General features: G+C 36.4%; 442 protein-coding genes, 4 tRNA genes, 1 other RNA gene, 6 pseudogenes and 1 riboswitch (1 of these 454 cut by a window edge). Of the genes and pseudogenes, 230 read left to right on the top strand and 223 right to left on the bottom strand.

What is annotated here, in order from left to right; all coding sequences use genetic code 11:
• The first annotated feature begins 64 nt into the window (after positions 1–64).
• The 18 genes from QF044_RS15370 to QF044_RS15285 all read left to right on the top strand — a co-directional run bounded on the left by QF044_RS15370 (position 65) and on the right by QF044_RS15285 (position 25692).
• Positions 65–1234, top strand: a complete 1170-nt coding sequence (locus QF044_RS15370) for a hypothetical protein (RefSeq protein ID WP_307269091.1) — start codon at positions 65–67, stop codon at positions 1232–1234.
• Positions 1235–1270: 36 nt separating this feature from the next.
• The gene (locus QF044_RS15365) at positions 1271–3871 is read left to right on the top strand and encodes a T9SS type A sorting domain-containing protein (protein ID WP_307269087.1); all 2601 of its coding nucleotides are present in this window, start codon (positions 1271–1273) and stop codon (positions 3869–3871) included.
• A gap of 498 nt (positions 3872–4369) precedes the next feature.
• Entirely contained in the window at positions 4370–8191 is a 3822-nt protein-coding gene (gene rpoB / locus QF044_RS15360; RefSeq protein ID WP_307269085.1) for a DNA-directed RNA polymerase subunit beta, read from the top strand.
• A gap of 101 nt (positions 8192–8292) precedes the next feature.
• Positions 8293–12561 (top strand): DNA-directed RNA polymerase subunit beta', encoded by a 4269-nt coding sequence (gene rpoC, locus QF044_RS15355; protein ID WP_307269082.1) that lies wholly within the window; start codon positions 8293–8295, stop codon positions 12559–12561.
• 87 nt (positions 12562–12648) lie between these two features.
• Complete coding sequence (locus QF044_RS15350) at positions 12649–12960, top strand: DUF3467 domain-containing protein (protein WP_307269079.1); 312 nt, start codon at positions 12649–12651, stop codon at positions 12958–12960.
• A 270-nt stretch (positions 12961–13230) separates the two neighbouring features.
• The gene (locus QF044_RS15345; protein ID WP_307269076.1) at positions 13231–14829 is read left to right on the top strand and encodes a hypothetical protein; all 1599 of its coding nucleotides are present in this window, start codon (positions 13231–13233) and stop codon (positions 14827–14829) included.
• Positions 14830–14851: 22 nt separating this feature from the next.
• Positions 14852–16075: a T9SS type A sorting domain-containing protein gene (locus QF044_RS15340; protein ID WP_307269074.1), complete on the top strand. Its 1224-nt coding sequence runs from the start codon at positions 14852–14854 to the stop codon at positions 16073–16075.
• A 5-nt stretch (positions 16076–16080) separates the two neighbouring features.
• Positions 16081–16539 carry a hypothetical protein gene (locus QF044_RS15335; RefSeq protein WP_307269071.1) on the top strand — a complete coding sequence of 153 codons (459 nt, stop codon included), beginning with the start codon at positions 16081–16083 and terminating at the stop codon, positions 16537–16539.
• 185 nt (positions 16540–16724) lie between these two features.
• On the top strand, positions 16725–17105 hold the full coding sequence (locus QF044_RS15330) for a hypothetical protein (protein WP_307269068.1): 381 nt from the start codon (positions 16725–16727) through the stop codon (positions 17103–17105).
• 36 nt (positions 17106–17141) lie between these two features.
• A complete protein-coding gene (locus QF044_RS15325) occupies positions 17142–19295 on the top strand; it encodes a TonB-dependent receptor (protein WP_307269066.1) in 2154 nt (717 codons plus the stop codon).
• 172 nt (positions 19296–19467) lie between these two features.
• On the top strand, positions 19468–20118 hold the full coding sequence (locus tag QF044_RS15320) for a Crp/Fnr family transcriptional regulator (protein WP_307269064.1): 651 nt from the start codon (positions 19468–19470) through the stop codon (positions 20116–20118).
• Positions 20119–20244: 126 nt separating this feature from the next.
• A complete protein-coding gene (locus tag QF044_RS15315; protein ID WP_307269062.1) occupies positions 20245–21087 on the top strand; it encodes a DUF5777 family beta-barrel protein in 843 nt (280 codons plus the stop codon).
• Between the two features lies 1 nt (position 21088).
• A complete protein-coding gene (locus QF044_RS15310; protein WP_307269060.1) occupies positions 21089–21430 on the top strand; it encodes a hypothetical protein in 342 nt (113 codons plus the stop codon).
• An 11-nt stretch (positions 21431–21441) separates the two neighbouring features.
• Positions 21442–21987, top strand: coding sequence for a YceI family protein (locus tag QF044_RS15305; protein WP_307269058.1), 546 nt, complete (start codon positions 21442–21444; stop codon positions 21985–21987).
• A complete protein-coding gene (locus tag QF044_RS15300) occupies positions 21984–22511 on the top strand; it encodes an ankyrin repeat domain-containing protein (protein WP_307269055.1) in 528 nt (175 codons plus the stop codon). The genes QF044_RS15305 and QF044_RS15300 overlap by 4 nt, the downstream gene beginning before the upstream one ends.
• Positions 22512–22514: 3 nt before the next feature.
• Positions 22515–23300, top strand: coding sequence for a T9SS type A sorting domain-containing protein (locus tag QF044_RS15295; protein ID WP_307269053.1), 786 nt, complete (start codon positions 22515–22517; stop codon positions 23298–23300).
• Positions 23301–23458: 158 nt separating this feature from the next.
• Positions 23459–24304, top strand: coding sequence for a GNAT family N-acetyltransferase (locus QF044_RS15290; protein ID WP_307269050.1), 846 nt, complete (start codon positions 23459–23461; stop codon positions 24302–24304).
• 104 nt (positions 24305–24408) lie between these two features.
• Positions 24409–25692, top strand: coding sequence for an ectonucleotide pyrophosphatase/phosphodiesterase (locus QF044_RS15285; RefSeq protein WP_307269047.1), 1284 nt, complete (start codon positions 24409–24411; stop codon positions 25690–25692).
• Positions 25693–25811: 119 nt separating this feature from the next.
• On the opposite strand, the gene QF044_RS15280 is transcribed toward QF044_RS15285, so the two are convergent.
• Complete coding sequence (locus QF044_RS15280; protein WP_307269044.1) at positions 25812–26696, bottom strand: NAD(P)H-binding protein; 885 nt, start codon at positions 26694–26696, stop codon at positions 25812–25814.
• Between the two features lie 79 nt (positions 26697–26775).
• Between QF044_RS15280 and QF044_RS15275 the strand changes: the two genes are divergently transcribed.
• The gene (locus QF044_RS15275) at positions 26776–27138 is read left to right on the top strand and encodes a helix-turn-helix domain-containing protein (RefSeq protein WP_307269043.1); all 363 of its coding nucleotides are present in this window, start codon (positions 26776–26778) and stop codon (positions 27136–27138) included.
• Positions 27139–27350: 212 nt separating this feature from the next.
• On the opposite strand, the gene QF044_RS15270 is transcribed toward QF044_RS15275, so the two are convergent.
• Together QF044_RS15270 and QF044_RS15265 are read right to left on the bottom strand one after the other, a co-directional pair.
• The gene (locus QF044_RS15270; RefSeq protein WP_307269040.1) at positions 27351–28406 is read right to left on the bottom strand and encodes an NAD(P)-dependent alcohol dehydrogenase; all 1056 of its coding nucleotides are present in this window, start codon (positions 28404–28406) and stop codon (positions 27351–27353) included.
• 34 nt (positions 28407–28440) lie between these two features.
• The gene (locus QF044_RS15265; protein ID WP_307269037.1) at positions 28441–28845 is read right to left on the bottom strand and encodes a cupin domain-containing protein; all 405 of its coding nucleotides are present in this window, start codon (positions 28843–28845) and stop codon (positions 28441–28443) included.
• 130 nt (positions 28846–28975) lie between these two features.
• Here QF044_RS15265 and QF044_RS15260 point away from each other — a divergent pair, with 130 nt between their 5' ends.
• The 3 genes from QF044_RS15260 (at position 28976) to QF044_RS15250 (ending at position 31752) form a co-directional block, all read left to right on the top strand.
• Positions 28976–29878, top strand: a complete 903-nt coding sequence (locus QF044_RS15260; protein WP_307269034.1) for an AraC family transcriptional regulator — start codon at positions 28976–28978, stop codon at positions 29876–29878.
• A 240-nt stretch (positions 29879–30118) separates the two neighbouring features.
• Positions 30119–31456: a carboxylesterase family protein gene (locus tag QF044_RS15255; RefSeq protein ID WP_307269031.1), complete on the top strand. Its 1338-nt coding sequence runs from the start codon at positions 30119–30121 to the stop codon at positions 31454–31456.
• Between the two features lie 128 nt (positions 31457–31584).
• Entirely contained in the window at positions 31585–31752 is a 168-nt protein-coding gene (locus tag QF044_RS15250; RefSeq protein ID WP_307269029.1) for a TIGR04149 family rSAM-modified RiPP, read from the top strand.
• Positions 31753–31834: 82 nt separating this feature from the next.
• Here QF044_RS15250 and QF044_RS15245 read toward each other — a convergent pair whose 3' ends face one another.
• The 6 genes from QF044_RS15245 to lpxK form a co-directional block, all read right to left on the bottom strand.
• Entirely contained in the window at positions 31835–33295 is a 1461-nt protein-coding gene (locus QF044_RS15245; protein ID WP_307269026.1) for an alpha-amylase, read from the bottom strand.
• Positions 33296–33349: 54 nt separating this feature from the next.
• Positions 33350–34447, bottom strand: coding sequence for a DNA polymerase IV (gene dinB / locus QF044_RS15240; RefSeq protein ID WP_307272048.1), 1098 nt, complete (start codon positions 34445–34447; stop codon positions 33350–33352).
• A gap of 41 nt (positions 34448–34488) precedes the next feature.
• Complete coding sequence (locus QF044_RS15235; protein WP_307269024.1) at positions 34489–34944, bottom strand: GNAT family N-acetyltransferase; 456 nt, start codon at positions 34942–34944, stop codon at positions 34489–34491.
• Positions 34944–35459 (bottom strand): thioredoxin family protein, encoded by a 516-nt coding sequence (locus QF044_RS15230; protein ID WP_307269022.1) that lies wholly within the window; start codon positions 35457–35459, stop codon positions 34944–34946. Before QF044_RS15230 ends, QF044_RS15235 begins: the two co-directional genes overlap by 1 nt.
• Before the next feature lie 103 nt (positions 35460–35562).
• Positions 35563–36378, bottom strand: coding sequence for a purine-nucleoside phosphorylase (locus QF044_RS15225; protein WP_307269019.1), 816 nt, complete (start codon positions 36376–36378; stop codon positions 35563–35565).
• The gene (gene lpxK / locus QF044_RS15220; RefSeq protein WP_307269016.1) at positions 36362–37387 is read right to left on the bottom strand and encodes a tetraacyldisaccharide 4'-kinase; all 1026 of its coding nucleotides are present in this window, start codon (positions 37385–37387) and stop codon (positions 36362–36364) included. The genes QF044_RS15225 and lpxK overlap by 17 nt, the downstream gene beginning before the upstream one ends.
• 109 nt (positions 37388–37496) lie before the next feature.
• Here lpxK and truA point away from each other — a divergent pair, with 109 nt between their 5' ends.
• The 3 genes from truA (at position 37497) to QF044_RS15205 (ending at position 40627) form a co-directional block, all read left to right on the top strand.
• Positions 37497–38231: a tRNA pseudouridine(38-40) synthase TruA gene (gene truA, locus QF044_RS15215; protein ID WP_307269013.1), complete on the top strand. Its 735-nt coding sequence runs from the start codon at positions 37497–37499 to the stop codon at positions 38229–38231.
• A gap of 107 nt (positions 38232–38338) precedes the next feature.
• Entirely contained in the window at positions 38339–38677 is a 339-nt protein-coding gene (locus tag QF044_RS15210; protein WP_307269011.1) for a hypothetical protein, read from the top strand.
• A 186-nt stretch (positions 38678–38863) separates the two neighbouring features.
• Positions 38864–40627, top strand: coding sequence for an ABC transporter ATP-binding protein (locus QF044_RS15205; protein WP_307269009.1), 1764 nt, complete (start codon positions 38864–38866; stop codon positions 40625–40627).
• Between the two features lie 63 nt (positions 40628–40690).
• Here QF044_RS15205 and QF044_RS15200 read toward each other — a convergent pair whose 3' ends face one another.
• The 9 genes from QF044_RS15200 to QF044_RS15160 all read right to left on the bottom strand — a co-directional run bounded on the left by QF044_RS15200 (position 40691) and on the right by QF044_RS15160 (position 45820).
• Complete coding sequence (locus tag QF044_RS15200; RefSeq protein WP_373462643.1) at positions 40691–41134, bottom strand: GEVED domain-containing protein; 444 nt, start codon at positions 41132–41134, stop codon at positions 40691–40693.
• A 53-nt stretch (positions 41135–41187) separates the two neighbouring features.
• Positions 41188–41820, bottom strand: coding sequence for a M43 family zinc metalloprotease (locus tag QF044_RS15195; protein WP_307269007.1), 633 nt, complete (start codon positions 41818–41820; stop codon positions 41188–41190).
• Entirely contained in the window at positions 41783–42478 is a 696-nt protein-coding gene (locus tag QF044_RS15190; protein WP_307269006.1) for a hypothetical protein, read from the bottom strand. Before QF044_RS15190 ends, QF044_RS15195 begins: the two co-directional genes overlap by 38 nt.
• A gap of 223 nt (positions 42479–42701) precedes the next feature.
• A complete protein-coding gene (locus QF044_RS15185; RefSeq protein ID WP_307269004.1) occupies positions 42702–43313 on the bottom strand; it encodes a class I SAM-dependent methyltransferase in 612 nt (203 codons plus the stop codon).
• Positions 43297–43869, bottom strand: coding sequence for a hypothetical protein (locus QF044_RS15180; protein ID WP_307269002.1), 573 nt, complete (start codon positions 43867–43869; stop codon positions 43297–43299). Before QF044_RS15180 ends, QF044_RS15185 begins: the two co-directional genes overlap by 17 nt.
• Positions 43870–43917: 48 nt before the next feature.
• Positions 43918–44508 (bottom strand): hypothetical protein, encoded by a 591-nt coding sequence (locus tag QF044_RS15175; protein ID WP_307269000.1) that lies wholly within the window; start codon positions 44506–44508, stop codon positions 43918–43920.
• Positions 44498–44968 (bottom strand): RNA polymerase sigma factor, encoded by a 471-nt coding sequence (locus QF044_RS15170; protein ID WP_307268999.1) that lies wholly within the window; start codon positions 44966–44968, stop codon positions 44498–44500. Before QF044_RS15170 ends, QF044_RS15175 begins: the two co-directional genes overlap by 11 nt.
• Positions 44968–45318 (bottom strand): alpha/beta fold hydrolase, encoded by a 351-nt coding sequence (locus tag QF044_RS15165; protein WP_307268997.1) that lies wholly within the window; start codon positions 45316–45318, stop codon positions 44968–44970. The genes QF044_RS15170 and QF044_RS15165 overlap by 1 nt, the downstream gene beginning before the upstream one ends.
• Positions 45305–45820: an alpha/beta fold hydrolase gene (locus QF044_RS15160; RefSeq protein WP_307268994.1), complete on the bottom strand. Its 516-nt coding sequence runs from the start codon at positions 45818–45820 to the stop codon at positions 45305–45307. Before QF044_RS15160 ends, QF044_RS15165 begins: the two co-directional genes overlap by 14 nt.
• Positions 45821–46319: 499 nt before the next feature.
• On the opposite strand from QF044_RS15160, the gene QF044_RS15155 reads away from it, so the two are divergent.
• Positions 46320–46532 carry a hypothetical protein gene (locus tag QF044_RS15155; RefSeq protein WP_307268991.1) on the top strand — a complete coding sequence of 71 codons (213 nt, stop codon included), beginning with the start codon at positions 46320–46322 and terminating at the stop codon, positions 46530–46532.
• A 61-nt stretch (positions 46533–46593) separates the two neighbouring features.
• Here QF044_RS15155 and QF044_RS15150 read toward each other — a convergent pair whose 3' ends face one another.
• The 18 genes from QF044_RS15150 to QF044_RS15065 all read right to left on the bottom strand — a co-directional run bounded on the left by QF044_RS15150 (position 46594) and on the right by QF044_RS15065 (position 61266).
• Entirely contained in the window at positions 46594–47886 is a 1293-nt protein-coding gene (locus QF044_RS15150) for an MFS transporter (protein ID WP_307268989.1), read from the bottom strand.
• A 105-nt stretch (positions 47887–47991) separates the two neighbouring features.
• Positions 47992–48744, bottom strand: coding sequence for a DUF3575 domain-containing protein (locus QF044_RS15145; protein ID WP_307268987.1), 753 nt, complete (start codon positions 48742–48744; stop codon positions 47992–47994).
• A 528-nt stretch (positions 48745–49272) separates the two neighbouring features.
• The gene (locus QF044_RS15140) at positions 49273–50271 is read right to left on the bottom strand and encodes a T9SS type A sorting domain-containing protein (protein WP_307268982.1); all 999 of its coding nucleotides are present in this window, start codon (positions 50269–50271) and stop codon (positions 49273–49275) included.
• Between the two features lie 138 nt (positions 50272–50409).
• The gene (ribB, locus tag QF044_RS15135; RefSeq protein ID WP_307268980.1) at positions 50410–51057 is read right to left on the bottom strand and encodes a 3,4-dihydroxy-2-butanone-4-phosphate synthase; all 648 of its coding nucleotides are present in this window, start codon (positions 51055–51057) and stop codon (positions 50410–50412) included.
• Positions 51058–51147: 90 nt separating this feature from the next.
• A riboswitch (FMN riboswitch) is annotated at positions 51148–51273 on the bottom strand.
• 239 nt (positions 51274–51512) lie between these two features.
• On the bottom strand, positions 51513–52271 hold the full coding sequence (locus QF044_RS15130) for an SMI1/KNR4 family protein (RefSeq protein ID WP_307268976.1): 759 nt from the start codon (positions 52269–52271) through the stop codon (positions 51513–51515).
• Between the two features lie 12 nt (positions 52272–52283).
• The gene (locus QF044_RS15125; RefSeq protein ID WP_307268973.1) at positions 52284–52922 is read right to left on the bottom strand and encodes a DUF4272 domain-containing protein; all 639 of its coding nucleotides are present in this window, start codon (positions 52920–52922) and stop codon (positions 52284–52286) included.
• A gap of 40 nt (positions 52923–52962) precedes the next feature.
• The gene (locus QF044_RS15120) at positions 52963–53316 is read right to left on the bottom strand and encodes a DUF2200 domain-containing protein (protein WP_307268971.1); all 354 of its coding nucleotides are present in this window, start codon (positions 53314–53316) and stop codon (positions 52963–52965) included.
• Positions 53317–53325: 9 nt separating this feature from the next.
• Positions 53326–54105 (bottom strand): alpha/beta fold hydrolase, encoded by a 780-nt coding sequence (locus QF044_RS15115; protein ID WP_307268970.1) that lies wholly within the window; start codon positions 54103–54105, stop codon positions 53326–53328.
• Between the two features lie 115 nt (positions 54106–54220).
• The gene (locus tag QF044_RS15110) at positions 54221–54769 is read right to left on the bottom strand and encodes a dihydrofolate reductase family protein (protein ID WP_307268968.1); all 549 of its coding nucleotides are present in this window, start codon (positions 54767–54769) and stop codon (positions 54221–54223) included.
• A gap of 91 nt (positions 54770–54860) precedes the next feature.
• A complete protein-coding gene (locus QF044_RS15105) occupies positions 54861–56105 on the bottom strand; it encodes a hypothetical protein (RefSeq protein WP_307268965.1) in 1245 nt (414 codons plus the stop codon).
• A 63-nt stretch (positions 56106–56168) separates the two neighbouring features.
• Positions 56169–56915: a hypothetical protein gene (locus tag QF044_RS15100; protein ID WP_307268963.1), complete on the bottom strand. Its 747-nt coding sequence runs from the start codon at positions 56913–56915 to the stop codon at positions 56169–56171.
• Positions 56916–57138: 223 nt separating this feature from the next.
• Entirely contained in the window at positions 57139–57630 is a 492-nt protein-coding gene (locus QF044_RS15095; protein WP_307268961.1) for a tetratricopeptide repeat protein, read from the bottom strand.
• Positions 57631–57650: 20 nt separating this feature from the next.
• Complete coding sequence (gene arr, locus QF044_RS15090; RefSeq protein WP_307268958.1) at positions 57651–58067, bottom strand: NAD(+)--rifampin ADP-ribosyltransferase; 417 nt, start codon at positions 58065–58067, stop codon at positions 57651–57653.
• A gap of 45 nt (positions 58068–58112) precedes the next feature.
• Positions 58113–58631: a DinB family protein gene (locus tag QF044_RS15085; RefSeq protein WP_307268955.1), complete on the bottom strand. Its 519-nt coding sequence runs from the start codon at positions 58629–58631 to the stop codon at positions 58113–58115.
• A gap of 139 nt (positions 58632–58770) precedes the next feature.
• Positions 58771–59439, bottom strand: coding sequence for a hypothetical protein (locus QF044_RS15080; RefSeq protein WP_307268953.1), 669 nt, complete (start codon positions 59437–59439; stop codon positions 58771–58773).
• Positions 59440–59448: 9 nt separating this feature from the next.
• Positions 59449–60108: a DUF2461 domain-containing protein gene (locus tag QF044_RS15075; protein ID WP_307268950.1), complete on the bottom strand. Its 660-nt coding sequence runs from the start codon at positions 60106–60108 to the stop codon at positions 59449–59451.
• Positions 60109–60176: 68 nt separating this feature from the next.
• Entirely contained in the window at positions 60177–60767 is a 591-nt protein-coding gene (locus QF044_RS15070; protein WP_307268947.1) for a hypothetical protein, read from the bottom strand.
• Between the two features lie 139 nt (positions 60768–60906).
• On the bottom strand, positions 60907–61266 hold the full coding sequence (locus QF044_RS15065) for a helix-turn-helix domain-containing protein (protein WP_307268944.1): 360 nt from the start codon (positions 61264–61266) through the stop codon (positions 60907–60909).
• A gap of 112 nt (positions 61267–61378) precedes the next feature.
• Between QF044_RS15065 and QF044_RS15060 the strand changes: the two genes are divergently transcribed.
• On the top strand, positions 61379–62524 hold the full coding sequence (locus QF044_RS15060; protein ID WP_307268942.1) for an MFS transporter: 1146 nt from the start codon (positions 61379–61381) through the stop codon (positions 62522–62524).
• Positions 62525–62720: 196 nt separating this feature from the next.
• On the opposite strand, the gene QF044_RS15055 is transcribed toward QF044_RS15060, so the two are convergent.
• The 4 genes from QF044_RS15055 to QF044_RS15040 form a co-directional block, all read right to left on the bottom strand.
• On the bottom strand, positions 62721–63812 hold the full coding sequence (locus QF044_RS15055; RefSeq protein WP_307268940.1) for a T9SS C-terminal target domain-containing protein: 1092 nt from the start codon (positions 63810–63812) through the stop codon (positions 62721–62723).
• A 289-nt stretch (positions 63813–64101) separates the two neighbouring features.
• Positions 64102–64671, bottom strand: a complete 570-nt coding sequence (locus tag QF044_RS15050) for a hypothetical protein (RefSeq protein ID WP_307268937.1) — start codon at positions 64669–64671, stop codon at positions 64102–64104.
• Between the two features lie 254 nt (positions 64672–64925).
• Positions 64926–65588 (bottom strand): hypothetical protein, encoded by a 663-nt coding sequence (locus QF044_RS15045; RefSeq protein ID WP_307268935.1) that lies wholly within the window; start codon positions 65586–65588, stop codon positions 64926–64928.
• Positions 65589–65709: 121 nt separating this feature from the next.
• Positions 65710–66408 (bottom strand): hypothetical protein, encoded by a 699-nt coding sequence (locus tag QF044_RS15040; protein WP_307268933.1) that lies wholly within the window; start codon positions 66406–66408, stop codon positions 65710–65712.
• Between the two features lie 347 nt (positions 66409–66755).
• On the opposite strand from QF044_RS15040, the gene QF044_RS15035 reads away from it, so the two are divergent.
• The gene (locus QF044_RS15035; RefSeq protein WP_307268931.1) at positions 66756–67064 is read left to right on the top strand and encodes a helix-turn-helix domain-containing protein; all 309 of its coding nucleotides are present in this window, start codon (positions 66756–66758) and stop codon (positions 67062–67064) included.
• A gap of 64 nt (positions 67065–67128) precedes the next feature.
• On the opposite strand, the gene QF044_RS15030 is transcribed toward QF044_RS15035, so the two are convergent.
• The 5 genes from QF044_RS15030 to QF044_RS15010 form a co-directional block, all read right to left on the bottom strand.
• Entirely contained in the window at positions 67129–68883 is a 1755-nt protein-coding gene (locus tag QF044_RS15030; protein ID WP_307268929.1) for an ATP-dependent endonuclease, read from the bottom strand.
• A gap of 220 nt (positions 68884–69103) precedes the next feature.
• On the bottom strand, positions 69104–69640 hold the full coding sequence (locus QF044_RS15025) for a hypothetical protein (protein ID WP_307268926.1): 537 nt from the start codon (positions 69638–69640) through the stop codon (positions 69104–69106).
• 383 nt (positions 69641–70023) lie between these two features.
• Entirely contained in the window at positions 70024–70620 is a 597-nt protein-coding gene (locus QF044_RS15020) for a DUF1496 domain-containing protein (RefSeq protein ID WP_307268924.1), read from the bottom strand.
• Positions 70621–70941: 321 nt separating this feature from the next.
• Positions 70942–71760 (bottom strand): DUF5694 domain-containing protein, encoded by an 819-nt coding sequence (locus QF044_RS15015; protein WP_307268921.1) that lies wholly within the window; start codon positions 71758–71760, stop codon positions 70942–70944.
• Between the two features lie 237 nt (positions 71761–71997).
• A complete protein-coding gene (locus tag QF044_RS15010) occupies positions 71998–72450 on the bottom strand; it encodes a hypothetical protein (protein WP_307268917.1) in 453 nt (150 codons plus the stop codon).
• A gap of 573 nt (positions 72451–73023) precedes the next feature.
• On the opposite strand from QF044_RS15010, the gene QF044_RS15005 reads away from it, so the two are divergent.
• A complete protein-coding gene (locus QF044_RS15005) occupies positions 73024–73311 on the top strand; it encodes a helix-turn-helix domain-containing protein (RefSeq protein WP_288447427.1) in 288 nt (95 codons plus the stop codon).
• A gap of 179 nt (positions 73312–73490) precedes the next feature.
• Here the strand turns inward: QF044_RS15005 and QF044_RS15000 are convergent, their stop codons facing one another.
• The 10 genes from QF044_RS15000 to QF044_RS14955 form a co-directional block, all read right to left on the bottom strand.
• Entirely contained in the window at positions 73491–74426 is a 936-nt protein-coding gene (locus QF044_RS15000; RefSeq protein ID WP_307268911.1) for a hypothetical protein, read from the bottom strand.
• Between the two features lie 168 nt (positions 74427–74594).
• The gene (locus QF044_RS14995) at positions 74595–75518 is read right to left on the bottom strand and encodes a hypothetical protein (protein ID WP_307268908.1); all 924 of its coding nucleotides are present in this window, start codon (positions 75516–75518) and stop codon (positions 74595–74597) included.
• 222 nt (positions 75519–75740) lie between these two features.
• On the bottom strand, positions 75741–77366 hold the full coding sequence (gene groL / locus QF044_RS14990; RefSeq protein WP_307268907.1) for a chaperonin GroEL: 1626 nt from the start codon (positions 77364–77366) through the stop codon (positions 75741–75743).
• A 90-nt stretch (positions 77367–77456) separates the two neighbouring features.
• The gene (gene groES / locus QF044_RS14985; RefSeq protein ID WP_307268904.1) at positions 77457–77735 is read right to left on the bottom strand and encodes a co-chaperone GroES; all 279 of its coding nucleotides are present in this window, start codon (positions 77733–77735) and stop codon (positions 77457–77459) included.
• Positions 77736–77911: 176 nt separating this feature from the next.
• A complete protein-coding gene (locus QF044_RS14980) occupies positions 77912–78046 on the bottom strand; it encodes a hypothetical protein (protein ID WP_307268903.1) in 135 nt (44 codons plus the stop codon).
• A gap of 229 nt (positions 78047–78275) precedes the next feature.
• Positions 78276–79394 (bottom strand): lactonase family protein, encoded by a 1119-nt coding sequence (locus QF044_RS14975; RefSeq protein ID WP_307268901.1) that lies wholly within the window; start codon positions 79392–79394, stop codon positions 78276–78278.
• A gap of 60 nt (positions 79395–79454) precedes the next feature.
• Positions 79455–79925 (bottom strand): hypothetical protein, encoded by a 471-nt coding sequence (locus QF044_RS14970; RefSeq protein ID WP_307268899.1) that lies wholly within the window; start codon positions 79923–79925, stop codon positions 79455–79457.
• Positions 79926–80108: 183 nt separating this feature from the next.
• Positions 80109–81326: a cation:dicarboxylate symporter family transporter gene (locus QF044_RS14965; RefSeq protein ID WP_307268895.1), complete on the bottom strand. Its 1218-nt coding sequence runs from the start codon at positions 81324–81326 to the stop codon at positions 80109–80111.
• Positions 81327–81416: 90 nt separating this feature from the next.
• A complete protein-coding gene (locus QF044_RS14960) occupies positions 81417–82703 on the bottom strand; it encodes a CitMHS family transporter (RefSeq protein WP_307268892.1) in 1287 nt (428 codons plus the stop codon).
• An 18-nt stretch (positions 82704–82721) separates the two neighbouring features.
• Positions 82722–83417: a DUF2490 domain-containing protein gene (locus QF044_RS14955; RefSeq protein WP_307268889.1), complete on the bottom strand. Its 696-nt coding sequence runs from the start codon at positions 83415–83417 to the stop codon at positions 82722–82724.
• Positions 83418–83568: 151 nt separating this feature from the next.
• Here QF044_RS14955 and QF044_RS14950 point away from each other — a divergent pair, with 151 nt between their 5' ends.
• Complete coding sequence (locus tag QF044_RS14950) at positions 83569–84672, top strand: sensor histidine kinase (protein ID WP_307268887.1); 1104 nt, start codon at positions 83569–83571, stop codon at positions 84670–84672.
• Complete coding sequence (locus QF044_RS14945) at positions 84672–85373, top strand: LytTR family DNA-binding domain-containing protein (protein ID WP_307268884.1); 702 nt, start codon at positions 84672–84674, stop codon at positions 85371–85373. Before QF044_RS14950 ends, QF044_RS14945 begins: the two co-directional genes overlap by 1 nt.
• Before the next feature lie 50 nt (positions 85374–85423).
• On the opposite strand, the gene QF044_RS14940 is transcribed toward QF044_RS14945, so the two are convergent.
• The 3 genes from QF044_RS14940 to QF044_RS14930 form a co-directional block, all read right to left on the bottom strand.
• Complete coding sequence (locus QF044_RS14940; RefSeq protein ID WP_307268882.1) at positions 85424–86314, bottom strand: hypothetical protein; 891 nt, start codon at positions 86312–86314, stop codon at positions 85424–85426.
• A 20-nt stretch (positions 86315–86334) separates the two neighbouring features.
• Complete coding sequence (locus QF044_RS14935) at positions 86335–88725, bottom strand: M1 family metallopeptidase (RefSeq protein WP_307268879.1); 2391 nt, start codon at positions 88723–88725, stop codon at positions 86335–86337.
• A gap of 67 nt (positions 88726–88792) precedes the next feature.
• Complete coding sequence (locus QF044_RS14930; protein ID WP_307272044.1) at positions 88793–89371, bottom strand: HupE/UreJ family protein; 579 nt, start codon at positions 89369–89371, stop codon at positions 88793–88795.
• A gap of 69 nt (positions 89372–89440) precedes the next feature.
• Here QF044_RS14930 and QF044_RS14925 point away from each other — a divergent pair, with 69 nt between their 5' ends.
• On the top strand, positions 89441–89941 hold the full coding sequence (locus tag QF044_RS14925; RefSeq protein WP_307268876.1) for a DUF6702 family protein: 501 nt from the start codon (positions 89441–89443) through the stop codon (positions 89939–89941).
• 542 nt (positions 89942–90483) lie between these two features.
• Here QF044_RS14925 and QF044_RS14920 read toward each other — a convergent pair.
• The 3 genes from QF044_RS14920 to radA all read right to left on the bottom strand — a co-directional run bounded on the left by QF044_RS14920 (position 90484) and on the right by radA (position 93629).
• Positions 90484–91080 (bottom strand): ACP phosphodiesterase, encoded by a 597-nt coding sequence (locus QF044_RS14920; RefSeq protein ID WP_307268874.1) that lies wholly within the window; start codon positions 91078–91080, stop codon positions 90484–90486.
• A 93-nt stretch (positions 91081–91173) separates the two neighbouring features.
• Positions 91174–92265: a helix-turn-helix domain-containing protein gene (locus QF044_RS14915; protein WP_307268869.1), complete on the bottom strand. Its 1092-nt coding sequence runs from the start codon at positions 92263–92265 to the stop codon at positions 91174–91176.
• An 11-nt stretch (positions 92266–92276) separates the two neighbouring features.
• Positions 92277–93629 carry a DNA repair protein RadA gene (gene radA / locus QF044_RS14910; RefSeq protein ID WP_307268867.1) on the bottom strand — a complete coding sequence of 451 codons (1353 nt, stop codon included), beginning with the start codon at positions 93627–93629 and terminating at the stop codon, positions 92277–92279.
• Positions 93630–93777: 148 nt separating this feature from the next.
• Between radA and QF044_RS14905 the strand changes: the two genes are divergently transcribed.
• From QF044_RS14905 to yidC, 3 genes are all read left to right on the top strand, one after another.
• On the top strand, positions 93778–94347 hold the full coding sequence (locus tag QF044_RS14905; protein ID WP_307268864.1) for a YceI family protein: 570 nt from the start codon (positions 93778–93780) through the stop codon (positions 94345–94347).
• Between the two features lie 250 nt (positions 94348–94597).
• Positions 94598–96205, top strand: a complete 1608-nt coding sequence (locus QF044_RS14900) for a CTP synthase (protein ID WP_307268861.1) — start codon at positions 94598–94600, stop codon at positions 96203–96205.
• A 178-nt stretch (positions 96206–96383) separates the two neighbouring features.
• A complete protein-coding gene (yidC, locus tag QF044_RS14895; RefSeq protein WP_307268859.1) occupies positions 96384–98180 on the top strand; it encodes a membrane protein insertase YidC in 1797 nt (598 codons plus the stop codon).
• 426 nt (positions 98181–98606) lie between these two features.
• Here yidC and QF044_RS14890 read toward each other — a convergent pair whose 3' ends face one another.
• Positions 98607–99191, bottom strand: a complete 585-nt coding sequence (locus QF044_RS14890) for a ribonuclease HII (RefSeq protein WP_307268856.1) — start codon at positions 99189–99191, stop codon at positions 98607–98609.
• Positions 99192–99852: 661 nt separating this feature from the next.
• Between QF044_RS14890 and QF044_RS14885 the strand changes: the two genes are divergently transcribed.
• The 3 genes from QF044_RS14885 to argS all read left to right on the top strand — a co-directional run bounded on the left by QF044_RS14885 (position 99853) and on the right by argS (position 106241).
• The gene (locus QF044_RS14885) at positions 99853–102915 is read left to right on the top strand and encodes a SusC/RagA family TonB-linked outer membrane protein (RefSeq protein WP_307268854.1); all 3063 of its coding nucleotides are present in this window, start codon (positions 99853–99855) and stop codon (positions 102913–102915) included.
• Positions 102916–102926: 11 nt separating this feature from the next.
• Complete coding sequence (locus tag QF044_RS14880) at positions 102927–104351, top strand: SusD/RagB family nutrient-binding outer membrane lipoprotein (protein WP_307268851.1); 1425 nt, start codon at positions 102927–102929, stop codon at positions 104349–104351.
• Between the two features lie 129 nt (positions 104352–104480).
• On the top strand, positions 104481–106241 hold the full coding sequence (argS, locus tag QF044_RS14875) for an arginine--tRNA ligase (protein WP_307268850.1): 1761 nt from the start codon (positions 104481–104483) through the stop codon (positions 106239–106241).
• Between the two features lie 86 nt (positions 106242–106327).
• Here the strand turns inward: argS and QF044_RS14870 are convergent.
• From QF044_RS14870 to ccoN, 5 genes and pseudogenes are all read right to left on the bottom strand, one after another.
• A pseudogene (locus tag QF044_RS14870) lies at positions 106328–107255 on the bottom strand (YihY/virulence factor BrkB family protein).
• A gap of 1 nt (position 107256) precedes the next feature.
• Positions 107257–109582, bottom strand: a pseudogene (locus QF044_RS14865) (BamA/TamA family outer membrane protein).
• Positions 109582–114612: a translocation/assembly module TamB domain-containing protein gene (locus QF044_RS14860; RefSeq protein WP_307268845.1), complete on the bottom strand. Its 5031-nt coding sequence runs from the start codon at positions 114610–114612 to the stop codon at positions 109582–109584. Before QF044_RS14860 ends, QF044_RS14865 begins: the two are co-directional and overlap by 1 nt.
• Positions 114613–115090: 478 nt before the next feature.
• Complete coding sequence (locus QF044_RS14855) at positions 115091–115978, bottom strand: cbb3-type cytochrome c oxidase N-terminal domain-containing protein (RefSeq protein WP_307268840.1); 888 nt, start codon at positions 115976–115978, stop codon at positions 115091–115093.
• A gap of 18 nt (positions 115979–115996) precedes the next feature.
• On the bottom strand, positions 115997–118276 hold the full coding sequence (gene ccoN, locus QF044_RS14850) for a cytochrome-c oxidase, cbb3-type subunit I (RefSeq protein WP_307268838.1): 2280 nt from the start codon (positions 118274–118276) through the stop codon (positions 115997–115999).
• Between the two features lie 185 nt (positions 118277–118461).
• Here ccoN and QF044_RS14845 point away from each other — a divergent pair, with 185 nt between their 5' ends.
• Entirely contained in the window at positions 118462–118755 is a 294-nt protein-coding gene (locus QF044_RS14845) for a helix-turn-helix domain-containing protein (protein WP_307268836.1), read from the top strand.
• 117 nt (positions 118756–118872) lie between these two features.
• Entirely contained in the window at positions 118873–120300 is a 1428-nt protein-coding gene (locus QF044_RS14840; protein WP_307268834.1) for an amino acid permease, read from the top strand.
• A 257-nt stretch (positions 120301–120557) separates the two neighbouring features.
• Here QF044_RS14840 and QF044_RS14835 read toward each other — a convergent pair whose 3' ends face one another.
• From QF044_RS14835 to QF044_RS14825, 3 genes are all read right to left on the bottom strand, one after another.
• Positions 120558–121700, bottom strand: coding sequence for a T9SS type A sorting domain-containing protein (locus QF044_RS14835; RefSeq protein ID WP_307268831.1), 1143 nt, complete (start codon positions 121698–121700; stop codon positions 120558–120560).
• A gap of 576 nt (positions 121701–122276) precedes the next feature.
• A tRNA-Gln gene (locus QF044_RS14830) sits at positions 122277–122347 on the bottom strand.
• A 142-nt stretch (positions 122348–122489) separates the two neighbouring features.
• Positions 122490–122560: transfer RNA gene (locus tag QF044_RS14825), tRNA-Gln, on the bottom strand.
• A gap of 99 nt (positions 122561–122659) precedes the next feature.
• Between QF044_RS14825 and QF044_RS14820 the strand changes: the two genes are divergently transcribed.
• The 4 genes from QF044_RS14820 (at position 122660) to QF044_RS14805 (ending at position 126009) form a co-directional block, all read left to right on the top strand.
• Complete coding sequence (locus tag QF044_RS14820; protein ID WP_307268828.1) at positions 122660–123694, top strand: AMP-binding protein; 1035 nt, start codon at positions 122660–122662, stop codon at positions 123692–123694.
• Positions 123695–123731: 37 nt separating this feature from the next.
• Positions 123732–124124, top strand: coding sequence for an alternative ribosome rescue aminoacyl-tRNA hydrolase ArfB (gene arfB / locus QF044_RS14815; protein ID WP_307268825.1), 393 nt, complete (start codon positions 123732–123734; stop codon positions 124122–124124).
• 346 nt (positions 124125–124470) lie between these two features.
• Positions 124471–124851, top strand: coding sequence for a GreA/GreB family elongation factor (locus QF044_RS14810; RefSeq protein ID WP_307268823.1), 381 nt, complete (start codon positions 124471–124473; stop codon positions 124849–124851).
• 183 nt (positions 124852–125034) lie between these two features.
• Positions 125035–126009 (top strand): deoxyhypusine synthase family protein, encoded by a 975-nt coding sequence (locus QF044_RS14805; protein ID WP_307268821.1) that lies wholly within the window; start codon positions 125035–125037, stop codon positions 126007–126009.
• A gap of 201 nt (positions 126010–126210) precedes the next feature.
• Here the strand turns inward: QF044_RS14805 and QF044_RS14800 are convergent, their stop codons facing one another.
• Positions 126211–126357 carry a hypothetical protein gene (locus tag QF044_RS14800; protein ID WP_307268818.1) on the bottom strand — a complete coding sequence of 49 codons (147 nt, stop codon included), beginning with the start codon at positions 126355–126357 and terminating at the stop codon, positions 126211–126213.
• Positions 126358–126463: 106 nt separating this feature from the next.
• On the opposite strand from QF044_RS14800, the gene QF044_RS14795 reads away from it, so the two are divergent.
• Positions 126464–126760, top strand: coding sequence for an MGMT family protein (locus QF044_RS14795; protein ID WP_307268815.1), 297 nt, complete (start codon positions 126464–126466; stop codon positions 126758–126760).
• Between the two features lie 108 nt (positions 126761–126868).
• Here QF044_RS14795 and QF044_RS14790 read toward each other — a convergent pair whose 3' ends face one another.
• The 5 genes from QF044_RS14790 to QF044_RS14770 all read right to left on the bottom strand — a co-directional run bounded on the left by QF044_RS14790 (position 126869) and on the right by QF044_RS14770 (position 133095).
• Positions 126869–127249 (bottom strand): helix-turn-helix transcriptional regulator, encoded by a 381-nt coding sequence (locus tag QF044_RS14790; RefSeq protein ID WP_307268813.1) that lies wholly within the window; start codon positions 127247–127249, stop codon positions 126869–126871.
• A 336-nt stretch (positions 127250–127585) separates the two neighbouring features.
• Complete coding sequence (gene htpG / locus QF044_RS14785; protein ID WP_307268809.1) at positions 127586–129478, bottom strand: molecular chaperone HtpG; 1893 nt, start codon at positions 129476–129478, stop codon at positions 127586–127588.
• A gap of 354 nt (positions 129479–129832) precedes the next feature.
• On the bottom strand, positions 129833–130834 hold the full coding sequence (recA, locus tag QF044_RS14780) for a recombinase RecA (RefSeq protein WP_307268808.1): 1002 nt from the start codon (positions 130832–130834) through the stop codon (positions 129833–129835).
• A 202-nt stretch (positions 130835–131036) separates the two neighbouring features.
• Positions 131037–132233 carry an oxygenase MpaB family protein gene (locus QF044_RS14775; RefSeq protein ID WP_307268804.1) on the bottom strand — a complete coding sequence of 399 codons (1197 nt, stop codon included), beginning with the start codon at positions 132231–132233 and terminating at the stop codon, positions 131037–131039.
• Between the two features lie 88 nt (positions 132234–132321).
• Complete coding sequence (locus QF044_RS14770) at positions 132322–133095, bottom strand: LuxR C-terminal-related transcriptional regulator (protein ID WP_307268801.1); 774 nt, start codon at positions 133093–133095, stop codon at positions 132322–132324.
• 429 nt (positions 133096–133524) lie between these two features.
• Here QF044_RS14770 and QF044_RS14765 point away from each other — a divergent pair, with 429 nt between their 5' ends.
• A complete protein-coding gene (locus QF044_RS14765) occupies positions 133525–134415 on the top strand; it encodes a hypothetical protein (RefSeq protein ID WP_307268799.1) in 891 nt (296 codons plus the stop codon).
• 114 nt (positions 134416–134529) lie between these two features.
• Here the strand turns inward: QF044_RS14765 and gap are convergent, their stop codons facing one another.
• From gap to QF044_RS14745, 4 genes are all read right to left on the bottom strand, one after another.
• The gene (gap, locus tag QF044_RS14760) at positions 134530–135534 is read right to left on the bottom strand and encodes a type I glyceraldehyde-3-phosphate dehydrogenase (protein WP_307268797.1); all 1005 of its coding nucleotides are present in this window, start codon (positions 135532–135534) and stop codon (positions 134530–134532) included.
• A 28-nt stretch (positions 135535–135562) separates the two neighbouring features.
• Entirely contained in the window at positions 135563–136549 is a 987-nt protein-coding gene (gene pfkA / locus QF044_RS14755) for a 6-phosphofructokinase (RefSeq protein ID WP_307268794.1), read from the bottom strand.
• Between the two features lie 399 nt (positions 136550–136948).
• Complete coding sequence (locus QF044_RS14750; protein ID WP_307268791.1) at positions 136949–137707, bottom strand: TIGR03915 family putative DNA repair protein; 759 nt, start codon at positions 137705–137707, stop codon at positions 136949–136951.
• A 108-nt stretch (positions 137708–137815) separates the two neighbouring features.
• Complete coding sequence (locus QF044_RS14745; RefSeq protein WP_307268788.1) at positions 137816–139075, bottom strand: putative DNA modification/repair radical SAM protein; 1260 nt, start codon at positions 139073–139075, stop codon at positions 137816–137818.
• Between the two features lie 186 nt (positions 139076–139261).
• Between QF044_RS14745 and QF044_RS14740 the strand changes: the two genes are divergently transcribed.
• The 6 genes from QF044_RS14740 to QF044_RS14715 all read left to right on the top strand — a co-directional run bounded on the left by QF044_RS14740 (position 139262) and on the right by QF044_RS14715 (position 145504).
• Positions 139262–140590 carry a hydroxymethylglutaryl-CoA reductase, degradative gene (locus QF044_RS14740; protein WP_307268785.1) on the top strand — a complete coding sequence of 443 codons (1329 nt, stop codon included), beginning with the start codon at positions 139262–139264 and terminating at the stop codon, positions 140588–140590.
• A 229-nt stretch (positions 140591–140819) separates the two neighbouring features.
• The gene (locus tag QF044_RS14735) at positions 140820–141830 is read left to right on the top strand and encodes a hypothetical protein (RefSeq protein WP_307268782.1); all 1011 of its coding nucleotides are present in this window, start codon (positions 140820–140822) and stop codon (positions 141828–141830) included.
• 1 nt (position 141831) lies between these two features.
• Positions 141832–142218: a DUF423 domain-containing protein gene (locus tag QF044_RS14730; RefSeq protein ID WP_307268780.1), complete on the top strand. Its 387-nt coding sequence runs from the start codon at positions 141832–141834 to the stop codon at positions 142216–142218.
• A gap of 120 nt (positions 142219–142338) precedes the next feature.
• Complete coding sequence (locus QF044_RS14725) at positions 142339–143613, top strand: chloride channel protein (protein ID WP_307268777.1); 1275 nt, start codon at positions 142339–142341, stop codon at positions 143611–143613.
• Between the two features lie 134 nt (positions 143614–143747).
• Positions 143748–144938, top strand: a complete 1191-nt coding sequence (sucC, locus tag QF044_RS14720) for an ADP-forming succinate--CoA ligase subunit beta (protein WP_307268774.1) — start codon at positions 143748–143750, stop codon at positions 144936–144938.
• Between the two features lie 83 nt (positions 144939–145021).
• Complete coding sequence (locus QF044_RS14715; RefSeq protein WP_307268770.1) at positions 145022–145504, top strand: hypothetical protein; 483 nt, start codon at positions 145022–145024, stop codon at positions 145502–145504.
• A 40-nt stretch (positions 145505–145544) separates the two neighbouring features.
• Here QF044_RS14715 and QF044_RS14710 read toward each other — a convergent pair whose 3' ends face one another.
• Positions 145545–146429, bottom strand: coding sequence for a mechanosensitive ion channel family protein (locus QF044_RS14710; protein WP_307268768.1), 885 nt, complete (start codon positions 146427–146429; stop codon positions 145545–145547).
• Positions 146430–146525: 96 nt separating this feature from the next.
• On the opposite strand from QF044_RS14710, the gene QF044_RS14705 reads away from it, so the two are divergent.
• Positions 146526–147161, top strand: a complete 636-nt coding sequence (locus QF044_RS14705; RefSeq protein WP_307268764.1) for a peroxiredoxin — start codon at positions 146526–146528, stop codon at positions 147159–147161.
• A gap of 98 nt (positions 147162–147259) precedes the next feature.
• On the opposite strand, the gene QF044_RS14700 is transcribed toward QF044_RS14705, so the two are convergent.
• From QF044_RS14700 to QF044_RS14690, 3 genes are all read right to left on the bottom strand, one after another.
• Entirely contained in the window at positions 147260–147850 is a 591-nt protein-coding gene (locus tag QF044_RS14700) for a hypothetical protein (protein ID WP_307268761.1), read from the bottom strand.
• A gap of 160 nt (positions 147851–148010) precedes the next feature.
• On the bottom strand, positions 148011–148526 hold the full coding sequence (locus QF044_RS14695; RefSeq protein ID WP_307268758.1) for a hypothetical protein: 516 nt from the start codon (positions 148524–148526) through the stop codon (positions 148011–148013).
• A gap of 79 nt (positions 148527–148605) precedes the next feature.
• A complete protein-coding gene (locus QF044_RS14690) occupies positions 148606–150828 on the bottom strand; it encodes a TonB-dependent siderophore receptor (protein ID WP_307268755.1) in 2223 nt (740 codons plus the stop codon).
• 188 nt (positions 150829–151016) lie between these two features.
• On the opposite strand from QF044_RS14690, the gene QF044_RS14685 reads away from it, so the two are divergent.
• Entirely contained in the window at positions 151017–152072 is a 1056-nt protein-coding gene (locus tag QF044_RS14685) for a Gfo/Idh/MocA family oxidoreductase (RefSeq protein WP_307268751.1), read from the top strand.
• Between the two features lie 113 nt (positions 152073–152185).
• Here the strand turns inward: QF044_RS14685 and abc-f are convergent, their stop codons facing one another.
• Positions 152186–154075, bottom strand: coding sequence for a ribosomal protection-like ABC-F family protein (abc-f, locus tag QF044_RS14680; RefSeq protein ID WP_307268749.1), 1890 nt, complete (start codon positions 154073–154075; stop codon positions 152186–152188).
• Positions 154076–154353: 278 nt separating this feature from the next.
• Here abc-f and QF044_RS14675 point away from each other — a divergent pair, with 278 nt between their 5' ends.
• The gene (locus tag QF044_RS14675) at positions 154354–156000 is read left to right on the top strand and encodes an alpha/beta fold hydrolase (protein WP_307268746.1); all 1647 of its coding nucleotides are present in this window, start codon (positions 154354–154356) and stop codon (positions 155998–156000) included.
• Between the two features lie 136 nt (positions 156001–156136).
• On the opposite strand, the gene QF044_RS14670 is transcribed toward QF044_RS14675, so the two are convergent.
• Positions 156137–157000 carry a glycoside hydrolase family 25 protein gene (locus QF044_RS14670; protein ID WP_307268743.1) on the bottom strand — a complete coding sequence of 288 codons (864 nt, stop codon included), beginning with the start codon at positions 156998–157000 and terminating at the stop codon, positions 156137–156139.
• 65 nt (positions 157001–157065) lie between these two features.
• Between QF044_RS14670 and QF044_RS14665 the strand changes: the two genes are divergently transcribed.
• From QF044_RS14665 to deoC, 5 genes are all read left to right on the top strand, one after another.
• Positions 157066–158328 carry an NAD(P)/FAD-dependent oxidoreductase gene (locus QF044_RS14665; protein ID WP_307268741.1) on the top strand — a complete coding sequence of 421 codons (1263 nt, stop codon included), beginning with the start codon at positions 157066–157068 and terminating at the stop codon, positions 158326–158328.
• Positions 158325–158996: a tRNA (guanosine(37)-N1)-methyltransferase TrmD gene (gene trmD / locus QF044_RS14660; protein ID WP_307268739.1), complete on the top strand. Its 672-nt coding sequence runs from the start codon at positions 158325–158327 to the stop codon at positions 158994–158996. The genes QF044_RS14665 and trmD overlap by 4 nt, the downstream gene beginning before the upstream one ends.
• Before the next feature lie 375 nt (positions 158997–159371).
• Entirely contained in the window at positions 159372–160319 is a 948-nt protein-coding gene (locus QF044_RS14655) for an endonuclease (RefSeq protein ID WP_307268737.1), read from the top strand.
• A gap of 8 nt (positions 160320–160327) precedes the next feature.
• Positions 160328–160798, top strand: a complete 471-nt coding sequence (locus tag QF044_RS14650) for an Lrp/AsnC ligand binding domain-containing protein (RefSeq protein ID WP_307268733.1) — start codon at positions 160328–160330, stop codon at positions 160796–160798.
• A 1-nt stretch (position 160799) separates the two neighbouring features.
• Positions 160800–161546: a deoxyribose-phosphate aldolase gene (deoC, locus tag QF044_RS14645; RefSeq protein ID WP_307272042.1), complete on the top strand. Its 747-nt coding sequence runs from the start codon at positions 160800–160802 to the stop codon at positions 161544–161546.
• Positions 161547–161585: 39 nt separating this feature from the next.
• Here deoC and dusB read toward each other — a convergent pair whose 3' ends face one another.
• Positions 161586–162581: a tRNA dihydrouridine synthase DusB gene (gene dusB / locus QF044_RS14640; protein WP_307268730.1), complete on the bottom strand. Its 996-nt coding sequence runs from the start codon at positions 162579–162581 to the stop codon at positions 161586–161588.
• A gap of 219 nt (positions 162582–162800) precedes the next feature.
• The gene (locus QF044_RS14635) at positions 162801–165992 is read right to left on the bottom strand and encodes a hypothetical protein (protein ID WP_307268728.1); all 3192 of its coding nucleotides are present in this window, start codon (positions 165990–165992) and stop codon (positions 162801–162803) included.
• 590 nt (positions 165993–166582) lie between these two features.
• Between QF044_RS14635 and QF044_RS14630 the strand changes: the two genes are divergently transcribed.
• Positions 166583–167350 carry a T9SS type A sorting domain-containing protein gene (locus tag QF044_RS14630; protein WP_307268726.1) on the top strand — a complete coding sequence of 256 codons (768 nt, stop codon included), beginning with the start codon at positions 166583–166585 and terminating at the stop codon, positions 167348–167350.
• Between the two features lie 299 nt (positions 167351–167649).
• Here QF044_RS14630 and QF044_RS14625 read toward each other — a convergent pair whose 3' ends face one another.
• The 10 genes from QF044_RS14625 to QF044_RS14580 form a co-directional block, all read right to left on the bottom strand.
• On the bottom strand, positions 167650–170472 hold the full coding sequence (locus QF044_RS14625; protein WP_307268724.1) for an aminopeptidase: 2823 nt from the start codon (positions 170470–170472) through the stop codon (positions 167650–167652).
• A 54-nt stretch (positions 170473–170526) separates the two neighbouring features.
• A complete protein-coding gene (pyrF, locus tag QF044_RS14620; RefSeq protein WP_307268722.1) occupies positions 170527–171906 on the bottom strand; it encodes an orotidine-5'-phosphate decarboxylase in 1380 nt (459 codons plus the stop codon).
• Positions 171907–172029: 123 nt separating this feature from the next.
• Positions 172030–172371 carry a YkvA family protein gene (locus tag QF044_RS14615; protein ID WP_307268720.1) on the bottom strand — a complete coding sequence of 114 codons (342 nt, stop codon included), beginning with the start codon at positions 172369–172371 and terminating at the stop codon, positions 172030–172032.
• Between the two features lie 81 nt (positions 172372–172452).
• Positions 172453–172992, bottom strand: coding sequence for a TlpA disulfide reductase family protein (locus tag QF044_RS14610; protein ID WP_307268718.1), 540 nt, complete (start codon positions 172990–172992; stop codon positions 172453–172455).
• Positions 172993–173038: 46 nt separating this feature from the next.
• Entirely contained in the window at positions 173039–173602 is a 564-nt protein-coding gene (locus tag QF044_RS14605; protein ID WP_307268716.1) for a thioredoxin family protein, read from the bottom strand.
• A gap of 17 nt (positions 173603–173619) precedes the next feature.
• The gene (gene aroC / locus QF044_RS14600) at positions 173620–174690 is read right to left on the bottom strand and encodes a chorismate synthase (RefSeq protein ID WP_307268714.1); all 1071 of its coding nucleotides are present in this window, start codon (positions 174688–174690) and stop codon (positions 173620–173622) included.
• Between the two features lie 50 nt (positions 174691–174740).
• Positions 174741–175661 (bottom strand): hypothetical protein, encoded by a 921-nt coding sequence (locus QF044_RS14595; RefSeq protein WP_307268711.1) that lies wholly within the window; start codon positions 175659–175661, stop codon positions 174741–174743.
• Positions 175662–175734: 73 nt separating this feature from the next.
• Positions 175735–176373 carry a hypothetical protein gene (locus QF044_RS14590; protein WP_307268709.1) on the bottom strand — a complete coding sequence of 213 codons (639 nt, stop codon included), beginning with the start codon at positions 176371–176373 and terminating at the stop codon, positions 175735–175737.
• Between the two features lie 51 nt (positions 176374–176424).
• Entirely contained in the window at positions 176425–176556 is a 132-nt protein-coding gene (locus QF044_RS14585) for a glycine zipper domain-containing protein (RefSeq protein ID WP_307268706.1), read from the bottom strand.
• 167 nt (positions 176557–176723) lie between these two features.
• The gene (locus QF044_RS14580; RefSeq protein ID WP_307268705.1) at positions 176724–176981 is read right to left on the bottom strand and encodes a hypothetical protein; all 258 of its coding nucleotides are present in this window, start codon (positions 176979–176981) and stop codon (positions 176724–176726) included.
• A gap of 235 nt (positions 176982–177216) precedes the next feature.
• On the opposite strand from QF044_RS14580, the gene QF044_RS14575 reads away from it, so the two are divergent.
• Positions 177217–177666, top strand: a complete 450-nt coding sequence (locus QF044_RS14575) for a hypothetical protein (RefSeq protein WP_307268702.1) — start codon at positions 177217–177219, stop codon at positions 177664–177666.
• Between the two features lie 1139 nt (positions 177667–178805).
• Here QF044_RS14575 and QF044_RS14570 read toward each other — a convergent pair.
• From QF044_RS14570 to thrA, 8 genes are all read right to left on the bottom strand, one after another.
• Positions 178806–179015: a hypothetical protein gene (locus QF044_RS14570; RefSeq protein ID WP_307268700.1), complete on the bottom strand. Its 210-nt coding sequence runs from the start codon at positions 179013–179015 to the stop codon at positions 178806–178808.
• 810 nt (positions 179016–179825) lie between these two features.
• Positions 179826–179896: transfer RNA gene (locus tag QF044_RS14565), tRNA-Cys, on the bottom strand.
• Positions 179897–179955: 59 nt separating this feature from the next.
• On the bottom strand, positions 179956–180444 hold the full coding sequence (locus QF044_RS14560; RefSeq protein ID WP_307268697.1) for an RDD family protein: 489 nt from the start codon (positions 180442–180444) through the stop codon (positions 179956–179958).
• Between the two features lie 25 nt (positions 180445–180469).
• A complete protein-coding gene (locus tag QF044_RS14555) occupies positions 180470–181834 on the bottom strand; it encodes a DUF4403 family protein (RefSeq protein WP_307268694.1) in 1365 nt (454 codons plus the stop codon).
• A gap of 31 nt (positions 181835–181865) precedes the next feature.
• A complete protein-coding gene (folB, locus tag QF044_RS14550) occupies positions 181866–182237 on the bottom strand; it encodes a dihydroneopterin aldolase (protein WP_307268690.1) in 372 nt (123 codons plus the stop codon).
• Positions 182234–183547, bottom strand: coding sequence for a threonine synthase (gene thrC, locus QF044_RS14545; RefSeq protein WP_307268688.1), 1314 nt, complete (start codon positions 183545–183547; stop codon positions 182234–182236). Before thrC ends, folB begins: the two co-directional genes overlap by 4 nt.
• Before the next feature lie 26 nt (positions 183548–183573).
• On the bottom strand, positions 183574–184500 hold the full coding sequence (locus QF044_RS14540; protein ID WP_307268684.1) for a homoserine kinase: 927 nt from the start codon (positions 184498–184500) through the stop codon (positions 183574–183576).
• A 10-nt stretch (positions 184501–184510) separates the two neighbouring features.
• Complete coding sequence (gene thrA, locus QF044_RS14535; protein ID WP_307268682.1) at positions 184511–186961, bottom strand: bifunctional aspartate kinase/homoserine dehydrogenase I; 2451 nt, start codon at positions 186959–186961, stop codon at positions 184511–184513.
• A 371-nt stretch (positions 186962–187332) separates the two neighbouring features.
• On the opposite strand from thrA, the gene QF044_RS14530 reads away from it, so the two are divergent.
• From QF044_RS14530 to QF044_RS14510, 5 genes are all read left to right on the top strand, one after another.
• Complete coding sequence (locus tag QF044_RS14530; RefSeq protein WP_307268679.1) at positions 187333–187512, top strand: hypothetical protein; 180 nt, start codon at positions 187333–187335, stop codon at positions 187510–187512.
• Positions 187513–187705: 193 nt separating this feature from the next.
• Positions 187706–187882 carry a hypothetical protein gene (locus QF044_RS14525; RefSeq protein WP_307268676.1) on the top strand — a complete coding sequence of 59 codons (177 nt, stop codon included), beginning with the start codon at positions 187706–187708 and terminating at the stop codon, positions 187880–187882.
• A 139-nt stretch (positions 187883–188021) separates the two neighbouring features.
• Positions 188022–188222, top strand: coding sequence for a hypothetical protein (locus QF044_RS14520; protein ID WP_307268674.1), 201 nt, complete (start codon positions 188022–188024; stop codon positions 188220–188222).
• A gap of 79 nt (positions 188223–188301) precedes the next feature.
• Positions 188302–188472 (top strand): hypothetical protein, encoded by a 171-nt coding sequence (locus QF044_RS14515; RefSeq protein ID WP_307268671.1) that lies wholly within the window; start codon positions 188302–188304, stop codon positions 188470–188472.
• 124 nt (positions 188473–188596) lie between these two features.
• On the top strand, positions 188597–188791 hold the full coding sequence (locus QF044_RS14510) for a hypothetical protein (RefSeq protein WP_307268669.1): 195 nt from the start codon (positions 188597–188599) through the stop codon (positions 188789–188791).
• Between the two features lie 257 nt (positions 188792–189048).
• Here QF044_RS14510 and nadA read toward each other — a convergent pair whose 3' ends face one another.
• From nadA to QF044_RS14495, 3 genes are all read right to left on the bottom strand, one after another.
• Positions 189049–190068 (bottom strand): quinolinate synthase NadA, encoded by a 1020-nt coding sequence (gene nadA / locus QF044_RS14505; RefSeq protein WP_307268665.1) that lies wholly within the window; start codon positions 190066–190068, stop codon positions 189049–189051.
• A gap of 106 nt (positions 190069–190174) precedes the next feature.
• Positions 190175–190741, bottom strand: coding sequence for a guanylate kinase (gmk, locus tag QF044_RS14500; RefSeq protein WP_307268663.1), 567 nt, complete (start codon positions 190739–190741; stop codon positions 190175–190177).
• A 61-nt stretch (positions 190742–190802) separates the two neighbouring features.
• On the bottom strand, positions 190803–191648 hold the full coding sequence (locus tag QF044_RS14495; protein ID WP_307268660.1) for a YicC family protein: 846 nt from the start codon (positions 191646–191648) through the stop codon (positions 190803–190805).
• A 55-nt stretch (positions 191649–191703) separates the two neighbouring features.
• On the opposite strand from QF044_RS14495, the gene miaA reads away from it, so the two are divergent.
• Positions 191704–192618, top strand: a complete 915-nt coding sequence (gene miaA / locus QF044_RS14490; RefSeq protein WP_307268657.1) for a tRNA (adenosine(37)-N6)-dimethylallyltransferase MiaA — start codon at positions 191704–191706, stop codon at positions 192616–192618.
• Positions 192619–192870: 252 nt separating this feature from the next.
• Here miaA and QF044_RS14485 read toward each other — a convergent pair whose 3' ends face one another.
• The 4 genes and pseudogenes from QF044_RS14485 to QF044_RS14465 all read right to left on the bottom strand — a co-directional run bounded on the left by QF044_RS14485 (position 192871) and on the right by QF044_RS14465 (position 199882).
• A complete protein-coding gene (locus QF044_RS14485) occupies positions 192871–194283 on the bottom strand; it encodes an efflux transporter outer membrane subunit (RefSeq protein ID WP_307268655.1) in 1413 nt (470 codons plus the stop codon).
• 266 nt (positions 194284–194549) lie between these two features.
• A complete protein-coding gene (locus tag QF044_RS14480; protein ID WP_307268652.1) occupies positions 194550–197729 on the bottom strand; it encodes an efflux RND transporter permease subunit in 3180 nt (1059 codons plus the stop codon).
• A gap of 40 nt (positions 197730–197769) precedes the next feature.
• Positions 197770–198931 (bottom strand): annotated as a pseudogene (locus tag QF044_RS14475) (efflux RND transporter periplasmic adaptor subunit).
• A 354-nt stretch (positions 198932–199285) separates the two neighbouring features.
• Positions 199286–199882: a TetR/AcrR family transcriptional regulator gene (locus QF044_RS14465; protein ID WP_307268645.1), complete on the bottom strand. Its 597-nt coding sequence runs from the start codon at positions 199880–199882 to the stop codon at positions 199286–199288.
• Between the two features lie 153 nt (positions 199883–200035).
• Between QF044_RS14465 and QF044_RS14460 the strand changes: the two genes are divergently transcribed.
• The gene (locus tag QF044_RS14460; protein WP_307272040.1) at positions 200036–200593 is read left to right on the top strand and encodes a thioredoxin family protein; all 558 of its coding nucleotides are present in this window, start codon (positions 200036–200038) and stop codon (positions 200591–200593) included.
• A 109-nt stretch (positions 200594–200702) separates the two neighbouring features.
• Here QF044_RS14460 and QF044_RS14455 read toward each other — a convergent pair whose 3' ends face one another.
• On the bottom strand, positions 200703–201608 hold the full coding sequence (locus QF044_RS14455) for an AraC family transcriptional regulator (protein WP_307268643.1): 906 nt from the start codon (positions 201606–201608) through the stop codon (positions 200703–200705).
• 124 nt (positions 201609–201732) lie between these two features.
• Here QF044_RS14455 and QF044_RS14450 point away from each other — a divergent pair, with 124 nt between their 5' ends.
• From QF044_RS14450 to QF044_RS14440, 3 genes are read left to right on the top strand one after another with little or no spacing between them, the layout of a single operon-like run.
• Complete coding sequence (locus QF044_RS14450; protein WP_307268642.1) at positions 201733–202965, top strand: sugar MFS transporter; 1233 nt, start codon at positions 201733–201735, stop codon at positions 202963–202965.
• Positions 202965–204443, top strand: a complete 1479-nt coding sequence (locus QF044_RS14445; protein ID WP_307268639.1) for a trehalase family glycosidase — start codon at positions 202965–202967, stop codon at positions 204441–204443. The genes QF044_RS14450 and QF044_RS14445 overlap by 1 nt, the downstream gene beginning before the upstream one ends.
• An 18-nt stretch (positions 204444–204461) precedes the next feature.
• Complete coding sequence (locus tag QF044_RS14440; protein ID WP_307268636.1) at positions 204462–206954, top strand: TonB-dependent receptor; 2493 nt, start codon at positions 204462–204464, stop codon at positions 206952–206954.
• Between the two features lie 268 nt (positions 206955–207222).
• Here QF044_RS14440 and QF044_RS14435 read toward each other — a convergent pair whose 3' ends face one another.
• The gene (locus QF044_RS14435) at positions 207223–207861 is read right to left on the bottom strand and encodes an MBL fold metallo-hydrolase (RefSeq protein WP_307268634.1); all 639 of its coding nucleotides are present in this window, start codon (positions 207859–207861) and stop codon (positions 207223–207225) included.
• 70 nt (positions 207862–207931) lie between these two features.
• Between QF044_RS14435 and QF044_RS14430 the strand changes: the two genes are divergently transcribed.
• Positions 207932–209146, top strand: coding sequence for a type IX secretion system plug protein domain-containing protein (locus QF044_RS14430; RefSeq protein WP_307268632.1), 1215 nt, complete (start codon positions 207932–207934; stop codon positions 209144–209146).
• 64 nt (positions 209147–209210) lie between these two features.
• On the opposite strand, the gene QF044_RS14425 is transcribed toward QF044_RS14430, so the two are convergent.
• Positions 209211–209468, bottom strand: coding sequence for a hypothetical protein (locus tag QF044_RS14425; protein WP_307268630.1), 258 nt, complete (start codon positions 209466–209468; stop codon positions 209211–209213).
• Positions 209468–209698 carry a hypothetical protein gene (locus QF044_RS14420; RefSeq protein WP_307268628.1) on the bottom strand — a complete coding sequence of 77 codons (231 nt, stop codon included), beginning with the start codon at positions 209696–209698 and terminating at the stop codon, positions 209468–209470. Before QF044_RS14420 ends, QF044_RS14425 begins: the two co-directional genes overlap by 1 nt.
• Positions 209699–210468: 770 nt before the next feature.
• On the opposite strand from QF044_RS14420, the gene QF044_RS14415 reads away from it, so the two are divergent.
• Positions 210469–212430 (top strand): M4 family metallopeptidase, encoded by a 1962-nt coding sequence (locus QF044_RS14415; RefSeq protein ID WP_307268624.1) that lies wholly within the window; start codon positions 210469–210471, stop codon positions 212428–212430.
• A 76-nt stretch (positions 212431–212506) separates the two neighbouring features.
• Here QF044_RS14415 and hemH read toward each other — a convergent pair whose 3' ends face one another.
• Genes hemH through QF044_RS14400 form a run of 3 tightly spaced genes read right to left on the bottom strand, consistent with a single transcriptional unit; the run spans position 212507 to position 214966 of the window.
• Positions 212507–213535 (bottom strand): ferrochelatase, encoded by a 1029-nt coding sequence (gene hemH, locus QF044_RS14410; protein WP_307268621.1) that lies wholly within the window; start codon positions 213533–213535, stop codon positions 212507–212509.
• Positions 213536–213550: 15 nt separating this feature from the next.
• Positions 213551–214075: an NADPH-dependent FMN reductase gene (locus QF044_RS14405; protein WP_307268618.1), complete on the bottom strand. Its 525-nt coding sequence runs from the start codon at positions 214073–214075 to the stop codon at positions 213551–213553.
• Between the two features lie 12 nt (positions 214076–214087).
• The gene (locus QF044_RS14400) at positions 214088–214966 is read right to left on the bottom strand and encodes a NifU family protein (RefSeq protein ID WP_307268615.1); all 879 of its coding nucleotides are present in this window, start codon (positions 214964–214966) and stop codon (positions 214088–214090) included.
• Positions 214967–215150: 184 nt separating this feature from the next.
• Here QF044_RS14400 and QF044_RS14395 point away from each other — a divergent pair, with 184 nt between their 5' ends.
• Positions 215151–215684 carry a gamma carbonic anhydrase family protein gene (locus QF044_RS14395; RefSeq protein ID WP_307268613.1) on the top strand — a complete coding sequence of 178 codons (534 nt, stop codon included), beginning with the start codon at positions 215151–215153 and terminating at the stop codon, positions 215682–215684.
• A gap of 289 nt (positions 215685–215973) precedes the next feature.
• Here QF044_RS14395 and QF044_RS14390 read toward each other — a convergent pair whose 3' ends face one another.
• Entirely contained in the window at positions 215974–216420 is a 447-nt protein-coding gene (locus QF044_RS14390) for a hypothetical protein (protein ID WP_307268611.1), read from the bottom strand.
• A gap of 81 nt (positions 216421–216501) precedes the next feature.
• Between QF044_RS14390 and QF044_RS14385 the strand changes: the two genes are divergently transcribed.
• Complete coding sequence (locus tag QF044_RS14385) at positions 216502–218628, top strand: helix-turn-helix domain-containing protein (protein ID WP_307268608.1); 2127 nt, start codon at positions 216502–216504, stop codon at positions 218626–218628.
• Between the two features lie 89 nt (positions 218629–218717).
• Here QF044_RS14385 and QF044_RS14380 read toward each other — a convergent pair whose 3' ends face one another.
• Positions 218718–219296 carry a hypothetical protein gene (locus QF044_RS14380; RefSeq protein WP_307268606.1) on the bottom strand — a complete coding sequence of 193 codons (579 nt, stop codon included), beginning with the start codon at positions 219294–219296 and terminating at the stop codon, positions 218718–218720.
• 171 nt (positions 219297–219467) lie between these two features.
• Here QF044_RS14380 and QF044_RS14375 point away from each other — a divergent pair, with 171 nt between their 5' ends.
• From QF044_RS14375 to QF044_RS14355, 5 genes are all read left to right on the top strand, one after another.
• Positions 219468–220472 carry an LLM class flavin-dependent oxidoreductase gene (locus QF044_RS14375; RefSeq protein WP_307268604.1) on the top strand — a complete coding sequence of 335 codons (1005 nt, stop codon included), beginning with the start codon at positions 219468–219470 and terminating at the stop codon, positions 220470–220472.
• Positions 220473–220539: 67 nt separating this feature from the next.
• Complete coding sequence (ribB, locus tag QF044_RS14370; RefSeq protein ID WP_307268602.1) at positions 220540–221661, top strand: 3,4-dihydroxy-2-butanone-4-phosphate synthase; 1122 nt, start codon at positions 220540–220542, stop codon at positions 221659–221661.
• 110 nt (positions 221662–221771) lie between these two features.
• Complete coding sequence (locus tag QF044_RS14365; RefSeq protein WP_307268599.1) at positions 221772–222353, top strand: Crp/Fnr family transcriptional regulator; 582 nt, start codon at positions 221772–221774, stop codon at positions 222351–222353.
• A gap of 127 nt (positions 222354–222480) precedes the next feature.
• Positions 222481–223320, top strand: coding sequence for an MBL fold metallo-hydrolase (locus QF044_RS14360; RefSeq protein ID WP_307268596.1), 840 nt, complete (start codon positions 222481–222483; stop codon positions 223318–223320).
• Between the two features lie 61 nt (positions 223321–223381).
• A complete protein-coding gene (locus QF044_RS14355; protein ID WP_307268594.1) occupies positions 223382–223771 on the top strand; it encodes a nuclear transport factor 2 family protein in 390 nt (129 codons plus the stop codon).
• A gap of 69 nt (positions 223772–223840) precedes the next feature.
• Here the strand turns inward: QF044_RS14355 and fmt are convergent, their stop codons facing one another.
• From fmt to folK, 5 genes are all read right to left on the bottom strand, one after another.
• Positions 223841–224788, bottom strand: coding sequence for a methionyl-tRNA formyltransferase (gene fmt / locus QF044_RS14350; RefSeq protein WP_307268592.1), 948 nt, complete (start codon positions 224786–224788; stop codon positions 223841–223843).
• Between the two features lie 173 nt (positions 224789–224961).
• The gene (locus QF044_RS14345; protein ID WP_307268590.1) at positions 224962–226875 is read right to left on the bottom strand and encodes an ATP-dependent DNA helicase RecQ; all 1914 of its coding nucleotides are present in this window, start codon (positions 226873–226875) and stop codon (positions 224962–224964) included.
• Positions 226876–226951: 76 nt separating this feature from the next.
• Positions 226952–228388: an OmpA family protein gene (locus tag QF044_RS14340; protein ID WP_307268587.1), complete on the bottom strand. Its 1437-nt coding sequence runs from the start codon at positions 228386–228388 to the stop codon at positions 226952–226954.
• A gap of 67 nt (positions 228389–228455) precedes the next feature.
• Positions 228456–229565 (bottom strand): OmpA family protein, encoded by a 1110-nt coding sequence (locus QF044_RS14335; RefSeq protein ID WP_307268585.1) that lies wholly within the window; start codon positions 229563–229565, stop codon positions 228456–228458.
• A 21-nt stretch (positions 229566–229586) separates the two neighbouring features.
• A complete protein-coding gene (gene folK / locus QF044_RS14330) occupies positions 229587–230003 on the bottom strand; it encodes a 2-amino-4-hydroxy-6-hydroxymethyldihydropteridine diphosphokinase (RefSeq protein ID WP_307268583.1) in 417 nt (138 codons plus the stop codon).
• A 21-nt stretch (positions 230004–230024) separates the two neighbouring features.
• On the opposite strand from folK, the gene sppA reads away from it, so the two are divergent.
• Positions 230025–231779 carry a signal peptide peptidase SppA gene (gene sppA, locus QF044_RS14325; RefSeq protein ID WP_307272038.1) on the top strand — a complete coding sequence of 585 codons (1755 nt, stop codon included), beginning with the start codon at positions 230025–230027 and terminating at the stop codon, positions 231777–231779.
• A gap of 71 nt (positions 231780–231850) precedes the next feature.
• Here the strand turns inward: sppA and QF044_RS14320 are convergent, their stop codons facing one another.
• The 6 genes from QF044_RS14320 to rpmB all read right to left on the bottom strand — a co-directional run bounded on the left by QF044_RS14320 (position 231851) and on the right by rpmB (position 234309).
• Positions 231851–232105, bottom strand: a complete 255-nt coding sequence (locus QF044_RS14320) for a GlsB/YeaQ/YmgE family stress response membrane protein (protein WP_307268580.1) — start codon at positions 232103–232105, stop codon at positions 231851–231853.
• Positions 232106–232175: 70 nt separating this feature from the next.
• Positions 232176–233129 carry a signal recognition particle-docking protein FtsY gene (gene ftsY, locus QF044_RS14315; RefSeq protein WP_307268577.1) on the bottom strand — a complete coding sequence of 318 codons (954 nt, stop codon included), beginning with the start codon at positions 233127–233129 and terminating at the stop codon, positions 232176–232178.
• A gap of 8 nt (positions 233130–233137) precedes the next feature.
• On the bottom strand, positions 233138–233605 hold the full coding sequence (locus tag QF044_RS14310) for a RidA family protein (RefSeq protein WP_307268574.1): 468 nt from the start codon (positions 233603–233605) through the stop codon (positions 233138–233140).
• 99 nt (positions 233606–233704) lie between these two features.
• The gene (locus QF044_RS14305; RefSeq protein ID WP_002976755.1) at positions 233705–233857 is read right to left on the bottom strand and encodes a DUF4295 domain-containing protein; all 153 of its coding nucleotides are present in this window, start codon (positions 233855–233857) and stop codon (positions 233705–233707) included.
• A gap of 20 nt (positions 233858–233877) precedes the next feature.
• The gene (gene rpmG, locus QF044_RS14300) at positions 233878–234060 is read right to left on the bottom strand and encodes a 50S ribosomal protein L33 (protein WP_027373683.1); all 183 of its coding nucleotides are present in this window, start codon (positions 234058–234060) and stop codon (positions 233878–233880) included.
• A gap of 6 nt (positions 234061–234066) precedes the next feature.
• Positions 234067–234309 (bottom strand): 50S ribosomal protein L28, encoded by a 243-nt coding sequence (gene rpmB, locus QF044_RS14295; RefSeq protein ID WP_002976757.1) that lies wholly within the window; start codon positions 234307–234309, stop codon positions 234067–234069.
• 240 nt (positions 234310–234549) lie between these two features.
• Here rpmB and QF044_RS14290 point away from each other — a divergent pair, with 240 nt between their 5' ends.
• Positions 234550–236262: a T9SS type A sorting domain-containing protein gene (locus tag QF044_RS14290; RefSeq protein WP_307268548.1), complete on the top strand. Its 1713-nt coding sequence runs from the start codon at positions 234550–234552 to the stop codon at positions 236260–236262.
• Positions 236263–236347: 85 nt separating this feature from the next.
• Here the strand turns inward: QF044_RS14290 and QF044_RS14285 are convergent, their stop codons facing one another.
• Positions 236348–237436, bottom strand: a complete 1089-nt coding sequence (locus QF044_RS14285) for an aldo/keto reductase (protein WP_307268546.1) — start codon at positions 237434–237436, stop codon at positions 236348–236350.
• A 131-nt stretch (positions 237437–237567) separates the two neighbouring features.
• Here QF044_RS14285 and QF044_RS14280 point away from each other — a divergent pair, with 131 nt between their 5' ends.
• Positions 237568–238479, top strand: coding sequence for an AraC family transcriptional regulator (locus tag QF044_RS14280; protein WP_307268543.1), 912 nt, complete (start codon positions 237568–237570; stop codon positions 238477–238479).
• Between the two features lie 30 nt (positions 238480–238509).
• Here the strand turns inward: QF044_RS14280 and lnt are convergent, their stop codons facing one another.
• On the bottom strand, positions 238510–240144 hold the full coding sequence (gene lnt, locus QF044_RS14275; protein WP_307268541.1) for an apolipoprotein N-acyltransferase: 1635 nt from the start codon (positions 240142–240144) through the stop codon (positions 238510–238512).
• 55 nt (positions 240145–240199) lie between these two features.
• On the opposite strand from lnt, the gene QF044_RS14270 reads away from it, so the two are divergent.
• The gene (locus QF044_RS14270; protein ID WP_307268539.1) at positions 240200–240613 is read left to right on the top strand and encodes a VanZ family protein; all 414 of its coding nucleotides are present in this window, start codon (positions 240200–240202) and stop codon (positions 240611–240613) included.
• Here the strand turns inward: QF044_RS14270 and proC are convergent.
• From proC to QF044_RS14250, 4 genes are all read right to left on the bottom strand, one after another.
• On the bottom strand, positions 240602–241405 hold the full coding sequence (proC, locus tag QF044_RS14265) for a pyrroline-5-carboxylate reductase (protein ID WP_307268536.1): 804 nt from the start codon (positions 241403–241405) through the stop codon (positions 240602–240604). The genes QF044_RS14270 and proC overlap by 12 nt on opposite strands.
• A 262-nt stretch (positions 241406–241667) precedes the next feature.
• Positions 241668–242681, bottom strand: coding sequence for a UDP-N-acetylmuramate dehydrogenase (gene murB, locus QF044_RS14260; protein WP_307268535.1), 1014 nt, complete (start codon positions 242679–242681; stop codon positions 241668–241670).
• A gap of 3 nt (positions 242682–242684) precedes the next feature.
• Entirely contained in the window at positions 242685–243170 is a 486-nt protein-coding gene (locus tag QF044_RS14255) for a hypothetical protein (RefSeq protein WP_307268534.1), read from the bottom strand.
• A gap of 13 nt (positions 243171–243183) precedes the next feature.
• Complete coding sequence (locus QF044_RS14250) at positions 243184–244389, bottom strand: pyridoxal phosphate-dependent aminotransferase (protein WP_307268530.1); 1206 nt, start codon at positions 244387–244389, stop codon at positions 243184–243186.
• Positions 244390–244797: 408 nt separating this feature from the next.
• Here QF044_RS14250 and QF044_RS14245 point away from each other — a divergent pair, with 408 nt between their 5' ends.
• From QF044_RS14245 to QF044_RS14220, 6 genes are all read left to right on the top strand, one after another.
• Complete coding sequence (locus QF044_RS14245) at positions 244798–246594, top strand: T9SS type A sorting domain-containing protein (protein WP_307268527.1); 1797 nt, start codon at positions 244798–244800, stop codon at positions 246592–246594.
• Positions 246595–246720: 126 nt separating this feature from the next.
• A complete protein-coding gene (locus QF044_RS14240; RefSeq protein WP_307268525.1) occupies positions 246721–247182 on the top strand; it encodes a DUF1801 domain-containing protein in 462 nt (153 codons plus the stop codon).
• 48 nt (positions 247183–247230) lie between these two features.
• Positions 247231–247902 (top strand): YiiX/YebB-like N1pC/P60 family cysteine hydrolase, encoded by a 672-nt coding sequence (locus QF044_RS14235; RefSeq protein WP_307268523.1) that lies wholly within the window; start codon positions 247231–247233, stop codon positions 247900–247902.
• 277 nt (positions 247903–248179) lie between these two features.
• A complete protein-coding gene (locus tag QF044_RS14230; protein ID WP_307268521.1) occupies positions 248180–248494 on the top strand; it encodes an NIL domain-containing protein in 315 nt (104 codons plus the stop codon).
• A gap of 222 nt (positions 248495–248716) precedes the next feature.
• Positions 248717–249265 carry a LemA family protein gene (locus QF044_RS14225; protein WP_307268518.1) on the top strand — a complete coding sequence of 183 codons (549 nt, stop codon included), beginning with the start codon at positions 248717–248719 and terminating at the stop codon, positions 249263–249265.
• A 3-nt stretch (positions 249266–249268) separates the two neighbouring features.
• Positions 249269–251194 carry a DUF2207 domain-containing protein gene (locus tag QF044_RS14220; protein WP_307268515.1) on the top strand — a complete coding sequence of 642 codons (1926 nt, stop codon included), beginning with the start codon at positions 249269–249271 and terminating at the stop codon, positions 251192–251194.
• Between the two features lie 73 nt (positions 251195–251267).
• Here QF044_RS14220 and murA read toward each other — a convergent pair whose 3' ends face one another.
• Entirely contained in the window at positions 251268–252575 is a 1308-nt protein-coding gene (gene murA / locus QF044_RS14215; RefSeq protein WP_307268513.1) for a UDP-N-acetylglucosamine 1-carboxyvinyltransferase, read from the bottom strand.
• Complete coding sequence (locus tag QF044_RS14210) at positions 252576–253250, bottom strand: DUF4290 domain-containing protein (protein WP_307268511.1); 675 nt, start codon at positions 253248–253250, stop codon at positions 252576–252578.
• A gap of 187 nt (positions 253251–253437) precedes the next feature.
• On the opposite strand from QF044_RS14210, the gene QF044_RS14205 reads away from it, so the two are divergent.
• Complete coding sequence (locus QF044_RS14205) at positions 253438–254871, top strand: alpha-amylase (RefSeq protein ID WP_307268509.1); 1434 nt, start codon at positions 253438–253440, stop codon at positions 254869–254871.
• Positions 254872–255136: 265 nt separating this feature from the next.
• Here the strand turns inward: QF044_RS14205 and QF044_RS14200 are convergent, their stop codons facing one another.
• Both QF044_RS14200 and QF044_RS14195 read right to left on the bottom strand, forming a co-directional pair.
• Positions 255137–255550 (bottom strand): thiol-disulfide oxidoreductase DCC family protein, encoded by a 414-nt coding sequence (locus QF044_RS14200; protein ID WP_307268507.1) that lies wholly within the window; start codon positions 255548–255550, stop codon positions 255137–255139.
• Between the two features lie 11 nt (positions 255551–255561).
• On the bottom strand, positions 255562–256023 hold the full coding sequence (locus QF044_RS14195) for a heme-binding domain-containing protein (RefSeq protein ID WP_307268505.1): 462 nt from the start codon (positions 256021–256023) through the stop codon (positions 255562–255564).
• Positions 256024–256358: 335 nt separating this feature from the next.
• Between QF044_RS14195 and katG the strand changes: the two genes are divergently transcribed.
• A complete protein-coding gene (gene katG, locus QF044_RS14190) occupies positions 256359–258638 on the top strand; it encodes a catalase/peroxidase HPI (RefSeq protein WP_307268504.1) in 2280 nt (759 codons plus the stop codon).
• 135 nt (positions 258639–258773) lie between these two features.
• Positions 258774–260006, top strand: coding sequence for a hypothetical protein (locus tag QF044_RS14185; protein WP_307268502.1), 1233 nt, complete (start codon positions 258774–258776; stop codon positions 260004–260006).
• Positions 260007–260240: 234 nt separating this feature from the next.
• Here the strand turns inward: QF044_RS14185 and QF044_RS14180 are convergent, their stop codons facing one another.
• Positions 260241–260438 carry a hypothetical protein gene (locus tag QF044_RS14180; RefSeq protein ID WP_307268499.1) on the bottom strand — a complete coding sequence of 66 codons (198 nt, stop codon included), beginning with the start codon at positions 260436–260438 and terminating at the stop codon, positions 260241–260243.
• A 284-nt stretch (positions 260439–260722) separates the two neighbouring features.
• Positions 260723–260793, bottom strand: a tRNA-Gln gene (locus tag QF044_RS14175).
• A 255-nt stretch (positions 260794–261048) separates the two neighbouring features.
• Between QF044_RS14175 and der the strand changes: the two genes are divergently transcribed.
• Both der and upp read left to right on the top strand, forming a co-directional pair.
• Positions 261049–262359: a ribosome biogenesis GTPase Der gene (der, locus tag QF044_RS14170; RefSeq protein ID WP_090023737.1), complete on the top strand. Its 1311-nt coding sequence runs from the start codon at positions 261049–261051 to the stop codon at positions 262357–262359.
• A gap of 82 nt (positions 262360–262441) precedes the next feature.
• Positions 262442–263095, top strand: coding sequence for a uracil phosphoribosyltransferase (gene upp, locus QF044_RS14165; protein WP_307268493.1), 654 nt, complete (start codon positions 262442–262444; stop codon positions 263093–263095).
• A gap of 3 nt (positions 263096–263098) precedes the next feature.
• Here the strand turns inward: upp and QF044_RS14160 are convergent, their stop codons facing one another.
• From QF044_RS14160 to QF044_RS14150, 3 genes are all read right to left on the bottom strand, one after another.
• Entirely contained in the window at positions 263099–263788 is a 690-nt protein-coding gene (locus QF044_RS14160; RefSeq protein WP_307268490.1) for an alpha/beta fold hydrolase, read from the bottom strand.
• A 295-nt stretch (positions 263789–264083) separates the two neighbouring features.
• The gene (locus tag QF044_RS14155; protein ID WP_307268488.1) at positions 264084–264737 is read right to left on the bottom strand and encodes a ComF family protein; all 654 of its coding nucleotides are present in this window, start codon (positions 264735–264737) and stop codon (positions 264084–264086) included.
• 102 nt (positions 264738–264839) lie between these two features.
• Positions 264840–266321: a helix-turn-helix domain-containing protein gene (locus QF044_RS14150; RefSeq protein ID WP_307268486.1), complete on the bottom strand. Its 1482-nt coding sequence runs from the start codon at positions 266319–266321 to the stop codon at positions 264840–264842.
• Between the two features lie 126 nt (positions 266322–266447).
• Here QF044_RS14150 and aceB point away from each other — a divergent pair, with 126 nt between their 5' ends.
• The 11 genes from aceB (at position 266448) to QF044_RS14095 (ending at position 277032) form a co-directional block, all read left to right on the top strand.
• Positions 266448–268025 (top strand): malate synthase A, encoded by a 1578-nt coding sequence (gene aceB / locus QF044_RS14145; protein WP_307268484.1) that lies wholly within the window; start codon positions 266448–266450, stop codon positions 268023–268025.
• 122 nt (positions 268026–268147) lie between these two features.
• Positions 268148–269428, top strand: a complete 1281-nt coding sequence (aceA, locus tag QF044_RS14140; RefSeq protein ID WP_307268481.1) for an isocitrate lyase — start codon at positions 268148–268150, stop codon at positions 269426–269428.
• 127 nt (positions 269429–269555) lie between these two features.
• Positions 269556–269945 (top strand): thioesterase family protein, encoded by a 390-nt coding sequence (locus QF044_RS14135; RefSeq protein ID WP_307268478.1) that lies wholly within the window; start codon positions 269556–269558, stop codon positions 269943–269945.
• Between the two features lie 642 nt (positions 269946–270587).
• Positions 270588–271460 (top strand): hypothetical protein, encoded by an 873-nt coding sequence (locus QF044_RS14130; protein WP_307268476.1) that lies wholly within the window; start codon positions 270588–270590, stop codon positions 271458–271460.
• Between the two features lie 6 nt (positions 271461–271466).
• Positions 271467–272315, top strand: a complete 849-nt coding sequence (locus QF044_RS14125) for a hypothetical protein (protein WP_307268472.1) — start codon at positions 271467–271469, stop codon at positions 272313–272315.
• Positions 272316–272324: 9 nt separating this feature from the next.
• Complete coding sequence (locus QF044_RS14120; RefSeq protein WP_307268469.1) at positions 272325–273236, top strand: hypothetical protein; 912 nt, start codon at positions 272325–272327, stop codon at positions 273234–273236.
• Positions 273237–273501: 265 nt separating this feature from the next.
• Positions 273502–273948 (top strand): 6-carboxytetrahydropterin synthase QueD, encoded by a 447-nt coding sequence (gene queD / locus QF044_RS14115; protein WP_034731429.1) that lies wholly within the window; start codon positions 273502–273504, stop codon positions 273946–273948.
• A 29-nt stretch (positions 273949–273977) separates the two neighbouring features.
• Positions 273978–274769, top strand: a complete 792-nt coding sequence (locus tag QF044_RS14110) for a UDP-2,3-diacylglucosamine diphosphatase (RefSeq protein ID WP_307268462.1) — start codon at positions 273978–273980, stop codon at positions 274767–274769.
• A 181-nt stretch (positions 274770–274950) separates the two neighbouring features.
• Positions 274951–275934 (top strand): acyl transferase, encoded by a 984-nt coding sequence (locus QF044_RS14105; RefSeq protein ID WP_307268461.1) that lies wholly within the window; start codon positions 274951–274953, stop codon positions 275932–275934.
• A 31-nt stretch (positions 275935–275965) separates the two neighbouring features.
• Positions 275966–276466: a phosphate ABC transporter permease gene (locus QF044_RS14100; protein ID WP_307268458.1), complete on the top strand. Its 501-nt coding sequence runs from the start codon at positions 275966–275968 to the stop codon at positions 276464–276466.
• A 23-nt stretch (positions 276467–276489) separates the two neighbouring features.
• Positions 276490–277032 carry a hypothetical protein gene (locus QF044_RS14095; RefSeq protein ID WP_307268455.1) on the top strand — a complete coding sequence of 181 codons (543 nt, stop codon included), beginning with the start codon at positions 276490–276492 and terminating at the stop codon, positions 277030–277032.
• Between the two features lie 58 nt (positions 277033–277090).
• Here QF044_RS14095 and QF044_RS14090 read toward each other — a convergent pair whose 3' ends face one another.
• Together QF044_RS14090 and aqpZ are read right to left on the bottom strand one after the other, a co-directional pair.
• Positions 277091–277873 carry a T9SS type A sorting domain-containing protein gene (locus QF044_RS14090; protein WP_307268452.1) on the bottom strand — a complete coding sequence of 261 codons (783 nt, stop codon included), beginning with the start codon at positions 277871–277873 and terminating at the stop codon, positions 277091–277093.
• Between the two features lie 277 nt (positions 277874–278150).
• A complete protein-coding gene (aqpZ, locus tag QF044_RS14085) occupies positions 278151–278867 on the bottom strand; it encodes an aquaporin Z (protein WP_307272034.1) in 717 nt (238 codons plus the stop codon).
• Positions 278868–279083: 216 nt separating this feature from the next.
• Between aqpZ and QF044_RS14080 the strand changes: the two genes are divergently transcribed.
• The 3 genes from QF044_RS14080 (at position 279084) to QF044_RS14070 (ending at position 281279) form a co-directional block, all read left to right on the top strand.
• Positions 279084–279704 (top strand): DUF5715 family protein, encoded by a 621-nt coding sequence (locus QF044_RS14080; RefSeq protein WP_307268449.1) that lies wholly within the window; start codon positions 279084–279086, stop codon positions 279702–279704.
• A gap of 194 nt (positions 279705–279898) precedes the next feature.
• A complete protein-coding gene (locus QF044_RS14075) occupies positions 279899–280636 on the top strand; it encodes a hypothetical protein (RefSeq protein WP_307268446.1) in 738 nt (245 codons plus the stop codon).
• 19 nt (positions 280637–280655) lie between these two features.
• Positions 280656–281279 carry a hypothetical protein gene (locus QF044_RS14070; protein ID WP_307268443.1) on the top strand — a complete coding sequence of 208 codons (624 nt, stop codon included), beginning with the start codon at positions 280656–280658 and terminating at the stop codon, positions 281277–281279.
• Between the two features lie 2 nt (positions 281280–281281).
• Here QF044_RS14070 and QF044_RS14065 read toward each other — a convergent pair whose 3' ends face one another.
• Positions 281282–281416, bottom strand: coding sequence for a hypothetical protein (locus tag QF044_RS14065; protein WP_307268440.1), 135 nt, complete (start codon positions 281414–281416; stop codon positions 281282–281284).
• 12 nt (positions 281417–281428) lie between these two features.
• Between QF044_RS14065 and QF044_RS14060 the strand changes: the two genes are divergently transcribed.
• The 10 genes from QF044_RS14060 (at position 281429) to QF044_RS14015 (ending at position 295858) form a co-directional block, all read left to right on the top strand.
• Positions 281429–282058, top strand: a complete 630-nt coding sequence (locus QF044_RS14060) for a sensor histidine kinase (RefSeq protein WP_307268438.1) — start codon at positions 281429–281431, stop codon at positions 282056–282058.
• Positions 282027–282704, top strand: coding sequence for a response regulator (locus QF044_RS14055; RefSeq protein ID WP_307268435.1), 678 nt, complete (start codon positions 282027–282029; stop codon positions 282702–282704). Before QF044_RS14060 ends, QF044_RS14055 begins: the two co-directional genes overlap by 32 nt.
• 159 nt (positions 282705–282863) lie before the next feature.
• Positions 282864–284204: a DUF2235 domain-containing protein gene (locus QF044_RS14050; RefSeq protein WP_307268433.1), complete on the top strand. Its 1341-nt coding sequence runs from the start codon at positions 282864–282866 to the stop codon at positions 284202–284204.
• 187 nt (positions 284205–284391) lie between these two features.
• A complete protein-coding gene (locus QF044_RS14045) occupies positions 284392–286317 on the top strand; it encodes an ABC-F family ATP-binding cassette domain-containing protein (protein WP_307268430.1) in 1926 nt (641 codons plus the stop codon).
• 281 nt (positions 286318–286598) lie between these two features.
• Positions 286599–286955, top strand: coding sequence for a hypothetical protein (locus tag QF044_RS14040; RefSeq protein WP_307268426.1), 357 nt, complete (start codon positions 286599–286601; stop codon positions 286953–286955).
• A 393-nt stretch (positions 286956–287348) separates the two neighbouring features.
• Positions 287349–289733: a TonB-dependent receptor gene (locus tag QF044_RS14035; RefSeq protein ID WP_307268423.1), complete on the top strand. Its 2385-nt coding sequence runs from the start codon at positions 287349–287351 to the stop codon at positions 289731–289733.
• Between the two features lie 51 nt (positions 289734–289784).
• Complete coding sequence (locus tag QF044_RS14030; protein WP_307268420.1) at positions 289785–290357, top strand: hypothetical protein; 573 nt, start codon at positions 289785–289787, stop codon at positions 290355–290357.
• A 138-nt stretch (positions 290358–290495) separates the two neighbouring features.
• Positions 290496–291830, top strand: coding sequence for a trigger factor (locus QF044_RS14025; RefSeq protein ID WP_307268417.1), 1335 nt, complete (start codon positions 290496–290498; stop codon positions 291828–291830).
• A 329-nt stretch (positions 291831–292159) separates the two neighbouring features.
• Entirely contained in the window at positions 292160–292846 is a 687-nt protein-coding gene (locus tag QF044_RS14020) for a hypothetical protein (protein ID WP_307268415.1), read from the top strand.
• A 153-nt stretch (positions 292847–292999) separates the two neighbouring features.
• Positions 293000–295858, top strand: a complete 2859-nt coding sequence (locus QF044_RS14015; RefSeq protein WP_307268412.1) for a pitrilysin family protein — start codon at positions 293000–293002, stop codon at positions 295856–295858.
• A gap of 58 nt (positions 295859–295916) precedes the next feature.
• Here QF044_RS14015 and QF044_RS14010 read toward each other — a convergent pair whose 3' ends face one another.
• Together QF044_RS14010 and QF044_RS14005 are read right to left on the bottom strand one after the other, a co-directional pair.
• On the bottom strand, positions 295917–296501 hold the full coding sequence (locus QF044_RS14010) for a DUF3109 family protein (RefSeq protein ID WP_307268410.1): 585 nt from the start codon (positions 296499–296501) through the stop codon (positions 295917–295919).
• Between the two features lie 5 nt (positions 296502–296506).
• Positions 296507–297412: a DUF6427 family protein gene (locus QF044_RS14005; protein ID WP_307268407.1), complete on the bottom strand. Its 906-nt coding sequence runs from the start codon at positions 297410–297412 to the stop codon at positions 296507–296509.
• 42 nt (positions 297413–297454) lie between these two features.
• Here QF044_RS14005 and QF044_RS14000 point away from each other — a divergent pair, with 42 nt between their 5' ends.
• Positions 297455–297688 (top strand): hypothetical protein, encoded by a 234-nt coding sequence (locus tag QF044_RS14000; RefSeq protein WP_260542741.1) that lies wholly within the window; start codon positions 297455–297457, stop codon positions 297686–297688.
• 80 nt (positions 297689–297768) lie between these two features.
• Here QF044_RS14000 and QF044_RS13995 read toward each other — a convergent pair whose 3' ends face one another.
• From QF044_RS13995 to QF044_RS13975, 5 genes are all read right to left on the bottom strand, one after another.
• Positions 297769–298206, bottom strand: a complete 438-nt coding sequence (locus QF044_RS13995) for a universal stress protein (protein ID WP_307268404.1) — start codon at positions 298204–298206, stop codon at positions 297769–297771.
• A 59-nt stretch (positions 298207–298265) separates the two neighbouring features.
• A complete protein-coding gene (locus tag QF044_RS13990; protein ID WP_307268401.1) occupies positions 298266–298871 on the bottom strand; it encodes a fumarylacetoacetate hydrolase family protein in 606 nt (201 codons plus the stop codon).
• A gap of 105 nt (positions 298872–298976) precedes the next feature.
• Positions 298977–299375 carry a putative signal transducing protein gene (locus tag QF044_RS13985; RefSeq protein WP_307268399.1) on the bottom strand — a complete coding sequence of 133 codons (399 nt, stop codon included), beginning with the start codon at positions 299373–299375 and terminating at the stop codon, positions 298977–298979.
• 3 nt (positions 299376–299378) lie between these two features.
• Complete coding sequence (locus QF044_RS13980; protein ID WP_307268396.1) at positions 299379–300143, bottom strand: 3'-5' exonuclease; 765 nt, start codon at positions 300141–300143, stop codon at positions 299379–299381.
• A 78-nt stretch (positions 300144–300221) separates the two neighbouring features.
• Positions 300222–300935 carry a phosphatidylcholine/phosphatidylserine synthase gene (locus QF044_RS13975; RefSeq protein ID WP_307272031.1) on the bottom strand — a complete coding sequence of 238 codons (714 nt, stop codon included), beginning with the start codon at positions 300933–300935 and terminating at the stop codon, positions 300222–300224.
• 89 nt (positions 300936–301024) lie between these two features.
• On the opposite strand from QF044_RS13975, the gene QF044_RS13970 reads away from it, so the two are divergent.
• The 14 genes from QF044_RS13970 (at position 301025) to QF044_RS13905 (ending at position 315758) form a co-directional block, all read left to right on the top strand.
• Positions 301025–302953: an LTA synthase family protein gene (locus QF044_RS13970; RefSeq protein ID WP_307268393.1), complete on the top strand. Its 1929-nt coding sequence runs from the start codon at positions 301025–301027 to the stop codon at positions 302951–302953.
• 153 nt (positions 302954–303106) lie between these two features.
• Positions 303107–303526, top strand: coding sequence for a DUF2147 domain-containing protein (locus tag QF044_RS13965; RefSeq protein WP_307268390.1), 420 nt, complete (start codon positions 303107–303109; stop codon positions 303524–303526).
• Between the two features lie 107 nt (positions 303527–303633).
• A complete protein-coding gene (locus QF044_RS13960) occupies positions 303634–304131 on the top strand; it encodes an RNA polymerase sigma factor (RefSeq protein ID WP_307268387.1) in 498 nt (165 codons plus the stop codon).
• Between the two features lies 1 nt (position 304132).
• A complete protein-coding gene (locus QF044_RS13955; protein WP_307268385.1) occupies positions 304133–304747 on the top strand; it encodes a hypothetical protein in 615 nt (204 codons plus the stop codon).
• 96 nt (positions 304748–304843) lie between these two features.
• A complete protein-coding gene (locus QF044_RS13950; RefSeq protein ID WP_307268382.1) occupies positions 304844–305824 on the top strand; it encodes a pyruvate dehydrogenase complex E1 component subunit beta in 981 nt (326 codons plus the stop codon).
• A 115-nt stretch (positions 305825–305939) separates the two neighbouring features.
• Entirely contained in the window at positions 305940–307934 is a 1995-nt protein-coding gene (locus QF044_RS13945; RefSeq protein WP_307268379.1) for a KUP/HAK/KT family potassium transporter, read from the top strand.
• Between the two features lie 67 nt (positions 307935–308001).
• On the top strand, positions 308002–308475 hold the full coding sequence (locus QF044_RS13940) for a Fur family transcriptional regulator (RefSeq protein WP_034706517.1): 474 nt from the start codon (positions 308002–308004) through the stop codon (positions 308473–308475).
• A gap of 3 nt (positions 308476–308478) precedes the next feature.
• Positions 308479–310212 carry an OstA-like protein gene (locus tag QF044_RS13935; protein ID WP_307268377.1) on the top strand — a complete coding sequence of 578 codons (1734 nt, stop codon included), beginning with the start codon at positions 308479–308481 and terminating at the stop codon, positions 310210–310212.
• A 270-nt stretch (positions 310213–310482) separates the two neighbouring features.
• Positions 310483–311388, top strand: coding sequence for a hypothetical protein (locus tag QF044_RS13930; protein WP_307268375.1), 906 nt, complete (start codon positions 310483–310485; stop codon positions 311386–311388).
• 1 nt (position 311389) lies between these two features.
• Positions 311390–312217 carry a hypothetical protein gene (locus QF044_RS13925; RefSeq protein ID WP_307268372.1) on the top strand — a complete coding sequence of 276 codons (828 nt, stop codon included), beginning with the start codon at positions 311390–311392 and terminating at the stop codon, positions 312215–312217.
• Positions 312218–312219: 2 nt separating this feature from the next.
• On the top strand, positions 312220–312996 hold the full coding sequence (locus QF044_RS13920) for a hypothetical protein (protein WP_307268370.1): 777 nt from the start codon (positions 312220–312222) through the stop codon (positions 312994–312996).
• Between the two features lie 123 nt (positions 312997–313119).
• Positions 313120–314295, top strand: a complete 1176-nt coding sequence (locus QF044_RS13915; RefSeq protein WP_307272029.1) for an aspartate aminotransferase family protein — start codon at positions 313120–313122, stop codon at positions 314293–314295.
• Positions 314296–314484: 189 nt separating this feature from the next.
• Positions 314485–314871 (top strand): START-like domain-containing protein, encoded by a 387-nt coding sequence (locus tag QF044_RS13910; protein ID WP_027385644.1) that lies wholly within the window; start codon positions 314485–314487, stop codon positions 314869–314871.
• A gap of 77 nt (positions 314872–314948) precedes the next feature.
• Positions 314949–315758 carry an aminotransferase class IV gene (locus QF044_RS13905; RefSeq protein WP_307268366.1) on the top strand — a complete coding sequence of 270 codons (810 nt, stop codon included), beginning with the start codon at positions 314949–314951 and terminating at the stop codon, positions 315756–315758.
• 82 nt (positions 315759–315840) lie between these two features.
• Here QF044_RS13905 and QF044_RS13900 read toward each other — a convergent pair whose 3' ends face one another.
• Together QF044_RS13900 and QF044_RS13895 are read right to left on the bottom strand one after the other, a co-directional pair.
• Positions 315841–316422 (bottom strand): N-acetylmuramoyl-L-alanine amidase, encoded by a 582-nt coding sequence (locus QF044_RS13900; RefSeq protein ID WP_307268363.1) that lies wholly within the window; start codon positions 316420–316422, stop codon positions 315841–315843.
• A gap of 107 nt (positions 316423–316529) precedes the next feature.
• Complete coding sequence (locus QF044_RS13895) at positions 316530–317078, bottom strand: YqgE/AlgH family protein (protein WP_307268360.1); 549 nt, start codon at positions 317076–317078, stop codon at positions 316530–316532.
• A 24-nt stretch (positions 317079–317102) separates the two neighbouring features.
• Between QF044_RS13895 and pdxH the strand changes: the two genes are divergently transcribed.
• Entirely contained in the window at positions 317103–317744 is a 642-nt protein-coding gene (pdxH, locus tag QF044_RS13890) for a pyridoxamine 5'-phosphate oxidase (protein ID WP_307268358.1), read from the top strand.
• Between the two features lie 367 nt (positions 317745–318111).
• Here pdxH and QF044_RS13885 read toward each other — a convergent pair whose 3' ends face one another.
• Positions 318112–318402: an HU family DNA-binding protein gene (locus tag QF044_RS13885; RefSeq protein WP_034748416.1), complete on the bottom strand. Its 291-nt coding sequence runs from the start codon at positions 318400–318402 to the stop codon at positions 318112–318114.
• 398 nt (positions 318403–318800) lie between these two features.
• On the opposite strand from QF044_RS13885, the gene panD reads away from it, so the two are divergent.
• The 8 genes from panD (at position 318801) to QF044_RS13845 (ending at position 326265) form a co-directional block, all read left to right on the top strand.
• Positions 318801–319151, top strand: a complete 351-nt coding sequence (gene panD, locus QF044_RS13880) for an aspartate 1-decarboxylase (protein WP_034706528.1) — start codon at positions 318801–318803, stop codon at positions 319149–319151.
• A gap of 3 nt (positions 319152–319154) precedes the next feature.
• Entirely contained in the window at positions 319155–320183 is a 1029-nt protein-coding gene (locus QF044_RS13875; RefSeq protein WP_307268353.1) for a lysylphosphatidylglycerol synthase transmembrane domain-containing protein, read from the top strand.
• 238 nt (positions 320184–320421) lie between these two features.
• Entirely contained in the window at positions 320422–320997 is a 576-nt protein-coding gene (locus tag QF044_RS13870) for a TerD family protein (RefSeq protein WP_307268351.1), read from the top strand.
• 30 nt (positions 320998–321027) lie between these two features.
• Positions 321028–321699: a TerD family protein gene (locus tag QF044_RS13865; protein WP_307268348.1), complete on the top strand. Its 672-nt coding sequence runs from the start codon at positions 321028–321030 to the stop codon at positions 321697–321699.
• A gap of 81 nt (positions 321700–321780) precedes the next feature.
• Entirely contained in the window at positions 321781–322419 is a 639-nt protein-coding gene (locus QF044_RS13860; RefSeq protein WP_307268345.1) for a VWA domain-containing protein, read from the top strand.
• Between the two features lie 5 nt (positions 322420–322424).
• The gene (locus QF044_RS13855) at positions 322425–323486 is read left to right on the top strand and encodes a TerY-C metal binding domain-containing protein (protein WP_307268342.1); all 1062 of its coding nucleotides are present in this window, start codon (positions 322425–322427) and stop codon (positions 323484–323486) included.
• Positions 323487–323524: 38 nt separating this feature from the next.
• Entirely contained in the window at positions 323525–324748 is a 1224-nt protein-coding gene (locus tag QF044_RS13850) for a PP2C family serine/threonine-protein phosphatase (protein WP_307268341.1), read from the top strand.
• Between the two features lie 2 nt (positions 324749–324750).
• Positions 324751–326265: a helix-hairpin-helix domain-containing protein gene (locus tag QF044_RS13845; protein ID WP_307268338.1), complete on the top strand. Its 1515-nt coding sequence runs from the start codon at positions 324751–324753 to the stop codon at positions 326263–326265.
• Positions 326266–326351: 86 nt separating this feature from the next.
• On the opposite strand, the gene QF044_RS13840 is transcribed toward QF044_RS13845, so the two are convergent.
• The 8 genes from QF044_RS13840 to QF044_RS13805 form a co-directional block, all read right to left on the bottom strand.
• On the bottom strand, positions 326352–326813 hold the full coding sequence (locus QF044_RS13840; protein WP_307268335.1) for an N-acetyltransferase: 462 nt from the start codon (positions 326811–326813) through the stop codon (positions 326352–326354).
• A gap of 52 nt (positions 326814–326865) precedes the next feature.
• A complete protein-coding gene (locus QF044_RS13835) occupies positions 326866–327648 on the bottom strand; it encodes a hypothetical protein (RefSeq protein WP_307268333.1) in 783 nt (260 codons plus the stop codon).
• 17 nt (positions 327649–327665) lie between these two features.
• Positions 327666–328187 carry a 3'-5' exoribonuclease domain-containing protein gene (locus QF044_RS13830; protein WP_307268331.1) on the bottom strand — a complete coding sequence of 174 codons (522 nt, stop codon included), beginning with the start codon at positions 328185–328187 and terminating at the stop codon, positions 327666–327668.
• 54 nt (positions 328188–328241) lie between these two features.
• Positions 328242–329441 carry a tyrosine--tRNA ligase gene (gene tyrS / locus QF044_RS13825; RefSeq protein ID WP_307268330.1) on the bottom strand — a complete coding sequence of 400 codons (1200 nt, stop codon included), beginning with the start codon at positions 329439–329441 and terminating at the stop codon, positions 328242–328244.
• Positions 329442–330123: 682 nt separating this feature from the next.
• Positions 330124–330714, bottom strand: coding sequence for an NAD(P)H-dependent oxidoreductase (locus QF044_RS13820; RefSeq protein WP_307268327.1), 591 nt, complete (start codon positions 330712–330714; stop codon positions 330124–330126).
• Between the two features lie 76 nt (positions 330715–330790).
• Positions 330791–331612: a helix-turn-helix domain-containing protein gene (locus QF044_RS13815; protein ID WP_307268324.1), complete on the bottom strand. Its 822-nt coding sequence runs from the start codon at positions 331610–331612 to the stop codon at positions 330791–330793.
• 10 nt (positions 331613–331622) lie between these two features.
• Entirely contained in the window at positions 331623–332087 is a 465-nt protein-coding gene (locus QF044_RS13810; RefSeq protein ID WP_307268320.1) for a GNAT family N-acetyltransferase, read from the bottom strand.
• Entirely contained in the window at positions 332084–332710 is a 627-nt protein-coding gene (locus QF044_RS13805; RefSeq protein WP_307268318.1) for a TetR/AcrR family transcriptional regulator, read from the bottom strand. Before QF044_RS13805 ends, QF044_RS13810 begins: the two co-directional genes overlap by 4 nt.
• Before the next feature lie 66 nt (positions 332711–332776).
• Between QF044_RS13805 and QF044_RS13800 the strand changes: the two genes are divergently transcribed.
• From QF044_RS13800 to QF044_RS13790, 3 genes are all read left to right on the top strand, one after another.
• Positions 332777–333304, top strand: a complete 528-nt coding sequence (locus tag QF044_RS13800; protein ID WP_307268315.1) for a hypothetical protein — start codon at positions 332777–332779, stop codon at positions 333302–333304.
• A 104-nt stretch (positions 333305–333408) separates the two neighbouring features.
• Positions 333409–333984, top strand: a complete 576-nt coding sequence (locus QF044_RS13795; RefSeq protein WP_307268312.1) for a Crp/Fnr family transcriptional regulator — start codon at positions 333409–333411, stop codon at positions 333982–333984.
• A gap of 59 nt (positions 333985–334043) precedes the next feature.
• Complete coding sequence (locus QF044_RS13790; RefSeq protein WP_307268310.1) at positions 334044–335060, top strand: NAD-dependent epimerase/dehydratase family protein; 1017 nt, start codon at positions 334044–334046, stop codon at positions 335058–335060.
• A gap of 13 nt (positions 335061–335073) precedes the next feature.
• Here QF044_RS13790 and QF044_RS13785 read toward each other — a convergent pair whose 3' ends face one another.
• A complete protein-coding gene (locus QF044_RS13785; RefSeq protein WP_307268307.1) occupies positions 335074–335697 on the bottom strand; it encodes a hypothetical protein in 624 nt (207 codons plus the stop codon).
• A 278-nt stretch (positions 335698–335975) separates the two neighbouring features.
• On the opposite strand from QF044_RS13785, the gene QF044_RS13780 reads away from it, so the two are divergent.
• Both QF044_RS13780 and QF044_RS13775 read left to right on the top strand, forming a co-directional pair.
• Positions 335976–336539, top strand: a complete 564-nt coding sequence (locus tag QF044_RS13780; RefSeq protein WP_307268304.1) for a TetR/AcrR family transcriptional regulator — start codon at positions 335976–335978, stop codon at positions 336537–336539.
• A 40-nt stretch (positions 336540–336579) separates the two neighbouring features.
• On the top strand, positions 336580–337989 hold the full coding sequence (locus QF044_RS13775) for an MFS transporter (RefSeq protein WP_307268302.1): 1410 nt from the start codon (positions 336580–336582) through the stop codon (positions 337987–337989).
• Between the two features lie 8 nt (positions 337990–337997).
• On the opposite strand, the gene QF044_RS13770 is transcribed toward QF044_RS13775, so the two are convergent.
• The 3 genes from QF044_RS13770 to QF044_RS13760 all read right to left on the bottom strand — a co-directional run bounded on the left by QF044_RS13770 (position 337998) and on the right by QF044_RS13760 (position 340617).
• Positions 337998–339119 (bottom strand): TlpA disulfide reductase family protein, encoded by a 1122-nt coding sequence (locus tag QF044_RS13770; protein WP_307268300.1) that lies wholly within the window; start codon positions 339117–339119, stop codon positions 337998–338000.
• A 76-nt stretch (positions 339120–339195) separates the two neighbouring features.
• Positions 339196–340272, bottom strand: coding sequence for a serine hydrolase (locus QF044_RS13765; protein WP_307268297.1), 1077 nt, complete (start codon positions 340270–340272; stop codon positions 339196–339198).
• A 144-nt stretch (positions 340273–340416) separates the two neighbouring features.
• Positions 340417–340617 (bottom strand): YqaE/Pmp3 family membrane protein, encoded by a 201-nt coding sequence (locus tag QF044_RS13760; protein WP_307268295.1) that lies wholly within the window; start codon positions 340615–340617, stop codon positions 340417–340419.
• A 200-nt stretch (positions 340618–340817) separates the two neighbouring features.
• Between QF044_RS13760 and QF044_RS13755 the strand changes: the two genes are divergently transcribed.
• Genes QF044_RS13755 through QF044_RS13745 form a run of 3 tightly spaced genes read left to right on the top strand, consistent with a single transcriptional unit; the run spans position 340818 to position 342191 of the window.
• Positions 340818–341360 (top strand): Crp/Fnr family transcriptional regulator, encoded by a 543-nt coding sequence (locus tag QF044_RS13755; RefSeq protein WP_307268290.1) that lies wholly within the window; start codon positions 340818–340820, stop codon positions 341358–341360.
• 47 nt (positions 341361–341407) lie between these two features.
• The gene (locus QF044_RS13750) at positions 341408–341797 is read left to right on the top strand and encodes a tautomerase family protein (RefSeq protein WP_307268287.1); all 390 of its coding nucleotides are present in this window, start codon (positions 341408–341410) and stop codon (positions 341795–341797) included.
• A 1-nt stretch (position 341798) separates the two neighbouring features.
• Positions 341799–342191 carry a cupin domain-containing protein gene (locus tag QF044_RS13745; RefSeq protein ID WP_307268285.1) on the top strand — a complete coding sequence of 131 codons (393 nt, stop codon included), beginning with the start codon at positions 341799–341801 and terminating at the stop codon, positions 342189–342191.
• A gap of 39 nt (positions 342192–342230) precedes the next feature.
• On the opposite strand, the gene QF044_RS13740 is transcribed toward QF044_RS13745, so the two are convergent.
• Positions 342231–342896 carry an NAD(P)H-dependent oxidoreductase gene (locus tag QF044_RS13740; protein WP_307268282.1) on the bottom strand — a complete coding sequence of 222 codons (666 nt, stop codon included), beginning with the start codon at positions 342894–342896 and terminating at the stop codon, positions 342231–342233.
• Positions 342897–342996: 100 nt separating this feature from the next.
• Between QF044_RS13740 and QF044_RS13735 the strand changes: the two genes are divergently transcribed.
• Complete coding sequence (locus QF044_RS13735) at positions 342997–343386, top strand: helix-turn-helix domain-containing protein (RefSeq protein WP_307268279.1); 390 nt, start codon at positions 342997–342999, stop codon at positions 343384–343386.
• Positions 343387–343430: 44 nt separating this feature from the next.
• On the opposite strand, the gene QF044_RS13730 is transcribed toward QF044_RS13735, so the two are convergent.
• Positions 343431–344255: an alpha/beta hydrolase family protein gene (locus QF044_RS13730; protein WP_307268276.1), complete on the bottom strand. Its 825-nt coding sequence runs from the start codon at positions 344253–344255 to the stop codon at positions 343431–343433.
• A gap of 84 nt (positions 344256–344339) precedes the next feature.
• Between QF044_RS13730 and QF044_RS13725 the strand changes: the two genes are divergently transcribed.
• On the top strand, positions 344340–344717 hold the full coding sequence (locus QF044_RS13725) for a helix-turn-helix domain-containing protein (protein ID WP_307268273.1): 378 nt from the start codon (positions 344340–344342) through the stop codon (positions 344715–344717).
• 19 nt (positions 344718–344736) lie between these two features.
• Here QF044_RS13725 and QF044_RS13720 read toward each other — a convergent pair whose 3' ends face one another.
• The 3 genes from QF044_RS13720 to QF044_RS13710 all read right to left on the bottom strand — a co-directional run bounded on the left by QF044_RS13720 (position 344737) and on the right by QF044_RS13710 (position 348728).
• Positions 344737–345771 carry a leucine-rich repeat domain-containing protein gene (locus QF044_RS13720; RefSeq protein ID WP_307268270.1) on the bottom strand — a complete coding sequence of 345 codons (1035 nt, stop codon included), beginning with the start codon at positions 345769–345771 and terminating at the stop codon, positions 344737–344739.
• A gap of 73 nt (positions 345772–345844) precedes the next feature.
• Complete coding sequence (locus QF044_RS13715) at positions 345845–346474, bottom strand: hypothetical protein (protein WP_307268268.1); 630 nt, start codon at positions 346472–346474, stop codon at positions 345845–345847.
• A 196-nt stretch (positions 346475–346670) separates the two neighbouring features.
• On the bottom strand, positions 346671–348728 hold the full coding sequence (locus tag QF044_RS13710) for a M3 family metallopeptidase (protein ID WP_307268265.1): 2058 nt from the start codon (positions 348726–348728) through the stop codon (positions 346671–346673).
• A 278-nt stretch (positions 348729–349006) separates the two neighbouring features.
• Between QF044_RS13710 and QF044_RS13705 the strand changes: the two genes are divergently transcribed.
• The 5 genes from QF044_RS13705 to rimM all read left to right on the top strand — a co-directional run bounded on the left by QF044_RS13705 (position 349007) and on the right by rimM (position 352153).
• The gene (locus QF044_RS13705) at positions 349007–349537 is read left to right on the top strand and encodes an SRPBCC family protein (RefSeq protein WP_307268263.1); all 531 of its coding nucleotides are present in this window, start codon (positions 349007–349009) and stop codon (positions 349535–349537) included.
• Between the two features lie 243 nt (positions 349538–349780).
• Positions 349781–350230, top strand: a complete 450-nt coding sequence (locus QF044_RS13700) for a hypothetical protein (RefSeq protein WP_307268260.1) — start codon at positions 349781–349783, stop codon at positions 350228–350230.
• A gap of 158 nt (positions 350231–350388) precedes the next feature.
• Positions 350389–350904: a nitroreductase gene (locus QF044_RS13695; protein ID WP_307268258.1), complete on the top strand. Its 516-nt coding sequence runs from the start codon at positions 350389–350391 to the stop codon at positions 350902–350904.
• Positions 350905–351037: 133 nt separating this feature from the next.
• A complete protein-coding gene (locus QF044_RS13690) occupies positions 351038–351601 on the top strand; it encodes a 30S ribosomal protein S16 (RefSeq protein ID WP_307268256.1) in 564 nt (187 codons plus the stop codon).
• A 9-nt stretch (positions 351602–351610) separates the two neighbouring features.
• Positions 351611–352153 (top strand): ribosome maturation factor RimM, encoded by a 543-nt coding sequence (rimM, locus tag QF044_RS13685; RefSeq protein WP_307268254.1) that lies wholly within the window; start codon positions 351611–351613, stop codon positions 352151–352153.
• Positions 352154–352233: 80 nt separating this feature from the next.
• Here rimM and QF044_RS13680 read toward each other — a convergent pair whose 3' ends face one another.
• From QF044_RS13680 to QF044_RS13665, 4 genes are all read right to left on the bottom strand, one after another.
• Positions 352234–353877: a serine hydrolase gene (locus QF044_RS13680; protein WP_307268252.1), complete on the bottom strand. Its 1644-nt coding sequence runs from the start codon at positions 353875–353877 to the stop codon at positions 352234–352236.
• Positions 353878–353943: 66 nt separating this feature from the next.
• Positions 353944–354747, bottom strand: coding sequence for a helix-turn-helix transcriptional regulator (locus tag QF044_RS13675; RefSeq protein WP_307268250.1), 804 nt, complete (start codon positions 354745–354747; stop codon positions 353944–353946).
• A 1-nt stretch (position 354748) separates the two neighbouring features.
• Positions 354749–355279, bottom strand: coding sequence for a hypothetical protein (locus QF044_RS13670; RefSeq protein ID WP_307268246.1), 531 nt, complete (start codon positions 355277–355279; stop codon positions 354749–354751).
• Positions 355280–355292: 13 nt separating this feature from the next.
• Positions 355293–355676, bottom strand: coding sequence for a hypothetical protein (locus QF044_RS13665; RefSeq protein WP_307268244.1), 384 nt, complete (start codon positions 355674–355676; stop codon positions 355293–355295).
• 106 nt (positions 355677–355782) lie between these two features.
• Here QF044_RS13665 and QF044_RS13660 point away from each other — a divergent pair, with 106 nt between their 5' ends.
• The 4 genes from QF044_RS13660 (at position 355783) to rpoN (ending at position 360352) form a co-directional block, all read left to right on the top strand.
• Positions 355783–356424, top strand: a complete 642-nt coding sequence (locus tag QF044_RS13660) for a hypothetical protein (protein WP_307268241.1) — start codon at positions 355783–355785, stop codon at positions 356422–356424.
• A complete protein-coding gene (locus tag QF044_RS13655) occupies positions 356421–357020 on the top strand; it encodes a CDP-alcohol phosphatidyltransferase family protein (RefSeq protein ID WP_307268239.1) in 600 nt (199 codons plus the stop codon). Before QF044_RS13660 ends, QF044_RS13655 begins: the two co-directional genes overlap by 4 nt.
• A 259-nt stretch (positions 357021–357279) precedes the next feature.
• Positions 357280–358728 (top strand): asparagine--tRNA ligase, encoded by a 1449-nt coding sequence (gene asnS, locus QF044_RS13650; RefSeq protein WP_307268236.1) that lies wholly within the window; start codon positions 357280–357282, stop codon positions 358726–358728.
• 160 nt (positions 358729–358888) lie between these two features.
• On the top strand, positions 358889–360352 hold the full coding sequence (rpoN, locus tag QF044_RS13645; RefSeq protein WP_307268234.1) for an RNA polymerase factor sigma-54: 1464 nt from the start codon (positions 358889–358891) through the stop codon (positions 360350–360352).
• A 110-nt stretch (positions 360353–360462) separates the two neighbouring features.
• Here rpoN and QF044_RS13640 read toward each other — a convergent pair whose 3' ends face one another.
• From QF044_RS13640 to QF044_RS13630, 3 genes are read right to left on the bottom strand one after another with little or no spacing between them, the layout of a single operon-like run.
• Positions 360463–362091, bottom strand: coding sequence for an AMP-binding protein (locus tag QF044_RS13640; protein WP_307268232.1), 1629 nt, complete (start codon positions 362089–362091; stop codon positions 360463–360465).
• A 58-nt stretch (positions 362092–362149) separates the two neighbouring features.
• Positions 362150–362824 (bottom strand): beta-carotene 15,15'-monooxygenase, encoded by a 675-nt coding sequence (locus QF044_RS13635; protein WP_307268230.1) that lies wholly within the window; start codon positions 362822–362824, stop codon positions 362150–362152.
• Positions 362817–363308, bottom strand: a complete 492-nt coding sequence (locus QF044_RS13630) for an RNA polymerase sigma factor (RefSeq protein WP_307268227.1) — start codon at positions 363306–363308, stop codon at positions 362817–362819. Before QF044_RS13630 ends, QF044_RS13635 begins: the two co-directional genes overlap by 8 nt.
• A gap of 277 nt (positions 363309–363585) precedes the next feature.
• On the opposite strand from QF044_RS13630, the gene rnpB reads away from it, so the two are divergent.
• An RNA gene (gene rnpB / locus QF044_RS13625) (RNase P RNA component class A) lies at positions 363586–363910 on the top strand.
• A gap of 197 nt (positions 363911–364107) precedes the next feature.
• On the opposite strand, the gene QF044_RS13620 is transcribed toward rnpB, so the two are convergent.
• The 19 genes from QF044_RS13620 to QF044_RS13530 all read right to left on the bottom strand — a co-directional run bounded on the left by QF044_RS13620 (position 364108) and on the right by QF044_RS13530 (position 374279).
• On the bottom strand, positions 364108–364659 hold the full coding sequence (locus tag QF044_RS13620) for a hypothetical protein (protein ID WP_307268223.1): 552 nt from the start codon (positions 364657–364659) through the stop codon (positions 364108–364110).
• A 3-nt stretch (positions 364660–364662) separates the two neighbouring features.
• The gene (locus QF044_RS13615; RefSeq protein WP_307268221.1) at positions 364663–365040 is read right to left on the bottom strand and encodes a hypothetical protein; all 378 of its coding nucleotides are present in this window, start codon (positions 365038–365040) and stop codon (positions 364663–364665) included.
• A gap of 30 nt (positions 365041–365070) precedes the next feature.
• Complete coding sequence (locus tag QF044_RS13610) at positions 365071–365622, bottom strand: hypothetical protein (protein WP_307268219.1); 552 nt, start codon at positions 365620–365622, stop codon at positions 365071–365073.
• 3 nt (positions 365623–365625) lie between these two features.
• The gene (locus QF044_RS13605; RefSeq protein WP_307268218.1) at positions 365626–366003 is read right to left on the bottom strand and encodes a lipoprotein; all 378 of its coding nucleotides are present in this window, start codon (positions 366001–366003) and stop codon (positions 365626–365628) included.
• Positions 366004–366035: 32 nt separating this feature from the next.
• Entirely contained in the window at positions 366036–366593 is a 558-nt protein-coding gene (locus QF044_RS13600; protein WP_307268215.1) for a hypothetical protein, read from the bottom strand.
• A 28-nt stretch (positions 366594–366621) separates the two neighbouring features.
• Positions 366622–367161, bottom strand: a complete 540-nt coding sequence (locus QF044_RS13595) for a hypothetical protein (RefSeq protein ID WP_307268212.1) — start codon at positions 367159–367161, stop codon at positions 366622–366624.
• A 5-nt stretch (positions 367162–367166) separates the two neighbouring features.
• Positions 367167–367730, bottom strand: a complete 564-nt coding sequence (locus tag QF044_RS13590; RefSeq protein WP_307268207.1) for a hypothetical protein — start codon at positions 367728–367730, stop codon at positions 367167–367169.
• A 9-nt stretch (positions 367731–367739) separates the two neighbouring features.
• On the bottom strand, positions 367740–368117 hold the full coding sequence (locus tag QF044_RS13585) for a hypothetical protein (protein ID WP_307268204.1): 378 nt from the start codon (positions 368115–368117) through the stop codon (positions 367740–367742).
• 39 nt (positions 368118–368156) lie between these two features.
• Positions 368157–368714 (bottom strand): hypothetical protein, encoded by a 558-nt coding sequence (locus tag QF044_RS13580; RefSeq protein WP_307268200.1) that lies wholly within the window; start codon positions 368712–368714, stop codon positions 368157–368159.
• Positions 368715–368717: 3 nt separating this feature from the next.
• The gene (locus tag QF044_RS13575) at positions 368718–369095 is read right to left on the bottom strand and encodes a hypothetical protein (protein ID WP_307268197.1); all 378 of its coding nucleotides are present in this window, start codon (positions 369093–369095) and stop codon (positions 368718–368720) included.
• 57 nt (positions 369096–369152) lie between these two features.
• Positions 369153–369698, bottom strand: coding sequence for a hypothetical protein (locus QF044_RS13570; RefSeq protein WP_307268195.1), 546 nt, complete (start codon positions 369696–369698; stop codon positions 369153–369155).
• Positions 369699–369724: 26 nt separating this feature from the next.
• Positions 369725–370102 (bottom strand): hypothetical protein, encoded by a 378-nt coding sequence (locus QF044_RS13565; protein ID WP_307268193.1) that lies wholly within the window; start codon positions 370100–370102, stop codon positions 369725–369727.
• Between the two features lie 28 nt (positions 370103–370130).
• Positions 370131–370634: a hypothetical protein gene (locus QF044_RS13560; RefSeq protein ID WP_307268191.1), complete on the bottom strand. Its 504-nt coding sequence runs from the start codon at positions 370632–370634 to the stop codon at positions 370131–370133.
• Between the two features lie 2 nt (positions 370635–370636).
• Positions 370637–371014, bottom strand: a complete 378-nt coding sequence (locus tag QF044_RS13555) for a hypothetical protein (RefSeq protein WP_307268189.1) — start codon at positions 371012–371014, stop codon at positions 370637–370639.
• A gap of 133 nt (positions 371015–371147) precedes the next feature.
• The gene (locus QF044_RS13550; protein WP_307268187.1) at positions 371148–371681 is read right to left on the bottom strand and encodes a hypothetical protein; all 534 of its coding nucleotides are present in this window, start codon (positions 371679–371681) and stop codon (positions 371148–371150) included.
• A 20-nt stretch (positions 371682–371701) separates the two neighbouring features.
• The gene (locus QF044_RS13545; protein WP_307268185.1) at positions 371702–372247 is read right to left on the bottom strand and encodes a hypothetical protein; all 546 of its coding nucleotides are present in this window, start codon (positions 372245–372247) and stop codon (positions 371702–371704) included.
• A gap of 1 nt (position 372248) precedes the next feature.
• On the bottom strand, positions 372249–372626 hold the full coding sequence (locus tag QF044_RS13540) for a hypothetical protein (RefSeq protein WP_307268183.1): 378 nt from the start codon (positions 372624–372626) through the stop codon (positions 372249–372251).
• A gap of 153 nt (positions 372627–372779) precedes the next feature.
• Positions 372780–373649, bottom strand: coding sequence for a polyphosphate kinase 2 family protein (locus tag QF044_RS13535; RefSeq protein WP_307268181.1), 870 nt, complete (start codon positions 373647–373649; stop codon positions 372780–372782).
• A 165-nt stretch (positions 373650–373814) separates the two neighbouring features.
• A complete protein-coding gene (locus QF044_RS13530) occupies positions 373815–374279 on the bottom strand; it encodes a DUF1573 domain-containing protein (protein ID WP_307268179.1) in 465 nt (154 codons plus the stop codon).
• A gap of 129 nt (positions 374280–374408) precedes the next feature.
• Here QF044_RS13530 and QF044_RS13525 point away from each other — a divergent pair, with 129 nt between their 5' ends.
• The 6 genes from QF044_RS13525 to QF044_RS13500 all read left to right on the top strand — a co-directional run bounded on the left by QF044_RS13525 (position 374409) and on the right by QF044_RS13500 (position 380934).
• Entirely contained in the window at positions 374409–377024 is a 2616-nt protein-coding gene (locus QF044_RS13525; RefSeq protein WP_307268177.1) for a valine--tRNA ligase, read from the top strand.
• Positions 377025–377118: 94 nt separating this feature from the next.
• Positions 377119–377754 carry a DUF4241 domain-containing protein gene (locus QF044_RS13520; protein ID WP_307268175.1) on the top strand — a complete coding sequence of 212 codons (636 nt, stop codon included), beginning with the start codon at positions 377119–377121 and terminating at the stop codon, positions 377752–377754.
• 65 nt (positions 377755–377819) lie between these two features.
• The gene (locus QF044_RS13515; RefSeq protein ID WP_307268173.1) at positions 377820–378710 is read left to right on the top strand and encodes a ribokinase; all 891 of its coding nucleotides are present in this window, start codon (positions 377820–377822) and stop codon (positions 378708–378710) included.
• A 90-nt stretch (positions 378711–378800) separates the two neighbouring features.
• Positions 378801–379646, top strand: coding sequence for a serine aminopeptidase domain-containing protein (locus QF044_RS13510; protein ID WP_307268171.1), 846 nt, complete (start codon positions 378801–378803; stop codon positions 379644–379646).
• Complete coding sequence (locus tag QF044_RS13505; RefSeq protein WP_307268169.1) at positions 379643–380287, top strand: HD domain-containing protein; 645 nt, start codon at positions 379643–379645, stop codon at positions 380285–380287. The genes QF044_RS13510 and QF044_RS13505 overlap by 4 nt, the downstream gene beginning before the upstream one ends.
• Positions 380288–380325: 38 nt before the next feature.
• Positions 380326–380934, top strand: a complete 609-nt coding sequence (locus QF044_RS13500) for a hypothetical protein (RefSeq protein WP_307268167.1) — start codon at positions 380326–380328, stop codon at positions 380932–380934.
• Between the two features lie 57 nt (positions 380935–380991).
• Here the strand turns inward: QF044_RS13500 and QF044_RS13495 are convergent, their stop codons facing one another.
• The 7 genes from QF044_RS13495 to QF044_RS13465 form a co-directional block, all read right to left on the bottom strand.
• Positions 380992–381222 (bottom strand): hypothetical protein, encoded by a 231-nt coding sequence (locus QF044_RS13495; protein WP_307268166.1) that lies wholly within the window; start codon positions 381220–381222, stop codon positions 380992–380994.
• A 129-nt stretch (positions 381223–381351) separates the two neighbouring features.
• On the bottom strand, positions 381352–382242 hold the full coding sequence (locus QF044_RS13490) for a DUF72 domain-containing protein (RefSeq protein ID WP_307268164.1): 891 nt from the start codon (positions 382240–382242) through the stop codon (positions 381352–381354).
• A 150-nt stretch (positions 382243–382392) separates the two neighbouring features.
• Positions 382393–383964, bottom strand: a complete 1572-nt coding sequence (locus QF044_RS13485; RefSeq protein WP_307268162.1) for a hypothetical protein — start codon at positions 383962–383964, stop codon at positions 382393–382395.
• A 6-nt stretch (positions 383965–383970) separates the two neighbouring features.
• Entirely contained in the window at positions 383971–384543 is a 573-nt protein-coding gene (locus QF044_RS13480) for a hypothetical protein (protein ID WP_307268160.1), read from the bottom strand.
• 593 nt (positions 384544–385136) lie between these two features.
• On the bottom strand, positions 385137–386804 hold the full coding sequence (locus QF044_RS13475) for a ribonucleoside-diphosphate reductase subunit alpha (RefSeq protein WP_307272027.1): 1668 nt from the start codon (positions 386802–386804) through the stop codon (positions 385137–385139).
• Between the two features lie 48 nt (positions 386805–386852).
• On the bottom strand, positions 386853–387140 hold the full coding sequence (locus QF044_RS13470; RefSeq protein ID WP_307268157.1) for a hypothetical protein: 288 nt from the start codon (positions 387138–387140) through the stop codon (positions 386853–386855).
• A 129-nt stretch (positions 387141–387269) separates the two neighbouring features.
• Positions 387270–388244, bottom strand: a complete 975-nt coding sequence (locus tag QF044_RS13465; protein ID WP_307268154.1) for a ribonucleotide-diphosphate reductase subunit beta — start codon at positions 388242–388244, stop codon at positions 387270–387272.
• Positions 388245–388670: 426 nt separating this feature from the next.
• Between QF044_RS13465 and QF044_RS13460 the strand changes: the two genes are divergently transcribed.
• The 41 genes and pseudogenes from QF044_RS13460 to QF044_RS13265 all read left to right on the top strand — a co-directional run bounded on the left by QF044_RS13460 (position 388671) and on the right by QF044_RS13265 (position 431229).
• On the top strand, positions 388671–389360 hold the full coding sequence (locus QF044_RS13460; RefSeq protein WP_034704703.1) for an ABC transporter ATP-binding protein: 690 nt from the start codon (positions 388671–388673) through the stop codon (positions 389358–389360).
• 91 nt (positions 389361–389451) lie between these two features.
• On the top strand, positions 389452–390681 hold the full coding sequence (locus QF044_RS13455; protein WP_307268152.1) for an ABC transporter permease: 1230 nt from the start codon (positions 389452–389454) through the stop codon (positions 390679–390681).
• A 91-nt stretch (positions 390682–390772) separates the two neighbouring features.
• A complete protein-coding gene (locus QF044_RS13450) occupies positions 390773–392044 on the top strand; it encodes an ABC transporter permease (protein WP_307268150.1) in 1272 nt (423 codons plus the stop codon).
• A gap of 113 nt (positions 392045–392157) precedes the next feature.
• Positions 392158–393351: an efflux RND transporter periplasmic adaptor subunit gene (locus tag QF044_RS13445; protein ID WP_307268147.1), complete on the top strand. Its 1194-nt coding sequence runs from the start codon at positions 392158–392160 to the stop codon at positions 393349–393351.
• A gap of 198 nt (positions 393352–393549) precedes the next feature.
• The gene (locus QF044_RS13440; RefSeq protein WP_307268144.1) at positions 393550–394038 is read left to right on the top strand and encodes a hypothetical protein; all 489 of its coding nucleotides are present in this window, start codon (positions 393550–393552) and stop codon (positions 394036–394038) included.
• Between the two features lie 207 nt (positions 394039–394245).
• On the top strand, positions 394246–395145 hold the full coding sequence (locus tag QF044_RS13435) for an NAD(P)/FAD-dependent oxidoreductase (protein ID WP_307268141.1): 900 nt from the start codon (positions 394246–394248) through the stop codon (positions 395143–395145).
• Positions 395146–395255: 110 nt separating this feature from the next.
• Positions 395256–395582 (top strand): helix-turn-helix transcriptional regulator, encoded by a 327-nt coding sequence (locus QF044_RS13430; protein WP_307268139.1) that lies wholly within the window; start codon positions 395256–395258, stop codon positions 395580–395582.
• Positions 395583–395638: 56 nt separating this feature from the next.
• The gene (locus tag QF044_RS13425) at positions 395639–396112 is read left to right on the top strand and encodes a DUF6428 family protein (protein ID WP_307268137.1); all 474 of its coding nucleotides are present in this window, start codon (positions 395639–395641) and stop codon (positions 396110–396112) included.
• A gap of 23 nt (positions 396113–396135) precedes the next feature.
• Entirely contained in the window at positions 396136–396747 is a 612-nt protein-coding gene (locus tag QF044_RS13420; protein WP_307268134.1) for a protein-tyrosine-phosphatase, read from the top strand.
• Position 396748: 1 nt separating this feature from the next.
• Entirely contained in the window at positions 396749–397783 is a 1035-nt protein-coding gene (arsB, locus tag QF044_RS13415) for an ACR3 family arsenite efflux transporter (RefSeq protein WP_307268131.1), read from the top strand.
• Positions 397784–397915: 132 nt separating this feature from the next.
• On the top strand, positions 397916–399181 hold the full coding sequence (gene glyA / locus QF044_RS13410) for a serine hydroxymethyltransferase (protein WP_307268129.1): 1266 nt from the start codon (positions 397916–397918) through the stop codon (positions 399179–399181).
• 62 nt (positions 399182–399243) lie between these two features.
• Complete coding sequence (locus QF044_RS13405) at positions 399244–399708, top strand: regulatory protein RecX (RefSeq protein ID WP_307268125.1); 465 nt, start codon at positions 399244–399246, stop codon at positions 399706–399708.
• A gap of 43 nt (positions 399709–399751) precedes the next feature.
• A complete protein-coding gene (locus QF044_RS13400; RefSeq protein WP_307272023.1) occupies positions 399752–400843 on the top strand; it encodes a DegT/DnrJ/EryC1/StrS aminotransferase family protein in 1092 nt (363 codons plus the stop codon).
• Positions 400844–400958: 115 nt separating this feature from the next.
• Positions 400959–402887, top strand: coding sequence for a nucleoside-diphosphate sugar epimerase/dehydratase (locus QF044_RS13395; protein ID WP_307268124.1), 1929 nt, complete (start codon positions 400959–400961; stop codon positions 402885–402887).
• A 36-nt stretch (positions 402888–402923) separates the two neighbouring features.
• Positions 402924–403742 (top strand): polysaccharide biosynthesis/export family protein, encoded by an 819-nt coding sequence (locus tag QF044_RS13390; RefSeq protein WP_307268122.1) that lies wholly within the window; start codon positions 402924–402926, stop codon positions 403740–403742.
• Positions 403743–403749: 7 nt separating this feature from the next.
• The gene (locus QF044_RS13385) at positions 403750–406134 is read left to right on the top strand and encodes a tyrosine-protein kinase (RefSeq protein ID WP_307268119.1); all 2385 of its coding nucleotides are present in this window, start codon (positions 403750–403752) and stop codon (positions 406132–406134) included.
• A complete protein-coding gene (locus QF044_RS13380; protein ID WP_307268116.1) occupies positions 406131–407099 on the top strand; it encodes an SDR family oxidoreductase in 969 nt (322 codons plus the stop codon). The genes QF044_RS13385 and QF044_RS13380 overlap by 4 nt, the downstream gene beginning before the upstream one ends.
• Before the next feature lie 6 nt (positions 407100–407105).
• Positions 407106–408950 (top strand): acyltransferase family protein, encoded by a 1845-nt coding sequence (locus QF044_RS13375; RefSeq protein WP_307268114.1) that lies wholly within the window; start codon positions 407106–407108, stop codon positions 408948–408950.
• The gene (locus QF044_RS13370) at positions 408947–410236 is read left to right on the top strand and encodes a nucleotide sugar dehydrogenase (RefSeq protein WP_307268110.1); all 1290 of its coding nucleotides are present in this window, start codon (positions 408947–408949) and stop codon (positions 410234–410236) included. The genes QF044_RS13375 and QF044_RS13370 overlap by 4 nt, the downstream gene beginning before the upstream one ends.
• Before the next feature lie 104 nt (positions 410237–410340).
• A pseudogene (locus QF044_RS13365) lies at positions 410341–411255 on the top strand (oligosaccharide flippase family protein); the annotation flags it as partial.
• A gap of 15 nt (positions 411256–411270) precedes the next feature.
• Complete coding sequence (locus QF044_RS21600; protein ID WP_373462686.1) at positions 411271–411525, top strand: polysaccharide biosynthesis C-terminal domain-containing protein; 255 nt, start codon at positions 411271–411273, stop codon at positions 411523–411525.
• Entirely contained in the window at positions 411522–412577 is a 1056-nt protein-coding gene (locus tag QF044_RS13360) for an EpsG family protein (protein ID WP_307268108.1), read from the top strand. The genes QF044_RS21600 and QF044_RS13360 overlap by 4 nt, the downstream gene beginning before the upstream one ends.
• Entirely contained in the window at positions 412574–413728 is a 1155-nt protein-coding gene (locus tag QF044_RS13355; protein WP_307268105.1) for a glycosyltransferase family 4 protein, read from the top strand. The genes QF044_RS13360 and QF044_RS13355 overlap by 4 nt, the downstream gene beginning before the upstream one ends.
• On the top strand, positions 413725–414831 hold the full coding sequence (locus QF044_RS13350; RefSeq protein WP_307268102.1) for a glycosyltransferase family 4 protein: 1107 nt from the start codon (positions 413725–413727) through the stop codon (positions 414829–414831). Before QF044_RS13355 ends, QF044_RS13350 begins: the two co-directional genes overlap by 4 nt.
• 9 nt (positions 414832–414840) lie before the next feature.
• Positions 414841–415980 (top strand): right-handed parallel beta-helix repeat-containing protein, encoded by a 1140-nt coding sequence (locus QF044_RS13345; protein WP_307268100.1) that lies wholly within the window; start codon positions 414841–414843, stop codon positions 415978–415980.
• Positions 415981–416037: 57 nt separating this feature from the next.
• Complete coding sequence (locus QF044_RS13340; protein WP_307268098.1) at positions 416038–417033, top strand: glycosyltransferase family 2 protein; 996 nt, start codon at positions 416038–416040, stop codon at positions 417031–417033.
• Positions 417034–417056: 23 nt separating this feature from the next.
• Positions 417057–418202 carry an N-acetyl sugar amidotransferase gene (locus tag QF044_RS13335; RefSeq protein ID WP_307268095.1) on the top strand — a complete coding sequence of 382 codons (1146 nt, stop codon included), beginning with the start codon at positions 417057–417059 and terminating at the stop codon, positions 418200–418202.
• Positions 418199–418813, top strand: a complete 615-nt coding sequence (gene hisH, locus QF044_RS13330; RefSeq protein ID WP_307268092.1) for an imidazole glycerol phosphate synthase subunit HisH — start codon at positions 418199–418201, stop codon at positions 418811–418813. The genes QF044_RS13335 and hisH overlap by 4 nt, the downstream gene beginning before the upstream one ends.
• Before the next feature lie 4 nt (positions 418814–418817).
• Entirely contained in the window at positions 418818–419582 is a 765-nt protein-coding gene (locus QF044_RS13325; RefSeq protein WP_307268089.1) for an AglZ/HisF2 family acetamidino modification protein, read from the top strand.
• A gap of 2 nt (positions 419583–419584) precedes the next feature.
• On the top strand, positions 419585–420619 hold the full coding sequence (locus QF044_RS13320) for a polysaccharide biosynthesis protein (protein WP_307268087.1): 1035 nt from the start codon (positions 419585–419587) through the stop codon (positions 420617–420619).
• 39 nt (positions 420620–420658) lie between these two features.
• Entirely contained in the window at positions 420659–421072 is a 414-nt protein-coding gene (locus tag QF044_RS13315) for a WxcM-like domain-containing protein (protein ID WP_307268084.1), read from the top strand.
• Positions 421069–422187 carry an NAD-dependent epimerase/dehydratase family protein gene (locus tag QF044_RS13310; RefSeq protein ID WP_307268081.1) on the top strand — a complete coding sequence of 373 codons (1119 nt, stop codon included), beginning with the start codon at positions 421069–421071 and terminating at the stop codon, positions 422185–422187. Before QF044_RS13315 ends, QF044_RS13310 begins: the two co-directional genes overlap by 4 nt.
• An 87-nt stretch (positions 422188–422274) precedes the next feature.
• A complete protein-coding gene (wecB, locus tag QF044_RS13305) occupies positions 422275–423411 on the top strand; it encodes a non-hydrolyzing UDP-N-acetylglucosamine 2-epimerase (protein ID WP_307268079.1) in 1137 nt (378 codons plus the stop codon).
• On the top strand, positions 423411–424622 hold the full coding sequence (locus QF044_RS13300; RefSeq protein WP_307268075.1) for a glycosyltransferase family 4 protein: 1212 nt from the start codon (positions 423411–423413) through the stop codon (positions 424620–424622). The genes wecB and QF044_RS13300 overlap by 1 nt, the downstream gene beginning before the upstream one ends.
• Positions 424619–425515, top strand: a complete 897-nt coding sequence (locus tag QF044_RS13295; RefSeq protein WP_307268072.1) for an NAD-dependent epimerase/dehydratase family protein — start codon at positions 424619–424621, stop codon at positions 425513–425515. Before QF044_RS13300 ends, QF044_RS13295 begins: the two co-directional genes overlap by 4 nt.
• Positions 425515–426477 carry a glycosyltransferase family 4 protein gene (locus tag QF044_RS13290; protein ID WP_307268071.1) on the top strand — a complete coding sequence of 321 codons (963 nt, stop codon included), beginning with the start codon at positions 425515–425517 and terminating at the stop codon, positions 426475–426477. Before QF044_RS13295 ends, QF044_RS13290 begins: the two co-directional genes overlap by 1 nt.
• A gap of 9 nt (positions 426478–426486) precedes the next feature.
• Positions 426487–427032, top strand: coding sequence for a dTDP-4-dehydrorhamnose 3,5-epimerase (gene rfbC, locus QF044_RS13285; RefSeq protein WP_307268068.1), 546 nt, complete (start codon positions 426487–426489; stop codon positions 427030–427032).
• A 95-nt stretch (positions 427033–427127) separates the two neighbouring features.
• The gene (gene rimO, locus QF044_RS13280) at positions 427128–428429 is read left to right on the top strand and encodes a 30S ribosomal protein S12 methylthiotransferase RimO (RefSeq protein WP_307268066.1); all 1302 of its coding nucleotides are present in this window, start codon (positions 427128–427130) and stop codon (positions 428427–428429) included.
• Between the two features lie 379 nt (positions 428430–428808).
• Entirely contained in the window at positions 428809–429465 is a 657-nt protein-coding gene (locus tag QF044_RS13275; protein ID WP_307268064.1) for a hypothetical protein, read from the top strand.
• A gap of 194 nt (positions 429466–429659) precedes the next feature.
• Positions 429660–430226, top strand: a complete 567-nt coding sequence (locus QF044_RS13270; RefSeq protein ID WP_307268061.1) for a hypothetical protein — start codon at positions 429660–429662, stop codon at positions 430224–430226.
• 631 nt (positions 430227–430857) lie between these two features.
• Positions 430858–431229 (top strand): septal ring lytic transglycosylase RlpA family protein, encoded by a 372-nt coding sequence (locus QF044_RS13265; protein WP_307268058.1) that lies wholly within the window; start codon positions 430858–430860, stop codon positions 431227–431229.
• Positions 431230–431286: 57 nt separating this feature from the next.
• Here the strand turns inward: QF044_RS13265 and QF044_RS13260 are convergent, their stop codons facing one another.
• The 4 genes and pseudogenes from QF044_RS13260 to QF044_RS13245 all read right to left on the bottom strand — a co-directional run bounded on the left by QF044_RS13260 (position 431287) and on the right by QF044_RS13245 (position 435787).
• Entirely contained in the window at positions 431287–432051 is a 765-nt protein-coding gene (locus tag QF044_RS13260) for an exodeoxyribonuclease III (RefSeq protein WP_307268056.1), read from the bottom strand.
• Entirely contained in the window at positions 432048–432341 is a 294-nt protein-coding gene (locus tag QF044_RS13255) for a YciI family protein (protein ID WP_307268054.1), read from the bottom strand. Before QF044_RS13255 ends, QF044_RS13260 begins: the two co-directional genes overlap by 4 nt.
• Before the next feature lie 124 nt (positions 432342–432465).
• Positions 432466–434011, bottom strand: a pseudogene (locus QF044_RS13250) (PglZ domain-containing protein).
• 132 nt (positions 434012–434143) lie between these two features.
• Positions 434144–435787 carry a S41 family peptidase gene (locus QF044_RS13245; RefSeq protein WP_307268052.1) on the bottom strand — a complete coding sequence of 548 codons (1644 nt, stop codon included), beginning with the start codon at positions 435785–435787 and terminating at the stop codon, positions 434144–434146.
• Between the two features lie 256 nt (positions 435788–436043).
• Between QF044_RS13245 and QF044_RS13240 the strand changes: the two genes are divergently transcribed.
• The 9 genes from QF044_RS13240 (at position 436044) to QF044_RS13200 (ending at position 444354) form a co-directional block, all read left to right on the top strand.
• Positions 436044–437261 carry an HD domain-containing protein gene (locus QF044_RS13240; RefSeq protein WP_307272021.1) on the top strand — a complete coding sequence of 406 codons (1218 nt, stop codon included), beginning with the start codon at positions 436044–436046 and terminating at the stop codon, positions 437259–437261.
• 80 nt (positions 437262–437341) lie between these two features.
• On the top strand, positions 437342–438373 hold the full coding sequence (gene lpxD, locus QF044_RS13235; protein WP_307268050.1) for a UDP-3-O-(3-hydroxymyristoyl)glucosamine N-acyltransferase: 1032 nt from the start codon (positions 437342–437344) through the stop codon (positions 438371–438373).
• Entirely contained in the window at positions 438366–439763 is a 1398-nt protein-coding gene (locus tag QF044_RS13230) for a bifunctional UDP-3-O-[3-hydroxymyristoyl] N-acetylglucosamine deacetylase/3-hydroxyacyl-ACP dehydratase (RefSeq protein ID WP_307268046.1), read from the top strand. The genes lpxD and QF044_RS13230 overlap by 8 nt, the downstream gene beginning before the upstream one ends.
• On the top strand, positions 439764–440558 hold the full coding sequence (gene lpxA, locus QF044_RS13225) for an acyl-ACP--UDP-N-acetylglucosamine O-acyltransferase (RefSeq protein WP_307268044.1): 795 nt from the start codon (positions 439764–439766) through the stop codon (positions 440556–440558).
• Between the two features lie 45 nt (positions 440559–440603).
• A complete protein-coding gene (gene efp, locus QF044_RS13220) occupies positions 440604–441167 on the top strand; it encodes an elongation factor P (protein WP_307268040.1) in 564 nt (187 codons plus the stop codon).
• 68 nt (positions 441168–441235) lie between these two features.
• A complete protein-coding gene (locus QF044_RS13215; protein ID WP_307268037.1) occupies positions 441236–442135 on the top strand; it encodes an LpxD N-terminal domain-containing protein in 900 nt (299 codons plus the stop codon).
• On the top strand, positions 442132–442701 hold the full coding sequence (locus tag QF044_RS13210; RefSeq protein WP_307268035.1) for a hypothetical protein: 570 nt from the start codon (positions 442132–442134) through the stop codon (positions 442699–442701). Before QF044_RS13215 ends, QF044_RS13210 begins: the two co-directional genes overlap by 4 nt.
• Before the next feature lie 90 nt (positions 442702–442791).
• Positions 442792–443664: a succinate--CoA ligase subunit alpha gene (gene sucD / locus QF044_RS13205; protein ID WP_307268033.1), complete on the top strand. Its 873-nt coding sequence runs from the start codon at positions 442792–442794 to the stop codon at positions 443662–443664.
• Positions 443665–443685: 21 nt separating this feature from the next.
• Complete coding sequence (locus QF044_RS13200; RefSeq protein ID WP_307268030.1) at positions 443686–444354, top strand: porin family protein; 669 nt, start codon at positions 443686–443688, stop codon at positions 444352–444354.
• Positions 444355–444529: 175 nt separating this feature from the next.
• Here the strand turns inward: QF044_RS13200 and QF044_RS13195 are convergent, their stop codons facing one another.
• From QF044_RS13195 to QF044_RS13185, 3 genes are all read right to left on the bottom strand, one after another.
• Positions 444530–445840 (bottom strand): ABC transporter permease, encoded by a 1311-nt coding sequence (locus QF044_RS13195; RefSeq protein WP_307268027.1) that lies wholly within the window; start codon positions 445838–445840, stop codon positions 444530–444532.
• Positions 445841–445844: 4 nt separating this feature from the next.
• Positions 445845–446756, bottom strand: coding sequence for an ABC transporter ATP-binding protein (locus QF044_RS13190; protein ID WP_307268024.1), 912 nt, complete (start codon positions 446754–446756; stop codon positions 445845–445847).
• A gap of 103 nt (positions 446757–446859) precedes the next feature.
• Entirely contained in the window at positions 446860–447210 is a 351-nt protein-coding gene (locus QF044_RS13185; protein ID WP_307268021.1) for a T9SS type A sorting domain-containing protein, read from the bottom strand.
• Positions 447211–447328: 118 nt separating this feature from the next.
• Between QF044_RS13185 and hemB the strand changes: the two genes are divergently transcribed.
• Positions 447329–448318, top strand: a complete 990-nt coding sequence (gene hemB / locus QF044_RS13180) for a porphobilinogen synthase (protein ID WP_307268018.1) — start codon at positions 447329–447331, stop codon at positions 448316–448318.
• 81 nt (positions 448319–448399) lie between these two features.
• Here hemB and QF044_RS13175 read toward each other — a convergent pair whose 3' ends face one another.
• The 3 genes from QF044_RS13175 to QF044_RS21595 all read right to left on the bottom strand — a co-directional run bounded on the left by QF044_RS13175 (position 448400) and on the right by QF044_RS21595 (position 449695).
• Positions 448400–448588: a bacteriocin gene (locus QF044_RS13175; RefSeq protein WP_307268015.1), complete on the bottom strand. Its 189-nt coding sequence runs from the start codon at positions 448586–448588 to the stop codon at positions 448400–448402.
• Positions 448589–448634: 46 nt separating this feature from the next.
• A complete protein-coding gene (locus QF044_RS13170) occupies positions 448635–449363 on the bottom strand; it encodes a hypothetical protein (RefSeq protein WP_307268014.1) in 729 nt (242 codons plus the stop codon).
• A 152-nt stretch (positions 449364–449515) separates the two neighbouring features.
• Positions 449516–449695 carry a TM2 domain-containing protein gene (locus QF044_RS21595; protein ID WP_373462684.1) on the bottom strand — a complete coding sequence of 60 codons (180 nt, stop codon included), beginning with the start codon at positions 449693–449695 and terminating at the stop codon, positions 449516–449518.
• A gap of 360 nt (positions 449696–450055) precedes the next feature.
• Between QF044_RS21595 and lptB the strand changes: the two are divergent.
• The 3 genes and pseudogenes from lptB to QF044_RS13150 all read left to right on the top strand — a co-directional run.
• Positions 450056–450781: pseudogene (gene lptB, locus QF044_RS13160) on the top strand (LPS export ABC transporter ATP-binding protein); the annotation flags it as partial.
• Between the two features lie 515 nt (positions 450782–451296).
• Complete coding sequence (locus QF044_RS13155) at positions 451297–453024, top strand: ABC transporter ATP-binding protein (protein ID WP_307272019.1); 1728 nt, start codon at positions 451297–451299, stop codon at positions 453022–453024.
• A 196-nt stretch (positions 453025–453220) separates the two neighbouring features.
• Positions 453221–454171: a YafY family protein gene (locus tag QF044_RS13150; protein ID WP_307268012.1), complete on the top strand. Its 951-nt coding sequence runs from the start codon at positions 453221–453223 to the stop codon at positions 454169–454171.
• 247 nt (positions 454172–454418) lie between these two features.
• Here the strand turns inward: QF044_RS13150 and QF044_RS13145 are convergent, their stop codons facing one another.
• Positions 454419–454910: a DinB family protein gene (locus tag QF044_RS13145; protein ID WP_307268008.1), complete on the bottom strand. Its 492-nt coding sequence runs from the start codon at positions 454908–454910 to the stop codon at positions 454419–454421.
• A gap of 180 nt (positions 454911–455090) precedes the next feature.
• Between QF044_RS13145 and QF044_RS13140 the strand changes: the two genes are divergently transcribed.
• The 5 genes from QF044_RS13140 to QF044_RS13120 all read left to right on the top strand — a co-directional run bounded on the left by QF044_RS13140 (position 455091) and on the right by QF044_RS13120 (position 459517).
• Positions 455091–455675: a hypothetical protein gene (locus QF044_RS13140; RefSeq protein ID WP_307268005.1), complete on the top strand. Its 585-nt coding sequence runs from the start codon at positions 455091–455093 to the stop codon at positions 455673–455675.
• A 258-nt stretch (positions 455676–455933) separates the two neighbouring features.
• The gene (locus tag QF044_RS13135) at positions 455934–456503 is read left to right on the top strand and encodes a cob(I)yrinic acid a,c-diamide adenosyltransferase (protein ID WP_307268002.1); all 570 of its coding nucleotides are present in this window, start codon (positions 455934–455936) and stop codon (positions 456501–456503) included.
• The gene (locus QF044_RS13130) at positions 456493–457140 is read left to right on the top strand and encodes a thiamine diphosphokinase (protein WP_307267999.1); all 648 of its coding nucleotides are present in this window, start codon (positions 456493–456495) and stop codon (positions 457138–457140) included. The genes QF044_RS13135 and QF044_RS13130 overlap by 11 nt, the downstream gene beginning before the upstream one ends.
• On the top strand, positions 457137–458012 hold the full coding sequence (locus tag QF044_RS13125) for a tyrosine-protein phosphatase (protein ID WP_307267996.1): 876 nt from the start codon (positions 457137–457139) through the stop codon (positions 458010–458012). The genes QF044_RS13130 and QF044_RS13125 overlap by 4 nt, the downstream gene beginning before the upstream one ends.
• Before the next feature lie 110 nt (positions 458013–458122).
• Positions 458123–459517, top strand: coding sequence for an arginine decarboxylase (locus QF044_RS13120; protein WP_307267994.1), 1395 nt, complete (start codon positions 458123–458125; stop codon positions 459515–459517).
• A gap of 193 nt (positions 459518–459710) precedes the next feature.
• Here the strand turns inward: QF044_RS13120 and QF044_RS13115 are convergent, their stop codons facing one another.
• The gene (locus QF044_RS13115) at positions 459711–460370 is read right to left on the bottom strand and encodes an HAD family phosphatase (protein ID WP_307267993.1); all 660 of its coding nucleotides are present in this window, start codon (positions 460368–460370) and stop codon (positions 459711–459713) included.
• A 445-nt stretch (positions 460371–460815) separates the two neighbouring features.
• Between QF044_RS13115 and speB the strand changes: the two genes are divergently transcribed.
• Positions 460816–461373 carry the 5' portion of an agmatinase gene (speB, locus tag QF044_RS13110; protein ID WP_307267991.1) on the top strand. 300 nt of this gene lie beyond the right edge of the window, so 558 of the gene's 858 nt are visible here — the first part of the coding sequence; the start codon lies at positions 460816–460818; the stop codon falls past the right edge of the window.

The following is a 461373-nucleotide window of genomic DNA, read 5'->3' as shown; positions in this document are numbered from 1 at the left end:
GAAAAGGAAACTCATATACCTCTTCTAAAATAAAACACACAAAAAAAGACAAATATCATTAGAAATGAAAAACAGATTATTGACATTCGCAGCTTTATCCATGTATTTTGGAATAAATGCACAAGTTGGAATTAATACAAGTCAGGCGCAGGTAACGCTTGATGTGGTAGGCTTTCCTTCAATTACAAGTAAATTGGACGGGATCATCGCACCCCGGCTCACAGAAACAGAACTGAATAAAAAAACATACGGAGCACCTCAGATCGGGGCTATGGTTTATGTGACACTGGCGGATATCGCACCAGCAGGACAGACCGTAAACGTAACGGTACCCGGATATTATTATTTCGACGGAACACAATGGCAAAAGCAGACAGGTACAGAATGGCAGGTGAAGGGGAATGCAGCAGGTGAGATTTCTACTACAGCAGAAACTTTAGGAACTGCACCGGCATCTGTAAATTATCTGGGTACCAAAGGAGTGGCCAACCTTGTGGTTATAACTGCAGGAAAAGTTCACGGAGTACTGGACATCGCTGGCGGACTTACCGGTGGTGGAGAAGATGGTTCCAACTTAGCCTGGGGTAGCAACAACACGATCAATGCCACTTCAAATAATATTGCACTCGGCAGAGGAAATACAGCTAATACTTCAGGAGCTAATTTTCCTGCTGTTGCCATTGGCTCGGATAATATTGTAGCAGGAGGTGGTAAGGCTTTTGGTTCCGGAAACTCAACCTTAGCCAGTAATAATTTTGCGTTTGGTGCTAATAATAAAACAGGAAACTCAATATCTGCTGCTGTAGGAATGGGAAATGATGCAATAAATGGTGGTTTTGCGTTTGGGACCAGTAATGTGACTACCGTTAATAACTTTGCATTTGGAAGTACCAATAAGGTGAGTGGAATTTCAGGTTCTATTGCCATTGGAATTAATGGTATTTCCCAGGCTAATCAATCCACATATGCCAATACTGCCCATGTATTTTCAGGACAGGGAGCTGCAGGTACAGTGATCACTGATGTTGGGATCAATATGATTCCAAGCGCTACAAACTATGCAGATCTGGAAATAAGTAAGGCTATCCAGATAAAAGCTACAACAAAACCAACATGTGATGCCTCTAATGCCGGATCAATAATGTACGAGGTGGCCACTGTGGCGGGTGTCACAAGTGGTAATTTTATTGGCTGTAAACAGACTGGTACAAATTACGGATGGCAGACCTTATAATAATAAACACAAACTTTTAACAAAAAATAAAACAAAATGGCAAAAAAATTATTCGATCAATTTGCAGTACTGGTCATGATATTCATGATGTCTGCAGCAATATATGCCCAAAAGGGATATGAGCCTATCCGCGGGATGGGTGTAGAAGCAAAACCTGTTAATAATTCAGGTATTTGTCTGGCTTGCTATAACGGAAGCATGAATCCGGTAATAGATGCAAGTTTAGATAATAATGTAAGCATGGGGAACTTTGCTTCTTTGGTAAGTGGAAACGGTATTTCTGTGAAGAATACCAATACTACCTACCCGGCTGGATATATTACGGGTTTCAATGTTGATTTGGGAACAAGTTTTATAACAGTTGATCTGTTAAGTTCATTAAGGATCAGTACCTATAAAAATGGAGTATTACAGGAATCTACTACAAGCAGTACATTGTTATCAGTACCTGCATTTGGAGGATCTAAAAACAGGATTTTCCTTCACTTTAAAACAACAAGGGAGTTTGATGAAGTAAGATTATATCAAACCAATGTATTGTCTATATTTAGTGCAATGAATGTGTATTATGCATTTGCATTCGATCCTGCTAAAGTACCTGTTGATAATAATGGAATCTGTGATGATATTATTGCGGGAAGCGGAGTAGACGGTAACGTATCAGGAAGCAGCAGTTTCCTTGCTCCACTTTCGTTTGTTCAGAATAAAGAAAGAATCGGAGACGGTGACAAAAACTCTTACGGATCTATTGTATTGCCTGCCGGGCTCCTTGGGTCTTATTCAGTAGGAGTATTGGATAAAAACCAGATCTATCCTGCAGGAAACAAAACCGGATTTGTAATTTCTCCTGATGATGAAGGAAAACTTATAAGCGCGGAATTTCTTAAAAATATTACCGTAGAAACTTATTTGTATGGCCAGCTTCAGGATTCCAAAACATTATCTGATGGCGGAGGACTGATTAATATCAAAGTTTTAGGCTTTGGTTCAGGAAAACAGAAAGTAACGCTTACCTCTTCCAAACCTTTTAACGAAGTACGTTTAAAAGTTACACAGACTTTAGGGGTTAACATTGGAGCCTTAAAAGTATATTATGCATTTGAAGAGCCTGCATCTTGCGACTGTAACGATAAAATTCAGACAAGCGGTTCTGCAATTCAGGGAAACTTGGTATCGGGAACTAGCTGGACTTCAGGTCCCGGACTTTTCGGTCTTATTTTAGCAAAAATGGTAAACCCGGCAAATATTGTAGATACCAATACATCTAATTATGCTACGGCGACTATTCCAGCTGCTTCATTTTTAAGCATTTTTTCAGCTTATGCTACAGTAAGTACCAATAGTTTGCTTCCGGCTAATACCTATGCTGGATTCACATTGGAAAAAGCAGCAAACTTAATTGGGATAAGTGTTCTTGAAAATATTACAGTAACACTTTACAATAACAATACACAAACAGATACTTTTACAAGTACCGGAAGTCTGATCAGTGGGAATTTCTTCACTACAGACTCTAATAAATTTTATGTAGGAGGTAAGGCAACTAAACCTTTCAACCGTATTAAAGTTACTTTCTATAGTGGTACAGGCGTGCGTATTCCACAGAACTATTATATCTACAATGCATTTGCTAGTAGAGATGATGATAATGATGGAGTGCCAAACTGTTTCGATCAGTGTCCGAATGGTAATGACAGTATCGATAATAACGGTAATGGTATTCCTGATTGTGCCGAAGGATGTACGGCTGTAAATGACAAATCACCAACGTTAGACACAGATGGAGATGGCATCATGGATGCATGTGATTTTGATTCTGATAATGATGGAATTCCGGATGCTTTAGAAGATCTTGATCAGAACGGTAAATTTGAAGATGACGATACAGAAGGTATCTTTGGATTTGTTCCGGTATTGGGAGATGGAATTTCTACCTACCTGGATCTTGATTCTGATAATGATGGTATTTTAGATTTATTTGAATCAGGAATTCCAACATCAGTAATCAGCCAGATCGATACAGACCATAATGGTGTTATTGACAGCAATGTTGCCGTAGGAAGTAACGGTATTGCAGATATTTTGGAAACTTCTCCGGATTCTGGAATCTTAAAATATCCTCTTAAGAATACAGATGGTGATGATAAGCCTGATTTTATTGATTTAAATTCAAACGGAACTGATTTTGACCTTTGGGCTATTGGTAAAGTTAACCTGGACGATTTTGGAGCAGGATTTATTTCCAGAATTGTAGATTTAGACAGAGACGGTATCCAGGCTGTTGTAGATACAGACCTTGCGAAAAGAGGAGCGCCGGATTCCCCACTTTCACCTTATGCTTCCCTGTTGAAGAATGCACAGATGGAAACGGCAGCAAAAGGAACAGATATTTCTCCTGCTCAGGCTGCTAATGATATTAAAGTATATCCTAACCCGGTAAAATCAGGTGAAAACCTTAATGTGAAATCTGAAGAAGGGGGTACTTATACATTATTCTCTGCTCAGGGGCAACTGATCAGATCAGATAAATTCTCTGCTAATGCTGAAATCAGCACTGCTTCACTTCCTGCTGGTATTTATATTGTAAAAATAGAAACCAAATCAGCAGTGAAATCTTATAAGATTATTGTAAAATAATTTTGATACTATAAAATGGAAGGCCGTCCTTTATGGGCGGCCTTTTTTTGTTGAAATGATTTTAACATTCTCAAAATGAATGCGTTTTATTTGCGTATGTGAATGAATTTTTGTAATTTTGTCCCTCTTTTGGCGCGAATAATTGTTTGTAAATCTATAAAATATTGAAAATCAGCTCTTTCATGGAAAATAATGAAAGGGGTTTCGTGTATATAGATACTACGGGTAATTCCGTCTCAAAAGTAAATAAGAATATTTTGCATTACGCTGTGAAAAGATATACCAGCGTTGCAGTTAGGTTAGATCACAGATTAGTAGACTGAAGATTAGAGATTAATAAACAAATGAATGGTAAGATATTCGGATAACAGCGCCAAAGTTTTCTTAACATTTTTCTTACATCATTTTTTGTCTCGTATCTCAAATCTCAATATCTCGCATCTTTCCTGATATTTTTTAATGAATCAAAATATTTTTTAACCCTTTCTTAAAAGTTTTATGAGTAAAACAACAGCAACTACAAGGGGGAATCAGAGAGTTAACTTCTCATCAGCTAAAGGAAAAATCATTACTCCGGACTTCCTGGACATCCAGCTTGAGTCTTTCAGAGATTTTTTCCAGCTTGATACCCTTCCAGAAGACAGAACAGATGAAGGTTTGTACAGAACCTTCCAGGAAAATTTCCCAATTACAGATTCTAGAAATCAGTTTGTATTGGAATTTATTGATTATCTGGTAGATTCTCCACGTTATTCAATTAACGAGTGTGTGGAAAGAGGACTGACGTATTCAGTGCCCCTTAAAGCAAGACTTAAATTGTATTGTACAGACCCTGAACACGAGGATTTCCAAACTGTAGTTCAGGATGTATATTTAGGCCCGGTTCCTTATATGACGCCTAGTGGATCTTTCATCATCAACGGTGCAGAAAGAGTTATTGTTACCCAGCTTCACCGTTCACCTGGTGTATTCTTCGGGCAGACTTACCACGCAAACGGAACTAAATTGTACTATTCAAGAATCATCCCTTTCAAAGGATCTTGGATGGAATTTACAACCGATATCAACAGCGTAATGTACGCGTATATCGACCGTAAGAAAAAGTTACCATTAACGACTCTATTAAGAGCTATCGGTTATGAATCTGATAAGGATATCCTTCAGATCTTCGACCTTGCTGAAGAAGTGAAAGTTTCTAAGGCTGCTCTTAAAAAAGTAGAAGGAAGAACTTTGGCTGCGAGAGTACTGAACACTTGGTTCGAGGATTTCGTAGACGAAGATACTGGTGAAGTAGTTTCTATTGAAAGAAACGAGATCATCTTAGACAGAGAAACTATTCTTGAAAAAGAACATTTAGATCTTATTCTTGATGCAGGTGTGAAATCTATCCTGATTCACAAAGAAAATGCAAATGAATTCTCTATCATTCAGAATACATTACAGAAAGACCCTACCAACTCTGAAAAAGAAGCGGTAGAATACATCTATCGTCAGTTAAGAAATGCAGATCCACCCGATGAAGAAACTGCAAGAGGAATCATTGAAAAATTATTCTTCTCAGAGCAGAGGTATTCATTAGGTGAAGTTGGACGTTACAGGCTAAACAAAAAGTTAGGTCTTAATATTCCTACTACCACTGAAGTTCTTACAAAAGAAGATATCATTGCTATCGTAAGACACCTGATCGAGCTTGTAAACTCTAAGGCTGAGGTTGATGATATTGACCACTTATCTAACAGAAGAATCAAGACTGTTGGAGAGCAGTTAGCAGGACAGTTCGGTGTAGGTCTTTCAAGAATTGCAAGAACGATCAAAGAAAGAATGAACGTTAGAGATAACGAAATCTTTACTCCACTTGATCTTGTAAATGCTAAGACATTAACATCAGTAATTAACTCGTTCTTCGGTACCAACCAGCTTTCTCAGTTCATGGACCAAACCAACCCACTATCAGAAATCACGCACAAGCGTAGACTTTCTGCACTAGGGCCTGGTGGTTTATCAAGAGAAAGAGCAGGTTTCGAGGTTCGTGACGTTCACCATACCCACTACGGAAGAATTTGCCCGATTGAAACTCCGGAAGGACCAAACATCGGTTTGATTTCATCTTTAGGTATTTATGCTAAAATCAATACTTTAGGTTTCATCGAAACGCCATACAGAAAAGTAGAAAACAGTAAGGTAGACCTTAATGCAGATCCTATTTATCTGAATGCAGAAGATGAAGAAGACAAAGTAATTGCTCAGGCTAACGTTGAGTTGAATGATGGCGGAGAATTCTTAACAGACAGAATTATTGCAAGACTGGATGGTGACTATCCGGTGGTTGAGCCTTCTCAGGTAAACCTTATCGACGTTGCACCAAACCAGATCTCCGGTATCTCAGCTTCATTGATTCCATTCCTGGAGCATGATGATGCGAACCGTGCATTGATGGGATCCAACATGATGCGTCAGGCAGTTCCTCTATTGAAGCCACAAGCTCCAATCGTTGGTACAGGCCTGGAACAGCAGGTTGCTAAAGATTCAAGAATCTTGATCAATGCTGAAGGTACAGGTACTGTAGAGTACGTAGATGCTGATATGATCACCATCAAATATGAAAGAAGTGATGACGAAGATTTAGTACAATTTGAGTCTGCTACTAAAACATATAAACTGACTAAGTTCAGAAAAACCAATCAGAGTACGACCATTACTCTAAGACCAAACGTAAGAGTAGGTGAAACGGTACATAAAGGACAGGTTCTTTGTGACGGTTATGCTACTGAAAACGGAGAATTGGCTCTTGGTAGAAACTTGGTGGTAGCGTTCATGCCTTGGAAAGGGTATAACTTTGAGGATGCAATTGTAATCAATGAAAAAGTTGTACGTGAAGACTGGTTTACTTCAATCCACGTAGATGAGTACTCTCTTGAGGTTCGTGATACCAAACTAGGTATGGAAGAACTGACAGCAGATATTCCTAACGTTTCTGAAGAAGCGACTAAAGATCTTGACGAAAACGGTATGATCAGAATTGGTGCTGAAGTGAAGCCTGGAGATATTATGATCGGTAAGATCACTCCAAAAGGTGAATCTGACCCAACTCCTGAAGAAAAACTTCTTAGAGCAATCTTTGGTGACAAAGCCGGTGATGTTAAAGATGCTTCATTAAAAGCAGATTCATCATTAAGAGGTGTTGTGATCAACAAGAAATTGTTCTCAAGAAACATTAAAGATAAAAAGAAAAGAACTGAAGAAAAACTTAAACTTGAAGAGATTGAAAACACTTACAAGGCTAAGTTTGATGAGTTGAGAAACACTTTAATTGAAAAATTAAATACACTGGTAGGTGGTAAAACTTCTCAGGGAGTTACCAACGACCTTGATGAAGAAATCATCGGTAAAGGTGTGAAGTTCACTCATAAATTATTGACTTCAGTTGAAGATTACGTAAACGTAAGCGGAGCAGACTGGACGGTAGATAATGAGAAGAATGAATTGGTAAAACAGTTGATTCACAATTATAAGATCAAGTTTAACGATATTCAGGGAGTTAAAAACCGTGAGAAATTTGCAATTTCAATTGGAGATGAACTTCCGGCAGGTATCATGAAACTGGCTAAAGTTTACATTGCTAAGAAACGTAAACTGAACGTAGGAGATAAAATGGCAGGACGTCACGGTAACAAAGGTATCGTTTCAAGAATCGTTCGTGAAGAAGATATGCCATTCCTTGAAGACGGAACACCGGTAGATATCGTATTGAATCCACTTGGAGTACCTTCCCGTATGAACATCGGACAGATTTATGAAACAGTTCTTGGTTGGGCTGGTCAGAAACTGGGAATGACGTTCGCTACGCCGATTTTCGATGGAGCAACTCTTGATCAGATCACTGAATATACAGAGAAAGCAGGTCTTCCTAAATTCGGTCACACTTACCTTTATGATGGAGGTACAGGAGAAAGATTTACCCAGGCTGCAACAGTAGGTATTATCTATATGTTGAAATTGGGACACATGGTTGACGATAAAATGCACGCGCGTTCTATCGGTCCTTACTCATTGATTACTCAGCAGCCGTTAGGAGGTAAAGCTCAGTTCGGTGGTCAGAGATTCGGAGAGATGGAGGTTTGGGCTCTTGAAGCATTTGGAGCATCCAATATCCTTAGAGAGATCTTGACTGTGAAGTCTGATGACGTGATTGGTAGAGCGAAAACTTATGAAGCAATTGCAAAAGGTGAATCTATGCCTGAACCAGGTATTCCGGAATCATTCAATGTACTACTTCATGAACTACAAGGACTTGGACTTGATGTAAGATTGGAGGAGTAAATTAAGATTTAATTACTGAAAATTAAAGTATTAATGAACTCCGAGATGATAAGAGAGAAAGTAATCTTTCAATCTTTAATCTTTTAATCAAAATTTAAATTATGTCATCAAATAAAAATAAATCAAGTAGATTTAATAAAATAACCATCGGTTTAGCTTCACCGGAATCGATTCTGCAGGAATCGAGAGGAGAGGTTTTAAAACCGGAAACTATTAACTACAGAACTCACAAACCTGAAAGAGACGGGTTGTTCTGTGAAAAGATCTTTGGTCCTGTAAAGGATTACGAATGTGCTTGTGGTAAATACAAGAGAATTCGTTACAAAGGGATCGTTTGTGACCGTTGTGGGGTAGAGGTTACGGAGAAAAAAGTACGTAGAGAAAGAATCGGACATATTGGTCTGGTTGTTCCTATTGCTCACATTTGGTATTTCCGTTCTTTACCAAACAAAATTGGTTACCTTTTAGGAATTCCTTCTAAGAAATTAGACATGATCATCTACTACGAAAGGTATGTAGTGATTCAGCAGGGTATTGCTAAAAAATTAGACGGTTCTGATTTCGATAACATGGAATTCCTTACAGAAGAAGAGTACCTTGACATCATGGAAACTCTTCCTGCGGAAAACCAGTATCTTGATGATTCCGATCCAAACAAATTCATCGCCAGAATGGGTGCTGAAGCAGTTGAAGATCTTTTAAAAAGAATCGATCTTGATGCATTGTCTTTCGACTTGAGACACAAAGCTCACAACGAAGGTTCTAAGCAAAGAAGAACTGAAGCTCTTAAAAGATTGAATGTTGTAGAAGCATTGAGAGGTGCTAATACAAGAATGATCAACAGACCAGAGTGGATGATCATGCGTGTGCTTCCTGTTATACCACCAGAACTAAGACCATTAGTTCCATTGGATGGAGGACGTTTCGCAACTTCTGACCTAAATGATCTTTACAGAAGAGTTATTATCAGAAACAACCGTCTGAAAAGACTATTGGAGATCAAAGCTCCTGAAGTAATCTTGAGAAACGAGAAGCGTATGCTTCAGGAATCAGTAGATTCATTATTCGATAATACAAGAAAATCTTCTGCTGTAAAATCTGAATCAAACAGACCATTGAAATCACTTTCTGATTCATTGAAAGGTAAGCAAGGTCGTTTCCGTCAGAACTTACTAGGGAAAAGGGTAGACTACTCTGCGCGTTCTGTAATTGTTGTAGGTCCAAACTTACAGCTTCACGAATGTGGTATTCCTAAAGATATGGCAGCGGAACTTTACAAACCGTTCATCATCAGAAAACTGATTGAAAGAGGAATTGTAAAAACCGTGAAATCTGCAAAGAGAATCATCGACAGAAAAGAGCCTGTAGTATATGATATCCTTGAAAACGTGATGAAAGGTCACCCTGTTCTACTGAACAGAGCACCTACCCTTCACAGACTGGGGATTCAGGCATTCCAGCCTAAAATGATTGAAGGTAAAGCGATCCAGCTTCACCCGTTGGTAACAACAGCATTCAACGCCGATTTCGATGGTGACCAGATGGCGGTACACTTGCCATTAGGACCAGAAGCGATCCTTGAAGCTCAGTTATTGATGCTAGGTTCTCAGAACATCCTGAACCCTGCAAACGGTTCTCCTATTACTGTACCTTCTCAGGACATGGTTCTTGGTCTTTATTTCATGACCAAAGAATTGAGCTCTACAGAAGATATGAAAGTTTTAGGTGAAGGCCTTGCATTCTATTCTCCTGAAGAAGCGGAAATCGCTTATGCTGAAGGTAGAGTTTCATTGAATGCTAAAGTAAGATGTAGACTACCGGTTAAAGAAGATGGTGAAATCAAAACAAAATTGATCGAAACTTCTTTAGGTAGAATTTTATTCAACCAAATTGTTCCTAAACAATCAGGATACGTTAATGAACTTTTAACGAAGAAATCACTGAGAAACATTATTGGTAGAGTCTTGGCAGATACGGATTTCCCTACAACAGTGAAATTCTTGGATGCAATGAAGGACTTAGGATATTCAAACGCATTCAAAGGAGGTCTTTCGTTCTCATTAGGTGACATTGTGGTTCCTGTTGAGAAGAAAAAAATGATTGCTACATCAATTGAAACAGTAGACGAAATTAGAGCCAACTATAACATGGGTCTAATTACAGATACAGAACGTTATAACCAGGTAATCGACGTTTGGACAAATACCAACGCAGGATTAACTGAAATGATCATGGGTAGAATGAAAACCGATCAAGGTGGATTCAACTCTGTATATATGATGCTTGATTCTGGTGCGAGGGGTTCAAAAGAACAGATCCGTCAGTTATCAGGGATGAGAGGTTTGATGGCAAAACCGCAAAAAGCTGGTTCTACCGGTGCGGAAATTATCGAAAACCCGATTCTTGCTAACTTTAAGGAAGGTCTTTCCATCCTTGAGTACTTTATCTCTACTCACGGTGCCCGTAAGGGTCTTGCGGATACCGCACTGAAGACTGCCGATGCCGGTTACCTTACAAGAAGATTGGTAGACGTTGCTCAGGACGTTATCGTTACTGAGGACGACTGTGGTACTCTAAGAGGTACTGAAGTTACTGCACTTAAGAAAAATGATGAGATTGTTGAAAAAATCTCAGAAAGAATCTTAGGTAGAGTTTCTCTTCATAATATCTATGATCCAGAAACAGATGAGGTCATTGCTGAAGCAGATGAGATCATCAATGAAGCATTGGCGAAGAAAATTGAAGCTGCTGGATTAGAGTTTGTTGAAGTTCGTTCTCCACTTACTTGTGAAACCAAAAAAGGAATCTGTGCTAAATGTTATGGTAGAAACCTGGCAACTGGTAAAATGATTCATATGGGTGAAGCAGTAGGTGTTATTGGAGCACAGTCAATTGGGGAACCGGGTACTCAGCTTACGTTGAGAACTTTCCACCAAGGGGGGGTATCCACGAACGTTTCAGAAAACCCATCTATTGTTGCAAGAAGAGACGGTATCGTAGAATTGGATGAAGTAAGAACAATTACTTCTGAAGATGAAAACGGTAATACTGCAGAAGTAGTAGTTTCCCGTACAACAGAATTTAGATTGGTTACTGATAACGAGCAGAGAACACCAATGATGATTGCTAACGTACCTTACGGTTCTCAGTTATTAGTTAAACCTGGTGATAAAGTGAAGAAAGGGGATACTATTGCGAAATGGGATCCATATAATGCGGTAATTATTGCTGAAACTGCAGGTAAAGTAGAATACGAGGATATTATCCAAGGTATTTCATTCCAGCTTGAAATTGACGAACAGACAGGATTTGAAGAGAAAGTAATCTCTGAATCCAGAAATAAGAAAGCCGTACCTACTTTGAAAGTGGTAGATTCTAAAGGAGTTGAGCAGAAAGGTTACAACTTACCGGTAGGAGCCCACTTAATGGTAAACGATGGTGAAAAAATTAAGGCTGGTAAAGTCTTAATCAAAATCCCAAGAAAATCTGCAAAAGCAGGGGATATCACAGGAGGTCTTCCGAGAGTTACCGAATTATTCGAAGCAAGAAACCCTTCAAACCCAGCGGTTGTTACTGAAATCGACGGGGTAGTTTCTTACGGAAAAATTAAGAGAGGTAACCGTGAATTGATTGTTGAGGCTAAAACTGGTGAAAGAAAAATTTATTTAGTTAAATTATCTAACCAGATTCTTGTTCAGGAGAATGACTTCGTAAGAGCTGGTTCGCCACTTTCTGACGGATCTATCACTCCGGACGATATCTTAAGAATTAAAGGTCCAACAGCTGTTCAGGAATATCTTGTCAATGAAATTCAGGAGGTTTACCGTCTTCAGGGGGTAAAAATCGATGATAAGCACTTCGAGATCATCGTAAGACAGATGATGACGAAAGTATCTATCGTAGACGGAGGTGATACTCAGTTCCTTGAAGGAGCACTTGAGCATAAATTCGACTTCCTGGAGGAAAACAACAGAGTATTCGGCCTTAAAGTAGTAGTGGAAGCTGGTGATTCTAAAGAATTCAAACCAGGTCAGATGATTACTGCAAGAGAATTGAGAGACGAAAACTCTAAGTTGAAGCGTGAGGACCAGAAATTAGTAGAAGTAAGAGATGCTTTACCAGCTACAGCAACGCCTGTACTTCAAGGTATTACAAGAGCAGCTCTTCAGACTAAATCATTCATGTCTGCAGCATCATTCCAGGAAACAACTAAGGTTCTTAACGAGGCAGCAGTTGCTGGTAAAATTGACTTCCTTGGTGGTCTTAAAGAAAATGTAATTGTAGGACACAGAATCCCTGCAGGTACAGGTCTTAAAGAATACCAGAATGTAATTGTAGGTTCTAAGAAAGAATTCGAAGACCTTAACTAAAATTAATGATTTGAAATTTGAGATTTGGAATTATTTTTATACTTTCACAATCTCAAATTTCGAATTTTAAAAACATATTTTATAACAATGGACAACAATCAAAACCAAAATCAAGATCCAAACAACATCAACATCCAACTTAACGAGATGGTAGCTTCAGGTGTTTATTGCAACCTAGCACTAGTAAACCATTCTCCATCTGAGTTTGTTGTGGATTTTATCCAATTAATGCCAGGTGTACAGCAAGCGAACGTGCGTTCAAGAGTAATTCTTGCTCCACTTCACGCTAAAAGAGTACTATCTGCTCTTCAACAGAATATTGCTAACTATGAGCAGCAGTTCGGAGAAATCAAAGAAGTTGAGCCTTTCGTATTAGGAGGAAACAACGTACAAGCATAAGATTTCTTTTAAAAATAAATAGAATGCCTCAATGTAAATTGAGGCATTTTTTGTTAGGATACGATACCTGTATATATAATTCACAGACCCGTTACTTTTTCTGATCTTCTGTTTTTTTTATCAATTTTTTCTCAAGTAGCCTCTTTAAAATGTTAAAAATGTAATTTTTCATGTTTTTATTGATTTTAATTACAAATTGGTAAATATTTATTTGTGTTATTGAGAAAAATTCATTTTACTTAGTTAAATTTGCAAAAAATACGAATGGAAATGAAACTCTACCCAGTCGCCGCAGTTTTACTCTGTATGAATGTGTATGCACAAAAACAAAGCATACTTGAAACCAATCAAAAGCATTTACAAGAGCTTTATGCCAAATACGAAAAAGACCTTAAAAAGGTCCATAAAAATGGCAAAGCAGCAGGAATACCTCCTAACTTGTATAATGAAGAAGATTATAAAAGAACCATGGATCCTGTAACGGGACGAACCAATTTTGACGGATTGGTAAAAGTAAATAAAGACATTGCTACGGGAAAATATAAAGCAACCCAGCCTATGTCTTTTATTTCCAATAACCAGGGTTCTTCCTCAGGAAAAATAATCAATGAGCCTTGGATTGAAAGAGGACCATACAGTGTAGGAGGCAGAACAAGAGCAATAATGTATGATCCAAATGATGCTACGGGAAAGAGAGTTTTCGCAGGAGGAATTTCCGGTGGACTCTGGGTAAATCAGGATCCTTCCGTAAGTACCAATGAATGGGCGCCATTAAGTACATTCTGGGCAAACACTTCGATCTCATGTATTACTTATGATCCTAATAATTCTCAGATCTTTTATGTAGGCACTGGAGAGGCTCCAACTGCTGATGCTGTAGGGTCAGGTATATGGAAAACAACAGATGGTGGAACAACATGGACACAAATCTTTACGATTCCCGTAACCTATTCTTCCTCCGGAATCAGAAACGGAAATTTCTATATTAATGATATTAAAGTAAGAAATAATAATGGAATTTCTGAGGTGTATGCAGGCGTAAGTGGTTCTTATGTGGGAATTTCATTCAATGACGGATGGCAGGGGCTGAGCCAGGCAGGATTATATAAATCTACTGATGGTGGAACCACTTTTACTAAAAACAGCAATTTGCTGGCATTAAATACAACAACGAATACGACCAGTACAACAGGTTATTCTATTCAGCAGATAGAAATCGGAGCAGATAATGCAATATGGGTTTCTACCAGATCTTCCAGATTTACTAATATAGATTCCGGAGGTAGGATTTTTAAATCTACAGATGGGGATACTTTCAATCAGGTGTATAATGTGGGAAATACAGGGGCAAGAGTAAATTTTTGCCTTTCTAAAACAGATGCCAATAAAGTGTATGCTTTTATGCAGGGAGTGAACGTTACAGAACCTATTAGAATCTCAAGATCTACAGATGGTGGCGTAACCTGGCAGGCTACTAATGATCCAACCCCGGTTTTGACATTGCCAGTTGCCACAGATACCAGTATTCCTGCTAATGACTTTACAAGAGGTCAGTCTTTCTATGATCTTATTATTGCGGCAGATCCTCAAAACGATAATACACTGTATATCGGAGGGATTGATTTATATAAATCGACGAATGGAGGAGGCAGTTGGACGCAGATTTCAAAATGGTCCAATAATAACAATATGGCCAATCTTCCGGTGTCTACAGTGCATGCTGATCAGCATACAATAATATTCAACCCTTTTAATAATTATGCTACCGGCCAGATGTTGTTTGGTAATGATGGCGGAATTTATTTTGCAGCCAATAAAACAAACATTGGAACAGTAGGAGGTTTTTGTAGCAAGAAATACGAGATATAACGTAACACAATTTTACAGTGCCATGCTGAATCCTACAAAAACGCCATCGAATGAAGAATTATTAGCCGGGGCGCAGGATAATGGTTCATGGTGGCTGTATGGGGTGCCTCCTGCCAATGGTTTCCTTACCAGCCAGGCTGCGACAGGAGGAGATGGAATGTATACGGAATATGATGATCAAGATAATTATGAGATTTCGAGCTATACTAATAATAACCATTATTTATTGACTAACAGTGCTAATTATATTATAAAATCTGCTTCTGATAGAAACTTAGGACATTTTGTGAATGAGCTGGCATTAGACAGAATAAATGATGTATTCTTTTCTTATCGTTCTGGACTTACAATTTTTAGAGCAAATGGCCTGTCTTCCACTGCTACAACTGCAACATTGACAAATACTCAGATGACCGTAGGAACAGCACAATCTGGTGAGCAAGTTTCGTGGTTGAAAGTTTCTCCTTATACAACAGCTTCTACTACACTTTTTGTAGGAACCAACTTAGGAAGAATCTTTAAAATCACTAATGCAAATACCACCTCGTATGTTTCTACAGCCATCACATCCCCTGCAACAGGAACAATTTCTGATATAGAATTTGGAGCTAATGAAAATGAAATTCTTGCTACATTATCGAATTATAATGTAGTGAGTGTATTTTATTCTGCAGACGGAGGAGCTACATGGCAAAATAAAGAAGGAAACCTTCCGGACATGCCTGTGAGAACCATTTTACGAAATCCTGATAATGCTAATGAAGTATTGGTAGGCACAGAAATGGGAGTTTGGGGAACCATGAATTTCCTTGCTGCAACGCCTAGCTGGGCTTCAGTAACAGGAAATATAGGAAATATTAGAATTACCAATTTAGATTATAGACCTTCTACCAAGACCGTATTGGTTTCCACTTATGGAAGAGGAGCCTGGACAACACAGAATACCAATACTACTTTGGCAACAATAGATACCCAATCTAAAAAAGACATGTATAGACTATATCCTAACCCTTCAAAAGGAATCTCGCATCTGAGATTTGATACGGCTAAATACAGCAGTGTGGATATAACGATTGTTGATAGCTCAGGAAGATTGATCTACAACAAGAAAAATGTGAAGTCTGATGAAGAATTCGGACAAAAACTAACCCCTGGAAATTATATACTGAAAGCTGAGTCTAAAGGCGAAACAGTATATAGTGGTAACTTCCTGGTATTGGGACGCATAGGAGGTGATGATGATTAAAAAAAATGAATAATCAATTATTATTAATAGTATTTGGGGTACTGGTTTCCTGTGGGGTGCCAGTATCCTCTTTATATAAAGATAAAATGCTATCCGTGATTTCTGCTGAGAAAACAGAATGGGTAGGAGGAAGGGCAGGAGTAAAAGGAGCGATGTATATTGTTCAGCTGAAGAAAAAAAACAATAGTATCATTATTGTAAAAACATTAAAAGCAGAAGGAAATATAATTTCATTTGCTCAGAATAATTCAGGAAATACAATTGTAATAAGAGGAAACCTCCCTTATAAAAATAAAGAAGAGAACATGGTTGCTGATCCTGTACCAACGGGAAATTCTGATTCTCAAAATTTAAATCCTAAAGATAATTGGATAGAATATACCGTTAAAGGATCTAAAATATCCAACAGAATAAATATTCCAAAATTTATTTCTGTACAACCTTCAGGAGATTCTGTTCCTTAAATAAACTTTCTTTGAATAAAAAACTACTTTTTATTTTTTTATGTCTTCTGGTCATCATGTTATTCAATAATATGATATACTCTGTTATTTTTCACTTAAAAAGAGAGCTATATGAAGCTACACAATACAGTGTAAGCCATCACGCTTTAAAAGAATCAGAGATCAAGTGCTTTACTGAAAAAGATATGGCAGCTGCAGAATGGAAGGAAGAAAAAGAATTTACTCTGAATGGATATTCCTATGATGTCATTAAAGTCAGCCTTGTAAATGGTGAAAAATATTTTGTTTGTTATATGGACAAAAAAGATATCATCATCAATTCTATATTAGATTTCTCAAAAAAATTGAGCATTAAAAAAACATATGTGTGGCGCCAGATAAATCTTCCTGTACATGAGAAAAATGTACTCAAAACATCAGGCCTTTTTACTGTTTTTGATAGAAAAGAATTTCATTTTTTTTTAGCTCAGTATTTAAACATACTACCTCATCATTACAACCCAATAAATAAGACTCATTATTTATCCATTATTATTCCTCCACCTGAAACAGGATTTGTTTTATAAGGTGATTAGAATATTAATGGTAACAAATTTTAAATAATGAAAAAATATATATGCATAGCAGCTATGTTAGGCTGTTCTATTGTACATGCTCAGCAAACACAGCAAGGATCAATTGATGAAATTAATATCCTTGGAAGAAAAAAAATAAAACAGGAACGTGCAGAGTTCAAAAGACATGCGCAGTCTGTAGAAACACTTTCTGAAGAAGATCTTAACAGAAACAACCCCGCAGCAATTGATCAGACTTTGTCTACTATGCCGGGTCTTCAGGTAGATAAGCGAACTAATTTCGGAGGACAAAGACTTGTTTTAAGAGGATATGGAAACGACCAGAAATTCAATAACTGGGGCGTAAAAGCTTATTGGAATAACATGCCACTAACAACAGCTGAGGGGATCACGGTTCTGGATGATGTTGATTTTGCGTATGTAACGAATGTAGAAGTGATCAAAGGACCTGCAGCTACCATGTATGGAGGTGGAGTAGGTGGAGCGGTACGCTTTTATACCCGTCCGGATTTTACAAAAGGAATATCTGTATCCGAAAACGCAATGTTTGGAGCTTTTAAGACCTTTCAGTCAAGAACACAATTGAATGTTGCAGATGATAATTACTCTGTCAGTGCTGCATATGGGCATCTTGAAACAGATGGCTACAGGCCGAATGGAAGTGGGCTAAAAAACTTTTTCAATGTAAACGGAACTGTTAAATTAAGTAAGAAAGACCAGTTAAGTTTCTTTGCAAGCCAGGCTTATTCCTATGAACATACATCAGGGCAGATTTCATATGATGATTATTATGCTGGTATTGATAATGGAAACCCTGCATATATCCGTAAAAATTCCGGAACAAAAATAAAATCAACCAGAGTAGGATTGAGTAATATGGCGAGTCTTACCTCCAATTTAAGAAACTATACCACCTTATTTTATTATAACGGAAATACAGAAAGCGTTTCTGCCGGAGCCTATGGAATTACAAGTTCTCCGAATGTAGGGTTGCGTTCCACTTTTACATTAAAGAACGAATTTAAAGATTTCGAAAACCGTTTGGATTTTGGTGCAGAAATACAAAACTCTGTTTCTACAACCTCCAGCTACCGTTTTACAGGCTCAGAAACACAGCCCTTACAAACAACCGGGATGAGCGGAGCTTCCTACTTTAAATACAATAATAACCAGTCCACTTATTTTGTGATAGATTATCTTACGTACAAACCCTGGGGACTTACATTACTTGCCGGTATAAGTGCCAATAGAACTAATTATGACAGGAAAGATCTATATGCACTACCTGATTTAATTCCAGGACGTAAGGATCAGTCATTTGAAAAAAAGTTCGACGTAGCCTATACTCCGCATTTTGCCTTACAGAAAGAATGGAAACATCAGATCTTTAATTTGAGTTACAGCGAAGGATATAATTCTCCTACTGCCGCTTCGTCATTTATTACAGCTACGAATACAGTTAATGATGATTTAAAACCGGAACGTGCAAAAATGATAGATTTCAGTGTACACGGACTTTTATTGAATACGAAATTAGATTATCGTATTTCTGCATTCAGAATAGATTATTCTAATAAACTTTCGCAGTTGCTTATTCCGGGCAATACTAATGGACAAACCTATTGGGCAAATACAGGAAGTCAGAAAAACACAGGATTGGAATTCAGTGTAGGATATCAGTATAGAACAGATAATTCGTTTATTGAGAGAGTTGTTCCGTTTGTAAATCTTTCTTACTATGATGCGAAATACAAAGATTTTAAAACAAGATTATTGGGTGGTGATAAAGTATATGATCATAAAACAGTAGTAGGAGTTCCAAGAAATAAATATGCTGTAGGTTTGGATATTTATACAAAGCCAGGTTTTTATCTTGTCAATACTTATAATTATCTTGGAAATGTATATTCCGACTTCGACAATACTAACCGTGTAAAAGGTTTTGGACTGCTTAATTCAAAACTTGGCTTTAAAAAAACCTTTAACAAACTAGATGTTGATGTCTATGTAATGGGAAATAACCTGACCAATGAAATCAACTACACCTTTTTATTTCTGGGAAATAGCATTAATGACTCGGATGCTGGCAGTGGCTACCCTAAAGGAACGGCAACAGACCTTAATCCCGGACCTGATAAAGCTTACTTCTTTTATGGTGTAAATCTAAAATATAGATTTTAAAAATAAAAAAAACTGTTTCATTCTTATGAAGCAGTTTTTTATTGTTTTTCAGGAATATATACCGTAATGGAGAAATTAATCAGATTCTTTTGTTGATAATAAAAGAATTTTAATTTTTTACCACATCAGGTGCCTATTTTATATATTTGCTTTAGAAAATGATATAGAAAGTATGGTAAATAATCAATTCATTATTGGGAAATTTGGATTCTTGGGTCAGGATTTCCTAAAAGAGCTGCATGCTAATGCAGTGATCACTGATATAAAGGCAAAAACTGAAATTATCAGGGAGGGACAAAAAAATAAATATGTACCTTTTCTGATCAAAGGTTCCATCAAAGTTTTTACCCTTAATGACGGAAGAGAGCTCATCTATTATTATATAAAGCCGAATGACAGCTGCCTGATGACCTTTTCCTCAATTTTTACAGATTATACAAGCAGAATATATGCTGTTGCAGAAGAAGAATCAGAAGTTATCCTGATCCCCGTTTCTGTGATACATGAGTGGCTCATTCGTTTTCCTGAGATCAACAAAATATTTTATCATGAATATGATAAGCGATTTATAGATGTGATGAATATGGTCAATGATGCCGTATTCCACAGGTTGGATAAGAGAGTGCTGAACTATATCCGGCAGCAGATTTCCATTACAGGAAACAATCCTCTAAAGATTACACACCGCGAAATAGCCAGTAATTTGGGTACATCCAGAGAAGTTGTAAGCAGAGTTTTAAAAAAGATTGAAAATGAAGGTGAGATTTTACAAACCAAAGAAGGGATCAAAATTCCTGTAAATGAAAATGTTAGCCCTATCTAATATATGATGTTTTAATGGTTTTATATTTATCATTGATAAAAACAATTTGTTCGGTGACTTTTATCACGTACTTTTGAATTTATAACGCAATAGTTTTGTCATATCATAATTTAAATCAAATTGTATATGACAAAAACTCTCTTATTTTTGTCGGTATTTGCATCAGGTCTTGCCTCGGCACAGGAAGACCTCCTGAAAGATATTGACACCCTCAAAACAACTACAGAAACTTCACAACCCGCCTTTAAAGCCCTGCAGATCGTCACGGGTCAGTCGACTAAACTTTCCGCTAAAAACGAATGGTACATTGTTGTAGCACACCGTTTCGGAGATGTAAGCACCGGCTTTAAAAATTTTTTCGGTCTTGATGATGCATCCACTAAATTAGGGGTGATCTATGGTATTACAGACAAAATTTCGGTCAGCCTTTCCCGGGAAACAAATTTGAAAACCTTTGAAGGTGCTGTAAAATACAAACTCATCAATCAGACTGAGAATTTTCCGGCAGATATTGTAGGCTACAATGTAATGGCCTTAAACACTGATCTGGATAAAGATAATTATCCCCATCTCAAATTCAGTGACAGGCTTGCTTACCTTACACAGGCTTTAATCTCAAGAAGGTTCAATGATCAGTTTTCATTACAGTTAACGCCTTCTTTTGTTCATAAAAATCTTTACGATCCCGCTATAGAAGACAAAAATCAGTTTCTAACCGGATTAGGAGGAAGATATAAAATTTCCAAAAGAATCTCTCTGAATGCAGAATATTTTGTGAATTTCGACAATCACAGTTTCTATAAAAATCCACTTTCATTAGGAATCGATATAGAAACCGGGGGACATGTTTTCCAGCTTTTATTTACCAATTCCCAGCTTAATTCAGATATCGGCTACCTCTCCAATGCTGCTGGAAAGTGGGAAAAGGGACAGATTTTCTTTGGGTTTAATCTTTATAGAGTTTTTTAAGATGAAGAAGATACTATACATATTGTCGTCAGCCGCTTTATTTACAGCTTGTGACAGCAGAACCTATGAAGAGATTTCAGATAATACACCCATTACGGTACCCGTTAGATACAACGCAGACGTGAAAACCATTGTTGATAATAACTGTATCGGTTGTCATTCGGCAGGAAGCTTTAAGCCTCTGACCACTTATACTGATGTTAAAAATAATATTGACGGTATTATAGACAGGATAACGAGACCAAACGGAGATCCGGGTAAAATGCCGCAGGGAGGCTCCCTGTCCCAAACCCAGATCAATATCTTCATAAAATGGAAAGCCGACGGGCTTACTGAAAATTAAAAATATTTAATATGAAAAGATTGGTATTAATGAGTGCCGTACTGTTCTTTACAGGCTTTGTTTCAGCCCAGAAATACAGTTCCAAAACCGGTAATGTAACCTTCGAGGCATCTGTGCCCCTTTTCGAAGATGTCTATGCAAAAGATGACAACAATATTGTCGTGCTGAATACGGATAACGGAGAAATAGCTTCCGTTTCTGCGGTGACAAACTTCCATTTTAAAACTAAATTAATGGAAGAGCATTTCAATGAAAGCTATGCAGAAACAGCAAAATATCCCAAGACCACCTTTAGAGGGAAGCTCTTAAATTTTGACAAAACAAAACTTAGCACTTCACCCCAGAAATATACCATTCAGGGAACTTTGAATTTCCATGGAGTAGATAAAGCTGTGTCTTCAATTGCTTCGGTTTATGCTAAAGACGGGAAAATTTATGTGCAAGGAAAATTTGTAGCAAGACCGGTAGATTTCAAGGTGACCATTCCTAAAATGGTTACAAAGAAAGTAGCAGAAAATGTAAATGTTGAATATAATTATATACTTGTAAAGCAATGAAAAACATAGTCTTTATTATAAGTGTTTTCCTGAGCTTTTCAGTAATGTCCGCCCAGGAAAAGGTAAAATCTATATTTGATATTGCCAGAAGCGGAACCGTAGCTGAAGTAAATGACCTTATGAAACAAAATCCGGATATTATTAATCAGACCAATGAAAATGGATTTTCACCTCTTATTCTTGCATGCTACAGAGGAAATATAGGAGTAGCTGATTTCTTGATGGATAAAGTAAAAGATATTAATTATAATTCTTCGATGGGAACTGCGCTTATGGCAGTTGTGTATAAAGGCGATTTACAATTGACTCAAAAATTACTGGATAATAAATCGGATATAAATACCACGGATTCACAAGGGACCACACCGCTTATTTTTGCTTCAAAACTGGGAAATACGGAAATGGTGAAGCTTCTTTTAAAATATCATGCAGATAAAAATATAAAAGATAAACAAGGGAATACAGCTTTTGAATATGCCGTACTATCCAAAAAATCAGAACTTATCAATCAACTAAAAAATTAAAATATGAAAAACATTGTACTCTTTTCCTTCTTATTAATCGGTTTTTTGGGCATTTCGCAGCAAAAAACTACAGGTGATGTACCTTTATCCCCAAACAATGGGATCACGGCAAACTTTACTCTTGACAATACAACGTCTAAAGTAACTTTGGTTTTAAAAGGTCCGTCTGATAGATGGTTTGGTTTGGGAATTGGCGTTAGCGCAGGATTTAGTATGTCAGCGGGAGATGCTGTGGTTTATTCTGACGTAACAACTCCAAAACTTACCGATAGGAACTTTATAGGAACAACACAGCCTCCGTTAGATGCCTCACAAGACTGGACCATAGTAAGTGATGTTGTGGCTGGTTCTGTAAGAACTTTAACTTTAACGAGAGCTTTGACAAACTCAGATCCGAATGATTATCAAATGCCTTACGCTACTACAAATTCTATAAGTTTTGCAGGACCAAGACCGGCTACGGCAACGACAACAGTGGCTCCTCATGGCGGAACGGCGAATGTAGGATATGCTACTGCATCTTTTGCTACTGTATTAGGGGTGAATGATATTGATGCAGTAAGTAAAAAGGTAAGTCTTTATCCAAACCCTGCAAAATCAACAGTAAGTTTCAAAAATGCGGATAAAATTAAATCTATTGATATTTATGAGTCTGTGGGAAGAAAAGTAAGAACTGTAAAACCTGACGGCGAGACAGTGAATGTCAGAGATCTGAAGCCTGGTATTTATTATTTTGAAATCACTTTGAAAGACGGAAATCTGTCTTATGAAAAACTGATCAAAGAATAACACACATTATAAAACATTCATATAAATGCCTCTGAATATCCGGAGGCATTTTATTTTTTACTAAGAAACATTAAACGATAACAGCATCTGTTGTTATATCTTTGTTGTTTAGTAGAATCTTTTCCGGTTCTGCTATACTAAACCTTTTAAATTAATACATGGAGATCAGAAATTTAAAAAATATTAATGTTGAGGAACTTTTAACAGTGTTTAACAAGTCTTTCTCAGACTATGTTGTTCCTTTCCATCTATCGCTAGAGCAACTGCAATTAAAAATTGAAACAGAGAAAATAGATATGAACCTGTCTGTTGGTGTTTTTGAATCTGATAAGCTGGAGGGATTTATCCTTCAGGCCTGGAAAGAAGAAAATGGACAACATATCATTTACAATGCGGGGACAGGTATCACCAGGGAATACAGGGGAAAAGGATTAGTCAGGAAAATGTATGACTTCATTATGCCTGTATTAAAAGAAAGAAAAGCAGATGTACTTGTTCTTGAAGTGATCGACAGAAATACTCCTGCTATCAGGGCTTATGAAAACCAGGGTTTTAAAATCGTCAGAAGGCTCCTGTGTTTCAATGGAATGATTGATCTTAAGGAAAAAAATACAGAAATATTGATTGAAGAAATGGAAAACTTTCAATGGGAAGTTTTTCAGTCTTTTTGGGATATTGAACCTTCGTGGCAAAATTCTGCGGTCATACTTAGCGGTATGGAAAAAAAATACAGAATCCTGGGTGCCTACAAAAAAGAACAGCTTGTGGGATATGCTGTTTACAATTCTGAATCAAGAAAAGTATGCCAGATAGCGGTAGATAAAAATGTTAGAAGACAGGGTATTGGATCGGAACTTTTCAGAGCAATTGGATCGTTGTGTGCCGGGCAGGCCGTATCTGTAAATAATGTAGATGATATTTCTGAAAATACCTCAGCTTTTCTTGAAAGAACAGTTGGACTTAAAAACTGGATTTCACAATTTGAAATGAAGAAAGAGATTTAAAATTTCTCCAGACATTCCATATTTTCATCTGTTTTTAATATACTTTTAATCTTATAAATTTTTACGGGAAAAGTGTAGACCGTAACTTTGCGAAAAATTTAATAATGAAGCGAGGAATACAAATTGTACTGCTGTTTTTTTCTTTGGCAATCTATGCCCAGCAGGCCTATATCGATACGGCCCAGGTAGTCGTTCCAGGCCGTATAAACAATGCCGAAGCTCAGGCAAAGCCTTATGTAATCATGATCTCTACAGATGGGTTCCGTTACGATTATGCAAAGAAATATCATGCGGAAAACCTTTTAAAATTGGCATCCGGTGGCGTTCAGGCTGAAGCTATGATTCCAAGTTATCCCAGTATTACTTTTCCTAACCACTGGAGCCTTATCACGGGACTTTATCCTTCCCATCACGGGTTGATCGATAATTTTTTCTATGATTATAAAAGAAAGGAGCCCTATGCAATGAGTAATAAAAAAAATGCGGAGGACGGAAGCTGGTATGGCGGAACACCGCTTTGGGCACTGGCTGAAAAACAAGGCATGGTTTCGGCTTCCCTGATGTGGGTAGGTTCAGCAAGTGATGCAGGAGGGATGAGACCTTCCTATTATTATCCATATCATGAAAAATTTAAGCCTGCTGAAAAAGTGGAGAAAGTAGTCAACTGGCTAAAACTTCCGGCAGAAAAAAGGCCTCATTTTATATCACTTTATTTCCCTGAAGTAGATGGAAGCGGTCATCATTTCGGGCCCGACAGCAAAGAAACAGATGATGCCGTTCATCTGATTGACGGCGCTATTGGGGAACTTGTTCAGAAAGTCAATGGCCTTGGACTGAAAAATGTAAACTTTATTTTTGTTTCAGATCACGGAATGATCAAAGTGGATGGCGGAACTCCTTTGGAAATACCAGCTATGCTTTTTGATAAGAACCGTTTTGATTTTTACAATTCGCAGACTTTGCTTAGAGTCTATGTCAAAAATCCAGCTGAGGTTAAAACTGTTTATAAAGAATTGAAAGCCTCTAAAACAGACGATTATGAAGTTTATCTTGATAAAAAGCTGCCTAAATATTTGCATTTCGCCACAAGGGATGACAGGTACAACAGGATTGGACAGATCCTTCTGATTCCAAAAGCTCCAAAAATATTTTTGGAAAAAGGTAAAAAAACATCCGTAGGAAAACATGGCTACAATCCAAGGATCGTTCCTGAAATGAAAGCCACATTCTATGCGTGGGGACCGGAATTTAAGAATAATGTAGTCGTTGATGAATTTGCCAATGTCAATGTTTATCCTTTGGTTACAGAAATTCTGGGATTGAAAACAGATCAGCCTATTGATGGCAAACTGAAAGTTTTAAAGAAAACATTGAAGGAGAAAAAATAAATTAAATCTCGATTATAGATTGAGCTAAAAACAGTTTCGGCGCACCGCAGGTGCGCCGAAACTGTTTAAATTAATAAAGAAGTAAATAGCAAAAACAGTCTTAAAAAGCCATCAAAACCTTATAAGCTAAATTTAGAAGCAAACTCTTTGGCAAAGTCTTCCAATTTAGTTTCACCATCCACAACAGAACCATGCTCAATAAAATCCTTTTGTACAATCCCAGTTCTTATTCCCCTTCCCATTTCTGTATACATTTCAGCCATTTCTTGTGGAAGGCCGGCCTGAAGCATTCCGTTTAATGAATCTTCATCTTTAAATTCAACCCAGGGAAGTTCCGGTTTTCCAATAGCAGCACCAAAAATCTGAGCAAAATCTGCAGCCTTACGGATATCGCCAACAATATATCTTATGTTTTTACCGGAAGTATCTTTTACCAGTTCCTCTGCAGCAGCCTTGGCAATATCATTCGGATGGACAAGAGGAACAGATACTTCGGCAGAATAATTTCCTCCGATGATTCCTGCTCCTTTGACCAAAGGAATATCATTGAAGAAATTACTGTAAAAATATCCGGCCCTTAGCAGGGTGACATTAGTATTTTCCAGTTCATTATAAAACTTTTCAATATGGTGAAGACTTTTAATAGGACCATTCTCTACAGGAGATTCTGCTCCAATGCTGCTCAGCATGACCAGTCTTTTGGTATTGTTTCTTTTTATAGCTTCTGCGTAGTTTTTTCCTGCATTAACCGTATTTTCTACAATATTAATTCCTCCCATATTGGGTGGGGTCATAGCAAAAACAGCATCAGCTCCTTCAAAAGTTCTTACTAAAAAATCCAAATCTGTGATAGAACCGATAGCAGCCTTCGCTCCCAATGCCTCAATCTCACTGATTTTAGCTTCGTTGCTACTGATTACAGTCGGATCATGTCCTTCTGCAATAAGCTGCTGTGTTAAAGGTTTTGCCACATTACCTACTGAACCTGTGATGATAATTTTCATAATAAATATTTTTTTATTCTGATAACAAAGGTATATTTGTACTTACTTTTATACAAGTACTTACCCTAAAGTATGTATTATGACAGCCATTAAAGAAAGCTCTACCATTCAGCAGAATAAAAAATATGCCCTCGATAAATGTCCCGTTACTTATGTAATGGAAAAAATCGGTGGTTACTGGAAACCTATTATCCTGTACCAGCTCTCCAACGGAGATAAAAGATACAGTGAACTGAAACGTGCCATTCCTGCAGTGACCGAAAAAGTACTTATCCAGCATCTGAAACAGTTGGAAACGGATGGATTGGTCATCAGAACGGCAAAACCTGTCGTTCCGCCTCATGTTACTTATAAATTAAGCAAAGCAGGTGAGGGATTAATTCCCGTTATTGCCTCTTTAGCTGAATGGGCATTCCAGGATATGAAAGGGGAGTATAGCTGAATATTTTGTAAAATGTAAATGTATTTATGATAAATTTCTGAGATATATTGTAATTCTATATATAGAATTGCTGAAATTCAATAGGAATAAACTTCAGCCCGTTTAATTTTTACATCAAACCCATGGCTTTAGCCAAGCTAAAAGAATTGCCTTATTTTAAAATAAAAAAAGACTGCCCGGAGACAGTCTTTTTCGTTAAAATATATTGAGAATTACAAAGATTGCATATCAATTACAAAACGGTATTTCACGTCACTTTTGATCATTCTTTCATATGCTTCATTAATATCCTGCATTTTGATTACTTCAATTTCTGATACGATATTGTGTTTACCGCAGAAATCCAGTAATTCCTGGGTTTCAGCAATGCCACCAATCAATGAACCCGCTACAGAACGACGCTGGAAGATCATAGGTCTTGTACTCACCTCAGTTTCCTGGAATTCACCTACAAATCCTACAAGCACTAAAGTTCCGTTAAGCGTAAGCGTCTGCATATAAGGATTGATATCATGCTCGTAAGGAACCGTATCAATAATCAGGTCAAATTTTCCTTTTACACCGTCTATTTGTGAATCCTCAGTGGAAATCACAACATGATCTGCACCCAATTGTTTTGCATCCTCGGTTTTCCCCGGAGTTCTTGAAAATAAGGTTACTTCTGCACCTAATCCTTTGGCTAATTTAATGGCCATGTGTCCCAATCCGCCTAAGCCTACCACTGCCACTTTAGAGTCCGGTCCAACGTTCCAGTGTCTCAGTGGTGACCATGTGGTAATACCTGCACATAGAAGTGGTGCTACTGCCGCAAGATTCAGATTTTCAGGCACGCTTAAAACAAAATGCTCATCCACCACCACTTTCTGGGAATATCCGCCAAAAGTATGCCCCCCCAAATGCTTATCTTTTCCGTTATAGGTTCCTGTAAATCCGTTTAAGCAGTATTGTTCCAGATCCTCCTTACAGCTGTCACAATGTCCGCAGGAATCCACCATGCAGCCTACTGCAGCCAGATCTCCTACTTTAAATTTAGATACTTCATTTCCTACATTGGTAATTCTGCCGACGATTTCATGTCCTGGAACTACAGGATAAAGAGATCCTCCCCAGTCATTTCTTGCCGTGTGAAGGTCAGAGTGGCAAACCCCGCAGTATAGAATTTCAATTTCTACATCTTTTGGAGTTGTTTCCCTTCTTTCAATATTCATTTCTTTCAGGTCTGATGTTTTAGATTCAGCCCCGTACGCTTTTACTGTTAATGTGCTCATTGGTTTATTTGATTTAAGTTTAGATAAGTTTTAATTATAAATTCCTGTACTCCTCATCGCTTACAGGTTCCAGCCACTCCACAATACCGTTCTGACTATTTGGATTAATGGCAATATGTGTAAATTCACTGTCCGGACCTGCTCCATGCCAGTGGATGATGCCGGGAAGAATATTCACAACATCACCAGGCTTTAGAATCCGTGCAGGCTTGCCTTTTTCCTGGTAAAATCCCATTCCTGAAGTTACGATTAAAATCTGCCCTCCAGCGTGAGAATGCCAGTTATTTCTGCATCCCGCTTCAAAAATAACGTTTCCGATCTGGCAGTTCAGATCATCTTCATTGGGCTTTAGAATCTGCACCCATGCTGTTCCTCCGGAAAAATAAGCTTCAGGAGCTTTTTCACCCTTTGGAAAAATGTTGGTATTTAATGTTTCCATAACGATACAAAAGTCGAAACTTTCAGACAAACACAGCTTATACAGATTACCGAAATACTTACCAATTTTACAGACATCAAAAAAGATACATCGGAAAGTGGTAAATTTGAGTAAGATTAAAATGAAATTCATGGAAGATCAAGAAGTTGAAATTTATAATAGTGTATCAGAATATAATAAAATGGCCAATCAGGAAACCCTGCATCCCCTGGTAAGTGTCATTGATTTTTCAAAATCTGATCCTATTTGTCAGCATAAAAGAACCTTTGGTTTTTATACTGTTTTTTTGAAGGATGTAATGTGTGGAGACATGTTTTACGGAAAAAACAGTTACGACTATCAGGAAGGAACATTGGTTTTCATTGCCCCTGGACAGACATATGGAATTTACAATAAAGGAAATTATATCCAGCCGGCAGGTTTTGCCTTAATCTTTCATCCGGATTTAATTAAAGGAACCAATTTAGGAAAAAACATAAAAGACTATTCATTTTTCTCTTATGATGTTCATGAAGCTTTGCATCTTTCTGAAAAGGAGCGGGAAATCATTTTAGAATGTTTTAAAAATATTAAGCTTGAGCTTGAACAGTCCATTGATAAACACAGTAAATCGTTAATCGTTAACAATATTGAACTGTTTTTAAATTACTGCATGCGTTTCTACGACCGTCAGTTTATTACAAGAGATCACATCAATCAAGGCGTGATCGGAAAGTTTGAAGATCTTGTCGATGATTATTTTAAATCTGATAATCCTAAAAATATAGGTTTTCCGATGGTTAATTATTTTGCTGAAAAACTCAATCTTTCTGCCAATTATTTCGGAGATCTCATTAAAAAAGAATTGGGCGTTTCCGCTCAGGAATTTATTCATAACAAACTGATCGATGCTGCCAAAGAACAGATCCTGAATCCTGCCAAATCAATCAGCGAAATTTCTTACGACCTCGGTTTTAAATATCCTCAGCATTTTACAAGACTGTTTAAAGCTAAAGTTGGTATTTCCCCGAGTGAATATAAAATGCTGAACTGATTTTTTTAAAACAAACAGCACCAATTCTTTAACCACTATCACAATTTCAGAGGACATTTGTGAAAATTGCGTTATAAATTGTTGATAGCCGTGTGTAATAATCTTAAGAATGTATATATTTATATTGTAAGATTCTCTTGTTACAGCCTTAATTTCCAGCGTTAAAACCAGAATTAAATTTTTCTATTTCAAAAAACAAAGTTAATTTTAATAGGTAAAATTTTTCAACGCTTTTTTTAAATGACAGTTCCACAGGTAAAAACTCACATTTTTCAGACACCATTTGGGAAAATCATAGCATTAAAAGAAAATGGCATTATTAAAGCCAAAAGTATCCGGTATGCCCATTCCGAAAGATTCAAAAGGCCTGTTCCTGAAGAACCGATAGCTTCGGAAATTATTTTTCCTGATAAAACGCCAGTCTGCCCTCAGATTATAAGCCCGCTGGTCGAAAAGATGATAGGTCCCACTCAAATTGAAAACTTCAATCCTCACGAATCTATCCAATATCTTTCAGTATTCCGACCTGAACATTTTACAGAGAATGAAAAACTTCCCGTTGTTGTATGGATCCATGGAGGCTCCCATGAGATCGGTTGCGGTGACCTACCTACTTCAGATCCTTCTGATTGGGTGAAAGAGCAGAACATTGTGGTCGTTACTGTTTCTTACAGATTGGGACTTTTCGGATTCTTAGGGGGAGATGGGGAAAGACCTCCCAATTTAGGACTGTTTGATATGATTGAAGCCTTGAAGTGGATTAAAAATTACATTCTATATTTTGGTGGTGATCCTGAAAATATTACTCTTTTTGGACAGTCTTCTGGTGGTGATGCTATTACCCATCTTATGATCTCAGAAGGTGTTGAAGACCTTTTTCAGAGAGTCATCATTCAGAGTGCACCATTGGGGCTTCGGCATAATCGACAGAAAATGGCGGCAGAGTTTCTGTGGAAAACTGAATTTCTCAAAGAAGAAAAAGATGCTTTAAAAATGGTGGAAGAATATGGGAAATATGTACCGTCTGTCATAAGGTACGGATTGAAAGCAGCCATGCCTTTCGGAATACAGTACGGATTTCCTCCATTATGTAAAGAACAGGAATCTGCAGAAAAGTGGAAGTCAAAGGCTGGAAAATATGATGTGCTGATTGGCTTGAATGATCATGAAACTGCATTTTATCTCAAAACTTCAGAGGCTTTAAGCAGGTATTTTGGAAAAGGGATAGGTTTAAAGGTTATTGATAAACTGGTAAGAAAAACAACTGAATTTATTTACGGAAAACCAGCAGAAGAGTTTGCGAAAAATTATGCGGAATCAGGAGGTAATGCCTATTTATTCAGGATTCATTCCAAAGCAGAACAAAGTGGGATAGGAGCAGCACATTGTATAGATCTTCCCCTTATTTTCGGAAATGAAAAGGCTTGGAAATATGCAGAACTGCTGAAAGATATTCCCTGGGAATACATTTATGAAAGTGGAAAAAAATTAAGGGCACTTTGGGCAGAATTTGCCAGAACAGGGAAAATATCAGATACTTCTGAAAGACCGGAAATTCTTGAGCTTCGTAAAATTTAAATCAGATTATTACTGATTATAAAAGATGTGAATTAAGTAGACTTTGTGATGTATTTGGTTGGTTATGTTTAATTAAACTGCCATATTTTACGTATATTAGTTAACCAAATCTTAAAAATATATTAATTATGAAAACTAAAATTTTTCAAAATGTGAGAAAACTCAACCGAAAGGAGCTTAAAGACTTAAAAGGAGGCGGACCGATCCGGGACAGAGTATGCTGTACTTCCAACGAGGAAGGCTACTGCTGCGAATGGGCCACTGATATTTGGAATTGCCGTTATATCAATTGCTAAATATTACAAATTGCTACATCTTTTAGGCATACATAAGCAGTTCATGAATTGTCTGATTATGTATGCCTTTATTTATTTTAAATTATTCAGGAACCCAGACACTTACATTTCCTGCAGGAACCGGAAAATTTCCCCATCCCTTATCGTCAATACTTACCTTTTCCTGAAATCTGCCCAGTAGATCATAGAAATTTTTACCGATATAATTTCCTCCCATTTCCATAGGTTTGGTGTAAGCCTCCTTATTACTTAAAACTACCGCACATCCCGAATGCTCATCATCTCCCTCACGGGTCCAGCCTAAGCAGTTCGCATCCTCAAAATAATCCCTTTGTAATCCATAAGTATGATCTTTTCTTGCTTTAAGAAGTTCCTCAATACCATCCACTTTTTCGAGAAAAATTTCCTGATCATTCCCCTCTTTATCTTTGTCAATATAATGAGCCCCATAAAGATCAGGATAAAAAACACAAGGATATCCATTCTCCCGGAGAAGGATCAGCGCGTAGGCCAAAGGCTTGAACCAGGCTTCTACCGGAGCTTCAAGATCCTGTAAAGGCTGCGTGTCATGATTGTCGACAAGACTTACAGAATGCATCGGATCAGCTTGGGTCAGGGTTTCATCAAAAATTCTTCGGAGATCATAAGAACCGCCCTCCTTTGAAGCCGTGTGGAAATTATTCTGCAGCGAGCTGTCAAAAAGACTCATACAGCCTTCTGTTACCTCAATATATCTCTGAAGAAGATTCAGTTGTCCCGGAGCCCAATACTCTCCGACTGCAAAAATGTTTTTTCCGGAATTAGAGCGCAGCATGGTGAGCCATTCCTTATAAAAATCAAATGAAATATGTTTTAAAGCATCCAGTCTTACCCCGTCAAAATCTGTCAGGTTGGAATACCATTCAGCCCAGCTGTTGAGTTCTTCACGTACAAAAGGATTCCGATGCTCGATGTCGTTGTACATCAGGTAATCGTAATTTCCCTTTTCATCATCAATCATCTCTTCCCAGTCGTTCCCGTATTCAGACTGTATCTTAAAAATATGGGAATCCATCCCTTCAGCATAATCTACACCACTGAAACAGGTAAAATTCCATTCAAAATCAGAATACTTTTTTCCTCTTCCGGGAAAGGTGAATTTGGTATAAGATTCTATTTCGATAACATCGGAAATAATCTTTTCCCGGTTGTTCTCGTCAACTTTTACGGCCTTAAATTTTTCCAGTTCATCTCCGCCAGCCTTATGCCCCAGCACAATATCCACAATGATCTCAATACCCTGTTTTTTTAAGGCTTGAATAGCTTTTAAATAATCATTTTGGGTGCCGTATTTTGTAGGAAGACTTCCTTTCTGGTCAAATTCTCCCAGATCATAGAGATCATAGGCATCATATCCTACAGAATATCCTCCATTGGTTCCTTTATAGGCAGGGGGAAACCAGACTGAGGTGATTCCTAATTCTGCCAGATTTGTGGCCTGCGTTTCTGCTTCTTTCCATAATTTTCCATTTCCTTCAGAATACCAGTGGAAAAATTGAATCATTGTTTGGTTCATAGAATGTGGTTTGATCTCTACAAGATAGTGAAAATTTTTCTCCTACGGGTTTTCAAATTCTTCAAACGGAATCTTTAGTTGAATAGAAACCTGCTTTTTTTCTTCAGTATTCAGATGCGATAGGGATAGCCCCAGTAATCTTACAGGCTTATCAAAAGGCCTCAGCTCCCAAAGCTTTTTTCCGGTGTTAAAATACTGTTCGGGAGAGGTGAAATATTCTTCCTTTGTAAAACTTCGGGTAAAAAGAGAAAAATCCTTATACTTGATTTTCAAAGTTAAAGACCTTCCCAGAATATTATTTTTTTGCAGTCGCTGATGAAGCTCTTGGCTCAGATGCTCCAGCTTCTCATTGATCTCCTGGTCATCAAACAGATCCTCGAAAAAAGTCCTTTCCACTGCAACGCTTTTCTGAATACGATGAGGTTTTACCTCAGAATTATGAATGCCACGTACAACGTTGTAGTAATATCCTCCTGATTTTCCAAAAAGACGGGTCAGATCTTCCAACGATTTTTTCTTTAAATCCTTTCCTTTATAAATACCTAAACTAAACATTTTGTTAGCCGTAACTTTACCGACGCCGTAAAATTTTTCTACCGGAAGTTCTTCAAGAAAACCTTCAATTCTGTCAGGATGAATTGTCTTTTGCCCATTTGGCTTATTGATATCAGAAGCTACTTTTGCAAGGAACTTATTCACGGAAATTCCTGCAGATGCAGTAAGACCGGTCTTTTCAAATATTTTCTGACGGATCTCTTTCGCAATCTGATTGGCAGATTCTATTTCTTTTTTATTTTCGGTAACATCCAGATAAGCTTCGTCCAAAGAAAGAGGTTCCACCAGGTCTGTATATTCATGAAAAATTTCCCGGATCTGCCTTGATATTTCCTTGTACCGAGCGAAGCGGGGTGGCACAAAAATAAGATGCGGACATTTCTCTTTAGCAGTTTTACTCGGCATCGCAGAACGCACTCCGTATTTTCTTGCTTCATAGCTTGCCGCTGAAACTACACCACGGTGTTCTCCTCCTACTGCAATAGGTTTTCCCTTAAGCGAAGGATCATCATGTTGCTCCACAGAAGCATAAAATGCATCCATGTCCACATGAATAATTTTGCGGGTGGGAAAAGAAGAATCCATACCGCAAAGATATGGATTCATTTATTTTTAATTAAATCTTATCAGACTTTCATCCTCATGGTAGTAAGTAATGACTCAAATCCTGCTTTTTCGTAAGCTTTTACAGCAGATTCATTTTGAGAATAAACATCGAGCCTTACCTCGGAAATGTTTTTGGACTTTGCCCAGCCGATCAGTTCATCAAGAATCAGTTTGTTGACTCCTTTCCCTCTATGCTCCGGTTTTACATACATAAATCCCAGATATGCATACTCATCAAAATTGGAATAATTATTTTCGGTCTTTTTGATCTTTGCATAGCCTGAAGCGATAATCTCATTATTCTCTTCTGTAACCAGCACCAAAGACTCTTCAGATTTTATTAATTGAAGTAAATCATAATAGTGGATCTCTCCATCGATAAGTGTGCTGTTGAATGGTCTTTCTGCAAAAACAATTCCCTGTTCAAACTCTAATAGTGTTTTCAGATCCTGTTCTGTAGCTTCTCTTGTAATCATTATTGTAAAAGGCGGTCTATTGTTTTTTTGATTTCCGGATCTTCAGGAGATATGGCATAATATTTTGCGATAGAAGATTTCTGGTCTACAACCATATACCTTGGAATCCAGTTCAGGTCAATATAATTATTAAAGTCATTTTTCCAGCCGGAAGCAAACCAGTAGTTGTTCTTATCCTTCATATTGAATCTGTCAAGGCTTTTATCAAAACCTTCTTTTGATCTTTCCAGTGAGAGGAAAACGAAATCTACGTTTGGATTGTTTTTTTCTAGTTCTTCGGCTTTGGGAAGAGCTTTCAGACAGTCTCTGCACCATCCGGCCCAGAAATCGATCACTAAAACTTTTCCTTTATGCTGATCAAGGATCTGCTGGATAGAGATATTTTTTCCTTCCTCATCTTCCAGTTTCTGTACCAAAGCTTCTTTGGAAAAACTGGTTTTAAGTACCTTTGGCTGTTGCTGCGAATAGCTCAGTCCAAAAATACTGATCATAAGAACTAATGCTAACTTTTTCATTCTTGCAATTTCATTTATACAAATCTAAACAATGAAATGCAAATTAAGATTGATTTCTGATGAATTAGGAAAAATTTATGAGATTGAAAATTTCTATAAATATTTACGGATAGTTTCTGATAAGCCCTTTCACTATTGCAATTACATTCGGCATGGCTTTATTGGCTGCATTCAGAACTTCTTCGTGGGAAACGGCAAAGGCAATATCCGGTCCGCCAAGATCTGTAATCACAGAGATGCAGAATGTGTCCATTCCCATATGTCTGGCTACAATCACTTCCGGGACGGTACTCATACCTACCATATCACCACCAATGGCTTTGATCATGCCATATTCTGCCGGGGTTTCAAAGGTGGGTCCCTGTAGAGCGATATAGACTCCCTGATGGATTTTAATATTGTTTTCAGCTGCTGCTTTTTCAGCCGTTTGGATCATTTTTCTGTTGTAGGGCTCACTCATATCCACAAAGCGTGGACCGAATGAATCAATATTTTTTCCACGAAGCGGGTGCTCCGGCATCATATTGATATGGTCTTTTAAAATAACGATGTCTGCAACGCTGTAAGCAGGATTTACACCACCACAAGCATTGGAAAGAATAAGATTTTTAATTCCCAGTAGGTGAAAGACTCTGATAGGAAAAGTCACCGTATCCATAGAATGACCTTCATAATAATGAAAACGCCCGCTCATCATTAAGACTTTCTTGCCTTCCAGGATTCCGTAAATTAGTTTTCCGCCATGTCCGGGAACAGTAGTCTGTGGAAAATTAGGAATTTCAGGATATTCCAAAACATGGATAGCTTCCACCTCATCCTGCAGCTTTCCCAGCCCGGAGCCTAAAACAACTGCAAAATCAGGGGTTTCTTTAATGATGCTTTTAATAAAATCGGCGGTCTGCTTAATTTTTTCTAACATAATCTAAGATGATTTGATTGAATTCTTCCTTCTTATCAATGATGACATTAATAGGCCAGTAGTAAACAATTTCTCTAAGATAGTCAAAAGTTTTCAGACGTACATAATCCTTTTCTGTGGTCAGGATCAGCTTATATTCGCCTAATTTTTTATATTCTGCAGTGATTTTTTTAATGTCATCATCGGTAAAATTATGATGGTCCCTGAATTTTAAATGTTTAACCCGTTGAGAGAATTTCGCCAGATGCTCAAGAAGAGGTTTGGGGTTCGCAATTCCTGTGATCAGGAGAATGTCATAATAATTCAGGTTGTTGTCAGGAAGCATTTTGTCTTTTCCATATACATTCTCATCATAACCGATGGAAGAAAAGAATACTTTCTGATGGTAAGAAGGTCTTATCCTTGAAATATAATAGCGTTTGGTTTCTTCGGTAAGCTCATCGGGACATTTGCTGACCATAATAATATCTGCTCTTTTGGAGCCAGCTCTGGATTCTCTTAAATCTCCAGCCGGAAGAAGATGATCTTTGAAGTAGGGATCATTGAAATCGGTCATCAGAATATTAAACCCTGCCTTGATTGCTCTGTGCTGTAAAGCATCATCCAAAACAAGGACATCAAGATCCATATCCTCAATTATTTTTTTGGCACCGGGCACTCTTTCTTCTGAAACAGCAATTACAAAACGGTTTTTGAAGCGTTCAAAAAGCTGCATGGCTTCATCGCCAACGATTTTATAATTACTTTCATAATTCGTTACTTCGTAGCCTTTACTCAATCTTCCATAACCACGTGAAAGCACACCGGTCCTGTAATGTTTGGACAGGTATTGGGCCAGATACATCACCATAGGCGATTTTCCGCTTCCACCCACAGAAAGGTTCCCGACATTTATTATCGGGGTCTTGAATTTCGTTGACTTCAGAACACCAAGATCATACATTGTGTTTCGGATACCCGTTACCAAATGATAACCAAGGGAAAAAGGATAAAGGTACCATCTTTTCATACGATTGCAAAAATAGGGATTTTCATAAGGATTTGGAACAATATTATCAAAGACTTTTCAACAAATATTTCGTTAAATTAAAGTATTTTTGTGGAGTTATTAGAATACATTGAGATACTTTATAGAATTTTCTTACAACGGGAAAAATTATTTCGGCTACCAGATACAACCGGATGCTATTTCTGTGCAGGAAGAGATGGAAAAAGCGCTATCTACCATCTTAAGGGAAGAGATTAAAACAACAGGTGCGGGAAGAACGGATACAGGGGTTCACGCCAAAAAAATATTTGCTCATTTTGATACGGAAAAAGCAGTAGATGAGGCCAACCTTCCTTATAAACTGAACAGTTTTCTTCCTTCTGATATTGCTGTAAAAAGAGTTTTTCGGGTGAAAGATGATTTTCACGCCCGTTTTGATGCAACCTACAGAACGTATGAGTATTATATTTCCCTGGCAAAAAATCCTTTTACTGAGGAATCTGCATGGCAACACTGGAAAAGACGGCTGGACATTCACAAAATGAATGAAGCCTGCAAAATTCTTTTTGAATATGAGGATTTTACAAGCTTTGCTAAACTAAAAACGGACAACAAAACGAACATCTGCAAAATGTATAAAGCAGAGTGGGAGCAGGATGGGACGGAACTTAAATTTACGGTTTCAGCTAACCGTTTCCTCAGAAATATGGTTCGTGCTATTGTAGGAACGATGGTAGAAATCGGAAGTGGAAAAATACAACCTGAAGATCTGCGTAAAATCATTGAGGATAAGCACCGCAATGCTGCAGGAACCTCAGCTCCGGGACATGGATTATTTCTTGTAGATGTTGGCTATGAATTTTAATATGTAATTTTTTTGGTTAAATTATTTCTGAAATTTCCGTTTTTCACAAAATGGAAAAAAATGCTATTTTAGCTGTCAATGAATATTTAATCAATAAAACACAAATTATGTTATCAATCTTTATTCTTATCGGAGCCTACCGGTATTATGCCCAGCTGGCAGAGCGTTTCGGAAAAACAAAATGGCACTACGGCCTTCTGGCTATTGGAGTTTATCTTGGAACTCAGCTGTTCTTCGGCTTTTCTTATGGAATTTACAAAGGAATTATGGACCCTGCTTCCCTTGATGGAGTAGATTATACCGGTTATTCTTTGGTGAATATGATCAGCTGGATCATTTCAATTGCAGCAGTATATGGAGTGTATAAGCTTCTTGAGAGGAAATTCGTCAGAGAACATGTGAATAAACCTTCTCTGGAAATTGAAAAAATTGGCGATCAGGATTAGTAGTGAACACAAGTTGACTGAAACTTATCACATGCTGCTTAAATTGAAAATCTTACCTACCTTATTCATACTGTAAATGATAGCTATCTGAAATTTTCTATGACGATTTGATGTACTTGTAAAGGCTGTCAAATTATAATGTCTTATTTTTGCATAGAATTTTAAATTCTTTCTTCAATTCGTACAATGAAAAAACAAGATACCTGGGGGATTGTTAAAAGGCTGTTCTTTATCGGAATGAAATTCCGTTCCTGGTTCATCCTTACCTTGATAATTTCCGTCATACTGTCCATAGTTTCTACCTACAGGCCTTATCTTACCATGGAAGTGGTAGATAATGACATTACCAAACTTCAGGATAAAGCTCTGATGATGAAGCATATCTATATGTTGGTAGGTTTGGTAGTTGCTGAAACTGTTTTAAACTTTTTTCTGGTTTATTTTTCAAATTATATTTCGCAGAACGTTATCCGTGATATCAGGGAGAGACTGTATGCGAAACTGATCTATTTCAGAACTTCATTTTTTGATAAAACTCCTATCGGACAGCTCGTGACCCGTGCGGTAGGAGATGTGGAAACCATTGCTACGGTTTATACGGACGGTTTCCTGATGGTGTTCGGGGATATTCTGAGAATTGTATTTGTTCTGGTGATGATGTTCAGCACCAACGTTCATCTGAGCTATATTACCCTGGCAATTCTTCCTTTAATGGTGGTAATTACCAGATTCTTCCAAAAGAGACTTAAAAAAGCTTTCGGAGATGAAAGGACATGGACAGCCAATCAGAATTCATTTGTTCAGGAAAGACTGGCAGGAATGCCGATCATTCAGGTATTCAACAGGCAGGAAGCGGAATTTAAAAAGTTTGATGATATTAATATTACCCTGAAAGGAGCTTTACTGAGAACGGTTTTTATTTTCTCCTTATTCTTTCCGGTAGTAGAACTTATATCTTCCTTGTTTATCGGGTTTATCCTGTTTTATGGAGGTTATATTACCATCAGTGCCGGTGTTGTCATTGCATTTATACAGTATATATCAATGCTGATCCGTCCGTTGAGGCAGATTGCAGACCGTTTTAATAATATCCAGAGAGGAATTGTAGGAGCAGAAAGGGTATTGGGCGTGATGGATGAAGATTATGCCATGCCGAATACCGGAACTGTGAAAAAAGATCATTTTGACGGTAAAATTGAATTTGAGAATGTACATTTTGCCTATGATGACAAGCAGGAAGTATTGAAAGGAATAGATTTTAAAGTAAATCCGGGAGAAACGGTGGCTATTGTAGGCGCTACAGGAGCGGGAAAATCTACGATCATCAGCCTTATCACAAGACTTTATGATATTAATTCAGGGAGCATCCGTATCGATAATGTTGATTTGAAGGATTATGAGCTTTATAACCTGAGAAGCCACATCGGTGTTGTTCTTCAGGATGTATTTCTTTTCCATGGAAGTATTTTTGAAAACCTTGCGTTCGGAGATGAAAGTGTTACCCTGGAAAAAATAAAAGCCGGAGCGAAAGAAATTGAAGTAGACCAGTTTATCGAGCAGCTTCCGGGAGGTTATGATTTTGTGGTAAGCGAAAGAGGTTCTTCTATTTCTTTAGGCCAGAGACAGCTGTTGTCTTTCCTGAGAGCTTATTTATCAGATCCAAAAATTCTGATCCTGGACGAAGCTACGTCCTCAATTGACCACGAAAGTGAAAAGCTGATTCAGAGAGCAACCGAAAAGATCACTAAAAACAGAACTTCAATCATCATTGCCCATAGGCTTTCTACTATTGAAAAAGCAGATAAAATTATTGTGATGGAGCATGGTAAGATCGTAGAAGAAGGAAAACATTTAGAACTTCTTGACAGAAACGGATATTATGCTACCCTTTACAAAGCCCAGCTGAGACATGAAGTGGAGCTTGAAGAAGAAGAAAGTCAGAAATCTTAATAGGCCAATTTTATATAAAACAAAAGAGAGCAATTACGCTCTCTTTTTTGTTTCAATTATTTTTTAGAACTTTAATTTCTTGCTGATAATTTTTCCGTTTTCCAGTACTGCTTTTACTGTTAAAACAGTATTCTTTTCATTCACAGGAAATCTGAATTCAGAAGATTTTATTTCCGTTCTGTTAATAAGAAGTCTTCCCGAAGCGTCATAGATATGCAGCGATGAAATTTTAAGATCACTTTTTATCAATACAGACTGATCATCTTTAATAATTTCTGTATTGTTTTTCTTAGCTGTGTTATCAGCAGATAGCAGGTTCTGACGCTCAATGATTACTGAATAATCTTCTACCTGTCCATATTTTGGGGTATAGCAGGCCGTTACAGCTGTTCCATTAAACTCACCAATTACCCTCATTCTTAAAGGAATATTGGCTACTGCACTGGCTGGTGGAGTTACTGAAGCTGTTGCAAAAGATCCACTGCTGACCCCGCTTTGATTGAGCACAAGTTCTGTAGTTTCATTGAACTGCCCATCGTTATTATAATCAATATAGGCTTTTATAATATGCGGATTACTCGTTCCCGGAGCAACAGTAAGTGTAGTAGGAGAATTACCGGGAATTGTAGTTTTGGAAATGCCGGAACAGTAATTTCCGGTAAAGTTTTCATAGAAATTATATTAGAAGCCTGTTTGTAATTCGCAGAATAATTATTAATACCTGCAAATTTTACGGAAGTAACTCCGATGTTAAAATTTCCGGGATTCGTCATTGTAGTTGGTGTGCAGGCTGTTGTTAAAACGGAACTGTTGTTCGGTGTAGTTGATGAGGCTACAGGCGAGTTAATCAGAGACTGTCTGTACTGCAGAAGCTGAGCTGTTGCCCGGTCTGCCTGTCCCTGGGTAAATAGATTTCTGAAACAATAGGTATAAGCCATGACATTCTTTTCGCCTCCTGCATAAATCTGGCTGGTACATGGATTGATCTGTCCAGTCTGGCAGCTGTTGGGAACAGATGAATGATAAAGACTTTTCATAGGTTCCGTATCACACACCAGGTCTCCCTGCAAAGTACAGTCCGTATTGGTAGGGCAGGCTCCTGTAGATTCACTGTAGCCTTCATGGGTATGGCGAAGTCCCAGCGCATGTCCGAATTCATGGGCTAAAGTCTGTGCATTCACCCGCAGAAGCATTGGTAGACATAAAAGAATAATCATTACTGCCTCCCGGATAATAAGCAAATCCGTTCAGCGCCCCCGCATTGGAGGTGAGCTTCTTCACTACATAAATATTATAATACTTGCTGGTATCCCACATACCCAATGCGGTAATCTCTGAAGCCGTTACGGCATTCGTGGTATTGTCATTATTTACTCCTCCGCTTACGTATTTGGGAAAATGAGAAGCGTTGATCCTGTTGATTCCGTTCGTAGGCGCACAGTTTGGATTCACTTTAGCAAAAACAAATTTTACAGGCAATATAGCACTGGTTCCGGACATTCCACTGGTTGTACTTCCGGAAAATACACCGTTGGTATAATTTACCCATGCAATAATATCAGCATCAGATTTATTATTAACTGTTCCCACAGCACTGCCATCGCCCACCACATGGACGACAACAGGGATTTCGTACACCTGGTTTTTGTTGAGAGTGGAAGAAAGTTTTCCACTTTTAATCATCTTTGATAATTCTAGATTAAAAGCATCATCCTGTGCCTTCTCTTCCGGGTGCCTTTCATAATGCTTCCGCATCAGTTCATCCGTTCCGCATTCCTGGAATTCAACTTTCTGTGAATAAAAATTTGAACAGGTTAAGCCCGAAACAATGACTAATAGTAGTTTTTTCATATATTATATTATTAAAGGTTTGGTTGATTAAAAATAATCAAAATAAATATAAATATGCATTTTCTTTATATTTTTGATTGAAATATTGTTTATTTTATTAAAAAAACAGATGTATTGAATGAAAGTTAAAATGAAAAAAGACCGGAGCCTGTTAGCCGGTCTTTGGTTATTAAAATAATATGGTAATAATTTTAATGCTGATGTTCAATATGAAATTAAAAGATTAATTTTTTTTGAAACTGCAGAAAACAAAGTTCTGTACCGTCCCGAATGGAGTTGTATGATCCTCTGTAAGACATTTTATTCTTCCAAATGCGGGTTCAAATACTTCGGACAATGAATCGCTGTCATACTGCCTGATTTCCAAACCACTGCATTTTTCCGGGCCGTTTTTGGAGAAAGTTCCTACGATCAGAAAACCTTTAATATTCTTTTCTGCAATATCCACATATTTTGATACCTGTTCCGGTGAGGTCAAAAAATGAAATGCAGCCCTGTCATGCCATATATCATAATTTTCTTCAGGTTTAAATTCAGTAATATCAGATACGATCCATTTTACTTTTTCAGCCTTACTTCCCAGTCTGATCTTGGCCTTTTCCAGTGCTTTCGCAGAAATATCAAGAATGGTTATATTTTGATAGCCCTCATCCAGCAGAAAATCAACAAGGTTGCTGTCTCCGCCTCCTATATCAATAATCCTGGCATCTTTCCCCAGTCCGGCAGAACGAATAAGATCAAGTGATGTCTGTGGTTTTTCCTGTGTCCAGCTTACTTCGTTGGGATTTTTGGTTTCATATACCGTGTCCCAATGGTTTTTATTGATATCGCTCATCTGTCAATTCGCTTAATTTCACATAAACATATTTAGGTGCCTTATTTTTAACAGTGTCTTCACAGTCGGAGTCGTCATTTTTTCTTTTCTCAATAGCTGCAAAATATTTTGGCAGAACTTCCTCAAGCTTTTCTATTTTTGCATTCTGATAGCCTGCATTGCTTAGTCCTATCTTGGAAAACAATAACTTCTCGTTTTTAACCAATTCATAATCATAGATATTTTCCTGGTTCAGATAAAAAACTTCCACTAATGATGCGCAGGTAGTTTCTCCGTTCTGTGTATCGCGGATCATTGTTCCGGCAATTTTATCTCCTATTTTGAAACTTAGTCCATACCATATTTTCTGACCTTCATTCCGGATATCGATTACAATGGCCTCGATCTTTTTTTCGCCTACTCTCAAGTTGATCACGTCTCCGAATTTAAGTTTTAATGATCTGTCGTCCAGCATATAATTGACCTTCCCACCAGGAGTAATACGGAATTTGTCAGCTTCTTTCTCCTTTTTGCAGCCCAAAAGGATCATCAGACATAAAAATAAAATGTTTCTCATGAATAAAGTATAAGGTTATTAGCAATAGAGATGCAGGATTTGTACCTGTTACTCTTTTAACTGTTGATTTATTTCTTCAAATTTATCGATTAATCCGTTAAGTTTTGTCTCCTGTTTTTTTATGGTTTTGGGTCTCAGGTAAAACCAGTTGAAACCAATCCATACAAGAGTGGCAGCATATGCCAGAACTGCATATAAAAGTTCCATTCGGGAAGTATATTCATACATATAAAGACAGATACCGGTAAAAAGCATGATAAAGTATACATTTATCATCGTGGTCTGCATAAATTTCTGCTTGTTTTGTACAACATACAAGCTTTTCAGGTATTCCGTATTAGTCTGGGTATTGTCAAGCTTATAAAAAAGCATAAACAGTTTATTATAGGCAAACAGAAAGATAAGCATGGCTAAAATTACCAGAATGATTCCTGTTTTTGTAGTGATCAGTTGAGGCTGATAATAGTACCATACCAATCCTATCCCTATGCTTGTGATAATTAGAAGAATATTGGTAACAATAAGCTTACGAAGATTTTCCCGTTTGAATTTTTTAAGTCTTCCCAGCAGTTCTTCCATGCTTGGTTTCTGGGAGCTTTGCTGCTTCCAGATATTTTTAAAATCTATATTAGTAGCCATACTCTTTAAATCTTTTGGTTAATTTTTCCTTGATCCTATGGATTTTCACCCTGATATTAGACTCGGAAAGTCCGATAATCCCTGCAATTTCAGCCTGTTTTACCTCTTCCAATTCCAGGGAAATAATAATCCTGTCCGTTTCAGGCAACTCAGAAATAAACTGGTAAAGCAGCTGAATCTGGGGTTCCAGGGATTCCTGCTTTTTCTCTTCCAGATTGACAGGAAGATCAGCTTTGGTAAATCTTTTTTCCTTTTCGATCTGTTTCAGGCAGTTATTTGATGCAATTCTAAAAATCCATGTCCCAATACTGGACTCATTCCTGAATTTAGGAAGCTGTCGCCATACGATAATAAATGTTTCCTGGGCGAGATCCTGTGCCAGTTCAGAATCATTGACATATCCCATGCATAAACGGAATATCTTCTGCCAGTAGAGCTCGTATATATCTTCAAATACCATTATTTGGAAGATAAAAAGTTATTTAGCTGTTCAAAGTACCATTCTTTGTCATCATACATGATAAAATGAAGTCCTTTCGAGGCGTATCTCATGTCTGCATTTTTTAAATTTTTATACTGGCTTTCAATAGCCGGTTTGAAATTAACAAAATAAGATTCCAGGAGAATAAGGGTAGGACATTGAATGGCCTTTAATTTTTCACGCAGATCTGTATTGGAAAAATCACAATACATTTTGGCAAAAGTGGTTCTGTCGGATTTCATACTCCATCCCGTTACTTTTTCCTGCATAGATACATCAGCTACAAGACGTGGAATCATACTGGTCTGCATTTGTTTAAAACTGTTCATCGCTCATCGCTGTTAATGAATTGATTGTTGCGGAACAGTCATTATTTTCCTTAGATTTAAAGTTAGGATCGGATAAGGCAGCCAGGCAGGGAAGGGCATCTACAACCACTATTCTGCTTGCCAGCTCAGGATAATCTGCTGCTATTGCCATAGCCAGGCCTCCTCCCATACTATGCCCGATGATTACCGGGTTTTCAATTTTCTGATCTTTGATATAAGTGGCAATTTGTTTTTCCCAATCTTTAAAACTGGCATCCGCCTGCGGCTTTACTCCTGCAAAACCAGCCATAGTTAATGTGTAGCAGGTGAATTTCTTTTCAAACTTGGCAACTGTTTCATTCCAGACCTCTCCTGAAGATGCAAATCCGGGAATAAAAATAATAGCCTGCTTTCCGCTTCCTGTTTTTTTAACTTCAAAAGGATAGGTTTTTGTCTGTCCAAATATATTGCATACTGCTGCAAAAACTAACATCATGATGAAGAAGATCTTGTATTTTTTCATTTTTATAAAATTTAAAGGTGAATCTGCCTTTTAGAGACAGACTTTTTTAAAATGTTACAAAATCTTTAAAATAATTTTTAATTATCAGCAAAAACAGAAAGATTTATGTTAATAAAACCGACTGATAGCTGTTTTAAACCGTATAAAATCTTATTGGAGGTCTTTAAACCCTTTGTACATTAAAAGAACAGTATAATAACTCAAACAATAGCAGGTAATTTATATAGCTCATGAAAAGTATACTTATTAAAAATTTCTGCTGATTTGATGGTTGTTTAAGAATGGTATATACCCAAATTTATAGCGTATTGAATTATCTTATTGAAATCAAAAAAGGTAAAATGTTTGCGAAATCATCAGATTAATCAAAAAAATAATGCTAACCCGATGTTTATATTAGAAAATTCACTAATTTTATTACAAATTTAGATCGTGCCCCAAGTTAAAGTAGGGGGCGGAAGTGTAAAGTAGTAAATTTTAATTAAAATCCCAAAATATAATGAGCAGCATACAGGATGAGTTTAAAGTCTTTAAAGACGAGTTGAAAAAGCTCAATATCGATGTACAGAAAGTAGTGAAAGTTGGAAACGGAAGTATGGACTTTCATGAGGTTTTTTACAAGTCACCAAGATATCAGGAAGTGAAAAGTATATATGTTCAGCGACATAACCTGGACAGCATGATTGAAAAATTCAAGCAGGCTTACCATTAAAATAAAATACGTGCGCTGCAGAATTTCTACAGCGCACGTATTTTATTTTTTAAAGAGTAAATTAATCCTTATCCAGCGTTGAAGTTTTTTTCGTGTCCTTCATTCCTGCATAAACAATCAGGGAAAACAAGATACAGCCTGTGATATACCAGTAAAAATACTCCTCTGAACCGGCTTGTTTAAACCAAAGAGCAATATATTCCGCGGTTCCTCCGAAAATAGCTACCGTAAGGGCATAGGGAAGACCTACTCCAAGAGCTCTGATCTCAGAAGGGAAAAGCTCTGCTTTTACAACGGCGTTGATGGAAGTGTAGCCACTGACAATAATCAGTGCTGCCATGATTAGTAAAAATGCGCCCCACATCGAGGTGGTGGTACTTAAAGCAGTAAGAAGAGGAACGGTACACAGGGTCCCCAGAATTCCAAAACCCAAAAGAAGCGGTCTTCTTCCGATCCTGTCTGACAATGCTCCGAATACCGGCTGCAGGCATGCAAATATAAATAACGAAATAAATGATATCAGGGTAGACTGTTCTTTGGTAAGGTGAACGGTATTCACAAGGAATTTCTGCATATAGGTCGTATAGGTATAGAATGCAAGAGTTCCGCCTAAAGTCAGACCTATTACGGTAAGTAATGCTTTAGGGTGCTTAAGAAGTTCTTTCACGGTACCTTTTTTCTTTTCATTGACTTCTTTTTTATTTTCAAAAGCTTCTGTCTCGTGGAGGTTAGCTCTTAAGTATAAAGCAATGACCGAAAGCAGGGCTCCGATAACGAAAGGAATTCTCCAGCCCCATTCTTCAAGCTGGGTTTCCGTTAAAAGTAATTTCTGCAGGATCAGCTGAATTCCCAATGCAATCAGCTGCCCGCCAATCAGGGTGACATATTGAAAGCTTGAATAAAAACCTCTGCGTTTTTCTGATGCCATTTCGCTGAGGTATGTCGCAGAAACTCCATATTCTCCTCCTACACTCAATCCCTGAAGAAGTCTGGCAAGAAGCAGGAGCATGGGTGCGAGAATTCCGATTGATTTATAGGTGGGGGTAAGGGCTATAAGCAGAGATCCGAAAGACATCAGCAGTACCGAAAGAGTCATGGCCTTTTTTCTGCCGACCTTATCAGCTATACTTCCGAATACCCAGCCTCCAATCGGACGCATCAGGAAACCTACGGCAAATATTCCTGCTGTATTCATCAGCTGGGCATTCTGGTCAGAATCCGGAAAGAATGAATGGGAAAAATAAATGGCAAAGGCAGCATAGGCATACCAGTCATACCATTCGACCAGATTTCCGATGGATCCGCCTACAATGGCTTTGATTCTTTGAGCAGTAGTTATGGATGATGAATTCATAGATTGGTTTAAATAACGAAGATTATGAAAAAACCAAGATACAAATTTTGTCAAAAAATTAACCGCTCTTAAAAAGAACGGTTAGCCATATCTAAAATAGGTATTTTAAAATCTATATCCAATGGAGAGTCCGCTTCGGAAGCCCGCCCACGGTCCGTCCACTTTTACTTTTGCTCCATTGGTATTGGTTTCTACGGTGTAATCTACAAAAGGAATGTCCAGATTTTCAATTTCTTTTTTTAGCTGTGCCTGCATTTCCGGGGTCAGCGCATAATTGCTGGTCATAGTAAAGTCACCTTTTCCACTTCCGTAATGGGCACCTGCGATCCAGAAATCGAGGACAAGATTCTGGCTTCTGGTTAAGAAAAACTGTACGCCAACCATCAGTCCGCCACTGTTTCCGCTGGTGCTTCCCTGACCCTTAAGCGGAATCTGATATGTGTTTCCATCTACTGCATAATAATCATAATAGAAATCAAAAGAATTGGATGAAACATCGGAATACCGATAGTAAGGGGCAAAATAAAATCCTTTTCCATAGCCTTTTCCAATATAAAACCTGGGTTCTATGGTAAAATTCGTAGCCTTTACTCTCAGGTTCTGAAATCTTTTTTCATCTTCGTCTTTCAAAAAAGCGTTAATGAAAGGTGCTTTCCCCTGGGTCATCGTTCCGAAACCTATATTCAGAGAAAACCATTGGGTAATGACTCTTTCATAAGAAAGGTTGATGTTTCTGAATGCATAAGCTGTAACGTTGGTCTTAATGATATTCATCTTATCTGCGGGAACAGCTTCAAGTTCTTGTGCGTCTGCCTGTGAAAGGAGGAAACAGGATATTAGGATGAGAGACTTTTTCATGACCTTATATTTTGTGATGTTATAAAGTGTCAGCAAAAAACGGGCAAAAAATTATTAATATTTCATTATGATTTGATTTTTGTTTAAAAAAACAAGCATATGATTGTTTTTTTAGGGTTTTTGAATGCCTGCATCATGGTAGAATAATCAATTTATACTTAAGCATTTTACTTCAGTTTTATTTGATTAACAGATGCTTAAAAAATAAGTCAGGTATTTGTGATTAAACTTTCGCAGATATGTAACAAATGTTGGATATTGGCTGTCTTATTAGTGGAAGACAATTCTATTTTAAATATGAAAAAGACTATATATTCTGTGTTTTTTCTTTGTGGAATTTTTGTGTTTTCTCAGGAGAATGTAATCGATGTTCGTTATGGGAGTAAGTTTTGATTTTTCGAAAGGGAAGAAAACAGAGCTGCAAAGAAAGCTGAATAATGAAACTGCACCTGCAGCTACCTTTTAAAAGCAATTTTAAATGTTATAAAAAATCCCCGCTCACTTGTAGGAGCGGGGATTTTGTTTTTATTATTTCTTGATGAATTTTGTATTCTTTGTGTCTGTAGCATTTTTTCCACTGATCTCTATGAAATAAGAAGCTGGCGGAAGATCTGAGATTTGAATATTCCCGGATTTTACATCTGATGTTTTAACCAGTTTCCCATCCAGACTGTAAATATTTGCTTTAGAGTAATTATCTGTATTTCCTTTGAAACCGATAAAGTCCTGTGCAGGGTTAGGGTAAACCACTAAGTTTTCTTTTTTTATTGTATTGTTGGTTGCCAGAAATGCTTCGTTTAAAGCTAATGCGGTGGCTACTGTCTGGTTGATACTCAACAATGGAACACTGACATTTCCGCTTGTAGAATTTAGCAGAGCATATCTGTGAGAAGCATCGTAATAAGCATAGGACGTATTGGTAGCTGTTCCGATAGGGTTAGCATAAATAACATCAAAAGATGCATATAGATTAAGATTCTGTGTATATTTTACTCTAAGAACATTACTGTATGTTTGATTACCTATAATCAGAGTTCCATATGCATCAGCTTGGGCAGTCATTGTGCCACTGAATAATCCGTTGGCAACAGATGACGAGAAAGTTCCTTTAGCCGTATCATTTTGTGCCGGCCCATAAGTGGTAGGATAGTTATTATAAGTACCATTATCTACACTGAAATTTAAGGTAAGCTGTGGATTTACAATTCCTGTAATTTCCAGTTTTGTTGTAGAAGCTTTATAATAAATAGTTGTTGTTCCGTCTATCATTTTAATGGTAGAACCCGGAAATGTTGTTATTTCAGCAGAAGTAGGAGTAGAATAAGTCGTTATTGACGAGATTCCCATTGTAAGACCTCCGTTTGAAAATATAGTATTAGCTCCTGTTGCGGAGTTGTTTACGGCTCCGGTTACATGATTGTAATTGATAATGTTTCCAGAAATAGGGTCATTGGCTGTTTTTGTAAGCGTGATCTGCGCAGAAAACATTGCAGAAGCTCCTAATAAAAGGAGTAAAGATTTTTTCATGGTTATTATTTTTTTTTGTTAAAAATAATTAAAAAATAGTATTAAAATGTTAATTTTATTTACTTTTATTTAAATTTTTAATAAAAACGCCTACTGATAGCATCAGCAGGCGACTTTGTGCGTTAAAAATGTTTAAGTTTAATTGCTCATCACCATTTTACGGTAAGCATAAATGTCTTCGATGGTCACGACGCTCATCCCTTTTTTGACAGCAAAGTCCACAATTTCAGGAAGTCTTGCCATAGAGCCGTCTTCATTCGTCAGTTCACAGAGGACGGCGTCGTCACCGAGATTCGCCATTTTCACAAGATCTACACTGCCTTCTGTATGGCCACGTCTTTCGAAAACACCACCTTGTTTGGCAATAAGTGGGAAAACGTGTCCCGGACTGGCAATGTGTTCAGCCTGCGCATTTTCTGCCACAGCTGTTCTGATCGTTGTGACACGGTCTTTTGCTGAAACCCCGGATTCTACGCCTTCCTTGGCTTCGATGGAAATGGTGAATGCAGTTTGATTTTTTGAATTATTGGTTTCCACCATTGGGCGGAGGTTCAGGTGTCTGCTTTTTTCTTCTGAAATACACAGACAGACGATGCCACTACATTCTCGGATCAAAAGAGCCATATCTTTTTCTGTAATGGTGGATGCGGGAAAGATGATATCACCTTCGTTTTCACGGTTTTCATCATCTACTAAAAGAACTCCTTTTCCCTGTTGTAGTTTTAGAAGTGCATTTTCTACACGTTCTGTGGAGGTTGCTCCAAATTGTTCTAATAATTTTTCCATGTTATTTTACTTTTAAAAGTTAAAATAGTCTTCGGTACATGGAAATGAAATACGGCACAATAAGCCCGTAAGGAATCTTACTGACCGTTTCATTTTCTTCTCCCATCCAGACTTTAACTGTCGGTTCCGGAATTTCACCAGATCAGTCCTTTCAGAAGAAAGGAGTCGCGGACTGTAACCGCCGGTAGGGATTTTCACCCTGCCCCGAAGAAAACTTATACTAAGTTTTACTGTATGTTTTGATTTAAAATTTTATTTCATTGATTTATATTTAACGCACAGACTGCTAATTTCGGGAAGTTTTTTGAATTGGAGAAGGGATCTTTGATCATTTTTTTCTGATTGCTGTATAAATTCATAAAGAATAAACCATTCCAATTTGAAATGGCTTTACTTTTTGTGGAGCTATGATAAACTTCACTTTTAGAAACCTTCTAAGAATCAGATTTTAAATCTCATGATTCGTATTCCCTTAAATAAGTTACCATTTTTTTCTCCACAAAATCACATAATGAATTCGCTATTTTTATTATTTTTGGAGGGCTGTGCTCGTGAGCAAAAATATAAATGTTTTGATTCTCCAGGCTGTACAGCAACTGATCACCATCACCATACAACCAGAATTCTCCCATAATCAGGTATTGTTTTTTCTGAATTGTTCTTGTGCTTAATTCCTGAAAATCTATTTCTAAACCTTCCAGCTTTAAGTTGGAAATATTCCTATACCATATTATCAGATCTTCGGGCAATTGTATAGAAAGTTCTTTTTCTTTATTTAGAATAAATTCCTGCTGCAAACCCGCTTCGATGATGTCAGAGTGGCTGTATGATTTTGTCAATTGCCTGAAAAATTTAGGATAGATATCTTTTAAATAGCCGAATTTGTTTTCAATGTCTTGCTGAAGTTGCTTTTCTTTTTGTTTTTCGACTTTGCAGAAATTGTCAAATTCTTTTTCCCAGTCTTTTTTATAGAGTTCAGAAAAAGTCGTGTCGATCTTTACAGATTGTAGCCAGTCAAAAGCGCCAAGTTGCCCTATGTATACATTTCGGATCGCACTGAAACTTTCTTTGGGTTTTATTTTAAGAAAGGCAGTTCTTCCACATATTTTTTCTACAGTATCTTTATGATCCGTGAACCAATTCATCCATTCGTGTGTGGTGAGTTTTCCTTCTGAGAGGCTGATGAATTTTTCAATAAGTTCCTGTTGTGTCATCTGTCGGATAGATTACGTATCACATGAAACATCATCCCAATCCTGATCCATATAAGTGATCAGCCAGTTTAAAGCATAGTGTCTCTCATAGACAATACCGGGATCTACCGTGGTCATTTCAATATTGTTGATTCGGGCGTCAACACAGGCCCAGTCATAACGGTAATATAAATCTGCTGCATCAAGTATTTCGGATTTTGAACGAAGCTCATGAGGTGCATTAATGAAATCATTAGGATCAATGTCTCCGCCAACCGGGTAATTTTCGGCCGGAATATCATTAAGGTCACACAATTCATCAGGAAAGGGTAGGGTGTCTACTTTTTTTAATGCCCACAATAAGACCCATATGCATTCACATTTCCAGCTTTCCTGCGCTTTTTTTTGTTCTGTGGGCTCAGTTAAAAAATCCTTTTCCGCCGGAGTGGTATGCTCCCAAAGATCGCAGTTTTTCAGATAATCGATTGCTTCTTCAGGATCAATAGCGTCAAAAGCTGTAAGGTTTGTCACAGCGAGAACGGTTAGTCTTCTGGCTATTTCTTCAGAAGTTCTAAGGATCGTTTCTTCGTCTGTTTCTATGTGAGGAAGACTAAAATTAATTTTTACGCCTTCTTTTTTTAGAATTTCTTCGTTTTTTTCTTTTCTTGTCAACTCTTTTTCTTTTAAATTATTTTCTGGAATACCTCCCAAATTAAGGCTCTCTTAATATTTTCTCCATCTTCTTTCCCTTTGCCAGCTCATCAATAAGCTTATCCAGATAACGGATATTTCTCATCAGTTCATCTTCAATATCTTCTACACGGTATCCGCAAATAACTCCTTTGATCAATGAAACATTGGGATTGATCTGTGGAGCCTGTTCAAAAAAAGTTTTAAAATCAGTTCTGTTATCTAAAATTTCCTGCAGGCTTTTCTCATCATATCCTGTGAGCCAAAATATAATTTCATGAACCTCAGATTTTGTACGTCCTTTCTTTTCTGCTTTTTGAATATAGTGAGGATAAACACTTGCAAAAGCAGTGGTAAAAATTCTGGTATTCTGCATGATTTATTTTTAAGTCAATTCTTTAAGTACATCATCCAGAATTCTGTTAAATTCTGCCGGATTTTCGAGCATAGGGTAGTGACCTGTTCCTTCTATTTTGGTATAATTATAGTTTTTTAAATAGTCACGGTTGTTTTCAATATTAGTAGGAGAATTATCAGAATTGATGGCTCTTACCGGGATCTTAACCTGTGATGCTGTATCCCTGAAATCTTTTTTGTACAAAGGCATAAGGAGATCAATGGCTTTTTCAGAAGCATTTTCCAGGAACTCATTCTGTATTTTCTGTTTTACATCGGGCGGAGTTTTTTCTACAAAAAGATATTGGGGAAGAATATTTTCAACAGCATTTTTAAAATCATTACGATAATTCACAAATAAAAACTGCTCGGCCTGTTCTTCGGTAAACGTTTCGTTAAGGTCTTTTATCGTGTCTACCAGAATTATAGCCTTTGCCTGAGGAACTTTTAAAGCTGCTTCAAGAACGTAGGCTCCCGACATAGAATGCCCGATAAGAATAATCTCCGGTGAATTGATCTGTTCAGCGACTGCTTTGATGTCATCTGCATATAATCCACTTGTCCATTCTTTTCTGGAGGAATCAGATTTTCCATGTCCGGCCAGATCCATCTGTACGATGCGGTATCTGTCCTTGAAATATTCCTGTTGGTTATTCCACCATTCGGCATTGCCAAGCCATCCGTGTACAAAAATAAGGGTAACGTTTCCCTGTCCGCTTTCTTTATAGTGAATTTTCAGTCCGTCTGATGATTGGGCGTATTTTTCCATAATAATATATTGGTTTGTTGTAAAAAGAAACTTGTGATTTTATTGCTAAATTTTAAAAAAGAGACTCCGGTAGCTTTAAAGAAATTTCCGCAATATCGGAGTTTTTGTATCAGGTTTAGCTGTTTTTCGGTTCATAAATAAGTTGTACTACACCTGATCTGAAGACATTGGTAGTGATCAGCTTTAATTCCAGCCTTTCTTTCAAATCTTCAAACAGAGGTTTCCCGTTTCCTAAAGCAATAGGATGAACTGAAATTCTGTATACGTCGATAAGATTAAGCTCGATAAAAGTTTTGATAAGTCCTGCTCCGCCATAGAGCCAGATATCTTTTCCACCCTGATTTTTGATCTCAGCTGTTTTTTCTGCAATATCAGTACTGACAAAAACGGCTCCCGGATCTTCTCTTTCCTGTCCTGAAAATACATATTTGTTTTTTGAATGAATAGATTTCCAGAAGTTATTTTCTCCGGGATCTGCATTGTCTTCCGGCTGGTAATTTCCCCAGGCATCATAGCTTACCCTTCCATAAAAGATGGTGTCGATACTGTCCAGAAAGCCTTCAAAATTCATATCATCATCCATAATGCACCAATCGGTTTCGCCATTGGGGCCTTCAATGAATCCGTCTAAAGTCACGGCCAAGTCAAGAATTACTTTTTTCATGTTGAATATTAGTGTAGGTTTCAGTACCCGTAAAAATAAAGAAAAACGCTCTGAAGCAGAACGTTTTTACTGATAAAATTTGTATCTATTTTTACCATTTCCAGATCTGTGGCTCATTCTTCCAGATCAGCAGCCTGAATTCTTCATAATGATTTCCATTGCTGATCGTATGCGTATCTCTTCGGCCTTTGTCTAATCTGAGTTTATGTAAAATTCCAGAGTGGGCGCCAATCCACAGGGTTTTTTCATCATCTGAAAGAGTGATACCTGAAATTGTAGATCCTAAAAAGTGTCTCCAAAGCAGGTTTCCGGCTTTATCAAAAGCCTTGATATATCCGTAAGCATCACCAAGAATGTAATAATCCCTGGTAGCTGTACCTGCATATACTCTCATTTCTTCATCAATAACCGTGTAGTCATCACTTTCAGTATAAGCTTCGATATCTGCACCTACATACTGATCAGAATTGATCCCGATTGTAATGCCGTTGTAAAAATGACAGGAATTGGTGATGAGCTGGCTGTCGTCTTTTGCAAACAGGCAGAAATGCGGATATGAAGACTGTGCACCAATAGAACCCAATGTATTGCCTTCCGGATCTAAAATCCTGTGGTCATAGCTTTGATCACCAACCACGATGTAAGAATTGTCATTGGAAAGTGTAGCATTTTCCATATCGATATCCGGTGTCCAGTCCTCCTGGTTATCTTCATTGATGGGGTGGATGAGTTTTTCTTCTTTTCCGGAGATGAGATAGATTCCATAAGAAGTCACCAGCAGAACTTTACTCCCGTCATTGAAAGGGATGAGATCTGTAATGCCATAATCTGCAGTTGAGTTGAGTTTAAATTCATTAATAATGGTTCCGTCCCAGCCATCATGAAGCAGTATTTTGCCTGATTGTGCAATGGCGAAAATATTTCCCTGCTTTGATTTTCCTATAGCCTGAATATCTTCGTCGAGTGCTGTAATTTGGTCATGATCCAGCAGATAAGCCTGTCTTTTTTCATAGGAAGTTCCGGTAACAAAAACGATTTTTTCGCCGGAAATAAAATGAAGCTGTTCAATACTCTGCGATCTGTTTTCAAACAGAGGGATCATAGGTGTATGGGCTGGTGGAAAATCTGCCCTGAAGTTTTCCGTATTATTATTTTGGTTGGCTGTTTTAAGCAGTTTAAAAACTTCTTGAGCAAGATTTGATCTTGTATCTTCGGGTTCTTTGCCTTTCCAGTTTTCCCAGCCGTTTTTTTCACCGAAATCAACCATTTCATTAATTTCTGTTGCATATTGTTCTCCTTTTGAGAACCATTCTTTCTGGATTGTAGTGTTTTGCATAATTGATGTTTATGTAAAAATTTTTAATGTTTTTTGTACGTTTATCAATATTTAAATAAAATATTATTTGAAACTTACCCGTTCCTCATGATTACCCTTGATTTTGCTGCTGCTCCCTTTTAAAAGCTGAGGATTAACCGTTCCTGTTTTCTCTGCTGTGAATTCAAAACTCATCATGGAAAGAAGCTCTCCCGGCTTAGAAAATTTTTCTTTTTTAAGGGTGTAATTTCCGGACGGACTAATCTTCAGGGTGTCCTCAGCCTGTTCTATAAAAGTCTCTATGTTGCTTTCTTCTTTAGTCTTTACTTTAACACTTTTAGAAAAATACAGGACATTGACATCATGAAGATCAGACCATCGGATCGAATAATCCTGGTTTAGCGGTGCTTCTTTACTATAAATAATATTCGTTGAACTGCTTGTTTTCAGGGAGGGAATACTGGCTAAAAAGAACTTTTTCCCATTGGACAGTTGAATGTGAAGTTCGTAGCTGTTATTTTGAGGCGGAATGTCCTCAGCCCGGTAATCGTAATTTTTGGAATAATACAGCTGCTGCATGATTTTGTATTCTGCTTTTTCTCCGTTGACAGTTATTTTCACAGAATCGTTGCCAAATTCTTTTCCTTTTTTATCATATAAAATTACGGAAATGCTGTTGTCATTTTCATCCGTTAAACTCTGGTAGATTTCAATTTCAGCTTTTACATCTGAAATATCTGTAATTTTGGATGCAGATATGGGTTTTGAGCAGGCGGTAAATAGAAAACAGCTGCAGAAAAACAGGATCAAGAGTTTTATCATATTGCCCATTGCTTGTCTTTTTAGATCCCGGAAGATTTTCCGGTAGGTTAAATTACAAAATGTTTTTTTTAACTCGTTGGAAAGTATCAATTTGCTCTGTTACCTTATGGAATCGATAAGAGATTTAATGGATGACTTCTTTTGATTGATGATCATCAGCTGGCTTTTATCCTCCAGAAGGATTGATAATCTTTCTGATTTCAAGGGTTGAGTTTTTATGAAATCAATCTATTTACTGAATTAGTTCCTTTGAATAATTGTAAACGGACTTATTATATCTCGGTAAATGTGCGGAAAGTGATCCAAGCACCAATGATAATGCTTCTTTGTCCTTATTGATAGAAGAAAGTGAAAGTGCCAAAAAAGCATTTATCGCATCATCCAGCTCGTCGGAATAATTTTCTCTTTCCTCTCTTAATATTTGTATGCTTTCTTCAAATTTTCCATTGTTTCGCAATGTGCTGGCCAACTGAATTCTGGCTCTCCTTCTCCGCAATCCGGTAAGACCCAATTGTAAGGCAGATCTGTAAAGCGGTTCTGCATTTTTTTCAAAACCTGTTGAATCATAGGCGCAGGCCCGTTCAAAATCTGCAATGGCATTGGGTTGGGTAGAGATCTGGTAGGTATGTATTTTTATTTTGTCAATAAAGTCATCATTCGGGATTTCTCCCAGCTGATCCCAGATCATTTTTAATTCTTTTTCCCAAAGTTCAAAATCCGTCATCTTATTAATTGGGGTTTTTATTAGTCTTCAATGGCTTCAATACCTTGCTGCTTGAGCTTTTCAAGGTGATCTCTCATTGTTCTAAGCTGTTCCGGTGAATGTCCCTGCCATTCTTTAACTTCTCCTGTCACCTTGAAAGGGTGTTGGGAGCGGTAAGATTTAGTGGGATTGCCGGGAAATTTCTTGTCTGTTAAATTGGGGTCGTCTTCAATAGGACCTGTCGGTTCCACAATATAAATTCGTTCTTTTCCATCTCCGAAAGCAAGCTCAGCACCCCATGTTGCTGCTTCCAAAGTGGCAGAAAGATAAATGTATTTTGCTTTTTTCTTGATGCCGTAATTTGAGGTGAACCCAACTTCGATGAGGTCTCCGGGTTTAAGATCGGCTTTGGTGCCGTGATAGTAGATTATTTTTTTATCAGAAGTATTTGAATCCATTGTTCCGGTATTTATAATTTAACAATACAGATATTGGGCTGTTCGCTATGCTTCGGCTGTTGTCTCTGAATTTTTATAGACATTCCAGAAGTTATAATCTGTCATTGGAGCATCTGTTATTCCAACATTCCGCCCCATGGTTACGATCTGTCCTCTGTGGTATGTTCCATGGACGATCACATGCTGAATGTACTCGTATTTTGAAAAGTCACACTGGAACCATTGGGATTCAATTTTTACGTTTTTTGCCAGGTCTTCTTCCGATAAGATTTCCACGTACTCCATTAGTTTCTGAGAATTGTTCTTTATACCGGAAAAAATCTCTTCTTTAGTCACTGCAGCAGAAATGGCAGCAAAATCGAAATCGTCATTTTCCGCAATATAAGCCCACCAGTACTGTTGGGTCTGCCAGATGTGATGCAAAGTTGATAAGATTGTCGGAAAGCTTGAAATAACTTCCTGATTAAGTTGTTCATCAGACTTTGTAGAAAGCCAGTCTATATATTTATTGACTACCCAATTGTTGTACTGAACACTGTGTGTGATTAATGTTTTTAAGCTCATGATGATTAATATTTTAATGATTTTTGGTGGATATAAAAATAAGTAAAATATTAACTGGATTTTATAAAGACAAAAATATCTCTATGTGTGATCTTTTTAATTATTTGAATGTAAGTGCAGCGTAAGCACATATTGGCAGTTAAGGATGTTTTGTAATATTAAATTTAATTACTTCCACCTTCCAGTTGGAATTTTTTGATTCTTTGTATCTTAAGTGGATTGATAATATATTGTTTTTAATTCCGAAATCTTCAAATAGATATTCAGGATGGAACTCATTTGTATTTTCTAATGTATTTTTAATTTTTTCATGGGGGATTTTGATGCTGTAAGATTTGTTATTGTTAAGATTGGTATATAATAATTCACTGTTTGTTTTTAAGGTTATTGTATAAGGCTGAGCTTCGGAATTATTAATAGAAATAACAGTTCCGAGTTCTGATATCTTTTCTCCGGTGTTTTTGTTATAAAGAATATATTTTGCAGGTTCGCAGCATCCGGAAATAACAGAATTTTCAATGAGAAAAGAATTTTTATACTCTGTCCAGTTTCTATAACCTAATCTTCCTGTCAGCTCAATAAGGTTTTTTTCAAGTTTAAATATTTTCTTTTTTACATTTCCCTTTTGAAAAGTGATCCAAGATGAATTACAGTCATATTCCCAATATATTTTCGCGTTATTTTTGAATCGGGAAGGTTCACAAAAAATGACTTTCTTTAAATTAGGATTTTCTGAACAGCTACATTTTTGACTGAAGGCCCAATTGATTGAAAAAAATACAGCAACTATTGTTAATAGGTTTTTCATAACTATTTTTTAAAATAGGAACTCTCCATTTAAGTCCGTCGTCAGCACTTCACTCATGTAATCAAAGAAAGGACGCATGGCCAGTAAGGTTTGAAGAGCTTCTTTCTGAAAGCTGTCTGACAGAACTTCTTTATCTGTAAATTTTCGCATCACAACATATTGCTTTTTCCTGATCAGATCTATGGCAGGATGATTTTTATCAAAGCCTCTGGGAGCTGTTTTTACAGCATCTCCTTTGATTTCACCGAAATACTTCGTAAATATCTCGTTAGACATAATCTTTTCAATTTCTGTGGTATTGAGCTCGAATTCTTTACGGATACGGAGCAGGTCTTTTGCCTCAGGTCCCCAGAAACCACCACCTACAAAACTGTTACCAGGTTCCAGTTGAATATAATATCCACCTCTCAGCATTGGCTTTAAACGGGAATAGCCAGCCCCGAAATTAGTTTTGTATGGAGTGGGATCCTTGGAAAAGCGCACGTCTCTGTAAATCCTGAAAATATGGATTCCTTTTAAGTTGTCGTATTCCTGAAGTTGATTGTAAATTTGATTAAATAAGGTTTTGTTTTCCTTGATCACAATATCGTATTCCTGTTTATGCTGGGTAAACCATTCACGGGTATTATTTTCATTGAGTTGCTTAAGGAATTCAAAGGTTTTTTTCATCTGGATGGTTGTATGTAATGCAATACTAAATTAGTTTATATTTTTGAAATGCTATTTATAATCATTTTTTAAGCTTCCTTTTCAATGATAAAACCATGAGACCGCAGATAGTCATCAAGCTCAATATCAAAAGGAATTACAAAATTATTATCCAGATCAAACATGCCACTTTCGCCGTCTGAAGATTCTAAAAATCCCAGCATCTTAGACTGTGTTTGTTCTTTGGCATTTCTCCAGCAGTTCATTAAGAAATCAGTTTCCAGACCGAACTGGTTTTCCCAGTAATGAGCATAATCCAGATGATTATTTTGATCAAGATAAGCAGAATAATCAATATTATTTTCATTCAGCACCTTTTTACATAATTCCTGAACATCAATAGGAGAGTAGTCCTGAAATGAATGTTCTTTCAAATGGAGCTCTGCGACCTGAACAGTTTTATCCGGAGAATAATATTCATAATTAGGCAACACAATTAAGGAACTTAAAGGACTTGAAGCATTATAATATAAGCTGATTACCTCAATTTTTTTATCATCTTCTCTGAATTTATATTTTGAGCTTAAAACATCAACAAGGAATTGGGTGACTATGGTTTCTCTGGGAAGCAGAAAAGTGTTTTTAAAGGCTTCGTCTATTTTTTGTTCTATTTTCTTCATGGGCACTTTTTGTAGTGTAAAAGTAAAGAAACCGTTCTGAAAAATAAAGCGGTTGTATATTAAATTGCCTCGGTCACTAATCGTTACATGATTCCTGCATTCAGCCCGTCTAGCACAAAAACACTTGTTAGCGCCAGTTTTATTTCGTTTTTGGTGGGTATTCTATTCCAGCTTCTTTAATCAAGTCAAAACCATATTTCATAATTGTTTCAATGATAGGAATAGCTTTTTGTCCTTTTGGGGTCAAGCTGTATTCTACTTTTGGTGGAACAACAGGATAGACTACTCTTTTAACCAGTCCTTTACTTTCCAATTCACGCAATTGACTTGTAAGCATCTTATCTGTTATATGTGGTATATCTTTTTTTAGTTCAGTAAATCTTTGAACCCCTTCCTGAAGGCGCCAGAGAATAGGCATTTTCCAGGTGCCTCCAATGTGGCTTAATGCAAATTCTATTGGAGTATAATAAAGTCTTTTATCGTGAAAAAATTCAGGCATATCGTATTAATTAATTTAATGCTTTCCAAAATGATAGTATAGAACTTAAATGTAAGTATGGCCTGCAATGCAAGCGCATTTTGCAAATTTGCAAAAAATAAATTAAGTTTTTATGAAGTTTGATAAAACGCTTTTTGTGTTGGCATTGGGGGTATTCGGAATTACAACAACCGAATTTGGTGTAATAGGAATTTTGCCTGAACTGGCTTCGGTATTTAATGTAAGCATAGATAAAGCGGGTTGGCTGCTTAGTGCTTTTGCAATCATTGTGGCAGTTTTTGGTCCATTAATGGTTTGGTTATTATCATCTTACGACAGGAAAAAATTATTGATACTTTCGTTGGTCATTTTTGCAGTAAGTAATGTTTTGTCTTCTTTGGCAACTAATTTTACTTTTCTTTTGATTGTACGAATGTTACCCGCCTTTTTTCATCCTGTTTATTGGTCAATAGCCTTAGCAGTGGCAGTTGAAAATACCGCACCAAATCAATCGTCAAAAGCTGTTAGTACTATATTTTCAGGCTTAACTATTGCTACTGTTTTAGGTGTTCCATTGGCAACTCTGCTGGTTGATGTATTGAATTGGCAATCCTCTTTTTTGCTGTCTGCACTTTTAAATATTATTTCATTGATTGGGTTAATAGGGTTGCTGCCACCCATAAAAGCATCGGATAAGAAAGAAGAATACTCAAAAAAAACCATTTTGAGAAAACCGATTTTGTGGCTAAATATTTTGCTGGCTTTCTGCATCATTACAGCAATGTATTCTACGTATGGTTATATGGCTGATTTCCTGAAATCTGTTTCCAGAATGAATGGAAAGGAAGTAAGTATAATGCTTTTCTTTTTTGGAATTACAGGTATTATCGGCAATCGCATGGTGGGGAAATATATGAGCAGTAAACCGTTTGAAACCACATTTATTTTTCTTGTTGCATTAATTGGGGTTCATTTTTTATTGCTTGTTTTTGGAAGTTATTTTGTGCCAATAATTGTGATTGTTGGGATATGGGGATTGATACATACCGGAGGTTTTTTAATTAGTAATGTAAGTGTAGCTTCTTCTGTTCCCGAAGCTCAAGAGTTTGTCAATAGCATTTTTACCTCTTGTGGAAATCTTGCGGTAACAGCCGGTGCAACGATTGGAGGATTTTGGATTGTCCATTTTGGTATTCAACAAATAGTTTGGTCAAGTATTTTGCTTTTAGGTTTGTCCCTGGTTATTCTTCTCGTCAAGAAAGTACTTAGGTGGAAGTAGGGTCTGTAAGATTCTTCAATCTTCAAAATTTTGGAGTAGAGTTTTCTTCTCCGGGACGGGATTTGTAATTCCATTCCTGGCCTACACGGTATTTATCAGCCTCCGAATTATCTTTGCAATGGCTTAGGAATAGAGTGGCAATTATTAAAACGAGAGAACGAATTATAGAATTGATATTCATGTCTGAAGCTTATTATTATCTTATAATTCTAACCTGTTGTAAAATTCCTTTCTCATTTTTATAACTGAAAATATAAGTTCCGGTTCGTACTTTCGATAAATCTATATTTTTATTATAATAGGCAAACCCTTTGCTGATTGGTTTTCCATCCATTGAGAAAACGGTGTATTCAAATTGATTGCTGTTATTTTTATTGCTGATGACAAAACCGTCTCTGGCTGCATTGGTATAGACCTTTGTTTTTAATACTTGATCTTCATTGGCTGTATTTGCAGAAAGTACAGTCTCGCTAATATCTGCCACTTGTATGCTTTTAATCGCTGAGCTGGTGAGAGACGTTGTACTTCCACCGATGATGTATAATTTATTGTTGTATACTTCCGCTGCAGCGTGTCTTCTGGGAATCATATTGGATGATAACTGATGTAATTTGTTGGTGGTAGTATCAAAATAGGCCAGAAAAGTCTGATTATTAAAACCACCTACAATGAAAATCTTATTACCGGATACAGCCAATGCATGTCCGGATATACCAGAAGGCATGATATACTGATCAATCCAAAGATTAGTTTTGAGGTCATAGACATTGATCAGACGGGATGGGGTCCCGTTAAAACCACCAATAACATAAAGCTTATCATTAACAATTTTGCCTTTTGTTTCTCTGGCTGTGGGCATGTCCGGTAATGGATTCCAGGTATTTGAAGCAATATCATAATATTGGAATTTATTAGAAAATTTAGTGGTTGCCGCTCCATTGAGTCCACTGCCACCAAACACATATATTTTGCCATTATAGATTGCAGAACCTGAATTTCCTGTATAGGAATGATTCACAGCCCCCTTCGTTATTGTATTGGTTTCAAGGTCTACAATTTCAAGATGGCTGTTTCCCCAACCGTTAAAAATGTAAATTTTATTATTGTAAGTCTCGGAATTAGCAAATCTTTTGGGAAGTAGAGTAGAATTGAGAACACTCCAGCTGTTATTGGTAATACTATATTTCTCAACATATCTTGCATCACTTGCTTTTTCCTGATACCCATTGCTCACATAGATATTATCATTCACGATTACACTGGCTGTGGCACCTCTGCCTACCGACATATTGACGAGATTTTTAAATTGAAGTGCTTGTGAATGAGCTGATAATGAGCTCAACAATGAAAGGAGCAATAATTTTATTTTCAATGGTATTAAGATTTAGTATTTGGTTTCCTTAATTTTCTGTTCAAAATTCGGGATTCTTTTAGCACCGAATATCAATAGAACATCGAAGTTCAAATATAGGAAAAAAGTGTAAGCGAATTTTTTGGCTCACTTTTTCAATGCTCCAAACATAAAGATCTTTTTGCGGAAAACTTTGTTCTTCAAGGTCTCGTTCAGTACAGTCTCTTTAATCGCAGTAAAGTGCTAAACGTATTTGATCGAATCCACCTTTTCCTTTAAAACGAAATAAATAGGCATTCAAATTTTTACTTTGCCATTTAATATCATCCCTTCCTGTTTCTTCTTTGGATTTTTCTAAATCTTCATATACTTCCAGGTATGGTTCCCCAAGCTTTTCAGTTATATATTTTTTGATTTCATAAAATTTTTCGTCAAACAAACTATGAGCCACTTCATTTTTTCCATTTTCATTCCATTCATACAACTTGAATTTGGTTTGGTCATCTTTTGTGAAAAAATAATCTACTTTAAGAATGAAGTTATTCTCATTTCTTTGATAAGATTTAGGAATTTCAAATATATGCTTTTCAAAAGTTGGATAAATACCTTCTCCAATTCCCCAAAAATATCCAAGCGTTATATCTTTTGATTTTTTATCTATTTCTTCTTTTTTTATTTCAGTGAACTTTTTAAGGGAAAGATCAATTTCATCTTGTACAGGAACATTGCTATATTTATTTACTGAACAACTGTAAGATATTAGTAAGATAAAGACATAGAGAATTCTGGATTTCATTATTATGTTTTTTTTAAGTGATTTTGCAGCTGGTGTTTAGTATAACAATACAGTTTTTATTTTTCAAATAAAACCATTGCTATCGCTCGAATCCTTTTGTGTGGTTATAGTATTATAAATTAGACATTCTAATAATTTAAAAGCGAAAGCCGATACATAGTGCGGTAACGAGGCGATAAAATGGCGGAGGTTGCCCAATCTGAGCAAATATAACATCTTCTTGCATTTTTAACAATACATGTTATCCGCAGTATTTATTTTTCTATAGCTTTTAAAGGTTGATACTTTTCAATTTTTTTTAAATCAATTTTCTTTTCTGGAATTAGTTTATATGCCTTAAATTCCAAACCTTTATTATTTTGCTTAAAATAATTAATTTCAATATAACTTGAGTCTATAGATATTTGTGAATTTTCTTCATTAAAAACTAATGAATCATTTTCTTTCTTAAAAATTAAATTTCCATTCTTTTCGTAGAAATCGATGAATTTAAATTCAGATAAACCAAATGTCGAATGTAAGGTGTAAACTAAATTTTTAATAATGATTCCTTTGTAATTTTGAATTTCCGTTCGAATGGGTTGTTTTTGCAATGAGCGGTCAATATCGGATATTGTTTTGATCGTTAAACTATCATTGTTCCACTTTATTTGAAAGGGGTTAGAATTCGGAACTCTAAAGAAATCAGAATTATAGAAATCAGGCTTTTCTTTATATTTAACAATTTGTAAGGCATTTACAGATGAACCAAACGCCATTCCGCTTTCAATAGTGTATAAATAAACATCGTATTTCTTATTTGTTGAAGATAATTTTTGAATATCCGAAATTTGATCTTTATCATATTTAGAGCAACTACTAAATAAAAAAATAAATATTAGAAAACAGAAAATTCTTTTATTGGACAACTTTTTCATAGCATTTCTTCCAGCTGTTTCAACTTGACGATGTGCCGTAAATCGAAATCAAAACTTTAGGGTAAAATACAAATTTTAACCGAAGTAGAAAAATATGTTAGCCCTTGATGCAAAAGCTTAGTTATACATAATTTTCACCAAGTTTATTTTTTCCTCTCCTTTCAAGAATCAGATGCGCTGCATCCAGCATTTTAGTCAGATGGATGTAAGGACTCACTATATTCCTTTCCGGCAGGTTGTCATGAACTCCGAGTGAGAAATAGACCATCCCGGACATAAAATAATCAAATTCCTTGATGCTGTATTCTCTGAATGCTTTTTTAAAGACCAACAAAGGGTTTTGGTATTCCTTCTCCGAAAGCAAGCCAAGAACCAACGGAGAGACCTCTTCCAACTGGATATTAACGGCCCATTTCTTTTCCTTCAGCGTGATAAGATAACCTGCACGGACGAACGACTGCATCGACTGGCGAAAGTGAAAGATAACGGACGGATCTTCTTTGATCCGGCTATTTCTTTTTACCGCATAATTCATAATGCTGTTTAATTTCTTTTTAGAGGCAGCCAGGTCATTGAGCTGAAAAAAGGCTTCCATCATCTGTACTGCAGAGTATTTCTTACCAACTACCGAAAATGGGCATTGGATGTCTGTTCTGGTTTTTTTCATGTTTTCTGTTGTGTCATTTTTTACTGGCTGTAAAGGAGGAAGCCCGGCCAATGCCTGAACTTCCTGCCCATACCAACCAAGGGTAATAGGATAGAAATTGTATTTTTCTAAAAGCCCTAAAGCCGCAATGGATTGTACACCCCATTGTAACATGTCATGATACTGTGTGATAAAGCAGGCTTAGAAAAAAGATGATTGTAGAAAAGCAGAACAGCATGAAATAAAACGGCATGGAACTCTACAATATCCGATCTGAGGTACTGGTATACCTTACATGCAGATAAGAGAGCCCACGCCTAGGTCGTGAGCTTCTAGCTTATCGTCTCGCATGTTTAAAAATTACCAGTTTTCAGATCGAGATTCTAAGCAATAGCTTCTAATATTCGTTGAAGTATCGCAAAGCTACATTTCTTGTAGCTTATTTTACAAATATAATAAAAAAAACAATATAACACATATATGTGTTGATGAAAAACTTTAGAAAGTCTAAAATTTACTTTATGTATAAATGGGACATTGAAGAATTAAAATTTCAAATTGGAAAGCTTATTCAATTACATAGGCTAAAGAAAAATCTTTCACAGTTCCAACTTGGAAATGAACTTAATCTATCAAGTAATCATGTTGGTAGAATTGAACGGGCTGAAACCAATCCAACAATAGAAAACCTTGTTAAATTCTGTAATTTTTTTGAAATTGATATGTTATTTTTATTCAAGAAGCTAACTGACAAAGAATTAAAAAATATTGAAAGTGAGATTGAATATCTACAAAAGATATTTAAAAATAAAAATAAAACAAAATCTTAATGAGAGTTTGTTTTTTTGGATTATTTTATTGATTCAAAGTCGGGATATTCTGGGTTCTGAAATATCAAAGATTTTCTAATTTTTCTTTTAATGCATTAACATATTGAGAATATGAATCAGTAAGATATGTTTTGCGAATTTTTTCAGCCAAGCTTACTTTTAACTTTTGCTTAAGCTCTTTATCCTTATTTACTGCCTTTTCTATATTGAAAATAGCATTCTTATTTTTATCATATGGAACTTCATAACCACTTTTAGAAATTTGGGTTTCTAAATAATTTGGGGTATAAAAATCTTCAAGAGTTGCTATATTTTTATCAATATCTCCGTATGCTAACCAAGCATCTTTAAACTGAGGATAGTTTTTTTGATATTCGATTTTCTTTTTATTAGACGTTTCGTCAGAGTCAGCAACAATTATTAATTTTTTATTTGCAAGAATTAAGATTTGTGTTAAAGTTTCAACACCTGATATTCCACTAAGATATACTTTGCCAAATGGCTCGAATTCTTTTTCCAGTTTATGAAATTCTACATACGAATCAAAAATTAATTTATCTAAATATCCTTCGAAAATAATATTTTTTTCTTGTAAGCTCTCAAAGATGCTTGTTCCAATTGCTCTTCTCAGTAATTCATCAGTGGCGAAAGGTGATTTAATTTCATCCTTATTAATGAAAGTAATATCATCTTTTTTTTCAATAATTAAATGTCTGTCAATACAATTTGAGTCTATCATGTATTGAGAATGAGTAGAATAGATGATTTTTGCTTTTTTACTGATGTCAATAAGCTCATCCCTCAAATATTGTGCACTACTTGGATATAGACTTTGATCAGGTTCATCCATTAATATAATATCGTTCTCTTGGATCTTATTAGTCCTTGCTTCGGTTGAAAGCATTAATAAGATACTAATAAATTTTTTGAAACCATCGCTTCTATCTTCAAAATTATATTTTGCTTTATCAACAACTTTTATTAATATTTCGTCACCGTTGGTAAGTAATTGTATTGAAGTTCCACGAAAATCTTTCCATATTTTTTGAAAAGTTGATGTTACTTTCTTTGAAATCTGTTCCAATAAATTTGAGTAATCACCATCCTCTGAATATGCATTATTAAATTCTTCTTCAATATCATCTCTTCCACATAATGAAAAAATATTCTCTAAGGCTTTATTTTGTGAAGGTGAATTAATAAACTCTTGAATGTTTACACTGTTTGGTAAAAGGTAATTGTCTTTATACTGCCAGTAATGACATTTTATTGGATTTTTTTCATAGTAAATTTGTATTAATGTAAATAGCTCATTTTCAATATTAAATTTTACGCCTGTGGCGGATGGAGTAATAGTATTATTTGTATTTAAATATAATTCTTTCTCAAGTGCAACATCATTTTTAGGATAGGAATATCTTTTAAAAATTGGCTTTTTATTATCAGCTATATCTAATTTTATTAAAACCTTACTAAAAACTTTCTGAAGGTATTCTACTAAGGAAATTTTAGTTTTAAATATAATTGATTCTATTCCTGTGAATTTTTTTTTGAATTCTTCTAAAATTTTTTTAAAATCATTATCATTTAATGAAAAAATTGCTCGAATTGAATATTCTTCGATTTTTTCATTTTCTACTCTTTTTCTTTTGTCTTTATTAGAAACTATATACTCTCCAAAGACTGCAGCAATGGCTTTTAAAATATTACTTTTTCCAGCTTCGTTTTTTCCAAGAAGTATAATACAATTATGGTTGAAAATTATATTTTCATCTTTAATAGATCTAAAGTTTTTGATTTGAATCTCTTTAAGTATCATGTTTTTAGTTTATAGTTAATACAAACATAATATAAATTATTTTTATTAAGCTTTAAATGTTTCCATAATAAAACTTTTAAATCTAAATATTAAAAATAATATTTCCTTACGGAAAACCATAATCCAAACAAAAAACCGCCCTATATAATAGAGCGGTTAGTATATTAAATTGTCTTATTGATAGAAAAAGCAGTAAGCAAAAAGTTTTTTGTTTTTAGAATTAAAACTTTTCATCAGCACCTTTTTTGGTTGAATTGTATTCAACTAATGTTTTAAATGCTTTTTCTAATCTTTCAACTAAAGCTTGGTCTGTACCAAAGTTAAAAGGTGATCTATACTTATTATAGTTAGGCCCACTTATAGAAATATAGTTGTAATAATTTCCTTCGCCTGCCCTGTCATAATCACAGTGAGCAAAAAGTTGATTATTTCCCGAAACAAAAAAATCAGAGTATTCATTCTTCATTCCAGTAACCTTATTCATGTCATAGCTATATTCACAAAATTTATTAATTCCATAGTTGCTTCTATAAACAAAAACCCCGTCTTTATAAGAAACAAAAGTTCGGTCATTATATGTGGCTAAATTTTCTTTCATTTTTCCTGCAATCCAATCCATGGTTTCTTGTTTGGTCGGTTTGGCAGTTTTGTTTTCAGTGGCTGGTTTTGTAGATTTTACAGTTTTTTTTTGAGCGTTCACATTCATACTTGCAACTGTTACTAATAATACAATTGCTAACTTTAATTGTCTGGTCATTGTTTTTTTATTTAAATTAATGGTTATTGCTGTTTTAAGGTGTCTATTCTGTTTATTTGGTTGTGTTGATTTTTTAATTAAGTTGATATATAGAGTAATATTTTTGCAAGCGATCTTTTGTTATGGTAATTATTGTTCTTTCAAACCTTCTGTTGATTTAGCTTCTTTCACAAATGTTAAATGTATGAGTTGATGGAAGTGGAAATATTCTCTCATCGATAATTTGTATTTTTTTAGATCATAGTACTCATCAAATATAATAAAAACCGCCCTATTAAAATAGAGCGATTAATATATTAAATGGTCTCAGCGACATGCTGTTACATTACTCCTGGTATTCTATCTCCCATTGGTATAGGCAATACCTTGCTGGTGGCCGTTTTTTATGCTTGATTTTCTATTTTTGCTACATAATGTCCACTGCAACTGTCAATAATATTTGGATTAGAGATAATTTGAATTCTATAAAAAAATCCGGATATTGTGTTGCCCGAACAAACTCCTGCTAATGTTTGCGACCATTTACCATAAAGTTTATCATCACTCCAATAGATATCGTCATAAAATGAATAATTTGTATAATTCATTCTTTCACCATTCATTTCTGTTGGGATATTTGGAATTTGCATAATTTCTTCAGTCATTTCTCTTGTAGGAATTTGAAGTGTTTCTATTAACTTTTCTGTCTTTTGAATGTCATTGCAAATGATTTCAAATTCTTGAATTGCAAGTATTTGCGCTTCGGTGTCATTTGTTGAAACTACTGTAAAGTTTCTTGAATTGTCATTAGAGAACTCACATAAATAGGTGTATCTGAATGTCTTATCTTCTTCTATTAGTTGTTTAGAAACTAATTTAACTTTATCAGATTTTTTCAATCGATGGAGTCTCCAAGATCCATCAAAGCATTGATAATAATGTCCGTCATCAAATTTAATAATAGACCCTTCGCTGTAATTTTCATTTTTGTAAGTACACATTTTTTATAATTTCTTTTCGCCTACTTTGTAATACGGTGTTCAGCTAGTCCGCTATTTTATGATATCAAAGATGTAAAATAAACCGTCGTCTATCAATTACCCTTTTGTGTAATTTTTATGGGAATTCAAAAAACAAAAAAACCGCTCTATTTTTATAGAGCGGTTAGTATATTAAATTGCCTCGGTCGCTGACCGTTACATCATTCCAGGCATTCTGCTCCCACTGGCATAGCAGGTTCCGCACTCTTAATTTTAGTGATTAAGCACTCTGTAGTAAGAAGCATTACTTTTTGTCTGGTAACTTTAGCGGTTTGGGGCATTTTATTTTAGTACGCTATTTACTTCAACCACTTCAAAGTCGTCATTATTTTGCAACAGGTGTTTTAATATAGGAATATGCCCCTGTCCAAATATGAGGATAACGTATTTGTCATTGTCATTGATTTGAGTAATGATATTAGAGTAAATCGCTAAATTCCTCAAATACCAATCAGAAACTGATTCCGCACCAATATAATTCTCTCCAGCACCAATTTTTGCAATATATTTTAAGTACAATGATAAATTTTTCTGCAAAAGTTCTTTTGTGTTGATATATTTTAGGACTTCGGTTATTGAATTTCGTTTTACTACATTATCAAATTCAAGTTTTAAGTTGTTCGCAGTAGTCCCTAATTCCTTTAACAGATATAACTGATTTTTTTCTTTAGCAGTGACAGAAACCAAACTGTCATGCTTCATTCCATAAAAGATATCTACAGAATTGATATGTTTTAAATTTAATTTTTTAGCTAATCTAAAACCAATTTGCTCTCGTTCAGAAACGGTTAATGTATACTTGTTTTGGGAATAGGCATTATACAGACTATCAATTTGCTTTTGTTGATTGAATGGTTTTTCTATCATCACTTTATCAGCATTTGTTCGTTTCAAAATTTCGGTCAGTTCTTCCAGTTCCTTCTGTCTTTTCGGAGCTAAAAAATCGTCAGTCTTTAATTCAAACGTATCTAAATGAGGGGTTTCGAAGTGAATGGTACCGATTAATAAGATTTTGGTTTTATGTTTGGTTACTTGTCCAAAAGTTGTGGTTACAAATAAAAGCGTAATTAAAAATGTAAAATTTTTTTTAATGAAATTCATTCTTTTAGTTTATTAGTTTATTTTTTGTTAAAGATAAAGCTTCTGGTGAGACATAAAGATGAATTCGCCACAAAATTCACAATTGAACTAAATCTCTGGTAACCTTTCTTGATTTGCTGTTTTATTAACTTCTGTTTATGATTATTCTGAACAAAAAAACCGCCCTAAAAATAGAGCGGTTAGTATATTAAATGGCCTCATCAATAATATGCCACATTATTCCCGGAGACTTCGTCTTTATTTTTTTCCTCTCCTTTCAAGAATAAGGTAGGCTGCATCCAGCATTTTGGTGAGGTGAATGTACGGGCTTATGATATTCCTTTCCGGCAGATTGTCATAGATTCCCAGTGAGAGATAGACCATCCCGGAAATAAAATAATCAAATTCCTTGATGCTGTACTCTTTGAATGCTTTTTTAAAGACCAACAGAGGATTTTGGTATTCCTTCTCCGAAAGCAAGCCAAGAACCGACGGGGAAACATCTTCAAACTGAATAGTTGCGGTTCTTTTCTTTTCCTGTAGCGCTATGAGGTAGCCTGCACGGATGAATGACCGCATAGCCTGCTGAAAATGAAGGATAACGGACGGATGTTCTTTTATCCAGCTGTTTCTTTTTACTGCATAACTTATAATGTCGTTTAGCAGCTCTTTGGATGCTGTCAGGTCATTGAGCTTAAAATATTTTTCCATTAGTTTTATGCCGCAAATGTTTCTTACGGCTTTTGACAAGCCGGGATTGAAAGTCTGTTCTGTTTTTTTTCATGAGTTTGATTTTTTTACTGTACGATTTTACTGGCCGTAAAGGAAGAAGCCCGCCTGAACTTCCTGCCATACAAGCCAATGAATATGATAGAATTTATGTTTTTCTAAAAGCCCTAAAGCCGCAATGGATTGTACACCCCATTGTACCGTATCATGATACTTTATGTTGTAAGCTGGCTTAGAAAAAGATAATTGTAGAAGAGCAGAACAGCATGAAAATAAAAACGGCATGAGACTCTACAATATCCGTCATAGAGGTACTGGTATACCGTGCAACAGATAAGAGAGCCCACGCCTAGGTCGTGAGCTTCATACTTATCATCTTGTTGCTTTAAAAATTACCAGTTTTCTATGACAAGACTCTAAGCAATAGCTTCTATATTTCTTTGAAGTATCGCAAAATTACTCTAATGAGTAATCTTTTCCAAATATAACAATATTTTTAATATACAGGACTATAGTCCTTAGTTTTTTATTTTGTTTTTGGCTCACTTTGCCATTATGCATGATTCTTTAGACGAAATAGAGCGATTTATAATTTCAAAAGTGAAAGAAATAAGGGAACAGCGAGGTATTAGCCAAACTTCACTTTCTTTAGCTATTGGTAAGAGTACAAGTTATATTTCAGATATTGAAGCGCATTCCAAAACAGCGAAATATAATATTAAAAGCTTAAACTTAATATCAAAAGCTTTGGGATGCTCTCCAAAAGATTTCTGGCCGGAACAGCCAATTTTGGAAGAGAAATACGAATTTGTAAAAGAGATAGAGATAAAGAAAAAATCCTAGCGAGAGCTGGGATTTTGTTTTTATTGACCTATCAGGTAACGGGAAAAGTATTTGCGAAGTATGGGATTTCGAGGAACTAAAGTTCAAGAAAGTTCAGACGTAGCCGGCGGATGAAAAAGTAGAGTAGTTCAACTTTTCCTTAAACCCCGCATTTTGCCAATACAATGTTATCTGCAGTATTAATATCCAAGATACTTTCCAATGGAATCTGCAAGCAATCCACCTGCTGCACCAATAGTTATTTCCCAACTACTGTTCAACGCCTTACCTAACATCTTTTGTATCCATTCATTAGTTTTACTTCCAAATTTTTTATTCTCTACATCGTGATCATCTGAATCAATGAAGTTAAATAAGTCGTGAATATCATTTTGATCAACTCCATTCTCTGTTAGGACTTTAGATAAATCTGTTTTACTATTTTTTTGAATAATAATTTTGGCTTTTACATTGCTGTTATCTCCTGCATTTAGGATTGCACCATCACCACTATTATTTATAATTGTTTGTTTCATAATTTTTGTTATTTCTTGGTTATTTTTACTTAAATCTTTTATTTCGGTTAGATTACCATATTGTTTGTCAATCTCAAGCATGAAATCAAGAAGTCTATTTCTTACTTGAGAAATTATTTCATTAATATTTCCTGTTGCAATTATTTTTCTTGCATTAATGATATTAAGAAAATATCCGTTTTCTGTATCAATTGACTTCCAATTAGCTTCTAAATAACCGACAATTTCAGCTGGAAATGGGTACATTAGGCTTTGTGAATTTGATGTGTTTATTAAGTGTTCCAAAGTTGAAATTCCTTGTCTGAAAGTTGTTTGTACAATATCTAAACCGAATTTTTCTTTCATTCCCATTGTTGGAATAGGTTGATTAGAATATTGCATATTTCCTACTATGTAATCACCTTTTATATGACTAACAATATTTTTCCTATAAATTGGAAGGCTTTCATCAGTTGGATATCCATTAAGTTCTGAGTTAACCCATTCTAGTAAAGCATTATTCTCAATTCGAGATGCTAAAACTTTAGTTTTTAGGAGTGTTGTATTTATTGGTTTTGTATCATCAATTAAGCTATTGATTATATCACTTATAAGTTCCATTTGTAAGGTTGGATGTTTTTAAATATTGCAGATAACGTTTCGGAGCTTTGCGATGGATGGGCCCCTGCTCCCGCACGAATCCTTTCGTGTGGTTTTAATATTATAACATTTTAATATATAATCTAAAAGCCAAAGTCACGAAAGGATTCGTGCGGGAGCTAAGAACCTTTATTCTTTTCCAGAAATTAATTTTAGACCCTCAAATTCGGAAAGTATCTTCTTGTTTTCAATTAGATTGCTGTCTGTAACAATTGATTTAGGAAGAACTTTCATGCCGATTAAGTCATCTGTTCTAGTTTTAATAATGTGTGTATATTCCAGTCCTTCTTTTTCTGTAAGCACTCCCTCTTCAACTTTTTTGTTAATTTCAGTTCTTATCGATAAGCTGTCTAAAAGTGCTTTATTCTTTTTTTCAGCCTTATAATATTTAAAATTAACTATAAAGTCCCATATTTCCTTGAATATTAGGAATAAAGATTTTGCTGTTTCAATTCCCGTTTTTATCCCTAAATTTGTATCACTTCCACTATCTAATAAAATTATTTCAGTTTTTTCATCTGATTCGTCATAAACTTTTTCAAGAGTATTTATCAAATCATCCAAAGCCGAAAATATTTTTATATATTTTTCTGGTTCTAAACCTTCTGATTCAATTAGTATTTGGAATAGAATAACACCATTTTCAATTTTGTCTTCAAAATTTTCTTGTAAGATATTATTATTCAGTAATACATTTTTTGAGAGATTCCAAGTATTAACCAGTGTTTTATGAAACAGATAAAATACAACAGAACTATTATTCAATAATATTTTTGTTGCATCTTTTGAAAGAAATATGGAGGATAGAGCGGAAAGGTTTTGTTCAGCGTAAATATTTATTGAATTAATATTTTCAAGTATTTCTCTAAGGCTTTCAAAAGTTATTAATTGATCATAATTACTTTTAGATTTAAAAAGTAAAGGATTTAATATATTGTAATTGTACGGTGATGAAGGAATTCGAAATCCTTCATCAAATGCGTCAACAATTTCTTGTGATTGTAATTTTTCTACTAAAATCTCTAAATTTTTTACAAAATCAATTTTTTGCATATAGTTGTTTTAAGCTTTCATATAACATTCAAATTTACGCATTGCTCTAATATAAAATATATACAATTGCGCGAATGTTGTTTGGAATTTAGCTATCTATTTGTTAATCATTAAATATAAAATATAAATATACTATTTCCTTACGGAAAACCATAATTTAAACAAAAACCGCTCCACAAAAGCAGAACGGTTAGTATATTAATTTGCCTCGGTCGCTGACCGTTACATCATTCCTGGCATTCCACCTCCCATTGGCATAGCAGGTTCAGCGCTCTTAATTTCAGTGATTACACACTCTGTAGTAAGAAGCATTCCTGAAACAGAAGCTGCATTTTCAAGGGCAACTCTTGTTACTTTCGTAGGGTCAATGATTCCTGCTTCAAGCATGTTTACATACTCGTCAGTTTTAGCATTGTATCCGAAATCTCCTGTACCTTCTGCTACTTTAGCAACGATTACAGAACCTTCACCACCTGCGTTAGCAACAATTTGTCTTAATGGCTCCTCGATCGCTCTTTTTACGATTCTGATACCAGTAGTTTCATCAGAGTTGATTCCTGTAAGGTTTTCCAACGCTGAGATTGCTCTTACTAAAGCAACACCACCTCCGGCAACAATACCTTCTTCAACAGCTGCTCTTGTAGCGTGAAGTGCATCATCTACTCTGTCTTTTTTCTCCTTCATTTCAACTTCAGAAGCTGCACCTACGTAAAGTACGGCAACACCACCAGCTAATTTGGCCAATCTCTCCTGTAATTTTTCTTTATCATAATCAGAAGTAGATGTTTCCATCTGAGCTTTGATCTGAGCTACTCTTCCTTTGATTTTAGCTTCGTCACCACCACCGTTTACGATTGTCGTGTTATCTTTATCAATCGTTACTTTCTCAGCAGTTCCAAGCATATCCAGAGAGATGTTCTCCATTGTGAATCCTTGCTCTTCAGAAATAACCTGTCCACCTGTTAAGATCGCGATATCTTCCAACATTGCTTTTCTTCTGTCTCCGAATCCCGGAGCTTTAACCGCAGCAATTTTAAGAGAACCTCTTAGTTTGTTTACTACTAAAGTTGCTAAAGCTTCACCTTCCACTTCTTCAGAGATAATTAAAAGAGATTTTCCGCTTTGTGCGATAGGCTCAAGAACCGGAAGCAATTCTTTCATAGAAGAGATTTTTTTCTCTACTAAAAGGATGTAAGGGTTTTCTACTTCAGCTACCATTTTTTCAGGGTTCGTCACGAAGTAAGGAGACTGGTATCCTCTGTCGAACTGCATACCTTCTACAACATCTACGGTTGTATCGATACCTTTAGCTTCTTCTACAGTGATTACCCCTTCTTTACCTACTTTTCCGAAAGCTTCAGCGATCAAAGATCCGATGGTTTCGTCGTTGTTAGCAGAAACGGAAGCTACCTGCTTCACCATTTCTTTAGAATCTCCAACTTCTTTAGACTGAGCTTTAAGGCTTGCAACAACAGCAGTTACTGCTTTGTCGATTCCTCTTTTTAAGTCCATTGGGTTAGCACCTGCAGCCACGTTCTTAAGACCTTCTCTTACGATAGCCTGTGCCAATACAGTAGCGGTAGTAGTACCGTCTCCTGCGATATCATTGGTTTTGGAAGCCACTTCTTTTACCATCTGCGCTCCCATATTTTCTACTCTGTCTTCAAGTTCGATTTCTTTTGCTACAGAAACACCGTCCTTCGTTACGTGAGGCGCACCGAAAGATTTCTCAATCACTACGTTTCTACCTTTTGGTCCTAACGTTACTTTTACTGCATTAGCTAATGCATCAACCCCTCTTTTTAAAGCGTCTCTAGATTCAATATCGAATTTTATTTCTTTTGCCATAATTTTTTGTATTAATGTACTTTATACAATGTATTAATGAAATTATATTCATGAAGTCATTTTACATGAATACATTTTACTTTTTACAGATTAACCAATAATTCCTAATAAATCAGCTTCTTTTACAATTAAGTAATCTTTCCCTTCCAATTTCAATTCAGAACCTGAATATTTCCCATAAAGAACTTTGTCACCTACCTGAACAGTTGTAGGCTCATCCTTTTTACCTGGACCTACTGCTACTACAGTACCTTCCTGCGGCTTTTCTTTCGCAGTGTCCGGAATAATAATACCTGAAGCTGTTTTAGTTTCGGCAGCGATGGGCTCAATAAGAACTCTGTCTGCTAATGGTTTAAAGTTTACTGACATAATATATTTTATTTTTTAATTAATTCTCCATTATAATTCTCCAAATGTATGCCATGAGATGGGGATGGTTGAAATGGCAGAATTTTGTTTTCGAGTGTGAAAATTTGGCAGAAAAATGTAAAAAAATAAAGCCGGAAACTTCCGGCTTTTGTATTTAACTCTAATAATTCTGTTGATTAAGGGCAGTGCTGTCCCGGCCCGATCCATAATGTACATTTTCCGTTATCGTCGCGTTCGCAACAAACAAGTCCGGCTGCACCTCCCATAATGGATTTTTGTGCATCTCTGTTTAATAATTTTGCATTTTTCATAAGTAATAATTTGTTTGGTTTGTCATTCAAAGATATAAAATTTTGAAATACATAATACACTATATGTAGATTTATTATTACTGTTTGTATTTTGAAAACCAATGTATTAGTTTTTGGATTGTATAAGAGGTTTATAATTCATACAAGTCATTTAAAAGAAAAATACTGCTGCAGTAAACATGATAAATTTTTTATTTGATTGTTTCGAAATTATTCATTCTTTCTGTCTTTAATACCTTCTGATTTTCACACTTGAAGCTCCTGGAAATTTTATCTTTTTACCCACTTTTTTCAATAATCCTGTTTCGGGGTTCCTTTTAAATACAAACACATTTCCGGTTGCTGCGTTTGTGACAATTAAAAATTTCCCGGATTCATCAATATCAAATACCCTTAACTGCTTGCCGAATGTAGGCTGGTATCCTACATTTTTTAATGTTCCATCTTCCTGAATAGAAAAAATAGCGATATTATTTTCTTCACCGCGGTTGGAGGCATACAGAAAACGGCCATCCGGAGAAATATGAATATCAGAACTTTCAAAATCTTTATATTGGTCTGTATGTGTACTGATTCTCTGAATGCTTTCCAAAGTTGAGTGTTCATATCTGTAAGCATTAATGAATCCTCCCATTTCCTCGATAGAATAGGCGAATTTTCCATTCGGATGGAATGTGAAATGCCTTGGCCCGCTTCCTAAAGTAGTTTTTATATACGGCTGTTTTGCCGGCTGAAGAGGTTCGCTTTTATCACTTTCAAATTGATAGACTCTGATCTTATCCGCGCCTAAATCTGTAAAGAAGACCTGGTCATAATTGGGCGAAAATACCGAAGCATGAACATGTGAACGATCTTGCCTGTCTTTGTTGATGCTCCCTTCCGAAAATTGGAAATTTTGTACATATGGATGTATTGTTCCGTCTTCAGATAAGGGATATACAGAGAAACTGCCTTCTGTGTAATTGGCATTAACCAGCCATTTACCATTTTTATGCACTGTTACATATACCGGGTTTTCACCGCCACTTTTCTGGCTATTGATAAAAGTGAGTTTTCCATCTTTAGGATCGAATGCAAAGCTGCTGACACTTCCTGCATTTTTTGTTTTACTTTCTGTACAGACAAAAAGATTTCTTCCATTTGGGGATAAAGTCAGGAATGACGGATTAAGGATTCCTTTTACAGAGGTAATTTTGGATAACTTTCCTTTGACTGTATCCAGCTTGTAGACATAAATTCCCTCGGTTGTTTTATCACGGTTAAAAGAACCAAAAAAAACAAAAGTGTTTTGCGAATATAAATTGATGCAGGTAAAAATGGCAATGATGAGGAAGAGTTGATTTTTCAATTTTCTTTAAAGTTTTATTTTACTAATAGATAGTTTGGAAGGCTGTTTAATAATGTTAAACTAAGTTCTTTCAGTATTGATTTTAAGTTTAATCTGTTCCACAGAAAAATCATAGTTCCCATTTAGTTTTTTGTTGATGCCTGTCATTTTTTCTTCAAGTTCAAGATAAAAACCAAGAGGCTGGCTTCCCTTTGGAATGGCGTTGACCAGGTGTATATTTCCCAGTAGATATTCTTGATTTGTGAAGTCGGTAGTTTCCAGAAAAATCTGACAATACAAAAAGTTTCCGTCTAAATCAGGATTTGATACAGCAAGAAACGGATCAGCCATGTGGATCAGAATATTTTCTTTCCAGTTTCTTATTTCGGAAACCAGTTTTTTACAGTCTGTTGCAGAGAAATGATCAAGGTGAGAAATGATGATGGGATCATGTCCGTGATACCAGGAATCGCTCTCAGTATCCGATACATTGTCTTCGATATATTGGTATAAAGCTTTAATTTTATCCTCTGTATCAGGTATTATGTACATGTTTTTTGGTATTTTACTGCTTTTTTATTGGATCATTACGGAATACCAATTTACGTATTAAGTTGTAATGATAAAGGTTCGTATGCTAATATAATTTGAAATTTAATCAAATTACTGTAAGTCAAAATATTACAATACAATAGGTGCGAAAATCACAGTTGTCAAAGAATATTGCAAAAATAATTAATGAAGTTCGTGATTTTTTGAAGATTGATTGATTTTTGAGATCACCGCTCCGGAAATGGCGATGCTGATAAAATTGGTGACAGATCTCGCCTCGTTCATAAAACGGTCTACACTGTAAAGCAGGGCAATATCCGTCAAAGGAATTTTGCCAAACCTGTTCAATGTAAAAATAAGGGCAAGAAATCCTGACCCGGGAACTCCGGATGCCGTTTTTGAAGTTACGGAAATGATAAGAAAAAGCCACAGATAATCACTGACAGATAATGAAATATTGTAAAACTGAATGAGAAAACAGCAAGTAACGGAAATATAAATACAGGCTCCGGAAAGATTAAAATTATAGCCCAGAGGAATGACAAATCCTGAAATTTTCCTGCTGTAGCCCTCAGATTCCATCTTTTCAAAGATCAGCGGAAAGGCTGTTTTGGAAGATGAGGTGGTAATAACCAGAATAATTTCTTCCTTTAGATCAAGTAAAAATTTCCATAAACGGATTTTGAATATATAAGCAACAATTCCCAATACCCCGAAGATAAAAACAATGTCTGCCAGGTAAACCGTTGCTACCACTTTACTGAGCGGCAGAAGGGTATTGATGCCATAAACAGAAATTCCATAAGCGATATTACAGAAAATAATAATGGGAAGGATAAGGTATAGATATTTGATCACGGTATAAAAGATCTTCAGTCCCCGGTTTAAGATGTTCAGGAATTTTTCTCTTGCTCCTGAAAGATTCATAAAAATTCCGGCTACCATGGAAACAATAAGAAAGATCCCGTGTCTGTTCAGATAAAGGGAACCGGAAAGGCTTTCTTCATTGATCTCAAATGTTTTGGGCAGGGATCTGCTGATTCTGGACGCGTCAATTCCCGTATCAGCTCCAGGTTTTACGGCAAAACCGAAAATAAATCCCAGAATAATAGCCATAGAACTGATGATCAGAAAATACAGAATGGTTTTCCAAACAATGCTGCTTGCATTCCTGATTCCGGACAGCTGACAGATCCCATACATGATCGCCATAAAGATAATGGGTAAGATGATCATTTCCAGAACCATAAAAAAATACCGGCTTACCATTCCCAGCTGAATACTTGCTTCAGGTGCATAATGCCCCGTAAGTACTCCACCGAGAATGGCAGCAAATACATATAAGGTGAGGTTTTTTAAATACCTGCCTGTGAATGTTTTCTTTGTTTCAAAAAGGTTCATCTGAAAAATATATGCTGTCCGTACAAATCATAACAGAATACGAATATGTATTTATACACCGGAAATATAACAATAATTATCGAATACGGATTATATGACTCCAAGGATCAAAGCTGCGATAAGCATGACAATAGAAGATCCCAATGCCCACTTTAAAGTATATTTCAGGTGATCAGAAAATTCTACACCGGCCAGTGATACCAATAAATAAGTAGATGGAACCAGCGGACTCAGAAGATGTGATCCCTGTCCGATAAGGCTTGCCCTGCCCAATATTTCCGGTGAAATTCCAAGCTGATGCCCGGTGGCTACAATAATGGGCAATATTCCAAAATAATACGCATCATTGGAAAGGAAAAACGTAAGTGGAATACTGAATGCTGCAGTTACAATATTCAGATAGCCACCCCAGCTTTTTGGAACAATGTCGATCATGCTGTTTCCCATTGCCTGCATAATACCTGAGCCATTCAGAATTCCTGTAAAAATTCCTGCCCCGAAGATCATCCCTGCAACAGATAAAGCATTTCCTGCGTGTTTGGAAATAATTTTCTGCTGGTCTTTTAATTTGGGATAATTAATAATGGATGCGATGCAGAAAGCGATCATAAAGGCAATTCCTAAAGGAACAATATCCAGGATCATTACAACCAAAAGTGCAATGGTAAGGGCAAGATTAACCCATATAAGTTTGGGACGTCTGAGTGTAATGTCTACCTCACCTATAATATCATTGCTGTTATAATTGGTAAATTTTCCATGCTTGGCAATTCTTATTTTTTCTCTTCTTCCTAAAATGTAGGCAACGAATATCACCCATACAATTCCAATAGCCATAATCGGGATCATAGGGACAAAAATTTCTGTATGCCCTAATTTCAGAGAACTCATTACCCTTGCCGTTGGCCCTCCCCAGGGAAGAATATTCATGATCTGCCCCGCCAGCATGATGATACAGGTAAGGATTAAAGGATTTATACCCTGTTTTTTGTAGAGAGGTAGCATGGCAGCCACTACGATTAAATAGGTAGACGACCCGTCGCCATCCAGTGAAACCAAAGTAGTAAGAATAGCTGTCCCTATCGTTGTTTTGATCGGGTTGTCCCCAACAGCTTTTAAAATTATATTCACTAAAGGCTCAAAAAGCCCCGTATCGATCATTAAACTGAAATAAAGGATGGCAAAGATCAGCATAACACCGGTCAGTGCTATTTCTTTGACTCCATTTTTCATCATGTCTCCCAGTTCAGGACCAAAGCCTGCAAAAAGGGCTACGGTTACAGGAACAACGACCAAAGCAGTAAGCGGAGTCATTTTTTTATTCATGATCAGTACCATGAAAATCAGGATCATGACGAATCCAAGGAATGTAAGCATAGATGATTTATTTTATAGTTATTTATTTTTGTTTTTCTTTCTCCAGTCGAAGCTGTTTCTGTAGCCGATGTAGCCATAATTGCTTGTAGATCCGGTTTCCAGCTGGTTGATAAATGCTACTTCGATCGCAGCGTTTTTCCCAACTTTAATCCCCAGGCCTGCCGTTAAACGGTTGCTGTCAAAAGGATCTTCCTTCACCACATTCATCCTTAATTCATTCTTCAGAATGCCGTATAATTTTTCTTTTTCTCCTGCTCTGTTAAAAGGAATTCTTAAAGAGATAAGATAACGGAGCCTGACGATAAAGTCGTTTGGATTACTGATGAACCGTTCTTCTACCCGGAACCGATGCGAAACTGACGTCCTACCAATATTACCTCCCAGAGTTACCTGCTGGAAAGGTCTTTTTTCATAGCGTTCTTTTTTTGAGTTGTCAGATTTATAAGAATCCAGAATCAGAAACATGAATCCGGCTGCAGGCTTTACTTCATTGACTACTTCATAATCTACATAGGCGGAAACCAGAAAAAGTCTCGTATCATAAGCCAGATCGAAAGAACGATACTGTGAAAGGGCGGTAAGGGTACTTTTGTCTGTCAGTTTTGCAGACATCAGATACTGAAACCACATATTGTAACTGTCACGGCTTTGTGCTTTTGCCTGACCGATGATTACCAGCAGTAAAATACTGATTAATTTGAATTTAATTTTCATGTAATATTGAGTTAATATCCTGATGTCTCAAATATATTTATAAGAACCAGCCGCAGATTTATTTTTCAATCAATGGCAGTTTTTATCAGTGAACTGCAGGATGGGCTGAAAAAGATGGTATATTTGGAAGATTGAAAATTGGACTTTTTAGATGTTTTTAATTGTAAATATTGTATTTATATTATTGGTTTTCAGGGTTTTGTTTAATGCGAAAGTTTTGAAAAAGCTAATGGAATATCATTGGGGATTTTTGTTGAGGTTTCAGCATATTTTTTTCCTTTTGGTCTTTATTCTGATTACTTTTTTTACTGAAAACTACTTTTTGGATGTTCCGGAGCTCATCTGGAGTGTTTTATCTGTCATTATTTTTAATGTCGGAATTTATAGTTTGGTCTATTTTTATCTTGTTCCCGAATTTTATCTTTCCAATAAATACCCGGAGTTCATTCTCTTTGCACTGATCACTTTTCTGGTCTCCAGTCTTTTCAGAATACTATTGGAACCTGCAGTTTTCAGTATGAATTTTAATGAGGATCTTTCCAATACCAAATTTCTGTACAATGTTTATACAGCGCAGGGAATCGTGATTCTCGTGGCTTCATTTCTCGGAATTACAAAGGATAAATTTCTGATCGAGCAGGATTTTAAAGATCTGGGGGAAGAAAAGGACCAGCTGTATCTGGATCTTTTGAAATCTAAAATGAATCCTCATTTTTTGCTGAATACCCTTAATAATATTTACTCCAAAAGCTTCCAGCCATCAGAAAATACTTCAGAATCCATATTACAGCTTAGCAAACTGCTTCAGTACGTGATCTATGATACCGGTAAGGAGAAGATCAGCATGGCCCAGGAATTTTCATCAATTAGATCTCTGGCAGGACTATACCAGTTGAAATATAATAATGTACTGAATATCACTTTCGACATTCAGGATGAAGAAACTCTGGAGTTAATAGATATTCCGCCTTCTGTGCTTCTTACATTATTTGAAAACGCATTAAAACATTCTGCAGTAGGAATAGAGGCGGAAAGTTATATTCATATGAACTACAGAATAGAGAACCAGGAAGTTTTGTTTGAGATCCTAAATTCTGTCTCGAAGAAGAAAAATCTTCTAGGAAACAGGAATGACAGCGGTCTTGGAAATGAAGCAGTGATTAATATTCTAGAGAAAAACTATACGGGAAAATATACTTTTATATCTGAACCTGCAGACAACAAATATCTGACTATTTTAAAAATTAAATTGTAATGGCTAACCTGACAATCGTAAGTGTAGATGATGAATATCCGGCGCTCCAGCTTATCCAAAAATATTGCGGGCAAATGGAAGGTGTGGATCTGTTGAAGGTTTTTCAGAATCCGGAGGAGGCATTGGAATATCTTAAAGAGAATAGGGTAGATCTGGTAATTCTGGATATCAATATGCCTTACATCAACGGAATTGAGCTTTTGCATCAGCTTCCTTACAAACCGTTGTGCATCTTTCTTACGCTGGAAACCCAATATGCTGTCAAAGCTTTTGAACTGGATGTTGTTCATTACCTTGTAAAGCCTGTAGATTATGAGACTTTTAAAAAAGCAATCCATAAAGCAAAGGATTTTTTACAGTTTAAAAATTCCACAGAACTTCAGAAGAAGGAAGACTTTATCATGTTTAAATCCAATTATGTAATGCACAAGGTTCTTCTTGATGATGTACAGTGGGTTCAGGGTTTTGGGGAATATATTATTTTGGTCACTCCTTTGAAAAAATACATGATCCTGGAGCGGATGTCCAACTTTGAAGAGAAATTTCAAAATCTTGGGTTTATCAGAATTCATAAATCATATATCGTTCTGTCTTCACACATCAGTTCATATGATACTGCTTATGTATATCTTAAAAATGGTGATAAACTTCCACTTGGAAGAACCTATAAAACTTTCGTAAAAGCATATATGAACCCATAAAAAAAAACTGCCGGTAAGCAGTTTTCTATATTTAAAATTTCAATTCAAACTTATTGACATGATTGCTCATAATCATCCAACAGTTTTTTATACATTTTGGTGTATAATTCTGTCTTGAATTTCATATTGATTCTTGCTGCCTCGGCTCCTTTTTTTCCTTTTATTAAAGCTTTTCTTTCTGCATCTGATTCCTTCTTGTTTTCTTTAAAAGTTTTGTTGGAAAAATAATCATTTTGCCTGGCCTCATCTACTTTTTTTAGAAACTCAGGACAGTTGGCTCCTACAATTTCGTAAGCTTTGTAGAACTTTTTATACAATGCTTTCATATTGAATAATGCCAAAGGACTCAGTGAGCTGTAATCTACCGGAGCAACAGCAAAGGTTTCGTTGGGTTTACTCAAATAGATCATCACATATGTAAGCTGGCAGTTGTCTTCATTTCCATTAAATCCTGAAGAAAAATTATTTCCAAAATTCGCTTTACACATCATACTTCTGTAGCCGTAAAGATTAATTGGTCCTTTCTCCATCAAGGGAAGCATCAGCACTTTTCCCTCTGATTCCATTTCCATGTCATTATTTATTTCCTTTACCATACGCTTATCCATCTGAAAGGTTTCCTGAGTATCTTCGTTGATATAAATAAGGCTTTTAACATCTGAAACGTGAATTAACTGTACTTCGGTATCGCTTTTTGACGATTTAAATTTCACTTCCTTTCTGTCTAAATTGGCATTCTTTTCCGAGCTTTTACCAAAGACCTGGAAAGTGGCCACATCCGGAAGCATAAAATCCTGGGCAAATCCTTTTTTTGTACTGCCATCTTCCATCAGGATCTCAATGGGTATAAAATCTCTTTTTCCTGTATAAAATTGTAAAGACTGGGCAAAGAAATGAGGGGCTGTTATTACAAACAGCATTAAAATGATTAGTTTTTTCATGGTTAGTTTATAGGGATATTTTAACTTTTCTTTCCGGCGGCCTGCATTGGATTTACCTTTCCGTTGGCTCCTCCTCTTACCGGACCGGCTCCCTGCTTCTGCTTAAACAACTGGAACTTTGAAACCTGAGAATCTGTACCGTTACTGTTCCATAAATTATTGGAAGTATCAATGTCAGCCGTTTCTCTCATTGGATCAAGCTGAATAGATTTAATTTTTTTGTCAAAATAATAAGTCTTTGAAACCTTCTGCTCATTCTGTCTCCAGATCTGGGCAGATGATTTGTCATACAGTTTGGATCCGTCTTCAAATGTGAATTCAAGAATGATCGGCATCACCAATCCGCCCTTGTTTACAAAATCGATCTGGTAGCCTGTAAGATTTTTGAATTTTTCTTTATCCTTGGCATCAAGCGGGAGGCCAGCCTCTGATTTTGAAGTATATTCTTTGTCAGCATCCACTTTCTCCTGACCTCTGTCATACCGGTAATAGAAATCCTGAAGTTCTTTATCCTTATCTACATAGAACGTGATATTCTTGTCCTCTTTATTTCTGATCTTAGAAATATCTTCAAATGAATTCTGAAGCGCTTTTTCTACTTTATATTTAGTTTCAGTTGCCTCCTTCGGAACTGTATTAAGGTCTGGAGTCGCAACAGTTACTTTGTCTATTGCAATATCCACAGGATCTGTTCCGTAGAACCATCCTCTCCAGAACCAGTCAAGATCTTCGCCACTGGCATCTTCCATGGTACGGAAGAAATCTGCAGGTTCAGGATGTTTGAATGCCCATCTTTTCGCATAGGTTTTATAAGCTTTGTCAAACAACTCTCTTCCCATAATCGTTTCGCGAAGAATATTCAATCCTGTAGCTGGTTTTGAGTAAGCATTCGGGCCAAACTGGATAATATTTTCAGAATTACTCATGATAGGTTCCAGCTGGTCTTTTGGCAGCTTCATATAATCAGTAATCGTCCATGCCGGACCTCTTTTTGAAGGGAATTTATTATCCCATTTTTCTTCTGTAAGATATTCAGTGAACGTATTTAATCCTTCGTCCATCCAGCTCCATTGTCTTTCGTCAGAATTGATGATCATTGGGAAAAAATTATGTCCAACCTCGTGAATCACAACGCCGATCATTCCGTTCTTTGTTCCTTCAGAATAGGTTCCGTCCTTTTCTGTTCTTCCGTAATTGAAACAGATCATTGGATATTCCATTCCATTGGCAGCTTCTACAGATTGTGCTACAGGATACGGATAGGGAATTGTAAATTCAGAATAGGTTTTGATGGTATGGGCAACTGCTTTTGTAGAGAATTTTCTATATAGAGCGTAAGCTTCTTTTGGATAGAAGCTCATGGCCATTACTTTATTATTGTTTTCAGGAATGGTGACATGCATACCATCCCAGACAAATTTTCTGGATGAGGTCCATGCGAAATCTCTTACATCATTTGCTTCAAAATTCCATGTTTTTCTCTGTTTTGAATGATTTTTCTCCGCTTTTTTCGCCTCGTCCAATGTTACGATCTCAATAGGTTCAGCAGCACTTTCGGCCTTTCTGTATCTGGCTAATTGATCAGACGTTAAAACCTGTTCATAATTTTTACATTCACCCGTTCCGCCAATAATATGATCCGCCGGTACATTCATGGAAACTTTAAAATTACCGAATACCAGTGCAAACTCGCCACGTCCTGTGAACTGGTGGTTCTGCCATCCGTGGAAATCACTGTAAACACACATTCTAGGATACCATTGGGTCATGGTATAAAGGTCATTGCCATCTTCAGCGAAATTTTCATAACCGCCACGGCCACCCATTTTTATTCTGTTTGGTATATTATAATTCCAGTCTACTTTGAAGACCAGCTTTTCACCTTTCTTTAAAACCTTCGGCAGATCAATACGCATCATGGTCTTGTTCACCGTATATTTCAGAGGGTTTCCGGAAGCATCGGTTACTTTTTCAAGATTAACGCCATAGCCGTTATCTTTTTCAGGAAGAACAGTCACTTTCAGCTGTTGATCATTAATAGAAGCCGGAAGGGTAGAGGAGAAATCAAACCCTGCGTTTTTTACAGAAGACTGTTCATTTTCATCCAATTGAAGCCAGATATAATCCAGATCATCTGGAGAATTATTATAATAGGTAATGGTTTCAGAACCTTTCAGATTTCTTTTATCTTCGTCCAGATATGCTGTAATATCATAATCAGCCCTGTTTTGCCAATATCCCTGGCCCGGAGCTCCGGAAGCCGTTCTGTAAATATTGGGAGTCGGGAGAATAGTTCCCAGCTGCTCGAATCTGTTACCGTGGTTGCTTCCCGGATTATTCTGGATATTCTGTGCAGTAAAGCCTGTATAGGCAAATACAGAAAATGAAAATAGGACTGCTTTTAATTTCATTACCGAATTGATTTAATAGTTATCAAAGATAATAATAAGTAGCTGAAAAATTAAAAATGTTTCAACGTTAAAACGGAATTCTTTCCAAAGCCATTTTTAAGGATAAAGCAAATACTCCGGAAGAAACAAACAGGACCCAGTCTTTTTTATTCACTTTAAAGACCTTGAGCAGAACAAACAAGAGCATAAGAATAGCCAGAACAATGACGATCTGTCCTAATTCCAGTCCTATATTAAATCCAATCAAGGGAATGGCAATGCTCTGGCTTTTGGCAATCATAACCCTTGCTGTATTAGCAAAGCCCATCCCGTGAATAAGTCCAAAGATCAGAGCAAGATAATAATTAGCCCGCATCAGGGTCTGTTTTTTATTTTTCATTAAAATATTATCCAGCGAGGTCAGAACAATCGTTATTGGGATTAAAAATTCTACCCATGCGGAAGGAACCCTGAAAACATCAAGGATGCTCAGCGCCAAAGTAATGGAATGCCCGATGGTGAAAGCAGTCACAAGGATCAGGATCTTTTTCCAGTCGCTATAAGAATATACTGCGATCAGAGCCAGAACGAACAGCTGATGATCTAATGCATCCAGAGAAATAATATGTTCCCAGCCAAGGTTTAAATAGAATAGAAAATCCTGCATCATAACGTAAAAATATAATGCGTACGAAAATAATGATTAATTTCGAACAAATTTTAAATGACAGAACTTATGAAGAATTTATGGCTGTTTCTGCTTCCGGTATTTCTTTTATTCTCTTTCACAAAAGCGAAACACCCTTACCATGTGGGTTCTGTAGAAATTAATTATAATGCTAAGTCCAGATCTTTTGAGGTCACTGGAAGATTTTTTCTGGATGACCTGGAAAATGGGCTGGGCAAAAAATACGGTGGCTCTTTTCATTTTAATGATGAAAAATATAAGGCTAAACTTAATGAAGCTTTGGAAAAGTACTGCTCAGAATATTTTAAATTAAAGGCTGACGGAAAATTTTTAAAGATAAATTATGTTGGATATGAAGAAGACAATGAATCCGTGAATATATTTCTAGAATCTGAAACGGTGACATCTCCAAAAAAAATAGAAGCTGCCGTAAGCTTTCTCTATAATTTATTTGATGATCAGATCAATATTGTTCATTTGATTAAAAATGGACAGAGAAAAAGTGAAAAGCTTACCTATTCCAACCGATACCTCTATCACCAATTTTAGCTTCTTCCTCCTTGTTTTCCTCAGATCTTCATTGTATTTTTTAATGAAATATTAAATCACTAAATAATGATTAATATTTCAGTATTGTTTATGTTTTATTTTTATTTTCTGTGATAACTCGTCAGAAGATATATGATTTTATTATTAATTTTTTATAAATAAATATTAATTTGTTAATTAACGTATATAATATTTGTTTTTTATTTAAAAATAATTACATTTGTGTATAAATCACTGAGGGCTTTAGCTTTTCATTGCTGATGAAAAATTTTCATAAAAATGAACTAAATTTTAAAAATATTTAAGCTGAATGGCTATTATAAGTTTAAAATTGAATTTATATCCCTTGTTGAACTTGTACATGTATAAAAACTTATACTGTTTGAGTAGGGATTAGTATAAATAGATTTACAAAAATTAAGGTTAGTCAAAATAGTTTAATATAAATATCCTTAGTACAGATAGAAATTCCCATCTATTCTCATTAAGGTAGCTGATTCTAATAACACAAATACGTAAAACACTTACAGAGGTAGGTGTTTTTATTCATTATCTATTTGCAGCAGTGCATTGATTCCCTGTACATGGGCAAGCATATCAGGAAAAAAATTGTTGTAACATTCCTGAAGGATAGTTTTGTTTGCCAGGAATGCTTCAAAGACAGGGATGTCAGGACTCAGATATTTGGCTTTATTCAGAACATTCCGGATACTGAATTTAATCCCCCAATCTTCACGATAATTATAAAGCCAGTCGTCTTCCTCCATTTTGACCAGCATTTTTTTGAAATTCTCAGGGAGCCATTTTTCATGTTCGTTCAAAACCCTGTACACCCGAAGAGAATGCTCTTTCCAGCCAGCCAGGGAATGAAGGCTAAGATCATTTGCTACGAAATAATCCATAGAAACATCTACAAAAGCTCCTGCATACAGTCTTACCAAAGGAGCAAACACTTTTTTTGCTTCATGAATAGCGGGATGGGAATCTGTAAATGTATCCACTGCCCTGTGCATCGTAATTCCGTCCTGAATATCCTTCGGAAAAGAATAACGGTCTCTGTTTGGAATAAAATCTTCAAGGAACTGTCCTACGATCTGTCCATCCGAAAAACTGAGGTAGGAATGGGCTAAATAATTCATAAACGAATATAGAAATTTTTACACAAAAAAGGAAGCCGTAAAGTTATCCACCCCGGATATCATGATTTGCTTCTGATTTTAGAAAGAGATACTTTATATACCGGATTGCTTTCTTCTGAATTCGGAAGGAGTTTCGTTGATCATCTTTTTGAATATGGTATTGAATGCTGTTTTAGAATTGAAACCTGATTCAAAAGCGATGCCCAGAATAGAGAATTTTTTATAAGAATCGCTGGTCAGCAGTTCTTTGGCATGCTGTACCCGGTATTTATTAACAAAATGGAAGAAGTTTTCATTGAATCCATTGTTTAGTAAATAAGAAAGCTGATGAGGATTGATATTGATGAGATCTGAAAGCTTAAGTAAGTTCAATTCACCGTTCAGATAAGGTTTTTCCGTAAGCATAACTGTCAGCAGCTTCGACTTTAAAGCTTCAAATTCCTGGTCGGGAATTAATTTTTTCTTTTCAGTTTTTTCTTCATCTTCAAGCTCAACGGCCAGTAACTGTTCCCTTTCTTTTTCATTGACAGGATAAATTTCTTTCTGTCTCAACACCTGAAACGAAGTGCTGTAAATAATAAATAAAAACAGTACAACCATCACCAGATTCTGATTAAACCTATGAACAAACATATTGAAGAGGTCATAGCAAACGGTGATCACAATAATGCCGAACAGCAGTGAACTTAGCGTTACCAGCCATTGCAGATTGATTGTTTCTGTGTACGAAGAAATATTTTCAATCCTTTTCTGGTATTTTTTTATTCTGAAATAAATAATGGCAATGTAGGGGAGATTGTGTGAAACGGCTAGAAAATCAGCAATTCCAAGCTCAGAATTTAATATTAAAATTAGATGAATCAACGGAACGATAAGACAAACCAGATCTTTCTTCTTAAACTGATAATTGGGATTAATGAAGAAAACAGTGCTCAAAAACAGAAATATCGGTGTAAAGATTTGAATAAAAAAAATAAAGGAAACTAAAACAGGACTTGGAGAAAAGCTACAAAGTCTGAGAATATCCAATGCCCAGTAGCTGGACCACAAGAAAAGAAACAGGCTGAAAAAAAAGTTCGCTTTTTTGTTAACTTTCATAGGATTAAGCAATATCGTAAAAGATATGATCAGCAATCCGCCGTAAAGCAATACAAGCACAAAATTTTCAAAATTTTTAATCAGCATTTGTCTGTTTTTTATGGAAAGATCCTTTCGTGGAAATCCTCAATTTTACTTACTTCCTCGATTTTGATTCCAAATTTTCTTTTCGGAATTTTATTGAGGTTTGAAACAAATATTTTTTCATACCCTAATTTCTCGGCTTCCGTGATTCTCTGCTCCACCTGGGCAATAGGCCGGATCTCTCCGCTTAAACCTATCTCTCCGGCAAAACAAAAATGTTCGGAAATAGCAATGTCTTCATTGGAAGACAGAATAGAAGCTACCACGGCAAGATCCAATGCAGGATCATCAGTTTTAATGCCACCTGTAATATTTAAAAAGACGTCTTTTGCTCCAAGCTGGAAGCCTGCACGTTTTTCCAGAACAGCCAGAAGCATATTGAGTCTTTTCGCATCAAAACCAGTGGAACTTCTTTGCGGAGTACCATAAACAGCGGTACTCACCAAAGCCTGTATCTCCAGTAGCATCGGCCGGTTTCCTTCCAGGGTTACTGCCACAGAATTTCCGGATAGTTCTTCAAATTTTTTAGTAATAAGAATTTCAGAAGGATTTCTGATCTCTTTCAGACCCTGGGAAACCATTTCATAAATTCCGATCTCTGAAGTAGATCCGAAACGGTTTTTATTGGCTCTGAGCAGCCTGAAAAGGTGATTTCTGTCCCCGTCAAAATTTAAAACCACATCTACCATATGCTCCAAAACCTTTGGTCCGGCGATTTGACCATCCTTCGTAATATGACCCACTAAGAAAACGGGAGTATTATTCTCTTTCGCATATTTAATGATCTCGTTGGAGCATTCTCTGATCTGGGAAACCGTTCCCGGTGAACTTTCAATAAGTTGCGACTGAAGAGTCTGGATAGAATCAATGATCATGAAATCAGGCTCCAGCTTTTTAGCTTCATGGAGAATTTTTTCCAGTGAAGTTTCGGTAAAAAGAAAACAGTTCGGGTTTTGGACATCCGTTAGTCTGTCCGCTCTCATCTTAATCTGCGAAGCACTTTCCTCTCCTGAAACATAGAAGATTTTTTTCTTCATTTTTAAGGCCAGCTGAAGCAGAAGAGTGGATTTTCCTATTCCTGGCTCACCGCCAATTAGCGTCACAGAGCCTAAAACAATACCACCTCCCAACACACGGTTCAATTCTTCTGAAGGTGTTTTTATTCTCGGTTCTTCGCTGGTCTCCACTTCAATAATGTTGATCACATGCTGCTTTGTTTTTGAAAAAGGGGGCGTTTTGGATGAGGTTTTCTCTACCACTTCCTCCACAAGAGTGTTCCATTCCCCACAATTTTTACATTGCCCCATCCATTGGGAATATTGGGTTCCGCAGTTTTGACAGAAATATGCTGTTTTCAGTTTTGCCATACTGCGAAGTTAAAAAAAATGAATGTCGTTTCAGAATTTTAATTAATTTTCAGCAATTAAAAATCTTCCACTTAAATGATTAAAAACTATCATACATCAAGATCAAAGTAACCAATATATTACCTTTACTCAACTAAAATAAGTTATAATGAAAAAAGCATTTTTATCTTTCGTTTTTGCGCTGGTAAGCGTTCTGGGTTTTGCTCAAACCAATTGGAATGTAGATCCTATGCATTCTTCTGTAAATTTTAATATCAAACATATGGGAATCAGCTTTGTACAGGGCCGTTTTGATAAGTTTGACGGAAAGGTGACCACTGAAGGAGCTAATCTGGATAATGCCACTTTTGTCTTTAATGTAGATGTTAACTCTATCAATACCGGAACTGAAATGAGAGATAAGCATCTTAAAAGTGCAGACTTTTTCGATATTGAGAAATATCCGGGGATGACTTTCCACAGTACGTCTATCACGAAGGATAAAAATAATACCTACATCCTGAAAGGTGCTTTGAAAATTAAGGAAACTATAAAAGATATCAGCATTCCCGTAACGTTTGGAGGTGTGACTAAAAACCAGCAGGGTAAAGAAGTAATGGGCTTCCAGACGAAATTTACGGTTAACCGTTTAGATTACGGAATCAAATACGATCCTACAGGTGCCGGAGTAGCTAAAGATGTGGAAGTAAGTTTGTATTTTGAATTGGTAAAGCAATAATTTATATAAAATCTGTTTTAGAGAAAGGTTTTCCAAGTAATTGGGAAACCTTTTTGTTTAGAAAATGAGTATTTATTTTAATGTAATACCAAAATCATTAAGGTTATAGCTTTTTGCCATTTGTTCACATTGAATATAGATAAATTTTTTAATCAAGATTCTTAATAGATTGGAGAGCATTTTCTATTTTCAGAATTTAAAAAATTGCTTTGTATCTCTTTTTCCCATAACTTTGCACAAACCTAATCTAATGAGTAAAAAGAATACAAAGTACATCTTTGTGACAGGAGGTGTAACTTCATCTTTGGGAAAAGGAATCGTGTCTGCTTCTCTGGGGCTTTTGTTAAAATCACGCGGTTTTAACGTAACGATCCAAAAACTGGATCCTTATATCAACATTGACCCGGGCACACTGAATCCATATGAACACGGAGAATGCTATGTAACCGAAGATGGCGCAGAAACAGATCTGGATTTAGGCCACTACGAGCGTTATCTTGATGCTCCTACTTCCCAAAACAACAATGTTACTACAGGGAAAATCTACCAAACTGTTATTGAAAAAGAAAGAAAAGGAGATTTCTTAGGAAAAACCGTTCAGGTAATTCCACATATCACCAACGAAATTAAGCGTAGAATCAAAATGCTTTCCAAGCAGAACTACGATATCATTATTACTGAAATCGGAGGAACGGTAGGAGATATTGAATCTCTTCCGTACATCGAAACAGTACGTCAACTGAAATGGGAACTTGGTGAAAAAAATTCTATGGTTATTCACCTTACGTTATTGCCTTATCTGGCTTCCAGCGGTGAATTGAAAACAAAACCATCACAGCATTCCGTTCGTCAATTGATGGAAAGCGGAATTATGGCTGATGTCCTGGTTTGCAGAACAGAACATACAATTCCAAAAGATCAGAGAGCAAAACTTGCTCAGTTCTGTAATGTTTCTTTAGATAACGTGATTGAATGTAAAGATCTGGAAACGATCTACGAAGTTCCAATGTATCTTCAGAAACAAAATTTCGATGATGTAGTTTTAAAAGAACTGGATCTGAAAAATGATAAGGAAGCTGATCTTAAAGATTGGAAAACTTTCCTTAAAAAATTCAAAAATCCAAAAAGAACGGTAGAAATTGCTTTAGTAGGAAAATATATTTCTCTGCAGGATTCTTATATTTCTATTGCTGAAGCTTTCAAACATGCTGGGGCAAGTCTTGAAACTGAAGTGAAAGTAAGATGGGTATACAGCGGAGATATCACTGCTGAAAATATCAAAGAAACTTTAGATGGGGTAGATGGAATCCTTATTGCTCCGGGGTTTGGTGATAGAGGTATTGAAGGAAAGGTACTTACTGCTCAGTTTGCAAGAGAAAATAAGGTGCCTATGTTGGGAATCTGTTTGGGAATGCAGATTATGACGGTAGAATTTGCTAGAAATGTTCTTGGACATGCAAAAGCGAATTCCATGGAATTTGATACAGCAACCCCTGATCCTGTGATCTCCTTAATGGAAGAGCAGAAAAATATTGTAGATAAAGGAGGAACTATGCGTCTGGGAGCTTGGAAATGTTCCCTGAAAAACGGTTCCAGATTAAACGAGATTTACGGAGCCAAAAATATTACAGAAAGACACCGTCACCGTTATGAATTTAACAGTGATTATCTTCAGGAATTTGAAAAGAACGGCTTCCTTGCAACAGGAACCAATCCGGAAACAGGTCTGGTAGAAGCCCTTGAGCTTCCTGGCCACCCATTTTATGTGGGAGTGCAGTATCACCCGGAATACAAAAGTACCGTAGCAACGCCGCATCCTCTGTTCAGAGCTTTTATCAAGGCTTGCGAAAAGAAATAAGGTAATAATATATTATAAACGTCTTATCCTAAACTCAGGCTGATTATTCTCAGCTTGAGTTTATTATATAGTAACATAGTAATGCATAGAGTTTTGATAAAAAAAGAGTATTTTTGTCAGCTCAAAAAGCAGCATTTAATAATGCTTGATTAAATTTAAAATTTTAATATAAAATAAAATGCAAGAAAACAAGGGAATCGATAAAAGTCAGATGATCAGTTTTGCGGTTTTATGTTTGGTTCTTTTCGGATTTATGTTCTATTTTCAGAACAAGCAGTCGAAAGAAGAGCAGGTAAAAGCTCAGGAGCAGAAAACCGAGCAGGTAAAAAATGCTGTAAAACAGACTCAGGCAAGCAATATCAATCCAAACGTAACTCCTAGTGCAATTCAGACAGCCAGTCTGACAAACAAAGAACTGAATGTGGAGTTCTCAAGTTTAGGAGGACAGGTTTCTAAAGTTCAGCTTTCGGAATATAAAGCATATGATCATAAAACCGATAAGGCAGATCTTCCGCTTTATCTGATCGATAAAAAAAATTCAAACTACGGCTTTCAGTTTAAAGATAAGACAGGAAAAGTAATTAATACCAGAGACTTAGTTTTTACACCAGCTGTTAATGGAAACGCTGTAACGATGACAGCAGACTATAACGGGGCTGTTATCCAGTTTATTTATACACTGCTTCCAAAATATACTCTTGATTTTAAGGTTAGAACGAAAGGACTTGCCGCTATCACTTCAGATAATAAAGCAGACTTTATCTGGGATTATAGTGTAAGGAACCTAGAAAAGGGTAGAGCTCAGGAGCAGACTCACTCAGAATTCTCTTATGCTTTCAATAATTATAAAGATTATGATTATGATGGAAGAACCACAATGGAGGAGGAGAAAGAAACTCTTAACTGGATTGGTGTAAAGCAGCAGTTTTTCTCTTCTGTAATTGAAGCTAAAAACGGTTTTACGCACAGTAAAGGGAATCAGGAAACTATTGAAGAAGGAGAATATCTGAAGAAGCTTAATTATGAAGGTTTCGTTCAGATGACGGGCAGTGAACTTAACCAAGACTTTACCTGGTATTTTATGCCGCTTGATTTACCTCTGTTAAAATCTTATGATAAAAACTTTGACGAAATTTTACCATTAGGATGGTCTTTCATTGGATGGATGAACCGTTATTTCTTTATGTGGTTATATAGTGTTATTGCTAGTTGGGGACTTTCAGCAGGTTGGGTAATTTTCTTAATGACTATCATTGTAAAACTGATTCTATCACCAATTATGTATAAGCAGCATAAGCTGAGTGCGATGATGAAAGTTATTCGTCCTGAGATTGATGAGGCTAATGCTAAATTCAAAGATGCTGATCCTATGAAAAAGCAGCAGGCTACAATGGAGATCTACCGAAAGGCGGGTGTAAATCAAATGGCAGGATGTCTTCCAGCATTAGTACAAATTCCAATTTTCTATGCTCTGTTCCGTTTCTTCCCGAACTTTATAGACCTTAGAGGACAAGGATTCTGGTTTGCAAAAGATCTGACAGCTTATGATGATCTGATCAAGCTTCCTTTTAAAATTCCTTTCTTAGGAGATCATTTAAGTGTATTTGCATTGGCCTGTACCATCGTGATCCTGATCTATACGGTAATGACTTCAGGAAATATGCAGCAGCCTCAGCAGGAAGGAATGCCAAACATGAAAGTGTTGATGTATATCTTCCCGATTACATTCCTATTCTTCCTGAATACATCAGCATCTGGTCTTTCATGGTATTATTTTGTATCCAATGCGATTAATATTTTGATTATCCTTGTTATTAAATACGTCATACTGGATGAAAAGAAAATTCATGCTCAGATACAGGCGAATAAAGAAAAACCGAAATCTGAAGGTAAGTTTCAAAAGAAGATGAGAGAAATGATGGAGAAAGCCCAGGATCAACAAAAGATTCAGGAGCAGCAGAAAAAAAAGAAATAAAAAATCATCGATAAAAAAAGAGAAGCAAATTTTGCTTCTCTTTTTTTATTTGGTTTTAATTACAAGGTTTTGGAACGGGTTGATTCATGTCTGGACATGGTGTATCACAAGGACAAATTTGTCCACCAATAATCTGCTTTAGTTGACTTTTGCTAATTAATTTAGCATTTGTAAGTTTTGTAATGTTTTTCATAATTTAATATTAAGATTGTTTTAATGTTGTAATTCAAATATAAATAAAATATCCATTCCAAGAATTTTATTTTATCAAACATTTTTTCTATATCTCAATTTCTTCTTGAACTTCATTTATTAAAGGAGGGAAGTGTAGGACAATAAAAAAGAAAACATTTATAATAAAAATAGAGAAGCAAATCTTGCTTCTCTAATTTATTGTATTAAAATCTAAAGATAATACTGATTAAATTAGTCATATTTAAGTCTAAATGACTGTCTATGATGTTTTGTTGGACCATATTTTATTAAAGCCTGTTGATGGGCTTTAGTTGCATATCCGAAATTGGTGTTCCAGTTGTATTCGGGATGTTCTTCGTGTAGTTCGATCATTAGTTTATCTCTGTAATTTTTTGCCAGAATTGAAGCGGCTGCTATAGATAGAACCTTTGAATCTCCTTTAATGATACATTGGTGGGGAATATAATTATAAGGATGGAATTTATTTCCGTCTACCAAAATCAATTCAGGTATTATTGTTAATTGGTCCAGAGCACGATGCATAGCATAAATACTTGCGTTAAGGATATTGTGCTCATCAATAAATGATGGAGGCAGCTCTGCAATGGCGTAGTTTTTTACATTGTCTTTGATGTAGCCGTCCAGCTCCATTCGTGTTTTAAATGTCAATTTCTTGGAGTCATTTACTAAATTCTGTTTAAAAGAATCATCCAATATAACTGCAGCTGCAACCACAGGTCCACTCAGGCATCCTCTTCCTACTTCATCACATCCAGCTTCGATGTAAAGGTCTGTCCACTTTTGTAATAAATCCATGAGATTTTTTATATTTCATAAATGATTTGCAAAATTACTGAAATTATATTTTGATTGTAAATTTAGCCTTGAAATTAGTGAAGATTTTAATATATCTATAGTAACGAATGTATTTTAATTGCTGGACAAAGCTTCTTCTAATATAGCCCAGGTGTATCAACAATTTAATATATTGCTAATGAATCAATTTCTAAATTTAGATTGGCAATGTATTTAAACGGTAAGCTAGTATTACTGTTATTATTATTGCCAATTTTAATAGACTTTTTCTTTATGATCTGAGAATTCTTTTCGCTTACCAAGCTTAAATTCATTTTTAAAGAATTAAAAATATTGTATGCGTAACATTGTATCTGTGTGCTTTTATTCCTCTGGTTTTTCAAGTGTAAGTAATAATGTATTTGATAATCAGTTAATTAATGTTTACCTTTTTCTAAAATTTATATAGAAACTATCAATTGAAAATATTTTATAAATTCCTGAAAAAAGATGTTGATTATATATTCTTATTTTGTTAATTGTTTTTGTTTTAACTTAAATTAGTATTTTTTTGAGTGTTAATATTGGTGATTTTTGAATATTTGCTATTTTTTTAAGATTTTGTTTTGTATTATTAAGAAAGTTTTACAAATTTGTAGATGTACAAAAATTATAATTTGATATGAAGAAAATAACAGCAAGTTTGCTTGTTTTAGTATTATCATCTTCCATTGCTGTAGCCAACGCACAGCAGAAGAATGATACTATAAAAACAAAGGAAATTGAAGGTGTAGTAGTAACTGCACTGGGAATCAAAAGAGAGAAAAAGGCTCTTGGTTATGCATCTCAGGAAATCAAAGGAGATGTTCTTAGAGAAGGTGCCAATACCGGAAATTTATCTAGCCAAATGGCAGGTAAGGCTGCAGGTGTTCAGGTTGTTACAAGTGCAAACTTTGGTGGTGCTTCCAGTGTGGTAATCAGAGGAATGAAATCAATTGGAGGAAATAACCAGGCACTTTTTGTAATTGATGGTGTTCCGGTAAGTAATAATAACAGTTCTATCTCTTCCAGCTATACAATCTTTGATGGAGGTAACTCAATATCAGATATCAACCCTAATGATATTGAAAGTATTAACGTATTAAAAGGTGCTGCTGCTTCTGCCTTATATGGTGAAAGAGCATCAGCTGGGGTAGTAGTTATTACAACCAAAAAAGGGAAATCCAGAAAAAATAATGAATGGGGAGTAACTCTTTCAACTGAATATCAGTACGGTGAAATTGACAAATCAACATTTGCCAAATACCAAAATAAATATGGTTCTGGATATGGAGGATCAAGCTTTTTAGATGCTGATGTTAATGGAGATGGAATTGATGACCTAGTAGTGGGGACCAACAATGATGCATCCGTTGGAACTGCATTTGATCCTAATTTAATGGTATACCAGTGGAATTCATTGTATCCACAACTTCCAGGGTATCACAAAGCTACACCTTGGGTAGCAGCAAAACACACACCGGTTGATTTTTTCCAGGCTGCTCAAACAACTTCCAATTCTGTTACTATTGAAAAAGGAAATGAAACCTCTAGTATTTTAATCAACTATAATAACTTTTTAACGACTGGGGTAATGCCTAATTCTGAGCAGAAGAAAAATACAATTTCTGCTAAGTTTGATTATAAAGTTACTGATAAACTTAGTGCTACAGTATATTCGTCTTTAACAATGCAGAATACTAAAGGTAGAAATGCTACAGGATATAATGATAATATTCTTACAGGTTTCAGACAATGGTGGCAAACGAATACTGACATATATGAATTGAGAGATGCATATAATAATACCGGTCAAAATATCACCTGGAATTTAAATGGGTATAGTGATCCTGACCACTTTTTTGCACCAGCATATTGGAATAACCCATATTTTGACAGATACGAAAATTATCAAAGCGACAGTAGAAATAGATTCTTCGGTTATGGGATGTTAAATTATAAATTTTCTGATGCTGTCAGTCTGACAGGAAGGGTATCTACGGATTTTGCTTATCAAACCAACCAAGTAAGAAAAGCTGTAGGTAGTAAGGCAGAAGCTTTTGGCCTTTCACAGCTAAATGCTGCTTCAGGATTTTACTTAAGTAATCTATATACAAACGAACTAAACTTCGATTTATTTGCCAATTATAACAAGAAATTTGATAATGAAATAAGTTTAGGAGCGGTATTGGGAACATCTATTAGACGAAACGTAATAGAAACTATAGATGCTTCTACAGAACCAGATCAATCTGGTGAAGGACTGATCGTACCAGGTCTTTACGCAATAAGAAATTCTGCAGGTCAGGTTTTACCAGCACAGGAATATAGAGCTACTTCTACATTACCAAGAGGATATGCCCAGGTTTCATTGGGATATAAAGATACTTACTTTTTAGAAGGTACGGGTAGTTTAGATTTATCATCAAATTTACCTGATAATGATAACCTTTATTTTTATCCATCAGTATCTGCCTCTGTAGTATTGTCTAATCTTATAAACCAAAACTGGCTGTCTTTCTGGAAAATTAGAGGTAACTGGGCTCAGGTAGGTAAGACGACAGACAATTATAGACTGATTGACACTTATAATATCAGAAGTTTATACAATGGTATTCCTATTGTAGATCCGTTCAGTTATAAAAATAATCCTAATCTAAAACCTGAAAGTTCTACTGAAGTAGAAGTAGGAATGGAGGCGAGATTCCTTAATAACAGAATTGGATTTGACGTAAGTGCTTATAAGACTAATTCCAAAGATCAGATCTTAATGGTTCCTATTTCTGGTGCTGCAGGATATACCAGAAAATGGTATAATGCTGGAGAATTGGAAAATAAGGGAATAGAAGTACAGTTAAATGTGACTCCATTAAAAAGTACTGACTTTAAATGGGATATGAATATAAACTGGGCTATCAACAGAAGTAAAGTATTAAGCCTTAACGAAGGAATTAATAATTTACAGTTGGGAAGCGGAGTAAATTCAGTAACATTTAATGCGGAAGTAGGTAAGCCATATGGAGAAATCCACGGTACAGATTTTATTTACTCACCGGACGGCCAAAAAGTAATTGACCCTACCACTGGAGCTTATATGATTACTACTTCAAGAAATAATAGTATTGGTAACATTATGCCGGATTGGACTTGGAGTGTAAGAAACAGTATCAACTATAAAGCATTTACATTCACTTTCCTTATCGATGGACAACAAGGAGGAGATGTATTTTCTGGAGATATGCTCTATGGAACAGACACAGGACTATATCCTGAAACATTAGCAATCAGAGAGCCTGGTGTAATTTTGCCTGGTGTTGTAATGCAAAACGGGCAGTATGTTCAGAACAATGTACCGTTATCAGCAGATAATGCACCTTCTGAAACAGGATCTATAAATGCATCAGCAAATTATCCTTCCAGACAATTTGTCTATGATGCAACTTTTGTTAAATTAAGAGAAGCTGCCATCTATTTTGATATACCGAAAAGTTTGTATGCCAATACATTTATTAAATCTATGAAATTTGGTATATTTGGAAGAAATCTATGGATCATTCACAAAAACCTTCCTTATGCTGATCCTGAAGCTGGTTACACAGGAGGATCTTCTTTAGGGGTGAATGGAGGAAACCTTTCCAGAGGTTATTCTATTGGTGCAATGCCAACAACCAGAACTTTTGGTGCTAATTTTACAATTAATTTCTAAACTGCATTACAATGAAAAAAATAATAATAAGTCTTTTTGCTGCTGGGCTAGTGCTGACATCGTGCGGGAGAGACATAACGAGTCTGAATGATAATCCAACAGAACCATCTGTAGTAAATACTGAGGTTATGTTTACATCTGCAAGTGTGGGCTTGGTTTCACAGATGACAACTCCTAGCGTAAATTTTAACAACTATAGATTCTTTACTCAACAATGGACAGAGACCCAATATATAGATGAAGCTGTTTATAATCTGGTAAAACGAAGTGTACCTGATAATAACTGGAACAGGATGTATTCTCAGATGACAAAACTGGAACTGGCAAGAAATTCAACGAATGCTCTTTCCGATGCTTCACTTAAAGCAAGCAGAATAGCTGTCATTGAAGCCTTAGAAATTTATATCTTTGCTACCCTAGTAGATACTTACGGAAATGTCCCATATTCACAGGCTATTCAGGTAGATAAATATCCTACTCCAGCTTATGATGATGCTAAGACAATTTATGCTGATCTGATTAAAAGAGCAGATGCCGCTCTAACTGCTCTGGAGTCAAATTCATCTGCAGGATTTGGATCTTTTGACCCTATTTTTGGAGGTAACAATGAGAAAGTAAAACTATTCTTAAATACCCTTAAACTTAGAATGGGGCTTAATTTAGCCGATGTAAATGGTGCTTTAGCAAAAACAACCGTTGAAAGTGCATATTCAAAAGGAGTTGTGCTGGCAAATTCACAGAATATAGGTCTTAAATTTAGTTCTTCTGGACAATTTACAAGTCCAGTATATCAAGAAATGGTTACGAGCGGTAGAAATGATTTTATTCCGGCAAATACATTTGTGAATGTACTGAATGCATCGAATGATCCAAGAAGACCTAAATATTTTACAACTAAAGACGGGGCTTATGTAGGAGGTTTATATGGTAAGCAAAATGTATTTGCAGATTTCTCTCACGTACAGGATAGCTTTTTAGTGGCAGATAGTATGGCTTATTTATTTGATGCTGCAGAAACTAGATTTATGCTTGCAGAAGCTGCGGAAAGAGGATACTCTGTGGGTGGAACTGCTGCTACTCATTTTACGGCAGGAATTCAGGCATCTTTAGATTTTTGGGGGGTATCACCTGCTGAACAAACTGCTTATTTAGCTGCCAATAATTATGCTACTTTACCTGGTACATGGAAACAGAAAATCGGAAATCAGGCTTGGATAGCTGCATACAATAGAGGTTTTGAAGCTTGGGAATTCTCAAGAAGATTAGATTTTAGAACTTTTGTTAAGCCAGGTTCTAGAGCTGTACCTTTAAGAATGCCTTATCCAGTAAATGAGACCAGTGTAAACAATGATCACAGAACACAAGCTGCTGTAGCACAATGGGGAGCTGCAACAGGAGACGTACAGGCTAACAAAGTATTCTGGGACATTAACTAAAAAATATATATTTAACATTCATATCAAAGACCGCTTTCGGGCGGTTTTTTTATTTCCGTATATTTGTACTTTAAAATTTTGATATAAAGCAGGCCATTCCACTTGGCCTTTAAAAAGTAATATATACACATGAATATTAAAGATATTATAGAAAAGAAACTTTCCGAGGTTATTTTAAATGTATATCAGTTAAAAGAAATCAATCTGGAGATTCAGGAAAATAAGACGGAATTTGAAGGTGATTTTACTATTGTAACATTTCCATTGGTAAAACAGCTGAAAAAAAATCCGGAACGTATTGGCGTTGAATTGGGTGAAGCTTTGACGGAACAGTCAGATATGTTTGAAAGCTTTAATGTGGTAAAAGGGTTCCTTAATGTTAAAGTAAAGAACCAGCTCTTTGTGGATAACTTCACATCTGTGAGCACCGGCTTTGATGTCATAGAAAAGAAAAATTCAACGGTGATGGTTGAATATTCTTCCCCAAATACCAACAAACCACTACACCTGGGGCATGTCAGAAATAATTTATTGGGCTTTTCTGTTGCGCAGATTCTTAAAGAAGTAGGATATGAGGTGATCAAATCTCAGATCATTAATGACAGAGGAATTCATATCTGTAAATCAATGCTGGCTTGGGAGAAATTTGGGCATGGAGAGACTGCGGAAACTACCGACACAAAAGGAGATAAGTTTGTAGGGAACTATTATGTAGAATTTGACAAGAACTATAAAAAAGAAATTGCTGAACTTGTAGGACAGGGAATAGAAGAAGAGCAGGCTAAAAAAGAGGCTCCCCTGATCAAAGAAGCGCAGAAAATGCTTATCGACTGGGAAAACGGAGATGAGAGAGTAAGAGATCTGTGGAAAGAAATGAATTCCTGGGTTTATAAAGGATTTAACGAAACGTATCAGAGACTTGGAGTAGATTTTGACCAGGTTCAGTATGAGAGCAATACTTATATTTTAGGAAAAGATCTAATCCAGGAAGGATTGGAGAAAGGCATTCTTTATCAGAAAGAAGACGGCTCCGTATGGTGCGACCTTACCGATGAAGGTCTTGATCAGAAGCTGCTGCTCCGTTCAGACGGAACTTCGGTTTATATGACTCAGGATCTTGGAACGGCCGTTGAACGCTTTAAGCAAAATGATATTCAGAAATTGATTTATACAGTTGGAAACGAGCAGGATTATCATTTCCAGGTTTTATTCAAAATCATGAAGAAGCTGGGATATTCTTGGGCAGATCAGTTATTCCATCTTTCTTACGGAATGGTAGAACTTCCTGAAGGCAAAATGAAATCACGTGAAGGAACTGTTGTAGATGCTGATGATCTTATGGCAGAGATGCACGAAACAGCAAAGTTAAAAGCTATAGAACAAGGTAAGCTTGAAGGTCTTTCGGAAGATGCAAAAGTAGCTTCTTACGAAATTATTGGTATGGGAGCATTAAAATATTTCATGCTGAAAGTAGATCCAAAAAAGAAAATGCTCTTTAACCCGGCAGAAAGTATTGAATTTAATGGTAATACAGGCCCATTCATTCAGTATACCTATGCACGTACGCAGTCTTTACTGGCAAAAGCAGATTATCAGTATAAAGAAATTTCAGAGGTTGATTTGAATGCATTTGAAAAGGAATTGATTATGTTGCTGGCCAACTATAAAACAATTGTAGAAAGAGCAGCGGAAGTATTGAGTCCGGCTTTAGTAGCCAATTATGTGTATGATTTAGCTAAATCTTATAATTCATTCTACCAAAGTAATATCATCCTAAAACTGGAAGATGAGAATTTGAAACAGTTCCGTCTAAACCTATCAGACCTGACCGCCAAGACGATTAAAAAATCCTTAGCGTTACTGGGTATAAAAACGGTAAACAGAATGTAAAAAATAAGGCCTCCTAAAAATACTGGGAGGCTTTTTTATGCTGTTAAAAATAGTAATAATTAAGTTGTTAAATGTCAACTGTCAGCTTATTTACCCTCGGTGATCTCCTGGCTTTCCTTATATAGCTTTGCAGCACTCCATTTCGCATGTTTAGAAAGAATAATCTTATATCCCTTTTTGTAATTATAGACTTTTGTAAACTCTGCTCCGAAAAAGACAAGCATACAGGAATAATTGATCCACATCATAATTAAAATCACAGTTCCTGCGGTACCAAACGCAGAAGTAGGTTTGAAATTACCAAAATATAAGCTTAGTAAAAATTTACCCAGTGTAAATAAAATGGTGGTCAGTAAGGCCCCTTTCCATACGGGTTTCCAGCTGATATGTACATCAGGGAGCACCTTGAACATCAACGCAAATAATAGCATGACCAGCACAAAACCAATCCCGAAATTTACAAACTCCACCAGCATATAGGTTTCAAGGCCAAAATAATTGGTGATCCAGTTGTTAAAGAGACTTATCATCGAAGATAAGATCATGGTAATCATCAGTAAAAAAACCTAGAATAAGAATCATTCCTAAAGAATTGGCACGGTCTAAAAGAAATTTCACAAACGCTTTTTTAGGTGCAGCTTCTACATCCCAAAGGGTATTTAAAGTATGCTGCAGCTGAAAAAAAAGAGTCGTGGAACCGAAAACTAAAGATCCGATACCCACTATTTTCATAAAGATATTCTGTTTGTCAATAAGAGCACCGGCAATCATTCCTTCAATACTTTTAGCGACATCAGCTCCCATCAATCCGCTGATCTGGTTACTGATCTCCCCCCGGATCGCTTCCTCACCGAAGAAATTTCCTGCGATCCAGATAATAATAATCAATAATCCCGGAATAGAAAAAATCGCATAATAGGCAAGGCTGGCCGAATCTTTTGATGCGGTAGAACTGTTCCACTCAGCGAAGGTTTCTTTAAGAACCTCCCAGAAAAATTTGATATTATTAATCATATTAGAAAGGATATCCGATGGCTATGTTTAAAACTAAATTATCTTTTCTCCCAGTTTGAATCTCCGAAATTGATCTTATCAAATGCCCAACGGTCACCTTTTTCATAATAAGGAACCCTCAATGGCATGGCAAGATCCAGTCTTAAAATTAAGATAGAGAAATCAAGTCTTAGACCAACTCCGGCTCCAACGGCAACTTCGCTCAAAAATTCTTTTGAAAATTTTGCACCCAGTCTGTCTTTATCATCATTTATCAGCCATACGTTTCCGGCATCAACAAAGGCTGCTACATTTAAAAATTTATAAATATTGGCACGGTATTCCGCATTGAGTTCCAGCTTGATATCTCCCGCCTGATCTATTATAATATTGGGTTCAACAGTTCTTGGATCAAAGCTTCCCGGACCTAAAGTTCTTGCACGGAAAGCACGGATACTGTTACTTCCTCCTGCAAAAAATTGTTTAGAGAAAGGAATGAATTCTGAATTTCCATACGGATAGGCAATTCCTCCGATAAACCGGGTGGCTAAAGAACTTTTCTCTGTAAATTTATGATAGAACCTGAAATCATGTTCCATTTTTGCATATTGACTGAACGGAACCCCGAATATTTTTTTCTCCTTATCGTTTTTCACATTCGCACCCGTTACCAGACCGGTAATATTTCCTGCCAGATCCAAAGTTCCCTTATAATAGATCGTATTCGTTATAGGAAGCATCGTATTGGTATAGGTATACGAGTAAGTTGGTCCGAAAATAAGCTGCTTTTCAACAACTCTTCTTGCAGCAGGAGTGGTAGCTTGCGCACGAAACTCGTCCGTTACCTTGGCAGGAGAAACGAGGGTAATGTCAATCACCTTCAGATCATGTTCTTTTTTTGCATTTTCTTTCCACACATACCCAAATGAAGCCGTAAAATTATTAAGCGTATAAAATTGGGTGCGGTTTTGAAATTCATATCCTAAAGTAATATTCGTTCTCGGAACAAAAGCACTCGAAGAATTGAAACGGAAAGGGGCTACAATTCTTGGAATGGAAAGCTGGACATTCGTTCCTGCACGAAATAAATTTTTAGCATTTTCCTGGCCTCCCATCTGAAAATCAAAGGCTCCGTAAACAGATGCTTTAAACTGTTCTGCCCCTCTGAAAAAATTTCGGTGTGTCCAGTTTAAATTCAATTCGCTACCGGCATAATTGGCAGAATTGGTTCGTCCCAAAGCTTCCAGCCTAAGCGACTGAATCTGTCTTGGGGTCAGTAAATAATAGGCATCAAACTGATGCTTTAATGAATCGGAAACAATAAACTCATTCTTTACAAATTTGAAAACACCCAAACTGATCAACCGGTTCAGGGTAAGGTTATGATTGGTGCGGTTATAAAGATCTCCTTTCTTAAAATATAAAGCCCGGTCGAAGATTTTCGGTTTGAATTTATGTTGGGGATCAATGACATAAATATCCTCATAAGCATATTTAGATAAAGAATCCGAATTCATGGGAACGCTGTATTTCCCTCTTTTTACATCCTGAATGTTATAATTCGGGAAAACAATTACCTTGTCAATGCTGAACTGTTCCGTTGCCAGGTCAGGCGTATCTTCTTTTAATTTTACGTTAAGCTCAACCTTGTGATTTTTGCTCACCGTACTGTCTGCCTGAACAATAATATTGTCAGGACTGAAATAGTAGAATCCTCTTTCTTTTAAACCATTATCAATACGTTCTCTTTCATTCTTGATAACGTCCAGATCAAAAGGTTTTCCAGATTTAAGTAATGTTTTGTTCGTTAAATTCTGAATCTCACTATTGACGAGTGTGGAATCTTTTTGAAACTTCACATCGCTTACGATATATCTTCCGCCAGGTCTTAGAGTATAAATTACCTGTGCTTTTTTATTTTTAGAAACCGTATCATACGTCGCTTTTGCATTAAAATACCCTTTGTTTTCAGAATAATTTTCAATGATCTTCCTGTTGAATTCACGGTCTACATCACCTAGTAAAACAGGTTTTTCACCTACCTTGTATTTCAGCCAGTAATTAAAGCCCTTATCTTTTTTCGGTTCTTTAGCAATGTTATAGAAATATAATTTCGGGCGGAGACCCAATAGGGTAGAATTGGGTTTGGGAACTAAATTGTCCTCTAGTGCTGATTTAAGTTCTTTCTTTTCGCTTTTTGAAAGACTGTCATTTTCAATTTTCACTTCAGCTCCCGTGTATAGCATCTGACCTTCCTTCAGGAATTTGGTATTGCTGCATGAGAGACTAACCGCGGCAAATCCTGAAGCGAACAAATATTTATAATATATATTAAATTTATTTTTCATTATTTAAATTCTACCACTTGGTTATTCTTGTTTTCTCTTTTACTTCTGTTTTTCTTTACTTTTTGGAAAATCTCACGGAACTTATCATAGTCCAGCGTAATAATAAACCCTAATCCCGTTTCAATAATCTGCCCTTGAAGCGCTACCTGGTATTCATCCTTACGATAGGCCCGGAGCATATACCTTCCGTCTTTTGAAAGGCTGTAATCTATCGTTACATTTCCTGCAATATTCGTTGTATTTTCGTTTTGGCGGGCTTCTCCTTCCAAAGCAAAATTACTTCCTACTGAAACTTTCAGACGGTCATTCAGTAATTTTTTGCTGACACCGACATTCAGGTCAGTTCTGGTATTTTTTTCTCCACTGGAATAATCTTCAGAAGAATCAAGACCAAGATCTATATCAACTCCCTTAATCAGACCGGAAGCAAGATTGTTCAGCTGCTGTGAGAGAATTTTACTAACACTCTGTCTGGCCATCATTTCAGCCGACATTCCCGCACCGGATTCAAAAGGATTTTCCCCAATGAAACGGTTAAGTAAAAGGAGGGCAAAAACCTGTTTATTCATTTCAGATTCCTGCGTTCTGAGCTGTGTAAGTTTTTGATCTACAATATCAGTGACCGTTGATGAAACAGAATTATTCTTTTCGTCTGTAGTAATATCAAAACTGATCTGTGGTTTCAGAAGTTCACCTTTCATTTTCAATAAAGTATTGAAAGGGATTCTCTGTTTAAACTGATTCAGTATAGAAGCAGCTTCACCACTTATCTGCTGCTCGACAAGGTCAATAGGAGGGGCTTCTGTTTTATAGACAGCCGTAATATCCATGATGGCAGCCGTTGGTTCTCCTGTCCAGGTAATGGTGCTTCCTTTCTGGATATCAAATTTACGTTTCAGAAGGCTTACAGAAAGTTCATAAGAACCTTTTTCCACTTCATACACTCCTACAAGGGTCATTTTTCCTGAAGGATCAATTCCTCCGGTAAGTTCAGCCTCACCCTGAAGTTTCACAAAATCCCCGTTGGCTTTATCAATAACGATAGACATTTTTGCTTCTTTGCTTACTTCAATGTTCACACTCACATCCATTCCTTTGAAATTGCTTTGTGCTTTCAGAGAATCAGTCTTGATCGTTTTATTTAAGACAACCTGGTCCTGATCGATAAACTCTACAATCCCCTCCCGTTCCTGTAGAGAAGGGCTGGACTGTGGAAGGACAAAAGTGAAATCCGTATCATCAGAAACCGCCAGTCTTCCGTCAACCTTCGGCAAATCTAAGTTTCCACGGATATGAAGTCCTGCATCAATAGCCAGGGTTCCATACATCATGGCATCATTGGATTTCTCGGAATTCACAACTTTGAAATCTTTGGCATTCACATCAAGATTGAAGGCGAAATCCCTGTACGTCTGTGTAAGAACCTGTCCGTTTACAACAAGTGAATTTCCGTCTTTATCATTGATTTTAAACTTATTAAATTCTATACCACGGCTTGTAAAATCAATCTCATCATTAAGCTTTCTGAAATCGCTGCCTGTTTTTGCAATTTCCAGTCCTGCATCATTGAATTTTACTTTACCTAAAATATTAGGTTTATCGGTAGTTCCTGTGATCTTTAAATTTCCTGAAATATAGCCTTCCGTATTTGTTATCGCATTCATGGAAAAGCCCTGGACACTCTTCATCTGAAGCTTGTTGATCGCCATATTCAGATCAAATGTGCTTGCAGAAGTATTGTAATTCCCAAGGATTTTCACATCATTATCATTACCGGAAAGAGCTATATCAGCATTTAAATTATTAGGTGAAGTATTATTCACTTTTACGGCAAGGTTTCCTACAGCGTTTCCATACACAATCAGGTCAGAGACGTTCAGGTCAGAAGTGAAGGTCATATTTTTCGTCACATCCCGGAGTTGTGCCGTTCCGTTGATGGTTCCTCTTGCCAGAACTGTATCCTTCTTGATAAGTTCTGTAATGGTTTCAATTTTAAAATCTTTTAGCGCAACATTCAGAGGACTGCTCGGATTTTGAGTTTCAGACTGAATGGAAATTTGACTTCCTCCATTAGAAAGCACGAAATTATCTGCCAGAATTCCTTTGCTGCTGATCTGGATCTTATTGTTTTCAGCAACATTCCAGTCCGAATAGTTAAGTTTTAAGCCGTTCGGGTTCAGCGATATTTCTGTTATATCATTTAAAGATTTGGCATTTCCGGCAATGAGGAACTGCGTAGCATCTTTGTCGTCTTTCGTGGTAATATTATAATTGATCGTATTATTGGCAACGTCGCCGCTTACATCTACTTTTTTCAATGTAAAGCTGGAGCTTTTTAAGGCAGCTACACTAAGACCGTACTGCAGTGCCTGGTTTTCATTGGTCACTTTTAAAGCAACATTTTCCAATGAATTTTCACCGTACAATAACTGTGGAATCTGGCCGTCAATCTCAATTTTCTGAGAATCTGCATCATAATTTCCTGCTAAATTGATGGTTTCAAAACTTTTCAGATCCGGAACAAATTTTCTGATCAGATCATCATTTTTGATCTTGGCATTGAAAGTGAAATACTGGCCCGGATCAATTTTCTGGCCTTTGGCCGGCTTCTGGAACTGATAATACTGATTGATTGTTTGCGTTAATGCTCCAAAGATTTGTGTCAGTTTATATTTTCCTTTTAGAGAAACATCAGCAATCTGAGAATTGAAAATAATTTGGGTAGAATCCTGTGTAGAAGCTGCTTTAAGATTGATTTCCTGAACAGGATAAACTTCTTTTGTATCAGAAAATGCAAAATCTTTCAGATTTAAGTAACCGTTCAAAGCATCCTGATCAAGGCTTGAGAAATTTCCGTCGATCTTTCCTGCTATAATCACTGGTTTCTCATAGAACCCAAGCTTATTTACATCAAGCTTGATCACTTCACCGTTAATTTTTACCGTAGGATTTTTTTCATCGTAAACTCCGGAAGCTATTAAATTCAGATTAGCATTCGGATCTTTTGAATTTAAAACAATATGGTAAACTCCTTTATTGATCTTTCCTGTAAGATCCATATTCTGGTAGCGGTATCCTTTATAAACAGCCGAAGCAACATGTCCTTTAAGGTCTGCTTTTGCGTTTTTAAAATCAAAGCTTTCTCCTTTTGCAGAAATCTGTGCCGTGACAGCTCCTATATCTTTATTTTTAATGATCTTTCCGACCTGTATGGCCTGTAGGTTGGCTTTTACATCATAAAGCTCACGATTTTTTCTGCTCATATCCACATTGGCCACAATGGCAGCATTTCCAAGCGTAGAGTAGAGATTCATATCTGCCTTTACTACTTTAGTGGTTCCTTTTGCATTTCCTTTGATGCTGAAATGGGAAGGCAGAGCAATATTGGAAGGAATTGTATTTTTCGGAACAAGGTTAAAAACGGTCTTAGCTTCAGCTGAAAATTCTCCAATCCTGAGATCATAATACAAATTCTCAGGCTTCATCGCATTTTTAATTCTTCCTGACGCAGCCACTCTCAGCTGGTCTAAACCTGAAATTTTAAGATCTTTGATCAGTAAATCGTTTACCATTCCCTGGACGTTGGCATTCACATTCAATATTGCGTTCGGATATTTATTGAATGGAACTGTATTTCGTAAGGTGGGAACGATATTCAGAATATCGGCGAATCCTATTTTAGAATCTTTAATGTTGGCTGATATTTTTACAGCACCGGGATTTGAAGTCAGCTGATCAAGGGAATCATAATTTAAAATCACTTCATCCCGAATCAGTGTTTTCGGAGTCTGTAAATAAAGGTCTTTCAGGTAAGCCTGTTTTTCTGCATAGACAAAATCTGTGTTGAATTTCTGGATATTCAGACCTCTTCCTTCCTGAACTTCAGCTGAACTTACGGTTCCTGCAAAAGTATTGTTCTCCATTTTGAAGCTTCTGACTTCCACATTCATTTTGGAGAAATTCATATGATTGAAGTCCATTCCCTGTTTTGTAGGAGCAATTGCAGTGTTGTTGTAGACCGCTTTTACATCGTTCAGAACCAGTTTTCCGAGAACCACCTTCATCGCCTTGTCTTTATCCGAAACTTTGGAAACTTCAGCTTCTTTGGTGTCTTTTGGGTTGGCGTTTTGAGTCGGAAGATAAAGATTTGCATTAATATCTGCTCCCGAAAGAAATACATTGGAAATATTGTAAGAATTATTCTCAAGATCCAGTTTATTCACCTTTGTGCTTAATTCTTTGAACAAAACTTTAGCAAAAGTTTTGGTATTATCATCACCGTAATCTATATCGAAGTTGGTCAGCTTGATTCCTCTAAGACCAATATTCATCGGCTTTTTATTGTTAAGGGAATCTACCTTTTTTTCTACTTTTTTAGAAACCTCTTCAAGGAGATCCTGCTTTAATTTTAGTTTAAGTCCGTCAAGGTTGATATCATTAACAGCATAAGTATTTTTATTGAGGTCAAAAGTTTTAACCCTTGTATCAAATGATTTGAAATAGAGTTGAATATCATTCCTTGACTGCTGGTCGTTGAACTTCACTCCGATATCTTTTAAATTAATTTTATCCAGAGAAATAATGAAAGGTTTGGATGAACTTTCTTCCTTGTCACTGGTTGCAAAAGCATTGATAATATAGTCGAAGTTGAATGTCCCGTTGGGTTTCCGTACCACATTGGCGCGGGCTCCTTCAAGATCTACAGAAGTAATGTCGGCAGTGGAGTTGATCAGCTTCAGCATATTTAAGCCTACATCCAATTTTTTGACGGCCAGAAGGGTATCTACATCCTGTCCCTTCAGGTAAAGATTTTCCATTACAAGGCTGTTCGGGAAACCTATATAAACCCTTTCAAGGCTTACTTTAGTCTTGATTTTTTTCTCAAGATAAACAACCAGTTTGTCTTTGATAAAATTTTGAACAGCAGGAAGCTTCAGGCTAAAGATTAGCAGGGTAAGAAAAACCAATATGGAAATAAAGGTTATTGCAATACGCTTCAGGAGTTTTCTTTTGTTGATTTTCAGTTTCAAATGCGATCAGGTTTCTAACAAAGATAAGAATACTATTTAATTAGTTCTTTGTTATGGTATCCTATTGGCAATACAAAAATCCTGCCTTGGCTGTCTTATTATGGAATTTAGTTTAGTAGTTGTCAAGTGAATTAGTTGATGAAGACCAGCCAAGGTTAGGATTTTTTTCTTTAAAAAGCCCCCTCTGTATCATTTTTTTATGTTGAAAAGGTTAGCAAAAATGAAGAATTCAAATGTTAGAGTTCAAAGGGGGCAAGGAATATAGGGAGATAATAAATTTTTGTTAAGTTATTTGATCTAAGTCTTAAAGGGCAGGAAGCTGGAAGAGGGAGGCTGGAAGTTCATATTGTCCACTCATTTTGATTGTTGTTTTAAAATTTAATGATTTGGTTAAAAAAAATAATAAATGGTTGTCTAAGTCTTCCTTTCGACCTCAATAACTTCCCTCTTCCAGCTTCAAACTTCCTGACTATTAAAACTAATTGTTTCCGTTTTCCCATTTTACTTCTTCTCCCTGCGGTGCTGCACCACCCTGAGAAGGAGTAATAGGAGAGGTTTCCTGGTTGATATGATAAATATATGCTGCAATCTTCTCAGCATCTCTTCCTGTAATGGTTCCTTCTTTGATAAATGGTCGCATCGTAGGATTGTTTGGTGAGCCGTTCTCAAGCATCCAGAAAACATTTTTGAACAGGCTTTTTTCTTTGATATTAATCCAGTGTGTATCGGTAAGGTTAGGGCCAATACCTCCTTTCCCACCGTCTCCGTGACAGGTTACACAATTGGTTTTGAAGAGCTCCTGACCTTCTGCAATATTGTCGGCACTGTATTTTGCCGTTTCAAGATCAATTTGAGGAGCAGTTTTTTCATATTCAGCGATAGATGCCAGCATGGTGGTGGTTTCCTGATTTAATTCTGCCTCGGGATGCGCATAATCTGTGAAGGCAAAAGCTGTCATATACACGGCGCAGAATATACATCCGAACCAAAACAAACCGATCCACCATTTCGGAAGTGAGTTGTCAAGTTCCGTAATTCCGTCAAAACCATGATCGATAAGAATATCTTTCTCTTCAGTAGCAGACTGTTTTTTAAAAGCCGAATTCCAAAGTTTCTGATAATACGGAATAGATTTTTCAGCTAAATATTCCTTCTTTTCCTCTTCTGATAATCTACTGAAGCTTTCATTCTCTACCAGATCTCCGATAGAATTCATGATCAGCAGGAGAATAACAGCAATTACAATCAGAGCCCAGAAAAACGGGGAAGAAAAATAATCTGATTGGCTGGCGAACATTTCAAACGCCATGATCGTTAAACCTATCGTTGTTGCGATATATATTGAAATTGGGGTTCTCTTTTTCATTACAATACAGTTTAATAGTTATTCAGTACTTGCAGTCTGGATCTGTGTCGTTTTAATATCAGTTCCTAATCTTTGAAGATAGGCAATCATTGCTACGATTTCTCTCTGTTCAAGCGGCACATAAGCCCCTCCTTTCGTTGTTCTTTCCTTTTCCATCTGATTTTTCACGTCATCGGCTTCAGAATAAATTCTCTGTACGATAGCTTTAGACTGATTGTCCGCCCATTGGTTGGCCGAATCTATTTCCGCTTTTGAATAAGGAACATCGAACGTATTTTTCATCAGTCTCATTTTGTCAACCATTTGAGTACGGTCAAGCTTATTGGTAATCAGCCATGGAAAACGCGGCATAATAGAACCTGCAGACGTAATTCTTGGGTTGTACATATGTTTAAAATGCCATGAATCCGGGTTTCTGCCACCTTCTCTGTGAAGATCCGGTCCCGTTCTTTTTGATCCCCATAAAAATGGTCGGTCATAGATAAATTCTCCGGCTTTTGAGTATTGTCCGTTTTTACCTTCAAATCTTACAATCTCATCCCGGAAAGGTCTGATCATCTGAGAGTGGCAGGAGTTACAACCTTCACGTACATACAGATCTCTTCCTTCAAGCTCCAGCGGTGTATATGGTTTTACAGCTGTGATTGTCGGAACACTCTGCTTAAGGGATAATGTAGGAACAATTTCTACCAGCCCACCGATAGCTACAGTAATGAAAGCCAGGATAGAAAGTAATTTAGGAGTTCTTTCCAGCCAAAGGTGCACCCCTTCGCCTTCTTTTCTTCCGCTGCCGATTTCTGCTAATGCAGGAGCTTCAGCCGGAACATTTTTCTGGAATGAGCCTGATCTTACCGTTTTAATAACATTCACCACCATCAAGACAGCTCCTGTAAGATAAAGCACACCTCCTAAAAATCTCATTTTAAAGTAAGGAATAATAGCAGTCACCGTATCCAGCCAATTTTTATACATTAAAGTACCGTCCGGATTGAACTGTTTCCACATCAATCCCTGAGTAAATCCTGAGATATACATCGGAACTGCATAGAAGATAATTCCTAAAGTCCCCAGCCAAAAGTGCCAGTTGGCTAATTTTTTAGACCATAATGGAGTTTTCCACATGACAGGAATAAGATAATACACGACTCCGAAAGCCATAAAACCATTCCATCCAAGTGCACCCAGGTGTACGTGCCCGATTACCCAGTCTGTGTAGTGCCCGATTTTATTTAAAGATTTTGTCGCCAGTAAAGGTCCTTCAAAAGTGGCCATCCCGTAACAGGTAATAGCTACCACAAAGAATTTTAGAATAGGATTTTCTCTTACTTTGTCCCAGGCTCCTCTTAAAGTAAGAAGCCCGTTCAGCATTCCTCCCCATGAAGGCGCAATAAGCATAATAGAAAAACCTGTAGACACAGCCTGAACCCATGCCGGAAGCGCAGTATACTGAAGGTGGTGAGGACCAGCCCACAGGTATACGAAAATCAGCGACCAAAAGTGAATAATGGATAGTTTATAGGAGAATACAGGACGCTGAGCCGCTTTCGGCATGAAATAATACATCAGGCCTAGTACCGGAGTGGTCAGTACGAATGCTACGGCATTGTGACCGTACCACCACTGTACAAGTGCATCTTTTACACCGGCATATACGGAATAGGATTTCCAGCTTGTGAATGATAAGGGAACTTCAAGATTATTAAAGATATGCAGCATAGCTACAGCAATCCATGTGGCGATATAGAACCAGATGGCTACATAAAGGTGTCTTACCCTTCTTTTTGCAATGGTTCCGAACATATTGATTCCGAAAATAACCCATGAAAAAGTAATTAAAATATCAATCGGCCATTCATGCTCTGCATATTCTTTGGAGGTATTGATTCCCATTAAGAATGTTATAACCACAGCAACAATCATCAGCTGCCAGGTCCAGAAGTGGATCCACGAAAGTGTATCGCTGTACATTCTGGTTTTTAAAAGTCTCTGCATACTGTAATAAGCTCCGCAGAAAAAGGAATTACACACAAAAGCAAAAATTACGGCACTGGTATGAAGCATTCTGATTCTTCCGAATCCCATAGCACCCTGTGTATTGATCAATCCCTGGATATTTCCACTTCTCAAACTCTGAATCGTGGTGTCATCTGTTCCGAATAAAAATTCAGGTAATTCAGGGTAGAAAAGCATAAGTGCGGCCGTAAGTCCCAAAAGAAAGCCGACGAGTCCGAAAATAATAGTAGCATACAGGAATGCTCTGACAATATTATTGTCATAATTGAATTTTTGCGTCTCCATAATTCCAATTGTGTTGTACCGAATTGATATTTATCTTCTGAAATCAGAGGTATTGACCTTTGATTTGCCTGAAAAAATAAATATCATGTAACGTGTATAATGTTTTGCCAAAGGTATTTATTAACTTTGTGTAAGTCTAATAGGTATACTTCTAAACTATACCGAAAACTACTAAAACAAAAACGATGAAAGTATGTGGTCAAAATATCAGAAAAATCCGTAGAAGCAAAGACTTTACGCAGGAGTATATGGCTTTTGAGATGGGTATTTCCCAAAAGGCCTATTCTGACATTGAAAATTCTAAGGTGAAGATCAATCTGGAAATACTTACCAAGATCTCAAATATTCTTGAAATTAAGCCTTCGGATATCTGCAGTATTTCTCACAAATGTGGAATGGGAGGAGACGAAGACAGGTACCAATCACTTTTGGAGTATATGAAAAAGAATAATATTTCAATTCCCGAGGAATATCTATAAGGGAATATTGCTTTTTTACTTTTTAATTCTTTAAAACTGAACTTATTGAATGTTCTTGCAGCTTCATAGAAGGAAAATTTCTCTAAAGTTTTATATATTTAGGGCATAATAGATTGTATGAACAGCGAACAGAAGACAGAGCCTAATGATGGAGCTCTGGTAAGAGGATTAACCAACAGACATATTCAATTAATTGCCCTCGGAGGTGCCATAGGAACAGGATTGTTTCTGGGAATTGGTCCCGCAGCAGTTTTAGCAGGCCCATCCGTTATTTTAGGATATGCTTTAGCGGGAATTATTGCATTTTTTATTATGCGGCAGCTTGGTGAAATGGTGGTTCAGGAGCCTGTTTCGGGAAGTTTCAGTCATTTTGCCTACAAATATTGGGGCAATTTTCCAGGTTTCGCTTCCGGCTGGAATTACTGGATTCTCTATATTCTCGTGAGCATGGCTGAATTGACAGCTATTGGACATTATATTCACTTTTGGTGGCCCGAAATTCCACTCTGGGTTTCCAGTTTATTCTTTTTTGTAGTCATTACGGCCCTAAATCTTGCCTCTGTAAAAGTATATGGAGAAACTGAATTTTGGTTTTCCATCATCAAAGTGGTAGCGATCATCGGGATGATTGTTTTCGGTATTTATCTTCTTTTGAGCGGTACCGGGGGAGATAAAGCCAGCATTTCAAATCTCTGGAACGATGGTGGATTTTTCCCCAAAGGATTTTTTAATAAAAGCGAAAGTGGATTTTCCGGACTCTTTGCAGCCATGGCAATGATCATGTTTTCGTTTGGAGGATTGGAACTTATTGGGATTACAGCTGCAGAAGCTAAAAACCCTGAAAAGACAATTCCTAAAGCAACCAATCAGGTGATTTACAGGATTTTGATTTTCTATGTAGGGGCTTTGGTTATTTTATTTGCATTGAGTCCGTGGAGAGAAATTACAGAAGGAACAAGTCCGTTTGTAATGGTTTTTCAGAATTTAAATGGATTTGAATTCAATATATTCGGAAAAGTGATCCAGTTTAATGTTTTAATTGCCAATATCCTTAATCTGATCGTTTTAACTGCAGCTTTATCAGTGTACAACAGCAGTGTTTATAGTAACAGCAGAATGCTTTTCGGATTGGCCCAACAAGGAAATGCACCGAAATTTTTAAAAAAGCTGAATAAGAACAGTGTTCCTACCAACGCAATTTTGATCTCTTCCTGTTTTGCCGGAATATGTATCATTATTAACAAATTAGTTCCCGAAAAAGCATTTGAATACTTAATGGCCTTAGTGGTTTCTACTTTAATTATCAACTGGCTGATGATCTGCTATACGAATTTGAAATTCAGAAAAGAAAAAGATAGGGAAGGCGTGAAAACATTATTCCCTTCTATATTTTATCCTGTTTCAAACTATATCTGTATCTTGTTTTTAATTGCGATTTTAGTATTGATGAGTATCACAGGAATGGAAATTCAGGTAATTTTAATTCCGATATGGCTGGCTTTCCTGTTTGTCATGTTTAAACTTTATAAACCCAAAACCAAATAGTAAATTATCAGCGTTAAATGAAGAAGGATAGGAGTCAATATCCGCACTCATTTAGTTTTTCCATGACATTAATAGTGGATTTTATCTGTCTTTTTTCAATTTAAGCAAATGAATTGAATGAACATAGATGAAAGGAATGTAAAAATTATACCTGCGGCAAATCCATTGAATTTTAATTTTAGAATTGTTAAATGGGAATAAATAATAAAGCAGGCTGACCTTAAGGTCAGCCTGCTTTATTATGATGTTAAGGTTGATTATTTTTTTATGGTTTTCAAAGTTTTTATATTACCGTTATTCATCTTTAGCGAAATAAAATAAACTCCTTCTTTTAAATCACCCAGGTAAAGTGATGCAGACGGTTTTTCAATAGTTCTAACCAGTCTTCCTGAAATGTCTGTAATACTCACTGATTTTACTTCAGCTATATCAGAAATCGTAAGAAGGTCACTGAATGGATTGGGAGATACGCTGATCTTTTTTGTGTTGTCGGCTACTTCATGGGTAGACAGTGCTGTATCATTATAGGCTGAAATCTCGAAGTCTCCACTGCCTTCACCGGAATCATATTTCCATACACTTACGTAAAGAGTTGTTCCTGGAGTTTGTCCGGTTAATGATATCAAAGAGAAAAGTCCGTCACCACTGTCATCATCGCACCCAATTTCCGTTAAAGATCCACAGGTTCCACTATATACGCTAAGGGATGAATCTCCAAATGGAGACCCTGAAGCTTCTCTGGTTTCTATGGTAAGATTTCCGTTCTGTGGAACTATTACGCTAAACCAGGTATTCTCAACAGCATCAGCATTACATGAAGGTAATGCCCCATCTGTAGTAGCTCCAGCATTATTGGAGGTCACCGTTCCAGAATCGAAATTCGTTCCTACCGTTAATGGTATAGCTCCTAAACAGTCATCATTGGCAGGTGGTAATAATTCATACGCTGAAATCTGAAATTCGCCATTATCTGTAGTAGAATTATATTTCCATAAACTGACATAAAGAGTGGTTCCTGGGGTTTGTCCGGTGAGTGAAAGAAGCGAAAAGTAACCTACGCCACCGTCATCGTTACAGTCAATCTCTGTTAAAGATCCACATGTTCCGGTATAAGCGGTAAGGACGGAATCATCAAATAAAGATCCTGAAGCTTCTCTGGATTCTATGGTAACGTTTCCACTGGCGGGAACCACTACGCTAAACCAAACATTCTCCACCCCGTCTGAATTACATGAAGGTAGTGTGCCGTCAGTAGTAGCTCCTACATTGGTAGAAGTAATAGCTCCTGAAGCGAAATTGGTACCTACGGTTAGTAATGTTGCTCCTGAACAATTGTCATTTTGGGCGTTTATCAATGTGGCAGCCAGTAATGACAGGCAAAATAATAGTTTTTTTCTCATAATATTTTTTTTAAGTTTTTGGTATTAATCTTACGGATGATAACATCACTTTACCTTCAGCTAATTTTAATTCACGCTGATGTAAATGCGATAATTTTATCTGTTGTTTTGTTTGTGATTTTTATGTAAATATATAATATTAATTGAAATTTTCAGAGTATATTTTATTATTTAATGTGGAAAATGGCGGTATTTGTTGTTTTTTATTAAATTAATTTTTGTTAAATGAATGGCAAATACGATCATTTCAGTAATATTAGATCATTAAGCTTTTAAGTCATAATGACTAAAATTTAACAATATTTACTTACTCTGAATATCATTAAAAATAGTTCCATATATAAAACAGTACAAAGTCTTGTTATTATTATTTGGTCACAGTTTGAGATAGTTACAGTGGAGAGTTGTGAATTAAAAGAAAAACAGATGACTTATATATTGACAATTTATGTAGACTTAAAAGGTCTTATTTCTATGAATAGAATGCCGTAAATCAGAATATTTTAAACCATAAATGAATTTGAAATTGGAAAAATTAAAAAGCCTTGAAAATCAATTGATTTTCAAGGCTTTTTGTAGACCCACAGGGATTCGAACCCCAACTGATGGTACCAAAAACCAGAGTGCTACCGTTACACCATGGGTCTGCTTATTTTAGTGAAGCAAATTTACAAATTTTTCTTTACAGACAAAAATCTATTCTAAAAAATGTTTTTTTTAATTATAAAATAAGCCGGTTTGCACTAGGATATTTTAAATAAAAAAACCACCCTTAAAAAGGATGGTTTGTAGACCCACAGGGATTCGAACCCCAACTGATGGTACCAAAAACCAGAGTGCTACCGTTACACCATGGGTCTGTTTTATTTTAGTGAGGCAAATTTACAGCTTTTTTCTTTAGATACAAGAAGTTTTTAAAGTTTTTTTTAAATTTACACTACTTTTTATGTGCTGCAATTATGGTGATAGACTTCAATAATCTCAATATTAATAATTTATCCTTTCAAACAGATTTTGAACAAAAAACAAAAAAGTTTTTAGAGGAATGGTTTTCTGATGGAAATACCGTAAAAGTACAAACTTCAGGTTCCACCGGTGTTCCAAAAGTTTTTGAAATTGAAAAAAATAAAATGGTCAATTCTGCGGTAATGACCTGCAATTTTTTAGGATTGAAAGAAGGGAACAAAGCATTGCTGTGTCTTCCGGTAGAATATATTTCGGGGAAAATGATGGTTGTCCGTTCTATTCAAAGAAAGTTGAAGCTGATTGTTGCAGAACCGTCCTTAAAACCAGTTGAAGATTTAAATGAAGAAATTGATTTTTGTGCAATGACTCCGCTTCAGGTAGAAAACTCACTGGATAAGTTATATTTAATCAAAAATTTAATTATCGGTGGAGCTGCTGTTTCTGAAAATCTAAAATCTAAAATATTTAATATAAAGCGCCTATCTCATTCCTCAAACCGTATTTTTGAAACCTACGGGATGTCTGAAACACTTTCCCACATTGCTTTAAAACAGATTATGCCGGAACCGGAAGATTATTTCACTGCATTTGAAAATGTAACGATTAGTACAGATGACAGAGGCTGTCTGAAAATATTTGCTCCCAATGTAAATGCTGAGGTACTGCAGACTAATGATTTAGTTGAAATTAGAAATGAAAATCAATTTAAATTTCTGGGACGTTTAGATAATGTCATTAATTCCGGTGGGGCAAAAATATTTCCTGAAACGCTCGAAGCTTTAGTCAAAAAAGAAATTCCAAATGAAGCCGTATTTGTTGGAATTAAAGATGAAAGCTTAGGACAAAAGCTTATTCTGATTATAGAAGGTGAAAAGTCTGCAGAACTGGTAAAGAAAATCTTGGAGATACCTTTTGAAAAAAAATTACACAAACCAAAAGATATTATTTTCATTGAAAAAATTCCAAGAACCCCAAACGGTAAGGTAAACCGAAATGAACTTCAAAGAATATTAGACAAAAGCTTATAATCTTTTATCTTTACTTATAAATCTATTCGTTTCCATCATGAAAGACTTCTCAAAAGAACTCAGCTTTAAAACTTCCCGCAGCAGCGGAGCAGGAGGACAGAATGTGAATAAAGTGGAAACTGCTGTGACTGTTCTGTGGCCTGTCGCTGAATCCGAATTCTTTAACGATTACCAAAAAAAGCTTATCCAAAGTAAATTAAAAAACAGGATCAATGCTGAAGGATATATGTTTCTTACTGTTTCCGAAAGCAGAACCCAGCTTATGAACAAAAATAAGGCGATTGAAAAAATTACTGAACTCGTCAATAAAGCTTTAATTGTTCCCAAGAAAAGAGTAGCGACCAAGCCTTCAAAAGGGCAGAAGCAAAAGCGTTTGGATACCAAAAAGAAAATTTCTGAGAAAAAAGATAATAGGAAGTTTAAATTTTAAGGATTCAAGTTGCGGGTTACGCAGACTCTTTTCAATGTTAGAATTTTTGAGTATCTTAGGCTATTATTAATATCTAATCTATGACAGCATTTACTTCTTTATCTGCAGACTGCCACACTAATGGCCTTTTGCTGTCGCTGCTGTACTTACATGCGGATTCTTTTCTGAAGAGTTCTAAGGACTTTATCAATTAAGCCCTGTCAGGATCCAGGACAGGGAAATATTTCCGACAATTTTTACATATTATTTTTTGCAGTTTTCTATGGGAAATAGGCTGAGCAAGCTTGTCATCCTGCATTGGATCACGAAGAATAACTGTATTCATTACTTTAAAAAAAAATTAAAAATGTCCAATCAAATTATTGTAACCACCGGAATTTATGATGCTATAAAAGATACGCTCAGAAGGAAAAAAGTAAGTATGGCTGAGGAGAAAAGGCTGACTGAAGAATTAAGAAAGGCCAAACAGGTTTTAAGAAGAAATCTGCCGGCTGATGTAGTAACGGTTGACCGAAAAGTAACGATTAAAGACCATACTCAGAATTTTGAACATGAATATATTTTTGTTGCTTCTGTAAAAGCTAAACCTGCTAAAAATAAACATTCCATATTATCAGATATTGCTTTGGCAACTGTCGGATATAGAGTGGGAGATATCATCGAATGGCCTTTCAAAGATGGAGAAAGGAAAATTGAGATTTTAAAAGTAGAATCTTGTCACGGGTAATTCCTGTGTGATCTATATTTGTTAGATGAAAGTACAGCCCTAGAGCTGTACTTTTTAGTTAAAACATTGATGAGCTGGGCGATTTTTTATCATTTGTTAAAAAAAGATACTCATGCAAGAGTTTCTTGAAGTACTCATGTTGCATTCCGTTTTTAAGTTTTATCTTTGCAAAAATTAAAAATAATGAACAAACCGATTTCTGAATTTATAGAGAAATATTACCTGCACTTCAATGCGGCTGCGTTGGTAGATGCATCTAAAGGTTATGTTGCACATCTTAAAGATGGCGGAAAAATGATGATCACTTTAGCAGGTGCTATGTCTACTGCTGAATTGGGAAAGATCCTTGCAGAAATGATCCGTCAGGGAAAAGTTGATTTTATCTCTTGTACAGGAGCCAACCTTGAAGAAGATCTGATGAATCTTGTGGCACACTCTCACTACGAAAGAGTTCCGCATTACAGAGATTTGACAGCTCAGGACGAGTGGGCTTTATTAGAAAGAGGATTAAACAGAGTGACTGATACATGTATTCCTGAAGAAGAAGCTTTCAGAAGACTTCAGAAGCATATCGTAGATATCTGGAAAGATGCAGAAGCTAAAGGCGAGCGTTATTTCCCGCATGAATTTATGTATAAAATGATCCTTTCAGGAGTTCTTGAACAGTATTACGAAATTCCGAGAGAAAACTCATGGATGATTGCTGCTGCCGAGAAGAACCTTCCGATTGTGGTTCCGGGATGGGAAGACTCTACCATGGGTAATATCTTCGCTTCTTACTGTATCAAAGGTGAGCTTACGGCAACCACTATGAAATCAGGAATTGAATATATGATGTATCTTGCAGATTGGTATACTAAAAATTCAGATGGAAAAGGAGTTGGTTTCTTCCAGGTAGGTGGAGGTATTGCAGGGGATTTCCCTATCTGTGTAGTACCGATGCTTTATCAGGATATGGAAATGCATGACGTTCCTTTCTGGTCATATTTCTGCCAGATCTCAGATTCTACAACCTCTTATGGATCGTATTCAGGGGCAGTTCCAAATGAGAAAATTACTTGGGGTAAATTGGATATCACAACACCGAAGTTTATCGTTGAAAGTGATGCTACCATCTGTGCGCCATTGATGTTCTCTTATATCTTAGAAAATTCTTAGGAATAAATTCTTATAACAATATCAACGCTTCAATTCACTTTGAAGCGTTTTTTATTTTCCACCTTGTTATTGCGAACAAAGCGGAGAAATCTTACTTCAAAAGAGATTTAAAACTTAGATACACTTAAATCTTAATTAACTTTAATGGTCAAAATAAATATTAAAATCATTTTAAAAGTTAAGATAGGAGTTAGCTATCTATCAGTCCATAGAATTTACCAGTACAAAATAACGGTAGGCCAGAATTCCTTTTTCAATTTTCGTCAGATGATTGGGATCCTTATTGCTCAGTTTGGGAAGCATCTTTTTATTCACTGCATTCAGCAGCTTGAAAAATGATTTTTTCATATCTTTAATATTTTAAAATCAGACATCGTCGAATCATTAAGAATTCAAAAATGATGCAAAATCTGTTTATAACATTGTAAACAGTCTAAAAAACAGGTGAGTTAGTATGGATGAAATTTTCAAACAGCAGATTTACGAGATCACAAGATTGATTCCAAAAGGAAGAGTCTCTACTTATGGAGCTATTGCTAAAGCAGTGGGTTATCCCAACCATTCCCGGCATGTAGGAAAGGCTATGGGAGGCTGTCCGGCAGATGTTCCTGCGCACCGGGTGATCTCCAGTTCTGGGACGTTATCTGTTCCTGAATTCCAGGTAAGACTGGAAGCAGAAGGAATTACTGTTGATAATTTTAGAATAAAAGATTTCAAAAAGCTCTTCTGGAACCCACTTGAGGAAATTTAATGCTAAAGATTTACTGTTCAGGAAAGTACTGACCGTAAATTTTTACAACAAAAAAATGCCACTATACTCATGTATATGGCATTTTATTATGTAATGAAATAGCAGTTATTATTTTCTAGCTCTTGGACTTTTTAATTCCTCTTTCAATCTTTCATTTTCCTCTTTCAGCAGGGTGATATAATCCTGTAAATTCTTAATGATAGATCCCGGAATATTATTAAACTGATTCATGGTTCCATTTCCGGAAGAGCTGTCATTAAACACAGGATGATCATAATTAACAACCACTTTAGCCTCTTCATCTTCATAAATATCCTCTACAGTAACATCCAGAAAACGGGCAATTTTATTCCATTCATCTCTGATGATCTTTACATCACCGCTTTCCTTTCTGCTATAGTTAGATACATCTGTTGCGATAATATCAGCAATCTGTTGTTGGGTATAACCCTTTTGTTTTCTGATTGCTCGTAATTTTTCTTTTTGCATATTCGGCATTTTATACAAAAATGGAGAAAAACCTTAAAATGTACAACAAAAAACAGAAAAAATATGACAAGGCTCTTAGGATTTAACAGAAAATGCATAGAAACTTGATCATATTAAAATAATTAAATCAATATGTTGATAATTTTCTTTTAAAAATGAATGAAACAACATCCATTCATAATGAATAAAGTGAAGCACTCTTAGTTGAAAAGCGAAATTGAATTTTATTATTAAAATCTTAATTCAGCCTTACTATTTAAAGCTATTCTGTAAGCTTTAAAACATAAAAAAAGACTGTTCTTATGTAGAACAGTCTTTTATATTTATTTGATGTTATTATTTTTCCAGCTGCTTATAACTTCTCTGGATAAAATCTGTAAGGTCTTTACCTTTTAGCAGATTCTGAGAAAGTTTTGCAAGGTCCAAAGCATATTTAATCAGCGTTTCCTTTTCCTCAGCATTTTCCGTCTTTAAGATCTGACTGGAAAGTTCGCTGTTGGAATTCACTACAAGATTATACATCTCCGGGAAGCCGCCCATTCCGAACATACCGCCACCGCCGGTTGCCTGCATTTCCTTCATTCTTCTCATAAACTCAGGTTGAGTGATGGTGAATGGAGCATCGCTGCTGTCCAGATCTTCAAGTTGTACCGTGAATTTAGCATCTTTTACTGCCTCTTCCACATTCTTTTTTAAAGATTCTTTTTCAGTTTCATTTAATTTTGAGATAACCGGTTCATCTTTTTTGATCAGGTTGTTGATATGGTCTGCATCCACTCTTGCAAATGAAATCTTATCTTTTGTAGTTTCCAGTTTTTGGATCACATGAGAAATAACCGGAGAGTCTAATAAAAGCACGTCATAACCCTTGTCATTTGCTGCCTGGATATAACTATGTTGTTCATCTGCATTGGTAGCATAAAGAATTACCGTTTTTCCGTCTTTATCCGTATGTAATGGCTGGATCTTTTCGATCAGTTCATTCCAAAGGAAATATTTACCGTCGGTAGTCGGATATAACGTGAATTTATCTGCCTTTTCAGCAAATTTCTCTTCTGTGATAATTCCGTATTCAATTACAATTTTGATGTCGTTCCACTTTTTCTCGTAATCTTCACGGTTTTCGTTGATCAGCGAAGACATTTTATCTGCAACCTTTTTAGTAATGTAGGATGAAATTTTCTTCACCGCACCGTCTGCCTGAAGATAAGAACGGGAAACATTCAGTGGAATATCCGGAGAATCGATTACCCCTCTAAGAAGCATCAAAAAGTCCGGAACAATACCCTTTACCTCATCTGTTACAAATACCTGATTTTGGTAAAGCTGAATTTTATCCTTATCGATATTTAAATTGTTGCTTAATTTTGGGAAAAATAAAATTCCGGTAAGATTGAAAGGATAGTCAACATTCAGATGGATATTGAATAAAGGCTCCTCAAACTGCATAGGATACAGCTCGTGGTAGAACTTCATATAATCCTCGCTAGTCAGTTCACTTGGTGCGATAGTCCATGCCGGTGTTGGATTGTTAATAATATTATCCACTTCTTCCGTTTCAGCAACGGTATCTTCAGCAGCGTCTTCCGGTAATGGAAGTGTATGAGTTTTTGTTCCGAATTTAATTGGAACAGGCATAAATTTATTATATTTTGAAAGGAGTTCACGGATCTTAGCTTCTTCTAGAAATTCCGTAGAATCTTCTGCGATGTGAAGAATGATCTCTGTTCCTCTATCCGTTTTATCAGTTGTTTCTTCAAGAGTAAATTCTGGGCTTCCATCACAAATCCATCTTACTGCAGATTCGTCTTTGTAGGATTTTGTAAGGATCTCTACTTTTTCTGCCACCATAAATGCAGAATAGAACCCAAGACCAAAATGACCAATAATTCCGGAATCTTTTGCCGTGTCTTTATATTTTTCCAGGAACTCCTCAGCTCCGGAAAATGCCACCTGATTGATGTATTTCTCAACCTCCTCGGCGGTCATCCCTATTCCCTGGTCGATAATGCGTAAAGTCTTCTGCTCTTTATCAACTTTTACTTCAATCTTTGGATTTCCGTAGTCCACTTTTAATTCCCCGATGCTTGTCAGGTGCTTTAATTTTAAAGTAGCATCCGTTGCATTGGAGATTAGCTCTCTCAGGAATATTTCGTGGTCACTGTAAAGAAATTTTTTGATAAGCGGGAAAATGTTTTCCACAGATACATTAATATTTCCTTTAGTCATAATATTTTAGATTTTTATAATTTCCTATTGATGTTCAAAAAAAATACCATGAAGGTGAATGTGACAGAATGACAGAAATTGTTTTAAGAAAAAAGAAAAAAGAAAAAAGAAAAAAGAAAAAAGATCTTGCTGATAAAATTCAATAGGAGCGGGCTTTAGCCCGCTTTAAAAATAAGGAATTTCTTAATGGCTTTAGCCAAAACTTAAAAATTTAAAAAACAAATTTCACAACGGCTTCATGAATTATTTAAAAATAAAACCCATAGCATCTGTACAAATTAGTGTAAGCTGTGGTTAAGAGTTAAAAGAAAAAGACAGCCCTAAAGCTGTCTTCTATATGTAAATCTGTAAAACTTATTTGTTTTTCAGTTCGTCTTTGATCTTGTTTTCTAATTCTTCAGCAAGTTCAGGATTATCTCTTAAAACATCCTTCACCGCATCACGTCCCTGACCTAATTTAGTCTCTTCATAACTGAACCAAGAACCGCTTTTCTTTACAATTCCCTTATCAACTGCAGTATCAAGGATTTCACCTACTTTAGAAACTCCTTCGCCATACATAATGTCGAATTCTGCCATTTTGAATGGTGGAGCTACTTTGTTTTTAACAATCTTCACTTTTACACGGCTCCCGATAGCTTCATCACCGTTTTTGATGGGTGCGCTTGCTTTTCTGATATCCAATCTTACGGAAGCATAGAATTTCAGGGCGTTACCACCGGTTGTTGTTTCAGGGTTTCCAAACATGACACCAATTTTTTCTCTCAACTGGTTGATGAAAATCACGGTACACTTTGTTCTTGAGATCGTAGCTGTTAATTTTCTTAATGCCTGAGACATCAATCTTGCATGAAGACCCATTTTAGAATCTCCCATTTCGCCTTCAATCTCTGCTTTAGGTGTAAGAGCTGCTACCGAGTCAATTACTACGATATCAATTGCTCCTGAACGGATCAGGTTGTCAGCAATTTCAAGAGCCTGCTCACCATTGTCCGGCTGGGAAATAATAAGGTTTTCCAGATCAATTCCAAGTTTTGCAGCATAAGTTCTGTCAAAGGCGTGCTCAGCATCAATGAAAGCAGCAATACCACCTGCTTTTTGGGCTTCAGCAATTGCGTGAAGGGTAAGTGTAGTTTTACCAGAAGATTCAGGACCGTATATTTCAATGATTCTTCCTCGTGGATAACCGCCAACGCCAAGCGCAATGTCAAGTCCTAAAGACCCTGAAGGAATCACTTCAATTGTATTGTCAACAGAATTGTCTCCCAACGTCATTACTGTTCCTTTTCCGTATGTTTTATCTAGCTTGTCAAGCACTAATGCCAGTGCTTTTTTCTTATCTTCTATGTTGCTCATCTCTATTAAAATAATTTCTCAAAAATACATAATTTAAACATCAAAAGCTAATATTATTTAGAGTGGAAAACTATTTTTTAAGTTAAAAAATAATAAAATTTGAAAGCTGATATCATTCATTACGAACAGGATGCAGAATTTTATGATTCAAAACATAAAGAATATTTTTTATCTTTTAATGTAGATACTTTTCCGCTTTTCTTTAATGGAAATTTGAATTTTTTGTAATTTCCAGATAGTCTTTCAATACTTTCATCTGATCTTTATTACCTTTCTTTATTCTGGCATCACGGCTTACTATCTTATCATATATTTTGTTAATCAGGATCTTTGTTTTTGGAAACAGATTTCTGTTCGGAACATCAGGAATCTGAAGCCTTTTGCAAACTTCATCATCAAGGAGAAACCATGTACAGCAGATGTGGAGATACCTGAGATTGGTTCTTTGGAATTTATATTTTAAAATAGGATTTTCCAGAGATTCATTCAATAAAGAATGAGCCAGAAGAATAGAATCTTTATCCGAAGGCGGTTGCATGGAAGTCCATAAATAAAAATATTCCGTTGCCTGCTTTTTGTTGTCCGGAAGAAGACGTTCGGGAATTCCCAGCAGATATCCTACATATTTCCACAAATGAAAAATTCCATCTTCTTCTTCCTTAGAAAAAGTATTTCCCAGTTTTTGAAGACTGTGAAGAAACACAAGGCTGAACCCAATATAGGTGGCCATCATATCCCAGGAATTGATCGGTTCACCCCAGTTTTCAGTATCCCATTGTTTATAATATTTCTTTATGGAAAGTCTGGCGTAAGAATGAATCAGGCGGGTCTTTATAGCAAATTCATAACCCTTGGCATGGACTTCCAAGGCATCATAACGCGTTACATTTACCCAAAAATCCAGTGTTTCTGAAAGACGTTTTACTGCTCCTTTTTTCAGTGCTTCTGTGGCAGTGAGAGGTTTGTTGAGGTAAGCATAATCATAACCTCCGATCAGGCAATAATCCCGTAATGAGATCAGCGAATCGAGATTGCTTCGCATGCATAGTTCTACGCCACTTTTCAAAAGATTGTAATCAAGCCATTCCGGAATTTGTTGTGTCTGGCCGAAAAGCTTTTTTACACTTTCGGGTATATTGTCTTTTTCGGAAACGCCATTTCGTATGTAATGTTCGATATCTGCAGAAGCTTCTTTGAATTTTTTTACCCAATAAACGTCCTTTACCACTTCATCACCGGTTTCGTCAACATGATAAAAATAATGTGAAAATTGGTCAAAGTCTTTAAAGCTCACTTCAGCTCCTGAAAAATCGATCAGTAGTTTTCCATTACCCTTTTCCCAGAAATCTTTGAAGTGGGGTGAATCTTTAAAACGGGGATGTACAGTAATTCCTTCCATTGTATATAAAAATACAAGTTTTGAACCGAAATTGATTGGTGAGATTTATCAGTCTCGTTCACGGTTTTGTTATCAGGAACCAAAGACACTAAATGAGTCCTCTTTCAAAAGCTTTTTTTACAAGTTCCTTGCAGTTTCTGGAATCTGTTTTTCTTAAAATATTTTTTCGGTGAGTGCGTACGGTGTGTTCAGACAGGATCATTGCCTGGGCTATTTCCGGTCCGGAATAGCCTTTGGTAATTAAGGCAAGGACTTCCATTTCTCTTTTTGTTAAATGTTCTGAAAAGTTCTCGTGCTTAGAAAAGCTGCCCAGCTTTATCTGATGAAAATCATTTCTGGAACCAATCCCGGAAACCAGAACGGTATAAGGATTTTCTTTTGTGATGTGATGGATATTGGTATGAATGTTTAAAGCCTGTATAGGAATGCCCGTCTCATCCTCCATGGTGATCACAGACTGGTGATGGAACAGTTCATAATTTCCTTCTGCGGTTTTCATCCTGAAGCAATAGCTGCATTTAATATAAAGTTGATTTTCCTGCCCTATTTCAGTCATTTTGTCAATAAGGGTCTGTTCCGCTTTCATGACAAATTCAATATCATCAGGATGAGTAAGATCAATGACATCTTTTAAATTCTCGGGATAAGTTGAGAGACCATGAAGCTTAAGAATGTTTTCGTGATGGTGCGAAAGAGTACTGTTGGTAAGATTCAGGGCATAATAGTAAAATTCACCAATAGCAAACATCTCACTGATAATACGTTCCACTGGAGGCTTATCCAGAATCTTTCTGTCTCTTCTGGTACCCGGATATGTATTCCATACCTCAATCAGAGGGTGCTTTTTTTCCGAATTTTCCATGAATATATAGTTTTACGCTAAAATAATGAAAATACTTGCAAAATACCACAAAAGGGGGATTTTTTTACTTTGATAAAATTCTAAACTTTGTAGTAACTAATAACCAAGGAAACTCAATTTATTCTGTTCGTTTTATTTAATGATTTAATTTTTTTAAGTTTATATTGATTAGATAAAACATCAACTACCAAAAGAATAAATAGATGAACTGTCTTTACGGATAGTTTTAATTTGAAGTTACTTAAATGAATGTTATAAAAACAGTTTACTCTTTTCTTTTTAGTTGTTTGAAAATGATAAACTAATAGCCTCTCTTTGCTGTAGAGGCTTTTTCTTTGCCTATTTTACACCTTCTATCTTTAAATATCACCCGAACGGGTAATTTACTTGTATTCATGAAATTTGAAACTTTGTGGAAAATTAATAGCCATGAAAACAAATGTATTAATACTATTTCTGCTGGGATGGGCAGGAATGGTTTTTGGACAAGAAGAATTTAAGAAGCATTACATCATTCCCAGTTATCCTATTTATGATTATACATTAAAAAAAGAAGTAATTGTGAAGTATGATCAATTGAGTGAAAGTGAAAAAAAGGAACTCATTAAAGATTATGAGATAGGTACTAAAATTAAGTTGATACAGAAAGAAAATATTTCGGGTAAAGAAGTAGATGTAGTGAGGGAAGTAGATGTCAATGAAGATTTCTTTAAAACCTTAACCAAGACACAAACTGTTGATGTGAAATTAGAGGGCATTACGAATGCAATGGTTGCTGCTTCAAAAGATAGATTAATTGTTAATCCATTTTTGTCAAGGTATAATAAAGATACTGTCTACTTTTACAAATTGGAAAACCGGAGAACGATCAGGTTAAAAACAAGAAGCTGGACTGTAAATGGAATTACTGTTCCGTTCAAATATCGTTTCAAAGGGAAAAATGGTTTGAAAGAGGATTTTTCTACAGGAATTAATGGAAATCTTTTTGTAGGATATTCAATAGGTAAGACAGCTTATTTATATCAGAAAGAGGTAGGAATCAGAGAGAATACCTGGAAAGTGACGGGAGGGATTTTATTGGGAGCATCTTCGGTAAAGCTAAATAAAACGAATACAGATTTATCAGATTCTCCGATTCTTGATGATTCAGAATTTACAAAAGGATTAGGATCTATAGCGATAGGATTTACTTACTCTTATAATAGTATCAATTTAGGTGCATTTTTGGGTTTCGACTATGCTATTGGTCAAGATGCAGAAATATGGAATCACAACAAAAAACCTTGGCTGGGAATCGGGTTTGGGTATAAAATATTCTAATTATTTAGTTAAAACTACAGGTTGGAATCAGTTGTGACTGCTGATTTAAATTCAAACAAAAAAACCTTCCAGCTGGGAAGGTTTCATTATTTATTGCGGATTGCTCATTACTGATTATAAGGAAGCAGCGTGTACAAGCATATCTACCAATTTGTTTGAGTAACCCATTTCGTTGTCATACCAAGAAACAAGTTTTACAAAGTTTGGAGAAAGCATAATACCGGCATCTTTGTCGAAGATAGAAGTTCTCTTATCTCCTACGAAATCCTGAGAAACTACTGCATCTTCAGTGTATCCTAAGATTCCTTTCAATTCACCTTCTGAAGCAGCTTTGATAGCAGCACAGATCTCATCGTAAGAAGTAGCTTTTTCTAATCTTACTGTAAGGTCAACTACAGAAACGTCTACTGTAGGTACTCTGAAAGACATCCCTGTAAGTTTTCCATTCAATGAAGGGATTACTTTTCCTACTGCTTTAGCAGCACCTGTAGAAGAAGGGATAATGTTGTTAAGAGCAGCTCTACCACCTCTCCAGTCTTTAGCAGAAGGACCATCAACAGTTTTCTGAGTTGCTGTTGTAGCATGTACCGTAGTCATAAGACCTTCTACAATTCCGAAGTTATCGTGAATTACCTTAGCCAGTGGAGCTAAACAGTTTGTTGTACAAGAAGCGTTTGATAAAATTTTGATATCGTCAGTAAGTTCCTTGTGGTTTACACCCATTACAAACATTGGAGTATCGTCTTTAGAAGGAGCAGAAAGAATTACTTTTTTAGCCCCTGCATTGATGTGAGCCTGAGCAGATTCTTTAGATAAGAAAAGACCTGTAGATTCTACAATATAGTCTGCACCTACTTCATTCCATTTTAGGTTGTTCGGGTCTCTCTCAGCAGTTACTCTGATTCTTTTTCCGTTTACTACAAGATCATTTCCTTCTACAGAAACCTCTCCTGCGAAAATACCGTGTACAGAATCATATTTTAACATGTAAGCCATGTATTCTGCATTGATTAGGTCATTGATTCCTACTACTTCAATGTTGTCTCTTTCAGTCATTGCTCTGAAAACAAGACGTCCAATTCTACCAAAACCGTTGATACCTACTTTGATTGTTGACATAATAGTTTGTTTTAAATTATAAAAATAATTAGATTGCTAAAATTTCAGAAATCAGTAAAAGATCTTTATTGATTTCATTATGTTTTTTAATGGCGTCTTCGATTGGCGTATATACCATATCATTGGAACGCATTCCGGCCATTACATTTGTTTTTCCTTCCATTAAACCTACTACGGCACCGTAACCCAGTCTGCTGGCCAAAACTCTGTCTGCACAGCTTGGGGAGCCACCTCTTTGGATATGTCCCAGGATTGTTACACGGATATCATATTCAGGGAATTCTTTCTTAGTCTGATCTGCGAGATCATAGATGCTTCCCAGCTTTTCACCTTCAGCCACTACAACGATGCTTGATGCTTTTCCGGTCTTTTCTGCTTTTCTGAAATTTGCGAAAAGATCTTCCATGCTGTCTTTTTTCTCTGGAATAAGGATATCCAGGGCACCAGTTGCCAATCCACTGTTTAAAGCGATAAAACCGGCATCACGACCCATTACCTCTACAAAGAAAACTCTGTTGTGAGAGGTTGCCGTATCACGAACCTTATCAATAGCTTCCATCGCTGTATTCAGAGCCGTGTCATAACCAATGGTGTTATCCGTTCCGAAAATATCATTATCAATAGTTCCCGGTACACCGATCACTCTGATTCCGAACTCTTCGTAAAAGATCTTTGCCCCTGTAAAAGTACCGTCACCGCCAATGCACACTAATGCATCTACACCATGTTTTACACAGTTGTCATAGGCTTTCTGACGTCCTTCCGGAGTTCTGAATTCCACGGATCTGGCGGATTTAAGAATTGTTCCGCCCTGGTTGATTATATTTTTTACGGAACGGGGACCCATTTTGAGGAAATCGTCGTTGATGAGGCCGTTATAGCCTTCCCTTACTCCGTAGCATTCAATATTATAATAGTTTGCGGTTCTTACCACCGCTCTTAATGCTGCATTCATACCCGGAGAGTCACCTCCTGAGGTAAGAACTGCAATTTTTTTTACAGCACTCTCTTTCATCTAGTAAAAAATTTCGAACACAAATTTACAAAAACAAGTTCAGATAATGGCAGTAAGTTGAGAAGAGTTTTGAATATAAAATAATTAAAAGCTTCTAAAATTTGTAGGTTTAAAAAAATACCTCGCCGTTTTCGTTTCTGCAGCATTTACATTAAGACTGTATTATGTCAAAATATTTTCTCAAAAAGATCGTAGATGTATTAACAATCTAAAGAAATCTGTGTCGTGCGCTCAATGTGCTAGAGTAAAAAGCAGTGCTAATGTATGTTTGTGAAAAGTCAATATTTTATTACCACAGATGATACAAATTTACACAGATGTTTGTGTTATTATTTAAGATTAAAAATCTGCGTCATCTGTTCAGTCAGCGAGAAAATAACGGGGTTTATCATTTTCAAATCACCATTTCTCTGTCAAGTACTTCCAGTATCTCTTCGGAACATGCTGAACATGCAGTTTTAAATTCTTTCTTTCAACAATATTGGTCTTCGTAAAGTAGCGTTGCCATAGCGTTTGGTAATTCTGTTCCTCATTATGGAACTTTTGCTCATATTTATAAAGGTCCAGCTTTTCTTCAGGATAAAAAAAGTCTGATTCTTCCAGATCATATAAAATTCCGTAATTCCTTCTTAAATCATAGATCATCCACTTCTGATCCTGATAACGGTCTTTAAAATGTTTACGGATAAGCGGAAGAACATTGAAATCAGGATCTATTTTTGCAAAGAAAACGCCGTCCTGCATCTTTTCAAACCTAACGAAAGCGGTCATTCTGTGTCTTTCCCTGCTTACGGATTTGCAGATCTTTGAAATTTTTAAAATATTACTGTCTGCGTAATTTTGCAGAATATTTTCATCAGGATGCTTAACTGATTGTTGAACGGCAGATAAAATAAGATGTTCCAGTTCAGGATTTTCTGACAAGAAAACTTTTAAGAGCTCATGAACTCCTGACTTTCCGATATTCTGTTCCAGTTTGTTTAAAACCCGTTCAGCTTTGTCATTTTGAGTAATGACCTCATGTACTTCTGCAAAAATATTTTCCTGATACAATCTTTCTTTGCTCACAATTTCTACATCTTTGTAGCGGTATTCAAAAACTTCAAATACAGCAGTTAAAAGTCCGTCGAAACTTCCGTCATACAGTAGGGTGGTCATGTTGAGTTAGAGAGTTATAGGGTTTTTGGAGTTTTAGAGTGAATTGATTTGATATTTCAGTTATATGATTAGTAAAGTTCCTGAACATTTGCGCAATTGTGTTTTAAATCAAAACAAACTCAGCTGCTGTGAAAACTGATTGTGAAACTTAGAAGAGCTTCCACCTACAAGTAGTTTCCTTAAATTGATATCCGTTAAATATTTCAGATAAGCATTTCCTGCATTGAAATCAATAAAATATTTTGCCCGGTTAACAGCGGCTCCCAGCTTTTTCAGATGATCCATATTTAAAATCTGGAAACGGCGTGCCTGAACGATCTTCTGTGCAGTTTTCACTCCAATTCCCGGAATCCTTAAAATCATCTGATAGTCGGCAGTTTGCAAATTGACAGGAAATTGATGCAAATGTCTTAAAGCCCAGCTCAATTTAGGATCTACTTCAAGATCCAGAAAAGGCATCGTGGGATCCAGAATTTCTTCTGCCTTAAATCCGTAAAATCTCATCAACCAGTCTGACTGGTACAAACGATTTTCACGGAGCATCGGAACTTCCGTCGTCAGAGAAGGAAGTCTTTTGTCTTCTAAAACAGGTACATAGCCGGAATAATAAACTCTTTTCAGATTGAAATTCTTATAAAAATGATCTGCCACTTTGATGATCTGTAAATCATTTTCATTGGTTGCTCCAACAATCATCTGCGTAGATTGTCCTGCAGGTGCAAATTTGGGAACTTTTCTGAAAATTTTCTTTTCGTCTTTGTATTGAGCAATCCCATTCTGGATATATTTCATGGGATTCAGCATATCTTGGCGGTTTTTTTCCGGAGCCAATAATTTTAATCCGCTTTCCGTAGGAATTTCAAGGTTAATAGAGAGTCTGTCCGCATATAAAGCAGCTTCCTGCATCAGCTCATCACTCGCACCCGGAATAGATTTCAGATGGATATAACCATTGAAATTTTCTTCCAGACGTAATTTTTTTGCGACTCTTACCAGGCGCTCCATCGTAGTATCAGCATTTTTGAATATACCGGAGCTCAGAAAAAGTCCTTCAATATAATTCCTACGGTAAAAATTAATGGTCAGGTCAACCACTTCTTCCACTGTAAAAGCCGCTCTTTTAATATCGTTTGAGCTTCTGGATACACAATAAGCACAATCATAGATGCAATGATTCGTGAGAAGAATTTTAAGCAGGGAAACACACCGTCCGTCTTCCGTATAGGTATGGCAAATCCCGCTTGCGGAGCTATCTCCTAAAGCGCCTTTTTTATTCTTTCTTGTCCCTCCGCTTGATGAGCAGGAAACATCATATTTCGCTGCATCGGCAAGGATTTCAAGTTTTTCTTTAAGGCGTTCAAAATTCATACTTTTTGAAAGATGTTATAATTTGTATCTAAACTTTATTCAAAAGTAGTTCCAAAATTGATAAATAACAATATTTTTCGATGGAAGTTATCAACAATGGTGATTTACAAAATTACTATCTTTACGCATATTAAATTTATACGTGAAATTGTAAACAACGGTTACGTAAAAAATAAACAAATCCATATGAATCATAAACCGGTAGAAGGTTTTTCTAAACTTACAAAGCAGGGGAAAATCGATTGGCTTGTAAACGAATACCTTGAAGGAAACGAAGAATATCAAACTATACTAAAACAATATTGGAATGGGAATGCTGATCTTCAGAAGCTTCACGAAGAATTTTCTGAAAATACCATCTCCAATTTCTATATGCCTTACGGAATTGCCCCAAATTTCCTGATTGATGGAAAATTATTTGCTCTTCCAATGGCTGTTGAAGAAAGTTCAGTAGTGGCAGCAGCTTCCAAAGCTGCGAAATTCTGGATCGATAAAGGCGGTTTTAAAACTACCATTATCAACAATGAAAAACTAGGCCATACTCACTTTATATTTAATGTAGAACCTCATAAACTTTTACATTTCTTTAATTTCAGTTTAAAGAAAAAACTGTTTGAAGCGACTGAAGATATTACGGCCAACATGAGAAAGCGCGGGGGCGGGATTTTAGATATCAAATTAATTGACAAAACTGCTGAAATGCCGAATTACTACCAACTTAAGGCCAGCTTTGATACGGTAGATTCTATGGGGGCAAATTTTATCAATTCATGTCTTGAGCAGTTCGGGAAAACCATGAAGCAGGAGATTGCAACGAGTGAAGATTTCACACAGGAAGAAAAAAGTACACTTCAGATCGTGATGAATATTCTTTCCAACTTTACTCCGGATTGTATTGTAAGAGCTGAAGTTTCCTGTAAAATTGATGATTTAAAGGATGACAGCGGAATTTCCAATGAAGAATTTGCTGCAAAATTCAAACAGGCTGTTACCATCGCTGAAATTGAACCTTTCCGTGCTACAACTCATAACAAAGGAGTAATGAATGGAGTAGATGCGGTAGTGATCGCTACCGGAAATGATTTCAGAGCAACAGAAGCCTGTGCGCATGCCTATGCAGCGAGAGACGGACAATACAGATCTTTAACACACTGTACAACGGATAATGGGATTTTCAGATTCTGGATCGATCTTCCGATTTCGGTAGGTGTAGTAGGAGGGCTTACCAATCTTCATCCTCTGGTAAAATTCTCTCTGGCTCTTTTAGGAAAACCTTCTGCACAGGAGCTGATGAGTATTCTGGCTGTTTCAGGACTTGCCCAGAATTTTGGGGCTCTTCGTTCTTTGGTTACAACGGGAATTCAGAAGGGACATATGAAAATGCATTTGCTGAATATTTTAAATCAGATGGGAGCTACAGAAGAAGAAAAACAGCACTTTGTGACTTATTTTAAAGATAAAACGGTAAGTCATCACGAGGTGATCCACGAGTTTAATAGATTAAGAGGTCAATAATGCTACAGATTATATTACCCGTTATATTCATCATCTTCGGAATCTTTTTAAAGAAAACGACATCACCGGGATTTAGAAATTCTAAAAAACTTTCCAATGTCTTTATTATATTGGGAATTTCAACCTTGGTGGCAAAATTGATTTTAATCTATATAAAGTCGAAATAGTGAAGCCGAAAATTTTATTCTTCCTGTTACTTTCGGGTTTAAGCTTTTCTCAGCAACAAAATGTGAAAATAACTGATCTGCAGCCAAAATCTGAAGACTTTGTTTTTCCGGTGATTTCTTATTCAAAAAATCCTTCAGTAGAAAATAAAATCAATACTTTCTTGCAGGTAAGTGAATTGGAGTATATTCCAAATTCCGGAGGAAATCCTTTTAAACTGGCTTCTACTGCTACAAATTCTTATACAAATTATATAGATTTTTACAGTTGGGAGAAATTAGAAACTCCTAAAAATATTTTGACTGTTTCTATTAATGGCGAAGCTACAGGAGCTTATTCTGAGAATTTTTCCAATTGGAAGAATTTTGATTTAAGAACGGGAAATTATATTAATCTTCAGGATTTATTTCAGCCTAATTCAATTAAAACAGTTGAAAATTTAATTAATCAGAGAGTTAGAAAAAGAATTAATGATTTTATTGTTGAATTAAAATCTAACAAAAACGGTTCGGAAGATGAAACAGAGCAGATTGATATTTATGAGCAATGTTTTACGGACAATACGTTACAGTATTTAGAATATTTTTTTGGAAAAGATAAACTGATGGTTGTTGTAGGACGGTGCTCCAATCATGCTTCAAGAGCTTTGGATGATTTGGGGAATCATGAAATAATACTTTCGTATAAAGAATTGGAAAAACATTGGAGTGCATATGCCAGAAATTTGCTTTCAGGTTCTGAACAGACAGTTTCGAAACCGGGCATAAGTAATAGACTTTATAAAGGAAAAATTGACGGAAAATATCCGATTACAGTTTTAATCAATGAAATTAATGAAGACGGATCTTTTTCATCAGTCTATTGGTATGATAAAAATAAAAAGCTCATCAATTGGCGAGGAGAATTTGTACATGATCATTTATCTATGACAGAAGATGATTATCATAGTGAAGAACAAAAAGCCTGGATTCCCAAAGCTTTAATAGAAGCAGACCTGAAAGGAAACAAAATCACCGGAACCTGGCAGGATTACAAAACAAAAAAATATTTAAATCTAGAATTAGAAGAATTATAAAATGAAAACAATTACTTTAATTTTCGGTGCTGCATATGGCATGCTGTCAGTCATTCTTGGGGCTTTCGGGGCACACGCATTAAAAAAAATATTATCCGTAGAAAGGCTGGAAAGTTTTGAAACCGGAGTAAGGTATCAGATGTATGCTGCCTTCTTTCTACTGATTGTCGGATACATTTTAAAATTTGATACCTCGTCACAAAAATGGATCTCTATTTTCATGATTGCAGGAACAATGTTGTTTTCTTTCAGCATTTATTTCCTGAGCTTACAGGACTATCTGGGAGCAAATCTGAAGTTTTTAGGACCTATTACGCCGCTTGGAGGTCTTTTCATGATTCTAAGCTGGGGAATGCTTATCCTTTACTTTGCTAAAAACAGGATTTAGACTTTTCATCATTTAGTAGATGTCAATTGTCAATTGTGAATTTTAACAGTTTTATTATTCACCATTCACTTTGCGAAGTAAAATTGACTATTGAGCAGAAATGTATAAAAATCAATTCAAATGAAAATCAATAGAAGAAGACGGTTAATAAGAACATTTAATCTTCTGGATCAACCCATAAAATTCAATCCTTTTGTTTTCAGCCGCACTTTTTTTATGTGGGCTTTAACAGGTCTCGTAGGTGGTGCCATTGCCGGCGGTTACTGGATCGTATTGGAATATTTTACGGAATTTTTAGTGCAGTTTCAGGGATGGATGGTAATTCCTACCATGGCTATCTGTGGCTTGCTGGCGGGACTGGTCATTCACTTTATAGGAGATCCCGGGGAAATTCATTTGATCGTTAATAATATCAGGTTTAATAAAGGAAAACTGGATCCTAAAAATAATCCATCCATGATCCTTTCGTCTCTGTTTTGTGTGGCCTCGGGTGGAAGTCTCGGTCCGGAAGCGCCTTTAGTTCAGGTAACCGGATCTACCGGAACGTGGTTGGGGAAAATTTTCAGACTGAAAGGAGAGGAGCTGCGTTCCCTGAGTATTGCAGGAATGGCATCAGGGTTTACAGCACTGTTTGGAGCTCCGCTTGGAGGAAGTCTCTTTTCACTTGAAATTCTACATCACAAACATGCCGTGGAATATTATAAAGCCATTATTCCTGCTTTGGTGGCCAGCTGTTTCAGCTATGTTATGTTTGCTTTGATTATTCATTTAGGAATAGGTGCAACCTGGGACCTGAAAGCTTATCATTATTCTGGAGTATATGATTTTCTGTATGCGGTGGCTTTTGGAGCTGTGGGAACTTTATTCGGCTGGCTCTTTATTTTCGTAGTCAAATTTTTCAAAAAAATTTTCGAATACAGACCATTTCCTATTTATATAAAAACTTTAGTCGGAGGAATTATTTTAGGGATTATTGCCTATAATTTTCCTATTACAAGATATTTTGGGCATCATGAAATCAACGAGCTGATCAATGGAAATTTCGCATTGAACTTTTTAATTGTAATTCTCATCTTTAAAATTGTAGCGATTGCGGTGACCGTAACTTCAGGCTGGAGAGGAGGTTTCATTATCCCCTTATTTTTTGTGGGAACCACTTTAGGACTGATTATTCATCAGTTATTTCCTACAGTAGATACCACCCTGGCAATTGTAAGCTGTATGGCTGCAATTAATGCCTGTGTAACCAGAACACCAATGAGTACGACAATAATTCTGGGAACACTCACTGGATTCACATATTTCGTTCCAATACTTTTCGCAAGCTTAACCGGGTATTTCATGGCTCCGAAAATTCCGTTCATTGGTTCGCAGTCTGAAAAATTATCTGAATGATAAAGCAAATTCAGAGGATATGTTAAAAATCAAGTTTCCCTTTCCTTAATTTTTAAGTCAATAAACTTGAACTTCCATGTCTTTTTAGTAAATTTGTCAACCTTTAAATTTTAAAATAAAATAATAAAAATAATATGAATCTTCACGAGTATCAATCAAAAGAGATTTTATCAAAGTACGGAGTAGCTATCCAACGTGGTTTCGTTGCAAACAACGTAGATGAAGCTGTAGCAGCTGCAGAAAAATTGACTGCTGAAACCGGAGCTCAGGCTTGGGTGGTAAAAGCACAAATTCACGCAGGTGGACGTGGTAAAGGTGGTGGTGTAAAGTTCTCTCCAAACATGGATAAGCTTAAAGAAAACGCTCAGAATATCATCGGAATGCAGTTGGTCACTCCACAAACGTCTGCTGAAGGTAAAAAAGTACACTCTGTTTTGGTTGCAGAAGATGTTTATTATCCTGGAGAATCTGAAACTAAAGAATTTTATGTTTCTATTCTTTTAGACAGAGCTGAAGGTAAAAATACAATCGTATATTCTACTGAAGGGGGGATGGATATTGAGCATGTTGCTGAGGTAACTCCTCATTTGATCCACAAAGAAATCATTGATCCAGCTTTAGGTCTTCAGGGATTCCAGGCTAGAAAAATTGCTTTCAACCTGGGTCTTGAAGGAAATGCTTTCAAAGAATTCACAAAATTCATTGCATCTCTTTACAATGCTTACACAGGAATTGATGCTTCTCTTTTCGAAATCAACCCGGTTTTGAAAACTTCTGATAACAAAATTATCGCTGTTGATGCTAAGGTTACTTTAGATGGTAATGCATTATTCCGTCATAAAGATCTTGCTGAATTAAGAGATACAAGAGAAGAAGATCCTATGGATGTTGAAGCGGGTGAAGCTGGTCTTAACTTCGTAAAACTAGACGGTAACGTTGCTTGTATGGTAAACGGTGCCGGTCTTGCTATGGCAACGATGGATATCATCAAATTATCTGGTGGTAGCCCGGCTAACTTCCTTGACGTAGGAGGTACTGCAGATGCTCAGAGAGTACAGACTGCTTTCGGAATCATCCTTAGAGATCCAAACGTAAAAGCAATCCTAATCAACATCTTCGGAGGTATCGTAAGATGTGACAGAGTAGCTCAGGGAGTTGTAGATGCTTACAGAGCAATGGGTAGCCTTCCGGTTCCATTGATCGTAAGATTACAGGGAACTAATGCTGTTGAAGCTAAGCAATTAATTGATGAGTCAGGTCTTCCTGTACACTCTGCAATTACTTTGGAAGAAGCTGCAAACAAAGTAAAAGAAGTTTTAGCTTAAGACTAAACTTTAAAATAAATTCAGAAACCGTTCCATTCTTTGGAGCGGTTTTTTTATATTTAAATACTAAAAAAAACAGTTCGATGAAAAAATTGTACATCCCCAGGCCATGCTCCGAAAGCTGGGAAACTATGTCTCCCCAAGAAAAAGGAAGATTCTGCTCCGTCTGCAGTAAAGGTGTGATTGATTTTACAGAAAAGAAATCCCATGAAATTGAATCTATTTTCAAAGAGAAGCAGGGTGAAGACATCTGCGGTAGATTTTTTAGGCATCAACTGGCTATAGAGAAAGGGGAATGTTTATCTGTAAAAAACAAATCTTTTCAATATATTCCTGGCCTGTTGAGAAATAATAAAATGGCTTTGGCTATTGTTTCCATGATTTTATTTTTGATCAGCTGTTCCAAACCAAAAGAGAAAGAGAAAGTAACAACAATTGCTTCAGGCATTCAAAAAGACAGTCTTCCATCCAATGATAATTTTGTAATGGGAGAAACATTGATCCAGCATGACTCCGTTGCAAAAATGCAAGGGAAAGACAGTCTGAAATTGAAACATCAAAAATAAGGTAAGGCATAAAAAAACCGCTTAAGAAAAGCGGTTGATATTATTTGTCCTGATTTTCAACAGAAAGAGATTCTCCATTGGTAATGCTGATGCTTGTTGGAGTGACCAGTTGAATATGGTCGGTATCCAAACGTTCTTTGATCTTCAGATAGGCCTCACTTTTCACCTGAACCATGTTGGCACCTACTTTCATCCAGAATTTAGCCTGAAGATTAAAATTCCCCTGTTTTAAGTCGGTAAAGATCACTTCTGAAGTATCAAGTCTATCTATACCATCCAGGTTTTTAATGACATCCAGCATCCCTTTCTGTGCTTTGCTGATATCTTCATCTGCAGGGATCTCGAAGTTTAAAATAATTCTGCGCTGCGGCGAGGCTGTAATATTGTAAAAAGGAGCATTGAAAATGATCTGATTGGGAATATACGCTTTCTTTCCGTCATCGGTAATAATTTTTGTTGTTAAAAAACCAATTTCCTGAACCGTTCCGGAATGAGCCCCGATTGTGATGTAATCTCCTATTTTAAAAGCTTTATCAATACCGATCAGCATTCCTGAAAAAATACTGGATACCAGGTCCTTCAAAGCAACCCCGGCAATCACCCCGGCTACTCCTAAACTTCCGATAAATTTCCAAAGGAAACCACTAAAGCCCATGATTTCGAGGGCGATAAAAGTTCCCATCATCATAATCAGGAATCTGAATATACTTATTAAAGTAACCAGAGAACTCTCTTTTTGGCTCTTTGGGAAAAATTTGTGAAATAATTTTACAGCACCTAAGCTCAAATATTTACTGGTAACAAGAAAGAAGGAAAATACTAAAATTCCGACGATTAATTTAGGAGTAAGCTCGGCAAACCTCATATACCAGCTTTCCAAAACTCTGTAAATAACATCTACGTAGCTGTATCCATTGTTCTGCATGAAAAAAAAATTTTATTAAAGATAGATAAATTTCAACAAAAATTTTGCCAGTTCCAAAAAGTCTACTAAATTTGTAGACTAACAAAGCAGAATATTATGTCAATCAAACTAGGAGATACAGCACCGGACTTTCAGGCAGAGACTTCTTTAGGTGATATCAGATTTCATGAGTTCTTAGGAAATTCATGGGGAATCCTGTTCTCGCATCCTGCAGATTATACTCCGGTATGCACTACGGAACTCGGTTATACTTCAAAGCTGAAATCAGAATTTGATAAAAGGGAAACTAAAGTTATTGCATTGAGTGTAGATGGAGTAGAAGATCATCAAAACTGGATTAAAGATATCAATGAGACCCAAAATACGGATGTGCAGTTTCCTATCATTGCAGACAAGGACAGAAAAATATCCGAGCTTTATGACTTTATTCATCCAAATGCTTCGGTAACTGCTACTGTACGCTCTTTACTGATTATTGATCCGGATAAAAAAATACGATTGATCATTACTTATCCAGCTTCTACAGGAAGGAATTTTAATGAAATCCTGAGAGTGCTTGATTCTCTTCAGCTGGTTGATTCACATAAAGTAGCTACTCCTGTCAATTGGCAAAACGGGGATGATGTTATTGTTCCGCCGGCCATTTCTACAGAGGAAGCCAGAAAGATATTCCCGAAAGGAGTGACAGAAATAAAACCGTATCTGAGATATACGCCTCAACCCAATACATGATTTATTTGATTTTTTATAGTTTAGTTTTAATTTGTACGAAAATCGCCCCGAAAAATATTTCGGGGCGATTTCATTTTTTATTTGTTGAATGTAAGTGATTACTTAATATCATTCGCTACTTCCCTAGCTTTTGAAGTCGGTAAGTAAATACTGAATCCTACGTTGAAAGTAATATTTGAATTTAAACCTTCGCTACCAAATCCTGCTCTACCTTTATATTTTACTAAACCTTCAATACCGATATTAGGAGTAATAAAATAAGAATAACCAGGACCAGCACCAAAATCTAAACCGGTTGTAGAATCTCCGTTTTCAACAGATCTACCTCCAATACCTACGTTACCTTCAAGGAACCATCTCCCGTGGTGAAGTAGGTTATCTACCCCTTTTTCTCCAGGTGATAGGAAATAACGTCCTAATGCACCAACACCATAAGTAAAGTCTGTCGGTGATCCGTTGGTAACTTTGCTGATACCTAAATCCACATATCCACCCACTGCAACATTATCCTTTATAAAATAAGCTGCTTTCGGCTGCAATCCTATGTTATAACCTCCCCCTGTATTTAATCCAAAGTTACTTGTTATAAGGCTACTTCCTACCATCCAATTACCTTGTTGAATCTGAGCATTAGCTGTTGCAGTCAAACCCGTTGCTGCCAATATTCCTGCAAAAATTAGTTTTTTCATAATTTATTATTTTAATAATTAAATGTTATCATTTGTAGATTAGAGAAAACACAAGAATGGTGCCAGACTTCTTAATTTTAGATAAAAACTCAGAATTATTGTTAATTTTTGGGTGATCGAAATGTGAATTATTATGGCTTTTTTTTGATGATACGATAATTTAGATGCATAAAAGGAGCACTGAAATGATAAGTCCTGCAATTGTAAACTTAATTCCCCTTTTAAATGCTTTGGACTTTGGATTAAACATCCAGAAACTTGAGATGACAAAGAAGAATAAAGAAATTCCGAAAAATGTATTCAGGGGCGACAATGTCTCTTTTGACTGGGATTTGTGAAGTTTCACCATCTTGTCAAGAAGGAAAGGAAGTTCCTTTTTAGAATATTTTGCCTTTCCGGATGCTGTATCGTAGGTTCCCTGCTTAAAGTACAATATATTTCCTTCAGTTTTTTCTACTTCCAGTCCTTTGATTTTTAGTTCCTTACCTAGTTCTTTTTCTGAAAGATGGGAAGCCACCGTTTTATCATACTGTTTTTCTTTTTTTAAGAAATCTGTATCCCTGTAAACCAGGAGAACCCCGCTCAATGCATATATAGCCATTATTCCTGCAAGAAAATAGCCGAGATAACGGTGTGTAATTCTCATAAAGCTTCTTGTGTCCTTAATCTTGTCCATATCGTTTGCTTTTTTATAATTTTTAAAGCGGAAGATGTGACTTCCGCTTTGAATGATGAAATTATTAACGTATTAAATTCTAAAGTTTGTAAGTCAGTGTAAAGTAATAGTTTCTCGGTGTGATAGGGTTTACCGAATAATTTTCGTGTACATTATAATTCACTACATCAAATAAGTTACCCACTTTTCCCTGAATTGAGAATTTTTTCCACTCGTAGCCTACGGATACAGTTACCGTCGTATAATCTTTTAATTCAAATACTCTGCTTACTCCATTTCTGGCGGCTAAACTATTGTTTCCTTTTTTTGTGTCATTCCAACCGGCTAGTCGGTCACCAATGAAATAAGCACCCGCCCCTACTTTTAATCCTTTGGCAAATCGCGTAAATTTATAGAATACTGAAGCATTAGCAGTTGTAGCTGGAGTTCTTACAAGTCTTTGTTTCTCCACATATCCAACATCTTCAGGAGTGTCAAGATATACTGAATTGTTGTAAGAGAAACCCCCTATTATAGAAAGATTTTCTGTAGGATTTCCGGTAATGTCTAATTCTAGACCACGGCTTCTCATTTTCCCCGTAAATTCTTTAATGTTTGTGTCGCTGTTTACAGTTCCGTCTGCTTTAACTAAAGCCGTTTGGTAAGAGTTGTGATTAATTATTTGATATAATGATAAATTAACGGCTAGTGCATTGTTCCACAGATTCTTTTTGACCCCTACTTCATATTGATCTATAGTAGTCGGTTTAAGTGCTTCACTAAAAATTGTTATTCCGGCGTTTGCAGAAAATGAGTTGGTATACGTAGCAAAAACAGAAAGATTATCATCAGGCATATAAACCAAACCTACTTTTGGAGAAAAAGCCTGATCTGACGTTGCAGAATTTGAAACGAAGATCTTCTCCTGAGGTTTAGCTGGAGTTGCATAACTTGTCTTAATAGAAGGCATATTTTCTATATAAGACCAACGAAGCCCGGCAATAACTTTAAGCTGTTTAGTTAAACTTACAAAGTCCTGGGCATAAATACCAATTCTTCGGGTGTTGACTCTCGTTAGTGAATTGTCACTGGTATTTGGCATTGCAACATTTCCCCATGTTGATGGATCATCCAGAAATAAAATATTGGCAGGTGCTGCCACATTAAACGCATAAGAATCTGCCTGATTATAGTCAGTATCGGCTCCTACTAATAATTTATGACTGATTTTTCCGGTATTAAATTCTCCATTAATATTTATTTGAGCAGAACCGTAATTGGTTTCATTGTAGGTTTTATTAAATGGTCTTGCCCAAGTCAGACGATTTTCAGAGATTTTTTTATCGTAAATCCATTGCACACGCTCAGAAGAAAAATAATCTTTCTTATAATTTTGGTAAGAGGCAACGGCATTTAACGTCCAGTTAGTACTTAACTGGTGATTGAAGGTTACATTCGTTGAAGTTTGTTGTACATTCTGATATTGCCAGTCTGTACCGAAAAATGTATTTCTGCTTACAGAATCGTTCAATGAATAACTTAGATCTTTATTGGTAATAGACCCAATCCCAAAATCGGGAGTAAAATTATTTTTAAGATAATCCGCTTCTACAATTAATTGTGATTTCGGACTTAAATTGAATAAAAATGAAGGATTGAAATAATATTTTTCAGACTCTACAACATCTCTGAAACTTTCAGCGTATTCATAAGCGCCGTTTACTCTGAATGCAATATTCTTCGATAGGGGCCCATAAATATCCACTGTTGGTTTGTAAGAATTCCAGCTGCCTCCGTTAAGACCCACACTTCCTCCAAAGTTGAACTTAGGCTTTTTGGTAATCATATTGATGATACCACCTGCGGCCGTATTTCCATAAAGCATTGCATTGGCTCCTTTCAAGACTTCCACTCTTTCCATACCGCTTACTTCAGGGAAAACACCACTGTTGATTCTGGTTCCGTTTTTAAAAATATTATCATTTCCTAAAATGAAACCACGACCACCAAAGCTGTCCTGAGAATTTCCTCTGGATGATGTAACGTACATACCGTTTACATTCTGAAGGACATCACTCAGTTGTTTTGCCTGCTGCTGCTCAATGATCTCATGGGTTATAATAGAAATAGGCTGCGGATTTTCCATGACCGTAAGCGTTGACTTGGTAGATAACGTTCTTGCCTGGTTTGGATTTCCGGTCTTATGGAGGTTAATATCTTCTATCGTCTGAGATCTTAATGTATCTGCTTCAACATTTTTCAGCTGAGCAGCCACTGATACAGCGGTTAATAAAAGTCCTAAAGAAAGTAACTGTCTTTTCATTTATTATTTTTATATAGAATAGTTTTAAATAGGGGGCAAAAATAAGAATTTGGAATGGGTTAATTTAGAATTAATAAAAACAATAAAATGATTTATATCATATTTAAAGAATTTTGTAATACTCATTACTGATATTATTGATTTCTATACTGAGGATTATTGAATATATTTGTTTAAAATTTATACATATGCAATTGGTAAAAGCAGGACTTTGTGCCTTTGGAATGAGCGGAAAAATATTTCATGCCCCTTTTTTGAAAGAGCATCCCGGGTTTTTTATGGCTGCTGTCGTAGAAAGAAGCAAAGAAGAATCTAAAGAAAAATATCCCGAAGCCACCATCTACCGCTCCGTAGAAGAAATGCTTCAGAATGCAGATATAGAACTGGTGATTATCAATACACCTGTGCAGACCCATTTTGAATATGCAAAGATGGCACTGGAAGCAGGGAAAAATATAATCGTAGAAAAACCTTTTACAGTAAGTGTTTCAGAAGCTGAACAACTGGTGGATCTGGCAGAAGAAAAAGGATTGTTCTTAAGTGTTTACCAGAACAGAAGGTTTGACCGTGATTTTTTGCAGGTACAGAAAATATTGAGTGAAGGAAAATTAGGAACCATTAAAGAAGCAGAAATCCGTTTCGATAGATTCCGTACTGCACCGAGTGGTAAACAGCATAAAGAAGATCCTCAGCAGACCGGTTCAGGTTCTTTGCATGACCTGGGATCTCATCTGGTAGATCAGGCTGTACAGTATTTCGGATATCCTGAAAAGCTTTTTGCCGACGTTTTCTCAATGAAAGGAGAAGAATATGCTAATGACTATTTTGAAATCCTTCTATATTATAAGAATGATCTTAGGGTAAGGCTTAAATCATCTGTTTTCACCAAAGAAGCACATTATGCTTATGCGGTTCACGGAGAAAAAGGAAGTTTTCTGCAGGAAAGAACAGACAACCAGGAAAATGAATTGGTTGCAGGATCCATCCCTGTCTATGGCAATGAATGGACTAAGCCATTAGAAGGAACAGATGGAATTTTAAACTTTTTAAATGAAGATTCAGAAACAGAAAGGATACTGACCGCCAGCGAACCCGGAAATTATATGAATTACTATCAGCAGATCTATGAGTACATCGTTTTCGGATATGCATTGCCGTCTCAGGGAAGGGAAGTGGTTCAGAATATGAAAATCATAGATGCCTCCCTTGAAAGTTCAAAAGCCGGGAAAGTAGTTTATTTGTAAGAGCATATTGGATTTGAGGGTAGGAGAGTTTTAGAGTAAAAGTATTTGAGTCTAATTGGCATTTTCTAACACTATAACCCTAAAACTCTTCCACTCTCAAATCCCTTTACTCATCATATTTCCTGAAGTTCCAGCCATCTCATCTCATATCCTTCCAGCTTTTCAGAAATAGCTTCCAGTTCTGCAGAAAGACTGGCCACCTTTTCGTATTCTGTTTCGTTATTGAGCTGGTCCATGATCTTGGCACGCTTTTCTTCAAGTTCAGGCATTTCTTTTTCTATCGTTTCCAGCTCCCTCTGTTCTTTGAATGACATTTTTCTTTTTTGAGAAGAAGGTTGAGAAACCTGAGGTGCTGCAACAATTTCTTTTACAGGTTCAGGTTTGGATACTGCATTTTTTTCCAGCGCATCCTCCCGGCTTTTGGCTTCTCTGTATTCTGAGAAATTCCCGATAAAGTCTCTGATTTTTCCCTGCCCTTCAAAAGCTAAAATATGGTCAACAATTCTGTCCATAAAATACCTGTCGTGAGATACAATAATCAAGCTGCCTTGAAAATTCAGCAGGAAGTTTTCCAATACGGTAAGAGTCGGAAGATCCAGATCATTTGTAGGTTCGTCAAATATCAGGAAGTTAGGGTTGTGATACAAAATATACATCAGATGCAGTCTTTTTTTTTCACCTCCCGAAAGTTTTGAAATAGGCGAATATTGTGTTTGATCATCAAACAGGAACAGTCTCAAAAACTGTGATGCAGAAATGGTTTTTCCGTTTGCTAAAGGAAAGTTTTCGGAGATTTCCTTGATGAAATCAATGACTCTTTCATCTTCTTTATATTTTAATCCTTTTTGTGAAAAATATCCGAATTTAATTGTCTCTCCGGTCTCAATTTCTCCAGAATCTTTTGGTTCAAGCCCCTGGATGATATTTAGTAAAGTAGATTTTCCGGCACCATTTTTTCCTACGATTCCTACTTTCTCACCTCTTTGAAACTGATAACTGAAATCTTTTAGCAATAATTTATCACCATAGCTTTTAGAAATATCTCTAAGCTCTAAAATTTTGTTCCCGAGTCTTTTCATCTCGAAGTCAAGCTCTAGAGATTCTTTTCTCGTGTCAGTTTTAGCTATTTTTTCAGTTTCATAAAAGTCATCTTGTCTGGATTTCGATTTTGTAGTTCTGGCCTTAGGCTGTCTGCGCATCCATTCAAGTTCTTTCCTGTAAAGATTATTCGCTTTATCGATGGTAGAGTTCATATTATCCTCACGAATCATCTTATTTTCAAGATAAGTTGCATAAGAACCATTATGAACATACAGGTTTTTATCTTCCATTTCCCAGATAATTCCACAAACGGCATCCAGGAAATACCGGTCGTGAGTCACCAGAATCAATGTGATTTTTGCTTTACTCAGATAGCTTTCTAGCCATTCTACCATTTCCACATCAAGGTGGTTGGTAGGCTCATCCATGATCAGAAGTGTATGGCGGTGTTCAGCTCTCGTTTCAGTCAATAGCTTTGCTAAAGCAACACGTTTGATCTGCCCTCCCGAAAGTGTTCCCATTTTTGCTTCCAGATCTGTGATCTTTAGCTGAGACAGAATTTGTTTCATGTCATTCTCCAGATCCCAGGCCTTATGGATTTCCATTTCTGCCAAAGCTTTTTCAATGAAATCATAATCTGTGGAAAGCAAGGATTTATGATAATTTTTCAAAGCCTGAATAGGGGCGGAATCAAGCGTCATCATAAACTCATCAATAGTAAGATCAGAATCAAAATCGATTTCCTGGTCAAATAAAACCACCTGAATATCCTTATTGATGCTTACAGTTCCGCTGTCTGCAATTTCTTTCCCCATTAATATTTTAAGAAGGGTAGATTTTCCGCTTCCGTTTTTGGCAACGATGGCTATTTTGTCCCCTTCATTGACATGAAAAGAGATATCCTGGAACAAGACTTTGATGCCGTAAGATTTAGTAAGATTTTCTACAGAAACGTAATTCATTGGAATGTAATGGTTTGATATTGATTTTGTATTGAGCCGCAAAAGTACAAAAATGTAACCAGAAAACTTTTACATAACACGATTCAAATCCCTGAATTAAATTCTGAAATGCAGTTCAGCGGTTTCATTGATAAAGGATCGGAATTATGTATTTTTTAGAATTATGGTCACTGGTTGGTGATTTTTTATTATAAATTTAACTAAAGTGGCTTTAAATTTAATAATCTGTTATGACTGATGAATGCAGGAAATAGAGAATTTTGCACCAAACTTATACTATGAAAAAACTCAATACTCTATTCTTTCTTTTTGCAGCATATCTTTTCAATGCCCAGGTCATTTCCGGAACGGTGATTGCTAAAAATGAAAACCAACCTATTCCTTATGTAAAGATAGGAATCGAAAAAGAAAATAAAGGAACGGTTTCTGACGAAAAGGGAAATTTCTCCATTGATCTTTCCGGGCTCGAGAATTCCCAAAAGCTCAGGATAGAGGTTCCCGGTTATGAACCTTATACTGAATCCGTACAGAATTTCAAAAAAAAGGATGGTCAACAGATCTTTTTAAAAGAAAAGATTAAAACCATAAAGGAAGTCAACATCAAAGTTAAGAAACTGATTGACAAAAACTGGGGTGTTAATACCAAGACAAAAAGCGTCCTGTATTCTGTTAATTCCCAATTCAAAAAAGAAGATTTCCTTGGTGAAACTGCGTTGGAATTTAATGCCAACAAGAGATCCAAGATCAAAAACATCAATCTGAATATTGCCAGCTATACCTCCAATATGCCTGTACTGATGCGATACAGTATTTATAGTGAGAAAAACGGATTTCCCGATCAGAATATTCTGGATGAAGAGATCACAGTGGAGCTTACCAAGGATATGATCAAAGATGGAACCTATACGCTGGATGTTAATGAACATAATATCTGGGTGCAGGGTAAATTCTTCATTGGAATTCAATTTTTAAAAGAATTTGAAGGAAAGATCAATATCAGTGCAGCTCTTTTCAGAACAGGATTTATTAGAAAATTTTATGGAGACTGGCAGAAAATGACTCTGGCGGCACCTGCGATCAACATAGATGTAAAAGTGGATAAAAGTGCAAAAAATATCAAAGACGAAACAGCTGCTTTAGGGGATGACCTTGAAGGGCTGATTTCTGATGTTTCCCAGTATCAGACAGAAGCTGAAAATTCAGGCTACGGAAAAAATGAATCGACAGGTAATTATCTTGCATTAAAAGATACAAAGCTTTACTACGAAACCTACGGAGAAGGAGAACCTCTTTTTCTTCTTCATGGAAATTCCGGGAGTATAAAGGATTTTTACCAACAGATCCCGGTTCTTTCCAAACAGTTCAAAGTGATTGTTGTAGATACAAGGGGACAGGGTAAAAGTACCGATACATCTCATAGAGAATTTACTTATACTCAATTTGCAGAAGATATAAAAGCGCTTGCAGATCAGTTGGGGTTAAAGAAAATAAATATTGCAGGCTGGAGCGATGGCGGAATCACAGGACTTGAATTTGCTCTAAAATATCCGGAAAATCTTAATAAACTAATAGCTATCGGAGCCAATGCTTTTCCTAAAGGTGTTGACGAAAGACTGGTTACCCATTTGAAAAACCAGCTCCTGGTACTGAATATTGAGAATAAACCTGAGAAATTTGACGAACGCAGATTGGTAACAATCATGCTAAAAGAACCGCATATCAGCAAGAAAGACCTTTCAAAAATACAAAGTCCGGTTTTGGTAATTGCTGGTGATAAAGATGTGATCAAACAGGATCATACCGAAATGATAGCCAGGGAAATTCCGAATGCTGAACTTAGGATCTACAAAAATGCGACCCACATGATTCCTTTTGAACATGCAGATGAATTGAATGCGGATATTCTAAGGTTTCTGGGGAAATAGTTTTTGGGCTGGAAGAGGGAAGATGGATGTTGGGAGATAATGGGAGAATCAGTTTTTATCAGCCCAAAAGTAAATAGGTTAGGGAGAATAGTTCTTCCGGCCTTAGAAAATTTCCATCTCCCATCTTTTATTCCTGCTAATCCAGTGTCAGCCTCTTCAAAGACCATGTACTTCCATTGTAAATATCAAGATCTACTTTCGTATTGATCCCATGAACAATTCCGTTTTCCGTAAACTGCCAGAAATCCCAAGGATCATTTGGAGTGGGAGAGGGGACATCATTGTAATTGGCCAGCCAGAGTGGATAGCCGTCAAATTCTCCTTTCAGGAAATCTTTATAATAATGATAATAAGTATAGATGATTGGTTTTTCACCGTAAGTTTCCTCCACGATTTTGCACCACACTTTTAAGTCTTCAATCAGTTTTTTGTTCGTTTTCCGTTTTGGGATCTTTTCGATATCCAGAATAGGCGGGAGATCTCCGCTTTCCAGTTTTACATTTGCTAAAAAATTGTTGGCCTGGATTACAGGATCTTCATCTGCCCTGTAAAAATGATAAGCGCCACGGATCAGATTATATTTTTGAGCCTTTGCCCAGAATTCATTAAAATGTTTATCTGCATTCCGGTTTCCCATCGTAGCACGCATCACCACAAATTCAAGCGGAATGGTTTTATTTCCGATGCTTAAACTGTCCCATTTTATATCTTCCTTGTTCTGGTAATGAGAAACATCAAAGCCATAAGTTTTATCAAGATTGGCCGAAAGAATTTTCTGGATTCTTAAAGTTTCTATTTCGCTGTTGTGAAGTTTTTTATGACTGAATTTATTAAAGTAAAGTGCATAATAATAGCTGATAGACTGCTTCAGATAAAATCCGGTCCCAATTAAAGCCAGAATTAAAACAGCCAATATTACTTTTCTCCGGAAAAAATAATTCTTCCGACGGTTCTCATGTACTTTTTTGGCAGTTTTTTTGGTGTACTTTCTGGGTGTCATAAAGTTTTGCAAAACTAACTTTTTTCACTTCTAAATGCTAAATAAAATCAGTAAATTTGTGTATTATGGAAACACGCGAAAAAATCATCATTATAGGAGGAGGATTTGCGGGGCTGCAGCTTGCAAAAACGTTAAATAACAAGAACAAAAAAGTAATCGTTCTGGATCGGGTGAATCATCATATGTTTCAGCCGCTTTTTTATCAGGTTGCCTGTGGAAGGATAGAGCCTTCCAATATTTCCTTTCCTTTCAGGAAGATTTTTCAGCGGTCCAGAAATACCCAGTTTCGTCTCACTGAAGTCAAAGAAATCGATTCTGTGCATAACAAAGTGATTACGGATGAAGCTGAATTCACCTATGATAAACTCATCATAGCCACCGGATGTAAAACGAACTTCTTTGGAAACAAAGACTTGGAATCAAAGGCTTTTGGAATGAAAAATACCCAGGAAGCAATAGGGATCAGAAATCATATCCTGATGACCTTTGAAAAATTGATTCTTGAAAAAAGCAGAAGCGATGATGGTAACTGGAATATTGTTATCGTAGGAAGTGGTCCAACCGGTGTAGAACTGGCTGGAGCTTTTGCCGAAATGAAAAAAGAAATTCTTCCCAGAGATTATCCCTACATGAATTTTAACCAGCTTAAGATTATTCTGGTAAGTTCCACAGAAAAGCCCCTTGCTGTAATGAGCAGTGAAGCTCAGGAAAAATCTGAAAAATATCTCAAAGATCTTGGCGTAACTTTCTTAAGTGGTGAAGTCGTTACAGAATATGACGGAAATAAAGTCTTTATGAAGAGCGGAAAAGATATTCCGTCCAACAATGTGATCTGGGCAGCTGGTGTCACGGGAAATGTAGTTGATGGATTTCCAGCAGAAAAATTAATTAGAAACAGATATATAGTAGACCGATTTAATAAAATAAAAGGTTACGACAATATTTATGCAATTGGAGATATTGCCTATATGGAAACTCCAAAATATCCACAGGGACATCCGCAGGTAGCAAACGTAGCCATTAATCAAGCAAAAAATTTAGGTAAAAACTTTTTAAAGAAGAATGAAGGTGATTGGATAGAGTATGAATACAAAGATCAGGGTTCACTGGCAACCATTGGAAAGCATAGGGCTGTCGTAGATCTTCCGTTTATCAAATTCCAGGGATTCCTGGCATGGTATTTCTGGATGTTTCTTCACCTCATGCTTATTCTGAGTGTGAGAAATAAGCTGGCTGTCTTTTTCAACTGGATGTGGAGCTATTTCAATAAAGACTCTTCTTTAAGATTAATTATTTCACCTAATAAGAAAAACGGAACATTACAATGAGAATTGATATTATAAGCGTACTTCCAGAATTGATGGAAAGTCCGTTTCAGACTTCTATTTTGAGAAGAGCAATGGATAAAGGTTTAGTAGAAGTCCATTTTCATCACGTTAGAGATTATGCCATCAATAAGCACAGACAGATTGATGATGAGCCCTATGGAGGCGGAGCAGGAATGGTAATGATGATAGAGCCGCTGGATAAATGTATTTCCGAACTCAAATCCCAAAGGGAATATGACGAAGTGATCTACCTGACACCGGACGGTGTGACATTAAACCAAAGAATGGCGAATAGCCTTTCTATAAAAGATAATCTGATTTTCCTGTGCGGCCATTACAAAGGCATTGATCAGAGAGTACGGGATCTTCACATCACCAAAGAAATTTCTATTGGCGATTATGTCCTTACCGGAGGAGAGCTGGCAGCATGTGTTCTGGCAGATTCTATTATAAGACTGATTCCCGGAGTGCTCAATGATGAGCAGAGTGCACTGACAGACAGCTTTCAGGATGATCTCCTTTCGCCGCCTATCTATACGAGACCTGAAGTTTATAAAGGTTTAGAGGTGCCGAAAATCCTTCTCAGCGGTAATTTTGCCAAAATTGAAGAATGGCGCCAGGACGAAGCCATTAGGATTACAAAAGAAAAACGTCCGGATCTGCTTTAAATTAATAAGATAAATGGCCTATTTGTAAACTTTTTTTCACATTTCCGGGATGCGATTTTCGGAACTTAATAAGAATTGATATAAAACCCAAAATGTGTAAAAATTATCAACCATTTATTCATTTATTTATAATTTTTTTCCTGTTAACTTAGGATGTATATATTGTTTTAATTTTGTCTTCACGTAACATTATTTTGAATGCTTAATAATTTGGCAGTAAATGCGCTATTTTAGTTGATATTTTTTGTTAAATATATTGTATGGCCTGTATAGTATTAATATGAAAATATTATAAATAAATTTAATGGAATTTGAAAAAAAATAATAAATTTACAACGAAAAGAATTTGATAATTTTAAGATAGCAATTGCGAAGATGGAGATGTTCTCTTTTTACAATGTCGAAAATTTATTTTTGCCAGACCCTAAACCTGTTCATCAATTAGATCCTACAAAATCAGGTTTGAAAAATTGGGATGAAAGTAGATATAGAAATAAGCTTTTTAAAATTTCACATGTTTTTCAATTGATGAAGGAGGAAAATGGTGTCCTCCCGTTTCTGATTGGTTTATCTGAAGTTTCCGGAAGGAAAGTTTTGGAAGACTTGGTGGAAATGGAACCTTTTAATTCCGAATATGGGATTGTGCATTACAATTCTATGGATGAAAGAAAAGTGGATGTAGCTATGCTCTATGATAAAAATAAAGTGGAGATTATAGATTCAGAAACGATCACTTTCTTTTTCGAGATTTTAAATAAAAACACAGAAAATTACGACACAACCAGAGACGTACTTTTTTCTAAGGTTAAATATAAAGGAGCTGTTATTAATGTCTTTATCGCCCATCTTCCCTCCAAGCGAGAAAAAGACGTCAATAAGCCTAAAAGAGACTTTATTCTTAATGAAATCCGGGAACGGATCCTGAAAATTGTAAACTTCGACAAGGAACATGTCATATTGTGCGGTGATTTTAACGAAAACCCGGATGATGAAAATTTGGTAAACGTTTTATACGACAATGATCGTGAAAAGGTTTTGGTAAATCCTTTTCAAGACTTGTTCTATACAAGAAATTATTCTACTTTTCATTATAAAGACGGGCTGTTATATGACCAAATTATCTTATCAAAATCTTTTTTTGATAATGATGTTTTGAAATTTCAGAATGCTCAAATATTTAATTCTGAAAAAATAAGCAGCCGAACAAGAAATTTTGAAGGACGTCCTTTTAGAACCTATGCCGGAACACGGTATTTAGGCGGATATAGTGACCACTTTCCGGTTTTTGTAAAGTTTGAAGAAAACAAAAACATAAATAATTAAAGTAGAAAATGAAAAATTCAAGCAACACAAGCTATCATCTAGACTCTATTGACAAAGAGATCATTTACATGCTGATGGATAACGCGAAAACATCGCTAGCCCACATTTCGAAGAATGTAGGAATCTCTACTACAGCAGTGCATCAAAGGATTAAAAAACTTGAACACGCCGGAGTTATTGAAAACTCTATTTCGTTTCTTAACCCCAAAAAAATTGGGTACAAAGTTATTTCGTACATCGGAATGTTTCTGGATCAGCCCAGCCATTATCCCGAAGTTGTAAAATCTCTGAAAGATGTGAACGAAGTAGTAGAAGCTCATTATACCACAGGGAATTACACGATATTCTTAAAAGTTCTTTGTAAAGACAATGATCATTTGATGCAAATTCTAAGCAAACTTCAGAAGCTGAAAGGCGTGACAAGAACGGAAACTTTCATATCTTTGGAACAAGGTATTTACAGACAACTGAAAGTATAAGATTATGAACATTGCCCAATATTTGGATTCAACCTATTTGAAAACACCTGCACAGTCAGGTCTGTCAAACGAAGAAACTTTAAAGATTGATATGCAGCTTGCACAGGAAGCCATAGATCATGGTGTTTTTGCGGTGATGATCCGTCCGGATTATGTTGCTGATATCAAAAAGTATATTCAGGAAAGAAATTCCAATGTTGCGGTAGGCACTGTCATAGGTTTTCATGAAGGAACCCATTCTATTGATGCAAAGCTTATAGAAGCTTCAAAAGCCATTGAGGACGGAGCAGACGAACTTGATTTTGTAATCAATTACACTGCCTACCTTAAAGGTGATCTGGAACTGGTGAAAGAAGAGTTTGTAAAATGTACACAGCTTGGTCTTCAGCATCAGAAAGTGGTAAAATGGATCATTGAAATTGCAGCACTCACAGACCAGCAGATTGCTGATGTGACCAGAAATATTTCAAACTGGGCAGAAGAAGATTTTTCTGAGAATGATCTTGCCCATATTTTTGTAAAGTCTTCAACAGGCTTTTATCAGACTGAAGGCGGCAAGCCAAACGGAGCTACATTTGAAGGCGTGAAGATCATGCTGGATAATGCCGGGAAACTTCCCGTAAAAGCAGCAGGAGGCGTACGAACTCCTGAAGATGCAGAAAAAATGATCAGTATGGGCGTTAAAAGGATTGGAACTTCTTCTGCATTGGCACTGATTAAAAACAAATCCTCGCAAGAAGGATATTAATAACACAAAAAAACCATCAAATTCTGATGGTTTTTTTATTTATAGCTGTGCCTGATATTCTTCGTAGAAATGTTGCGTTTCTTTAATAAGAACATCCATCTCTTCCAAAGTATAGACCTCAAGGAATTTTTTTCTGAACTCTTTGAAATGAGGAACTCCACGGAAATAATTACTATAATGCTGTCTCATTTCAATAAGTCCCAGCTTTTCACCCTTCCATTCTGCGCTCCACTCCGCATGCTGACGTACCGCAAGTAAGCGGTCTGAAATAGCAGGTTCCGGAAGATGTTCACCTGTTTCAAAGAAATGCTTGATTTCATTAAATATCCATGGATATCCAATGGCAGCACGGCCAATCATAATTCCGTCACAGGCATATTTATTTTTATATTCAAGTGCTTTTTCCGGAGAATCTATATCTCCGTTTCCGAAAATAGGAATTTCAATATTAGGATTCTGCTTAATTCTGGAAATATGCTCCCAGTCTGCTTCCCCCTTGTACATTTGACCACGGGTTCTTGCATGTATTGTTAAAGCTTTGATGCCTGTTTCCTGTAAACGTTCTGCCACTTCATCAATATTGATGCTGTTGCTGTCCCATCCCAAACGGGTTTTCACTGTTACAGGCAGATGAGTAGAGGTTACAACCGCTTTAGTAAGGCGTACCATCAGGTCAATATCTTTAAGAACGCCTGCTCCTGCTCCTTTACACACTACTTTTTTTACAGGGCATCCGAAATTAATATCTACCAGATCCGGATTTACCGTTTCTACAATTCTTGCAGACATCGCCATTGCCTCCTCATCTCCACCGAAGATCTGGATGCCAACCGGTCTTTCATAATCGAAAATGTCCAGCTTTTTACGGCTCTTCATCGCATCACGAATCAAGCCTTCAGAAGAAATAAATTCTGAATACATGAGATCTGCTCCATGCATTTTGCAAAGACGTCTGAACGGAGGATCGCTTACATCTTCCATCGGAGCCAGCAAAAGCGGAAATTCCGGCAGTTCTATGTTGCCTATTTTTACCATGGCGCAAATTTACGAAATTATAAACATTTGAGCTTATGATAATTTCTATTGTGAAGATAGAGTGGAGGATTTGAACCAAGAACTAAGATTTAGACATCTGATAGCAGACATGAGACGTCAGACAAGAGAGATTTTAGTAAATTTGATAATTATTGCGAGAAACTAGAACCAACAACTCTACACTCATATACTCTCTTACTCTAAAACTTTCAAACTTAATTAAAAGCTCGCTTTCACCTGCATACTTCCGATATGAATGGTTCTCTCTCCGGAATTTCTTCCTTCGTAATTTAAATTGAGCTGAAGGAAAGAGTTGATTGCCTGTTGAATAAAAACACTCCATACCTGGTTTTTACCTGGTTTAAGGCCGTCCAGCATTTGGTTTCCTACAATGCTGAAATTATTTCCGGTGAAATTATTATTGATGAAAGAGAAATTTCCTCTGATCGAAGTTTTTTTACGTTCCCACTGGATAGTTCCCGTGACGTCAAAAGCTTTCAATAACTCCTCACCATCAATTCTCTGCTTTTCACGGTAGGCAGATGAAAGTTCAGCTTGAATGGCATCTGTAAATTTATAGGTAGCTTTTGGCTTTGTTTCAAAATTATTCAGACGGTAATCTCTGGTCGTGAACAACTGTGAAGAGTTTTTAATATCATGAATTGAGTTTTCCCAATCGATCCTGAATTCTTTATTAAACCAATATCCAACGTTGATGAAATGAGAAGTCTGTTCCCGTTCTTCATTACTGAAATTGGCATTGATGAGATTGTCATTGGAGATAAAGCGGTAATTCCCATTCCATCCGGATTTCTCAGTAGGATTGAACTGTACCGATGCTAAAACATTCTGATTTTTAAGGATCTGATCACTGTTTTTTTCGAAAGGATTCAATACCAATACTTTATCCTTTTTATAGAATGAGTTTTGTGAGTTTAACGAAACGTTAAAATTCCAACGCTTTAAAAATCCATTTTCAGAATTAAAAATAATTGAAGGATTAACGAATAATGCCAGCTGTATTTTATTTTTATTAGAAGGAATATATCGTACAGAATTAGTATAGATTCTGATGTATTGGGCTAAGTCAGAATATTCTGCAATCTCGAATTCATCCAGCTGCTGGATACCGTCTCCGTTGTAATCTGTCCACTTGTAAACTCCCTGTCCATCGGTTACTTTAAGGTACTGGAATTCCCGCTGTGCTTCCTGGCCGTTTCCAAGTTCATAAAAAGCCTGCAGACGCATCCCGTTTCTGAAAAGCTGCTGGTTATAAAGAATATTTCCTACCACGAAATCATTATTTCGCGTCATATCACCCTCATTATTTTGATAAAAGAATTTTCTGTAATGTACCAATGCATTTAAGGTGGTCTTTTCTGTTTTAATAAGCTGGCTTTCTGCCATGATCCCCAGAATATTATTCATATTCTCAAGCCTGTTGTTTCGTACAGAGTCATTATCCCTCATATATACCTTGGCAAGTAGTTTTGTACGGGTACTATCACCAATTTTTTTCTGTACAAAAATTTCTTTCCAGCTGAAGCTGGTCACATCCATGAGTTGCGTATCATTATATTTTTTCTCATTATGTTCCATACTTCCGCCTACTGCCCAGCTTCCTTTTTTGCCGGTAAACTCAGTAGAAACTCCACCACGGATAAATTTAGTGTCCTGTAGTGTGGCATTGGTATTCAGATAAGATAAATTTCCTTTTGTGAAGAACTTCCCAGTGATCCAGCCGAAGTCCAGATCATTTTTAATTCCTTTGTAAGTGTCCTGCTCATCAAGATAATTGATCCGATAATTCAGGTTCGATTTATTATTCCATTTATTTAAAAAGCTGAACGTGAATCTGTTCTGTGTTCTCTGGCTAAATTCCTGAACAAGGTTGAAGTCTCTGGAAAATTCCACATCATTGATACGGTCCAGAATGTGAAACTGTTTGTCAATGTACTGATATTCAAAACTTGGAGTACCTTTCCAGTTATTTTTCGTAAAACTTTTATTTCCGTAGACACGATAGGCATAACCGATATTCTGTTCAGCATCTTTTGACGAGAACAAATTCAGATCATAATTACTAAGTGAAAAATCTGCACCTATCTTTCCTTCCTTTAAAAGATATTCAGAATTCACAGAATAGACCTGCGATTTTTGAGGTGAAGGGAGTTTGCGTACCGCTTTATAATCCCCCATATTGTTTCCTACATACTCAAAAACACGTCCGTTATTGGTAGTTTGAGTGATTTTATAATCTCCCTGATTGATTCCGAAATAAGTGAAAGAAACCTGATAAAGTGTTTCCGTTTGACTGGTGGAAAATTCGTAATAATTTCCGGCAGGATTTAAACGGTATAAGATCTTATTAACATCATATTCCGTAATGACGCCGGATGGGGCATACATTAAATTAGGATCATTTCCGGCATTGGCAAGAATCTGCTCATCCTCTTTAGAAAGATTTAAAGCAAGAGGAGCATTTTTATTATCATTTTCCATGAACCAGTTCAGCCCTACCTTAAATTTTTCCCTTTGATGCTCAACTTTTCCGGTGAATAAATATCTTGAATAGTTTCTATTGGTATAATTATATGAAATCGTAATAAAATTCTGCTGGAAGATGGGACGGAAACTGGTGAATGTCACTTCCCCGGTGTTATAGTTGATGATATAATCCTGATTTTCCCCTCGCTTCATTAGAATACCATCAATAAATACCTGTTCAGAACCTGAGATAAGCGTGATAAACTGTTCACCGTTCTTCCCTGTCAGGCGGTAAGGTCCCTGATTGCCTTCCACCCCCTGGAAACGAACCCTGTGAAACTCACTTCGGGCAACTCCCATCGAAACATCTATAAAGGTTTTATTATCTTTTCCAAATTCGGTCTGGAATTCGATACCCATGCTTCGCCTCTGGAATTTTGCAAAATAATTCTTGGATTCCACAAGGTCAAGATGCCCGGCTCGGAGGATCGATTTATCCTTTATATTAAGCTGCATATAGATCTTGTCAAATTCCTCCAGAGTCTGTGTATAACCATCAGCCTGTATAGGCAGGTTATGATCTGAAATACTTGCTAAAATAGTAACATCTTTAGAGAGTTTTCCTGAGATTTGAAGATCCATGGAGCTCTGTACAGACTGTCCCTGGTTGTTACCAAACGTAATCCCCCGGATAATTGAACCTTTAGAGTTAAGTTCTCCCAAAAACCTTTTCTTATCGTTTCTTACAAGAACTGCTTCATCAACGATTATTTTGTTGTTTGTCTTTACAAAATCCATCGTATCCTTTGCAAAAATATCCTGCTCAAACCTTGCCGCAAGAATGCTGTCTTTTTTTATAGAGTCTTCGGGAATGTTAGGATTCTTCCAGGAAAATATTTGTGCATGGGCCGAAAATATGCCCATGAAAAATAAACCCATCAGAAGAAGAAAATTGCGCAAGCCTTTCAAAATAATTCGTAAAAATAGCTAAAAAATGTTAATAGCAAGATGTTTAGGATTATTAACAGAAAATAAATCTAATTATTGTTAATCTATGAAAATTACAGGTTTTATAATCTGAATTATGATTAATTAAATTTTACGAATATGGAGAAATACCTGAAGTCGCTAAATGTTTTTTTAATAGGTAAAAGTATTAGAATTTAACATCAATGTGAATAAGTCAGCAGGCTTGAAAATAAATTGCGAAAAGGTATATTTATTAAAATGGATTAATTAGTCCTGAAATTTTATTGATTAATGAATTATGATGTTAAATTATAATTAATAAATATAATTGTTTAATAATATTTCACTTTTTTTTAACCGATTTTTTACTATCGTAAATCTTTACAACGGGATTTATCATATACGCCAATATCCTAGTGATAGAGCTAGTTTTTAGCTGATTAATAAAAAGTTAACTTTAATTAATTGTTAATTATATCCCCTCATTTTAATATGGTTAAGGTTTTTTTGTATTTTTATCTCATTAAAATTTAAAACTTTTTATAATGAAAAAAATCTTTACTATTTTAGGAGTTACTTCATGTATTTTGGGATTTTCTCAAAATTTAGTTCAGAACCCAGGTTTTGAAAATGGACTTACTAGCTGGGCAGCTGGTACTGGAAACGGTTATACTTTGCCAACTGCAGAAACGGATACCCCCTATCAAGGTGCAAATTATGCTAAATATGTAGCAACAGCAACAACGGGATTTTATCAAAATATTCCTATCAGTGCCAGTACTCAATATGTGGTTAGTTTTTGGTATAAGTCTGTTGGTAGTGGAAATGGCGCCAGACTTTGGTCTTGTTTTTTAAATGTTTCTGATGCTCCGGTATATTTAACTACTGATCCTGCAACAGATCCATTGAGAAATAATAGCGGTTATTTAGCTAAAGTAGGTGTCTGGACTCAAAAAACCGTAACCTTTACTTCTCCTGCAACAGCCGTTCAGTTCCAATTACAAGTGCGTGCTTATAATAACTCAACTGCCAGCTTTGATGAGTTTTCTTTAATTCAGAATGGGTCTCTATCTACAGTTGATTTCTCAGCATCAAAATTCAGCTTGGTAAAAAATACTTTGGTAAAATCGGAAATCAATTTTGCAAAAAACTGTAAAGATGTCAAAATCTTTAATATGTTCGGACAAGTTGTAAAGTCTCTTTCTGTAAAAGAAAACGAAACTGTAGAAGTATCTGATTTAGCAAAAGGAAACTACATTGTAACAGGAACAGTAAATAATGAACCTGTATCTCAAAAAATCTTGAAAGAGTAATTTTTAGTCATTTTAAGAATAGTATAAAGCTCCGGGCATTTCGAAGAAATGCCCGGAGCTTTTTTTGAAATCATTTATAGTTTCTTCTTTATTTAAAATTACAGCTATATTGATTTTATTTCGTTTTTTAATTATATTTTAAGAATATAATATTTGTGTGGTACTGTTTTTGATATTAATTTATTACCAGAGGCTTTGTCCAAATCAGAATAGACTCTGTTTCAAAAAAGAATTTAAAAGTTAGTTTTCAAGATAACAGATTAATAAGAAACAGTTGCTTAATGCAGCTGTTTTTTTATTTAATACCAACCTCTCCTGGCCGCATTAATAACTGCTCCCAGGTTGAGAATCAAAGTATATCTGATACGCTTGGCATAATCCTTAAAGGAAGGTTCAAAACCTAATGATGATTGAATGGGGAAATAGATTTCCAGGAAATCAGGAATCAGCTTTACTTTAATACCACTGTCCCAGATAAACTCTGCAGGGCGGTTTTTGTTTTTATAGATCCCTGCATCTGCATACACATGGAATATCTTCCAGACACTTGAATCTATATTAAAAGACGTGATCCATTGATTGACTGAACCGGGAATAAAAGATTTGAAACCTCCGTCTGCAAGGATAAACTGTTGGGATAAAAGTCCGCTGCTGGCACTTTCACCCAAAAGATTGTACGAGAAGGAATAATTTGATACCCTCGAAATACCATAATTGAACATATTATTCCGGGTGTCATTTTTTATAAAATAGCCTGCAAAAAGTCTGAGACTTAATTTTTGCTTAGGCGCAAATTCCCACCTGTAAAATCCTTCAGCAGTAATTTTATTGAAATCTTCCATACCCTGAGTGCTCAGGCTTAAACTTTTCTCATGAATCATCTGGCTGTCACTGTAGCCATATCCAGCACTCCAGAGGTTATATTTGCCATAATCTCTGTTGGCAACCATCGCTGGGCTCAGGTCTCTTTCCAGGTAATTGTAAGATAAACCTATGCTCCTGCTGACCGTGCTGCGGGGATTTTTTCTGAAATTGAAATTAGAGAATATCGATCCCTTGGTGTAGGCCAGATCATAATCGTAATGAAAATAGGAACCCGAAACTCCAAAGGTAATACTCCTGAAAATGCTTTCAGCCGGAAGGAAAGAGTAGGAGACCGCTCCGGAGCCTGTCAGTTTCCCAGTTCCGGTACTGTAAGTGGGTGTCACCGAATACAGAAACTTCTGATCAAAAAAAGACTGGTTTTTTAAATTGATCCCCAATAGGAATTTATCATAAGTATTGTTGAAACGTACCCTTGGGCTTACGTATATTTCATTGTACTCAGGATTCGGAATATCCTTAATAAGTTTGAACTTTATTTTTTTTGCATTCGAAAATAAACCTTTTGCATACAGGAAATTATCCCGGTATTTAGATTCAGGGAAAATATAATCATTATTAAGTGTGACTTTGTGAACATATTCTGATGCGGGAAGAGAGAAATTCGTAAGTCTTTCATTTTCTTCCGTTTCTATCCAGTAAGATTTTTTTTCGCCCTCGCTTGTCTGCGTTTCAAGCTTTACGGGTATTGGGTAATCCGTATTTTTGGCAATTTTGATATTTACAGAATCTTCCTGTTTTCTAATGTTCTTCAGTCTGAAATTGATCCTGTTTTTCTGTTTCAAAAAATCAGTAAGATACCCTGATGTTTTATTTTGCTCAGTAAGCTCCTTCAAAAATTCTTCCGGATTGATCTTTCTGTCTGTATTTTTGGAAATATAATCTTTTAAAATACCATTGAATTTTTCATAACCCATTTTTTCTGCAGTATAGTTGAAAAGGCTTCCCGTTTCAAAACTGCTCACTGCCATTTGGTTAAAATTACTCAGTACCGTAAATTCTTCACTAATCTTCTGATCCAGATTTTGGGACATGATATACTGATAAGACAGCCCATAACGGTCAATTAATTTTACCTTGGATGCATGAAAAAGCTTCAGCGGTTTTACTCCAAATACTTTTGTTTCCGGTAGGTTCCCCAATAATTTGGTTTCACTATAGAATTTATTGAGATACTGAATTTCAAGATAGGATTTTAAGCCGTTTTTAAACCAATGGTTTTTCTGCTTATCTGCAATAATACTTTCATCAAGAATCTTTTTTGCAATAATCCCAAAGTAGTCCAGGTCTGTTTTTTCAGTATCTGTAAACAGCTGAAATCTGAATTTCCAAAATGCGATATCATTATTTCCAAAAAAATCTTCCTGTGATCTGAATTTCTCTGAAATAAAAATATTTTCAGGAATGACACCTATTTTTTCTTTAATAAATTTTAAATGTAAAGGCAGATAAAACTCAAGATTTTGCTTTTCTTCAGGTTTCAGATTATATCCAAATTTGATCTCCGTATCTTTTCCATCAACGTTGATTTTTATAGAAGGTAGCCCACTCTGGGAGATCAGAAACTCAGGGTCAGAATCCAGATAACCCTTAAATGAATTCATCTGTATCTGCGGAAGGTTACTTTCAATAAAACTGTCAGGGGGAAGATCAAAATTGACTGTCCAGAACGTATTGAAACTTACTGATTCTTCAATGTCGTGGTAGTTCCTTTTGGAAATATTGTCCGGATCGAAATGATCCGGAACAATAAAGAAATATTTTAATGCTGTCATTTTATCAGAGCTGCCATATCCAGTAAATTTATTGTCTGGAAGCTGCATCCTGTAATGAAGCTGTAATCTGATGCTTTCACCCGGCTTTAAAGCTTGTGTCAGGGGGAGAAAAAGATTCTCATCTGAAATATTATTAACAGGAACAGGTTGCTGTTCTGAGTTTTTAACATTGAGATCTAAAAGTTTACCCAGCTGATCCGGTTTTGCAAAATGAAGATCTGTACTCCGGTCTTCCAGTTTTCTGTAAACCAGAGATGTCCCTTTTTTATTATAGGCAGAAACCCAATTAAGAAGTTTCACCGATTGCAAATCTTTGTCAGAATGATTGTAATAAACAATATCCTGGTTTACTTCAAGTGTTTTTCTGTCGGCTGATAATTTCGCTTCAATGTAGATGCTGTCTTTCTGTCCAGAAACCTGTACAATTCCCCAAAATAAAACAAGGCAAGTAGTAATCTTTTTCAATATCCTGTGATAAAGCTCAAATATAAACTTATTTTGAATATATTCAACAGAGTTTTAGCCTTGTACTTCGTTTTTTTGCAAAGAATTAACATAAGCATTCCAACCCTCATTTTTATAAGTGATAGCAGCTGTTTCAGGGTCTTCAGACTTGTAAATTCCTCTTCCTACGATGATGAAATCAGTATGAAGCATTTTGAAAACATGTTCAGGTGTATTGTACTGCTGTCCTTTTCCGTCTCCTGAGTCTGCAAGATTCACACCCGGAGTGAATAGAAGAAGGTCTTCTGGAATCTGGTTTTGCGATACTCCTCCAATGACATTAGGATGGGATAGTGCCACTTTCAGGGCTTCTTCACGATAACTTGCCGTAGTCAGCGCTCCTTTTGAAGACATTCCTACGATAGCAACAACCCCCACATTTTTAAAGCAGTCTAAAGATTCAAACCCTCCAATAACCTGTGAAGTCACAAAATCTGCCCAGTCTGTAATCTTAAATACTCCACTGGTGAACTGCAGTTCCTGTGTATTCCCGATATCTGCAAATTTTCTGTCTTCCATCAGTAAGAACTGGTGCTTTTCAGCCAGCGCTTTTAATGGAGTAATTGTTTTTTCATATTCAAAATCTGAAATAATGTCGATATGCGTTTTTAATGCAATCACATGAGGTCCTACTTTCTCAGCTAAATCAAGTAATTCCTTTGTTGTAGTAACATCTGCGGATGCAATCAGGTTTGATTTTTTCTTTAAAGCCGTTTCCAATAATTTTTTTGAAACTGAATGCTGTGCGTGCTGCAGCTTTTGCTCGTAAGAACTTCTGATCTTTTCTTCAAACTGAATATGGTTCCCCTGAAGAAAATCCTGAATCCTTTTTACTTCTTCATCAGAAAGTTCTCCTGTTTCCTGAAGAATAGTACAGACTTCTGAAATATTGAAAAGAGTATGAACTCTGTAGCCCTTATTTTCCAAAAGCTGTTTTCCTCCCTGTTCTCTGTCTAAAACAACAACAATATCAGCTACTTTCAGATCTTCCTGCTCTACCTCGGCAATAGTTTCTACCAGAGATTTTCCGGAAGTGATCACGTCTTCTACCAAAAGACAGTTTTGTCCTTTCTGGTAAATTCCCTCGATCAGTTTCTTAGTTCCGTAATTCTTTGCCTCTTTTCTTTTAATAATTAATGGAATATAGCTTTCCAGAGACATGGCAGTAGCCATTGGCAGTGCTGCATAAGGCACCCCGCAAATCAGGTCAAAATTATCAAGCGGAAGCATTTCCAGTAAATAATTAGCCAGATTTTTTAAAATTTTCGGATCTGAAGCCAAAGGTCTCAGGTCTACATAAAAAGGACTTTCAATACCGCTTTTTAAGGTAAATCTTCCGAATTTGATAATGCCAAGCTTATAGCACTCTAAGAAAAACTCTTTTTTACTTTCCATTATTTTTTATTAGATAATGCAAATTTAAACATTTGAAGTAAGGCTTAAAAATTTATCAACCATTTGTATACAAAAAACCATCCTGAAATGTTTCAGGATGGCTTAAAATATTTCTGTAAATTATTATTTTATAATTTCTACATCGATAATCTTGGTACTGCTCATTCTTTGTTCAGCTTCCCAAAGAAGGAATTTATCAACTTCTTTAATCAGTTTTGGAATTGTAAGTGATAATACCGCCAGGTCATCCATAACACCTAATACAGGTATTGCAAATTCTGGAAGAAGATCGATAGGGGAGATCACGTATAAAATTCCAAGAAGCGGAAGAATGATATCAATGGATTTTATAGGATAAAGTCCTTTTCTCCATAATTTTACCATTCTGAATATATCAGGGATTTTTTTTACGAAACCTTTATGGCTGATGGCTTCTTTAGCAAGGTTTAATTTTGAATACTTCATATTGTGTTTGGTTTTTTTTCTTTTTCAACGTAGTTAATTTCGCAAATTCTGTACCAATAAAATATAAAATTAGTTAAAAAACTACTTGATGATATTGTCAATGAACTGATGCACAGTCTCTGTGTTCCAATCTCTGTAGGCATCTTCTTTAATGATGATCCTTCCATGCTGGTCTATAAGAAAAGTGGTAGGGAATACTTTTGGAAGAATTTTTTCAGAAATAGGGCTTTGTGCAATATATACAGGGACAGTATAATTATTTTCCTTTAAAAATGCTCTTACCGCATCTTCTTTGTCATTCATGGCAATCAGAATGAAATCTACATTTCCTTTTCTTGAATCATACAATTTCTGGATGGTTGGCCATTCTTTTCTGCAGGGCGGGCACCATGTTCCCCAGAAATTCAGGAAAACAGGTTTATTTTTAAATGCTTTAAGATTGGTGCTCGGTACATTGATTCCTTTCAGCTCGATGTCATAATCTTCTTCACTGACGTGTACGGCATTTTCTATGGTAGCGATCGGGAAAAACTGATCTCTAAGGTATTCCTTTACCCCCGGAACAAAAGCGATAACACCGATAATGATGATGAGGACAAGATAAATGATATTTTTTTTCATGCGTAGATCTTTACTATTATTTTTTGCCGTGAAAATTTTATCTGAATTATAATAATTCTAGGATTTCCTGAACAGCATCCTTACCTCTGTTTTTGGCATAGTACAGCTGCAGGTCGTTGTAGAAATTATCTTTTGGATAAGCTTCCGGATCAGCTTTATGCTTCATTAACAGTTCATAGCCGAACTTCGGACGCGGGCCCCATGAGTTTTTAACATTAAAATCTTTATCCAGGATAAGCGCTTTAGGAATAGATTCTGTACCATTGGTCAGATACTGATTGATCAGGCTTTTATCACTGTCTCTCAGGAAAATTTTAACCTCGTTGTGTCCTTCGAAAAACTTAACAAGTGCGGGTACTGTAGCACTGGCGTCTCCGCACCATGCTTCAGAAATGATCAGGATTTTTCCGTCAAAATTCTTAGAAGCCAATATTTTTACCTGTTCTTCATCCGGAACATACTTTTTAAGTGTTCTGTCCATTCTCTGAAGTCCAAGTTCGTAATATTGTTTATAGTCAGTTTCCTGTTGGTTGGAAGGATTTTCTAATCGTTCTCTTCCGATGTGGATATATTCCTCAAAAGAAATTCCCTGATCCCAGTAATTTTTCATTACTTAAAATATTTTTATTAAAAATTATTGATGTTTCTTGTTTTGTTGATCAAAAACAGGTCAGCCAATACAAATGCGGCCAAACTTTCCACAACGGGAACTGCTCTGGGTACTACACACGGATCGTGGCGTCCTTTTCCTTCTACGGTAACAGGATTTCCATATCGGTCAACGCTGTCCTGAGGCCGCAAAATGGTAGCTACCGGTTTAAATGCCGCACGGAAATAAATATCCATTCCGTTGGAAATCCCCCCCTGGATGCCTCCTGAAAGATTAGATTTTGTAGTGAAATCCGTATTGAAAGCATCATTATGCTCCTTCCCTGTCATTTTAGCACCACAGAAACCACTTCCATATTCAAATCCTTTACAGGCATTGATATTCAGCATAGCTTTACCTAATTCAGCCTGAAGCTTGGAAAATATAGGTTCTCCGATTCCCACGGGAACATTTTTGATCACGCAGGTAACCGTTCCGCCAATGGTATTGCCTTCTTTTTTGATCTCTTTGATTCTTTCGATCATTCTTTCGGCTGTTTCAGCATCCGGACAACGTACATCGTTACTTTCTGTTTTGGAAAAATCCAAATCCTGGTATGGTTTTTCACAGAAAATATCGCCTACAGAAGAAACATAGGCATTGATCTCGATGCCGGATAAGAGTTGCTTGGCCAAAGCTCCTGCAACAACCCAATTAATTGTTTCCCTTGCTGAAGATTTTCCTCCCCCGCGATAATCCCTTATTCCAAATTTCTGGTCATACGTGAAATCTGCATGACTTGGACGGTATGAATCTGCAATGTGATCATAGTCCTTAGATTTCTGATTTTCGTTTTCTATAATAAATCCGATCGGGGTGCCTGTAGTTTTTCCTTCAAAGATTCCGGAAAGGAACTTTACCGTGTCACTTTCTTTCCTTTGAGTGACTATTGCAGACTGGCCGGGCTTTCTCCGATCCAATTCATATTGAACTTTATCGAGATCTACCGTTAAACCTGCCGGAAAATTATTGATGATACCACCGTAAGCCACACCGTGACTTTCTCCAAATGTTGTAAGACTGAGAAGATTACCTAATGTATTGAACATGTTACAAAATTACCTATTTTTATTCAGATAATAAAGTTTCTGTATTTGTTCTATTTATCAGTGTTTTTGATATTATTGATAACGTTCGCTGCCTTCTTTTTTTCATCTTCTGTCAGCGGTTTCCAGATAAAACCTTTTCTGATATTTTTTTCGTCAATATACTGTGGGAAGATTCCTGCCTCTACGTCATCCAGAATATACCCCTGTGATATTGCGGGAAGCGGAGTATTGAAATTAAAAGGATAATTTTTTGATACATTGAATTTTAAGTTCCCTATACGGAAAGTTTCAAATTTGTTGTAATCATAGACTGAAGGTTTATACAGCTGCTCTTTTTTAAATGCGGCCATAAAGCTTCCGGGTTTAAAACTGGGAATATACTGACGGATGAAATCAGGAAAGCTTAAAAAACTGATAACCAGTAAACTTCCTATTGAAAAAAAAACAAATGAATTTCTTTTACTAAAATTAATGAGCAGAATAAAAAATATAACGAAAAATACATCAATAAAAAAGCGGTACTGTGCTGAAAAAGATAATACCAATGCACTTTTTATCAATAGTGAGATACAGATCACAGTAATGATCTTTTTCTTTTTAATAATAGCAAAAGCTATAAATGCTACCAGGCTTAAAATAAAAAATATATTGATTTTTGATTTGATTCCATCCAATATAAACCAATTTTTGATACTGTCATATGCTGAAAATTTCTGAATTTCTTCGTAAGTATACTGCATATCATAAGTTTTCAGAATGGCATATTTTGAAGATATTTTTAATACCTCCGGATTGGGTTTCCAACTTACCCCAATATCACCTATTGCTACCGGGAATACCGGGTATCCGAAGGTCCATAGATTTTTAATAAAGAATAGCAAAAGAATGAAGCATCCAAAAATCAGATTTTTATAATTGGGTTTAAAAATGAAAAAGGAACACAGAAATACCAATACGGGAAGCCATATCATAGTAGGTTTTATAGAGAAAACAAATACGGAATAGGCGAATAGAAGACTGATGTTTTTATTTCCTGTTATGATTTCATTTAAAACAATTAATGATAATATGATAACAGGCAGATCGGAACTGGGTACTTGTGAAAAAAAGCAGCAGTACCGGGATGAAACAAAGCTGGACCCAGCTTTTTCTTTCAAAAATATAAAGGCTATAAATAATAAGAAGTACGGCATTAATCCTCAGAAATGGATCAGAAAAATTGGAAAATCCTGTTTGGAAAATATGCCATACAGACATCTGGCCCAAGGTAAGGTCAAGATTGGAGATCCCTTTTACCATACCATATTCTGTGAGCCATTTGATAGTGGGAACATAATATCCAAAATGGTCTAACAGAAAGGGATAGAAAGAACTGCTGTAAAGAATAAATAATGAAATAATTCCAATAAGAATGGCATCTTTCATCGAAATCAGGAAAAAATTCAGATATATTTTCTTTTTGAAAAAAAACAGAATTCCTGCCAAAACGCAAGGGATTTCTACATATATATTAATAGGAATAAAAAATGCAGCTACTGTCCATAGGAGGCTCAATCCTAATATACCGTTTAAAATACTGCCAGAAATTCCTACAGATAAATTTCCGAAAAGCTTTTCCATAATTTTTCCCCAGCCAGCAAGGGTTGTAAGGATAAGAACCGATGAAAGTAAAAGTAAAATCATAAAAAAAGATTGCTTAAAAATAAGCAATCTTTAAATGTTATCGTGAAAATATTAATTACGTGGCTGAACTCTTCCGTCTTTTCTATCTCCAGCTCTACCGATGGTATAACCGGTTGCACCACCTACTACACCGCCGATTACGGCTCCGAGACCTCTGTTTTTCTTAGCAACAATAGCTCCCACTGCAGCACCACCTACAGCACCAATAGCGGTACCTTTAGCAGCTTTACTCCATCCTTTTTTCTGTTGCTGAGTAGTTCCCTGCGAAGAACTGCTTCCATTGTTTGCATAAGTTCCACTTCCGGAATTAGAGTTTGAGCCTCTGTCTCTATATATTGTTCTTGTTTCTCTTATGACCTTAGGTCTAGAATTATTGTTTGCAGTAGCAGTCGCTTTTTTACTTTCAGAGATACTGTCTGCTTTTTTTTCTGTGCTTCGTATAATAACTTTTCTTTCTCGATGGCCAGCTTTTGTTTTTCTATATCAAGCTGTCTTGCTTGAAATTCAAGTTTTTGCTCTTCTAGAGATTTTTCAGCTGTCCTGTCGTCTTTTTTGCAGGCTGTCATTAAGAAGACTGATAAAAAACCTGCTAATACTATCTTTTTCATAATTCAAATTTTTGTAAATAGTTTAGCCAAAACGGCAGTAACTGTATTTCTATTCTCAATTATGAAGCCAAAATTTAGTTAAGAAGTGTTAAAGTATTAAATTTTATATCAAAATCTCCTGTTTCAGACGTTTGTTGGGAACTTATTTCTTTTCGTAATGTAATTTTTAGTTAATGAATAGTTTTGATTCAGTTCATAAGAAATAATTATTTTTGAAAAACCAAATTACTTTATTATGAAAACATTAATTTTTAAAACGATGGCTTTTATGGCCCTATCGATGATCGCTGTTTCGTGTTCTTCCAATGATGATATGATGGAAACCACAAATCAGAAGGCTTATTCTGAAGCTTCTAAAGAGGCTTCTAAAGCGAAAACCTATAGACTGAGATTTGGACTTATTTCTACTAATGGTACCAAAACTCTGTCCGGAAATTATGATGTTGGTAGCTTTATTGCTAAAAACACGGTCACCGGAGAGGAATTTGATACCTATTATGGTGGTGGTTTTCAATCTCTTCCTGCATATTATGAAGGTGTTCCTGCAGGAACGTACACATTTACGGCATTACAAGGACAGGGAGGCTGGGTTGGTTATGGAACTGTGACAGGAACTGTTTCTGATGCTCAGGTAGATGCAGACGGATATGTTACAGTGTATGTTCCTATTACCTGGGAAGAATAATTTTTTGAGTAAAATACTGCATTCATTTTTTATAGATCCTCTCACGAGGATTTTTTTATAAATTGAAAGTTAATTTATTGATCAGTCTGTGAACTTTTGATAGAATTATAAATAGTTTGAATGACTGTACAGTATAATATAACTTATTTAATATCTGTTATGGACAATTAACTGAATATAATAGGTAGAAATACATAATAACATCTATTAAATGTTAAAAAATGACTTTTATGACTTGACTCATAAAATAAGATTGTAAAAGAAGTTAACTTTGATATAGATTAATAATAGATAATTTTAGCTCAAATTATAAGAATTTTTTTCATCATTTGTGTTTTTGAGGCCTCCACTATGGAGGCTTTTTTGTTTTTATCAAGCGCCTGATATAATTACCTAAAATATACTTTAATCATTGCATAAAAAACTCTCCTAATAGAGGAGAGTTAAAAAAAAGTATGATCTAAAAAAGTATTAAGATTATAAATATTGCTGTTGACACATTAAATTAGCAAGATAAATTGAATCGCATTTTTTCAAATGTAGAAATAAAACATCCTCTTAAAATATGATTTTAATCATAAAAAATGGATTTGGATCGATTTATAAATTGGGTTTAAGCTGCTTTAACAAAACAGGAATAAGGTTGTAACTACCCATTACGAGGGCGAATTTTGGAAAAATGTATCTAAAATAGTTTGGATATACACCACATGACCTTTAATAAAAATAAAGAAAATATTTTTTTGTAATAAATAGTTTTGGCACGATTTTTCAATGTAATCAAGCAACTCATGTTTAATTTGAGTTTTCATGGTTATTAGTTTTTATCCCCGAAGCAATTCGGGGATTTTTTTATATTCTTGTCAGAACTATTTTATATAGCACCATTTCATGATTAATATTTGAACACCAAAATGAAAAAAACTCTGAAGAGAGGGCTTTACTATCAAGCTAAACTAGTCTATAGCAGTTAACGGCTGTTTGTATTGATTTACATTATCTAAATAATAAGTAGGATAAGAATTATCGGAAATCTATTTTGTGTTTAATTTTACTTTAATATAAACATTTGGTTTATTTAGGTTTGAGTATAAGCATTTCCTAGTTAAGTAAATCCCACTTAGTAATGGGGATTTCCATTAGTACCTTAATTTAGAATCTACATATGTTTGAATATAACCGCATGTATTACAAAAAAACACTTTTAGTATTATTCCCTGATCAGGTTTAAATTCATGATTCCCTTCAGAAACTTTTTTTACTGTTGTTAAGGCGTAATTACCTTCTGCAGTTATCATAACATGGTTTGAGTCATTTGCACATTTAACTGTCCCTTCTTTAATTGGCATGATTTATTTGCTTTAATTGTTAGTTTTCGAAAATACTAACAATTCAAACAGACTCATTACGGTTTCCCGTAGTATTGTAACTACCTTCATATCCGTAAAGACACGGATTAATTATTTGTACACTTATAAATTCATATTTCTGAATAATTACACACTTTGTCTCCCCAATTGTCCAGGAAGTTTTTTTGGAGATGCTTAATGATTAAACAATGCTGATGGAACTAAACAGGATCTAGCATGGTTAAATAAACCTTATCATTTTGTATAGGATTGATAAATTTGCTCAAGCCTCACCAATAAAGGGTTTTATTTTTTGCGTCCATAAAAAGGCACTTTGATACCGATACTAGTAATTCTTCGTTTATTCGGAGTACTACGTGCATGTACGCAAGAAGGCATTATTAAATTTATACCAAATGATAAGGTTTTCTACACTCAATACATGCGTATAGAAGAAGTAATAATAAAGCATTATAGAAGAAAACTTTATGGATTGTTCTCTAAATCTAACCATTACGCGTGCGGGGATATTTAATATATCTGTATCTGTTCGCGCATGCATATAAAGAGAAAATCAAAATAATACGCGCCTGCGTGGGTGATGAATAAAAATGGGTAACTTAATGTAGAGAATTATATTATTAAATTTTAGTTCGGTTACAAAAGTTAATAATAACAAATTAAAACCGATTTTTTTTTAATAATATCACGGGGAGAATAATTATTTTGAATGTTGTTGACACAGAAATGGACGCAAAATAAAAACCTTTCTATAATCTACTGAAATTCAGTTTATATAGAAAGGCTTTGAGGTACCTAGCGGATTCGAACCGCTGTAGATGGTGTTGCAGACCACTGCCTAGCCGCTCGGCCAAAGTACCATTTTTACCATTTTTGAGGTGTGCAAATATAGCAAAAAATCTTTATGAACAAAAGTTTTTTAAATATTTTCTTTCGCTCCAATACTGCTGATATCGCTTTTTAGCTGTCTTTCAGCATCATAATTTTTTATGTTAATCACACGGGTATTACTCCAGCTGTCGTGAAGTCCGTTTTCACCGAAAAACGAAAGTTGGTCAATCAGTATAATTCCTCGGATAATATTCCTTAAAAAATAATTTCCTACAGAAGGTTTCTGTCCGTCTATCATAATGACTTTTGTTCCTGTGATTAATTTTCCCAGGCTTCGGCCTCCAGTAGTGGTTTCTACTAAGAATGTGAATAGGATATAGGAAATGATTCCCAGCAGTCTTTGTTCTATATCACTGGCATTGGCGATCAATCCTCTGTAAGCAGGACTGATGAGTGTAAGAATCATAAGCAGCACAAAAAATGCAATGTAAAAAGTAACAAGATCAATTAAATAATTGGCAAGTCTTGCGCCTTTGGAAGCTCTGTGTCTTTCAATAATGACTAAATGTTTTCGCATGGTTAGTTTTTAGTTTAAGTATAATTTAAATTCCGTTGAGTATTAGTTTTAAAGTGGCATTGGTGTCAATGACTGCCGTGATTCCTGAATTATTGAGAAGGATCTTGCTGGGTTTCAGATTGAAAACTCTTCCGTTCATTTTAAGACCTTTATAATATTCTTTATTAAATGCGTCTTCAATGCTCTTTTTAGAGGCCAGCTCCAGATCCTGAGTGGGTATTCCGTACTCATCTTCAATCATCTTTACGATCTTTCCCTTAAAAAGAAGGGTAGCTGTCTTTTGCAGAATATTAGCCGTTCTGAGATTGAATTTTGTATTGGAAAGGACTATTTTCTTTTTCATTTCGTCATAAACCGGAATTCCTGATATAAGGGCCTTGCCAGTGACATAACCTTCTGTTTCAGCTTCAACAATTACCCTTCCTTCAGCACCGTAAACCCTGACATCTTTGATCTTTACCTTGGAACCTCTTACGTCATATTCCTTGTTCATGAACATATTTCTTGCAATATTCGTCGCTTCAGAAAAAGGAACATTTGCAGTCGTCTGAAGAAGAAATTTGTCTGCCAGAACCGGGACAACATTAAAATTGCTCACTGATTTTATATTTGGTGAAGCTCCAGGCTTACTTCCCGTATAAGTTTCCGAATAAATATCCATTCCGATATTCGTAGTGATCTCATTTCCATAGAATTTCAATGGAGTGATATTCACGTTTACCGGACTTATTTTCAGCCAGGTATTATATTCCTCCGAAATATTAAAAGGCTGTGAAAAAACATTCCACGCCATCACTGCATACTGCTGGAAGTTCAGTTGGGCAGTCATCTGCTGGTCAATTGTTTTGGCGAATTTTCCCTGCTGTTCTCTCAGGCTTTTTTCTACAAGTGACGTGATGGGAATCTGTATTTTCCCGTAGTCCAGAACCGGCTTTGTTACCCATCTGAAGCCATTAGGTTGAGTATTGGTTGAAATAGTCCAGTTATTATTGAAACTCAACGTTGTATTAAAAGACATCACAGTTTCAAAAGTCGTGTTCTGATAAGAATAGACCCCCAATGTACCGATTCCTTTTTCAGCCCATATCTTTAAAGGAACCTCAATAAGAATATTTTGATTGGTACCACCTACCAAACGGATAGGACGGGTTTTCCATACTTTTACCTTAAACTGGTCATTATTATTATCAGTATAAGAATCGTCCTGGAATATCAGATCCTTTACCGAAGCATTGATCATATTACTGATCTCCGAAAGTGGAATCGTTACCGGCATGGTAATACTGGATTTGATCTTTGGAAAATTATATACTGCAGCTTGATTATCGACTGCTGTCTGCCCGAAAGCAAATGCAAAACTTAATATAAATAATAATTTGATGAATTTCAATGCTTATATTTTTTAATAAATATGAAAATTTTTATTGCCCATCAGGTTTGAAACTTTTTTCCAGTTCAATGCTTGCTCCCTTCATTTCGCCTTGCATCGGGGGAGAAGTTTTTGTGATCTTCAATTTAATATATGAAATCTGGGGAAAACTTTCGCTGATCTTCATAATAATCCTCCCGGCAACATGTTCCAGTAATTTAGATTTAACGTTCATTTCCTTGTGGATGATCTCATTGATGTCGGCATAGCTGATGGTATCATTCAGGTCATCCGTTTCCGCAGCTTTCCAAAGATCCGTATGCAGCTCTGTATTTAAAATATAATAGGTTCCGATGATGTTTTCTTCGGGAAGTACACCATGGTATGCATATATTTTTATCTCTTCAAGAAAGATCTTGCTCATTGTTCCTGATTTTTATTCAGCAAAAATCGTTTTAATTCTTCAAAATCCGGGTTTATTTCTACAGTTTTTTTATCCTTTTTCATCAGGGCTTCCAGGCTTGCAGGGATCTCAATAGTGATAGGTACTGCTTTTTCTACAGCTTCCGGGAATTTCACCGGATGGGCAGTTCCCAGTATAAATCCTTTTTTGCCAGAATTCTCATTGAGATATTGTTCCAGGGAAGCAAATGCAACGGCACTGTGAGGATCCAGAATATAACCATATTTTTCATAGACTTCTTTAATTGTTTCTAATGTAGAACGATCATTTATGGAATATCCGGAAACCACAGTCTTCAGCTTTTCAAATTGATGGTCAAAAAGTTCCAGAATTCTGGTGAAATTGCTTGGATCTCCCACATCCATGGCATTGGATAAGGTTGCAGCAGCTTTTTTAGGTTGATATTGATTGGTTTTTAAGTAATCCGGAACCACATCATTTTCATTACAGGCTGCAACAAAATGTTCCACCGGAAGTCCTCTGAAATAAGCCAGAAGCCCTGCACAGATATTTCCGAAATTTCCACTTGGAACACAGATCACAGGGTTTTCATTCTCCTGTTGTTTCCATTGTTTCAAAGCTAGTAAATAATAGATCTGCTGAGGAAGCCACCTGGCGATATTGATCGAATTGGCAGAAGTCAAAAACAGTTCGGTATTAATATTTTCATCCCCAAAAGCCTGCTTCACGAGATCCTGACAGTCATCGAAATTTCCGTTGACCTCCAATGCAGAAATATTTCCACCGAGCGCAGTAAGCTGTTTTTCCTGAACCTGGCTCACCCTATTTTTAGGATAAAGAATGACCACATTGATTCCCGGAACATTATAAAACCCATGTGCAACAGCTCCGCCTGTATCACCGGAAGTGGCCACAAGAACCGTTACTTTTTTATTTTCATTCTTCAGAAAATAAGACAGGCAGCGGCTCATAAATCTCGCGCCTACATCTTTAAATGCTAAAGTTGGGCCATGAAAAAGTTCCAGAACAGATATCCGGTCATTGATTTTTTTCAAAGGAATTTCAAAACTGATTGTTTCGGCAGCGATTTCTTGTATTATTTCAGCAGGAATTTCTTCATTGATAAAATCTTTCATACATCTGAAGGCGATCTCTTCATCAGAATAGAGATGTAAATTTTGAATAAACTCTTTTTCAAACTGAGGAATATTTTCCGGAAAAAATAGTCCTTTTTGCCTGCCCTGGCTTTTTATAGAAGCAGTTTTAAAATCAACGGTCTCCTGCTTGTCTTTTAGATTATAATAATTCATTGTTTTAATTTATTTGATTTTCATCATTAACCCTCCTCAACGATCTGGATTCCTGATGGATTTATTTTTGAAACATATACAAAACTCTCGATCCCGATCTCATCGTAAACAGATTTCATCAGTTGTGAGACTTTTTCTGCTGTTTCTTTTTTCTCTGCCAGCATAAAAATGGAAGGCCCGGACCCTGAAATTCCGCCTCCTAATGCACCAGCTTCTAAACTTTTTGTTTTGATTTCGTCAAATTTTGGAATCAGAATGCTCCGTACAGGCTCTATAATTACATCATTCAGGCTTCTTCCGATCAGAGAGACATCATTTTTCAGGATGCCGGCTACCAGTCCTGCGATATTTCCCCACTGTTGAACAGCATCTTTCAACAAAATATTTTTCTTCAAGATCTGCCTTGCATCGGAAGTTTTGACCTCTACCTGAGGATGTACGGCTGATACAAACAAATCCGGAGTGTTGAGCGGAATAATATCAATAGGAGAGGAGGATTTTACCAAGGTAATGCCGCCATAAATGCATGGGGCAATATTGTCTGCATGGCGAACCCCGGAAGCAAGTTCTTCCCCAAACATTGCAAAGTAAATCATTTCCTCATTAGACATGATATTTCCCAACAGAGCATTAGCCCCAAAAGCAGCTCCTGCAGCACTTGCCGCACTGGAACCGAGCCCGCTGCCCGGTTTTATATGTTTTCGGATCGTTACTTCAAACCCTTTTGTTAATTGAAAGTGCTGTTGGATATTCCGGAGTACAACCCCGGCTACATTGTGCGAAGGATCTTCGGGAAGACCAAAATGATCTTCATGCCTGATGATGATTTCCGGGGTATCCAGTAATTTCAGCTCCATTTCGTCATAAGGCTCATGGATGGCCATTCCCAGGATATCAAAGCCACAAACCAGATTGGCAACGGTAGCCGGAACTTTTATTTTTATCTTTTTCATAGTACTTATTTTAAACGGATCGTATAATGTCGGCAAAAACTCCACTGGCAGTTACTTCAGCACCCGCACCTGCACCTTTCACTACGAGAGGCTGCTCAGAATATCTTAAAGTTTTGAAGATAACGATATTGTCTTTACCATAAAGATGAAACAGATCACTATCCGGGGCAGCATGCTGGAGGCCTACTTTGGCTTTTCCGTCTCTAAATTCTGCGGTATATTTCAAGATCTTACCGTCTTTTTTTGCATTATTCAGCAGGCTTTTAAAATGATCTTCATATTCCGTAAGCTTCGCATAAAAGTCTTCCACGCTTCCCTGAAGACATTCCTCAGGCAGGAAACTTTCATTTTCAATACTTTCAAACTGTAAGGGATATCCGGCTTCCCTTGCTAAAATTAAAATCTTGCGGGCTACATCAGTTCCGGTAAGATCTAATCGTGGATCCGGTTCTGTATAGCCTTCTTTTTGTGCCTGTGCAACCACTTCCGAAAAGGTTTTGCTTCCGTCATAATGATTAAAAACAAAATTTAGAGTACCGCTTAATACCGCTTGAATAGAAGTGATCTTGTCTCCGCTTTTCATTAAATCATTAATCGTCCCAATAACCGGAAGTCCTGCGCCTACGTTGGTTTCAAAGTGGAAATGGCAGTTGTGGTTCCGTGCTGTATATTTTAGATTTTTGTATTTTTCAAAATCCGATGAAGCGGCAATTTTGTTGCAGGCTACGATATTAATACTTCTTTTTAACAGACTTTCATATACTTCCGGAACTTGTGAACTGGCTGTAACATCTATAAATACGGAGTTTCGTAGATTTCGTGAAATAATTTCCCCAGCAAATCCTTGAATAGTGGCCTCGGTGGCATTTTCGCTCCAGCTGCTGAATTCATTTTCAGGAATTCCTTTGTCCGCAAACAACATTTTTCGGCTGTTGGAAATTCCGGCAATCCTCAAATTGATCAGGTGATTTTCCTGCAGATACGCATTTTGTTCGTAGATCTGCTGAATCAGTTTTGAGCCTACATTACCTGTTCCGCAGAGATAAAGATGCACCTGTTTTATTTCTGATTCAAAGAATTCTTCGTGAAGAACATTGACTGCTTTTCTGATGTCTTTTTCTGAAACAACGATGCTGATATTTCTTTCTGAGGAACCCTGTGCAATAGCTCTTATATTAATTCCGTTATTACCAAGGCATCCAAACATTTTGGCACAAATGCCGCTTCTGTTCTTCATATTTTCTCCTACCAGTGCAACAATGGAAAGTCCGGTTTCTATTTTTACAGGAGCCATTTTATACAGTCTTATATCATCTTCAAAAGTTGAGTTGACTATGTTTTCGGCTTCATACATATCTTTTTCATTAACAGCTATAGTGATGGAATGCTCTGATGAGCCCTGGGTAATCAGAATAACATTTATTTTTTCAAAGCTTAAGCATTGAAAAAGTTTTGCAGAAATTCCGGGAATGCCCACCATTCCGCTTCCTTCCAGGGTAAGAAGTGCAATATGACTCATATTGGAAACTCCTGCGGCAATCTGTCGTTCTTCATTTGCTGGCTGGTTCAGGCTGTGAGAAATCAAAGTTCCGGGTGCATCGGGATCAAAAGTATTTTTGATTTTAAGGGCAATATTTTTTACCATCACAGGCTGTATGGACGGTGGATAAAGTACTTTAGCTCCAAAATGAGAAAGTTCCATGGCTTCATGATAAGAGATTTCGGGGATGGGTTTGGCATTGGAGACCAATCTTGGATCTGCAGTCATCATCCCGCTTACATCCGTCCAGATCTGAAGTTCCTCAGCCGAAACTGCTGCTGCAATGATAGCTGCAGTATAATCTGAACCTCCTCTTCCTAATGTTGTGGCATTGCCATTCTGATCTTTTGCAACAAAGCCTGGAGCAATAATAATCTGATTTTGATGATTCGTTACATAGTTTTTTAAATTTACTTCAGTTGCATCGAAATCAACTTTTGCATTGGTAAAGCTGTCGTCCGTTTTGATGTGGTCAGCGGCATTCATCCAGACACAGTCTAATCCTTCACACTGGAGTCTGGCTGCAATAATATTTGATGAAAGAAATTCACCGTAGGAAGTGATTCTATCCCTTATTTTATTGGTGAATTCACCTAATACAAAAATTCCGTTGTAGATATCTTCCATATCGTTAAAATGTTTTTTAACGAAGCTCAGCCATGTACTCTGCTCTAAAACTGGGATCAGTTTTTTAACAAGATCAAGATGGCTTTCTTCAAGTTTTTTTATGATAGGGATATAGCTCTCATCTTTAAAAGAAGCATATTCTGCCGCTTTTATCAGACTGTCTGTAACATTATGGAGCGCTGAAACTACAACAATGACCCTGTTCTGTGAGGATTCTTTTTTAATAATATTTTCTGCCAGAAGAATATTCCGGGCATTAGCAACGGATGTACCGCCGAATTTTAAGATTTTCATCTATTATTGATTTGAGGTTGGTAAAACGAAATGTTTACTCTTCAAAAAAAAGAGTACGGGTGCTGGAAATAATATGTGAAAATTTACCCCGCTATGGGGTAGTTGTTGTAGTTGTGAATGTAGAAACAGAAGACAGAACCGGAATAAGTAATTCCGATACAGAAATATCTGATATGTTTCTTAGAAAGTCCATTCTTTACCAGACAAATGTACAAATTATTTGGAAACACCAAAATTATTTTCGTTTACATTAAATTAATTTAAATCGATTTAATGGGATTTATTCATTTTAAAGAATGTTTTTTTCCTGTAGAATGGCTATATTTAGAATCTAAAACAAAATAGAATTACTATGAAAAATTTTAAAGAAAATGTCACGGGAAAAATTAGGAAAGATTAACGGAGGCGTTTCCAACTGTAGTGGATGTCCGACTGGCGGATTTGGTCCTGGTGGGCCTTCTGGAGGATTTGATTACTCATGTGAGGATTATAATGTGCTTCCAAGCCGATGCAAAAGCTGTGTTTTTGTTAGTTCGGAATGTTTCCAATAAACCGGTAGCGAAAAATTGCAGGACTGTCTGAAAAGGCAGTCTTTTTTTTGCTATTTGTTACAGAAATAGTTTAGAATGCATCACTTACTCAATATTCAGCTACATCTGCTAGTTCTGGTTTTGTTTTAAATTATTTGAGGTTCATCTTTGTTTAGCATATCAACGGTGTGTGAGAAATTTAATCTTAAATATTATGAAAAAACTTAAAAAACTCTCAAGAGGAGAATTAAAAACAGTTGCAGGTGCGGGGATAGACTGCGGTCCGTTTCCATGTGTATGTATATATACCCACTACTGGTGTGAGTACTCGAAAAAATGCATTCCTAAAGGAATCTATTGTGGGAAAATTCCGGTAGAAATAGATAACTAAAAGAGTTTCAGATCAAAACATGTTATGGTGCTTTTTGTAATTGTAACCGCAGCAATGGAATAGTCCTGTCGGCGTGTGTCTGGAAATATTATACTCTTATGTTTTACTAAATACTTTATTAACAATAAAAACAAGTATTATGAGAAAATTATCAAAACAACAGTTGAAAAAAATCAATGGTGCAGCGTGTCCTGGCGGTTGTCCTTACCCTGCAGGAACTACTTTTGGGCCTCCGGGATCTGGAGCAACCCGTAGCTGTCAACAATATACAGCTTTGTCAAGCTGTTGCAAAGGGCAGTATCTTGTCATGCCGAGTTGTGTAGGTCCGGTGATTAATTAGTCTATTATTCCTAACTATGTGATATTTTTAACATATGATGTTTAAAATACTATATATTTATTGAACAAAATAAATTACTATGAAAAATCTAAAAAATCTATCCAGAGAAGAAAAAAGTAAAATCAGTGGCGGATTTACCGAGTTTCAGATTGAAACATGTGGTGGTGCTGCGTATGTATGCTTCCGTGGCGGTGGTGCCTGGGGCTGCTGGAGAACTCCGGGAGGCACTTGCTATCCTCCGATGGTGTAATGCTTACAAAAATTAATGAAGGTTTTCGGAGGTTCAGTAATCAGTCATTTGTTTTAGCTTTCAGGTACAACTGTTTATATTTTGATTGAAAATGTTATATTTGATAGATCAAAATAAAATTAATATGAAAAATTTGAAAAAATTAAACAGAGAAAACCTGAAGTCTATTAACGGGGGAAATGTCTGTTATGAAAACTGTCCTCCGGGCCCTTACGGACCGGCACCGGATTATCCAAGATCATGTGATGACTATAATGCTTTGCCGGCTTGTTGTAAATTACGGGTTTTAGTAGATTATCGTTGTTCGGATCCTTTTTAAGAAATGAAAAAGCACTGTGAAAACAGTGCTTTTATTTTAACAATTATCTGGAATGTATTGTCCTCTTGGAACGCAAATAAGTTCACCAATGCAACCGACTCCGCAAGTTTCATGAATTTCACAATTCAGATTGCAAATTCCACCTCCGCCGTTTACATTTTTTAATACCTTCCGATCTAGCTTTTTCAAATTTTTCATGTTGAATATTTTATGAGTTTAAATTCAAATATAATAAATATTCAGTACATGGTGATAAATTATTTTATGCTTTTCGAAAGATCCAGCATAGCTTCAATTGGCTTCAGCGCTCTTAGACGAAGCTCCTCGTCAATAAGGATTTCCGGAAGCTCATATTTCATACACAGGTATAATTTCTCCATGGTGTTGCGTTTCATATAGAAACATTCCGAACAGTTACAGCTTTCATCAAAAACAAGAGCGGGAATAAGTTCCTTGTGCGGTGCACGTTTTCTCATTTCGTGAAGAATTCCTTCTTCGGTGGCGATAATGAATTTCTGACAGTCGTCTTTTTCTACAAAATTCAACAGGGCAGAAGTAGAGCCGATAAAGTGAGCCAGTTTTAAAACGGCTTCCTCACTTTCAGGGTGTGCAATAAGTTTAGCATCCGGATTGTCTGCAAGCTGTTGTGCAATTCTTTCCATAGAAAATGCTTCGTGTACAATACAGCTTCCGTCCCAAAGGATCATATCACGACCTGTTTTCTTAGAGAGATACCTTCCTAAGTTTTTATCCGGTGCAAAGATAATAGGCCTGTCTTTTGGTAAGGCTTCAATGACGGTTTCAGCATTTGAACTGGTCACTATGATATCACTTTCTGCTTTAGTTTCTGCATTACAGTTGATGTAAGTGGCAATCAAAGCGTTTGGGTGCTGTTCACGCATTTTTCTTAACCCTTCTCCTGAACATCCGTCTGCCAGAGAGCATCCAGCCATGGTATCCGGAAGAACTACTTTTTTAGTCGGGTTCAGAATCTTAGCGGCTTCAGCCATAAAATGTACCCCGCAGAATACGATCATGTCCGCATTGGTATCTTTGGCCTGTCTTGCCAGCTGCAGAGAATCTCCAAGGAAATCAGCGATATCCTGAATTTCTCCCGGCTGGTAATAATGGGCAAGGATCACCGCATTTTTTTCTTCTTTAAGTTTCAGAATAGCTTTCACCAATTCTTCTCCTTGAGGGATTGCTATGTCTTTAATATCCAGAAATCCTCTTACAGGAATCGCAGATTTAGCTTTTTCTAATGTTTCGGTACTCATATCAACCTCAATTTTTGATTATAGAAGTTAGAGATTAGAAATGAGAAGTTAGAGTTTCGATACGACTCAAATGGTATAATGGGAACTAACTTCACATTTATAGCTTCTAGTTTCTTTCTATAAAATTTTTTATTAAACTTTCTATTTCTTTTTTTGCTTCATCAAGATCGGTATTAATGACGATCCTGTCAAACTCTTTCGCAAAGGTCATTTCTTCTTCAGCCTTTGCTACACGGGTTTTTATGGTTTCTGCATCATCCGTGTTTCTGGTAATCAATCTTCGTTCCAATTCTTCTATGGAAGGAGGTTCAATGAAAATGGACAATGCTTTTTCTCCAAAATATTTTTTTAAAGAAATTCCCCCTTTTACATCCACATCAAAAATAACTACTTTTTCCTGATTCCAGATTTTTTCCACTTCAGATTTTAAAGTACCGTAATATTTGTCAGTATATACTTCTTCATATTCTACAAAAGCATCTTCCTTTATTTTCTGTCTGAATTCATCCGGACTTAAAAAATGATAATCTACTGCATGGGCTTCACTTCCTCTTGGCTGCCTTGTAGTGCAGGAGATAGAAAATGCCAGTTGAGGAAATGTTTCCAGAGAATGTTTTACTAATGTAGTTTTTCCGCTCCCCGATGGTGCTGAAAATATGATAACTTTATTCATTCAGATTAGAGATTTTTAGATCAGAGATACGAGATGGATCTCTTGTCTATAGGTCTATGGTCTATAATACGTTTAACGTCTGTTCTTTTATTTTTTCCAAATCATCCTTCATCATAACCACCAGTTTCTGGATCTCTGCATGATTGGCTTTTGAACCTAAAGTATTGATCTCTCTTCCAATTTCCTGAGAAATAAAACCAAGTTTTTTCCCGTTGAAATCTTCATTATCCATTACTTCTTTGTAGTATTTCAAATGCTGGGTAAGTCTCACTTTTTCTTCAGCAATATCAAGTTTCTCTGTAAAATACGCCATTTCCTGGTAGAAACGGGTTTCGTCTACATTCTCGAATTCTTTTAACGATTTTTGATAACGTTCTTTTACTGCAATGATTCTTTCTTCTTCAAAAGGAATCACTTCTGAAAGATATTTATCAATATTCTGGATATTTCTTTCCAGTTCTTCGTGTAGAATACCACCTTCGGTTTTTCTGAATTCCATGAATCGGTCTACAGCTGCGTGAACTATTTTTGCTAAAGATTCCCATTCACCTTCTGTAAGTTCATCGGGTCTCGAAGAAATAGCATCAGGAAGTCTTACCGCCATTTTCAGGTACTCAAAATCAGGTCCGTCGGAAGCAATCGTACGAAGTTCGTTCATATAAGAATCTATTAAACTCCTGTTGATCTTCACATCATTTGTCTCTTCAAGATTCTCCAGGTTGATATAGCAGTCTACTTTCCCACGGATAATTCTGTCGTTAAGGATTTTTCTGATCTCGAATTCTTTCTCTTTATAACGCAAAGGAACTTTGATATTTAAATCAAAGCTTTTGCTGTTCAGTGATTTAATATCTATCGAAATCTTTTTCCCTTCAAAAACACCTTCGGCTCGGCCGAATCCGGTCATTGATAAAATCATAGTTTTTTATTGTTGTACAAAGATAAACATTTAAATTAGCACTGTGAAAAATTTGATTTCTGTAGTAGGACCCACTGGAATTGGAAAAACGAGACTGGCTATTGATCTCGCGGCTCATTTCAATACTGAGATTATTTCTTGTGATTCGCGTCAGTTTTTTCGGGAAATGAAAATCGGTACTGCTTCACCTTCCGCAGAAGAACTGGCGGAGGCACCTCATCATTTTATCGGGAATCTTTCAGTTCAGGAATATTATTCTATCGGGCAGTATGAAGAAGATGCTTTAAAAAAACTCAATGAACTTTTCGTCAGTCATGATACCGTCATTTTGGTCGGTGGAAGTATGATGTATGAAAAAGCAGTGATTGAAGGTCTGAATGATTTACCGGAAGCTAATGAAGATAATCAGAAAAAGCTTCAGGAAGTCTTTGATAAGGAAGGAATAGAAAAACTTCAGGAAATATTGAAAGAGCTCGATCCTGAGTATTTTGAAATAGTGGATTTTCATAATCACAGAAGACTGTTACGGGCAATTGACGTAATCTGGCAAACGGATAAAAAATATTCTGAACTTATTGCTGTTTCTCAGGATTCAAGAGATTTTAACGTGATCCGCATCGGAATTGAAGCTCCAAGAGAAGATCTGTATGACAGAATCAACAGACGGGTAGATATCATGATGGAGAAGGGTCTGTTGGATGAAGCAAAAGGTTTAGAGAAATTTAAGAGCCTAACTGCTTTAAATACAGTTGGCTATGCGGAGTTATTCAAATATTTCGATGGCGAATGGGATTTGGATTTTGCTGTTTCTGAAATTAAGAAAAACAGCCGGAGATATGCAAAACGACAGCTGACGTGGTATAGAAAAGCGGATGATATTCATTATTTGCCATTGGGGTATTCACAGAAAGATTTTGAGGATCTGCTTCAGTGGATCTCTGAACAGGGACAAGGATAATTCTGATCCAAATTCTAAACTTTTCAAAATGTTTTTACCATTAAGATTGGTTTAAGTGTTAAGAATATTAAGAAGCTTCGCTTTTAGTTTATGCATATAAATCCATTTGATTTCTTAATAAAACTTCATTTCTTCCTATTCTTAATGGTTCCAATTGCCAATTCATAATCATTTAAATCGTTAAATTAGAAGAGAATAAAAAATACGGCCCCTGAATTAGAGACCGCATTAAAAACAATATAATTAAATTTACTACTTCCAACCGCCACCAAGAGCTCGGTAAAGATCTACAATGCTGCTCAGTCTCTGTCTTTTTACAGACGCAAGATTCAGTTCAGCCTGCAGAGAATTTCCCTGAGCTGTTATCACTTCTAAATAATTGGCCATACCGCCTTTGTAAAGCATTTCGGCACTTTTTATTCCGTTTTTCAAGGTTGTTACCTGTTCTGTTGCTTTCTGTTCCTGAACTTTTAAACTTTCATTAGAGACCAAGGCATCGGAAACTTCACCCACTGCATTTAAAACTGACTGACGGAAAGCCAGTACATTTTTCTCTCTTTGGATTTTAGCTACATTAAGATCAGTTTTCAACTGTCTTTTCTGGAAAATTGGCTGGGTAATTCCTCCCAATACAGACCCGAACAATGAAGCTGGAATCTGAAACCAGTTGTCAATTTTGAATGAATTTACCCCTCCGTTGGCTGTAATTTTCAACGCAGGATACATATTCGCCTGAGCAATTCCCACCATTGAATTGGATTCCAACAGAACCAGTTCTTGCTGACGGACATCCGGACGACGGCTCACCATTGCTGCCGGAAGGCCTGCTGAAATATCCTGTGGTAAAGAAGTATCCGACATTTCAATCGTTCTGCTGATCTTTGTTGGATTTTCGCCCACAAGAATGCTTAAAGCATTTTCCTGGATTGCAATAGTTTGTTCCAATTGTGTGATCAGAAGTTCTGTAGATTGTTTCTGAGCAGTTGCCTGCTGAACACCTAAAGAAGTTGTATCACCACTTTGCCACATTTTTTCAGTGATAGAAAGGGTATTGGTACTTAATTCCAGGTTTGATTTTGCAATCTGAATCTGTTTATCAAGCATCAATAGATTGTAATATCCCTGGGCAATAGCTGCTACAACCTGTGTCTGCACTGCTTTTGTTGCCTCGTAAGTTTGCAGATACTGCATTCTTGAAACTTCCTGCTGATTTTTGATCTTGCCCCAGATGTCTGCTTCCCATGAAAGGTTGAAGGCAGCATTATAATCTTCAACATGATTCTGACCTAAAAATGAATTTAAACTTTTCCCGTTCATGCTGTTTTCTGAAGGTTTTGAAATTTGCGCTGAAACGGCGAAACCTACATCAGGATATTGAAGATATTTTGCTTGCTTCAGTTTCTCCTGTGATGAAGCTACCTGTTTCAAAGCAATCTGAAGATCATAGTTATTTTTAATTCCTTTTTCAATCAGTCCCTGTAAAATAGGATCGCTGAAAAACTGTTTCCATTCCAGATTGGCGATGCTTGCTGTATCAGCAGTAGCGGTGTACTGGAATTTTTCCGGAAGCTGGAGGTCTGGCTCCGTGTATGCCAGTTTAGACACGCATGAAGCCGCAGCCATAGCCAATATAAATGTTAGAAAAATATTCTTTATTCTTTTCATAGTTTTTAAATAAACTTTTAATTGAATACAAAACTTTGAGATGTCGGTTGCAAAGATGTCTTTAGTAGGAGAGTACTTTGCTTTATTTTAACCACAGATTATACGGATTTTCACAGATGTATTATTTATGCATAAAACCTCTGATTCTTTAAACTTATGGGCTTCTATTTTCGAAGGTTAAACTTCAAATAATTTAAGTGTTTAAAAATTTTTGTGACTTTTGTGATTAAAAGTGTTTCTCAAAGTTTTGTAAATCATTTTATTTATTAATGAGCAGTTGCCAAAAGTTCTTCCTGCTGTTTTTTTAGTGCTCTTCTCTTTTTTCTGCTTGGCATTTTTTCATGCAGATACTGGAAGATAACATACATTACCGGAATAATGAAAATTCCGAATACCACTCCTGTAAACATTCCTCCTACGGTACTGATCCCGATGGAATGGTTACCTTTTGCAGCAGCTCCCTGAGTCCAAACCAACGGAAGCATACCGATGATGAAGGCAAATGAGGTCATCAGAATTGGTCTCAGACGTAATCTTGAAGCCTGAAGTGCAGATTCAATCAATGTTCTTCCTGCCTTTCTTCGCTGAACTGCAAACTCTACAATCAGGATTGCATTCTTCGCCAGCAATCCGACCAGCATGATCAATCCTACCTGTACATAAATATTATTATCAATTCCAGCTAATCCCGTGAAAGCAAATACCCCGAAAATCCCTGTAGGAACTGTAAGAATAACAGCAAACGGAAGAATGTAGCTTTCATACTGAGCTGCGAGTAAGAAATAGACAAACAGTATACTTAAAAGAAAGACAAATGCTGTCTGACCGCCTGTTTTGATTTCCTCACGGGTAATTCCTGTCCACTCATATCCGAAACCTCTCGGCAGTGACTTCTGAGCTACTTCTTCTACTGCTTTAATGGCATCTCCGGTACTGTAGCCTGGTTTTGGCGTTCCGTTAATCGTTACTGCATTGAAAAGGTTGTTTCTGGTTACCGTTTCAGGTCCGAAAGTTCTTTTTAAAGTAACCAAAGTCTTTACAGGAACCATTTCGCCAGATTTATTTTTAACATAAATTCCTTCCAGAGAATTGGCATCCGTACGGTAAGGAATATCTGCCTGAGCCATTACTCTGTAATATTTTCCGAATCTGTTGAAATCTGAAACAAAGCTACTTCCGTAATAGATCTGCATGGTCTGCATCAATTCTGTGACAGAAACACCAAGTTGATTGGCCTTATCAGAATCTACATCAATAGTGTATTGTGGATTTCCCGCTGCATAAGTTGTAAAGGCAAATGCAATTTCCGGACGTTTCATCAGTTCTCCGATGAAGGCCTGGGTGGTTGTTCCTAATTGCTCAAAAGAACCGTTGGTTTTATCCTGAAGCATAAATTCAAAACCAGAAACGTTACCAAAACCTTGAACAGTAGGGAAGTTGAAGAAGAATGCATTCGCATCTTTCACCTGTGCAACCTTTCCCGTCAATGTTGCTGCAATCTGATCCGGATCTTTCATATCACCACGGTCTTTATAATCTTTAAGCTTAATAAAACCTGCAGAATAAGGAGAGGCATTGGCATTACTGATAAAGTTCATCCCATCCGCTACCCAAAGGTGATTCATTGCCTTTTCAGAATTTACAATCTTATCAATCTGCTCAGTAGCTTTGTTGGTTCTGTCCAGTGAACTTCCCGGAGGCGTATTGACTGCGTATAAAACAAATCCCTGGTCTTCCGTTGGGATAAATCCGGTAGGAGCTTTATTGATTAAGAATACACTTGATGCAATAATAAGCGCAAGACCTCCAACTGCAACCCATTTGTTTTTGATTAAAAACTTAAGGCTGTAGATGTATTTTTTGGTCATATTATTGAAGGCTACATTGAATGCATTGAAAAACTTTGCTCCAAAACCTTTTTTGTGACCGTGATCCCCATGTTCTCCCTGAGGATCATTCAGGAATAAAGCACATAAAGCCGGGCTCAATGTTAATGCGTTTACTGCTGAAATCATGATGGCAATTACCAATGTGAAGGCAAATTGTCTGTAGAAAACTCCCGCGGGTCCCTGCATGAAACCAACCGGAATAAACACGGCACACATTACCAATGTAATTGAGATAATCGCTCCGGAAATTTCACTCATAGAGTTGGTGGTAGCCTGCTCTACGGGCATTCCTGTTTGTTCCATTTTGGAATGTACGGCTTCTACCACGACAATGGCATCATCCACAACAATACCGATGGCGAGTACTAATGCAAACAACGTCAGCATATTGATACTGAATCCAAACAGCTGCAGGAAGAAGAAGGTACCGATAATGGCAACCGGAACAGCAATCGCTGGAATTAAGGTAGATCTAAAATCCTGAAGGAAGATATACACCACAATAAATACCAGGATAAATGCAATCACCAAAGTTTCAACTACCTGATGAATAGAAGCATCAAGGAAGTCTTTGGAGTTGTACATGATGATCGGCTTCACTCCTTTTGGAAGGGTAGTGGAGAACTGATCTACCTGTTTTTCAATTTCAGTCAGAATTTCGTTTGCATTGGAACCTGCTGTTTGTAAAATAGCGAAACCTGCTACCGGCTTACCGTCTACTCTGTTGGCTGCTGTATACGTATAGGAACCGAATTCTACTCTTGCTATATCTTTTAATCTTAAAAATGAACCGTCATTATTGGCTTTAATCGCAATGTTTTCGTAGTCTTCGTTCTTGTTTAATTTACCTTTATACTTTAGAATATATTCGTAAGTTTCTTTACTTCCCTGTCCTAAACGTCCAGGTGCAGCTTCAAGGTTATGATCTTTGATGGCGGCCATCACTTCCTGTGGAGAAAGATTATTAGCTGCTAACCTGTCGGGTTTTAACCATATTCTCATGGAATAATCCCTTGTTCCGAAAACCTGAGCCTGTGCAACTCCCGGAATACGCTGTATCTGCGGAATTACGTTGATTTTAAGGTAGTTTTGAAGGAATAATTCATCATATTGTTTTGGATCATCACTTGACAGTCCCATGAACATAATCATACTGTTTTGTACTTTCTGCGTCGAGATTCCGGCCTGAACTACTTCTTGAGGAAGCTGGCTCATGGCTTTAGATACACGGTTCTGAACGTTTACTGCAGCATTATCCGGGTCAGAGCCTTGTTTGAAAAATACGCTCAGGGTCATTGATCCGTCGTTACTTGAGTTGGAGGTCATGTAGGTCATGTTCTCAACACCGTTTACCGCTTCTTCAATAGGAACAGCAACGGAACGGGCGACAACTTCTGCATTCGCTCCAGGGTAAAACGCTGTTACCTGAACACTAGGTGGTGCGATGTCTGGAAACAGCGTGATCGGTAAATTGAAAACCGAAAGTGCTCCCAGCAATAGCAGTATAATGGAGATGACCGTTGAAAGTACCGGTCTTTCTATAAATTGTTTTAACATAAGAAGTTTATTTTTTTAAGTCTTCTGTATTCGGAGTAGATTACAAAGGTTTAGCTCTCAATAAGCTGTCAGATGAAATCGCTTTCGGCTTGATGGATGCACCATCCTTTAAAGCGCCAATTCCCGTGTACACGATTTTTTCTCCCGGAGAAATTCCTTCAGAAATAAAGTAGTAGTTTTCGGTTTTTCCTGAAATCTTGATTGGTTTGCTGGTTACTTTGTTGTCTTTTCCTAAGATATATACATAGGTTTTGTCCTGAATTTCAAAAGTAGATTCCTGTGGAATGACTACTGCATTGGAAAGCATCTGAGGCAGGCGTACTCTTCCCGTATTTCCGGTTCTAAGCGTTCCCTGTGCATTTGGAAAAACCGCACGTACACTAATGGCACCTGTAGTTTTATCAAACTGTCCGTCCACAATGCTCATTTTTCCTTTTTCAGGATAAGTACTGTTGTCTGCGATAATCAGGTCTACCATTGGCATATTCTTCAGTTTTTCGTCTAGGCTTGCACCTGGATATTTATTTTGAAATGCAATGAAATCAAGCTCGCTTAAAGAGAAGTATGCATAAATTTCGCTGATATCAGATAGTAGTGTCAAAGGATTGGGATCTGTTCTTGAGATCAGGCTTCCTTTTTTGTAAGGAATTCTTCCGATGTATCCGCTTACCGGTGCTGTGATCGTTGTAAATCCTACATTGATCCTTGCATTTCCTACTGAAGCTCTGGCTTGTGATGAGGCGGCAACTGCGGCTGCATAATTGGCTTTGGCTGTTTTAAGCTGTACATCAGAAACCACTTTGGCTGCTACTAAGGGCTGAAGTCTGTCAACTTCCACTTTAGCTTTTTCAATATTGGCATTGGCAACCTGAAGATTGGCCTGCGCCATGTTCACCTGCTCACCATATGCTCTTGAATCTATTTTAAATAATGGCTGTCCGGCTCTTACGTATGCGCCTTCTTCCACATAGATCCTATCGAGGTAACCATCTACCTGAGATCTGATCTCTACGTTATTTTTCCCTTCCAATGCGGTTGGAAATTCCTGATATGTGGTGGCTGGAGAAGAAAATCACGGTGTAAACCGGCAGTTCCGGGGCAGGTGGTGCTGCGTTGGAACCTTCTGCTGCTTTGGTGCAGTTCTGTAGAAGGATAATACTTGATATAAGTACGATAAACCTTATTTTTCCAGGTATTTTCATTGTTGGTTTAATTTTTTTAATGAAGTGTTAGATTTAAGTAATAGTGTTCTTTTAACAAATTCCGTTATTTTTCCTAACGGTGTTAATAATTAGTTCAAAAAAAATTTCAGAATTTTTAATAGGTGCGTCAGATCGTCATTTTCATAATAGCTGTCCGTTTTTTAATGTTGATATGTATATAGAATGAGGTGTATTAATTGTGTGTTAATTTATCTAACAGTGTTAAGCTTAATAGTAAAAGCATCCTGCAATTGTAATATAGTTTTAATAGTTATTTTTTAGTTTTTACTGAATTTACATCGAAAATCAGATGGTATTTTTCCTAACGGTGTTAATTATTAGTTTAAAAAAAATTTACAAAGACTTAACGAAAGCTGAAACTGTTTCGTCCAAAGTCGTTTTGTTCATCGTAGAAGGAATATCTGTGTTTCGCATCATCATAATAGAGATCAAACCATGCACCGCTGAAAATAAGGCGTGAGACATATGACACGCATTGTCCGGATTAGATCCGTTTTTTTTAATAATGTTGTAGGTACATTCATAGATCAGGTCCTGGAATGACGAAAATTCTTCTTTCATCTGGCCCTTACCACTACACTGCATTCCCAAACCGAACATCAGCTGGTAGTATTCTTTATTTTTAAACGCAAAATCCCAGTAAGCATCTACTATAGCAATAAGCTGCTCTTCCGGAGTTTCAAATTTTTGCTGAGCTTTTAGTAATTCTATGTGAAGACAATGAAAACCGTTGATTGAAATTTCGTATAAAATAGCTTCCTTGTTTTCAAAATAATCATAGACTACAGGAGCACTGTACTCAATGGCATCTGCAATCTTCCGCATCGAAAGTGATGCCCAGCCCTCTGTTTTAGCCAAACCGAAAGCCGCCTGCAAAATATTTGCACGGATGGATTCTTTCTCTCTTTGACGACGTTCATGTAGGCCCATGATATTTATTTACTAACAGTGTTAGCAAAACTACAAACTTTTATATATATCAACCAAATAATATTTGATAATTAACATTTAACGCAAGTTTATAAATTCCTGAATTGGCTTATATTAAAAGAAACTTTATCTTTGTCCACAAAGAAAATAAAGATTATGAATACTCCATCCAATATGCTGGCTCTAGGAACTAAAGCTCCTTTTTTTGAGCTTCCGAACCCTTCCAAAACTAATGAGATCCAATCTCTGGACGACCTGAAAGGTGAGAAAGGAACACTGGTGATCTTTATGTGCAACCATTGCCCATTCGTTCTGCATGTAATCGACAAGATCAATGAATTATACGAAGACTACAATGAGAAAGGAATTGAATTCATAGCGATCAATGCCAATAACGTAGAAAAATATCCGGCCGATGCTCCGGATAAAATGATAGAATTCCAAATCGAAAGAAATTTTGATTTCCCGTATCTGTATGACGAAAGCCAGGCAATAGCTAAAGCTTATGATGCAGCCTGTACACCAGATTTTTATTTCTTTGATGATAAATTGGATCTTATCTACAGAGGACAAATGGATGATTCAAGACCGGGAAACAATAAAGATGTAACCGGAGAAGATCTGATCATTGCTTTTGAAAACCTTCTTTTGGGTGAACCACAGGAAGACATCCAGAAACCAAGTATGGGTTGTAATATCAAATGGAAATAATACGATGAACGGTTGAATATTTTTAACCGTCATATATATATAAGCTGTTCTTTTTTAAGAGCAGCTTTTTTTATCCTTGGCAGGTTCAAAACCTTAGCAAGGATAATTTTTAAAAGCTAGCCTTTAATGTAACCTCTTTTTCAACTTTTAGATCCACATTCACTTTATTATGCGAGAAATTCTTTATGAACTCAGAAGGTGTTTTTTCCGTATATTTTTTAAACATCCGGTTAAAATAAGTTACATTATTAAACCCGCAACTGTAGCTGCATTCTGAAATACTCATATCCTGAGCCATCAGCAAACAAGCTTTATTGATGCGGTACCGATTTACAAATTCTGTAAAGGTAATCTGGGTTGCTTTTTTGAAAAAGTTACAGAAAGCTGGCAGCGTAAGATTGGCAAGTTTTGCTACCTCTTCAATATTGATTTCCTTATCGTAGTTATGTTCTACATACGTAAAGATGTTTTCCAGCCTCATTTTATTTTTCGATATAATGGTATAAGGCATAATTTCTTTGTTCAGAAGATCATAATCTTTACATTGTGAGAGTTCAAACAAAATCTCCAGAAGCAGCAGATATCTTTTGTACCCTTCCGATTCCAGCATTAATTTAAGTTTGGGAAGCATTATTTTTTTGATCTTATGATGAAAATGAATGCCGTATTTAGAAAGTTCCAACAGATTTTTGATCGATCTGGCTTCAACTTCCTGTTCCGGAAACTGAAGAATTTCCTCGCTGAACTGAAGTACAATTTCTTCATGCGGATCTGTTGAGTGCAAACCAAACCCTGAATGCGGAATATTAGAACCAATCAATACCAGGTCACCGTTCGTATAGTTGCTTTTATGATAGCCAACGTGACGGGTTCCATTCCCTGAAATAACGCAGACCAGCTCGATTTCAGGGTGGTAATGATATTCCCATTTGAATTCTGAGATCGGCGAATTGTTGTGCAGAGTACGGAAGGAACTCTTTTCATCCGGAATTATTCTTTCAAAACTGACTTTCATCTAAATTAATCGTATTTATCCAATAAAAATACTAATTATATTAATATAGTTCAAATATTGATTTATTGTGTTAAATTAATGTTAAGCGAAATGCTTCTATCTTAGCCGACAAGAAATGATCTCCATGAAAAATTTCAACATTAAAGCTGTATTGTTTTTAAATTATTTCGTTTTCGCAATTCTTCTGAATTCTGTGGGAACCGTTATTTTGCAGGTACAGCAAAACTTCGGAATCTCGAAATCTTCAGCAAGTGTGCTGGAAGGTTTTAAAGATCTGCCGATTGCCATATGTTCTTTTATTCTGGCATCATTTTTACCCAAAATAGGAATCAAGAATTCAATGCTGATTGCTCTTTTTCTGGTAAGCTGTATGTGTTTTGTAATGCCTTTTGCCAATGATTTCTGGTTTTTCAAATTATTGTTTACTATTGTAGGAGTTTCATTTGCCCTTATAAAGATTTCCGTTTTTACCTCAATTGGTCTGGTAACCAGTACAGATAAGGAACATTCGAGTTTCATGGGCTTTCTGGAAGGGTTTTTTATGATTGGTGTATTGGCCGGAAACGTACTTTTCAGTCTGTTTATTGATGATCACAATCCGAAATCTACCCAATGGCTCAATGTATACTGGGTCTTGGGAGCTGTTTCTGCATTATCATTTTTATTCTTATTCTTTTCAAAATTAAATGAAAAGGAAGCCAGAAGCGAGAAAACTGATTTGCTGGGAGATTTAAAAAACAGCATCAGTTTATTCAGTTACAAAAAAGTATTGTTTTTCCTTTTATGCGCCTTCCTGTTTGTCTTAGTAGAACAGAGTTTCCAGACTTGGACGCCTACTTTTTATAAAGAAATTTTAAAGCTTCCCACTTCTATGAGCATTCAGGCCGGAGCAGTTTTGGCCGGAGCTTTTGCACTGGGAAGGTTCTTATCAGGCTATTTTTCAAAGAAATTCAGCTGGATCTATGTGGTTTCTTTCTGTGTGATTGGTTTTGCATTAAGTATTGTCCTAGTTCTGCCTTTAACGCACAATATCCAGATCGATGCAGGAACAGGTTGGTTTAATGCTCCACTTGTTGTGTATTTGTTTCCACTAATGGGAGGTTTGCTGGCACCGATTTATCCAAGCATCAATTCTGTGATTCTGGCATCCATTCCAAAATATTTGCACAGTGCAATGTCCGGGCTTATCGTGGTTTTTTCTGCGATCGGAGGAACAATAGGTTCCATGATTACCGGCTTTGTTTTTCAGGAATTCAGTGGACAACAGGCATTTTATCTTTCACTGATCCCGCTTTCACTACTGATCATTTCAGCTATTTTCATGAATAAATTAAAAATAAATCCTAAGAAATCATAATGAATAAACAGCTTTACATCAATGAAATTCAGGCTCTTTTTGATGAGGTACAGAGAGCGCAGATCTTTGGAGACCAAAAGATGATGACCGATGCCGTTCCCTTGTTTCCTGTTTCGGAAATCAATGCAGAATATGAAAAAGAGAAAAGGAATGAAGGATTTGATCTGAAAAATTTTGTAATGGCCAATTTTGATTTTCTGGGAGCAAAAATTTTAATACAAAGAGAAGATCATCTGCCGATTGAGCAGCATATTGAAAAACTTTGGGATGAACTGACCCGTACGGCGTATGAAGAAAAAGGAACATTATTAAAGCTTCCGAAGCCGTATGTTGTCCCGGGAGGCCGTTTCAATGAATTTTTCTATTGGGACAGCTATTTTATTATGCTTGGACTTCAGGTTTCCGGAAGAACAGAAATGATGGAAAACATTATAGAGAACTGTTCTTATCTGATTCAAAATGTTGGATTTGTTCCCAATGCAAGCAGAACACACTTTCTTAGCCGTTCCCAGCCACCCTATTTTTCGCTGATGCTGGATCTGCTTTTTGAAACCACGGATGATGAAAATATTTACATTCAATATCATGATACTTTAGAGAAAGAATATACTTTCTGGATGAATGGAGAAGAAGGGCTGGGGAATGATTCAAATGTGAAAAGAGTTGCAAAAACTAAAGACGGAGATATTCTGAACCGTTATTATGATACTGAAAATACACCGCGCCCTGAAAGCTACCTGATCGATATTGAAGACAGCGAAAATGGGGATGATGAATTTTACAGAAATATAAGAAGTGCCTGTGAATCCGGCTGGGATTTTTCCAGCAGATGGTTTGCAGACGGAGAACATATACAGACGATAGAAACTCTGAGCCTTGCGGAAGTGGATCTGAACAGCCTTTTATGGCATTTGGAAAAAACACTTGCAAAATCTTCAGCGCTTCAGGAACTGACAGAGAAAGAGAATTATTTTACTCAAAGAGCAGCAAGACGCAGACAGATAATCAACACTTACTTTTGGGATGAAAACACTGAATGTTATAAAGATTATCACTTAAAAAAACACAAAAACACACCGTCTGAACATATTGCTGCTCTTTACCCTTTATTCCTCGGATTGGCAGATAAAGAACAGGCAGAATCCGTTGCTAAACATATTGCAGAAAAGTTTCTTTATCAAGGGGGACTTGTTACTACCACAAAAAATAGCGGGCAGCAGTGGGATCTTCCGAATGCATGGGCTCCTTATCAGTGGTTGGGTTTTAAAGCAATGAAGAATTATGGATATGATGAACTGGCTGAGGAAATAAAAAATAACTGGTGCAAAAATGTAGAAAGAGTATATAAGAACACCGGAAAATTAATGGAAAAATACAATGCGGTAGACACTGAAACAATTGCGGGAGGCGGAGAATATCCGAATCAGGACGGATTCGGGTGGACAAATGGGGTCTATCTCAAATTAAAACAAAACTAACTATATAAAAATCATGCTATGAAAAAAAGATCGATATTTTTAATGGCTGCCACCGCAACGCTTTACTTTAACAATGCGTATGCGCAGGAAACTCCACAGGATACTATCAAAACATCCTCAATAGACCAGATTGTTATTACCGGGAACTCCGGCCCGAAAAAGAAAATAGAATCAAGTACGGCTATTTCCACGTTTACGGCCAAAGAGATCCAGAAACAAAACCCGATCAGTGCGGCTGCACTTTTGCAGAGAGTTCCGGGATTTGCTGTGGAAACTTCAGGAGGTGAAGTGGGAAATAACCTTTTCGCAAGAGGTATTCCTTCTGCGGGAGCGTATGAATTCGTACAGGTTCAGGAAGACGGACTTCCGGTTTTTGAAGACGGAGCGCTTCAGTTTGCCAATGCAGATAATTTTTTCCGTGTAGATAATTCGGTAAGCCGTCTGGAAGCTCTGAGAGGAGGTTCAGGTTCCATTTATGCCAATAATTCCCCGGGAGGTCTTATCAACTTTATTACAAAAGAAGGAAGCAACGATTTTAAAGGAACTGCCAAACTGGAAACCAGCACCTATGGCTTGATGCGTACCGATATTAATGTAGGTGGTGCCCTGGTTCAGGATAAGCTTTTCTTTAACGTTGGCGGATTCTACAGAACTGATGATGGAATCAGAAAGACTGGTTTTAAAGCCAATAATGGCGGACAGATCAGAATGAATCTGAAATATGTTTTTGATAAAGGCTATGCTAAAGTGTATTATAAAAAACTGGATGACAGGAATACATTCTATCTTCCGATCCCTTTACTTCAGGACGGAAATGACCTGAAAGAATTCCCCGGTTTTGATGCAAACTACGGAACCTACAGCTACCGGGCGATCAGCCAGCTGAATATTCCACAGGCTGGCGGAGGATTTTTTAAAAGAAACCTTGAAAACGGAATTCATCCTAAGGTAGATGTAGTAGGTGCAGAATTTAAATATGATCTTGGCCATAATTTCACAGTTCTGAATAAGACAAGATACACCAATATCAATATGGAGTATACGGGAATGTTCCCGGCCGGAGCTCCAGTGGCTGCTAATAAGTTTGCCCATGACAATTATGATAAGTATCAGGACACAGATAATAATCCTGCAACGCCCCCGGTACTTGTTCATGCTATAGCACCTCAATATTCATTAGTAAGCAACGGCGCTATTGTAAATCCGGGTGACGTACAAAAATTAGGGTTCTGGGCCATTGATAAAGAGATGAATAATTTTGTGAATGACTTTCAGTTGAATTATAAATTTGATAAAGGAAGTGTGACCGCAGGTTTTTATAAATCAAACTGGAAATCCCATCAGAACTGGAACTGGAGTAATATTTTAACAACAGCGACAGACAGACCGCAACTTTTAAATTTGGTTGATACCTCTCTTAATCCTTCAGATACAGGATACTCTAAAACATATAATGGTGTTACCAATATGTCCTTCCTGATCAGGGATTCACAGATCCAGGGAAGCCTGAATGACGTTTATTTAAATGTTGATTATAATGTAACAGATGCTTTAAGCCTGAATGGAGGAATGCGTTACAGCCGTGATTTCTATAAAGGATATGGAGTCAATACAACAACGGCCAACCTTGATAATTCAGGTTTGACGACTGATGGTACACACAGTTTTGCTACCACGACTGCAGATGATAATATGGCGGTGCTGGGTAATAAATATAACTATTGGTATTATGATATCAACAAAGTGTCTTATACATTGGCAGCGAATTATAAGATCAATAGAGAAAATGCGGTATATGCACGTTTCTCTCACGGGTTCAGATCTCCAAATGAAGAAGCCTACTATAATAATATGTCAGACCTGAGCGCAATCAAAGCGGTGGATACCAATCAGCTCGAAGTGGGTTACAAATATTATTCCCGTACTTTCGATATCGGAATTATTCCTTTTTATTCTACACTTAAAAACCTTTCATTCACCGATGTATTTTCAGACGGAACCTCAGAAAATAAATTTGCTAATACTACCAATTTCGGGGTAGAGATTGAAGGATATACAAGATTGTTCAACAATGTTCTGGAAGTGACCTTTAACGGAACGATCCAGAATCCGAAATACAAAGATTTTACCGGAAAAAATGCGGACGGAACTCCTTTTGATTATGATGGAAATACAGTAAGAAGAATGCCTAAATTCTACTTTAATATTTCTCCGGCAGTGAACATTACAAAAGAATGGAGGGCTTATGTAAGCATGAATTATTATGGAAAACGTTTCCAGAACGAAGGAAATACAGATGATAATATTTTGCCTTCATTCTCTGAAGTAGGGGCGGGAATGTCTTACCAGTTAGGAAAAATACGTTTTGCAGTAGATGGAACCAACATCTTCAATACCATAGGAATTACAGAAGGAGATCCAAGATCCCAGACTACAGCAGGAACGAATATCAGAATGGCTAGACCTATCATGGGAGCAGCCGCAAGAGCTTCTATCACCCTAGACTTTTAAACTTATATTTTCTTCATAAAAAAACCGTCAGGATCTTTTCTGACGGTTTTGATTTTTTGTGTGGGGAGATGTCAGATACTAGAATCAGACTGAGATTAGAAAATGTCAATGGTGAATTTTGCTTTGCAAGTGAAAAGTTAATTTAATAACTCATAAAGTTTCGGGATGTGGATTTCGTGATTTGAGGCGCAGGGTTTTCAGGTTTCGAACTAGCAACCTGCAGCTCTCCAACTCGAAAAATCCGCACCACGTATCCCGTATCTCGAAACTACTTGAAAAACGGATTATACTGCTTCTCAAAACCAATAGACGTTGGATTACCATGACCTGAGAAAACCTGTGTTTCGTCATCAAGAATAAATAATTTGTTGGTAATACCGCTGATGAGCTGCTCGTGATTTCCTTTGTAAAGATCGGTTCTTCCGATGCTTCCTTCAAAAAGCACATCTCCTGAAATCATAAATTTCTGATCTTCATTATGGTAAACTACACTTCCCGGAGAGTGTCCCGGAACGTGATAGATTTTAAATTTTTCTCCACCCAGGTCAAGTTCTTCACCTTCATTCACGTAGACTGTTTCTACTTTTACCGGATCAACAGAAAACCCAAATCTCATTCCGCTTGCCTGAAGCATATCCAGAACCTCCTGATCGTCCTGATGCATATAGACAGGAATTTTAAAAGTGTCAAAAGCCCACTGAAGACCAAGTACGTGGTCAATATGAGCGTGCGTTAAAAGAATCTTTTCAATCTTTAAGTCGTTTTCAGAAATAAAGCTTTCGATCGCTTTGGTTTCCTGCTCATTCATATTTCCCGGATCAATCAGCCAGGCGTTTTTATTTTCGTTGTAAAGAATATAAGTGTTTTCACTGGCAAAATTGAATACGAAGCCTTGAATCTGAAGCATAACTGATATTTTTTATTTCAAAAATACGATATTATTAAGAAAATCCCGATTTTTCGTTATCTTCGTCATAATGAAAACTTTGCGCATACTTTTACTCTCTTTGGGCGGATTGGTCTTTGGACAGAATATCCAGAGCATCCAGCTTTTTAATCCACAGACAAACGATGAAACACCTGTCATCAAATTCGGTGAGCAGCTGGTTTTAAGCTTCGATGACCTTACCAATGCCAGCGAGATTTACAGATATACAATAAAGCATTACGACAGAAACTGGAATGACGATAATCTGTTTTTTACAGAAATCGCCAACGGAAGTTTAAACGGGCTTTTGGATCAGTTCCAATATTCTTTTAATACCATTCAGGCTTATACCCACTATAAGCTCACTTTTCCGAATGATAAAATACAGCCGAAGATCTCAGGAAATTTTGAACTGATCGTTTATAAGGATTCTGCTGATAAGCCCCTTTTCAAAAGACGTTTTTATCTGGTGGAAGATGCCGCAACTGTAGCTTTAAATATTTCAAGGATCGCAGATGCCAAAAACCCGAATGTCAACCAAAGAGTAGAGGTGAAAGCTACTTCAAAAGCAGGGGATCTATCTTCCAATGTAAATTCAATGACGTTGAATGTGATGCAAAACAATAATCCTAACGTTGTTGTCAATAACCTGAAACCGAGTGCTACTTTAGGTAATCAGCTGCTTTTTCAACAGATGAATTTAACGTTTCCCGGAAATAATGAATTCTATTATTTCGATAACAAGAATATGAATATGGCTGCTGATATGGTAAGAGCCACAGAATTAAAAGATGGAGTCAACCAAACCTACCTGCACCCGGTATGGGCTTTTCCTTTAAATTATCAATACCAGCCTGATGTAAACGGAGCGTGGTATTACAGAAGAAATGACTTAGGACTGGAAAGGAATGCGGAAAGAGAAGCGGATTATTCATGGGTATATTTTTCTCTGGATTCTGACCCTGTAGATAAGGAGCTCTATGTGCTGGGAGGTTTTAATAATTTTAAACCGAGCAAAGAAAACCAGATGCAGTATGATACCGCCAATAAAAAATATGTAGCCAAAATATTTCTGAAACAAGGTTTCTACAACTATGTTCTCGCTACAAAAGAAAGTGATGGATCACTGAACTTTGGAGAAGTGAATGGTAACTTCTGGCAGACGGAAAACCTTTATCAGGCATTTTTATATTATGCACCTTTCGGACGTAATTATGATGGCCTGATGGGATATGGTGAGTTCCGAACTCCTATTGGGAAATAAAAATGATAGATGTCAGTTTCTATATGACCGCGAATATAAAATAGTCCTGAAAAATGGACTGATATTATTTGATCTCCTTAAAGATTGCAGTAATAAATAAGCTCTGTTCATCTTCAAAAATATAATGAATGTGAACGGGAAAGTTTTGCATGCTCATTTGTTGAGGTTCTGTTTCCGGATTTTCAGAATTTTCTATAATTTGTTGGATTGATTCTTTAAGATCTTCCAGAAAATAAGCTCCTTTATGTTCTTTTTCTGCATTGAAAACTCTCATAAGAAGTCTTATATCATTCTTTGCAATAGAGGACAAAAATACTTTCATCAGGCAAAATTCTTTTCAAGCTCAGAAATATTTTCATAAAAATCAAGTTTAGTCTTCGGATTCTCGCTGTGAAACTGAATTCTGTATAAAACTTCATCCGTCTGAAACTGAGGAACAGGAAATTTATTCTGCATTTCTAACTTTTCTACCATTCTTGCCAAAGTTTGAAGCAATTCAGGAGTGAAACTTTCAATCTTGTGTTTTAAAATTTCGGCAGTTGCATTCATCATTTTTTAATTTTTAAGATTAATGATGTTATTTTTATGGGGTAAAGTTAATAAAAATATTTAAAATTTGTATTTTTATTTGAAAATAATAGGGGTGTTATTTTAATTATTGCATATTTTTTATTTACAGTTAAATAAATTGGGGGGGTAATGTGAATAACTGAAGAATTAAAAAATACAGTGTCAACCAGATTTATTTCCACTCAATGGCATTTCTTTAAATTATACCGGTCTATAGCTATATTCTCACTATAAATGAATTAATCATTAAATTTTGTGAAAAGTGAACGGTATTTCTGACAACTGAAAAACTGTATCAGGCACTTTTTGAATGTAATTATGATAGTTTTGATGGGGGTAAAGCGAGTTCAGAACCTCTATTAGGAGATCAATTAATATAAACCAGCAGCTTTTCTTCATAAAAATTTAACAAAATTGCAGTTATCAGCTGCAAAATACTCAATAAGAAAACTGTTTCATAAGAGATAGTTTTTTTAAAAAACTTGATGAATAAAGAAAAGAATGATTTTTAAGGGACTATCATGTTATGCTTTGCATATTGAAAAAAATATTTCATAAAATATTGAATTATGTAAAAATTATTAGTCTATAGTTTTTGTAGAATTTAAAATATTTTCAATTATTTGTAATGTTTTTAAAAATATTTTAAATTTAAAACATTTGTTCTATTTATTTTTTGAATTTTATTCATTGGTTTCGTTGTTTTATTGTCAAAAAAATATAAATTCGTTTCACATTAAACAAAAATCTTTATGAAAACGAAATTTATTTTCGCAGTAAGCATTGCTGCCTCCGCCTTTGTTTTTGGGCAAGAAAATCCATCAAAATTAATTTCCGGTAAAAACGGACTTCATGCAGAACTTATCAGATTCGATAAAAATGGTCCTGATTTTCAGGGAAAACCTGTTTTATTTGATGAAACCTCTAAGAGAGTTTCGCAAGGGCAGGGTTTAAGATTAGGTTCAGAAAAAGATGCGCTTGGTTTTGAAACTCACAGATTCCAGCAGACCATCAACGGTATTCCTGTAGAATACGGGATGATGGCTGTACAGACCAAAGGAGGAAAAGTTGTAGGTGAAACCGGGAAATGGATTCTTAAAGAACCTGCAGCTGCGGAAAAGAAAGCGGGTATTTCTGAAAGTAATGCATTGCAGATTGCTCTGGCTTTTGTAGGGGCAGACTCTTATAAATGGCAGAACAAAGAAGAAGAAGAATTTATTAAAAACGAATCTAAAAATGCCAATGCAACATTTACTCCAAAGGGTGAATTGGTATACTATTCAGAGCCTTCCGACGAAAAGATAGCTGATCTGAAGCTTGCTTACAAATTTGATATTTATGCGGAAAAGCCATTAAGCAGACAATATGTTTTTGTAGATGCTAAAAACGGGGAAGTTTTGGGAACCAATGCATTAATTCACGAAACCAATGCTCCTGGAACCGCTACAACGGTTTATAGTGGAAACAGGTCTATTGTTGCTGATGCATACAACGGAAGTTACAGATTAAGAGAAGCAGGAAGAAATGGCGGAACAGCTGTAGAAACATACAATCTGAAAAAAGGAACCAACTATTCTTCTGCAGTGGACTTTACAGATACTGATAACAATTGGAACAATGTAAATACCAATAAAGATCAGTATGCTACTGATGCCCACTGGGGAGCTGAAATGACTCTGGATTATTATTATGCCAAGTTTGGAAGAAAAAGTATAGACAATAATAATTTTGCTATAAAATCTTACGTACATTATTCAACCAATTATTTTAATGCTTTTTGGGATGGTTCCAGAATGACTTATGGAGATGGAAGTTCAACAAATGGGAACAAGCCGCTAACGGCATTAGATGTCTGCGGTCATGAGATTACCCACGGCATGACTTCAAAAACAGCCAATCTTGCTTATCAAAGAGAATCAGGAGCGTTAAATGAAGGCTTTTCTGATGTTTTTGGGAACAGTATAGAGCTTTGGGCCAGACCAACACAGGCAAGCTGGAAACTGGGTGAAGACTTCAGTTATGTGATCAGAGATATGGCCAATCCTAACGCTTATCAACAGCCTGATACTTATAAAGGAACTTATTGGAAAGATGCAAGCAGTACTTGTACTCCTCAAGGAAACCCTAATCTGCCGGGATATAATGACAGCTGCTGGGTGCATACCAATTCAGGAGTTCTGAATTTCTGGTACTATTTACTGGTAACCGGAGGATCTGGAACTAATGATAAAGGATTTGCTTATAATGTTACAGGAATAGGATTAGATAAGGCAGCCGCAATTGCTTACAGAACGCTAACAACCTATCTTATTTCTTCATCTACATATGCTAATGCTAGAACTTATTCACTTCAGGCAGCAGCAGATTTATATGGAGCCGGAAGTAATGAAGTAACTCAGGTTACCAATGCATGGAATGCAGTAGGTGTAGGAGGAGGAACTTCTGCGGCAGGAAAAATAGCAGCGCCGGGTACTTCCCTTTACACAATCAGTCCAAATCCCGCAACTGACAAATTTACTGTTGAGTTTGAAGGAAAAGAAGGAAACGGAATTGTTGAATTAGTAAGTCTTACAGGGAAAAAAGAAATTTCTGAAAAGATCAAAGTTACTACTGGTACAAATAAAGTAAACATTCAGCTTCCGTCTAATATTCTTTCCGGAGTATATATCGTAACGGTTAACGGACAGAAAGCAGGAAACCTTATCAAAAAATAAGCTTTAATATATTTTCAAAAAAAGGGGTCACAAAGTAAATTTTGTGACCCTTTTGTTTTTATGTATTGATGAAATATTATACTAAGTAAAAATCATTCAGTTTTTCTTCGCAAAGTATCTTCACTACATCTATCCAGCGGTCTTCGTCATTCAGACATGGGATATAATGGAAATTTTCTCCGCCTCCATGCAAAAACTGTTCTTTTCCTTCGACTGAAATTTCTTCCAGTGTTTCCAAACAATCTGAAACGAAGGCAGGGCAAACAATAGCCAGATTTTTCACTCCTTTTTTGCCTATACTTTCAAGAGTTTCATCTGTATAAGGTTCCATCCATTTATCTTTACCTAATCTTGACTGAAACGTAACCATTACTTTTTCCTTGGGTAATCCCAATTTTTTAATGACAGAATTAGTCACATCAAAACATTGATGGCGGTAGCAGAACTGGTGACTAGGATTATTTTCACGCGAACAGCAATCGTTTAAATTACATGTTTTCGTAGGATCAGTCTTGTAAATATGTCTTTCGGGAACTCCGTGATAAGAGAACTGTAAGGCATCAAAATTTTCAGGAAGCTTTTCCCTGATGCTTTCTGCCAGGCAGTTAATATAAATATCTCTGTTATAGAAAGGCTGTATATAATTGATCTTTACCTTTGGAAACTTCTTTTTACGTACCTCCTCTGCTTTTTCAATCACCGTTTCAGTAGTGCTCATCGCATATTGCGGGTACAGTGGGAAAAGTACGATCTCAGAAACTCCCTGATCAACCAGTTTTTGAATTCCCGCTTCAATGCTCGGCTGGGCATATCTCATTCCGATTTCCACAGGAACATCAACTATTTTTTGAAGTTTTTTCCGGATCTTTTCTGTGATAACAATTAAAGGAGAGCCTTCATCTGTCCAGACTGTTTTATAGGCTTCAGCAGATTTTGCAGGTCTTGTTTTAAGGATAATTCCCTGAACTAAAAGTGCACGGAAGATCCAGCGGTAATCAATTACCTTTTCATCCATCAAAAATTCGTCAAGATATTCCTTTACATCATTTACCTCGGTAGATCTTGGAGAACCAAGATTGACCAGTAAAATTCCTTTATTATCCAATATTTTTAATTTTAATTATAGAACAGTTTTTTTGAAATCTGTTACCAGTTCTGATACGTTTGCAAAGGTATCACTTTCAACCTGTTTGTCATCGTTAAATTTCCCCTTTATTCCTTTTATTAGCAGCTGGTGACGGTCTTCTGTTTTTGCTCCAAGAGTTTTTAATATCAATATCAATTCTTCATGACCTTTCTCTCCGCTGGCAGATGCTGTAATCACAGCAGCCGGCTTATCAGAAAAAACAGTGGTAGAAACACACCATTCCAATAAGTTTTTTAACCTTGCAGGAATACTGAAAATATATTCCGGTGTACAAAATAAAATACCTGCAGAATGATTGATAGCTTCCCTGATCTTTACAACTTCAGCCGGTGTATCAACATCTGTTACAGAGGTGTCAAAATGCGGAAGAACAGAAAGATCATCATATATTTGAAAGTCAGTATCCGGATGTTTTTCCAGTACCTGTTCTATTAATTGCTGATTGCTGGAATTTTTAGAGGCACTCCCGATAATTACGATGATCTTCTTTCTGGGCATTGGTTCTGTTGGTTATCCGTTGACAGCTTCTACTCGTTCTACTAAATCCGGAACGAACTGTTTTAAGATATTTTCAATTCCGTTTTTCAAAGTGGCCGTAGAGCTTGGACATCCTGAACAGGCTCCTTGTAAAAGCATTTTGGCAGTTTTATTCTCCTGATCATATTCCATCAATGAAATTTTTCCACCGTCATTTTCTACGGCAGGAGCTACATATTCATTTAAAATATCTGAAATTTTCTGCTCATCGTCTGTATATTCTCTGTTGATAATCTTTTCAACAGGATTTTCATGTTTCTGAGGCTCAAGATTTGAAATTACACCTCCATTCTGAAGATATTCTGCAATGAATCCGCGTACGGCCATCATTACCTGATGCCATTCCACAGAGTCATCTCTGGTTACGGCAACAAAATTGTCAGAAATAAAAATTTCTTTTGCAAAATCAAATTCCTTCAAAATAGCTTGTGCCAAAGGAACGCCCTCTGCTTGATCCCTGGATTTCACTTCCACAAAACCTTCTAAAAGGAGCTTGCTGGAAACAAACTTCATGGCATTAGGATTGGGAGTCATCTCCGCATAGATCTGATACATTTCCTTCTTTTTTTGAAGATAAATTCTAGGATTAGCCAATAATTCATCTTCAATGATATTCTTCAGGTTTTCAGCTACATGTTCCCATTCTACAGTATCCTGTTTCGCTACCGCTACAAAATTGGCAGTAATAAAAATTCTTTCTACAAAAGGATAATTGAAAAGTTCCTGAGCTAAAGGAATTTCTGAAATATCTGAAGTTCTGTCCAACTCCAAAGATCCCGGAATCAGGTTATAATCCGTGACAAATTTCATCACTTTCGGGTTTTCGGTTGGTTCTATAAATATCGTACGCATTTTTTCGTTAAATTTGAGATACAAAAATACGCAATTAGAAATTAGAAGTTATAGAATAGAAATTAGATTTTTGCTATCATAGTCATTTAAAATTAAAAGTCAGAGATGAAAGCTAAGACTTAGAAGCAGGAGTTAAAAAATATTATTTCGAATTAACTTATTTTCAAATCATCAAATTAAAATTATGGCAATTGTAAAAGCGCTTTTAGGAAAAGTACCTCAGATAGGGGAAGGCACATTTTTGGCAGAAACGGCAACTATTATTGGCGACGTTACCATGGGTAAGAATTGTAGTATCTGGTATAATGCAGTAATCAGAGGAGATGTACATTACATCAAAATGGGCGACAAAGTAAATGTTCAGGATAATGCTATGCTGCATTGTACTTATCAGAAGCATCCTTTAAATATCGGAAATAATGTGTCAATAGGCCACAATGCAATCGTTCACGGGTGCACCATTCAAGATAATGTTTTAATTGGAATGGGAGCTATTGTGATGGATGACTGTCTGGTTGAGGAGAATTCTATCGTAGGAGCAGGTTCAGTGGTTACCCAGGGAACCCACATCAAGTCAGGAGAAGTTTGGGGTGGAGTTCCGGCAAAAAAAATTAAAGATATTTCTGCCCAGTTATTAGAAGGAGAAGTAAACAGGATCGCAGATAATTATGTAAAATATTCTTCGTGGTATAAAGAAAACCTGGAAGTGGGAAGTTAGTTTTGAGTTGGAGAGTTGGGGAGCATTTGAATAAGAGAGCGGCTGTTTTTTTATGAGTTACTGAATTAATGTAAATCTTTTTTCGCTCTTGCCTGATGTCGGACATCTGATATCTAAAATCCTTTTCCCAAAACCACTAATACATCATACTTTTTTACATTTTACAAAAAAGGAAAACAAAAGCTCCATCATTACTGATAGAGCTTTCTTTAAATCCTTAGTATAAACTCCTGAGTGAGTTTTTGTTGATTATTCAACAGAATATATAACCTTTGCTTTGATTTTTATTTTACTGCTCAGCTGCTATCAGCTGTACTTTACCATTGATACACTTAATGGATTTTGGGGGCATGATCATCATACAGTCAGAGACGATATTGTATTTTTCATTGAACGCTTTTACCTTATCCGTATACTGATTGATTCTTGGCAGAATTGTATTTTCTATCTTTTTAGGATAGGCGATATATTGCTGAGGTCCTCCACAAGCTTTGGCTCCCATTGGAGCAAATGCCCATTCTGAGGCATCCGTACATTTTTCTGAAGCTTCAGATTCTATAGATGCTTTCAGTTTATCCAGTTGTGCCTGTTCATATTTCTGGCTGTCTTCATCAGCAGGTCTTTCCGAAATATCTTTAGGTAGATTGGTATTGATATTCTTGGATGTATTGCATGAAACTAAGGTAAATGTAGTGCATAATGCTAATAGTAGAGGATATATGAAACTTTTTTTCATTATAAATTTCTTTTCTGTTAAAGAATTTTCAAAAGTTATGCCAAGGTAAGAAAATCAAATTCATTTCCGTAATTTTGAAGCGTGAACAATCATTTTTTTGACTTAATAGAGCATACCAACAGAAGTGTTTTTCTTACAGGAAAAGCCGGAACCGGAAAAACGACCTTCCTTAATGACTTTGTAAAGAAGACCAGGAAGAAGTATATCGTAGTAGCGCCCACTGGAATTGCAGCGATCAATGCCGGTGGTGTAACCATCCATTCCATGTTTGGGCTGCCATTAAGAACTTTTTTACCGACTACTGACCGTATTGATGGAAGCTTGGCGAATAATATTGCCGACCTGATGCCTCATTTCAAATACCGAAAGGATAAACTTAAACTTTTAAGGGAAGTGGAGGTTCTTATTATTGATGAGGTTTCCATGCTCAGAGCGGATGTTCTCGATATGATGGATTTCTCTCTGAGGTTCATCAGAAGGAACAATCAGCGGTTCGGTGGCGTGCAGATGCTGTTCATTGGAGATCTTTATCAGCTTCCTCCGGTGGTGAGGGATGAGCATATTTTAAAGATCTGCTATCAGTCGCCTTTCTTTTTCGACAGCCATGCAGTGAAAGATATTCCGCTTCTGACTATTGAGCTAACGAAAGTTTACCGACAGTCGGATGAAAAATTTCTGGATATTCTGAATGCAATTCGTGATGGCGATGTGGCCAATATCAATTTTGATGTTCTTAATGAAAGGTATGATCCTGATTTTAAGGCGGGAACTGAATCTTACGTTTATTTGTGTTCACACAACAGAATGGCTGATGAGATCAACCAGGAAAAGCTGGCAGAAATTGATCTGACGGTGAAAACCTATGAAGCCAAACTTTTTGGAGATTTCAAGGAAAACCAGTTTCCCAACGAGCAGTTTTTAGAATTAAAAGTCGGGGCTCAGGTGATGTTCATCAGAAATGATATCACCGGGGAAAAAAAATATTTCAATGGAAAATTGGGTGAAATCACTTCACTTGATGATAACGAGATCAAAGTGGTTCTCGATGGAAGTGAAAGAGAAATTGTCGTAAAAAGAGAAGTTTGGGAACAGAAAAAATATTTCCTGGACACTGAAAAAAATATCAAAGAAGAAGTTCTGGGAAGCTTCGAACAGTTCCCGATCAAATTGGCGTGGGCCGTTACCATTCACAAAAGTCAGGGATTAACGTTTGATAATGTAATTATTGATGCCGGAAAAAGCTTTACGGCGGGACAGGTTTATGTAGCTTTGTCGAGATGCCGAACATTGGAAGGTATTGTTTTAAAATCCAAAATTACACCTGAAGTTATTTTTAAGGACAACAGGATTCTGCAGTTCCAGGGAAATACTTTTGCGAATGATAATGTAGAAGCTATTCTGAACCGTGAAAAATATGACTACAGCATCAAAAAAGTGCTCCGTACCGTCAATTGCTTGTGGTTCCTAAACGAGGTAGAAGAATGGAATAAGCTTTCCATCACCACAAAAAGTATAGATCATGTAAAAACCAACCAGCTTTATCTTCAGCTGAAACATGAAATTGTCAATCTTGGAAAGATCTTTGAAAAGCTGGAAAGAGTCATTTCTCAGAAGGTGAATAACTTCATCGAGAATAAAGAAGAATGGTCTGAGATTGAAAGTAAAACCAAAGGGGCGGTTAATTTTTTCTTTACAGAAATCAAGGATAAAGTTTTTAATCCATTGAAAGAATTTTATGCTGAAATAAAAGGAACAAAAGGTCTAAAGCAGTACAATGAAGTATTCAGAGACTGGTTGGAAGATACAGAAGAATATCTGAACAGCCTGAAAGAAGTTCATCTGCTGGAAACGAAACTTTTAGATGAAAAAAATGATAAAGAAATTAATTTAAAGATTGCAAAAGTTCCTTCCCAGGTTCTGACCTTCCAGTTGTTTGAGCAGGGAAAAACCATTGGTGAGATCGCTATGGAAAGAGGTCTGGTAAAAGAAACCGTAATCGGTCATCTGGCGAAATTTGCTGAGCAGGGATTGCTGGATATTTCAAGAGTCATCACTTCAGATAAAATCAAAGCCTTTGAAAATGAATTCTACAAAAATCCTCATGAAACCTTAACGGAATGGAAGAATGCTTTACCGAATGATTTTGAATTTAATGAGATCAGGATTTTGATCAATCATTATACTTTTAAGAAGGAGAAAGGAAAATAATTATAATAAGATTATTTCTTTTTCCCTTTAATAAAGCAATTCTTCGAATTTGAATTTAATAATTAAACATGAGAATTTATTGCTTAGTTTTATAGATTATCTAAAAATTGAATTAGTTGTTCAATTGCATCAAATGTATCATTTATGAATACATTATCTATTTCAAATTCAGTATCTAAAGGTAAATTCAAGTTTGTTTTTTGATTAAAAGTTTCATCAACAAAACCCATATTGTGAATAGAAATATGTCTTACTTGGAAAGCTATTTTTATTTTTTCAAAAAACGATTCATTATTTAAATTTATTCCCTTTGGGATAAATATTTCTTTATTAACATCGTCAAGTAGTTGATAAAAATTTTTATTCATATTTGCATTTGTATCGTAATATTCTTCGATGAATTTTTTTAATAAGAACTCCACATCACTACATGCAGAAATAATTGTCAACATTTTTAATCTTGAATAATTTGTTCCCAATGAAATGGTGTAATCAAACCAATTGTTGATATTTTCAGGAATTCCTAAGCTAGTTTTTAGATCAGAAGGAAATATTCTGTTTTTATGGTCAATAGGAATCATGTCAGATGAATAGAAGACAGCATTTCTAGTGATATTATTAAAGATTGCATGCATTCCTTTTAGTATAGGATTGTTTAATGGATTCATATAATTAGTTTTTATTTTAAACAAATATATACAATTTCTTAAGTCGTAAATCAAAACTTTCCAATAGTTTTTGCCTGAACTAACCAATCTAACCTATCAATTACAAAAAGTAACTAATGCGATTTTATTGGTTTAAATTTGTTTGGTTTTTTGAGACCTAAAATTTAAAATATGAAAAATTTTGAAATATCGGTGCTGGATCTTGCTCCCGTAAAGCAGGGGAAAAGCATTCACGATACGTTTCAGGACAGTTTGTCTTTAGCGAACCATACTGAAAATTTAAATTATAAAAGATTCTGGCTGGCCGAGCATCACAATATGGAAAGTATTGCCAGCTCAGCGACTTCAGTTCTGATTGGTTTTATTGCCAACGGAACAAAAACAATCAGAGTAGGATCCGGAGGAATTATGCTTCCCAATCACAGTTCTCTGATCATCGCTGAACAGTTCGGAACCCTGGAATCCCTTTTTCCGGGAAGAATAGATCTTGGATTAGGAAGGGCTCCCGGAACTGACGGTCTTACGGCTCAGGCTCTTGGAAGAAATCCTGCGATCATCAACCAGCAGTTTCCAAGACAGATCTTAGAACTGCAGACTTATTTTTCAAAAGAAAATTCTGATGCTTTGGTTCGTGCCATTCCGGGTGAGGGTCTGGATATTCCGCTTTATATGTTGGGATCCAGTACAGACAGTGCCTGGCTGGCTGCAGAGCTTGGACTTCCTTATGCCTTTGCGGGACATTTCGCTCCGGAGCAGATGGAAATGGCTTTTAAGATTTACAGAGAACATTTTCAGCCATCAAAACAGCTGGATAAGCCTTACATTATGGCTTGTGTGAATGGGGTAGCTGCAGAAACTACCGAGGAAGCTCATAAAATATCCACGACTTTATTTCAGGCGTTTATCAATATTGTAAGAAATGACCGCAAACCTTTTGCCCCGCCGGTAGATGATATGGACGATATCTGGTCACCAATGGAAAAATCAATGGTGCTTCAGAAACTGAGATATACCTTCATTGGAGATCAGGCAGAAATTGAAGAAAAACTGAAAGATTTCCAGGAAAAATTCAATGTGGATGAATTAATTATCAATTCACATATCTACGATCATCAGAAAAGACTGAGATCTTATGAAATTTTCAGAGAGGCGGCAGACTCTTTATCCAAAGCCTAACAAACCATTCATATTAATTGGCAGATGCTTATTTTTATAAGTATCTTTGCACAAATAAAAAGTAAACATGTCTGATATTAAATTAAATACTATTCCAGAGGCTATTGAAGACCTTAAAAATGGTAAAATAATCATAGTAGTAGATGATGAAGACAGAGAAAACGAAGGAGATTTTCTTTGCGCTGCAGAATTGACAACGCCGGAAATTATCAATTTCATGGCATTTCACGGAAGAGGGCTGATCTGTATGCCGCTTCCTGAAAAAAGATGTGACGAGCTGGGTCTTGAAGTGATGGTAAGCAGAAGCAGTGACCCTAAGGAAACCGCTTTTACCGTATCTGTTGACCTTCTTGGTAACGGAACTTCTACAGGTATTTCTGCAGGAGACAGAGCAAAAACGATTTTAGCTTTAATGGATGAAAAATCCAAGCCGACCGACTTTATGAGACCGGGACACATTTTCCCGCTTCGTGCAAGAAAAGGAGGTGTTCTGAAAAGAGCCGGACATACTGAAGCAGCCATTGATCTGACAAATTTAGCGGGATTAAAAGAAGGTGGTGTGATCTGTGAGATTATGAATGATGATGGTACGATGTCTCGTCTTCCTGAACTTCACGCTTTCGCTCAGAAACATGATATGAAGATCGTGTCTATTGAGGATCTGATCCATTACCAGCTTAAAAAAGGAAACCTTATCGAAAGACTGGAAGAAAGAAAAGTAAAAACTGCTTATGGGGAGTTTGATTTTTATGCTTTCAGAGAAACTTCTAACGACCAGATCCATTTTGCTTTGACTAAAGGTGCATGGACGGTTGATGAGCCTGTTTTGGTGAGAGTTCAGTCTTCAGATTCCTATTTTGATGTACTGACAAGACTGAATAACGGGGAAAAGCCCTTATTGGAAAAAGTAACCAATATGGTGAATGAAGCAGGAAAAGGAGCCGTAATTTTCATCAATAACGTTTCAAATTCTGAAAATACACTGAGAAAACTTCAACAGTTCCTAAATTATCAGGACGGACAGGAGCAGCATCCTACATTAGCATACAATTACAGAGATTATGGGATCGGAACACAGATCCTGAAAAATCTGGGAATCAATAAATTCAAAGTGATCACACAGAATCCTAATATCAAGCCGCAGGTTGGCGGATATGATGTTGAGGTGACGGAACTGGTTCAGCTTTAATAATCAACTGTAAATGATCAGTAGTAGATTAATGCTATTGTGAATTTTATAATATTCAATTCAATAAAAAAGGTTTAGGATTTTTCTAAACCTTTTTTTAATTTTAGGGAATGACAGCTTCCCTTAAAGAACATATTTTAAAACATATTCAAATCTCTGATGAACACTTAGAAGAATTTTGTAATGCCTTTACCTTTCAAAAAATCATAAAAAAAGAATTTTTACTTAAAGAAGGGGAGCATTGTAAGTTTGAAGGCTTTGTGATCAATGGCTGTTTTAAGGTATATCATTCTGATCAGAAGGGAACAGAACAAATTTTATATTTCGCAATTGAAGATTGGTGGATCACTGATGTGGATAGTTTTACTACTTTAAAACCTTCACAGCTTAATATTCAAGCGTTGGAAAACAGCGAAGTGCTTCTTATTTCAAAAGCGGATAAAGAAGCATTATATCAGAAGATTCCTGAAATTGAAAAACTTTTCAGAATTATGTCTCAAAAAACACTGATTGCCCTGCAGCGAAGAATTATAGAGAATCTAAGTAAAACGGCAGATCAGCGCTATGTTGATTTTATTACGAAATATCCACAGATAGCAGGCCGCCTTACCAATATCCAGATTGGTGCTTATTTAGGAATAAGCCATGAGTTCGTGAGCAGAATTAGAAGAAAGATCGTTACGAAAAATTAGTTATTTCCATTTATTGACCTAGTTCAATGTTTTGAAGAGTCCCTTCTATGCATCTTTGCAGTACTCATTTTAAGTACAAAAGGCTTAAAGCATATTAATACTAATCACAACTTTATTATTAAAAAAAATGGAAGCACAACAAAAATTCAGAACAATCAAAGCAGATAACGGGTTTACTTACAGTATTTATAATGCTGATGAAAACAGCTTCGGCGTTGCATCGGTTCTTATATCAGGAAAAGGAGATGCTGTTTTAATCGATGCTCAGTTTACTTTGGCTGACGCAGAAAATGTAGCACAGGAAATTAAAAATTCCGGTAAAAAATTAACCACTATCTATGTTTCTCATGGTGATCCTGATTTTTATTTTGGATTACAGGTTTTCAAAAAATACTTTCCGGAAGTTACAGTTTATGCATCTCCTGCAACGGTAGAGCATATCCAAAAGACATCACAGAAAAAGCTGGAGGTTTGGGGCGGTAGACTTGGAAATGCCATTACCAATAATGTTGTTTTACCACAGGTTTTGATAGGTAATACTATTGAATTAGAAGGAGAAAAGCTTGAAGTTGTAGGATTGGAAGAGTTTCCTGCAAGAACTTTTGTCTGGATACCTGCTGCAAAAACAGTTCTAGGTGGAATCAATGTTTTTGGAACCGGTTTTCATCTTTGGACTGCAGATTCTCAAACCAGGGAATCCAGAAATGAATGGATCAAGATTTTAGATAGGATCGAATCTTTGCATCCTGAAATTGTAATTCCTGCCCATGCAAACTCTGATTCTGATTTTAATTTAAAAGCAGTAACGCACACTAAAAATTACCTTCAGTTTTATGAAGAGGCTTTGAAAACAAATAAAAGTTCTGAAGAATTAATCAAAGCATTAAAAGTAAAATACCCTGCTCTTACTTTTGAAACTGCCCTTCAGATAGGCGCAAAAGTGAATACAGGAGAAATGAAATGGTAAGAATAATCTTAAGCCTGATGATGCTCAGTATATTGTCAAGCTGTTTTAAAAAAAAGAAGGTATGACCAATCTGGAAATTATAAAAAGTACTTACGAGGGTAAAACTTCAGAAGAAAACGGGAGAAACTTAGCGAACTATGCGTCTGAAAGTATTTCCTGGACAGAAGCTGCCGGCTTTCCTTACGCAGGAACCTACATTGGATTAGATAATATTGCTAAAGGTGTTTTTAACAGACTAGCAGACGAATGGATCGATTATAAATTTGTTCCTGAAAACTATGTTGCTGATGGAAATACCGTAGTTGCTTATGGGACTTATAAGGGGACTTATAAAATCACGAATCAATATTTCGAAGCCAGAGCAGCCCATATCTGGAAATTAGAAAACGGAAAAATAATCAGCTTTGAACAGTTTGTAGACAGCCAGACTGTAAACAATGCGATGAAGTAATATTAAATAAATATGTTTTTCAAAAATGATAAAACTCAAGCTTTTGCTTGAGTTTTATTGTATTGTTGATTATTTAATTTCGCAGTCTGTAAAATCTTTAAAGCCATTGAGGAGATCCTTAATGCCCATCCTTTTCTTTCCTTCCAATTGAAGTTCTAAAGGTTCATAAATACCATCTTTAGTATAAATTTTAAAAGTGTTTTTTGAAATATCAAGTGTTCCAGGTGTTTTGTCATGATTGGAAACTTCATATTTACCAAGGAATATCTTCAAGGTCTTTTCTTCACTTCCAATTTTTAAAGTAGTAAAAGCTGCAGGATAAGGAGACATTCCTAAAACAAACTGATGCACTTCCTTTGAACTTTTAGTCCAGTCTATTTTAGTGTCTTCTTTGAAAATTTTATAAGCATTTTTAGGATGCTCTACTTTGGGCTGCGGTTTTTCCACAATAGAATTTTCTGCAAGGCCGTCAAGTGTTTTGACCACTAATTTTGATCCCATCTCCATTAACCGGTCATGAAGGCTTCCTGCATTTTCATCTGGTAAAATGGTCAGTTCCTCCTGCAGAAGAATATTTCCTTCGTCTATTTTTTCATTGATAAAAAATGTGGTGGCTCCGGTTTTTTCTTCACCGTTGATCACAGCATAATTAATAGGTGCTGCTCCTCTGTAATCAGGGAGAAGGGAAGCATGAAGGTTGAAAGTTCCCATTCTAGGCATTTCAAAAAGGACTTTGGGCATCATTCTGAAAGCAACTACCACAAAAACATCAGCATCAAGTTTTCTAAGATTCTCTAAAAATTCAGGATTTCTCAGTTTTTCCGGCTGGAAAACAGGAATATTATTTTCCGAAGCATATACTTTTACAGGGGACTGATTGATCTTCTGCCCACGGCCACTGGCTTTGTCTGCAACGGTTACTACGCCTACTACTTCATGACTGGACTGATGGATAGCCTCCAAAGAAGTTTTTGCAAATTCCGGGGTTCCTAAAAAAACAACTTTCAATGATTTCATAATGCAAAGATAAGGGTTTTTAGGGGTTGGGAGTAAGAGTGTTTGAGAGTTTTAGGATTTTAGAGAAGGTAAGATTTGAGTGAGAGCGTTTTAGATTGTATGAGTGTAAAACTCTTGATTTTAAAGTCTGGTATCTGATGTCTAAAATCTAAAATTCTACCATTGACGATTGGCTACAATTGCTCATTATTCAGCGCATACGTTCTGAAATTCAGCATTTTTACTTTTCCTGAATCTAAAAGAAAAATCAGATTTTCTAAAATATTGTTTTTAGAATGGTAGTTGAGCTGTACAGAAAGCTCTTCGATCGTTGATGATTTTTTTGCCAATAGATTAATAATCTGTTGGGAAATATTTTTTCCGAAAATCGACTGTTTATTCTTTTCACAAACTGAACACTGACCACAGTTTTTTGTATTCTTTTCCCCAAAGTAGGCGAGGACAAGTTTCATTTTACAGTAATCATTATTTTCTATAAAAAACTTCATCTCTTCCCATTTCTGGATCTTATTCTTTTGGATATGTTCGAAAAGTTTCCAGTAGGCTGAATTGATCACTCTTTCATCACGCGGTTTCAGGAACTTAATGCTTGAGAGTGCTCCGTCTACATATTCCAGATAATTTTTCTGCTGAAGTTCTTTCAGCCGTTCTTTGATAAGAGGAACACTTATCCCGATCTTATTGCTTACCTGCTGTTCGCTGAACATTACCTTGTGTGTGGTAATTCCTGATATGGTACGAAGCAGAAGCTCTATGAAATAAGCATCTTTCTGTGGCAGCTGGTCTATTTCATCAGCATTAAAAAGTAATTCCAGTGAGGACAGGCTTTTGTTGTCGCTATGATAGATGATTTCCTGATTGTGGAGAAAGTTGAGCACATTGCTGATCTTTGCTTTTGACAGTCTGGTGAAATTCTGTATTCCCTGAACATTCAGTTGGAATACTTTTTCCGGCAGCTCATATTCTGCCACCTGGAAAATAGAGTAGAGGTAAGTAATGATCTTTAAAAATTCAACTTTATTGGGAATCTGGTTTTTTAAGATTTCGTCAAAATTAAGAAGTTCCTGCTTATTCCAGAGAAGGAATGCAAAACTGTCTTTTCCATCTCTTCCCGCCCGTCCGATTTCCTGATAATAGTTTTCCAGTGATGGTGCAGGAGAATAGTGGATCACAAAACGAACATTGTCCTTGTCTATCCCCATACCAAAAGCGTTGGTTGAGATCAGAACATGGCTGTCACTTTTATTCCAGATAGACTGCCTGGTATTTTTTTCCTTCGTGGTTAAACCTGCATGAAAATAATCTACGTTGTCGACGTGATTTTTTTTGAGGAATTCTGCCAGCATTTCTGCATCTTTCCTGGTTCTTACGTAAACAATCCCGGAATCATTATTGTGTTTTAAAATATCCAATACACGTTGGAATTTATCGGAAACTTCGTCCATAAACATCCTGATATTTTCTCTCTTAAAACTTTTTTGAAAGACGGTAGGTTTTTTCAGCTCCAGTTTATTTTTAATCTCTTCCAGCACTTTGGGAGTCGCCGTTGCCGTTAAGGCTAAACATGGAATCTTCGGATGGTTTTTTCGGAATTCTTTGATGTTTTGATAACTTGGTCTGAAATCCTGTCCCCATTCTGAAATACAATGCGCCTCATCTACGGCAATAAAGGAGAGTTGAATTTCTTCAATATTCTGTAAAAACTGGCTGTTGGTTAATCTTTCCGGCGATACATAGAGGAGCTTGGTAAGACCATCCTTGCAACGGTCATAGATGGATTCAGCATCATACTCATCCAGTTCGGAAGAGAGATATTCTGCTTCTATCCCCCGGTGTTTAAGCTGGCTTACCTGATCTTTCATTAAAGCAAGAAGAGGTGAGATTACGAGACAGGTTCCTTCCTTCAGTAAGGCAGGAAGCTGGTAACAGAGTGATTTTCCGGCACCGGTTGGCAACAGGACAAGGCTGTCATTTTCATTGATAACAGCATTAATGATTTCTTCCTGAGAATCTCTGAAATGATCATAGCCCCAAAAATATTTTAGGGTATCATATTTTAATTTCTGAAAATCCTGTTGAGAAATCATAGGGTAAAAGTAATAAAAGTATTACAACAAAAAAAGCCGTGCTGGGCACGGCTTTGATATATTTACTAAAAAGTTATTATTTAGCTTCGAAGTATACTCTTCTGTTGGCTCTGTTTTTCCATTCAGGGCACTTAGTAGCTGGTTCACATTCAGGATATTTAAGGTCTTTTTCACCTTTTCCTATTGCATTGATTTTTCCAGTCTGAACTCCGTTTTTGATCAGGTAGCTCTTAACATTATTTGCTCTTCTTTCAGAAAGTTTCTGGTTATAAGCATCAGTACCTCTTGTATCAGTAGCACCAATTACGCTATAAGAACCTGTTGAAGAATTAATATAGTTAACAGCGTTATTCAAGATTGGAGTGTTTGAAGGTAAAATTCTGTCAGAATTTAAATCAAACTCAATTCCTTCAAGTTTAGTTTCTGTTTCTACTACAGGTCCTGTAGTTGTTGTAGGACATCCGTTGTTTTCAACAGGTCCAGGAACAGTTACACACTTGTCGTAAAGGTCGATTACACCATCAAGGTCAGTATCAAGAGCAACACCAGCACCATCCACTCTTGCACCAGCAGGAGTATCAAGCTGTCTGTCCCAATCGTCACAAACTCCATCGTTATCAGCATCACCTTTTTTACATACTTCAATATCCTGGTTTTTGTTAGCCAAAACATCAAGTTTGTAATAGATTTCCTGAAGTGGGTCATGCCACATTAGGTGAGATTCGTGTTTTCCTAATTTCAATGTAATACCTAAAGTAGCATTGAAGAAGTTGTCAGATACCTGCTCTTCACGTTTGTTGATCGCACTGTATTTGTCACCTCCACCGTCGAATTCATCGTCACCGGTTACTACATACATTAGTCTACCTTCAAGATCTAATCTTCTGTTGATCTTATATTTTAAACCGGCACCAGCCTGCATAAACATTGATCCTAACTTGAATGGCTTAACTTCAGTAGCCAGTCTCTGTCCTTTAATGTCTTTCTGGTATGCTCTGTAAGCAATAGTACCTACACCTGCATACCCATGAAGTGCCCATCTGTAAGGAGAATGGTTGTCAACTCTTCTTAATAGATTAGAGAAATTGATATCTCCTAATAATGAGATCGCATCATACTGAGTTCTTGCACCTACGGCAGTAGCATCAGGAGCAGCATCTTTGGTATTAAACCATCCTTGTCTAGTTTCACCTCTGTCATATTGTAATTTTAAACCGAACGCATGTGTGATCGCTTTATCAATACTTACATAGGCTGAGTATCCAAAAAGGTTCTTCCCGTTACCGTTTTTGATAGAAGTTAAATCAGCCGATTGGATCAATGGTACACCAGCACCTGCTGAAATAGACCAATCGTTAAATCTTTTAGACTGATTAGTAAACGGAGAAACGTTGGCAGAACCAGAAGAAAATGTGTTTGGATATTCTCCAGTTGAAACTGCTGTTGAGTCTTGTGCGTAGCTGGCGGTAGGAATTGCCATTGCTAATGCAACAATTGCTAAACTTAATTTCATAGTGTATTTTTTTATTTTAGTTAATTAAATGATTTGTTATTTGTAATAAACAGTTTTAGGCTGTTTACTATTTTGTAGGACAACCGTTGTTTTCAACAGGCCCGGGAACCGTTACACACTTGTCATATAAATCTATAACACCGTCAAGATCCATATCCAGAGCTACACCGGCACCATCCACTCTTGCTCCTGCAGGAGTATCTAGCTGTCTGTCCCAGTCATCACATACGCCGTCATTATCTGCGTCGCCTTTTTCACATACAACCAGATCCTGAGATGCGTTTTCTAAAACGCTGGTTCTGTAATATGCTTCCTGAAGCGGGTCATGCCATGCCAGGTGAGATAATTGTTTTCCTAATTTGAAAGAAACTCCTAACGTCACAGTCCATGCATTATCAGATCTTGAATCGCTGATCATGTTGTACTTTGAGCCTGGAGTAGCTGGGTCGTAGTCGTTTGGATCGGCCCATCCGCCTCCGTCAAATTCATCATCGCCGCTTATGATATACATTGTTCTGGCTTCGATGTCAATAAGTCTGGAAACGTTGTACTTCATTCCTACTCCGAACTGGTAGAATAGAGAGTTAATATCGAAATCCTTTTTGATAAATAAAGGTACTCTTTTAGGGCTGTCACTCCATCTGTACTCATTTCCGTCATGCAGAGAAGTATTGTACCCTTGGAATCCAATTCCTGCATATCCGTGTAAAGCCCATCTGTAAGGAGAATGATTGTCAACTCTTCTCAATAAATTAGAAAAGTTGACGTCTCCCATCAAAGCAACCTGGTCAAATTTCGTAGTTGCTGTTCCAACGCCTGCTGCTGCTCCCGCTGCACCTCCTAGCTTTGCTTTTTGTTTTGTTTCACCTCTCTGATAGATAAGGCTCAATCCAAAAGCATGCGTGATCTGCTTGTCGACACTTACATAGGCATTATATCCCCAATTCACCTTTTTGTCATAAAAAGAGGTAAGATCGGAATGTGCCATAAATGCTGCACCTCCACCAACGGAAATAGACCAATCGTTGAAACGTCTGGACTTATTGTTGAATGGCTGTACGTTAGCGGAACCTGAAGAAAAGGTATTAGGATACTCGGTTGATGAGTTTACTGTGGTACTGTCCTGAGCATAAGCTGTGATAGGAAGTGCGGCCAATAATAATAAACCTAATTTCATACTGTATGTTTTATGTTTTATTTAGATAAAATCTTTCAATAATATTTTAGAAAATTCCCTTTCAAACAAATGTTTTTGATGGGGTATCTCCAATCTTTCAGATTTGAATTTCAAATCATTATATGTAATGATATCAATATCTATTATTCTATCGCTATAGCTTTCAGATGTTGATGAATCATTAATTCTTCCCATCCCCACTTCAATACCTTTAACAAAATCAAGCAATTGAATAGGCGAAAGATGCGTGAATATTACTGATGCAATATTACAAAAAATATTGGAACTAACAAATTCTACAGGTTCGGTTATTAAAAATTCGCTTATTTGTGATATCTTATTTCCGCGATCCCCGATCTTCTCTAAGGCGAGCTCTAAATTTTTTTTTTGATCTCCCAGGTTACTTCCTAGTAACAAAACTACCCTATGCTGCGACATATTAGAAAATTGATTGAATATATGAGAAGTTTCTTTAAAAATGTATTGGCAAATATAGTGGCTATTGTCCTATTATGTGCTGTATTTTTCATCTTTTTCATTATGATGCTTGTGTTTAGTTCCATGGGAAATGATAAATCTGCCGTTGTGAAAAAGAATTCTGTTCTTACAATAAATTTAAAAACCAATATTATTGACAGCCCTACAGAAGAAGAAATGGGACTGTTCAATATCAATAATAAGAGCAAGAGCGTTATGCTGTATGACGTTTTGGAAGCTATCAATAAAGCAAAGACGGATGATAACATTAAAGGGATAAGTATTGAAGCTGATGATCTGCATGCCGGAATGACTCAGATTGATGATATCAGGAATGCGATTGAAGATTTTAAGAAGAGTGGGAAATTTGTATATGCTTACGGAAATGCTGTATCACAGGCCTCTTATTATTTAGGATCTGTTGCCGATCAGTATTATCTTAATCCATCTGGAATGATAGAACTGAAGGGCTTAGCTACTGAAGTGACATTTTTTAAAGATTTTGCAGATAAATATGGTATCGGTATAGAAGTGATTCGTCACGGGAAATTCAAATCTGCAGTGGAACCGTTTTTAAGAAATGATATTTCTCCTGAAAATAAAGAGCAGCTAAGTACTCTTTTGAATGACATCTGGAAAAATACTTCGACGAAAATGGCTGTATCAAGAAAAATTGATACCGCGCAGTTCAGAACTGCTGTAGACAGTTTATACGGGATGATTCCTGAATTGGGGCTAAAATATAAACTTGCCGACAAGCTGATCCAGAAAACAGAATACGATGAGATGATCAAATCCAAGCTGAAACTTGAAGAAAAGGAAAAGCTTAATAAAGTATCATTGGCAGGATATATCAGTTCTTATGCTGACGAAGACAAATCCGGAGAGAAAGTGGCGATACTCTATGCTTCAGGAGGAATCAATAATGGTGACGGTTACAATGAGATCTATTCTGAAAAATATGTAAAATATATCAAAGACCTTCAGAATGATGATAAAGTGAAAGCCGTAGTATTCAGAATCAATTCTCCGGGTGGAAGTGCGAATGCTTCAGATGAAATTTTATTTGAACTGCAGCAGCTGAAAAAGAAAAAACCTTTAGTGGTTTCTTTTGGGGATTATGCAGCTTCCGGAGGGTATTATATTGCGATGGCAGCAGATAAGATCTACTCAGAACCGAATACCCTTACAGGTTCTATCGGAGTATTCGGAGTGATACCTTATTATAAGGATATAGCAAACAAAAACGGAATACGATCAGATATTGTTGCTACTAATGCCAATTCCCAGTATTATTCAGCTTTAAATGGCGTTTCACCTTACGGGGTAAATATGATCACCAGAAGTGTGGAAGGTACTTATAAAAGATTTGTACATTTTGTTACTCAAAACAGAAAACAAACTTTCGAGCAGATTGATAATATCGGAGGTGGAAGAGTATGGAGTGGGGTACGTGCCAAGCAGATAGGACTGGTAGACGAACTGGGGACATTAAATGATGCAGTGAAGTTTGCCGCACAGAAAGCGGGCTTAAAATCTTACCATACAAGTTCATATCCAAAAAGGATGACTCCTTTTGAGCAATTCTTCAAAGACCTTAATGAAGATGATATTTCAGCAAGAATCATTAAAAATAAAATAGGGAAATCCAATTATGAAATTCTTCAGCAGATCACAGATAAAAAGCTGCAGTCTGAAGTGAAAATGGAAATGCCTTACCAAATTAAAATCGACTAAATTAAATTATATTGTACAAAAAATCCCGGATCTGAATTTCAGATCCGGGATTTTGTTTTTTATCTGGAGTATCAGCTTTTCCTTGTAGCCATACCATATATCCAAAGAACAATTAATGCTCCTCCTATGGCTAATAGCATACTTCTGAAATCGAAACTGTCTACGGTTCCCCAGTGAAGAAGACTGCCTACAAATCCTCCTACGAAAGCTCCAACAATACCTAAGATGATCGTCATCAGCCAACCGCCGCCTTGTGTTCCCGGCATAATAAGTTTTGCAATTGCACCTGCGATAAGACCAAATATGATCCAAGTTAAAATTCCCATAGTTTTAAATTTTTAATTGTTAATAATGTTTGAAATTGTTATACTAATTTAAAGATAAATATGATAAAAATCATCTTTTCTTGAAAAAAGAGTCTACAAATTCTGTACCATTAAACAATTGAAGGTCCTGCATCTTTTCACCTACACCGATATATTTTACCGGAATCTGGAACTGATCTGATATTCCTATAACAACGCCTCCTTTGGCGGTTCCGTCTAGTTTTGTTACTGCTAAAGCATTCACTTCTGTGGCTGCTGTAAACTGTTTTGCCTGCTCAAAGGCATTCTGCCCTGTAGAACCGTCAAGAACCAGCAGGATCTCATGAGGTGCATCAGGAATCACTTTCTGCATCACCCTTTTGATCTTGGACAGCTCATTCATCAGGTTGATCTTGTTATGAAGCCTTCCTGCCGTATCTATGATCACTACATCTGCATTCTGCGCAACGGCGCTCTGTACCGTATCAAAAGCTACAGAAGCCGGATCTGAACCCATTTCCTGTTTTACGATGGGAACACCTACTCTTTGGCTCCAGATGACCAACTGGTCTACCGCTGCTGCCCTGAAGGTGTCAGCTGCTCCAAGAACCACATTTTTACCCTCCGATTTAAACTGGTGGGCTAATTTTCCAATGGTTGTGGTTTTTCCTACACCATTTACTCCGACTACCATGATGACATACGGTTTTTTTGAGGCGTCTATATTTCCTGTTCCTGCGTGAGGGTTTTCAAGAAGAAGTCCTGAGATCTCTTCACGAAGGATACCGTCAAGTTCACTTACATTTACATATTTATCACGGGCAACACGCTCTTCGATCCGCTCTATGATTTTAATGGTTGTGGAAGCGCCTACGTCAGAAGCAATCAGTATTTCTTCAAGATTATCCAGTACCTCATCATCTACTTTGCTTTTGCCGACTACGGCTTTCGTCATTTTTTCAAAGAAACCCTGGCTGGATTTTTCCAGACCTTTATCTAAGGTTTCCTTTTCTTCTTTTTTGAAAATATTTTTAAACCAGCTCATAGTTTATTCTATTTGTTTTTTATAACTGCCGTAGCTTCCACTTCTATCAGTACGTCATCTCGGAAAAGACGGCTAACTTCCACGAGGCTGCTCACGGGAGGATTTTCAAGGTTGATATATAAGTCACGGATTTTTCTAAAGTCCGGTGTTTTGGAAATATCAGTAATATAGATCACCAGTTTTATAATATCTTTTCCTGTAGCCCCATATTCTTTTAGGATACTTTCTATATTTTTAAAAACCTGCTGCGATTGCTTTTCCACATTGTTTCCTACCAGATTTCCGGCAGCATCCAGCGGAACCTGTCCAGACAGAAGAATCATTCGGGAATTTCCACAATCAATACTTGTTGATTGTGAAAGTCCTTTGATGGTAAAAACTTCTGCGGAGTTTTTATATTCTGCATTGCTCATCTTTTTCTGACCGAATGAAAATAGAAAAATTTCTGTGAAAACCAGAATAAGAATCTTTTTCATATTTGTGTATATTTTATTGATTAATAAACTGGTGAACAAAGATAACAAAAAAACTACCCAAAATATGAGTAGTTTTTTATATTGTAAATAAAGTGGAGATTATTTCTTCAAATAACCGTCTACTTCGTCTGCATTCATTACTTTTTCTTCGAAAACGTAAGCACCTGACTTAGATGACTTAACCATTTTCACAACTTTTGTCATTTTTTTTGACTGACCGCTTTGTAGGGTTGCTACTACTTTCTTTGCCATGGTAAATTATATTTTATAAATTACTTGATTTCTTTGTGAAGGGTAGATCTTTTAAGAACAGGATTATACTTTTTAAGCTCTAATCTCTCTGTAGTGTTCTTTTTATTTTTAGTAGAAATGTATCTAGACATTCCCGGCATACCACTTTCTTTGTGCTCTGTACATTCAAGGATTACTTGAACTCTGTTTCCTTTTTTTGCCATGATTTATTAATTCTTTTTAATCAATCCGTTTCTAGTAGCTCTTTCAATAGCTTCCTCGATTCCAATCTTGTTAATCACTCTCAATCCATGAGCTGATACTTTCAGTGTTACGTGCTTATCTTGCTCCGGAAGGTAAAATTTCTTCTCTAATAAGTTAATTTCAAAACGACGCTTCGTTTTGTTATTAGCGTGAGAAACGTTGTTACCAACCATTGCACGCTTTCCTGTTATTTGGCAAATTCTTGACATATCTCGATGTTCTTATTTGTATAATATTTGAGAGTGCAAAATAACAAAGAATTTTTTATATAGGCAAATCTTTTGGAAAATATTTACAAATAACTGACTGATTAATAATCATGATTTTTAAAATAAAATAAATTCCGAAACAGGCTGAGGCAAGTGACTGATATATTTCATGCAAGCTTTCTTTCAAAAGGAGATTTGAATATTCTATCTTTGTTTTTAATTAATCTAAATAAAAATAACATGAAGAAAATCTGTATTCTTTTATCTATGGTTCCCGTTACGTTGTCGGCTCAGGACTATATTGAAGTTCAGTCAGATATCAAGAATTTCTATTACGGAGCAGCCCATGTTGCGGATATGGATAACGACGGAAAACCGGATGTGGTAATCAACGGAGCTGTTGATGCGGATAATGATGGAAGCGTAGATACCTCTTTTAATGAAGTATACAGAAATGAAGGAACTTCACTGGTCCCGTATGCTAATCTTGGAGTAGATGCGACCCACCTTGGAGATATTAAATTCATGGATTTTAATAATGATGGCCTTCTGGATATTATTTCTACCGGGTTGAGTTATAATGATATTGTCAACTACAAACATTACCGGTTTCGTAATACAGGAACGGGCTTTGTGAAAGAAGCTGATCTTGCCGGAAAGATTTACGGATCTCTGGAAGCTTTTGATTTTAATAATGATGGTAAAATAGATTATGCGGTCAATGGAACGCAATACATAGAAGGAGTTGGTTTCTGGAATAACCTCGATTTTTACAAGAATACAGGCGCCGACTTCGATATTTTTAAAGGTTGGCAGCCGGGAACTCAAAACGGAAGTTTCAAATTCGTAGACCTTAATAATGATAATCTATTGGATCTTATTATTTTAGGAGTTGCCCAAGGTGATATTCCAATTTTTAAGGTTTATCTGAACCAGACCGGAACGCTTACGCTTTCACAGGATTTTACTGCATTGACAAGTGGAAAAATTGATTTTGCAGACTTTAATGCAGATGGTTACCAGGATATCGTGGTTACAGGCCAGGATGACAGCTATTCAGGATATCTTGCGGTTCTTATGAATGACGGAACCGGACACCTGACCGTACAACAGATCAACGTTTCGGAAATTGCAGATTCCTCGGTAGCTACCGGTGATGTGAATAATGACGGATACTATGATTTTATGATTTCCGGAAACGATGATAATAATGACGCGGTAGTAAAAACATTCCTATATAATCCTTCGACTCAAAATTTTACTGAAAATATACCAACAGGACTGCATACTTTAGGAGGTCCGGGTTTTGTGAATTTACTTGACTTTGACAATGACAACCGTCTGGATGTTCTATTGGCCGGATTTGATTGGGCAGATCCGGATATGCCTTCACTTACCAAAATTTTCAAAAATACTTCTACTGAAGTTAATCTGAAACCTGTACCTCCTGCAGTTCTTAATGTAACAAAATCAGGAAACCGATTTAATTTCTCATGGAGCGGTGCTTCTGATGATAAAACACCTGTGAATGCCCTGCGTTATGAGATCAATGTAGGATCTTCCCCCGGATCCGGTAATATTGCTAAATATATTGTAACGACTCCATCATGGTTCCTGGACCTTGATTCCTCTGTTCAGAATGTTTACTGGAGTGTAAGGTCCATAGATGCTTCAAAGGTGTATTCTGATGCTTCCATACAAAGCACATTGGGAACACATGACGTGCGCATAGACAGCCAGCTGTCGGTTTATCCGAATCCGGCCTCAGAAAAAGTCTTCATCAGGGGCGAAAAAGTTTCAGATGCTGAAATGTATGCGGCAGACGGAAGAAAGATGAATATCAGTCTTAATAGCGACCAATCTATCAATATCTCACATCTTACAAAAGGAACCTATCTTTTAAAACTGAAAATAAAAAACGAAATAACCACCAAAAAACTCATTATTAAATAATTGATAGTTCATTTAATGAGAAAAGCCAGTCGTCCAGCTGGCTTTTCTATTTTTTTTGCAATGTAGGCGAAATAAATGGTTACAATTAGTAGTGTTCATTTTCATTCTGAGGAAGTAAAGGTGAGATATTAGACCTTACACCATTCACTATAGTTCCGGCCTGGAGGAGATCTTCCGAACCATTTAATAAGCTGTACGGAAATATGAGCTGAGGAGCAGATAATTCATTCAATAGCTGTATTTCTTCAGGGTAAAGTTCCAGTTTTGTAGCCTTTATATTCTGTTGTAATTGTTCTAATGTTCGTGCTCCAACCAAAGTGGATGTAACTCCTTTCTGCTGCATTACCCATGAAATAGCGACTGCTGAAACCGGGACGTTTCGGTCTTTTGCAATGAGCGTTAATTGATCGATAATTTCGTATGCTTTTTCAGAAAGTTCCCGGCCGTTCCTGGTTTCGTTTCTGGCACTTAACTTTTCCCCCTTATTTTTTCTTGTATATTTACCGCTCAATACCCCTTCTTTTAAAGGTGACCAGGGTATTACACCCAGCCCCATCTCCAAAGCCATGGGGATCAATTCCATTTCTACCGATCTTTCCAGTAATGAATATTCTAATTGCAAACCTATAAATGCGGGCCAGTGGTGAAATTCTGAAAGCATTTGGGCTTGTGCAATTTTCCATGCCGGAACATCGGAGACAGCGATATATCTTACTTTTCCGGTGCTTACCATATCCTTTAAAGCAGAAAGAGTTTCCTCTATCGGGGTGTGGGGGTCAAAGGCATGAAGCCAATAGACATCAATATAATCGGTTTGTAATCTCTTTAAAGAATTTTCCAGTGACTGAATGATGCTTTTTCTGCCTGCGCCTCCACCGTTGGCGTCATAAGGATACATATTTCCCCAAAACTTTGTAGAAATAACCAACGAATCCCTGCGGACAGATTTCCCTGATAAAAAATCTCCAATAATCTTTTCAGAATGGCCTTTGGTGTAAATGTTGGCTGTGTCTATCACATTTCCACCGTTCTCTATATATGTGTTCAGTATTTTGTGAGCATCGGCAGGGTGGGTTCCCCAGCCCCAATCTTCTCCAAAGGTCATTGTTCCTAATGTAAGTGGGCTGATACGCAGCCCTGACTTTCCTAATGTTCTGTAATCTGATAAACTCATAAGATCATCTTTAATATTAACTACAGCAAAATTAGAAATAACAGTAGCAGATGGATATCCGCAATCAAACAGACTCTATCTAAAATCAATCAATATTAGTTTTTTTCTAACAAGTTCAGTACATTGGTATTGTGAAAAACCTGAATGAAGTAATTGACTTTTACAAAAAGAAAAATCTGAATATTCCTGATCTTTTTCAATGGGGAACAGGGTATTTTGATGTAATGAAAATTGATACCATAGCCAAAAGGGATGAAGCTATTTCCTTGCTGTCATTTTCCAGGAAAAGCCTCTACAAAATAAAATTGGTAAAGGGAAAATGCAAATGCCATTATGCAGATAGAACAATTGAAATTGATAACTATGCTTTGATTTTTGTTAATCCTATGATTCTTTTTTTACTTGAAGAAATGCAAGAGCCCGTAAAAGAATACTTCTGTATTTTTAATGACGATTTCTTTAATAATTTTGGAAATATCAGAGATTATTCTGTTTTTCAAAACCACGAGAATAATGTATTTAAGCTGCCAGAAGAAGTGTATGATGAGTTTACAGCAATTCTGGACCGGATGAAAAAAGAACTTTCTTCAAACTATGAATATAAATTTGATGCTGTTCGGAATCTGGTTTATGAGCTTATTCATAAAGCAATGAAAATGAGAGGCAGCCACTCTAAAATTCCCAGGGTATCTGGTGCCGATAAAAGAATAACGTTGCTTTTTGAAGAATTGCTGGCCCTGCAATTTCCCTTGCACTCAACTTCTGATCATATTAAACTTAAAAAGCCAAAAGATTTTGCGGAGCAGCTTTCGATATCAATTAATCATTTAAATAAGGCCGTTAAACATATCCGTAATCAAACGACTTCAGAAATCCTTACCGAGAGGGTGTTGCAGGAAGCTAAAATATTACTGAAAATTACTGATTGGTCAGTTTCAGAAATTGCTTATTCATTAGGTTATGAAACACCGTCAAGATTTATTTATACTTTTCGTAAAAATATTGGTGTACCGCCTTTAGTCTACAGGGCTGAGCATATCTAATAGGTTATATTTTTATTATTTAAAAGAATTTTATGCTTTCTTAGTTTTACTCCTGAATTTTTCAATCAAAAAGTAAAACAGTAAAAAGCCTAACGCAAATATGGAAAATCTAGACAGCAAGTCTCCGGCTCTTGTATAAAAAGTCATTGTTTCATACAGGTTTACCTTTGCAAACAGGGTGGTCTGATCACCATAAAAGGTGTCAGCAGTCACTTCTCCTTTTGTATTGATATGAGCTGATATTCCACTGTTGGCTGCACGTACAATCTCCCTTCTGGTTTCAATAGCCCTCAGTTTTGCATAAGAAAGTAGCTGCTTATGGCCTTCCGTAACGCCCCACCAGGAATCGTTCGTCATGATGCCCAGGAAATTGGCTCCTTTTTTCACATAATCTGTTGTAAATTCACCATAGATGCTTTCGTAGCAGATGATAGGTGCCATTCTTCCTTTGTTGTAAGGATTAGAAAAAGCTTTTCTCTCCTTGTCTATACCAAGAGAGGCAACGGTTCCGCCCAGGTTGATCATAGCATCACCAAGAAGAGGTTTTAAAACACTCATATACGGGAAGATCTCAACCCCAGGCACCAATTTTCCTTTATGATAGACCTGGATCTGCTCTTGCGGTGCAATCTGAATCGCTGTATTATAACTTTCTACCCAAAGTCCCGGATTGATTTCATAAGCTTCTTTCGGCAGGTTTTCCTGGCTTTTATAAAAACGGTGGGATGAGATTCCCGTTGCAAATACAGCACCCGGATGATTTGATAAAAAGCCTTTGACATTATTTAAAAGCACACTCTTATCAAAAGCAGTCTCAGAAATAGAGCCTCTGCCCGGAAGAGCTGTTTCGGGAGCAATATAATAATCTATTTTTCCTTTTGAATTGTTTTCTGCCAAAGTCAACAGGTCGTTGGCAATGGTAATGCTGTCTTTGGAATATTTTTCAGCATAAGGATCCAGGTCCGGCTGCAACATCAGTACATTCACTTGTCCGGATGGTTTATCATCAAAACTGTTATATTTTACCAATGAAATAATCATCGGAAGAATGATCAAAGCAGCTACAATAGATACGTTTCTGATCAGATCCTTTCTCTTTCTTCCTGCCTCCCAGGTTCTTAAAGTGTAGAATATTAAAACATTAACGCCTAAAATCCAAAAACTTCCGCCAGTCGCTCCCAAAGTATCATACCATTGGATCAGCTTGGGATAATCTGAAAATACATTTCCTAAATTCAGCCACGGCCATGTCAGTTCCCAGTTCAGGTGGAATTTTTCAAAGCTCATCCAGATGGCGATCAGAAATCCCAATCCCCAATAAGTTCCCTGTGCATTTTTGTACCAATGATAACATTGGAAAACAAGCGAATACAGAAAAGAGTTCACCAGAACCGGAAACACCACTGCCATCATCGAATGGCTTCCGTCCGGATTTTTTGAACCGTACAGCCAACCCGTGGTCACTATATTCCATATGACAAAACAAAGATAGGAGAGTCCGAAAACCATCCAGCTTTTCCTTTGGTAAGTTGAAAACTTTGATATTCCGTGTTCCATCATCAGAAGAGGAACAAGGGCAAAGAATATAAAGAACGGAACTCCGTAAGTAGGCCACGAAACAGACAGCAGCATCGCTGAAATGAGCGTAAGTAAAAGGTATTTCATTAAATTAATTTAATACACAAATTTAATCTTTTTGAAATGAATAAATTTGCATCTGATGTTAAAGAAATTTTATAAAATCATTATTGGTCCGTATACAGTATTCCTGCTTTATCTTATGTTTTTAGGAATGGGCAGGTTTCAGTATGAAGATAACCTCATCACGGTGGAACCTGTTTTTTCTACTATTCAATTTATCCGCAATACTATTGACTGGAGGGTAATCATCATAATTGTACTGGGTAATATCGTGATGTTTCTTCCATTCGGTTTTTTGGGTTGGGTATTTCCTCAGCTTAAAGATCTGAAAAAGCTTTTATATGCTTTTGTTTCTGCTATAATCATCGTTGAAGCGCTCCAGTACTTTACCAGAATGGGAATATTTGAGGTAGATGATATTATTCTTAATACTTTCGGGGTTTATCTTGGATGGCTGATGCGGAGATTTACCGAAAAAAAATTAGCCATTTAGTTCTTTAGCTCTTTTTTCAGCATTTAAAATTCCGTTTTTTAAAATTTCTTTAAAATTTTGATCTTCAAATGTTTTTAAGGCAGCTTCAGTGGTTCCTCCTTTGGATGCAACATCTTTAATGAGTTCCTCAAGACTTTTGTCCGAATTGTTAATGAGATGGTAAGCGCCCAGCATTGTCTGTTTTACAAAAAGTTGTGAAAGATTTTCCTCGATGCCCATTTCAACACCTGCCTTGATCATAGCATCAATAATATAATAAAAATAAGCCGGTCCGCTTCCTGAAAGTGCGGTAACGCCATCCAGAAGATTTTCATCCTCCAGATATACAGATCTTCCGGTGCTGTTCAGGAGTCTTTCAATATTAATAAGCTGGCTGAAAGAAATACCTTCTGCAGCCGTATAACCGGTGATTCCCATTCCCAGAAGGGTAGGAGAGTTCGGCATAGCTCTTACAACCAGACGATGATTTAATAAATTTTGAATCTTTCCGATATTGATCCCTGCCATGATAGATAGGATCATCTGATTCTCTTTCAATATAAATTGGAAGCTCTGGGCAACATGCTGAAAATCCTGAGGCTTTACAGCAATGATAATAAGATCGGCATCCAGCTCCTTCGTTTCTTCAAAAGTAGAAATTTTAGATTTTGGAAAGTCTTCGGCTATTTTAGAGATCTTAGACTGATTTCTTATGATGAGGTGAAGATGTTCCGGCTTGATCAGCTCATATTTTAAAAATGATTTTGAAAAGGAAAGGCCCATATTGCCGGCACCCAGAATAGCGATTTTCATATTTTCGTGTTTTAATGAAAAATAATTTTAGCTAAAATAGAGAATTATTCTTGTTCCAATGGAAATTCCGGATGTTTCATTTTGTATTCTGTTTCAGAAAATGACTTAAAGACGAGAGTCTGTTTCTTTTTGCAGATACTCACAATACCTTAAAAAACTCGTTGAATAAGATTTAAAGATAAGCCTATTTATCTTCTAAAGGTAGTGTATTAACGAAACATCATATTATAAACTATAAAAATTGGTGTTGTATCGGAAGAATTTATATAATATTTACCTCCCTTTCCAGATCTATACCGAACTTTTCTTTTACGGAACTGATAATTTCTGTAGAAAAATCATAAATTTCTTTTCCGGTAGCATTTCCGGTAGCATTCACGATTACCAGTGCCTGAAGCTGATGGGAAGCTACATTTCCAATCTGTTTTCCCTTCCATCCGCATTGTTCGATCAGCCAGCCAGCCGGTACTTTTACGGAGTCTCCATTCGGATAACCTGGGATATTTTCAAAATTTTGTTTTAAACCTTCAAACTGGGTAAGGGGAATAGTCGGATTTTTAAAGAAGCTTCCCGCATTTCCAGTTACCTTAGGATCTGGCAGTTTGCTCTGCCTGATATTGATCACTGCTTTAGAGATATCCTGAATCGTAGGATGAGTAATTCCTAAATTTTCCAGTTCAGTTTTTATTGCTCCGTATTCTGTTTTGATGTGGTGATCTTTCTTCGTCAATTTAAAAGTAACTTCCAGAATCACATATCTGCCTTTTCCTTCCTGCTTAAAGATAGAATCCCTATAACCGAATCTGCATTCCCCGAGATCAAAAATCCTAAGCTCAAGGTTTTCAAGATCCAAAACCATACAGCTTACAAAAACATCTTTTATTTCCGTTCCGTAAGCTCCGATATTCTGCATCGGTGAAGTGCCTACATTTCCGGGGATCAAAGAAAGATTTTCCAGTCCGCCATAATTGTGTTCAAGGCTGTACATTACGAATTCATGCCAGTTTTCCCCTGCTTTTGCCGTTACCAGAACTTCATTTTCATTAAGGTGTTCTTCAGAAATTCCTTTTAAACTGAGCTTAATAGCAAGACCGTTAAAATCCTTTGTGAAAAGAATATTGCTTCCGCCACCCAAAAACAGAACAGAAAGTCCATGATCTTTTGAGTAATTGACTGCGTTCTTCAGTTCTTCAATAGTTTCTGCTTCAGTAAAATATTTTGCTTTGACGTCAACGCCAAATGTATTGTAGGATTTTAAGGAAAAATTTTCTTGCATGATTTATCTGTATTCTTTTGGAAGAATGAGGTTGAGGTGTTCTTTAAACTGCTTCAGCTGTTTGTAGTGCAGTGTATCTGCATAAGAATTGACATAAATATGAGACTTTTTGGGAGTCCTGATCTGAAAAGTTTCGTCAATACCGTCCACAGACTGTTTGCTGGGAGAACTTTCTATCTCATCAAGGTCTTTCGTATTGATCGAAGAGATCAGATGTTTCCAGGTTTCTGCACTCATGACAGAATCCCATTCTTTATGAGTCCGGAGGGCTGTAGTTCCCTGTTCTGCCCGAATTGATTCTTTGGTAACTTTAATGATCTTGTAATCTCCCTGATCCCCACCAATATTGGACAGGCCGATAAATGTTATTTCATTAGGATTCTGAGAATCGGTAGGAGATTGTTCCTTGCTCTTGTCACAGGAAAAAAATGCCGGCAGCAAAAAACTTGAAAACAGAAGTTTCAGATGGATATTTTTTATTGCCGGCATTATAGATTATATTTTAAAGACTAAATTCTTCTCTGTATTTCTTTAAGGCCTGCTTAAGGATTTCAGCACTTTTCTTTAGATCTTCCTCTTTCAAGACGTAAGCTATTCTTACCTGTTTTTTTCCCAATTCAGGATCGCTGTAGAAACCTCCCGCAGGCGCTACCATGATCGTTTCCTTATTAAGGGAATATTTTTCTAAAAGCCATTGTGCAAATTTCTCAGTATCATCTACCGGAAGCTCTGCTACACAGTAAAATGCTCCTCTCGGTTTAGGACAAATTACTCCAGGAATAGCATTCAGGAGGTCTACCAGGATATTTCTTCTGTGGGTATATTCTTCTCTTACCGCCCTGATATAGGCTCCATCGTTCTGGTGAGCTGCTGTTGCTGCAATCTGTCCCAAAAGTACCGGGCTTAATCTTGCCTGTGCAAAAAGCATTGCTGCATCACGGATCTTTTTAGAACGGGTAAGCATACATCCGATTCTTACGCCACACATAGAATAACGTTTAGATTCCGAATCAATGATAATGCAGTTTTCACTAAGTTCCGGGAAATCAAGCATAGATATTTGCTGTTTTCCGTCATATACATATTCTCTGTATACCTCGTCTGAGATAATAACGATGTCATATTTCAACGCAATTTCTGCCAGTTGGCGAAGCTCCTCACGGGTATAAAGATATCCTGTAGGGTTTCCCGGATTGCAGATAACGATGGCTCTTGTTTTATCTGTGATTTTTTTCTCAAATTCTTCGATCGGAGGAAGGGCAAAACCGGTATCAATAGTAGAAGGCACAGCCACTACATTCACATTGAATGTACTTGTGAAACCATTATAATTAGCATAGTAAGGCTCAGGAATGATAACCTCATCACCATCGTCACATAAAGTAGATATGGCAAAGTTCAACGCTTCAGAACCTCCATTGGTAACAATGAAATTATCTGGGGTAAGATCTGCAAAACCTAAACTGTGATAATACTCCGTAAGAGCTTTTCTGTATTCTATATTACCTTCAGAAAGTGCATATTCTAAGACTTTAAGATCAATATTCTTTAAAGCATTTAGAGCTGTTTCCGGTGTTTCAATATCAGGCTGTCCGATATTAAGGTGATATACTTTTATTCCCTGCTGTTTAGCTTTTAAAGCGTAAGGAACCAGTTTTCTTACCGGCGATGGCGGCATATGCTGTGCTCTGTTTGAAATATTTGGCATTGTTCAAAAAATTTGTATGGCAAAAATAAGATTTAATTTCTCAATAATAAAATAACCCGCTATTCATTTTGATTAGTTTTTAATTGTTCTGAAAATCAATGAATTGAATTTGATTATTGTCTGCTCTTTGGTCTATAATTCTATTCCTGTCTGTTTATTATTGATACTGGCTGTCAGTTTGTTGAAAAAATAAGTTCACTGAGATTGATTGGATGTCAAAAAAGAGCGGAATTGTTAAAATAGTACATTAAAATGTGAATAAAGTATTGGTTGGAAAATAATTAAATGTTTTTATTTGGTATTTTATATTAATATTTTAAACTTATTAACAAATGTCTGGTTATTTAATAAAAATATTGATTTTGTATTGATGTTTTTGTTGATTTCAGGCGCTAATTAAAAATAATTATGAAAATACATTTACCAATTAAACTTTTACCGGCAGTAGCTCTTTTTGCAATATCTACCGTGAACGCCCAAAATTTTCAGACCATGCCTGTCTCCTCAGGATACACGGCAGACGTTATTGCTAATGATGTAGGTCCGGCTACAGGAAGTACTACAGAAGATGTTGATGGAGTATCGTTTGCCTTTGTGGCAAGAGATTTTAAGCTTACCTCAAGCAGCACGCCAATTACCTATGGACTTCCCGTCAATGGATTGATTAATTCTGTGGCAGCTTCTACACCGGGATTAAGTTTTCAACTGGGAGACCTTTATGGGAACAATTCCTTGAAAATTTCCAGTAGCGCAACGGGAAGCAACAGTGGAACACTGGCATTTGTCACGCCTGTTCCAGCCTTTAAAGTGTATATGCTCTCTACCGGTGGAAGTGGAACCTGCACAGTTAATGTGACTGTTAATTTTACGGATAATACTTCCCAGATATTTTCAGGAATAGCTATCTCTGACTGGTATGGCGGATCAAATTATGCGATCCAGGGAATTGGAAGAATCAACAGAACAAATAATGTTTTGGAACCGAATTCTTCAAATCCGAGACTTTATCAGACGGCATTAACGATTGATGCGGCCAATCAGACAAAGCCTGTTCAAAGTGTTACTGTAACGAAAGTCAGCGGTACCGGAATTGCCAATGTTTTTGCTTTTTCAGCGGATGCCTACACAGATTGTGTGGCTCCTACACTTCAGCCTGTCGGAACTCTTACTTCAAACTCAGCCCAGGTGTTATGGACAATACCTGGCAGTGTTCAGGCTGTAAGTTATGATATTTATTACAGTACCACCAATACGGCTCCTACAAGTGCTACAGCACCTAGTCATCCGGGAGTTACAGGAAATACATTTACTATTCCGTCTTTATCACCAAGTACAGTGTATTATTATTGGGTAAGAAGCAATTGCAGTACGGCAACGGCTCAAAGCAGCTGGTCACTTGGCGGAACATTTACTACTTTATGCGGTGCTGTGATGCCGTCATATACCAACGATTTCAGCAGCTTCCCGGGAACATGCTGGGCAGCCGGTCTTTCCGGAGGAAGTCCTGATACTGGACCTACAGGAACAACAGCTTATTGGGGATCTGGCGGATTCTTAGGAACAGGGTCTGGAGGATCAGCAACCATCAATTTATATAGTACAGGAAGAGCAGGCTGGCTGAAGACCGTACCTTTTAATCTTTCAGCTGGCTCATATAAGGTTAAATTTGACTATGGTGTAGCTGCTTATCTTAGTACGAGTTCTTCACCAATGGGATCCGATGATGTGGTGCAGTTTTTAGCTTCAAACGACGGAGGAACTACATGGACGACCCTGGAAACATGGAACGCAGCTAACGCACCAACCAATACCTCTACCCAGTATGTTTATACGTTAACAGGATATAGCAGTGCCAATACTGTATTTGCTTTTTATGCAACGGACGGAACAGTGAATGATGCTCCGGACTACAATTTTTATGTTGACAATTTTACTGTAGAAAGTGCCCAGCTGAGTACTTCAGAAGTAAAAGGGGAGGTAAAGAAAGCGTCAGTTCATCCTAATCCATTCAGAGATATCCTGTATATTTCGGATAGCAGAGAAGTAAAATCTGTAGCAGTAGGTGATGCTTCAGGCCGAACACTGAAAACCTTTACCGGTCCTGTAAAAGAGCTTGATCTGAGCACACTGAACACAGGGTTGTATTTTGTAACGATCTATTTTAAAGACGGATCACAGTCTACTGTGAAAACGATCAAAAAATAATTTTTTTAATGTCAATAAAATTCAGCGGCAGTACATTGATGTACTGCTGCTTTTTTATGAATTAAATTTGATGCAGAATATCCATAAATTTTGTTATTTTGGAAGTATCTTAAAACTTAACTGAAAATGCAAATTCTGGCGGATTCTGTAACCGATTATATTTCAAAAATTCCTGAAGAAAGACAGGAAGTTTTCAAAAAAATATTTGATACCGTAAACGAAAATCTACCCCAAGGTTTCAAAGAAAATGTCAGCTATGGAATGGTAGGCTGGGCAGTTCCTCTAGAAACTTATCCAGCAGGGTATCACTGTGCGCCGGGTTCTCCGCTGCCTTTTATGGGGCTGGCTTCTCAGAAGAACTTTATTGCATTCTATCATATGGGAATGTATGCAGATCCTGAATTACTGAACTGGTTTGTTGCCGAATATCCTAAATATTCAAAAAGAAAACTGGATATGGGAAAATCCTGTGTACGATTCAAAAAAATGGATGACATTCCTTTTGAGCTCATTGCTGAGGTTAGTAAAAAAATGACCGTAGAAGACTGGATTAATATTTATGAAGCTCAGTTTAAAAAGAAAAAATAATTTGATCAGCATAGAATCAAATTCTCATTATTCCTTCACATCCACCTTATGATTAAATTTAAAAAAAAGCCTCTTCAAAAAACTGGAAAAGCAATACTCTATACTTTTTTCCTTGTTATAATTCTGCTGCTGCAATATTGTACTTCACGTTCTAAAGGAGTGCGGCTAAAGAATGGAGATCTTCTTTTCGTGACGGCAAAAGAAACCGGACTTTCCGGAGCGATCAATAATGTAACTCAGAAAAAGAAAGAAGCCTCATTTGATCATATTGGAATTGTGGAAGAACAGGATAAGCAATGGTATGTTCTTCATGCTGCACCCAAAGGAGGTTCCCAAAAACAGAATCTCGCATCTTTTATTAAAGATCAGTCTGATGAAGGACAGAAAGTGGTTGTTTACCGCTTAAAACCTAAATTTCAGAAAGCGATTCCTGAAGCTCTGAAAAAAGCTGAATCAATGGTTGGGAAGCCTTATAATTTCAATTATATTTTAGAAGAAAATTCATACTACTGTTCAGATTATATTGAAAGAGCATTCAGGGAATACAATATTTTCAAGCTGGAACCTATGACATTCGTAGATCCCAAAACAGGTAAAATCAATGAATTCTGGACAGAATTTTACAAAAAGAAAAACCTGGAAGTTCCGGAAGGAAAACCCGGATGTAATCCCAACGGACTGGCTGCCTCCGAAAAATTAGAAAAACTAGGAGAGTTGTAGATGAAAATATGCCCCTGAAATAAAGCTGTTTCGGGGGTATTTTTTTTAGGGTTAAAATTATTTAAAGAAATCTGCATTATCTGCTAGAGGTGAAAAAATAAAAAGTTTGTCAGCATTAATTTTGCCATTACCATTTTAGCAAAAGAAATTATGTTAAAATTTGAAAATAATAGTCTACTAATTTGGTGGACTAATATTTTTTTATACTTTTGTCAAAGATTTAACGCAAGAAAGCAACCATGATCTAGAAAATGTTTAACCAAAAAATTGTTTAGTGATGATTACACCTAATCCAACTTTGCAGGTCATCCCCAATAATAAGATGAGCCTGCCTAAAAAAGAACTGATACTGGAAATAGAATTAAATGGCAAAATGAAATTTGAGCATATAATGAATGCTATTTACAATCAGTTTGGGATCTGCCACAAGGTGTTGTCTGCTAATGTGGAATATGTGAACGGGAACAGTTTTGGTTCAATACAGTTATACATTAATGTCAGTTCAGAAGACTATCAGAACCTGGAGTTTTATCTGAATAAAAATAAACTTTTAAGTACCATGGTGGAATACAACTGCCGGAAGTATTTTTAGGGGAGATTCATATAGTTTTAATTACAGAAAGTATCCGGTTTTCATCGGGTACTTTTTTTATTGTATTAAATTGGTTTAGCATTTTTAAGTTCATTCTTAATGGAAGTTAGAAATCTTAAACTTCCCTTTGTAGTATGCAATTACAGCAGATTTCTGATTTCCTTAATAAAAGAATAATTTTAGCAAAAAAACAGTACTTTTAATGAACAAAATTTAAAAATTATGACCATAGTTATTATTGTTTTAATCGCAGCATGTCTCCTTTACGGAGTTTCTATCTACAACCGCCTGGTAAAACTGAGAAATCTTGTTCAGGAAGCGTGGAGCAGTATTGATGTGATGCTTAAAAAAAGGCATGACCTTATTCCTAATCTTGTAGAAACAGTAAAAGGATATGCCACTCACGAACGTGACACCCTTGACAGTGTGATCAGAGCCAGAACTCAGGCTGTAGATGCAGATTCGGTTCAGGCTAAAGAAGCTGCAGAGAAAAATCTGAATCAGGCAATGATGAATTTATTTGCTGTGGCAGAACAATATCCCGATCTGAAAGCCAATACCAACTTTCAACAGTTGCAGAGCGAGCTTACTTCTATAGAAAATGATGTTGAAAAATCAAGAAGATATTATAACGGGACTGTTCGCGAGAACAATACTCTGGTAGAGTCTTTCCCAAGCAATATTGTGGCGAATATGTACAAATTTGAGAAATCGCCGTTCTTTGAACTGGATAATATCGCCGAAAGGGAAGTTCCAACCGTAAAATTCTAACAGATGAAAAAGTGGTTGCAGCTTTTCCTTCTTCAGTTTTTTTTCATGGCCTTTGCTCAAAATGAAGGCGAGCGGGCAGATCAGCTTTCTATTATCGGATCAGAAAAGATTATTTCCTTTCATTCCGATATTGAGGTGGATAAAAATTCGGGAATTACCGTTACAGAAAACATAAAAGTATACAGCCTTGGAAATAATATTAAACGGGGGATCTTCAGAGCGCTCCCTTTATCCAGGAACCTTAATAATAAAACGCAGAAAGTAAAGTATGATATTATTTCTGTTAAAAAGAACGGATCAGATGAAGACTATCATGAAAAAAAGGAAGACGGCTATTTAAAAATCTACGCCGGGAATAAAGACGTTATTCTGGATCCCGGAACCTATGATTATGAAATAAAATACAAGGCAGAAAACCAGATTGGTTTTTTCCCAAAGCATGATGAATTCTACTGGAACGTGAACGGAACTTACTGGGATTTTGATGTAGATTCTATTTCTACAAAAGTAACTCTTCCCGAGAATGCCGGAATCATTCAGAACTCCTGCTATACCGGAGAATATGGCAGCAATGCTCAGAATTGCACAGTGCATATACTTTCGGATCATTCTATAGAATGGAGTGCTTCAGGACTTAGGGCTAATGAAGGTCTTACCGTTGCAGTTGGTTTCAAAAAAGGAATTATGGTACCGCCGCCGCCTCCAACTACGCTTGAAAAATACGGAATTCTAGTAGGTGGATGCATCCTGTTTTTAGGTTTGATCATGTATCTTTATTCAACGTGGAGAAAATACGGGATAGATCCTGAAACCCCTACCGTTTACCCGCAGTTCAATGTTCCTGAAAACCTTTCGCCGGCTTCCCTGGGATATATTAATTCTGAAAGTTTTAAAAATAAATATCTTACGGCAGCTGTTGTCAGCCTTGCCGTAAAAGGGTATATCAAGATTGTTGAAGGGGAAGATTCCGGGTTGCTTGGATTTTTCAATACCAAGACTTTTACGTTAGAAAAATTAAAAGAAGCAGATGAATCTTTACCGAAAGAAGAGATCAATCTGATCAACAGTCTTTTTTCAGGCCATGAAAATACTGTAAAGTTCGATGGAAAGTATGACTCAAAAATTGAAACGGCAGTTCGTAATTTCAAGGAAACGCTGAGGTTTCAGCATGAAGAATTTTTAAATGAAGGAAATAATACAAAGAAGTTATTATTCCCATGGCTTGTGATCAGTTTACTGTACGGCTTTGGCCTATTTATAAGCTACACTATACTGCCTGAATTTGAAAGAGTATTTGCCGGAGTACTTTTATATATCATTCTTTTCATTGCATTTGTCTTAATCGCATTTTTAACGAAAAAACTATCCTGGAAACTTCTGTTCCTGGTTCCTATTCCACTCAGTATTGTTTTGGGAATAGGCGGAGTCATTTCTCAGGAAGGGACAAATGCTCAAACTGTAAACTTCAGTGCTTGCTATATTTTCCTTGCGCTGGCATTTTCGGCAATGGTGCTTTATCAGTATTTAATTAAGCAGCCATCCAAAGAAAAGCTGAGAAAAAAATCACTGATAGAGGGTTTCAAAATGTATATGGGAGCTGCAGAAAACGAGCAGCTGAAATTCCATAACCCTCCTCAGATGACTCCACAGGTCTTCGAAACACTTCTTCCGTTTGCTATGGTAATGGATGTGGATCAGATCTGGGGACAGAAATTTGATGATTTGCTGAAAAGAACATCAACGGAATATCATAATACGTGGTACTATGGAGGAGTGATGAATCACTATGCCTTTGCCAATACCCTGAATTCAAGTCTTACTCAGTCCATACAATCTGCATCTACACAGCCGTCCAGCTCAAGCAGCGGTTCCGGAGGTGGTGGATTCTCCGGAGGAGGCGGTGGCGGTGGCGGAGGCGGTGGGTGGTAAGCCATAGACCTCTAAAAAATAAAAGCGTTCAAAAATTATTTTGAACGCTTTTTTATTGGAATATAATGTATTTCTAAATTCTTTCAATGTCAGCTCCAATCGCTTTCAGTCTTCCGTCAATATTCTCATAACCCCTGTCGATCTGTTCAATATTGTGAATGATGGATTTTCCTTCCGCAGAAAGGGCTGCAATAAGAAGTGCATTTCCAGCTCTGATATCCGGAGAAACCATAGTTGTTCCTCTCAAAGGAGCTTCCTGATTCAAGCCGATTACCGTAGCTCTGTGCGGATCACATAAAATAATCTGGGCACCCATATCAATCAGTTTATCTACAAAGAATAATCTGGATTCAAACATTTTCTGATGAACCAAGAGACTTCCTTTAGCCTGAGTAGCTACCACTAAAATGATAGACAATAGATCCGGTGTGAATCCCGGCCATGGAGCATCTGAAATCGTAAGGATAGATCCGTCAATAAATTTCTGGATCTTATAATTTTCCTGAGCAGGAATGAAGATATCATCATTACTCTGTTCAAGCTGAATTCCTAATTTTCTGAATGTATTTGGGATAACGCCAAGCTGGCTCCAGTTTACATTTTTAATGGTGATTTCAGATTTTGTCATGGCAGCAAGACCTATCCATGATCCTATTTCTACCATATCCGGAAGCATCGTGTGTTCCGTACCGTGAAGATATTCTACTCCTTCAATCGTAACCAGATTAGAACCGATTCCTGAAATATTGGCACCCATTCTGTTCAGCATTTTACACAATTGCTGAAGATAAGGCTCGCAGGCGGCATTATAAATTCTTGTTTTTCCTTTGGCAAGAGTGGCAGCCATTACAATATTTGCAGTTCCGGTTACAGAAGCTTCTTCCAACAGGATGAATTTTCCTCTCAGTTCTTTGGCTTTTAATGAATAGAAATATTCATCTTCATCATAATTGAATTCGGCACCAAGTTCTACTAACCCTTGAAAATGCGTATCCAGTCTTCTTCTTCCGATCTTATCACCTCCCGGAGTTGGCATATAAGCTTCACCATAACGGGCTAGCATAGGACCCATCAGCATAATGGAACCTCTCAGTTTAGCACCGTCTTTTTTGAATTCATTTGATTTAATATAATCAAAGTTTACCTTATCAGCTTTGAAAGTGAAATCACCATGACCATTTTTAGTTACCTTCACTCCAAAATCTCCAAGGATTTCAATAAGCCTGTTGACATCATGAATGTCCGGAATATTTTTAATCCTTACCTCTTCATCAGTTAATAAAACGGCGCATAAAATTTGCAAAGCTTCATTTTTTGCCCCTTGTGGAGTTATTTCTCCATGCAGCCTTTTTCCTCCTCGTATTTGAAATGTTCCACTCATTTACTTTCTGTTTTTATGGTTGTTGTTATTATTGTGCCTTCTTTTATTGGTCTGGCTCTTATTATTGTTGCTGTTATTGCTATTGCTTCTGCTACTGTTGTTATTTCGGTTATTGTTATTGCTGGTATAGTAGATTTTACTTTTTTCCAGAGATTCTATTCCTGTGAGATCCAGCCTATTTTCAGACAACTCTTTCAGATGGCGAAATATAACATCATCCGTTACATGCTCCTTATTATATACATTATAAGACTTCTTCATGTTGTTGGCGATCACCTCGATCAAAGCTTCCTTTTCGTCACCAGGTTCCAGTTCTATTGCTTTTTCTATCAGCTGAAGAATACTTTTTCCATAGAATTTAAAATCTCCCTGAAGTTTAGGGTATTCCATTCTTTTAGGTTTTTCTGCCAGCTCTTCTCTGGTAGGGAAAGGATATGGTGAGTCTACATCAAGATCATATTCTGCTAAAATAAAAAGATGATCCCATAGTTTATGTTTATAATTTTCTTCGTCGCGGAGCTGAGGGTTTCTTTGACCCATAAAATCAATAATGGCCATGGCCATTTCACTCTTTTCCTCTTTGGTAGGGAGTTCTTTGCAGCGTTCAACCAACTGCTGTATGATTCTGCCGTATTCCGGCATATGAAGCTGGGTTTTTTGGGTATTGTATTCCATAATATGCAAATATATGGATTAAAAGAAAATTGTTTTGAAAATATTAAAAGTTTATGATTTTTTAATGAAAATTTTATATACCCTTTCTCTGTAATTTAATAATTGAAATTAAAATGTTCCATGTTTTACAGTATTTATTTCAATAAAATTGTAATTTAGTTAATAGATTAACAATTAAAATACAAGTATGAAAAAAACACATTTCTTAGTTTCTACGCTGGTTTTGATATTTTTTAATTCCTGTCAGAGCAATGATGAAAATGATAATGAGAATATCCAGCAGCAGGAATCTCACAACAAAACCGTAAATGTCACCAATCATGACGGCCGCCCCTTCAGTACAGGAAGTACCTCTGTATCTGGGAAATTTGTTTCCGGTCCTGGAGGAGGAGTGCTTATGCAGGGTTTCTATTGGGATGTTCCGGAAGGCGGTAATTGGTGGAATACCGTAAAAGATAAATTAACGGCATGGTCAGATTCCGGGATTGGAGCGGTATGGCTTCCCCCTGCTTCAAAAGCTCAGAACGGAGCCTATTCCATGGGGTATGATCCTACAGATTATTATGATTTCGGAAATTTTAACCAGAATGGAAGTGTGGAAACCCGCTTTGGGTCAAGAACTGAGCTTGAGGCTTTAATTACAAAAGCTCATGCTGAAAATATGCAGGTCTATGCAGATATTGTCATCAATCATAACAGTGGAGGACAATCTCATGCAAATCCTTTTACCGGAACAAATACCTGGACAGATTTCTCAGGGGTCGCTTCCGGGAAATTTCAGAGAAGCTACAATGACTTCTATAAAAACTCTTACGGAAATAATGATGAAGGTGCTTTTGGCGGTTTCCCGGATCTTTGTCATGCTAATCCCTATGTTCAGGACTGGCTTTGGGGAAGGGATGATTCTGTTGGAAAATACTATAAAAATGTCATGAAGTTTGACGGATGGAGATTTGATTATGTAAAAGGTTTTGGACCTTGGGTGGTCAATACCTGGAATGCTAATGTAGGTGGATTTTCAGTAGGTGAATTATGGGATTCAAATGTCAATACCTTGGAATATTGGGCGAATAATGCCAACAGTTCCGTATTTGATTTTGCGGCTTATTATAAAATGGATGAAGCTTTTGACAACGGAAATTTAAATGTTCTGAATGACGATATGATGTGGAAAAGAAATCCTTACAAAGCCGTGACTTTCGTAGCCAATCATGATACCGATATTATCAACAACAAAATGCCGGCTTATGCCTATATCCTGACTCATGAGGGCTATCCAACTATTTTCTACCGTGACTATGAAGAATGGTTAAACAAAGAAAGGTTGAACAACCTGATTTGGATCCATAATAATAAAGCTACCGGAACAACTTCAATCCTGTATACAGACAATGATGAATATATTGCTAGAAGAAACGGCTACAACGGAAATCCCGGGCTGGTCGTTTATATCAATAATTCGTCAAGCTGGCAGGAAAGATGGGTGGAAACGAATTGGAGCAGTCAGCAAATTAAAGATTTTACGGGTAATTCAAGCTGGTATCCAACGACCCAGGGAGATAAATGGGTAAAGATCCAGGCACCACCAAACAGTTACTCAATATGGTCACTGAACCAATAAAAAGATATTAATTATTTAAGAAAGCAAAGGTGTTTCATCTTTGCTTTATGTTGAACACTATAGAAATAATATCAACAGGGGTTTCTGTCAAAAGCTAAAAGCCATAGATTCTTTTAGAATAACAAATCTTTATCTAAGCTCTTATTTCAATCAATAAAGATTCTGCCTTTATCATTAATAAAATCATTGGCTTAGCCAAATCTTAAAATCAGAATTTCCATAATATTAGATCTGTGAAAAATCTGTGCAATCCGGGGTTAAAAATTTAAATGTCAATAAATTTTTTCTTCTGCTCCTGATCCGGAAGAAAGCACTTCTGGTTGGTCATTTTCATCCTGTTTCTGGAAATAAGGTCATAAACCTGATCACTTAAGAATGTGGGAAATATTTTTCCGACAGCAGATAATTTATAAATACCACCCAGGATATGAGCAATTTGTAACACTGCCCGTGATTTTGTATAATAGTAATGGCGGGGCTTCCAGAGATACAGTGTATTGAATATTTTTGTTTCCAGACCTCTCTCATATAAAAATTTCTGCCCAAACTCAGACTGTAGGGAAGCGAACATGAATCTGTCATTTTTATCCCGTTCTAAAATCCATTGCACCCAAAAATTGCATACACCACATTCCCCGTCAAAAAAAACAATATGTTTATCTTCCCATTTCTCCTGCATGATATTTTATTTTAAAATAACATTTTCCTTTCGGTATCTTCTTTTACTTTTTTGAAGTATTTGATTAATTCTTTACGTTGGTCAGCAGTCAGTTTTGCATCCTGATGCCCTACATAATAAGATTCCAGAGGCATTTCCTCTTTTTCTACCATCTCAATACATTCTTCAAGCTTATGAGCCTGTTGTTTAGGCTCGTACATGGCAAAGGTAGAGAAATTAAGATGCTTTCGGCCTTCATCGATATGATTTTTAACAAACCATGAGGCCGGAGAAATACTGGAATACCAAGGATATTCAGTTTCATTGGAATGGCAGTCATAACAGGAGGTACTGATGATCTTTGCAACAGGTTCCGGAGTATTTTTAATCTTCAGAAAATCCATACCGGGTGTAGGGGGCGGATTAGTTTTATCGATTGGAAAAAACTGTATGATAATAAATGCTACAAGAAGGATAACCAATACTTTTTTCATATCAAATAATTGCTTTTAAATATAAAAATAATCAAAATTTATTAAATCGAAATAATCTGATTATCAATTTGTAGGATACTTATTTGAATCATTCTAAATATGCTGTTTTGATCATGCTTTTTGTATAGATGTTATTGAATTTTTACTAACTTAATTGCATTATTATGGTTTTTGGCCTCATGCAACGACTGAATTTATAAAATTTAATTAATTATAGTTTTTGACTATCATTTAAATTAAAATTAATAGATTGTATTTATTAAGTAGGCTTTGTAAGTTTGTCATGTCTTAAAAAAATAAAATTGTATTTAATCAACATAAAAAAATAAACGATAATGGAAAACGATCTGAATGACATCAGTAAATGCCCTTTTCATAGCGGAACCATGAAAAAGGAAGCCGTTGCAGGCGGAGGAACCAAAAATCTAGACTGGTGGCCTGAACAGTTGAGGGTAGATATTCTGCGTCAGCACTCGTCACTTTCTGATCCTATGGATAAGGATTTTGATTACGCTGAAGCATTTAAAAGCCTTGATCTTGAAGCCGTGAAAAGGGATCTTCATGCATTGATGACAGATTCTCAGGATTGGTGGCCCGCTGATTTTGGTCATTATGGTCCCTTGTTTATCCGTATGGCATGGCACAGTGCCGGAACCTACCGTGTAGGTGATGGGAGAGGTGGAGCAGGAGCCGGACAGCAGCGTTTTGCACCTTTGAACAGCTGGCCGGATAATGTTAGTTTAGATAAAGCCAGAAGGCTAGTGTGGCCTATCAAACAGAAATATGGTAAAAAAATCTCCTGGGCAGATCTTTTGATCCTTACCGGAAATGTTGCTTTAGAGTCTATGGGCTTTAAAACATTCGGGTTCGCAGGAGGACGTGAAGATGTATGGGAACCGGATATGGATATTTACTGGGGCTCGGAAAAAACCTGGCTGGGAGGTGATCTTCGGTATGCCCATGGATCTGAAGGAGTAGTGGAAGGGCGGGGTGTACTTCCAACCGATGATGATGCGGATGGTGACATTCATTCCAGAAATCTTGAAAAGCCTCTGGCAGCTGTACAGATGGGACTTATTTATGTAAATCCGGAAGGTCCGGACGGAAATCCTGACCCGGTTGCCGCCGCTAAAGATATCAGGGATACTTTCGGACGTATGGCGATGAATGATGAAGAAACCGTTGCTTTGATTGCCGGTGGACATACTTTTGGAAAAACGCACGGTGCCGGTCCGGCAGATCATGTGGGAAAAGAACCTGAAGCAGCCGGAATTGAACTTCAAGGGCTGGGATGGAGCAGTACTTATCAGTCAGGAAAAGGAAAGGATGCCATTTCCAGTGGTTTGGAAGTAACCTGGACGGAAACTCCTACGGAATGGAGTAATTATTTCTTTAAAAATTTATTTGAAAATGAATGGGAACTTACGAAAAGCCCTGCAGGAGCTCATCAGTGGGTAGCCAAAGACGGAGCAGAGATTATTCCTGATGCATTTGATCCCAATAAAAAACACAGGCCTACGATGCTGACGACAGACCTTTCATTAAGACTGGATCCTGTGTATGAAAAAATATCAAGACATTTTTATGAAAATCCGGATGCTTTTGCTGATGCTTTCTCCAGAGCATGGTTTAAGCTTACACACAGAGATATGGGACCTAAAGCAAGATATTTAGGACCGGATGTACCACAGGAAGAACTGATCTGGCAGGATCCAATTCCTGAAGTAGATCATGAACTGGTAAATGATACAGATATTGATGTATTAAAGCAAAAAATACTTAACTCAGGATTAAGTGTTCCTGAGTTGGTATCTACTGCCTGGGCTTCTGCTTCAACATTCAGAGGAAGTGATAAGAGAGGGGGAGCAAATGGAGCAAGAATCAGACTGGTTCCCCAGAAAGATTGGGAGGTAAACAATCCTTCACAGCTTCAGAAAGTTTTGGGTGAATTAGAAAAAATTCAGAAAGAGTTCAATGATTCTCAAAGCAATGGTAAAAAGATTTCAATAGCAGATCTTATTGTTCTGGCAGGAAATGCTGCGGTAGAAAAAGCAGCAAAAGATGCCGGAAATTATATAAATGTACCTTTTTCTCCGGGAAGAATGGACGCTTCACAGGCACAAACGGATATAGAATCTATGGGCTACCTGGAACCTGCGGCAGATGGATTCCGTAATTATCTGAAGAAAAAATTCACAGTATCTACAGAATCTTTGCTGATTGATAGGGCACAGCTACTAACGCTTACCGCTCCTGAGCTAACTGTTTTAATAGGAGGAATGCGTGCTCTGGATACAAATTCTGATGGATCCAAGCATGGTGTATTTACTAACCGTCCAGGAATACTTACGAATGATTTCTTTGTCAGTCTTCTTGATATGAATACCCAATGGAAAGCTATTTCAGAAGATAATGAATTGTATATGGGTACAGACCGTTCAACGGGTCAGCCAAAATGGACAGCAACCCGGGCGGATCTTGTCTTTGGTTCAAACTCCGAGTTGAGAGCTATTGCAGAAGTATATGCAAGTTCTGATGCCCAAGAAAAATTTGTGAAAGATTTTGTTGCAGCATGGACGAAAGTAATGAATGCTGACAGGTTTGATTTGAAATAATAATTAATTTAACATAATATTGCAGAGGTGGCTGAAAAAGCTGCCTTTTTTTATTTATTTTAACTTAAATTATTTAAAAAAATGATCGATTATTTAAATTAATCATATATTTGTTGAAAAACAAACAAATAAAACATGCTTAAAAAATTATTTCCTGCCTTCTTATTGGTAGGCTCTTTTGGCTTTGCCCAGGTTGGAGTTAATACATCAACTCCCAATGCTACTTTCGATGTAGTTGGAAATCCGGACGATACTTCAAAATTTGACGGAATGATTGCTCCCAGAATTACCGGAGATCAGTTAAATGCAAAAAATTATACTGCTTTACAAACGGGAGCATTGGTTTATGTAACTGCTGCCGGAGCTTTAACAGGGCAAACAGCTGATGTAAATTCTGAGGGGTATTATTATTTTAACGGGGATCTGAATAAATGGGTAAAACTTAATTCAGGAATTATTACATCACCATGGAATATTCAAAATACAGCAAACCCTTCCACTGCTAATACTCAAAATATTTACCAGAATGGTAAAGTAGGGATTGGATTTACGGCTGCTGATGCCGTATCTGGCAGACAGTTTGAAGTGAAAGGTGATATGAAAGCTCAATATGGAACCGGAAGCAATTACTTTGGTGTAGATACTAACCTTTTAGGAGCAGGCAGTGGTATCTATTATTCAGATAATAGTGATCTGTCAGCTGCTACAAGTTTAGGTGTGGTTATGGCAAGACCGGGTTTAACCACCTTACAATCAAATTATGGAGATAGTGGGGGCTCCATAGCAACCTATTCACAGTCTACGGGCGGATCTTTTGGTATGGTAGCTGTTAATCAGGATCAAAGTGTAAATGCCTCTATATGGGGAATAAGTAATGGAACCGGTAATAGTTTAATTCTGAGTCACGATGGAGGAACAACGGGGGTAACCAATGTTACTCTTGAAAAAAATAAAGGGGTTACCTTTTCCTATAAAGATACATCCGGGAATCCTCAGGGGTCATATACTTTTCCGAGAACAAATGGCCAGTCCAATCAGGCTTTGGTAACGGATGGCGCCGGAACTCTCTCCTGGAAAGACACTTCATCTTTGAATGCAAAAATAAGAACCGTAGCTTCAGGAACTGTTGCCGCCGATGATTATACAGTTCTCGTAACAGGAAATATTTCTCTTCCTGCTGCAAGTACAGCCAATCAGGGGAAAATTTATAATCTGGTTAATGATACTGCTGCTACCGTTACGGTGAGCGGAACATTCCGGATCAATGGAGGGAATTTTACCAATTATGATTTAAATAACAGTAATTTTGGAAGGGCCATTTCAGTACAAAGTACCGGATCTGCATGGGTTTTGATTTCCAGGTATTAGATTTTGATGTAATCAGATATAATAAAAGTCATCCTAAAATAAAAATAGGATGGCTTTTTCGATAAGGTTAATAAATTGTTACAAAAAAACTTAAAAATAAATTGACTTGGCAACAAAAAATATTTATCCTATTTCAAAATAAAGAACCATGATTGGTTTGATATTTAAAGATTCTCAATAAAAAAATGACTGTTTTACGAGAAAACAGCCACTTTAATTTATTTTTTCAGGAATTTAAAAAGCATACCAACGTCCACAGGCATTGTGACATAATGCAAAATCATCAGGATTATTTATTGTAGACGCTTGAATACAAGCAGCTTCAGTTTTATAATAAGGTTGACCTGAACTCCAATACACTGCACATTCTGGTGTAATTCCTCCTTTTACAGATTTTAAATTCTCTCTTGAAAGTTTTTTTAGATTTTTCATGATAATTTTGGCTTAATTTTTTACTCTATCCGGTTTTCGGATATTATTTTGTTATGCTAATATAAATAAAATATGTAATAGCCCAAATAAAAAAACACTGTTTGGTGATTAATTAGTTTGAAATTATTGATAAATGTTGGTGATTTCGTAATATAGGATATGTGATATATATAGATTTTGGTGGAAATAATATTTTTGAATGAAGAGCAGTTTATATATGAAGATCTCAGCAATTAACTTATTTGACGTAAATAAAAAAACCACCCTTAAAAAAGGATGGTTTGTAGACCCACAGGGATTCGAACCCCAACTGATGGTACCAAAAACCAGAGTGCTACCGTTACACCATGGGTCTGTTTATTTTGGTGGCGCAAAACTATAAAAAAATATTTAATTGAAAAAATAATTTTCGCTGGTTAGTGTCAGAAATTATAGTGTTTAAACATAATTCGATGATTATTAGTAGTATAAGTTTGCGAAAAAATTAATCATAGGTCATTAGAAGAACTGTTCTTTTTCAGTGACTAAATAATAAAATCTTATCTTTGCAAAAAATTGGGCTCCAAAAGTTGGAGAAACCCATTAATAATTTCATTTATTAAACATTTTTATGTCAAATATTGTTGCAATCGTTGGGCGTCCCAACGTAGGAAAATCCACACTTTTTAACCGTTTACTAGAAAGAAGAGAAGCCATCGTAGATTCTACGGCTGGGGTTACCAGAGACCGTCATTACGGGAAATCTGACTGGAACGGGGTAGATTTTACCGTTATAGATACCGGCGGATATGATGTAGGAACGGATGATATTTTTGAAGAAGAGATCCGTAAACAAGTACAGCTGGCAATAGATGAAGCTACTTCTATCATTTTTATGATGAATGTGGAAGAAGGCCTTACCGATACAGATTACGAGATTTATGAACTTCTTAGAAGAGCAAACAAGCCCGTTTATATCGTTATCAATAAAGTAGATTCTGCTAAAGAAGAAATAAATGCTACTGAATTCTATCAGTTAGGTATTGAAAAATATTACACTTTATCTTCTGCTACAGGTTCCGGAACCGGAGAAGTTTTAGATGATATCGTTAAAGACTTTCCTACAACAGATTATAAAGACCCATTTGAAGGGTTGCCTAAAATTACAATTGCAGGTCGTCCAAATGTAGGAAAATCTACATTGACAAATGCCTTACTTGATGTTGAAAGAAATATCGTAACGGATGTTGCAGGTACAACAAGAGACAGTATCCAAACCCTTTATAATAAATTCGGGCACGAGTTTGTTTTGGTAGATACTGCAGGAATGAGAAGAAAATCTAAAGTAAATGAAGATTTGGAATTCTATTCTGTAATGAGATCTATCCGTTCTATTGAATTTTCAGATGTTGTGATCATCATGGTTGATGCTACGCTGGGCTGGGAATCTCAGGATATGAATATCTTCGGTCTTGCGCAAAAAAATAGAAAAGGAATTGTCATTGTTGTAAATAAATGGGATCTTATTGAAGATAAGAAAACCAACACCGTAAGAGATTTTGAGAATTCAATTAAAGAAAAGATTGGTCAGTTCAGTGATATTCCAATTCTTTTTGTTTCAGCATTAACGAAGCAAAGAATTCTGAAGGCAGTAGAAATGGCAATGGTTGTGTATGAAGACCGTAAGAAAAAGATCAAAACTTCAAAATTAAATGAAGTGATGCTTCCTATTTTTGAGCAGACTCCACCACCAGCCAACAAAGGAAAGTATATTAAAATCAAATACTGTGTACAGCTTCCGACACCTTCACCACAGTTTGTATTTTTCTGTAACCTGCCTCAGTACGTAAAAGAACCTTACAAAAGATTTACTGAAAACCAATTGAGGAAACAATTCGGATTTACCGGAGTTCCTATTGAAGTGTATTTCAGACAGAAATAAAAAATAATCCCTTTTAGATTTTTCTAAGAGGGATTTTGTTCATATGAAATTTAATCGTTTAAATAAAAGTTTTTTCAGAATAATGAATACAGTTGTATTGTCAGAACAAGTTTCTTTAATAAACTCCTGGATCAATGAGCTTAGGAATATAGACATCCAGCATGACAGAATGAGATTCCGTAGAAATATGGAACGTATTGGAGAGATTGCTGCTTTTGAGATCAGTAAAGGATTAGAATATAAAGAAGTAGAGATCCAGACTCCGTTAGATAAGATAAAAGTTCAGGAAATAGCAGTTCAGCCCGTGATAACCACTATTTTGAGAGCAGGAGTACCTTTGTTTGAAGGAATTTTAAGTTACCTTGACAGAGCCGACTGCGGTTTCGTAGCAGCTTACAGAAAGCATGATGCCAATGATTATTTCTCCATCAAACAGGATTATCTTACCTGTCCGAATATTGAAGGCAGACCATTAATTGTAGCTGATCCGATGCTGGCAACAGGTGCATCGTTAATCGAAGCTATCAAAGATCTTCTGACCAACGGAACGCCAACTCAGCTGCATATTGTTGCGGCAATTGCTTCCAGACAAGGCGTGGAAACTATTGAAAAAGCGTATCCGGATGCAAAAATATGGGTAGGAGCCATCGATGAGGGACTGACCTCAAAAGGATACATCACACCAGGACTTGGTGATGCCGGAGATCTTAGCTATGGTGAAAAACTTCAACGATAAATACTAAGGAAGATTCCAGAAATCTTTCATCAGATCAAATAATAAATTTGGCCGTACTTTTTCCAAAGGATGTTTTGTATCCGGAAGTATGGCCAATTTTGCATTCGGAATACTGCGGTATGCATTGATGCTTTCTTCAATACTCACCATATTGTCTTTATCTCCCGTCATAATCTGTACCGGAAGATTGACTGCCCAAAGATTGCTTTCATTCAACACTGGATTTTTGCCTAAAGAAACCATCATATTAGCAATAGCCGGAAGAAGCTGTTTCCATTTCTTGCCATGTTGCTTTTCCAATTGTTCAGCATATTTGGGTACTTTCAAAAGAATAGATTCAGGATCCAGCATTTTGCTTTCCTTTAAGGCTTGTTCCTCAGTCCAGTCGAATTTCGTTCCCAGTGTCATGACAGAATAAATGTTTTCAGGATTCTGCAAAGCACAGCATAGTGCCACATAACCACCCATGCTGTGACCGAAAATATAAACATCTTTTAAATCTTCCTTATGGATGTAATCTCTTAATTCATTAGTGTATTTTTCAATGCTGATGCCACTTTCCGGCACCTCGGTATTTCCATGTCCTGAAAATAAAAGCGTATGAATACTAAAGTGTTTTGAAAGCTCCTTTTCATAAGGCTTAAAAATATCACTGTGTCCCAATGCACCGTGCAGCAACAGCAGATTTTTCATGATCAATAGTTTACAGGAAAATTAGTAAAAAGAATCGGAAAAGGAAAGGGGAGTTTGAGGGTTTTAGAGTTTTTGCGTTGAATGGGTTGTTAGCTGCTGGTTGTTGGTTGATGGTTATTAGTTATTTAATATTTTATTATTTACTTGTAAAACAAAATTTATAATTGACATTATCGTTTAATCATTGCTGAACAAACTATATTTTACTCTAAAACTCTAAAACTCTAAAACTCTAAAACTCTAAAACTCTAAAACTCTAAAACTCTAAAACTCTAAAAACCCTCAAACACAAGACCTACACATCCACCGCCATCACCATCACACTCACCTTATTGTTTCCTGCATTTAAAATTTCCCAGGCAATAGATGAAACTGTATTTCCTGTTGTGAAAACATCATCAATCAATAAAATATGCTTTCCCGAAATCGGTTTTGAAAGAGAAAAAGGGTTGACTGCTTCCAGGCGGTGCTTCTTATCTTTTAAGGCCTGCGCTTTTGAGTAATGGTTTCTTTGAATTAAATCATGATCAAAAGGAATTTCATAAAACTTTGATAAGGTTTCCGTAAATAAATGGAGCTGATTATAACCTCTTTCTTTTAATTTTTTAGGATGAAGCGGAACAGAGACCAATATGTCGGGACTTTCATCCTTAAAATCCAGCCTTTCAATCGTCCAGTTGGCAAGAGTCTTACCTACATTTTCCCTATTTTTATATTTCAGTTCATGAATGAGTTTGCGGCTTAACCCATCCTGTTCGAACTTCATTAGTCCAAAAGTATTTTCAACAGGAAAGAAGAGTCTGCATTTTTCTTTGATGACATCATCACTGGAATACTCAAAATGAGTAAAATGGATCTGTTCAAAACATAAGCCACAAACCAAAAGATCCGGGTCTATGATCCGGTTGCACTCAATGCAGCGGTTCGGAAAAAATAAATCTAATATCATCGGTGTGTTTTTTTATTAAAAGTTACAAACTAGAGTTTAGAAGTTAGAGAGAATCTTTAATTTTTCACTATTCACTATTCACTATTCACTATTCACTATTCACTATTCATTATTCACCTGTTTCCTGATCTTCTCAACAGCATTCTTCATGCTAAGGTTAAAATATTCCTTTTCCAGCCTTACCGGCGGAGCCTGCCTTACTTCACAGTCTGCAATACTGCAGGATTCGCAGGTCACTCCTACATTGATTGTTTTTATTGTTGGAGATTTTATAAAGCCGATTTTCTTGATCGTCTGTGAGTTGAGCAGGATCCCAAGACAGTAGCTTCTGTTGCTGCCATCCGAAAACGGGTTTTTCTGAGAAGTGGAGATCACAAGATAACTCACTCCCTGATCTTTATAATGAGAGATCTGGGCATCAGTCAGCGTTTCGTTTTCTTTTAGATGATGCAGGTTTTTCACTGCAATCCATCTCCGGCAGTAATGCTCGTTCATGGCATTCGCATGTGGTGCCTGCTGATGGTTCAGGTGAAGCTCCTTTAAGATCTGAATCTTGTCCGAGCCTTTTTTCTTCACCAGACACAGATAAAAAAGATCCCGGATACCCATTTCCGAAGAAAGAAGATTTGTAAGCCTGTAATAAAACGTTTCAGGAGAATCTGTAAAACTCTCGATCAATGCTTCAAAACCTTTTGGTTCCCAGGTATGCTGTAGGAAAAATTCTGAGGTTTTTTCAACAGTCCTTTTCTTTGAGATCAGTAAAGCGCCTGCAAAATACGAAGCATAAAAATTATTCAGAATTTCTTCAAAACTTCCAAAATCCAGCCATGAATAGGTATTCGGACGTACTTTCAGTTCCAGGACATTAAATCCTATTTCCTTTGCTAAAATAAAGGTTCGCTGGTCTTTTTCAAGCTTCCTGTTCAGCAGCAGCAGTTTCTGTTCAGGAATAAACAGTGAGCGGAGATTATCAAGAGTTCCGAACTGTTCAAAATCATCAGATCTGATATTGTATTTAAACTTTTCAGCAAGAATATTCTCCAAAACCGAAGCCTGAAGATCTTCATTGATGTCTATTCCGTTTTCCCTGATGAATTCCATTGCTTTCTCCTCAATTTCAGGAAAATAATTATCATAGAGCTCCTGAAAAGACCGCAGTACAGCAAAGTAAAAACGCTCCTTTCCTAAATTATAATTCTGTGAGATCTCGATCAGCGCATTTATAAAAGCCGTTACTTTTTTGGGAGCGTCACTGATAATGCTGATTAGATTATTTTTGTTGATTCCAAAAAGGTCCAGTGGAATTTCTTTAAAAAAATCAGACTGCAGGATTTCATTAAACGGAGCCAAACCTTTGTCAAGCTTCGTAGAAACCAGCTCATCAAAAGTGCTGCTCAGCGACTCAGAAAGAAGGATGATCTTATCGTGTTTCGGATATTTTTTTCCGTTTTCAATTTCATTGAGGTAAGATTTTGATAAACCGGTCTTTAAGGCAAGATCCTGCAGAGACCAGTTTTTCTTTTGTCTGAGCTGTTTCAGCTTGAGTCCGAACACCGTTTTAATATAATCACTTTCTGAATTCATACCCAAATATAAAAAATTGAATGCGATTTTCAGCATAATAAATTTTAAAAATTATTTAGCGAACGTTCGCTAATTGTGAATATTTTTATTTATGTTTGTAACATCAAATCTCAAAATCAACACGTTATGGAAACTCAGACTCAATTAAAAATAAAGGCACAGAAGCAGTTTGAAGCAGTTTTTAGTCCTGAATTGACCGATTTTCTGGTTGCACTTCATCAGAACTTCAATCATAAAAGACTTGAACTTTTAGAAGAAAGAAAAAAAATACAGCTGCAGTTTGATCAGGGAAATCTTCCCGGATTTTTGCCGGAAACTGAAGGAGTCAGAAATGGAAACTGGATATGTGCATCACTTCCTGCTGATCTTTTAGACAGAAGGGTGGAGATCACAGGTCCCGTAGACCGTAAAATGATCATCAATGCATTGAATTCAGGAGCTCTTACTTTTATGGCTGATTTTGAAGACAGCAATTCGCCCACGTGGGAAAACTGTATTCAGGGACAGATCAATCTTGCAGATGCTATAAATCGGAATATTGATTTTACTGCTGAAAATGGAAAATTTTATCACCTTAATGAAAAGACAGCTGTTCTTCAGGTGCGGCCAAGAGGTTTACACCTTTCGGAAAAGCATGTTGAGATCAACGGTGAAGAAACATCAGGTTCACTGATTGATTTTGGAATTTATTTTTTCACCAATGCAGAGCAGCTTCTTAAAAACGGAAGCGGTCCTTACTTTTACCTTCCGAAATTAGAACACTATAAGGAAGCCCGTTGGTGGAATGATGTTTTTGTTTTTGCCCAAAACTATCTTGGCATTCCTGCAGGAACAATTAAAGCCACAGTGTTGATCGAAACTATCACCGCTTCATTTCAGATTGATGAAATTTTATATGAACTAAGAGAGCACAGTGCCGGGCTGAACTGCGGAAGATGGGATTATATTTTCTCCTTCATCAAAAAATTCAGAAACCTTCCCGAGTTTATGGTGCCGGACAGAGATCAGGTGACAATGGCATCACCATTTATGAGTGCCTATTCAAAAAGAGTGATTGAGCTCTGTCATAAAAGAAACGTTCATGCAATTGGAGGTATGGCAGCTCAAATTCCCGTGAAGGACAACTATGAAGCCAACAGTATTGCTTTTGAAAAAGTACGTAATGACAAGAAGCGGGAGGTAAAAAACGGCCATGATGGAACCTGGGTGGCACATCCGGCATTGGTTTCTGTAGCGAAAGATATTTTTGACCAGTATATGCCGACAGACAATCAAATCGATAAAAAATTTGAATATCATATTAAAGAAGCAGATCTTCTTGAAGTTCCGAAAGGTGAGATCACACAAAAAGGTGTAAGAAAGAATATCAATGTTGGAATTCTCTATCTGGAAAGCTGGCTGATGGGTACAGGTGCAGCAGCTATTTATAACCTGATGGAAGATGCTGCCACCGCAGAGATCTCAAGAACGCAATTGTGGCAATGGCTAAAAAATGAAGCCAAGCTTGACACTGGTCTTACCTTGACCCGTGAAATGATTCTCCAGTGGGAAGCAGAAGAAATAGAACACATTGAGAAATATGTAGGCGAACAACGTTTCAAAAACGGAAAATTCAATTTGGCCAAAGAGATTTTTAATGAACTGGTGTTCTCGGAAAAATTTGAAGAATTCCTGACTTTGAAAGCTTATCCATTTATTGAGTAGGAGAGTTTTAGAGTGGGAGAGTTTTAGGGTGATAAAATTATGACTCAGGTACTCTAAAACTCTTCCACTCTAAAACCCTCTCACCTAATTCCTAAAATCTAACAAAAAATCCAAATAGTATTATGAAAACAAGACAAGAGCAGATCCAGGCTATAGAACAGGATTGGCTGAACAATCCCCGCTGGAACGGAATAAAAAGAACCTATACGGCTGAAGAAGTATTGAAGCTGCGAGGTTCTTATACAATTGACTATACCATTGCAACAGAAATGTCCAAAAAATTCTGGGACAAACTGAATAATCAGGATTATGTAGCCGGTTTGGGTGCCCTTACAGGAAACCAGGCGGTTCAGGAAGTGGATGCAGGTCTGGAAGCCATTTATCTTTCAGGATGGCAGGTGGCTGCGGATGCTAATTTGTCCGGTGAAATGTATCCTGATCAATCACTGTATCCTGCGAACTCGGTGCCTTCCGTGGTGAAAAAAATTAATAATGCTTTATTAAGGGCAGATCAGGTACAATCCGTGAGCGGAAAGGGAGATAAAGAATATCTGGTTCCCATTATTGCAGATGCTGAAGCCGGATTTGGAGGAAACCTGAATGCTTTTGAACTGATGAAACAGATGATTGAAGCCGGAGCAGCAGCGGTACACTTCGAAGATCAGCTTTCTTCGGCTAAAAAATGCGGCCATTTGGGAGGAAAGGTTTTGGTACCGACCCAGGAAGCGATTAATAAACTGGTGGCAGCCCGTCTGGCTTCAGATGTATTGGGTGTTCCGAGTATTATTATTGCTAGAACGGATGCCGATGCTGCAGATCTTTTAACTTCGGATATTGATGACAGAGATAAGAAATTTGTAACCGGAGAAAGAACTTCCGAAGGTTTCTACGTTGTAAATAACGGAGTAGAGCAGGGAATAGATCGTGGTCTTTCCTATGCACCTTACGCAGACCTGATCTGGATGGAAACTTCTAACCCTGATCTTGAACAGGCGAAAAGATTTGCAGAGGGGATTCATGCGAAATTTCCGGGAAAGATGCTGGCTTACAACTGTTCACCTTCCTTCAACTGGGCGGCAAGACTAAGTGTTGAAGAAATGGCTAATTTCCGTGAAGAGCTTGCCAAAATGGGCTATAAATTCCAATTCATAACACTGGCCGGTTTCCATGCATTAAATACGGCTATGTTCGAGCTTGCTTTAGCTTATAAAGAAAGAGGCATGGCGGGATATTCTGAGCTTCAGGAGCGTGAGTTTGCCCTTCAGCAGAAAGGATTCAGAGCGGTAAAACACCAGTCGTTTGTAGGAACAGGATATTTTGATGAGGTTCAGAATGTGGTGACCAATGGTTCTTCCGCAACGGTTGCCATGAAAGACTCTACGGAAACGGCACAGTTTCATTGATCATTTTCCATGTTATATAAAATTTTTAGATGTGAACCTTCTCAGTTTTGAGAAGGTTTTTTAGTTGGGAATAAAGAATAAAACCTTAAACTTCATATATTTGATTATTAATGAAGCCGAAAGAATAATGAATTTAACTTACCAGAAACAAATCCAGGTTACAGAAGCACACATCGACCAGAATAATCATGTCAACAATGTTCAGTACGTACATTGGGTAGAAGAAATGGCAACTGAGCACTGGGAACTTGTTAAGGAGAAAACGGATTATCCGGACGATATCTGGATGCTCGTTGACCATCATATCCAATATAAAAAACAGGTCTATCTTGGAGATATTATTACCGTCAAGACCTATCCGAAAGCACCTGAAGGTATAAAGCAACCAAGGAAAGTAGAGTTTTACTGTAATGACAAACTTGTAGTAGATTCAAGTACGCTTTGGGTTTTGGTTGATTTGAAAACTCAGAAGATTAAAAGACTGGATAGTGACTGGCTGGATAAACTTACGGAATAATCATATGTTTTATTTTACTGAATCATAGTAGGTGAGTCTATATTAAACTTACTCAGTATTTATTTCCGGGTATCTTTAAATACTTGGGAAATAATTCATTAAAGAGATATTAAATTATAATTTCTTATTGCATTATGAAGAAATTTTACCTCATATTCTTATAAAAATTGTGTAGCTTTACAAAAAAACACATTGTATGAAACTTCAGCCTTATACCAAATATTTTACATTGGAATACCCAATTTGGTAATATCCCACATCTAAAAACCTTAAAACGGAAAAAATCGTTAAGTATATCGAAGTATATCGATGTGTTTTCTTTTGCTTGCTCACAAAAAACTATGAATTTTGCAAGAAAATTATCAATCAGTAGTATCTATTTCAGCTGAATAAAAGATTCTGAAAACACATTATAAGAAATTAAATTAGATCAAGACAGTTGTATCTGCTTAAGCGTATGATATGTATGAAAATTTATAAATTTTAAATTTTGCTCATTTCCTGGATGCAAATTTTAAAATTGTCTGGATTCCTCCTGGTTAAAGCAAATATACTATCTATCATTTAAGAATGTACAGCTCACAATTTTAAACACAACTTTAAATTTCAAATGAGAATATGAGAAAAGAAATACACAAAATATTGATACTCCCACTTTGTTTCATTATCAATTTATTTAACGCGCAAGTTGGAATTGGAACCAACAACCCACTAGGAGCTTTGCACATAGATGGTGCTAAAGACAATCCTGTTTCGGGAGTACCTACAGCAGCGCAAATTTCTAATGACGTTATTATAAATAAAGCAACAGGTTTTATTGGTGCTGGAGTTCTTAGTCCTCAGGTACAGTTAGATATGAGATCGGCAGCAAATGAAAATGCCCTTGGTTTAGGGACCACCAGTATGTCGGCAGCGGCAGCAGGGGCAGGCGCTACACGATATGATGTAAACAATGTACCGGTAGGCGCTAAAATTGAAGTATCCGATGGTGCGGTATGGAACAAAGCATATATTGCCCCTCAAAAGGCAGTAGTTGTTGTTCGTAAAATTACAAGCCAGTCAGTTCCAACAGCTGCTGCAACAACTATTACTAACTGGAGCGAAGTGCGGGACATGAGCAATAGCTTTGATTATACTTCTGGCGAATTTACAGCGCCTCGTAATGGAACCTATACTTTTTTACTAACATTTAATTTTAGCGGGACCGTTATTGCTGACGGCTCCAGAGTTGAATCACAATTCTATAATCCTGCTACCAGTACCGTTCTTGCGAGTGTTTATAAAACTTTCGGTCAGTCTATGACAGGTACAGCCGATGATGCAAATTCTACACGCTCCACACAGGCTGGAGGATCAAGTACCGTTACCCTTACTTTGACTGCAGGGACTAGAATAAGCGTCAGACTGTATCAGAATCTCAGTACAGGTGCTATTCCGCTCAGGGTTACCACTAACCCTTCAGATCCGGCAAATCCGGATGATGGGTTTAATAATTTAACCATAATAGAACATTAAGATATTATGAAAAAGAAAATCAATATAGCTTATAAACTATTCGCTGGTATTTTAGTTTTTTCTGCAATTAAAACGACCGCACAAATAGGGTTTTACACAGCTACACCTGCACAACCCTTACATATAGATGCAGGAAAAGACAACGGTTCCGCTCCTGATGCGACAAAAATATCCAATGATGTTGTTATTACGTCAGCGGGACAAATAGGGGTTGGAATTTTAAACCCAATTACTAAAGTTGATCTCAGGTCTGCGAACGACCAAAGAATCATCGGGTTGGGGACCAATACCCAAAGTCCTTCTGCAGCAGGTGGAGGAGCCATCCGTTATAATGCCAGTGGGTTTTTAGAATATTCCGATGGCGAACAATGGATAGCACTGCCACTTACAGCTCCGACCAAAGCATTGGTGAATGCCAGTAAAGGCTCTGCACAAAGTATTGCAACTGCAGCTTCAACAGTCATTACCGGCTGGACAGAAACAGTTGATTTAGGTGCCGGTGCCAATGGAGATTTCGATCCTGTAAACGGAGTTTTTAAAGCTCCGCGTGATGGATTTTATCTTGTTTCATTCAATATTACCTTGGCTACCGGAAATATACCCAAAAACACATTTATAGAAACTGCCATAGAAAGTAATCAAAGTACCAATAATATCCCGGTATTTAAAACGGTAAATTCCTATCCTGCTTTTCAGGCAGGCGCAGTCAGTAATTATATAGGTGGTAACTGTAATGCTATTTTCAATCTTAAAAAAGATGATACTATAAAATTTAGTGTAAAACATAATATAGGCAGTGCACGAAACACTCTCAATGACAGTAAATTAAATAATTTAAGTATCAGCGAATTGTAAAAATATATAATGATGGGACCAAAAAATAAAATAAAAAGATTGATTTATACTGTTATTGCTTTTTCACTTAAAGTAACATATATCAATGCTCAAATAGGAATAGGAATACCAAACCCAACAAACCCCGTTGAAGTTAAAACAGATGCCGGTAATATTATAATTGACAATTCAGGCAAAATAGGGACTCTGATTACTAATCCAAAAGTAGCTTTGGATCTGCGCAGTGCTGCAAATGGTTCCATAGCTATCGGAAATACTACGAAAACAGCTGTTCAGGCTGGTGCAGGTGCATTACGATATGTTGCAAGCCCTGCCATTGGAGTAAAAGGATATTTAGAATTTTCCGACGGTACAAACTGGGTCAGCTTTTTCCCTAAAGGAAAGCCCCGTATTGTAGTAATGGCAAGTAAAACCACTCAGGATACCTATGTATTTGAAAGTGGTACACCTTCAGAGATAGGACCTAAGACCGGTATTGTTCAAAGAAGATCCTCTTATCTGACTAACTGGACGGAAAATTTAGACTCTGATTCAGGTGTCCCAACCTCAAATTTCAGCCCGGCTACAGGTGAATTCGTAGCTCCAAGAGACGGTGTATACTTTGCAACTTTTACTTTTGCGCTACAGTCCAGCCAGGTGAATACAGGTGCTAATAATCAGACTGAAGCAATATGGGAAGTCAGAAATTCGACCAACGCAATTACTCAAAGAATAAAAACAAATAACGGATATGCTTCTGACACCGGAGGAAGCCCTAATGCAGTACCAGTAGGCTCAGCCTGTACAGTAAGTGTATATTTAAACAAAGGTGACAAATTAAGACCTTTTACGTGGATTACGGTGGCATTCGATGGTACAGTCAGCCAGTTTGATGTTTCAGGAAGTGGAGTATACAACGCACTTACGATAGTTGAACAGTAAAAGATTATCAAAGAAAGATGAGAAACGCTTAAATATAATCAGCAAAATATTTAGACAACACATATAAAAGATTTGTAAAGACTCAAGAGCATTCCCGACAAAATACAAACAAAATTAAGAGTAGGTTTTTTTCCTGCTCTTTTTTATTTTAAATTTGAACATTATTTGATGGTTTTTCTAATTGTTGATACACATTTTGACACGATTAAGTTTATTGTAAATTTAATATAATGAAAACCAGGTATTTAAAAAATAATACATTAGTATGATACGTATTACAAAAATTTTCACATTCGAGACAGCCCACGTGCTGTACAACTATGATGGAAAATGTAAAAATATGCACGGGCATTCCTATAAACTGTTTGTAACGGTAAAAGGAAAAGTGATTAATGATTTGGAGAATTCCAAAAACGGGATGGTAGTGGATTTTGGAGATATAAAAAGTATCGTAAAATCTGAAATTGTAGACCTTTGGGATCATGCAGTTCTTGTAAATGCGTTATCTCCTCATAAGGAACTGGGTGAAGACCTGGAAAATAAAGGACACAAAGTGATCTACTGCAGCTTCCAGCCAACCTGCGAAAATATGCTGTATGCTATTGCTGCAAAAATAAAATCAAAACTTCCGGCTGAGGTTTCGCTGGCCTATTTAAAGCTTCACGAAACGGAAAATTCCTATGGAGAATGGTTCGCAGAAGATAATAAATAACAGTAATTTTCCAATAAAAATTCAGACTGGTGTTAAAAACAATCATTAATTTAGAACCTGGAAAAAAAGTATATTTCGCTTCAGACCAGCATTTTGGAGCTCCTACTCCTAAGGAGAGCAAGGTGCGGGAAGAGAAATTTATCCGCTGGATGGACGAGATCAAGGAAGACGCCCAGGTATTGTTTTTAATGGGTGACCTTTTTGATTTCTGGCATGAATGGAAACACGTCATTCCTAAAGGATATGTACGTGTTCTAGGGAAAATAGCAGAACTGAAAGACCGGGGAATTCACATCTATTTTTTTGTTGGAAATCATGATCTGTGGATGAAGGACTATCTTGAAGAAGAAATAGGCTGCACCGTTTTTTACAAAAAGCAGTATTTCGAAATGGGCGGAAAACAGTTTCTGTTAGCGCACGGAGACGGTCTCGGACCTGGTGATAAAGGCTACAAGAGAATGAAAAAACTCTTTACCAATCCTGTAGCACAGTGGTTTTTTAAGTGGCTTCATCCCGATATTGCCATGAAAGTGGCACTTTATCTTTCCCAGAAAAACAAGATGATTTCCGGGGATGAGGACAAAGCTTTTTTAGGAGAAGATAAAGAGTTTCTCATCATCTACTCAAAAGAAAAACTGAAAACCCAGGAGATAGATTATTTTATCTACGGCCACCGCCACCTTCCTATGGTGCTGGAAATGGGTCAGGATTCAAAATACATCAACCTCGGAGACTGGATTTCTTATTTTACCTACGGTGTTTTTGAAAAAGATTTTGAGTTGAAAACATTTGCAGACGGCACAAAAAAAAATTACCCCTGAGAGAGAGGTAATTCCGAATAGACCAAAATCTACTCTTGTTTTTAATCCATATTCCGGTTAAATAATTGCAAGAAGTTTACCAAAGTCTATTTCTTCAATTAAAAAATATTAAAAAAACATACTTTTTTTACATTATTGTTCAGAACATTATAAAAAGAAGTCTAAAATAGTTTTAGAAAAATTGGAAAATATATTCAGCATACAGACCAATCAGGATTTCCTGAGTGCAGCGTTGGCAACTTTTCGTTATCAGTATGAAAATGTTGAGATATATAGAAAGTTCGTGGATTTTTTAAATGTAAATCCGGACCAAGTTAACAGCCTGATAAATATTCCCTTCCTGCCGATAGAAATGTTTAAAAACCATCAGATCCTGGACAAAAATGCCAATGCTGATCTTTTTTTTCAGAGTTCAGGAACCACACAGATGAATCTTTCAAAACATTATATTGCAGATACCAATCTTTATGAAGAAAGTATCTATAAAAGTTTTGAGCAGTTTATAGGAAAGCCTGAAGATTTTATTTTCCTTGGATTGCTGCCAAGTTATCTGGAAAAACAGAATTCATCCCTGATCTATATGGTGGATTATTTGATGAAAAAATCCGCCAAACCGGAGAACGGGTATTTTCTGTACAATCATTCCGAGCTGTTTGAGCTTTTAAATCAATTAAAAAATAAAAAAGTCATTCTTTTCGGAGTGTCTTTTGCCCTGCTTGACTTTCTGGATTCCGTTGAATCTCTTAAGCTGTCTGTTTCTGAATCCCAAAGTCTTACCGTCATTGAAACCGGTGGAATGAAAGGAAGAAAAGAGGAAATGACCAAAGATGAGCTCCTGAAAATTCTTCAGAACGGTTTTAAAACTGAGAAAATCTATTCAGAATATTCTATGACGGAACTGCTTTCGCAGGCTTATTCCCTTGGAAATAATGAATATCAATGTCCAAACTGGATGAAAATTATGATCCGGAATGCAGAAGATCCTTTTTCCTATGAACAAGAGGGGAGAACCGGAGCAGTTAATATTATAGATCTGGCCAATACTCATTCATGTTCCTTTATTGCCACTCAGGATTTGGGTAAAACTCTTCCGGGAGACCGGTTTCAGGTGTTGGGAAGAATTGATCACTCTGATATCCGAGGATGCAGTTTATTGGTTTCTTAAAAATTCAATTAAGCAAATACCACTTCCGGATATGAATCTTAAGAAAAGTTTATTTTTAATTCTGATTGGAATTTCATCTTTTTTATCTGCACAGAAAAAGACAGAAAAGGATATCTGGCCAGGAACTTATTTCGTTAATGAGACCAATAAAGAAGGGACACAAACCACGACTACGGATACTTTGGTTATTGCCAGAATTCCGGATGCTGATCCTGATAAAATTCCGGCTAAGGAAGAATCAGATTTAGCCCGATGGTCAATGACTTCAAAAAGAGACGGAGGTAAAGATAAAATAAGTGTTAAACGCTTTTTATTTGATGTTAAAAATAATAAAGATGCTTATAAGGAATTCGGCTGGACAGATCTTCATAAAAAGGGAAAAATAAGCTGTATTGATGGTGGACATTTCTTTATTTGCCAGACATTACCAAATACAACCGTCACTTTCGGGAAAGATGAAAAATATTTTACCAAAACAGGTGTTTTCGGAATCTGGCTGCATTACGGTGTTGTGGAATTGCAGAAGAAATAATCTTACTCTAAACTTAAATTTTTATGCTGAAAATAGAAGAGCTTGTTCATGCTTACATCCATACTCACTGCGATTTTGAAAAAGAAATTGTACTGACGAATTATTTCCAGGCCGACTGGGAAGCGGATATGCTGTTCATAGATTCTGAAGGATTCAGTCATGAAATTGAGATCAAACTTTCCAAAAGTGATTTTAAAAATGATTTCAAAAAATCATACTTTAATAAAGATACCGGTGAAAAATTCCTGAAACATGATAAGATTTCCTGCGGTGACTACGTTTGCAATGCGTTTAGTTTTCTGCTTCCGATGGGAATGATAGATCATGCCTTAATTCCCGAACACTGCGGAATTATTGAATTTTACCATAATGCAGACACCTGGGAAACAGAATTCTATCTCATACGCAAGCCTAAAAGAGTACACGAAGATCCTTACTGGAAACTAAATGACAAAGATCTTTTTATCCGGAAAATGGCCTTAAATTTATTGCAGCGTAAAATGGAGATCAAAGGTAAGCAGGAAGAACTTATTTTCAGAAATCCTTTTGATATCAGAAAAAAATAAACAAAAAAACTCCTGCAGTTTTTACAGGAGTTCAGTATAAAAAATAAACTGGAAAATATTACTTTTTCACCATTTTCAAAGTTCCGTTTGTTCCGTTGCTGGATTTCCATTTAACAAGGTAAACACCACTCAGGTTATTTTGAAGATCAACCGGAAGTTTGTTAAGCCCAGCTGGTATATCTGTAGTATAAGATCTGACTGTTTTTCCATGTAGGTCTACTACATTTACTGAAATAGTTTCCTTATCAGAAGCTGTATAATATATCTCACTGATTCCTAATGCTGGATTATCTACTAAAGCTGTAGCAGGGGTATTTATTTTTCCAGCTATAGTGTTTTTTCCAATAGGAGGAACACATCTGTAACACTCAAATCTGGCTGCGCTTATGGTGTATTGGTTCGGACCTGTGCAGGTAATATCTACTCCATATCCAAATTGTCCTGTATAATCAATCATTGTAGGATCTGAAGCAATTGTAGTATGATCTCCAACTACTGTGGTAAGAGGATAATAGCCACTAAACAATGGAGGAGTATTACTAAAGGTTACTTTGGCATATCTGGTGGGAGGAGAATTTCCTGGCAATACAAAAACTACAGGGAAATTATATACTTTAGATGTAGCAACATCAGGAAGAAAAGGAGTATTGGTACGCTCAGTAGACCCAATTTTCAGATCAACCGTGATGCTGGTATGAGCATGGCCAGGTATAGTGTGTTGAAAAAGATCATCTCTGATAACAACAATATTGTAGGTGGGTCCAGGGACTGTGTTTTTTTGTGCATTCAATTGATCTTGGCAAATCAATACAAAAGACAGCAATAAGAGAAGTTTTTTCATTTTTGTTAAATTTTAAGTTAATAATTTTAGTTTATTCTGTCCTCTAAAATTGAAACTTATTATCAACGTATCAAAAAGGGAATTGGTAAATGTGGAAGATTATCCAATAACTGCTTATTCTTTTTGTATAAATGTGAAATTTCTCTCTAAATGAAAGAGTACTGTAAATTAAGGTTGAAAATTCCTAAAACCATATCGGAATGAAAACAGATCTGTATACATAACAGAAAAAATCCTGCCAGGTGACAGGATTTTGTATTGAAATCAATGATTTATATTAGTCGGTAACTTCAGCGGTATCTCTCTGAAGCAGAAACTTGTAGATCAATCCACCTACGACTCCTCCCAAAATAGGAGCTGCCCAGAACAGCCAAAGCTGAGACATCGCAAGTCCGCCTGTAAACACTGCCTGTGAAAGCGATCTTGCCGGATTCACTGAAGTATTGGTGATTGGAATAGAAATTAAATGAATCAGTGTCAAAGCAAGTCCGATAGCAATACCAGCAAATTTACCGTTAGCCCATTTGTCTGTAGCTCCCATGATCACAATAAGGAAGAAAGCCGTTAACAAAAATTCTGCAAGGAACGCTGCACCCATACTGAATGCTTTCCCGTTATAGACTGCCTCTCCATAGAAATTGGTAGCAAAGGCTCCCGGTTTTGAAAAATCTACTGCACCGGAACCGTTAAGAATCACATACAGACATCCTGCTGCCACTAAAGCACCAAGACACTGCGCTACGATGTAAGGAATAAGGTCTTTTGCCGGGAATCTTCCACCTGCCAAAAGCCCAAAAGAAACCGCTGGATTAAAATGTCCACCGGAAATGTGACCGACAGCGTAAGCCATCGTAAGAACTGTAAGTCCAAAGGCTAAAGCTACGCCTAAAAGACCAATTCCAATATCGGGAACTCCGGCGGCAAAAACTGCACTTCCACAGCCACCGAAAACAAGCCAAAATGTGCCGAAAAATTCAGCAAAAAGTTTTTTTATCATGTTGTTTATTTAAATGTTATCTCAAATGTAAAATTTAAATCTTAAAATAAAAAGATAAATCTTAAAAAATATTTCAAATTTTAGGGAAGAAAAATTGATGATTTAATAATTTGGTTTAAAGTTTGTTGGGAATTTTAAAGTAATGACAGTATGCTGGAATTGAATAATATGGCATAAATGTTTATCTTTCGATAGTAATTTAAAGCATGGTTAATGAAAAAGTATTTTTGTGTGGTCTTTGTACCCTTTATGTATAGCTTTTATTATTCACAGGCTGCCAAGAAAGCGCTTCCCTGTTATGATCTTACAACAGTTTTAAAAGTAGAACCTACTGCTCTGTACAAGCCGCATCTTGATGCTTCAAAAAGTTTTGGAGTAAAGCTGCTTAAAGATTCCAAAGCCGTACAGAAATACATCAGCAGTGGAAAATTCCATAAAATAAAAAAGACAGGAAAAGGATACCGGGTTCAGAAGCTTGATTATAGCCGGGGCTATATGGTTGCCAAGGCAAAAAGCACATTGGAAAAGATGGCAGCCAAATTCAGCAAAGAAACAAAAGGGCATACCTTTACCGTTTCCTCAATGACCAGAACGCTGGAAGATCAGTGCAGACTGAGAAGAGTGAACTCCAATGCATCGCTGGGAATCAGCTCCCACAATTATGGGAACTCTTTTGATATTTCTTATATAAGATTCAATGATGTCCTGAAATACAATCCGAAGATGGAAGCGGCTCTGGAAAAGGTTTTAAAGTACTATGCAGCCGCTGGCAGGATCTATTACATTAAAGAAAGACAGCAGAGCTGTTATCATATTACGGTAAGGAATTATTAATCTTTATAAACCTGATCTGTTCTCCTTTCTGTGAAGTATTAGTATTAATTAAAAACCTGATTTTTTAAGCTATATCGGGCTTTTTGAAGTCTAAAATTAAATTTATTTCATAAATAATAAAATTATAATACGATTATTTGTGCAGGATGTTTAGTTTACATAATTTTATACAAAACTAAACAAACCATGAACTTATGAACGAGAACGATTACAAACTGGCGATTGCTGAGTGGAGCAGGTGCCTGTCGGATTATTACTTAATCTCAAACCTGATTCCTACCAATTACATTTTTGATCTGACTGCAGAGAAGATTGAGAAAATCAAAGAAGCAAATAAATATGTAGATGCCTGTGCAGAAGTAGGTATATTCGGAGGGAAGTTAGTACTTATTTTTCTTCCGTTAGATGAAAAAGGGCACATTGATAAAAGAGTTTCAGAATACCAGTACACTACTCTCGAACCCCTTAAATATGATCTGAGACTGCAAGAATCAAAAGAATTTATAGTCGTTAAAAATGCGGTTCTTTCCAGCAATCTTACAAAAATAGATGATAATACCAATACAACTCTTCCGGTATCTGAACAGCCGATCCTTGATCAGGATATTGCTGTAGATGCTATTGAACGTTGGAGAAATGAAGGAATGGATTGGTTTTTCCGTGAATGTAATGAATTCAGGGGAGAAAGAATTTTTAAAAGATTCTATATTCCAATGGATGACCTTTGTCACCCGGAACCGAAGATTGCCGGGATCAAATGCTCATTCGGGCTTAGATATAATGATATTTACCAGAGAATGCTGGTAACACTGATCTTTATTTCTTTCCACGAACTTCTTCAGGGGGATGACAGTATGAGCGTTATTTCAAATACTTACGACTGGGCAAAACCATGTCCTCCTGTCTGCCGTATCCCTGAACTTGGATTTTAAATATATAGGAGAGACAGGAATGACAGATTTTTTCAAAGTAATTTTATTCCTAAATTATGGTCTGCTTCTATCCATCATAATTTTGGGAGCAGCAAAATACCGTATCCTCAATAATAAAGAAAAGCAATATTTTCACTGTATTGCTTTTCTTTTTTTTATTGAACTCCTGAACCTGGTTCTGCCTTATATTTTTAATCTTAATGATACTTCGTTTCTCTATCCTCTGTACATAGCCGGTGAATTTTTCCTGCTTACCACTTTGTTTATCAGGAAACTGGAGCTTCCGAAATACTTTCTGGGCATTACTGCATTGCTGGCTTGTGGATTTATGGTTGCGAAATATGTCTATGATTTCCCTTCCAATAGCGATACTGTGAAAGTGATTTCTAATATAGCTATTATCTGTCTTTCAGGATTTGCCCTGCTTCGGGAGATCAATGGAGTTCCAGTACAGAATCGGTTTTTACTGGCAGATGCGTGTATTTTTTTCTATTATTCTGTTTCTGTGTTTATTTTTATTATTCAGCATCAGATTGCTAACCTGTCTGAACATGATTATTATATTATCCTCAGTGTCAATAATATTCTGTCAAGCATTTTATACTGTTCATTTTTATATACCTTCATCAAATTAAAGAAGTAACACTAAATATCAGCCTTCTCATTCTTATAATTGTTACCATAGCAGTTATCGTATCCTTCATTCTCCTTGCCTACAGATCTTTCATCAGCCGGATCATTAAAGAAAAGAACGTTCAGCATCAGACAGAAGTTCAGCATCAGAAAAAACTTGTGCTTGAAAACATCAAAGCCCAGGAAGAAGAAAGAAAAAGAATAGCTGTGATGATTCATGACGATATCGGGAACAGGCTTAATATCCTTTCATTGTGGCTTAATAACCTCGATACAAAAGGCGATGAGCTGATCAAAAAAAATATTTACGGTCAGATGTCATCCCTGATCGATGCCGCCAGAAGTATTTCTCATTCATTGTATCCTGTCAACCTTGAATCCGTAGGATTTGTTCTTTATGTGGAAGAGTTGATTGCCAATCTTTCACACAAAATCAATATTTTCATGCAGGTCATGCCCGGCTATGAGAAAAAAGATATCTTTGTAGAAGTCCAGCTGTACCGGATTATCCAGGAATTTACTACCAATGTTATCAAGCATTCATCAGCTACGGACGTGTGGATCTATATCAGAGATTATCCCCGGGATATGGTAGTCATTATTTCAGACAACGGACAGGGATTTGATTATGATAAAGTGAAAAAAGGGATGGGAATAAAAAACATCGAATCCAGGATAAAATCAATGAATGCCGTCCACAAATGGAAAAGCACCTTAAATAAAGGAACCCGTTTAATCATTATAATTCCAAAAAGTCATGAATTCCCAAATCAAAATAGCCTTAATTGACGATGAGCAGCTGATCCTGGAAGGGGTAAAAATGCTGCTTTCCAATGAAAAAAATATATCCGTATGTCTTACCTCCAATAATGGCCCGGACTTTATTGAGAAACTGGGAATACTTTCCGAAGATGAATTTCCTCACATCGCACTCATAGATGTACAGATGCAGCCTATGAACGGTTTTGAATTGGTAGAAGCTCTCAAAGAAAAATATCCTGATCTTAAGATTATTATCCTGTCTTCTCATTACAAAACTTCTATTTTGGGTTATATGGTTAAGTTAGGTGTTTCTGCTTTTCTTCCTAAAAACTCTGATAAGAAAACATTTATTGACGCCATTACAATGGTTCATAAAAACGGAGTGTTCTTTACTGCTGAAGATCATCAGATGCTTTTTACCTATATGAACAGTTCTGCAAAAAAGAAATCCCTCTTCGAAATGGAAGACGAACTCTCTGAACGGGAAAAAGATGTTGTAAAGCTGATCTGTCAGGAATATACCAATAATGAGATCGGAGAAAAGCTCTTCATCAGCCCCAGAACAGTAGAAAGCCATCGCCAGCGCATCCTCGAAAAGATAGGAGCCAAGAATACAGTAGGTATTGTGGTGTATGCCATTGTCAACAATATATATTCTCTTAATAAAATCTGATTCCGTAGAAATACGGAATTTTTTATTTGGTATTTTTCACGCTAGTATTGCTTTTCCTTCTTCCGTTAATTTGAAAAATAAGTCTTAAAAGCTTAAAAGTAAGATTACACAATGAAGATGTTGTAAAAAAATATATAAATAATTAAGGCAAACACAACGATGGGAAATGATACAATACTATCTGTCGGAATTTTTTTTGACGGAACAGGAAACAACGGGATCAATGCAGTTTCCGGTGACAGGCCACCGGGAAGTAATGAAAGCTACAAAGGAGCTCCTACCAATATTTACAAACTATTCAGTTTATTTAACGGAAACCAAAAAATATATATAGAAGGGATAGGAACAGTGACTGGCGGCGAAGACAGTAATTTTGCCATGGCTACATGTGCCAATCCTCCGGACGGGAACGGATATTCTTCCGATGATAAACTGCAGAAAGCAGATACCTTTGTACAGAGCATTGCGTACGATAGAAATACTGAATGCCATTTTTATATCTACGGATTCAGCAGGGGGAGTATGCTTGCAAGAGAATTCTGCAACCAGCTTGTCTCAAAATATTCCTCGGGAAATGTTAAGATAAAATTCCTCGGTGTTTTTGATACCGTGGAATCCAAACCCTTCAATACCTATGACATGAGCCTGCCTGAGGAAGTGGAAAATGCTCTTCATATCTGTGCAATAAATGAATGCCGGTTCTTTTTTCCACTTACCGGTTTTTTTGAAAATTCAAAGAATATGCAGGACACCAAAATTGAAACTTCAGGTTCCGTATGGAAAGAAATTTTCGTTCCCGGAGCCCATGCTGATGTAGGAGGTGGATATCTAAAGGCGCCGCATTCCGTATATATTTCTACAGATTTTATTAATGTCAATGACTTGCAGGATTATGTTTCCGATGTAAGAAATGCAAAAACTGATGCTGAGGGAAATAAAATATGGGATTCACTTCTCTCTACTTTTCAGATCGAAAGAGGAGTTGTTCTTTCCCAGGCCTATGTTTCCAGGGAAATGATTTTTAATACCCTTTCAATAGTATACGGAAGAATAATGCTCGGGGAAAGCAATACTGTTTTACCTGGGATTTTCAGTACAGATCTTACCAATTCAGGCCTTGAGATCGCAGATGATACCTTTCTGACTTATTTTCATACAGATCTTGCCACATACGTCAAAAATTTTTCACCAGCCCTGAAGCCAAAGTATGATTATTCGGGGTTTGCAGATTATACCCATATTTCAGCCAACTTTGGTCTCTACAGCGATCATGTATTGCAAAGATCAGCAGAAGAGATTGAAGCAGAACTGATCAACAACGGCCTGAATGTACCCAGCAGCAACTCTGTAGACCAGGGAATTCATACCGGGCTGGTCACCAATCTACATCTTCCCGAAGACAGTTTCGTTGCAGATTTTTTATATGGAACCAATGTACCCAATAACGATATCTGGAGCCGTACCATTGAGATGCGGTCTTTAGCACCAGAACAGAATTAAATTAATGCTATCAATACTTTTCAGTTTTAAATTTAGGTTACGAGGGGATGTCCGGCAGGGCGTCCCTTTTTGCTGTGGTAAATATCCGTGTTACAGGAGCATACTTTTATTTCTGGGCTATTCATTTCTTTTTCCGTACTTTTGCACCCGAAAATTCATTACTCATCACTAATTTTTATTTAACAAAATGCTTTCGGTTCAAGGTTTAGGATTACATCATTCGGGAAACTATCTGTTTCAAAATACAAATTTCACCATTAAAAAGGATGATAAAGTTGGTCTCGTAGGAAAAAATGGAGCAGGAAAATCTACTTTATTGAAAATGCTTTCCGGAGAAATTAATTTCTACGAAGGAACTGTAGTTCGTGAAGGTGGTGCCACCATCGGGTTCCTGAAACAGGATCTGGATTTCGTAAAAGGAAGAACAGTCTGGGCTGAAACCATGCAGGCCTTTGAACAGATCAATGCCTGGAAAAATGAACTGGAAGAAGTGAACCATCAGATGACCGTAAGAACCGACTATGAAAGCGACGCTTACACGGATCTGATTAATAAAATGACGGAACTGAATGACCTTCTGATGAATCATGACGCCTACAATCTGGAAGGCGATATGGAGAAAGTATTGTTTGGTTTAGGATTTAAAGCAGATGATTTTCAGAAAATCACTGACGAATTTTCCGGAGGCTGGAGAATGAGAATTGAGCTGGCGAAACTGCTGCTTCAGAAAAATGACATCATGCTTCTCGATGAGCCGACCAACCACCTCGATATGGAATCCATTATCTGGCTGGAAAACTTCCTGAAAGACTATCCCGGAGCTATCGTTCTTGTAAGTCACGATAAGCAGTTTATGACCGCTGTGTGCAACAGAACTTTTGATATCAATAATAAAAAAGTTGACGACTATAAAGCCAACTACTCCAAATACCTGATTATGCGTGAAGAGCGCCGTGAAAAACTTATCGGAGCTAAAAAGAACCAGGATGCAGAGATCAAGCAGATGGAAGATAACATTAATAAGTTCCGTGCCAGTGCTACCAAAGCATCTTTTGCACAGTCACTTATTAAGAAATTGGATAAGATAGAGCGTATTGAAGTGGACAACGAAGATGTTTCAAAATTCAATATCCGTTTCGTGCAGTCTATGGTTCCCGGAAAAGTTATTTTTGAAGCTGAGAATTTAGGAAAAGCATACGGGAAAAAACAGATTTTTGATGACGTAGACTTTATCGTTCAGAGAGGAGACAGAATTGCCCTTTTAGGACAGAACGGACAAGGAAAAACCACTTTAGCGAAGATCCTTGCCGGTGAGATCAAAGATTATTCAGGAACCTGGAATTTAGGACACAATGTAAACATCGGATACTTTGCCCAAAACCAGGAAGAAGTACTGACCCCGAATAAAACCGTTTTAGAGGAAGCAGAAGATGCTGCAACAGAAGAAACAAGACCGAGAGTAAGAGACCTTTTGGGATCTTTCCTTTTTCAGGGGGAAGCAGTTTCCAAAAAAACAAAAGTACTGTCCGGAGGAGAAAGAAACCGTCTGGCGCTTTGTAAATTGTTGCTTCGTCCTTTCAACACGCTGATCATGGATGAGCCTACGAACCACTTGGATATTCAGTCTAAAGAAATTATCAAGCTGGCTCTACAGAATTTTCAGGGAACATTGATCGTGATTTCTCACGACAGAGAATTCCTGGATGGACTTTGTGATAAGATCTATGAATTCCGAGACGGAAGAATGAAAGAATTCCTGGGAAGCGTTGGAGAATATCTTGAATACAGGCAGAAAGAAACCCTTAGAGAAATTTCTGCTGAAAAGGCAAAGCTTCACGGTGAAGAGGTAAAAGTTGAGGTAAAACCTGCTCCGAAAGAGGTGAAAGTTGAAGACAAATCAACCATTGTAAGCAAAGAACAAAAAAATATTCAGAATAAATTAAAAAAAATAGAAGAAAAAATTTCAGAGCTGGAAACAGAAATTGAAAAAATGGAAGCTACCTTTACAAAAGAAAATCCTTCTGAGGAAACTTTAGAAAAATACAATAAAACTAAAGAAGAATTAGACGTTGCTTTACAGGAATGGGAGCATTTGGGAACTCAGCTGGACTAGGACTTGTGAGGTTTGAGTGTTTGAGTGTATTAGAGTTGATAAGTATCACTACTGAATAGTATTGATATTTAATCTTTAGAATCTTATACCATATCTCATATCTCTCATCTCATGTCTAAGAATCTCATATCTGTTGTCTGAAATCTAAAATCCTTCCCATAAGATATGCGTAGAAGGATTTTTGTAACAATAAATTACTTTCACCGACGTATTGAATAGTTTTACACCGTCTTTTAATAAAACTTAATTTAAAACTTAAATAATTTTTATAATTTTACAGCATGATTTTTAAAGAAAGCAGAAATCTGAAGAGCTTTATCGCCAAACTTTTGTTTGGGATATACTTCATTGCGCTGTTTTCTCAAAGTTTTCACCATCACGATCCTGCTGATTATTTTAAGAATTTTAATCTTAAAAAGACAGAAAATACAATGTCCAAAACTTCAGCTAAAGAAAAGCCCGGCGACTGTCTGGCTTGTCATTTCTTAGCTACCGGACATACACTCGTTCCTGAGGAATTCGGTTTTACCTTCGGATATTTTACTCATGAAGTAAAGCAGGTAATTACTGTTCAGGAAAAAATATGGTCTCAGACCAAATTCACTTTTCAGCTTCGGGGGCCTCCCGCAGTTTCATAAATCATAGATTTTTTATTGACTTTAATTCATTTTAAGTTCAATATTTGGGGGTTTAATGCTATTGGATAATGGCCGGATATGAGTTTCGTAATATGGAATTCAGGTTCAATGTTTAAGATATGTAAACGGAAGTTGGGAGATGCGAGTCTCTGAAAGCTTCAGTAGAAATACTTTACACTTGGCTATTCAGTTTCGGGATTCAGGTTTTAGAATTAAAGATTATAGTTTTAAAATTATAAACTTACAATCTGACATCTGACGTCTGAAATCTGGCATCTATCGCATTAGTCATTAATACATTTTACATTGTACTTTTTACAATCTAAATTCCCCTTCAACAAAATTTTTACGAAAAATGTACCTGTTAAAAGGTACGCAATCAATCTATAGACAATGAAATTGATATATAGCCTGATGTTGGTCTTTTGTGGACTGGCATCAATAAGTGCACAGAAAACGTACTCGGTGGAAGGAACCGTTCAGGATTTTCATGACAAAACCATGCTGGAAAATGCTGTAGTAAATATCGGTGGATTCACAGCGAAAACCAACGCTAAAGGTAAGTTTACATTTAATAAAATTCCTGCGGGAAAGTATACACTCATTGCCAAACATCCTGATTGTAATGATTATACTGAAAATATAGGAGTTGATCAGGATCTACATTTGGTAATTACACTGGAGCATCATAGTCATGATATTGAGACCGTTACCATCCACGGGAGCCATAAATCTAATGGTTCTTTAATCATCAAAACCTTAGATAAGTCAGAAATTGAAAGAAATTCTACAGATAACCTGGGGAATTTATTATCTAAAATTTCCGGAGTAGCGACTTTAAAAACAGGGAATAATATCTCAAAACCTATTATTCATGGGCTTTACGGAAGCAGAATTTCTATCTTAAATAATGGAGTAAAGCTTGCAGAGCAGGAATGGGGCGTAGAGCATGCTCCCAATGTGGATATTAATAATTTTCAGCATATCGATGTCATCAAAGGAGCTTCTGCATTAAAATATGGAAGCGATGCCATTGGAGGAGTCGTGGTGCTGGAGCCTGAAATTTTCCCTAAAAAAGACACGATAAAAGGGTCGGTAGGGCTTACAGGAATTTCCAATGGCCGAGGTCTTGGATTGGATGTGGATGTTGCCAAGATCTGGAAAAACGGATGGGCTGTAAAAACCCGGGGAAGCATCAAAAAATTAGGAGATCAGAGTGCTCCTGATTATAATCTGAAGAATACGGGAATGGATTTTTCTTCTTTTAATTTCACGGTCCAGAATAACAGTTACGAAAAAGGAATCTCCTTTGATTATTATCTGACGAACCAGAATATTGGAATTTTAAGAGATTCACATGTTTCAAGTTCAGGAGATTATGACAGGGCAATGACGGCTAGTCCACCTATTTATTCCGGCAAATTCAGTTATGATATAGATAATCCAAGACAGGTTATTGAGCATCATATCGCAAAAGTGTCAGCTTTTAAAAGATTTGAAAATATTGGAAAACTTTCCGCAACGTACAGTTACCAATACAATCACAGGCAGGAATATGACATCAGAAGAGGAGAGCTGAATGATACGCCTTCTCTGGATTTGGAACTCATGACGCATCAGTTTAACCTTAATGATTTGCTGGAAAGAGGAAAATGGTCTCTGGAAACGGGAATTGATGCCAGTTTTCAAAACAATTATTCAGATCCGGCTACAAAAGCAAGACGCCTGATCCCTAATTATGATAAATATTCTGCAGGGGTATATTCTGTTTTAAAATATAAAATTTCCCATGATTTTAATTTTGAAGCAGGAGCGAGATATGATTTTACCCGGTATGATGTCACCAAATGGTATGATCAGGCGGACTGGGATAAATTATATGCAGATGCATTTCCTCAGTTTTACGTGAAGAAAGATAAAAACAGGATTCTGACGCGTCCTAAGCTTAATTATAATAACGTTTCCTTCAATGCAGGTCTGGAATACCGTCCAAATGCCAATTTTGATTTGAAATTCAATTATGCAAGAGTGGGAAGATCTCCGAATATTGCAGAATTGTTTTCAGACGGACTGCATCATTCCGCAGGCGTGATCGAGACAGGAGATATGGCATTGAAAAATGAACAGGGACATCAGTTTAACCTTACGGTAGATTCAAAATTCAATGTACTGAAGGGACTGAATATTTCTGTAAATCCATATGCATTCATCACGAAAAACTTCATCAATCAGGTTCCTGTAGGGATTAAAGGGACTATCAGAGGGGTATTTCCAGAGTGGGAATATCAGCAGATCGATGCTAAAATGTATGGAGTAGATCTGGATATCAACTGGAAACTTACAAATGACCTTGCCTACGTTGGAAAAGGAAGTTATGTATATGGACAGGATGATACGCACAACGAACCTTTGATCTTAATGATGCCGCCGAATTTTTCCAATGCACTTCAGTTTAAAAAAGAAAAATGGAATAACTTCTATTTTACTGTTGAAAACCAGACGTTTTTAAAACAAAACAGATTCCCTGTAAGAAATGTTGAGTTGGAAGTGTATGTGAACGGTGAATTGACGAATAAAACAATAGACCTGAGTACACCGCCCAACACTTATTCTCTTTGGAATATCCAAACGGGCATCAATATCAGCAAAAATCTTTCGGCGGGACTTATCGTAAATAATCTCTTCAACACTTCATACAGAGATTATCTGAACCGTTTGAGGTTCTTTGCAGATGAGGCAGGAAGAAACTTTATTTTAAACTTTAGATACAGATTCTAAAGATTTCAGAAAAACATTAAATTAAATTTCACAATTTTAAAATTCTAAAAAATGAACAAACTATTCAATACTAAAAATATTATCAGACTATTAGCTGTTTTATTCATTACCATTACTGTTATTTCTTGCCAGAGAGATGGGTCTGTAGCAGAAGATGATCTTCCTCAGGAAGAGCTTACCAATATTATTTTATTGGTGAAAGAGGATACTCCCGGATCAACTGCCATAGAGTATAATTACAGCATCGGGGCAGGAGGGATACCTACAATTCCTTTAAAAGATGGAAAGTCTTATACCGTTGAAGCTAAATTCAGAAACGGAAATGAGGATGCTACCCAAGAAATTATTGATGCTAAAGATGAGCATTTCCTTATTTTCGATTTTCCAAAATCTAATATCGCCGTTACCAGATTAGATGGAAACGATCTAAGAAAAGACGGGAAAAGAGTCGGGCTGAAAACAAAATGGGATGTGGCACAAACTGTTGGTGGAACTGCTCCTTTCCTGAAAATGACTCTTATCCACGAACCTCAAAGTGTAAATGATGCCAAGGCCGGCACTGCCTGGGGAAGTGTAGTAGGTGGAGAAACAGATGCAGAAGCTACATATAACCTAAGTAATTAGAAATACTCCATATAGATATAAACCACTGATTTTTTCAGTGGTTTTTTATTTATACATATTTGACGACTAAGAATTGATTATAAGTGGGTAATTCTCATAAAATTTTCATATTTTTGCAACCTAAAATTTTAATCAATAATGAAGGTTACCGCACAAAACCATGATGACGTAAGTGCATTACTTACAGTGACATTGGAAAAATCTGACTACAAAGAAAAAGTAGACAAGCAGTTGATTAATTATGCTAAAAATGCGCAAGTTCCTGGTTTCAGAAAAGGAAAAGTGCCTTTAAGTATGGTTAAAAAACAATATGAAGCAGGTATTGCATTCGAGGAAATCAACAAACAGGTTTCTGACGCATTGAACAATTATGTTAACGAAAACAAGTTAAGATTAGTTGGACAGCCTGTTCCTCAGCCAGTAAATCAATTGGATTACAACGCTGACAAAGTTGAAGTTGCTTTTGAAGTAGGATATGAGCCTGAATTCACTATAGATTTAGCTAAATATGAAGCGCCTCATTACAAAGTAGAAGCTTCTGACAAAGAAATCACAAAGAGCATTGAGAACATGCAGAAGCGTTTTGCAGAGCAGGTTCCTCAGGATAAAATCACTAAAGATTCTTATATCGCTTTAGAAATTTCTCAGGTTGTAGAAGAAGATGCTGAAGGAGAGCACCACCACCACCCAAAGAATACTACCATTACTGCTGAAAACAAAGAAGCTTTCAAATTGGTAAAAGCTTTGAAAATGGATGGTTCTGTAAAAGTATCTAAAGAAACTCTTGCATCTGACGAAGAATTAGCTAAAGAATTAGGATTCACCAAGGAAGAAGTAGAGCACCTGCACCACGCTGAAGTAGAAGTTAAAGTAAAAGATTTCTATTCACTGAACTTAGCTGAACTTAACCAGGAGTTATTCGACAAAGTTTACGGAGAAGGGACAATCACTTCTGAAGAAGAGCTTAAAGAAAAAGTAAAATCTGAACTGGATGAGTATTTCCAGCAAAATGCTGATGTTCACTATGTGAATAAAGTATTGGAGCAGGTTACTGAAAAAGAAGAAGTAAAACTTCCGGAAGATTTCTTAGTAAAATGGTTGTTATTCTCTAACCAGAATATCCAGTCTGAAGAGCAGGCAAAAGGAATTCTTGAAGCAGAAAAAAGTCAGTTAAGATACCAGATTATTGAAGGTAAATTAATGACTGATAACGATATCAAGTTAGACTATGCTGATGTATTGGCACAGGCTGAGCAGTTGGTAAGAAACCAGTTAGCAATCTACGGAATTCACCATTTAGGTGATGAAGAAATCCAGAAATATGCTGTTGAAATGTTGAAAGACCAGGAGCAGGTAAGACAAATTTCTTCTGAAGTGGCTATGGCTAAACTGAAAGATGTAATTCTTGAAAAAGCTACTAAAAAGGAAACTAAAATTTCTCACGACGAATTTTTAGAAGAACTTAAAAAGTAGTTTATTCCTATATAAATATTTCAAAACCTCCGACCATTCGGAGGTTTTTTGTTTAATACTTGCTTATTTGAATCAATTCAATTGATTCCCTCTTTGCATTCCTTATATATTGCGGCATTACAATCAGACTTGCGTGAAAAATAAGCATACTGTCTTCTCTCAACTTCCAATCTGATTCTCTATTTCCAAAATAATCTTTTCAATACCCTGTTTTCTTAAAAAATCTTAATGTATTACAGCTGAAATTATAAGGTTTTCCTGATAAATAATCTTTGTTTTACTTGTTGTAGTCATTATTCATATATTTACACCTTAAATTTATTATAGATATGAAAAAGATCATCATTCCGTTTTTCTGTGCCGTACTTTTTTCAGTACCGGCAGCAGCTCAGCAGACCAGCGCAGCTCCCGCAAAGACGGAAGTCGTGAAATCTAAACTTACACCAAAAGAAGTGATAGATAATTATTTTAAAGCTCTGGGAGGAAAATCTAAATTGGAAGCCGTAAAGTCTACAGTTATTGATAATACACTCAACGTCCAGGGGATGGATGTCACCATGAGTACCAAAAAGCAGGGAAATAAATTCAGATCTACGCAAAATGCCATGGGACAGCAGGTTAATCAGGTTTTTGACGGAGAAAAAGGATATATAGAAAGAGCAGGGCAGAAAACAGATTTCCCGGCTGATAATATTGCAGAACTTAAAAAAGGAACTACTATTGAGGCACTTGCTTTCAATCCTTCCAACTTTCAGACTGTGACCGTAGAAAAAGTCGATGGCAAAGATTATAATGTACTTTCTTCAGAAAAAGGAAAATTCTATTTTGATAATGCTACGGGACTTTTATACAAATCTTCTGTAGGAGAAGGTAGCGTGGTAGTAGCCAATTATATGACTGTAGAAGGATTGAAATTCCCTTCTGAAGTAAATATTGAAGGAAAAGGACAGAAATTAAGTATTAAAACTACAAAAGTTGTCCTGAATGCCGGTGTCACTGATGCCGATTTTAAATAACAACTGTTTATTTTACCATACAAAAGCCGGATTTTTTCCGGCTTTTTTGCTGCCTGATTAACTTTAACTCAAATTTAACTATAAAGCAAATTTTAACATTTCCTCATATTGTGAATAATTGATACTTTTAAACCGAAAATAAATTCAAATTATATGAAGAAAGTTTTATCCTCATTTGCCGTCATCTTCCTGATGTCTTCAAATGTTTTCGGGCAGAATATCCCTGTGGATCCTTCTGTGAGAATCGGTACCCTTTCCAACGGAATGAAGTACTATATCAAAAAAAACACATTACCTGAAAAGAAAGTAGATTTCCGTCTGGCCATTAATGCCGGATCTATTCTTGAAGATGAAAACCAGAGAGGGCTTGCTCACTTTATGGAGCATATGAACTTCAACGGAACAAAGAATTTTCCGGACAACAAACTGGTAGATTTTCTACAGTCTATCGGGGTGAAATTCGGCCAGCACCTTAACGCTTACACCAGCTTTGATGAAACCGTATATATGCTCCCTGTTCCTTTGGATAAAGCAGGAAATCTTGATGCAGGACTGAAAGTAATGGAAGACTGGGCATTTAACGCGACACTTTCTGATGAGCAGATCAATAAAGAAAGAGGAGTCGTTCTGGAAGAGCTGAGGCTGGGCCTTGGTGCCGACAAGAGAATGGCAGATAAGTATCTTCCTAAATTATTGTACAAATCTCAGTACGCAGACAGGCTTCCGATCGGTAAAAAAGAGGTGCTGGAAAACTTCAAGCCTGATGTGATCAGAAAATTTCATCAGGAATGGTACAGACCGGATCTGATGGCGATCGTGGTAGTGGGAGATATCAATGTAGATGAAGTTGAAAAAAAGATCAAAGACAATTTCAGCAAATATAAAAACCCTTCCAAGCCAAGAGAAAGAAAGGTATTTGACTTACCAAACCATAAAGAGACTTTAGTTGCCATAGAGACAGATCCTGATGCTACCAATTCTATGGTTCAGTTCATTATGAAAGACGCTGAAGCTTACAAGCCGGATGTTACCGTTCAGCAGTACAATCAAAGCATTATTGAAGGTCTTTCTACCACAATGCTGAACAATAGGCTGAAAGAATTGATCAACTCAAACAACCCGCCTTTCACTTTCGGATCGGTATATCATGGTGGAACCTATGCGAGAAGTAAAGAAGCTTTCCAGGGATTTGCCATGGTAAAAGAAGGAAACCAGCTGAATGCCCTGAAGGTACTTTTAGAAGAAGTAGAAAGAGCCAAAAGATTTGGATTTACCCAATCTGAGCTGGACAGAGCAAAAGCGCAGGTAATTTCCAATCTTGAAAGATCTTACAACAACCGTGACAAAACGGAAAGTGATATGCTGGTAGATGAATATGTAAGAAATTTCCTGGAGCAGGAACCTATGCCGGGAATTGCCTGGGAGTATGAAGATACAAAGACCTTCCTGCCAAACGTAACGCTGGCGCAGACCAATGACGTAATCAAGAAAATGGTGAAAGACGACAGCAGGGTAATTGTGATAACAGGGCCTAAAAAAGACAATGTTACTATGCCTACGGAAGCAATGGTTCTCAATACATTTGAAACTGTAAAAATGGCAGATCTTAAGCCTTACGAAGAAAAAGCAACGATCAAAAATTTAGTAAAACCATTCAAATCTGAAGGTAAAATTACCAAAACAGAAACAGATGAGAAACTGGGAACAACAACCTGGACGCTGAACAACGGTGCTAAAGTAACGTTCAAAAAGACCGATTTCAAAGATGATGAAATTGTTTTCTCAGCAAGAAGCTTAGGGGGAAACTCTCTGATCTCAGATGCGGATTTCGTTAAAACCCAATTCGCTTTCGCAGCATTATCGGAAGCAGGAGTAAGTGGATTGTCCAAAGCAGATCTTACCAACTACCTAGCAGGAAAGCAGGTGAGTGTAAATCCAATGATTGGGCCTTATTATGAAGGAATTTCAGGAAGAACTACCCAGAAAGATTTAGGAACCGCTATGGAGCTTACCTATGCTTATTTTACAGGCTTAAATTACAATCCTGCAGCATTCAATGCTTATAAAGAAAAGCAGTCTGCTATGCTGGACAATCTGCTGTCCAATCCTCAGGCTTATTTCTCCAATGAGCATGCAAAATTCATGAATCAGAAGAATCCGAGATTTATCGGACTGTTCCCAATGGAAAAGGACTGGGCCAATACGGATTATAAAAAAGCATACGATATCTATAAAGAGAAATTTGCAAACACCGGCAACTTCCAGTTCTATTTCGTAGGAAATATAGATGAAGCTAAGTTTAAAGAACAGGTACTTCAGTACATTGGTGGTCTGCCTGCAGCAGGAAAGACCGCTACGTTCAAAGATACAGGCTATAGGCCGATGACTGGTGATTATACCAAAGTATACAAAAAAGGAAAAGATCCTAAAAGTATGGTGACGATCTCCTACAGTGGAGAAACACCTTACAATGAAAATGAAGCTCTTGCACTTGCAGCCTTGGGAGAAGTAGCTACCATTAAAGTAATCGAGAAGCTTAGAGAAGATGAAAGCGGAATCTATGGCGGTGGTGCCAGAGGAAGTATGAACAAAATTCCTTACAGTGCCTACAATTTCAGCATCAGCTTCCCTTGCGGACCTGAAAATGCAGAAAAACTGACAAAAAGTGCTGTTACTGAGCTTCAGAAAATGATTGACAAAGGTCCTGAGCAAAAAGATCTTGATAAGTACAAAGAAGGAGAGTACAACGACAACAAAACAGATCTAAAGGATAATATGTTCTGGATGGGTGCTATTGCCAAAAACCAGCTGGACGGAAGTGATAAATATGATATCCTGAATTATCAGGAAAAAGTGAAAGCACTTACTGTAAAAGATCTTCAGGATGTAGCAAAAAAATACCTTGCCAAAGGAAAGATCACAGCAACCCTGATGCCGGAAGACGGATGGGAAAAAGCTAAAAAAGAAGAGGCAAAACCTGAAACAGCAGGAGTGTCTGTAGTAAAACAGTAATTCTTAGAAGAATTGATATAAAAAGAAAACCGCAGACCAGTCTGCGGTTTTTATTTTTTTAAGAGCCATAAGCCGCTTTCCATTCATCGGCAGCCTCACATAAAACATCGTAGAAATCTGTACCATATTTTCTGGTCAGTGGAGTTTTCAGGAACTTATAGATAGGAACCTGAAGTTCTTTTCCCAGAGCACATGCATCACTGCAAACACTCCATTCATGATAGTTCAGGGCAGTGAACGTAGAATATTCCGTGATACGGATCGGGTAGAGGTGGCATGAGATCGGTTTTTGCCAGTCTATAGCGCCATCTTCATAGGCCTTTTCAATACCACATTTTGTAATTCCTTTTTCATCAAAAGTAACGTACGCACATTCGCGGTCTTCCACCATAGGGGTTACATACATTCCATCTGCAGGATCTGTTGTCCAGGTGCCTTGCTCTTCAAGAGCTTTGATACCTTCCTGTGTAAGATAAGGCTTTATTTTATCAAAAATATTGTCTAAAATCTCAAGTTCATCCTTATCCAGAGGAGCACCTACATCCCCCTCCACACAGCATGCACCCTTACATTTCGTAAGGTTACAAACAAATTCTTCGGAAAATATATCCTCTGAAATCAATTTATCGTCTATCTGAATCATAATCTTTAAAATAAATTAAAATAAGTACCTGCTTTAAAAGCAATCAAGCTTATAATGATAAGCCATAAGCCTATCTCCTGCATCCAGTATTTAGGAAGAAATCTTATCATCCTGCTAAGGATAATACTTGACGGAAAAGCCAGAAGCAGTAAATATTCGTAGTTTTTATTCATATACAGAATAATAGTAATCAGCTGAGCCACCGAAAAAACAAGCAGGAAAGTATACTTATATCGGCTTATCGGGCTTTTCTTATTATAGTTCTTAAAGTGGTCATATACTGCATAAATAAGCATCAGGAAAATAGGAATCAGAGGAACCAGATCAGTATAATCTGTCATTGGTTTCATTTTTCCGAAAGGGAAATAATCTATATTCCATGTCGTAAAATTGAAAAAGAACATGATAGAAAAATAACTGAATACAATCATTACAATTCCCAGAAGAAACCTGAAGAGATTGAGACTTATTTTTTGTGAAGTGGCAATAACGTGAACAATCACGAAAACTGCCATTGGCCATGTCGTAGGCAGGAAAATAAAATTCAGTGCAACGATGGCTCCTACCAAAACGTAAGATTTTTTCCTGATATCCTCATCTGCGCTGGTAAGCAGCAAAAGCAGGAAAGAGTTCGTAAGCAGCGATACGGCAATTCCAATATCCAGTTTTCCGGGGTACAGCCCAAAAATAAAAAATGTATATAAAAATAACGGCAGATGCGTCTGGTAATTAAGAGCAATACTGTGAAAACAAAAATATCCCAAAGCAATTCCCAGGAAAGTTATTCCGGCAATAATAGCTTCATATGTATTGAAATTCAGTATGTTAAATATTATAACTACTAAAAGAAGAAAACCAATATAAACAGGGATTGAAAAAATATTGCTTTCTTTTGAAAGTAATTTAAACATTTTTTATAAATTTGTACAAAGTTAATTTAAAAAAGGAAAATAATGACGTCTTTCTGGTTATTCTTAAGTAAAGTTTTCAAATTTACATTTGGTTTTTTTGATACATTTGGAAATGTTCTAAACTGGATTTTATTTATCGTTTGCTGTACCTTGTTTACTTACTGGTGCTATGTACTGGTAGTAAAACTGAGCGGTGATAAAGACAAAGACTATTATTCTCCAACTGAGGGTAAAAACCCTTACTACGATCCAAAGATCTATAAAAAAGAAGGTTAATTAATTGGTTATATAGTAAAAAACCGATTGGAACTATGTTCTGATCGGTTTTTTTATTAATGATTAAAATTTAATTTTCTTTAGTCGTGGATAGGAAGTACCAATACGGGAACCGGGGAGTCCTTCGTAAGCCCTTTCGTTAAACTTCCTACGAAAACATCGTAGATTCCACTTCTTCCGTGTGATCCCATTACGATATAATCTGCATGGTTAATCTTTGCGTATTCCAGGATAATATCTTTAGCGATCCCCTGTTTCAAAAGATGTTCGCAGTCTACACCCTGTGCAATGATTCTCTGCTCGATCTTGTTAAGCTGTACGAGCTCCTCCTTGATCTCATTGGCTTCCACCTCAGGAAAATATTGATATCCCATATCACCGATAGCAAAACCAATATCCGATGGCGCCACGTGAATCAGAAAGATCCTTCCGTTAAGCTGTTTTGCAAATTTTACGGCACCTTCTACAAGCTGCTCTGTTTTGTCCCCAAAATCTACGGGTAGTACAATATTTATCATGACCTTTAATTTTGTTATTTAAAGATAAGAAAAATTGCCCAGTTTTTTATGTTAAATACTTATAATATTCGGATATCAAGAATTTTATCATCTTTCAGATAGGCTTCAAGCACATCATTTTCATTCACCTTTCCTACCCCTTTTGGAGTTCCGGTATAAATAAGATCACCTACTCTCAATGTAAAATACTGGGAAGCAAAAGCGATAATATCATCAAAAGAAAAGATCATATCTTTTGTATTGCCGTCCTGAACTTTTTCTTTGTTTTGCAGTAACGAAAACTGAAGATCTTCAAGATCATAGCTCTCTTTATTGAAGAAATTTCCCACTACCGCAGAGCCGTCAAAACCTTTGGCAAGCTCCCATGGAAGACCTTTGGATTTAAGCTCACTCTGAAGATCTCTTGCCGTAAAGTCTATTCCTAAACTAATCTCCTCATAATGTTTGTGGGCCACTTCTTTCTGAATATATTTTCCTCCTTTTGAAATCTTTACAACAACTTCCAGCTCATAGTGTACGTCATTGGAAAATTCAGGAATATAAAAATCATTTCCTTTTAAAACCGCGGTGTCAGGTTTCATGAAAATAACCGGCTTTTCAGGAATTTCATTTCCTAATTCTTTTGCATGTTCGCTGTAGTTTCTTCCTATACAAATGATTTTCATAACTTTTTTATTTATGTTTTATATGTTCGTCATTGCGAGGAATGGAATGACGAAGCAATCTCTTATTATAAACAGGGTCTATATCGGCTTAAATAATATTCAATTTTAGTGCGTAAACTCATTCCCACAGTAATAGCAAACAAATTTCTGGCTTGACAAAATAGAAATTCCAAAAAAGCTCGTGGCTCTGTCATCTCTATAAATATGGTTTGAGCCGCATTTCGGACATACAAAGTCAAAACCGGGATTCTCAATGGTATGTTCCACTTCCAGTGAATACGCTTCATTGTCGTTGTAGTCCTTCAGAATCTGCTTGGCCTTCTCCAGATCTTCCTCAAAAACCTGTAGCTGAATACCGCCTACAGCTTGTGAAAGCAACCAGTCCGACTGGATCAGCTGTTCGTTGGCAATGAAACCATTCACTCCGTTTTCGGCAAGGATTTGTTTGTCCCTGTTGGCTTCAAGGGCTGTTTCGTAGAATTTAAAACGGACCAGGTTTGACATGTATTAAAATTTGCTTGATAGTTGAATTTTAGTGAAGACTTTCTTCGTGTAAAGTGGGAAATCTGCATTCTGAAGCCATCCGTAATAGCCTAAATCCTTTTGGAATACAGCTTTCACTACCTGTCCTTTATATTTTCCGAAGTTGAAAACAGCTTCCGTTTTATCATTGTATCCGATAAATCCTGCAAGATCAGCATTCTTGTTATGGAATGTAAATTCACTTAGAGGAGCAATTTCATTCGGGATATCGTCATACTTCCCGACCTGCGCATCCAGGACTTCAAAAGTAGCCATTACATCTGCTTCTGCAGAGTGGGCATTCTCAAGAACTTTTCCACAGTAAAACTGGTAAGCTGCTCCTAAGTTTCTCGGTTCTTTTTTGTGGAAAATTGTCTGTGCATCCACCAGTTTGAACTTATTCAGGTCAAAATCAATGTCTACTCTTAAAAGTTCTTCCGCCAAAAGAGGAACATCGAAACGGTTTGAATTGAAGCCTCCCAAATCACTTCCTGAAATCATTTCCATCACTTTCGCCGCAATGTCTCTGAATGTAGGGGCATCTTTTATGTCTTCATCATAAATTCCATGGATCTCGCTGGATTCTTTAGGAATGGGCATTTCCGGGTTTACACGCCAGGTTTTGCTTTCCCTCGATGCGTCCGGATTTACTTTTAAAATACAGATCTCTACAATTTTGTCTTTTCCAATATTGGTTCCTGTAGTTTCAAGATCAAAAATGCAAAGAGGTTTATGGAGTTTTAAATTCATGTCTATAATTTGATAATTTGAAAAATCTATTAATTTGAAAATGTACCGTCTCAAACATCTACTGTCTGATTCTGAAATCTACTTCAACTGTCTCTGAAAAACCAGTGATACTATTATATAATAAATAACAAGCATGGGAATACCAACGGTCTGAAATAGAATCAGAATGGCAATTCCGCCGCCTAATAAAATAACTTTCGGATAATTGTCCTGCAGCTTTTTCGATTTGAATTTCATGGCCATCATCTTGATCGGGCTAATCAGAAGCCATGATGTAATAATGGTAAGCAGGATCAGCAACAATGAATTGTCAAATAGAAAGCCAAAGGTTCCCGTTTCTTTAAAGGCATAATACAAACCAAAAAGCAATACAGTATTGGTTGGCGTATTCAGTCCTTTAAAATAATAACGCTGTTCCTCATCAAGATTAAATATTGCCAATCTAAGACATGAGAAAACCGTCACCAAAAGGCCGATGTAGCTAATGTCAAAAGGAAGGTGTAATCCTAAAATTTCATTTCCAAAAGGCTCAAGAGCTTTGTACATTGTAAGTCCCGGAATCAGTCCGAAGCTCACCATATCCGCAAGAGAATCCAGCTGAAGACCCATATTGGAGTTTGATTTTAAGGCCCGGGCAACAAACCCGTCAAAGAAATCAAAGATAGAAGAAAGAACCAGACAGATTGCTGTAGTCTGATAATCTCCTAAAATAAGATGTATTGCTCCAATACAGCCTGCAAATAAATTAGCAAGCGTCAGCAAATTGGCCAGATTATTTTTTATGAAATTCATACTGGCAAAAATAGGGTTTTTCATAATTTTAACCTGAAATATTATGAAGGAAAAAATATATGAATATGATTTTGATGTAAATTTGCCGAATGAAATTTTTTAAAGAATTTAGAAAACAAGAAGTTCTGGTCCTTGTGTACCGGATTTTCTTAGCATATGTTTTTTATCAGATTGCCCGTCTTTTGTTTTGGTATTTCAATAAAGAACTCATCAAAGTGGATTCTGTTTCAGATTATTTCAGTCTGGCATTTCATGGAACCGCCTTTGATACTACGGCCATTTTATACGTTAATGCCCTGTTTATTTTGTTGAGTCTTGTTCCAATCATTATCAATACAAAAAAAACGTATCAAACCGTTTTGTTTTGGCTGTATTTTGTAACCAATGGCATTGCCTATGCTATGAATTTTGGTGATTTTATCTATTACAAGTTTTCACAAGCAAGACTGACCTCTACAGCTTTGGACGTTGCCAAGCATGAATCCAATGTTTTTAAAGTCTTTACAGTTTCTTTAGGCCAACATCCTTTTGTTCTGATCTGGTTTGTTGTTTTAATGGCAGTTTGGGTTTTCCTCTATAAAAAAGTGAAGATCACAGAACAGAAACCGAAACACCTTATTCCGTACTTTATCTGGTCTGTGCTTACCCTATGTGGCACAGCGGTTTTAGTTGTGGGAGGAATCCGTGGTGATTTCAAGCACAGCACAAGACCAATCAATTTAGTGGATGCCAATCGTTTTGTCGTTAACCCGCTTCAGGGAAATATAGTTTTAAACAGTACATTTTCATTTTTCAGAACTCTGGGAACCAATAATTTTAAAGAAGTTCATTTTGTAGATGAAAAATATATTGCTGATCATGTTCAGCCTTATAAAATATACGATAGGAAAGTAGAGAACCGTCCCAATGTTGTCATTTTTATTGTAGAATCTTTTGGTAGAGAATATTCAGGAGCTTTTAATAAAGATAAAAATATAAAAGGTTACGTTTCTTACACCCCTTTTATAGACAGCCTTGCGGGCCAGAGCTTGATTTTTCCGAATACCTTTGCCAATGGAAGACAGTCTATTCATGGGATGAGCAGCGTACTGGCAGGAATTCCAAGCCTTACCGATGCTTTTACCAGCTCACCCTATTCCAATCAGAAAATCCAGTCTATTGTTTCAGTTTGCAATGATCTGGGCTATGATACCTCTTTTTATCACGGAGCTCCGAACGGATCGATGGGTTTTCTCGGATTTGGAAATATATTAGGATTTAAGCATTATTTCGGGAAAAATGAATACAATCATGATGAAGATTTTGACGGAATGTGGGCAATATGGGACGAACCGTTTCTTCAGTATTTTGCTAAAAATGTAGGAAAGAAGCAGCCGTTTATGACCACAGTATTTACGGCCTCTTCACACCACCCGTTTAAAATTCCTGAAAAATACAATGGCAAATTCAAAAAAGGAACCATAGAAATGCATGAGCCTATCCAGTATACGGATTATGCCATCAAAAAATATTTTGAAACTGCTAAAAAAGAACCTTGGTTCAACAATACCATCTTTGTTTTCACGGGAGATCATACCAATCAGGTTGCTTACGGTGAATATGAGAAAGCAATGAACCGTTTTGCTGTTCCGCTTATCCTGTATTCCCCAAATCCTGAATACAATCTTAAAGGAGTAAATCCTGAAGTGGCTCAGCAGATAGATATCTATCCTACACTGGCAGATCTTATCGGATATCATAAGCAGATCCGAAGCTGGGGCAGGAGTCTTGTAAGCGATAACAAATATCCATCCATCGTAGTGAATTCAGATGGAGCTTCGGAACAATTCATCATAGGAAACCATATGTACCGTTTTGATGGAAAGGAGATTACAGGAGTATATGATAAAAATGATCTTGGATTTGAAAAAAACCTGTTGGGTAAAGTAAAAACGCCTGAAATAGAAATGGGAATGCAAACTGCAAAAGCCTGGTATCAGGATTATATGGACAGGGTGATCAACAGGAAGCTGTATTGATGCGTAGCAGTGTTTAAATTCTTAATTTTGGTATAAGTGTTGTTATATAATGCTAAGGATAGTAAAAGTTTTTGTCTGTTTAAAATTTAATTTATATTTTTATCAATAGATAGACAACAAAAAACGTATATCAGAATTAAAACTATAAAAAATATGAAAAAAGTATTATTGACATTCGTGCTTTCTCTGTTTGGCGTATTATCGTTTGCACAGATCGAAGGAAAGTGGAAAACCATAGATGATGAAACCAAGCAGGCCAAATCTGTTGTTGAGATCTATAAAAAGACTGACGGAAAGTATTACGGAAAAGTTTCACAGCTGCTTATAAAGCCAGCAGACCCAAACTGCAGTTCATGTAAAGATGACAGAAAAGGGAAGCCAATCTTAGGACTGGAGATCATCAGAGGACTGAAAAAAGAAGGGAATGAATTCACTGGAGGAACTATTACAGACCCTAAAACAGGTAAAACTTACAAATGTACCATCACAAAAAGCGGTGACAAACTAAATGTAAGAGGATACATGGGAGTATCTATATTAGGAAGAACCCAGACCTGGGATAAAGTAAATTAACCAGGTTTAAATAAAATGATAACACGGCATTTCAGAAATGAGATGCCGTTTTTTTATTATTTTTCAAAAAAAGTGTAACGAAAATTAAAACTTCCCACTCATAAGGTATGAGCACAGAACTGGAGAAAACCTTTGTTGAATTTTTTAAGCCTAATCAAAGGCTTATTCACAAAATATGCAGGATATATACAGATAATACAGAAGATCATCAGGATTTGTTTCAGGAAATTACGGTTCAGCTTTGGAGATCCTTCCCGGGATTTAAAGGAGAGGCTAAATTTTCAACATGGATGTATAAAGTAGCGCTCAATACGGCAATGACCCTGTTTAGAAAACCTCAGAAAAGAGGTTTGCAACATACTGATGTAGATGTTTCTTCTTTGAAAATGGAATATGAAGTGTATGAAGATGATGAGTACAAGCTGAAAAAAATGTATAAAGCCATCTATGAGCTGTCTGATGTAGAAAAAGCTCTGATCATGATGTACCTGGAAGATAAATCCTATAGAGAAATCGGAGAAGTTCTCGGAATAACTGAAGGAAATGCAAGAGTAAAGATGAACAGGGCGAAGAATAATTTAAAAGCCAAAATAAGCATAAAATAATATGGAAGAATTAGAACTTTTGAAAAAAGACTGGAATAGAGAAAAAGTGCAATTTAAAGAGTATTCAGAAAATGAAATCTATTCCATGATCAAACAAAAATCAATTTCAGTGGCGAAAATTTTATTCGTAGTTGGATTGATAGAAATGATACTCTGGTCACTTTATGGCTATATCAACAGTGAGTTTCCCTATTTGAGAATAATCTTGTTTTTTGGATTTATTATGCTGGCCGTATTGCTGTTCAGAAGATTGAAGACCGGACAAAATTCTTTATCATTAATGAAAAATATTCTGAATCTGCGAAAGCTGATCTTCGGGTACGCAGCGATTTCTTTTTTTATGGTTATTTTGGATAATCTGATTCATTTTGACCTCTATACAAAAGATTTTATGGCAGGTGCCAGAGATGGCTGGAATAGAGGTCAGGATATCATCGTGCATACTAACCCTGAGAGTATGGCGCCCGGCTGGGGAAATTATGCTGTATTTGGTTTTATTATGCTGCTCAGCTTTTATATTGTATACCTGATCTATAAAAGGACTTATGGTAAAATCCTGTCTGATCTGCGAAAAAACTACAGAGAACTTAGCCAGGCAGAAGAAAAGCTTTTTTGATATAATTAATATGAGGTGTCACACAATGTGATGCCTTTTTTGTTATGTGTATAATAAAAAAACACTATTTTTGTAGTCTAAATTTTTCAAATAAATATGGCAGAATATACTTTTCGTGAGGTAATTGCACAGGCAATGAGCGAGGAAATGCGTAAAGACGAATCCATCTTTTTAATGGGGGAGGAAGTTGCAGAATACAATGGTGCATACAAAGCTTCAAAAGGAATGCTGGATGAGTTTGGCGCCAAAAGAGTAATCGATACACCTATTGCAGAACTTGGTTTTACAGGGATTGCTGTAGGAGCTGCGATGAATGGTAACAGACCCATTGTAGAGTATATGACCTTCAATTTTGCGTTGGTAGGTATTGATCAGATTATTAATAATGCTGCGAAAATCCGCCAGATGAGCGGTGGTCAGTGGAATTGTCCAATCGTTTTCCGTGGTCCTACTGCTTCTGCAGGTCAATTAGGAGCTACCCACTCTCAGGCTTTTGAAAACTGGTTTGCTAATATTCCGGGCCTTAAAGTAGTGGTTCCTTCCAATCCATATGATGCAAAAGGATTATTAAAAACGGCTATCCAGGACAATGACCCGGTTATTTTCATGGAATCTGAGCAGATGTATGGTGATAAAATGGAAATTCCAGAAGAAGAATATTACCTGCCGATAGGTAAAGCAGATATCAAAAGAGAAGGTACGGATGTAACTTTAGTTTCTTTCGGGAAAATCATGAAGCTGGCTATTCAGGCTGCTGAAGATATGGCTAAAGAAGGGATCTCTGTAGAAGTGATTGACCTTAGAACAGTTCGTCCTCTTGATTTTGACACCGTTTTGGCTTCTGTTAAAAAAACAAACAGACTCGTGATCTTAGAAGAAGCGTGGCCATTTGGTTCAGTATCTTCTGAAATTACCTATATGGTACAGCAAAAAGCATTTGACTACCTTGATGCTCCTATCAAGAGAATTACAACGCCTGATGCTCCTGCACCATATTCCGCTGCATTATTTGCAGAATGGTTCCCTAAGCTTGAAAAAGTGAAAGAGGAAATTAAAAAAGCGATGTACGTAAAATAACTGTTATAGAGAAAAACTTCCGAAAGGAAGTTTTTTCATTTATTCTATGCATGAAGAATAGTTCATGACGTCATAAAATTAGTATAAATTTGCGCGTTTAAAAAAATAAGCTGATATGGCAGACGTTACAGAAGAAGGTTATCATTTTGATATAAAAAAGCTTTCTTTTATTGGAGTTTTAGTTTCTCTCGGAATTGTTTTTGGAGATATCGGAACATCGCCGCTTTACGTAATGAAAGCGATCGTAAATGCAAGAGATGGTGGTAGCAATATGCCTTTCAACGAATATATAGAAGGAGCTCTTTCCTGTATTATTTGGACACTTACTCTTCAGACGACAATAAAATATGTGATCATCGCTTTAAGGGCAGACAACAAAGGAGAAGGTGGTATTTTAGCTTTATTCTCATTAGTTAAAAACCTTAAGAAAGGATGGCTGTATCTCATTGCTATCATAGGTGCAGCAGCCTTAGTTGCAGATGGTGTGATTACCCCTTCGCTTACAGTAATGTCGGCTATTGAAGGTCTTGAGATATATAATCCTCATACCCCTGTAGTTCCTATTACTATTGGAATTCTGATTGTCATTTTCGTAGTTCAGCAATTTGGGACCAGTTTTATCGGGAGGTTTTTCGGACCGGTAATGGTTGTCTGGTTTTTAGTATTAGGTGGTTTGGGAATAATGCATTTAAGCGAAAACTTCGAGATCTTGAGGTCTTTCAACCCTTATTACGCATACAAGCTTATTGCGAACTCTCCTAGTGCCATTGTTATTCTTGGTGCTGTTTTCCTTTGTACAACAGGGGCAGAAGCGCTTTACTCAGACTTAGGACATTGTGGTGCTAAAAATATAAGAGTAAGCTGGGGATTTGTTAAGATTATGCTTATTTTAAATTATCTCGGCCAGGGAGCTTGGCTCTTAACCAATCATGCAAAACCAGGATTTTCAGTAGTCAATCCATTTTTTGGAATCATGGAAGAATGGATGATTGTACCGGGAGTAATTTTGGCAACTGCAGCAGCAATTATTGCAAGTCAGGCCCTAATTACAGGTTCTTTTACTATTTTCTCTGAAGCAATGTCTCTTAACTTATGGCCTAATCAAAAAATTGATTATCCTTCCGGAGTCAAAGGACAAATGTATATTCCCAGAATCAATTGGGGACTTCTGATTCTGTGTATTATTGTAGTGCTTCATTTTAGAGAATCAGGAAAAATGGAAGCCGCCTATGGACTTTCCATTACAGTAACGATGTTGATGACAACAATTCTGTTGGTTTTCTGGTTATTAAAACATAGAGTAAGCAAAGTATTAATTGTACTTTTTGCCATGGTATATATGGCCATTGAATTAGGATTCTTCAGTGCCAATATTATCAAGTTTATGGAAGGTGGCTGGATCACGGTAGTCCTGGCCGGGTCTATCGGAATTTCTATGTACGCATGGTATAATGGCAGACTGATAAAAACACGATTTATCCAGTTTGTAAAAATAGAAAAATATGTAGCCATCATAAAAGACATGAAGCTGGATGAAAGCATTCCTAAATATGCAACCAATCTTGCCTATCTGAGCAGAGCTAAAAGAAATGATGAAGTAGAATCAAAAATTATCTATTCCATTATCAAGAAACAACCGAAAAGAGCAGATCATTATTTTATATTAAGTATTGTCAATCAGGAAGATCCATATACATTTAAATATACGGTGGATGAAATTCTTCCGGGAACAGTATATAAAGTTAATTTCCTTTTAGGATTTAAAGTAGACCGAAGGATCAACGATTATTTCAGTATGGTATTGAAAGACCTTATGGCAGATGGAACTATTCCTTCAAGAAGCAGCCATCCGTCTCTTAGAGCTCATAATATTCCGCCGGATTTGAAATATGTAATTATAGATAATACATATATTAACGATATACTTTTAACTGTTAAACAGAAGATTACGCTTAATATATACAACTTTGTGAAGTACATAGGAAGTGATGATTTCAAAGCCTGGGGAGTATCTTCGCATAACGTAGAAGTAGAATCTGCACCGATTACTGAACTTACGGTTTACGACAGTAAGATTGAACAATCCGGATTCTTTCGTCATAATTCCTAAAAGGTCGGGTACCAAACCATAAGGTCTATTTAAATAAAAATCAATAAATTTGTAGATAATTTTTTTGATGGATACAGTACAAAAAGAAAAAAATATTGCTTTGATCAAGGATGTTTTGAGAAACTACTTATTAGAAAAGGGTTTCAGAAACACGCCTGAACGATATACGATATTAGAGGAGATTTATAGTATGGATCATCACTTCAATGTGGATGATCTGTATCTTCTGATGATGCAGAAGAAATATCATGTTTCAAAAGCAACGATTTACAACACTATTGAAATTTTCCTTGATGCCGGATTGATCCGTAAGCATCAGTTTGGAGAAAAAACATTAACCTCTTCCTCTTATGAGAAGTCTTATTTTGACAAGCAGCATGACCACTTGGTGATCTACAAAAAAGGCTCTGATAAAGAAATTGAAGAAATCATCGAATTCTGTGACCCAAGAATTCAGGGAATTAAAGAAGCAATTGAAGAAGCATTTGGCGTAAATATTGATTCGCATTCGCTGTATTTCTATGGCACCAAGAATGATTAATTAATGAGAATAATCCTTTTTCTGTTTATTTTTATTTCTGCGTTCAGCTCCGCACAGGACAATAAAACCACGCAGATGGATCCTTATATTCAAAATAAAGGAAAAACTTCGCCTGTTGTAAGACCGGAAGATAAGGTGAAGATCATCCATACCGATGAGTTTAAAAAAGATACCAAATATGAAGGTAACCAATATCTCGTAGGTCATGTTCAGATAGAGCACCAGGGATCTGTTCTCTTTGCGGATGAAGTTATTATTTATAATGATCAGAGTCTTGTAAAAGCTATCGGTAACGCAAAGCTTCAGAATGCAGACGGTTCTGTGATTACAGCCCATGAAATGGAGTATAACGGAGTTACTCAAAAAGGAGTTGCTAAAAAAGATGTTGTTCTTACCGACCCGAAACAGACTATTAAAACAGATATTCTTTATTATGACAGACTTGCCAATCAGGCCTATTTTAATACAGGAGGTACAATCAGTGATGCACAAAATGTGATGTACACGAAATCTGCGACCTATTTTCTAAACACCAAAATGATCGATTTTGTTGGAAATGTGAAAATAGACAGTCCTGATTATATTATAGAAGGTCCTAATATTAAACAGAATCAGAATACAAAAGTTGCCGAATTCTTCGGACCTACAACCATCACCAATCGTGCGAATCCTAAAAACCGGATCTACACCGAAAGAGGAACCTACAAAATGGAGACTAAGGAAGCTTTCCTTAATAAAAACTCCAAGATATTTTATAACGACAAAATTCTTACCGGTGACGATATGTATTTCAATAATATAACCGGTTTTGGTAAAGCGACAGGGAATGTTACCTTGGATGATCCCATCGAAAGAAGATACATAAAAGGAGGTTACGGTGAGGTTTTCCAGAAGAAAGATTCTGCAATGATGACCAAAGGGCCCTATGCCGTGAAAATCATGGAGAAAGATTCCATTTACTTTGCAGCAGAAAAGATTCTCTCTTACCAAAGACCTGACTCAGCAGATATCACCCTGAAGAAAAGCTTTTTAAGAGCCTTTAAAAAAGCACGTATTTTCAAATCAAACGCACAGGGAAGGGCAGATTCAATTGCCTTCAATGAAACAGACGGAATAATGCATATGTACACCAGTCCCATTCTTTGGAGTGGTGAAAAACAGGTGACTGGTGACAAAGTGGAGGCCTATTTCAATACAAAAAATGAAAACATTGATTCACTTAAAGTAATAGGAAATGCATTTGCCATCAGCAAAGTAGATTCTTTAAATCTGAAAGATGAATTTAACCAGGTGAAAGGAAAGTTCATGACCGTTTATTATGAGAAGAACGACATTAAAGAAGCCCGGGTTGTTGGAAATGCTCAATCGATAGCCTATGTTGATGATGTTGATCAGGAAACCAAGAAGCCTCAGAGAATAGGGATCACCCTTTCTACCTGTGGTATTATAGGCGCTTTGTTTGAAGAAAGAGCATTACAGATTATTTCATGTAGTATAGGAGCAAATTCAGATACCTATCCTATGAGTAAAATTGAACCGGATAAAAGAAAATTTCCGGATTTCAACTGGAATACGAAAGACCGGATCAGAAAATGGCAGGATATTCTTGTAGATAGCCCTAATTACGAAGAAATAAAATATTCTTCTGATAATGAGCTGTTTGATCAGGCGCAACAAGCTATAGACAAAGAGAAAGCCAAAGAAGAAGCCAAAAAACCCAAAAGGGTAAGAAAATAGATGAATATTTTTTCAGTGGAACAATAAATCACCATTTTTTAATAAGAAATGGTGATTTATTTTTTTTATAAAGTAGAAAAATGCTCCAATATGATGTAAAATAGTTTCTTTTTTTCAATTTTAAATTAGTTGCTTAGTCTTTGAATTCCTTTATAAATCTAGCTTTTTCTTTTTTTCTTTTTATTTAACACTACTTTTTGAGGATTGATATCATTTAAATCATAATATTTCATAAATTTAATACACCAAGAATGATAAAAAAAAACAAAAATGAAAATCTATTATTTCCTCTTGGCCTTTATACTTTGCTTTATAAGGGTCAATGCCCAGGTTGGGATTGCTAAAATTCCCGGCTTCCAACCTGATACAAGAACACTTCTGCATGTAAAACAGGACAACAATGCAGCACGTATGCCCAGATCCAATACTGCTTCAATACTTCCCACTTCTGCAGTTGGTACCACAGGAACCGGAACCCAAGGCTCAATCATTTTCAATAGAGAAACCGGAAGTATAGTACAGAACGACGGTACAACCTGGAAAATATCAGATCCTATTGTAACGACCATGAAAAACAATAAAATGGCTCGTTTCATACGATCCGGAACGGTTACTACCAGCTGCGGAACCTGCGGACTGGCCTGTGCTCTCACTGTTAGAACCTGTACAGCAGCCAGTGTTAATTTTACAACTGCTACACCAAGTTTTAATGAAATTACGACAGACGTTTCATTAGCTGCAGCTACTAGTAATGTGATCAATATCAATACAAAAGGATTATATAAGGTTTCATTCAAAAGTGGGGCGCTGGACATTAGTACACCGCTTTGTATAGGGGTGATCATTAACCTCAAATCGAAACTTGATCTAGAGCTGAGTACGGCACTGGATGCTACCTGGAGACCTATTAATGACACTACAAGCAGTTCCACAGCAGGAGCTTTGTCCGTTACGACTCTTCTTCCCGGATCTATAGATGTGGGACAGTCTCTGGCATTTACCTATGTGGGCGTCTTTAATGCAGGAGATAAACTAAGGCTCACCATGGGTGGAACTCAGGATATTGGTACAGGAGTCTGTACAGGAGCATTGGGAGGAAATAACATGTTTTTTGCAATGTCAAAAACGGGAAATGCTGTTTCAGAAATTATTGTTGAAAAAATAAATATGCAATAACATGAAAAAGACTATACTACTTATGGTGCTCATTTTTCATTATGCATTAATGGCACAGGTTACTATCGGCAGCAGTACACCCAGTAATCAGAATATATTGAAAATTCAGGACGGTGTAAAAGGAGTTATACTTCCCTATGCAAATATCTATACTTCCTTTCCAAGATATAACGCTTCGGCACCTGATGTGTTTGATGACTATGCCAATCTTGTGGGAAGCCTAATTTACAACAAGAATGATGAACAGTATTACAAATATGATGGCTATGCTTGGAATCCGGCAAGACAGATTCAAGGGATATACCAGCTAAAAACATCAAGACTTGGAATATCTTCAGGAATATCCATTCCATGTATTTCATTTGGAATAGGATTTTGCTTCGCAGGAGGTTCGCCTACTTATCTGGCCCCTGACAATAAAAGCCAGGTCCTTGTTGATAATCTGACTCTTAAAAATGCAACCAATGTAACGATAAAAGTATCAGGAGTGTATGACGTGGGTGTTGCGCTTGTTTTTACAGGCGGTAGTTTTGGAGCGGTAGCCGGGGTTACTGAATTTAAACTTACACTACAGGTTAAATATCCATCATCTCCAGATTGGGAAACAGTGGTGTCAAAAACAAATTATTCCATTGTTTTTATTATAGATACACAGGGCAATAAAACATCAAGTTTTGCACAAACTATTTCTCTTCCGGCAGGAACTGAGCTTAGAGTGGTTCCAGCAATCAGTTCCACTGCCATTTCTGGTGGCGCTCTGGCAGCTTACGGAACAGATACAAATTCGGCCAGTTCATATCTTGCAGCACGTTTAATTAAAGCTTACTAATCATGAAAAAATATATCTTCTGCTGTTTGATATTGATAGCCAATATATACAGCGCACAAGTTAATTTTACTAATATTCCCAATCCCGATTCCAATGCAAGCGGCAATGATCAGGTTATGTTATACATTACCAATACAAATGAGGCTGCCGGAGTAAAAGGATTTGGTCTTCCGGCTGTTGATACGGAAGCATTACTGCCTTTTACAGGAGCAAGTGCTCCGGCAACGGTTATAGAAGAGTTGAAAGGAATGCTTCTCTTTGTTAAAAGCACAGGACAGGCTATGGTTTTCAACGGACTTGTATGGAGTAAAGCTTTTGAAGTGGAGTCCGATAATATTTCCAGATTTCAGCTCAACTCAGTTTCCACTACATCAGGAAACATACTGCTTCCAATCAATTCTTTGATTGATAAGCCTAATTTTTTGGCCGATCCATTAAAACTTAAAACGAATGTTCCAACGAGCGGTGCAAATCTTAACAGATTGTATATTCGTCAGACAGGTTTATACAGGATTAATTTAAATATCACCTTTACTGGTCCCGCAGGCTCATTTAGCAGCAGATTAGGAGCAGGGATCTATGTCAATGATACCCAAAGATTTCAGCTGCTTGAAAATACAGTGAACTTTGATGGAACCAATAGAAAGATCAATCTGGATTTCTCCGTTTATGCAATACAGGGACAGTACATTACTTTGGAAGCTGTTTCTGAAGTTGGAGGTACCACTTCCTATACAGTAACCAATAACAGTTATGTAACAGTCGAGAAAGTACTATAATAATAACCCTCTTTAATAAATATTACCCTTGGATTTCTAAGGGTAATTTTTTATTCCTCATTGATAATTTCTGCATGTGATGAATCTTTTTTAGCTTTGCTGAAAATTTTCTCATCAATGGAAATGCATAAAGACTTTTTTATATATCAGGCACAAACCACAAAATTCGCAGCAGGTTTTGAAGTTGAAAAAGCAGAAGGAAGCTATATTTACGGAACAGACGGAAAAAAATATCTGGATTTCGTAGCAGGTGTTTCTGCCAATACATTAGGGCATTCACATCCTAAAGTGGTGCAGGCCATCAAAGAACAGGCAGACAAATACCTTCATGTAATGGTATACGGAGAATATGCACAGGAAAAACCGATTGCATTGTGTAAGCTATTGGCCGAGGCTACTCCGGATCCTTTGGAAATTACCTATCTGGTGAATAGTGGAGCAGAAGCTATTGACGGAAGTCTGAAACTGGCCAAACGTTATACCGGAAGAGAAGAAATTGTTTCTTTTAAAAATTCATACCACGGCAACACACACGGTGCATTAAGTGTATCCGGTAACGAAAGCCATAAAAGAGAATTTCGACCGTTATTACCTATGATCAGTTTTATTGAATTCAACAATGAAAATGATCTGGATCAAATTACAGAAAAGACAGCTTGTGTGATTCTGGAAACCATTCAGGGAGCAGCAGGGTTTTTAGTGCCGGAAGGTGATTATTTAATCAAACTTAAAAAAAGGTGTGAAGAAGTAGGAGCCCTTCTGATTCTTGATGAAATCCAACCCGGCTTTGGCAGAACCGGTAAATTATTCTCGTTTGAACATTTTGGAATTGTTCCGGACATCCTTGTGATGGGGAAAGGAATGGGGGGAGGAGTGCCGGTAGGTGCTTTTATGAGTTCAAGGAAAATTATGGAAACACTCTCACATTCCCCAAAGCTGGGCCATATTACAACATTTGGAGGAAATCCGTTAATCGCAGCAGCCAGCCATGCTACTCTGAAAGAAGTTTTAGAAAGCGGTCTGATGGATGAGACTATTGAAAAAGAAAAACTGTTCAGAGAACTTCTTGTACACCCTAAAATTAAAAACATCAACGGAAAAGGGCTCATGCTGGCCGTGAATCTTGGTACACCCGATTATACCCTTAATGTAGCAAAAAAATGCATGGAAAAGGGTCTTATTGTGTTCTGGCAGCTTTATAGAAACGAATATATGAGGATCTCGCCGCCGCTTACCATCTCACTTGAGGAAATCCGACTGGGATGCCAGATCATTTTAGATGTTTTGAATGATAATTAACCATAAAATCTTTCCCAAAGGGAGAGATTTTTTTATGCGTTGCATGGTGCTTTTTGCGGTCCGAAAAATATTCAATATAGATATTAAACCCGTGATAAATATCATGAAGATTCTTTAAAAAAGTAATTGCTTTTTTGTGTAATAAAAAAATTAATTTATATATTGCGGGACGATAAAAACAAAGATTATATGGCGAAACATAAAGTCCATTACGAATTTCCAATGCATTGTTTATCAGAGATTTTATACGAATATCTGGCAACGGCGGAGGGACTGTCTGAATGGTTTGCGGATGATGTGACAGAGAAAGGTGATGATTTCTTTTTTAGCTGGGGCGGAGGTCCTGCCGAAAAGGCGACTTTGATAAGATACAAGCCTGAAGGTTTCGTACGTTTTAGATGGGAAGAAGATGAAGGGACTAAAAATTTCTTTGAAATGACAATCACTATAGACGATATTACTGAAGATTTGGCTCTGAACATTACAGATTTCTGTGAGGAAGGCGATGAAGAAGAAAATGCATTATATTGGGAAAACCTTATAGAAAACCTTAGAATAAAATTAGGTGCAGCATAGGCTGAACAAAATTAAATGGTAAAACTGATGAACGATTTATCGTTCATTATTTTTTTATAAATAAATCACATCAAAAATTGGAAAATCAATATTTTACATCAGACGGGTTAAATGTAAAGAATAGAGCGTTTCTTTTGGGTGACGCAGTTAAAGTTTCATTCTTCATCAGAAACGGAGGATTGATCATGGATGAAGAATGTTATTTCTTCCTGATGGCTTCTATGAGAAAAATGAGAATGAATATTCCGCTCACTTATACCCTGGAGTTTTTTCAGAACCTTTTTCAAAAAGAGGTTATCGATGGTAAAGGAATAAAAAATGGGATCATCAACTTCCAGGTTTTTAGAAATAATGATGCTGTAACGGTTTCAAAATCCTCAGTATCCTATTTTTATGAAGTGACGGAATTGGATGATGTACTTGCTGTTCATCAGAGACTTTTGGAAATGGATCTCACCAAGGAAATCAATGTCAATAATAATTTATTAAGCAATATCAGGGTTCATAGTCCGGAAAATATCTACGGAGGGATCTATGCTGAAGAAAATGATCTGGATGATGTGATCCTGCTCAATCCTAATAAAAGAATTGCCCGTACCACTTCCGGAAACCTGTTGTTTCTCGAAGGAAATGTAATCAAAGTAGCCAAACAGACAGAAGGTGCATACATCTCTCCTTTAATGGAAAATTTTGTCACTTTTTTACATAAAAATAATCTGGCAGATATTCAGGAACATGAAATTATAGCCTTTGAATCTCAGAAAGCTGAAGAGATTTTAATGATCTCCGATGAAAAAGGCATATTTTCTGTAGGTAAAATAAGAAATAAAACTTTTGAAAGCTCCCGTTTTATAGAAATGGTCGAAAGCTGGAAAAATAGTTTTTAAAATTGACAAACCCGGTAAACAACAAAGTACCCAAGTCCTTTACCGGGTTTTATTCTGAATAAATCAGAAATTGTTTCTTTATTTAGTATTCACGGATAATCTCTGTGAATTTTTGTGCGATCTCTTTCTGTCCCTGTTCACTGGTGACATAATCCCTGTCTTTTGTATTATTCATAAAGCCAAGTTCTACCAATACTGCAGGAGCTTTTGTTTCCCTTAGCATATGCAGATTACGTTCCTCAATTTTATGGACATCAAATTTTTTAGAAATTTTTTCAGCAAGCTTTTTTGAATTTTCTGTATTCTGAATATATACTTCAGTTCCCTGCTTTGAGGTTTCTTTCTCAGGACCCATATTCATATGAAGAGAAATAACCATCTCCGGATTCAGCTTATTAATCATAGCTGTTCTCTCCTGAAGAGTAGGATAGGAATCAGAATCCCGGGTTAGAATCACTTCATACTTATCCTGATTTTCATTCAGTTTCTGGATCTCTTTAGCAATATTGACAGTGATCTCCTTTTCTGAGAATTTTCCATAAACCGTTCCCATATCATTTCCGCCGTGTCCGGCATCTACAACGATGTATTTTTTATGAATAGGGGTAAAAGATAAGAATGACGCAGAAAAAGCTGATAAAGCGAGTAATTTGAGTCCTTTCATTTCAGTGATTTTGGTTTGTCAAATAACGGAAAATCTTTCTTTAAAATTGGTTAACATAATCTTAAAAGTTTGTTAATGTTTTCAAAGTGTATCAGATGGGAATTCAGTTAGTTAAGAGAAATGTCCTCAGGAGAGTTGGCCCAAAGGAGATACTCCCCTCCAAGATTCTGCATAATAGATTTCCAGAGCGTTTGGTCATTGGGAAGAGTATAGTCTAGATTATAGACATCTACTACCGTCCATAGCTTTCTATGTACTTCATCATCCAGCTGCTCCGCAGACCATCCCGAATAGCCTGAGAAGATTTTCACATCGTTAATATCCAGTTCCTTATTAAGCACAGCACTAATGATACTTTCGATATCTTCCGTCAGATAAAAATCTTTGTTGATCTCAGAAAATACCTCTGTTACCTTTTTTTCTTTTACGATAAAGAAGACCTTATCATTTTCCACAGGACCACCATCATACACCTCTATTTTGAAGTCAAAAAAGTTTTTGAACTTACTACTCATCTGGCCGTTCTTTTTATTCAATATCAAACCAAATGCACCGCTTTCATTATGCTCAATGATCAGTACTACCGATCTCGAAAAAATATCGCCGGAAATATCGGGTGTGGAAATTAATATTTTACCTTTGTATGAGTAATTCATACTCAAATTTAATAAAAATATTTTATGGAAAACCTGCACGACAAGAGAAAAGTGTATGAGAAATCCCAACTTATTGAAAGTGAGATAAAACAGAATCCCATCGAACAGTTCAGGGACTGGTTTTTGGACGCCAGTGAGAGTTCTGAGGTCTCTGAAGCCAATGCCATGGCGGTTTCTACAGTAGAAGAAGACGGTTGTCCCAGAACCAGAATGGTGCTTCTTAAGGCTTATACACACGAAGGATTTATTTTCTATACCAACTATGACAGCAGAAAGGGAAAAGCAATAGAAAGCACCCATAAAGCCTGCCTTCATTTTTTTTGGCCCAATCTGGAAAGACAAATCATTATTAAAGCTGAACTTGAAAAAATAGCTGAAAACCTAAGTGATGGATATTTTCATTCAAGGCCTAAAGGAAGCCAGCTCGGAGCTGCTGTTTCACCGCAAAGCCAGGTTATTCCAAATAAAGAGTTCCTTGAAAAAAAACTAAAAGAACTGGAAAAACAATACGAAAACAGCGAAGTGCCAAGACCCGCCAATTGGGGTGGATATATCGCAAAACCTTACGAAATTGAGTTCTGGCAGGGAAGACCCAACCGTCTCCACGACAGAATTATTTATCAGCTGGAAGACCTGGACTGGAAGATTTCCCGACTGGCACCATAGTATTTAGAAGCTAGAAATTAGAATTTAAAGGTTAGAAGATGGATGCTGGAAAATCGGAGTTGTAATTAGGAATATTAGAAGATCACGACCTTTTTAATTCAAAGATGCATTAGACTAACCTAATTTTATAGTATAAAAGATATCATTTAAAATTCAATAGGAGCGGGCTTTAGCCCGCTTTCAATTTATAGCATTTAATAATGGCTTTAGCCAAAACTTAAGAATAGGTAATAAGTAAATATGAAATGATTTTAGCATTTTACTGATTGTATAATTCTTGTAAGGTTGAGGCTCCCGAAGCCACTTAAAATCACAAAAAAAAGGCCACTTCCTGAGAAACAGCCTTTGAATTTTTTAATCTGAATGATTATTTTTTCTTAACTCCAGAAACTGCATTTGATAAATCAGCTCCTGCTTTAAATTTAGCAACTTTTTTAGCAGCAATTTTGATTGGCTTTTTAGTAGCAGGGTTGATACCTTGTCTAGCTGCTCTCTCAGCTACTGAGAAAGTGCCGAAACCTACTAAAGAAACTTTTCCGTCTTTTTTCTTTAAAGTAGTTGTTACATTACCGATGAATGACTCTAAAGCAGCTTTAGCTGCAACTTTAGTGATTCCTGCATCTTTTGCGATTGCGTCGATTAATTCAGACTTGTTCATAATTTTTAATATTAAGTTAGTTCGTAATTATAGCAAATATAATACTATTTTCTAATTGTGCAATTATTTTATAAAAAATTATATAATTTTTTCTCTTTTTAGCTAAAACAGTTAAAATATGATAATTTGACTTTTTACATAAAATCTACGTTACGGCTTACTAAAATCATGCCAAATGCTTATGTGTATTGACTTTAGCAAAAAATTAATATTATTTCCTGTGTTTATTAAATTCTGAATTTCGTGAAAACTATTGATGTTTTTAATAATATGTTTGCTGATTTTCTAAATAATGGCTTGAAAGCTTGTATTGTATAAAAATAAATAGCTGAGTTTGTGGATGTTTTAAATTGATTTCAAAAGCCTGTTTTATTAATTTTTATTAATAAATTTGCAGCATGTTAATAGAAGTTTTCAAGTCTAAGATCCATAGGGTGCGGGTTACGGCCTCTGACCTTAATTATATTGGGAGTATAACGATCGACGAAGATCTTATAGAAGCTGCCGGTCTGGTAGTGGGAGAGAGAGTGTATATCGTCAATGTGAACAATGGAGAGCGTTTTGATACCTACGTTATCAAAGGGAAGAGGAAATCCGGGGAAGTATGCCTGAACGGTCCTGCAGCAAGAAAAGTACAGAGAGATGATATCATTATCATTATTGCTTATGCACAGATGACTCCTGAAGAAGCAAAAGTTTTCCAGCCGAAGATTGTTTTCCCTGATGAAAAAACAAACCTTCTGACCTGATCCATGGATAAAAAATCAAAGAATCCTTTAAAATCAATACTGACAATAGTAATATCGCTTGCTTTTGCAGGCTTTTTTTTATGGCTAGCTTTAAAAGGACTAGATTTTAAGGTGATCAAGGCATCTTTGGCAAAGGCCAATTATCTCTGGGTGCTTTTTGCTTCTGTTTTTGGTATTCTGGCTTACTGGTTTAGGGCCATACGCTGGAATCTTATGCTGGAACCCATGGGGCATAAAATTTCAAATTCCAATTCACTCTGGTCCATATCTTTCGGATACCTGATGAACCTGACGATTCCGAGAAGTGGTGAAGTGGCAAGAGCTACCGCTTTGTATGGAGTGGAAAAAGTTCCGGTCGATAAATCCTTTGGAACAATTATTCTGGAAAGAGTAGTAGACCTTATATGTATGCTGGGATTCCTGGGGCTTACGTTGATTTTTAAATACGAAGCAATTCTTGCCTTTTATCAAAACTCAGGCGTTAATATTAATCCTAATAAGATTCTGTTTGGTCTTCTGATATTGGCAGCAGGAACTGTTCTGTTTTTTGTATTCAAAAAGAGACTTGCTGATGTCCCTTTTTTAGGAAAGATTGTTAATTTTATTGACGGAATTTTTCAGGGCTTGACAACCATATTCAAATTAAAAGAAAAAGGAAAATTTATCTTTTATACCTTAGGAATATGGATATGCTATTACTTTGCAGCTTATCTTGTCTGTTTTGCGCTTCCTGAAACCTCAAATTTTACTATTGCTGACGGCTTTTTTATCATTGTTGTCGGTACCTTGGGAATGATCATTCCTGCCAGTGGTGGAATCGGTGCTTTTAATCTGGCGATGAAGTTCGGCTTTATGGCCCTTTTTATCTCAATGGGGAAAAGTGCTGAGCTTGGTGGAGAAATGGGCTTGACGTATTCATTTATTTCACTTCCGCTGCAAATCACTATTATGCTGGTGATGGGACTTATTTCAATTCCTATGCTGGCTAAGGCAAGAGAAAAAACAGTTTCTCATAAGGAATTTAATAATTAATCAACAATAGCTTTTAATCGATACAAGTCCAATTTTTTAATTGGACTTTTTTATTTTGAATACTCGGAACCTTATCGTTTCTAAAATCCATAAGATTCATTTTGCCCGTTTTTGTATTATGTTAAAGCCTTATTAAAATTGAGGATTACCGTATGCTATTCATTTTTTTATCAATAAATTTGGTCAGCTCACAAATCACATTTATCTTAAACAAAAAATAATTAATAATCTAAGCACTATGGCAATTAATTTACAGAAAGGACAAAAGATCGATATAGGATTAACTAAAATGACGATAGGATTGGGCTGGGACCCTAATGAAGGGACAGGCTTTGACTTCGATCTGGACGCTTCTGCCATCATGATTGATTTCGACAGAAAATTAATAAATGAGGAATGTTTTGTTTTTTATAATAACCTTCAGTCTCCCGATGGCGCACTCACACACACCGGAGATGATCCAAGCGGCAAAAACAGCGACGGAGACGATGATGAAGCAATTATTGTAGATCTTGAAAAAGTAGATCCTAAAGCAGAAGAAATTCTTTTCGTAGTCACTATTGAAGATTTTGAAAGAAGAAAGCAGAACTTCGGGCAGGTGCGAAATTCATATATCAGAATTGTAGATAACAGTACCAACCAGGAGATCGCAAAATATGAGCTGGATGAAGATTTCTCTATTGAAACCGGGGTAGAATTCGGAAGACTTTACAAAAGGAACGGAAGCTGGAAATTTGAAGCTTCAGGAATCGGTTACAGAGCAGACCTGGCCTTCTTCCTTGAGAAATACTATAAAGGACAGATCATTAAATAATTATTTTATCAAATACACAAAACTATAACTATGGCAATTAATTTACAGAAAGGTCAGACCATTGATTTAAGGAAGAATGACCGCGGAGAAAGTGTTTATGATCTTTCACAAGTGACGATAGGTTTAGGATGGGATGTAAGAAAACAAGGTGGTTTCTTTGGAAAGCTGTTCAGTAAAGAAGCAGAATACGATCTCGATGCTGTTGCATTTCTTTTGGATGGAAACGGTAAAGTGGCCAACCTGGGAAAAACGGTACAGACGAATGAAGGAAGGCAGATCGCACTGTATCAGGGCGATGTGGTTTTCTTTAATTCTATGCAGCATCCGAGTGGAAATATATGGCTTACGGGAGACAATAGAACCGGTGCCGGAGATGGGGATGATGAGCAGATCATCGTTAAACTTGATCAGTTGGACGAGCGCTATCAGAAAATATTATTCCTGGTGACCATTTATCAGGGAAAACAGAATAACCAGCACTTCGGAATGATAGAAAATGCTTTTATCAGGGCAGTAGATGCCAAAGGAAAAGAGATTACAAAATACAGCCTGTCTGGAGATGCCAGTATGAACGGAAAATGTGCGATGGTTTTTGCTGAAGCCTATCGTCACAACGGCGACTGGAAATTCCGCGCTATCGGCGATCCACATCAGACCGATAACTTTATCGAAATTCTGAAGCAATATTCATACAGCAATTAAATCTGAATTTTTATCAAATGAAAAGCCGGCAGCGAAAGTTTTCAACTTTCCTGCCGGCTTCAGAAATACAATCATCTTACCATGAGCAGGAGATTATTAGCATACTTTTTACTGGATACCTCGGGTTCTATGAACGGAGAACCTATCCAGGCACTCAATAATGGATTTAACGGGCTGATAAGCATGCTCCGGGCAGATCCACAGGCGATGGACAGTCTCCATCTGAGTGTGATCACTTTTGACCGCGAGGTTAAAAATATTATTCCTCTGACCGATCTTGCCAGTTTTTATCCTATGGAAATCACCTGTCCGGACAGTGGTCCTACCCATACCGGGGCGGCTTTGGAAATGGTTTCAGAACTGGTGAAAAAAGAACTGGTCAAAGGATCTTCGGATGAAAAAGAAGACTGGCGGCCACTGCTGTTTATATTTACGGACGGAAAACCATCTGATATTCAGAAATACAGACAGATGATCCCTGTAATCAGAAATCTGGAATTCGGGGCTATTGTTGGCTGTGCCGCAGGTCCGAAAGCAGATGAACAGTTCCTGAAAGAGCTTACAGACCATGTAGTAAAGCTGGATACTACTGATGCAATCACGCTTTCCTCATTTTTCAAATGGGTAAGTTCATCCATCACGATGGGCGGAAAGTCACAAGGAACTGGGGAAAGCACACCGCTGCCACCGCCACCTTCCGAGCTTAATATTATTATTTAAATCATTTGTCTTTACTATACATCATGAGAAGACTTCCCATTTATTTTTTAGTTGATGTCTCCGAATCTATGGTTGGAGAGCCCATTGAGCAGGTACAGGAAGGTATCGCCAATATCATCAGAGATTTGAAGAAAGATCCGTATTCACTGGAAACGGTCTATATCTCCATTGTAGGTTTTGCAGGAGAAGCTGAGGTTATTACCCCGCTTCAGGATATCATCAGTTTTTATCCTCCGAAAATTCCTATTGGAAGCGGGACATCCCTGTCTCAGGGTCTTATTAAAGTAATGGATTGCATAGACCGGGATATTGTAAAAACAACTTACGACAGAAAAGGCGACTGGAAACCTATCGTTTTTCTTTTTACCGACGGTGTTCCTACCGATGATGCTACAAAAGCTATTGAAAGATGGAACAATAAATACCACGGAAAATCCAATACAATTGCCATATCTATTGGCGAAAATACCAATTATAAGCTGTTGGGTACTTTATCAGACAATGTTTTACTGTTCAATAACTCAGATGAAAATTCCTATAAAGAATTCTTCAAATGGGTGACAGATTCCATTAAAACAACCAGCCAGAGTGTTACCGAAGCCAATAAAGAAGGAATTAATCTTTCAAAAATCGATTCCATTATTCTGGAAAAAGTAGATCCCACGCTGGAACAGAAATTTCCAGACAATAATTTTGTTGTTCTGAACGGTAAATGTTCTGAAACAGAAAAGCTGTATTTAATGAAGTTTAAAAAAACATTCGCCGAATCAAGCATACCGGGAATGTCGACAAGGTATTACAGACTGGATGGAGCCTATAAAATTGATGAAAAATCATATCTGAGACTTTCATCCTCCCGGAAAACTCATCTTACAATATCGATTGAAGAACTTCAAGGAGGTACGTCCTGTCCTCACTGTGCCAATCCTGTTGCTCTGGCGAGCTGTTCATGTGGTGGAATTCACTGTCTGAAGGGAGAAGGTTATAACAAATGCCCATGGTGCGGAACTTCAGATTATTACGGATTTTCAAGTGAAGGATTTGATATTAACCGGACTCTGGGATAGCAGAATGAAGTCCTGTTTCTAAGACCAAACACAAAACAATGGAAAAAACTGTTATTTACAGGGAAAAAGAAGAGTTTAAAGAAGTCCATCTGGTGCTTAAAAATGCCATTTCAAAACAGTTTTACGAATTCATTTTTGAGATGGATGATTTTCCGAACATAAAGATTAAAAGCATCGGCAACCTTCAGGAAACAGGTCTTACATTTGAAAACAATAAATTATCAGGGATTCCTCACGCAAACAGCATTCATGATCTTGACATTGAATTCTTTCACATCCATGATGAAAACAGTACGGAAATCAAAAAAGTACACTTGCTTGTTAATGCTGATCCGAAAGATCTCTGGAAAAATATTCCATCCGATATCAACAATGATTATTATAAACCCGATGAAGCATCTTACAAAGGAAAATTCTCAGGCAAAAAAATTACCGTTGTCTCTAAAAGAGGACGTTCACATGCTCATGAAGGAAAATTCAGGGATGATGATTTTGCAGTAGATGAACTTTCCGGAGGCTGGAGCATCGTTTCAGTGGCAGACGGTGCCGGGTCTGCGATTATGGCAAGAGAAGGATCCAGACTGGCAACTATTTCAGTGAACCGATTTTTCAGCTCTGAAGAAATTTTAAAAGGAATCGAAAAGAATATTGAAACGGTTTACAATACTTCTGAGTTATCAAAGCAATCTGAAGCCAGGGAAAATATCATAAGACTTTTGTATGAAGGAGTGCTGTATGTATATCATACTTTGGATCAAGCGGCAACAGAGCATTCGTTTTCGATAAAAGATTTTCACACGACACTGATTTTTGCATTAATAAAAAAGTTTGATTTCGGTTATGTCATTCTTACCTTTGGAGTAGGAGACTGCCCGATCAACCTGATCAGTCAGGATTTTTCTGAAGTAAAACTTCTGAATCAGATGGATGTGGGAGAATTTGGTGGCGGAACCCGTTTTATCACCATGAAAGAAATCTTTAGTGATGATCCTGCTTCACGATTCGGAATGACCTGCGTCAATGATTTTTCCTACCTCGTACTGATGACAGATGGGATTTACGATCCAAAATTCATGACGGAAAGTAAGCTTGAAAATATCGACAGTTGGAAAACATTTTTTAATGATCTGGCTGGAAATAATGATGACCGATTGAAAGTAGATTTTATCAACGACAGCCATATTGATCAACAGCTTCTTACCTGGACCGATTTCTGGAGCAGAGGAAATCATGACGACAGAACACTAGCCATAATCTATTAAACATGAAAAAAACTGTTAAAGTTGTTTCCATTTTGGACACTGCAAAATCTTATGAATACGTAGATGAAAGTCCGATCCGGGGCGGAGTGAAAGATGTCTATTTTTCGCCGGACAGGGAATATGTGGTGGCTTTTTACCGAACTCCTTTGGATGCCGGACAGAAAGAGCGTATCATGAGAATTGTCTCCACTTATCTAGGGAATATAAAAAATGGAAATTCATCAGATTACTTTCTGAACGAAATATTCAGATGGCCTTATGATATTGTAGAAAAAAATAAACTGACAGGAATTGTGGTTCCTGTTTACCATAAAAAGTTCTTCTTTGCCAAAGGATATATTGGATCAGATAATATTCAGGGGCAGGATAAAGTAGGAAAATGGTTCACGGCTCCCATGTTTAGAAATAAGCAGTATCCGCTAAGATTGGATCACTCAGAATTGGGGGACTGGCTCAGTTATTTCCAGATTACCATCAATATCAGCAGGGGTGTGAAAAAGCTTCACCAGATGGGACTGGCGCACTCCGACCTTTCCTACAACAATATTCTGATAGATCCGGTGACGAAATCTGCCTGTATTATTGATATAGACGGATTGGTGGTTCCAAAACTCTTCCCGCCGGAAGTCATCGGAACTGCAGATTTTATTGCTCCGGAAGTTTTAAAAACCAAGCATCTGAGCATGCAGGATCCCGGTAGGCATTTGCCGAACCAGAAGACAGATCTTCATGCACTGGCAGTATTGATCTATATGTACCTGTTCAGAAGACATCCGTTGCGAGGCGGAAAGATCTGGGATCTGGATGCTGAAAAAGATGAGGTGATTTCTATGGGTGAAAAAGCATTGTTTATAGAACATCCTCAAGATCCTTCCAATCAGGTAAAAGCCGATCACTTAAGAAAATGGGATGCTTTCTGGGGCGATCCTCAAAAAATTCCTTTTACAGCTGCGGGTCCTTATCTATCCGAACTGTTTAAAAAAGCATTTATAGACGGTCTTCATGATCCGATCAGACGGCCTATGGCTAATGAGTGGGAAACCGCTCTGCTGAAGACCGCAGATCTTATACAGCCTTGTTATAATCCGGAATGTACTGAAAAATGGTATGTCTTTGACAATACCAGCCATCCGAAATGTCCATTCTGTGGAACTCCGCACAAAGGAACCCTTCCTGTTCTGGATCTGTACTTTAAATTTGATGATGAGGTCTGGAAACCTGAAAATCACCGACTGATGGTTTATAACAACCAATATCTATTCAAATGGCATGTGTCAAGAAAGGTCATCAGAAATGAAAATCTTACGATGCAGGATAAAATGCCTGTCGGATATTTCACTTTTCATAATGAAAAATGGGTATTTGTAAACCAAAGCCTGACCTCGATGAAAGACGTTACCGAACAGAAAGAAATTCAACCTGGCTCTATGGTGGAGCTGACGGATGGCAAAAAAATACTTTTGTCTTCAGAAGAAGGAGGAAGACTGAGTTTTGTTACTTTGGCGAATCAGTCATAAAATAATTAGGTGGGTGGGGCTTCGAGCCTCAGCCCTCAGAAATGTTTGTCATTAATGATAGGCTGCTGCAATGAAGTAAGTATCCTTTAAAGTTGACTGAAGTTCTCGAAGCCACCTTGAAACTCCATAAAAAAAGAATGTTCATCTTCACCCACAATTTTAAAGCCTAAACTTGCATATAAATTTTGAGCTTTGTTGGTTTTCAAGACACTTAATGTTACTGTTTTTTTATCCTTGGAAGCTTCCTCAAGAATATCAGTTAAAATCATTTTTCCAAGACCTTTTCCCTGTTGGCTGGGATCGATCTGAAGCTGCATAACCTCTGTTTTGTTCTCGACTTTATCAATCTTCAGTAATCCTACAGGTTCATTGTTTAATAAGATGATATGCGCTTTGTCGAACTGGTAAAGAATTCTCTGTAAAGTTGTTTCCTTATCTGTTGGAAGATTGGAATCTGCATAATGCGGATTCATGGTTTTCGTTCTTAGATCAAGAAGATAATCCATATCATTTTCCGAAGCTTTTCTGTAGGTGATGATAGTATTCATAAGTTGTTGTTGAGATCCGATTTTGAACCGGATTGTTGGTAACCGTCTGGAATTAATAGGAATCTAAGATAACGATTCTTGGATTTTTTTCTACATTAATTCTCAGTTTCATTTCGATGGACTGTTTAAAAAACGAATAGGCATAGTAGATGGTCTGTGCATAAGGGCCTTTTCCATCAGCAGAAGACTCCTTTATAAAATCACATTCCCTTTCAATTTCTTTAAACAGGATCAGATTGTTTTGATGATCTGCAGTTATCTGCCGGATGATGTCCTCTTCTTTTTTTGTAAATTCATATTCATACCCGTCCATCTTTTTATCAAGAATCATTTTCACCAACAGAATCATATAATCATTAAATTTTAAAAAATCTGTTGAATCCATATTAATGCCGCCTTCACTATTTCCTAATTTATCATTCTCCAGTTCGTAGATGGGAAAATAATGCGTGTAGTTTCCATATTGAAACATATAGCTTGTGCAAACTGTTGAGGTAGGAAGTTCATAAAGCAGAATAATTCCATACCAGTCATACAAATCCCCAAGATGTTTTTTCATTGCGGAATAATCGCTTATTGTAGATTCTGAATATACCTCTTCACTGAGAAAAAGATTGATTTTAAACAGTTCATCAGCCGTGATAGTGTTGATGTCACTTTTGACCTTTTCCAGTACTTTTTCAAGGGTAATATCATAGGTGCCAATTTCTTTTTTTCTGTCTTCCAAAAAGGTTTTAAATGTTCTGGTGTGGAATTTTTTGTGCTGCAGATCCTCATAAAGACGAACAGACGCCTTCTCCTTATCGAACATATAAATTTCAGTATTTCTTCCCACGTAACTGTATCTGTAAATTATTTCAAACCTATTTTCAGACCCATTTCTTTTTTCATATACAGCAAAACTTCTGCATTTCCTCTGGCGTCGTCTACAGGATGATGTGTGTGTTCTGTTTTACGGAGATGTTTCCATTGCGCGAAAGTATCTTTTTCCAGCCCGCAATATAGATCAGACAGTCTTCTTGATGAATAACCGAAAGGATTTTTTCCGATAAAATGATGAAAGTACCAGCAGATGAACATCCAGTCGAAGCCATTATTGTCACTGATGAAAATAGGTCTTCCTTTAGAATTTTTCTCAATCCATTCCTCAAAAGCCAGCATGACATTTTTTGGATCATCAAATTGCATCGTTTCTTCTCTGCTGAAGCCTGAAACAGCCAAAGCATCCGGATTGAATTTCTCCGAAATAGGTTTCAGTTTTCCATAGAAATTGGTATTCAGTTCCTCATTCACAAGGACTGCCCCAAAACAGATCATCGAAAAATCTCCGGGAATCGGGCCGTCCGATTCAATATCGACCATGATATAGCTCATCACTTTTATTTAATGAAACGAATATATTGAAAATTACCTCACGAGTCTTAAGATTTAAACGAGTTCAAAAAAATCTCTTTTCCCGATTTTTACCTTTGTTTCTGGTAATAATTCAATTTTTTTATCAGGATCCGTTATTTTGATATGATTAATCTGAATGCCTCCGCTTTCGATCATTCTTCGGACCGCCGATTTGCTGAGGTCACTTTTAAGTGCGCTGCAGAGTTCCACCAGTGTGATCAGGCTTTCTTTATGTTGAAGTGAAACTAAAGAAATAGGTTCATAGACTTTCTCTTCGGAATTTTTGCTCTGAAACTGGCTGCTGAAAAATTCTTCTGCAAGCTCTGCCGCTGCATGATCATGATATTGGGTAATGATATTTTTAGCGATAAGCTTTTTAATGTTCATTGGGTTTTCCCCGTTTTGTAGTTTTAATTGTAAACCGGCCTTTTCCTCAGCAGAAAAATCAGAAGCAAGATCAATAAATTCATCGATAAGACTGTCGGGGATCGACATGGTATTTCCAAACATATCATTAGGTTCATCCGTCAGTCCGATAATATTATTCAGGGATTTGCTCATTTTTTCTTTGCCGTCAAGACCTTTGAGCAGAGGCATACACATCACCACCTGTGCTGACATCTGATGAGCCTCCTGAAGCTGCCTTCCCATGGTGCAGTTGAAAAGCTGATCCGTTCCGCCCATCTCAATATCACATTCAATCTTAACAGAATCGAAACCCTGAAGGATAGGGTACACAAGCTCATGCATCGCAATCGGTGTGTTTTCTGTAAATCTTTTATTGAAATCCTTTCTGTGCATCAGTTGGGCTACCGTTACCTTTGACATCAGCTGAATGACCTTTGAAAAACTCAATGCATCCAGCCAGTCAGAATTAAAAACAATTTTGGTTTTTTCCACATCAATAATCTTCGAAAGCTGATTGATGTAGGTCTGTGCATTGTGATTCACATCTTCAACACTTAACGGTTTTCTCGCCTTGTTTTTTCCTGTTGGATCACCAATTCTGGCCGTAAAACTTCCAACTACAATCACAATTTGGTGTCCCAGTTCCTGAAACTGTTTCAGTTTTTTGAGCACGACAGCGTGACCCAGATGTAAATCCGGAGCCGTAGGATCAAATCCCAGTTTGATAATTAATTTTCTGTTTTCCTGTTCAGCCTGTTTAATTTTTTGTTCCAGACCATTTTTCGGCAGGATGATGGCTGCATTTTCTTGTAATGTATTGATCATAATAATTAGGTTTTTAAAACAAAAAAGCCCGGACAATGCTGTCCGGGCTCTATATATAAATTAGATTATTCTTATTATAGTACAGATATAGAAAGTCTTCCCGAACGGTTCGTCGGGGAGTAATACTCACTGAAAAAAGGAAGACGCAATATGCTGTTTAAATGTTTCATTAATAATGTAAATATAAAAGCTTTTTGATGATAATCCAATATCTAAACCATTAAGACCCGCTGTAAAGTTCCATATCAGTTAAGGTTTATAAAAAAACTTACTGTTCTTAACAGTTTATCAGTCCTAATGGTTTAAAATAAAGGTTTCAAAACAATTTTACTTACCGCTCTTGAAGCTAATTCCATGCCATAAATCCTTCATAAGCAAAATAAAAAATCGTTATAAATAATGTGTATTTAATGATTTATTATTTCATAAATTCTTTTGTCTTGAAATCAAAGATTCGACGTAGTCAACAAAATTAACCAAAAATTCAAGGCTGGAATCTTTCACTAAAAATTAAAAATTGATCCTAAAATCCCCCAAAACCCGTGCAGATTTGCTGTAGCAGTTTCAGTTCGATATGCTACCCGCACTCAGACAGTGAGGATTTTTTAAAGAATCAAATTTTAATTTTTTTAACGCTCAAGCTTCCGAGGCTGAAGAGCGAGAAAAGTAATCCGTAGAAATTTTAAAGGTTAAAAACCGGCTGTGAATACGTATTTCTGATCTGTTCTTTCCAAATATCCATTTCTTCAGCAGATGCTTTATCAGCTTTGTCAAAAAAGAAATGCTGAACAATTTCAAACCCACTATACAGAAAAATGCCGTTGTCCGAGGTTAGGGTAAGCGCTTTGTCCATTCCCATACGCTCATATTCTTCGTGAGATTTTCCGTGGGTATTGATAATGACTGCCTTTTTGCCCTTTAAAAGCCCTTTCTGTACGCCCTGATCGTAGCGGTAAGCAAAACCATAACTAAAGACTCTGTCAATATATCCTTTCATAATAGCAGGCATACCTGTCCACCAGATAGGATAAATAAAGGTGATCTGTTCCGCCCGGGAAATATAATCCTGTTCCGTTTTTACATCTTCTGAAAGTTGGCCTGCCAACTGTCCCTGCATATCTTCCAATGAGAGAACAGGATTAAATCCTATTTTATTCAGGTCTCTTACTTCTATTTCATGGTGGTCTTTTTCCAGGCTTTCAATAACGGTTTGAAGTAGGTTGTTATTCAAGCTATTTTCATTGGGATGTGCGTAAATGATTAAATGTCTCATCGTTTTTATTTTTTAAATTAATAAGACAAATGTAGAGGAGTTAAATGGGTGGAAATTGTAAGAAAACGAAATGGAATTATTCTGTTCCTGAACGGCAGATATCTTTCTGGAATTTTACATATTTGGAAGGCGTAATATTGATGAAATGCTTAAAGTCATGAATAAGTTGGCTCTGGTCATAGTATCCGCACTCATCAATAATATTGAACCATTCGATCTTTCTGCCACTTTCCTGTTCTTTTTCAATGAGGGTAATTGCTTTAAGAAAACGGCTGTATCTGGCAATTTCTTTAGAAGAATATCCGAACTGTTCCTTCTGTTTCAGCTGGATGTTTCTTTCGCTCTGACTGGTTTGTTCTGCGATGGCTTTGACAGGATTCATATTGCTGCTTTCAAAAGCACTCAAAAGCTTGCTTATTTTATCCTGATCCCGAAGATAGGGTCTGCAGAATTCAAGGATATAAGATGTCTTTTCTTCCGCTGAAGACAAAGCTGAGATATGATGCCAGAGTTCTGTAAAACAATTGTCCTGTAAAAGCTTATCAGGATGTGTACCTTGGTTGGAAACCATAGCTTTTCCAAAGAAACGGTAAAAAGCATCGTCTTTAAAATTAGCCACTAAAATAGAGCTTCCTGCAGGCAGTGTATAATCAAAGGTCTGACGTATGGGACCCAGAACGATACATTTGTTTACTTCAACAATATTTTTTTCCTGAGTGATCATAAAAGCGTTTTCTCCAAAACAGAATAATAGAATTGTCTGGTAGGAGGGAAGCAGGGTTTTGGTGACCGAGTGGGACGAGCGATTTTCTGCGTAATAGAAATGCGTGAATACCGTCTCAAATTCTTCGGGAATTGAAATTTTAAACTGATGATATTCCGGCTGTAATTCCTGCATTATCTAATCCTTAAGTCAGCTCTTTCTCCATTTTATAGTTGGCGAGATCAATGCCTTTTACATTCACCTTCTGTTCTGTGATTATTCTGAAACCCATTTTTTCAAAGAAAGGTCTGGCTGTTTTGCTTACATCAGCAGTGAGTTTTTTTTCATTGCGCACCCTGGCTTCCTGCTCAATAAACATATACAGTCTACGGGCGATTCCCTGCTGCTGAAAATCTTTGTGAACGAAAAGCAGATCAATATAACTTCCTTTATCAAGAGTACAGAATCCGGTCATTTCTCCATTGAATTTTGAGATGATAACCATCTGGTTTTCGATTACCTCGAGCCATCTTTCGTTATTTTCAGATCCCGATTTCCAGGCATCAATTTGGTTTCTGTCATAATCGTTTTTACAGACAGAAGTAATGGTTTCTGTGAAAAGCCTGCGCATTTCAGGCAGGTCACCGGTATTTCCTTTTCTGATGATCATAGCTCGCTTATATATTTTAATTCATAGAGTTTCTGCTGTTCTTCAGTAAGTAATGGATAAAACAGATTCATCTGTATTAAAGCATAATGTTTTATGGCTTCATCTCCGTTCATTTTGAAAGCAAGGCTGTTATGAATGATCCAGTTGTCTGCAATAATGAATATCTGTGTGGTCAGGCTTTTCAGTATAAAATCAGGAATATTGCTTCTGAAGATATTATTTTTCTGGAAGCCTTTGAAAATCATTTGAAATTCATCCTTTCTGCTGATATTAATGGATTCATACTGGGCTTCTATTGCCGGAATATGTTTCAAAATATCAAAGAAATTCATGAAGAGAAATCGAAAGGAATAAAAAACTTCATAGGTGGAGAAAGTAAAATGATACAGGTCTTCCAGTGTTTTATTCTCTATTTTCTGCAGGTTGTTCAGAAGATCATCCATTTTAAGGACCAGTTCAGAAAAAAGAATCTTGATAATATCTTCTGAATGTTTGAAATGGTAATGCAGGTTTCCAGGACTAATGTTCAGATCAGCTGCAATGTGCCTTGTTGTGATATTGTTGTAGCCGTTTTTATTGAACAGCTCCATTGCTTTTGATAAAATTTTATCCTTCGTTTTCATAGTCCAAATATAAGAGACTTTAAATCATATTTCAAAATTAGAACAATTGTTCTAATTTTGTTATATTTGCAACCGAAAATCTATCAGGATGGAAGGAAAGAAAATATTCAATTACGAAACCGCCAGAAACAAGGCTTCCCGGAAGGGAAAAGAAGTACAGGAAACTTTAGTAAAAGTCCTGCAAATTATTATTGGGCTGATTATGGCGATACTTCACATGTAATGAAAACGAAAATTTCATATTGGTTTTTTCTGGGTTTGGTAGTTTGGACAATTATTATTTTCCTAAGAAAGAAAGGAATTATTATTCCTGTTTTCAGCAACTATTTTACAGATTTTATCACTGTTCCGATGTATACTTATCTGATAGAATATATAATGAATGATGTTCTTGGTTATTACTGGAAACCTGATCTCAAATTTATTTTATCCTCCATAATGTATTTGTCAATCTTGTTTGAAGTGATCTGTCCTATATTTTCGGAAAGATTTACAGGAGATATTCTGGATATTGCAGCTTATTTTGCCGGAGGAATATTATATTATTTTTTGAAAATCATTTTATGGGATTTTTTCAAAAGTAATCGAATTTAGTATATTTCTGAGCGTGAAATATTCAATAATTAGTTTATCCTAAATTATAAAATAAAGTTTAATCTTTTGGCTATTTTTGTAAAGTACCCGAAAATGTTTTCTTCATGCACGACAAGCTTTTACAGTATATAAGTTCAGAATTTAATTTTAATTCCGATGAAATTGAAACGGTTAAAAAGTACTTTGAGCCTGTCAGTTATTCAAAAAATACAATATTGGAAGAGGCTGGACAGGTTCCTCAATATCTTTATTATATTGTTTCAGGGTACCTCAGGCTGTTTTATATGGATGAGAACGGTAATGAAGTAACAACGCATATCAACTGCCCACCCGGTTTTTTTACTTCTTATACTCATTTTATCAATCAAACCCGTTCAGAAGATTGTGTAGAATGCATTACAGACTGTAGCCTTTTAAGGATTACCAAAGAACATCTTGATCAACTGGTGATTAAAAGCCAGGGAATGAAAGATTTTAGTATTGCAGTATTTCAGCAGTCTATTGCTTATAATGAAAACCGTTCCAAAGAACTGTCTGTACTCAATGCAGAGCAGCGCTATCTCAAACTTATAGAAAATTATCCGGAGATCATTCAGAATGTCCCTATTCAATATATCGCTTCATTTTTGGGGATGAAACCGGAAAGTCTCAGCAGGATTCGGAAAAAGATTATTAACTAACAAAAGTCAAGTGGTTTTAATGCTTGGAAGATGAACTTTACAGCATTAAAATCAATGCAATGACAAACAATAATCTGAGTCTGGTTTCAGGGGCAAACGGACATTTGGGAAATAATCTGGTACGACTTTTATTGAATGAAGGTATTCCTGTACGGGCGGCTGTAAGAAATAAAAACAATACAAAACCTTTTGAAGGACTTAACTGTGAAATAGTGCAGGCGGATATCACAGACAAAACTTCCTTTGTAAAAGCACTACAGGGCGTGGAAACTTTTTATGCTGTAGGAGCTTCTTTTAAACTATGGGCAAAAGATCCCAAAAAAGAAATCTACGAGGTCAATATCAACGGAACACGCAATACCATAGAAGCTGCGGCCGAAGCAGGAGTAAAGAAGATTGTTTATGTAAGTTCCATCGCCGCTTTAAATTATACAAAGCTCCCTGCCAGCGAAGATGGAGGATATAATCCGGACCGGAGAGATATGTATTACAATTCTAAAAATGACGGCGAAAGGCTGGCTTTTGAATTGGCTCGGAAACATGGTGTTGAGCTGATTGCCGTTATGCCTTCTGCCATGATCGGAAGTGAGGCATTTTTTCCATTGAATGTCTCATACAATATCCTGAAGCTGATCCTGAACAAAGAAATTCCTGTAGATACAAAAATTACATTGAATTGGATCGATGTAAAAGACGTTGCAAAAGGATGCTATCTGGCAGCCCAAAAAGGACGGTCCGGGGAACGCTATATTCTGGCTAATGAAAAATGCATGACAATCACGGATACAACAATTTTAGCAAGCCAGCTATATCCCGAACTCAATCTGAAAGTCCCTAATGCTGTTCCTAAACCTTTGCTATACACGATTGCCGGATTAATGGAACTGACAGCCAAATTAAGCGGGAAGCCTCCATTATTGACAAGGAAGGATATTGCCATGTTTTCCGGATTGCAGCAGAACTTTGATATTTCCAAAGCTAAAAATGAATTAGGATTTAATCCTAAAGATCCAAAGGCCGCGGTAAAAGAAGCAATGGATTATCTTATGAAAAATAAAAATCTTCTGGGGGCTTGAAAAAGCCTCTTTTTTATGTAGTATGAAGCTTGATGATCGATCCTTTATAAAATTTTGTCAGGTCATAGAGCTCTCCGAAATAATGCTGCAGCTCCATATCATTATTCTGGTCATAATTTTTCGAGCGGAACTGTTCTTCTGCAAAAGCATACAGAGATGGATAATCTGTTTTTAAATAATGGGAAAGAATGGTACAGTTTCCTTTTTCTTTTAAAGCAATGTCTGTGAAAAATAAACCGTAAACAAGGAACTGGTTGAAGTTTTGGGCATCCGTTATAAAATCCAGATTCTGTTTGGAATAATTTTCATAATCTTTAAGAAGCTCCTGAAAATTTTTTACACTTTCTGCTTTCGGAATTTTGTAAAAAAGATCAATGCCATGGACGAAAAGCTGGGTTTTGATCTCTTCAGTGTCGGAAGGGTAGGCATTGGTGAACCAGTTGAAAATACATGAAAGCTCCTCTTTGGAAAGGTTTTCCACAGAATCTTTTACTTTATTTTTAATAATCTCAAGACTCACATTCACATCATTCTCAAGGAATTTTTTTACATTTTCCTCTTCACGACAGAGCTTATTGTACAGATTGATCTTTGCAATATTGGGATTGGTTTTCAGGAAATAAAGTTCTTCTGCCATTGCTTTGTACCACATGATCTTTTCCAAATGGTAACTAAAGATACAAAATATGTTCTGACTCCAACCTAAAAAATGTTATGGAGTGAATTATTATTTAACTTTAAAGTTTTATTAGGTATAATGCCTTTTTTTTAATATTCTTCAGGGTTTTATAGTATAAATCTATCGTTTTTGTTAATTTTTAGATCATACTTATTTTAGAATTTTTTGCCATCTTATTTATTTGTTTAAATAGATAGACTTATCTATTTTTTATGTAGATTTGTAAAAATTTTCAGATGAAAAAAGAGAAAGTACAGGAACGGATTATCAGAGTGGCTTCAGATCTGTTTTACAGACAGGGGTTTAATTCTACCGGGATCAATCAGATCATTGCTGAAGCAGACATTGCTATCGGATCACTTTACAATCACTTTTCATCCAAAAATGATTTGCTTCAGGCCTATCTTATTAAAGAAGAGATTGAATGGTTTAAAGGTTTTGAAGAACACATTTCCAAAATTTCAGATCCCAGAGAAAAGATACTTTCTCTGATCGATTACCGCAAATATCTGCAGAAATCCGCAAAATTTGCAGGCTGTCATTTCATCAAAATTGTTTCGGAAATAGGAGACAGCAGTCCTGTAGTTTCTGATTTTGTAAAACAGCACAAATTGAAACAGAAGGAAATAATTAGAAAGCTCGTGAATGATTATGCAGAAAAAATCAAAAACGTTGATGCAAACCTTTCAACCGAAAATATTTTCCTTTTGATAGAAGGAGCTGTAGTTACTTCCACAATCAATAAAAGCACAGATGCTTTTGATCAGATCAAAAAAATGATTGAGGTTCAGCTGCCTTAATTTTTTTTATATAATAAAAAATAGATATATCTATATAAAAATGAACTCTAAATACTTGAAATTATTAGTGATATTATCCGGTCAGCTCCTTACGATCATGGATATCTTTATCATCAACGTCTCCATTCCTTCTATTCAGCGGGACCTTCATGCGTCCAACGGAGAAATGCAAATGATGATTGCTTCTTACCTTATCGGCTTTGCTTCATTTCTGATTACAGGCGGAAGGCTGGGGGATATGTACGGGAGGAAAAGGATTTTTATCTTTGGACTGGTATTTTTCATGCTGAGCTCTGCTGCTTGTGGCCTTTCATCCAGTGCGGCTTTGCTTGTGGTTTCCAGGTTTATCCAGGGAATCAGTGCTGCAATGATGTCTCCACAGGTACTTTCGATAATTCAGATTCTGTTTACCGGACATCAAGAAAGAATAAAAGCGATGAGCTGGTACGGTATTACTATTGGAGCCGGGACTATTTTAGGACAGTTTTTAGGTGGGTATTTTTCATCAGTGACCATAATGGATGAATCCTGGCGACTGATATTTTTGATTAATATTCCGGTATGTATTCTCGCTGTTTTTTTCAGTTTAAAGATTTTAACTCATTCTAAAATTCCGGGTGGAAAAAATACTTTTGATTTCATTGGTGTTTTGGTGCTTGCTGCCGGTCTCTTCTGTTTTACCTATGCGCTTACTATGTCTGAACATAAGGGAATTCAAATTAAAAGTCTTTTACTTATCCTGGTTTCAGTAATTATTTTAATCTATTTTTTTAAAGATCAAAAGAGAAGATTAGAACATCAAAAACCTTATCTGATCGATTTTAAATTGTTCAGCTACAAAAATTTCAATCTCGGAATTCTCGCCGTTTCCTTTTTCTTTATCATGCTGGATTCTTACTTTTATATTCTTTCACTGTTTTTTCAGAACGGATTGGATATCGGGCCTATGAATTCAGGAGAAATAATTGTTTTTCAGGGTCTTGGGTTTATTATTGCGTCTATGTTTTCCTCAAAAATTATTTTACGGTTTGGAAAAAAGTTTTTGATTACCGGTCTTGGGTTCATCATCATGATTCTCATCCTGCAGATCTTTTTATTTAATGCGGAAACTCCTTTTTTTCTGCTCTGTCTGTTGCTGTTTTTCCATGGCATCGGGGTTGGTTCTATCATTCCTTCATTGGCTAACATTGCCTTGTCCGGACTTTCGGAAACGCTTGCCGGAAATGCTTCCGGAGTTTATAATACTTTTCAGCAGGCAGCGGCAATAGTGGGAATTATTGTAGTAGGAAGCGTTTTTTATTTCTTTCTTGGAACAAAACCGTCGGCAAAGGATTACCACCAGGCTTTTTCAGTTGCTTTAACCGCTGATATAATTTGTCTGCTTATTGTTCTGTTTTCAATTTTAAAAGTTCCGGATCATATATTACCTGTTAAAAAGTCTGAATATTGATATAGCGGTTACTTTAAATACTGTTCCAGAGTACTTTCCAGTGTTTCCTGTCCACCAAGTTCTTTTGAAAGAATTTTTCCGTCCCTGTCTACAATTATAAAAAGAGGATATCCTCCGGCGTTAAGCTTTTTGGTAAATTCTTTATTAAGGTCGAAATAACTTTTCCAGCTAACATTGTTCTCTTTGAATATTTTATTGGCCAGATCAATCCTTTGCTGAGTCCTGTCGTCGGCAACACTTATGAAATTTACACCTCTGCCTTTATACTTTTCATATAATTTCACAAGCTCGGGCAGTTCCTGGATACAAGGTTTACAGCTGGTAGACCAATAGTCGATCAGGGTAATTTTATAACCTTCAAAGCCGGATTTTGTGATCTTGCCATCGGTCCCAAAATCTATTTCAGGGAAGTTTCCTCCCGCATTCGTTGAGTTTTCAAGAGATAATATTCTTTCAAAATCCTTAAAACAGGATGATGCTTTTACCTTTTTGGAAAATAATGGAAGATCTCCCAGGTACCCTTTGTGAAAGCCATATTTTGAAAAATTATCTATAATTTCCCAGAACGCAGGAAAAGATCCCGGATTTTTCCTGATATAGGCTTTTAGCAGTTTGTCTCTATTTTCAATATCTGCCGGATCATTTTTTTCAAACGGTTTAAGCTTTTCGTCCACTTTCTGAAGATATTCTTTCAGCTTTTTATAATCGTTATTAACCCTCGAATCCGGTGATCGTGTAAAATTTAATTCTTTATCAATAACATGAATTTTTAAATCATTCTCAATAAAAAATAATTTAGATTGGTTGAAACCTTTCCTGTCCTCTTTTGGACCCATGATCATCACAGGTAAAGGGCAGGGAACAGTTCCGTTAATTGTATTCTGGGACTGAATCTTTAAGAGGGCACCTTTTGAGTTTCCGATAGATTTTACATTTTTGCCTGTATTGAGTTGGAGATCATAAAGTGAGATGATATTTTTGGTAGTGGGTGGCGGTGCTAATAGTATTGAATCATTTTCAAATACAGGTGCAGTCAGTTCAAGTTTGAATTGTTCCTGGGAAAATGCAGAGTTACTTACTAAAAATAATACGATCAGTGAAATGCTTTTCATATCTATGGATTGGATCATAAAGATATTATTTCATCCTTCGATGGACAAATTTATTGTTTATCAGATCTATATAATTCAGTAATTATTCAAGTGATTATTTTTTAACCGTTTGTAAAGTCATCTTTGCCATATTTCTTACAATCTCTGTTGGAGAGTGGCAATCGCAGCTGCTCAATCCAATTACATAAATATCTTCTGAAGGAATATAAACACCCATACTTTTAAACCCGAAAATACTACCGCCATGTTCCCTGTCCGGAATTCCATCAATCTCTTTCAGATGCCAGCCATAGCCGTAGGTGAATTCTTCACCGCTATTCAATTTATATTTCTGAAAAGCTTTTTTAGTTTCAACTTCATTAAGCAGTATATTTTGGTTCAGAGCCTGCTGCCATTTCAACATATCATCCACCGTAGACATCAGGGAACCTGATGAAAAAGGGACACTGAAGCTGATTACGGTTTTGTTCACAAATCCATACTCTTTCTGGTGATACCCATAAGCTCTCTTAGGAATAAGCTGGCGATCGCTAGCATAATAAGAATGAGCCATTCCTGCTTTTTCGAAAATATTTTTTTTGATGAAATCCTCGTAGGTCTGTCCGGAAACCAGCTCAATAATATATCCCAACACTACATATCCCGAATTATTGTACTCAAATTTTTCTCCGGGAGCAAAGTCCACAGGTTCATTTTTGAAAAAATCGACCATCATTTCAGGTTTCATTTCCTTCTGTGCGATAGTTGATAAAGCTTTCATCTTCGTAAAATCCTTAATGCCGGAAGTATGCGTCAGCAGATGATGGATTGTGATTTTATCTCCCGAAGGATAGTCTTTGATATATTTAGAAACCGGATCATTGACCCTTAATTTTCCCTGTTGTTCCAGCATTAAAACAGCTACAGCCGTGAACTGCTTAGTCATAGAACCGATCTGGAAAACATTTTCAGGAGTCATATTGATATCCAGTTCCAGGTTGGCCTTTCCAAAAGCTTTCCGGTATAGGATTTTTCCTTTTTTGGCGATCAGAAAAGTTCCGCCTGGTTCATTTTTGTTGCCAAATCCGGTGAAAATAAGACTGTCTATTTTCTTTTCATACGTTTGGGCAACAGCTGTTTTGAATGAAAATATAATAAAAAACAGACATAAGAAAATATTTTTTGATTGCATAAAATGGTGTTGTTTGTTATGCAAAGATATGATTTATTTTCATTACTATGTTATACAATATAATGATAATGGAAAAACATTTAATTAAATAAATTATATGTTTATGGAATTTTAAATAGGAACTTTAAACAGCCTTTAAATTTTCTAGTACCGGTTTTCTTTAATGGTACGGATCAGTTTTTCATTGCGTCGTTCGGCCCTTGCATTATTCAGAGACAGAACAGCCCAAATTGCTGCTGGAAGCCAACCGATCACAGTAATTTGTAGTATCAGACAGATAATACCCGTAATAATTTTTCCACGGAGTATAAAGGATAGAAAAGGAAGTAAAATGGCAAGTAACATGATGCTTAGTTTTGAAAATATTAATCCAAAATTATCATATTTTTTTGTTATTGAACTGATATTCTGAAAAAAGTACCTCACTTATATCCGAAAAAATTATATTCGTTAAGGTTTTATAGAGTTGTAGCTGTTAAAATAAAAACATTGTGTAAAATTGATTGTTATATCTTTTTCTGATCCAACTTCTTTAAATTTGTCACATGCTAACAAATGAACTGATCAATAAAATAATACAGACTGGTCAAAAAACCGAACTAAAAAAGAACGACTTTTTCATAAAAGAAAGCGAAGTCTGCGATTGTATCGGAATTGTAGAAAGCGGTACTTTATATGGCTATTTTGAAGATGCAGATTGTAATTTCATTGTGAGTGAACTGTATGGCAAAAACTCCGTTATTACTTCGTACAGAAGTTTTTTAACAGGTATTCCGTCTCCAGGTTCCATTAAAGTGTATTCAGATGCTGTACTTTATGTTATTGACAAAGTGAAATATGATGAACTTTTGCAACAGCAGGAATGGGCTTTTGTTTTTAAGGAAATTTCAGACCATCTGTTTATCAATAAGTGTTTTAAAGAAACTTCTCTTATCAAACTGAAAGCCAGAGAGCGATATCTGGAACTGCTTTCTCAACGGAGTAATATTGAACAGGATTTTCCACAGTATCTTATCGCCTCATTCCTTAAAATCCGTCCGGAAACTCTATCGAGATTAAAAAGTCTTGACCTACATCAAGATAAATAATCAATGTTTTTACAGAATTTTGCAGTGAACCTTTAAAATATACTGCAATGCCATTAGTAAGAATTACATTATCCGAAAAATATAATCAAGAGACTCAGGATCTCATTTCAAAATCAATTCATCAAGCTTTAATAAAGGAATTTAATGTTCCTGAAGATGATTATTTTCATATCATTGAAAGCGTTAAACCTGGACAGCTCCGTTATCCTGAAACCTATCTGGGAGTGAAGCATACAGAAGCCATACTTTTTGTTCACATCACTGCATCGATAGGCAGAAGCGTTGAGCAAAAAAAGAATTTGTATAAAAGTATTGCTTTAAATATTGAAAAATCAACACAAATAAATCCCCAGGAAATCATTGTTGTATTAACTGAGAACGTCAAAGAAAACTGGTCTTTTGGAAACGGTGAACTGCAAACCTTTAATCATATTTAAAATGATAAAAATTGTAAATGCGTTTGAATCTTTAGAGAATATCTCAAAAGATGAAGTGATGATGCAGAAAGTAGCTTTACTGACAGGCGGCGAAGATATGGCATTATTCATCATAGAGCTCGAAGAAGACCAGACTTTACCAGCACATTATCATAAGGAAGGAATTGAATTTTATTATATTATTTCCGGAGAAGCGGTCATTAGGATCGGTAATTTCCACAACGGAAAAATTGAAAAGATAAAAAAGGAAATTGTAAAAGCCGGAGACACATTTTCAATTCAGGCATATACCGTGCACGAAATTTCAAATAGTCAATTGGAAAGTGTAAAACTATTGGCCGTTGCTCCACTATCACATAATGGAGCGGACCGTTATTTTATTGAATTAGAGTAATAATTGCTGTGAAAATTTCAAAATTTATACTTTCATTGGTTAATTGATCATCTTGATTTTTGTGATCTCTGTCTCAATATTGATCAGTCTTTTTGACCAATTATCTAAATGAGTTTTTCTTTCTTCGTCAGTGAGCCTTTCCACAGAATAAACAATTTCCGGCTGCAAAACTGAAAAGCCGAGAAATTCAAAAATGCCACGATGTATTGGAAATAAAATGGAATCTATATCACCATATTTGTCATCAGTATAATTTTTTTCAGGACCGCCGGTTGTCACAGAAAGCATTGCTTGTTTTCCAACAGAAAAACCATTGCTGAAAATTTTTCCGTTATCATAGAATTTGCCCATAGTAAAAACTTTATCCGCCCAACCTTTCAGAATAGCAGGAGCCGAGAACCAATATAAAGGGAATTGCCAGATTAGGATGTCACACCATTCAACTTTCTCCTGTTCCGATACAATATCCGGCATTAATGTAAATTGCTGTACGGCAAATAACTCCTCATCCTGCTGTTTAAAATAATTGGGATTATTGAGTTGGGAAAAATTTTCTTTTCCGCTTACCGGCTGATAATTTTTTTTGTATAAATCGGTAGTTTTCACTTCGTGACCTGCTTCTTCCAGACTTTTGATTGCAGTGTTGAACATAGCTGCATTGAAACTTTTTTCTTCAGGATGAGCAAGGATGATCAGTATTTTCATAATTTCGAATTTTGTACTATAATTAATTGAGTTACAAAATTATTTTTAGTACACTACATTTGCAATAACTATCTAAACAGATAGGCTAAATAAAACTGAAATGAAAACAGAATGTATTGGCGATCATGTCAAATTAAAGGGCAAAACATATCCCTGTACCGTAAGCCTTACAATGGATCTGGTAGGCGGAAAATGGAAAGCGGTTATTCTTTATCACCTGAAAGACGGGTCTAAAAGATATAACGAACTTCGTAAAGAACTCACATCAGTTACCGAAATGACGCTGAGTTTACAGCTGAAGCAACTAGAAAAAGACGGTTTAGTATCAAGAAAAGTGCATGGTGAAAAACCACCGATTAAAGTGGTTTACAGCTTAACTGCCCTTGGAAAAACTTTTGTTCCTGTTTTAGAAGCGATCACGGAATGGGGTAATCAGGTGGTTACCGAAAATGGAGAATTTATTAATGGACTTGAAAAAGAGTCAAATTAAGTTTTACTTTTTTCTATTATTTCAGATAATTTTCAGTAGTTTTTTTATTCTTTCAAATGTTGTTTGAAATATACAAAATGATGATCAATAGACCTGTTCCAGTATTCTGTATTATGATCTCCAGGCTGGCTGATAAAAGTAACCGGGATTTTCAGGCTTTCGGTCTGATGTTTTAATTTTAGGGAATTTGAGTATAAAATATCTTCCGTACCACAATCAAAAATAAATGCTTTCTTAAAATCCGGATGCTGTGTCAAAAGGGTTGATATACTGTATTGATTCCAATTTACCATTTTGGGATCACCAATATTTGTTGTCAGATCATCGATCAGTCTGTTGGTCTGCCAAAAATGCTGACTGACTTTCTGAAAATTTGGATAATCAAGCTCTAACGCTCCACTTGTGGAACCTGCTGTATTAAAATAATCAGGGTGTGAAATAAAATACCGCAAGGCTCCGTAACCACCCATACTCAATCCGCTGATGAAAATATTTTTATCGTCAATATTAAACGATCGATGTACTTTCGGAACCAATTCCTTGAAGAAAAAATCCTCATACTGCGACTTTTTATTTACCGGACTGTTAATATAATAGGAAGTAAAACCGTCTGGTGTGACAATGATAAAACCATATTGATCAGCTAACTTTTGTAAGTCTGTAGTTTGCGACCATTGCTTATAATTCTCACTGTAACCATGTAAAAGATACACCAGAGGATATTTTTCTGATTTGCTGTATGCTTTTGGTTTAAAGACTAAAACCGGGTCTGATGATACTAAATAGTCTGACTTTATAATCCATTTTTCCTGTGCTTTCGATAAAATTGCTGTTAATAATCCGATCATTATCAGTATGGCTTTGTTCATATTTCGTATTTTTATTACAAAATTCGGCAACCAACTGATCGTATACAATAACGAACAAAATTGTGAGCCGTTAAAACGATATCTATGCGCAAAGAAAATTCCACCAATGCAGTGAACGAACAGTTTTTATTTCAGGTTTGTGAGCTCAATTCAGCGGTTGCTATGATTAGCGGACGTTGGAAGTCACAAATTGTATATTCTATTTCACAGGGAAACAACCGTTTTCACCTCCTGAAAAAGGAATTACCGAATATTTCCGAACAGGTCTTAGGCCGGCAGCTTAAAGAATTGGAAACTCATGCCGTGATTGTCAAAAAAGAAATTCCCGACACCGTTCCTGCCGGCGTTAAATATGTCTTAACCAATAAAGGTTTAAGCTTAATTCCGATTCTGGAAAGCCTGTGTGATTGGGGAAAAACCTATGCTGAAGGAAAAGAAATTACAGTTTGTCCTATGGCGTAGTTTTTTTGTGATATTCCTTTTAATCATTCATCCCATCATAATAAACATCTATTTTGGCAAGAATCTTTTGAATTTCTTCGTACTGTTTTTTAGTAAAACCTGTTTCGTTTAAGAAAAATAAGCCTCTCCACTTTATTTTTTTAATGGAAGCTAAAAAGACACTCCATTCAAGAGGGTTATTGGTAAAAGGTACAAATTCCAGTTTTGGATTGGCAGCCAGAACTTCTGGAAATTCGGTGAACTGATTGTTTGAGAAATTAACCTTCTTTAATTTTTTGAGTCCCAAAAAAGACTTCGGCAATTTAGAAAGAGAAGCATTGGTAACTCCCAGCTCTTTAAGTTCAGGTAATTCATGGAACATATCCGGGAGCTCCTTTATTTTTATATTCCCTTTATAATTTCCTGAAATATATAAAAAAGATAATTTGTTTAAGCTGAAAATAACTTTTGGAAATTCTGAAAACTCTGTGTAATTCAAACTTAATTCTTTGATGTTTTTAAGTTGGGAAAAAGAAGCTGGGAGTTCGCGTAAAGGATTACCAGAACTGAAATTTTCCAATGCAGTTAAATTTGAAATACTTTCGGGAATAGTTCTCAAATCATTTTTATCCAGTGCTATTTTTTTCAGGTGATGGTTCTGGGCTTTAATTTCAGGGAACTTTTCTATTTTGAAATTAGCAACTTCTAAAGCTTCCAGCTGATTGGCCTCATTGAGTATTTTTTGTAAGATTCTGTTGTCAAGAGATTGATCAGACATCATTGTACTAATTGACAGCTCTTTCACTTGGGAAAAATCAAGATTTTCCAACTCATTTATTTGGTTGATCCTGATTTTTTGCCCATTCGTTTTTGTTGCATTAATTCTGGTTAAATCACTTGCAGGCATTACCACTGACATATTATTATCGCCGGATGCTCCGGACTCCTCACTTATAGATGGCGGAATGATTTGCTCTTTAGGGGGAGGAGGTGGATTTTTGCTCTTGCCTTTTTTTTGTGCATAAAAAGGGGCTGTGATAAGAAAGAAAGTTAAAAAGAAAAGATGTTTTTTCATAATGCTGTTATATGGTTATTCCTGTTTTATAATCTATTGTTTTAAATTTGGTAAGCAGTCAATACGTTGCTCTTTAATATAAATACATATCCGAAAATTTGAAATCCTGTATTTTAGGCAATGGTCTGATCAGTACAGTTTTTTTTCTTTTATTTAATATTTTCTTTGAACCTAAGTTATCATCAGTTTCCGTTCTAAGCCCTGTAATTAGGTTAAAATTAGTTTCTGTAAATACTGTATATTCGTTAACATATCCTTTGGTCGAATTATTAGTCAACTTTTTTACATTAATTAATTCAAAATTGCCATTGCGATATTTAAAATCGAAAGTAATATTTCCTCCTTTAATTTCACTCCGCATTGTTAAAATCCCGTTTTCAATAAAAAAATCCGGAATTTGGAATCCGTTGTACTTTCCATTTTTTTCAAGGGGATACATGGACTCAATTATTTTCGTTGAAGAAACAGCTAAATCCAGTTTTCCATTAGGCTTGGAGAGGAAAATCTGTAATTTTAAAGGTCTCGTAGTGTTAACGGTATCCATATATACCATCACCTTATCCATCTTTCCGTCACGGTTTAAGTCTCCTTCCTCATCTCTTATGAGAACATTAAAATTGTCTTTAGTATTGATATTTTGTGAATATAAAATACCAGGTGCTGAAAACAAAATCAATAGAATATATAAAAGTGATTTCTTCATTTTTTTGTTTCTATATATCATTATTAAATAATAAGCTTTGACTTTGAAGGTGGAATGCCAAATATCACTTACCTGCCAAATTTACACATTAAACAAATCCAATCTACACCTATTTGCTTATATTAAAAAAAGCTGCAAATCAGCAGCTCTTTTAATAATTTTTATTATAAGTTTTTTCTGTGAAATCTTCAGATAATTATCCAAATGCTCTTTTTAGTAAACTTTCCACTTTCGGCTCCCTCCCTCTGAAGCTTTTATACAGCTCCATCGGATCTTTTGTTCCCCCTGAAGAAAGAAGAATCTTGTATTTTGCAGCCGTTTCAGGATTGAAGATCCCTGTTTCTTTAAAATACTGGAAAGCATCTGCATCCAGAACTTCCGCCCATTTGTAAGAATAGTAGCCTGCAGAATATCCTCCCTGGAAAATATGGGAAAAGCTTGGACTCATCGCTGTTTCAGGATTAATAGGATAAAGCGTTGTTGCCTTTGTATACTTATCCTCAAACTCCTTCACGCTTTCATTCGCCAGTTCTGCAACTTTTGTGTGGTAATTCATATCCAGAAGTCCGAAACCAAGCTGTCTCATCGTCTGGTAACCTTCCATAAAGTTTTTAGACTGCTCAATCTTTTCGATCTTTTCATCAGGAAGCACTTCGCCGGTTTTATAATGTTTGGCAAATGTTTTCAGGAACTCAGGTTCATAGCAGAAATTCTCCAGAAACTGTGATGGAAGCTCTACGAAGTCCCACTTTACAGACGTTCCTGAAAGGTTTGGGTATTGCGTATCGGCCATCATTCCGTGAAGCGCATGACCGAATTCATGGAATAAGGTCGTCACTTCCTGGAATGTCAGTAGGCTAGGAGTATCTTTTGTAGGCTTACTGAAATTACAGACAATAGAAATATGCGGACGGGAATTTTCACCGTCTTTTTTATACTGGCTTTTATAGCTGGTCATCCATGCCCCTGCTCTTTTTCCTTTTCTTGGAAAATAATCTGCATAAAGCAAAGCTTTGAAATTCCCTTCTGACTGCTCTTTTCCATCTTCATTTTTCCCGCTTCCGGTCTCCCAAACTTCATATACTTTCACATCCTCATGGTATTTCGGGATATCATTTCTTTCCTTAAAATGAAGTCCGAAAAGCTTTCCTGCAAGCCCGAAAACAGCATCCTGCACCTGATCCAATGGGAAATATGGCTTCAATTCTTCATCATTAAAATCATATTTCTGTTTGCGGAGTTTTTCAGCGTAGAAAGCATGATCATAGCTCTGCAATTCCTCTATTCCGTCTGTCCTGGCTAATGATCTTAATTCTTCGATCTCTTGATCTGCATAAGGTTTAGCCTTTGTTAAAAGTTCATTTAAAAAATCAAGAACTTTTACCGGGGATTTTGCCATTCTTTCCTCCAGAACATAGTCTGCATAGTTTCGATAGCCTAAGAGTTCTGCTTTTTGTTGTTTTAAATTAAGAAGCTCTTTAATCAGTTCCTGATTGTCAAATTCTCCCCCGTCAAAAGATTTTTTGCCGCTTGCCAAAGCAATTTCCTTTCTCAGTTCACGGTTTTCAGCATACGTCATGAAAGGGATATAGCTTGGATACTGTAATGTAACTACCCAGCCTTCCAGCTTCCTCTCCTTCGCTTCCTCTGCATACTGATCAAGGATAGCATCAGGAATTCCGGCAAGGTCTTCCTTATTTGTGATATGTTTAAAATAAGCATTTGTAGAGGCTAAAACATTCTGCCCGAACTGCAGAGATTTTAAAGAAAGTTCCATGTCAATCTTCTGTAGTTTTTCTTTGTCCGCATCATTCAGAAGGGCACCGCTTCTCACAAAGCCCTTGTAGGTTTCTTCCAACAGCATTTCCTGCTCTTCATTAAGATCATATTGATCTTTTTCGTCGTATACTTTTTTGATTTTATTGAATAAAGCTTCGTTTTGAGAGATTTTTGAAGAATACTCAGTAAGAATCGGGGAAACTTCCTGGGCAATCTGCTGGATTTCATCACTGGTTTCCGCAGAATTCAAATTGAAAAAGATATTGGAAACCACATCCAGCTGTTCTCCGGAAAAAGCTAATGCTTCAATCACATTTGCGAAAGTGGGCGCATCAGAATTATTTACAATAGCATCAATTTCAGCTTCAGAACTTTTGATCAGTTCTTTGAATGCGGGAAGAAAATCTTCATTTTTGATACTAGTAAACGGAGCTGCATGATATGGGGTATTAAATCTCTCTGTTAAAATATTCATATTTCGATTTTTAGATAAGTAAATTTAATGATTCATTGGAGAATCAAAGCTGAAAGCGGCAAAAATAATGCCCGGACGCCAAGATGTGACAAAAATACTTTATCTTTATTAATCTTGTCATATGAAAAGAGCTCAGGTAGTTGGAATGACTAATTTTGAAAACAATAAGCCACAATCTGTTAGCTCTGAAAATCAGATTTTCATCTTAAGTGAATTTTTAGGGACTTAAATACTTTGTGGTTAAGAATATTAAAAAATTAACTCAAAATATAAAAACTATGAAAACACTCTTAAAAATTCTTGGCGTAATCATTCTTTTAGCTGTATTGTACGCAGTTGTTGCAATGCTGGCCTTCAGTAAAAACTATCACTTTGAAAAATCAGTAGTAATCAATGCTCCAAAAGAAAAAGTATGGCAGCATGTTGGCTCTTTGAAAGAATATAATGTCTGGGATCCTTTTTCCAAGGCTGATAAAGGTATTGTGATCACTTATTCCGGGAACGGCGACAAAATAGGAGATTCTTATCACTGGAAAGGCAATGATAAAGTAGGAGAGGGCGAACAGTCTATTACGGAAATTGTACCGAATGAGAAATTAGTCACCAAGCTCCATTTTATCAAACCTTTTGAAGGGGATGCTGTTGCGAACTTTATTTTGACTTCTGAAGGAAGCGGAACAAAAGTGACCTGGTCGATAGATAATGAGCTGAATACGATGATGAAAATTATGAAACCTATGATGGACATGAATATGAAAAAAATGTTTGATCAGGGACTGGGAGATCTTAAAAAGCTTTCTGAACAGTAAAAAATATAAGCCTTGTAAAAACACAAGGCTTTTTTATAGTATCTTTCTTAGGAATCAATGTTGATAAATAAATGAATTTGCTGTAAGTGATCTGAAGTTCCCTCCCATTATTCCCGGTTTCCACAAAGAAGTTATTTTCTTTTATCGTGCAGGTTATTTTTGCAATATTGGTATGTTTTATGAAATATGAAAATATCAATATTATTTTAAAAAATTATTATCTTTATGTAAAGATTAGATTTTATGGAGAAGATCATATTTGTAAAAAGCGATATAAGAGATTATGTCAAAACACTTATCTCTGAAAAAATAGAAAAGCTTAAAAATTTTATCGAATTTACTCTGGAAGCCAGTCGTGATATAAAAAAGACTCCAAAATATGACAGTATGAGAGAGGAGATGCAGGAAGAAATCTACCAGATGCAACGCCAGCTGGGAGCTCTTAATGATCTCAAAAGAAATATGTCAAAAGTTCTGAATACATCCACGGAAAAAATACAGCTGGGTTCACTGGTGATCACCAACAAAGCCCGTTTCTATATTTCTGTTTCTCTGGGAGAATTCTTTTTTGAAGGTGACCGGTTTTATGCTATTTCTCCTGAAAGTCCGATGGCGAAAAAAATGATGGGAATGAAAGGCGGTGATGCTTTTACCTTAAACAATATTCATCAGGAGATTGTAGAAGTGCTTTAGTATTGTATAAAGTATAATGTAGAAATGTATCATGTATTGATGGTGTGAAACTGGGTTTTAAATGATATTTTGATTTAATAATAAAAACAAGATTTTTAATTGATAATTAACTGTTAATTCACAATTTTCAAAGGTCAGTTTTTCGTAATTTTGTACCTATGAACAAAGCAGAAATTCTAAAAGATATAATAGAACAAAGACGAAGTATTTTCCCAAAAGATTATTCTGAAACCGAAATACCTCAGGAGGTCATTGAAGAAATTTTACACTCAGCGACGCTGGCCCCGAATCACAAGCGTACAAAACCTTGGCGTTTCAAAATTTTCAAAGGGGAAGAAAAAGCAGCCTTAGCTTCAGAAATGCAGGCTATCTATAAAGCTACCCAACCGGAACAGACCTTTTTAGAAAAAAAGTATCAGGATATTGGTTTTAAGATCAATAAATCAGATGCTGTCATTTCCATTGTAGTCAATTTCAGCGGTATGGTTCCGGAATGGGAGGAAATTGCTGCTGTTTCAATGGCTGTACAGAATATGTACCTTACGTGTACCGCCAATGAAGTAGGTTGCTACTGGAGTTCTCCGGCAATTGTTAATCACCTGAAAGATTCGCTGACTATTGAGGAAAACCAAAAATGTCTGGGACTTTTCTATATGGGTAATGTAGCAGAATAATCGGTTGCTATGATCATGCGGAACAGAAAAATCAACAAATTATCACATCAGCATATTAACATATCAGAAAAAGTATTATCTTTGCACTCTTAAATATTTAACTGGGACGAGTTCCCATAAAATTCACAACATTATGTCAGTAAAAATCAGATTACAAAGACACGGTAAAAAAGGTAAGCCTTTTTTCCACATCGTGGTTGCAGATGCTAGAGCTAGAAGAGATGGTAGATTCATCGAAAAGCTAGGTACTTACAACCCAATTACTAACCCTGCGACTATCGATTTGAACGTTGATTCTGCTGTAAAGTGGTTAAACAACGGAGCTCAACCGACTGATACTGCAAGAGCTATTCTTTCTTACAAAGGAGTACTTTACAAAAAACACTTACAAGGTGGAGTTGCTAAAGGAGCTTTTGATGAAGCTGAAGCTGAAAAAAGATTCGCTGCTTGGTTAGAATCTAAAGAACAAAAAGTACAAGGTAAAGTAGAAGGTTTATCTAAAGCTCAGGCTGACGCTAAGAAAGCTGCTTTAGAAGCTGAAGTTAAAGTAAACGATGCTAGAATCGCTGCTGCTGCACAAGTAGAAGCTGATGCTAAAGCTGCTGAAGAAGCTGCTAACGCACCTGCTGAAGAAGTTGTAGAAGCTACAGAAGGAGAAGCTCCTGCTGCTGAAACTGAAGAAAACACTGAAGCTTAATAAACCTGTATGCGTAAAGAAGATTGCTATTTATTAGGAAAAATCACACGCAGACATGGCCTTGCGGGAAACGTTATCCTTAAACTGGATACCGATCAACCCGAGCTTTACAATAAATTGGAATCAATATTCGTTGAAATCAACGGATTATTGGTTCCTTTTTTTATTGAAAAAACATCATGGAGTAAAAATGATGCGCTTAACCTGGCCTTTAAAAATTCTTCCGAGGCATTGGTAGACCAGTCTTTAGGGAAAAGTGTCTACTTACCGCTTGCCTCACTTCCCAAACTTTCCGGGAAACAATTCTACTACCATGAGATCATTGGCTTCGATATCCTTGATGAAAATGGTAATGAATGTGGGGTCATAAGATCTGTCAACGACCAGACTGCCCAAAACTATTTCGTAACCAATCTGGACGGAAAAGAAGTGGTGATTCCTATCATCAAAGACTGGATCCTTGAAGTGAACAGAGATGAAAGATTCATCAAAATGCAGCTTCCTGAAGGACTTATCGACGTTTTTTTAGTTTCCTCTAAAAAAGACGAGTAATTTGCTAAAAGCAAATCAGCTGATGATTTGTCTTAGTACATTTCAATAATCAATATCTTTATTATTCTATACTGATACCACTATTCATCAATAGCAGGTAAAAGATATTCCTGTACTATCTTATCTGCCTGTGGATGAGCGTAAGGTTTGTTGTAGGCTTTTGCTGTAATTACGATCACAACCCGAATTTCTGTGAATATTATGATTTTATTTCCTCCATTTCCGCTGGACTGATAAGCTTCAAAATTGCGGTTTCCAACTTTATAAATTTTTCTCCAGAACAGATATCCATATCCTTCAAAATCTGTATTATCCGTGAAATAATTCGTGAAAGATTTCTTTACCCAATTTTTATCAATAATAGATTGACCATTCCATGTTCCGTTATTTTTGTAAAGCTGCCCGAATTTTGCAAAATCCAACGTTCTCATACGAAGTCCGCCGGCCAGAGAGGGCTTTTGTTGCGGGGTAAACTGCCATTTGTAGTTCGTAATTCCAAGAGGTTGAAACAGCTTTTTTTCGGCATAGTTTTCCAGGCCATTAGGAACCTTTTTATCCAAGATATCTCCTGTCAACACTACCCCTGCAGTGAAATAGCTCCATTTTTCACCGGGTTTGTTTTCTGTAGCAGGTAAATCCAGTACAAATTTCACCCAATTCTCAGTAGGATACATATTCTCTTCGTTTCCGGGAGATTCTTCATCCGCGTCATTTCCGTCAAAACCGGAACTCATGGTCAGCAGGCTTTTAATCGTCATACTATCTTTACTGGACGAGTAATTTTTAAATTGTTTCAGGTCATAAAATTCTTTCAGCATCTGATTTTCGCCCTTAAAATATCCATCTTTAATGGCAATGCCCATCAAAGCCGAAGCAAAAGATTTTCCAACAGAACGGGTATCCTGCAGGGAATCTCTTCCTGACTGGCTGAAATATTCTTCCAGAAGAAGCTTGTTATTTTTGATCACTACAATGCTTGTAATATCTCTGAATCTGTTCTCTGCGATTTTTCTATTTAAAAGCCTGATCTTTTCCTCATTCAATTTTTCATCAGAAACTTTCCATCCACTGTTGGGTGCTGTTTTTTGAATAGCAATTTGCTCTTCTGAAATATTTTTGTGAGGAACTGTCAAATGAATTTCACCTGCTGCAATCGTCTGTCCAACCTGTAAAGATGTCGTTTGCAGATAAGGTTTAATTTCAATCTTTAAAAGATGATTGCCTTCACCTAATGCATCAATTCCGCCATTGCCCAGGTAAAATCTCATCCACATATATTTTCCCCAGGAATCTTCGTTTTTTGAACTTAATAATGGAATTCTAAAAGTTGTTTTGCTCTTTTTATCTTCGGGTTTTCCAGCTCCTGTATTTAAATTTTCAGTATAAATTAATTTTTCGTCAACAAAGAAATTGAATTGATAATTTCCTTTTTTAAGTAATTCTTCAGCAGACAATGACGGATCGATCTGGTGTAAATAATTAATCAGGGAATTATTCATGAAAATACGGATGTCAAGATCCTTATCCTCCTGAAATACCAGATGCTTTAGAAAATCCGATTCTTTTATTTGGTCCGGAGAAACAGTTTTATCCAGGAAAATAATTTGGTTAGCATATTTTTTGTGAACAGGATTTGTGATGACTTCTGGCTCAGTAATATTTTTATCCTGTCCAAAAGAAATTCCTGAAACCAAGAGTATGATAAATAATAGAATAGATTTCATTTTAATATTTTATATGAACAAAAATAGAAAGTAGTTACTAGAAAAAATAGAATGAAATTAACATTCTTATTTCTTCAGAAGATTTTTATACTGCAAAGGAGTGATTCCCATATTTTCTCTGAACGACCTGATGAAATGACTTTGATCTGCAAAACCACATTCCAGCGCTACTTCGGCCAAAGACCGATGGGAATTGATAAGAGTTAAAGATTTATTGATCTTCAGTTTTCTGATATAATCTCCCAGATTACACTGAAAATGTTTCTGGAAATCACGGCTTAAATGAACCGGATGAATATCAATCGTTTTAGAAAGATCTGCCAGACTCAACTTTTCCGTGAAATGTTCATGGAGTATTTCATCAATTTTTTTTACCCAACCTGGTTTTTTATCAGAATTTTGAACCTTACCTGATAACTCACTGAAAATATTAAGTAAAAGCTCATGAACAGACAGTTCAAAAGAAATATCATTCAATTTCGCTTCTTTAAAAATCTTATACATCAACAATTTTAGAGCAGGGTTTTTCAAATTAAAACTTCCTTCAATACTGTCTTTGGAGATCTGGAATTTTTCAAACCAGTTTTCAGTGACCTCAAGATGAAATCCTCTCGTAAAAATATCAGGTTTAATGTTATAATGAGCATCTTCCCAATGATGATAAAGCAGTGCTCCTGCTTGGCAATCATAGGTTTCCTTTTTGTTTCCTTCCGTCATATTTCCCTGCAGCAGAAAAGTAAAATAAGCATTTTCATGGTAATGCCAGTCTACATACGGATGTGTGTATTCTGTATCCGTAATGGTCAGCCCATCGAAACGAACTGTTTCATTGGTTCTCCCAAAAAATTCACCATTATAGAGGCTTTTCATGTTATAGTTTTTGTTTTAAATGTTCAATCTGTTCAAACATTTTATTAAAAAATATTTTTCTGTCCCGGTTTCCGGAAGTATTCAGTGATTTTGAATTTTTGATCTGATGCTCAAAATAATTATAAGTTTCCTTGCAGGTTTTTGGATCATTAACTAATATATAACCAAACATATTCGTAGGTATAGCAAAAAGCGACTGTTGCGGATGATGAAAAAAGATATCATTGGAAAGATGCATCAGTTCATTTTCATACAATTGAAATTTTGGGTTACTTTCTGTCTTTTCTTCAACATATTTTATAAGTTCTCTCAGTTCTTTAAGAATAATTTCAGCTTCATTTTTTTGTAAAAGCCCGGTTTCGTAATAAAACAAAATCTGTTGTAAAATACTGGAAATGGTCCTGTTATTCCATAATTCTACCACATTTTGAGCTTCATATTTTTTTTTCAGTTCCTGGGTATTGGATTCAAAATAAGGTGGCGAAAATTCCAGAAAGGGGATGAAAACCTGTTTTGCATTAAGCAAATTCATCCAGACATAAATTTTAAAAACGGGAAAGTAATGTATCGGAAAGTGTATAAAAAAACGGAATATCCTTCGCTGAATAATAAATCGTCATTTCATCAGAAAGCGGCAGGCTTTCAAAAATACTGAGATTATTCTGAAAAAAAGACTGCAAATCTTCCGTTTTGTCCACGGCTGAGGTTTTCTGAACTACAAGCTGACGGTCTGAAGTAATGAACTGATTAAGGGAGATCTGATAATATTTCGCCAGTTTCAAAGCCTCTTCAAAACTGAATTTTGCCTTCAGAGAGGTTCTTCTGTGCGCTGCATCGTAGCTTATATTGAGAATATTGGCAATCTCATCATTCAGAGATTTATCACCAATTTTCCTACGAATTTCCTTTAATAAAAGTTCCTGATACATGGTTTTGTGATTTTCACAAATGTACTTCTTTATTTTAATTTTTTTTCACATTCAGATTCATGTTTTTCACAGATACTTTTGAAGTATAATTTTAAAACAATGAGTTATGAAAATAAATTTTATGATCATGTTTTCCCTCTTTGCAGGAAGTATGGTCAGTGCTCAGGATAGTTTATATATCAGATCGGATAAGCCCAGACTTATTGGCTTTTCGCCTTCAAAAGAAACTAAAAACGTTAATGGAATGCTGATTAAATATTATGATGAAATTGATCAGGAAATACAACCTAAGAAAATCAATGGGATTGGGCTAGGATTTAATGGGTTGGGAATTTTCTTTCCTGTATTGTTTCTGGTCAATATTACTACCATTGATAATTGGGGAATTAATGACATTGGTTCAGATCATCTGCCGGATAAAATGAATGAGATTAACGGAATGCAGCTTTCCATTATCAATATGGAACCTACTGTCACCAACGGACTCGAATTAAGTCTATCCAGTAATATTGGTGCGCCTTCAGTGACCAATGGACTTGCAGTATCACCGCTATACAATTTTCATCATACAACACAGGGCGTGGCTATTTCCACGATTGCGAATGTAAGTCAGAAATGCAGAGGTGTTCAGGTGGCTTTAATCAATGTTTGCAAAGATTCCAGGGGAATACAAATTGGTTTCTGGAATGAAAATGAAAAAAGAAAAATGCCTTTGATCAATTGGAATTTTAAAAATAAAAAGTTATGAAAAAGATACCCTACCTGCTTATAGCAACCAGATTTCTCCTTGCTCCGGTTATTCTGTCGTTAGCTTATTTTAAAGGAGTAGAAGCAAGTGTTTTGATTTTAATGTTGATGTATTTTGGACTTTTAACAGATATTTTCGATGGAATTATTGCCCGGAAGGTTGGTGTTTCGTCAGAAAAATTAAGAAGATTAGACAGCCAGACCGATTTGATATTCTGGCTTTCACTAGGATTCGCATCTTATTTCCTGAATCCTGACTTAATTAAAAATGAATGGCTAGGAATCCTTATAATCTTCGTTATGGAAGCACTCTGCTACATCGTCAGTATCTGGAAATTCGGTAAAGAAACCTGTACTCACGCTTTTTTATCGAAAATGTGGGGATTGAGTTTACTCGTTGCTTTTACTTATTTAATTGGATTTCAGCAGACCGGATGGGCTTTTTATCTGACAGTAGGATTGGGATTTATTTCACATATCGATGTGATCCTGATTATTTTAATTCTTCCGAAATGGCAGTATGATGTACCGAGTTCCTATCATGCCTGGAAAATCCGATGCGGAAAACAACGGAAGAAAACAGTGTTTTTTAATTAGAGAAACGAAGAAAAGGAATTTAGAAAGTGAAGTTGAGATGAATCCTTGTCAAGGTTTAAAAACTTCACAAGGATATTAAGATTAGTAACATGAAGTAATCTGCAACTACCCGAACTGAGCTTAAATAATATTTAGAGCATAGTTTTAGATTGAATTTATTGATAAATGATTTTTTTAAAAGACAGCGTAATCATTAAGTTGCGCTGTTTTTTTGTAACTTTGCAGACGTTAATTTTATACGAAAATTTATAATCAACAAATGAAAAAGCAGACCATTAAGGAAATCCTACAGGATTACAAGAAAGTATTACATCATGACATTACGGTTTACGGTTGGGTAAGAACATTCCGTGCAAATCGCTTTATAGCGCTTAATGATGGTTCTACGATCAATAATTTGCAAATTGTTGTTGATTTTGAAAATTTTGACGAGGAGATCATCAGTAAGATCAGTACGGCCGCCTCTCTAAAGGTGATCGGTGAAGTGGTAGAAAGCCAGGGAGCCGGACAGAATGTGGAAATTGTAGCGAAAAAGATCATCATCTTAGGAGATAACTTTACGGAAGACAGGGATAAAACGATTCTTCAGCCTAAAAAACATTCGCTTGAAGTGTTAAGAGATCAGGCCCACTTAAGATTCAGAACGAATTTATTCGGGGCTGTTTTCAGAGTGCGTCACGCAGTAAGTTTTGCGGTGCATTCATTTTTTAACCAAAACCAGTTTTTCTATATCAATACACCGGTAATTACAGGTGCAGATGCGGAAGGAGCAGGAGAAATGTTCGGAGTTACAAACTTTGACCTGAACAATATGCCAAGAACGGAAAACGGCGAAATAGATTTTGCACAGGATTTTTTCGGTAAAAAGACCAACCTAACGGTTTCCGGACAGCTTGAAGGAGAAACTGCAGCAATGGGATTGGGGCGAATTTATACCTTCGGACCTACTTTCCGTGCAGAAAACTCCAACACTACAAGACACCTTGCTGAGTTCTGGATGATAGAACCGGAAGTGGCATTCAATAATCTTGAAGATAATATTGACCTTGCGGAAGATTTCTTAAAATATGTGATCCAGTATGTTCTGGACAACTGTAAAGATGATCTTGAATTCCTTGACAAACGTTTTGAGGAAGAGCAAAAAACAAAACCGGAAAAAGAAAGAGCAAAAGAAGGGCTTATCGAAAAACTTCAGAATGTTATTGCTAAGCGCTTCAAACGTGTAAGCTATACAGAAGCCATCGAGATCCTAATGAACTCTAAAGAAAATAAAAAAGGAAAATTCCAGTATCCGGTTGAAAACTGGGGAACGGATCTTCAGTCTGAACACGAAAGATATCTGGTTGAAAAGCATTTTGAAAGCCCGGTAGTATTGTTCGATTATCCGAAAGAGATCAAAGCCTTCTATATGAAACTGAATGATGACAACAAGACCGTTGCCGCAATGGACGTTCTTTTCCCGGGAATCGGGGAGATCATCGGAGGATCGGAAAGAGAAGCGAGATTAGATGTACTAAAACAGAAAATGGCAGAAATGCATGTAGATGAGCACGAACTTTGGTGGTACTTGGATACCCGGAAATTCGGTTCTGTGCCGCATGCAGGCTTCGGATTAGGGTTGGAAAGACTGATTCTTTTCGTAACAGGAATGACGAATATCAGAGATGTGATTCCTTTCCCTAGAACACCGAAAAGTGCTGAATTCTAGACCAATAAAAAAGCCTTAATGTGAGAATTAAGGCTTTTTTTATTTTCTAATAGTTTATTATGTTAGGAAGTATAATGCAAAAATCATGCTAAATGTGTTTTTTATCGAATAAATTTATTAAATTCGTAGAATATGTTATGTTAAAACACAAAGGACTAATATGCTTAAACAACACTTACAACTTAAGTTAGGACAGAAGCTGGCCCCCCAGCAGATCCAGTTGATGAAGCTTATCCAGCTTCATACATTGGAATTTGAAGAGGAGCTGGAAAGAGAGCTTGAGGAAAATCCTGCTTTAGAAATTGTAAAGGAAGATTCTAAAGAAGATGACTTTTCTTCTCTCGAAGATGCTTATCAGGATGAGGGAACAGATAGTATTGAAACGGATTTCGACGTCAATGAGTATATCTATGACGACGAGCCTACTTATAAAACTGCATCCAGCAACTATTCTCCGGATGATGAAGAATTTGATAATGAAAGTCTTCTGACGGAAGGGCAGTCTTTATATGACTATCTACTTGAGCAGATTCACCTGATCAATATCAACCCTGAAGATCTGAAAATCGCAGAATATATTATTGGAAACTTAGATACGGACGGATACCTTAGAAGAGAGATAAAATCTATTGTAGATGATCTTGCCTTCTCGCATGGAATCTATACCACTAAAGAAAAAGTGGATGATATCTTAGAAAACTATATCCAGAAGCTTGATCCGCCCGGAGTGGGTGCAAGAGGTCTGCAGGAATGTCTGCTGCTTCAGATCGAGAAAAAAGTAAGCTCTGATAAAGCGGTTTCACTGGCTGCAAGTATTTTAAGAAATCAGTTTGATGCTCTTACCAATAAGCACTACAACAAGATTATTCAGAAATATGATATTGAAGAAGATGATCTTAAGGACGCTTTAGATGAGATCTCAAAACTTTCACCAAAAGTAGGAGGAAACTTTGATACGCAGACTATCACAATCAATCAGGAAATTATCCCGGATTTTGTGATCCAGGTAAAAGACGGGATTGTAATTCCAATGCTAAACAGCAAGAATGCGCCGACTTTAAGAGTTTCTGAGGAGTATAAGGATATTTTGACTACATATTCCCACGATAAGAAATCTTCTGATCATAAGCAGGCTGCATTATTCATTAAGCAGAAATTAGATGCTGCAAAATGGTATATAGATGCGATTAATCAGCGTCAGAATACCCTTCTGCAAACCATTACGGCTATCGTTAAATTCCAGAAGGATTACTTTATCACAGGGGACGAAAAATCTCTGAAACCAATGATTCTTAAAGATATAGCAGATATTACAGGATTTGATATTTCCACCATTTCAAGGGTTGTAAAAAGTAAATATGCTGATACCCCGAACGGTATTGTTTATCTGAAGGATCTTTTCTCAGACAGTTTAACGAATGATGATGGTGAGGAAGTCTCTACCAAAGAGATCAAAACACATCTTCAGGAAGTGATCGGAAAGGAGAACAAAAGAAAGCCACTTACAGACGATGCTCTGGTAGTAATCCTGAAAGAGCAAGGCTATAATATTGCCAGAAGAACGATTGCCAAATACCGTGAACAGCTCAATATCCCGGTAGCAAGATTAAGAAAAGAACTTTAAAAGTTATATATAAAAGTAAAAGCCCGGTATTTCCGGGCTTTTCTTATTTTAAGAGTCTATAATTAAAATTTTCTGTTAGAGTATTATTCAAAATAACTTGTAAAAGCTATTCAGGAACGTTGCTTCAGGTGCTCCAGTTCCAGTTCTTTTACAGAGATTTCACGCATTTCCACTTTTCTTATTTTGCCGGAAATGGTCATTGGGAATTCATCCACAAACTTCCAGTATTTTGGGACCTTATAATGGGCAATTTTCCCTTTGCAGTAGTCTAAAAGTTCTGTTTCTGTTATAACAGAGCCTTTTCTTACTTTTACCCATGCCATCACTTCTTCACCGAATTTTTCACTTGGAATTCCGATGATCTGAACATCCAGGATATTGGGATAAGTATACAGAAAATCTTCGATCTCTTTGGGTGAGATATTTTCACCACCACGAATGATAAGATCTTTCATGCGTCCGGAGATGGTAATATAACCTTCCTCATCCATTACAGCCATATCACCGGTGTGCATCCATCGGGCATCGTCCAGCACTTTTTTTGTATTTTCAGGATCATTCCAGTATTTCAGCATTACAGAATAGCCTCTTGTACAGAGTTCACCGGTTTCACCTCTTTCTACTGCTTTTCCGTTTTCATCAATAATCTTTATTTCAAGATGATCCTGGACGGTTCCTACCGTGCTTACCTGTTTTTCCAGGGAGGTTCCGATCAGGGTTTGTGTAGAAACAGGAGAGGTTTCCGTCATTCCGTAGCAAATGCTCATTTCTTTAATATTCATCAGATTTTCTACCTTTTTCATAATCTCAGGCGGGCAGACGGAACCAGCCATCACACCCGTTCTTAAATGGGAGAAATCAAAAGTTTCAAAATCCTTTACTGCCAGCTCAGCAATAAACATGGTTGGAACTCCATATAGGGAAGTACATTTTTCATCAGAAACCGTTTTAAGTGTAATCTCAGGATCAAAACTGTCATTGGGAATTACCATGCATGCTCCATGGGCTGTGCAACAGATATTCCCGATTACCATTCCAAAACAGTGATAAAAAGGTACGGGAATACAGACCCGGTCTTGCTCCGAGTATTTTAAGCGTATACCGATGAAGTATCCATTGTTTAAAATATTATGATGAGAAAGGGTAACGCCTTTTGGAAACCCGGTGGTTCCGGAAGTATACTGGATGTTTACGGGATCATCAAACTGTACGTGTTCTTCAAAGCTGTGCAGGGTATCATCCGAAATATACTGTCCGTTATTTAAAAAATCTTCCCAATTGTCATCAAAGAAAATTTCATGCTCCAGGGTAGGACATACTTCTTTTGCATATTCTACCATTTCCTTATAATTGCTGCTTTTAAAATTCAATGAGGAAAAAATAAAGCGGATCTCAGACTGGTTAAGGACATAAGTAAGCTCATGGGTTCTGTAAGCAGGATTGATATTAACAAGAATAGTTCCTATCCGGGCAGTGGCATATTGCAGCAGTACCCATTCATAGCGGTTGGAAGACCAGATCCCGATTCTGTCTCCAGCTTTGGCACCTGAAAAAATTAATGCTTTTGCAACAGCGGTTGTCTGATTATAAAATTCCTGATACGTTGCTCTGTAATTCTGATGAACACAGACTAAGGCTTCCTGATTGGGGTATTTTTCAACAGTCTTTTTAAGATTTCCGCCGATAGTTTGTCCAAGCAATGGAATAGAAGATGCTCCATAGACGTAAGATAATGGCATAGTTTAAGATTTGGTTCAATAAAATTAATGAAAAATCTTTAACTGATGCCTGTTTATGCTAATTTTCCTGAGAATCGATGTCTTTAAGCTGTTTTAAATTCCTGTCTAGTTTTCGGATAATAATTCCATACACAAGCCTGTAATAGAACCAAATCAGAAGCACACATAATACAGTACTTACAATGATTCCGACAATGACAATGATAAGGTTGGAATTGTCCGGCTGTACATTCTGGGAATTCAATACATAAAAAATGAATGCAGTAAAGACAAACATAAAAGCAACGAGCAGGGAAATGCTGATCAGGATAAAGGCATTGACGGTCTTTTTGAATTTCATAATCCGTATGATGAGGCCTTTAAGGTTTTCCTCAATTTTAATCTTGCGGTAATTCTGATAAAACTTCAGAACAAAATAAGCAGTGATCAAAAGGCTTAAAACTTTTATGGCTAAATAAGCATAGTCAAAATTGGTCTGTATTTCAGGCGACTGCTGAGCGCCCAATTTTTCTAATATTTTGCGGAAACTGTCTGATTCTTCACCCTGAAGGAAATAAAACAATCCGAGAACGGAAAAGAATAAAAATTCGGCTACACTGATCCAGAAAATATATTTCACGTAATTGCGTGATTTTCTGTTCAGCATCTGAAGAATTTCTGTGCTGTCGTATTTCTGCTGAACAGGCTGCTCCTGCCATGTTTTTTTTAAGCTGTCTAAATCAAAATCAGGCATATTTTTCCATCTGTTCTTTAAGGGTTTTCTTTAATCTGTTCATTTTCACACGGGCATTGACCTCGGTGATTCCAAGGTTTTCTGCAATATCCTTATAGGGCAGGTCGTCAAGATACATCATTACAATTGCTCTTTCTACATTTGGGAGTGTTTTGATCACGGTATACAGAAGCGAGATCTGCTGCTGCTTGTCCTCATCATCTTCCACAAAATCCCTGTGGTTGATATCCAGCTCGTTGGTAGGAAGACTCTTGCTTTTTTTTCTGAAAAGAGTAATGGCTGTATTAAGGGCTACACGGTACATCCATGTAGAAATTTTAGAATTTCCTTTAAAAGAGTCGTAGCTCCTCCAAAGCTGCAATACGATCTCCTGAAACAAATCCTCTTCGTCTTCAAGAGAATTGGTGTAGAGTCGCGAAACTTTAATAATCAGACCCTGATTATCTTTGATAAGCTGTGCGAATTCTTTTTCTCTGGAAGTCATAGATATATAATGGCACGAAGATAACAATAATGCGGTAATTTGTTGATATGATGGTAAGATAATTTATTGAAGAGACTTTTGAAGTTTGGTCTTATTGAATATCAAACTGAGGAGTTCATTAATGAGGCTTTTTATAGTACATTATTCAATAGAAGTGGCTTCAGATTACTTAACAAAAGACAGATGAAAATTAGACTTAGTCAAAACTTAAAATAATCCTGTTGTTAATCATCATAGCCACATTATTCCATTTAAATAATCTGTATCTTTGCAACCGCGAGAAAATCGGCTTGTTGATTCCTGTTTCGGCAGGGGTAGGAAAGTCCGGACACCATAGAGCAGCAAAGCGGATAACATCCGTCACCCGTGAGGGTAGGACAAGTGCAACAGAAAGCAGGTACAGTTCGGCTGTAGTGAAACCAGGTAAACTCTTTGCGGTGCAATGATAAGTATATCGGTTCTTTTCAGCAATGGAAATTAGGGGCGGCTCGTCCCGAAAGCCGAGGGGTAATCAGCTCAAGTTTTGCAGCAATGTAAAACGCAGATAAATAACAGGCACTTCTTCGGAAGAACAAAATCCGGCTTACAGATTTTCTCGTGATTTTTAGTTACAAAACTGTTTATAAAAAGCCGTCCTGCAATTTGCAGAGACGGCTTTTTTAGGTTTCAGATGGTAGGTCCGAAATTTTTCCCAAAAAGAAATCCTCAACACAGGTTATGAATTTTTAGATACATTCTTTTTATGGGTAAATATTAAAGTAAGTTACTGTTAGGCCCAATAATAAAGCTGCTGTTTTTTTCATGGATATATTTGTAAATAAGTGATGGTTTCAGTTCCTGTAATCGTAAACCATTCTGCGGATCCGTCTGGCGTGGAAAAGTAATCAACACTGGTGACGCATGAATTAGGAGTAGCATCTCCAAGATTAGTATTAAATCCAACTACTTTGTTGCCTGTCCCTGCGTAATACATGGCAAATTTTGACGTTACCCATTTTGTATTCATTGAAATGACGCCGCCGGGAATCATACTTCCATTATTCCATGCCCTGATAGTGGCGGGAGATGTACTCAATCTTACAATCCAGTTGTTAATAGGATATAGGGAAGTAGTGAACTGATCCCTGTAATTATCTATTTTCCAGGCAAGGCCATTTCCCATATGTGAATTGGCTGGAACGATCATTGTGGCAGGGTCATTATTCATGACAGAAGGAAGGCAGCCGGTAAGATTAATGGCCATAAGATTTCCACGATAATCATGAGGAGAATAATTATTCAGCATAAATATCCCTTGTGAATAAACCATTGATGCAGAAATGATACCTGCTAACGTTAATATTTTTTTCATAGTTTATTTTTCAGATTTGATGTTCTTACGGATCTCGTCGCTTTTCTGCATATAGATCTGCGTTGCCCAAACGATAATCTGGCTCATATCCCCGTTCGTCTTTCTTGTAATCTCAGCTTCTGTGATGCCTGTGGAAAGAATCAGTTCCTTAGAGGCCGGAACCAGAAGTGCTTTTCTCCGGTCACTCAGTTCGGAAGTATTTCTTTTTCTTTCCTCTTCAGTCGGTCTGTTTTGTGGATCTCCTAAGCTCTTGAAAGCTTTATCAAAATTTTCCATTTGTGGAGATTTCATGCTTTCAACAGTATTTACGGCACTTCCTTCGTTATTACATGAAGCTAAAGTTAAAGCGGCAAAAACTGCAGTTATAAAGAGTTTTTTCATTGAAATTAAAATTTAGGTTTGATATTTTGACTAATAAATCTGGAGGTATGCAGTAACATTACTCCCACTTGTAATGGTAAACATTTCCGCACTGTTAAGACCACTGGAGGTTGTGAAATAGTCTGGATAAGTATAACAAGGATTACCAGCTATAGAGATATTCACACTGAAACCTGGAACATTAGTGGTTGTTCCTGCGTACACCATTCCAAATTTTGCCGTACCCCATTTGGTATTGCTTGAAATTACGCCTCCGGGAAGTAGGCTATTATTATCCCATGATCTTACATTAGTAGTGTTTGCTGATGTAGATACGCTCCATTCGGCCATCGGATATAGGGAATTTATGAACTGAACTCTGTAATTTTCATACTGAAGCTGCAGCCCGTTTCCTATATGAGAATCAGCTGGAACTATAATCGGAGTATTGTTCGCAACTCTTGGATAGCAGGGAGATATTAAATTGTGAGCAATCAGATCACCCCGGAAATCGTAAGTTGTGTAGTTGTTGATTACAAGAGCTCCCTGTGCGTATGCAGCTACTGATGCCGCAAAGCTTAATAAGGTTATAATTTTTTTCATAGTTTATTTCTCAGATTTAATATTTTTTCTAATCTCGTCACTCTTCTGCATATAGATCTGCGTAGCCCAGACAATAATTTGGCTCATATCATCGCCTGACTTTCTCGTAAGTTCAGCTTCTGTAACGCCTGTGGAAAGGATCAGCTCTTTAGAAGCCGGAACCAGAAGCGCTTTTCTTCTGTCACTTAATTCCGAAGTATTTCTTTTTCTTTCCTCCTCAGTAGGTCTGTTTTGTGGATCGCCCAGGCTTTTGAAGGCTTTGTCGAAGTTTTCCATCTGCGGAGTCTTCATACTTTCTACGGTATTTACAGGACTTCCTTCATTGTTGCATGATGATAATGTTAAAACAGCTACTATAGCTGATATAAAAAATTTTTTCATGATTAATTTAAATTTAGGTTTGATTTCTGTGATTAATAAACTTGTAAATAAGAGTAGGTAACGTTGGCTGTTGTAATATTAAACCATTCTGCATCTCCATATGACGTTGAAATATATCCCGGAGCACCCGTACATGGGTCAGGAGATTCCCCGATCAGTCCGCCGAACGAAGGTTCCGGTATAGAGGTCCCTGCATAATACATCTGAAACTGGGAAGAAGCCCATTTAACATTATAAGAAATGACACCGCCCGGTGCAATACTTGGATGATTCCATGCTCTGATTGTGGATGATGTAGGACTCGTCTGTACCGTCCAGTTAGTCGTAGGATATAAAGATCCTGTAAATTGATCTTTAAAATTTTTATAAGCCAGCTCTTTGCCATTAGATGTATGAGAATCTGCCGGCACTGTGATCATGGTAGGAGTGCTGGATGTTACATACGGGTAGCAGCTTCCTGAATAGTTATGGGCACTCAAATTTCCCTGAAAATCGAATGTGGTAGAAAAGTTGTTGACAATCATAATACTGTGCTGCGCATAAGCATAAGACATCAGGCAAAGGCTAAGAAGTGCGAATGTTTTCTTCATATTTTATTATTGATTTGAAGGTTGCTATTTAGAAAAGCTGTAGGTAGGTTATGCTTCCTATGGTGAACATTTCTGCGCTGTTATTTCCAGAAGGAGTAACATAGTAATCCATAATACCAGGGCTGCAAGGATTGGCAATATTCAAATTCGTATGGAAATCCTGTACCGATATATTGGTTCCCGGTTCTGTCATGTCAAATTTAGTGGCATACCATTTTGTAGTCGTTGCGATCGTACTGACGGGAGCAAGATTTACATCATCCCAGGCCATTATGGAAGATGTCAGAGGATTGACCGTCACCTCCCAGTTAGTAGTGGGATAAAGAGAAGAAATAAACTGATCTCTGTAGCCCTCATATACAAGTGCAAGTCCATTACCCATGTGGCATTCGGCAGGAATTACTATGGCTCCGCTGTTTCCTGCACGTGGATAACATCCCGTGGTAGAATTAGTGGTTATTAAAAAACCATGGAAGTCATATTTAGAATAGTTGTTTACGATAATTCTCCCTTGTGAATAAACAAAAGAGGCTGCTGTTATTCCTAAGACGGTTAAAATCTTTTTCATACTCATTAGAAAAGTTGGATATAAGTATAATTAGTGCCACCGCTGCTTATCGTAAATATTTCCGCACTGTTGCTTCCTGTAGATGTTGTAAAGTGGTCAGGAGCAGTATAGCAGGAATTGGCTGCTATAGTTACGGCACCATTGAAATTGTCCGGAGCTAAAGTGGTTGTTCCCGGATAATACATTACAAATTTTGTGGTTGCCCATCTCGTATTATTAGAATAAACTCCACCCGGCATCAGAGCAGGATGATCCCAGGGTCTTGTGATATTAGTGGTATTGGATAGAGTTATCAACCATGAAGCCATCGGGTATGAAGAATTATTATACTGGTCTCTATAGTTGTCATATCTCAGTTCTTGCCCGTTACCCATATGGGAATCGGCAGGAACCCTTACCATTTCCGGGTTTGCTGAAGTTATCCAAGGGTAACATCCTCCTGCCAGATTATTGGCAATAATATACCCCACAAAATCATAATGGGAATAATTATTCAGAATAAGAGTTCCTCCCTGCGAATATCCAAGGGAAAAAGCGGCTAAAAGTAATACTGTCAGTAATTTTTTCATATCAATTAATTATTTGTCTGATTTAATATTTTTTTTGATTTCATCACTTTTCTGCATATAGATCTGCGTGGCCCAAACGATGATCTGGCTCATATCGCCACCTGTTTTTCTCATAAGCTCAACTTCTGTAACGCCGGAAGAAAGGATAAGTTCCTTAGATGCCGGAACCAGTAGTGCTTTTCTTCTGTCACTCAGTTCTGAAGTGTTTCTTTTTCTTTCCTCTTCCGTAGGTCTGTTCTGTGGATCTCCTAAACTTTTAAAAGCTTTGTCGAAGTTTTCCATCTGTGGAGTTTTCATACTTTCTACAGTATTTACTGCGGATCCCTCATTGTTACATGATGATAAGGTTAAAATGGCCAGTACAGCCGATAAAAAATATTTTTTCATAGTTAAATTTTATTTTGGTGAATCAATAATAGGTTGTTCCTAATAAAGCTGTAGATAAGTTTCTACCAACCCGGTGCTGGTAGTGATGACAAACATTTCTGCACTGTTGGCTCCGCTTGGAGTCACAAAATAATCCATCACTCCATTGCATGGGTTTGCTGCAACAGTCATATTGGCATGGAAGTCCGTAACGTAAGAAGATGTTGCCAGATCGTACATCTCAAACTTGGTGCCGGACCATTTGGTATTGTTGGATATTACGCCGCCCGGAACTAGACTGCCGTGGTTCCAGGGTCTTACATTCGAACTGTTTGCGGCAATAGAAACCGTCCAGTTGAGCATAGGGTAAAGAGATGTACCGAACTGATCCCTGTAGTTGGTATAGATCAATGCATTTCCATTACCGATATGAGAGTCCGGAGGGATAATAACCGGATCATTGGTTCCGATCACAGGGTAGCATCCTCCAGAGAAATTATTGGCAATGAGAGCTCCGCGGTATTCATAGGCAGAATAATTGTTGACAATGAGGGTTCCTCCCTGTGAATAAGCCATAGAAGCCAATGTTATCCCTAATATAGTCAGTAGTTTTTTCATAGATTATTTTTCAGATTTAATATTTTTACGGATTTCATCACTTTTCTGCATATAGATCTGGGTAGCCCAAACGATAATCTGGCTCATGTCACCACCTGTTTTTCTGGTGAGTTCAGCTTCGGTAACACCTGAAGAAAGAATCAGTTCTTTGGAGGCAGGAACAAGAAGAGCCTTTCTTCTGTCACTCAGTTCCGAAGTATTTCTTTTTCTTTCCTCCTCGGTAGGTCTGTTCTGTGGATCTCCAAGGCTTTTAAAAGCTTTATCGAAATTCTCCATTTGTGGAGACTTCATACTTTCTACAGTATTTACGGCACTCCCTTCATTGCTACATGATGATAATGTTAAAACAGCTATTAGAGCTGATAAGAAGTATTTTTTCATAGTTAGATTTTTTGAATAGTCAGTTTTTGGAATAATAAATTTGGTTATCATGAGATATTAAAAAATCTGGAAATAAGTGATCTGCCCGCCCGGTGTTGTAATCGTGAACCAGTCTGCTGAACTTCCTGTATTAGGCCCTGTCTGTGTTGTGCTTAAAAAGCCTCCCGAAAGTACAGGATCTCCTACCTCAAACGTATCAAAGGTGTATCCCGTAACATCAGTAAGTGAAAAGGCAAAGCCCATCCACTCATCAACAGCGGTCACTGCTGTAATGGTAGGATGATTGTAGGCGTAATTTCCAGTATTCGCACTGTTTAAAGGATCTATATAATACCAGCCGGAAATAGGAATAGGATTTGAGCCACCCGTATTGTCAAACTTATCATATTTGGTGTAACCTCCTGCGGGAATAGTGTATACCGTATAAGGCGAGTTAGGAAGTGCATACATGTACGGCTGCGATGATCCGGATCCTGCTGAGCCTACCGTCATAAATCTTCCTGCAGCATCATAACTGCTATAATTATTGATCATCAGGGTAGAAGATTGCGCAGAAACAGCTATTCCTGCTGAAATACCTAATATAATGCTTAGTTTTTTCATATATACATTCGTTTAATGGTTAGTATTTATTTTTCAGACTTAATATTTTTACGAATCTCATCGCTTTTCTGCATGTAGATCTGAGTAGCCCAGACAATAATTTGGCTCATATCACCACCGGTTTTTCTTGTCAGCTCAGCTTCTGTAATGCCTGTAGACAGGATCAGTTCTTTAGAAGAAGGAACCAGAAGCGCTTTTCTTCTGTCGCTCAGTTCCGAAGTATTTCTTTTTCTTTCCTCCTCAGTAGGTCTGTTCTGAGGATCTCCAAGGCTCTTAAAAGCCTTATCAAAGTTTTCCATCTGCGGAGTCTTCATGCTTTCCACAGTATTTACGGCAGAACCTTCATTATTACAGGAAGTAAAACTTAATACAGCAATAACAGCTAATAAAAAATGTTTTTTCATAAGGAATAGGATATTGTTTTTGGATTGATTAATATATTTGGAGATAAGTTGAGGTAGTACCTGCGGAAGTAATCGTAAACCACTCTACCATGGCTTGTGGAGTATTGATAACACTGGAAACCGGATCACAAGTATAAGATGCATCTCCTACAGCTCCCGTTGATAAAAGTGTTCCCGACTGATAAAACTGGAATTGGGATATCACCCATTTTGTATTGTTAGAAATCACTCCTCCCAACATAAGGCTTGGGCTGGTTCCAGGTCTTAGAGTGGCAGGAGAAGGTGATGTAGCCACTTTCCAGTAAGTGCCCGGAATATTGAAACTGTTATAATTAACAGAACTCACACCGGAAATAACAAGTTCAGGATTGTCTAATGCTACATAAAAATAGCAGCCCGGGGTCGAGAGATTAGCCGCAGTTACCCGAGTGTGAAAATCATAACTAGTATAATTGTTAATGATAAGCGGACCTCCCTGAGCATATACCGATGCCGCCGATATGAATCCAATGATGGTTAAAAGCTTTTTCATATTTATTTCTCAGATTTTAAATTTTTACGGATTTCGTCACTCTTCTGCATATAGATCTGCGTAGCCCAGACAATCGTCTGGCTCATGTCACCCCCTGTCTTTCTCGTAAGTTCAGCTTCTGTAACCCCTGTGGAAAGGATCAGCTCTTTAGAAGCCGGAACCAGAAGCGCTTTTCTTCTGTCACTCAGTTCTGAGGTGTTTCTTTTTCTCTCCTCTTCGGTAGGTCTGTTTTGTGGATCGCCAAGACTTTTAAAAGCCTTATCAAAATTTTCCATCTGCGGGCTTTTCATACTTTCCACAGCGTTGACTGCAGCGCTTTCGTTGCTGCACGATCCCAACGTTGAAACGGCTAACACAGCCGATAAAAGAAGTTTTTTCATGATTAAATTATATTTAGAATAAACATTAAAATATTGTTTGACATTAGGCATAGAAAGCTCTTGGAAAGCAAAAATGCCCTCCCGTCAATGGTATTCAATAAAATAGGCAGCCGTTTAAACAGCTGCCAATGTCTTAAAAGATCAGCATATAAGTAATAGCTCCTGTAGGGGTACTTATAGTGAACCAGTCTGCACTGGAAACACTACCCGTAAGCGAAGGGCTGAATCCCGGATAGATGGTAGGATCTCCCAATTCATAAGAATCAACAGTATTATTGGTGGAAGGATCTACAAGCCAGAAATGAAATCCGCCCCATTCATTGGAAGGATTCATCACAGACGTGATAAAAGGGTCGTTATAGGCAAATGTTCCATTGTTGGCAGGATTTGTGGCATCTCCAACATACCACTTGACTATAGGGAGAGCTACTGTCCCGCTCGTATCAAATGTGTTGTATTGAGTGGAATTTCCCGCAGGAACAGTGTAGCTTCCAAACGGAGGGTTGGGGGCTGCAAACATATAAGGACCTGCTGCGCCGCCCGGCATTCCCGTACGCAGTCTTCCAACAGCATTATAAATACTGTAGTTTTCTACAAATAAAGCAGAGCTCTGTGCAAAAGAAAGTACTCCTGCCAAAGCAGATAAAAGTAAGGATATCTTTTTCATAATAATATAAGGTGAATGGTTTATTGAATGATTAGGTAAGTGTATACATCTGTACCGGAAGTAATAGTGAACCACTTCGCACTTCCCCATGCCGTTGTGACAACATCAGGAGCTGTATTGCAGGGTGCCGCTGTACCTCCTATATCTCCGTTAAAATAGGTCTCCGGGACCGAAGTGCCTGCGTGATACATTTGGAATTTAGACATCGACCACTTGGTGTTATTGGAAATAATCCCGCCCGGAACAAGGCTGCCATGGTTCCATGGTCTTGGTGACACAGGAGATCCTGCTCCCAAATAAACGTTCCAGCTAGAAACCGGAAACCCCGAAGAAGAATACTGATCCCTGTAGTTTTCATATTTTGCAGTAGCTCCCGCCGGCACTATGATAGGATCAGGATCTTTGGAGGTGACTATCGGATAACATCCACCTCCGGTATTATTATTAGCATAAATATTTCCGTGGAAATCATAATTAGTAGTGAGATTCTGAATGATCAGCGTTCCTCCCTGAGCATACGCCGAAGAAACAGCGCATATGCCGAGCAGCAGTAAAAACTTTTTCATACTATTTCTCTGATTTTAAGTTCTTACGGATCTCATCACTTTTCTGCATATAGATCTGCGTGGCCCAAACAATTGTCTGGCTCATATCTCCGCCCGTTTTTCTCGTAAGTTCAGCTTCTGTAACTCCTGTAGAGAGGATAAGTTCTTTAGAGGCAGGAACCAGAAGAGCCTTTCTTCTGTCGCTGAGCTCAGAGGTGTTTCTCTGCTTTTCCTCTTCAGTAGGTCTGTTTTGAGGATCACCCAAACTTTTAAAAGCTTTATTAAAATTCTCCATTTGCGGAGTCTTCATGCTTTCTAAAGTATTTACAGTTGTTGCCTCATTATTACAGGAAATGAGACTTATTACAGCGATTGCTGATAATAATAAATGTTTTTTCATGGTTAAAGTTTAATGATTGGTGTTAAAAAATTAATTTTTCATAAATGTATAAAAAAAAATAACGTGAACAATAAATTATTCACGTTTTAGTGTTATTTCAGTTAAATTTATTTATCGTTAATTGTCTAATGAGTAATAAATTACACTTCTATGTTATTCACTTTCAAGTGTTTTTTTAGCTTCAGTAAGCTCTGCTTTATCCTTTTCGTTCAGCTGAGGATACTTAAGATTCATTCTTTCCAGAGTGTCGATGATGATCTGTATAGCTGCTACTCTTGCAAACCATTTATTGTCTGCAGGAAGTACATACCACGGGGCATGATCTTTTGAAGTCTCATTGATAGCCGCTTCGTAGGCCTCCATATATTGAGGGAATAATGCTCTTTCAGGAAGATCTGCCGCAGAGAATTTCCAGTTTTTCTCCTGTTCATTGATCCTGTCCAGCAGCCTTTTCTTCTGCTCGTTCTTAGAAACATTCAAAAATATTTTTACAACAGTTGTTCCGTTCTGCGCAAGATGTTTTTCAAAATTCCGGATGCTTTCATACCTGTTTTTCCAGAATGTATCATCAAAATCTTTTACAGAAGACCAGGTTTTCTCACTGAGATTATATTCAGGATGAACCTTACATACCAGGACACTTTCATAATGGGAACGGTTGAAAATTCCGATCATTCCTTTCTGCGGAAGAGCCAGATAATGCCTCCACAGAAAATCATGAGCATATTCCTTAGAACTTGGTGTTTTGAAGCTGGTCACATTACATCCCTGTGGATTTACCCCTCCGAAAACATGTTCTATCAGGCTGTCCTTTCCTGCTGCATCCATTGCCTGAAGAATCACAAGCAGAGACTGGCTACCGTCTGCATACAGTTTTTCCTGCAGCTCCCGGAGTTTTTCTTTTTCTTGTATTAAAAGCTGTCCGCCTTCTTCTTTGGTTAGCTTTCCTTTATATTCTGTCGCAGCTTTTTTTATCGAAAATTTTCCTTTTACCAGGAAATCATCTGAGAAATTAGTGTCCATATGTTTTTAATATTTAATGATTGAAGAATTTAAAAATTTAAATACTGATAGATTAGAGAATTAAAAGTTTTTTTTAGCTAATCTAACTTCTAAAATCTTATTTAAATAAATGTAATAAAAAAACCGTCTCCAATGAAGACGGTTTTTTTATTTCTTAGTAAAGATTTACTTTGCTGCTGCTTTTTTAGCAAGCTTAGCTGCTTTCTTTTCAGCTTTAGCGGCTGCTTTCTGCTCTTCAGCTGTCAATGGCTTCGGTTCAGGAGCGCTGGCGTCTACATTACCTTTGATGTAGATTACACTTCTGCTGTTGGCAGGGTCGTTAGAGAATACCTCGATCATTTTGTTGAAAGGACCATTAAGAGCAGTATTGTATCCCACTTTAATCTTAGCAGATTTTCCAGGCATAATTGGATCCTGGCTAAACTCAGGAGTCGTACATCCACAAGAAGGTTTTACATTAGAAAGGATCAAAGGCTTATCACCTGTGTTCGTTACAGTAAAAAATCTTGTACCGTCAGCATTAGGTTTGATAGTACCATAGTCAAAAGTGGTTTTATCAAATGTAATAGTCTGTGCAGATGCTAATGCAAATGTTCCAAATAATGCAATTCCTGCAATTAATTTTTTCATATTCTTGAATGTTAATATGTTTGTTAGATAAATTTTGAGAAACAAAGTTAAAAATTATTTTAATTCATACTTAAAATTTTTTTTCTTTAGACTATTTTTGCAAATTGTAAGCAAAAGAAATAGAATTTTATGCAGATTTCAGAAAAGTACAATCCACAGGAAACTGAACAGAAATGGTACAACTTCTGGATGGAAAACAAATATTTCCATTCAGAACCTAATGAGAAACCACCATATACTGTGGTAATTCCTCCGCCAAACGTAACGGGGATATTACACATGGGACATATGCTGAACAATACCATTCAAGATGTTCTCGTCCGCCGTGCAAGAATGCAGGGCTTCAATGCCTGCTGGATTCCCGGCACAGATCACGCTTCAATTGCCACTGAAGCTAAAGTTGTTGCTAAGCTGAAGTCTGAAGGGGTCAGTAAATCAGATATTACCCGTGAAGAATTCTTAAAACATGCCTGGGACTGGACCGATAAATACGGAGGAACCATTCTTGAGCAGCTGAAAAAACTTGGGTGCTCATGTGACTGGGACAGAACCCGTTTTACCATGGAGGAAAAACTTTCTCAGCAGGTAATCAAGAGTTTCGTAGACCTTTATAACAAAGGATTGATCTACAGAGGCTACAGAATGGTCAACTGGGATCCGGAAGCAAAGACCAATATTTCTGATGAAGAAGTAATATTTAAAGAACAAAACGGAAAATTATATTTCCTGAAATATAAAATTGAAGGTTCGGAAGAATTTCTTTCCGTAGCTACCACACGTCCCGAAACTATTTTCGGGGATACTGCCGTATGTATTAACCCTGCTGACGAAAGATATGCGCATCTGAAAGGTAAAAATGTAATTGTACCAATCGTAAACAGAGTGATTCCGATCATTGAGGACGAATATGTAGATATTGAATTCGGAACGGGAGCGTTGAAAATTACACCGGCCCATGATACCAATGACTACGAAATCGGAAAGAAGCACCAACTGAAAATGATTGATGCTTTAGATGATGACGGAAATCTTAATGAGTATGGTTTACATTATGCCGGTAAAAATAGGTTTGACGTAAGAAAGCAGATCGCAAAAGAATTGCAGGAAAAAGATCTTTTACTGAAAGCAGAAGATTACATAAATAAAGTAGGAACTTCCGAAAGAACAGGTGCCGTTATCGAGCCTAAAGTTTCCGTTCAGTGGTTCCTGAAAATGTCTGAAATGTCTAAACCTGCTTTGGACGTAGTAATGGATGATGAGGTTAAATTCTATCCGGAGAAATTTAAGAACACCTACAAACACTGGATGGAAAACATCCGTGACTGGAATATTTCCCGTCAGCTTTGGTGGGGACAACAGATTCCTGCATTCTATTATGGAGACGGTGAAAATGATTTCGTCGTTGCAGAAAGCATCGAAGAAGCTTTAATTTTAGCTAAAGAAAAAACCGGAAACCCGAATCTCGAAACATCAAATCTGAAACAAGACGAAGACGCTCTTGATACGTGGTTCTCATCATGGTTATGGCCAATGTCTGTATTTGATGGTCTGCTTGATCCGGAAAATAAAGATATCAACTATTATTATCCAACTTCTGATCTGGTAACAGGTCCGGATATTATTTTCTTTTGGGTTGCCAGAATGATCATGGCCGGATTGGAGTACAGAAAAGAAGTTCCATTCAAAAATGTATATTTTACAGGAATTGTAAGAGATAAGGAGCGAAGAAAGATGTCAAAATCTTTAGGAAACTCACCGGATCCACTTGAATTAATGGATAAATATGGTGCAGATGGCGTTCGTGTAGGGATTTTATTGAGTTCTGCAGCAGGAAATGACCTTCTTTTCGATGAAGATCTGATGCTTCAGGGAAGAAATTTCATGACCAAAATCTGGAGTGCTTTTCGACTAATCAATATGTGGAATCATGAAGATAAACCAGCTAACTCTACAGAAATTCAGACAATAGAATGGTTTGAAAATCAATTAAATAAATCAATTGTTGAAATTAATGATCAATTTGAGAAATTTAGAATTTCAGATGCTTTACATTTAATTCAAAAATTAATTAAAGACGATTTCTGTGGTTGGTATTTGGAAGCGATTAAACCTAATTATGGGGAAGGTATTTCTAAAGAAGTTTACTATAAGACGGTTTCACTTTTTGAAGAATTAATGAAATTGGTTCATCCATTTATGCCTTTCCTGTCAGAAGAAATCTGGCAGCTAATTTCTGAAAGAAGTACAGATGAAGCTTTGGTTATTGCTCAGCAGAAAAAAGCAGCAGCATTTAACGAAGATATTATTAAAAACTTTGAAACTGCATCAGAAGTTATTTCAGGAATTAGAAATTATCGCCAGACAAAAGGTATCTCTCCAAAAGAAGTTGTAGAAATTTATACAAACGCTTCAGAATTTGCGAATGGATCAGTAATTAAAAAATTGGGTAATGTTGCCGAAATTCATTTTGGTGAAAAAACAGATAAGCCAAGTTTTACGTTTTTAGTAGGGGCGACTGAAGTTTCTATTCCTCTAAGCGATAATTTAGATTTAACTGAAGAAAAAAAGAAAACAGAAGAAGAGGTAAGCTATTTAAAAGGTTTCCTGATCTCTGTTGAAAAAAAGCTTTCCAATGAAAGATTCGTAGCCAATGCTAAACCTGAGATCGTTGAAGTAGAACGTCAGAAACAGAAAGATGCTCAGGATAAAATTGCTATATTAGAAGAGAAACTGAAGAGCTTGTAAATTTAAAAGACAGACCATAAGTTTGTCGGAATGTCAGGCTGAGCATAAGATGCAAATTTATACTCAGCCTGATATCTTAAACAATAAAAGTTAAATGACACACATAGAAAACATAAAAAAACTATTTTCAAAAAACTTCGTGGAAAGCCCGTTGTTGGAAAGCTTTGAAGTGGGGAAAATCTATCTTTCAAGTGGAAAGCTGGTTGCCTGTGATCCTTTGATCACCAATGATATGCAGCCTTTTACTACAGAATTTCCGAAAGGGAATTTTTCTGTTTTGCTCCACAAAGAGAAAGAAAGCAACTGTGTCGCTTATGCAGAAATTATTTTCAGCAGTGAGGCAATCACCAACTGGGAAATGGCGGTTACTGCAGGTCAAGATATCAAGGATCTTGGTGAAGAGGAAATCTTCGGATACCCGGTAGAAAGCGGGATGGGATGCCTGATGGATGTAGACACCCAAAACAGTCTGAATGAGCTTGAAAAAAGACTTTATCATAGCAAAGGGGCAGACTTTATGGGAATCTATGAAGAATTTTTCCATGAGTATTTCTTTGATGAGAAAGGTGCCATAGATCAGTATGCATTTCTGAAGCCTGCTGATGAACATCCCGGTACTATTTTTGCCTTTGAAACAGGATATGGTGAAGGCTTTTATGCCAGCTATATCGCCTATGATAAAGATCAGCAACCCGTGAAGATAATTACTGAATTTATTGAAATAAGTTAATTAAATTAGTTATTTTTAAACTTAGTTTTCAGAGTACATTATATTAAACTTACATAAAAGCACCAATGAAATTCTCGTCAGAACAACCCAAAATTATTGTTGTAGGCAGCTCTTCAATAGATCTGGTTTTAGAAACCGAAAAAATACCCCAGCCTAATGAAACCGTTTTAGCTGTTCATTCAGACAGTTATTTTGGAGGAAAAGGAGCCAATCAGGCGGTGGGAACTGCAAGACTTGGAGCCAGTGTTTATTTTATAGGTTGTGTAGGAATGGATCCTTTGGGCCAGCAGATCATGAGAAATCTGGTGAGCGAAGGTGTCAATGTAGGTTTTGTTCATGAAACAGATACAGAATCCACAGGAACAGCCTATGTAACCACCAGTCACGGAAATGCAGCTATTGTAGTAGTACCTGCAGCCAATAAGCGCCTGAGTATACAGCATGTGGAAGATGCAGACCGTTATTTCCAGAGTGTAGACCTTATTTTGGTTCAGCTTGAAGTAGCCATGGAAGTGGTAGAATATACCATACGGAAAGCAAAAAAATATGGTAAAAAAGTAGGGCTTTATGCTTCTCCAGCCATGAAAATAAATGAAGGAATTATAGACAACGTAGATTTTATTGTTGCAAAGAGCAGTGAACTGCATACTGTTTTCGGAGAAGAGAAAAGAGAAGAAATTCTTAAAAAATACTTCAATAAAGTTTTTGTAAGAGATGATACCAATTCGACAATCTATTTTGATGGTACGGAAATGAAATACTTCAGAAATGATAAAGACGAAACCGTTTACAAAATGGGAATGGGTGATGCTTTTATTTCAGGATTTGCCGTTGCACTCTGTCACGGGAATTCTATTGAACAGTGTGTGAAATTCGGAAATGAAGTTTCCTCAAGGGTTTCCGGAGGCAAAGGTTCACAGACAGGACTTCCAAGAATGTCCGATTTCTTTTCCTAAAGCTATTTGCCACATATAGAAAGTCAGAAACTTAACATATAAATATCAGTAAAATCTCCACTTTTATAGTGGATTTTTTCTTTTTATCCTATGGAAAAACTGCAACTCATTACAAAAGACCATATATCGTTGGCTATTCACCTTTTCAAACCCGAAAAGAGCAATGGGAAACTGCTTCTCATTAACTCGGCAACGGGAGTGAAACAACAGGTCTATTTTTCCTTTGCCCAATTTTTTTCACAACAGGGATTTACAGTCATCACTTATGATTACCGGGGTATTGGGCTTTCAAAACCCAAACATATGAAAGGTTTTAAGGCCTCAATGAGGATCTGGGGTTCTGAAGATTATAAAACCCTGACCCAATATATTAAAACTGAATTTTCAGACTATAAGAAATACTGTCTGGGACATTCGGTAGGCGCCCTTATCCTGGGAATGAATGAGGATTCTGCCATGTTTGATGAGTTTATTTTTGTAGGAACCCAGAATGCATTTGTTGGGCACTTAAAATTAAGAACCAAAATTGAAGCTTATCTTGGATTTGGAATTGTTCAGCCTTTAACTACCGGATTATTAGGCTATTTTCCGGCTCATTGGTTCGGGCTTGGAGAAAGTCTTCCAAAAAATTGTGCATATGACTGGAGAACCTTAATTTTAAACAGGAAATCAACCAACAGGCTGTTGGAAAAAATTGATGACTATTCTAAAAATTTGACACAGAATGTGTTTGTGATCCGTGCGGAAGACGATGTCTGGCTAACTGAAAAAGGGGTATTAAGTCTTTTGAATGATACATATCCTAACCTTAAGCCTTCCTACAGACTCGTAAAAACTTCGGAATCTGATAAAAAAGAAATTGGACATGTTAATTTTTTTAGAAGTTATAATAAGAAACTCTGGAACATTATTTTAAACGAATTGACAGATAAATGAAAAGTACGATTGAAAACACCGTAGAATTTGTAAAGGAAAAATTAGAAGGCGCTGAAGCAGGGCATGACTGGTACCACATTGAAAGAGTATGGAAGCTGTCGAAAAAGATTGCTGAAACAGAAGACTGCAACCATGATGTTGTAGAACTTTCAGCATTGTTGCATGATATTGCTGATCCGAAGTTTCATAACGGAGATGAGACCATTGCCCCGAAAATAGCAAGAGAATTCCTTGAAGATCAGCAGGTGCCGGAAGATGTGATAGAAAAGGTTTTATTTATCATTAAAAATATTTCATTTAAAAACAGAGCTGAAGCTCCCGCTGAACTGCCTATTGAGCTTCAAATCGTACAGGATGCAGACCGTATCGATGCTATTGGTGCCATTGGGATCGGAAGAACATTCAATTTCGGAGGTTTTAAAAACAATCCGATGTATGATCCGGAAGTTCAGCCAAGTCTGAATATGTCTAAAGATGAGTATAAAAAATCCAACGGAACGACCATCAACCATTTCTACGAAAAACTTCTGCTACTAAAAGACCTGATGAACACTGACAAAGGAAAGGAAATTGCTCAGCAAAGACATGATTATATGCTTGGATTCCTTGATCAGTTCTTCAAAGAATGGAATGTAGATTAAGATTCCCCTGAAAAATCTTAAATCAGTATCTTTGCAGTATGGAATTCATCATTTTTGTTATCTTCTGGGCTTGTGTGCTTTCTCTGATTTTATATAAAGTAAAATCGGGAAGGGTAGCAAAATGGGCAAAACTCTTCCGTATCCTTACGGTTGTTTTTTCAATATCAATTTTTACCTATTGGTTCATCAAAAAAAGTGCAGTAGGCTTTGTGGATAATTCCGTAGGACTTCAGGTCATCAATAAGCTTCCCCAGACACTGGATTTTTACCTGATCAAAGTTGATAGTGCGAAAAACGGTAATCTGGAGCCTAAGCATATCGGGAAAATCCGTCCGGAATACTACAGGATAGAATATCTTAAGATGGATAAATCCAATGAATACTGGATTATAGGATATCTTGGTAAAAAGAATATGGTATACTTTTCACAGCATGCCGTTCCCAATAAAAATATTGATCAGATTGTAGAAGTGCAGAACTATATCAACCAGAGTGTAAAACTGTCCGATGCTGCAAAAAAACAACTCGATACCTATAATTACGAAAATACAAAATTGGGAATCTGGGTTTCACTGGATTTCCTTCTTCTTTTTCTGAATCTGGTATTGTTGCTAAGAAAAAATAAACATCAAAAAAATGAGCAATAAATAATAATTTAGATTGTTCACTATTTATTATTTATCGCTCATTACTATTACTCATATTTAAGGGTAATCCAGGATATGCATGACCTGTTCCTTAAATTCTTCAGGACAATTTTTGATCAGTTTATCTTTATTCTGTTTACTGATTTCGTTTGGCTGTAGCCATTCTGTACGGTTTGCACTCAAGCTGTGATTATCATAAACCCGCTTTATTTTTTGATCTTCATAGAACGTATACTCGTCGCCCAGCCATGTACTGGCAATCTTTATTGTGCAGATTTCTTTTTCCATGATATTTGTATTTTTATGTAGTGTGCTCTGTATGAACGACATTACACTCTAAGTTACTAATTTTTTTTCAATAAAAACAGCTTTTAGCGGCTTTTATCATCTTGGAAAAAGAAATACTTTTTTAATGGATTAGAACAGGGTTCCGTTATTGTCAGTAGCCATCTGTGGAATGTGAAGATCAGTTTTCCAGTCCTCATTCATTTTCTTGATAAAATAGGCGGAAAGTAGAGGAGATGCTTTTTCAATATTTTGATGCACAAAGAAATAAACATTCTGAAGACCCTCTTTTTTCCATTTTGTAAGGTGCTTCATCCAATCGTCAAGTCTTTCATAATCGCTTTCTGCATTAGCACCAACATAGCGGATAAATGCATTGGGAGTGGTAAGACGCATATGAAGCATATCTCTTCTTCCTGCAGTATCTACGATGATATTGGTGATATTGTTAGATTCAAAGAGCTCGCATGTTGTATTGAAAATGTTCTCATCAGTGAACCATTCAGTATTGCGGAGTTCAATAGCCAGAGGAACTTCTTTAGGCCAGTCTTTTACAAATTTTTCCAGTCTGTCATAATCTTTAGGCTTAAAATTATCGTGAAGCTGCAGAAATGCCATTCCCAGCTTTTGGTCGAAATTCATAACTGCTGATGCGAAATGAGTCACAGGTTCGGTAACGTCAATCAGTCTTCTGAAGTGGGAGACAGTATTGGTAATCTTTGGAAAGAATTTAAAATTTGCCGGTGTTTTCTCTTTCCAGATTTCTACTTGCTCAGGGGTAGGCATTCCGTAAAAAGTAGCGTTCAGTTCAATAGAGTTAAACTGGGTGGCATAATATGTCAATTCGTCTTTTGTCCCTTTGGGATAAAATCCTTTAAGATCAGTTTTGTTCCATTTAGCACATCCTATGGAAATATTTTCCAATCCTTTTTTATTTTGATTTAAAATTTCTTTCGTTCTGGAATGATCTTTAGGAAGGGTAAAATCTATTTTTGACGGGTCTTCTACTTGTCCGAATTTCATATTTTGAGATTTTTAGGAATTATAATAACAAATATAAAATAAACTGAAGTTACAGCAATAACAACCTTATGGGATTTTACCTATTTAAAAAACAAAAACCATAGAATTTCTATGGTTTTTATGATGCTTCTTTATGGCCAATAAAATCTTTTATTTTACACCTTGTGTTACCATTTTGTTGGAAACAACAGAATAGATACAACCTGAAGTCTTTAGATTAACAGTAATTGTCGCCGGAGTAGATCGGTAAGCAGTATCACCATAAGGTTCAATAATCTTTCCGCTTGAATCCTTTACCGTTTTTCCTTTGATCGTATACGTCATTGTTGCAGTTCCTGTAAATCCGCTTGAAGGATTAAAGGTAACAATGCCGGTAGATTTATTATAGGTCCATGTTCCTTGAGGAGTTACTTTTTTACGGTACAGGGTAAGATCTGTATCACTGCTTTTTGTAAAACTGAAAGTTGAATAGTCAATATTAGTATTACTTGCAGTAGGTGGAGTCGTAATACTGATAGGACCATTGTAGGCTATATCATTATTGAAAACCGGAATAGTGACCGGCTGAAATTTACACGTAGAAGTCACATCATTATTAGCCACAGCTGCATAGGGAAGGGTAAGCTTCACATTTCGGATGATATGCTGCTGAAATGCAGCTCCGGTAGATGCTGCAAAACCTAGCTTTAAAACTGCCGGAACGGTTGCATTCAGCGTTTGATTGGTTGCAGTTCCTTCAATATCTGAATTATTGAAATCAGAAATCTGTGGATTGGCATTTTCAGTATAAGGTACCGAAGTTTTATAATGGTAATAATTAATGACGTTCACAGGTGTTCCGGCCTGCGTTGTCTGAATATCTACTTTTATGTCAAACCCATCCGTTGTAGTTGGACTTGTAAAATGCGGAATCAGGTCAAGATATACTTTTCTGAACTCTCCGGCATTATTTCTGAGATCAAATACCGAGGTAAGTGAATTGGAGGTAGCCAGATAACTTCTGTCTGCCTGTAGAATTCTGCCTACCGTTCCAGAATTACTTAGTGTAGAGCGGGTAGCCAGAACAGGATATCCGGTATACCCAAGACCTAATCCTGTTGAACTGCTTATATTGGCGCCTATAGCTCCTCTTAAGGTGACATGACTTGTTCCCTGGCTCCATGTTACTCCTTGTATACCGTTTACTCTGGAATCACCCTGAAAACGTTTCGATTTAAAATTACCGAACTCATCCAGAGCAATGCCAAGATAAGCTCCTGATAAACCTGCTTTTCTTTGAGGGGCAAACTGGTCTTTTGTTCTGTTATATGAATATCCGATCCCCGCTCCGGGCGCTCCGATAGTAGGATTGGTTACAGCTCCGTCATAAAGGAAAAAAGATAATCCGTCACCGTAAGTTCCATTGAATGGAGTTCCGTTTTTCATATCATATTCAAATTCTACGTGAAGTCCGTTTACGGATGTAAAAGTTCTCCCGTTGATGAACAATCCGCCAAACTGCCCGGAATTTGCGGGAGTAAGCTGTACTCCTGTGGAAGTATGGGATGCATTTCCCTGTGTTGTAAGTTCGGATGCTCCCGAAGCATTCATCAGTGAACTCGAATAGGAATAAAATCCGTAAATACTTGCTACTTCTGTACTGTCTGTTTGTGCATATACCAAGTTGGTAAGCATCACGAAGACCAGGCTCATCAAAGACAGCCCTTTAAAATTATTTTTCATGGCGTCTTATTTTACAACAAATACAATGTTGATGAATGATGCTGAAGTAGCATTGGATAAAACATCGTAATTTAATACGCCCGTACTGCTGATGCTGTTTATTTTGAAAACACTTGTATCATAGCCCGTCACATAGTAGTATAAATCAGTCGCGTTTGGAAAAAACGGTATCGTGGCAGGTGCAGATGCACTTCTGGCATTAACAGGAACATTTGAAAATTGATTCTTATACAGAGTGTATAGATCTTTTGTCTGTCCCGCTGCAGTTGTGGTCGTATCAAAAACTACGCTCGGCATATAGAAAAACTTAGCTACATAGGGAGAAAGACAAACCCAGTCTGGAGTAGCCGGAGTACCTACATTCTGGCTGATACATTTTTTGTTGGTATCATAAATAACCAGTCCTGTAGCAGGATTTGTAACTGATGAAACGTTTGTGATTCTTGGCAGCAGAACTCCTTTTGTTGTGCTTGTAACATCCAGAACGGAGCTTTGATCAGGGGTGGAAGTATTAATACCCACCTGTGCGGTAATGGCGCAATAAGACATTACCAAAACTAAAGTGATAATTTTGTACATTTCGAAATAATTTTTTTTGTTTGTGTGTTTATTCTATTAACCAATTTCTTGCCAATAGCGAATTAATTATATAATCTAAATATTTTTTTATTTATTTTATATTATAAATATTTTCGATCATAAATAATCTTGAATAAAAAATAAATTTTAAATTCAATATTTGATGTTTTTCTTGTGTGTTTTTGGCTGTGTTTAGTGTGTTTTTCTTATTTTTTTCATCTATGGTTTCTTTGTGTTTTATTGTGTTTTTAATTGCAAATATCAATTCCTTTAAATAAAAAAATAAAACATTATTTTTTTATTATTTGCAAAATTTTTGTGTTTTATATTTTCACCAAAAATGGCTTTATTTAGTGAATTTTGAGCAAATGTATATAAATTGATTTATTTTTTACAAATAAAATGCCAGGATAGAAAGGCTTGATTCACTACTTGGAGAGTAGGTGTTGAATATTTTGAGTATTAATAAGTGATTAACGGGAAATAACATTTTTGAAACTTAAATGTTAAATTTTTGTTAAATTTAAAATACAATAAAAAAGCACGCTAAAAAGCGTGCTTTACTGATATACTGAAGTTTATTATTTAAAATATTATGCTTCACAAGCAGAACAGCTAACAAAGTTAACCATCATCTCTTTAGAAACAGAAGAACTTCTTTGATAGTAGAGTGTTTTTACTCCTTTTTTCCATGCCTCGATATAAAGGTAATTAACGTCTTTTACAGGCATTGTAGAAGGGATCTGTAAGTTCAGGGACTGAGCCTGGTCGATATATTGCTGTCTTTGGGCAGCTTGAGAGATAATTTCCATTGGAGAGATCTCTTTAAACGTTTTGAATACTGCCTTTTCTTCTTCTGTAAGTTCTTTTAAATGCTGTACAGAACCGTGATTCAGCATGATGGTTCTCCACGTTTCCTCGTTATCAAGACCTTTTTCCTCTAATAACTTGGCTAAATACTTGTTCTTACGCATAAAGTTTCCTTTGGCAAGACCAGCTTTATAATAGTTGGAAGCAAACGGCTCAATACCAGGAGAAGTCTGTCCCAGGATCGCAGAACTTGAAGTGGTAGGGGCAATAGCCATGGTCGTGGTATTTCTCAATCCGTATCCTTTCAGTAATTCCGGTTCACCATATATGTTTGCTAATTCTCTTGAAGCAGTTTCTGCCTGCTCCTTGATGTGTCTGAAAGCTCTTGCGTTGAACTGAGTCGCTTCAAAACTTTCAAACGGGATCATATTTTTCTGTAAATAAGAATGGTATCCTAAAACTCCCAATCCAAGCGCTCTGTGACGCAATGCGAAGTTTCTCGCTCCCTGCAGGTAGTAGTTTCCTTCTGTTTTTTCGATAAATTCAGTTAAAACAGCATCCAGGAAATACACAGCCAGTTTTACGGCATCTGTATCTTTCCATTCGTCATACAGTTCCAGGTTCATGGAAGACAGACAGCAGATGAAAGATTCTTCTCTGGTAGAAGGAAGCATGATCTCAGAGCAAAGGTTACTTGCATTGACAGGCATTCCCAAGTCTTTATAAACCTGTGGCTTGTTTCTGTTAACATTGTCTGTAAAGAAAATATAGGGAAGACCTTTTTGCTGGCGGCTTTCAAGAACTCTTGCCCAGATTTTACGCTTATCCATATCCCCATCGATCATATCCTGCATCCAGTAATCAGGAACACAAATTCCAGTAAACAAATTCTGGATTGGGCTTCCGATATCTTTGATGGACAAGAACTCTTCAATATCACCATGGTCGATATCCAGATAAGCAGCAAATGCACCTCTTCTTACGCCTCCCTGAGAAACCACATCCATCGCGGTATCGAATAATTTCATGAACGAAACCGCTCCTGAAGATTTTCCGTTATCCGTCACGGCAGTTCCTCTGTTTCTAAGCTCTCCAAAATATCCTGAAGTTCCGCCTCCGATCTTCGTCTGCATGATCACTTCACCCATTTTGTGGGTAATTCCTTCAATACTGTCCGGAATGTGAACATTGAAACAAGAAATAGGAAGACCTCTCTGGGTTCCCATATTGGCCCAAACCGGCGAAGAGAAACTGATCCATCCTTTGGTGATCATTTCTTTGAAAGCGGGTTGTAATTCCGGCTTGTATAATTTTTTGGCAGCTGCAGTAGTAATTCTGTCGATGGCTCCGTCCACAGTTTCCCCTTTTAGCAGGTAGCCTCTGTTCAGCATTTGCTCAGACTCTTCATTGAGCCACCATATATTTGAATTTTGTTCGTCCATAGATGTTATATTTTCGAATTCCGGAGCCGTGTTTAAGCTCCGGAATTTTGTTGTTTTTTATATTGATTGTAATATTTCCACTTTGTGCGTACCGTTCAGTCCGCTTTCGTCTCTTAACCGTTGAAACTCCTTAAAAGACGGTACATTTAAAACCTCATGCTGAACCTCTTCATTGATGTAGTTTGAATAATGTAAAAAGGTAACTCCGTCTTCTTTTACATACACCTTATACTCAAATGTCTCCTGATCCAGATTTTTAAAATCATCCAGAAACTTTTGAATATGGGTTTTGTTTTCTGAAACATATTCAGGCTTTACGGTGTAGGTTACGATTACATTGATCATTGTTGTACTTTGAAATTTTGGCACTCCGAGGAATGAAGAAGTTTTCTTTACTTGTGATATGTTTAGTATGATATTGCTAATACTATCTGTTTTGACGCTCGCTTCGCTCGCGCCACATCATTCCTTATATTAAAACAAGTCGTTCGCTGTAATACTCTTATCGTGCTTCGTATAATCTACTGGTCTCTTGGCGAAGAAATCATCCATAGAATTAGCAAACACTTCTTCTTCAAACCATTTCATTGGACGGTACTGCTCAGGAGTAATGTTGTAACGGGTTTCCATATTGATCTTCTTCAAACTGTCGTCTACACGGTATTTCATGAAGTTCAGTAGGTCTTCTTTTGAGAAAACACTTAATTCTCCCAATTCAAAGATCCAGTCTAAGATTTCCCCTTCCAGTTCGATAGACTGATCTACCAATGTATAGATGTCTTCGATGTCGGAATCTGTTAATAGATCTGGTTGTTCCTCACGGATTTTGTTGATCAGGTAGATTCCTGCATTGGCGTGGATCTGTTCATCAATAGAAGTCCATGCAATGATATTGGAAACATTCTTCATAAATCCTTTGAATCTTGTGAACGAAAGGATGATCGCAAACTGTGAGAAAAGGGATACGTTTTCAATCAGGATACTGAATAATAAAAGAGAAGATACATATTCTTTCGGTGTTGTAGAATTGGCGTGTTTCAAGACATTTGAAAGGAAATCAATTCTCTTTTTCACGGCAGGAATTTCTATAACATTGGCAAATTCTTCGTTATATCCTAATACCTCTACCAAACGGGAATAGGCTTCAGAGTGGCGGAACTCACATTCTGCAAAAGTAGCTCCAAGCCCGTTTAATTCAGGTTTTGGCAAGTGGTTGTATAGGTTTCCCCAGAATGTCTTTACAGACACCTCGATCTGTGCAATGGCTAACAGTGCATTTTTCACAGCGTGTTTTTCGTGCGGCTCTAACTGCGAATGAAAATCCTGAACATCTGCAGTAAAATCCACTTCCGAATGCACCCAGAACGATTTGTTGATCGCCTCTACAAACTGAAGAACCTCAGGGTATTCAAATGGCTTGTAACTTACTCTCTTATCGAAAATTCCCATATTAAAATAGCTTTAAAATTAAATAATCTGCATCACTGTGGATAACTTGCAAGCAATGCTTAACTTATTGTATGTTTGGTATTTACATGTAAAACATATTCACATTGGTGAATGGAGGTTTCTTGTAAAGAACTAATGACAAAGTTCGAAAAAAAGAACTGATTTTGAAAGGGGTAAATACTAATTGGCTGAGTTTTAACTGGAAAAGTTTTCCACATTTACATGAAACCAGCACTGATAATGGCTTAGAGAGGGTTAAGGATAAAAAATAAATAGAAAACCAGACTTACAGTTAAACAGTGTTTTGTAATATGCTTTTAATAAAGGATAAATTTATTAAACAATAAAATTTTAGAATAAATTATGGTTCTTGTAACAAATTGAAAATATCATCTACTTATTGGGGTATAAAACAAGCATCACTTCATGTTAGTAATTCAGGATTTACATAAGTCATACGATACGGGCAAAAGCAAGCTTCACGTTCTTAAGGGAATTAATCTTAATATTTCCGAGGGCGAGTTTGTTTCTATTATGGGAAGTTCCGGTTCCGGAAAATCTACCCTTCTTAATATCATCGGTATTCTGGATGAAAAAGATTCAGGGACTTATGAGCTGGATAACGTTCCTATCGAACACCTTTCTGAAGTGAAAGCTGCAGAGTACAGAAGTAAATTTCTGGGCTTTATATTTCAGTCTTTCAACCTGATCAGCTATAAAACGGCTTTGGAAAATGTAGCGCTTCCTTTATACTATCAGAATGTTCCGAGAAAAGAGCGTAACCAGAAGGCATTGGAATATCTGGAAAAAGTTGGTCTTGCACAGTGGGCAGGTCACTTACCCAATGAACTGTCAGGAGGACAGAAACAAAGGGTTGCTATCGCACGAGCACTGATTACGGATCCTAAAGTGGTTCTGGCAGATGAGCCTACCGGGGCTCTGGATTCCAAAACAACGCATGATATTATGAAACTTCTTCAGGACATCAATAACGAAGGGAGAACGATCATTGTTGTAACCCACGAGCCGGATGTAGCTGCACAAACCAAAAGAAATGTAATCCTGAAAGATGGTATCATCGAAAGTGATGAGTTTATTAAGCAGATTGTTTTGTAGAATGTGCTGATTTGAAAATTTGATAATGAGATAATTTGAAAAATTTAGAGCTTAATCTTTAAATTTTTCAATCTTTAAATACCAATAAAAAATGTTTGACCTAGATCGTTGGCAGGAAATATTCAGTTCTATTCGCAGTAATGTATTGCGGACAGTGCTTTCGGGGTTTACGGTGGCTTTGGGGCTGTTTATTTTTGTGGTTCTTTTCGGAATAGGAAAGGGGTTGCAGAATGCATTTACAGCAGGCTTTGCAAGAGATGCACAGAATCTTATCACGATCTATACCGGCAAAACGACCATGGCTTATAAAGGGCTTCAGTCTGACAGAACAGTCACGATGAATAATGACGACTACGATTTTCTGATCAATACAGATAAAGGAAAAGTAGGTGATGCCAGCCCGAGATATACTACAAGTTTAATGGTGAAGTATGGTAAAGAAAGCGGCACTTACCAGATCAATGGTGCAGAGCCGGGAGAGAAGATTATCGAAAACAGAAAGATGCTGGACGGACGCTATCTGACGTCTATGGATCTCCAGAGAAAGCAAAATGTAGCGGTCATAGGAAGAATGGTTCAGCGTGACCTGATCAAGAACGGAAGCCCCGTAGGGAAAGATCTGAATATCAACGGAACCATGTTCAAAGTAGTAGGTGTTTTTTCTGATGATGGCGGGGACTGGGACGAGAGGCACATTACTGTTCCCATTACTACACTTCAGCAGATGAAAAAAGGCTCGGATACAGTATCCACTGCTTATATTGCCTATAATGAAAAGCTAACCCCGGAAGAAGCCATTAAATATGGTGATGAACTTAAAGACAGGTTAAAATCAAGGAAGAATGTAGCTCCCGACGATGAAAACGGGGTCCGCGTCTGGAATAATGCCAAGAACATGAACGAAACCTTCCAGTTTATGGCTGTATTAACCATTATTGTAGGGTTTATCGGACTGGGAACATTACTGGCGGGGATCATCGGGATCAGCAATATCATGGTGTATATCGTTAAAGAAAGAACCAAAGAGATCGGTGTCCGTAAGGCTATCGGTGCCAAACCAAGAAGTATTGTAGCACTAATTGTGCAGGAAAGTGTTGTGATAACAGTAGTTTCAGGTATTGTAGGAGTTGGTGTAGGAGTTCTGGCGCTCAGTTTAATAGGAGACAGTCTTGAAGAATATTTCATCAAAAGCCCGAGTGTGGGGTGGGTGACCATTTTTATGGCATTTATTGCCCTCGTATTTTCAGGGCTCATTGCAGGATTTGTTCCGGCATATAGAGCTTCGAGAATTAAACCGATAGAAGCGTTAAGAACAGAATAATGATTTGATAATAGATGTTGATTCTTAGAACAGTATCATTGATCAATTATCAGTCATCATTATATATATTATAAACTTATAACTCAAAGAAGTGAACATTTTATTTAAAAAAGATACTTGGCAGGAAATTTATTATTCACTGAGGAATAATAAGCTTCGTACGTTCCTTACCATGATTGGTGTAGGCTGGGGAATGTTTTTGTATGTGAGTCTTCTTGGAGCGGCAAAAGGGATGGAAAATGGTTTTGATAAGCTATTTTCTGGATTTGCAACCAACTCTATTTTTCTTTGGGCTCAGAAAACCTCTATTCCCTATGAAGGATTTCCTAAAGGAAGAGAAGTTCATCTTCAGTTATCTGATATGGATATGCTGAAAAGAAAAGTGATTGCCATAGATTATATCTCGCCACAAAATGCCAGAGGAAGCTTTACCGGAACCCCCGGTGAATCCATGTCAAGGAACGGTAAGAATGGCACCTATTCTCTTACAGGAGATTATTCTGTGGGTAACAAAATCTCTGAAAAGAAACTTATTTTCGGGCGTTATATCAATGATGCTGATGTCCAGGGAAATAAAAATGTAGTTGTGATTGGTGAAGAAATCTATAAAAACTTTTTCGATGCCAAGAAAAAAGAAAATCCCGTTGGAAAGCAGGTCAATATAAAAGGGATATTTTTTAATGTCATAGGTGTTTTCAGAGTAAAAAAAGGTGGGGGGTTTGAAAATGACCAGACTGCTTTTATTCCGCTTTCAACGTATACCAAAATGTATAATGCCGGAGAACAGATCGACATGTTTGCGATTGTAAGTAAGCCCAATGCTAATGTGAACGGAGTAGAGGAAGATGTAAAACAGGTGCTGAAAACGAAAAATAAAGTATCTCCCGAAGATACCAATGCTTTTGGAAGCTTCAATCTGGGAAAAGAATTTAAAAAGCTCACAGGCTTCCTTACCGGGATGCAGCTTCTGACTATTATTGTAGGAACGCTGACTATTCTGGCCGGAGTAATTGCCATCTCGAATATCCTTCTGATCACTGTAAAAGAAAGAACAAAAGAAATTGGAATCAGAAGAGCGCTAGGAGCAAAGCCTGCAGAAGTAAGAAATCAAATTCTGTTGGAAAGTGTTGTCATTACACTGTCCTCGGGGATTCTCGGTTTCATGTGTGGGATCTTTGTTCTGATCATTTTAAATATAGTAACCCAAGGTCAGGATGATTTCCCATTCTATAATCCGACGGTAAATTACGGAAACGTATTTGGAGCCATGGCTGTAATGGTTATCCTCGGCCTGATTATCGGGATGATCCCGGCACAGCGAGCCGTAAAAATCAGACCAATTGAAGCGCTGAGATCAGAGTAATAACGTGATAATTAATAACAACATAATTTGAAAATGACTGGATTTTAAAGTTTGAAATATTTAAATCCTTTAATTAATTTTCTTCTTTTAATAGTAAAAAATAAACTAGATATATGAAAAAGAAATTCACTTGGAAAAAAGCCATTTATATTGTACTGGGGCTTTTATTTGCAGTGGCATTGTTCTCCGGGATCGGGTATCTCGTGAAATCAAATTCTAAAGAAAGTGAAGCTTTCCTGACCAGAAAACCAAGCTACCAGAACATGGAAGACAAGGTAATGGCCACAGGAAAAATTGTTCCCAAGGAAGAAATTGAGATCAAACCGAACATTGCGGGAATCATTGATAAAATTTTAGTGGATGAAGGCGATAGGGTAACAGCGGGACAGCTGATTGCTACCGTGAGAATCATTCCTAATATTGCTGACGTCAACAATGCTCAGCAGGAAGTGGTAAACTCACAGTTGCAGATCAATAATGCTAAAATGAACGTTGATAATATGCAGAAACAGTTTGCTATGCAGGAGAAACTGTATAATCAGGGTGTCATTTCTAAGCAGGATTATCTGAACTCACAGCAGCAGCTTTTTTCACAGCAGCAGACTCTCAGAAATGCCAATCAGCAATTGGCAACGGCTCAAAAAAGATTACAGATTGTAAAAACCGGTGCTACGCCTGAACTTCAGGGCTTGGCAACAACGCAGATCCGCTCCAAAGCAGCAGGTACCGTTCTTGAAGTTCCCGTAAAAGTAGGAAGCCAGGTAATTGAGGCTAACTCTTTCAATGCTGGAACAACCATCTGTTCTATTGCAGATCTTAATTCCCTGATCTTCCAGGGAGAAATAGATGAGGCTCAGGCAGGAAAACTAAAGCAGGGAATGGATATGAAAATCGTAATCGGTGCCCTTCAAAACAAAACATTCCCCGGAAAACTTACAATGATTGCTCCAAAAGGGAAAGATAATTTAGGAACCATCAAATTCCCGGTAGAAGGGGATGTAACCAATCCTAACAATGAATACATCAGAGCAGGATTCTCAGCTAACGGTGAAATTGTATTGAAGTCTGAAAAAAATGCACTGCTGTTGGATGAATCGCTTGTTCAGTATGAAAAGAAAAATGGTAAAGACACGCCTTTCGTAGAAGTGAAACAGCCGGATGGGAAGTTCAAGAAAGTATATGTAAAACTAGGGGCCAGCGATGGAATCAATGTGCAGATCCTTTCCGGAATAACCAAAGACTCTGAAGTGAAAGTATGGAACCCTTCTGATAAAGACAAAGAAGAGCTTAAAGAAAAGAAAAAATAGTAAACGATCACTATTATATTTAAACTGTAAGATCCTGGGAATTTTTTCTCAGGATTTTTTATTAATAAGAGCTGTTCATCTCTGAAATGGAATTGGTAAATTTGGTATTAAAATAAAGACATGTGCAGGTATGCCCGAAAAACATATAAATCCCATTACACTTGTTTTAAATGTAAAAAATCATTTAAACAGGCCGATATGGATGACATTCTTTCAAGAATAAAAAAAGAAAAAGTCTATCACCAACCGGATGGAACGATAAGGAATGTGGGAGATGTTTTTACAAAAGCTAAAAAAGAAGAACTGGATGAACTCACAAAAAAGATCAAATCAAGGCAGATCAAATGTCCCGAATGTGGAAACCTAATGGCAGACTTAGGAAAAGATTTTAAAGCACCTAAGAAAACAGCTGTTAAAGAATGGAAAATTGTAGAAGGACTCTTTAGAATAGGAAGATGTTTTCATAGCTGCGGTTGTGATGGAATTGGGTATATTCCTCAAAAGCCTGCAGATTATGAGCAGTATTTAAAAAATATTTTGAACGAGTATGAAAGCTATATAGTCAATAGCCAACGTAAAACAGAAAAAGAATTTCCTGAAAGAAGAGAATATATTAATTTTTGGTCAGAAAAGATTGACAACATTAAAGCAGAAATAATACTACACCATAAAACTTTTCGAAAATAATTGATCCGCAGATCATATCCGACAATAAATAATAGCTGACAGCTGATTCTAAATCTAATAAGTTTAAAATCAGCTGTTTTTTTATATTTTTTCATTATCATGATAAATATTAACGCAACATTATTGCATTAATGAGATTTTATTTTAACTTTGTATGAAAGCGAACAGTTAAAAGGAAAACAGACTAACAGCCAATATTTTAGTAAAATGAAAAATTTTGACGTTATTATCATAGGCGGAAGCTATGCCGGACTATCAGCAGGAATGGCATTAGGCAGATCATTAAGAAATATTCTGATCATCGACAGTGGGAAGCCATGCAACTGGCAGACACCCCATTCACATAACTTTATTACCCATGATGGAAAAGCACCAAAAGAAATTGCTGATCTGGCCCGCAAACAGGTCGAAGCATATGACACCGTGAAGTTTCATGAAGGCACCGTCATAAAATTGAAAAAAACAGATGAAGGATTTGAAACAGAAACCTCTGGCGGCGAAAAATTTTACGCTAAAAAGCTGATTCTTGCATCAGGAGTGAAAGACATGATGCCGGATATTCCCGGGTTTGCAGAATGCTGGGGGATTTCAGTCCTGCATTGCCCATATTGCCATGGCTATGAAGTGAAAAATGAAGTGACCGGAATTTTTTCAGATGGTGATATGGCCTTTGAGTTTTCAAAACTGGTGTATAACCTGACGAAAGATCTTTTTATATTCAGTAACGGCGTGTCCACTCTTTCAGAAGATCAGAAAAGCAAACTGGCTCAAAATAATATCATTCTGGTTGAAGATGAAATCGAAAAAATAACGCACGAAAACGGGAATATCCGGAAAGTCATCTTTAAAAACGGAAAAGAAATCTCTTTAAAAGTACTGTATGCTAAAATACCATTTGAACAGAACGTCAACCCTTCCAGAGATCTCGGCTGTGAGCTTACCGAACATGGTTTTATCAAAATTGATCCTATGCATAAAACCAATATTTCCGGTGTCTTTGCCTGCGGTGACAATGTCACCATGATGAGGTCTGTAGCCAATGCTGTTGCCCAGGGAAATTTCACCGGGGCTATTGTCAATAAAGAGCTTGCAGAAGAAAGTTTTTAATTATATATTATAAATTGGTGCGGTCCCTGCGGAAATTTCTGCGGGGATTTTTAGTTAAAAATTTTGTTGCTAAAATATATTATCGTAATATTGCGATATAAATAAATGTCATGGGCGCTACAAAAACAGATTTCTTTACAGATGAGCAGAATAAAATTGCGGTCATTGCTAAAGCTTTAGGGCATCCGGCAAGAATTGCCATCATTGAATATCTTCTGAAAGTTAATGAATGCATATGCGGGGATATCGTTAATGAACTTCCCCTTGCGCAGCCCACGGTTTCACAACATCTGAAAGAATTAAAGAATGCAGGCCTGATCAAAGGAAATATTGAAGGCAATTCTGTGTGCTACTGTATCGATGAAAAAGCGTTTGAAATTTTAAATGCTTTCTTCCTAAATATTATTTCCACCGTTAAAAAGCAGAATTGCTGCTAAATTTTTTTGAATTGAATCATCGTAATATTGCATTATAACAATTAAAATATTGAACTATGAAACTATCAGACATTAAAAACATTTTACCAGGATTGGAGAATGTGGAATTTCAGCTGGAAGACGGAAAATTTGTACCGGAACATTTCCATGTTACTGAAATAGGAATGGTTATCAAAAACTTCATCGACTGTGGAGGAACTATCAGAAAAGAAGAGCGTGTAAATTTTCAGCTATGGAATGCTGATGATCATGAACACCGCCTTAAACCCGGAAAATTGTTGCATATCATCAACCTGTCAGAAGAGAAGCTGGGAATCGGGGATTTTGAAATTGAAGTAGAATATCAGGATCAGACCATTGGGAAATATGATCTGGAATTTAACGGTAAAAACTTTGTCTTAAAAAACAAACTGACAGCCTGTTTAGCGGCAGATGCCTGTGGAATTCCTCCGGAAAAGCAAAAAATAAACCTGAGTGGGCTGAAAGCTAATCAGAGTTCTGGCTGTACACCAGGTTCTGGCTGCTGCTAATATTAACTTTTATAATGACTGGAATGTATCCTAAATTGACAAAACATATAGAAGAAATTCTTTTGCAGAAGATCAGTGATGAAAGAAAAGCTATGCTGCAGCCCTTAATAGATTTTATAAAGCAGAAAAAAAGAAATCAGGAATCAGCATCTGTTAATTTTATCTGTACCCATAATTCAAGGAGAAGTCATCTTGCTCAAATCTGGGCACAAACTGCATCTGCCTATTTTAAAATTCCTGATATACACTGTTATTCCGGAGGTACGGAAACAACGGCTTTATTTCCTAAAGTTGTTGAAACATTAATGGAAGCCGGTTTTCATATCTGGAAATTAAATAACAGTGAAAACCCTGTATATGCTGTTAAGTACTCTGAAAATGCTTTACCTCTCATTGCATTTTCTAAAAAATATGATAATATTTTCAACCCAAGTACAGGCTTTGCTGCAATTATGACCTGCTCACAGGCCGACGGAGATTGCCCCTTCATTTTAGGAGCAGAAAAACGTATTCCCGTTACCTTTGAAGATCCGAAAATTTCAAATGCCACACCTGAACAAACCAGGATATACAGAGAAAGAAGTCTGCAGATTGGTGCCGAAATGTTTTATGTTTTTTCCCAAATAAATCATTAAAATGAAGACCAAATTAAAATTTCTGGATCGGTATTTAACACTTTGGATTTTTCTGGCCATGATCATTGGAGTCGGTTTGGGATATTTTTTTCCTGGCATCTCTGTAATCACCAATTCATTTTCTTCAGGGACCACCAATATCCCCTTAGCTATAGGATTAATCCTGATGATGTATCCACCTTTGGCGAAAGTAGATTACAGCTTATTGCCACAGGTGGTGCGGGATAAAAAAGTGATATCCGTTTCATTAATATTAAATTGGATTGTAGGTCCTGTCTTAATGTTTGTTTTAGCCGTTATTTTTCTTAAAAATGAACCCGATTTCATGACAGGGCTTATCCTGATTGGCCTGGCAAGGTGTATTGCCATGGTTATTGTCTGGAATGATCTGGCAAAAGGAAACCGGGAATATGCAGCCTTGCTGATCGCCTTAAATAGTATTTTTCAAATCATATCCTATAGTTTTCTGGTATGGCTGTTTATCAATATTCTTCCTCAAAAATTAGGACTGGGTAATTTTAATGTTTCAGTACCCATCAGCGATGTAACGGAAAGCGTTTTAATTTATCTGGGAATTCCTTTTTTAGCAGGTTTTCTAAGCCGTTATTTTCTCACGAAGTTCAAAGGAAAAGAATGGTACAGTCAAAAATTCATTCCCGCCATCTCACCGGTTACTTTATATGCCTTATTATTTACGATTGTCTTAATGTTTAGTTTAAAAGGAGGTAAAATGTTGGAACTGCCTATGGATGTTGTAAAAATTGCAATTCCACTGATCATTTATTTTGTATTGATGTTTTTTATCAGTTTTTTAATAAACAAATGGCTCAGGGTCCCTTATGATAAAAATGTTTCTATTGCTTTTACAGCGACAGGAAATAATTTTGAATTGGCTATTGCTGTAAGTATTGCTGTTTTTGGAATTCATTCATCCCAGGCTTTTGTAGGAGTTATCGGCCCTTTGGTAGAAGTTCCCGTATTGATCTTATTGGTGAAAGCAAGTTTGTATTTAAAAAGAAGCTATAAACTGAAGTAAAAAAAGTCACCATTGATGGTAAATTGTTGCCTAATGCCTGAAATTTTATTCCAAAATCGGATTTTAGGATAAAGAAATCTTACAGGAAATTCCGTACATTTGGGGTGAAAAATTTCAAAAACTAAAAGTAAAATGGACATTATTTTCGACCTGATTGAAAAAGAGAGACAAAGACAATCCCATGGATTAGAGCTTATTGCATCAGAAAACTTTGTTTCTGAGAATGTGATGAAAGCAATGGGAAGTGTACTGACCAACAAATATGCTGAAGGATATCCCGGAAAAAGATATTACGGAGGCTGTGAAGTAGTAGATGAGGTTGAAACATTAGCCATCAACAGAGCAAAAGAACTTTTCGGTGTAGACTATGTTAACGTACAGCCACATTCAGGATCTCAGGCTAATGCTGCTGTTTATCTTGCAGTTTTGAAAGCGGGAGACAAAATTATGGGAATGGACCTTTCAATGGGAGGGCACCTTACTCATGGCTCAGGAGTTAATTTCTCAGGAATTCAGTATCAGGTAGTCTCTTATGGTGTTCAGAAAGAAACCGGACTTATTGATTATGATCAGATGAGAGAAGTTGCTTTAAGAGAAAGACCCAAAATGCTTATTGCAGGTTTCTCAGCTTACTCAAGAGATCTTGATTATGCTAAATTCAGAGAGGTTGCGGATGAGATAGGAGCTACACTTTGGGCAGATATTGCTCACCCGGCTGGTTTAGTGGCAAAAGGACTGCTAAACTCTCCATTTGAACACTGTCATGTAGTGACTACCACCACCCACAAGACGTTAAGAGGTCCAAGAGGAGGAATGATCATGATGGGTAAAGATTTTGAAAATACCTATGGTCACAAAACACCAAAAGGGGAAACCAAAATGATGAGTCAGGTATTGGATGGAGCTGTGTTCCCTGGAATTCAGGGCGGACCGTTGGAACATGTTATTGCCGGTAAAGCTGTCGCTTTTGCTGAAGCAATTGATAGTAAATTTGAAACCTATGCAAAACAGGTTAAAGCCAATGCTCAGGCATTATCCAAAGCGATGATCGACAGAGGTTTTGACATTGTAAGTGGAGGTACAGACAACCACCTGATGTTGGTAGATCTTAGGAATAAGAATGTCAATGGAAAAGAAACAGAAAAGGCGTTAGTGCTTGCAGATATTACTTGTAACAAAAATATGGTTCCTTTTGATGATAAATCGCCGTTCACTACTTCCGGTATCAGACTGGGTACTGCAGCGATCACAACAAGAGGTCTTAAAGAAAACGATATGGATACCATTGCAGGATTTATTTCTGAAGTGGTTGATAATATCAAAAATGAAGAAGTTATCTCTTCAGTAAGAAAGAAGGTAAATGAACTGATGGAGGGTAAAGCGCTTTTTAACTATTAATTTGACCTAATAAATTATAATAAAAAAGAATGGGCATCTGTCCATTCTTTTTCATATCTGTTATGGAGAAAAAATCCTTTACTTTTGATGAAATTAAACTGAAACTGGTGAACTATTGTGTGTATCAGGATCGTTGTCATGCAGAGGTTGAACAAAAGATGCGGGAATTCCTGCTGATTGATGAGGCAAAAGATGAAATTATCCTTTATCTTCTTAAAGAAAACTATCTTAATGAAGAAAGATTTACACGCAGCTACATCAGAGGCAAATTCTATATCAAGCACTGGGGCCGCAATAAGATCAAAATGCATCTGAAGCAAAAACAGATTTCTGAAAAACTTATCAACAAATGTTTTGATGAAATAGATGAAGATGATTATAATAAAATGATCCGAAAGATCTTTGAAAGCTACTATTCCAAACAGAAAGGATTGCAGGAATATCAAAAAAAAACGAAGACAATAAAATATTTAATGAGCAGAGGTTTTGAATATGAGAAAATAATTAATACTTTTGACGAAACATAAATAAGAATTGAAAAAAGATAAGATTTGGCTTTCTCCTCCCCATATGGGAGGGAATGAGCTTGATTATATACGGAACGCATTTGATGCCAACTGGATTTCACAATACGGTTCCAATATAGACGAATTTGAAAACAGTCTTGAACGTTATTTCGGAAACAATTCCTATGTGACGGCTCTATCTTCCGGAACTGCAGCCATTCATATGGCCCTGAGGCTACTGAATGTTGAAAAAGATGATTTTGTATTATGTCAATCTTTTACTTTTGTTGCCACAGCCAACCCTATTCTTTATCAGAAAGCTATTCCCGTATTTGTAGACAGTGAAAGCGAAACATGGAATATGTGTCCTGATGCATTGGAAGAAGCTGTGAAATATTGTGTCCAGCAAGGGAAAAAACCAAAAGCGATCATTGCCGTTTCTTTATATGGAATGCCTTTTAAAGTGGATGAAATACTTCAAATCTCCAAAAAATATGACATTCCCCTTATTGAAGATAGCGCAGAAGCATTAGGCAGTAGATATAAAGACCAACTTTGCGGGACCTTTGGAGACCTTTCTATTATAAGTTTTAACGGGAACAAAATTATTACCACATCAGGGGGTGGAATTTTGATCTCGAGAAATATTGAAGTTAAAAACAGAGCACTTTTCCTTGCTACACAGGCAAAAGACAATGAAGTGTATTACAGCCATTCTGAAATAGGATATAATTACAGAATGGATAACATTGCTGCCGGAATAGGAAGAGGACAATTGGAAACTTTAGAAGAAAAAATACAGCTGCGAAGGAAAAATCATGACTTTTATCAAGAAACATTGAAAAATCATGAAAGTATTGATCTTTTTTCTGCACCCAATAGTGACTTTTTTTCTAATTACTGGCTCAATACAATTATTCTAAAAAATGATTTTTCAAAAGAAAAACTTAAGGATAAATTCTTACAGAATAATATAGAAACCAGGTACCTATGGAAACCTATGCACCTTCAGCCATTATATGAACAATATAAGTTTTTTGGAAATAATTTATGTGGTATGCTTTTTGACACAGGACTATGCCTGCCGTCGGGAACTAATTTAACAGATGAATCTAGAGGTCGAATTTCTGAAATTTTAGAAGATGAAATTCACTAAATTTGTTTGAAATTTAAGTAGGGATGAAATTTTATTTTATTTTTGTATCCTTATTTGAAGATTAATTAATTAAAAACGGGTTTTGGCCCATTGAACATGCACATAAATACAGACAATGTACAACTCTCTTAGAAAAAAAATATTCGGAGGTGATAATGTTGTCAATCTCTCAGATGTAAGATATCTTCCCAGATGGATTATACTTGTAATAGATATAATCATTCTGGTTATGTCTCTATTCCTTTCAATTTATACTATTGAGAAAATCACTCAGAAAGAATTTATTTATCATGAAGAAAAAAGCATTGTATTTGCTTTTATTATTCTGATCAATACTCTGTTCATGTATTTTTTCAAGACCTATGCAGGGATTATAAGACATTCCACGTTTATTGATCTTTTTAAGCTACTCATCTCATGTTTCTGTACAATGAGTGTAGTAGGAGTAGTCAATCTGGTCTATTTCTGGGTTTCCGGAGGGAAATTTATTCATACAGCCTTTCTGATCTTATACTTTATCATTTCATTTATGGGGTTATTCCTCTTCAGGCTTTATGTAAAAGAATTTTTCCACATTGTAAGAGAATACAGAAGAAGTACCTTGAAAAAAAGGATTTTAGTATTAGGGATCGATGAACAGTCTATTGCTATTGCGCGTGCTATTTTGGATAATCCGAGCCTGCCTTATCAGGTAGTGGGTTTTCTTACTCAAAGAACGGATTCAAAAAGAGCTTCCCTATTAGGAAAGCCTATTTATGAAAAAAGTAAGATAGAAGAAGCTACAAAAGAAGATCTTATCATTGATGGAGTCATTATCGTTAAAGAAATGATGTCTAAAGATGAAATGAATTCCTGGGTAAATCTATTTTTAGAAAAAGACCTGAATGTATTTAAGGCTCCTTCTGTACAGAAATTAAGAGACAGTGATTTAGGAGGATCAATAAGAAACCTTCAGATCGAAGATCTTTTAAATAGAAAACCAATAAAAATAGAAAGCGAAGAGGTTAAGAGCAGGCACTTCAATAAAAATATACTTGTAACAGGTGGCGCCGGATCTATCGGAAGCGAAATTGTAAGACAGGTTGCACAGTTCAATCCTGCTCTGATTGTCGTTTTAGATCAGGCAGAAACACCGCTGTATGACATTGAACTGGAAATGAATGAAAAATTCCCTCATATCAAGTTTAAGTTTGTTTTGGCAGATGTTTCTAATATTCACAGAGTTGAACCTGTATTTCAGGCTTATAATTTTTCAATGGTTTATCATGCTGCAGCTTATAAGCATGTGCCTTTAGTTGAGGAAAATCCTAATGAAGCCATTCGTGTCAATGTCTTAGGATCAAAAAATATTGCTCTTTTATCAAGCCGATATAAAGTGAACAGATTTGTAATGATCTCTACAGATAAAGCCGTAAACCCTACTAATGTAATGGGGGCTTCTAAAAGAGCGGCTGAGTTATTCGTACAGTCCTTACAACATGTTGAAGGAAACACCACAAAATTTATCACGACAAGATTTGGAAATGTATTAGGATCAAATGGCTCTGTTATTCCTCATTTCAAAAGACAAATTGAAGCAGGGGGCCCGGTTACTATTACCCATCCCGATATTGTAAGGTATTTTATGACTATCCCAGAAGCCTGTGAGCTTGTTTTACAGGCCGGAACCATGGGACAAGGGGGAGAAATATTTGTCTTTGATATGGGAGAACCAGTGAAAATTCTGGATCTGGCGAGAAGAATGATTAAGCTTTCAGGTTTTGAGCCCAATATTGATATAAAAATCATCTATACGGGGCTGAGACCGGGAGAGAAATTATATGAAGAGCTGTTAAGTGATAATGCAAAAACACTTACTACTCATAATGAAAAGATCATGATTTCTAAGGACCCAACTATGGAATTCCTGGAAATAGAAAGTCTGATTAACTTGATTACAGAAGCTTCTGTAATGAAAGATAAAGTAGATGTAGTTAAGATTCTGAAAACAATTGTTCCGGAATTTAAGAGCAATAATTCAATCTACGAACTGCTGGATAAATAGATAAATTATAAATGTATATTTGTACAATTTAAAAATATGAAGAGTAAAATATTTGGAATATTTGTTATATTCTTATTAGTTTCTTGTAAGGTTAAAGAGAATGCTAAGAATGACCTAAACTATATGCAAAATATTGAGAAGGTGGCTGTTGAATCTTCTTCCAGAAATTCCAATAATACAATACAGACTGGTGATCAATTAGTCATTCTGATTACTGCAAAAGATATGGATGTTGTAAAGCCATTTAATCAAAATTATTCATCTTCTGAGCTTATTCAAACCAATTCCCTTGCCGGAGGAAATACACCTAATCAAGGTTTAACAGCCATTAGTGGCCCAACCTATATCGTGGATTCTGAAGGAAATATAGATTTTCCAATAATAGGAAAACTTAATACGACTGGGAAAACATTGCTGGATTTCAAAGATATGATTAGATCAGAAATGACTCGTTATGTAATTAATCCAACTGTAAGTATTAGACTAGCAAATTTCAAAATTACTGTATTAGGAGAAGTGGCTAGACAAGGGGATTATGTAGTCTCTAACGGACAAGCGACAATTTTAAATGCACTTGGTATGGCTGGGGATTTAACAGCGTATGGTAAAAGAGATAATGTATTGGTGATAAGAACTGAAAATGGACAAATTTCTCACGGTAAAATAAATTTGCAGGATGCAAATTTAATTAATTCACCTTATTATAATTTGAAGCAAGGTGATGCTATCATTGTAGCATCTACTAACACGAAAGATTTAGCATCTAAGCAAAACCCAAATACAGGATTATATTTAACAGCTGCTTCAATTGCTATTACGGCAGCGGCAGTTATTGTAAGTTTAATCAAGAAGTAAAAAATTAATGGATAACCAAAAAACTCTGCATTCTTCGGAAGGAGAAAATTTAAATAATATCAATGAAATTATTAAACCCTATTTAAGAAATTGGAAATGGTTTATTCTTTCAGTGTTTTTATGTATTCTTACAACTTATTTTGCTTTGAAATTTGTAACTCCTGTTTATAATATTGAAACAACAGTACTTGTAAAGGATTCTAAAAATTCTCCTGGTGCTGGAAGTGATATAGGAATCCTTCAAGATTTGTCAGGATTTGGAGGAATGAAGACCAATAGCATAGACAATGAGATTGAGCTTTTTAAATCTAAGAAACTCATGAGAGATGTTGTGAAATCTCAAGACTTACAAGTTGATATCTTTGCAAAAGAGAAGGTTGGAAATATTGAGCTATACAAAGAATCTTCTCCTATTCTGGTTAAAGTCGTTTTAGAAAAACCATTGTCTGAGTTTCCAGAAAAGCCAGTAAACCTAAGAATAAATGGTGATGAACTATATCTTAGTTCAGATGAATTAGGGAAAGAAATTGTTTCAAGATTTGGTAAAACTATAAATTTACCGTATATAACAATTATTATTGTTAAAAATAATAAATTCAATCCTTTAATCACAAAGGATATAAATACTAATGTATTACAAATTAAGATATTACCTGTAGAAAAGAAAGTTTCATATTTCCAAAATATTTCTAAAGTTGGTACTGTTAGTAAAGATGCTACTGTTTTGGGATTATCAATGGTTTACCCTCAACGTGAAAAAGCTATTGACATACTAAATGCATTAGTTGTTGCTTATAATAATGATGCTATTGCAGACAAAAATTTAGAATCTAAAAAAACTTTAGATTTTATTGAAGATAGAATTAAAAGGCTTTCAAACGAACTCGGGGAAGTGGAAAGCCAAAAAGAAAATTTCAAGACAAAAAATAATCTTACAGATCTTGAAACGGAAGCGAAAATAAATTTAGAAAGCTCTGCTTCTGCAAGGAGTAAACAGTTAGAGGTTGATGCCCAATTAGAATTAACGAATTCTTTAATCGGTTTTGTTTCAAAACAGGGACAGTTTAACGTTCTTCCTGTCAATGTGGGACTAAATAATAGTGAAGCTACAAACGGAATTTCTATTTATAATCAGTTGATAATGCAGAGAAACAGGTTGTTAGAATCTGCTACTATTGAAAATCCAACTGTGGTCGATATAACCAAACAGATTAACTCAATGCGTACGACTATATCACAGAGTTTGCAAAGAAATAGAGAAGGTTTGGAATTGGCTAGGAATGAATATCTGGGTGAACAAAATAAGGTTTCAGATAAAATATCTAAGCTTCCTTCAATAGAAAGATTATTTAGAGGAATTGAAAGGCAGCAACAAATTAAAGAAAATTTATATCTTCTTCTTCTTCAAAAAAGAGAAGAAACAGCCATTGGATTATCTATTATGGCACCAAAGGCCAGGGTTATAGATGCTGCTTATGCTTCAAATTCTCCTGTATCACCTAAAAAAAACATTATACTATTTGCAGCCGTAGTTATAGGGCTTTTAATCCCTTTTGCAATTATTTATTTGTTGGAGTTACTGAATAATAAGGTGGTTTCTAAACATGACCTTGAGCATTTAATACATGCTCCAGTAATCGCAGAATTACCAAGTTTGGAAAAAGGAGGTTCGGATATTGTTCAAATGAATGATATTACTCCTATGGCTGAGGCTTTTAGAATCCTAATTACTAATATGAATTTTATGCTTCCTAAGGGCAAAACTAAAGGAAAGGTTGTATTTGTTACTTCAACGGTTAAAGGAGAAGGGAAAACTTTCACCTCTGTAAATTTAGCGTTAACACTAGCAAACCCGAAGAAAAAAGCAATTATAATTGGTTCAGATATTAGAAACCCCCAACTACAGAGATATAATCCTTCAAGAAAAGGTTTAGAAGGACTTACTGAATATTTATACTCCGACCAAATACAGCTTGAGGATATTATTCATGTTTCATCTTTTAATCCAAACTTAGATGTGATCTACTCTGGAATGATTCCGCCTAATCCTACAGAATTACTATCGAACGGTAGATACGAAGTGTTGGTAGACCAGCTTAAATTAAAATATGATTATGTAATTTTAGATACCGCTCCATTACTTTTAGTGACGGATACTTTCCTAATTGCAGATATGGCGGATGTCACTATTTACGTGACAAGGTCAAATTATACTGAGAAATCTTTACTTGAATTTGCTAATACCAATATAGACCAAAGTAAAATTAAAAATGTTGGATTTGTGTTGAATGATGTTAGTCATGAAAACTTAGGTTATAATAATAAATATGGCTACGGTTATACTTTTGAAAAGAAAACCTGGTTTGAAAAAATAAAAGATAAGTTTAAATGAAAAAGATTTTAATTACAGGAGGTGCGGGGTTTATAGGCTCAAATCTTACAGAATACTTTTTGGAAAAAAGATATGAAGTTATTTGTTTAGATAATTTTGCTACTGGGCATCGACGTAACATTGAACCTTTTTTAGCGAATCCGAAATATAGACTTATTGAAGGAGATATTCGTGATTTTAAAACTTGTCTAATGGCAGCACAAGGAGTGGATTATGTACTGCATGAAGCAGCATTAGGATCAGTTCCCAGATCAATAAAAGATCCTCAAACATCTAATGAAGTTAATGTTTCTGGCTTTTTGAATATGTTAGTGGCAGCAAAAGATGCAAATGTTAAAAGATTTGTTTATGCTGCTTCTTCTTCAACATATGGGGATTCTCAAGCTTTGCCGAAAGTGGAAGACGTAATTGGTCGCCCATTATCTCCATATGCAATTACAAAATATGTCAACGAGCTATACGCAGATGTCTTTAGTAAAACTTATGGAATGGAGTGTATTGGTTTACGTTACTTTAATGTTTTTGGACGACGTCAGGATCCCAATGGAGTTTATGCAGCAGTTATTCCTTTATTCGTAAAACAATTTATTAGTGGGCAATCACCAAAAATTAATGGGGTAGGAGATTATTCCAGAGATTTTACTTATATTGATAATGTTATTCAGATGAATGAATTAGCAATGTTAACAGAAAATCAAGAGGGAATTAATACTGTTTACAATACTGCGGTAGGAGAACGAACTACTTTAAATGATTTGGTACTATGTCTAAAAAAATTGTTAAGCAATTATGATGAAAAAATAGCTAATATTGAAATAGTATATGGACCTCAGCGACAAGGTGATATTCCTCATTCATTAGCATCAATAGAGAAAGCAAAAAAATTATTAGACTATTCACCTAGCCATACTCTTGAAGAAGGACTAAAAGAGGCAGTTAAATGGTACTGGGATAACCTAAGATAAATTTATATGAAAGATTTTAGGGCAGATATCCAGGGATTAAGAGCTTTAGCGGTTTTTTTAGTATTTATTTTCCATATTTCTTCTTCCACTTTACCTGGAGGATTTCTAGGAGTAGACATTTTTTTTGTCATTTCTGGTTATTTAATTTCTGGTATTATTTTAAGCAAAAAAGAAAAAGGAAACTTTACATTTATAAATTTTTATATTGGAAGGCTTAAACGTATAGTTCCAGTGTACTATATTGTTTTAATAGCTGTGCTCATTGCAGCAGTTATTATCTATTTACCAAGTGATATCTTGCAACTTAGAATGAATGCATTCTGGTCTTCAATTTTTGCTTCAAATTTATATTTTTCTACCTTAGATACTTATTTTGGAGCATCAAGTATAGAGAATCCTTTTCTTCATACTTGGACGTTAGCTATTGAAATGCAGTTTTATTTTTTGTTACCACTGTTACTTTTCTTTGTCAATAAAAAATGGCTGCCAGTTCTATTGATGTTTCTAATAATTGGTCTTTTAGGTTATTCATTGTGTGGAACCTATTTGTTTGATCTTAAAAGCCAGATGTACTTTTCTTTACCTGCAAGAATTCCTGAGTTTTGTATAGGAGCTTTATTTGCAGTTAAACAAGATTATTTGAAGAAGCTTGGAAATACAACACTCAATTGTATATCAGCAGTTAGTTTAATTATAATCATTATTTGTTCTTTTCTGTTTTCCGAAAAATCTGATTATCCTGGGTATCTAGTTATTTTTCCTTGCATTTCGACGGCATTTTTACTTGTCAATAAAGTTAGTTTTATTAACAAGAAGATTTTCAGTAATAAAATAGCGGTTCATATCGGAGAATTGTCATATTCTATCTACTTATGGCATTGGCCTGTAATGGCATTATATCGATATTATAAAAGCAGCAATGAATTTAATTTTGGAGAAATTGCTTTAATTACAGTCTCTACTTATTTGTTATCATTACTCACCTATTATACAGTAGAAAACTATTTTAGGAAAACCAATAACGTTAAGTTTTTTACTCTTTTCAGCATTCCTGTAATTATTTTGGGGGTATTCGCCGTGTTATTACCACGAATCAACACCCATTTTTATAAAATACCAGATAAGTATTCTCGACCGGTTTTTGGCCTTAAATCACATTCCTATGATTTTAAAGAAGTTGAAAGTTTCGGGGATTTAACTAGAAAAAGAGATTCAATTTTGTTAATTGGAGACAGTCATGCTTTAGTGTACAAGAATATTTTAAATAATCTGGGAAAATCACATGCTTTTAACTTCAGAACAGTGACAAATGACAGGTACCTTAATATTCCTGGTTTTAGTGAATCTGATTTTTTTAATAAAGAATCGTTTACACAGTATTCTAAGATAATGAAAGCCACTAATGAAGAAATAAAGAAAGCTAAAGTGATCTTTATTTGTTCAGTATGGTTTGATGATTTGCCTACATTACCAAGCGCGGTGAATCAATTTCTTGAAAGCCTAGACAGCTCTCAAAAAGTTATAATCTTGCCAGACTATCCAACTCCTAATAATAATCCAATAAGGATTAATAGAGATTTTATTAAAAATCCTGATTCAGATTATAAATATAAAATTGAAGATAAGCGTTTGCCTGCTAGAATCAAAAAAGTTTTGGAACGATACAAGAATGTACACGTGATCAATATTGATTTTAGAAGTAAATTAAAAGATATACCATTCAATAGAGACACATTAATGTACTATGATAAAGGACATTTAAATTTATATGGAACCGAAGTGGTATCTAAAGAATTTGATGAAGAATTTATGAATGGTATTAATAAAGCTTTACAAAAACATAAACAATGAAAGATTTTAAAATTGCGGTTATAGGGTTAGGATATGTAGGATTACCCTTAGCCCGATTATTTGCCACCAAATTTCCGGTGGTTGGTTTCGATATCAATCAACAAAGAGTTAAAGAACTCAATCAAGGAAAAGATATAACGCTAGAAGTTGAAGATGAGATTTTACAATCTGTACTAATAAAAGAAAATCCTTTTGAAGAAATTGAAAATGGATTGTTTTGTTCAAACAATATTACTGATATCCAAAGTGCAAATATTTATATAGTTACTGTTCCTACGCCTGTAGATAAGAATAAACGCCCGGATTTAACTCCTTTATATAAATCATCTGAAACAGTAGGGACAGTTCTTTCAGAAGGAGATATTGTGATTTATGAATCGACGGTATATCCTGGTGTTACAGAAGAAGAATGTATTCCCGTACTAGAAAAAGTTTCAGGATTAGTGTTCAACAAAGATTTTCATGCAGGGTATTCCCCCGAAAGAATTAACCCTGGAGATAAGGAACATACAGTGGAGAACATACTGAAAGTGACTTCAGGTTCTACACCGGAAATCGGAAAAATTGTGAATGAATTATACCAGTCTATTATCACTGCTGGTACTCACCTTGCGCCAACCATTAAGGTTGCGGAAGCTGCAAAGGTTATTGAAAATTCTCAGAGAGATATTAATATTGCATTTGTTAACGAGCTGGCAAAAATTTTTAATATTCTAGGTATTGATACCCATGCCGTTTTAGCAGCTGCATCTACAAAGTGGAACTTTTTACCGTTTAAACCAGGACTAGTTGGTGGTCATTGCATTGGAGTTGACCCGTACTATTTAGCACAAAAGGCTCAGGAACATGGTTATCATCCTGAAATTATCTTAGCTGGTCGTCGATTAAATGATTCTATGGGTGAATATGTTGCTTCACAGATTATAAAAACAATGATCAAGAAAAATATTAAAATTAATGGAAGTAAAGTTTTAAATTTAGGAATTACTTTTAAAGAAAATTGTCCAGATGTTCGAAATACAAAGGCTGTAGATGTAATAAAAGGTCTCAAAGATTATTCCTTAGAGGTTATGACCTATGATCCTTGGGCAAATCCTTTGGAGGTAGCACATGAGTATGGACTGCCTATTTATAATGAAATTCCAAATGAAAAATTTAGTGTTATTGTATTAACTGTATCTCATAAAGAATTTGCAGATTTTGATTTTAACAAATATCTGATTGATGGCGGAATAATCTATGACATTAAAGGCTTTATTGAACATGATAATGTCACAAGATTATAATAATTTACGGGTAATGTAGCCAGTTGTATAATGGTAAAATTAACTAACTTTCTTCGAGAGAGGGATATAAAAATGAAAATGTTACTCAAGCTTTTGGGTTACTAGTTTCTACAATAGTAGGACTTGTTTTGGGGTTTGCAACAAATTCTCTTTTAACCCGTATCTTAGGAAAAGAGCTTTATGGAGATTACGCACTGTTATTTAACATCTATAGTTTTTGCCAGATAATTTTTAATTTCGGGATATTTTATACTATTTCAAGATTAGTTGCAATTAGTAATGATAAAAATAAAGTAAGAGGGTATTATCTTGTGGGATTTTTCTTTGTTATAATACTTTTTATCCTAATGGCTGTATCAGTTACAGTCTATGCGTTCTTTTCTGAAAATATGGATAAAAGCAGTTTTTTTAAAGTATTATTAATTTCTATACCACTTTCATGGATTTATTTGCTTACAACATTAAATGAAAATTATCTTCCTGGTGATAATAAGATCAACCTTTTGTCTTGGTCACGCCTGCTTCCTAAAATTTTTCTAGCAGGAATACTGGTTATTATTTTCTTCTATTTCAAAAATGTAAGTCTCGTAACTATCGTTTTACTTAACTACCTTACCTTTATAATTGCTTATCTATACGTTTTTGTGAAAATTAAACCTACATTTAAGCAGTTTAAAAGAAGGCTTTCTGAAATATTGGTTGGAAATAAGCAATTTGGTTTTGATATTTATTTTGGAGCTCTGATAGCTTCTGGTAGTGGAAGCTTATCTGGAATATTAATCAGTCATTTTGGAGTCAACAATATAGAAGTAGGATATTACACATTAGCTACCCTGCTGGCTTCACCTTTGTCTATGATTCCCAATATTATTGCAACAACACAATTTAAAAATTTTGCGCAAAGCCAATTTATACCACGAAAATTGATATTCATGACATTTGGATTAAGCATTTTTCTTATGTTATTTATTATATTTACTTCTAATCTTATAGTTTCTGTTTTTTTTGGGAAAGAGTATCTTGAATCTGTGGTAATGTTGCAATATTTATCTATTGGATTTGTTCTTTATGGAATTGGGGATTTCTTTAATAGATTTTTGTTGGCAAAAGGAAAAGGGAAACAACTTAGGAATGCATCATTTCTTGTTGGTTTTACTCTACTAATAGGAAATGTTATATTTATTTATTTATATGGAGGCGGAGGAGCTGCATTTGCACGTATTTTATCAGGCTTAATGTATGCATTGGTAATTTTATATTATTATAGAAAAGAAATTAAAGGATTATGATTTTTGCAATTTTTGTTTTTCTTTTACTATTGTGTATTATTTTCCCTAAATCCAAGATTATAGCGGGATGTGTTTTTTTGTTCATTTGGCAACTATGGGGCTGGAATAGCTGGAATGGAGATTATGAGCAATATGAATATTTTTATAATACAATTGGAAAATTTGGTTTAGATGCTATTAATGTTGAAAAAGGGTATTCAATATTTAATAGTTTTATTTATAGTTTTGGTCTCGATTTTCAAGGTTTTATGATTGTTTATTCTTTTCTTATTTTAGGAATAATACTATATTTTACGACCATATCACCATATCCTGCGGTATTTGCCATTTTATATTTTATTATTTTCATTATGGATTACGTTTTTATGCGTAATTATATGACCAATGCATTGTTCTTTCTCTTCTTAACACTTGTTTTTAAAAACTCTAAATATTTGATATTGAAGTCGGTGATTTTATTATTTCTGGCCTTTACATTTCATAATACTGGAGTATTTTATTTTACATTCTTACTCGTTTTAAGAACTAAGATGAGTATTAAAAAACTTTCTCTTATTATTTTAGGAATAATTATATTGCTCGCGACCTCTATGACAGTATTTATTTCGTTTATTGGGAGCAAGCTAATTGCTGGAAAAATACTTTATTACGCAACTGGGGATAGTCCGATAGGCCCTGCTGCAAGTCATGCGGTGATTGTGTTTGTATTGTTATTATTTATTTATTATACCAAAGAAAAACAACTTGTTCTTTCCTTGGAAAAACAACGGATTATCACCTTATTTCAAAAAGTAAATATAATAACACTTATATATGTTCCCTTATATTTCTTCATTCCTGATTTTGGTAGATTTTTTAGAGTGTTATTTCCCATAGAGTTATTTTTTATACTCTATTTGTTTTATTGCTATAAAAAAATCAATTTACGTGTTATTTTAGGATTGATTTTAATAGGCATGTACTCTATTATTTTATACCAGTTTTCATCCAGTACGTTGAAATGGACCTATTATCCATTGTTTGAATCTAACCTTATTTATAGCTCTCCATGAAAATTATATTGATTGCATCATATTATTTTCCAATACAGGATGTTTCATCTTTAAGAATCCATAGCTACTGTAAAGCAATGGCAAAAAAGGGAATAAATATACATGTCTTAATGGTTTATCCGGCTCTAACAGAATGTCCTGACCATGGAGTTTTTGAAGGGGTAAAATATACTTTTCTTTCAGACAAAAAGTATTATAATGGAAACTTTTTTAATAAATTGTATTTTAGATTCTCTGGCTTGAATAATATCCGAAAATTTATTTTTACTGATAAAGTTGATGCAGTTTTATCTTATCATGATAGCTTTCTGACTAATTTTTTTGTAAAACTATTTACTGTATTAACTTCCATACCCTTTGTTATTGATAAGACAGAATATCCTTATGGATATTTCCAGATGTCTAAAATGAGACAATTCATAGAACGCTTAAATTTATCTTTGTTTGATGGTTTTATAGTAATTTCAAATACGCTGAAAGATTTTTATTCCAAAATATCAAAGAATGTTTTTCTCTTGCCTATGACGATTGATCCCAATAGATTTGATGGAGTCTCTGGAGGAGAAGATAGGGAGAAATATATTAGCTTGACTTTTGGTGTACACAATCGGGATGGATTGTTTGACAGCATAATTACTTTTCATAAATACCTGAACAAATCACAAAAAAAATCCTTTAAGCTCTACTTAATAGGTGATTATAGTACACTGTGCGAAAATTTCCCTGAATGCAATGCTATTAAAATATATGTTCAGGAGAATGCCCTGGAAGATAGTGTTCTTTTCTTGGGTAGAAAACCAATTGAGGAAGTTCCGGTAATTTTGGCTGGTGCTCAATGTTTAATTACCACACCTACAAAATATGTTTCAGGTGGTTTTCCCACGAAATTAGGAGAATATATGCTTTCCGGGGTTCCAATAGTAGCTACCAAAGCCGGTGAAATATCAGATTATGTTACGGATAAATATGATGTCTTTTTATGTAATGTGGGAGATCTGGACTGTATGGCAGATAAAATTATTTTTATTGAAAACCATCCTGAAAAAGCAATGATTGTAGGGCAAAATGCTATGAACACGGCTAAGTTTAAATTTAATGCCAATACATATGTCAAAGGGATGCTGGAATTTTTAAATTCAATCAAGAAATGAAAGCACACAAAATATTAATTATCCCAAATGCAGAAATTACGAAAGTAAAAAATGATTTTGCTGTTGAAAAAAACACTGGGGAATTTGCAGCAGAATTACAAAGGTTAGGCTCAAAAGTTACAATATATGGACAAATCATTGATGAACCGAACAATATTCATGTCTATAAACTTAATGAAAATAGTCTGAACGTTAGAGGGTTATATAGAAAATCTAACAAAGTTCTGAATTATATATTGCTGTATTTGAGAGTTATACCTGAAATATTGAAATCTGATTTTGTTTACATTTTTTATCCTACAGCTTTTAAATATACAGCATTTATTTGTAGTATATTACAGAAAAAATATGGGCTTTATGTCAGAGGAATGGATGATATGCAAGGAAAGATTCCGTCATTGATATATAAACAAGCTGCTGTTGGATTTTGTGTGGCAGATTTTTTTACAGATAATATTAATAAGATTGTTGGAAAGAAAATTGCTTATACCATGAGACCAATGATTACCCTTACTGAAAATGATATTGTTGAAAATAGGACATATGAGAATAAAGATTCTTATGAAATTCTTTATTTGGGTCGTATGACTAATGATAAAGGGATTATAGAATTGCTTCATGGGACATCAGAGCTAAAGAAAATGAATTATAAATTCCGATTGAGCTTGATTGGTGATGGAGAGTATTTTGAAAAATTAATAGAATTGGCGAATCAATTAGATATAAATGATGTTGTATCTTTTAAAGGGGCGATTTTTGATTCATCTGAAATCCGCCAATACTTTTTAAATTCAGATATATATATTTTGCCCTCTTATCATGAAGGTTTTCCGAGAACGTTATATGAGGCTATGATATATGGAACGCCCATTATTACTACGTTTGTGGGAGGGATACCTTCACTGATGAAAGATGGGGTAAACTGTATGAAAATTGAACCTAAATCTATCAAAGATATTGTTTCATCCTTAACTCTTACCTTTGAAAATTATAATAAATTTGGATTATTAGCTCGTCAAGCAACCAAAACGGTTAGCAGTTTGCTAGAAACAAGAAAGTATTCACATGCAATGGATGTACACCGATATTTAAATAAACTCTAAAAGAATAATATGCAAAGCAACAAAATTTATAGAATTATTTTCTTCCTTTTCATTTTATCTTCATCCGATGTTTCACCTCAGTTTCAATATAGGAAAATTGATAATTCACTTATTTCAGCATTTGACAGAAAAGCAGAAATAAAAAAGACCAAATTGGAATTATTTTCAAAAGCCAGAAATCTTACGGATTATCTGCCTAAGAATTTTTCTAAAAAAGGGGATGTAAATTATACAAAATATTTACAGGTTGGGATTAACGATAATAAGAAAGTTATTCTTCCTGACTTTCCGGTACTGATTGATTTCGAAGGATTAAGATTACAGTCTAATTCTTCAGTTTTGTTTCAGGAAAATTCGAAGTTATTGCTGGAGCCCAATAGTGAAGAATTGTACGGTTTGCTTTATATTGAAGGAGTAGAAAATGTCGAGGTGTATTTTGCAAACTTAGTCGGAGACAGAGATCAGCATAAGGGAAATAAAGGGGAATGGGGAATGGGATTCTTTATCCGGAATAGTAAAAATGTAAAAATATACAATCCTACTATTAAAAAAATGTGGGGCGATGGTATTTATATAGGAAATTTAGATAAACCTTCCGAGAAAATTGAAATAAATTATGCAGTGATTGATGATAACAGGAGAAATGGAATATCTATTGTGGCAGGAGAGAATGTGAAAATAAAAAACAGCTTAATTGCTAATACTTATGGTGCAATTCCGCAGTCTGGGATTGATATTGAACCTAATAAGCCGGCTGATTATATTAATAATATTCTTTTAGAAAATATTGTTACTTATAATAATGCGGAAAGCGGGCTTATTTTTGCATTAGATAATTTACAAGGAAGTCGATTGGATCGTATAAAAATAGATGTTAATAACTTTGTAGATTATTTTTCAAGTAAAGGGATTGAATTTTATGTGGACAGAGGATATAATAAATTTTTAGAACCTTTAAAAGGAACAATTAACATTAATAATATTAAGTTGTTTAATAATAAATATGCGATGAGAAATGGGTACAGTTCAAAATCTAATATTCAGATAAATTTTAAAAATCTAAAAATTAATAACAAAAAGATAAATACCAATAATTTGGATATTTTTGTGAAAAAAATTAAAGCTGGGGAAGAACAGATAATAAAATAACTCCTTTAAAGAGAGAGAATAAAAACACTAAATTGAGATTAAAAATTATATATATTTATGTTCATATCAGTTATCATTCCAACATATAATAGAGTTGATACACTTTTTAAATGCCTTCAGCATCTTGAAAACCAAAGTATTGGGACTGAAAATTATGAGGTGATTATTGTGGATGATTGTTCCACTGATAATACCCAGGAATTTTGCAAAAACTATACCTCAAAATCTAAAAATGTAAGATATATTCGTAATGATAAAAATCTGGGTCAAGCAACAGCCAGAAATGTTGGAACTAGAGTTGCAAAGGGGGATATAGTAATGTTTTTGGACAATGACTTATTAATTTCAAATACACTTCTAGAAGCGCATTTAAGGCTTTATAAAGTAAAACAAAACGAAAATATAGCGATTGTTAGTAATGTAACTTATCAACCTAAAGATCTAGATAAAACAAATTTCGGACGTTTTATTCAAAGCAGAGCAATAGGATATCGTTCCGAAAAGTATATGCAGGGAATTGATGTATCAGATTTACCAAGTAATTTTTTTGCAGGAGGAGGCTCTTCCTGTAAAAAGAAAGACGCTTTTAAAATTGGCCTTTTTGAAGAAGGATTAAAAAAGTATGGATCCGAAGATGAGCTTTTCGGATATAGGCTGAGAAAAGCAGGATTTAAAATAGTATTTTGTCCAGAGGCTAAGTTAATTCATTATGACAGTAATATTCTTCCTCATTATTGGAGAATTAAGTACAAAGAGTTAGGAAGATATAGCCTAAAAACACTAAAAGAAAAAGAACCCGAATTAATTCAAAATTCTTTATATGATTTATTAATGCCTGTGGACACAAAAAAAGAAAGCTTGAAAAAAACTTTATCTAAATTAATGATAAAAATATTGTGCTCTGCTTTTTTTCGTATACCGGCGGAGAAATTTGTTTTTGCAACAGATGGGAACAAAATTTTTTATACCGATATAATATATAGATATGTCACAATGGCATGGATCATAGAAGGATTCAATTCTAATAAACAAATTGAAAAAGTTGAATATTAAAAAACTCAAATAGAATATTGAAAATGGTGAATAACAGACTATATCAAATTTGTACTAAGACAATAATGGATACTACCGATCCTAATATCATTTTCAATGAAAAAGGAGAAAGTGATTATTATACAAATTTCAAACAAAATATTGAACCTAATTGGCATACAGATCAGCAGGGCTATGACGAGCTAATGAAAATTGCAGACAAGATTAAAAAAACCAGTAAAAATAAAGATTTCGATTGTATTATTGGTCTTAGTGGTGGTTTGGATAGCTCGTATGCAGCATATATTGCTAAGGAAATTATGGGCATTCGTCCATTGATATTCCATGTAGATGCCGGTTGGAATACAGATAAAGCGGTAGGAAATATTGAGAAGCTGATTAATGGTCTTAATCTCGATTTATATACAGAAGTAATTAATTGGGAGGAAATGAAAGATCTTCAGGTAGCATTCCTGAAATCTCAAATATCAGATCAGGATCTTCCCCAGGATTATGCATTTTTCTCAGGACTTTACAAATTTGCAAAAAAACATAAGATCAATTATGTGCTGACAGGTGGAAACTTTTCCACAGAATGTTGTCGTGAACCAGAGGAATGGGGAGGTTTTCCAGGTATTGATACAACATTAGTAAAAGATATTCACTCTAAATTTGGTAAGAGACCTTTAAAAACATTTCCACTAGTTGATATTCTTTCTTATAAGATTTATTATAAATACGTCTATGGTATGGAAGTTTTTAAACCACTTAATTTAATTCCATACATCAAAAAAGACGCAGAAAACCTTTTGGAAACTAAATTCGGCTGGGAACCTTTTCAACATAAACATCACGAGTCGAGGTTTACAAGATTTTATGAAGATTATTGGTTGCCTAGAAAATTTGGATACCAAAAAAGAAAGGCTCATTTCTCTTCTTTAATTCTAACTGGACAAATGACAAGAGAAGAAGCATTAGATAGAGTTTCAAGACCTGAACTTTCTGAAGAGTTCTTACAAAAAGAATTTGAATATGTAGCTAATAAGTTGGATTTAACGAAAGAGGAACTACAACAGATTTTTGAAGGTGAAAATAAGACCTATAAGAATTATAAAAATAAAATGGGCATCATCAAGCTTGGAGCACAGGCTATGCAAAAGCTTGGATTAGAAAAAAGATTATTCAGATGATAACACTTATAGATTATGGTGTTGGTAATATCAACGCCTTTGTCAATGTATATAAAAGGGTAGATATTCCCGTAAAAATTGCAAAAACAAAAGAAGATTTGTTAGATGCACAAAAGCTAATCCTTCCGGGGGTGGGGCATTTTGATCATGCCATGTCTCAGCTTAATAATTCCGGTATGAGAGAAACGCTTGATGAATTAGTCTTAGGTAAGAAAGTTCCGGTAATAGGAATTTGTGTAGGTATGCAGATGATGGCTAATAATAGTGATGAAGGAAATATGGAGGGGTTAAAATGGATTGATGCCACTGTTAAGAAATTTGATGAAAGCAAAATCAAACAGGTTACGCGTCTTCCTCATATGGGGTGGAATGATGTGAAACCGGTTAAAGACCTTGATCTTTTCAGAGGTTTAGAAAAGGATGCTATCTTTTATTTTCTCCATACCTATTATTTTGAATGCAACAACCGGGAAGATATTATGGCTATAACTGATTATGGCGGTGAATTTGCGTCAGCTGCTCATCATGAAAACAAATATGGTATACAGTTCCATCCGGAGAAAAGCCATTCTTACGGAGAAATATTACTTCACAATTTTGCTAAACTCTAATAAGATGCTTAGACCGAGAATTATACCAAGTTTACTGATACAAGATAATGGACTGGTAAAAACTGTTAATTTTAAAAATCCGAAATATGTTGGAGATCCTATCAATGCCGTTAAAATTTTTAATGAAAAAGAAGTAGATGAATTAGCTATTTTTGATATTGATGCAACTACTAAAGGCTTAGAGCCAAACTATAGTCTTATCGAGAGAATTGCTAATCAGTCTAGAATGCCGTTGTGTTATGGAGGAGGAGTTAAAACAGTAGAACAGGCTCAACGGATTTTTGGTTTGGGAATTGAAAAAATTGCTCTGTCTTCAGCGGTATTGGAGCACCCAGATCTTATTACCCAAATTGCTGATAGAGTTGGAGCTCAGAGTGTGATTGTAGTTTTGGATGTCAAGAAAAAACTGTTTGGAGGTTATGAGGTTTATACTCATAACGGTAAAAAAGGAACCGGAATTAATCCTTTCGATTTTATTGAAAAGGCACAAAGATTAGGAGCCGGAGAAATTGTAATTAACTCTATAGATCAAGATGGGGTGATGAAAGGCTATGATATGTCACTAATTGAAAAAGCCAGGGAAAAAACATCACTTCCAATGACTGTATTAGGAGGCGCAGGAAGTCTGGATGATATTAAAAAAGTTATTGATAAACACAAAATAATAGGAGTTGCGGCAGGAAGCTTATTCGTTTTTAAAGGAAAATACAAGGCAGTTCTGATTAACTATCCTATTAAAGAAGAAAAAGAAAATTTATTAAGCAAATAATTATGCAAATTGAAAATAAAACACTTTTGATTACTGGTGGCACTGGCTCTTTTGGAACAGCTGTGCTTAACCGTTTTTTAGCAACTGATCATTTTAAAGAGATCCGTATATTTTCCCGTGACGAAAAGAAACAAGATGATATGCGAAACCTTTATAAAAATGAAAAAATAAAATACTATATTGGTGATGTTCGTGATTACAATTCTGTAGAACCAGCAATGCGTGGTGTAGATTATATTTTTCATGCAGCGGCATTAAAGCAGGTTCCTTCCTGTGAATTTTTTCCCATGCAGGCTGTAAAAACCAATGTAGAGGGAACTCAGAATGTCATTCGCGCTGCAGCGGCAAACGGAGTGAAAAAAGTAATTTGTCTTTCGACAGACAAAGCTGCTTATCCTATCAATGCTATGGGGATTTCCAAAGCAATGATGGAAAAAGTAGCGGTTGCTGAAGCAAGGAACCTTACAGATACTGTCGTATGCCTTACACGATATGGTAATGTAATGGCATCAAGAGGCTCTGTTATTCCATTATTTTTGAATCAAATTCAGAAAGGAGAACCTATTACGATCACAGATCCAAATATGTCTCGTTTTTTTATGTCTCTAGAAGATGCCGTAGATTTGGTATTATTTGCTTTTGAAAATGGAAATTCTGGAGACTTATTTGTGAATAAAGCACCAGCAGGGAGTATTGGCGATCTTGCAAAAGCGTTAATTGAATTAACAGGAAAGGAGGTTCCGATTAAGATCATCGGAACAAGACATGGTGAAAAATTGTATGAAACGCTGTGTACACGCGAAGAGATGATAAAAGCGGAGAATATGGGAGAATTCTATAGAATTCCAGCAGATAACCGTGATCTTAATTATGCTAAATATTTTTCAGAAGGTGAAAAAGATATCTCAAGAGTAGAAGATTATCATTCACATAATACTGAACAACAGGATGTGGAAGGGCTCAAGAAGCTCGTTTCTTCTTTACCCTTAATACGTAAAGAAGTTTTTGGAGAGGATGTGATGCAATATCCTTATTAAGATTTAATCTCTTTAGTGTAAAAATTATAAAAAGAGATTATGCTTAATAAAGGAAATAAATTTGAAGACGAAAGAGGAATTATCCGGTTCAATAATGATTTTGATGCCTCTGCAGTTAAGAGAATCTATATGATAGAGAACTCACAGATTGATTTTGTAAGAGGATGGCAAGGGCATGCTATAGAACAGCGCTGGTTCTCCTGTATCAAAGGAAGTTTCAGAATTGCTGTTATTCAGGTTGATGATTTTGATCATCCATCTTTAGATTTAATAGCCGAATATTATGACCTTAAGGAAGATACATTAGATTTTCTTTATATAAAGGCCGGTTGTATAACAGCTATCAAAGCAGCAGAAAAAGACAGTAAGTTGTTAGTGCTTGCTGATTATGGATTAGGAGAAATAAAGGATGAATATCGTTTCCCCCTAAATCACTTTAATATTAAACTATGAAAAAAATAGGAATCACTGGCCAAAATGGTTTTGTTGGCCAACATTTATACAATACTTTAGGCTTATTTTCTGAAGAATTTGAACGTATTGATTTCCAAAAAGAATACTTTGAAGACGAAATCCAATTAGATGCTTTTGTCTCAAAATGTGATGTTATTGTGCATTTGGCTGCAATGAATCGTCATGAAAATCAAGAGGTTATTTATAAAACTAATCTTGATTTAGTTGAGAAATTATTGAGTTCTTTAAAAAGAGCGAAGTCTAAAGCACATGTTTTGATTTCATCATCTACTCAGGAAGTACGTGATAACCTTTATGGAAGATCCAAACTTGAGGGTCGCAAGGCCATTGTGAATTGGGCGAATGAAAATGCAGGCAAAGTAACAGGATTAATCATTCCTAATGTTTTTGGTGCATTTGGGAAACCATTTTATAATTCATTTATTGCAACGTTTTGCTATCAGTTAACCAATGGAGATACTCCGAAAATTGATAATGATGGAGAGGTGAAATTGATTTATGTTCAGGAATTGGTTATGAAAATAATTGCAGAGATCCGTTCAGAACAAAGTCAGGAGGAACTAGTAGTTGAAGCAACCTTTACGAAAAAGGTTTCAGAAGTTTTAGCTTTACTGAACGATTTTAAAATTAAATATTTTGACGGAGGAGAAATACCTGTTTTAAAAGATCAATTTGAACATAATTTATTTAATACCTATCGTTCTTATATTAACCATAAAGAGCGTTATCCAGTAAAATTTGTACAAAATACTGATCCAAGAGGAGCTTTTGTGGAAGTAATCCGTTTAGGAATTGGTGGGCAGTGTTCATTTTCAACTACTGTGCCTGGTATTACCAGAGGTAATCACTACCATACCCGAAAAATAGAACGTTTTGCAGTAATAAAAGGAAAAGCATTAATTCAGTTAAGAAAAATTAATACTAATGAAGTTTTGGATTTTTATTTAGATGGAACAGAGCCCGCTTATGTAGATATGCCGATTTGGTATACTCATAATATCAAAAATATTGGAGAAGAGGAGCTGTATACCATTTTCTGGATTGATGAACCTTTCAATCCGGAAGATTCTGATACATACTTTTTAGAGGTATAGTATTTTATTAGAATAAATTCAATTCAGAAATAAAAAAAGTAGAAGTAATAGCTAAAGCGTTAGCAATGGCTAAACACAATGAAAAAAATGAAGAAACTAAAAATGATGACGGTCGTAGGTACACGGCCTGAGATTATCAGATTATCAAGAGTATTATCTGCTTTGGATGCTTCCGAAGCCATAGACCATATTATCGTCCATACAGGACAAAACTACGATTATGAACTGAATCAGATCTTTTTTGAAGACCTGGGCTTACGTAAGCCGGACTATTTCTTGGAAGCAGCAGGGAAGACTGCCACCGAAACCGTTGGAAATATCTTGATCAAAATTGATCCGCTTCTTGAAGCACTTCGGCCTGATGCTTTTCTTGTTTTAGGAGATACCAACTCTTGTCTTTGTGCAATTCCGGCAAAGAAAAGACAGATCCCTATTTTTCATATGGAAGCAGGAAACAGATGTTTTGATCAGAGAGTTCCGGAAGAAACCAACCGTAAAATTGTGGATCATACCGCTGATGTCAATCTTACTTATTCAGATATTGCTCGTGAATATTTATTGAGAGAAGGTCTTCCTGCGGATAGAATTATCAAAACAGGATCTCCCATGTTTGAGGTACTGAATCATTATCTGCCGGAGATAGAAAGTTCCGATGTTTTGAATAGATTAAATCTTGAAGAAGGAAAATATTTTGTTGTATCATCTCATAGAGAAGAAAATATTAATTCGGAAAAGAATTTTAACGGATTAATGGAAAGTCTTAATGCTATTGCCGAAAAATTTAATTATCCTATTATTGTTTCTACACATCCCAGAACTAGGAATATGATAGATAAAAAGAAAATTGCAGTAAGACCTGAAATTCAGTTTTTAAAACCATTGGGCTTCCACGACTATAATGCATTGCAGATGAGAAGTTATGCTGTACTGTCTGATTCCGGAACAATTTCTGAAGAATCATCTATCCTTAATTTCAGAGCTCTTAATATCAGAGATGCTCACGAAAGACCTGAAGCTATGGAAGAAGCATCGGTAATGATGGTTGGCCTTTCCCCCGAAAGAATTCTTCAAGGACTTACACAGCTTCAGCAGCAGAAAACAGGAAAAGAAAGAAACTACAGAACTGTGTCTGATTATTCAATGCCAAATGTGTCTGAGAAAATGGTACGAATTATCTTAAGTTATACCGATTACGTTAACAGAGTAGTTTGGAGCAAAAGATAATGAAGATATTAATTGTAACCCAGTATTTTTATCCGGAAAATTTTAAAAGTAACGATCTGGCCTTTGAGCTTCAGAAAAAAGGACATGATGTTACTGTTTTGACCGGAATACCCAACTATCCTGAGGGTAAGATTTATGAAGGATATGGTTTTTTCAAAAATAGGAAGCAGAAAATAGGTGAAGTTGAAATTATTCGGACATTATTGTTACCTAGGGGAAATGGGGGTGGGATAAGGCTTTTTCTTAATTACTTCAGTTGGGCATTTTTTGCTTCTTTAAAATCAATAAGACTTTCGTATTCCAAAAAATTCGATGCTGTTATTGTCCATGAACCTTCTCCAATTACTCAATTTTATCCAGCTCTAATGGTTAAAAGAATTCAAAAAACACCTGTTTATTTTTGGGTGATGGATCTTTGGCCTGAAAGTTTGGAAATTGCAGGAGGAGTAAAGAATAAGTTTGTATTAAACTTTTTCAGAAAAATGGTTCAGAAATTCTATAACGAATCTGAAAAGATATTGATTACTTCCAAAGGTTTTAAAAAATCAATACTAGAAAAAGGAAATTATGAAAACAAAATAGAATACTTTCCCAATTGGGCTGAAGATACGATATCCTCTGGGAATGTCGATTATCCAATACCAGCCCTTCCAGCTGGTTTTAAAGTTATGTTTGCTGGAAATATTGGGGAAGCTCAGGATATGGAAAGCATAATGGATGCTGCCTTGAAGCTTAGAGATAGTCATTCCAATATTAAGTTTATATTAGTAGGAGATGGGCGTAAAATGCCATTTGTTCAGGAATTTATTAAAGAAAATAATCTTAAGGAAACAGTATTTACATTAGGGAGATTTCCTGTTGAAGCCATGGCATCTTTTTTTAATATTGCAAATATATTATTGGTAAGTCTTAAAGATGATCCAATTTTTAATCTTACCGTGCCTGCTAAAGTTCAGGCATATATGAGTTCTGGAAAACCTATCATGGCCATGTTAAACGGAGAGGGATCAGAAAATATAAAAGAAGCAGATTGTGGATTTGCTGTTCCTGCCGGAGACAGTGAGAAACTTGCTCAGGCATTAAAAGATGCAGCCGAAAAAGATGCGGAGGAATTGAACAGAATGGGATTAAACGGACAGCTATTTTATGAAAAGAACTACAAAATGGAAAAATGCATCTCAAATCTTGAAAAAATAATTTCGAAAGAATGAAAGTTATAATTACGGGAGCATCAGGCTTTGTAGGGCAAAATCTATCAGAGTATTTAGTAAGAAATGATATTAGTATTCAATCTCTTTCATTAAGAAAAGAATGGAATATGGATAACAATGCAGATACAATCATTCATCTTGCCGGAAAAGCTCATGATACAGAAAATATATCTGCGGATGATGAGTATTTTAAAGTGAATACAGAATTAACAAAGAAACTCTTTGATGAATTTTTGCGATCAGATATTAAAGATTTCATATATTTCAGTAGTGTAAAAGCTACTGCAGATTCTGTTGAGGGTATTCTGGATGAAGAACATGTTCCGAACCCTAAAACCCCTTACGGAAAATCAAAACTTTTAGCAGAACAATATTTAGTATCTAAGGATTTGCCGAAAAGTAAAAGACTTTTTATAATTCGACCTTGTATGATTCATGGCACAGGAAATAAAGGTAATTTGAATCTTTTGTATAAAATAGTTAAAAAAGGAATTCCATGGCCACTGGCAGCATTCGAAAATAAACGCTCTTTTTTAAGTATTGATAATCTCAATTTTTTGATATTACATGTACTTAAAGATAAAAAAATTCAATCAGGAATTTATAATTTCGCAGACGATGATTTTATTTCCACAAATCAGCTAATCCAGATTATAAGCAGTGTTTCCAAAAAGAAAAGTAGATTGTGGTATGTTCCTACAAGGTTTATTGACTTGGTAGCAAAAATAGGAGATAAAATGAAGCTTCCCTTGAACTCAGAGAGATTAAAAAAATTAACGGAAAGCTATTCAGTTTCTAATAAAAAAATTAAAAAAGCTTTGGGGATTAATAGACTTCCTATATCTGCAGAAGGAGGATTAGCAAAGACAATAAAAAGTTTTCAGGTAAAATAATGGAATATATTCTAATCATAGCCATACTGTTTGTCTCAATATTGATATATTTCAGAATTGCTGATAAGTACAATATCATAGATAAGCCGAATCACAGAAGTGCCCATACACAGCTTACACTAAGAGGTGGGGGAATAATTTTCCCCGTTGCATTTATTGTGTTCTGTATCTTCAACCTGAATGAATCGATACAAAATTATTGGTCTTTTGGGTTAGGACTTTTGGCAATATGTGCTATTAGTTTTATAGACGATGTAAAAACTTTATCAAACAGGATTAGGCTTACCATTCATTTGATTTCTGTAGTATTGCTTTTATATTTTACAGGGGCTTTTACTTTAATGCCTTTCTGGGTATGGCCTATTTTGTTTATAATCATAATCGGTACGCTAAATGCCTATAACTTTATGGATGGAATAAACGGTATGACAGGACTTTATAGCCTGGTGACTCTGGGTTCTTTAGCTTATATTAATAAAGATATTATTCAGTTTATAGACCAGAATTTTATATTATATCCTATAATGGCATGTGTTGTTTTTCTTTTTTTTAATTTTAGAAAAAAAGCAAAATGTTTCGCTGGTGATGTAGGAAGTATGGGTATTGGTTTTTGGGTGATTGGTCTCATCACGCTCCTCATCATGAGGACTGGGGAATACAAATACATTATGTTACTATCAATATATGGAATGGAGGTGGTCCTTACAATCATTGAAAGGATCGTTTTAAAAGAAAATATATTTGAAGCGCACAGAAGACATCTCTACCAGCTTTTTGCAAATGAGAAGAGAGTGTCTCATTTAATGATAAGTTCGGTATATGCTGTTAGTCAATTATTTGTTAACATATTTTTAATTCACTCACAACTTCCTGTTTGGGCTATTATTTTTATTATATTTATTCCTGCTGGTGGAGCTTATTTAATACTAAAGTGGAAACTAAAAAAGAAATATAATTTATAGGGATATAAAATGGAAATAAAAGAAACACCTTTAAAAGATTGTTATATTATTGAACCTACCGTTTTTGAAGATGATAGAGGTTACTTCTTTGAGAAGTATAACGAAAAGAAATTTGAAGAACTGACTGGGATGAACGGTCATTTTGTTCAGGACAATATTTCAAAATCTTCTTATGGTGTACTCAGGGGACTTCACCTGCAAAAAGGAGAATACTCCCAGGCAAAATTAGTTTCATGTTTGGAAGGAAAAGTATGGGATGTTGCTGTTGATCTTAGAGAAGATTCTCCCACTTTTGGAAAGTGTTTTGGGATAGAACTCACAGCAGAAAATAAAACCCAGATGTATATCCCTCGAGGATTCGGACATGGATTTTCAGTATTAAGTGAAACAGCTGTTTTCTCTTATAAATGTGATAATTTTTACAATAAAGAATCAGAAGGAAGTGTGAAATTTAATGATCCGGATCTTATGATAGATTGGAAGATCGATGAAAAAGATATGATACTTTCTGAAAAGGATCTGAATGCTCCAAGTTTTAAAGATAAAAATTTTTAAATAAAACCTTGAAAACCACTTTTCTAAAGTGGTTTTCATTTTTTGATCCTTTCTCTTTTAATATTTTGTATCTTTGCACACTCAAAATCAAAACGATGCGTACTAAATCTGTAGGGAAGAAGAAAATCAATGTGGTTACTCTTGGATGTTCCAAGAATGTATACGATTCTGAAGTATTAATGAGCCAACTAAAAGCCAATGGCAAAGAGGTGGTTCATGAAGACCGTGGTGATATTGTAGTGATCAACACATGTGGGTTTATAGATAATGCTAAAGAAGAATCCATCAATACCATCCTTGATTATGTAGAGGCTAAAAACAGAGGTGAAGTTGAAAAAGTCTTTGTTACAGGTTGCCTTTCCGAAAGATATAAGCCAGATCTAATTAGAGAAATTCCTGATGTAGATCAGTATTTTGGAACAAGAGATCTTCCTATTCTGTTAAAACATCTTGGTGCAGATTATAAGCACGAACTGGTAGGTGAAAGACTTACTACAACCCCTAAACATTACGCATATCTTAAAATATCGGAAGGCTGTGACCGTCCGTGTTCTTTCTGTGCTATCCCTTTAATGAGAGGTGGGCACGTTTCTACACCTATTGAAAAACTGGTTTTAGAAACACAAAAATTGGCAAAAAAAGGAACTAAAGAAATTATCCTTATTGCACAAGACCTTACTTATTATGGTCTTGATATTTATAAAAAACGGGCACTTGGGGAACTTTTAAAAGAGCTCGTAAAAGTAGAAGGTATAGAATGGATCCGACTTCATTATGCTTTTCCAAGCGGTTTTCCGGAAGATGTTCTTGATATTATCCGTGAAGAACCAAAAGTCTGCAACTATATAGATATCCCTCTTCAGCATATCAGTTCTGATCTGTTGAAATCTATGAAGCGTGGAACAACTCATGAAAAAACTAATGCATTATTAGCTAAGTTTAGAGAAAAAGTTCCGGATATGGCTATTAGAACGACTCTGATCGTTGGTTATCCCGGAGAAACTGAAGAAATATTCCAGGAGTTAAAAGATTGGGTAAGAGAACAAAAATTTGACAGATTGGGATGTTTTACCTATTCTCATGAAGAAAATACTGGTGCATATGTACTGGAAGATGATATTCCTCAGGAAGTGAAAGAAGCCAGAGTGGAAGAGATTATGGAGCTGCAATCACAGATTTCTTGGGAAAAGAACCAGGAGAAGATCGGTAAAGTATTCAGATGTGTATTCGACAGAAAAGAAGGCAATTATTTCATCGGAAGAACAGAGTATGATTCGCCGGATGTAGATAACACTGTCCTTGTTTCTGCTGAAGAAACCTACATTTCAATAGGTGAATTTGCAGAAGTCAAAATAACTTCAGCAGAAGAGTTTGATCTATATGGAGAATTGGTCTGAAAATCTGTACTTTACGAGCACCAGATTAATGGCGAAGTTTTTTGAATAATTAAAATATTAATAAAATTTAACACGATTAATACAAACGTTAAATTATTTATTTTTCTGATTTTCAATGCTTTACTTTATTATGTTGTAAGTGTTCTGTATTTTTTATATATATTAATGTATAAATTTGAAAATTATATCTTAAATTTGCGCAATAAGCAATGTTTTAAAATCAAATGCTTCAAGCAGTTGCCGATTTAATAAGGCTGATAATGTAGCCTTGACGATAAGCACAAGTTGGGATGCATCTTCCTTTTGGAAATATTGATGAAAAAATAATGTAATTTAAAATCTTTAAAAACTTATGAAAAAATTTTTATTAACAGCGACGATGCTCGTTGCCTTTTCGGCAGTTTCCAAGGCTCAGACAACGGGACGTGTAGGTATTAACACGACTACACCGGCCGCAACGTTAGATGTAGTAGCTAATACTACTGACAATGCCAGACCTGATGCCTTGCTAGTCCCTCGTATGTCAAGAGCTCAGTTAGAAGCTAAAAACACAGCATATGCTGATGGTGCTGCTACACCAAGTGCTCAAAATGGAGCCCTTGTATTTGTTGACGGTTTAGGTGGAACAGGAACAGGTAAAACAGTGAATGTTACTGCAACAGGATTCTATTATTATGATGGAACTACTGGTAACAATGTTTGGAAACCTGTAGGTGGTGGTGGTTCTGCTACTCCTCAGAGATATGAAGGAACCAGAGGTGGTGTTACAATCTTGACAACGACTGCTGCATATACTGCAACCGCAACTGACTTTTTTATTATTACAAAAGCTGGTTCGGGATTAACGATTGATCTTCCAAATCCAGCAGGAAATATTGGAAGAATGATTTACGTTGCTAATAGTAATTCTGGCACAGGAACAGTAAATGTAAACTCTGCAGGTTCAACAACTCTTTTAAATGGTGCTTTAGCACAAAATAGAGCGAAGGCTTATATTAGTGACGGTACATCATGGGTTGCAATTTCGTTAAACTAAAAACAAAAATGAAAATGAAAAAATTTAGTCTTTACATAGTTCTTTTTGCATCTTTATCTCTAACTAAGGTTTATGGTCAAGTTAATTCAAACCAGGTTATCCAAAATAATGTTGGAGATTCTAATGCATTCTTAGATGCAAGTACAAACTTTAATACATCCGCATCTTCGTCAAATAGCATAGGAAAAGGTTTAGTGTTCCCAAATACAGATTTAACTCTTTTCAGATTTGATACAGCAGCAGCTGACGGTATTACGTTTCCTTCTTATTTTGATGGGATGTTAGTATATAATACTGCCGCATCAGGCTCTACTGCGGATCCGTTATTAACTACTCAAACTACCGGTTTACAGGCTGGTTGGTATTATTTCTCTAATCCAAACGGTGCTTCCAATGGTAGCGTTACTGCAGGTAGATGGCTTCCGGTAGGTGGTGCTTCTCCTAAAGTAACCATCGGTACTGCTGAAACAACTACCAATACTTTGATCAATACTACAACTGGTGATAAGCAGCTGTTTGCTTTAAAAGGAAGCTTTACAGCGAGTGGGACTTCTACAGCAGTAAATATACCAGCTCCAACAGGTATGACCACTCTATATGGTATCACTATCTATAAAGCAGGTACAAACACTGTTTATGACAGAAGCTTGTATTCTTACACAGTGGCTACCAGTGCAGGTAATGCAATTACTGGTTCTCCTAGTATGTCAGTTGTATATCCTTCCGGAACATATGACTATGTAATAGAATACTTGAAATAAGATTAAAACTTATTTATATATTTAAAAACCAATGAGCAATCATTGGTTTTTTTTGTATTATAATGTTTATGAACGGAGTTTAAGCGAGAGAGTTTAAGAGATGAATAAAGATAAAGTCTATTTAAAAAAATCATTTGGTATTTAAATTGATAATATTATTAAAAGAGAATTTTAAAAGCGGCTAATAAATTTTGATTTAAATCTATGGAAATTAGTATCAGATTTAATTTTATTGTTAATACTCTATGTTAAAATAAGTGTGGTTGATTATACCGAATGTCTTTAAAAGACTTCTATTACAACTGTTTCACTTGTTCCGCATCTTAAATTTTTTATTTTTTTACAATAGATATTTTCAATATATTGAAATTATCCTAAATATATAAATATTTGATTATTAGAATATTACGTATTTTTCATTTTGAATTTTTTAGACAATAAGTTAATTATGTTAACTTATTGTCTGTTTTTTTAACACTTTTTAACACTGTCTTTTAAAACCCCTGTTAATAGGAACTTACAAGCAATATTAACATATAATTTAGTTTTAATTAACAGTTGTTAACAGATGGAGTAGGGACTTTACAACATTCCTTATACTTTTGCTCCGTCAAAACCAATAAAATTCAAGATGATGAAAAGATTCATTCTCGTAATCATAATGATGATTTCAACCTTAGGTGTTTATTCTTTTACAAATAATACTTCAGAGGCGAAGAAAACAAGTTATGCATCGTTCTACCACGATAAGTTTAATGGTAGAAAAACAGCAAGCGGAGAGATCTTTAGTAATTCAAAGTTCACCGCTGCAAACAGAACGCTTCCGTTTGGAACTAATATTAAAGTTACCAATCTGAACAATGGAAAACAGGTGATAGTGAAGATTAATGATAGAGGACCTTTCCATGCATCAAGAGCATTAGATATTTCTAAAGCTGCGTTCGATGAAATCGGGGATACCAATCGCGGTACTATTCCGGTTGAATATGAAATTGTCGACTAAATTTATGATTTAAGTTTAAAAAGCCAGCTGACTCAGCTGGCTTTTATTTTTGTCGCTCTAGACGTTTAATTCCAATAATGCAGGACAATGGTCAGAATGAACAGCTTCTTTGAGAATTACGGCTCTTGAAAGCCTATCTTTTAGCGTATAGGTTGCAAAATTATAATCCAGTCTCCAGCCTTTGTTTTTAGCTCTGGAATTCTGGCGGTAGCTCCACCAGGTATAATTATCCGGTTCATTGTTGAAAAAACGGAAACTGTCAATCAATTCACATTCTTCGATAAAACTAGTCATCCATTCCCTTTCCATCGGTAGAAAGCCGGAAACGTTCTTTAAACGCACTGGATCATGGATATCTATCGCTTGGTGGCAAATATTGAAATCCCCCGAAATAATAAGGTTAGGAATCGTTTTTCTTAATTCCTTGATATAAGCAAGGAAATCATGACAGAACTGCATTTTAAATCCAAGCCTTTCAATATTGCTAGCAGACGGCACATAGACAGAAATCACAGAATATCCGTCAAAGTCCGCACGGATGATCCTGCCTTCATTATCATAGCTTTCTATACCACATCCATATTCTACATGGATAGGTTTGATTTTAGACGCAATTCCTACGCCACTGTAGCCTTTTCTTACTGCAGAATGCCAATAACTGTGATAACCTATTTTCTCAAGGCTTTCGATGTCGATCTGATCATTTCCCGCTTTGCTTTCCTGAATGCATACGATATCCGGGTCAGCAGTTTTTAGCCAGCCTAAAAAATCTTTTGTAAAGGCAGCCCTGATTCCGTTGACATTATAAGTAATTAACTTCATGCGTTTTTTATAAAAAATTTAAAGTGTTCGTTATATTTTGTAGGAATAAATTCTATGATATTATAATCTGCGATCTGATGAATATAAAAAGGATCTTCTTTAATGATCTTTTCAATTTCATCTTTAGAGCTTTCATTAGCAAGAATGATCCCGCCTGTTCTCGGTTCCTTTCTGCCCGAAGCAATAAAGTTTCCTGAATGGTAATGCTTTTCAAGAAAATCATTGTGTTCCGGAATGAAATGCTCAACATTCTCCAGAGAGGTTTTGTAACTGAGTGAAATAATAAACATTGTTTTTTTTGCTAAGATAGGAACTGTTCCAGACTATTAAAAGCGACCGGAAAAAAGAAGCGGCAAAAATCATTCGATTTTTGCCGCTTCTGAACCCGAAATTTTAAATAAACTATGAAAAAAACTATTTGGGTTCTAAAATACTGATAGGAATGATACACTCTTCAAGTGAAATTCCCCCATGTTGGTATGTTTCTTTATAATAATTTACAAAATGATTGTAATTTTTAGGATAGGCCAGGAAAATATTATTTTTAGCAAAGATATATTTCGAGCTTAAATTTCCTTTAGGAAGGAAAAGCTTTTCTGGATTCGTAACTGCCCATACATCGCTATCATCATACGTTAAACTCTTTCCTGTTTTATAACGGATGTTTGTTGATGTTTCACGGTCACCAACTACTTTGCTTGGCTTTTTAACGTATATCGTTCCGTGATCGGTTGTGATCACAAGTTTTATAGCCACTTTCTGCTGCTGCTTTTATGATCTTAATTAATGATGAGTTTTCAAACCAGTTATAGGTAAGCGATCTGAAAGTTTTGTCATCACGGATCAACTGATCTACAATATGGTTGTCTGTTTTGGCATGCGAAAGGATATCGATGAAGTTGTAAACAATTACCAAAAGATCATTGTTCTTATGCTGGTTAAAATCATCGTAGATTTTTCGTTCAAAATCTGCATTCAAAACCTTAAGATACTTCATAGACTTAGATCCCAAACCAATTCTTTTCATCTGATCTTCCAGGAAATCACGCTCAAATTCATTCTTATTTCCTTCCTCGTTATCATTGAACCATTTATCCGGGAAACGTTTTTCGATCTCAGATGGCATCAATCCCGCAAAGAAAGAGTTTCTTGCATATTGAGTGGCTGTGGGAAGAATACTGTAGTAATAATCTTCAGAAATTTTATTGTAGTATTTTGTAAATAACGGCTCAATCACCTTCCACTGGTCAAAACGCAAATTGTCTATCATCAGAAGCAGGACTTTTTCTTTCTCCACCTCTGGCTTTATTTTTTCTTTGAAAAGAGTATGACTCATCAGAGGTTTCTCGGAATCCGTCAGCCAGTCTTCATAATTTTTTTCAATAAATTTTGAAAACTGAATATTCGCTTCTTCTTTCTGAGACTGCAACAGATCCGCAAATTCATTATCAGCAACCTTATCGAATTTGATTTCCCAGCTTAGGATTTTTTTATAATATTCTGCCCATTCCTGGTAAGTTCTGAGATAAGAAAGCTCCATAGAGAGGTTTCTGAACTCCTGCTGATACTGAAGAATGGTTTTCTGCTCCACAAGATTATCCTCCTGCAGATTTTTTTTCAACGATAATAAAATCTGGTTAGGATTTACCGGTTTAAGAATGTAGTCAGCGATCTGTGATCCGATGGCTTCTTCCATAATATGTTCCTCCTCACTTTTGGTCACCATTACAATCTTTAAAGAATTATCTTTTTCTTTAATCATAGGAATGGCCTCCAGTCCCGAAATACCGGGCATATTTTCATCAATTAAGGTAAGTGCGAATTTTTCCGAGTCCATGAGTTCCAGAGCCTCGTTCACGTTGTTAACAGGGGTTACCTGATAACCTTTTTTTTCTAAGAATACAATATGGGGTTTGAGTAAATCTATTTCATCATCTATCCATAATATTTTTTCCGACATAATTTATTTTTTACATGGTTATTGCATCAAATTGCCGACCAATTCCTTTTAAATTCTCACAAATTAGAGACAACAAAAGTTAAATCTTAGTTAAATGAAAATTCTACTGCATAATTGCTGATATCAATTCATTTAAAAACCGGTCCTTATATATTCTAAAGCCCTTTCCAGAACTTCATCTTTTCCTGCCAGCACACCTTTTACGGTAGGTTTTATGATCATATCGGGAATAATTCCGATCCTCTGGGTTTCCCTTCCGTCAGGATAATAAGCTCCAAGCCCGGTAAAGGCAGTATCAAGATCCGCAATTTTAAACCGGATGATGTCACCGTTGGCTCCGGATGTATGGCTTCCTATCACTTTTGCTTTTGGATGTTGTTTAAGCATCATTGTCGTAGTCTCTGCCTGGCTTTGCGTGCGCTCATCTACTAAAATGATGACATTGCCTTTATAATAATCCGGGTTCTTTCTTCCGATACTGTTTTTTGCGCTATAAAATTTACTCAAATAATCTGTCTCAGGAAAATTAAATTGATAATAAATTGATTTTTCTGGCAAAATCATTCTGCTTAGAGGAAAAATAGTCTGTTGAGGATAATTTCTGAGGTCAAAAATAATAGATGTTGTAGACTTAAAATCTTGATACATGTCATCCAGATCACTTTTTTCAATATTCCCCATATTCACATAGCCTGTCTTTTGGTCTGTATCCAGAAACTTCCATTTCTGCTCAGGAACAGATTTCTCCTGGATAATATCTTTGAGGAGATAAGTTTTAGCTTCAATTTCCAGATTTTCTCCGTCCCGTTCAACTTTGATAGTGATAGCCTCATGATTGCTGAACAGAAAAAGATTCCTCACTTTATTGATCTTTCCCCACGAATTGGAGGCTGGAATATATTTTCCAAAACTGTTAACCATTTGTGGAATTGTTCGGCCACTGATATCATAAATGACATCACCGGTTTTTAAGAGTATCTCTTCGTTAAACTTATTTCTAATGACTTTAGTGATAACCAACTTTCCTTCTGCATAAATATATTCCACAGGAACTTTTCTTCTTCCATATTGACTGGCATTGATTAATGGGGAATACAGAAAAGCATGGGAATCATCAACTTTGGCCACCAGTTCAGCAAGGGTCAGATGATAGCTTTCATCATTATTGACGTTTAAGAACTTTGGAATCATTTCTGATAAAACGTCGTTCCAGGCCTGATCGGTCTGATATTTATAGGGGAAGAAATATTCCACAGCATTCCAATATCTGAAAAGTTCCAAAAGGCTGATCTCTTTTGATGTGAACTTTGAACCGTAAGAATTTTCATTTCGGAAGTATACCTTTTTCCCTCCCTTTCCGAAATGATAGTTAATTCCCAGGTTTCTGTTATTTTGAATAAAAAGAAGTTGTCGACTTACTTTTTCTGTGAACACATCTTTATTACTGATCCAGTTGAGATCGAAATTTCTTAAAAAATAAATTTTCTCTTTATCTTCTTTTAAGCACTTTTTACACTCGTTGACTTTTCCGAGACTGCTGATCCATTTAAAATAGAATTCATTCAGTTGATCCTTATCACGGATATTTCCCAATTCATCTATTTTTTGGAAAAGCTGGCGGTCCCAATCAAAATCTGCTTTTGCTACATTTGGATGGTAATATTTCAAAAATCCCCAGACCTTACATAGCGATTCCAGTTTTTGAGTTTCAGATAAAACCTGTGCAGAAAAGTGTAAGCTGAAAAAAAATAGGACGAAAAGAGAAATTTTTCTCATCAAATAGAAGCGTTATTTATACTATCAAAGATATATTTTTAAAATATAAAATGTAGGAAACTTCTTGATAGATTCGCAAAAATTATTGTTCAGAAAATTAATAATAAAAATGCCACAAATTGCTTCATAGAAATCAAAAATATGGACTAGCGTATGGATATGGTAAGGTCTTTGCAGATTTGAAATTCTTTAACAGCAATTTAATGATACTTAAAATTTAAAATACCTAACTTTGTTTACTAATATTGACGTTTCAATGCAGAATAAGCTAAAGATCATCAACGACCCCGTTCATGGTTTCATCAGAATCCCACACGAAATTTTATTTGACGTTATAGAGCATCCGTATTTTCAAAGACTGCGGAGGATAGGGCAGACCGGACTTCTCAATCTTATTTTCCCAGGCGCCACGCATACAAGATTTCATCACGCATTAGGAGCGATGCATCTCATGTTTACGGCATTGGAAACTTTGAGACAGAAAGGTATTAAAATTACAGAAGAGGAAGAAAAAGGCGCTATGCTGGCAATCCTCATGCATGATATAGGTCACGGACCATTTTCGCATGCCCTGGAAAATATGCTGATGGATGACTGGCATCATGAAAAGCTCTCGCTGTTGCTGATGAACAAATTAAATGAGGAATTTGACGGACAGCTTTCTTTGGCAATTGAAATGTTTCAGGGGAAATATCACAGGAAATTCTTTAATCAGCTGATTTCATCCCAACTTGATGTGGACAGGCTTGATTATCTTAACAGAGACAGCTTTTTCACTGGTGTTTCAGAGGGAAATATTAATACCCAGAGAATTATTTCTATGATGAATGTATGTGGTGAAGGTGAATTGGTGATCGATGCAAAAGGAGTTTACTCTATCGAAAACTTCCTGACCGCAAGAATGTTTATGTATTGGCAGGTTTATTATCATAAAACTTCAGCACTGGCAGAATTTCTCTTGGTGAAAATCCTGGAGAGAGCAAAATATCTGGTTTCTCAGGGAATGGAGCTTCCTGCAGGTGAAAATCTGAAATATTTCCTGCATCGTGGTAAAAGTTCAGCCACTGATGAAGATATTTTCAGATTTACCCAACTTGACGATAATGATATAATTCATGCGATGAAATCCTGGCAGGATTCAGAAGACTTTATTCTTTCTTACTGGTGCCAATGTGTGATTCAGAGAAATCTTCCTAAAACCGTTATTTCCACACGTCCTTTTGGTTCTGAATTTATTGAGGAAAAAATAAAAAACACCAATGAATTTTTCGGAATCGATAACGGAAAGGAGCTTGTACATGAAATTAAAAGAAAATTACTGCCTTACGACACCGAAAAACAACCTATTTACCTGTTGATGAAAGACGGTGGAAAAATAAGACTGGAAGAGTCACAAGACCAGTTGCTGTCGGGGCTTATGGTTCATAAAACGGCCAGATATATCCTTACCTTTCCAAGAGACATTTCAAGATAATTTCATAAATATTATTAAAATTCACGTTCCGAAAACCAAAAAATGTTTGCGAATTATAGAATTTCTTATCTTTGCAGAATATGGAATTTACAGCTTCGCAAATTGCAAGTTTTATTGACGGACAAATAATAGGCGACGAAAGTACGGTTATTACAGGGGTTTCACCAATTGAGAATGGTGAAACTGGGCATCTTTCTTTTATAGCACAAGATCGGTTTTCTCATTTTTTAGATACCTCAAAATGCTCCGTTATTATTGTTTCGGAAAAACTTATTGATAAAAATAATTACAATCCTACCTTAATTGTTGTAAAGGATGCATACCTTTCTTTTCAGATCTTAATGAATCTGTATCAGGAAATGCAGGGCAGAAAAGAGGGAGTTGAGAACGGCTCTTCTATTCATGATACTGCTGTGATCGGAGAAAAAGCATATATTGGAGCATTTACTTATGTTTCTGAGAAAGCAAAGATCGGAGAAGGTTCGCAAATTTATCCGCATGTATATATCGGTAAGGGAGTAAAGATCGGTAAGAACTGTAAAATTGACAGTGGAGCGAGAATCTATGATTATTGTATTATCGGTGATAATTGCGTAATTCACTCCAACACCGTTATTGGTGGTGACGGATTTGGTTTTCAGCCTACAGCAGAAGGATTCAAAAAAATTCCTCAGCTTGGAAATGTGATCATTGAAGACGACGTTGAAATCGGTTCAAACTGTAGTATTGACAGAGCTACAATTGGTTCAACCATTATCGGAAAAGGAACGAAGATCGATAATCTGATCCAAATTGCCCACAATGTGAAGATCGGACATAATAATGTGATTGCAGCTCAGGCCGGAATTGCTGGATCTACTACAATCGGAGACTGGAACCAGATTGGAGGACAAGTAGGAGTGGTAGGCCATATCAAAATTGGCAATCAGGTTAAGATTCAGGCTCAGAGTGGTGTGAATTCAAGTGTCAATGATAAAGAAACATTGTATGGATCTCCTGCGATAAGCTACAATGACTATCTTAGAAACTATGTGCATTTCAGGAATTTTACTGAAATTGTAAAGAGAATAAATAATCTTGAGGATACCTCAAAAGATAAAACTAATGAGTGATATGCAAAAAACACTCCAGGAAGAAGTAACGCTTTCTGGAATTGGCCTTCATACGGGTAAAGAAGTAAAACTTACCATCAAACCTGCTAAAGAAAACACAGGTTTTGTGTTCGTAAGAACAGACCTGGAGGGACATCCTCAGGTAGAAGCTGATGTTAATTATGTAGTAGCAACAGAAAGAGGAACAACATTAGAAAAGCTTGGCGTTAAAATTACAACCTGTGAGCACCTTTTAGCTGCTTTGGTAGGATGTGACGTAGATAACGCTATTCTGGAAATGAATGCTTCAGAACCTCCGATTTTAGATGGATCATCAAAATTCTTTGTTGAGGCTATTGAAAGCGTTGGGGTTATTGAACAAAATACAGCGAGAGAATACCTTGTTGTAAAAGAAGTTCTTACCTACAGCGATCCTGCAACAGGTTCAGAAATCACAATTATCCCTTCGGATACTTACGAAATTACTACCATGGTAGACTTTGGAACCAAAGTATTGGGAACCCAGAATGCCACCCTTAAAAATATTTCAGAATTTAAAGACGAAATCTCTTCTGCAAGAACATTCAGCTTTTTACATGAGCTGGAAATGTTGTTGGATCACGGATTGATCAGAGGAGGAGATATCTCTAACGCGATTGTATATGTTGACAAGGATCTTACTCCTGAAACAACAGAGAAACTGAAGAAAGCCTTCGGGAAAGACAATGTTTCTATCAGACCGAACGGAATTCTGGATAATCTTACTTTAAATTATCCTAACGAAGCCGCAAGACATAAATTGCTTGATGTAATTGGTGATTTAGCTTTAGCTGGTGTAAAAATAAAAGGTAAAGTGATTGCAAATAAACCGGGGCACTTTGTGAATACCCAGTTTGCAAAAAAACTGAACCGACAGTGGAAACTTCAGAAAAAGAAAAACGTACCTGATTTTGATCTTACTAAAGAACCTGTTTTTGATATCAACGGAATTATGAAGCTTATGCCTCACAGACCTCCGTTCTTATTGATTGATAAGATTCTTGAACTTTCAGATTCTCATGTGGTAGGTTTGAAAAATGTGACTATGAATGAACCTTTCTTCGTAGGACATTTCCCGAAAGAACCTGTAATGCCTGGAGTCCTTCAGGTAGAAGCTTTGGCACAAACCGGTGGTATCCTTGTTTTGGCAAGCGTTCCGGATCCAGAAAATTACTCTACTTATTTCATTAAAATTGATAAAGTAAAATTCAAGAGAAAAGTAGTTCCTGGTGATACTATGATTTTCAAAATTGAATTGATAGAGCCTATCAGAAGAGGTATTGTTCATATGCAGGGATACGGATATGTTGGAGATACAGTGGCTGTGGAAGCAGAGCTAATGGCTCAAGTTGCAAAAAATAAAGTCGATTAAATGGTCCATCAATTAGCCGCCGTAGATAAACGAGCGAAAATCAGCAAAAATGTAATTGTAGAACCATTCACTACAATTGCCGGGGATGTAGAAATTGGAGAAGGAACCTGGATTGGCCCGAACGTAACCATTATGGACGGAGCAAGAATAGGTAAAAACTGTAGGATTTTCCCGGGGACTGTTATCTCGGCAATTCCTCAGGATCTCAAGTTTGACGGCGAGGATACTCAGGTCATTATCGGTGACGATACAACCATCAGAGAATGTGTTACCGTAAATAGAGGAACAAAAGCTTTAGGCTTTACAAAAATAGGTGCAAACTGCCTTATTATGGCAACTTCTCATATTGCTCATGACTGTGTGATTGGTGATCATGTTATTATCGTAAATGGCTGTGGTATTGCCGGACATGTGGAAATTGGTGATTATACTGTGATGGGTGGCCTTAGTGCTGTTCACCAGTTTGGTAAAATCGGCAAACATGTGATGATTTCCGGAGGTACCCTGGTAAGAAAAGACATTCCTCCTTACGTAAAAGTAGCAAGAGAGCCGATGTCTTATGCAGGGATCAATTCTGTAGGATTAAGAAGAAGAGGTTTTACCAACGAAAAGATTTTTGAGATCCAAAAGATCTACAGAGCTATTTTCCAGATGAAGATGAACGTTTCCCAGGCAATCTCCCACATTGAAAAAGAAATGCTTCCTACTGCTGAAAGAGATGAAATCCTTCAGTTTATTCAAAACTCTCCGAGAGGTATCGTAAAAGGATACGGAACAGGTAAGGACAGCAACTAATACAAAGGTAAAATCAGATTAAAATTAAAAGACAATATAAAATTAATGGCAACAAGTAACGATATAAGAAAAGGACTTTGCATCGAATTTAGCAATGATATTTTCAAAGTAGTTGAATTTATGCACGTAAAGCCAGGGAAAGGACCTGCTTTCGTAAGAACAAAACTAAAATCGGTAACCAACGGAAAAGTTCTTGATAATACTTTCTCTGCAGGACACAAAATTGATGAAGTAAAAGTAATTACAAGAAAATTCCAGTATCTTTATGATGATGAGAATGGTTTTCACTTCATGAATAATGATGACTTCTCTCAGCTATATCTAGGAAAGGAAATGATTGAAAACTCTCAGTTTATGAAAGCTGGTGAAGAAGTAACTATTATCCTGAAAGAAGCTGACGAAACTCCGCTTTCTGCAGAACTTCCTCAGTCAGTTTATCTGGAAGTTATCGAAGCAGACCCGGGCATTAAAGGAAACACGGCAACCAACGCTCTTAAAAACGCAATCGTTGAAACAGGAGCAAGAGTAAATGTTCCTTTGTTTATCGAGCCGGGAGATAAGATCAAAGTAAATACAGAAGACGGTAGCTACTTAGAAAGAGTAAAATAATAAATTAAATTTACATAAATTCGGTTTGCATCAGCAGTCCGAATTTTGTTTTTATAAAATCAATTGGTATGAGATTCCATTCTCCGCAAAAGCTCAAAACTATTGCCGAATTAATAGGCTCAGAATTTGTCGGTCCCGAAGACTTTGAAGTACTGGGAACCAATGAAATTCACATGGTAAAACCGGGTGACATTGTTTTCGTCAACCATCCCAAATATTACGATAAAGCGCTGAATTCTGCAGCTACGATCATTTTGATCGATAAAAAGGTAGAATGTCCGGAAGGTAAGGCCCTTTTGGTTTCTGATGATCCTTTCGCAGACTTCAATAAGATTAACACTCATTTTACGAGAATATATAATTTCACTGAAGAACTTCACGATGCTGAAATAGGGGAAGGAACCAAAATCCACCGCACGGCAGTCATTGGAAACAACGTGAAGATCGGCAAAAACAGCCTGATTTTCCCTAACGTCGTGATCGGTGACAGAACCGAAATTGGAGATAATGTAATCATCCAGTCCGGAACTGTACTAGGTGGTGATGCTTTCTATTACAGAAAACTCAACGGGAATTTTGACCGTCTGATTTCCGTAGGAAATGTGGTTATTGAAAACAATGTAGAAATTGGAAATAACTGTACTATCGATAGAGGAGTGACGGATTCTACCGTCATTGGTGAAGGTTCAGTGTTAGATAATCAGATCCAGATTGGGCATGACACGGTGATCGGAAAAAAATGTCTCATCGCCTCACAGGTTGGAATTGCAGGATGCTGCATTATTGGTGATGAGGTCACGCTTTGGGGACAGGTAGGCATGGCTTCCGGTAATAAAATTGAAGCAGGATCTGTTATTCTCGGGAAAACCGGAGTCAACAGAGATCTGAAAAAAGGAACCTATATAGGGATGTTTGCAGAAGATTTTAAAGGCTATCTGAAAAAAGAAGTAAAGCTGAGAAAACTATGATGAAGAGATTATATGGATTGTTGGTTTTTATGTATGCTATAGGTTTTGCACAGAAATCAGACATTCAGTCTACAATTACTTTTAATGATGATCATGTACTAAATGCTAAAATCCCATTTATAACCAATCTTTTCGATGGAAATCAAATTGATGAAATAACCCTTGCAGATAAGAACATTAAGATTCTGGAGGATGGAAAGAAAATTAAATACTCCGCTGCTGAAATAAAAAAAATTGAATTTACTGATCTCAAAAATAAACCCAGAGTTTTTGTTTATTTTCCTGCAGAGTCTTCAAAGACATTGGTGGAAGAACTGTACAATGGGAATAAAATAAAATGGTTCAGAAGTTATCATCGCCATGGTTTTGATGGATCTACCTTAGTTACGGATGTTTTATACAAAGGAAATGTAAGGCAGGCAATGAGTATACTGATAAATAACCGAAAAAAAATAAAGGCTCTTATGGCTGATAAACCAGCATTGGAACCACTTATTGAGAACATTAATTATAATAAACTTAGAGAGGAAGATTTGATTGATGTACTGAAAAAATATGATGAATAAAATCAGATTTAAAAGTTTTTTTAACGACAAATAATCATTATTTTTGTCTCACGTATAAACTGAAAATTAATAAATTAAAACAACAATAAAATGTCAATTTTAGTAAACAAAGATTCTAAAGTAATTGTACAAGGATTTACAGGGAACGAAGGTACTTTCCACGCAGGTCAGATGATTGAATACGGAACCAACGTAGTAGGAGGAGTTACTCCAGGAAAAGGAGGTTCTGAGCACTTAGGAAAGCCTGTATTTAATACAGTAGCTGATGCTGTTGAAAAAGCTGGAGCAAACGTAAGTATCATTTTCGTACCACCTGCATTTGCTGCTGACGCAATCATGGAAGCTGCTGAAGCAGGGATCAAAGTTATTGTATGTATTACTGAAGGTATTCCTGTAGCGGATATGGTAAAAGTAAAATCTTACATCGCTGACAGAGACTGCAGACTAATCGGTCCAAACTGTCCAGGAATCATTACTTCTGAAGAAGCTAAAATTGGTATTATGCCAGGATTCGTTTTCAAAAAAGGTAAAGTAGGTATTGTATCAAAATCAGGTACGCTTACTTATGAAGCTGCTGACCAGGTGGTAAAAGCTGGTTTCGGTGTTTCTACAGCAATCGGTATCGGTGGTGATCCAATCATTGGAACAACGACAAGAGAAGCTTTGGAATTATTCATCAACGACCCTGAAACTGAAGCGGTAGTAATGATCGGTGAAATTGGTGGTGGATTAGAAGCTGAAGCTGCAAGATGGTATAAAGCTAGCGGATCTACTAAACCTGTTGTAGGATTTATTGCTGGACAGACTGCTCCTAAAGGAAGAACTATGGGACACGCTGGTGCTATTGTAGGTGGTGATGAAGATACTGCTCAGGCTAAAATGGAGATCATGAGAGAAAACGGAATCAACGTTGTAGACTCTCCGGCTGATATCGGTGTTACTGTTGCAAAAGTCTTAGGATAATCGCTATACAAAACAAAACATATGAAAAAACTTTTATTAACCTCAGCATTGGCCCTCTCGACCCTGTCTTTCGCCCAGATTGACTTCAAAAATACGAGATTTGGTGTAACAGCAGGAGGTAACTACTCCAGAGTAAGAAATGCTCATAATCCCTCAGGTCCAAGATATGCATTCCAGGGCGGAGCTTTGGCTCTTATCCCGGTAGGAAAGGCAAATCAGTTCTTTATACAACCCGAAGTCGTGTACTATGGTGCAGGAGAAACCGGGAAAGATAAAGATGCTAAAGGAAAAGACGGCTACGATGCAGTATATGGTAACAATTATCTGAGTGTACCTATTTATTTTAAAGGATACTTTTCTGAAGCTGCTTCAGAATTCTTTGGAATGATAGGTCCTAGGTTTAACTTTCTGATGAGTCAGAATGTTAAAAATGCACCGGTAGGAAGACCATATTACGATCCGGATGTTACCGATCCTTTATATCCTTCAGTAAGCGGAAAAGCATCAAGCTTTAATTTCGCCCTTGGATTAGGAGTTGGCTATAGCTACAAAAGACAGCTGGAATTAGCTCTTAAATATGACCTTGGTCTTACAGATACTTATCCGGATCTTGCAAAAGAAAAAGGAGGTACTACCAAAGGCAAATCTGAGCAGGTGATCAGCCTTAGCTTAAGCTATATCTTTAAATAGAATAATACGTTATTCAAACATAAAAAATCCCGGAAATTTTAATTTCCGGGATTTTTGTTTTTATACAATATTATGAGTTGGAATTTGGAAGAGCGAAGTTATTGAAGGTATAAGAAACAACTGAATCAGTTCAGTACTTCCATCCTCCCTCTTTTGGCTTCCAGCCTTTAATTCATTATCCTCTGATCCATTTCCAGATCTCCTTCAAAGTAGCCTTATTGCCATACATTAAAATCCCTACACGGTAGATTTTTCCGGCCAAAAATATCATAAGGATTGTTGTTCCTAACAGTAATCCAATAGACAATGCGATCTGCCATGCCGGAACTCCGAAAGGTATTCTTGCAATCATTGCGACCGGTGATGTAAACGGAATAATAGATAGCCAGAATCCCAAAGGACCATCAGGATTGTTCATTAACGAAAAACTTCCGTACATCCCTAAAGTAAGTGGTAAAATAGCAAATAAAGTAAATTGCTGTGTTTCCGTTTCATTGTCCACTGCAGAACCAATGGCTGCATAAATAGAACTGTAGAAAATATACCCTAAAAGGAAAAATACAATGAATACAAAAATAATCAGCGGGAAATTCAGTTCCAATAAACTATGGGAAACCTGTGTAGCGATCTGCGTAACATCTAGCTTGCTTGTCAGCTCTTCATTTCCTCCCGGAATATTTTTCTGAAAAGGGGAGAAGCCCGTATTTAAAACCAAAGCACCGATCACCGACATTGAAATCCAGATCAGGAACTGGGTCAAAGCGACCAAGGTTACTCCCAATATTTTACCCATCATTAGCTCAAAAGGCTTGACAGAAGAGATAATAATCTCTACCACACGGTTGTTTTTCTCCTCAAGAACACTTCTCATCACCCGTACTCCGTAAATAATGATGAACATAAACGTTACATACATTAAAAGAATGCTTAAGCCACTCTTTACCCCAAAAGCCATATCAGAATCCTCTTTGTTATTATCGGAAACATTGATGGTCTTCAAGGTAAAGCCTTTGTCCAGGCTGTTCAGCTGGTTTTCCTGAATGCCAAGCTGCTTGATCTTTTCCTTTTTGATCACCTCTGTGATATCTGAAACGATTTTTTGCTTAGTATCAAATCCCATCTTCGCATTGACAATCAGTCGCGTATTGTTTTCCAGTGCTTCATAATCATGACCATTCAGTTCAGGAAGAATCAGGATGCCGTCAAGCGATTCATTTCCCTTCAGATTATTGACCTTAGATTTTTCATCTGCAGCTGAAACAAATACATAATTCAGTTTGTCATCAGATTTAAACTGATCTTTAAAAAGTCCGCTTTTATCCACAACCTCAATAATGCTGTGCGATTCGTTGGCTTTAAACATAAGGCCGATCACCCCACCAAAACCAATCAATAAAAGAGGAGCAAGTAATGTGAGTATAATGAAGGATTTTTTCTTAACCTGCGTAAGAAATTCCCTTTTTGTAATTAAAAAAATATTATTCATAAAATTAAGGATGATTGCTTACTGCGTTAATAAACACTTCATTCATACTTGGGATTTTTTCGTCGAATGATCTCACTTTTCCCACATTCACAAGATCCAGAAGAATTTCGTTCTGGCCGCTTTCATTTTTCAGATCAAAAGAAATCAGATTGTTTTCATTAGAGAAATTGAATATATCATAGCTGGTTTTAAAATTTTCAAACTTCGCTTCATCCACTTCTGAAAGAGTAATTCCGAAAATATTCTTCTTAAATTTTTCCCTTACGTCAAACACCCTTCCGTCAATAATTTTCTTTGAATTGTTGATCAGTGCTACATAATCACACATTTCCTCCACACTTTCCATTCTGTGGGTAGAAAGAATGATCGTAGTTCCGTTATTTTTTAGATCGATAATCTGATCTTTAATTAAATTGGCATTCACAGGATCAAAACCGGAGAAAGGTTCATCAAGGATCAGAAGATGTGGGCGGTGAAGAACCGTTACTACAAACTGGATTTTCTGTGCCATCCCTTTTGAAAGTTCAGAAAGCTTCTTTTTCCACCATTGGTCGATGTTCAGTTTTTCAAACCATTTCTTCGCTTCGTTCAAAGCATCATTTTTGCTCATCCCTTTCAGTTCCCCGAAATAAAGAATCTGATCCCCAACACTCATGTTCTTGTACAAGCCTCTTTCTTCGGGCATATAACCGATATCTCTGATATGGCTTGGACTAAGCTTATTCCCATTGATGAATACATCTCCGGAATCCGCCTGGGTGATTTGGTTGATGATACGGATGAAAGAAGTTTTTCCGGCTCCGTTCGGGCCTAGAAGCCCGTAAATACTGCCTTGAGGTACATGGATGCTAAAATCATCCAATGCGACTTTCTTCCCGGCATTATAGGTCTTTCTGATATGTTCAGCTTTAAGCATTAAATTGTTTTTACAATGAGTATAAAAAGTCCTGAAAGTTACGGAAATATTAAGGGAGAAATGCTGTAAAAGAAAAAATCCTGATGATTATCAGGATTTGGTTTTATTGTTTTACGATTTGAGTTACCTTTTGGGTATTATCGCTTAAAATATAGCGGATCAGATATTTCCCGGGTTTCAATCTTTCAATATTAATCTCCCCGGAATTCATGTTAACAGAGTAATTAGCAACCTGTGTTCCTAAAATTGAATAAAATGTTACACTTTTGATCTTTAAAGCAGAATCTTTTGCTTTGATCAGAAGGTAATCCTTGGCAGGATTTGGATAGACTACCAGTACACCGTCATCAGCCTTCTGGTTAATGGAACCCGGCTCTCTCAGCTGTGCTTGAAAATTGTTGGAAAACCCAACGAAAGCGCCAATAAATATAAATAAGAGTAAAAGTTTTTTCATCAAATTATAATTTCTCAAATGTATTAAAACAAAAATAGACAATTCTACAATTCTATACAATAGTTTTTTATATAAGTTGTAGTAAATTTGTAGAAACTTATTCAAAAAGTATTCCAAAATGATACATTCAAGAAACAGAAGACTAAGAGTAAATGAATCGGTCAGAAGTTTGGTAAGAGAAAACACCCTTACAACCGATGATTTTGTAATGCCTATCTTCGTAATGGAGGGCGAAAACCAGCAGGAAGCAATTCCGTCGATGCCCGGAATTTTCAGGAGGAGCATCGATTTGACAGTAAAAGAATGTAAGGAATTATTTTCTTTAGGCGTTAAATCTGTCAATCTGTACATGAAAGTGTCAGAACATCTCAAAGACAATACCGGAAAAGAATCGTGGAACAAGGACGGGCTGATGCAGCAGACTATAAAAGCAATAAAAGATGCCGTTCCTGCAATGATTGTGATGCCCGATGTAGCTTTAGACCCTTATTCCATTTACGGTCACGACGGAATCATTGAAAATGGAAAGATCATAAATGATGCAACCAATGATGCTTTAGCGAGAATGTCTGTATCCCATGCTGAAGCTGGTGCTGACATTGTGGCACCAAGTGATATGATGGATGGAAGAGTTCTTACAATCCGTGAAGCTTTGGAAGAAAGTGGCTTTACAGACGTAGGAATTCTAAGTTATTCTGCCAAGTATGCAAGTTCTTTCTATGGACCGTTCAGAAGCGCTCTGGATAGTGCACCGAAAGATGATATGGAAATTCCGAAAGATAAAAAAACGTACCAGATGGATTTTCACAATTCCCGGGAAGCTTTAAATGAAGTATATAAAGATATAGATGAAGGCGCTGATATCATCATGATCAAACCCGGACTTCCTTACCTGGATATCGTTTCTAAAGTTCGTGAAGCTATAGATCTTCCGATTGCAGTTTACAATGTGAGCGGAGAATATGCAATGGTAAAAGCTGCAGCACAGAATGGCTGGCTGGATAATGATAAAACGATCATTGAAAGTCTTACCTGCTTTAAAAGAGCCGGAGCCGATATGATCTTTACTTATTTTGCGAAAGAAGCAGCAATGATTCTGAATAGATAATTTCAAAATCAATCAAAAATAATTTGCCCCTGAAATCTTACTTTCAGGGGCATTTTTAATTGTATGTCTGGGAAATGACTTTTAATTGTGTCCGAAGCATGTGAAATAATCACGATCTCCCGGCTGAATAGGGTTTTCGCCTCCATTATCATTGATACATACATTGGTGGGACATAAGTACCATCCGGGAAGGCAATTACCGTTAGCGTCAGGAAATCTTATACTACCTCCATTGATCTTCTTCAGATCTTTTTTTGTTAATTTTTTCATGAGAAAATATTTTATAGTTTAGTGAAACTAAAATAATAAAAATTTATCACATGATATTGAAATCTTTTCCCTTTGTAAATTTTGCAGCAAAAGGTGCCTGATTTCCTGAATATTTCAAAACAAAATGTTTCTTTGTATCCGTGTCTATTTTAGCATCCACTTCTACATTTTGAGTCTGGAAACTTACGTCCAGTCCTACACCAGACTCCTTTTCCAGAAAGATCTCTACACTTTCAGCGTAAAATAGGGAAGTACTCAGGTAATTGAACTTAATATTCTTCCGGTAGGTTTTGGATTTATCCTGTGTGAATAAAGAATAATTTTTAAGAATCTCAATTCCAGGAGAATCAATATTGGTAACTCTGGATTTTGTGACACCGTTGACCCGTACCGAAAAACTTTTCACATTCTTGATATTACCGTTTACTCCAATATTGAACAATGAAGGAAGAGACAGGCCGTATTCGATCATACTGTCTTTTGTAAACTCGAAATCCGGGATCAGAGCCGGATGCTTTGGTGTGTTGATCAGCTGCTCTTTTACAGTATTTAAAGCATCTCCGGAAAAAAGAAATCCAATGAGGTTGTTTTCCGTAGTTCTCCAGTTTCTTCCGTTCCACTCAAAAATCTCACACAACAAAGTGTCTGCGGACGAATGGGGAAGAAGATCCATATCCTGCCACTTGAAAACTTCCTTGGCATATGGCCTTCTGTCAACAATATTGATTCCCAGATCCAATGCAAGAAGATTGGTCAGGTCCTGATTATTTTCCATATTAATTTAGTTCTTGGTTTCGTTTTTAAAATTATGGAAATAAAATGAAGAATAATTTAAACCATAAGATTATTCTAAGAAGAACTCTAAATTCAGACTTAAAAATTAAATTAATAATTCTTCCTCACCTTGATGTTCTAAACAGTTCTATTTTAAAACCAGCCTTTTTTCCCGTATACATACGTGTCATCAAACTGCTTGTCACTCATGAAGAGATATAAAATTCCCTCAATAAAAGGAATAAAAGAAGCTGCCCCTAAAGTGACTATATTAAGAATAAGCTGGATAATGCCTTCTTTCGTATAACCCAGATAGAACTTATTTAAGGCCAGCCAGCCTACAAGAATACCTAATATAGCTGCCGGAATTTTCTTTTCCGAACGGTAAGGAATGTTATTCTGCTGTGGGTTGGATGTACCTTCTGTTTTTGTAACCGTAATTTTCCATTTTTAATTTCTTTGTGATGATTAAAATAACTTTTCAATACGTCGAATAAAATACTAAGGAGTTACAAAATATTAGTTTGAAAAATAAAAAATACCAGTAAAATATTCGTTATTTGTTTTGGATGTTTTACTGAAAAAATATCATTTCGAACTGGATCACATCAACAGAAAATTAAATTTCATAAAACTATTACACTTGCTTTTTAATCTAAAATTTGAATTCAAAAAAACTTTATCTTTGCTCCTATGATTTTACGAGGAGAAAACTTAATCAAAGAATACGGTCCTAAAAAAGTAGTAAAAGGCGTTTCTGTACAGGTGGAACAAGGAGAAATTGTTGGTTTGCTTGGTCCCAACGGGGCAGGAAAGACCACTTCGTTTTATATGATTGTAGGATTGGTTAAGCCTACATCAGGAAGGATTTTCCTCGATAAACAGGAAATCACTACCGATGCGATGTACCGACGGGCTCAGAAGGGAATCGGGTACCTTGCCCAGGAAGCTTCCATCTTCAGAAAACTTTCTGTAGAAGAAAATATCATGGGGGTTCTGCAGCTTACCAAACTTTCAAAACGTGAACAGCAAATAAAATGTGATGAGCTGATTGAGGAGTTTTCCCTGCAGCATGTACGTAAAAACCGTGGAGACCTTCTTTCCGGAGGGGAGAGACGTAGAACAGAAATTGCACGATGTCTTGCTACAAGCCCGAACTTTATTCTTCTTGATGAGCCTTTTGCAGGGGTAGACCCCATTGCAGTAGAAGATATCCAGAAGATTGTAAGAAGCCTGGTAGACAAAAATATTGGTATCCTGATTACCGACCACAACGTACAGCAGACCTTAGCCATCACCAATAAAACATACATTATGTTTGAAGGAAATATCCTGAAAGAAGGGCTTCCCGAAGATCTTGCCAATGATCCTCAGGTAAGAGAAGCTTATCTTGGTGAAAACTTTGTATATCAGAGTATTTTGGACAAACCGAAAAAGAAAAAATATATTTATAACATCTGGGCAGGTAATTTTGATTCAAAATCGCAGCTTCAGGGATTTGTAGATGAAAACTTTGGACAGTTTGATGATCTGAGATTGATGTATGGTTTTGAAGACATCAGCTTTGCCTCGCTCGCCAATTCCGAAATTGAACATATTTTCAGTGAAGTTGTAGATAAGAATGCCAATAATTCTTTCATCTTCCAAAGAAAAGAACTGACTTCATTATATTCTCTGGAACAGGCGCAGGATGAATCTAAAGCTGTCAGCAGACCAGAGCTGCATTACCTTACGAGCTATTTTTACGAAGGATAAAACCGATGTGTTGAAAAAAGCACATCATTTGCTGGAAAATATAATAAAACGTACCTTTTCTCTCAGAAACGGTACGTTTTTTAGTTAAAATAATTCCTATGGCAAAACCTTTTAACAGAACAGTCACCTTATTTGGTATCTATAAACAGCTGGTTCCATTTATCAGACCTTACCGTTTGATGATTTACGGAACATTATTTCTAACTTTTTTAGGCGCACTTGCCGCACAGGTCAATCCTATTGTCCTTAAATATACGGTGGATGAGGTAACTGAATTAACCCATCTTCCGCATCCGATGTCTGCAGGAATTCATATTCTGATTGTTATTTCCATTATTTTACTTGGAAAGGAATTACTCAATATTTTCATTAATTTCGGACAGAAATTTTATGGTGAAAAAATCAGGATCAATGTAAGTTCTGTTTTGGCACAGTCGGCTATTGACAAAATTCTGTTGTACAAAGTAGCTTATTTTAATGATGAAAATCATGAGTCCGGAAAGCTGCAGATCAGGATAGACCGTGGTATTGAAAGTCTTACAAAGCTTGTGCAAAATTTTTTTATTGATATTCTGCCTCTTTTTTCCAATGCTATTATAGCACTGATCATTATGTATATGCAGAATGTATATGTGGGCATGGTTTCTACGATTATTGTTCCGATCTATTTTTACATAAGCTCCCTTCAGGCGAAGAAATTGGGTGGAGTACGCCGCCAGCTTAGAAATCAAAGAGAAAGAAAAACTTCAGGACTATTGAACCTGATCAATTCTATTATGGTCATCAAGAGTTTTGTGCGTGAAAAATTTGAAGGAAAAAAACAATATGATCTTCAGATGGAACTGATGGAAAGCCAGATGTTCACAAGAAAAACCAACTTTATTTATGATGGTTTAAAAACTTTTATCGAGCAGTTTGGAGTAGTTTTAATTATTCTTTTGACAGTTTATCTCGTATTGGATCAGCAAATGACGATCGGGGCCATTATGCTTCATATCATGCTCTTCAATAATATTTCAGCGCCTATCCGTCAGCTGCACAGGATTTATGATGATATGAACGATGCCATGATCTATGCTGAAGGTTATTTTGAGATATTGAACGCTGATGATGAAATAGAACAGAATGGAACTTATGTAGAAGAAAAGATCAAAGGCAATTTTGAATTGAAAAATGTCAATTTCAGTTATCCTAACGGAACAAAAGCCCTGCATGATGTTTCCATGAAAATTGAAAACGGAAAAACAACGGCGCTCGTAGGTTTAAGTGGTGCCGGAAAATCTACAGTAATTAATCTTTTGTGTAAATTTTACCTTCCCGATTCAGGAGAAATTCTGCTGGACGGCGTAAATTTAAATGATTTTGACAATACGTCTTTGAGAAATGATCTCGGCCTCGTACTGCAGAAAAACCATATTTTCCAGGGTAGTATTGAAGACAATATCCGTTATGGTGACATGAATGCGAGTTTTGAGGAAATTCAGGAGGCTTCAAGAAAAGCTTATCTGCATGATCAGATTCTGGACCTTCCGGATGGCTATCAGCATGATGCTACGCAGCTTTCTGGTGGACAGCAGCAGAGAATTGCTATTGCCAGACTATTCTTGAAAAACCCACCCATCATTTTTCTTGATGAACCAACTGCCAGCCTGGATGCTATTGCTACAGAACAGATTAAAAATTCCCTTGATGCCATCAAAGAAGGCCGTACCGTTGTTATTATTTCCCATTCACTTTCACAGATCTTAGATTCTGATACCATTTATGTTATGAAAAAAGGAAGAGTAGTGGAAAGCGGAACCCATGATGATTTAGTTCAGATGAATGGCACGTACCGGGAAATTTTTGATGCCTCGGCCAGAAGCTTGAACCTGGATAAGCTGGTCAATTCTTTTAAAGATAATTGATCTGAAGTATATTTTTATTTCTTGCGGATGCCAATGATTTCACAGATTTTTTTATGCATTATGAATCTGCTGGATCCCATCAATTTGTGAGAGAAGATGTTTAATCACTTGTAATTAATTCAGAAAATCATACTTATTTTTAAATCATAATTATATTCTGTAGACCAAAAAAGATTGATAGATTTGCCATACCAATATGAACGACCACTATCTTAAAAAACTCGACAGAGTAACGGCTATTCTCACACAATTACAGTCAAAACCGACTGTAAGAGCACAGGATCTTGCTGCAAAATTTGATGTCAGCATCCGCACCATCTACCGGGATGTTAAAACACTGGAAAATGCAGGGATTCCCATTATAGGAGAGGCAGGAAACGGATATTCCCTGATGGACGGCTATAAACTTCCGCCTGTCATGTTTACAAAAGAAGAAGTTCTGAGTTTTATTACTGCCGAAAAGCTGATGCAAAAATTTTCCCACCAAAGCCTCGGAAATCATTATCAGACGGCGATGGAAAAAGTCCGGTCGGTGCTTCGGCACTCAGATAAAAGCCTGATTCAGAATATTGAAAAACAGATCGATGTTTTCAATTATCACCCCAAGACTGAAGATCATATCCAAAATATCATTCCTATTATTCTTGAAAGTATTGCAGAAAAGAAACAGTTAAATATTGAGTATAAAACTGTTGATGCTCAAATTTCTACCCGCATCATTGAAGTGGTTGGCGTTTTCTTTGAATTTAATTATTGGTATCTCATGGCCTTCTGTACTATGAGAAATGATTTCAGGCAGTTTCGGGTAGACAGGATTCTCCAGATTTTAAAAACCCAGACTCCGTTTTTACAGGAATACGGCCAGATCAATGATTACAGGAAGAATTCAAACGGAAATAAAACAAAAGTGAGGCTTTTGGTTGAAAAGAAAATCATCAATCATCTCGTTAATTCAAAAAAATATTACGGCCTGGTTGAAGAGATTGAAAGAGAAGATGGTTACGAAATGATCTTTGAAACAGATTGGATCAAAGATGGCTTTCCAAGATGGGTAATCACTTTTGCCGATTATGCCGAAATTTTAGAACCGGAATCTTTAAAAGAAAGTCTTAAAGAATTAATTAAGGATATTTCAAAAAAAATATAAAAGATTGATCTGCTGAAAAAATAAAAACCGTCTTCATCATTGATGAAGACGGTTTTTATAATTAAAAGGCAAAGTTAATTTTTTGTGAATGATGATATGAGTAGTGTCTAAAATTGAATTTAATGTTTCTTATTGAGAAATATCACAAGTAATTATTTGCAGATAAGCTCCCTTTGCCCTTTTTTAATTCCATCTTTTTTCCTGAACTGGATCATGATTTTAAGTTTCCATAAAGGCATCAGTGAACCTAAAATCTCTCCCAAAAAAAAGGAGGTTCAATTCCTAATGCTCTCAGGTAAACATATCCCTGTCCTCTGTGGTGAATTTCATTATCTACAAAATAAAGAATGTTCTGATACACCGGAAATTCATACTGTCCGAATAAATTGAAAGTTTCCTGTAGACGTTCTTCTGTGATCTGGTTAAAGTAATTATTGATTACCTCAGTTTCTTCGTCCCATTTTTTTAAGATGTCTTCTTTCGTTTTTGGGCTGAATCCTTCTTCATTGTAGGCTTCCATGTTTTTGTCAACAATTCCTTTTAAAGCTGGTCCTCCAATGCTGATCAGTTCTAATGCCAGTTTGGCGAAAGGTCTCATGCCTCCTACGGAAAATTCAAATAATTCCTTTTCCGGAAAAGCTTCGATCACCCTTCTTGTCAAGTTTCTGTGCCCTTGCCAATGCTCTAATAATTGGTCAGAAGTCATGAATTGTTTTGTGGCTGTTGCAGTAGTTGTCATAATTGTATTGTTTTAGTTTGTTATTGTTGATACAAAGGTAAGACTGGGTTATGACAACAGTTTGTCAGCAGTATTTTTAATGTCGAAAATATTTTTTCTTTATTAAAATATATAGACCTATTCTCCGTTTAGATGTAAATTGCATGAATTAAAAAAATGCAACCCTATTAAAATCTCGAAATGAAGAAGTATATTTTGCCGGTTATTACTGCTCTTTTATTAGTTTCATGTAATAAAATTGAAGAGAAAATAGACCAGACTGTTCAGAAAACTACAGAAACGGTACAACAGAAAGCTCAGCAGGCCGTAGAAGAAACAGTAAAGAAAACAGTCAGTGAATCCATCAACTCCTTAACCAATTCTCAGGATGTCAAATTTAATCAGGTATTTCCTGATGCCGGGAAACCTGTAGTTTCAGAAGACACGGGAAAGAAATTTAAGTTTCCAAACGGTTCCGAAGGGTATATCTTTAAATATAAATCAGACATTGCCGTATTGCTTCCTTTTCTGGAAAAGCAGCCTTCTTCCAACGAAAATAAATCAGATAAAACAGCCCGTAAGATAGATGGACAAAGCATTATTGACAAAATAAGCTTTGTTTCAAAATTTCTTCCTGAAAATACTTTTGATACCAGCTTTCTGGAAGATATCAAAAACGATAAGAATATAGAATATTACAAACTGAAAAGGTTTCCAAACAACAGTACAATAATCTATAATCCCAAAAACCAGACCGTCATACAATATGTAGAGGTAAATAAATAATTTGTGAGTGGCTGGATTTATCCGGCCATTTTTTTTGATATAATAACAAAAAATCAGTAGGAAGGGCTTCAGCCCGTTTAAAAAAAACATTAACCATCCGTCCGGCTTAGCCAAAATCTAAATGCTTGAATTTAAATCTGTGCAAATCTGTGTAATCTACGGTAGTAAAAAATATACTGAACATAGTCGAAGGATTATATCATTAAAGCATTAATACATTTACTTTTTACATTGTACAAAAAAAAGTAATTTAGTGCTATGAAAATTTACACGAAAACAGGAGATAAAGGACAGACCGCATTATACGGTGGTACGAGGGTTTCCAAGGCCAGCGCCAGAGTGGAAAGTTACGGGAATATAGATGAACTTAATTCGTTCATTGGTATTTCTAAAAGCCATATTAAGGATGAAGAGGTTTTGAAGCAGTTGAAAAAAATTCAGTTTGATCTTTTTACTGTTGGATCAGAAGCGGCAACACCGGCTGATAAATTAATGCTGGCCAATGGGAAATCTAGGCTTCCTCTGATTATTTCAGACACTGAAATTGAAGAACTGGAGCAGTGGATGGATGCTTTTGAAGATCAACTGGAGCCGCTTCAGTATTTTATCCTACCTGGTGGAGGGAAAGCAGCAACATTTTTACACGCAGCCAGAACCATCTGCAGAAGGGCTGAACGTTCCCTTGTTTTCTTAAATGAATCTGAAGAAGTACGTCCCGAACTGATCAAATATTTAAACAGACTTTCAGATTATATCTTTGTTTTGGCAAGATATATTTCAAAGATCAATAACGAGCCGGAAGAATACTGGAATCCGAATGAAAGATAAAGTATTACTTTTCATCAACGGAGATCATCCAAAAACCTTTCCGGATCCTGACCAATATGGCCTGATTGCCTGTACAGACGGTGCTTTTCATTATTTGAAGCATCTCGGATTTCCTTTAGATAAATTAGACTTTATTTCCGGTGATTTTGATTCCCATTCCGGATCGGATGAAAGTGTTTACCAGGATAAATTTATTTTAACTCTTGATCAGGATAAAACCGATTTTCACAAAGCATTGGAAATCATTATTGAAAGAGGTTTTACCAAGATTGATGTTTTCGGGGGAAGTGGCGGAGAACAGGATCATTTTCTGGGAAATCTGACGGTTGCTTACGCTTTTAAAGATCAAATAGATTTGAAATTCTACGATGAATTTTCAGAATATTATTTTGTTCCAAAAAGATTTAAACTGAAAGGAGCTAAAAATAAAATGATCTCATTGTATCCTTTTCCTTCAGTTGATAAGATAACCACAACGGGACTTAACTGGCCATTAGATCAAGGAAGTTTAAATATCACTTCGAGAATCGGAACCAGGAATTTTGCCGTTGAAGATGAGGTTTCCATTCAGTATGAATCCGGGGATCTCTTGTTTTTTGTAGGAATTAATGAAATAGATTATCCAAAAGTATATTGAAACAATTTATAAAAATATCAATTCTGCTGTTAGCAATATTTTGTGTTTTTTCCTGTAAGACGCAGCATTTTACCAAACCGGAATATGGGAAAGAAAAAACGGGGAATATTATTGAAATCAAAAAAGTAAACAATTTCAGGACGGTAGGAAATATTAAAAATTCTGAAGGAAAAACGTTAAAAGAAGGGAAATTTTACAGAAGCGGACATCTTCACAAACTAAAGAAAAAATCGTTCAAAGAATTGAAAAGCCTGGGAATAAAAGAAATCATCGATCTTAGAAATGCAAAGGAAATATCCGACAAGCCAGACCAGCTTCCCGCTGATATCGTTTATAAAAAATATTCCGCTTTTGAAGATAAGGGAGATCAGTTAACCCAAGCCAAAAAGCTTGTTTTAAAAGGAAAAGTAAACGGTTCTGATGCAGATAAAAGAATGCTGGATTTTTACAGGGAATATGTAACAGAAAACCCTGAAACAATAAGGAAAATAATCACCGAAATTCTGGAATCTGAACAACCCGTTCTATATCATTGTACTGCAGGAAAAGACAGGACAGGCATTACTACGGCTCTTATTTTGACCATCTTAAAATTTGATAAAGAAACTATTTATAATGATTATCTTTTATCCAATAATTACAGAAAAAAACTGATTTTTAAAAGGCTAAAACTGGCAAATAATCTGCATTTCTTATATCCTAAAATGGATGTTAAAGTCTTGGAAAAGTTGAGCTGGGTAGAAACTGAATATCTCGATGCCGCTTTTGACGAAATCAATAATAAATATGGTTCAGTGGATACTTATATTCAACAGGTATTGGGAATTTCAGAAGATAAGAGGGAAGAATATATTAAGAAGTTTACAAATTGATAATTCACTCCGGTTTTTACGGGATCCTATTTTGAAATTTATAATAAATTTAACGCTTAAAAATCAAACTTTTTTAGCAATTTTGCATTTCGTAATTCACTTGTCAAGAAATGAAAATAAAATACTCGGAACTTATTGATCAGACATTATATTTTCCTACAGAGGAATTTAATGTTTCTGAGAACAATTTGTTATTTCACGATGTTCCTTTAATGGAAGTCGTTGAAAAATTTGGCACCCCGCTAAAAATTAGCTACCTGCCAAGAATTTCTCAAAACATCCAGAAAGCGAAAAGCTGGTTTAGGGAAGCTTTTGAGAAAGCCGAATATAAGAAGAATTATACCTACTGCTACTGTACAAAATCCAGCCATTTCAATTTTGTGCTTGAAGAAGCTCTTAAGAATGATATTTCTATAGAAACGTCTTCGGCTTATGATATGGATATTGTAAAATCTCTTTATGAGAAAGGTAAAGTAGATAAAAATATTGAAGTGATCTGTAACGGATTCAAAACGGATGATTATCTGGTGAAAATTTCAGAGATGATCAACAGCGGTTTTGAAAATATTACCCCGATTCTGGACAATTACCGTGAGCTGGATAAGCTTACAGAAAGTATTGATACTACTTTTGATATCGGAATCAGAATTGCTTCGGAAGAAGAACCGAAATTCGAATTTTATACCTCAAGACTGGGGATTGGATATAGAGATATTATTCCTTATTACAGCCAGAAAATTGCTGAGCATCCGAATGCAAGACTGAAAATGCTTCACTTCTTCATTAATACCGGAATTAAAGACACAGCCTATTACTGGAATGAATTGTACAAATGTCTTCGTGTTTATGCACGTTTGAAGAAGATTGCTCCGGAAGTTGATTCACTGAATATCGGTGGTGGTTTCCCGATCAAAACTTCTTTAAACTTTGAATACGATTATCAGTATATGGTAGAAGAGATCGTTTCTCAGATCAAAAAATTCTGTGAAGAAGAAGGAGTAGAAGAGCCTAATATCTATACGGAATTCGGAAGTTTTACCGTAGGAGAAAGTGGCGCGAACCTTTACAAGATCATCTCCCAGAAACGTCAGAACGACAGAGAAAAATGGAATATGATTGATTCTTCATTCATGACCACGCTTCCTGATACCTGGGCTATTTCAAGACACTTTATTATGCTCCCGCTGAACAGATGGGAGGATACTTACGAAAGAGTGTTTCTTGGCGGACTGACCTGTGATTCAGATGATTATTATAATTCTGAACAGCATACCAATGCCATTTATCTGCCTACTTTCAGTGATACAAAACCTCTGTATATCGGATTTTTCCATACTGGTGCCTATCAGGAAACTATTGGAGGATATGGCGGTGTTCACCACTGTCTGATGCCGCAGCCGAGACACATTTTGATTCAGAAAGACGAAAATGGGGAACTTCAGTATGAAATTTTCCGTGAGAAACAGGAGCCTGAAGATATTTTGAAAATCCTGGGTTACAAATAAAATAGTCATTGCGAGGAACGAAGAGACGATGCAATCTGCTTAATAATCTTAACAGCTCATTTTTTTCTTAATGCTTTAAATTTTGACCATTAAGATTGTTGTTAAGGATTATGAATTACTCAGAAGATCTCACTGGTTCGGAATGATTAAGATATAAAAAGTAAAGCTCTCAAATATTTGAGAGCTTTACTTTTTAAAAATATTTTGAAAGCTTATCCAGTTCCAGCTCTTCATAGTCTGACACCACAATATCTGCCAAAGTATAATCCTGATTTTTTGAATGCGGACTTCTGTAGGCAGAACAGAAAATCTTTGCTCTGTGCGCAGCAAGAATTCCGTTTGTAGAATCCTCAATTACCATGCAGCTTTCAACAGATTCCCCTGCCATTTCAGCTGCTAATAGAAATACTTCAGGATGAGGTTTGGATTCCTTCAAATCAGCACCGCTGATCTTTCCGTTGAAATACTGCTCAAGTCCGAACTTTTCAAAAACCATATTGATGGTTGTCATCGTTGCTGAAGAAGCTAGAATAAGCTTTATTCCGTTTTCATGATAATGTTTAATTAATTCTCGTACTCCCGGAATGAGATCAAACTCTTCATCATTGTCAAAATAATCTTTGAAATGAGATCTTTTGATACCGGCAATAGCTTCATGGGTATGATTTAAATTATATTGACGGATTAATGTTTCACAAACTCTTTTAGTGGAAGCTCCTGTGAAAGAAGTATAAAGTTCTTCGGAAACATTGATTTCCAGTTCGTCAAACGTTTTAAAATAAGCTTTTCTGTGCAGTGGTTCCGTATCTACAATAACCCCATCCATATCGAAAAGAACAGCTTTTAAGGACATATTTTGTTTTTTACAAAAATAAGGAATTGCTTTGAAAGGGGAAAGGAATGGAGGATGTAGACTTTATATTTTAGATAACAGATACGAGACTGACTTTTGGTAATGGTAAATTTGTTTCGCAGGTGAATGGTAAATTTTAAATTGTAAGAACCAAGAATCAAGAATCAAGAATCAAGAACCAAGAATCAAGAAATGAGATAGAGATATAAGACTCCAGACATTAGATCCATAATTCTATTAATTTAATCACTGCGAACGAATAATGAGCAGTTGACAATCAATTCGAAACTCTAAAATCCCTCTTACTCTCAAACTCACTGACCCGAATCCCGCATCCTGAAAATTCTAAAACCCTCAAACTCAATTACCCTCAAACTCACAAACTCTTTGTATCTTTGCTCAGAATATTTCAATCTTTATATCACTTTAAATTTTTAAATAAAACATGAGAACATACGCAGGAATTCCTGAAGAAAATGCAACATTAGAAAACTCTAAAGTAATGCTGGTAACCGTTCCTTACGATGGAACTTCAACATGGGGAAAAGGTGCTGATAAAGGCCCTGAATTATTCCTTGATGCATCTGAAAACATGGAGCTTTATGATATTGAAACAGGAACGGAGCCTTTCCTTGACGGAGTATTTCTGGCAGGAGAAATTTCTGAAAACTCAAGTCCTGAAGCCATGACAGAAGCTGTTTACCAAAAAACAAAAGAGCTTTTGAACAACGAAGGAAAAGTATTTACCCTTTTCGGAGGTGAGCACTCGGTTTCTATCGGTTCCATCCGTGCGGTAGGGGAGAAATTTGAAAATCTTACCGTTCTTCAGTTAGATGCTCACACAGACTTACGCCCGGAATTCCATGGTTCTACATCTAATCATGCCTGTGCGGTTTTTGAAGCTAACCAGAAGCATAACTTGGTTCAGGTGGGAATCCGTTCAATGGATGCTGAAGAAGCTGAATACCTGCCGGAAGGAAGAGTGTTTTTTGCCCATGAAATT

The sequence above is a fragment of the Chryseobacterium sp. W4I1 genome, from assembly GCF_030816115.1.
Classification (GTDB): Bacteria; Bacteroidota; Bacteroidia; order Flavobacteriales; family Weeksellaceae; genus Chryseobacterium.
The sequence above is the reverse complement of the archived record's forward strand: the minus strand, read 5'-3'. Positions and strand labels throughout refer to the sequence as shown.

Coding starts and splice junctions, on each gene's coding strand:
- QF044_RS13740 (WP_307268282.1), bottom strand. CDS start 342,896: ATGAAAATACTGATCATCCTTGCTCATCCTGAAGAAAAAAGTTTCAAT.
- QF044_RS13275 (WP_307268064.1), top strand. CDS start 428,809: ATGCTCGTTGCCTTTTCGGCAGTTTCCAAGGCTCAGACAACGGGACGT.
- QF044_RS14245 (WP_307268527.1), top strand. CDS start 244,798: ATGAAAATACATTTACCAATTAAACTTTTACCGGCAGTAGCTCTTTTT.
- QF044_RS13950 (WP_307268382.1), top strand. CDS start 304,844: ATGGCAGAATATACTTTTCGTGAGGTAATTGCACAGGCAATGAGCGAG.
- QF044_RS13715 (WP_307268268.1), bottom strand. CDS start 346,474: ATGAAGAAATCACTTTTATATATTCTATTGATTTTGTTTTCAGCACCT.
- QF044_RS13940 (WP_034706517.1), top strand. CDS start 308,002: ATGGATACAGTACAAAAAGAAAAAAATATTGCTTTGATCAAGGATGTT.
- QF044_RS14005 (WP_307268407.1), bottom strand. CDS start 297,412: ATGTTTAAATTACTTTCAAAAGAAAGCAATATTTTTTCAATCCCTGTT.
- QF044_RS15030 (WP_307268929.1), bottom strand. CDS start 68,883: ATGATACTTAAAGAGATTCAAATCAAAAACTTTAGATCTATTAAAGAT.
- QF044_RS13460 (WP_034704703.1), top strand. CDS start 388,671: ATGTTAGTAATTCAGGATTTACATAAGTCATACGATACGGGCAAAAGC.
- QF044_RS13875 (WP_307268353.1), top strand. CDS start 319,155: ATGGATAAAAAATCAAAGAATCCTTTAAAATCAATACTGACAATAGTA.
- QF044_RS15065 (WP_307268944.1), bottom strand. CDS start 61,266: ATGCCTGAATTTTTTCACGATAAAAGACTTTATTATACTCCAATAGAA.
- arr (WP_307268958.1), bottom strand. CDS start 58,067: ATGGATTCAAATACTTCTGATAAAAAAATAATCTACTATCACGGCACC.
- QF044_RS14290 (WP_307268548.1), top strand. CDS start 234,550: ATGAAGAAAATCTGTATTCTTTTATCTATGGTTCCCGTTACGTTGTCG.
- QF044_RS14835 (WP_307268831.1), bottom strand. CDS start 121,700: ATGAGAAAAAAACTATTATTTTGCCTGTCATTACTGGCTGCCACATTG.
- QF044_RS13540 (WP_307268183.1), bottom strand. CDS start 372,626: ATGAAAAAACATTTATTATTATCAGCAATCGCTGTAATAAGTCTCATT.
- QF044_RS13755 (WP_307268290.1), top strand. CDS start 340,818: ATGCTAACAAATGAACTGATCAATAAAATAATACAGACTGGTCAAAAA.
- recA (WP_307268808.1), bottom strand. CDS start 130,834: ATGAGCAACATAGAAGATAAGAAAAAAGCACTGGCATTAGTGCTTGAC.
- QF044_RS13395 (WP_307268124.1), top strand. CDS start 400,959: ATGTACAACTCTCTTAGAAAAAAAATATTCGGAGGTGATAATGTTGTC.
- QF044_RS14580 (WP_307268705.1), bottom strand. CDS start 176,981: ATGAAAAAGATAGTATTAGCAGGTTTTTTATCAGTCTTCTTAATGACA.
- QF044_RS14610 (WP_307268718.1), bottom strand. CDS start 172,992: ATGAAAAAAAATATCATTTATCTTGTCCTCATCATCATTATCGGTGTT.
- QF044_RS14135 (WP_307268478.1), top strand. CDS start 269,556: ATGAATTTAACTTACCAGAAACAAATCCAGGTTACAGAAGCACACATC.
- QF044_RS14040 (WP_307268426.1), top strand. CDS start 286,599: ATGATTTTTAAAGAAAGCAGAAATCTGAAGAGCTTTATCGCCAAACTT.
- QF044_RS14605 (WP_307268716.1), bottom strand. CDS start 173,602: ATGAAAAATTACTGGGATCAGGGAATTTCTTTTGAGGAATATATCCAC.
- QF044_RS14810 (WP_307268823.1), top strand. CDS start 124,471: ATGTCCAATCAAATTATTGTAACCACCGGAATTTATGATGCTATAAAA.
- QF044_RS14520 (WP_307268674.1), top strand. CDS start 188,022: ATGAGAAAATTATCAAAACAACAGTTGAAAAAAATCAATGGTGCAGCG.
- QF044_RS13525 (WP_307268177.1), top strand. CDS start 374,409: ATGCAGATTTCAGAAAAGTACAATCCACAGGAAACTGAACAGAAATGG.
- QF044_RS13130 (WP_307267999.1), top strand. CDS start 456,493: ATGAAAGATAAAGTATTACTTTTCATCAACGGAGATCATCCAAAAACC.
- QF044_RS14125 (WP_307268472.1), top strand. CDS start 271,467: ATGAAAAAGAAAATCAATATAGCTTATAAACTATTCGCTGGTATTTTA.
- QF044_RS13140 (WP_307268005.1), top strand. CDS start 455,091: ATGAAGAAGTATATTTTGCCGGTTATTACTGCTCTTTTATTAGTTTCA.
- QF044_RS14285 (WP_307268546.1), bottom strand. CDS start 237,436: ATGAGTTTATCAGATTACAGAACATTAGGAAAGTCAGGGCTGCGTATC.
- QF044_RS13530 (WP_307268179.1), bottom strand. CDS start 374,279: ATGAAAAAATTAATTGCAGGAATTGCATTATTTGGAACATTTGCATTA.
- QF044_RS14560 (WP_307268697.1), bottom strand. CDS start 180,444: ATGCGAAAACATTTAGTCATTATTGAAAGACACAGAGCTTCCAAAGGC.
- QF044_RS13290 (WP_307268071.1), top strand. CDS start 425,515: ATGGAATATATTCTAATCATAGCCATACTGTTTGTCTCAATATTGATA.
- QF044_RS13720 (WP_307268270.1), bottom strand. CDS start 345,771: ATGAAAAAACATCTTTTCTTTTTAACTTTCTTTCTTATCACAGCCCCT.
- QF044_RS15140 (WP_307268982.1), bottom strand. CDS start 50,271: ATGAAAAAATCTTTACTCCTTTTATTAGGAGCTTCTGCAATGTTTTCT.
- QF044_RS13965 (WP_307268390.1), top strand. CDS start 303,107: ATGAAAAAAGTATTATTGACATTCGTGCTTTCTCTGTTTGGCGTATTA.
- QF044_RS14235 (WP_307268523.1), top strand. CDS start 247,231: ATGATTAAATTTAAAAAAAAGCCTCTTCAAAAAACTGGAAAAGCAATA.
- argS (WP_307268850.1), top strand. CDS start 104,481: ATGAATATTAAAGATATTATAGAAAAGAAACTTTCCGAGGTTATTTTA.
- QF044_RS13490 (WP_307268164.1), bottom strand. CDS start 382,242: ATGAAATTCGGACAAGTAGAAGACCCGTCAAAAATAGATTTTACCCTT.
- QF044_RS14375 (WP_307268604.1), top strand. CDS start 219,468: ATGAAAAATTTTGAAATATCGGTGCTGGATCTTGCTCCCGTAAAGCAG.
- QF044_RS14270 (WP_307268539.1), top strand. CDS start 240,200: ATGTTAAAGAAATTTTATAAAATCATTATTGGTCCGTATACAGTATTC.
- QF044_RS13660 (WP_307268241.1), top strand. CDS start 355,783: ATGAAAATAAATTTTATGATCATGTTTTCCCTCTTTGCAGGAAGTATG.
- QF044_RS13850 (WP_307268341.1), top strand. CDS start 323,525: ATGGAAAAAACTGTTATTTACAGGGAAAAAGAAGAGTTTAAAGAAGTC.
- QF044_RS13155 (WP_307272019.1), top strand. CDS start 451,297: ATGATTTACGGAACATTATTTCTAACTTTTTTAGGCGCACTTGCCGCA.
- QF044_RS15095 (WP_307268961.1), bottom strand. CDS start 57,630: ATGACGGATTTTGAACTTTGGGAAAAAGAATTAAAAATGATCTGGGAT.
- rpoN (WP_307268234.1), top strand. CDS start 358,889: ATGCTTAAACAACACTTACAACTTAAGTTAGGACAGAAGCTGGCCCCC.
- QF044_RS14485 (WP_307268655.1), bottom strand. CDS start 194,283: ATGAAAAGAATAAAGAATATTTTTCTAACATTTATATTGGCTATGGCT.
- QF044_RS15035 (WP_307268931.1), top strand. CDS start 66,756: ATGTATAAATGGGACATTGAAGAATTAAAATTTCAAATTGGAAAGCTT.
- QF044_RS14045 (WP_307268430.1), top strand. CDS start 284,392: ATGCTTTCGGTTCAAGGTTTAGGATTACATCATTCGGGAAACTATCTG.
- QF044_RS13380 (WP_307268116.1), top strand. CDS start 406,131: ATGAAAAAGATTTTAATTACAGGAGGTGCGGGGTTTATAGGCTCAAAT.
- QF044_RS13630 (WP_307268227.1), bottom strand. CDS start 363,308: ATGACTTCCAGAGAAAAAGAATTCGCACAGCTTATCAAAGATAATCAG.
- QF044_RS13355 (WP_307268105.1), top strand. CDS start 412,574: ATGAAAATTATATTGATTGCATCATATTATTTTCCAATACAGGATGTT.
- QF044_RS15075 (WP_307268950.1), bottom strand. CDS start 60,108: ATGAAAAAAACCTTTGAATTCCTTAAGCAACTCAATGAAAATAATACC.
- QF044_RS13920 (WP_307268370.1), top strand. CDS start 312,220: ATGAAAAAATATATCTTCTGCTGTTTGATATTGATAGCCAATATATAC.
- QF044_RS15185 (WP_307269004.1), bottom strand. CDS start 43,313: ATGAGCGATATCAATAAAAACCATTGGGACACGGTATATGAAACCAAA.
- rpoB (WP_307269085.1), top strand. CDS start 4,370: ATGAGTAAAACAACAGCAACTACAAGGGGGAATCAGAGAGTTAACTTC.
- QF044_RS13510 (WP_307268171.1), top strand. CDS start 378,801: ATGGAAAAACTGCAACTCATTACAAAAGACCATATATCGTTGGCTATT.
- QF044_RS13680 (WP_307268252.1), bottom strand. CDS start 353,877: ATGAAATCTATTCTATTATTTATCATACTCTTGGTTTCAGGAATTTCT.
- dusB (WP_307268730.1), bottom strand. CDS start 162,581: ATGGTAAAAATAGGCAACATAGAACTGCCGGAATTTCCGCTTTTGCTG.
- QF044_RS13935 (WP_307268377.1), top strand. CDS start 308,479: ATGAGAATAATCCTTTTTCTGTTTATTTTTATTTCTGCGTTCAGCTCC.
- QF044_RS13120 (WP_307267994.1), top strand. CDS start 458,123: ATGAAAATAAAATACTCGGAACTTATTGATCAGACATTATATTTTCCT.
- QF044_RS15165 (WP_307268997.1), bottom strand. CDS start 45,318: ATGAACAGTTTTAAACAAATGCAGACCAGTATGATTCCACGTCTTGTA.
- QF044_RS13185 (WP_307268021.1), bottom strand. CDS start 447,210: ATGAAAAAACTTTTACTCTTATTTATATTTATTGGCGCTTTCGTTGGG.
- rimM (WP_307268254.1), top strand. CDS start 351,611: ATGCGTAAAGAAGATTGCTATTTATTAGGAAAAATCACACGCAGACAT.
- QF044_RS13445 (WP_307268147.1), top strand. CDS start 392,158: ATGAAAAAGAAATTCACTTGGAAAAAAGCCATTTATATTGTACTGGGG.
- QF044_RS14000 (WP_260542741.1), top strand. CDS start 297,455: ATGACGTCTTTCTGGTTATTCTTAAGTAAAGTTTTCAAATTTACATTT.
- QF044_RS13995 (WP_307268404.1), bottom strand. CDS start 298,206: ATGATAAATATTGTACTACCCGTAGATTTTGGGGACAAAACAGAGCAG.
- QF044_RS13430 (WP_307268139.1), top strand. CDS start 395,256: ATGGGCGCTACAAAAACAGATTTCTTTACAGATGAGCAGAATAAAATT.
- QF044_RS13620 (WP_307268223.1), bottom strand. CDS start 364,659: ATGAAAAAAATATTAACGTTAGCAGGTATCATTTCTGCATCAATGGTT.
- QF044_RS13760 (WP_307268295.1), bottom strand. CDS start 340,617: ATGTTACTTGCCATTTTACTTCCTTTTCTATCCTTTATACTCCGTGGA.
- panD (WP_034706528.1), top strand. CDS start 318,801: ATGTTAATAGAAGTTTTCAAGTCTAAGATCCATAGGGTGCGGGTTACG.
- QF044_RS14845 (WP_307268836.1), top strand. CDS start 118,462: ATGAAAGTATGTGGTCAAAATATCAGAAAAATCCGTAGAAGCAAAGAC.
- QF044_RS14740 (WP_307268785.1), top strand. CDS start 139,262: ATGAATCATAAACCGGTAGAAGGTTTTTCTAAACTTACAAAGCAGGGG.
- QF044_RS15080 (WP_307268953.1), bottom strand. CDS start 59,439: ATGAAAAACCTATTAACAATAGTTGCTGTATTTTTTTCAATCAATTGG.
- QF044_RS14695 (WP_307268758.1), bottom strand. CDS start 148,526: ATGGACAAGATTAAGGACACAAGAAGCTTTATGAGAATTACACACCGT.
- QF044_RS13750 (WP_307268287.1), top strand. CDS start 341,408: ATGCCATTAGTAAGAATTACATTATCCGAAAAATATAATCAAGAGACT.
- QF044_RS13945 (WP_307268379.1), top strand. CDS start 305,940: ATGGCAGACGTTACAGAAGAAGGTTATCATTTTGATATAAAAAAGCTT.
- QF044_RS13455 (WP_307268152.1), top strand. CDS start 389,452: ATGTTTGACCTAGATCGTTGGCAGGAAATATTCAGTTCTATTCGCAGT.
- QF044_RS14525 (WP_307268676.1), top strand. CDS start 187,706: ATGAAAAAACTTAAAAAACTCTCAAGAGGAGAATTAAAAACAGTTGCA.
- rpmG (WP_027373683.1), bottom strand. CDS start 234,060: ATGGCAAAAAAAGGAAACAGAGTTCAAGTAATCCTTGAATGTACAGAG.
- QF044_RS15350 (WP_307269079.1), top strand. CDS start 12,649: ATGGACAACAATCAAAACCAAAATCAAGATCCAAACAACATCAACATC.
- QF044_RS14795 (WP_307268815.1), top strand. CDS start 126,464: ATGGATGAAATTTTCAAACAGCAGATTTACGAGATCACAAGATTGATT.
- QF044_RS13795 (WP_307268312.1), top strand. CDS start 333,409: ATGCACGACAAGCTTTTACAGTATATAAGTTCAGAATTTAATTTTAAT.
- QF044_RS14355 (WP_307268594.1), top strand. CDS start 223,382: ATGACCAATCTGGAAATTATAAAAAGTACTTACGAGGGTAAAACTTCA.
- QF044_RS14820 (WP_307268828.1), top strand. CDS start 122,660: ATGGTGATAGACTTCAATAATCTCAATATTAATAATTTATCCTTTCAA.
- QF044_RS15280 (WP_307269044.1), bottom strand. CDS start 26,696: ATGAAAATTATCATCACAGGTTCAGTAGGTAATGTGGCAAAACCTTTA.
- QF044_RS15070 (WP_307268947.1), bottom strand. CDS start 60,767: ATGAAGAAAATAGAACAAAAAATAGACGAAGCCTTTAAAAACACTTTT.
- QF044_RS14155 (WP_307268488.1), bottom strand. CDS start 264,737: ATGATATTAGATTTATTTTTTCCGAACCGCTGCATTGAGTGCAACCGG.
- QF044_RS14070 (WP_307268443.1), top strand. CDS start 280,656: ATGACAGATTTTTTCAAAGTAATTTTATTCCTAAATTATGGTCTGCTT.
- QF044_RS13325 (WP_307268089.1), top strand. CDS start 418,818: ATGCTTAGACCGAGAATTATACCAAGTTTACTGATACAAGATAATGGA.
- QF044_RS15085 (WP_307268955.1), bottom strand. CDS start 58,631: ATGAGCTTAAAAACATTAATCACACACAGTGTTCAGTACAACAATTGG.
- QF044_RS13245 (WP_307268052.1), bottom strand. CDS start 435,787: ATGAGAAAAATTTCTCTTTTCGTCCTATTTTTTTTCAGCTTACACTTT.
- QF044_RS14920 (WP_307268874.1), bottom strand. CDS start 91,080: ATGAATTATTTAGCCCATTCCTACCTCAGTTTTTCGGATGGACAGATC.
- QF044_RS14615 (WP_307268720.1), bottom strand. CDS start 172,371: ATGAAGTATTCAAAATTAAACCTTGCTAAAGAAGCCATCAGCCATAAA.
- QF044_RS13775 (WP_307268302.1), top strand. CDS start 336,580: ATGAACTCTAAATACTTGAAATTATTAGTGATATTATCCGGTCAGCTC.
- QF044_RS13915 (WP_307272029.1), top strand. CDS start 313,120: ATGCATAAAGACTTTTTTATATATCAGGCACAAACCACAAAATTCGCA.
- aroC (WP_307268714.1), bottom strand. CDS start 174,690: ATGTTCAATACATTAGGTAATCTTCTCAGTCTTACAACATTTGGAGAA.
- QF044_RS14855 (WP_307268840.1), bottom strand. CDS start 115,978: ATGAAAAAGAGAACCCCAATTTCAATATATATCGCAACAACGATAGGT.
- QF044_RS15255 (WP_307269031.1), top strand. CDS start 30,119: ATGACAGTTCCACAGGTAAAAACTCACATTTTTCAGACACCATTTGGG.
- lpxA (WP_307268044.1), top strand. CDS start 439,764: ATGGTCCATCAATTAGCCGCCGTAGATAAACGAGCGAAAATCAGCAAA.
- QF044_RS14205 (WP_307268509.1), top strand. CDS start 253,438: ATGAAAAAAACACATTTCTTAGTTTCTACGCTGGTTTTGATATTTTTT.
- QF044_RS13655 (WP_307268239.1), top strand. CDS start 356,421: ATGAAAAAGATACCCTACCTGCTTATAGCAACCAGATTTCTCCTTGCT.
- QF044_RS13830 (WP_307268331.1), bottom strand. CDS start 328,187: ATGAGCTATATCATGGTCGATATTGAATCGGACGGCCCGATTCCCGGA.
- QF044_RS13885 (WP_034748416.1), bottom strand. CDS start 318,402: ATGAACAAGTCTGAATTAATCGACGCAATCGCAAAAGATGCAGGAATC.
- QF044_RS13200 (WP_307268030.1), top strand. CDS start 443,686: ATGAAAAAACTTTTATTAACCTCAGCATTGGCCCTCTCGACCCTGTCT.
- QF044_RS13495 (WP_307268166.1), bottom strand. CDS start 381,222: ATGGAAAAAGAAATCTGCACAATAAAGATTGCCAGTACATGGCTGGGC.
- QF044_RS13425 (WP_307268137.1), top strand. CDS start 395,639: ATGAAACTATCAGACATTAAAAACATTTTACCAGGATTGGAGAATGTG.
- QF044_RS14630 (WP_307268726.1), top strand. CDS start 166,583: ATGAAAAAAATCTTTACTATTTTAGGAGTTACTTCATGTATTTTGGGA.
- QF044_RS13745 (WP_307268285.1), top strand. CDS start 341,799: ATGATAAAAATTGTAAATGCGTTTGAATCTTTAGAGAATATCTCAAAA.
- QF044_RS14790 (WP_307268813.1), bottom strand. CDS start 127,249: ATGCAAAAAGAAAAATTACGAGCAATCAGAAAACAAAAGGGTTATACC.
- QF044_RS15285 (WP_307269047.1), top strand. CDS start 24,409: ATGAAGCGAGGAATACAAATTGTACTGCTGTTTTTTTCTTTGGCAATC.
- QF044_RS14955 (WP_307268889.1), bottom strand. CDS start 83,417: ATGAAAATTAAATTCAAATTAATCAGTATTTTACTGCTGGTAATCATC.
- QF044_RS15365 (WP_307269087.1), top strand. CDS start 1,271: ATGGCAAAAAAATTATTCGATCAATTTGCAGTACTGGTCATGATATTC.
- QF044_RS15340 (WP_307269074.1), top strand. CDS start 14,852: ATGCTGAATCCTACAAAAACGCCATCGAATGAAGAATTATTAGCCGGG.
- QF044_RS13175 (WP_307268015.1), bottom strand. CDS start 448,588: ATGAAAAAATTAACAAAAAAAGATCTGAAGAAGATCAATGGAGGTAGT.
- murA (WP_307268513.1), bottom strand. CDS start 252,575: ATGAGTGGAACATTTCAAATACGAGGAGGAAAAAGGCTGCATGGAGAA.
- QF044_RS15295 (WP_307269053.1), top strand. CDS start 22,515: ATGAAAAACATTGTACTCTTTTCCTTCTTATTAATCGGTTTTTTGGGC.
- pfkA (WP_307268794.1), bottom strand. CDS start 136,549: ATGAAAGAGAGTGCTGTAAAAAAAATTGCAGTTCTTACCTCAGGAGGT.
- QF044_RS13975 (WP_307272031.1), bottom strand. CDS start 300,935: ATGAATTTCATAAAAAATAATCTGGCCAATTTGCTGACGCTTGCTAAT.
- QF044_RS13435 (WP_307268141.1), top strand. CDS start 394,246: ATGAAAAATTTTGACGTTATTATCATAGGCGGAAGCTATGCCGGACTA.
- sucD (WP_307268033.1), top strand. CDS start 442,792: ATGTCAATTTTAGTAAACAAAGATTCTAAAGTAATTGTACAAGGATTT.
- QF044_RS14200 (WP_307268507.1), bottom strand. CDS start 255,550: ATGCAGGAGAAATGGGAAGATAAACATATTGTTTTTTTTGACGGGGAA.
- der (WP_090023737.1), top strand. CDS start 261,049: ATGTCAAATATTGTTGCAATCGTTGGGCGTCCCAACGTAGGAAAATCC.
- QF044_RS13265 (WP_307268058.1), top strand. CDS start 430,858: ATGATGAAAAGATTCATTCTCGTAATCATAATGATGATTTCAACCTTA.
- abc-f (WP_307268749.1), bottom strand. CDS start 154,075: ATGAATTACGTTTCTGTAGAAAATCTTACTAAATCTTACGGCATCAAA.
- QF044_RS21600 (WP_373462686.1), top strand. CDS start 411,271: ATGTTGCAATATTTATCTATTGGATTTGTTCTTTATGGAATTGGGGAT.
- tyrS (WP_307268330.1), bottom strand. CDS start 329,441: ATGATCAATACATTACAAGAAAATGCAGCCATCATCCTGCCGAAAAAT.
- QF044_RS14430 (WP_307268632.1), top strand. CDS start 207,932: ATGAAAACTTTGCGCATACTTTTACTCTCTTTGGGCGGATTGGTCTTT.
- QF044_RS13610 (WP_307268219.1), bottom strand. CDS start 365,622: ATGAAAAAAATTATAACCTTATTAAGCTTTGCGGCATCAGTAGCTGCA.
- QF044_RS14970 (WP_307268899.1), bottom strand. CDS start 79,925: ATGTACATAATACCTGATACAGAGGATAAAATTAAAGCTTTATACCAA.
- QF044_RS14935 (WP_307268879.1), bottom strand. CDS start 88,725: ATGAAATTAAAAGCAGTCCTATTTTCATTTTCTGTATTTGCCTATACA.
- QF044_RS14340 (WP_307268587.1), bottom strand. CDS start 228,388: ATGAAATTAAGTTTAGCAATTGTTGCATTAGCAATGGCAATTCCTACC.
- QF044_RS14710 (WP_307268768.1), bottom strand. CDS start 146,429: ATGCAGAACAATGGATACAGCTACGTAGATGTTATTTACAGAGTTTTG.
- groES (WP_307268904.1), bottom strand. CDS start 77,735: ATGTCAGTAAACTTTAAACCATTAGCAGACAGAGTTCTTATTGAGCCC.
- nadA (WP_307268665.1), bottom strand. CDS start 190,068: ATGAGTACCGAAACATTAGAAAAAGCTAAATCTGCGATTCCTGTAAGA.
- QF044_RS13230 (WP_307268046.1), top strand. CDS start 438,366: ATGAGTGATATGCAAAAAACACTCCAGGAAGAAGTAACGCTTTCTGGA.
- sppA (WP_307272038.1), top strand. CDS start 230,025: ATGAGAAGTTTCTTTAAAAATGTATTGGCAAATATAGTGGCTATTGTC.
- QF044_RS13135 (WP_307268002.1), top strand. CDS start 455,934: ATGAAAATTTACACGAAAACAGGAGATAAAGGACAGACCGCATTATAC.
- QF044_RS14775 (WP_307268804.1), bottom strand. CDS start 132,233: ATGGAAGGAATTACTGTACATCCCCGTTTTAAAGATTCACCCCACTTC.
- QF044_RS14065 (WP_307268440.1), bottom strand. CDS start 281,416: ATGCTGAACTTCTGTCTGATGCTGAACGTTCTTTTCTTTAATGATCCG.
- QF044_RS13405 (WP_307268125.1), top strand. CDS start 399,244: ATGGAGAAAAAATCCTTTACTTTTGATGAAATTAAACTGAAACTGGTG.
- QF044_RS13340 (WP_307268098.1), top strand. CDS start 416,038: ATGTTCATATCAGTTATCATTCCAACATATAATAGAGTTGATACACTT.
- QF044_RS13555 (WP_307268189.1), bottom strand. CDS start 371,014: ATGAAAAAACTTCTTTTATCGGCTGTGTTAGCCGTTTCAACGTTGGGA.
- QF044_RS13925 (WP_307268372.1), top strand. CDS start 311,390: ATGAAAAAGACTATACTACTTATGGTGCTCATTTTTCATTATGCATTA.
- QF044_RS14685 (WP_307268751.1), top strand. CDS start 151,017: ATGCAATTGGTAAAAGCAGGACTTTGTGCCTTTGGAATGAGCGGAAAA.
- QF044_RS14445 (WP_307268639.1), top strand. CDS start 202,965: ATGAATAAACAGCTTTACATCAATGAAATTCAGGCTCTTTTTGATGAG.
- folB (WP_307268690.1), bottom strand. CDS start 182,237: ATGAGCAAGATCTTTCTTGAAGAGATAAAAATATATGCATACCATGGT.
- QF044_RS13390 (WP_307268122.1), top strand. CDS start 402,924: ATGAAGAGTAAAATATTTGGAATATTTGTTATATTCTTATTAGTTTCT.
- QF044_RS14595 (WP_307268711.1), bottom strand. CDS start 175,661: ATGATATGGCTTCCCGTATTGGTATTTCTGTGTTCCTTTTTCATTTTT.
- QF044_RS13820 (WP_307268327.1), bottom strand. CDS start 330,714: ATGAGACATTTAATCATTTACGCACATCCCAATGAAAATAGCTTGAAT.
- QF044_RS13500 (WP_307268167.1), top strand. CDS start 380,326: ATGGAATTCATCATTTTTGTTATCTTCTGGGCTTGTGTGCTTTCTCTG.
- glyA (WP_307268129.1), top strand. CDS start 397,916: ATGGACATTATTTTCGACCTGATTGAAAAAGAGAGACAAAGACAATCC.
- QF044_RS15205 (WP_307269009.1), top strand. CDS start 38,864: ATGAAAAAACAAGATACCTGGGGGATTGTTAAAAGGCTGTTCTTTATC.
- QF044_RS14080 (WP_307268449.1), top strand. CDS start 279,084: ATGAAAAAGTATTTTTGTGTGGTCTTTGTACCCTTTATGTATAGCTTT.
- QF044_RS14395 (WP_307268613.1), top strand. CDS start 215,151: ATGGCAATTGTAAAAGCGCTTTTAGGAAAAGTACCTCAGATAGGGGAA.
- QF044_RS13515 (WP_307268173.1), top strand. CDS start 377,820: ATGAAATTCTCGTCAGAACAACCCAAAATTATTGTTGTAGGCAGCTCT.
- QF044_RS13870 (WP_307268351.1), top strand. CDS start 320,422: ATGGCAATTAATTTACAGAAAGGACAAAAGATCGATATAGGATTAACT.
- QF044_RS15235 (WP_307269024.1), bottom strand. CDS start 34,944: ATGATTACAAGAGAAGCTACAGAACAGGATCTGAAAACACTATTAGAG.
- QF044_RS14455 (WP_307268643.1), bottom strand. CDS start 201,608: ATGAAAGTCAGTTTTGAAAGAATAATTCCGGATGAAAAGAGTTCCTTC.
- QF044_RS14415 (WP_307268624.1), top strand. CDS start 210,469: ATGAAAACGAAATTTATTTTCGCAGTAAGCATTGCTGCCTCCGCCTTT.
- QF044_RS13960 (WP_307268387.1), top strand. CDS start 303,634: ATGAGCACAGAACTGGAGAAAACCTTTGTTGAATTTTTTAAGCCTAAT.
- QF044_RS14700 (WP_307268761.1), bottom strand. CDS start 147,850: ATGAAAAAACTAATTTTTGCAGGAATATTGGCAGCAACGGGTTTGACT.
- QF044_RS13635 (WP_307268230.1), bottom strand. CDS start 362,824: ATGCCTGATTTTGATTTAGACAGCTTAAAAAAAACATGGCAGGAGCAG.
- QF044_RS14100 (WP_307268458.1), top strand. CDS start 275,966: ATGAATCTTAAGAAAAGTTTATTTTTAATTCTGATTGGAATTTCATCT.
- QF044_RS13665 (WP_307268244.1), bottom strand. CDS start 355,676: ATGTATCAGGAACTTTTATTAAAGGAAATTCGTAGGAAAATTGGTGAT.
- QF044_RS13115 (WP_307267993.1), bottom strand. CDS start 460,370: ATGTCCTTAAAAGCTGTTCTTTTCGATATGGATGGGGTTATTGTAGAT.
- QF044_RS15060 (WP_307268942.1), top strand. CDS start 61,379: ATGAAGTTTGATAAAACGCTTTTTGTGTTGGCATTGGGGGTATTCGGA.
- QF044_RS13865 (WP_307268348.1), top strand. CDS start 321,028: ATGGCAATTAATTTACAGAAAGGTCAGACCATTGATTTAAGGAAGAAT.
- QF044_RS14400 (WP_307268615.1), bottom strand. CDS start 214,966: ATGCGTACGATATTTATAGAACCAACCGAAAACCCGAAAGTGATGAAA.
- QF044_RS14515 (WP_307268671.1), top strand. CDS start 188,302: ATGAAAAATCTAAAAAATCTATCCAGAGAAGAAAAAAGTAAAATCAGT.
- QF044_RS13700 (WP_307268260.1), top strand. CDS start 349,781: ATGGAGAAGATCATATTTGTAAAAAGCGATATAAGAGATTATGTCAAA.
- QF044_RS13785 (WP_307268307.1), bottom strand. CDS start 335,697: ATGGCAGAAGAACTTTATTTCCTGAAAACCAATCCCAATATTGCAAAG.
- QF044_RS14635 (WP_307268728.1), bottom strand. CDS start 165,992: ATGGGCATATTTTCGGCCCATGCACAAATATTTTCCTGGAAGAATCCT.
- rfbC (WP_307268068.1), top strand. CDS start 426,487: ATGGAAATAAAAGAAACACCTTTAAAAGATTGTTATATTATTGAACCT.
- ftsY (WP_307268577.1), bottom strand. CDS start 233,129: ATGAGCTGGTTTAAAAATATTTTCAAAAAAGAAGAAAAGGAAACCTTA.
- efp (WP_307268040.1), top strand. CDS start 440,604: ATGGCAACAAGTAACGATATAAGAAAAGGACTTTGCATCGAATTTAGC.
- QF044_RS14670 (WP_307268743.1), bottom strand. CDS start 157,000: ATGACACCCAGAAAGTACACCAAAAAAACTGCCAAAAAAGTACATGAG.
- arfB (WP_307268825.1), top strand. CDS start 123,732: ATGAAAGACTTCTCAAAAGAACTCAGCTTTAAAACTTCCCGCAGCAGC.
- QF044_RS13640 (WP_307268232.1), bottom strand. CDS start 362,091: ATGCCATTATCTTACGTCTATGGAGCATCTTCTATTCCATTGCTTGGA.
- wecB (WP_307268079.1), top strand. CDS start 422,275: ATGAAGAAACTAAAAATGATGACGGTCGTAGGTACACGGCCTGAGATT.
- thrC (WP_307268688.1), bottom strand. CDS start 183,547: ATGAATTATTATAATCTAAAAGACAAGCAGGAGACCGTTGATTTTAAA.
- QF044_RS14220 (WP_307268515.1), top strand. CDS start 249,269: ATGAAAAAGTGGTTGCAGCTTTTCCTTCTTCAGTTTTTTTTCATGGCC.
- thrA (WP_307268682.1), bottom strand. CDS start 186,961: ATGAAAATCTTAAAATTCGGCGGTACATCCGTTGCTAATGCCCGGAAT.
- QF044_RS14715 (WP_307268770.1), top strand. CDS start 145,022: ATGAAAAAATTGTACATCCCCAGGCCATGCTCCGAAAGCTGGGAAACT.
- QF044_RS13725 (WP_307268273.1), top strand. CDS start 344,340: ATGCGCAAAGAAAATTCCACCAATGCAGTGAACGAACAGTTTTTATTT.
- QF044_RS14980 (WP_307268903.1), bottom strand. CDS start 78,046: ATGAAAAATGCAAAATTATTAAACAGAGATGCACAAAAATCCATTATG.
- QF044_RS14225 (WP_307268518.1), top strand. CDS start 248,717: ATGACCATAGTTATTATTGTTTTAATCGCAGCATGTCTCCTTTACGGA.
- QF044_RS13375 (WP_307268114.1), top strand. CDS start 407,106: ATGAAAGATTTTAGGGCAGATATCCAGGGATTAAGAGCTTTAGCGGTT.
- fmt (WP_307268592.1), bottom strand. CDS start 224,788: ATGAAATCATTGAAAGTTGTTTTTTTAGGAACCCCGGAATTTGCAAAA.
- QF044_RS14405 (WP_307268618.1), bottom strand. CDS start 214,075: ATGCCCAGAAAGAAGATCATCGTAATTATCGGGAGTGCCTCTAAAAAT.
- QF044_RS14240 (WP_307268525.1), top strand. CDS start 246,721: ATGCAAATTCTGGCGGATTCTGTAACCGATTATATTTCAAAAATTCCT.
- QF044_RS14480 (WP_307268652.1), bottom strand. CDS start 197,729: ATGTTAAAACAATTTATAGAAAGACCGGTACTTTCAACGGTCATCTCC.
- QF044_RS14665 (WP_307268741.1), top strand. CDS start 157,066: ATGGAAACACGCGAAAAAATCATCATTATAGGAGGAGGATTTGCGGGG.
- QF044_RS13190 (WP_307268024.1), bottom strand. CDS start 446,756: ATGCTTAAAGCTGAACATATCAGAAAGACCTATAATGCCGGGAAGAAA.
- QF044_RS14435 (WP_307268634.1), bottom strand. CDS start 207,861: ATGCTTCAGATTCAAGGCTTCGTATTCAATTTTGCCAGTGAAAACACT.
- QF044_RS15370 (WP_307269091.1), top strand. CDS start 65: ATGAAAAACAGATTATTGACATTCGCAGCTTTATCCATGTATTTTGGA.
- QF044_RS13440 (WP_307268144.1), top strand. CDS start 393,550: ATGGATGACATTCTTTCAAGAATAAAAAAAGAAAAAGTCTATCACCAA.
- QF044_RS14570 (WP_307268700.1), bottom strand. CDS start 179,015: ATGCCAATTAAAGAAGGGACAGTTAAATGTGCAAATGACTCAAACCAT.
- QF044_RS14730 (WP_307268780.1), top strand. CDS start 141,832: ATGAAAACAATTACTTTAATTTTCGGTGCTGCATATGGCATGCTGTCA.
- QF044_RS14180 (WP_307268499.1), bottom strand. CDS start 260,438: ATGAAAAATCTAAAAAAACTTTCAAGAGAGAATTTAAAATCTGTAAAA.
- QF044_RS15000 (WP_307268911.1), bottom strand. CDS start 74,426: ATGGAACTTATAAGTGATATAATCAATAGCTTAATTGATGATACAAAA.
- QF044_RS15310 (WP_307269060.1), top strand. CDS start 21,089: ATGAAGAAGATACTATACATATTGTCGTCAGCCGCTTTATTTACAGCT.
- QF044_RS13930 (WP_307268375.1), top strand. CDS start 310,483: ATGAAAATCTATTATTTCCTCTTGGCCTTTATACTTTGCTTTATAAGG.
- QF044_RS15120 (WP_307268971.1), bottom strand. CDS start 53,316: ATGCAGAATACCAGAATTTTTACCACTGCTTTTGCAAGTGTTTATCCT.
- rpoC (WP_307269082.1), top strand. CDS start 8,293: ATGTCATCAAATAAAAATAAATCAAGTAGATTTAATAAAATAACCATC.
- QF044_RS14930 (WP_307272044.1), bottom strand. CDS start 89,371: ATGCAGGATTTTCTATTCTATTTAAACCTTGGCTGGGAACATATTATT.
- groL (WP_307268907.1), bottom strand. CDS start 77,366: ATGGCAAAAGAAATAAAATTCGATATTGAATCTAGAGACGCTTTAAAA.
- QF044_RS13385 (WP_307268119.1), top strand. CDS start 403,750: ATGGATAACCAAAAAACTCTGCATTCTTCGGAAGGAGAAAATTTAAAT.
- QF044_RS14995 (WP_307268908.1), bottom strand. CDS start 75,518: ATGCAAAAAATTGATTTTGTAAAAAATTTAGAGATTTTAGTAGAAAAA.
- QF044_RS14035 (WP_307268423.1), top strand. CDS start 287,349: ATGAAATTGATATATAGCCTGATGTTGGTCTTTTGTGGACTGGCATCA.
- QF044_RS14690 (WP_307268755.1), bottom strand. CDS start 150,828: ATGAAAAGACAGTTACTTTCTTTAGGACTTTTATTAACCGCTGTATCA.
- QF044_RS13335 (WP_307268095.1), top strand. CDS start 417,057: ATGGTGAATAACAGACTATATCAAATTTGTACTAAGACAATAATGGAT.
- QF044_RS13710 (WP_307268265.1), bottom strand. CDS start 348,728: ATGAATATTTTAACAGAGAGATTTAATACCCCATATCATGCAGCTCCG.
- QF044_RS13570 (WP_307268195.1), bottom strand. CDS start 369,698: ATGAAAAAACTAAGCATTATATTAGGTATTTCAGCAGGAATAGCTGTT.
- QF044_RS13350 (WP_307268102.1), top strand. CDS start 413,725: ATGAAAGCACACAAAATATTAATTATCCCAAATGCAGAAATTACGAAA.
- lnt (WP_307268541.1), bottom strand. CDS start 240,144: ATGAAATACCTTTTACTTACGCTCATTTCAGCGATGCTGCTGTCTGTT.
- QF044_RS14705 (WP_307268764.1), top strand. CDS start 146,526: ATGTCAATCAAACTAGGAGATACAGCACCGGACTTTCAGGCAGAGACT.
- gmk (WP_307268663.1), bottom strand. CDS start 190,741: ATGAATAAAGTTATCATATTTTCAGCACCATCGGGGAGCGGAAAAACT.
- QF044_RS15195 (WP_307269007.1), bottom strand. CDS start 41,820: ATGCTTCTGCGGGTGAATGCACAGACTTTAGCCCATGAATTCGGACAT.
- QF044_RS14185 (WP_307268502.1), top strand. CDS start 258,774: ATGCTTAAAAAATTATTTCCTGCCTTCTTATTGGTAGGCTCTTTTGGC.
- QF044_RS15210 (WP_307269011.1), top strand. CDS start 38,339: ATGTTATCAATCTTTATTCTTATCGGAGCCTACCGGTATTATGCCCAG.
- QF044_RS14015 (WP_307268412.1), top strand. CDS start 293,000: ATGAAGAAAGTTTTATCCTCATTTGCCGTCATCTTCCTGATGTCTTCA.
- QF044_RS13345 (WP_307268100.1), top strand. CDS start 414,841: ATGCAAAGCAACAAAATTTATAGAATTATTTTCTTCCTTTTCATTTTA.
- QF044_RS14530 (WP_307268679.1), top strand. CDS start 187,333: ATGTCACGGGAAAAATTAGGAAAGATTAACGGAGGCGTTTCCAACTGT.
- radA (WP_307268867.1), bottom strand. CDS start 93,629: ATGGCAAAACTGAAAACAGCATATTTCTGTCAAAACTGCGGAACCCAA.
- QF044_RS14310 (WP_307268574.1), bottom strand. CDS start 233,605: ATGAAAAAGATTCTTATTCTGGTTTTCACAGAAATTTTTCTATTTTCA.
- QF044_RS15025 (WP_307268926.1), bottom strand. CDS start 69,640: ATGACCAGACAATTAAAGTTAGCAATTGTATTATTAGTAACAGTTGCA.
- aceB (WP_307268484.1), top strand. CDS start 266,448: ATGGAAACTCAGACTCAATTAAAAATAAAGGCACAGAAGCAGTTTGAA.
- QF044_RS14540 (WP_307268684.1), bottom strand. CDS start 184,500: ATGAAAAAGATAAAAATAAAAGTTCCGGCTACCGTTGCCAATCTGGTT.
- QF044_RS14425 (WP_307268630.1), bottom strand. CDS start 209,468: ATGAAAGTATTTTTGTCCTCTATTGCAAAGAATGATATAAGACTTCTT.
- QF044_RS13315 (WP_307268084.1), top strand. CDS start 420,659: ATGCTTAATAAAGGAAATAAATTTGAAGACGAAAGAGGAATTATCCGG.
- QF044_RS13575 (WP_307268197.1), bottom strand. CDS start 369,095: ATGAAAAAATACTTCTTATCAGCTCTAATAGCTGTTTTAACATTATCA.
- QF044_RS13805 (WP_307268318.1), bottom strand. CDS start 332,710: ATGAAAACGAAGGATAAAATTTTATCAAAAGCAATGGAGCTGTTCAAT.
- dinB (WP_307272048.1), bottom strand. CDS start 34,447: ATGGATTCTTCTTTTCCCACCCGCAAAATTATTCATGTGGACATGGAT.
- QF044_RS13560 (WP_307268191.1), bottom strand. CDS start 370,634: ATGAAAAAGCTTTTAACCATCATTGGATTCATATCGGCGGCATCGGTA.
- QF044_RS14305 (WP_002976755.1), bottom strand. CDS start 233,857: ATGGCAAAGAAAGTAGTAGCAACCCTACAAAGCGGTCAGTCAAAAAAA.
- QF044_RS14880 (WP_307268851.1), top strand. CDS start 102,927: ATGAAAAAAATAATAATAAGTCTTTTTGCTGCTGGGCTAGTGCTGACA.
- QF044_RS13295 (WP_307268072.1), top strand. CDS start 424,619: ATGAAAGTTATAATTACGGGAGCATCAGGCTTTGTAGGGCAAAATCTA.
- QF044_RS13240 (WP_307272021.1), top strand. CDS start 436,044: ATGCAGAATAAGCTAAAGATCATCAACGACCCCGTTCATGGTTTCATC.
- ccoN (WP_307268838.1), bottom strand. CDS start 118,276: ATGGAGACGCAAAAATTCAATTATGACAATAATATTGTCAGAGCATTC.
- QF044_RS14160 (WP_307268490.1), bottom strand. CDS start 263,788: ATGAAAAATCTGCTGTTGCTGCACGGTGCATTGGGACACAGTGATATT.
- QF044_RS15275 (WP_307269043.1), top strand. CDS start 26,776: ATGACAGCCATTAAAGAAAGCTCTACCATTCAGCAGAATAAAAAATAT.
- QF044_RS14800 (WP_307268818.1), bottom strand. CDS start 126,357: ATGAAAAAATCATTTTTCAAGCTGCTGAATGCAGTGAATAAAAAGATG.
- QF044_RS13465 (WP_307268154.1), bottom strand. CDS start 388,244: ATGGGAATTTTCGATAAGAGAGTAAGTTACAAGCCATTTGAATACCCT.
- QF044_RS13985 (WP_307268399.1), bottom strand. CDS start 299,375: ATGTCAAACCTGGTCCGTTTTAAATTCTACGAAACAGCCCTTGAAGCC.
- QF044_RS14335 (WP_307268585.1), bottom strand. CDS start 229,565: ATGAAATTAGGTTTATTATTATTGGCCGCACTTCCTATCACAGCTTAT.
- QF044_RS13545 (WP_307268185.1), bottom strand. CDS start 372,247: ATGAAAAAGTTTTTACTGCTGCTCGGCATATGCGCTGTTTCTTCGGCG.
- QF044_RS14675 (WP_307268746.1), top strand. CDS start 154,354: ATGAAAAAACTCAATACTCTATTCTTTCTTTTTGCAGCATATCTTTTC.
- QF044_RS14195 (WP_307268505.1), bottom strand. CDS start 256,023: ATGAAAAAAGTATTGGTTATCCTTCTTGTAGCATTTATTATCATACAG.
- QF044_RS13520 (WP_307268175.1), top strand. CDS start 377,119: ATGACACACATAGAAAACATAAAAAAACTATTTTCAAAAAACTTCGTG.
- QF044_RS13170 (WP_307268014.1), bottom strand. CDS start 449,363: ATGGAAAATAATCAGGACCTGACCAATCTTCTTGCATTGGATCTGGGA.
- lpxK (WP_307269016.1), bottom strand. CDS start 37,387: ATGAAAAGATGGTACCTTTATCCTTTTTCCCTTGGTTATCATTTGGTA.
- QF044_RS15345 (WP_307269076.1), top strand. CDS start 13,231: ATGAAACTCTACCCAGTCGCCGCAGTTTTACTCTGTATGAATGTGTAT.
- QF044_RS15020 (WP_307268924.1), bottom strand. CDS start 70,620: ATGTGTACTTACAAAAATGAAAATTACAGCGAAGGGTCTATTATTAAA.
- QF044_RS14050 (WP_307268433.1), top strand. CDS start 282,864: ATGGGAAATGATACAATACTATCTGTCGGAATTTTTTTTGACGGAACA.
- QF044_RS13320 (WP_307268087.1), top strand. CDS start 419,585: ATGCAAATTGAAAATAAAACACTTTTGATTACTGGTGGCACTGGCTCT.
- QF044_RS14365 (WP_307268599.1), top strand. CDS start 221,772: ATGACAGCTTCCCTTAAAGAACATATTTTAAAACATATTCAAATCTCT.
- QF044_RS14750 (WP_307268791.1), bottom strand. CDS start 137,707: ATGACCACCCTACTGTATGACGGAAGTTTCGACGGACTTTTAACTGCT.
- trmD (WP_307268739.1), top strand. CDS start 158,325: ATGAGAATTGATATTATAAGCGTACTTCCAGAATTGATGGAAAGTCCG.
- ribB (WP_307268980.1), bottom strand. CDS start 51,057: ATGGAAAAATTATTAGAACAATTTGGAGCAACCTCCACAGAACGTGTA.
- QF044_RS13840 (WP_307268335.1), bottom strand. CDS start 326,813: ATGAATACTATCATCACCTACAGAAAAGCTTCGGAAAATGATATGGAT.
- QF044_RS14055 (WP_307268435.1), top strand. CDS start 282,027: ATGAATTCCCAAATCAAAATAGCCTTAATTGACGATGAGCAGCTGATC.
- QF044_RS15105 (WP_307268965.1), bottom strand. CDS start 56,105: ATGCAAAACACTACAATCCAGAAAGAATGGTTCTCAAAAGGAGAACAA.
- QF044_RS14840 (WP_307268834.1), top strand. CDS start 118,873: ATGAACAGCGAACAGAAGACAGAGCCTAATGATGGAGCTCTGGTAAGA.
- QF044_RS14075 (WP_307268446.1), top strand. CDS start 279,899: ATGAACGAGAACGATTACAAACTGGCGATTGCTGAGTGGAGCAGGTGC.
- QF044_RS15100 (WP_307268963.1), bottom strand. CDS start 56,915: ATGGGCAATATGATAAAACTCTTGATCCTGTTTTTCTGCAGCTGTTTT.
- QF044_RS14020 (WP_307268415.1), top strand. CDS start 292,160: ATGAAAAAGATCATCATTCCGTTTTTCTGTGCCGTACTTTTTTCAGTA.
- QF044_RS13955 (WP_307268385.1), top strand. CDS start 304,133: ATGGAAGAATTAGAACTTTTGAAAAAAGACTGGAATAGAGAAAAAGTG.
- QF044_RS13605 (WP_307268218.1), bottom strand. CDS start 366,003: ATGAAAAAATTTTTTATATCAGCTATAGTAGCTGTTTTAACATTATCA.
- aceA (WP_307268481.1), top strand. CDS start 268,148: ATGAAAACAAGACAAGAGCAGATCCAGGCTATAGAACAGGATTGGCTG.
- QF044_RS14495 (WP_307268660.1), bottom strand. CDS start 191,648: ATGACCGGATTCGGCCGAGCCGAAGGTGTTTTTGAAGGGAAAAAGATT.
- QF044_RS14945 (WP_307268884.1), top strand. CDS start 84,672: ATGGCTAACCTGACAATCGTAAGTGTAGATGATGAATATCCGGCGCTC.
- QF044_RS15325 (WP_307269066.1), top strand. CDS start 17,142: ATGAAAAAATATATATGCATAGCAGCTATGTTAGGCTGTTCTATTGTA.
- QF044_RS15055 (WP_307268940.1), bottom strand. CDS start 63,812: ATGTCGGTAGGCAGAGGTGCCACAGCCAGTGTAATCGTGAATGATAAT.
- QF044_RS14320 (WP_307268580.1), bottom strand. CDS start 232,105: ATGGGAATTTTAACTTGGATCATATTTGGTCTTATCGCAGGTGCAATT.
- QF044_RS13480 (WP_307268160.1), bottom strand. CDS start 384,543: ATGTACAAAATTATCACTTTAGTTTTGGTAATGTCTTATTGCGCCATT.
- QF044_RS13485 (WP_307268162.1), bottom strand. CDS start 383,964: ATGAAAAATAATTTTAAAGGGCTGTCTTTGATGAGCCTGGTCTTCGTG.
- QF044_RS13770 (WP_307268300.1), bottom strand. CDS start 339,119: ATGATCCAATCCATAGATATGAAAAGCATTTCACTGATCGTATTATTT.
- QF044_RS13670 (WP_307268246.1), bottom strand. CDS start 355,279: ATGAATTTGCTTAATGCAAAACAGGTTTTCATCCCCTTTCTGGAATTT.
- QF044_RS14450 (WP_307268642.1), top strand. CDS start 201,733: ATGAAAAATTTCAACATTAAAGCTGTATTGTTTTTAAATTATTTCGTT.
- QF044_RS15005 (WP_288447427.1), top strand. CDS start 73,024: ATGCATGATTCTTTAGACGAAATAGAGCGATTTATAATTTCAAAAGTG.
- QF044_RS14095 (WP_307268455.1), top strand. CDS start 276,490: ATGCTGAAAATAGAAGAGCTTGTTCATGCTTACATCCATACTCACTGC.
- QF044_RS15110 (WP_307268968.1), bottom strand. CDS start 54,769: ATGAAAAAAGTAATTCTTGACTTGGCCGTGACTTTAGACGGATTCATT.
- QF044_RS14255 (WP_307268534.1), bottom strand. CDS start 243,170: ATGCCGGCAATAAAAAATATCCATCTGAAACTTCTGTTTTCAAGTTTT.
- QF044_RS15150 (WP_307268989.1), bottom strand. CDS start 47,886: ATGAATTCATCATCCATAACTACTGCTCAAAGAATCAAAGCCATTGTA.
- QF044_RS15250 (WP_307269029.1), top strand. CDS start 31,585: ATGAAAACTAAAATTTTTCAAAATGTGAGAAAACTCAACCGAAAGGAG.
- QF044_RS15260 (WP_307269034.1), top strand. CDS start 28,976: ATGGAAGATCAAGAAGTTGAAATTTATAATAGTGTATCAGAATATAAT.
- QF044_RS13420 (WP_307268134.1), top strand. CDS start 396,136: ATGTATCCTAAATTGACAAAACATATAGAAGAAATTCTTTTGCAGAAG.
- QF044_RS15290 (WP_307269050.1), top strand. CDS start 23,459: ATGGAGATCAGAAATTTAAAAAATATTAATGTTGAGGAACTTTTAACA.
- pdxH (WP_307268358.1), top strand. CDS start 317,103: ATGGAAAACCTGCACGACAAGAGAAAAGTGTATGAGAAATCCCAACTT.
- rpmB (WP_002976757.1), bottom strand. CDS start 234,309: ATGTCAAGAATTTGCCAAATAACAGGAAAGCGTGCAATGGTTGGTAAC.
- queD (WP_034731429.1), top strand. CDS start 273,502: ATGATACGTATTACAAAAATTTTCACATTCGAGACAGCCCACGTGCTG.
- QF044_RS14420 (WP_307268628.1), bottom strand. CDS start 209,698: ATGATGAATGCAACTGCCGAAATTTTAAAACACAAGATTGAAAGTTTC.
- QF044_RS14650 (WP_307268733.1), top strand. CDS start 160,328: ATGAAAAATTCAAGCAACACAAGCTATCATCTAGACTCTATTGACAAA.
- QF044_RS15145 (WP_307268987.1), bottom strand. CDS start 48,744: ATGAAAAAGTCTCTCATCCTAATATCCTGTTTCCTCCTTTCACAGGCA.
- QF044_RS15315 (WP_307269062.1), top strand. CDS start 20,245: ATGACAAAAACTCTCTTATTTTTGTCGGTATTTGCATCAGGTCTTGCC.
- QF044_RS13730 (WP_307268276.1), bottom strand. CDS start 344,255: ATGAACAAAGCCATACTGATAATGATCGGATTATTAACAGCAATTTTA.
- QF044_RS13895 (WP_307268360.1), bottom strand. CDS start 317,078: ATGAATTACTCATACAAAGGTAAAATATTAATTTCCACACCCGATATT.
- QF044_RS13615 (WP_307268221.1), bottom strand. CDS start 365,040: ATGAAAAAACTCTTTATAACTGCAGTTTTTGCCGCTTTAACTTTAGCT.
- QF044_RS14965 (WP_307268895.1), bottom strand. CDS start 81,326: ATGAACCTTTTTGAAACAAAGAAAACATTCACAGGCAGGTATTTAAAA.
- QF044_RS13765 (WP_307268297.1), bottom strand. CDS start 340,272: ATGCAATCAAAAAATATTTTCTTATGTCTGTTTTTTATTATATTTTCA.
- arsB (WP_307268131.1), top strand. CDS start 396,749: ATGAAGACCAAATTAAAATTTCTGGATCGGTATTTAACACTTTGGATT.
- QF044_RS13590 (WP_307268207.1), bottom strand. CDS start 367,730: ATGAAAAAATTACTGACAGTATTACTTTTAGCCGCTTTTTCCCTTGGA.
- upp (WP_307268493.1), top strand. CDS start 262,442: ATGAATACAGTTGTATTGTCAGAACAAGTTTCTTTAATAAACTCCTGG.
- QF044_RS15305 (WP_307269058.1), top strand. CDS start 21,442: ATGAAAAGATTGGTATTAATGAGTGCCGTACTGTTCTTTACAGGCTTT.
- QF044_RS13980 (WP_307268396.1), bottom strand. CDS start 300,143: ATGAATTTAAAACTCCATAAACCTCTTTGCATTTTTGATCTTGAAACT.
- QF044_RS14655 (WP_307268737.1), top strand. CDS start 159,372: ATGGAGATGTTCTCTTTTTACAATGTCGAAAATTTATTTTTGCCAGAC.
- QF044_RS13675 (WP_307268250.1), bottom strand. CDS start 354,747: ATGAAAAGCCTCTATAATGGTGAATTTTTTGGGAGAACCAATGAAACA.
- QF044_RS13535 (WP_307268181.1), bottom strand. CDS start 373,649: ATGGACACTAATTTCTCAGATGATTTCCTGGTAAAAGGAAAATTTTCG.
- QF044_RS14765 (WP_307268799.1), top strand. CDS start 133,525: ATGAAAACAAATGTATTAATACTATTTCTGCTGGGATGGGCAGGAATG.
- QF044_RS14885 (WP_307268854.1), top strand. CDS start 99,853: ATGAAGAAAATAACAGCAAGTTTGCTTGTTTTAGTATTATCATCTTCC.
- QF044_RS13580 (WP_307268200.1), bottom strand. CDS start 368,714: ATGAAAAAACTACTGACTATATTAGGGATAACATTGGCTTCTATGGCT.
- QF044_RS13215 (WP_307268037.1), top strand. CDS start 441,236: ATGAGATTCCATTCTCCGCAAAAGCTCAAAACTATTGCCGAATTAATA.
- hisH (WP_307268092.1), top strand. CDS start 418,199: ATGATAACACTTATAGATTATGGTGTTGGTAATATCAACGCCTTTGTC.
- QF044_RS15050 (WP_307268937.1), bottom strand. CDS start 64,671: ATGAAATCCAGAATTCTCTATGTCTTTATCTTACTAATATCTTACAGT.
- QF044_RS14210 (WP_307268511.1), bottom strand. CDS start 253,250: ATGGAATACAATACCCAAAAAACCCAGCTTCATATGCCGGAATACGGC.
- QF044_RS14940 (WP_307268882.1), bottom strand. CDS start 86,314: ATGAAAAAACTAATCATTTTAATGCTGTTTGTAATAACAGCCCCTCAT.
- QF044_RS15015 (WP_307268921.1), bottom strand. CDS start 71,760: ATGAATTTCATTAAAAAAAATTTTACATTTTTAATTACGCTTTTATTT.
- QF044_RS13690 (WP_307268256.1), top strand. CDS start 351,038: ATGTCAGTAAAAATCAGATTACAAAGACACGGTAAAAAAGGTAAGCCT.
- murB (WP_307268535.1), bottom strand. CDS start 242,681: ATGCAAGAAAATTTTTCCTTAAAATCCTACAATACATTTGGCGTTGAC.
- yidC (WP_307268859.1), top strand. CDS start 96,384: ATGCAAGAAAACAAGGGAATCGATAAAAGTCAGATGATCAGTTTTGCG.
- gap (WP_307268797.1), bottom strand. CDS start 135,534: ATGTCAACAATCAAAGTAGGTATCAACGGTTTTGGTAGAATTGGACGT.
- lpxD (WP_307268050.1), top strand. CDS start 437,342: ATGGAATTTACAGCTTCGCAAATTGCAAGTTTTATTGACGGACAAATA.
- hemB (WP_307268018.1), top strand. CDS start 447,329: ATGATACATTCAAGAAACAGAAGACTAAGAGTAAATGAATCGGTCAGA.
- QF044_RS15175 (WP_307269000.1), bottom strand. CDS start 44,508: ATGGCTACTAATATAGATTTTAAAAATATCTGGAAGCAGCAAAGCTCC.
- QF044_RS15230 (WP_307269022.1), bottom strand. CDS start 35,459: ATGAAAAAGTTAGCATTAGTTCTTATGATCAGTATTTTTGGACTGAGC.
- QF044_RS13210 (WP_307268035.1), top strand. CDS start 442,132: ATGATGAAGAGATTATATGGATTGTTGGTTTTTATGTATGCTATAGGT.
- pyrF (WP_307268722.1), bottom strand. CDS start 171,906: ATGGAAAGTAAAAAAGAGTTTTTCTTAGAGTGCTATAAGCTTGGCATT.
- katG (WP_307268504.1), top strand. CDS start 256,359: ATGGAAAACGATCTGAATGACATCAGTAAATGCCCTTTTCATAGCGGA.
- QF044_RS14380 (WP_307268606.1), bottom strand. CDS start 219,296: ATGAATCCATTAAACAATCCTATACTAAAAGGAATGCATGCAATCTTT.
- QF044_RS15190 (WP_307269006.1), bottom strand. CDS start 42,478: ATGAAAAAACTACTATTAGTCATTGTTTCGGGCTTAACCTGTTCAAAT.
- QF044_RS14230 (WP_307268521.1), top strand. CDS start 248,180: ATGATTACACCTAATCCAACTTTGCAGGTCATCCCCAATAATAAGATG.
- QF044_RS13550 (WP_307268187.1), bottom strand. CDS start 371,681: ATGAAAAAGATATCCTTACTTTTATCTGCTTTGGCAGGAGTACTTTCT.
- QF044_RS14915 (WP_307268869.1), bottom strand. CDS start 92,265: ATGCTGATTAAAAATTTTGAAAATTTTGTGCTTGTATTGCTTTACGGC.
- QF044_RS14725 (WP_307268777.1), top strand. CDS start 142,339: ATGAAAATCAATAGAAGAAGACGGTTAATAAGAACATTTAATCTTCTG.
- QF044_RS15010 (WP_307268917.1), bottom strand. CDS start 72,450: ATGGAAAAATATTTTAAGCTCAATGACCTGACAGCATCCAAAGAGCTG.
- QF044_RS13470 (WP_307268157.1), bottom strand. CDS start 387,140: ATGATCAATGTAATCGTAACCTACACCGTAAAGCCTGAATATGTTTCA.
- QF044_RS14090 (WP_307268452.1), bottom strand. CDS start 277,873: ATGAAAAAACTTCTCTTATTGCTGTCTTTTGTATTGATTTGCCAAGAT.
- htpG (WP_307268809.1), bottom strand. CDS start 129,478: ATGACTAAAGGAAATATTAATGTATCTGTGGAAAACATTTTCCCGCTT.
- QF044_RS14960 (WP_307268892.1), bottom strand. CDS start 82,703: ATGCTTACATTCCTTGGATTCGTCATGATCCTGATTTTCATGGTACTG.
- QF044_RS13595 (WP_307268212.1), bottom strand. CDS start 367,161: ATGAAAAAGATTTTAACCGTCTTAGGAATAACAGCAGCCTCTTTTGTT.
- QF044_RS14120 (WP_307268469.1), top strand. CDS start 272,325: ATGATGGGACCAAAAAATAAAATAAAAAGATTGATTTATACTGTTATT.
- QF044_RS13310 (WP_307268081.1), top strand. CDS start 421,069: ATGAAAAAAATAGGAATCACTGGCCAAAATGGTTTTGTTGGCCAACAT.
- QF044_RS14925 (WP_307268876.1), top strand. CDS start 89,441: ATGAAGAATTTATGGCTGTTTCTGCTTCCGGTATTTCTTTTATTCTCT.
- asnS (WP_307268236.1), top strand. CDS start 357,280: ATGAAAAAGCAGACCATTAAGGAAATCCTACAGGATTACAAGAAAGTA.
- proC (WP_307268536.1), bottom strand. CDS start 241,405: ATGAAAATCGCTATTCTGGGTGCCGGCAATATGGGCCTTTCCTTTTCA.
- QF044_RS15130 (WP_307268976.1), bottom strand. CDS start 52,271: ATGACACAACAGGAACTTATTGAAAAATTCATCAGCCTCTCAGAAGGA.
- QF044_RS14010 (WP_307268410.1), bottom strand. CDS start 296,501: ATGATTCAGATAGACGATAAATTGATTTCAGAGGATATATTTTCCGAA.
- QF044_RS13990 (WP_307268401.1), bottom strand. CDS start 298,871: ATGAAAATCATTTGTATAGGAAGAAACTACAGCGAACATGCAAAAGAA.
- QF044_RS13910 (WP_027385644.1), top strand. CDS start 314,485: ATGGCGAAACATAAAGTCCATTACGAATTTCCAATGCATTGTTTATCA.
- QF044_RS14465 (WP_307268645.1), bottom strand. CDS start 199,882: ATGGGCCTACATGAACGTCGTCAAAGAGAGAAAGAATCCATCCGTGCA.
- QF044_RS13845 (WP_307268338.1), top strand. CDS start 324,751: ATGAAAAAAACTGTTAAAGTTGTTTCCATTTTGGACACTGCAAAATCT.
- QF044_RS14360 (WP_307268596.1), top strand. CDS start 222,481: ATGGAAGCACAACAAAAATTCAGAACAATCAAAGCAGATAACGGGTTT.
- QF044_RS14390 (WP_307268611.1), bottom strand. CDS start 216,420: ATGAAAAAAAGTTTCATATATCCTCTACTATTAGCATTATGCACTACA.
- QF044_RS13860 (WP_307268345.1), top strand. CDS start 321,781: ATGAGCAGGAGATTATTAGCATACTTTTTACTGGATACCTCGGGTTCT.
- sucC (WP_307268774.1), top strand. CDS start 143,748: ATGAATCTTCACGAGTATCAATCAAAAGAGATTTTATCAAAGTACGGA.
- QF044_RS13705 (WP_307268263.1), top strand. CDS start 349,007: ATGAAAACACTCTTAAAAATTCTTGGCGTAATCATTCTTTTAGCTGTA.
- QF044_RS13735 (WP_307268279.1), top strand. CDS start 342,997: ATGAAAACAGAATGTATTGGCGATCATGTCAAATTAAAGGGCAAAACA.
- QF044_RS14030 (WP_307268420.1), top strand. CDS start 289,785: ATGAACAAACTATTCAATACTAAAAATATTATCAGACTATTAGCTGTT.
- QF044_RS13150 (WP_307268012.1), top strand. CDS start 453,221: ATGAACGACCACTATCTTAAAAAACTCGACAGAGTAACGGCTATTCTC.
- QF044_RS13145 (WP_307268008.1), bottom strand. CDS start 454,910: ATGACAACTACTGCAACAGCCACAAAACAATTCATGACTTCTGACCAA.
- QF044_RS15245 (WP_307269026.1), bottom strand. CDS start 33,295: ATGATTCAATTTTTCCACTGGTATTCTGAAGGAAATGGAAAATTATGG.
- QF044_RS15265 (WP_307269037.1), bottom strand. CDS start 28,845: ATGGAAACATTAAATACCAACATTTTTCCAAAGGGTGAAAAAGCTCCT.
- QF044_RS13505 (WP_307268169.1), top strand. CDS start 379,643: ATGAAAAGTACGATTGAAAACACCGTAGAATTTGTAAAGGAAAAATTA.
- rimO (WP_307268066.1), top strand. CDS start 427,128: ATGCGTACTAAATCTGTAGGGAAGAAGAAAATCAATGTGGTTACTCTT.
- QF044_RS14250 (WP_307268530.1), bottom strand. CDS start 244,389: ATGCCAAATATTTCAAACAGAGCACAGCATATGCCGCCATCGCCGGTA.
- QF044_RS13815 (WP_307268324.1), bottom strand. CDS start 331,612: ATGCAGGAATTACAGCCGGAATATCATCAGTTTAAAATTTCAATTCCC.
- QF044_RS14905 (WP_307268864.1), top strand. CDS start 93,778: ATGAAAAAAGCATTTTTATCTTTCGTTTTTGCGCTGGTAAGCGTTCTG.
- QF044_RS15335 (WP_307269071.1), top strand. CDS start 16,081: ATGAATAATCAATTATTATTAATAGTATTTGGGGTACTGGTTTCCTGT.
- QF044_RS14805 (WP_307268821.1), top strand. CDS start 125,035: ATGAACAAACCGATTTCTGAATTTATAGAGAAATATTACCTGCACTTC.
- folK (WP_307268583.1), bottom strand. CDS start 230,003: ATGTCGCAGCATAGGGTAGTTTTGTTACTAGGAAGTAACCTGGGAGAT.
- QF044_RS13600 (WP_307268215.1), bottom strand. CDS start 366,593: ATGAAGAAAACATTCGCACTTCTTAGCCTTTGCCTGATGTCTTATGCT.
- QF044_RS14770 (WP_307268801.1), bottom strand. CDS start 133,095: ATGGAAAATTCGGAAAAAAAGCACCCTCTGATTGAGGTATGGAATACA.
- QF044_RS13790 (WP_307268310.1), top strand. CDS start 334,044: ATGACAAACAATAATCTGAGTCTGGTTTCAGGGGCAAACGGACATTTG.
- QF044_RS15270 (WP_307269040.1), bottom strand. CDS start 28,406: ATGAGCACATTAACAGTAAAAGCGTACGGGGCTGAATCTAAAACATCA.
- QF044_RS13970 (WP_307268393.1), top strand. CDS start 301,025: ATGAAATTTTTTAAAGAATTTAGAAAACAAGAAGTTCTGGTCCTTGTG.
- QF044_RS15045 (WP_307268935.1), bottom strand. CDS start 65,588: ATGAAAAAGTTGTCCAATAAAAGAATTTTCTGTTTTCTAATATTTATT.
- QF044_RS14510 (WP_307268669.1), top strand. CDS start 188,597: ATGAAAAATTTGAAAAAATTAAACAGAGAAAACCTGAAGTCTATTAAC.
- QF044_RS13195 (WP_307268027.1), bottom strand. CDS start 445,840: ATGAATAATATTTTTTTAATTACAAAAAGGGAATTTCTTACGCAGGTT.
- QF044_RS13360 (WP_307268108.1), top strand. CDS start 411,522: ATGATTTTTGCAATTTTTGTTTTTCTTTTACTATTGTGTATTATTTTC.
- QF044_RS15300 (WP_307269055.1), top strand. CDS start 21,984: ATGAAAAACATAGTCTTTATTATAAGTGTTTTCCTGAGCTTTTCAGTA.
- QF044_RS15225 (WP_307269019.1), bottom strand. CDS start 36,378: ATGTTAGAAAAAATTAAGCAGACCGCCGATTTTATTAAAAGCATCATT.
- QF044_RS15040 (WP_307268933.1), bottom strand. CDS start 66,408: ATGTTACAATGGGGTGTACAATCCATTGCGGCTTTAGGGCTTTTAGAA.
- QF044_RS15115 (WP_307268970.1), bottom strand. CDS start 54,105: ATGGAAAAATACGCCCAATCATCAGACGGACTGAAAATTCACTATAAA.
- QF044_RS14745 (WP_307268788.1), bottom strand. CDS start 139,075: ATGAATTTTGAACGCCTTAAAGAAAAACTTGAAATCCTTGCCGATGCA.
- QF044_RS14150 (WP_307268486.1), bottom strand. CDS start 266,321: ATGAATTCAGAAAGTGATTATATTAAAACGGTGTTCGGACTCAAGCTG.
- QF044_RS13810 (WP_307268320.1), bottom strand. CDS start 332,087: ATGATCATCAGAAAAGGAAATACCGGTGACCTGCCTGAAATGCGCAGG.
- QF044_RS14590 (WP_307268709.1), bottom strand. CDS start 176,373: ATGATTTTACTTTTACTTTCATCGGTTCTTATCCTTACAACCCTTGCT.
- QF044_RS13695 (WP_307268258.1), top strand. CDS start 350,389: ATGAACAAAGCAGAAATTCTAAAAGATATAATAGAACAAAGACGAAGT.
- QF044_RS13260 (WP_307268056.1), bottom strand. CDS start 432,051: ATGAAGTTAATTACTTATAATGTCAACGGAATCAGGGCTGCCTTTACA.
- QF044_RS13400 (WP_307272023.1), top strand. CDS start 399,752: ATGGGAGGGAATGAGCTTGATTATATACGGAACGCATTTGATGCCAAC.
- QF044_RS15320 (WP_307269064.1), top strand. CDS start 19,468: ATGGTAAATAATCAATTCATTATTGGGAAATTTGGATTCTTGGGTCAG.
- QF044_RS15330 (WP_307269068.1), top strand. CDS start 16,725: ATGGCAGCTGCAGAATGGAAGGAAGAAAAAGAATTTACTCTGAATGGA.
- QF044_RS13780 (WP_307268304.1), top strand. CDS start 335,976: ATGAAAAAAGAGAAAGTACAGGAACGGATTATCAGAGTGGCTTCAGAT.
- QF044_RS13370 (WP_307268110.1), top strand. CDS start 408,947: ATGAAAGATTTTAAAATTGCGGTTATAGGGTTAGGATATGTAGGATTA.
- QF044_RS14950 (WP_307268887.1), top strand. CDS start 83,569: ATGTTTTTAATTGTAAATATTGTATTTATATTATTGGTTTTCAGGGTT.
- QF044_RS14575 (WP_307268702.1), top strand. CDS start 177,217: ATGAAAACATTAATTTTTAAAACGATGGCTTTTATGGCCCTATCGATG.
- ribB (WP_307268602.1), top strand. CDS start 220,540: ATGTCTGATATTAAATTAAATACTATTCCAGAGGCTATTGAAGACCTT.
- QF044_RS15180 (WP_307269002.1), bottom strand. CDS start 43,869: ATGAGAAACATTTTATTTTTATGTCTGATGATCCTTTTGGGCTGCAAA.
- QF044_RS13255 (WP_307268054.1), bottom strand. CDS start 432,341: ATGTTTATTATTTCACTCAGTTACAAAACCTCTCTGGAGAATGTTGAG.
- QF044_RS13300 (WP_307268075.1), top strand. CDS start 423,411: ATGAAGATATTAATTGTAACCCAGTATTTTTATCCGGAAAATTTTAAA.
- QF044_RS14900 (WP_307268861.1), top strand. CDS start 94,598: ATGAGTAAAAAGAATACAAAGTACATCTTTGTGACAGGAGGTGTAACT.
- QF044_RS13900 (WP_307268363.1), bottom strand. CDS start 316,422: ATGAAAGGACTCAAATTACTCGCTTTATCAGCTTTTTCTGCGTCATTC.
- QF044_RS14890 (WP_307268856.1), bottom strand. CDS start 99,191: ATGGATTTATTACAAAAGTGGACAGACCTTTACATCGAAGCTGGATGT.
- QF044_RS15155 (WP_307268991.1), top strand. CDS start 46,320: ATGAGCAGCATACAGGATGAGTTTAAAGTCTTTAAAGACGAGTTGAAA.
- QF044_RS14345 (WP_307268590.1), bottom strand. CDS start 226,875: ATGATTTCTCAACAGGATTTTCAGAAATTAAAATATGATACCCTAAAA.
- QF044_RS13565 (WP_307268193.1), bottom strand. CDS start 370,102: ATGAAAAAACATTTTTTATTAGCTGTTATTGCTGTATTAAGTTTTACT.
- QF044_RS14025 (WP_307268417.1), top strand. CDS start 290,496: ATGAAGGTTACCGCACAAAACCATGATGACGTAAGTGCATTACTTACA.
- QF044_RS15160 (WP_307268994.1), bottom strand. CDS start 45,820: ATGAAAAAATACAAGATCTTCTTCATCATGATGTTAGTTTTTGCAGCA.
- QF044_RS15170 (WP_307268999.1), bottom strand. CDS start 44,968: ATGGTATTTGAAGATATATACGAGCTCTACTGGCAGAAGATATTCCGT.
- QF044_RS14440 (WP_307268636.1), top strand. CDS start 204,462: ATGAAAAAAAGATCGATATTTTTAATGGCTGCCACCGCAACGCTTTAC.
- QF044_RS13585 (WP_307268204.1), bottom strand. CDS start 368,117: ATGAAAAAATATTTTTTATCGGCTGTACTGGCCATTTTAACCTTATCA.